This window comes from Streptomyces finlayi (assembly GCF_014216315.1).
In the GTDB taxonomy this organism is placed as follows: Bacteria; Actinomycetota; Actinomycetes; order Streptomycetales; family Streptomycetaceae; genus Streptomyces; species Streptomyces finlayi_A.
The window spans coordinates 3,083,462-3,539,262 of record NZ_CP045702.1; the positions used below are offsets into that span (position 1 = coordinate 3,083,462).

Here is a 455,801-nt window from a genome sequence, read left to right on the forward strand (position 1 = left end):
ACACCACGAACGGGCAGGTCACCTGCCCGGCCGGACACACCGTTCCCCTTGGCCAGGTCCGCCGGGGCGGCGAACGCCAGGCCCAGTTCAAGAAACTGTGCACCGGCTGTCCGCTGCGGGAACACTGCACGAAGTCCAAGACCGGCCGGGTCTTCACCGTCCACGCCAAGTACGACCTGCTCAAGGCCGCCCGTGACGAGGCTGCCACCAGCCCCGGCTGGCAAGCCGAGTACCGGCGTTGGCGGCCACCGGTCGAACGGGCCATCGCCTGGCTCGTCGCACGGGGCAACCGCAGAGTGCCCTACCGCGGCGTCCTGAAGAACGACACCTGGCTCCACCACCGCGCAGCAGCCCTCAACCTCCGCCGACTGATCCACCTCGGACTCACCCGAACCGGCGACACCTGGGCCCTCACCCCGCCCACCGCATAGCGAAAGGGCCGCCCGGCCCACGGCCGGACAGCCCCCACACAAGATCTTCAGCAGCTTTCTAGGTCCTGTCTGGAGTTCCAGCGCGGGAGAAGGAGCGGCGTCCGGTGCCGTCGAATCCAAGGCGGAGGAGGGAGCGATGGCGGAGCCCTCGCGACTGACGACAACGCCGGAGGCGGCGGTGCCGGACGCCGCGACGCCGCGGGGGAACTCCAGACAGGACCTAGGCCCACGGCGGGCGGCGGTTCAGCGCCGTTCGCGGGAGTTGCCGAAGAGCAGCCGGTAGGCGATGAGCAGGACGAGCGAGCCCCCGACGGCCGCGACCCAGGTCGCCGTGTCGTAGAAGTCGTTGCTGATGGGACGGTCCAGGTAACGCGAGGACAGCCAGCCCCCGAGGAAGGCGCCTACGATCCCGATGAGCGTGGTTCCGACGAGGCCGCCGGGGTCGCGGCCGGGCAGCAGAACCTTCGCTATCGCTCCGGCCAGCAGTCCGAGAATGATCCAGCTGATGATGCCCATGCCTGGCCCCTGCCCCTTGTCCGGTCCTGGAATCCAAGACGTCCGTGCGGTACGGGGGGTTCCGGGGCCATGTGTGATTCTCGCCGCTTCGGGGGCTTGTGCCGGAGGCTTGTGCTGGAGGCCTCTACCGGGAACCGAACGGCTGGTCCGAGCGGACGATTTCCTTGCCGAACGGCATCAGCGAGACAGGAATCAGTTTGAAGTTGGCGATGCCCAGCGGGATACCGATGATCGTGATGCAGAGGGCGATGCCCGTCACGATGTGACCGAGGGCGAGCCACCAGCCGGCGAGGACCAGCCAGAGGACGTTCCCCACGCAGGAAGGCCCTCCCGCGTCCCGGCGGTCCACGACCGTGTAGCCGAACGGCCAGAGGGCGTAGACGCCGATGCGAAACGCCGCCAGGCCGAACGGGATGCCGATGATCGTGATGCAAAGCAGGAGCCCTGCGGCCAGGTAGCCGAGGAACATCCAGAAACCGCAGAGAACCAGCCAAATGACGTTCAGAATTGTCTTCACGGGCGATGACCTGCCATCTGCTCGAGCCGGGCGATGCGTTCCGCCATCGGCGGGTGGGTGGAGAACATCTTGGACATGCCCCGGCCGGGGCCGAAGGGATTCGCGATCATCATGTGGCTCGCTGTCTCGATCTTCGGCTCGGACGGCAGGGGAAGCTGCTTCGTACCGGCGTCGAGCTTGCGCAGCGCACTGGCAAGGGCCAGCGGGTCACCGGTGAGCTGGGCCCCCGAGGCGTCCGCCTCGAACTCCCGGGAGCGACTGACGGCGAGCTGGATCACCGAGGCCGCGAGCGGGCCCAGGATCATGATCAGCAGCATCCCGAAGAGGCCGGGGCCCTCGTCGTCGTTGGACCGCCCGACCGGAATCAGCCAGGCGAAGTTGACCAGGAACATGATGACGGAGGCGAGCGCTCCCGCGACGGACGAGATCAGGATGTCCCGGTTGTAGACGTGGCTCAGCTCGTGCCCCAGCACCCCGCGCAGCTCGCGTTCGTCGAGGATCTGGAGGATGCCCTCGGTGCAACACACGGCCGCGTTGCGTGGGTTGCGGCCTGTGGCGAACGCGTTGGGTGCCTGGGTCGGGGAGATGTAGAGCCTGGGCATGGGCTGGCGGGCGGCGGTCGAGAGCTCTCGGACGATGCGATAGAGCTGTGGCGCCTCGAACTCGCTGACGGGCCTGGCCCGCATGGCGCGGAGCGAGAGCTTGTCGCTGTTCCAGTACGCGTAGGCGTTCGTGCCGATCGCGACGACGAGGGCCACGATCAGCCCCGTGCGCCCGAAGAAGCTGCCGATGACGATGATGAGTGCTGACAGGCCCCCGAGGAGTACGGCGGTTCTCAGCCCGTTGTGCCGGCGGTGCACGGTACGCCCTCCAAATCATGCAGCAGGGGAACCCTTTGCTTGGCGGTGCTCCACTCCTCAGTGGAGCCTCCCGTACTGGTCAACGCCAGGCGAGGAGAGCTAGTTCCCTTGTGCGCGGGGGCAGCGGGCGTAGGCCGTCCGGGTGGCGGGCCGCCGCCTGTGCCGTGTTCGGAGGGCGTCTTCGCGACTGTCTCAGCGCTGGGCGGGAAGACCCGCGAGCACCAGAGCCTCATGGTCGGGCTCGACCTCGCTGGTGCAGTGACCGCAGCGGGAGGCGACGGCCGGGATCTCCGAGAAGCAGTGGGGGCAGTCGCGCAGAGCGGCCTTGATGTCGGCCTTCGTCTCTTCCTCCTTGGCCGTGAATCGGTTCTGCACCTTGGCCATGGGCACGACGACGAAGAAGTAGAGGACGGCGGCGGTGATGATGAAGGCGATGGCGGCGGCGAGGAACTTTCCGTACGGGAAGATCGCGCCGTCGATGGTGAACCGCGCCGCGCTGAAGTCACCCACGGAACCGGTGGCGAGGCCGATCAGCGGCGTGATGAAGGCCGTACTGAAGCCTGTGACGACGGCCGTGAACGCCGCTCCGACGGCCAGGCCGATGGCCAGCGAGATGACGTTCCCGCGCAGGATGAAGTCCTTGAACCCGTTCAGCACCGCTGTTACTCCTCATTGCTCAATACGTGACGTTAGGCAGGCAAGACCATGCCGTGGGCCGGCTGCTGCGGGCAAACCGATCTTTGGCAGGTGCGGAGCGGGAGGATCAGAAGAGGTTGACCGCGGCGAACCTGAGGACGAGCTGCGGGGCGCCCGAGAGGACGATGCCGACGACGGTCGTGAGGATGATCGCCGTGGTGAGGGGGGCCGGGACGCGGACCCTGGGGGTGGCGGGGGCCTCTGTGGCGTCCCCGGGCCTCTCCGGGGGCCCGAAGAGGATCGCGGTCCACCGGAGGTAGTAGTACAGCGCGATCACGACGTTGACGGCCATCACGACCGCGAGCCAGCCCAGCCCCGCGTCCACGGCCGCCGAGAACACGGTGACCTTGGCGAAGAGGCCGATGATGCCGGGCGGCAGACCGGCCAGACAGAGCAGGAAGAAGCCCATCGCCAGCGCGGTGAGGGGGCGGGTTGCGTACAGGCCGCGATAGTCGGAGATCCGGTTGCCCGGGCGCGTACGGGCCACCAGGGCGGCCACCGCGAAGGCGCCGAGGTTCACGACGGCGTACATCAGGGCGTACGCGACGGTCGAGCCGATCTGTTCGTCGCTGGAGTACGCGGCGGCGGCGATCGGGACCAGGAGGTATCCGGCCTGGGCCACGGACGACCAGGCGAGCAGGCGGACGGCGCCGCGGGCGCGGGTGGCGCTCTGGCGGAGGGCGGCGACGTTGCCGATGGTCATGGTGAGCGCGGCGAGGACGGCGACGGCCGGGCCCCAGACGTCGGCGTACGACGGGAACGCGATCACGGTGACGAGGATGAGGCCGGAGAACCCGACCGCCTTGCCGACGACGGAGAGGTACGCGGCGATGGGCAGCGGCGCGCCTACGTAGGTGTCGGGGACCCAGAAGTGGAACGGGGCGGCGGCCGTCTTGAACGCGAATCCGACGAGTGTGAGGACGACGCCCGTCTTGGCGAGGGTGTCGAACCGGCCCGGCACGTCGTCGAGGCGGGCCGCGATCTCCGTGAGGTGCAGGGTGCCGGTCGTCGCGTACACGAAGCCGACGCCCAGGAGCATGACGGCGGTGGCGACGACGGAGGACAGGAAGAACTTCAGCGCCGCTTCGGACGAGCGCCGGTCGCCGCGCTTGATGCCGACGAGCGCGAACGCGGGGAGCGAGGCGACTTCGAGGGCGACGACGAGCGTGGCGAGGTCGCGGGCGGCGGGCAGGAGCGCGGCGCCGGCGGTGGAGGAGAGCAGGAGGAACCAGTACTCGCCCGCGGGGAGCTTGCGGGTGTCGTCGAGGGAGAGCAGCGCGGTGAGCAGGGCGCCGCCGAGTACGAGGGCCTGGATGACCAGGGCGAAGTGATCGGCGGTGTAGCTGCACGCTTCGGTGGTTCCGGAGACGCAGAAGGTGGAACGGTCGCCGGCGCGCAGCGGGACGAGGAAGGCGAGTGCGGCGACGAGGCCTGCGATGGACGCGTAGCCGAGGAGCGGCTTGCGGCGTTCGCTGATGAAGAGGTCGGCGACGAGTACGCCGAGGGCGACGACGGCGACGATGACGGGGGGCGCGATCGCGAGCCAGTCGACGGACTGGACGAGGCTCGTGGTGCTCTCGGCCGCGGTGGTGACGACGGCTGCGGTCACGACTTGCCTCCTGCGAGGAGCTTCTGCACGGCCGGGTCGGTGAGGCCGAGGAGGACGGCGGGCCAGAGTCCGGCGAGGACGGTGAGGGCGACGAGTGGGGTCCAGGCGGCGAACTCGTAGGTCTGGATGTCCGCCACGGGCGGCTGCTCCTGGTGCTGGGCGGGCTCGCCCATGCACACACGGCGAACGACGAGCAGCATGTACGCGGCGGTGAGCAGTGTGCCGAGGGCGCCGATCGCCATGAAGGTGCGGAAGGCGGGCCGGCTGAGCCCGTCGGCGGGGTCGAACGCGCCGAACAGGGTGAGCATCTCGCCCCAGAAGCCGGCCAGGCCGGGAAGGCCGAGCGAGGCGACGGCGGCGAAGGCGAGGAGGGCGCCGAGGCGGGGGGCGCGGCCGTAGAGCGCGGCTCCGGTCGCACCGGCGAGGGTGTCGAGGTCGGCGGTGCCGTACCGGTCCTTGACCGCGCCGACCAGGAAGAACAGCAGGCCGGTGATGAGGCCGTGCGCGATGTTGGCGAACAGCGCGCCGTTGACGCCGGTGGGGGTCATGGTCGCGATGCCGAGCAGGACGAAGCCCATGTGGCCGACGGAGGAGTAGGCGATCAGGCGCTTGAGGTCGCCCTTGGCGCCCGGGCGGACGAGGGCGAGGCAGGCGAGCGATCCGTAGATGATGCCGACCACCGCGAACGCGGCCAGGTAGGGCGCGAAGGTGTGCATCCCGTCGGGGGTGACGGGCAGCAGGATGCGGACGAAGCCGTACGTGCCCATCTTCAGCAGGACGCCCGCGAGCAGGACCGATCCGACGGTCGGGGCGGCGGTGTGGGCGTCGGGGAGCCAGCTGTGCAGCGGCCACATCGGGGTCTTCACGGCGAGGCCGATCCCGATGGCCAGGACGGCGATGACCTGCACGGACGAGGTGAGCCCACGGCCGTTGTCAGTGGCGAGTGCCACCATGTCGAAGGTGCCGCTCTTCAGACCGATGAGGAGCAGGCCCAGCAGCATGATCACTGAGCCGAGCAGTGTGTAGAGGATGAACTTCCAGGCGGCGGCCTGCTTCCTCTCGCCGCCCCAGCGGGCGATGAGGAAGTACATCGGGATGAGCACCATCTCGAACGCCAGGAAGAACAGCAGCAGGTCGAGGACGGCGAAGGTCGCGAGGGTGCCGGACTCCAGGACGAGGACCAGTGCGACGAATGCCTTCGGGGAGGGGCCCGCCGGCATCTTGAAGTAGCTGTACAGCGCGCAGAGGAAGGTCAGCAGCGCGGTCAGGACGAGGAGGGGGAGCGAGATGCCGTCCACACCGAGGTGGATCCGGACGTCCAGCGCCGGGATCCAGCTGATGTCCGTACCGGCCTGCATCTTCGACGGGTGGTCGTGGTCGAAGCCGATGGCCAGGACGATCGCCGCGAGGAGGACCACGCCGGTGACGGTCACTCCGTGGCGGAGCACGGCCTGGCCGGGGTTCTTCCCCCTGAGGCCGGGCGGGGCGGGGAGCAGGGCCGCCGCGGCGCCGAGCAGCGGGGCGACGACGATGAACGCGAGAAGGAACTGCATCACTGATTCGCTGATATCGATCACGGCTCACGACCCGGCGTTGACGTTGGCAAAAACGACGGCGGCGATCGCCAGGACAAGGGAACCGGCCAGCAGTGCGCTGAGGTAGGTCTGCACGTTTCCGGTCTGGGCGCGGCGGACGGCGGTGCCGAGCCAGCGCGCGCCGGTGCCGGAGCCGCGTACGTAGGTGTCGACGACTTCGCGGTCCAGGAAGCGGACCAGGCGGGCAGCGGCCTCGACGGGCCGGACGAAGAGCGTCGTGTACAGCGCGTCGAGGTGGAAGCCGGTGGCCGCGTGGTGGTGGAGCGGTCCGAGCAGCAGCCGTCCGGGGTCCGCGGGGTCGGGGACGTCACCGGTGGTGCCGTAGGCGGCCCGGTGCGCGGTGAGCGCCTCGATCTCGACGAGCGCCGGTTCGGCGTCGGGGTGGGCGACGACCATGCCGACCGGGGTGCGGGCGGCGAGGGCCGTGGTGTGGCGCCAGGCGCCGTAGGTGACGAGGCCGCCGACGAGACCGACACCCGTGGAGAGGACGGCGGTGGTGACGGACGGGGTGAGGCGGTGGCCGTCGAACCAGTCGGTGATCACGCCGACGGTGAGACCGAAGCCGATGGTGGGGAGGGCCAGGAGCCAGAGGACGGAGGTCATCGCGACGGGCTGCTTGCCGTGGTCGGGGGCTTCGGGGCCTCGTCCCTTGAAGGCGAGCAGCCAGAGGCGGGTGGCGTACGCGGCGGTGAGGACCGCGGCGAGCAGTCCCCCGATGAGGATCGTCCAGCCCGCGGCGGCCGGGGCGACGTCACGGTCACCGAGGGCGGCGTGCTCGGCGGCGACGAGCACGGCTTCCTTGGAGAAGAAGCCTGCGAACGGCGGGATTGCGGCCAGGGCGAGAAGGGCGACGGTCATCGTCCAGTAGGCGTCCGGGATGCGCTTCTTCAGGCCGCCCATGCGGGACATGGCGGCCAGGGAGTTGGTCCCGGCGGCGTGGATGACGACGCCTGCGGCGAGGAAGAGGACGGCCTTGAAGGCACCGTGCGAGATGAGGTGGAAGACGGCGGCACCGCGGTCGGCGACGGCCAGGGCGCCCGCCATGTAACCGAGCTGACCGATGGTCGAGTAGGCGAGGACGCGCTTGATGTCGTCCTGTGCGAGGGCGGCGAGTCCGGAGCCGATCATCGTGACGGCGGCCATCACGGCGAGCACGACCAGCGCCGCGCCGGATGCGGCGAACACGGGGAGGAGCCGGGCCACGAAGTAGATGCCGGCGGCGACCATCGTCGCCGCATGGATGAGCGCGGAGACGGGGGTGGGGCCGGCCATCGCGTCGGGCAGCCAGGTGTGCAGGGGGAACTGCGCGGACTTGCCCGCGACGCCCGCGAGGAGCAGGAGGGCGATGAGGGTGGGGTGGTCGAGTCCACCGTTCGCGACGGCGCCGAGGACGCCGGTGATGCGGAAGGTGCCGGTGTCCGCGGCGAGCGCGAACAGACCGATGAGGAAGGGTACGTCGCCGAGCTTGGTGACGAGGAAGGCCTTGAGGGAGGCGGCGCGGGCTTCCGGCGTCTCCCAGTAGTGGCCGACGAGGAAGTACGAGCAGATGCCCATGATCTCCCAGCCGACCAGGAGCACCATCAGGTCGCCCGAGTAGACGACGAGCAGCATCGCGGAGGTGAAGAGGGAGACGAGGGCCGCGTACGAGGGGTAGCGGGTGTCGTCGCGCAGATAGGCGGTCGAGTAGATCTGCACGCAGGTGGCGACGAGGCCGACGAGCGCGGCCACGAGGACCGCGAAGCCGTCGAGGTGCAGGGCGAGATCGATCGGTACGGAGCCGGTGGGCGTCAGCTCGGTGGCTGCGTCGATGGCCCGGCCACCGCCCTGGCGTACGGCGACGACGACGGCGATGAGGGCTGCGGCGAGCGTGGGCAGCACGGCGAGGGGGCGTACGAAGCCGGGTGCCGTGCGGCCGAGCAGCAGGCCCGCCGCCGCGCCGAGGAACGGCAGGAGGGGGACGAGAACGGCGAGGGTCGTGGTGGTCACGCGGCGGCCTCAGCCTTCTTTGCCTTCCCTGCCGGAGCAGTGGCCTGGTCTTCGGTGCCGTGGGGGTCCTCGTCACCGGGGAGCGTCTCGGCCGCGTCGGTCTCGGCGGTGTCGCGGAGACGGTCGACGTCGGAGCTGCCGCGGTTGCGGTAGACGGCGAGGACGATCGCCATGCCGATGCCGATCTCGGCCGCGGCGATGGCGATGGTGAAGAGCGTGAGGGCCTGGCCGGTGTGGAGCGCGTCGCGCAGCCACACGTCGAAGGCGACCAGGTTGAGGTTGACGGCGTTGAGCATCAGCTCGACGGACATCAGGACCAGGATCGCGTTGCGTCGGGCGAGGACTCCGTACAGCCCGGTGCAGAAGAGGAGGGCGGCGAGCACGGCGGGATAGGCGAGGTGCATCAGCTCTTGTCCTCTCGGTGGCTCTTGCCCTCTCGGCCCTTGCGGGACAGGACGATCGCGCCGATGAGGGCGGCGAGCAGCAGGACGGAGAGCGCTTCGAAGGGCAGCACCCAGTGCCGGAAGAGGAATTCTCCGGTGGCGTCGGTGGAGCCCTGAGCCGGGCCGTCGAGGTCGATCCAGGTGGCGCGGAAGGCGTCGACGACCACCCAGACGAGGGCTGCGGCCGCTGATCCGGCCACGGCCAGCGCGACCCACCGGTTGCCCGAGTCGGCGTCCGGGGAGCGTCCGATGGGGGCCTTGGTGAGCATCAGCCCGAAGAGGAGGAGGACGACGACGGAACCGACGTAGATCAGTACCTGCACCCAGGCGATGAACTCGGCGGTGAGCAGGAGGTACTCGACGGCGATGCCGCCGAGTGCCACGACGAGCCAGAGTGCGGCGTGCACGAGTTGCTTGGTCGTGACGGTGAGGACGGCGGCGCCGAAGGTGGCGAGGCCGACCAGGAGGAAGGCGATCTCCACGCCGGTCGGCGAGAGGAATCCGGGGTGGGCCGCGGCGGCTGCGAGAGTCACTCCTGGCCCCCCTGTCCGGGTTCCCCGGTCCGGGTCCGGTGGGCCTGCTCGGCCTGCTCGGCCTGCTCGGACTGCTCGGACTGCTCGGACTGCTCGGCTTCCTGGGCGGCCCTGAGCTTGTCAGCTGTTTTGCGGGCGGCGGCGAGTTCCTTCGGCTCCTCGGCTCCCGGGTCGAGCGCCGGGGGTTCCGGCACGGTCCACATCCAGTCGCGGAGCTTGTCGCGCTCGTGGGTGAGTTCGAGGATGTCCGTCTCCGCGTACTCGAACTCCGGCGACCAGAACAGCGCGTCGAAGGGACAGACCTCGATGCAGATGCCGCAGTACATGCAGAGGGCGAAGTCGATGGCGAAGCGGTCGAGGACGTTACGGCTGCGCTCGCGACCGCCCTCCACGGCGGCGGGCACCGTCTCCTTGTGGGAGTCGATGTAGATGCACCAGTCGGGGCACTCGCGTGCGCAGAGCATGCAGACCGTGCAGTTCTCCTCGAACAGTCCGATGACGCCCCGGCTACGGGGCGGCAGTTCGGGCTGGACGTCTGGGTACTGCGCGGTGACCGTGCGCTTCGTCATGGTCCGCAGGGTGACGGCGAGGCCCTTGGCCAGGCCGGCGCCGGGGATCGGGGCCATTAGTTGATCGCCACCTTCACGATGCCGGTGAGCGCGATCTGCGCGAGTGCGAGCGGGATGAGCGTGGTCCAGGCGAGCTTTTGCAACTGGTCCTCGCGGAGCCGGGGGTAGCTGACGCGGAGCCAGATGACGACGAAGGCGAGGACGGCGGTCTTGAGGAGGGTCCACACCCAGCCGAGTCCGTCGGCGCCGAGCGGGCCGTGCCAGCCGCCGAGGAAGAGGACGGTGGTCAGCCCGCAGAGGACGACGATGCCCGCGTACTCGGCGAGCAGGAACAGCGCGAAGCGCAGGCCGGTGTACTCGGTGTAGGCACCGAAGATGATCTCCGAGTCGGCGACCGGCATGTCGAACGGGGGGCGTTGGAGTTCGGCGAGGCCGGCCACGAAGAAGACCAGGGCTCCGACGATCTGCCAGGGCAGCCACCACCACTCGAAGGCGTTGAGGATGCCGGGGAGAGAGACCGTGCCCGCCGCCATGGCCACGGAGGCGGCGGCGAGCAGCATCGGCAGCTCGTACGCGAGCAGTTGTGCGGCGGTGCGGAGTCCGCCGAGGAGGGAGAACTTGTTGGCCGAGGCCCAGCCCGCCATGAGCGAGCCGAGCACACCGACGCCCATCACGGCGAGCACGAAGAAGATGCCCGCGTCGACGACCTGGCCCACCGCGCCCTCGCTCGGGCCGATGGGGATGGCGACGAGTACGAGGAGGTACGGGAGGAGGGCGACGGCGGGGGCGAGCTGGAAGACGCGCCGGTCGGCTTCCGCCGGGACGATGTCTTCCTTCTGCACGAACTTCACGCCGTCCGCGGCGAGCTGGGCCCAGCCGTGGAAGCCGCCCGCGTACATGGGGCCCAGGCGGCCCTGCATGTGGGCCATGACCTTGTGTTCGGTCTGGCCGACGACGAGGGGGGCGATCATGAAGACCGCGAAGACGATGAGGAGCCGGAGGGCGACGTCGAGTACGTCGTTCACGCGGTATCGCCTCCGGCGGGGGGTTGGGTGTCGGTCTCGGTGTCCGGGTGCGCGGGGGTGGCCGTGGGCCGGGGGTCGGCGTCGGCTTCGGCGTCGGCTTCGGCGTCTGTGGGCTCGGGGGTGGGGGCGCTGCGCTGGGCTTCTCCCCTGCCCGCCTCTTCCCGAACCGGGGGCTCCGCCCCCGGGCCGTCGCTCGTCGATCGCCCGCGAGGCTTGGAGGTGTCCGGGGAGGAGGGCTCGGGAGCCTGCGCAGGCCCGGAGGTCTCGGCCGGTCCGGGCTCTGCGAGCGGCTCCGCGTGCTTCGACGGCGCGGGCGATCCAGGCTCCGGCGTCGGCTCGGCCGTCGGTTCGGCCTGCGGTGACGTCTTCGGCGGTTCGGCCGGTCCGGGCTCGGCCGCCGGCTCTGCCTGCTGTGACGGCGAGGGCGGGCTCGTCGTGTTCGTTGGGGTGGCGTCGTGCCAGGGGGCGTCGGGGGTTCGTGGTGTCGGCGGCGGGGGTGTCGTCGGCTCCTGGCTCGCCGAGCCCTGGGAGACACTCCGGGTGCGGCGGGCAGCGGGAGCCGGGGGCGTGGGCGCGCCTTCTGCCGCGGGGGCGGTCCGGCGCGCCGGGCGGTCGCCCGCTGCGCGGGCCGCTCTGGCCGGACGGGCCGCGGCAGGGGGGAGCTGGCCCTTCAGCGGGCCCCATTCGTTGGGGTCCGGGACTCCGGGCGGGAGCATCGTGCGCCGCTTGGGGCCGCCGTGTTCCGACTCGCCAGGCTCCTTCGCGCCCGGCCACGCCTTGGCCACGCGCGCGGCCAGGACGAAGTCCTTGCGCAGGGGGTGTCCCTCGAAGTTCTCGGGCAGCAGCAGCGGCACCAGATGCGGGTGGCCCTCGAAGGCGATGCCGAACATCTCGTGCGTCTCGCGCTCGTGCCAGTCGGCACCCGCGTAGACACCGAGGGCGGTGGGAAGGGAAGGGGCGTCGTGCGGGACGGTCGTACGGACCATCAGGCGCCGCACCCTGCCGGTGCCGGAGGCCGGACCTGAAGCAGGACCAGTGGCTGTGCCCGGGGCCGCGACATGGGCGCAGACCCGGAAACCCTTGTCCGCCTCGTCCACGGCGCTGAGCCAGTCGAAGTAGCTGAGGCCCAGCTCGTCGCGGGCCGTTTCGAGGGCGGCGGTCCAGGAGGCCGCCGGCACGTCGACGGTGAGCAGGTCGTAGGCGTACTCGGCCGTGGCCTCCGCACCGAAGATCTCGGTGACGGCGTCCGGGAGGCTGTCGTGGAGACGGGACGCGTCCGCGTTCACTTCGTGCCCTCCGCCGGCGTCGTCGGGGGCGCGACCAGGCCGCTGCGGAGTGCGGCGGCGGAGGGGCGGCCCGCGTCGGACACGCCGTAACGCTCGGCCAGCGACTCGCGGGCGATCTTCTCCTGGAGCTTGATGATGCCCTGGAGCAGGGCCTCCGGCCGGGGCGGGCAGCCCGGTACGTACACATCGACCGGGATGATCTGGTCGACGCCCTTCGTCACGGAGTACGAGTCCCAGTACGGGCCGCCGCAGTTGGAGCAGGCCCCGAAGGAGATGACGTACTTCGGTTCGGGCATCTGCTCGTAGAGGCGCTTCACGGCCGGGGCCATCTTGTCCGTCACCGTGCCGGACACGACCATGAGGTCCGCCTGGCGCGGGCCCGGGGCGAAGGGGATCACGCCGAGCCGCATGAAGTCGTGCCGCGCCATGGACGCGGCGATGAACTCGATGGCGCAGCAGGCGAGCCCGAAGTTGAACACCCAGAGGCTGTAGCGGCGGCCCCAGTTCAGGACCACCTTCATGGGCTCGGGCGCGAGCCGGGACAGCACACCTAGCTTCTTCGGCTCCAGCAGCGTCGGGTCCGGCAGCGCGACGGGGCCGGGCTGCGGTTCGCTCGTCACGCCCATTCGAGGACGCCCTTCTTCCATGCGTAGAGCAGTCCTACGGCCAGGAAGCCGAGGAAGATGAACATTTCCACCAGCGTCGTCGCACCGTATCCGGGTGCGGCGAATACCGTCGCCCACGGGAAAAGGAAGATCGAATCGACGGCGAAGATCACGTACAGGAAGGCGTAGACGTAATAACGGACCTGGGTGTGGGCCCAGCCGTCTCCTACGGGGTCGACACCGCACTCGTACGTGAGGAGTTTCTCCGGCGTCGGCACCACGGGCCTCAGCAGGCGGCCGGCCCCGAAGGCGACGGCCACGAACAGCACGCCGATGACGGCGAGCAGTCCGACCACTGAATAGCTCTCGAAGTACTCCGACGCGAGAACGGTCGATTCCGGCACGCTCCGCATGTCCGCCACGTCCGCCCCTCGCTCCCTCGAACCTGTTCGACGATCTGTACGCACGGGAGTCTAGGCCCTGCTAAAGGGACGGTAAGCAGCCGCGTGGGACAACGGTGGGGTTATCCCTACTTCATGCCACCCACGTACCCCATGGCGTGCGCGGGCCCCGCCCGGCAGGCTGAGCGTATGACCATGAGCCCTTCTGTACCGGACAACGACCGGCCGCCGCAGGCCCGCTTCGCCCTGGGCCCATGGGCCTGGAGGGAGATCGCCTACCTGCTGGCCAATCTCCCGGTGGCGATCGCCGGTTTTGTTTACACAGTGTTCATGATCGGTGTCGGCGTGGGGCTTTCGGTCACCGTCATCGGTCTGCCGCTCCTCGTAGCGGGCCTCCAGGGCGCCCGCTGGATCGGCCGGATGGAGCGCGGCCGGGCACGGGTGATGCTCGGGGTACGGATCGAGGAGCCGAGTTCGTTCACGCGCGGCCACCGCGAGAAGGGGTTCTTCACCTGGCTGTGGGCGGGGCTGAAGGACCCGGTGGGGTGGCGCTGTCTGCTGTACGCGTTCATCCGGCTGCCGTGGGGCGTACTGACGTTCGCGGTGGCGCTGGTCAGCCTGTTCGTCCTGTGGCCGGTGCTCCCCTTCATCGCGCGCGGTCTGACCAATGCCGACCGGGCCATGGTGCGCGGGCTGCTCTCCCCCTCCGACGAACTGGAGCGCAGAATCGCGGAGCTGGAGTCGGACCGGGGTGTCGTCGTGGACACGGCCGCCGCCGACCTGCGCCGTATCGAACGCGACCTGCACGACGGCGCGCAGGCCCGCCTCGTCGCCCTCGCCATGGGACTCGGACTGGCCAAGGAGAAACTGACCGACGACCCCGAGGCCGCGGCACGCATGGTCGACGAAGCCCACGGCGAAGTGAAAGTCGCCCTCCAGGAACTCCGCGACCTCGCCCGCGGCATCCACCCCGCCGTCCTCACCGACCGCGGCCTGGACGCCGCACTCTCCGCCATCGCCTCCCGCTGCACCGTCCCGGTGACGGTGGGGGTCGAACTGCCGGGGCGGCCGGCGGAGGCCATCGAGGGGATCGCGTACTTCACGGTGTCCGAGCTGCTGCAGAACGTCAGCAAGCACGCCGGTGCCCGCTCGGCCGCCGTGGACGTGTGGCGGACCGGGGACCGGCTGATGATCCAGGTGCGGGACGACGGGGCCGGGGGTGCACGGATGGACGGCGGTACGGGCATGGCCGGGCTCGCGGAGCGGCTCGGGGCGGTGGACGGAATGTTCCTCCTCGACTCGCCGGAGGGCGGTCCGACGACGGTCACGGCGGAGCTTCCGTGGCGGGACCGGGTGGGCGTCTCGGCGCCGAAGCCATAGCCCGCGCCGGGTTCCGGGTGGCCAGGGGTGGGGAAAACCCCCGCCCCGATACGGCGACCGCCCTCATGGTGCGGAGACTTCCCGCACAGCAGTCTTGGGATGAGAGCCGGCCCGATGAGAAGACCGCTGAAGCACCGCTGTGAACACCGCTGGAACACCGCTGAGAAGAAGCTGACGGACCGCTGAGAAGAAACGGACGGCGCCCATGGCCACCGCATACGGACCGGACACCCGGGACCACCAGAGGTACGGATCCGGCTCAGGGGACCAGCCGCCGGTGAACCCGGCGAAGCACTTCTTCCCGGCGGCGCTGCGCGCGCCGTTCGAGGCGCGGACCTGGCGCGAGTTCGGCTATCTGATGCTGAGCCTGCCGATCAGCACCGCGCTGTTCTGCTTCGCGATCACGATGACCTCGCTGGGCATCGGCACGCTGATCACCTTCCTGGGAATCCCGGTCCTCGCCGCAGGCCTCGCCATGTGCCGCGGCTTCGGCGCGCTGGAGCGCACCCGGGCCCGCGCACTGCTGAAGCTGGACGTGGCGGACCCCGCGCCGGTGCGCGGCCGGACGGGCGGCCTGATGTCGTGGGTCGGTGCTGTCCTGAAGAGCGGTGTGTCCTGGCGCCATCTGCTCTATGCGCTGCTGCACTTCCCGTGGGCGGTGTTCGCCTTCTCCGTCTCGCTGACGCTCTGGGCGTACGGGTGGAGCGCGCTCACGTATCCGCTGTGGCACTGGGTCTTCCCGGTGTACGCGGGGATCGACGGCATCCAGCTGTACGGGGACCGGAGCCACACCGTCTACCTCGACTCCCCCTTCGAGCTGGCCGTGACCAGCGCCGTGGGTCTGTTCCTCGTGGTGGTCACGCCCTGGATCATCCGTGGTCTGACGTCCGTGGACCGCCTGATGGTCCTCGGACTGCTGGGCCCGTCGCGGCTGGCGACCCGGGTCACCGAGCTGGAGTCGGACCGGGGTGTCGTCGTGGACACGGCCGCCGCCGACCTGCGCCGTATCGAACGCGACCTGCACGACGGCGCGCAGGCCCGCCTCGTCGCCCTCGCCATGGGACTCGGACTGGCCAAGGAGAAACTGACCGACGACCCCGAGGCCGCGGCCCGCATGGTCGACGAAGCCCACGGCGAAGTGAAAGTCGCCCTCCAGGAACTCCGCGACCTCGCCCGCGGCATCCACCCCGCCGTCCTCACCGACCGTGGCCTGGACGCCGCACTCTCCGCCATCGCCTCCCGCTGCACCGTCCCCGTCGACGTGGACGTGGACCTGGACTCGCGGCCCGCGCAGGCGATCGAGGGGATCGCGTACTTCACCGTGTCGGAGCTGCTGCAGAACGTCAGCAAGCACGCCGGTGCCACCCGCGCCTCGGTGGACGTCTGGCGGGCGTCGAACCGGCTGATGCTCCAGGTCACCGACGACGGCCGGGGCGGCGCCGACGCCACGGCAGGCAGCGGGCTGGCCGGTCTGACCGAGCGGTTGGACGCGGTGGACGGCATCCTGGTCGTCGACTCCCCGGCCGGCGGCCCGACGAAGGTCACGGCCGAGCTGCCCTGGCGGGGCTGAACCGGACGTCTTCCCGCGTAACACCTCTCGCCGGCCCTTCCCGGCTCTTCCCGGCTCTCACCCGCTCTCCGCCAACACTGTCCTCCGCTGCCTCGTGCCGGCCCCGGCTGTCCCCCGCTGCCCCCTTCCGTCCCACCGCCTGCCGTGCCCCGGCCCGAAAGTGCCCCGGCCCGGCCCATGGAGGCGCCGATGCTGGGATGCTGGAACCCGCGAGGGGCGAGGCGTCAGCGGACGTCCGCCGGCGCGGACGTACGCGGGTACACATCAACAGTGGGGGGCACAGCGTCGTGGAGGACAGGGTGCGGGTGGTCATCGCCGAGGATTCGGTGCTGCTCAGGGAAGGACTCACCCGGCTGCTGACCGATCTCGGGCACGACGTCGTCGCGGGGGTGGGAGACGCCGAGGCACTGCTCAAGACCGTGGCGGACCTGGCCGCGCTGGACACGCTGCCCGACGTCGTGGTCGCCGATGTACGGATGCCGCCGACCCACACGGACGAGGGAGTGCGGGCCGCCGTGCGCCTGCGGAGGGATTACCCGCAGATCGGGGTACTCGTCCTGTCTCAGTACGTGGAGGAGCAGTACGCCACCGAGCTGCTGGCCGGCAGCACCCGGGGCGTCGGCTACCTGCTGAAGGACCGGGTTGCCGAGGTCCGGGAATTCGTGGACGCCGTGGTCCGGGTGGCGCAGGGCGGCACGGCGCTGGACCCCGAGGTCGTGGCGCAGCTGCTGGGAAGGAGCCGTAAGCAGGACGTGCTTGCGGGGCTGACACCGCGCGAGCGGGAGGTCCTCGGCCTGATGGCGGAGGGCCGGACGAACTCGGCGGTCGCCAAGCAGCTGGTGGTCAGCGACGGAGCGGTCGAGAAGCACGTCAGCAACATCTTCCAGAAGCTGGGCCTCTCGCCCAGTGACGGGGATCACCGTCGCGTTCTTGCCGTACTGACCTACCTGCGGTCGTAATGGCCTGATAGTGCGTCAGGCTGGGTCCCTGGGCGAATGGTCCTGGACCCAAAGAACGAGCGCACGGCGTCTTCGACGAACGGCTGGGGGCCTGTTAACTATGACGAACCAGGACAAATGCGCGTCTCAAAAAGACGTCCACCATATGAGCGGTCCAGGGAAGGCGACCCTTACCGACGTAGGGTGGGCTGCGGGACCGCCGGTGGGCCGGCCGATCCCGAGCCGCCGCCCCGAGGGAGGTCCAGTTCAGTGACCCAGGTCAGTAGCCCGGCCGAGAGAGCCGACGAGGCCAGTGAGGCTGTCGTCGGGGAACAACGAATTCCCGTGACCGGCACCGGCAGCACGGGCGGCGCGGGTGAGAAGGAAGTCCGCCGCCTCGACCGGGTGATCATCCGGTTCGCGGGCGACTCCGGTGACGGTATGCAGCTCACCGGTGACCGCTTCACCTCCGAGACGGCGTCCTTCGGGAACGACCTCTCGACGCTGCCCAACTTCCCCGCCGAGATCCGGGCCCCCGCAGGCACTCTGCCGGGCGTCTCCTCCTTCCAGCTGCACTTCGCCGACCACGACATCCTCACGCCCGGTGACGCGCCGAACGTGCTGGTCGCGATGAATCCGGCCGCACTCAAGGCCAACATCGGCGACGTGCCGCGCGGCGCCGAGATCATCGTCAACACCGATGAGTTCACCAAGCGGCCCATGGCCAAGGTCGGGTACGAGACGAGTCCGCTGGAGGACGGGTCACTGGAGGCGTACAACGTCCATCCGGTGCCGCTCACCACGCTGACCGTGGAGGCGCTCAAGGAGTACGGGCTCTCCCGCAAGGAGGCCGAGCGCTCGAAGAACATGTTCGCGCTCGGGCTGCTGTCGTGGATGTACCACCGGCCGACCGAGGGAACCGAGAAGTTCCTGCGGCAGAAGTTCGCGAAGAAGCCGCAGATCGCCGAGGCGAACGTGGCTGCCTTCCGGGCCGGGTGGAACTTCGGCGAGACCACCGAGGACTTCGCGGTGAGCTACGAGGTGGCGCCCGCGTCGAAGGCGTTCCCCACGGGCACGTACCGCAACATCTCCGGCAACCTGGCCCTCTCCTACGGGCTCGTCGCCGCGGGCCGGCAGGCCGATCTGCCGCTGTATCTGGGGTCGTACCCGATCACCCCGGCCTCGGACATCCTGCACGAACTGAGCAAGCACAAGAACTTCGGCGTGCGGACCTTCCAGGCGGAGGACGAGATCGCGGGCATCGGCGCCGCGATCGGCGCCGCGTTCGGCGGTTCGCTGGCGGTGACGACCACGTCCGGTCCGGGTGTGGCGCTCAAGTCGGAGGCCATCGGGCTCGCGGTCTCGCTCGAACTGCCGCTGCTCATCGTCGACATCCAGCGCGGCGGCCCCTCCACGGGGCTGCCCACCAAGACGGAGCAGGCCGACCTGCTCCAGGCCATGTTCGGGCGCAACGGCGAGGCCCCGGTGCCGATCGTGGCGCCGATGACCCCGGCCGACTGCTTCGACGCGGCGATCGACGCGGCGCGCATCGCGCTGCGCTACCGCACCCCGGTTTTCCTGCTCTCCGACGGCTATCTCGCCAACGGCTCCGAGCCGTGGCGCATCCCCGAGGTCGACCAGCTCCCCGACCTGCGGGTGCAGTTCGCCACCGGGCCCAACCACGAACTGGCCGACGGCACCGAGGTGTTCTGGCCCTACAAGCGCGACCCGGAGACCCTGGCCCGCCCGTGGGCCGTACCCGGCACGCCCGGTCTCGAACACCGCATCGGCGGCATCGAGAAGCAGGACGGCACGGGCAACATCTCCTACGACCCGGCCAACCACGACCTCATGGTCCGCACCCGCCAGGCCAAGATCGACGGCATCGAGGTCCCCGACCTGGAGGTCGACGACCCCGCGGGCGCCAGGACCCTGGTGCTCGGCTGGGGTTCGACGTACGGCCCGATCACCGCCGCCGTACGCCGGCTGAGGGCGGCCGGGGAACCGATCGCCCAGGCCCATCTGCGCCACCTCAACCCCTTCCCGAAAAACCTCGGTGAGGTGCTGAAGCGGTACGACAAGGTCGTCGTTCCGGAGATGAACCTCGGTCAGCTGGCGATGCTGCTCCGGGCGAAGTACCTGGTGGACGCCCACAGCTTCAACCAGGTCAACGGAATGCCGTTCAAGGCCGAGCAGCTCGCCACAGCTCTCAAGGAGGCCATCGATGCCTGACACCAACGAGCTTCTCCAGCTGGTGCCCAAGGCCGAGGCGAAGCAGTCCATGAAGGACTTCAAGTCCGACCAGGAAGTGCGCTGGTGCCCGGGCTGCGGTGACTACGCGGTCCTCGCCGCCGTCCAGGGCTTCATGCCCGAGCTGGGCCTGGCGAAGGAGAACATCACCTTCGTCTCCGGCATCGGCTGCTCCTCCCGCTTCCCGTACTACATGAACACGTACGGGATGCACTCCATCCACGGCCGCGCCCCGTCCATCGCGACCGGGCTCGCCACCTCGCGGCGCGACCTGTCGGTCTGGGTCGTCACCGGTGACGGCGATGCGCTGTCCATCGGCGGCAACCACCTGATCCACGCGCTGCGGCGCAACGTCAACCTGAAGATCCTGCTGTTCAACAACCGGATCTACGGGCTGACGAAGGGCCAGTACAGCCCCACGTCCGAGATCGGCAAGATCACCAAGTCGACGCCGATGGGCTCGCTGGACGCGCCCTTCAACCCGGTGTCGCTGGCGATCGGCGCGGAGGCGACCTTCGTCGCGCGCACCGTCGACTCCGACCGCAAGCACCTCACGAGCGTGCTGCGGGCCGCGGCCGACCACCCGGGCACGGCGCTGGTGGAGATCTACCAGAACTGCAACATCTTCAACGACGGTGCGTTCGAGGTCCTGAAGGACAAGGACCAGGCGCAGGAGGCCGTGATCCGGCTGGAGCACGGCGAGCAGATCCTCTTCGGCGCCGACAACACCAAGGGCGTCGTACGGGACCCGGTCACCGGCGAGCTCGACGTCGTCGCGGTCACCGAGGAGAACAAGTCGCAGGTCCTGGTCCACGACGCGCATGCGGCGTCACCGGCCACGGCCTTCGCCCTCTCCAGGCTCGCCGACGCCGACACCCTGCACCACACCCCCATCGGGGTGCTGCGCAGCGTCGTCAGGCCGGTCTACGACACCCTGATGTCCGAGCAGCTGGACACCGCCATCGAGCAGAACGGCAAGGGCGACCTCCGCTCGCTGCTCACGGGCAACGACACCTGGACCGTGATCGGCTGACCGCCGCCACCCTCCGTACGACGCGGAACCCGAGGCCCGGAGCCGGCCCGAACGGTCAGCTCCGGGCCTCGTCGTACGTCTCACGTGCCGCCAGGACGTCCGGGACGTGCCGCTCCGTCCCACGGAGTCGGTGAAGGCAGTGGTCGCGGGCGCCTGAGCAACCGGGCCAGGAGCCGGGGCGGCACTCAGCGGGCGGTCCGGGCGACGCGGAATCCCACGTCGTCGATCCGGAAGGTCGGGTGGCTGCGGCGCCGCACCGAGGCCCGGCAGCTCCAGGGCTCGTCGAACCAGCCGCCGCCCCGCAGCACCCGGTAGGTGCCGTAGACCTCGGCGTCGTAGACGTCCCAGCACCACTCCCAGACGTTGCCGAGCATGTCGTGAAGCCCCCAGGCATTGGGGTCCTTGCCGCCCACGTCGTGGATGCCGTCCTGCGCGTTGGCGCGGTGCCAGGCGATGTCGTCGAGCTGTCCGTACCTCGCCCCCTCCGTGCCCGCACGGCACGCGTGCTCCCACTCGGCCTCGGTCGGCAGCCGGTATCCGTCCGCCGAGGTGTCCCAGACGACGGCCTCGGCCCGGCCCGGTTCACCGGCGTCGAGGCGGTATGCGGGGGCGTACCCCTCCTGCCGCGACAGGGCGTTGCAGCAGGCGACGGCGTCCAGCCACGAGACGCACTCGACCGGCAGGCGGTCCCCCGACGCGGCGGCGGGCCGCAGTCCGGTGGCCTCCGCGTACCGGCCCTGGGTCACGGGGCACGCGGCGAGGCGGTAGGGCGCGAGCTCCACCTGCCAGGACTTCCGCGTACGCCGGTCGGACAGCGTCACGCGGCCCGGGGGGACGTCGACCATCGCGTTCTCAGTACTCGGCTCCATGGGCCGCAGAGCCTACCCAATCGCCCCGCAGCCGTGCGTCACGACCGTTTCCCTGAGACGGCCATGACACGACACCCCTCCCGGCGCTACCGTCGTCAGGTCGGCCGTCTCGCCGACGAGGACACGCCGGGAGGGCCCGTGCAGGGAAAGAACGAACAGCGGGCAGGTCTGCTGTACGGAATCGGGGCCTACGGGATGTGGGGCATCGTCCCCCTCTTCTGGCCGCTGCTGAAGCCCTCCGGGGCGGTCGAGATCCTCGCCCACCGGATGGTCTGGTCACTGGGCGTCGTCGGCATCGCCCTGCTTCTCGTACGCCGCTGGGCCTGGCTCGGCGAACTGCTGAAGCAGCCGCGCAAGCTGGGCCTGATCGCGATAGCCGCGGCCGTCATCACGGTCAACTGGGGCCTCTACATCTGGGCCGTCAACAACGGCCAGGTCGTGGAGGCCTCGCTCGGATACTTCATCAACCCGCTGGTCACCATCGCCATGGGCGTCCTGCTCCTCGGTGAGCGGCTGCGGCCCGTGCAGTGGGTGGCGGTCGGGACCGGGGTCGCGGCGGTACTGGTGCTGGCGATCGGATACGGGCGCCCGCCCTGGATCTCGCTGGTGCTGGCGTTCTCCTTCGCCACGTACGGCCTGGTGAAGAAGAAGGTCAACATGGGCGGCCTGGAGTCGCTGGCCGCCGAGACCGCGGTGCTCTTCCTGCCCGCGCTCGGGTTCCTGCTGTGGCTGGGGGCGAGCGGCGAGGCGACGTTCACCGCCGGGGGCGCCTGGCACGGGGTGCTCCTCGCCGCGACGGGCATCGTCACCGCCGCCCCGCTGGTCTGCTTCGGCGCGGCGGCGATCCGCGTACCGCTGTCGACGCTGGGACTGCTGCAGTACCTGGCGCCCGTCTTCCAGTTCACGCTCGGCATCTTCTACTTCCACGAGGCCATGCCGCCCGAGCGCTGGGCCGGCTTCTCGCTGGTGTGGCTGGCGCTGACGCTGCTCACCTGGGACGCCTTGCGGACGGCGCGACGGACGAGGGCACAGGCGGCGCGGCTGGCAGCGGCTGTGGCCGGTCAGGGTTCGCTCACGCCCTCCGGGGAAGCCGTTCCGTCGGAGCGCACGATGTCGACCTGACAGCCGGCCAGTACCTCGGGAGCGGGCCCCGGATCATCCGGGGCCCGCTCCCGCGTCAGGCGTCCCCTTCGGCGGTTTCCGTGTGGCGGGCGCGGTGGGCCCGCACCTTGTGGCGGTTTCCGCAGCGCTCCATCGCGCACCAGCGCCGCCTGCCGGGGCGCGAGGTGTCGACGAAGAGCAGCGCGCAGTCATGGGCCCCGCAGACCCGGATGCGCCCCGCGAACGGACCGGTGAAGAGGTCCACGGCGTCCCGGGCGACCGTCGACAGCAGGGCGGTTCCGGTCGCTCCCGGCGCCCACGCGCGATGTCCGTCGGCGTCGATGCGCGCCACCAGGGGCGGGGCGGCTGCCACGGCGTTGACCACGTCCAGGTCCTCCGGGCCGGACTCCTGCCCCTCCGCCCGGTTCCGGGCCAGCCTCCAGAGCGCGCCGCGCAGTTCGCGCGCGCGGACCAGCTCAGCCGCACTCACCGAGAGCGCGAGTCCCGCGGGCAGCCGGCTCTCCTGCGCCCACCGGACCAGATCGGCGGGCTCGTGCAGGACCTCGAAGACCGCGTACCGCCCGAGTCCGCCGGTGGGCAGCAGCTCCAGGCACAGCGTGCCCGGATCGAAGCGGAACGGGCGCCCCTCCCGCGGCCGGAGCACCAGCCCCGGTGTGTCCCTTGCCGCCTCGTTCATGTAACCACTATAAACGGTTGCATGACTCTGGACTGGAAAGTCGTCGTCGACGCCGCCGATCCGCACTCCCAGGCGGGCTTCTGGGCGGCAGCACTGGGATATGTGGTCGAGGACAACAGCCCCCTCATCGAGGAGCTGCTCGGCATCGGGGCGGTACCCGAGGCGGCGACCGTCGAGGCCCACGGGCGTCGCGCCTGGCGGGACCTCGCGGCGGCGCGGCACCCCGACGACCCGCACGAGGAGAAGTCCGGCACGGGACTCGGACGCCGGCTGCTGTTCCAGCGCGTACCCGAGCCCAAGACGGTGAAGAACCGCCTCCACCTGGACCTGCACGCCGGCCCCGAACGCCGGGAGGCGGAGGCGGCACGGATGGTGGAGCTGGGAGCGAGCATCGTGCGCAGCGTCAAGGAGCAGGGCGGGGCCTGGGTCGTGCTCACCGACCCCAACACTCCTGACTACCAGTTCTGAGGATACGCGCACGTCAGCGCCAACGACAGAGCCCCGCACGGCACTTGGCCGAACGGGGCGTTTTGCTGTCTGTGCGCTTGCCTACCGGGCGGGTAGCTCGTCCTCGGGGGTCGGTCCCGCGCCGAGCGTCACGGCGTGCGTCGGGCAGGCGTACAGGGTGGTTCCGGGGCCGCTGGTGCTCTGTATCCATCGGACCGGGATCGGTGCGCGCGTGATGGTCTTGCACTCGACACAGAGCGCGACGAATCCCGCGAGGACGACCGGGAACAGTTCTTCGGCGGTCATGCGGACACCCCCGCAGCAGCGAACGCGGACCGGGGGAACGGGGCACCCTCGTATGTGTATGGGTAGTCCACGCCTTCCGTAGCAAGTACAGCAGCGCGCCGACGTTCCCGGATCACGTGCAGCTCTAGCGTCCGCTCCGCTTCCCGCACCAGTAGCCACGGCCCTATGCGGTGGTGCCATGGGGACGGAATGGAGCGAGCGAGGACGTGCGCGGGAATCGGGGTCGTGGGGGCGCAGATCACGAGGGGCAGGGGTGCGGGGGCAGGGGCGGGGACTGCCGCGTGTCGTCCACGGGCGGGCAGCAGTATCCGCAGCACCCAAAGCAGTGCATGGGCGATAGAATCGCGCATGTCGTTTCAGCTCCCTAAAGCTGTTTCGGCGGAGCCCCGGCGGACCGATACCAGCGGTCTTCCGGGGCGCTTTCGTATGCGGAGAATCACGCTAAGCCAACTCGTCTAACTCGTCTACCTGTCTAACTCGCCTATCTTTGGCCCGTTGTCTACGCTCTCCCCATGCCTGAGCACTCGCCCGACCCGTACGCGCCGCACGCTCCGTATATGCGGGTGCTGGACGCGCTCACGGCAGATATCAAGGCGGGCAGGCTCGGGCCGGGCGACCGCATCCCTTCCGAAGCTGATCTGTGCGAGCGGCACAAGGTAGCTCGGGAGACTGCCCGCCGAGCCGTGAGGATTCTCCGGGAACGCGGAGTCATCCGGACCGAATGGGGGCGGGGGTCGTTCGTCGCCGAGCGTGCCACCGAGGACGAGCGCCAGGGCGACGCGTAGGGCCCTTCCGGGGGCTCGCTGTCTCTCATGACGCTTGCACCAGGTCGGGGGGAAGGTCTGCGGGGTCCACTACGGTCACGCCCCGGAGCTTGCGATACAGCCGTTGCGCGAGCATCCCGGGGCAGCGTGGCTTGGTGAAGCTGGAATACGCGTCGCTGTCGGACGGAATCCAGGTCCGCAGATCATCGGCGACGCGGTAGAGAGTTCCGGATACTCCACTCAGCACCGACTTACGGGCGAGCAGCACCACAGCGGTTCTGTCGTCCCGTAGGAACGGGCACGCCAGGAACGCCAACGGGAGGCACGTCAGGCATACAGGGGGCGCGTCGGTCGTGATCCGGTTGAGCGGTGTCGGTTCCTCCCCCGGCCGCTCCCACTCCACGAACAGCGCGCCCGTGTCGGTCTCGGCCGGTTTCGCGCATACCTGGCACAGCAGCCCTTCCATGCACTCGCGCTGTCGCAGCGGGTCCATGGAAGCCCACATGACGCGCCCGCGCTCGCTCTCGGGCGGACGGGTCATGCGGGCCCACAGATTGCCGTGCGCGTCCCGGTCGTCCGGGCGAGGGTGTGTATACGCGATGTGGGGAACGCCGTTGCGCGGTACCTCCAAGCACATGTCGGACTCACGGGGGCCAAGCTCGTTGCTGTAGGCGGCGACGTAGGGAACGAGAGCGGGCACGGCTGAACTCTCTGCGTGAGGGCGGAAAGGGACGCCCCGCCCATGTGCCACCAGGGCAGTACACGAGCGGGGCGGCGGAACCTTGCACAGTGCGCACCGTGGGTTGGTCCCTCATCCGTTGCTGAACACGCCCAGCGGCCCCGCAACGGGTCTTGCAACCCGCTTGCGCCGCTCGTCCCCCGTGAGGGGGCGGTGCGGTCGGAACGGGCGTCTGTGGGGCTGGTGAGGGCTAGGCTCCGGTCATGCCCGAGCCTTTCGTGAACGGCGACGTACACCACCGCGCGTGCGGCATCTGTCCGTCCCGCGTCCACGCTGTTGGAGAGTTCGACGTGTTCGAGCGCCCGACTGCGGAATGCCCGTTCAACAAGGCTGACGGGCACCGGTACTTGAGCGACGGGACACCGGTCTGTGTCCACCCCGAAAAGGTCGGGCTGCCCGCGAGGCGCTACAAGAGCGAGAACGCCCCGCTGACTGTCGAGCTGCAACTACCGCCCGACCCTTCCGCGGTGGTGCCGTACTTGCATGACGTGCTGTACGGCGCGGCCCCGGTCCTGCTGGACGACCTGATCTCTCAGGCACAGCAGCAGATCCGGCAGCACTTCCCGGAGTTGGACCCGCTCGCGGTCATGCGGCAGGCACTCAGCTAGCCGCTACGCGGGGACGGGCTCGAACGTGATGCTGTGCGCGAGGCCCATCCGGCGGAAGCCCGCCGCCTCGTACTTCGCCCGCAGGATGCCGAGCCGGCGAGCAACCTCGGCGTGCGTGATCCAGTACCGGGCGGGCGGCTCGCCCCACGCGGCGCGGTACGCCTGGTGGGTGTAGTCGTCCCGCGTCCAGTCGGTGTGTTCCTGGTCGGTCTGGTGGATGATCTGCGCGCCGACCCTGGCCGTGATCCGGGCGAGGATCTGCGGCTGAGCGATCATCGCGTGTGTCATCTCGTCCACGGGCACGGCGACGGGGATTTCCGCCGCGCGCTCGTCGCCGGTCGCCTCGAACACTGCGGCCTTGAGGCAGAGCGCCCGCAGACCCTCGGTGAACAGCGGGGCCGCGTCGTCGGCCTGGTCGTACTCACTGATGACCGGACCGCCGGAAAAGCACGTCCAGTCTTCGTCATAGCGCAGGCTCGCGGCCCTGAACGCGGCGAACTCCGGATCGGCCGCAACGGCCGTCAGGATTTCGCGTGCGCGCTCTGCGGTGCGCTCGGCATGGGGAAGGGTGTTCACGACTGTTCTCCTTCGGTCATGGTGCGCGGTTGGACTCGGTGTCGAGCGGCCCGCCCTGATCACAGAAAGGGAATGAGCCAACCCGACGTGCGACGGGCCTTCCTGTGGCTCGTGTGACCAGGGCGGGGGTTTGTGGACTGTCCGTCATCGGCGGGCAGTGTCGGGCTGGACTCAGGCGGGGGCACAGCCACGGGCCACACGGTCAAGGTGAAGCGGCACCCCCTGTCAGGAATGACCACAGACAGGGGTGCGCCGTCCTTGAGCTGGTCCCGCGCGGCCTGGTGCTCCTCGGGGTCCTCGGCCCAGAAGCGCAGTTCCGTGGGGCAGTCGGGCACGGGCACGGTGTCCACCCGCATCCACGGCATGACCCACGCGGAGCGCCCGGGGTCGGGGTCGAGCCGGTCCGCGATGCGCTCGGCCTCGCCCTGTAACCACCGCAGCGCGAATTTCGGCGAGATCGTTCGGAAGGTGCCGAGCACGTACGCGACCGTTTCGCGCGTCCCGTACACCTCGCCTTCCGCGAGCACTTCGCACCAGTAGGCCCGAACCGGTATCCCCGTGGCGGACCGCTCGGGGTTCCCCGTTGCCGTTCGTGCGTGCGTCTCCATGTTCGGGCCCTCCTCGCGGTGTCATCCCTTGCGGTGGTGCTTGCTCGCACTAGGCAACCGTCTGACCACACACAGCGGTACCGTTGGGAAGAGGGCAGGAGTTAAGAGCGTTAAGCGGTGAGAGCACGGGAGTTGGGGCCAGTGACGACACGACAGCCGAACACCGGACTTGAGCGGCTGTACCGCGAGAGCGGGTGGACCCTGCGGCAGTTCGCCCAAGAGGTCAACCGCATCGGAACCGAACGCGGAACCCCGCTGAAGTACCAACAGCCCTCAGTTCACCAGTGGTTGAGCGGACACCTGCCGAAGGAGTCTGTCCGGCCGCTGATTCTGGAAGCGCTAGCCCGGAGACTGCTCCGCCCCATCACTCACGCCGAAGTGGGATTCCCCGCGCCCCCGAAAACGTCGAACAGCCACCCGACTACCGTGGAAGGGCTGATCGACCTCGGGAGGCAAGACATGGACCCATCACGCCGAAGCGTTCTGAGTGCAGGGCTGTTCTCTGTCGCGCTGACCGTTCCCGGATGGCCGGATGTAGTGGGCCGCATGGAAGCGGTTCAGGCTGGAAAGGTCCAGCGGATAGGAATGGCCGAAGTGAATATGGTCATCTCCATGACAGAGCGCGTATCTGACTTGGATGACCAATTCGGGGGGAGGCACGCTCGGCCGATGGCAGCCGCATTCCTCGTGAATACGGTGGCCCCGTACCTTCGAGCTGACGCTAAAGACGATGCACGCAAGGCCATGATGTCGGCTGCTTCCGATCTGTGTTACCTCACCGGATATATGGCGGTTGATGAGGGAATTCATGGCCTGGCGCAGCAGTACTACTTGAAAGCGCTGGAACTGGCAGGGTCCTCGGAAGATCACCTCACCTACTGCACGACGTTGCGGGGCATGAGCGTCCAAGCCGTTGACCTACGGCACGGAAAGGCAGCCATGCGTCTTGCGGACGCCGCTGCCTCCGCCTCTCCGCAGGCAGGGCCCCGCATGCGGGCATTCTTGGCCGGTCAGCAAGCGCACGCAGCTGCGCAACTTGGCGAGCGAACGAAAGCGCTCATGTACCTTCGTGAGGCAGAGGTAGCGATGGAGAAAGCCGAGTCTCAGTCATCGACTTTTGGTTCATACAATCCCTCATCGCTTACTTATCATGCAGGTCAGGTTCGCTACGAACTGGGAGACGTTCGCGGATCAGTCAAAGAACTTGAGGAGTCCGATAAGCTGCGACACGGCTCCTTCAAAAGGAACCGAATTCGCTATCTCTCAATGCTTGCTGAACGTCAACTTGAGATCGGTCACCTTGAAAGTGCGTGCGCCACATGGAGCAAAGTCGTGGAAATCTATCCGCACGTACAATCGGGGCAATGCGATCAGAGCATTTCCGCAATGCAGGCTCGGATTCGCCCATATCTGAACAATCAAGACGCACGGTCCCTCTATGAGCGTGCACGTCTTGTTGCCCCTGTGTCGGTAACTGTTTGAGCCGGAATAGGAAAAGCCCCCGCACGCGTCGCCCTGGTGTGGGTGACGAGCACGGGGGCTCTCTATCACTTCGGGTCAGTCCCAAACGTCAGCGTCGGGCTCGGGGCAAGGCAGTAATACGCATTCTCACGCCCACCGAAACGGCCTAATGAGCCACGCGAGTCTTTTGCCTCCCTGCCGCTCTGGAACGTGAGGGATCGGGAGTACCCCCCTGGCTCAGAACGGCGGACGCTCGGACGCCTCACGCCGTGAACGTGCTTCGGCAGCGAATCCGCCCGGCTGATTGCGTGCTGTCTCGCGGTTATGGCAAGCCGAACACAAAGGCCGAAGGTGCTTCGCAGCATCCGGATTCTTCTCGCCTCGCGCGATCAACTCACGCCGACTTAAAGGGAAATGGTCCGCCACATTCGCGGACTGGCCACACAGTACGCACCATGGGTTCGCGTACAGGTAAGCCTTGCGGATGCGCTGCCACTGCGTGGTGTATACAGCGCCACCGCGTGAGGCACGGTCCTTATTCGCCTGCCGCTGGTGTGCCTTGCAGCGGCCCCCTGCCGTCAGCTCGGGACACCCGGGTATCGGGCAGGGGGTGCGGGGCTTACGCGGCATGGGGGGTATCCGGCGGGATAACCGGGGGGTCGATTACGGACCCGTCCTGAAGGCGGGGTGTGATATCCAGGAACGTGAGCCGGCGAGGGTCGCCCGGGTCGCGCATGTACTGAATCCCGCGTGGCATGGCGGTCCCGCCTTCGGGGTTTCCGCTCGGCGAATCGGACCACACGGGGCGGCCCTCGGCATCGCGCGGAAAGTACGGGTAATCCCCATTCGGTCCGGGGTCGAGTGCGTCAGTCGCCATGGTCAGTTCGTTCCCGAAATGTAGGTGTCGCGCTTGTCTGTCAGTTCCTGGTCGAACTCGGCACCGAGTTCGGCAGCCTTTCGGTCTGCGTGCGACACCATGTCTTCCAGCAACATCGCGTCATACCAGCGCTGTTCGGGAACGGTCTGCACCTCACCCAATGCTGTCTGCGCACGCTGCGCCTCAGTCAGTACGTGCCCGCGCTTGTGGCGGGCTGCCCGGTATTCGACGTATGCCGCGAACCAGGGCTCTGCGGAAAGGGCAGCGAGGAAGGTTTCCCGCGCGGTGTCACCGGAGTTGGTTGCATCGTCGGCGCGCTCGCGCCACGTCTCAACAACCTCACGGTTGTACTCTGCGGCGCGTTCCGCACGCCGTGCCGATTCCGCTTCCTGCGCTGCCCGCAACTGTGCTTCAGCGTCCGCAAGTGGGGCGGAAGCCTTCTCTGCCTGTGCCCGCAGCTTCGCGACTCGCTCGGCTGCCTTCTGAATGTCGGTCGTCATAATCAGTTGTTCCCCTTCGTCACGTCGCGGCCGTGCTCGGTTGCAATCTTCTTGTCGTTCTCGTAGTAGCCAAGGCTCATCCGTACGGAAGTTCCCATCGTCTCGAATACCTCGGGGTTAGAGTCGCGCAGTTCGGCGAGCGCTTCCATGCGCTCATCGCGCTTGAATGCATCGGTGCGAATCTTGCTCTTATCCCGCTTTCCGTCCAGGAATTCGACCTGTCCGAGAAATTCACTCATGGTTGCTTCCTTACTGTATGTTCGGGCATGAAAAAGCCCCTGCGTATGGAACGGCAGGGGTTCGTGGTTGGAACTCTGAATTACGCTGGAACTCTTTCCGGCGCGCCGATTAGCGCCCGCGCAGCCATCTGCGTGGCCTGGTACACGTCCGTGCGGCAATCCGCCGAGCAGTAGAGCGGGCGACGCCCCCGCCCGACGTAGTGCAGTTTGTTCGAGCAGTTCGGGTGCGCGCAGCCGGAACCCGTGTCCTCGGCGCGCTGCCGTGCGTCGGCCACGAGAGCAAGAGTTGTGCGCGCGGCGGCCTGGTCGCCGTTCAGTGCGTCCCGTGCGGCGCTTTCAGCGCGTCGCAGCAGCGCGCAGACCTCTATGTGTCGTGTGGTGTCCATCGTTCCTCACTGAGGCAGGGAGAGCGCCGTACAGGCACTCTCAGGGGTTGGGGGAGCGGAGACCGCCCCCCGTGTCGGCGGTCCGCGAACATGGGCCGCTTCCTGGTTCCCCGGTAGTAGGGACCGAGGAGTTCCCGCAAATTTATTCAAGGCGGGCGAATCGGACACCAAGTGTGATGCACGCAACATTTCAATGCCTTCGAATCGTTGAAACAGCACAAACAGCAGTGGCTAGCGGCGGAGGGGTGTTGCGATGACGAGATGACCCCGCTTCTCTCTTCTCTCTAGGTTTTTCTTGGCTATCCCAAAAACTGTCGAAGTTCGACACCCTCAACACCTTTTCGCCTCTCGCTGTCCAGCGGCCCCGCCAAAGGCGAGCCAGCAAGAGAAACCACGTGCGCCCGTTGGCGGGCACGTCAGAGCCCCGGCAGACCCGAGGACCGTCCGGGGCTCTGGAGGGGCGTAGGAGGCGTTCTGGGGCTATGCGGCCACCAGTTCGCGAGCGGGCTCGGCCCCGGTGGCGGGCTCGACCAGACGCACGCTCGCGCCCGGGGTCGGGGAGTCTCCGCGCACTTCGGACGCAAGCTCGGTGACCTCTCCCGCGAGTGCTTCCGCTGCGGGGTCCAGCTCACCGGACATGGTGAAGTCCACGCGCCGTACGTCGAGCTTGCGCCAACCGCCACGGACACCGCGCCGCACGTCGAGCCGAATACCTGCTTCGTTCAGCATCGCGCGCCGTCCCGCCGTGTCCTTCTCCGCCCACTCGTCCGCGAACGTCCGTCCCGTATTCGTGACGATGCGCTGCGGCTCGACCTTTTCGGCTGCCTCCAGCGTGGCTATGCGGTTGTCGAGCGCGTCCGCACGCTTCTGCCACTCGGCCGCAGCGTGCTTGGACTTCTGGCGTCCCTCTTGCTCCTGGTGCTCCGCGAACTCCGCGATCGTGGCGAGTAGTTCGGGTTCGGGGTCGTACCCGGGAATCTCGACTACGTGTGTCGTCTGGACCGGACCGACCACCCGCAGGAACTCGGCTTCAACGTACTCATCCACCCACGATGCCCGGATGTTCGCGGGCAGCGCGCACAGGTCGCCCCGCGCGTGGCTGTTGCACTTGTAGAACGGGTTCACGCTCGCGCCGTTCTTCGTGGGCTTGGACATGTACATACGGCCCCCGCACGAGTCGCAGTGGATCACGCGCAACAGCAGCGCGTCCGTGTCCTTGCGCTCCCCGTTCTCGATGCTGCGGGAGTCGAGCAACGCGCCGATGCGGTCGAACTCGGTACGCGTCATGATCGGCGTTTCCGTGCTCATGATCGGGTCGCCCTCGGCATCGCGCACGGGCTTGCCCTTGTGCATCTTCCAGCCGAGCAACGTCGGGTTGCGGAGCATCCGAGAGATAACGGCGGGGGTCCACTTAAACACGTCACGCACAACGTGCGACCCCTTGGCCCCGCCGGTCTTCCCGCCCTTGTCGCGCTCCATCTTCACGGCCCAGTGATCACGCGGACTCGCCTTACCGTCCACGTTGAGACCGGCAGCCACCGCCGATACGGTCGCCCCCTCCAACAGCTCTCGGGCGATTCGTTCAATGACCTTCACTGCGTCCGGGTCGGGGACGAGCGTCCAGCCGATACCGCCGTGTTCCTTGGGCATGGGGGCGGGCATGTAGCCGTACGGCGGGCGACCACCACCACGCCACCGAAGCACCATCTTTCGGATGGCAGCCATAGCGCCGGTAACGCGGTCACTGATGCTCTGCGATTCGACCTGTGCCGCAAAGGCAAAAAAGGTCATCATCAGTTCAGAGACAGGGTCCATGGGGTTGCGGAAGTCAAAGACCAACTTGCCCCCGCCGATGCCCTCGGCAAAGACCAACATCTTTCGGTGCTGCTTCGCCCACTTCGCAAGGTCGTGCATGTCGCTCATGGACCGGATAGCACGGTCAAAGCGCCACCAGACAAGCGCGTCGTACTCGTCCGGGCGGGCAAGCCACGAGCCGAGCGCCGGACGGTCGAACGGGGCAACCTTGGACGCGCTCACGTCCAGGTCTACGGCCTCGCGGAGCGCGTCACCGGACCCAAAGTCGATGTTGAGTTCTGCGGCTATCGCGTCGTCGGCCTCGCGCTGCCGCTCGGGGCTGGTGGTCTCGTCGGTGAGCACGGAGAGGCGTACGCACCGCACACCCCGGAGGGTCCGCGTTTCGGAGACCGTGCCCGCGAGAGAGCTCCGGGGGTCGTGCCTTGGTTCCATATTCTTTGTGGGGAGCGGAGGTTGCTTCATCCCCCCTTTAGGGGCCGAGACATTCCCGCTACCAGGCTTGACCAGGGGCGATGCCACCATGCCGACACTCCAGAACCTCTAGTTCTGAGTGTTGGGAGATCCGGAGGGCAACGAGTTCTGCGTGCAGTGACGCCGGCCCTCCGCGACCCCGTTCGGCGCCCCGCCGGCTCGCCGCCTCCGGCACACCGCACGAGCCCCGGTACGCATCGCGACAGCGGTCGTACCGGGGCTCCGCGCACTCCATAGGGTGGCCCTCATGCCCACCCCACCCGCACCCGCATTCACTCTGGTCGCCACGGATCTGGACGGCACGCTCCTGCGCCCCGGCGACGCGGTCAGCCCCCGTTCCCTGGCCGCACTCGCCCTGGCCACAGCGGCCGGCGCCCGGCATCTGGTCGTCACGGGCCGCCCGGTGCCCGGCATACGGACGCTGCTCGCCGCGCTGGGCTCCGACGGCCCGGTCGTCTGCGGGCAGGGAACCCAGCTGTACGACGCCGGGACCGGCCGCCTGCTGTGGTCCGTGACGCTCGACCGTGAGCTCGCCGAGACCGCGCTCGGCAAGATAGAGGCGGAGGTCGGCGCGGTCTTCGCGGCCGTGGACCAGGACGGCGCCGAGGGCCGGACGCTGATCGAGCCGGGCTTTCTGATGCCCCATCCGACGCTGCCCGCCGTTCGGACGCGGGACCGGGCCGCCCTGTGGGCGAGCCCGGTCATCAAGGTGCTGGTGCGCCACCCGGAGCTCTCGGACGATGCGCTGGCGTCCGCCGCGCGTGCGGTCGTGGGCGATCTGGCCACCGTCACCATGGCGGGCCCCGGCACGGTGGAGCTGGCACCGTACGGCGTCGACAAGGGCACCGGTCTCGCGCTGGCGGCCGAGCTGCTCGGCCTCGACCCGGCGGGCACGATCGCCTTCGGGGACATGCCCAACGACCTGCCGATGTTCCGCCGTTCCGGGCACGGGGTGGCGATGGCCAACGCGCACCCCGAACTGAAGGCGGCGGCGGACGAGGTGACGTCGTCGAACGAGGAGGACGGGGTCGCCGAGGTACTGGAGCGGGTGTTCGGGGGTGTCCGAGGACCGCTCAGGAACTGTCCGTAGCCGGCTCTTCCTCGGCCCGTTTCACGTTCTGCTCCGTCCACAGCGCCTTGCCCTCGCGGCTGAACCGCGTACCCCAGTGGCTGGCCAGCTGCGACACGATGAACAGCCCGCGCCCGCCCTCGTCGACGGTGCGGGCATGACGCAGGTGCGGCGCCACCGAGCTGCTGTCGTGTACCTCGCAGGTGAGGGTGCGGTCCAGCAGGAGCCGGAGCTGGAGCGGCGGAGTGCCGTACCGGACGGCGTTGGTGATCAGTTCGCTGACGATCAGCTCGGTGGCGTAGACCGTCTCCTCGTCGAGATGCCAGGCTTCGAGCCGTTCACGCACCAGTTCCCGCGCCACACTCGGCGTCGTACGGTCGTACGCCAGCTGCCATGTCGCGACGTGATCGGCCGGGACGGTTCCGGTGCGGGCCAGCAGGAGGGCGGCGCCGTCCGGGTGGGAGCCGGCGGGCAGGGCGTAGACGACGCGGTCGCACAGGTCCTGCAGCGGCGCGTCCGGGTGGGCGAGCGCGTCCTTCATGGAGGCGGACGGCTGCCCGGAGCCGGACGCGAACGAACCGGTGAAGAAGGCGAGGACACTGCCCTCCTCCAGCGTGATGGCGACGGGTGCGAACGGCGCGGCGTAGGCCGAGAAGAGGCCGGGGCCCTCGGGGACGTCGGCGTCCACCGGGGTGCCGTCGGGCCCGATGACGACAGGTCCGGGGTGGCCGGCGCGGGCGATGGCGCAGGTACGGGTGAACGGGTCGTAGACGCCGTACATGCAGGTCGCCGTCAGCTCCTCCTTCTGCAGGGAGTCGCCGAGCGGCAGCGCGGCCCGTTCCTGGGCGAGATGGTCGGCGGTGTCCTTGAGCCGGGCCAGCACCTCGTCGGGCTCCAGGTCCAGGCCGGCGAGCGCCTGGATGACGGTGCGCAACTGGCCCATGACGATGGCCGTCTGGAGGCCGCGTCCGGCGACCGTGCCGATGACGAGGGCGGTGCGGCCCCCGGACAGCGCGATGGTGTCGAACCAGGAGCCACTGTTGCGCCCGGCGAGCAGGACGTGCGCCGTCTCCACGGCGGTCCGGGCGCCCTGGTCCGGCGGGAGCAGCCTGCGCTGGACCAGGGAGGCGATCACGTGGTCGCGCTCGTAGCGGCGGGCGTTGTCGATGCTCAGCGCGACACGGTCGCCGGCGGCCCGGGCGAGGCTCACGTCCGCGTCGTCGAAGTATTCCGTTCCCTCGCAGCGGTAGAGACTCAGCAGCCCGAGGACCGTGCCGCGCAGCGTCAGCGGCACGACCATCAGCGAATGGGCGCGGGTCGCCTCGATCAGCCGGGCCGCTTCGGGATCGGCCTCCAGCCACGGGGTGTCGGCGTCGAGCCGGACGACCCGGACTCCGAGGTCCGCGGCGGCCAGGGCGTACGGGGTGCGGGGGGCCAGCCGCCGCATCTCGGGGACGCTCACGGCCTCGCGCCAACGGTCGTCACCAGCGGGGTGGCCGGCCCCCGCGACCTCGTCGCGCGGCGCGTCCTCCTCCCCCCGCTGGTTCTCCTCGGCACCGAGGCCCCGGAACCCCGTACCGGCGGCCCGCCGCAGCGGCACGCCGAGGTCCAGCGGCCCGAGCGGCGGATCGGCGCCGCGCAGGACGTCGTCCACCACCTCGATGACCGCGAAGTCGACGAATCGGGGCACCACGGCGTCGACGAACGCCCGGCAGGTGGCCGCCACGTCCAGGGAATTGCCCACACCCTCGCGGATGGCGGTCAGGATCTTCTCCCGGGCCTGCGCGTTCTCCCGGTCGGTGACGTCCACGACCGCCGCCAGCAGTCCGATGGGCCGGCCGTCCGTGTCGTCGAGCCGGTACACCGACACCGTCAGGCTGCGCAGCGGGCCGTCCGCGTCCATGAAGCGTCCGCGGATCAGAAATCCGGTCACGGGGACTCCGGTGCGCAGCACCTCCCGCAGCAGCTCCGCCGTCTCCTGCGGTGCGTCGAAACGGTAGGCCTCGTCGAACCGGCGTCCCAGCAGCCTGCCCACCGGGACCATGTCGGTCAGGAGGTTGACCCGCACCAGCCGGAGTTCCGTGTCGAGCACGTGCAGGCCGACCGAGGACTGGTGGAACAGGGTGTCGAGAAGCGCCGCCCCGAGGCCGTCTACAGCCCTCTTCCGGACCCGGGACCCCTGACCTCCCGCACCTGCGTCCGCCACGGATTCACCCCACGTAAATGGCTCCGCGCACCTCGCGCGCCGGCCTGCTTGTGACCAGCATCGAGCCACTCCGCCCACCCCGCCACCGGGTCGCGGGGGCGGATCAGGTCTCCCGCGCGCCCAGAGAACGCAGGACGTGCTCGACGAGCGCGGCGACCGTCGCCTCGTCCTGCGGCGGTTTGCGCAGCACGTGGCGGTAGTAGACCGGGCCGTACAGCATCTCGACCGCGAGCGGCAGGTCGGCGTCGGCCGGGATCTGGCCCTGTTCCCCGGCCCGGCGCAGACGCTCGACCGCACAGGCGAAGCGCGGTTCGACCAGGTCTTCCCTGACTGCCTTCGCGAGGGCGTCGTCGTGGTGGACCTCGGAGAGGATCCCGGCGTAGGCGGGGCCGAACGGCGAGGTCGACAGCAGGCGCACGGCCGCGCAGATGTGAGTGCGCAGATCGGCGGCGATGTCCCCGGTGTCGGTGAACGGGGTCGCGTCCAGGAGGCCCTCGGTGAACGCCTCCAGCATCACCGCGCCCTTCGATGGCCACCAGCGGTAGATCGTCTTCTTGCTCACACCCGCGCGGGCGGCGATGGCCTCGACGGTGACGCGGGCGTACCCCTTCTCCGCACAGAGGCCGAGGGCGGCCTCCAGCGTGGCCTTTCGTGATCGCTCGCTCCGGCGCCGGGAACTCGGCGATGTGATCATTCGGTGAGCATGGGTGGATTCGAGCCAATCCTTGTTGACAGCTTGTCGTCAGAAGTCGAACAATAACCAGGCGGAAACGGAACGTGCCGTGTCGTCACGTTCCTGCTGTTCGCACCGTTCGTGCCGTCGTGCCGCGGCGAGCCGATCGGGGGACGGCTCGACCGGCCGACGGCGCGGGCGGACCTTCCCCGTGCGCTCATGTGGTGATGTCCTTCGCCGTGAACCGCGCCCAGGTGGCCGATCCGAACACCGCCACGTACAGCCCCTGCAGCGTGAAGTTCTTCACCAGCCCGTCCCAGTGGACCGGCTCGCGCAGGAAGTCCGCGAAGGACAGCCAGTAGTGCGGGAAGAGATACGGATGGACCGCGTGCAGCTGCGGGATCGTGTCGAGGATCTGCACACTGATCAGCACCCCGACGGTGGCGGCCATCGCCGCGATACCGCTGTTGGTCAGCGTCGAGACGAAGAGTCCGAGCGCCGCGAATCCGATCAGTGACGCCGCGACCGCGAGAGCGATCAGCCCGGCGCGCACCAGCCCTTCCCCGAAGTCGATCCGGGTCCCCGAGATCGTCGTGACGTCACCGACCGGGAACAGCAGCGCGCCCACGGCCAGGGCCGACGCCGCCACCACCACCGTGGCCACCAGGCAGAACGCCAGCACGGACGCGTACTTCGCGAGGAGCAGCCTGGTCCGGCCCGCCGGGGCGACCAGGAGGTAGCGCAGGGTGCCGCCGCCGGCCTCCCCCGCGACCGAGTCACCCGCGACGACGGCGACGGCCATCGGCAGGAACACCGGGAGCGTGGCGGCGAGCGAGGCGAAGACCAGGAACAGGCCGTTGTTGGTGACCTGGGCGAGGAAGGCCGGTCCCCCGGCGCCGTCCTGACCGCCCGAAGGGCCGCCGCCCGTCTCCACGCGCACCGCGACGCCGATCAGCACGGGCACGGCGGCGAGCACCGCGAGCAGGGCGAAGGTACGCCGGCGGCGCAGCGTCGTGACCAGCTCGGAGCGGAGGATCCCGAACGTCCACAGAGGGTTGCGGGGCCGGTCCTGGGGCCGGGTGACGGCCATGGGTTCAGCCTGCGACATCGAATCCCTCTCCGGTGAGTGCGACGAAGGCGTCCTCGAGCGAGGCCCGTTCGACCCCGAAGGACCGTACGCGGACGCCGCCCCCTACCAGGGCGGCGTTCAGCTCGGCCGGGTCCGTGCCCGGCGGCGGGGCTTCGGCGGTCAGCCGCTGCCCGTCGGCCACCAGGCCGGTGACCCCGTGCTTCTCGAGGATGCGGGCGGCGTCGGCCGGGTCGGGGGTGGTGACGGCCAGCCGGGCCCGGGAGCCCGCGGCGAGTGCGGCGACCGGGCCCTGGGTGAGGAGCCGCCCGCGCGCCATGACGCCGGCGTGCGTGCAGACCTGCTCGATCTCGTCGAGGAGGTGCGAGGAGAGGAAGACGGTGGTTCCCTCCGCCGCCAGCTCCCGGATCAGCGAGCGGATCTCGCGCATGCCCTGCGGGTCCAGACCGTTGGTCGGCTCGTCGAGGACGAGGAGGCGGCGCGGCCGGATCAGGGCGGCGGCGAGTCCGAGCCGCTGCTTCATGCCGAGCGAGTACGCCTTGGCCTTCCGGCCGGCGGCCGCCGAGAGCCCGACCCGGTCCAGGGCGCCGTCGACCCTCGCGCGACGGGTACGCGGATCGGCGGCCGGGTCGGCGGAGTCGAACCGGACCAGATTGTCCCGGCCCGTCAGGAAGCCGTACAGCGCGGGCCCCTCGATCAGCGCGCCGACCTGCGGGAGGACGGTACGCGCCCCGGCGGGCATCGGTCTGCCGAGGACCCGAGCGGTGCCGGACGTCGGGGCGATGAGACCCATGAGCATCCGGATCGTGGTGGTCTTCCCGGAGCCGTTGGGCCCCAGGAAGCCGAAGACGCTCCCCGCTGGGACGCGCAGGTCGAGCCCGTCGACGGCGAGTCGGCCGCCCCCGTACCGCTTGGTGAGACCCCGGGTCTCGATGACGGCCGCTTCCCCGGCCCCTGCGTCGCTCATTCGCGCTCCCAGTCACAGTCCCGGCGGCCCGGCCGCCGGCCGCACGGATGGTCCACCGTACGCAGCCGCCCCGCCGTACGAGCGTACGGCGGGGCGGGCGCGCACAGCGGTGGCCACGAGGCGGTGTCGGGCTACTTGGCGGTGTCGGCCGCGCGCACCAGCGCGTCCTTCGTGACCGCGCCGACGTAGACCTTGCCGTCGTCCGTCATCAGCGCGTTCACCAGGCGGGTCTTGAAGACCGTGCCCGAGCCGAACGAGCCGGTGACCCGGTCGCCGAGGGCGTCCAGGAACTGCTGGGCCTCGGCCGGGACGCCGTCGGCGCCCTGCGCGGGCAGTCCGGCGCCGCCCGGCACCTCGATCTCCGCGACGGAGGTCCAGCCCTCGCCGATCACGTTGAGCCCCTGGAAGCCCTCCAGCGCGCCGAGCTCCTCGGGAGCCTTGTCCGCCTTGCCGTTCTTCAGGTCCTCGGCCTTCAGGTCCTCGGCCTCGGTCACCTTCGCTCCCTTGGGCGGGGTGAAGGCGAAGGAGGACGCGTCCGGCTTCCCGAAGTCGACCTTGGTGAAACCGGCGTCGATCACGGCCTTGCCGCCGCCGCTCGGGGCCAGGGTGAACTTCAGCGGTACGCCGTTCTCCGCGTCGACCGCGACCGTGACCGAGCCGATCGTCGAACCGGACTGCTTCGGCTTGATCAGCAGCTTGTACGCATCGCGGCCCGCGACCTGCGCCGTGCCGTCGACCGTGACCGACGTCGTGTCACCGGCGGCGGTGAGCGCCTCCTCGGCCAGCTCCTTGGGCGTGGTCGGGACGCCCTTCGGCGCCTCGTGCTCCTTGGTGTCGCCCCGGGCCCCGGCCTCACCGGCCTCGGCGTGGTAGACCTCGTCGGACGCGCTGTCGTACGCCCAGACCTCGCCCGCGTTGTGGATCAGGCTGTACTCGGCGGCGTCCCCGAGGATCGAGAGACGCTGCTTGTCGGGGCCGTCGGCCGCCAGCCGCAGCGTGTGCGTGCCGGAGGTGAGTTCCATCAGCTTGGCCTGCGGGTCGGCGGCGGAGCCTTCGCCCCCCTTGTCCGCGCCGCCGCCCGGGGCGAAGGAGCCCGCGAGCCCGCCCATCGACGGGATGCCGAGGTCGGCGGTGACCTTCAGCGTGCCGGACATCTGCTGCTGGTCCGAGGCGGCGATCTTCTCGATGAGTTCCTGAGCGGTGATCTTCGGCAGTTCCGGGTCTCCGGAGTCCGCCAGCGCCGGGACGAGGCCGATCGTCGCGGCCGCCACCCCCGCGACCGCGACCGGGACGATGTAACGGGCCGCCCTGCGGCGGCGCACGACCGTGCCCGTGGTCCCGCCGGTGGTCTCCGCGCTGTCGTTCGATGTCATTGTGTGCCCTACCTCCGTGGTCGGCGGCTGCCATCCGCACTGGGCCACTCCCTGCCGCCCTGCTCACCCGATGTGGTCAGGAGTGGTTGTTCTCCATCTGACCAAATCGGGCGCCGACAAGCGTCAGCCCGCGGGATCAACTCCGCGTACTGCTCCGGGATGACACCGGGCCGCCCGGAGTCACCCTTCCACTAAGGGTTGCCGTGCGCGGCGCGAGCCGAAACCAGGGCGGGCGGGCACCGGCGGGCTTTCAGCCCGCGCGGTGCACCACGGCGTCGCAGAGCTCTTCGAGCGCTGCCTTCGCGTAGCACTCGGGCAGCGGTGCCAGCGAGGCCCGCGCCTCCTGCGCGTAGCGGATGGTGTCCTGCCGGGCCTGGTCCAGCGCCGGATGGACGCGCAGCCTGCGCAGCGCCTCCGCCAGACGGGCGTCGTCGTTCAGGTCGCCGTCCAGGAGCTCCACGAGCTCCAGGTCGTCCGGCTTGCCTTCGGCCGCCGCCTGCGCCCGCAGCAGGAGGACGGGCAGGGTCGGGATGCCCTCGCGCAGGTCCGTACCGGGCGTCTTGCCGGACTCGTGGGAGTCGGAGGCGATGTCGAGCACGTCGTCGGCGAGCTGGAAGGCGACGCCGAGCCGCTCCCCGTACTGGGTGAGGATGTCGACGACCGACTCGTCGGCGCCGGACATCATCGCGCCGAACCGCCCGGACACGGCGATCAGCGAGCCGGTCTTGCCCGCGATGACGTCGAGGTAGTGGCCGACCGGGTCGCGGCCGTCGCGCGGGCCCGCGGTCTCCAGGATCTGACCGGTGACCAGACGCTCGAACGCCTCGGCCTGGATGCGGACAGCCTCGGGCCCGAGGTCGGCCAGGATGTGCGAGGCGCGGGCGAAGAGGAAGTCACCCGTCAGGACGGCGACCGAGTTGCCCCAGCGGATGTTGGCGCTGTCCACCCCGCGGCGTACGTCGGCCTCGTCCATCACGTCGTCGTGGTACAGCGTCGCCAGGTGGGTCAGCTCGACGACTACGGCCGAGGGCACGATTCCCGGTGCGTCGGGGTCACCGAACTGGGAAGCGAGCATCGCCAGCAGTGGACGGAACCGCTTGCCCCCGGCGCGGACCAGGTGCTGCGCGGCCTCCGTGATGAAGGGCACCTCACTCTTGGTGGCCTCCAGCAGCCCCGCCTCGACAGCGGACAAACCGGCCTGGACATCGGCCTCAAGAGCCTGGTCCCGCACGCACAGTCCGAACGGCCCGACGACGGTCACGAGGGGATCTCCTGTCTGATGACGATCACACGGAATGTCGATGTGTCGCTGTCTTCACTCAAGTCAGCGTATCCGGTCCGCTTTGGATCACCGTGGGCGCCTTCCCGCGACCGCCGGTATGTTCGGGATCAGCTCATCCGATCAGGAGTTGCTCCTTTGTCCCACACCGCCGGCGCTACCCAGCCGACCCAGCCGCCGCCGGAGGACGACCGCGCCTTCCTGGGCCGGCCGAGGGGTCTGATGACCCTGTCGGGTCGCCCGCGCGGCGGCCGGGCCGCTCGGCGTCGTCCACCCGGTGACGCTGGACGAGCAGCGCCCGGAGCGTCTGGATGGTCCGGGACGTCGCCAGAGGCGAGTGGCGCATGGAGGACGATCCGCGCTACGGCGGCACCCGCGTCTACCCGGACGGGCTCGCATTCACCGAGGACGCGGTGGAGACGTACACCGTCCAGGAGCAGGGCCCGCTCTCGCCCGGACCCGCTCGGACTGTTCGATCCGGCCGCACCGGCCCGAGAGCACCTGGGACGTCCGCATCGAGACCCGTTCAGAAATCAGCGCGGACGCCCAGGACTTCATCACGTACGGCGAAGTGATCTGCGAGGACGGCGACGAGGTCGTCTTCCACCGGACCTGGGAGAAGCGCATTCCGTGCACGGCGGGCCGATCCGGACATGTCGGGCCGCGGGGTCTCGGCTTTCCGGGGATCCCGCGGAACTTTCCGGTCAATGGGAACAGTTGGGACACTCCCGCTGGGTAGCAACACCGACGTAACGTGTCCTCCAATTGACCTGGAAAGCGAGGCAGCAACACATGCCCGAGCAGAGCAGCCCGCTCGATCTGGCCGAGGGCGACCCCTTCGGTCCGCACAACCTTCCGTACGGTGTGTTCTCCACCCCCGACCACGCCGGCCGACGCAGGGTCGGTGTCCGCATCGGCGACCACGTGCTGGACGCCGGAGCCGCGGCCCACGCGCTCGGCTCCCCCTACGCGCAACTGCTCGCCCAGCCCAGCCTGACGCCGCTGCTCGCCGCCGGCCGCACCGCCTGGCGCGATGTGCGGCGCGCGCTGACGGCCTGGGTGACGGTCCCGGCGCACCGCGCGGACATCGAGCCCCTGCTGTACCCGGTCGATTCCGTGACGCTCCATCTGCCGTACGAGGTCGCGGACTACGTCGACTTCTACGCCAGCGAGCACCACGCCACCAACGTCGGCAGGATCTTCCGGCCCGACGGTGACGCGCTGACCCCCAACTGGAAGCACCTGCCCATCGGTTACCACGGGCGGGCCGGCACGGTCGTCGTCTCGGGCACGGACGTGGTGCGCCCCTCGGGCCAGCGCAAGGCGCCTTCGGACCCGGCGCCCGTCTTCGGCCCGTCCGTGAAGCTGGACATCGAGGCCGAGGTCGGCTTCGTCGTGGGTGTCCCCTCGGAGCAGGGCACCCCCGTGCCGCTCGGCGACTTCCGCGAGCACGTCTTCGGGCTCTGCCTGCTCAACGACTGGTCGGCGCGCGACATCCAGGCCTGGGAGTACGTGCCGCTCGGCCCGTTCCTCGGCAAGTCCTTCGCCACGTCCGTCTCGGCGTGGGTGACCCCGCTGGAGGCGCTGGACGCGGCCCGTACGCAGCCCCCCGCACGCGACTTCCCGCTGCTCCCCTACCTGGACGACGCGGACGAGGAGGAGCACGGCGGCATCGACCTGCGGATCTCGGTCACGATCAACGGCCACCTGGTCTCCGAGCCGCCGTTCTCGTCCATGTACTGGACGGCGGCCCAGCAGCTCGCCCAGATGACCGTGAACGGCGCCTCGCTGCGTACCGGCGACCTGTACGGCTCCGGCACGGTCAGCGGCGCCGAACCGGCCCAGCGCGGCTCCCTCCTGGAGCTCACCTGGAACGGCCGCGACCCGCTGGACCTCCCCGACGGCAAGCGCACCTTCCTGGAGGACGGCGACGTCGTCACGCTGACGGCCTGGGCCCCGGGACCGCACGGCACGCGCGTGGGCCTGGGCGAGGTCACCGGGCGGATCGTTCCGTCAGCCTGATGTCCCCTCGTCGACGGCCGCGCGCCCCTGCCGACGCGCGGCCGTCAACGGCACCGATGGGTTCACCTGTTCGCGCGGTTCCGAACGGGTTATCGGCGGATACGCTGGACGGACCCGCGAGACTCCTTCGTATGGGAGCACTGATGAGCATCGAACCCGAGGCCACCGAGCCGCGGTGGGCGGTTCCGCCCGTGGGCGGCTGGACCGCCGATGACCTGGACACACTCCCCAATCTGCCTCCGCACACGGAGCTGATCGACGGGAGTCTTGTTTTCGTGAGTCCGCAGACCTTTTTCCATTCATGGGCAGTGGACTTCTTCACCTGGCAGCTGCGGTCGCTGGCGCCCCCGGATCTGCAGGTCGTGCGCGAGTTCACCATCGACATCGACCGCTACAACCGGCCCGAGCCCGATGTGATCGTCTTCGACAGTGAGGTCGTCCCGGACCCGGACCAGACCCGCTTCCCCGCCGAGTCCGTGCGGCTGGCCATCGAGGTCGTCTCCCCGGAATCCCGGTCGCGGGACCGGGAGACCAAGCCCGTGAAGTACGCCCGGGTCAAGATCCCGCACTTCTGGCGCGTGGAGAACCACGACGGGCGCGCCGTGGTCTACGTCTTCGAGCTGGAGCCGGCCACCGGGGCCTACACCTCCACCGGGATCTTCCACGACCGGATGAAGGTGTCCGTCCCCTTCCCGGTCGATCTCGACCTCACCGCCATCACCCCGCGCCGCCGGGCGGCGGACCCGCAGTAGGCCCTTCCGCCCGGGGCACGGCTCACTCGTACTCGGGCGGTTCCTCGTCCCAGCCGAACTCCGGCTCCGCTGCCGGGACCGACGCGGGGACCGCGACGCGGGCCGGTTGCGCGGGGGCCGGTTGCGCGAGGGCCGGTTCCTGAGCCGCAGGCTCGGCCGTCGCCTGCTGAGTCGTCGGCTCGGGTGCTCCGAACGTCGCGAGCACCTCCAGCACTCCTTCGCCGTACGTCGCGAGCTTCTTCTCGCCCAGGCCGCTGATCCCGCCCAGCTCCGCCGCCGAACCGGGGCGCAGCGCGGCGATCTCCCGCAGCGTGGCGTCGTGGAAGATCACGTACGCCGGGAGGCCGAGCTCCTTCGCCTGGGCGCCGCGCCAGGTGCGCAGGGCCTCGAAGACCGGGACGGCCTGCTCAGGGAGGTCGACGGCGGCGGCCTTCCCCTTGCGCTCGCCCTTCGCGGAGGACGAGGAGCGGGACGTGGGCTTCTTCGGCTCCTTGCGGAGCAGTACCTCCCGCTCGCGCCCCAGGACGGACGCGCTGTCCTCGGTCAGCACCAGCGTGCCGTACTCGCCCTCGACGGCGAGGAGCCCCTGTGCCAGCAGCTGGCGCACCACGCCCCGCCATTCGGCCTCGGCCAGCTCCTCGCCGATACCGAAGACCGAGAGCTGGTCGTGGTCGAACTGGATGATCTTCGCGGTCTTCCGGCCGAGCAGGATGTCGATGATCTGGCCGGCGCCGAACTTCTGGCCGCGCTCCCGCTTCAGCCGCACCACGGTGGACAGCAGCTTCTGCGAGACGACCGTGCCGTCCCAGGTCTCGGGCGGGGTGAGGCACGTGTCGCAGTTGCCGCAGGTCTCCGCTCCCGGCTCCTGGCCGAAGTACGTCAGGAGCTGGGCGCGGCGGCACTGGACCGTCTCGCACAGCGCCAGCATCGAGTCCAGGTGGGAGGCGGCGCGGCGCCGGAACGCCTCGTCACCCTCGCCGCCCTGGATCATCTTGCGCTGCTGGACGACGTCCTGGAGCCCGTACGCCATCCAGGCCGTGGACGGTGCCCCGTCCCGCCCGGCGCGGCCGGTCTCCTGGTAGTACCCCTCGACCGACTTGGGCAGGTCGAGGTGGGCGACGAAGCGGACGTCGGGCTTGTCGATGCCCATGCCGAAGGCGATGGTCGCGACGACGACCAGGCCCTCCTCACGCAGGAAGCGGGACTGGTGCACCGCGCGCACCTTGGAGTCCAGGCCCGCGTGGTACGGCACGGCCTCGATGCCGTTGCGGCAGAGGTACTCGGCGGTCTTCTCGGTCGAGTTGCGCGAGAGGCAGTAGACGATGCCCGCGTCCCCGGCGTGCTCCTCCTCGAGGAAGGCGAGCAGCTGCTTCTTCGGGTCGGACTTCCCCACGATGCGGTACTGGATGTTGGGCCGGTCGAAGCTCGCCACGAAGTGCCTGGCGTCCGGCATGCCCAGGCGCTGGGTGATCTCCTGGTGCGTGGCGTCCGTCGCCGTCGCGGTCAGCGCGATGCGGGGGACGTCGGGCCAGCGCTCGCCCAGCACGGACAGGGCCAGATAGTCGGGGCGGAAGTCGTGGCCCCACTGGGCGACGCAGTGGGCCTCGTCGATGGCGAACACGGAGATCTCGCCGCGGGCGAGCAGCGCGAGGGTGGAGTCGAGCCGCAGCCGCTCGGGGGCGAGGTAGAGCAGGTCGAGCTCGCCCGCGAGGAACTGTGACTCCATCGAGCGGCGCTCGTCGAAATCCTGCGTGGAGTTGACGAAGCCGGCCCGCACGCCCAGGGCCCGCAGGGCGTCCACCTGGTCCTGCATGAGCGCGATGAGGGGCGAGATCACGATGCCGGTGCCGGGCCTGACCAGGGCCGGGATCTGGTAGCAGAGGGACTTGCCGCCACCCGTCGGCATGAGGACGACGGCGTCGCCGCCCGCCACCACGTGGTCGATGACGGCGCCCTGCTCGCCGCGGAACGCCTCGTACCCGAACACCCGGTGAAGGGTCTGCCGCGCTTCGCTCTCGGCCACACTCATGGTCACGCCCGTCCCGCTCATCCGCACTGTCCCCCGTGGTCCGCCCTGTCCGACCTGTCCCGTCCCCCACCACGATAGGCGGCGTCTACGACAACGCCGGACGGACTCGGAGACCGAGCCCGTCCGGCGTGCGGGACGGTGAGTGCCTGTACGGCTACCGCACGAACACCCCGGCCTGGCTCGCCAGGTCCAGGAAGTACTGCGGGGCCAGGCCCAGCACCAGCGTCACGGCCACGCCGACCGCGATCGTCGTCATCGTCAGCGGGGACGGGACGGCGACCGTGGGGCCGTCCGCCTTCGGCTCGCTGAAGAACATCAGGACGATGACCCGGATGTAGAAGAACGCGGCGATGGCCGAGGAGATCACACCGACCACGACCAGGCCGCTCGCGCCGCCCTCCGCCGCCGCCTTGAACACGGCGAACTTGCCGGAGAAGCCGGAGGTGAGCGGGATGCCGGCGAAGGCCAGCAGGAACACCGCGAAGACCGCGGCGACCAGCGGCGAGCGCCGGCCGAGCCCGGCCCACTTCGACAGGTGCGTCGCCTCGCCGCCCGCGTCGCGCACCAGGGTGACGACGGCGAAGGCGCCGACCGTCACGAAGGAGTACGCCACCAGGTAGAAGAGGACGGAGGAGATGCCCTCCGGGGTGGTGGCGATGACACCCGCGAGGATGAAGCCCGCGTGGGCGATGGAGGAGTAGGCGAGCAGCCGCTTGATGTCGGTCTGGGTGATCGCGACGATCGCGCCGCCCAGCATCGTGACGATGGCCACCGCCCACATGACCGGACGCCAGTCCCAGGCGAGGCCCGGCAGCACCACGTAGAGCAGGCGCAGCAGCGCACCGAACGCGGCGACCTTCGTGGCCGCGGCCATGAATCCGGTGACCGGCGTCGGGGCGCCCTGGTAGACGTCCGGGGTCCACATGTGGAACGGGACGGCGCCGACCTTGAAGAGCAGACCGGTCACGATCATCGCGCCGCCGATGAGCAGCAGTGCGTCGTTGCCCATGGTGTCGGCGAGCGCCGGGTCGATTCCCTGGACCGAGCCGTCCACCACGTTGGCGATGGTGGCGTACGAGACGGAGCCCGCGTACCCGTAGAGCAGGGCGATCCCGAAGAGCAGGAAGGCCGAGGAGAAGGCGCCGAGGAGGAAGTACTTCACCGCCGCCTCCTGCGACATCAGCCGCTTGCGGCGGGCGACGGCGCACAGGAGATAGAGCGGGAGGGAGAAGACTTCCAGCGCGATGAAGAGCGTCAGCAGGTCGTTGGCCGCCGGGAAGACCAGCATGCCCGCGACGGCGAAGAGCGCCAGCGGAAAGACCTCGGTCGTGGTGAATCCGGCCCGGACCGCGGCCTTCTCGCCGTCGCTGCCCGGCACGGAGCCGGCCTGCGCGGCGAAGGAGTCGACGCGGTTGCCGTGCGTCTCCGGGTCCAGGCGCCGTTCCGCGAAGGTGAACACGGAGACCATGGAGACCAGGAGAATGGTGCCCTGCAGGAACAGCGCGGGGCCGTCCACCGCGATGGCACCCATCGCCGCGATGTGGGCCTTCGTCGTGCCGTACCCGCCGGCCGCCAGGCCGATGACGGCGGCGAAGGCGGCGGCGAGCGCCACGACGGTCAGGAACACCTGCGTGTGGTAGCGGGCCCTGCGCGGGACGAACGCCTCCACCAGCACGCCGAGGACGGCGACGCCGACGACGATCAGGACGGGCGCCAGTTGGGCGTACTCGATGGTCGGCGCCGTGAACTTCTCGTCCGGAGCGGCCGATGTCACCCCGCCCACCGTTGTCCACAGGCTGTGGACAGCTGTTGCGCTCACTTGGCGGCCTCCACCTCGGGCTGGGGGTCCTGCTTCTGTACGTCCTGCATGGTGTGCTTGACCGCGGGGTTGACGACGTCGGTCAGCGGCTTCGGGAAGACCCCGAGGAAGATCAGCACGGCGATCAGCGGAAGGGCGACCGCCAGCTCCCGGACCCTGAGGTCGGGCATGCCCCGTACCTCGGCCTTGACCGGGCCCGTCATCGTCCGCTGGTAGAGGACGAGGACGTAGAGCGCGGCCAGCACGATGCCGGAGGTGGCGATGATGCCCGCCGCCGGGTACACGCTGAAGGTGCCGACGAGGACCAGGAACTCACTGACGAACGGAGCGAGCCCCGGCAGCGAGAGCGTGGCCAGACCACCGATCAGGAAGGTTCCGGCCAGGACCGGTGCCACCTTCTGCACCCCGCCGTAGTCGGCGATGAGCCGGGAACCGCGCCGCGTGATCAGGAATCCGGCGACCAGCATCAGCGCCGCCGTCGAGATCCCGTGGTTGACCATGTAGAGCGTGGCGCCCGACTGGCCCTGGCTCGTCATCGCGAAGATGCCGAGGACGATGAAGCCGAAGTGCGAGATCGAGGCGTACGCGATCAGCCTCTTGATGTCCCGCTGGCCGACCGCGAGCAGCGCCCCGTACACGATGGAGATCAGCGCGAGCACGATGATCACCGGGGTCGCCCACTTGCTGGCCTCCGGGAACAGCTGGAGGCAGAAGCGGAGCATCGCGAACGTGCCGACCTTGTCGACGATCGCGGTGATCAGCACCGCTACCGGCGCCGTGGCCTCGCCCATGGCGTTGGGCAGCCACGTGTGCAGCGGCCAGAGCGGCGCTTTCACCGCGAAGGCGAAGAAGAACCCGAGGAACAGCCACCGCTCCGTGCCCGTCGCCATCTCCAGCGAACCGTTGGCCCGGGCCTCGGCGATCTCGGCGAGCGAGAAGCTCCCCGCGACCACGTACAGACCGATGACGGCGGCCAGCATGATGAGCCCGCCGGCCAGGTTGTAGAGGAGGAACTTCACCGCGGCGTACGAACGCTGCGCCGCGGCCTTCTCGTCGCTGCCGGAGTGCGCCCGGTCTCCGAAGCCGCCGATGAGGAAGTACATCGGGATGAGCATGGCTTCGAACAGGATGTAGAAGAGGAAGACGTCGGTGGCCTCGAAGGAGAGGATCACCATCGCTTCGACCATCAGGATCAGCGCGAAGAAGCCCTGGGTGGGCCGCCAGCGGGAGGACTTCGTCTCCAGGGGGTCGGCGTCGTGCCAGCCGGCCAGGATGACGAAGGGGATCAGCAGCGCGGTGAGCGCGAGGAGCGCCACCCCGATGCCGTCCACTCCCAGTTCGTACCGCACGCCGAAGTCCGCGATCCAGGCATGGGATTCGGTCAGCTGGTAGCGGTCGCCGCCGGGCTCGAAGCGGGCGAACACGAGGCCCGCCAGGACGAGGGTGCCGAGCGAGAACAGCAGGGCCAGCCATTTGGCCGCGGTGCGCCGCGCGGCCGGGACCGCGGCGGTGGCGATCGCTCCGATCGCCGGAAGCGCCGCCGTCGCTGTCAGGAGGGGAAAGGACATGTGATCAGACCGCCCTCATCAGCAGGGTCGCGGCGATGACGACCGCCGTACCGCCGAACATCGAGACCGCGTAGGTGCGGGCGTAGCCGTTCTGCAGCTTGCGCAGCCGGCCGGAGAGCCCGCCGACCGAAGCGGCCGTACCGTTGACGACGCCGTCGACCAGACTGTGGTCGACATAGACGAGCGAGCGGGTGAGGTGCTCACCGCCCCGGACCAGGACCACGTGGTTGAAGTCGTCCTGGAGGAGGTCGCGGCGGGCCGCCCGGGTGAGCAGCGAACCGCGCGGGGCGAGCACCGGGACCGGCTTGCGTCCGTACATCGCCCAGGCGATGCCGGCCCCGATGAGGAGCACCACCATGGTGGCGCCGGTGACGGTGGCCGCGCTGACCGGCGGGTGCCCGTGCTCGTATGCGGTGACGGGCTCCAGCCAGAGGATGAAGCGGTCTCCGATCGAGAAGAAGCCGCCCGCGAACACCGAGCCGAAGGCCAGCACGATCATGGGGATCGTCATCGACCTCGGGGACTCGTGCGGATGCGGCTCGTGGCCCTCCGCGTCCGGCTGCCAGCGCTTCTCGCCGAAGAAGGTCATCAGCATCACGCGCGTCATGTAGAACGCGGTGATCCCCGCACCCAGCAGGGTGACCGAGCCGAGGATCCAGCCCTGGGTACCGCCCTTCGCGAAGGCGGCCTCGATGATCATGTCCTTGGAGAAGAAGCCGGACAGACCGGGGAAGCCGATGATCGCGAGGTAGCCGAGGCCGAAGGTGACGAAGGTGACCGGCATGTACTTCCGCAGGCCTCCGTACTTCCGCATGTCGACCTCGTCGTTCATGCCGTGCATGACCGAACCGGCGCCGAGGAAGAGCCCGGCCTTGAAGAAGCCGTGCGTCACCAGGTGCATGATCGCGAAGACGTAGCCGATGGGGCCGAGGCCGGCGGCGAGGATCATGTAGCCGATCTGCGACATCGTCGACCCGGCGAGGGCCTTCTTGATGTCGTCCTTGGCGCAACCGACGATCGCACCGAACAGGAGCGTCACCGCGCCGACGACGACCACGGCCGTCTGGGCGTCGGGAGCGGCGTCGAAGATCGCGCCGGACCTGACGATCAGATAGACGCCCGCGGTGACCATGGTGGCGGCGTGGATGAGGGCCGAGACCGGGGTCGGGCCCTCCATCGCGTCACCGAGCCAGGACTGCAGCGGCACCTGGGCCGACTTGCCGCAGGCCGCGAGGAGAAGCATCAGGCCGATCGCCGTCAGCGTGCCCTCGCTCGTCTCCCCGGTCGCCTCGAGCACCGGACCGAAGGCGAAGGTGCCGAAGGTGGTGAACATCAGCATGATCGCGATCGACAGCCCCATGTCGCCGACGCGGTTGACCAGGAACGCCTTCTTGGCGGCGGTCGCCGCGCTGGGCTTGTGCTGCCAGAAGCCGATGAGCAGGTACGACGCCAGGCCGACGCCCTCCCACCCGACGTACAGCAGCAGGTAGTTGTCGGCGACGACCAGCAGGAGCATCGCCGCGAGGAAGAGGTTGAGATAGCCGAAGAAGCGGCGACGGCGTTCGTCGTGCTCCATGTAGCCGATCGAGTAGATGTGGATCAGTGTGCCCACACCGGTGATCAGCAGAACGAACGTCATCGACAGCTGGTCGAGCTGGAAGGCGATGTCCGCCTGGAAGCCCTCGACCGGGATCCAGCTGAACAGATGCTGACGCATCGTCCGTGCCTCGGTCTCGTACCCCAGCATGGCGCCGAACAGCACCACACCGACGGCGAACGAGGAGGCGGCGAGCAGGGTGCCGATCCAGTGGCCGGCCCGGTCGAGCCGGCGGCCGCCGCAGAGCAGCACCGCCGCTCCGAGCAGAGGCGCCGCGACCAGCAGCGCAATCAGGTTCTCCACGATTGAGACCCCTTACAGCTTCATCAGGCTGGCGTCGTCGACCGAGGCCGAGTGGCGGGAGCGGAACAGCGACACGATGATCGCGAGCCCGACCACGACCTCCGCGGCGGCGACGACCATCGTGAAGAAGGCGATGATCTGGCCGTCGAGGTTGCCGTGCATCCGGGAGAACGTGACGAGCGCGAGGTTGCAGGCGTTGAGCATCAGCTCCACGCACATGAACACCACGATCGCGTTCCGCCTGATCAGCACCCCTGAGGCACCGATCGTGAACAAAAGGGCCGCGAGGTAGAGGTAGTTGACCGGGTTCACTTGGCGACCTCCTCTTCGTCGTTGTCACGGCCCAGCCGGGCCCCCGAGCGCTGTTCCAGCGCCTTGAGGTCGGCGAGTGCCTCGTTCGACACGTCACGCATCTGGCCGCGCTTGCGCAGGGTCTGCATGACGGTGAGTTCGGACGGGGTGCCGTCCGGGAGCAGACCCGCGATGTCCACCGCGTTGTGCCGGGCGTAGACACCCGGCGCGGGCAGCGGCGGGAGGTGGCTGCCGCGCACCCGCTCCTCGGACATCTCCCGCTGCGTCTTCGCCCGTTCGGTGCGCTCGCGGTGCGTGAGCACCATCGCGCCGACGGTCGCCGTGATCAGCAGGGCGCCGGTGATCTCGAAGGCGAAGACGTACTTGGTGAAGATGAGGTTGGCGAGCCCCTCGACGTTGCCCCCGTGTGCCGCGTTGGCCGCACCGAGCCCGTTGAAGTTGTTCAGCGAGGCGTTGCCGATGCCCGCGCTGAGCAGGACGCCGAAGCCGAGCCCGCAGCCGACGGCCAGCCAGCGCTGGCCCTTCAGCGTCTCCTTCAGCGAGTCGGCCGCCGTGACGCCGACGAGCATGACCACGAAGAGGAACAGCATCATGATCGCGCCGGTGTAGACGACGACCTGGACGATCCCGAGGAAGTACGCCCCGTTGGCGAGGTAGAAGACCGCGAGGATGATCATCGTCCCGGCGAGCGACAGCGCACTGTGCACGGCCTTCTTCAGCAGGACGGTGGCGAGTGCGCCGATCACGGCGACCGTGCCGAGGATCCAGAACTGGACGGCCTCGCCGGTCGAGGTGGCGGAGGCCGCAGCGGCCAGGCCGTTCATGCGTCCACCTCCTGGTCCTCGGTGGCCTTCTCGCCCTCGGCGGGCTTCTCGCTCTCACCCTTGGAGACCGCGGTCTGGCGCTCCGTACCCGGAGCGGCCCCGGTCACCAGGCCCCGGTAGTAGTCCTGTTCGTCCATGCCGGGGAAGATCGCGTGCGGACTGTCGACCATGCCTTCCTCCAGCCCGGCGAGCAGCTCGTCCTTGGTGTAGATGAGGCTCTCGCGGGTGGTGTTGGCGAGCTCGAACTCGTTCGTCATCGTCAGTGCCCGGGTGGGGCACGCCTCGATGCACAGTCCGCAGAGGATGCAGCGCGCGTAGTTGATCTGGTAGACGCGGCCGTAGCGCTCACCCGGGGAGTAGCGCTCCTCCTCGGTGTTCTCCGCGCCCTCGACGTAGATCGCGTCGGCCGGACAGGCCCAGGCGCACAGCTCGCAGCCGATGCACTTCTCCAGGCCGTCCGGATGACGGTTGAGCTGGTGCCGGCCGTGGAAGCGCGGCGCCGTCACCTTCTGCGTCTCCGGATACTGCTCCGTCAGCCGCTTCTTGAACATGGCCTTGAAGGTCACGCCGAAGCCGGCCACAGGATTCTGGAACTTCTCCCCTGAGGGCTCTGATGACTCAGACACCGTCAGCCTCCTTTCCGTCACTCGGATTCTCGTCACTGTGAGTATCCGGCCCGCCACTGACAACGAGCTCGCGCTCACGACGCGACCTGCGCCGCGGCACCGGCGGCAGGGTCTGTCCGGGCAGTGGCGGCACCGGGAACCCTCCCGCCATCGGGTCGAACGCCGGCTCAGGTCCGGCCGCCGCGTCCGCCTCCTTGGCCTTGCGGTCGCGGAAGATGTCGGCGACGAAGGAGATCAGCAGGATCGCGATCACGGCTCCGGCGACGTACAGGACGATGCTCGAGAAGTCGTAGCCCTCGTTGCGCAGCGCGCGGACGGTGGCGACCAGCATCAGCCAGGCCACCGAGACGGGGATCAGGACCTTCCAGCCGAGCTTCATCAGCTGGTCGTACCGGACACGCGGCAGCGTGCCGCGCAGCCAGATGAAGAAGAACAGCAGCAGCTGGACCTTGAGGACGAACCAGAGCATCGGCCACCAGCCGTGGTTCGCGCCCTCCCAGAAGGTGCTGATCGGGTACGGAGCCCGCCAGCCGCCCAGGAACAGGGTCACGGAGACCGCGGAGACGGTGACCATGTTGACGTACTCGGCGAGCATGAACATCGCGAACTTGATCGACGAGTACTCGGTGTTGAAGCCGCCGACGAGGTCGCCCTCGGACTCCGGCATGTCGAACGGGGCCCGGTTGGTCTCACCGACCATCGTGACGATGTAGATGATGAAGGAGACCGGCAGCAGGATGATGAACCAGCGGTCCTCCTGCGCCTCCACGATCTTCGAGGTCGACATCGACCCGGAGTAGAGGAAGACCGAGGCGAACGCGGCGCCCATCGCGATCTCGTAACTGATCATCTGGGCGCAGGAACGCAGACCGCCGAGCAGCGGGTACGTCGAGCCGGAGGACCAGCCCGCCAGCACGATGCCGTAGATGCCGACCGAGGCGACCGCGAGGATGTACAGCATCGCGATCGGAAGGTCGGTGAGCTGCATCGCCGTACGGTGCCCGAAGATCGACACCTCGTTGCCCGCGGGGCCGAACGGGATCACCGCGATCGCCATGAACGCGGGGATGGCGGCGATGATCGGCGCCAGGACGTAGACGACCTTGTCCGCCCGCTTGACGATGACGTCTTCCTTGAGCATGAGCTTCATGCCGTCGGCGAGGGACTGGAGCATGCCCCAGGGGCCGTGCCGGTTGGGTCCGATACGCAGCTGCATCCAGGCGACGACCTTGCGCTCCCACACGATGGAGAAGAGCACGGTCAGCATCAGGAACGCGAAGCAGAAGACCGCCTTGACGACGACGAGCCACCACGGGTCGGTGCCGAACATCGAGAGGTCCTCGGCGGCGAGCACCGCACCCTGCGGCGCCGCGGCGAGTCGGTCGAGGCCAGTCACGCTCGCACCTCCGGTGAGTCTGCGGTGGCTCCGGCGGCGGGGCCGATCCGGACCAGTCCGCCGGGCTGCGCACCCGTGTCTGCGGGAACGCCCTTCCCCGCGGAGTTCAGCGGCACCCAGACCACCCGGTCCGGCATGACGGTGACCGCCAGCGGGAAGGTGACGGTGCCGTCGGGGCCGGTGACGGCCAGCAGGTCGCCGTCCTTCACGCCGGTCTCCGCCGCGGTGGTCTCCGACAGCCGGGCGACGGCCGCGTGCCGGGTCCCGGCCAGCGCTTCGTCGCCTTCCTGGAGACGGCCCAGGTCGAGCAGCATCCGGTGGCCCGCGAGGACCGCCTCGCCGTCGCCGGGCCTGGGCAGCGGCCGGCTGACGTCACGCGGGTCGTCGGCGTGGGACCCCGCCCAGCCACCGAGCCGGTCCAGCTCGCGCCGGGCCGTCCTCAGGTCCGGCAGCGCGAGGTTCGCGTCGAGTGCGTCGGCCAGCATGTGCAGCACCCGGGTGTCACTCGGGGCGAGCGTCCGGGGCATCTGATCCGGCTTCAGCGCCGCCTCGAACATCCGGGCCCTGCCCTCCCAGTTGAGGAAGGTGCCGGGCTTCTCGGCGACCGCCGCGACGGGGAACACCACATCGGCCCGCCGGGTGACCTCGCTGGGCCTCAGCTCCAGGGAGACCAGGAAACCGACCTGGTCCAGGGCCTCCAGCGCACGCGCCGGGTCCGGCAGGTCGACGGTCTCCACACCGGCGACGAGCAGCGCGCCCAGCTCACCGGTGGCCGCCGCCTCGACGATCTGGCCGGTGTCGCGGCCGTAACGGGAGGGGAGTTCGGCGACGCCCCAGACGGACGCCACCTCGTCCCTGGCCCGCGGGTCGGTCGCCGGGCGTCCGCCGGGGAGCAGCGAAGGCAGCGCGCCCGCCTCCACCGCGCCCCGCTCGCCGGCCCGCCGCGGAATCCACACGAGCGTGGCGCCGGTGGCGGCGGCCGTCCTGACCACGGCGCTCAGCGCGCCCGGCACTCCGGCCAGCCGCTCACCGACGACGATCACCGATCCGGCGCCGCGCAGCGCCTCGGCGGCGACCGCTCCGTCACCGTCGAGGCCGACGCCGCCCGCGAGCGCGTCGAGCCACTCGGTTTCGGTGCCGGGGGCGGCGGGAAGCAGCGTGCCGCCCGCCTTCGTCAGCCCGCGCGTGGCGTGCGTGGCGAGCGCGAAGGTCCGCAGGCCGTGCTTCCGGTTGGCCTTGCGGAGCCGCAGGAAGACGCCGGGCGCCTCCTCCTCCGACTCGAAACCGACGAGGAGAACGGCCGGGGCCTTCTCCAGCGACGTGTACGTGACCCCGTTGCCGTCCAGGTCACGGCCGCGTCCGGCCACCCGGGAGGCCAGGAAGTCGGCCTCCTCGCCGCTGTGGACGCGGGCCCGGAAGTCGATGTCGTTCGTGTCGAGGGCGATCCGCGCGAACTTGCTGTAGGCGTACGCGTCCTCGACGGTCAGCCGGCCGCCGGTGAGGACGCCGGTACGGCCCCGGGCGGCGGCGAGCCCGCGGGCCGCAGTCTCCAGTGCCTCGGGCCAGCTCGACGGTTCGAGTACGCCGTCCGCGTTGCGCACGAGCGGCGTGGTGAGCCGGTCGCGCTGCTGGGCGTACCGGAACCCGAAGCGGCCCTTGTCGCAGAGCCACTCCTCGTTGACCTCGGGGTCGTTGGACGCCAGGCGCCGCATGACCTTGCCGCGCCGGTGGTCGGTGCGGGTGGCGCAGCCGCCCGCGCAGTGCTCGCACACCGAGGGCGAGGACACCAGGTCGAAGGGCCGGGAGCGGAACCGGTACGCCGCCGAGGTCAGCGCCCCGACCGGGCAGATCTGGATGGTGTTGCCGGAGAAGTAGGACTCGAAGGGGTCGCCCTGTCCCGTACCGACCTGCTGGAGCGCGCCGCGCTCGAGCAGTTCGATCATCGGGTCGCCCGCCACCTGGTTGGAGAACCGGGTGCAGCGCGCACAGAGCACGCACCGCTCACGGTCCAGCAGCACCTGGGTGGAGATCGGGACGGGCTTCTCGAACGTCCGCTTCTTCCCGTCGAACCGGGAGTCGGCGGCGCCGTGCGACATCGCCTGGTTCTGCAGGGGGCACTCGCCGCCCTTGTCGCAGACGGGGCAGTCCAGCGGGTGGTTGATGAGCAGGAGCTCCATCACACCCTTCTGCGCCTTGTCCGCGACGGGCGAGGTGAGCTGCGACTTCACGACCATGCCGTCGGTGCACGTGATGGTGCAGGACGCCATCGGCTTGCGCTGGCCCTCCACCTCGACGATGCACTGGCGGCAGGCACCCACGGGGTCGAGGAGCGGGTGGTCGCAGAAGCGCGGGATCTCGATGCCGAGGAGTTCGGCGGCCCGGATGACGAGGGTGCCCTTGGGCACGCTGATGTCGATGCCGTCGATGGTCAGCGTGACGAGGTCCTCGGGCGGGACCGCCGCCTCGCCGCCCCCGGAGGGCGCACTCGTGGTGACTGTCATGCGTTCACCCCCCGGTGAGCGTTCTTGTCGTCGGCCCAGACGGTCGACTTGGCGGGATCGAAGGGGCAGCCCTTGCCCGTGATGTGCTGCTCGTACTCCTCGCGGAAGTACTTCAGCGAGGAGAAGATCGGCTGGGCAGCGCCGTCGCCGAGGGCGCAGAAGGACTTGCCGTTGACGTTGTCGGCGATGTCGTTGAGCTTGTCCAGGTCCGACATCACGCCCTTGCCCGCTTCGATGTCGCGGAGCAACTGGACGAGCCAGTAGGTGCCCTCACGGCAGGGCGTGCACTTGCCGCAGGACTCGTGGGCGTAGAACTCGGTCCAGCGGGTGACGGCCCTGACCACACAGGTGGTCTCGTCGAAGCACTGGAGCGCCTTGGTGCCGAGCATGGAGCCGGCGGCGCCGACGCCCTCGTAGTCGAGGGGGACGTCGAGGTGTTCCTCGGTGAGCATCGGGGTGGACGAGCCGCCGGGGGTCCAGAACTTCAGACGGTGACCGGCGCGGATGCCGCCGCTCATGTCGAGGAGCTGGCGCAGTGTGATGCCGAGCGGGGCCTCGTACTGGCCGGGGCTGGTGACGTGCCCGCTGAGCGAGTACAGCGTGAAGCCCGGGGACTTCTCGCTGCCCATCGACTTGAACCAGTCCTTGCCCCGGTTCAGGATCGCGGGAACGGAGGCGATCGACTCGACGTTGTTCACCACGGTGGGGCAGGCGTACAGACCGGCGACCGCCGGGAAGGGCGGTCGCAGCCGGGGCTGGCCACGCCGTCCTTCGAGCGAGTCGAGCAGTGCGGTTTCCTCACCGCAGATGTACGCGCCGGCGCCCGCGTGCACGGTGAGTTCGAGATCGAGTCCGGAGCCCAGGACGTTCTTCCCGAGGTATCCGGCCTCGTACGCCTCGCGGACCGCCTCGTGCAGGCGCCGCAGTACGGGGACGACCTCGCCGCGCAGATAGATGAAGGCGTGCGAGGAGCGGATCGCGTAGCAGGCGATCACCATGCCCTCGATGAGGCTGTGCGGATTGGCGAAGAGCAGCGGGATGTCCTTGCAGGTCCCGGGCTCCGACTCGTCGGCGTTGACGACCAGGTAGTGCGGCTTGCCGTCGCCCTGCGGAATGAACTGCCACTTCATCCCGGTGGGGAAGCCGGCGCCGCCGCGTCCGCGCAGACCGGAGTCCTTGACGTACGCGATGAGGTCGTCGGGCGACATGGCGAGGGCCTTGCGCAGGCCCTCGTATCCGTCGTGACGCCGGTAGGTCTCCAGGGTCCAGGATTCGGGCTCGTCCCAGAACGCGGACAGGACCGGTGCCAGCAGCTTCTCGGGGCTGGTCCCGTTCTTGTCGATTTCGGCGGCCAACGTCATCACTCCCCCTCCTCGGCGACGGGACCGGACGGGTGGTCCGGGTCGGAGGCCGAGGTCTTCTGTGGTGCGTCGTGGGAGCTGAGGTGCTCGGCGCCCTTGTGCGGTTCGTCCCGGGGGGACTCGCCCCGCGGGCCGACGACGCGCGCGTGCGGGACCTCGCCCTTGGCGAGCCTGAGCCCGATCAGCGAGGCGGGGCCCGCACCGCCGGTGGCCTCGACGGCGCCGGGGCGCTCGTCGGGGAAGCCGGCCAGGATGCGGGCCGTGTCCTTGTAGGTGCACAGCGGGGCGCCGCGGGTGGGCTCGACGGTCCGGCCCGCGATGAGGTCGTCCACGAGTCGCGTCGCGCTCTCGGGCGTCTGGTTGTCGAAGAACTCCCAGTTCACCATCACGACGGGGGCGAAGTCGCAGGCCGCGTTGCACTCGATGTGTTCGAGCGTGACCTTGCCGTCCTCGGTCGTCTCGTCGTTGCCGACGCCCAGGTGGTCCTTGAGCCGGTCGAAGATGGCGTCGCCGCCCATGACCGCGCACAGGGTGTTGGTGCAGACACCGACCTGGTAGTCGCCGCTCGGCCGGCGCCGGTACATCGTGTAGAAGGTCGCGACCGCGTTGACCTCGGCGGTGGTGAGGTCGAGCAGTTCGGCGCAGAAGGCCATGCCCGTACGGGAGACGTACCCCTCCTCGGACTGCACGAGGTGGAGCAGCGGCAGCAGCGCGGAGCGGCTGCCGGGGTAGCGGGCGATCACCTCCTTCGCGTCCGCTTCGAGCCGGGCGCGCACCTCGGCCGGGTAGCCGGGGGCGGGGAGCTGCGGCATCCCCAGACTGACCTCTTGATTGATTCCGGTCACCGGTCGACGCCTCCCATCACGGGGTCGAGGGACGCAACGGCGACGATGACGTCGGCGACCTGGCCGCCCTCGCACATCGCCGCCATGGCCTGGAGGTTGGTGAAGGACGGGTCGCGGAAGTGGACCCGGTAGGGGCGGGTGCCGCCGTCCGATACGACGTGCACGCCGAGTTCGCCCTTGGGCGACTCGACCGCGGTGTACGTCTGTCCGGCCGGGACCCGGAAGCCCTCGGTCACCAGCTTGAAGTGGTGGATCAGGGCCTCCATGGAGGTGCCCATGATCTTCTTGATGTGGTCGAGCGAGTTGCCGAGACCGTCCGGGCCGAGCGCGAGCTGCGCGGGCCAGGCGATCTTCTTGTCGGCGACCATGACCGGTCCCGGCTCCAGCCGGTCCAGGCACTGTTCGATGATCCGCAGCGACTGGCGCATCTCTTCCAGCCGGATGAGGAAGCGGCCGTAGGAGTCGCAGGTGTCCGCGGTGGGCACGTCGAACTCGTAGGTCTCGTAGCCGCAGTACGGGTCGCTCTTGCGCAGGTCGTGCGGGAGTCCGGCGGAGCGCAGGACGGGGCCGGTGGCACCGAGCGCCATGCAGCCGGTCAGGTCGAGATAGCCGACGTCCTGCATACGGGCCTTGAAGATGGGGTTGCCGGTGGCGAGCTTGTCGTACTCCGGCAGGTTCTTCTTCATGGTCTTGATGAACTCGCGCAGCTGGTCGACCGCGCCCGGGGGGAGGTCCTGGGCGAGTCCGCCGGGCCTGATGAACGCGTGGTTCATCCGAAGGCCGGTGATCAGCTCGAAGAGATCGAGAACGAGTTCACGATCGCGGAAGCCGTAGATCATGATCGTGGTGGCGCCGAGCTCCATACCGCCGGTGGCGATGCACACCAGGTGGGAGGAGATCCGGTTGAGCTCCATCAGCAGGACGCGCAGGACGGTGGCCCGGTCGGGGATCTGGTCCTCGATGCCGAGCAGCTTCTCGACGCCGAGGCAGTACGCCGCCTCGTTGAAGAACGGCGTCAGGTAGTCCATGCGCGTGACGAAGGTGGTGCCCTGCGTCCAGTTCCGGAATTCGAGGTTCTTCTCGATGCCGGTGTGGAGGTAGCCGATGCCGCAGCGGGCCTCGGTGACGGTCTCACCGTCGATCTCCAGGATCAGCCGCAGCACGCCGTGCGTGGACGGGTGCTGGGGGCCCATGTTGACGATGATGCGCTCGTCGTCGGCCTTGAGGGCCGACTCGACGACCTCGTCCCAGTCGCCGCCGGTGACCGTATATACGGTCCCCTCGGTCGTGGCGCGGGGAGTTGCATGGGGAGTGGTCATCAGGAGTACGACCTCCGCTGGTCCGGAGCCGGGATCTGGGCGCCCTTGTACTCGACGGCGATGCCGCCGAGGGGGTAGTCCTTGCGCTGCGGGAAGCCCTGCCAGTCGTCCGGCATCATGATCCGGGTCAGGGCCGGGTGCCCGTCGAAGACGAGCCCGAAGAAGTCGTACGTCTCGCGCTCGTGCCAGTCGTTGGTCGGGTAGACCTCGACGAGGGACGGGACGTGCGGATCGCTGTCCGGGGCCGACACCTCCAGGCGGATCAGCCGGCCGTGGGTGAGCGAGCGCAGGTGGTAGACGGCGTGCAGCTCGCGGCCCACGTCCCCGAGGAAGTGGACACCGCTGACTCCCGTGCAGAGCTCGAAGCGCAGGGCCGGGTCGTCGCGCAGGGTGCGGGCGACCTGGAGCAGGTGCTCACGGGCGATGTGGAAGGTCAGCTCGCCCCGGTCGACGACGGTCTTCTCGATGGCGTGGGCGGGAAGCAGGTCCTGTTCCTCCAGGGCCCCTTCGAGCTCGTCGGCCACTTCGTCGAACCAGCCGCCGTACGGGCGGGGCGTCGGCCCCGGCAGGGTCACGGTACGGACGAGGCCGCCGTAGCCGGAGGTGTCGCCGTCGTTGTTGGCGCCGAACATCCCCTTGCGTACGCCGATGACCTCGCCGGACTCGTCGCGCGGGGCGGGCACCTGACCACTGTTGGTGTTCAGTTCGTCGCTCATCGCAGCAGCCCCTTCATCTCGATGAGGGGGAGCGCCTTCAGGGCCGCCTCCTCCGCCTCGCGGGCGGCCTCCTCCGCGTTGACCCCGAGCTTGGTGCCCTGGATCTTCTGGTGGAGCTTGAGGATGGCGTCGATCAGCATCTCGGGACGCGGCGGGCATCCCGGCAAATAGATATCAACCGGCACAATATGATCAACACCCTGCACAATGGCGTAGTTGTTGAACATTCCGCCCGATGATGCGCAAACTCCCATGGAGATGACCCACTTGGGGTTCGGCATCTGGTCGTAGACCTGCCGCAGGACGGGCGCCATCTTCTGGCTGACCCGTCCCGCGACGATCATCAGATCCGCCTGCCGCGGCGAGCCGCGGAAGACCTCCATGCCGAAGCGGGCCAGGTCGTAGCGCCCGGCTCCGGTCGTCATCATCTCGATGGCGCAGCAGGCGAGTCCGAAGGTGGCGGGGAAGACGGAGGACTTCCGTACCCAGCCGGCGGCCTCTTCCACCGTTGTCAGCACGAAGCCGCTTGGCAGTTTCTCTTCGAGTCCCATGGTGCCCCTCAGCCCCTCAGTCCCATTCCAGGCCGCCGCGGCGCCACACATACGCGTAGGCGACGAAGACGGTGAGCACGAAGAGCAGCATCTCGACGAGCCCGAAGATCCCGAGGGCGTCGAAGGTGACCGCCCAGGGATAGAGGAAGACGATCTCGATGTCGAAGACGATGAAAAGCATCGCCGTCAGGTAGTACTTGATCGGAAAGCGGCCGCCTCCGGCCGGAGTGGGGGTGGGTTCGATACCGCACTCGTACGCTTCGAGCTTTGCCCGGTTGTAGCGCTTGGGGCCGATAAGCGTGGCCATGACCACGGAAAAGATCGCAAACCCTGCCCCGAGGGCGCCGAGCACGAGGATGGGCGCGTAGGCATTCACGCTCCTCGCTCCTTCCAGTCGTCCTTGACCGTTGGACCGCATCGGGCGACCGGCTCGCCACCTCACCAAGATCGTGCACATGTGAGGCAGTTCACAAGCCCGACTGCCCCGCATCCTATGCCTGCCGTCCTGTGATCTGCGACACGGGGTGCCCCACCTTCTTTGTGATCTCCACCACCTGGCGAACGATCATGAAGACGGATGAGCGGTGATCTTCGTACGCGAAGCGGTCGAGTGATCACGAGACGTGACATCTGATGCTGTTGCCGCTGGTCAAAGACGTGTCGCAGTACCAACCGAGCGGGCGCTCAGGCAAATTGGATATGGACGGCGCCGGGTGGTAGAGAGCTCGACGGCGTCCCGCGCTCACCCGGAAGGGGGGTCCGGGGGTGCGATGTGGACATGTGCATCCATTCACGAACTTCCGGACGCACGAGCGACGCACATCCGGATGCCTCGCGCGGCGACGCGCGAGCCGTCCGGCCGGCCCTCGACCCACCCCCCGATCCGGACCCGGCCCGCGTGCGCCTGACCGCACGTCAGGCCGGCGGACCCTCTCCAGCCGCCCCGCCCCTCGCCGCCCCTCACGGCTGCCCCTCACGGCTGCCCCTCACGGCCGACTCACGCTGTGACCTGCATCACCTCACGTGAGCTCCAACTAAAGCGGGCTTGGCCATCGGTGTGAACGGATGCTAGGCGACGGGCAATTCGGGCGTATTGCTGAAAGTCGGTGATCACGGCATGGATGAGCCATGCCCGTTTTGCCCGTTACGGCGTCAATAAAGGTCCCCACGAAGCGGATTCACAGGTTCCGGACGTAACTGTGTCGCAACACACCTTTCTTGAAGGGACCCCGGATGCCCTGATAGCGCTAGTTCTCATGCCCCACACCGCTCACATACCCAGCCACCGGAAACCCCGCCAGAGTGCTTCGAAGACGGCACTGCGAGCCGGAGTTGCCGGTGGCGTCCTCAGCACCATCGCGGTCGCAGGTGCCGCCGGACCGGCTCAGGCCGAGCCGGTGACCCAGACCATCGAGATGCCCACGATCACCTCCGGGCTCTCCCCCGCCGTCGCGGCTTCCGCCGAGGCCACGCAGCAGGTCGCCTTCGACCTGGAGACGCAGGCCAACGAGGACGCGGCAGCGAAGACCGCCGCCAAGAAGGCCAAGACGGCCAAGGCGGAGGCCGTGCGCGAGGCCGAGGCCAAGAAGAAGGCCGAGGCCGCCGCCAAGGCGAGGGCCCAGGCCGCCGAAGAGGCCGCCGAACGCGCCTCCCGGACCGCCGAGCGCACGACGCTCAGCGCCTCCACGGGCTCGTCCGCCGAGTCCTCCGCATCCTCCTCCACTCCCTCGTACTCCTCGTCGAGCGCCACGGGCTCCGCCGCGTCCATCGTGGCCTTCGCCAAGGCACAGGTCGGCGACGCGTACGTGATGGGTGGCACCGGCCCCAATTCGTGGGACTGCTCCGGACTCATGCAGGCGGCGTTCCGCACGGCCGGCATCGACCTGCCGCGCGTCTCGGGGGCCCAGTCGACGGCCGGCACCTCGGTCTCGCTGAGCAACCTCCAGCCGGGCGACATCCTGTACTGGGGCAGCCAGGGCAGCGCCTACCACGTCGCGGTCTACGTGGGCGGCGGCCAGTACGTCGGGGCGCAGAACCCCAGCACCGGTGTCGTGCAGCGCTCCATGGACTACGACATGCCGACCGGCGCGGTCCGCGTTCTCTGATTCACAAGCGCTCCGGTGAGCGTCTGAACCCTGACGAAGGGCTGCCACTCCCCCGCTCGGGAGCGGCAGCCCTTCGCTGTGCGCCGGGTCCGGTCAGCGCAGGAGCGCCTCGGCAGGTCGCCTGTCCGCCTCGGGTGCGAGCATCAGCACCGCCGAAAGGGCGAGCGCACCCGCCGTCAGGAGCGCGCTGACCCAGAGTGGTGCGCGGAGACCGAAGCCGGCGCCGAGGGCCAGGCCGCCGAGCCACGGGCCCAGCGCGGCGCCCACGTTGAACGCGGCGGTGGCGAAGGAGCCGGCCAGGGTGGGGGCGTCGGGCGCCAGGTGGAGGACCCGGGTGATGAGCGCCGTTCCCGTCGCGAAGGCCAGCGCGCCCTGGCAGAGGACCAGGACGAGCGTCGCCGCCGGGTTGCCCGCCGTGAGGGCGAGCGCCGCCCAGCCGAGGAGCAGCACGGTCGTGCCGGACCCGATGAGCGCGGCGGGCCGCGTCCCCGCGATGCGACCCGCCACGGTGACGCCGATGAACGAGCCGACGCCGAACAGCGCGAGGACGGCGGGCACCCATGCGGAGCCGAATCCGGTGACGCGGGTGACCAGTGGTTCCAGGTACGAGAAGGCGCAGAACGTCGCGCCCTGGACGAGCGCCATGACGAGCAGGGTGAGCAGGAGCCGGGGGCGTCCCAGGGACCGCAGTTCGCCGCGCGCCCCCGCCCCGCCGGTGTCCGGCCGGCCCGCCGGGACGACCCTGGCGAGTGCCACGAGCGCCGGTACGGAGACGAGCGCCACCGCCCAGAACGCCGACCGCCAGCCCCACAGTGAGCCGAGCGCCGCTCCGGCGGGCACCCCCACGACGCAGGCGACGGTGACCCCACCGACCACGACGGCGGTGGCCCGCGCCCTGACGTGCGGTTCGACCATCGCGAGCGCGGTCATCAGGGCGACGGCCCAGAAACCGGCGTTGGCGAGTGCGCCGACGACCCGGGTCGCGAGCAGCACCCCGTATCCCGGGGTGAGCGCCCCGACCACATGGACGGCGACGAAGACGGAGAGGAAGAAGAGCAGTGCGCGACGCCGTGGCCAGGAGCGGCTGAGCAGGGCGGTGAGCGGCGCGCCGATCACCATCCCCAGGGCGAACGCCGAGGTGAGCAGACCCGCCGCGGGCAGAGACACCTCCAGGTCGGTGGCGATACCGGAGACGAGACCGGACAGCATGAACTCGGACGTGCCCTGGGCGAATACCGCCAGCCCGAGCACGTAGACAGCGAATGGCATGAGAAGGACCCCTTGGACGGAACCGTCGGTGGAACGACCGGTGTACGAGGGGGTGGGCCGCGCCCGCGCGGCCGCCGGTGGTCGGCGGCGGGCGGCGACGCGGGGGAAAGTCCGTACCGCCCGGGTCGGCACGGACGTGACTCGGCCATGCGTACGCGTGCGTCACGCCGGGGCGAGGGGAAAAGGAGATGCGCGGCCCACACCGCGAGGGTCCGGCCGTGGGGCGGGGCACCGTCGCCGAAACCGACGACCACGCGGTCGCGCGGCTCGTTCCGGTTCGGTTCGACAGAGGCCCGGCCACCGGCGGACCGGTGGCTACCGTCTGTCCGACTCGGGGGTGGCCATGCGCGGACGCTACCAGCGCGGAGTCCCGGTCTCCACCGCTTTCAGCCAGGGGGGAGGGCGCCTGCCCGCAGCGCCAGAGCTTCTGCTGACCGATGCGATTCGCCCTCTTCCCCATAAGGGTCGCCAGGCGGGACGCCCCGGAAGAATTTTCCTACCAGCGGTGCTACGTTTTAGGTATGAGCAGCCACGCCGCCCACCAGGCCACCGAGCGGGCCGGCAAGAGATCCGTGTCGCTGGCGCAATCGTTGATCAAGGAAGTCGAGGAGCGCACCGGCAAGAACGGCTTCTCCTCCGTTGTGGCCGAAGCCCTGGAGGAGTGGCTCGCCGCACAAAAGCTCCGCGAGGTCGTGGCCGCCGACCGCAAGGCATTCGGCCCCGTCTCCGCCGAGGCGCGGCGGCAGGCGGAACAGGAGTGGTAAGCAAACGGCTCAAGATCAGGGCCAAGAGTGAGGGCACGCTCGTCCTGGACGCCCAAGGGCTTTCGCTGCACGTCGACGGTGACGAGGGGATGCGTGCGCGCATCGAGGTCGCCCAGCAGAACGGCCGACGAGTGGCGCTGTCCGCCCTGACGCCCTTGGAGGTGCGCCGAAGCGGGGAGGCCGCCAAGCGGCTCCAATTCCTGCTGTCCCGGTTCGACGTGAAGCCGGTCAGCGACGCGGTGACAGACGCCGCGGAGAGGCTGTTGGACGTCTCGGGTCTTGACGGGCATGAATGCCTCGTGGACGCGCTCGTGGTCGCCACAGCCGCGCTCTGCGCGCCCCCGGTGCTGCTCGTAACCTCCGACAAGTCGCACATCCCGGCCCTGTGCAAGGCTGCCGAGGAGCTTCCAGGCTCGCCGAAAGTGAAGATCGTCAACGTCTGAGAGTTCAACCGGCGTACGCCGGGCTGCCCAGCCATCTGCCGGGCAGCCGGCCTTGCACGATCAGGAGTTCGGGGCCACCTTCGCCAGGCCGTTGATGATGCGGTCCATCGCGTCGCCGCCCGTGGGGTCGGTCAGGTTGGCGAGCATCTTCAGGGTGAACTTCATCAGGACCGGGTGGGTCAGCCCGCGTTGGGTCGCGATCTTCATGACCTTCGGGTTGCCGATGAGCTTCACGAAGGCGCGGCCCATCGTGTAGTACCCGCCGTAGGTCTCCTTGAGGACCTTCGGGTAGTTGTTCAGGGCCAGTTCGCGCTGCGCCGGGGTCGAGCGGGCGTGCGCCTGGACGATGACGTCCGCGGCGATCTGGCCCGACTCCATGGCGTACGCGATGCCTTCGCCGTTGAACGGGTTGACCATGCCGCCCGCGTCACCGACGAGCAGCAGGCCCTTGGTGTAGTGCGGCTGGCGGTTGAACGCCATCGGGAGCGCGGCGCCCCGGATCGGCGTCGTCATGTTCTCCGGGGTGTAGCCCCAGTCCTCCGGCATGGACGCGCACCAGGCCTTCAGCACCTCGCGCCAGTCCAGCTCCTTGAACGCGGAGGAGGAGTTGAGGATGCCGAGGCCGACATTGGACGTGCCGTCACCCATGCCGAAGATCCAGCCGTAGCCCGGCAGCAGCCGGTCCTCGGCGCCGCGGCGGTCCCACAGCTCCAGCCAGGACTCCAGGTAGTCGTCGTCGTGGCGGGGCGAGGTGAAGTACGTACGGACCGCGACGCCCATCGGGCGGTCCTCGCGCCGGTGCAGGCCCATCGCGAGGGACAGCCGGGTGGAGTTGCCGTCGGCTGCGACGACGAGCGGGGCGTGGAAGGTGACCTCGGTCTTCTCCTCGCCGAGCTTCGCGTTCACGCCCGTGATGCGGCCGGTGCGCTCGTCGAGGATCGGGGCGCCGACGTTGCAGCGCTCGTACAGCCGCGCGCCCGCCTTCTGCGCCTGCCGGGCCAGCTGCTCGTCGAAGTCGTCCCGCTTGCGGACCAGTCCGTAGTCCGGGTACGAGGCGAGTTCCGGCCAGTCCAGCTGGAGGCGGACGCCACCGCCGATGATGCGCAGGCCCTTGTTGCGGAGCCAGCCGGCCTCTTCGGAGATGTCGATGCCCATGGAGACGAGCTGCTTGGTGGCACGGGGGGTGAGGCCGTCGCCGCAGACCTTCTCGCGCGGGAAGGCCGTCTTCTCCAGGAGGAGGACGTCCAGTCCGGCCTTGGCCAGGTAGTACGCGGTCGTGGAGCCGGCTGGGCCCGCCCCGACGACGATCACATCCGCGCTGTGTTCGGAGGGGGGCTCGGTCACGGTCGGATCTCCCGAAGACTCGAAATCGCGTGCCGCTCGGCACAGGTCCCGTGCAGTCTATGGGGGCATGCCGGTCAACTTTCCGAAGGGCTACCCGATGCCGATCGCTCCTGGTCCGACCCCTGCCGTACGTCTGCGCGTCCCGACCGACGAGGACGCGCTCGCCTGGCACCGGGTGTTCGCCGACCCCCAAGTGATGGAGTTCCTCGGCGGCCGGCCGGCGGAACTCTCCGTGTACGAGGAGCTGACCGCACGCCAGCGCCGCCACGACGCGGAGCTCGGCCACTGTCTGTGGACCGTGCTGGACGACACGGACGAGGTACTCGGCTTCACCGGGGCGCAGCCGTGGCCGCACACCGCGTACGGGCCGGTGGGCGAGACCGAGATCGGCTGGCGGCTGGGGCGGGCCGCGTGGGGGCGCGGTTACGCGACCGCCGCCGCCCGCACCACGCTGGAGCGGGTACGGGCGGCGGGAGTGTCGGACGTCGTCGCGATGGTCGACTCGCGCAACACGCGCTCGCTCGCGGTCGCCCGGCGTCTCGGCATGCGGCAGGCCGAGACCTTCACGACGCCGGTTCCGGGGCAGGAGGCGTACTGCTTCCGGCTGGAGCTGTGAGGGGCCTGGCGGTGTCTGCCGGACCGACCGGGGTCAGCGGCGTACGCCCCGGTGCAGGGCCACCACTCCGCCGGTGAGGTTGCGCCAGGCGACGTCGGACCAGCCGGCCTTCCGGAGCAGGCCGGCGAGGCCCGCCTGGTCGGGCCAGGCGCGGATCGACTCGGCGAGGTAGACGTACGCGTCCGGGTTGGAGGACACCGCGCGGGCGACCGGCGGCAGGGCGCGCATCAGGTACTCGGTGTAGACCGTGCGGAACGGCGCCCACGTCGGCTGGGAGAACTCGCAGATCACCACGCGTCCGCCGGGCTTCGTCACCCGGTACAGCTCGCGGAGCGCCTGCTCGGTCGCCTGGACGTTGCGCAGGCCGAAGGAGATCGTCACCGCGTCGAAGGTCTCGTCGCGGAACGGCAGCTTCGTCGCGTCGCCCGCGGTGAAGGGCAGCCAGGAGTGCCGCTTCTTGCCCTCGCGGAGCATGCCGATCGAGAAGTCGCACGGCACGACGTACGCACCGGTCGCGGCGAACGGCAGCGAGGACGTCGCCGTGCCCGCGGCGAGGTCGAGGATCTTCTCGGCCGGTCGCGCGTGCACCGCCTTCGCGACCTCCTTGCGCCACAGCCGGGCCTGGCCGAGCGAGAGCACATCGTTGGTGATGTCGTACTTGGCCGCCACGTCGTCGAACATCGAGGCGACTTCGTGCGGCTGCTTTTCCAGGGAGGCTCGGGTCACCCGTCCATTCAAGCAGCCCGGCACCTCCCGTATCCCAGCGGAGTGGACCGGCTTCAGCCTTTTGGGTCCGTCCGCACTCGGTACAGGGGTGAGACCACCGGTCCCCGGGCCGTACGGCGCCTCAGCGCCGCCGGTGCACCAACCGCCCCGCCAGTACGGTCGCCACGCACGCGCCGTCGTCGTCGATCACGGCCAGGTCGGCACGGCCGCCCACCACCAGCGCCGGCCGGTGACCGGCGGCCACCCGCACGAGGCCGCTCCGGTCGACCGCGGCGCGTACGGCCGGATCCGTCAGGTCGTCCACGACCGCGGTGACGCCCTCCCCCAGCAGCGCGTGGATGCCCCGCCGTACGGACTCGCCCCGGTGGTCCGGCCGTTCGGGCAGATACGCGTCCGGGTGAAAGGTGTCCTCCAGCAGCGCCCGCGCCCCGTCCCGCACCCGCCCGGGAACGATCTCACCGGGCCAGCGCCGTACCCGCGCGCCCGGATGGGCGGCGGACAGGTCCTCGTAGCCGCCGAAGGCCGCGACCAGCCGCCCCTCGACGAGAACGGCGGGCCCGGTCGCGGCCGTGTGAAGCGTCAGCACGCAGGACCTAGTTGGCGCTGAGGAGCTTCAGCTCCGGATGGGCCGTGCCGCCCTCGATGGCGGTGGACGAGATGTGCGAGACGACGCGCTCGTCGACCGGGTCGTTCGCCGGGTCGTCGTGCACGACGAGGTGCTCGTACGTCGTGGCGCGCTGGGCGGGGACCCGGTCCGCCTTGCGGATCAGGTCGATGATCTCCATGCGGTTGGAGCGGTGCTTGGCACCTGCGGAGGAGACGACGTTCTCCTCCAGCATGATCGAGCCGAGGTCGTCGGCGCCGTAGTGCAGGGAGAGCTGGCCGACCTCCTTGCCGGTGGTCAGCCAGGAGCCCTGGATGTGGGCGACGTTGTCGAGGAAGAGCCGGGCGATGGAGATCATCCGCAGGTACTCGAAGAGCGTGGCCTGCGTCTGTCCCTTCAGCTTGTTGTTCTCCGGCTGGTAGGTGTACGGGATGAACGCGCGGAAGCCGCCGGTGCGGTCCTGCACGTCCCGGATCATGCTCAGGTGCTCGATGCGCTCCGCGTTGGTCTCGCCGGTGCCCATCAGCATGGTGGAGGTCGACTCGACCCCGAGGCCGTGCGCGATCTCCATGATCTCCAGCCAGCGCTCGCCGGACTCCTTGAGCGGGGCGATCGCCTTGCGCGGCCGGGCGGGCAGCAGTTCGGCGCCCGCGCCCGCGAAGGAGTCGAGGCCGGCGGCGTGGATCCGCTGGATGGCCTCCTCCGCCGAGACCTCGGAGATCCGGGCCATGTGCTCGATCTCGGAGGCACCGAGGGAGTGGATGACCAGCTGCGGGAACGCCTTCTTGATCGCGGAGAAGTGCGTCTCGTAGTACTCGACACCGAAGTCCGGGTGGTGACCGCCCTGGAACATGATCTGGGTACCGCCCAGTTCGACGGTCTCCGCGCAGCGGCGCAGGATGTCGTCGAGGTCGCGGGTCCAGCCCTTGTCCGTGTCCTTCGGCGCCGCGTAGAACGCGCAGAACTTGCACGCGGTCACGCACACGTTGGTGTAGTTGATGTTGCGCTCGATGATGTACGTGGCGATGTGCTCCGTACCCGCGTAACGGCGGCGGCGTACGGCGTCGGCCGCAGCTCCCAGCGCGTGCAGCGGTGCCGACCGGTAGAGGTCGAGCGCCTCCTCCGGGGAGATCCGCCCACCCTCGGCGGCACGGTCGAGGACGGTCTGAAGGTCGGCCTTCTCGGTCACCGGGCTGTCACCTTTCGGTGGTTTTACAACGAATCCACGGACCGATCCAGCCTACGCCAGCCCTTGTCGGCCTCAGCCGCCGGACCGGGTGAGCGTGCCACGCGGCTTGCCGGCACCCTCCTCGTACGACTGGTAGGTGAGCGTTCCCTCCGGATTCAGGGTGAACGTGAGGTCGGCGGCGTCGCCCGTGCACAGGCCCGTACTGCTCGCCCTGTCCGGGTCGAGGCGCTCACGGATCTTCACCACCCGCTCGGTGGCGGAGGAGAGTTCGCCGATGCTGTGGCAGGTGACGGTGGTACCGAGGACGGTCAGCGAGACCGTCATCCGGGCCACGTCCGACCCCTCGCGGCCCTGGGTGAACACCGCGGTCAGCGTGCCGTGCGGGGCGCCGCTCCGTTCGGTCACGGGGCCCTTCCAGGTGCCGGCGAACGCCTTCGGGAGCGAGCCGGTCCGACCGGCCGTCGCCCCGGGCGAGGGACTCCCCGACGCGGTGGCGGCGGGCGGGGTCGCAGCGTTCTCGTTCCCCTTCGTGTCGTCGCCGTCCGGAAACAGACCGGACAGCATCCCGTTGCCCACGGTCACGGCGGCGAGCGCGCCCGCCACGGCCAGCGCGACGGTGCAGCTCACCCGCCGGCCACGGCGCGCACCCGGCTGCGAGTCGGCGTTCACCGTGACGGAGAACCGGGGGTCGGGGGTACGCGGACCGGGCAGAAGGCCGTCACCCTGGGCCCCTTCGGCACCCTGACCGCCCTGAGCGCCTACGCCCACCAGCCCGCCGCAACCACCCGGGCCGCCCGCCGACGGGGGCATGGCCGGCCGGGGTGGGGGCGGGGCGATCGGCGGACCGAACACGCCCCGCACCGGACTGCCCAGCGAGGCGTTGCTGAACGGCACGGGACCGGACAGGCCCGGTTCGTCCGGCGGCGGCTCCAGGTCCAGCAGCGCCACGGCCGCCTGGCTGACCTCGCGCACCAGGGCGTTCGGCAGCCACCCCGAGGCCACCATCGCGGCGGCGCCGGCGGGTGCGAGCAGCCTGGCCAGGTCAGCCGGATGGGGCCGGGCGACGGGGTCCTTCGCCAGACACCCGGCGACCACCGCACGCAGTTCGCCCTCCAGATCGCCCAGCTCCGGTTCCTCGTGCACCACCTTGTAGAGGAGTACGGCGGAGGAGTCACCGAGGAAGGGGGCACTGCCCGTCGCCGCGTACGCGAGGACCGCGCCGAGCGAGAAGACGTCGGCCGCACCCGAGATGTCGAGGCCGCGGATCTGTTCCGGCGCCATGTAGCCGGGCGAGCCGACCGAGACCCCGGTGGAGGTGAGCGAGACGGTGGCGCCGAGGGCGCGGGCGATCCCGAAGTCGATCAGCCGGGGGCCGTCGAGGGCGAGCAGCACGTTGGACGGCTTCACGTCCCGGTGGATGAGGTCCTCGGCATGGACGGCGGCCAGCGCCTCGGCGAGACCGGCGCCCAGGGTCCGTACCGCGTACTCGGGCAGGGGTCCGTGCGTGGGGACGGCCTGCGAGAGCGGGGGTCCCGCCACGTAGCCGGTCGCGACCCACGGCACGGGTGCGTCCGGGTCGGCGTCCAGGACCGGGGCCGTCCACTGCGCGCCGACCCGCCTGGCCGACTCGACCTCGCGGCGGAACCGGGCGCGGAACTGCTCGTCGAGCGCGAAGTGCGGATGGACGACCTTGACGGCGACGGTGCGCCCGCCCGCGCTGCGCCCCAGGTAGACCCGGCCCATCCCGCCCGCACCGAGCCTGCCGAGGAGCCGGTAGGCGCCGATGGTGTGCGGTTCGCCGGCTTCCAGCGGCTGCATATGGACTCCCCCTGTGGACCGTCCCGACCTGCGACCCGAAGCCTAGGCGCACGGGTCACCCGGTCACAGGGAAACGTTCTGCCGATTTCACCCCTATGGGGAACGAACGGCGGTTTTCGCCACCGCGAAAGGCGTGAATGTGTCGGTGGTGCGGTCAGCGGTCCGGTCGGTGATCCAGTCGCTGTCCGGTCGATACCGGGACGCGAGCGGGACCACCGCCCGACGCCTTCCCCTATTCGTCACACCCGTACACCTGGCGGACCCGCATCTCTTTCGTTCCATTCACCGGAACGGAATGCTCCGGCCCACCCCCCGCGGTAACGCGATAAACATCCCGGGGAGGGCCGGCATTCCCCCATTCCCGCCTCAGCCGCCGAGCAGCTCGACCTTCACGTCGGCGGGGAAGCCCGTCGTCGCCCCGGTGCGCCGGGCGAACTCCCGCACACCCTTCAACTGGTCCGGGCCGAAGCGGAAGTCGAGCGTCGTGAAGTACCGCTCCAGGAGCTCCGCGTCGAAGGACTCCCAGCGCGCCGCCTGCTCCGCCACCTTGGTGACCTCCTCCAGGGAGACGTCGCGCGAGGCAAGGAACGCCTCGTGGACCTTGGTCACGTACTCGGGATGCGCGGCCAGGTAGTCCTTGCGGGCGGCCCATACGGCGAAGACGAACGGCAGCCCGGTCCACTCCTTCCACATCTGCCCCAGGTCGTGGACCTGGAGGCCGAGGCGGGGGGCGTCGTGCAGGTTGGCGCGGAGCGCGGCGTCCCCGATGAGGACGGCGGCGTCCGCCTCCTGCATCATCACGCCGAGGTCGGGCGGGCAGGTGTAGTAGTCGGGCTCGACCCCGTACCGCTCGGAGAGCAGCAGCTGCGCCAGGCGTACGGAGGTGCGCGAGGTCGAACCGAGCGCCACCCGGGCCCGGTCGAGCTGCTCCAGCGGCACCTGGGACACGATCACGCACGACATGACGGGGCCGTCGCAGCCGACCGCGATGTCGGGGAAGGCCACCAGGTCGTCGGCGTTGCGCAGGAACTCGACCAGCGTGACGGGGCCGATGTCGAGGTCGCCCCTGATCAGCTGCTCGCTGAGTCTCTCCGGGGTGTCCTTCGAGAGCTCCAGGTCGAGCAGGGTCCCGGTCCGTGCCAGCCCCCAGTAGAGCGGAAGACAGTTGAGGAACTGGATGTGGCCGACGCGCGGCCGGCTGCGACGGTCGTCGTCTTCGACGGGAGAGACGGTTGAATTGTCCACATCGTGAGGCTAGACCTGTGTGTGCCGACCGGCGTCAGCGGGTCGTCCCGGGCCCTTCCCCGACCCGGCCGCAAGGCGCTCCCGGAGCCCCTCTCCGCTTGCCTCTCCGTCGACCTGTCCGTTCCTCTAATCAAACTTCCGGATGAAGTGATCATTGCCCCTACCGCTCCCCGCGGAGTGCGTGCTACGCTCGCCGCAAGTTGCAGTTTGGTTTCCCTTGCAGTACAGAGCCTGCGGAGCATGTAACCCGCAGGCTTTTGTAGTTTTCAGACTTGTTTGCAGGTTCTGGAGCAGGGCAACCCTTTGGCCCAAGGAGGGCTTATGGCTACCGGAACCGTCAAGTGGTTCAACGCTGAAAAGGGCTTCGGCTTCATCGCCCAGGACGGCGGCGGCCCGGATGTCTTCGTTCATTACTCCGCGATCAACGCGTCCGGGTTCCGCTCCCTCGAGGAGAACCAGGTCGTGAACTTCGACGTCACTCAGGGACCCAAGGGTCCGCAGGCTGAGAACGTCACCCCGGCCTAGTTGCCCGGGTCGGTCGATCGCGGCCGGCATAGCAGTACCCAAGGAGCCCCGCTCCCCGCCTCGGCGGGGAACGGGGCTCCTGTCTTGTCCGGCCCAGGCCGTGCGACCTCCTACGCCCCCGCCCACAGCCCGTCGTCGGTCAGCCCCAGCAGGTCGATCGCGTTGCCGCGTACGATCCGGTCCACGACGTCCGCGTCCAGGTGCGCCATCTGCGACTCCCCCACCTCGCGCGAGCGGGGCCAGGTGGAGTCGGAGTGCGGGTAGTCCGTCTCGTACAGGACGTTCCCGACGCCGATCGCGTCGAGGTTCCGCAGCCCGAAGGGGTCGTCGAAGAAGCAGCCGAAGACATGCTCGGCGAACAGCTCGGACGGCGGCCTGTGCACCTTGTCGGCGACGCCGCCCCAGGCCCGGTTCTCCTCCCAGACCACGTCGGCGCGTTCCAGGATGTACGGAATCCAGCCGATCTGGCCCTCCGCGTACATGATCCGGAGGTTGGGGAAGCGCTCGAACTTGCCGCTCATCAGCCAGTCGACCATCGAGAAGCAGCAGTTGGCGAAGGTGATGGTGGACCCGACGGCGGGCGGGGCGTCGGCCGAGGTGGACGGCATCCGCGACGAGGAGCCGATGTGCATGGCGATCACCGTCCCCGTCTCGTCGCAGGCCCGCAGGAACGGGTCCCATTCGTCCGTGTGGACGGACGGCAGCCCGAGATGCGGGGGTATCTCGGAGAACGCCACCGCGCGCACGCCCCGCGCGGCGTTGCGCCGCACCTCCTCGGCCGCGAGGCGGGCGTCCCAGAGCGGCACGAGGGTGAGCGGGATCAGCCGGCCCCGCGCGTCCGGGCCGCACCACTCCTCGACCATCCAGTCGTTGTACGCGCGCACGCCCAGCAGCCCCAGTTCACGGTCCTTCGCTTCGGTGAAGGTCTGGCCGCAGAAGCGTGGAAACGTGGGGAAGCAGAGCGCCGACTGGACGTGGTTGACGTCCATGTCGGCCAGCCGCTCGGGCACCGAGAACGAGCCCGGACGCATCTGTTCGTACGTGATGACTTCGAGCTTGATCTCGTCGCGGTCGTAGCCGACGGCGGTGTCCAGCCGGGTGAGCGGGCGGCGCAGATCCTCGTACACCCACCAGTCACCGACCGGCCCGTCGTCGCCCTTCTCCCCCATGACGGGCGCGAACTTGCCGCCGAGGAAGCTCATTTCCTTGAGCGGGGCCCGGACGATGCGCGGACCGGAGTCCGCGTACCTGGACGGGAGCCGGTCCCGCCAGACATGAGGGGGCTCCACCGTGTGGTCGTCCACCGAGATGATCTTCGGGAAGGTCTCCATGTCCTCCACGGTAGCGCCGATCTGACGAACCGTCAGCTACCTGTGCGGTCCGCCGGTTCCGAATCGTTGTCGAGGGCTTGTGCAGAGCGTCACCCACTGCTGACGGACCGGCCCGGAACAAGGCAGACTGTTGACCGCGATACCAGTGGTAAGGAGCGATCCCGATGCACGCCGCACATCAGCGGACGGGCGGGCAAACCGAACAGACGCGATCGGGCAGGACCGGCGGGCAAGCAGGACAGGGGGCATCAATGGACCGTGACAGCGGGCCACGCGTGCGTGTTCCGGAGCAGCGTGCGCCGCAGAGCGGGGATTCCGGCTCCGCGCTGCGCTTCGCCGTACTCGGACCCGTACGCGCCTGGCGCGGCGGGGAGACTCTGCCCTCCGGTTCGCCCCAGCAGCGCGCCCTCCTGACGGCACTGCTCCTGCGCGACGGCCGGACGGCCACCGCGGCGGAGCTCATCGACGCGTTCTGGGGCGAGGACCCGCCCTCCCAGGCGCTGGCCACCATCCGGACGTACGCCTCCAGGCTCCGCAAGATCCTCGGCCAGGACACCCTGGTCAGCGAGTCCGGCGGCTACGCGATCCGGATCGGCCGCGACGCCCTCGACCTCACGCTCGCCCAGGATCTGGCCGCCGAGGCGGAGAAGGCGCGGGCCGCCGGGGACCGGCAGCAGGCCCGCGCGCTGCTCAACAAGCTCCTGGACCTGTGGGACGGCGAGGCACTCGCCTCCGTACCCGGCCCCTACGCGCAGAACCAGCGCACCCGCCTGGAGGAATGGCGCCTCCAGCTCACCGAGACACGGCTCGACCTGGACCTGGAGGTCGGCAGCCACGCGGAGGCCGTCTCCGAACTCACCGCGCTCACCGCGGCGCACCCGCTGCGGGAACTTCTGCGCGAGCTGCTGATGGTGGCCCTCTACCGCAGCGGCCGGCAGGCCGAGGCGCTCGCGGTGTACGCGGACACGCGCCGCCTCCTCGCGGAGGAACTGGGCGTCGACCCGCGCCCCGAGCTGGCCCAGCTCCAGCAGCGCATCCTCCGGGCCGACGAGGAACTGGCCCGCCCCGCCGACGAAGCGGCCCCGGCGCCGGCCCCCGTCCGGCCCGCGCAGCTCCCGGCCACCGTCCCGGACTTCACCGGCCGCGCCTCCTTCGTACGAGAACTGGGCGACCGGCTCGCCACCGCCGAGGCATCCGTCATGGCCGTGTCCGCACTGGCCGGCATCGGGGGCGTCGGCAAGACGACCCTCGCCGTGCACGTCGCCCACGAGGCCCGCCCGCACTTCCCGGACGGGCAGCTGTACGTGGACCTCCAGGGCGCCGGAGCACGGGCCGCCGAACCGGAGACGGTCCTCGGCGCGTTCCTGCGCGCCCTGGGCACCCCGGACTCCTCGATCCCGGACTCCCTCGACGAACGGGCCGCGCTCTACCGGTCCACCCTGGACGGCCGCCGCATCCTCGTCCTCCTGGACAACGCCCACGACGCGGCCCAGATCCGCCCCCTGCTCCCCGGCACGGCGGGCTGCGCGGCCCTGGTCACCAGCCGCGTGCGCATGGTGGACCTGGCGGGCGCGCACCTGGTGGACCTGGACGTGATGTCCCCGGAAGAGGCCCTGCAGCTCTTCACCCGCATAGTCGGCGACGAACGCGTCAACTCGGAGCGCGAGGCGGCCCTCGACGTGGTCGCCGCCTGCGGCTTCCTCCCCCTGGCCATCCGCATCGCCGCCTCCCGCCTGGCCGCCCGCCGCACCTGGACGGTCTCCGTCCTGGCCGCGAAGCTGGCCGACGAGCGCCGCCGCCTGGACGAACTGCAGGCGGGCGACCTCGCGGTGAAGGCCACCTTCGAACTCGGCTACGGCCAGCTGGAACCGGCCCAGGCCCGCGCCTTCCGCCTCCTGGGCCTGGCGGACGGCCCGGACATCTCCCTGGCAGCGGCGGCGGCCCTGCTGAACCTGGAGGTGCACACGGCTGAGGACCTCCTGGAGTCCCTGGTCGACACGTCGCTCCTGGAGTCCGCGGCCCCGGGCCGCTACCGCTACCACGACCTGGTCCGGCTCTACGCGCGTGCGTGCGTGGAGCGGGACGAACAGCCGCCGGTGGAGAAGGAGCTGGCGCTGTCACGGCTGTTGGACTTCTACCTGGCGACGGCGGCGGGGGTGTACGCGCTGGAAAGGCCGGGAGACCGGCTGGTGGATCACCTGGAATCGACGGAGCACGAAGGCCTGTCGTTCGCCGACCGCCACTCGGCGCTGGACTGGCTGTACGCGGAGGCGACCAATCTGCTCGCGTGCGTCTGCCAGGCTTCACACCCCGCCACCCTGCGCCGCGCCGTCGACCTTCTCTACGCCGCTCTCGATCTGGGTGAGTCGGGCGCCAACTCCAAGCAGTACGAAGCGGCGGCGCTCACGGTCCGGGAAGCGTCGAGGACATGCGGCGACCCCCGGGCGGAAGGCCGGGCCGTCATGTCCCTGGCCAACGTGCACCAACTGGCCGGGCGGTTCGACCACGCCGACCGCGAGGCTCAGGAAGCACTGCGGCTGGCAGGCACGGTCGACGACCCCCTGCCCGCCTGCTGGGCCTCCAACACCCGGGGAATCATCGCCCTTTACCAGAACCGCCACACCGACGGAGAGGGCTTTCTGACACAGGCCATCGAGGCGTTCCGCAACGACGGAAACCGGCCGGGCGAGGCAAGCGCACTGTGCAACCTGTCGCGCATCCACCTCGCGACGGGACGAACGAAGAGCGCGGTCACTCTCGCTCGGTCGGGTATCGAGATCTACGACTCGCTGGGACACGCACTACGCGGCGCCAACGGCCGGTACGCCCTGGGCCTCGCCCTCACCCGGACCATGGAACTCTCCGCCGCGACGGACCAGCTGAACGAGGCTCTGGAAGTGTTCCGTGGCAGCCGTCAGCGGCTGTGGGAGGGCATGACCCTGTTCCGTCTGGCCGAGGTCGAGATCGCCGCCGGCCGCTTCGCGCAGGCGGCCCAGTACTCGGAATCGGCGCTCACCGTCCTTCGTGGAATCGGTGGTGACTGGCGGCGGGGCAACGTCCTGACGGTGCTCGGCCGGGCACTTGACGGAATAGGACAGACGGGACGCGCCCAGGTGTGCTGGCAGGAGGCGCTCGGCATCTACGAGGAGCACGGGTCCCCGGAGGCGCACGATGTCCGGGCGCTGCTGACGCCGGCCCCGGCAGCCTGACAAACGGCGCGTTCATCGTTCGTTTATCCTGGTCCGCCATTCTCATGCCTGTCGATCCGTCGCGTCGGGGGGCAGACGGGAGACAGGCGGCCACACCACTGAGGTGAACGGCCCCCAGAGGCCCGTCCGGCAGTCCACGGGGGAACAGCCGGACGGGCCCACCAAGCCAACGCTTACGCACCAGAGACGGAGTTGACCACCATGGCCGACGCAGCGAAGCAGGACCCGATTCTCAAGCCGGCGGACCAGCACGCCACGGGTGAGCCGGAGACTCCGATCACGACGCAGGACCAGCACGCGACGGGCGGGGAACTGACCACTCTCGACCAGCACGCGACGTCGGAGCCGTTCAAGCCGACGCGGTAAGGACTGAACCCGCACGGGGGAGCGGCCGCGGTGGCTCGGAGGGGGAGCCATCGCGGCCGCTGCATGTCCGCACACGGTTCACTCGTGCGCGCTGCGGCGAACGGCGCCCTGCTCCCTCCCCCGCAGCTCCCCCTTCAGCACCTTGCCGCTCGCGTTCCTCGGGAGTCCGGCCACGAACTCCACCGTCCTCGGGACCTTGTAGTTCGCCATCTCCCGTCTCGACCAGGCGATCAGGTCGTCCGCCGTGAGCGTGGCGTCCGGGCGGCGGACCGCGTACGCCTTGCCCACCTCGCCCAGGCGCGGATCCGGGACTCCGATGACCGCCACATCCGCGATGTCCGGATGCAGGCCCAGGAGCTGTTCGATCTCCGCCGGGTACGCGTTGAAGCCACCGACGATGAACATGTCCTTGATCCGGTCCGTGATGCGCAGGTTGCCGGCGCCGTCGAGGACGCCGATGTCGCCCGTGCGGAGCCAGCCGTCCGGGGTGATCGTGGCGGCCGTCGTCACGGGGTCCTCGAAGTACCCCGTCATGACGTTGAAGCCCCGGACCAGGACCTCACCCGGAGTTCCCGGCGCCGCCAGGACCCGGACCTCCGTGCCGGGGATCGCGCGGCCGGAGGTGGAGGCGATGACGTCCGCCGGGTCGCCGGTGCGGCACATCGTGACGATGCCGCTCGCCTCGGAGAGGCCGTACGCGGTGAGGACCGTCGCTATGCCCAGCTCGGTGCGCAGGCGTTCCACCAGGTGGAGGGGGACCACCGCCGCGCCCGTGACGACCAGGCGGAGGGCCGAGAGGTCGTGGGCGCTGCGGGACGGGTGGTCCAGGAGGCACTGGTGGAGGGTGGGCGGGCCCGGGAGCACGGAGATGCGTTCGGCGGCGATGTTCGCCAGGACCGTGTCCACGTCGAAGACCGGCTGCGGAACCATCGTCGCCCCGCGCATCAGGCAGGCGATGATCCCCGCCTTGTAGCCGAAGGTGTGGAAGAACGGGTTCACGATGAGGTAGCGGTCGCCCTCGCGGAGACCGGCCAGCTCGCTCCAGATGGCGTAGCACCGCAGCGTCTGAGCGTGGGTGATGACCGCGCCCTTCGGGCGGCCCGTCGTGCCCGAGGTGTAGATGATGTCGGAGGGGGCGGTGGGTGTGATCGCGGCCGCACGCTCCCGTACCGCCGCGGGCGATGTCCCCTCCCCCGCGGCCAGGAAGTCCTTCCAGGTCAGATAGTCGTCAGGGGCGCTGTCCGCCAGCACCACCACCCGCTCCAGGGCGGGGAGTTCGACCTCCGCGCGGCGCAGGGACGCGACGTACGACGTACCGAGGAACGTGCCCGTGACGAACAGCAGCTTCGCCCGGCTCCTTCGCAGGACGTACGCCGCCTCCGTGCCCTTGAAGCGGGTGTTGAGCGGGACGAGGACCGCGCCCGCCGTGACCGCCCCGAGCGCGGAGACGATCCAGTCCAGGGTGTTCGGCGCCCAGATCGCGACCCGGTCACCCGGCTCGACGCCGGAGGCCATGCACGCGGCGGCGGCCCGTTCGACGCGCTCGCCGAGCTCCGCGTACGAGACGCGGGTGCGGCCCTCGACGACCGCCTCGCGGGCCCCGTACCGCTCGGACGCCGCCCGCACCAGCCCCGGGACGGTGGACCATTCCTCGTCGCCGCGCATCGTCTGTCCTCCCCGCCGCACCGCACAGTAGCTGACTATCCGTCAGATTAGCTGTAGCCTCTGGCGCTGTCAGCAGTCATGACGGTCCCGGAGGTGGCGGTGGCGACGCTCAAAGACGTGACGGCGATAGCCGGTATAGGACAGACGGCCTTCGCGAGACAACTCCCCGAGAGCGAGAAGGTGCTGGCCTGCCGGGCCATCATCGCCGCCCTCGACGACGCGGGTATCGCGGCCTCGGAGGTCGACGCCTTCGCCTCGTACACCATGGAGGAGACCGACGAGGTCGAGGTCGCCAAGGCCATCGGCGCCGGTGATGTCACCTTCTTCAGCAAGGTGGGCTACGGGGGCGGGGGATCCTGCGCGACGATCGCGCACCTCGCGGCCGCTGTCGCCACCGGTCAGGCGGGCGTGGGGGTCGCCTGGCGGTCGCGGAAGCGCGGCTCGGGGCCCCGGCCCTGGAAGAACACCGCCGTCCAGCTGCCGGCCCCCGCCCAGTGGACCCGGCCGTACGGGCTGCTGCGGCCATCGGACGAGATCGGGATGCTGGCACGGCGCTACATGCACGAGTACGGCGCCACCCGCGACCACCTCTTCAACGTCGCCCTCGCCTGCCGCAACCGCGCCAACCAGAACCCGGACGCGATGATGTACGAACGGCCGCTGACCCGCGACATGTATATGACCTCCCGCTGGATCAGTGATCCGCTCTGCCTGTTCGACAACTGCCTGGAGACGGACGGGGCGCTCGCCTGCGTCATCGTCTCCGCCGAGCGGGCCCGCGACTGCCGGCAGAAGCCCGTCTACATCCACTCCGTCGCGCAGGGGCTCCCCGCCCAGCACCACGGGATGGTCAACTACTGGAACGACGACCCGCTCACGGGCCCGGCCTGGACAGCGGCCCGGCAGCTGTGGAAGCAGGCCGACTTCGGGCCGGACGACGTCCATGTCGCCCAGATCTACGACGCGTTCACGCCGCTCATCCCGCTCTCCCTGGAGGGTTACGGCTTCTGCGGGCGCGGCGAGGGCGCGGCCTTCACGGAGGGCGGTGCGCTGGAGAGCGGCGGGCGGCTGCCCATCAACACCGGGGGCGGCGGGCTCAGCGAGGCGTACGTACACGGCTTCAACCTCATCAACGAGGGTGTGAAGCAACTGCGCGGCGTGTCCACCGCCCAGGTCCCCGACGCCGCCACCTGCCTGGTCACCGCCGGGGAAGGCGTCCCCACCTCCGCCGTCCTGCTGAGGAGCTGACATGTCGGACAGTCTGCTGTCGCCCGTCGTCGACGAGGACGGGGCGCCCTTCTGGGAGTACGCGGCCCGCGGCGAACTACGGGTCCAGGCGTGCGCCGCCCCCGGCTGCGGCGAACTCCGCTTCCCGCCCCGGCCCTGCTGCCCGCGCTGCCAGTCCTTCGACAGCGAGTGGCGGCTGATGAGCGGGCGCGGCCGGATCTGGTCGTACGTGCTGCCGCATCCGCCCCTGCTGCCCGCGTACGCCGAACAGGCCCCGTACAACGCCGTGGTCGTCGAACTGACCGAGGCCCCGAGGATCCGGCTGGTCGGGAACGTGGTGAGCGGGCCGGAGGCGGCACTGAACTCGGTCGATCCGGGGAGACTGCGGATCGGGACGGCGGTGCAGGCCGTCTTCTGTCCCACCGACGCCGGGACGACGCTCGTCCGCTGGCTGCTGGAGCGGTGAGCGGTGGCCCTGCGCGCGGAGACGGATCACGGCACCGGGGTCGCGCTCGTCACCCTCGACCGGCCGGAGAAGCTCAACGCGATCGACCTGGCGACGGCGGCCGAACTGGGCGCTTGCTGGCGGGCCTTCCGCTATGACGAGGGCGTACGGGCCGTCGTCCTGACCGGGGCGGGCGGGCGCGCCTTCTGTACGGGGATCGACCGGGGGGTGGAGGTGGCGCAGCCCCCTTCCCCGTACGCCGTCGACGACCCCCTGATCGCGATCGGGCCCAAGGCGAACGACCTCTGGAAGCCCGTGATCGTGGCGGTGGAGGGGATGGCCTGCGGCGGGGCGTTCTATCTGCTGGGCGAGGCGGAATTCGTGATCGCGTCCGAGGAGGCGACGTTCTTCGACCCGCACACGACGTACGGCATGGTCAGCGCCTACGAGGCGATCTCGATGGCGCAGCGGATGCCGTTCGGCGAGGTCGCCCGGATGTCGCTGATGGGCACCGCCGAACGGGTCACGGCCCGGCGTGCGTACGAGACCGGGCTGGTCAGCGAGGTCACACCGGCCGGCGGCGCGGTGGAAGCGGCGCTGCGGGCTGCGGCCGTCATCGCCTCGTACCCGACGGCCGCGGTCCAGGGCACGGTACGGGCGGTGTGGTCGGCGAAGGAGGCCGCGCGGACGCAGGCGCTGGCCCACGCCCCGCAGCTGATCGCGCTCGGCAACCTGGCGCCGGAGCGGCAGACGGAGCTGTTCGAGAAGCGGGACGGGGGCGGGCGCGGGGCATACCGGTCGCGGTGAGGGAGCGCGCGCACAGAGGGGTGCCGCCCGTCAGTAGCGGGGCTCCGCCGTGACGCGGCACCGCTTCACCTTGGACACCTTGCGCGGGCTGTCCATACGGAGGGTGAGGCTCTTGACGTCGCCGTACGCCAGGTCCGCGGTGGTCTCGGCGGTGTCGACGGTGTTGCCGAGCGAGTCCAGGAAGGTCACCTCGACGTCGTACGTCTTCGCCGTACCGGTCGCCGTCGCCCGGATCTGGACGACGGACGAGGTGACGGCCCTGCGCTTGCCCTTGCGGGGCTGGGCGCAGCGGATGACCCGTACCTCGGGGGCGTCGGTGGCCGTGGAGCCGGGGGTCGGCGTGCCGTAGTCGCCGCCGCCGGAGGAGCTGCTCGACGAGTCGTCGTAGGAGCTGTCGTCGTAGTCGTGGTCGTTGTTGCTCTTCTTGGAGCTGGAGCAGCCACCGCCGCCCGAGCCGCTGCTCTTGCCGCTGCGGCTCTTGCCACCGCCGCCGCCCTTGCCTCCGCTGCTGGCGGTCGAGAATCCGGTGAGCGCGAGCACCACCACGACCAGTACCGCCGCGAACCTCAAACGTCGCCGCATCATCGATGCAGCCCCCCTTGTGTTGTGGACATGTTTGCTGACACGTCGTCCGGCCGCCGAACGGACCGCGCGACACCGTAACGCACAGCATCCCGCCGACAACCGGGCAGGTCGGTCATGGCCCTGTCACGGTTGTGTCATCGTCTGCCCGGTCGCGGGCGGGTTCGGCCCGGCGTAGCGTCGGTACTCCGGGGGTGCGTACGCCGACCGGCGCACGCACCGGGCATGCCGTCGGCTCCGGGAGGCCGCTGATGATCCGCAACGTCCTCGGCTCCGTCGTCGCCCTCGTCGGCGCGGCGGCTGCTGTCGTGAGCCCGTTCCTGGACTGGTACGAAGGCCGGCGCGGGCGCGACTACCGCGTCCAGGACCTTTTCGGGGGCATCACCGATACGAGTTCCGGCGTACTGGTCTCGATCCTGCTGCCGTTCCTCCTCGCCGCGCTGGTGGCCCTGGTCGGGGTGCTGCTGCGGTCGCGGCTCATGGTGGCGCTCGCGGGTCTGGTGGTGCTGGGCTTCACCGTGCTGTGGATGGTCCGCCAGGGACAGGAGGCGGGCAGCCTCTCGGTGGGCGGAGACGGCTCAGGGCTTCAGGTCGGCGTGGCGCTCGCAGGAGCCGGCGGGCTGTTGCTGCTGCTGGGCGCGGCGCTGATGTCGGGGCGGGCCAGGCGGCGGACCGGCCGCCATGCGGAGCCGTACGCGGCGCCCGGGTCGGACCACCCGGACACCTGGCCGCCCACGCAGGAGCCGGGGCCGTCGGTGCAGACGTCGCCGGGGCCGGAGCGGGAGGCGGACCCGTACGTGGGCCCGGACCCCCGCGACACGGAGGAGACCCGGACATATCCCACGCAGGAGGGCCACCGTCGCCGCCCCCCGAACGCCTGACGCCTGACGCCTCGCCCGGAGGCGGCCCTGTCTCGGCCCTGTCCTCGATCGCCGGACGGGCCGAGTGCCCTGCGTAGGCGGATTTCGCGTCGGCGGATCTCGCTACGCCCGGGCCCGGTTGCCCGTGCCCGTCCCCTTGAGCGCGTCCAGCGCATACACGCAGCGGTCCTTGCTGCACGCGTACACCACACCCGCCTGGGCCACGGGCGACCCCGTGATCTCGCCGCCCGTCGCGAGCTTCCAGCGGAGCTGTCCGCCCGCCGCGTCCAGGGTGTACAGCACATGGTCCGCCGAGCCGAAGTGCACGCGTCCGTCCGCGACCACCGGCGCGCCCACCACGTCGCCGCCCGCGGCGAACCGCCACTTGGGCGTGCCCGTCACCGCGTCCAGCGTGTACAGCGCGCTGCCGCTGCCGACGTGGACGTTCCCCGCCGCCACCAGCACCGGTTCGATCGACTGGCGGGCCTCGGTCGCGATCCGCCACCGGTCCTTGCCGGTCATGGCGTCGAGGGCGTAGACCGTGCCGAGGTAGTCCGCGAGGTACACCCCGCCCCCGGTCACCGCGGGCCCCGGCGCGAACGCGGGCGGGGACAGGAAGACGGCAGGCGACTCGAAGTGCCAGCGCACATGGCCGGAGACCGAGTCCACCGCCAGCACCCGGGTGCCGGCGGACACGTACACACAGCCGTCCGCCGCCGGCGCCACCCGTACCGGCACTCCGCCGCAGGACGCCGCGTCACCGATCGGGTACGACCACCGCTCGCCGCCGGTACGGGCGTCGACGGCCCGCAGCCGGGCGTCCTGCCACAGATACACCGTGCCGTCGTGTATCGCGGGCCCGGCCTCCGGTGTCTCGAAGTCCGTCTGGACGCCCGAGGTCTCCCACAGCTTCTCGCCGCTGGACGCCTCCCACGCCTGGACGCCGCCCCCGCGCGTGCCGGTCACCACCGTGCCGCGGCCGGCCTTCAGGGAGTAGACCCAGGCGTCCGTCTGGAGGCGCCACCGTTCGGCGCCGGTCGTCGCGTCGAGCGCGTACAGGGACGGGCCGTCCGAGCCGTGTATCCGGCCGCCGTCGACGGCCATCACCCAAGCCACGTCCCGGGTCTTGAACTGGCGTCTCCCGTTGCCCACATCGAGCGCGTGGACCTCGAACGACGTCACGTACAACAGGTCCCCTGCCACGACCGGCGTACCCCACACATCGTTCGACATGCGGAAGCGCCAGGGCCGCCAGCGGTCCGGCGCCGCGTCCGGCGGGGGCGCGGGGGCTGGCACCGGGGCGATGGGCGCGGTGGCGCCGTTCAGCCCGGCGGGCGGACGCACCCAGCCGGTGGCCGGGTCGGCGTGCGCGGCCGCGGCGCCGCGGATCTCGCCGGGCCGCGGCCCGGGGCCGATCGACACCTTCGCACCGGCCAGCCGTACGGGCCCGCCGTCCGGCGAGGGGGAGAGCGAGGTCGAGCGGGGATCGGAGCCTCTGCGCCACGCCGTGTCCCAGTCCGCACCCGGCGGCCGCTGCGGCGGATCCGGCGGCTGCGGGGGGTGCTGGGGCGCGGCGTGCGCCGGGGCACGCGCGGGCACCGGAGCCGGAGCGATCGTGCGGCCACCGCCGCGCCGCTGCTCGATCATCGCCGTGGCCGGGTGCGGCAGCCATGCCGAGGCCGTACCGCTGTCGTCGCTGCCGGAGGCGAAGAGGTGCGGGGCGAGCTGGGCCTGCAGATCGGCCGGGCTGGGGCGCCGGGTGGAGTCCATCTGCATACAGGACTCGATCAGCGGCCGCAGGTCGTCGGGCATGCCCTCCGTGTCGGGGCCCTCCCTGAGCAGCATGAACACCGTCTCGACGGGGTTGGCACCGTGGAACGGCGCATGCCCGGTCGCCGCGAACACCAGCGTGGAGCCGAGCGAGAACACATCACTGGCGCCGGTCACGCTCCGCGAGTCCCGCGCCTGCTCGGGAGACATGTAGGCAGGGGTGCCGACCGCCACGTTCGTCATGGTCAGCCGGGTGTTGGAGACCCCGGACGCGATCCCGAAGTCGATCACGCGCGGGCCGTCCTCGACGACCAGCACGTTGGAGGGCTTCAGGTCACGGTGGACGAGGCCCGCCCCGTGGATGGACTGGAGCGCCTCGGCGATCCCGGCCGCCAGCCACCGCACGGCCTGGGTCGGCATCGGCCCGCACTCATTGATTATCTCCTCGAGCGAGGGGGCGGGTACGTAGGCGGTGGCCAGCCACGGCACCGCCGCCCGGGGGTCGGCGTCGACCACGGCGGCCGTGTAGAAACCGCTGACCGCACGAGCGGCCTCCACCTCACGCGTGAACCGGACCCGGAACAACTGGTCCTCGGCGAGCTCCGTACGCACCGTCTTGATCGCCACCCGCCGGCCCGACGCCGAGCGCGCGAGATAGACCAGCCCCATGCCGCCGGCCCCGAGTCGCCCCAGCACCTCGAACGGGCCGATCCGTCTCGGGTCATGCTGCGTAAGCTGCTCCACTTGCCTGCCACCTCCCCGTACAGGCCCCAAGAACAGAAGCCCGCGAAATCCCGCCGTGTGCAGCGTCTCACCACTGGGCACCACCTGGCGGTGCGCACCCCTGATTCTTCCTGTCGGAGGCCCTCGTTGCGAACCCGGGGGCGTGTCGGGGGCTGTCGGAGCGTGTCGGGGCCGCTCAGGGCAGGAGTTCGGTCGGCTGGAGCACGGCGAAGACGGCGCCCTGGTCGTCCTGGACGACCGCCATCCGCCCGTACGGGATGCCGAACGGCGGTGCGGTGACCCGGCCGCCCAGCCGGACGACGGTCTCGGCGGCCCGGTCGCAGTCGGCGACCGCGAAGAAGGTGAGGAAGTAGCTGGGCATCTCGGCGGGGAACGCGTCCGTGATGACGCTGCGCCCGCCGATCGCCGTATCAGGCCCCGGCTCGGTGCCCGCGGGCGACCACATCCGGTAGTCGACGCCCGACTCGGCCGTTCCGGTGGCGCCGTCGGCGGACTCGTCCAGATCCGTCCCCGCGAAGCCGAAGACGCGCTCGTAGAAGGCGTCCACGGCTTCCGGCCGCCGGGTGAAGACCTCGGTCCAGCAGAAGGCACCCGGCTCGTTCTGCTTCTCGAAGCCCGCCCGGTCGCCCGCCTGCCACAGTCCGAAGACCGCACCGCCCGGATCGGCGGCCTGGGCCAGCACCCCGGCCCGTCCGGCCCGCACGGGATCGGTGATCACCAGCCCGCCGGCTTCCCTGATGAGGGCCACCGTGGCGGTGATGTCGTCGGTGGAGAAGTAGACGCCCCAGGCGGTCGGCATCCGGCCGTCCCGCTTGGCGGCGAGACCGGCGACGAGCCTGCCGTCGTGGAACGCGTCGGCGAAAAGCAGGCCGTCGCCCGCGCGGAAGGTCCAGCCGAAGAGCCCGCCGTAGAAGCGCTTGCCCGCTTCGAGGTCGGAGAGCTGCACATCCACCCAGCACGGCACGGAGTGCGCGAATGCGGCCATGGGCCCGGATCCTTCCGTAGCGGTGACAGCCGGACAGTGACGCCGGACGATGACAGCCGGACGGTGACAGCCGGACGGTGACAGCCGGACGGTGACACCCGTCACAGCCAACGTAACGGCGGGTGCGTCGCCGCGCGCCTCGACGCACCCATATAGAACGTTCGCCCTAATCGTGAAGGCCTCGTGCCCGGCGGGGGCAAAGTTGTCCACCGAAGTTGTCCACAGGCTGTTGATAACACTTATGCACGGCGACACACCGTCCACACGCGAGCGGCGACCCCCCTCGCCGTACGTGGCCGAAAACCCACCACACACCGACCACGCACCCCGCCGGTCCTGCGGCGTTCCCCATTTGCAGTCGGCCGAATCGCGCTCCGATCACCCCTCGGTAAGCTGACGGCATGACAGGACAAGTACGCACCGTCGACGGCCGCGTGGCCGGTCGACGCGGCCAGGCGACGCGGCAGAAGCTGCTCGACTGCCTCAGCGAGATGCTCAGCTCCTCGCCGTACCGGGACGTCAAAGTCATCGACGTCGCCCGGAAGGCGGGGACTTCACCCGCGACCTTCTACCAGTACTTCCCCGACGTCGAGGGCGCCGTCCTCGAAATCGCCGAGGAAATGGCCAAGGAGGGTGCCGGGCTGACCCAACTGGTCGCCGGCCGCTCCTGGGTCGGCAAGGCCGGCTGGCAGACCTCCGAGGAACTGGTCGAGGGATTCCTCGACTTCTGGCGCCGTCACGACGCCATCCTCCGGGTGGTCGACCTCGGCGCGGCCGAAGGCGACAAGCGGTTCTACAAGATCCGTATGAAGATCCTGAACTCGGTCACCAACTCGCTCACGGAGTCGGTGAAGGAGCTCCAGGCGAAGGGCAAGGTCGACAAGGACGTCAGTCCTGCGGCGATGGCGGGGTCCCTGGTCGCGATGCTGGCCGCAGTGGCCTCGCACCAGAAGGGGTTCACCACCTGGGGCGTCAAGCAGGCCGAACTCCGTCCCAATCTGGCGCTGTTGGTACACCTGGGCATCACCGGCAAGAAGCCGGCGAAGTAGGCGCGGCGCCGGATTCCCCTCACACGCTGGGCGCTCAGCCGCAACGCGGGCCCCACGTCGTCCTGTCTCACCGACGGCGGACCACGGCAGCAGCGACTGTGGTCCGCCGTCGGCGCCCGAGGACCCGGCAGCGGGCCGGCCCCCGGCCGCAGGACCCGCTTCGCGCCCCGGCGGCTCAGTCCCCGCGCTCCAGCCGGAACAGCCGGATCTCCCGCTCGATCCTCGCCTGGTACGTCGCGTACGGCGGCCAGAACCTCAGCGCCGCCTCCCACACCTCGGCCCGCTCCGCGCCCTGGAGCAACCGCGCGCGCACCGGCACGTCCCGGCCCTTCCAGCTGACGACGGCGTCCGGGCAGCCGAGCAGATTGGCGGTCCAGGCCGGGTGCCCCGTACGGCCGAAGTTGCTGCCGACCAGGATCCAGCCCTCCGGGGCCCCCTTCCGCGTCCCCTCCTGCGGCATGCAGGCCAGGGGGACGGTTCTGAGCTGCCCGCTCTTCGCGCCCCGCACGGTGAGGACGAGGCCCGGGAGCATCTGGGCGCTGAGCATCACCCTGCCGCGTGTGAGCCGGTGCACCGTGCGGTCCATGACGGGGATGACGTGCGGGGCGATCCTGGCGAAGGCGCGGGTCGAGGAGATCTTCTGGACGGCCTTCCGGGCCGACCGCGCACCGGGCGCCATCAGACGGCCACCGCCTGGCCGGCACCGCCGGTCAGGAACAGCCCGGCCTGGTGCGCCGCGCGGTCGCGCAGCCGGTGGACGGGCCCGAAGAGCAGTTCGTCGGCGGTGGCCCGCTTGAAGTAGAGGTGCGCCTCGTGCTCCCACGTGAATCCGATGCCGCCGTGCAGCTGAACCGCCTCGGCGGAGGTGACCCGCAGCGCCTCCAGGGCCTGCGCGAGCGCCAGACCGGCGGCCGTCGGGTCCCAGGCCGCGTAGTAGGCGGCCGAGCGGGCCGCCTGCACCCGTACGTACGCGTCCGCCAGCCGGTGCTTCACCGCCTGGAAGGAGCCGATCGCCCGGCCGAACTGCTCCCGGGCCTTCACGTGACCGACGGTGCGTTCCAGCACGCTCGCCGCCGCTCCGGCCGCTTCCGCGGCGAGCACCGCCGCCGCCGTGCGCCCGGCCGCCGCCAGTGCGGCCGCCGTCTCGACGGCACTGTCCACGCCCAGGAGTTCGGCCTCGGTGTCGCGCAGTTCGATGCGCCCGAACGGCCGTGTCTCGTCCATCGACGTCTGCCTGGCGCGGACGAGTCCGGCCGCCGTCTTGGTATGCACGAGGAACAGGAGGGTACGGCTGCGCGGGAAGCCGCCCGTGTGCGCGGCGACCACGAGCAGTCCGGCGCTGTGGCCGTCGAGGACCTGCGCGGCCTCGCCGTACAGCCGCCAGCCGCCCTCGCCACCGGCCGGCCTCGCCTGCACCCCGCCGGCCCGGCCGCCGCCCGCCCAGCCGCAGCCCGCCCAGCCGCCGGCCCAGCCGCCGGCCTCGCCGCCCGCCACGTCACCCGCCACGTCACCCGCCACGTCACCCGCCAGGTCAACCGCTTCGTCACCCGCTTCGTCACCCGTAAGGCCCAGGGCCGTGGAGAGGCCCGTGCCGGGAACGGCGAGCGTGGCGGTCAGCGTCCCCGCCGCGAGGGCCGGCAGCAAGGCGGCGCGCTGGGCCTCGGTACCGAGTGCGGTGATCAGGGGGGCGGCCAGGGCCGCGGTGGCGAGCAGCGGTGAGGGCAGCAGGGCCCGGCCGGTCTCCTCACAGGCGAGGGCGAGCTCGGCGGTCCCGCAGCCGACCCCGCCGTACGCCTCGGGGATCGCGAGCCCCGGCAGGCCCAGGTCACGGGCGAGCCGGCGCCACAGGACCGCGTCGTAACCCTCGGCGGTCCGTACGGCGGCCCGGACCTCCTCGGGGCCGCTGTGCTTGGCCAGCAGTTCGCGCAGCGTGCGGCGGATCTCGTCCTGTTCCGCGGTGAAGGCGGCGTCCATCTTCGGGCTCCTTCCCCTGGGCCAGAGACCCGCGCCCTGACCTGACGGTCCGTCATGCTAAGCGTCGAGGTCCGAGAATCCCAGAGGTGCGCACGCCCGCCCGACACTCAACCCCCTTACACCGTGCCTTATCTGATGTACCGTCAGATTTATGCCTTCCTCCCTCCTCACCACCCCGCGCCGGGTCGCCGCCGTCGGTATAGCGCTGGCGGACTGCGGACGCGTCGACGAGGCCACCCCGTACGCCCTGCACGCCCAGGCAGCCCGCCGGGCACTCGCCGACTCCGGCCTCGACCGGTCCGTCATCGACGGATTCGCCTCGGCGGGGCTCGGGATGCTCGCACCCGTCGAGGTCGCCGAGTACCTCGGCCTCACTCCCACCTGGGTGGACTCCACGGCGGTCGGCGGCGCGACCTGGGAGGTCATGGCGGCCCACGCGGCGGACGCCATCGCCGCCGGTCATGCCAACGCCGTCCTGCTGGTGTACGGATCGACGGCGCGCGCCGACATCGGAGCGGGGCGCCGGACCTCCAATCTGTCGTTCGGCGCCCGCGGGCCGCTCCAGTTCGAGGTGCCGTACGGGCACTCCCTGATCGCGAAGTACGCGATGGCCGCGCGCCGCCACATGCACGCGTACGGGACGACGCCGGAGCAGCTGGCGGAGGTGGCGGTCCAGGCGCGGGCGAACGCGGCGGCCAACCCGGACGCGATGTTCCGGGACCCGATCACGGTGGACGAGGTCCTGTCCGGGCCGATGATCGCGGACCCGTTCACCAAGCTGCACTGCTGCATCCGCAGCGACGGCGGATGCGCGGTACTGCTGGCCGCCGAGGAGTACGTACCGGACACGGCGAAGGACCCGGTGTGGATTCTCGGGACCGGTGAGTACACCTCCCACTCCGCGATGTCCGAGTGGCAGGACTTCACGGTCTCCCCCGCGGCCGTCTCCGGCCGGCTGGCCTTCGAACGGGCCGGGGTGCGCCCCGCCGACATCGACCTCGCCGAGATCTACGACGCGTTCACCTATATGACGCTGGTGACGCTGGAGGACCTGGGTTTCTGCGCGAAGGGCGAGGGCGGGGCGTTCGTGGAGAAGGGCCGGACCGGTTTGACGGGAGAGCTTCCGGTGAACACGGACGGCGGCGGCCTCTCGGCCTGCCATCCCGGGATGCGAGGCCTGTTCCTGCTGGTGGAGGCGGTGCGGCAGCTGCGCGGTGAGGCGGGCGAACGTCAGGTGCACCGCCGGGGCGGCGGACTGCCGCAACTGGTGGTGGCCTCGGGAACGGGCGGCTGGTTCTGCTCCTCGGGGACGGTGGTGCTGGGGCGCGGGTAACGGCTGAGGGAAGAGGGGCGGGAGCCCCGCCCGCCGTCCACGGTGTGGAATGGCCCCATGCCCGACTCGCACAGCACCTTCCTGAATCTGCTGCACGCCCAGCGCGTGTGGGACGCCGACCTGCCCTCCTTCGACCCGGCCATCGCCCCCGGTGATCCGGTCACCCTCTTCCACGCCTGGTTCGCCGAGGCCGTCGCCGCCGGGCAGCCGGAGCCGCACACCATGTCCCTCGCCACCGTCGACGAGGAGGGCCGCCCCGACGTACGGACGCTGATGCTGCACGACGCGGACGAGCGCGGCTGGCACTTCGCCTCGCACGCCACCAGCGCCAAGGGCCACCAGCTCGCCGCCCGCCCCTACGCCGCGCTCGGCTTCTACTGGCCGGCGCAGGGGCGGCAGGTCCGCGTTCGGGGACCCGTCATCGCGGCGGGTCCGGCGGAGAGCCTGGCCGATCTGCACGCCCGCTCGACGGGGGCGCTGGCCTCGGCGCTGGTGGGCCGGCAGAGCGAGGTCCTGCGGTCGCGGGACGAGCTGGTCCGGGCCTCGGAGACCGCCTGGGAGCGGGCCGCGTCCACACCGGACGCCCAGGTGCGGAGCTGGACGAGATACGTCGTCGAGCCGCGGGAGGCCGAGTTCTTCCAGGGCGACGCGCGGCGGCGGCGGCACGTACGGCTGCGCTACCGGTCGGAGGGGCATCCGGGCGGCGCCCCCTGGGTGCGGGAGCTGCTCTGGCCCTGAGCCGAGCACGCGGCCCGGTATCGACCGGAAAGGGGCACTATGGGAGACAGATGACCCGTAGGGAGGCACCCATGGCACGCGCCCGTACCCGCTACGCCCCGGACCGTGGCCTGACGACCCGCATGGTGACGACCATGTTCTTCATCGGTCTGCTGTACGTGGTCTTCGTCGGCGTGCTCCTGGCCGCCCTGCGCGGCTCCTGGCCGGTCATCCTCGTCCTCACGGGCGGCCTCTTCGTCGCCCAGTTCTGGTTCAGCGACCGCATCGCGGCCTACGGGATGGGCGCCCGGGAAGTCACCCCCGAAGAGGCGCCCGAGCTGCACGGTGCCATCGACCGGATCTGCGCCCTGGCCGATATGCCGAAGCCGCGGGTGGCGATCGCGCACAGTGACGTACCGAACGCGTTCGCCACCGGGCGCAGCGACAAGACGGCCCTGGTCTGCGCCACGACCGGGCTCCTGCGCAGACTCGGACCGGAGGAGCTGGAGGGCGTCCTCGCCCACGAGATGTCGCACGTCGCGCACCGGGACGTCGCGGTGATGACGATCGCCTCGTTCCTCGGCGTCCTCGCGGGCGTGATCACCCGGATCGCGCTCTGGGGCGGCTTCGCCCGCAACAGCCGCGGCAACGACCCGGCCGGCGTCATCCTGATGCTGATCCCGCTGATCAGCGCCCTCGTCTACGCCCTGAGCTTCCTGCTGACCCGGTTGCTCTCCCGCTACCGCGAACTGTCCGCCGACCGCACCGCCGCCCTGCTCACCGGCCGCCCCTCGGCACTCGCCTCGGCCCTGACGAAGATCAGCGGCCAGATGGCGCGGATACCGACGGAGGACCTGCGGAAGGCGGAGCCGTACAACGCCTTCTACTTCGTGCCCGCGTTCGCCTCGAAGGAGAGCTTCGGCCGACTGGTCTCCTCCCACCCGACGCTCGAACAGCGCCTCGACCAGCTGGCCCGCATCTCCGCCGACCTGTCCGGGCCGTAAGGAGCGTCCATGGGTTTCCTCGACAGCCTCCTGGGCCGCAGCAAGCCGGTCCGCCCCGACCTCGACCAGCTCTTCGCCGTCCCCTCCGCCGCGCTGACCCTCCAGGCGGGCACGGGCTTCGCCCCCACGGGCCTGGGCTCGGTCTGCTTCGCCGGCGTGGAGGGCGGCGGCTTCGCCCGCCTCCAGCAGGACGTACGGGAACTGCTCGACGCGGACACCGGGCGGGGCGGAATCCCCGTGGAGTTCAGCCGTGACGCGTACGGCTACACCTGGCTGCTCGCCCGTCAGCCACCCGGGGACACCGCTGCCCTGGTCAACGACCTGCACGCGGTCAACACCCTGCTCCAGGACGGCGGCTTCGGCCCGCACCTGCTGTGCTCACTGATCGGCTTCCACCACCCGGACGGACGCGGACTGGCCCTGGTCTACCTCTACAAGCGGGGCACCTTCTACCCCTTCGTCCCTCTGCCCGGCAGCACGGAGAAGCGCGACAACCAACTGGAACTCCAGGTCAGAGCGGTCCTGGGCGACGACCTGAAAGTGGAGAAGGACCTGGCCCGCTGGTTCCCGGTATGGGGCGCACCGGGACTGTGACCGGGCCTGCGGACCAGGGCCGGCACCCGCGCGTCGGCTCCGCGCGTCGGCTCCGGGCGTCAGCGCTCCGGGCGTCAGCGCTCCGGGCCGAAGACCGCGATCGATTCCCTGCCCTCCTCATGGCGGAAGGCGACCATGAGCGGCATTCCGACCGTCAGGCCCGACGGCTCGCAGTCCACGATCTCCGTCATCATCCGCGGTCCCTCGGCGAGGTCGACCACGGCCGCCGTGTACGGGACCCGGGAGCCGAACGGCGGGAGGTCGTTGCGGTGGACGACGGACCAGGTGTAGAGCGTCGCGCGGCCGCTCGCGCGTTCCCAGCCGACGTCCTCGCTCCAGCAGCGGGGGCAGAACTCCCGCGGGTAGTGGTGGGCCCGGGCGCAGGCTCCGCAGCGGCGCAGCAGCAGGTGGCCCCGCGCCGCCGCGTCCCAGTAGGGGCGGGTGAACGCGTCCGGTTCCGGAAGGTCGTAGCGCGACGTCACAGGAACAGTCCGATCGCCTCGTCGAGTGACCAGGTCTGCCAGGACATCGCGAAGAGCGCGACGAGCGAGATCAGCGCCATCATCGCGTTCTGCCCCTGCTCGGCCCAGTCGTGGATCATCAGCACCAGGTAGAGGAGGTTCAGGAGCAGCCCCGCGACCAGCGCGACCGGGGTGAGGAATCCGGCGACCAGCCCCAGTCCCAGGGCGAGTTCGGCGTAGACGACCACGTAGGCCATCAGCCGGGGGCGGGGCTCGACCACGCGCCGGAAGCCGGTACGGACCACCGGCCAGCGGTGCTTTCCGGCGACGTCCGCCGCCCACGCGATGCCCGTTCCGCGCTCGAACCACGCCTTCCTGTCCTTGTGGCGCCAGCTCTCCAGCCACCACAGGCCGAGCCCTATGCGCAGGACGGCGAGCCACTCCGTCCCACCGAGCACGATCGTCCGCATCGGCGCTCCTTCCGGTCACGGGACAGCTGATCTGACGGGACGTCAGTTCACCTGATCCGGGCCACCCCGCGCAAGAGGTCGCCACGTGATCAATTCGCAACCGATTCCGGCCTCGACCGAGACCCACCGGGTGAGCACGCGATTACGCTCCATAGTCATGCCCGACAGCGCCTCCACCCCCCACATGGCCGCATCCGCCTCCGTACGGACAGGTTCCACCGACCGCACCGACGACCGGCCCGTCTACGTCGTCGGCGGCGGACCGGGCGGTCTCGCCGTCGCCGCGTCCTTGCGCGAACGGGGCGTGCGGGCCGTCGTCCTGGAGAAGTCCGGGAGCGCCGGGTCCTCATGGCACCGCCACTACGACCGGCTGCACCTGCACACCACCCGGCGGCGGTCCGCGCTGCCCGGCCTGGCGATGCCCCGCAGGTTCGGGCGATGGGTGTCGCGCGCGGACATGGTGCGCTACCTGGAGAAGTACGCCGAGCACCACGAACTCGAAGTGGTCACCGGTGTAGAGGTCTCCCGCGTCGACCGGGCCGCCGACGGGACCGGCTGGCAGCTGACCGCGAGCGGCGGCCGGGTACTGACCGGGCGCGCCGTCGTCGTCGCCACCGGCTACAACCACACGCCGCACGTCCCGGACTGGCCCGGCCGCGACACGTTCACCGGCGAGCTGCTGCACGCCTCGGAGTACCGCAACCCGACCCCGTACGCCGGCCGGGACGTCCTCGTCGTCGGGATCGGCAACACGGGAGCGGAGATCGCCGTGGACCTGGTGGAGGGCGGTGCTTCCCGCGTACGGATCGCGGTACGCACCGTTCCGCACATCGTGCGCCGTTCCACGGCCGGCTGGCCCGCCCAGGCGACCGGCATCCTCGTGCGGCGGCTGCCGGCACGGCTCGTGGACCGGGCGGGCAGGGTCCTGGCGAAGCTCGCCGTCCCGGACCTTTCCGCCCAGGGGCTGCCACGGCCCACCACGGGCCTGTACTCCCGCGTCAGGGAGGGGGCGATCCCGGTCCAGGACGTGGGCCTGATCGATGCGGTGAAGGCGGGCCGGGTGGAACCGGTGGCGGCCGTGGAGTCCCTCGACGGTGACGCGGTGGTCCTCGCCGACGGCACCCGGCTCACCCCGGACACGGTGATCGCCGCGACCGGCTACCGACGGTCCCTGGAGGGCCTGGTCGGCCACCTGAGTGTCCTGGACGAGCGGGGCAGACCGGTGGTGCACGGGGCGCGTACGCCGAAGGAGGCGCCGGGCCTGTACTTCACCGGGTTCACCAACCCGATCAGCGGAATGCTCCGCGAACTCGCCCTGGACGCCCGCAAGATAGCCAGGAAGGTGGCCAGCACCGGCTGAGCGACCCGGCCTGGTCCACCACCTGAAGGTGCCCAACCGCCCGAGTCGCCAATGCCGTGTTCCCGATCCGGGACGATGGCCCCTGGCGGTTCTCCTTGGCCACGATCAGTGTTGGGCCGCTTCGTCGTGGGGCAGGCGGCGGCGCCGGGCGCAGCAGTAGGGATCAAGGACTGTGGTCAGCTGGTCGAAGGCCCGGTAGACACGACGGGAAACGCAATCCGGCCGAGCATCGTGCTGTGCGATGGCGGGCACGCCCAGCCATTTCCGCGCGGGACCTCGCAGCTCGTCGAGCAAAACCCGACAGGCATCCGCGAGGCGGGCTCTCCAGTGGTATTGCAACGACAACAGCAGCCCCATCAGCACCGTTCGGGGCTTCGAGCAGCTCAGACTTCTCCGCTCGGTCATCCATACGTTCCGCTGAGCACCCAGCAGGCCCAGGCAACGACGGCGACCGGCACGACGATGGCCACCGAGCCGAGAATAATTCCGGCCCGCGCGCGATGGCGGTCGGCCCGGTCCTTCCCCCGCATATCGCGCAGTGCGTCGACGCCAGAGACGACCGCGCAGATCCCGACAGGCACAATCAAGTAAACAGGGAAAGACCGGATCCACGGTGAGACCGCGGACGGCAACCAAGGGCATCCGAACATGGCCACGCCGGCGATGCCCAGGAGCAGCGAGCAGATGCCGGCCCGCCCCTGCGAGGCCGTCACTTGGGGCTCCAATCGGACTCCGGCAATTCGTACTCGTCGAAGCCGTCCGGGAGCTTCCCGCACGGAGCGTAGACGCTGACGGCGAGCGTTCCGGTGGGCTGGTACCAGTCCACATCGACCATGAAGTCGGTGTCCGGGCGCTCGAACCTGAAGCCCATGTCGGAGATGTTCTCGCTGGTGAGCTTCCAGCCCTCCTGCTCCAGCCGTCGGCGTACGCGCTCCTGGCCGACGCGGGCGGTGTCCTTCGTGATGTCCGTCACCCACCATTCGAGTCTGAAGTCGCGCACGTCCCTGCGGCCTTGATCGATATGGGCGACGGACCGCAGCCCGCGGTAGTAGCAAGTGCCCGTTTCCACGCCGCTGGAACTCACGTCGGGCGGCCCGGGCAGGGCCACCTCGTCGTACACGTGCTGGGCTTCCTGCTTGAGCCGAGCGGCGACTTGGTCGGGGTCGGTCGCCGGATACGGCTCCCCGTCCCACACGCGGTAGCAGGCCACGCACACCGCCACGACGAGCAGGATGCCGGTGAGCCACAGAATCGAGCGGGCGGAGTGCATCCTCAGCATCCGTCGTCTTCCACGCCGACCGTAGTGCCGGCCACACGAGAGACGCGCGACATCAAAAAGTGACAAAAGGTGCAGGTAACAGACTGAACGGAACTCATGGTGCGGAGCCTAGGAGGCCGGGGCGCGTGCCGGGTGGGGGCGGCTACTCAGATCCAGGTGAGTAGCTAAGCCGTCCGGCAGTCGAACGGGGAGCCAGCAGGCCAGCACGATGGCTTGCAGCACCGACCGATCGCCACACCCGCAGACGCTGGTGAGATCGAGGTGGTGCAGGCCGAGGTTGGCCCAGGCCGCCTGATCCGCGATGTGGAGCGAGGCTCCGGGAAACGGATCACCACCCGAGTGGAAGCGAACGTCACCCCCGGCGAAACCAAAGGCAGAAGCTACTCGTGAACAGCCCGAGGTGTCGCCCGTGTCCAGCCTTTCCCACCCAGGCTCCGATGCGAGACCTCACCGCCCAGCCAGCAGAGACGAGACGCGATTGACGACCCTGGTCGATGTCCTGCCAGCCATGGTCAGCCTGCGCTTGGAGCCGACGACGGAACCGGAGTGTCTGCCGACCAGAAGGCGGAGCGCACGTTGGGACGCGGGATCTCAACGCCCTCGTAGGCGGGGCCATTGGGCTTGACAGTCGGGGCCGCGACTTCGGAGTTCTTCACGCATGGGGTGTTGACCTCGAAGTACGCCTGCCCCTCTCCACGAATTACCAAGACAATCCCGAATCCGTCAGGCGAGGTGGCGAAGATACCAGGATGGGTCTTACCCTGTTTGACAGAAGTGATCTCGTAACCACTCTTCTTCCAGAATCGCTCTACCACGCCGAGGAAGTTGCCGCGCCGCTGCTCGGAAATCACTGTCATCACCACTCGCCGCCGAGTAACGTCACAGCTTCCGGCCGTTGTGTCTTCGTGGGCCCACTCGATCTTCGGCCTGATGGCACCGATCGTCGCATCCAACATGGCATCTGAATGCTCCGCAGCTTCTTGCATATTCATGGTCGCCGCGACTCCCTTCTTACCCATAATTTCACACCCAACAAGCAGTGCACTCGCCAGAACGAAAAGTGAGACCTGCATCATCGCTCGTTTCACCGATACTCCTCCCACTTCATGTCTCTGCGATCTCCTGCCACGATCTGGGCGATATTCTCTGCGGATACCGCATCTTTTTCCGGGGTGAAGTACTGCGAGTGAGCAGCGAACTTTCCCAGGTCGCGGATGGGCCGCGGCCCGTCATCGACTTCAAACCGCCTGGCACCGAATGCCTCGCTCGCCGGGTCCTTGCCGAAGTAGAGGTCGTCGTCTCCCTGGTCGGCGATGTCCCCAGCCACGTACGAGATCAGCGGTCCCCCAGCCATTGCCACGCTGCCCACCACGCTCTGTTGCTTCGAGGGAAGCTTTGTGACCGGGTCGTTGTCGGCCGCTCCGACGAACACGTGGTCCTTGCCGACGCCGAGGTCCTCGGCCTTGTCGACGCCGGTACCGGGACTGCCGAGCAGGATGATGTCATCCGCGCCGGGGATGCCACCGTCCTGCTGTGCCGCGGTGCCGACCGTGAGCGAGCCGTAGGAGTGGCCAATCGCGGTCAGGTGCGGGTCCTTGTTCTCGTTGGTGGCCTCAAGCCCGCCCATGAAACTGTTGTAGGCGAGGGCTCCCTTCTCCGCGTCACCCCTACCCATGACGTCCACGTCCTGCGGTGCGTCGTAGCCGAGCCAGACAATGGCCGCGCTGGACGAGTCGTATCCTCGCGCACCCTTCGCGGTGTCCAAGCCCCGCTCCAGGGTCTCATCGACGAAATCCTTGTCCAGCTTGGTCCCCAGCCCCGGCACATATGCCGAGACGTTCCGCGAGGTGTCCGGATTCCCGTACGCCACGATGGCGCGGCCGTTGCCCTCGTCCCCGATGCCCAGCAGATACATCGGCACCTTGGAGGGCTCACCCAGCTTGGTCTGGAGCCCCCGGAGCGCATCGATCTTGGTCTGGGCTTCGTCGCCGCCCTGCTTCTCCAACTCGCCGATGAGTACGGGCAAATGGTTCCGGTTCGCCTCGTCCCGCGCTACTGCCGGAACCCCATCCAGGTTGCCGACCAGGTCCGGGGCGACCTCCAGGTACTCCTGGCGCTGCTCCTCGCTCAGGCCGTCCCACCACTCCTTGCGATCTGCGGGTGACTTGTCCCACGGAATGCCGTGACCGAGGTATGTGCCGGCAGTGGCGCGCACTTCCGCCGTGTCCCGGAACACGTCGTCCATCGTTGCCTTGGTGACGTCAAGTCCCTTGGCTGCCTTGAGTTTACTCAGCGCCTTCGCATACCGGCCGTCGATCTCGGCGGCGGAGCGCACCGCCCGCGCAATCCTGTCCGCGATACCCTGCGCCTTCGCAGTGTTCGGATTGGGGGCGAGGCGTCCCCCGGGGAAGCCGGGCTGCTCGTTCAGTCCGGGCGCCTCCAGTGGGAGCCGCGCGCTGCCCTGGGCGGACCCGCCCGGCGCTTCCTTCTCTCCGAGCAGGGTCTTGCCGACGGCCGCCGGATAGCTCACAGAACCGTCCTCATGGACGGTGAACCTGAGGCTCTCGGCATCCTCCAGGGCCTCCAGGAGCTGCTTCCGCGGTGCGGCGAGTTCGGAGGCGAGACCGTTCAATGTCGTACGGATGAGGCCGGCCTCGGTGTGAACGTATTGAAAATTTCGGCTCAGCCGCTCCAGCCGCGTGACGGCCGCCTTCGCCGAGTCGCTCTCCTGAGTTTCGCGCAGTTGCGCCGTCATTGCTCTGTCGGTCTTCACCCGATCGGAATCGGCGCGGCCCGAGACCTCGCTCCAGCCGTCTCCCGCGTCCTCGAACTCCGATGGCTTCAGGTCCCGCAAAAGTTGCCAGGTCAGCGTGGTACCGGTCACCGGCGCTCACCCTTTTCCACCACGTTGAAGGAGCTCTTCACCGCAGCCTCGGTCTCGCCCATCTCCTTGGCGACCTTGAGCAGCGCCCCCTTCAGGTAGCCGCATTCTCCCCGTACTGCGACCAGTCGCTCCTCCCAGGATTCCTGGACCGCCTTCAGCGCTGTCACGGACGAAAGCCCTTTCGCCCCGGAAGCAACGCCCTCGTGCGCGGGACCGAGTCGGCCGCGGCTCTGCTCGGTGCTGGTACGCAGCGTGTCGGCAGCACCCGACGCGCTGGTCCACGGCCCGCCACTGTGCTGCAGACCTCCCTTGCCGCCCTCAGCCGCACGCCCCGACGAGTCTCCCGAACGATCAGGTGCAACCGAGGCCAGCGACATGCGCGTCGCCGATTCTCCGGATTCCACGGTGCTGGGCTTCCCCGCCTGATCGAACAATTCCTGCCACCGGTCCGAATACTGCACAGCCGTGCTCCCCCGCCGCTTCCCCAACGCATATCGTTTGCCGCCCGAGTGACGCTATCGCGCCGCCCCACGTGACATGCAAGCGCGAAGAGGAGGTATCTCCAGGCAAAGCTTCCAGGATGTAGCACCCGGAGCGTCCGCCACACAAGGGCGATCACCCTCAGGCTCAGCCTTTCTCCAACCTGATTATGTGTCATGTTTCATGTGCAAAGGCTGCTGCCGCGCGCCACGTGTGCTCAAGCAATGACGCCGTCCCGCACGTCACGCGCCCCGGATTCGCTTACGCCCAGGTCCCCGCCGCCGCGATACGTCGCGCCCACGGAGCCAGGTCTGCGGCTTCCCGGCCGAGTACCTGCTGGACTCCGTCGCCGAGGGCCGCCGAATGACCCGCCCGGTGCACGGCGAACATCCCGCCCAGGAGGTCCACCATGGCCTCCGGCCGTCCCTGGCCCAGGAGTTCGGCGCGGTACGCCTCCGGGGTCAGCTCCTCGTAGCGGATCGGGCGTCCCGCCGCCCGCGCGATCGTCTCCGTGGCCTCCGCGAACGTCAGCGCGCGGGGGCCCGTGAGCTCGTAGGTCCGGCCCTCGTGACCGTCGCCGGTGAGGACGGCCGCCGCGACCTCGGCCACGTCGTCGGCGTCGACGAACGGCTCGGGCATCGCACCGATGGGCAGGGCCAGGCGGCCCGCCCTCAGCGGCGCGTGCCACAGGTCCTCGTCGAAGTTCTGGAAGAAGTTGCTCGGCCGGATGATCGTCCACTCGGCGCCGGACGCCCGTACCGCCCCTTCGCCCGCCAGCATGCCCTGCCCGAAATCGTCCCCGGCCGCCTCGACGCCGTGTCCGGACAGCGCCACGAAGCGGCGTACGCCGGCGCGCACGGCCTGTGCGACGAACTCCCCGACGGGGGCCGGATCCTCGGGTGCCACCAGGTAGACGGCCAGGGCGCCGCTCAGCGCGGGCTCCCAGGTCGCCGGGAACGTCCAGTCGAACGTCACCTCGCCGGAGCGCGAAGCCGCCCGCACCCGGGCCGTACCGGTGTCGCGCAGGTGCCGGACGACCCGGCGGCCGGTCTTGCCCGTGGCTCCCAGGACGAGGATGTCGGAGGAGGTGGTTCGCGTGCTCTGCGGTGCCCTTGTCGCCTTCGTTGTCATGGGGCAAGTCCATCGCGCGGCGGGGCCCGGAACCATGGCCGTCCGTCCGCGGTGCATAGGAGATCGTCCGTAACGCCCGGGCGTCCGCCTATCGTTGCGTCATGGATGTGTTCGATGAGCTGTTGGGCGGCGTCCGGGGCAGAGGCGCGGTGTTCGGCCGTTCGGTGCTGTGGCCGCCGTGGGCGCTGCGGTTCACGGACGGGGCGTATCTGACCCTGTGCGTTCCGCTGCGGGGTGCCGGGTGGATCGTCCCGGAGGGTGGCGCGCCGCTGCGGGTGGAGCTCGGTGAGGCCGCGATCGTACGAGGGCCTGCGCCGTTCGTCTTCACCGACGACCCGGAGCCGGCGGCAGGTGCCGCGGTACGGGACGTGCGCTGGTCCGGGGGGACGGGCGGCGAGCGGGAGCCCCTGGGGGAGATCGACGGGCCCACCGTCCTGATGGCGGCCGCCTACGACGTACAGGCCGCGGTGCCGCAGCGGCTGCTGCGCGTCCTGCCACCGGCACTGGTCGTCGCGGACGAGCACGACTGCACGCCCATGCGGGACTACCTGGAGGCGCAGATCGCCGGGCCCGGTCCTGGTCGGCAGATCGTGCTCGACCGGCTGCTGGACTGGATGCTGGTGTGCACGCTGCGGGACTGGTTCGACCGTCCGGAGGCCGAACCGCCCAAGTGGTACCGGGCGCTCGGTGACGAGGTGGCGGGGCCCGCCCTGCGCGCGATGCACGAGGACCCGGCCCACCCGTGGACGACGGCGGAACTGGCCGACCGGGCGGGGGTGTCGCGCACGACCCTGGCCAAGCGGTTCACGGAACTCGTCGGGGAGGGGCCGGTGGCGTATCTGACGGAGTGGCGGATGACACTCGCCGCGGATCTGCTGGCCCGCCCCGAGTTGACCGTGGCGTCCGTGGCACGGCGCGTGGGCTACGCGGACGCCTTCGGCTTCAGCGCGGCCTTCAAGCGGCTCCGGGGTGAGAGCCCGAGCGCGTACCGGCGGCAGACGGCCACGACCACCGCGGCCGCCGCGACCCGGCTGCCCCGGGGCCGGGAGGCTCCGGCGGGCTGAGCCGTGGGAGGCGGGGGCTGTCTACGCTCCCGCCCCTGCCTCCCGCCCTGCCTCCGGCCCCGTCAGCGCTGCCAGGCCCCGCCCGCCGCCGCGTCCCGTACGAAGTCGGTGAAGTCGCGGGGCTCACGGCCCAGCGCACGCCGCACCCCGTCCGCGACCGCGGCCTCCCGGTGCGTCCGGATCGGCTTCAGCGCATCGGCCCAGAGCGCCGCCTCGGCCTCCGGTATCCCCTGCGCGACCAGGCCCGCCAGGAACTCCTGCTCGCCGACCGGCACATACGCGGACCGGATGCCGGTCGCCTTCTCGATCTCGGCGAGGGCTTCGCCGATGCCGAGCGCCCGGGGGCCGGACAGCTCGTACGTCCGGCCCGCGTGGCCGTCCTCGGTGAGGGCGGCGACCGCCACCGCCGCGATGTCGTCGGCGTCGACGAAGGCGGCGGCACCGTCCCCGGTGGCCAGGGCGAGTTCACCGGAGGTGACGCCGTCCAGGAAGACGCCCTCGTCGAAGTTCTGGGCGAACCAGCCGGGCCGCAGGATCGTCCAGTCCACGCCGGAGGCGCGTACGGCGGTCTCGCCCTCCATGTGCGGCCCGTTGCCGTCGTAGGAGGCCCCGAAGTATCCGGGCACGTCCACGCCTCGGGCGGAGAGCAGCACCAGCCGCCGCACCCCGCTCGCCACGGCCTCCTCCACCAGGGCGGGCGTCGGGGAGGGCGAGGCGTCCAGCGGGACGATGTAGGCGGCGCTCGCCCCGGCGAGGGCGGGCCGCCACGTGGACCGGTCCGCCCAGTCGAACGGGGTCTCCCCGGACCGCGAGGCCGCCCGCGTCTCCACCCCCTGCTCGCGGAGCCGGGCCACGACCCGGCGCCCCGTCTTGCCGGTGCCGCCGATCACTACTACGGATTCGTCTGCGCTTGCCATCTGTGTCATACCGAAACCCTGTCCCGGCGGGCCACCCGGCGGCCATGTCCCAGCATCCGGGATGGATGTCCGGACGTCCGGCGGTACGGGAACCGGCGCCTGCACGCCCTTGACAGAAGAGGCCCGGATCCACTGGATCCGGGCCTCTTCGTGCAGTAGCGGGGACAGGATTTGAACCTGCGACCTCTGGGTTATGAGCCCAGCGAGCTACCGAGCTGCTCCACCCCGCGTCGGTTGACATCACCCTACGTCAGCCGCGACGGCTCCAGGACCACGACCCTCGCACGGTGCGGGCCGCCGCACGGCCGGTGGCAACGCCTCACCGACCCGCTGTTCAGCGACAACTTCCGGCCGAAGCAGCCTGTTCGGTGAGCGAACCAGTCTGCAGTACACGCAGGTCAAACGGTAGTTCGCGGTTGTACCACCGCAAATTGCCCACATGGCGGACGCCCCCCGGAAGACGCCCGCACCCACCTCGAGCTGCCCAAACGACCATTCGGTTGATCCGGGACGAGAAGGCAGGGCCGGAAAGAACTGATCGACATGCACTCACTGTCCGCATGGGCAAGACTCCCGACCGTAATCGCCCCCCAAGCGAAGGAGTTCCACAGATGCGTTACACGCTCGGCAGAATTGCCACAGCCGCCATGGGAACCGTGCTTGCCGTGACCGGCGCGACGGCCACGGGCATCGCGCAGGCCCAGCCTGCTCGGCCTGCTCAGCCGACCAGCCTGTACGCCCCGTCGGTGCTCGTACTGACGATCAGCAGGGGCGATACGGCCGCCACGGCCACCGTCGAGCGAGCCGTGACCTTGAGCTGCACGCCCCGCCCCAGCGGCACTCACCCCTCACCCACGGCCGCGTGTACGGAACTGCGCTCCGTCGAGGGCGAGTTCAACCAGCTGACGACGTCGTCGCCGCAGCGGAACTGTACGCGCCAGTGGGACCCCGTCGTGATCACCGCCAGCGGCGCCTGGCAGGGGCGGAACGTCTCCTGGTCCACCAGCTTCGGCAACCCGTGCGAGATGCAGGGAAGCCTGGCCGAGGGTGCGGTCTTCACCTTCTGATCGAGCCCTGAGCGGATCCGCCTGACCGTCGCGCAGCTGTCGGTGCACCGACAGCTGCGCGACGGTCAGCTGTCCCGGACTGCGGCGACAGCCTTGGCGCGCGAGGCCGCCTGGGCGCGAGCGGCCGGCGCGCGACGCACCACCACCTCAGCCTTTGCCTGCACAGGCATTCCTGACGGGCCGTCAGTTCAGTAACCTGACAAGGCGTCAGCTACGGAACGTGGGGCTCGGACACCTCCGTGGCTCCCGTCGGACACATCGAGCAGGAGTGGGCGGAACGATGCTTGGATCGACTCACGGCACTCTCACCACACACTTCCGCGCCAGGGTGGATGCCTGCGGCGAGGAGCCGCATGCCGCCGTCCACAGCATGGCGACAGCCACGGCGGAGGGCGGTCTCGACGTCAGCGGACGCCCGCTGCACGCGCCCGTCCCCGATCTGGACCGGTTCTTCCGGCCCGAGTCCGTCGCCGTCGTCGGCGCGTCCGACACCGAGGGGCGGCCCAACACCGGCATCACCCGGCAGCTCATCGCCTGGGCGGAACGGGTCGGGGCACGGCTGCATCCGGTCCATCCCGCACGGGAGTCCGTCTTCGGCCTCACCTGCTCCCCGACCGTCGCCGATGTGCCCGAGCAGGTCGATCTGGCCGTACTGCTCGTCGCCGACCCGCTGCCCCTGATCGAGGAACTGGCCACCTCCAAGGTGAAGTTCGCCGTCGCCTTCGCCTCCGGCTTCGCCGAGACCGGCGCGGAGGGCACGGCCGCCCAGGAACGGCTGTCGGCCGCGGTCGAGCGGTCGGGGCTGCGGCTGCTGGGGCCGAACACCAACCTCAACGCCTTCGAGTCCTTCCGGGAGGACCTGGAAGGCCCCGCCATCGCGCTGATCACCCAGTCCGGGCACCAGGGCCGCCCCGTGCACACCCTTCAGGAGCTGGGCATCCGCCTCTCCCACTGGGCCCCCACCGGCAACGAGGCCGATCTGGAGACAGCCGACTTCATCTCGTACTTCGCCGGACTCCCGGAGGTCGGGGCCATCGCCTGCTACGTCGAAGGGCTCAAGGACGGCCGCTCCTTCCTGCTCGCCGCCGACCGGGCGGCGCGGGCCGGTGTGCCGGTCGTGGCGGTCAAGGTGGGGCGTACGGAGACGGGGGCCAGGACGGCCGCCTCACACACCGGCAAACTCACCGGCACCGACGAGGTCGTGGACGCGGCGATGCGGCAGTTCGGGGTGATCCGGGTGGACGGGCTCGACGAACTCCAGGACACCGCCGCCCTGCTCGCCCGGGCCCGCCCGCCGCGCGCCGACGGTGTCGTCGTGTACTCGATCTCCGGCGGCACGGGGGCGCACTTCTCCGACCTGGCGACCGGCGCCGGGCTCACCCTGCCCACCCTGTCCGTGGCGAAGCAGCGCGAACTGCACGAGTGGATACCGGACTACCTGAACGTGGCGAACCCGGTCGACAACGGCGGGCACCCCGTCGGCGACTGGCGCGGCCGGAAGATCATCGACGCGCTCCTCGCCGACCCGGCCGTCGGCGTCCTGATCTGCCCGATCACCGGCCCGTTCCCCCCGATGAGCGACCGGCTAGCCCAGGACCTGGCGGACGCGGCGGAGGCCACGGACAAGCTGATCTGCGTGGTGTGGGGTTCGCCCGTCGGTACGGAGGAGGCGTACCGCACGACCCTCCTCGGCTCGTCCCGGGTCGCCACCTTCCGCACCTTCCGCAACTGCATCGGGGCCGTGAAGGCGTACCTGGACCACCACCGCTTCACCGCGTCCTACCGTTCGCCCTTCGACGACGCTCCGCGCACGCCTTCGCCCTCGTTCCGCAAGGCGCAGGCCCTGTTGCGCCCCGGCCACCAGCTGAGCGAGCACGCGGCGAAGCAGCTTCTCCGGGCGTACGGCATCCGCGTGCCGCGCGAACAGCTGGTGACCAGCGCGGCGGCGTCGGTCCGGGCGGCGGCGCTCGTCGGATACCCGGTCGTCATGAAGGCGTCCGGCACCCGGCTCGCGCACAAGAGCGAACTCGGTCTCGTCAAGGTCGGGCTCACCTCCGCGAGCCAGGTCCGCGACGCCTATCGCGAACTCACCGACATCGCCCGCTTCGAATCCGTCGACCTGGACGGAATCCTGGTGTGCCAGATGGTCGAGAGGGGCGTCGAGATGATGGTCGGCGTCACCCAGGACGCCCTGTTCGGTCCGACCGTCACGGTCGGGCTCGGCGGGGTGCTCGTGGAGGTCCTGCGCGACACGGCGGTCCGGGTTCCGCCCTTCGGTGAGGACCAGGCGCGCACGATGCTCGACGAACTCCGCGGCCGGGCCATCCTGGACGGCGTACGCGGCGGCCCGCCGCTCGACGTCGACGCGCTCGTCGAAGTGGTCCTGCGGGTCCAGCGGATGGCCCTGGAACTGGGCGACGACCTCGTGGAACTGGACATCAACCCCCTGGTCGTCCTCGGGCGCGGCCAGGGCGCGGTGGCCCTGGACGCACTCGCCCTCTGCCGCTGAACCCACACCCGCCCCCTGAAGGAGCTCCCCCATGCCGTCCTCCCCCGACGATTCCCACCCGTCCGATCCCCTGGACGTATTGGTACTCCACCGCACTGACAACGGGGTCTCGTGGATCACCCTGAACCGTCCCGAGGCGATGAACGCCGTCACCTGGGAACAGCGCGAACGCGTGATCTCACTGCTCGCCGACGCCTCCGCCGACCCGTCGGTGCGGGCCGTCGTCCTCACCGCGACCGGCCGGGGCTTCTGCGCGGGTGCGGACCTGCGCTCCGGACCGGCGACCGGCGGGGAACGGGTCGCCGGTGACGTCGCCCGTACGATCCGGCTCGGCGCGCAACGACTGGTCGCGGCGGTCCTGGACTGCGAGAAGCCCGTGATCGCCGCCGTGAACGGGACGGCGGCCGGCCTGGGCGCGCACCTGGCGTTCGCCTGCGATCTGGTGCTGGCCGCCGAATCGGCGACGTTCATCGAGGTCTTCGTACGCCGCGGCCTCGTCCCGGACGGCGGCGGCGCCTATCTGCTCCCCCGCCTGATCGGCCCGCACCGCGCGAAGGAACTCCTCTTCCTCGGCGACACGCTCCCGGCACGGGACGCGGAACGCCTGGGCCTGGTCAACCGGGTCCTCCCGGACGCCGAACTGACCTCGGTGGCCCACGACTGGGCCCGACGCCTGGCCGGAGGCCCCACCCGCGCGCTGGCCCTCACCAAGCACCTGGTGAACGCCGCCCAGGACACCGACCGGGCGACGGCGTTCGCCGCGGAGGCGATGGCCCAGGAACTCAACATGACGACGCACGACGCGCAGGAGGGCGTACGCAGCTTCGTGGAACGCCGCCCACCGAAGTACCTCGGCCGCTGAGGACCGGATCAGGCCCGCTTGACCAGGGCCCTGACGTCTCCCGTGTCCGGGTCGCCGAACAGCGCGTACAGCTCCGGCCGTTCCGTCGTGCCGCCGAGCGTCCAGGCACCCAGCTCACAGCCCGAGTCGAACGTGACCGAGCCCCGCACGTCCCCGGAGACCGGTGTGTACGTCCAGGTGCCCTCGCCGTCACAGCGCAGCTCGGTACCGCCCGCGGGCTCGTACGGTACGGCGGCAAGCAAAGCGCGCCCGTCCGCACCGAGCCGCATCTCGGCCTGGCCCTCCACGCTTTCCCAGACCCCCGCCACCTGGCGCGCGGAGAGGTCCGGGACCTCGCGCGTGCCGTCTGTCCACCCGTTCTGGAGGGCGACGACGCAGCCGGTGACCGTGACCACCAGGAGTACGAGCCCCGCGGCCAGGGCGCATAGCCACACCCCGCCGAGACCGATCGGCCGGCCCTGCCCCTCGCGCCGCACGCGGTAGGCCACACCGAGCAGCGGCAGCACCCCGCTCACCGCGATCGCCGCCCAGGCGGTCACGTACGAGGCGCCCATCAGGCTCGCCGGGACCGCGTACAGCGCCCCGAGCACCACCAGGAAGGCCCCCAGCAGCAGCCACTCCGGGGCCGCGGGCAGCCGTCGGGCCGCAGCGGTCGCTCCCAGGGCGGCCGGCATGGAGACGGCGACGGTGTGCAGGGCGCCGAGGACCGCTGCCACGGGCGGGCCCAGCACCAGGACGAACAGCATGCCGAGCGACGATCCGGTCGGCCTGTCGTACGCGTCGGCCCCGGTCATCCCGACCGTGACGGCACCGGCCAGCACGACGCCCAGCTGAAGGGCGGCGACGAGTGTGGTGATGGTGCCGTCCGCGACCCCGGTACGCGATCCGGGGGGCGCGTGCGCTGTTCGCACCTGTGTCATGCGCGTCTCCTTCGCCGGTTTGTCGCGCTCATGGTCGTGTGACGACCCTAGGTCCTGTCTGGAGTTCCCCCGCGGCGTCGCGGCGTCCGGCACCGCCGCCTCCGGCGCTGGAACTCCAGACAGGACCTAGACGCCCGCGATTCCGCACGACCGGCACCTTCCCAACTGACGGTCCGTCAGTTTCAATGGGGGCGTGATGGGACACGCAGGCATGGCCGCAACCGCCGTCCGCTACCTCCGCTCCGTCGGCGCCGCCACGGTCGCGGGACCGGCGCTGCCCGTCGAACCGCTGCCCCGGCCCGAACTCAGATCCGTCCGCGCCGACGAGCGCCCGCCCGTCGAAGCAGCCGAATTCCGGCGCGTACTCGGGCACTTCGCGAGCGGTGTCACCGTCGTCACCGCACTCGGCCCCGACGACCCGGACGGCCCGGCGGGCTTCGCCTGCCAGTCGTTCGCCTCGCTCTCCCTCGACCCGCCGCTGGTCACGTTCATGGTGGCCCGTACGTCGACGACCTGGCCGCGTATCGCCCGTGCCGGGGCCTTCTGCGTCAACATCCTCGGCGCGGACCAGGGCGCCCTGTGCCGGGGGTTCGCGGTGAGCGGGGCCGACAAGTTCGCCGGGGTCGGGTACCGGGCGGCGCCCGCGACCGGATCGCCGCTCCTGGACTCCGTGCCCGCCTGGGTCGACTGCCGCATCCAGGCCGTCCACACCGGCGGCGACCACCTCATCGTCGTGGGGCGGGTCGAGGCGCTCGGCACAGCGGACGCGACCGCCGGTCCGCTGCTGTTCCACCAGGGGAGGTTCGGCGGATTCAGGAGCTGACCGGCACCTCGGGCGTCTCGCGCCGCCGGATCACGAGGTTTCAACCCCGTACGTGTCGCGCCCCTCGCTCAACCGGGCCGGACGACGGGCAGCCGCCCCCGCGTGCACGCACCCCGCGGCGACCGCCCCCACCCCGTACCAGAACAGGTCCGGGGCGTTGAAGGTCGAGCCGAGCACCAGCCGGGCGACCACGCTCCGGGCCGACAACTCCGCCGGTACATCCGTCAGCTGCGCGAACTCCACGGCCCAGCTGAAGCCCAGCGCCGCACCGACCGCCACCAGCGGCCCGACCCGGGGCGCGATCAGCACCACGAGCGCGTGGATCAGGACCGTGTAGAGCGCGTCCCCGGCGTACTTCGCCACGTCTCCGCCCGCCACTGCCCGTACACCGAGCCCTGCGGTGACGGTCAGCACCGCCGCACCGGCCGCCGACAGCCTCGTACGCCCCACCCCGGCCATGTCTCTCCCGCCTTCGACCCGATCCGATCCAGCCGTCCGATCGGCCGCGAACATCAGGAGCGCTGGATTCTCCGTCACAGCGGTGACAGATATCAGCTCTTGATCTATACCATTTGGTGAACAAGGGAGTCAGCCGTGCCGCACCGGATCGGCGTCCTCGCCCTCGACGGGCTTCTCCCGTTCGAACTGGGCATCCTCCGAGGGATATTCGGCCGCACCCTGTCCGGGGGATCTGAACCGGCGGATACGTCCTCGCCGCCGCCGGATTGCCCCGGCCCAGAACCCGGTCCCCGCCCGGAGCCCCGGCCGCCCTAGGTCCTGTCTGGAGTTCCAGCGCGGGAGAAGGAGCGGCGTCCGGTGCCGTCGAATCCAAGGCGGAGGAGGGAGCGATGGCGGAGCCCTCGCGACTGACGACAACGCCGGAGGCGGCGGTGCCGGACGCCGCGACGCCGCGGGGGAACTCCAGACAGGACCTAGAACACCAGCACTCCTCGCGCCACCCGCCCGTGGTGCGCGTCGTCCGCCGCCTTGGCGAAGTCCTCCACCGGATACGTCTCGGTCACCAGCTCGTCCAGCAGCAGCCGGCCCTCGCGGTACAGGTCCGCGTACAGCGCGATGTCACGCTGCGGGCGCGAGGAGCCGTAACGGCAGCCCAGGATCGACTTGTCGAGATACATGGACGAGACGAGGAAGGACGCCTCCGCCGTCGCCGCCGGGACCCCCAGCAGGATCGCCTGCCCGTGCCGGTCGAGGAGGTCGACCGCCTGCCGGATCAGTTCGGTACGGCCCACGCACTCGAAGGCGTGGTCGACGCCGGCCGGCAGGATGTCGCGTACGCCGTCCGCAGAGGTCAGGAAGTGTGTCGCGCCGAACTGCCGGGCGACCGTCTCCTTCGCCGGGTTGGCGTCGACGGCGACGATCGTGAGCGCTCCCGCGATCCGGGCACCCTGGATGACGTTGAGACCGATCCCGCCGGTACCGATCACGAGGACCGTCTCGCCGTGGCCGACCTTCGCCCGGTTGAGCACGGCTCCGACACCCGTCAGCACCCCGCAGCCGATCAGCGCCGCGGAGGTCAGCGGCAGGCTGTCCGGGATCTTGACGGCCTGGACGGCGCGGACGAGCGTACGTTCCGCGAAGGCGGAGTTGGAGGCGAACTGGAAGAGCTGCCTGCCGCCCCTGGAGAACGGCCGGCCCGGCATCCCGATCGCCTTCCGGCACATCGTGGGCCTTCCCCGGTCGCACTGCGCGCACGCCCCGCAGCTGGCGAGGGTCGACAGGGCCACATGGTCACCGGGCTTCACATGGGTGACGCCCGCACCGACCGCCTCGACGATCCCCGCGCCCTCGTGCCCCAGGACCACCGGCACCGGGAACGGAATCGTTCCGTCGATCACCGACAGGTCGCTGTGGCACAGCCCGGCGGCGGCGACGGCCACCAGCACCTCTCCGGGCGCGGGATCGCGTATCTCCAGATCGTCGACGACCTCGGTCCGTGTGCCGTCGAAGACGACGCCTCTCATCCGGTCTCCCTCGGTAGGCCGAGCACCCGCTCGGCGATGATGTTCCGCTGGATCTCGTCCGAGCCGCCGTAGATGGTGTCGGACCTGCTGAACAGGAACAGGCGCTGTACGTCGTCGAGTTCGTACGGGGACTCCGGCGTCCAGGCCCGCGGCCCGACGGCACCGGCCGCCCCCCGGACCTCGACCGCCAGCTCACCGAGCCGCTGGTGCCAGCCGCCCCAGAGCAGCTTGGCCACGCTGGGGGCGCCGGGGCCGCCCGTACCGCCGAGGGTGCGCAGGGCGTTCCACCGCATGGTCTTCAGCTCGGCCCACTGGGTGACGAGACGGGCGCGCAGGACGGGATCGGTGACGGCGCCGCCGTCGACGGCGGCCCGGACGACCCGGTCGAGTTCGGCGGCGAAGCCGATCTGCTGGACGAGGGTGGAGACGCCGCGCTCCAGGGCGAGGAGGCCCAGGGCGACGGTCCAGCCGTTGCCCTCGCCGCCCACGGCCTCCACGGCGGCCGCCCCGTCGAAGAAGACCTCGTTGAACTCACTGGTCCCCGACATCTGGCGGATCGGCCGCACGTCGACGCGGCCCGGCTGGTCCATGTCCACGAGGAGGAACGACAGCCCGTGGTGGCGGGCGGAACGGGGGTCCGTACGCGCGAGGACGAAGCACCAGTCGGCGTCGGCTGCGAGCGAGGTCCAGATCTTCTGACCGGTGACGGTGTACCCGCCACGCCGGGTGTCCCGTACGGCGGCCGTACGGACCGCGGCCAGGTCGGAGCCGGCGCCCGGTTCGCTGTACCCCTGGCACCAGAGCGCCTCGCCGCGGGCGACGGGGGGCAGGTAGCGGTTCCGCTGCTCCTCGGTGCCGTACGCGATCAGTGTGGGGGCGAGCAGGTTCTCGCCGATGTGACCGACGCGGGCGGGGGCCGCGGCGCGGGCGTACTCCTCGGCCCAGACGACCTGCTGGGCGGGGCTCGCGTGCCGGTTGCCGTAGCCGGGCCCTCCGGTGTCCTCCCACCCGAGCCCGATCCAGCCGTCCTGTCCGAGCTCGCGCTCCCAGTCCCGGCCGGTGCGCTCCCCCGTACGAGCGCCCAGCCAGGCGCGGGCCTGCGCCCGGAACGCGTCGTCCTCGGGCCCGAAGCGGAAGTCCACGGTGCGGCTCCTGTTCGTCGTCGTGCGGGTCCTTTCGAAGGCTCCGCCCCGGAACCCCCGCTCCTCAACCGCCGGAGAGGCCTGAGGTGACTCCCCGAGCCAAGCCCGGCCCCCGGCCCGGCCGGCGGCCGTCCTTTGAGCCCGGCCGGCGCTTGAGGGCAGGGGCCGGGACCACGGGCCAGGGCCGCGCCCCGGGGTCACCCGTTCGGCCGCGCTCCCGCCGCCGCGGCCGCCGCCATCTCCCCCAACCGCTCCAGCATCGGCATCGGATCCACCCCCACCGTCCCCGGCAGGAAGTCCGCGATGCGCTCCGGCGTCCACGCCCCCTCCGCGTACGCCGCCCGCAACTCCCTCGGCTGGGCCCACACCGCGATCTTGGGGCCGGCCACCGTGTACACCTGCCCGGTGATCCCCTCCGCGCGCGCCCGTTCGCTCAGCAGGTAGACGACCAGGGCCGCCACGTCCTCCGGCTCCCCGATCTCCTTGAGCTCCATGGGGACGTTCGCGGACATCCGGGTCCGCGCGACCGGCGCGACGGCGTTCGCCGTGACCCCGTACCTGTGCAGGCCGAGCGCCGCGCTCCGTACCAGCGAGATGACCCCGCCCTTCGCCGCGCTGTAGTTGGCCTGGGCCACGCTCCCCTGGTGGTTGCCGCTGGTGAAGCCGATCAGAGTGCCGCCGCCCTCCTGCTTCCGCATCACCGCCGACGCCGCGCGGAACACCGTGAACGTGCCCTTGAGGTGCGTGGCGACCACCGGGTCCCACTCCTCCTCCGACATGTTGAACAGCATCCGTTCCCGCAGGATCCCGGCCACGCACACGACCCCGTCGATGCGCCCGTACCGCGCGAGGGCGGTGTCCACGATCCGCCGGCCGCCCGCCATGGTGGAGATGTCGTCGGCGACCGCCACCGCTTCCCCGCCGGCGGCCTCGATCTCCTCGACGACGGACCCGGCGATCTCGCTCGTCGGTTCGCCGCCCTCGACGGAGACCCCGTAGTCGTTGACGACGACCCTCGCCCCATCGGCGGCGGCCGCGAGGGCTACCGCCCTCCCGATGCCCCGGCCCGCCCCCGTGACGGCGACCACTTTCCCTGCCAAGAAGTTCCCCATGCCCGGCCCCTTCCCGCGGTTTCTGACGGACCGTTAGATTTTACGGGTAGTCGGATGCTCCGGCACAAGCCCCAGGAGGCCGTCATGTCCTTGCCCCCCGAGTTCCACGCCCTCGCGAAGCGGGTGAACAACTGGGGCCGCTGGGGCGCCGACGACGAGATCGGCACCCTCAACCTGATCACCGCCGCAGTCGTACGGGAGGCCGCGGCCACCGTCCGGACGGGCCGCCGGATACCGCTCGCGCTCCCGCTCCAGCAGGACGGCGTGCAGAGCGGACTCATCCCGGGGCGGGTCAACCCGCTCCACACGATGGTTCAGATCAACCAGGAGATCTTCGGCCCGGGAACCGTCGCCATCAGCGACGACGCCGTGACCATGGGCCTCCAGGCGGCCACCCACTGGGACGCCCTCACCCACGCCTCGCACGGCGGAAGGATCTACAACGGGCGCCCCGCCGGCACCGTCACCGCGCACGGCGGCGCACAGTTCAGCTCGATCGCCACCGCACCGCCGCTCGTCTCACGCGGGGTCCTGCTGGACGTTGCCCGCACCCACGGCGTCGAGCGGCTGCCGGGCGACCACGCCGTGACGCCCGAGGATTTGGACGCGGCGGAGGAGTTCGCGGGCGTCCGGGTCGGACCCGGAGACATCGTGCTCGTACGGACGGGGCAGATCCAGGTGTATCTGGCGGGTGACAAGAACGCGTACGCCTATCCGTCACCTGGCCTCTCGGTACGCACACCCGAGTGGTTCCACGCGCGGGACGTCGCCGCGGTGGCCGACGACACCCTGACCTTCGAGATCTTCCCGCCGGAGATCGAGGACCTGTGGATGCCGGTGCACGCCCTCGACCTCGTCGAGATGGGCATGCTCCAGGGTCAGAACTGGAATCTCGAAACCCTGTCCACAGCGTGTGCGCAGGACAAGCGTTACGCGTTCCTGCTCTGTGCGATGCCCGAGCCTTTCGCCGGCGCCACCGGTGCTCCCGTCGCCCCGGTCGCCGTCCTGTGAACGCCGAACGGCGCTGCCTGGACCACCACGGGTCCCGCCGAGACCACCGTGGCCGGGGTCGGCAGCGGGATGCCGCCGTCGACCTCGCACCAGATCTGCTTCCCGGCGCCTTCGGGCTGCCAGCCCCAGCGGTCCGCGAGGCCGTCCACCAGCTCCAGGCCGCGCCCGTTGGTGTCCTCGCCCTCAGCGTGCCGGGGCCGCGGCGGACAGCCGCTGGCGTCGGCAACCTCGACGCGGACCGTCCCGACCGCCCCGGCCGAGCCGAACAGCATCCGCAGCACGGCCGGACAGCCGGTGTGGACGACCGCGTTGGTGACCAGCTCCGAGATCAGCAGAATGAGCGTCTCCGCGAGCGGCTCGTCATCTCCTATTCCGGACCCGACCAGCCTCGACCGCGCCCATCTGCGAGCCCGTCCCACTTCCGCGGGATCCGGCCCGACCTCCAGCTGAACCTGAAGCACCTGCACCGCTCACACCATCCGAACCGGCGGACACATCGCCTCGCGTCTCCTCAGGGTCACGGAACGTGATTCCCCTGGGAGACAGCATGGTTGACGTACAGTCACCGCAACAAGCGCTTCGGGCATATTCCAGCGCGAAGGAGTACGCGTGCTGCATACTGTGCGACGCACATTGCGGAGAGTCGAACAAGAGCGCACCGGCACCGGGGGAATCGCTTCCCGGCCAGGTCCGGCGCAGCTCCTCGTACCGCGAGCAGGGCACCGCACCCGAACCGGAGTCGCCGCACAGGCAACCCCCGGATCCTCCGGTTCCAGAACCACTCGCATCCAACGGAGCGTACCTGAGCTCGGCGCCGACTCCGGCCGGTGACGAATCACGCAAAGGACACAACCCGGTATCGACGCCGACCGACTGCACTGCGTGACAGCCCACCCCAAAGCCCGGCCGTGATCCACCTCTGGGCGCTTCAGCCCCGCTCCGCCCCCTCCCCGGCCCCCAGATCGCTCGCCAGAGCCTCTTCCGCTTCGGCCGCCGTCAGCCACCTTCCGGAACGAAGCCACGCCCGCTTCAGATGCAGATGGACGTCTGCCTCCCAGGTGAAGCCCATACCGCCGTGCACCTGGAGACAGTCCCGGGCGTTGGCCACGGCGGCCTCGTCGGCCAGCAGTTTGGCGCCCGCCGTCTCGGCCGGGTCCCCGGTCACGGCCGCCGCGTACACGGCCGCGCGGGCCAGTTCCGTACGGACCAGCATCTGGGCGCAAAGATGTTTGACCGCCTGGAAGGAGCCGATCGCCACTCCGAACTGTTCGCGCCCACGGGCGTGTTGTACCGCCGCCTCCAGGGTCCGGGCCGCACTGCCGAGCTGTTCGGCGGCGGTGAGCAGTGCGCCTTCGTACCGCAGAGTCCCCCCGCTCATCGCGGGCAGCGGCTCCGCACCCACCACGGGCCGGACGGGGCGCAGCAGCGCCGTGAGCGGGTCGACGGACCGCACGGCAACCGCCCCCCGCGCGGAGTCCGGCGCGGCCAGGGACACCACCTCACCCAGCACCAGCAGGGCATCCGCGTCCCCGAGGTCCTGGACCGGACCGCCCCGGTCCAGCACGGTGACCACGGCCCGCCCCTCCGCGGCCCCCTTCACCACCCCCGCGGCCAGGTGCGTGGCGACCAGCGGCCCCGGCAGCAGCACCCGCCCCGCCTCCTCGAACAGCAGCACGGATTCCGGCAGCCCGAGCCCTACTCCGCCCTCGGCCTCCGGCAGCCGCAGCGCGAAGAATCCGGCCGCCCCCAGCTCCGCCCACAGCCCCCGGTCGACACCTCCCCCGCTCTCCACCGCGGCCCGCATCCGCTCCCTGCCGAACCGCCCCGCCAGCAGCTCCCGCATCCCCGCGCGCAGGGCCCGCTGGTCCTCCGAAAGCGAGAAGTCCACAGTCGCTCAGCGCCCCTTAGGCAGGCCGAGCAGCCGCTCGGCGACGATGTTCCGCTGAATCTGCGAGGTCCCCGCGGCGATGGTGTACGACAGCGAGGACAGCCGGTCCAGCACCCATTCGCGGTCGAGATCGCAGGCGTCCGCACCCAGCACCTCGGCCGCCGCCTCGTACAGCTCCTGACGTGCCTGCGAGTAGCGCAGCTTGAACACGGAGCCGCCGGCGCCCGGCACACCGCCACTGCGCTCCGCCTCGCTGACGTTCCACTGGGTGAGCCGCCACAGCGCCCGGAACTCGGCGTTCAGCCGGCCGAGCCTCCGGCGCAGTACGGCGTCGTCCCACCGCCCCGTCGCCCGGGCCTCACCGGCCAGGGCCGCCAGCGTGCGCCGACAGGCGACGACCTCTCCGACGAAGGCCGTCCCCCGCTCGAAGGACAGCGTCACCATCGTCACGCGCCAGCCGTCGTTCTCCTGCCCCACCCGGTTGGCGACCGGCACCCGGACCTCGTCGAGGAACATCTCCGCGAACTCCGTCGATCCGGCGAGCGTCCGCAGAGGCCGCACGGTCACGCCCGGCGCGTCCATGGGCATCGCGAGCCAGCTGATCCCCCGGTGCTTCGGCGCCCGCGGGTCCGTGCGCACCAGCAGCTCGCACCAGTCTGCGACCTCCGCGTGCGAGGTCCAGATCTTCTGGCCGCTGACCACGTAGTGACTGCCGTCGCGCACCGCGCGGGTCCGCAGTGCCGCCAGGTCCGAACCCGCCTCCGGTTCGGAGAAGCCCTGGCACCAGATCTCCTCGCCCCGCAGCACCGGTGGCAGCCAGCGGGCCCGCTGCTCCGCTGTCCCCTCCGCCGCCACGGTCGGCCCGGCGTGCAGCAGACCGACGAAGTTGGCCCCGACATAGGGGGCCCCGGCCTTCTCCGTCTCCTCCAGGAAGATCAGCTGCCGGGTCGGCGTCGCCCCCTGTCCCCCCGCGTCGACGGGCCAGTGCAGTCCCGCGTACCCGGCGTCGTACAGCATCCGCTGCCAGGCCGCGTCGTACGCCCGCCGCCCCGGCCAGTCGTCCGGCGACGGCTTGGGGGGCAGCCCGGGGAGCACCCCGGCGAGCCACTCCCGCAACCGCGCCCGGAACTCGTCCTCCTCCTCGCTGTACGACAGATCGGTCACCGGTCGAGGTCCAGACCCAGCATCCGGATGGCGTTTCCGCGCATCAGTTTGTAGACGGTCTCGTCGTCCAGTCCCTTGACGTGGTCGAGCGCGACCTCCTTGGTGTGGGGGAAGGTCGAGTCGACGTGCGGGTAGTCCGTCTCGAAGGTGGCGTTGTCGCGCCCCACCACATCCAGGGACGCCACCCCGTGCTTGTCGCGGAAGAAGCAGCAGAACATCTGCCGGTAGTAGTAGGAGGACGGCGGCTCGGGAATCAGATCGCGTACCCCGCCCCACGCCCGGTGCTCCTCCCACACGTCGTCGGCGCGTTCGAGCGCGTACGGGATCCACCCCATCTGGCCCTCGCTGTACGCCAGTTTCAGCGTCGGGAACTTCACCAGCACCCCGCTGAACAGGAAGTCCATCATCGAGGCCATCGCGTTGTTGAAGGAGAGCGCCGCCTGCACCGCCGGAGGGGCGTCGGGGGAGGCGGCGGGCATCTGGGAGCTGGACCCGATGTGCATGTTCACGACCGTGCCGGTCTCCTGGCAGACCGCGAAGAACGGGTCCCAGTAGCCGGTGTGGATCGACGGCAGTCCCAGATGTGTGGGGATCTCCGAGAAGGTCACCGCCCGCACCCCGCGGGCTGCGTTGCGCCGGATCTCCGCCACAGCGAGCCCGATGTCCCAGAGCGGGATGATGCAGAGCGGAATCAGCCGCCCGCCGCTGTCACCGCACCACTCCTCCACCATCCAGTCGTTGTAGGCGCGGACGCAGGCGAGCGCCACCTCCTTGTCGTGCGCCTCGGCGAACGTCTGGCCGCAGAAGCGCGGGAAGGTCGGGAAGCAGAGGCTGGCCTCGACATGGTTGAGGTCCATGTCCTTGAGCCGCTCCGCCGGGTCCCAGCACCCCCGCCGCATCTCCGCCCGCGTGATGCCTTCCAGCGTCATGTCGTCACGGTCGAAACCGACCGCAGCGATGTTGCGCTTGTACGGGAACTTCAGGTCCTCGTAGATCCACCAGTCGGTGGGCGGTCCTTCCGGGTCCATCGTGATGACGTACCTGCCACCCGTGTACGCCAGCTCACCGATGCCCGCGGTGAGCGGCTGCGGACCGCGTTCGCGGTATCTGGCGGGCAGCCAGGTCGAGAAGAGGTGCGGCGGCTCGATCACATGGTCGTCGACGCTGACGATCCGAGGCAGTTCCGTCATGGTGTCCCCTTCTTCGGCGCACTCCGCGCGTATCTGATGACCCGTCAGATTCAGTGACGGCCCTCAGGCTAGCCCCGCACCCCTGGACCGACAAGCCGCGGAGTCCTACGCTCTCCGCACTATCTGACTAATCGTCAGCTACGAGGGGACCGACGTGACCGACACCGCACACGCCCTGGGCGCCTCCCGCACCTTCTGGGAACTGATCGAGCGCAGGGCCGCCCTCACCCCGGACCGCCCGGTGCTCCTCCAGGGCGACCGCACCCTGACCTTCGGCGAGCTCCGGGACCGCTGCGAACGCGTCGCGGCAGGCCTGTACGGACTCGGCGTACGCCCCGGCAGTGTCGTCGCCTGGCAGCTGCCCACCCGTATCGAGACCGTGCTGCTCTCCTTCGCGCTCACCCGCGTCGGAGCCGTGCAGAGCCCGGTGATCCCCTTCTACCGGGACCGCGAGGTGGGCTTCGCGCTCCGCGAGTCGAAGGCCGGGTTCTTCGCCGTCCCAGGCACCTGGCGCGCCTTCGACCACACGGAAATGGCGCACCGCCTCTCAGCGCGACTCCCCCACCCACCACCCCACGTCTTCGAGGCATACGCAGCACTCCCCGACGGCGACCCGGCCGTACTGCCCCCACCCCCCACCGACGGCACGGCGCCCCGCTGGATCTACTGGACCTCGGGCACGACCTCCGACCCCAAGGGCGTCCTGCACACCGACCGCAGCCTCATCGCGGGCGGCTCCTGCCTGGCCCACGCACTGCGCCCCACACCGGACGACATCGGCTCGATCGCGTTCCCGTTCGCCCACATCGGGGGCCCCGACTACGCGGTGATGCTGCTGCTCCACGGTTTCCCCGCCGTGCTCTTCGAGCAGTTCGCCCTGCCCGGCGCACTCGCCGACTACCGGCGCCACGGGGTGACGGTGGCCGGTGGCTCCACGGCGTTCTACTCGATGTTCCTGACCGAACAGCGCAAGGACCCCGCCCATCCCCTGGTCCCCACCCTGCGCCTGCTCGCGGGCGGCGGGGCACCGAAACCGCCCGAGCTCTACCACGAGGTCGTACGGGAGATGGGCGTCCAGCTGACTCACGGCTACGGCATGACCGAGGTCCCCATGATCACCATGGGCTCGCCGGACGACACGGCGGAGAACCTCGCCACGACGGAGGGCCGCCCGCCCGCCGGTATGGAGGTACGGATCACCGACGAGGAGGGCAAACCTCTCCCCCACGGCACGGACGGCGAGATACGGCTGCGCGGCGAGGCCGTCTGCCAGGGCTATCTGAACGCGGCGACACCGGCCTTCGACCCCGACGGCTTCCTGATCACGGGCGACATCGGCCACGTACAGGACACCGGACACCTCACCCTCACCGGCAGGATCAAGGACATCATCATCCGCAAGGGCGAGAACATCTCCGCCAAGGAGATAGAGGACCTCCTGCACACCCACCCCGACGTGGCCGACGCCGCGGTGATCGGCCTGCCGGACCCGGACCGCGGCGAACGGGTCTGCGCGGTGATCGAACAGCCCCCCGGAGCCGCACCGCTGACCCTGGCGGAGATCGCCGGCTTCCTCCGCGCCGAGGGCCTGTCCACGCACAAGCTGCCGGAACAACTGGAAGTACTGGAGGCGCTGCCCCGTAACGAGGCGCTGCGCAAGGTGCTGAAGTACAAGCTGCGGGAGCGGTTCGCCTGAGCAGCCCGCCCCGGGCCGCCCTCAGCGTTCGCGCCGTGCCGCGGCCAGCCGGTCCGCCCGGGTCCGCTGGAGCCAGATCAGGTTCTCCAGGACCGGGCTCCGCTGAGGCTCGGGGGCGCCGTCCTGGTCGGGCGGGGGCGTGGTCACGTTTCCTCCCGGTGACAGAGGCAGGCACAGCACAGCCGCTCGATCACGCGCCCGCCGACGGTGACGGTGTGCGGTCCGGGGCAGTACCGGTGCCCGTCTGCCCACGCGGCGGCCGCGGCCGTCCGGCACTCCGGAGACCGGTACGCGGCCCGCGGCCGTTCCGCCGGCCGCTCGCCCATTGCGATCACCGGGCCACCCGCCGAGCGCAGTCCCGTACGTCCGGGCACTCCCGGGGGAACCACGAGTACGCGGCCCCGGTCGCAGGCTTCACACGCTGCTCACCGAGGTCCGTAGCCGGGCCGATCCCAAGGGGCGTCCTGCACCAGACGCAACACCAACCGCGTTGCTGCTGCTCCGACAGCTCACTGACTGGCGGTAAATCCCTCACGGTCATTCAGGTCCCCGGCTCCTCGCTGATTAGGTGAAACCAGCGTGTCAGCCAGGAAAGAGCGCAGCGCTCACAGTTTCGTGAGCATCAGCAGGCCAGGGTGTGAGTGCCCCTACAGACCGACCCACGCAGCCAGGTGCCCGAGGCACTCCGGAGTCCGGCGAGAGATGTGCACAAGGCCGGCCCTCCAGGTCGTACAGCACGAACCCGAGCCGGTAGTCCATCCGCCCGGCGAGGTCCCGGGCCACGGTCAACGTCGTCTCGCCCGCATGCCTGTGCAGACCGGCATCGACCAGCCACACCACCGCACGCAGCCACGCCGAGGGCCGCGCATGCCGGGCGGTGGTCGAGTCAACCTCCTGCGAGGCGCGAGGAACGGGGGCCCGCGCCGGATCCGGGCATGACGAAGAAGCGCGGCGCGAAGCCGCGCCGATGGTGCGACGCATCAAGAGTCCGTTACGGGAAGGGCGGCCGAACCGGGCCGCGGCGAACTAGCCGGAGAACGATCAGGGGAGAGCCGCTACGGACGGCAGGGCGGCAGGGCGGGACAGAGCTCGCCCAAGGGCGCGGGAGTGGTCACCGCGCAGTTCACGGTCGTACGATTCACGACGAATCCTTCTCTTCACATGGGTGGGTTCAGTTCGGCGGGGTATCGGCCCGCTGGTATTCGCGGCCGGGGCGGCTCCTACACCGCTCCGGCCGTACCGATCATTCAGCCGACGAGTCGTCGGCCTTCCCCGTCGCGCGCTTCTTCGGCGGCGGATTCTTCTGCGTCCTGGGGTTCGTCACACCAGTCATGATCTGGCCGACCCGTGCCACGCTGAGCTGGAACTCGGCAGCGATCTGCCGGTACGTCATCCCTTGCTCGTTCAGTTCCTCGAACGCCGTCCTGCGCATGGCCCGTACTCGCGCGTGCTGCTCTGGCCACTTGTCCAGCAACTCGGACAGGTCGCCGGCCCGTTGTTTCGGGTCGGCGACTTCGCCCAGAGCGTCGATCGCATCGGTCACGCGTTGGACCTCCTCACTCGACACGGCGGCTCCCCTTCTCGGAGTGCCTCACCATCACCGCCTGTCTAGAGTACTCTGAACATGGCGATCGGGGGAAAGCATCTCCGCTTTATCGGAACAACAGAACGGCCCCTGCCGGAGCTCGCACCTCCACATGGCCGGGGCCGGCCAGCACCAGCTATCGCCCGGAGGCCGACCGCCCACCATCTTTCCACCCACCGGTCGCACCGTGCGGGCGACCGTCAAGTTCACCGAGGACTCGTGTTACGTACGTATCGGACGTATCGCCAATCGGGCAGGGGTGCTCCGCCTTGCCGCCCAGACAGGGTGTTCCGCTGTTTGCAGCATGACACTGGCGCCTCGGTGTGGCTGAAGCTCACGCCGGAGCACTTGATCGCCCGCGAAGAGGCCGAAGCCCTGCGAGCCCGGGCATGAACGGCCCGCTCGCCCCGACGGCACTCGGCCGGGCCCGGACAGCGGCCCTGGAACTCGCCGCCAGTGGACCCGTGGGACTCGTGCACGGGATCTACATCCGGCCAACGCGCAGCCGGGTCCGGGCTCCCGCCTGGTGGCATCGATCCAAGGCCGACCTGGGGCGACCCGGACTTCGACACCGTGGACCGGGCGCTTGAGGGAGTTGAGGATCCGGCCGTGCTGGAGCAGAGGATCGACGAACTGGCGGCGCTGGTTCCTGGCCTGTCTCCTCATCGCGCCCCGGGGCCCCCTCGGTCTTCACCCAGCTCGGCATCCCCCGCCGCGTCACCCAGCCCGGATTGCGCCTACCGCAGGTCGGAGGGCACCACAGACTCGCAGCACCCACAGCACCCACAGCGTTGCGATTTTCGCATCACGGCTTTAGGCTGCCCTCATGACCGAAACTGTGACCGATCGCGTACGGAAAGTCATGGACGCCGCCTCGGTCAGCCAGGCCGCGTTCGCGGAGACGATAGGACTGGCCCCCGACAAGCTGTCCAAATCCCTCAACGGCATTCGCCGGTTCACCTCCCTCGACCTCGCCCGGATCGCGGAGTTCGGCAGCACCACCGTCGACTGGTTGCTGACGGGGCGTGAGCCTCTTCGCCCTTCCTTCGCGGCCCGCGCCAGCTCGTCGACAGTCGAGGACGAGGCCCGCACCGGACTGAAAGACCTCGTGGAACGATTTACATCGGCTCATGAGGTGCTGGCACTCCTCGGCCGATCACCCGAGTTGCCTGAGCTTTTGACGGTCCGGACCGAACTGGACCGCTATGTCGATCAGGGCGCGGCCCTCGCCGAGGACTCCCTCGACCGACTGACAGCCCTGGGCTCACCATCCATCAGTGATCTTGAGACCTCCGAGCTCGTCCAAGCCCTGGAGAGCGCCTTCGGTGTCGACGTGGCAAAGATCGGCCTGCCTGACGGCATCGACGGCGCGGCCTGGCAGGCGGACGGGTTCCGGCTCATCATGATCGACCGGACGCCGGTTCCTACGCGCCAGCGCTTCACCCTCGCGCACGAGCTCGGCCACATCCTGGCCCGGGACGCGCAGGATTTCCTCACGGAGACTCACCTGTCGCCAGGGCACCAGAAGGATCTGTCGGAGATTCGTGCCAATGTGTTCGCGGCGAATTTCCTCATGCCCCGGAGCGAGATCACCGCCGCGGTGGCGGGACACGAGCTCACGGACGAGGAACTCAGGCCACTGGTCGTGCGCTTCAAGGTGTCACCGAGTGCTCTCGGCGCCCGCCTCGCACAACTGGGCTTCATCGACCCGAGGACGAGGAGCAGACTGCGCGGGATCACCACGGAGACCTGCCACCTGCTCACGGGGCGGAGTGACGCCTACGCGGCAGCCGCCGCGTGGTCGCAAGCCGTGCGGCTGCCTTTCCGGCCCAGTCAGTTGTTGTACGAGGGTTACCTCGCCGGCGAGACCACACTGCGCCCGCTGGCCGCCTACACCGGCTGGGATGTCGGCGAGCTTCGCGCGGCGCTTGAGCCCGACCCGCAGGACGTGGCGGCTTCCACCGCCGCAGACGTGGAAGAAGGGGACCTGGTCTTCCAGCCATGACGCGACACCACTGGTTCCCCGACAACACCGTCCTGTGCAACTTCGCGGCTGTCGATCGTCTGAGCCTGCTGGAGAAGGTCCTCGACGGCCGCGGCCGCTGGACCGAGGCGGTCGCGGCAGAGGCAGAACAGTCGGTCCGGCACCTGCCCAAGCTTCGCCAGGTGACGGACGACGGCTGGCTCGGCGCCCCCATCGAGATCGACGACCCGGCCGAAACGGCACTGGTGGACCGTGTACGCCGAGTGGTCTTCGCCGGATCTCCGTCCCGGCCCCTGCAGCACCTGGGTGAAGCCGAGACCCTGGTCGTCATCGAGCAGCGCGCCGAGTTCACGAACTCCGTGTGGATCACGGATGACGGAGAGGCGGGCCGCTACGCGCGGCGCAAGGGCATCTGTGTCAAGGACACCGTCGACCTCATGCGCGAAGCCGTCGTGGAGAGCCTGCTTCCGCCGAGCGAGGGCCTTGGGCTCCTCGTGGCGATGGTGGCCGCCGATCGCCACCTGCGGGGCGTGCCGCAGAGAGCCGGGGACCTCTTGCTGTGAGCGGCGCCCTTCGAGGGGAGCCCACAGGAACGCCCAGATCTCCCGGGCGTGTGCTCTCATCCGGTCGCAGGGTGGGGCGGAAGAATCTCGGATCTCCCGCCCAGCCGCTCCCGTGGAGGGTGCGAAGCGCCTGCCCGCGAACGCCCCCTACGCGTCCGGCAGGATCACCGTGAAGTACGCCGCGAACGCGCCGACCGCTTCCGCCTCCGCGACCCGCCCGTCCCGGTCGGTGTCCAGCTGCGCCGCGGCGGCACTCGCGGTCCCGGCATCCGCGCCCAGCACCCGCAGTGCCCGCTCGACGGCCGCCACCGAGGCGGCCCCGTCGTTCTCGTTGTCGGCGACGGCGATCGCCGCGCGCAGGAAGGGCCGGGCGATCTCCGCGAAGCGCTCGGGGTTGTCGCGCAGCCGCTTCACCGCCCCGCCGATGAACTCCTCACGGGTGACCCGCTGGTCCCCGTCCACATCCGCGATACCCGCCATGCCCTGCCAGAAGGCCTCGGCGCCGGTGTAGAGCGCCTGTCCCTTGTCGCATCGGGCGGTCGTACCGAACTCCTTGAGCAGCCGGGCCGCTGCGGCGTTGAAATCGGCGCGATCGATATAGCCGTTGCCGTCCTGGTCGAAGGCGGCGAACCGGTGCGCGATCTCGCGCTCGTACTCTGCGCTGTCCATGCGGGGAGCGTACGACGCCCACGGGCACGACATGTCACTATCGCCGGCTACCGGTGTTACAACATGGTCCTGATTCGACGGGTCACGCCGAGAGCGGGTGTGCTTCGTCCAGGACCGCCGAGGCTGCGTCGGGGTAGACCTCGAAGAGCCGGCGCACTCCCAGCGCTCCGAGCACCTTGTTGACGTGGGAGCCGTCCTCCGCGCCACGGGCCGGGAGGACCAGCCGCAGCCGGCCTCCGCAGGACTTCATCAGGCGGCGGGAGGCGATCAGCACGCCGACGCCGCTGGAGTCGCAGAAGAACACCCCCGTGAGATCGAGCACCACATCGTGCTGTCCCTCGGCCACCGCCTCGTGGACGGACTGGCGTACGACGGGTGAGCTCACGAGATCGAGCTCGCCGCGTATGCGCAGCACGGTCCACGCACCCTGCTCGATTTCGTCCACCTTCAGCGTCACGCGACTGGACCTCTCGTTCAGCGGAGCCCGGCGATCCGGAAGTTTGCGTTCCTTACCGCGGCTGCCCATCTCTACCACCACGAAACGCGGAGCGGGGGCAGTTTCCCTATCATCCGGCGCCGTTCCGGGGGCGTACTTGGTCTTACTTGGTGCAAAGCCACGTCCCGGACGGTGCACGCGACTACATTCGACGTGACGAGGGGTACAGGGCTGGGGGATTCATGGCAAAGGACGCACCACCCCGCTGGGACCGCAGGATGCAGCAGCGGCTGGCACGTGGCGAGGCGGCGGCGCTCGGCGAGCTCTACGACCGCTTCGCCTCGCTCGTCCACAGCCAGGCCCACCGGATGCTGGACGACGAGGACGCCGCCGACCTGGTGACCCGCGAGGTGTTCGGTTACGTCTGGGAGAACCCGGACGCGTACGACCCGAAGCAGGGTTCGATGAGGTCCTGGGTGGCCAGGCTCACCCACCGCCAGTCCGTGCGGCGTCTGCGCGACGCGGAGACCTCTCCGTACAGGGCCGCAGAGGGCGACGATGACGCACCGGGTCCCGAGGACCTGGAGGAGCGGGTCCGCAGGGCCACCGCGTCGGCCCGCGCCGACTACATCGTGGCCTCGATGCCCGCGCCGCTGCGCGCCGCCCTGGAGCTCGCGTACGTCCAGCGCCGGGACTACCGCCAGACCGCCGCCGACCTCGGAGTCACCGAGGACGAGGCCAGGCGGCGGCTGCGGCTCGGCCTCCAGCTGCTCTCCACCGCGAACACCCGTCCGCTGGAGGGGTCCTCCCCGCCCGGATACGGACGGTCCCTGTGAGCGGCGACGGCAACGGTCACGACGGCGAGGGACGCGAGGGCGAGGGGCGCGACGAGGAGGGGCGCGACGAGGAGGTGCGCAACGAGGAGGTGCGGGGCGCCCGGCGCATACCGGGCCCCCGCGCCGCCGCCGACGACTTCGGCCTCCCGACCTCCGTACCCCCGCTCCCCCAGCCGCCCGTCGCCCCCGCCACCCCCACCGCGGACGTCGAGGACACCTCCGCCGCCACCGGCACAACCGACGCCGAAGACACCACCGCCACCGACGAGCACGCACCAGCGCCGACACCCGAACCGGAACCGGAATCCCCCGTGGCACCACCGCCCGCGCCCGCCCTCACCCACCGGGTCCTCAAGGCTCTGCTGGGCGCCTGGGCCCTGGCCGCCTGCTCCGCCGAGGAGGCGGCGGCCGTCGAGGAGCACCTCACCGGGTGCGCACCCTGCGCGGGCGAGGCCCTGCGGCTGCGCGACGCGGTGGGCCTCCTGCACACGGACCGCAGTCTGGACCTCGACCCGCTGCTCCGCTCCCGGGTCATCGAAGGCTGCCTGGGCCGCCGTCCCGCCAAGATCCCGGTGCCCTCCTGGGCCGCTCCGTACGACGCGGAGACGGCCCGGCTCGACGCCCTGCTCAGCGACATCGGCGATGCGGAATGGCACGCCCCTGTCCGGCTGAGGTGGTTCGAGGGCGAGCGCGCGGTCAACCGGAAGACGACGGTGGCCGGAGTGATAGGGCATCTGATGACCGTCGACGGCCTGATCTCCACGGCTCTCGGCCTCGAAGACCCGCTCGGCAGCGGTGAGCTGCCCCAGTTGCCCGTCGAGCGAACCGAAACATACTGGGCAGCCGCTTATCGGCCGTTGACCCGGACCGTGCGCGAGCCCTGGCGCGATCAGAGTCACACCCTCATCCGCACGGTGTCCTTCGCCGGCCGCGGCGTGGCGGAACGCTCCGTCTCGTACGGTGACTTCGCCCTCCCACTCCAGGACTCCATGCTCGAACGGGCCTTCGAGTGCTGGGTGCACGGGGGCGATATCGCGGCCGCGGTGGACTATCCGTACGAGGCCCCGTCCCCGGCGCATCTGCACCGGATGATCGACCTCTCCGCGCGGATGCTGCCGGCCGTGCTCGCCGAGCGCCGCCGCTCGGGCCTCGCGGGACCGGCCCGGCACTACGTCACGGCCGGTTCGCCGGGCCGCTCGCTCCATCTGGAGGTCGAGGGCCTCGGGGGCGGTGACTGGTACATCGCGCTTGACTCACCCGCAGCGGTCGGTTCCCCCGACCACACGGTGGCGCAGGTGGCGCTCGACGGCGTGGAGTTCTGCCAGCTCGTCGCGGGCCACATCTCACCGGTGGAAGCGGCGGCGGGCCAGGAAGGGGACCGCGGGGCGATCCGCGACGTGCTCTTCGCGGCCGCGGCCCTGAGCCGCCTGTAGCGGCCGGGGCCGGCGGGACCTGCCGGACCTTACGGGAAGACCACCGTGCGGCGGCCGTTCAGCAGGATGCGCCGCTCCGCGTGCCACTTCACCGCACGCGCCAGCGCCTGGCACTCCACATCGCGGCCCACGGCGACCAGCTGGTCCGGCGTGACACCGTGGCCGACGCGCTCGACCTCCTGCTCGATGATCGGCCCCTCGTCGAGGTCGGCCGTCACATAGTGCGCGGTCGCGCCGATCAGCTTCACACCGCGCGCATGCGCCTGGTGATAAGGCTTCGCGCCCTTGAAGCTCGGCAGGAACGAGTGGTGGATGTTGATGATCCGGCCGCTCAGCTGCTTGCAGAGGTCGTCCGAGAGCACCTGCATGTAACGGGCGAGGACGACCAGCTCGACGTCCTCCTCGCGCACCAGCTCCAGCAGCTGCGCCTCTGCGTCCGCCTTGGTGTCCCTGGTCACCGGGATGTGACGGAAGGGCACACCGTACGAGCCGACGAGTTCCTCGAAGTCCGTGTGGTTGGAGACGACGGCCGCGATCTCGACGGGCAGCGCACCGCTGCCGGAGCGGAACAGCAGGTCGTTGAGGCAGTGCCCGAACTTGCTGACCATGAGGACGATCCGCATCCGGTCCGAGGAACGGTGGATCTGCCAGTCCATCCGGAACGCGTCCCCGATGGCGGCGAAACTGGCCCGCAGCCTGTCGGCCGTCACTCCGGCGTCCGCCGTGAAGTGGACGCGCATGAAGAACAGACCGGTGTCGTGGTCCCCGAACTGCTGACTGTCCTCGATATTGCAGCCGGTCATGAAGAGGTAGCTCGACACGGCGTGCACGATGCCCTTCTTGTCAGGGCAGGAGAGCGTGAGGACGTACTGCTCGGACTCGGCGTCCGAGGCAGCGGCGGGGGCGGAATCGGCAGGCTGCGGCGCGGTCATGCCCGTAGGGTGCCATACCCGCCCCGCATCAGGCCGATCTGGTCATGATGCGGAGCACGTCGAGCGAGTGCGGCGGAGTGTCCGGGTCCTCGCCGTCGTTCGTGGCGAGCATCACATGGGCGTCGCGTGCGGCCCGTACGGCCTCCGGCCAGCCGTGGTGCTCCAGATAGGCGGACACCGGGGCGTCGGCTCCGACCTGGTGCATGATGCGGAGCACCCGGAGCGCGGCCACGTCCACGAGGGCGGCCTCGCCGGAGTCGCGGAAGATCGTGCCGACGTACTTCTCGGCGGACCAGTTGTCCAGCCAGGTGTCCTCGACCAGGCGGTACACGGCGTCGGTGACGTCGCCGTACCCTTCCCGGCCGGTCAGCCAGCACTCGTGATGGAAGACGGGGTCGGAGAGCATGTGCAGCGCCGAGCGCACATTGCTGCGCCAGCGCCACCAGGGCATGTCATTGAGCGGCATGCCGCCCATGGTGGAGGAGCGGCGGCCGCGACGGGAAGTGTTCTCCGAACCTTGCTGCACGGTGGTCGATCGTACGTTCCCTTTGCCCGTGTGCGTACGGCCCCCCGTAATTCACCTGGACATCACCGGGTGTTGCGCACAGCACACAGCGGCGTTACCCCGGAGCCGGAAATGTTCATGCCCATGACCGGACGGCGACGCCTCACCCCACTCCGCCCCTTCCGACACCTCACCGCCACGGCTGTCGCCGGGGCGCTGCTCACCTCCGGCTGCGGCGTGCTCCCGGGCTCCTCCGGCGGCTCCAAGGAGCCTGTGACCGTGATGACCTGGTCCCCCGAGCGCTCGCCCAGCGGCTCCCCCCACGCGATGGCGGGGGTCTCGGCCATGGCGAAGGCGTACGCCCGCTGGGTCAACGCGGAGGGCGGCATCAACGGGCACGAACTGCGCGTGATCACCTGCGACGAGGGCGACACCCTGCTCGGCGCGGGAAGGTGTGCCCGCGAGGCGGTCAAACAGGACGCGGTGGCGGTGGTCGGCTCGTACAGCCGGCACGGGCAGGCGTTCATGGCCCCGCTGGAGGCCGCCGGAATCCCCTACGTCGGCGGCTACGGGGCCTCCACCGAGGAGTTCACGAGCTACAACTCCTACCCGGTCAACGGCGGTCAGTCGGCGCTCCTGGCGGGCAACGGCAAGCAGCTGGCGGCCGGTTGCGAGCGGGTCTCCCTCGTACGGCCCGACTCGATCAGCGGCGACGGCATGCCTCCGCTCCTCGACACCAGTCTCTTGGAGTCCAGCCGGCCCAAGTCCCTCGACATCCTGGCGCCGGAGGAGGCCACTTCGTACGACGCCCAGGCCGCCCAGGCGCTGGAGAGGACCGGCGACGGCTGTGTGACCGCGGTGCTCGGCGACCGTACCGAAACGTTCTTCGACTCCTTCCGCCGGCTCGAACCGGAAGGCAGCGGGGTACGCGTCTCCTCCGTCCTCGGCAGCGTCGGCCAGCCGCTCATCGACCGGACGGGCGGGCGGAACAGCCCCTTCGAGGGCGCGTACGTCACCGGCTGGTACCCGGACTCGAACGACTCCCGCTGGGCCGCGATGCGGCGGGTGATCCGGCAGTTCGCGTTCGCCGACAACCGGGTCGACCCGGAGGACACCGGCGTGCAGACCACCTGGATCGCCTACACGGTGCTGCGGGCGGTCATCGAGAAGATCGACGCGCCGCAGATCACGGCCGGGAAGGTCTCCGCCAGCCTCAACCGGGGCACCGAGGTGGACACCGGCGGGCTCACCCCGGTGCTGCGCTGGCGCTTCAAGGACATGCTCGGCAGCTCCTCGTACCCGCGCATCATCAACGGACGGGTGACGTTCCAGGTGGTACGCGAGGGCCGCCTCGTCGCCGACCGGAAGGGCTTCGTGGACGTCTCGGAGACCCTGTCGGACGCCCAGAGCATCAGCTGACGTCTCATTCGACGCGGACGGCCCTGCCCGGATGTCTCCGGGCAGGGCCGTCCGACGTGCCGGGGTCAGAGGTCCTGCGGGCCGCGCTCGGTCAGCGCGTACTTCGCCGCGATGGAGTTCCACAGGGTGGACGCCTGCCGCTTGGCCGTGGTGGCCTCGCCGCTGCGCACGTTGGCCTGCTCCTTCTCGTTGGTCGACCTGGCGCGGCCGCCCTTGCAGACCTTCTTGCTGTTCTTGGCCTGCACGGCCCAGGCGGCGTAGTGGTCGTCGGCCGACGCGGAAGCCTGCCATGCCTTCGTCAGCGAGGACGACAGCGCGGCGTGCTGCGGCAGCTTGTCGATGTTCACTTCCTTGAGGCGGGTCACCAGGTCGCGGCGCTGCTGGGCCGCTCCCCTCAGATCCTTCGCTGCCTGGTCGAGCGCCTGGCACGACTCGATCTTCGCGACCGCGCTGATCACGGCCGAGCGGCTGTTGTTGCTGTCGGCGAGCAGCTTGTCGAGCGCCTTCGCCTGCGGCTCGGCGGGGTCCGCCGCCGGCTCCGTACCGGGCTGCGAGGCGGCCGAACTCTGCGATGCCACCGGCTGCTTGTCGTCCGGCTCCTCGTCGCCGCCGCTCATCAGCGCGCCGGCCCCCAGGCCGATGACGGCGCAGCCGATGACGACCGCGGCGATCAGCGGAACGTGCGCGGACCGCTGGCGCGGCGGCTGCCGGTCGTACTCGGGCTCCTGCCCGCCCTGGAGGCCACCGAGACCGGACTGGTAGCCCTGAGGGCCGCGTGGCGGCTGCGGCTGCTGGTGCTGACCCGGCTGCTGCGCGGCTTCGAAGTGCGGCATCTGCTGCGTGGCTCCCGAGGGCGCCTCGCTGCGGAAGAGGTTGTCGAACTCGGCGGGCGGCGGACGCTCACCGGGCGTACCGGGTCTGATCCCGTACGGGGCTCCGCCGGGCACCGGGGGAATGAGCTGCGTCGCGTCGGACTCACCCGGCGCCGCCTGCCCCAGGAACCGGGTGGACTCGGCAGGGTTCTCGGGCGGTAGCCCCCCGGGACCGGCACCGCCGGGCACGGGCGCGATGAACTGCGTGGCGTCCGCGTCCCCACCGGCCCCGGGCGCGAACCCCGGCACGGCTTCCGGTGGCAGCGGCTGCGCGTACGGCAGGGACTGCGACTGGTTCCGCCCGTGCTGCTGGGACTGCTGGTGGGCCTGGGGCTGGTCAGGGGCCTGGGTGTACGGCTGGGTCCGCGGCCGGTCCTGATAACCGCCACCCGGCTGCGACTGGTCCTGGTACGGGCCCTGCCCGTATCCCAGGCCCGGGTCCTGGCCCAGGTCCTGGCCCAGGTCCTGGCCCTGCTGCGGCGCGTACGGACCCTGCTGGTACTGGCCCGGCTGCTGGTACTGGCCCGGCTGCTGGTACGGCCCCGGCTGGGGCTGCGACGGGGCGTTCCCGTACGGACCGGGCTGCGGCTGCCCGCCCGTGTACGGCTGCGCGGGCGGCAACTGCCCGCCCTGCTGGGCCGACGGCGGCTGCCCGGGCGCCGGGGCCTGCGGAAGCTGCGGCTGACCGCCCTGGGGCCCCCAGGGCGATCCCCACGGCTGTCCTCCCGCCGGGACGGCCTGATCGGCCGGCCCTGCCGCGGGCGGGCCCGCGTTCCAGGGAGCACCACCCTCCGCGGGCAGCACGACACCTTCGTGCGCGGGCCGTACAGCAGGGTTCTGCTGTTCGTCACCCTGTCCGCTCTGCGTCACCGGGACTCCTACGTGTCAACCTACGGAATCGTCGGCTCACGCTATCGGGTGGCTGCCGTACTCCGCCAAGCGCGTGATCCCACTCACCACCCCTTCACATGGGACCCTGCGCCCCGCCGCGGCGGATCCCACCGGCGGACGGCCTGTCGCATCCGCCGCTCAGGCCGCCTGGAGCTCCAGCCGGGCACCGAACTCACGGACCGAGGGCTCCTCCCCGTACGGCACGAGCCGCTGCTGGAAGTCGTCCAGATACTCGGCACCCCGGCTGGAACGCACCGTCGCCAGCAACTCCACCGCCCGGGCCCCCGTGCGGCACGCCTGCTCCACCTCCCGCATCTGCACCTGCGCGGTCGCCAGAAGCACGAGGCCGATGCCCCTGCGCCGGGCCTTGGTCTCCGGCAGCGCGGCCAGCGCCTCCGTGGCCCGGCGGGCGGCCGCCTCGCCCTGCCCCAGATCGCGGTGGCAGTGCGCCAGTTCGTCCGCGAGATAGCCCGCGTCGAAGTGGGCGATCCAGGGCGGGTCGTCGCCGCTGTCGCCGTCCGCGTGCTCCAGCGCCGTCAGCGCCCGGCCCGCGACCACCTGGCAGGTGCGGGCGTCACCCAGCAGCGCGTGCCCGCGCGCCTCCGCGGCGTGGAACATCGCCTCCGCCCGCGGGGTCACCCGGCCCCGGGCACCCTCCTGCGCGGCCCGTGCCAGCTGTGCGATCTCCCGCGGATTGCCGAGCTGCGCGGCGAGATGGCTCATCGAGGAGGCCAGCACATAGCCGCCGTAGGCCCGGTCGCCGGCCGCCTGGGCCAGCCGCAGCGCCTGGATGTAGTACCGCTGGGCGAGCCCCGGCTGCCCGGTGTCCACCGCCATGTATCCGGCGAGTTCGGTGAGCCGCGCCACGGCGCCGAACAGCTCCCGGCCGACCGATTCGCGGTACGCCCCCGAAAGCAGCCCGGACACCACGCTGTTGAGGTAGTGCACGAGGACCGGCCGCACATGTCCGCTGCCGAACCGGTGGTCCAGGTCGACGAGCGCGGCCGTCATCGCCCGCACCGCCTCCACGTCGGCCGTACCGACGCGGGCACCCGCGGCCCGGGCGACCTGCGGGTCGGCGCCTGAGATCAGCCAGTCGCGGCTGGGCTCGACGAGGGCGGACGCGGCCACCGCCGTACCGGCGAGCAGATCACGCCGCCCCACGTCGCTGCGCCACAGCTCGCAGACCTGTTCGATCGCGCCGAGCACGGTCGGGGCGAACTGGAGGCCCACGCCCGAGGCGAGGTTCTTGCCGTTGGCCATGCCGATCTCGTCGATCGTGACCGTACGGCCGAGCTTGCGGCCGAGTGCCTCGGCGATGATTCCCGGTGCCCTGCCCCGTGGTTGCTGGCCGCGCAGCCACCGGGCGACGGACGTCTTGTCGTAGCGGAGGTCGAGCCCGCGCTCGGCTCCGACCATGTTGACGCGGCGGGCGAGGCCCGCGTTGGAGCAGGCGGCTTCCTGGATGAGCGTCTGGAGCCGTTCGTTCGGCTGGCGGGCGACGAGAGGTCTGGCTGCCATGTTTCCCCCTGGGGCCGCAGTGATCGGTGAAGGGATCACTGCCCGGCACATATACAAGAAATGCGCATATTCGTCGGCATTCGGAAGGAGCCGTCACCGTTTTACGGCGCGGGTCATCGCACAGTCCTTCAGGTGGCTACCCGCACATCGCTGCGCCACCGCACGCGCGCCCCCGTCCATGCCTCGATGCGCCCCTCATGCAGGATCGATGTGCCGTGACCGGCTTCGTCGCGCCCGTAACCCCAGGTGGCGGCGGGAGTTGTGCTGTTCGTGGAAGAGCTCATCGGAGTCACGGAAACCGCACAGATCCCCCAACAGCGAGGTGAACAGCTGCTCGACGCCGCAGCGCGCTATGCGGAGGAGCGGCACTGGGACGTGTTCCCGGGCACCTGGCTCGAAGCCGTCGAGGGGGTGGAGCGCTGCTCGTGCGGGGACACCGACTGCGTCGCGGCGGGAGCCCATCCCACCCGGCCGGACTGGGCGGGCCAGGCGACAGGCAGCGCGGCGGCGGCCCGCCGGATGTGGTCCAAGCAGCCGAAGTCCTCGATCCTCATGCCGACCGGGCGCACCTTCGACGCGATCGACGTGCCGGAGTCCGCCGGTTTCCTGGCGCTGGCCCGGATGGAGCGGATGGCGCTGACCCTCGGACCCGTCACCTGCACCCCCGACCGCCGGATGCTGTTCTTCGTGCTGCCCGGGGCCGCCGCGAAGGCCCCCGACCTCGTACGGAACCTCGGGTGGAACGCCGATGCCATCGATCTCGTGGGCCGCGGCGACGGTCACTACGTGGCCGGTCCGCCGACCCGTCTCGGCGGGCGGGGAGCGGTCCAGTGGGCCCGGCGCCCCACCCCCGCCAACCGGTGGCTGCCGGACGCGGAAGAGCTGATCAGCCCGCTCGCATACGCCTGTGCGCGGGAGGCGGCCGACGCCAAGGCGCGCCTTTCGTAGGGTGGTCCCCACAATCGGGGACATCGAAAGGCAGTGCCATGCCTGACCAGGCAGAAGCAGTGGACACATCCGGAACAGTCGAGACAGACGGAACCGTCAGGACGGACGGGGCGGTTGAGACGGGCGGTGCGCGGACAGCACCGCCCGCGGTCCGTGTCCAGGGCCTGTGGAAGCGGTTCGGGGAACAGACCGCGGTCGCGGGCATCGACCTGGAGCTGCCCGCGGGCAAGTTCATCGGGCTCGTGGGACCTAACGGAGCGGGGAAGACCACCACGCTCTCGATGGTGACGGGACTCCTCAGACCGGACATGGGAAAGATCGAGGTCGGCGGCCACGACGTATGGCTGGACCCGGTCGCGGTGAAGTCCCGGATCGGGGTGCTCCCGGAAGGGCTGCGCCTCTTCGAGCGGCTCTCCGGGCGTGAGCTCCTGGCGTACATGGGCCGCTTGCGCGGGCTGCCGGGGGCCGAGGTGGACAAGCGGGCCACCCAACTGCTCGACGTCCTGGATCTGGCGGGAGCGCAGCACAAGCTGGTCGTCGACTACTCGACCGGTATGCGGAAGAAGATCGGGCTCGCCGCCGCGCTGCTGCACAACCCGGAAGTGCTCTTCCTCGACGAGCCGTTCGAGGGTGTCGACCCGGTGTCCGCACAGACGATTCGCGGCGTACTGGAGCGGTACACCCGGTCCGGTGCGACGGTCGTCTTCTCCAGCCATGTGATGGAGCTCGTCGAGTCGCTGTGCGACTGGGTGGCGGTCATGGTCGGGGGCCGGATCCGCGCCCAGGGCACGCTCGCGGAGGTACGGGGCGACGCCCCCTCCCTCCAGCACGCCTTTCTGGAACTGGTCGGCGCGGGCGGCCGTGACACCGGGGACTCCCTGGACTGGCTGGGCGGCACCCGATGACCGTGCTCGACGCCCCCGTGGGGACCGCCGCCCCGTCCGGCCGGGCCGAGGGGCTCGTCCCCGTCTTCGTACGGCTCAAGTTGACGCTGCTGCGCAACGGGCTGCGCCAGTCCTCCGGCCGGAAGGCCGCGTACGTCACGTCCATCGTCTTCGCCCTGCTGCTGGCCGTCGGCCAGGTGATCGGGCTGATCGCCCTGCGCGGCAACGCCCAGGCGACGACCCTCGTCGTGCTGCTGACCGGGCTGCTGGCACTCGGCTGGGCCGTGATGCCGCTGTTCTCCCCGAGCGGTGACGAGACCCTCGACCCGAGCCGTCTGGTGATGCTGCCGCTGCGGCCCCGCCCGCTGATCGGCGCGTTGCTCGTGGCCTCGCTGATCGGCATCGGGCCGCTGTTCACGTTCGCCCTCGCGCTCGGCTCGGTGATCTCCGTGGCGCACGGGGCGGCGGCCGCGGTGACCGGGGTGGTGGCGATCCCGCTGACGCTGCTGGTCTGCGTCGCGCTGGCACGATCCGTCGCCACGGCCAATGTCCGGCTGCTGACCTCCCGCAAGGGCCGCGATCTGGCGGTCCTCAGCGGGCTGGTGATCGCGGTGGGCTTCCAGTTCGTGAACTTCGGTATGCAACGGCTCGGCCGGGCCGGCGGGCTCTCCTCCCTGGAACCGGCCGCGGACGTCGTGGGCTGGCTGCCGCCCGCCTCGGCGATCGGCGCGGTGAGTTCCGTATCGGAGGGGGCGTACGCACGGGCCGCCCTGCAACTCCTGCTCTCCGTCCTGGCGCTGGCCGCCCTGGTGTGGATGTGGCAGCGGAGTCTGACGAAGCTGATGACGGCACCGGACGGCTCGACGCTCGCGGCGGCCGCGCCGACCCGCACCAAGTCCGGAACGGGCCGCTCCGGTCTCTTCGCGCTACTGCCGGACGGGCGCACGGGAACGGTGATGGAGCGCAGCCTGCGGTACGTCGTGCGGGACCCCAAGACGAAGGCGACCTGGGTGACCGCGCTGGCCGTCGGCCTGATCGTCCCCCTGCTCAACGCGCTGCAGGGCACCGGCTCGGTCTACCTCGCGTGCTTCGCGGCCGGGATGCTCGGCATCCAGATGTACAACCAGTTCGGCCAGGACACCTCCGCCTTCTGGATGGTGTCCCTGACGATCTCCTCGACCCGGGACGCCTACGCCGAACTGCGGGCGAGGGCACTGGCGTTGCTGTTGATCACGCTGCCCTACACGGTCCTGGTCACCGCGCTGACCGCTGCCGTGCTCCGGGACTGGGAAGCGCTGCCCGAGGTGATGGGGCTCTCCTTCGCCATCCTGGGCGCGATGCTGGCGACGGGCGCGCTGGCCTCGGCGCTGTACCCGTACTCGATCCCGCAGGACGGCGCGTTCAAGAACGTGGCGCCGGGGCAGGCGGGGCTCGCCTGGATCTCGATCCTCGGCGGCATGGTGTCGGCGACGCTCCTGTGCGCACCGGTGATCGCCCTGACGATCGTCCTGCACATGAGCGATCAGCAGGGGTGGCTGTGGACGCTGCTGCCGACGGGAGCGGCGTACGGGGCGCTCATCGCCTGGACAGGGGTACGCCTGGCCGCGCCCCGCACGGCGCGCCGGCTCCCGGAGATCCTGGCCGCGGTCAGCAAGGGCTGACCGCGGCGGCGTGAGGCCTCATGGGGAGACCGGCTCCCGGCTGTCTTCGGCGAGCTGTTCCAGGAAGGGCTCCACGGCGGCCCGCCAGCCCTCCGGCCGGTCGTAGTGGACGAGATGACCGGCGTCCGCGACCTCCGCGTACTGCCCGCGCGGCAGGACGCGGACCATCTCCTGGGCCTCCGCCCTCCCCAGCTCGCCGTCGAGGCCGCGCAGGACCAGGGTGGGGCAGCGGACCTGGGCCAGCTCGTCCCAGTGGGCGTCGAAGACCCAGGTCGCGCGGGATTCCAGCATCTGCCGGCGGGAGAAGACCGGGCGCCAGCCGTCGGCCCGCTCCGCCATCACCTCGGCGAAGAACTCGCCGCGGGCGAGGTTGGGCCGCTCCACCCAGGGATCGTCCTCACCGAACCACTTGCGTACGTCGGAGAGGGTCGCGAAGGGGACGGGCCAGGCGTTGAACCAGTCCGCCCACTCCCGCTGGGAGGCGGCCCCGAGGGCGGAGGCCCGCATGTCGCAGACGACCAGGGCCCGGACGAGGTCGGGGCGCTTCGCGGCGAGCTGCCAGGCGGTGAGGGCGCCCATCGCGTGTCCGATGAGGGTGACGGGGGCCAGACCGAGCTGTTCGATCGTGGCCTCGGCGTCCGCGACGTAGGCGTCGCGCGTGTACGGGCCGTCGGCCGGCTTGTCGCTGCGGCCGTGCCCGCGCTGATCGAGTCCGAACGCCCGGTGGCGTTCCGCGAGCCAGCGGGCCGTGGAGGCCCAGTGTGCGGCCCGGCCCATCAGCCCGTGCAGCAGTAAGATCCCCGGCGCCCGCGCCGCCTCCGCGTGTTCCTTGGGCGGATCGGCGAACTCCCACGCCGCGAGACGTACACCGTCGTAACCCGTCACATCGATGCGCCGCACCATAGCCCTGGCACCCCCTCTTCTCGTTCCCGATCACCGCGTGGTCGCGTCACGCCAGGCTATCGAACTCTTATTCGAAAACTGGGTTCCGGCACACAACACCCCTCGTTCGAGTGACCACCTCCAAGGATTGGCGTCGTCAGCCCTGGGGAGATCTTCAGCGGGGGGCGGGCCGCTCGGGGATGACGGTCCGTCGAGGCCGACCTCGAGAGCTCGGGGCTCCAGGTCGGCAAAGGGGAGGACGGGCTCCGGCGCCGCTGAGCGCCGGGGCCCGCCCCTGTTCCGGAGCGAATCGTTCCGACGCCTCGCAGGGCGGCTCGCGTCGCCGTACGGGCGGCAGGGCGCGCACGGCCGCGTGCCACTCGCGCCCGTACGAGAACGCGGGCGTCCACGAGCGCGGCGGGCACCTTGCGGTGCACATGCCGGTACGACGGGCGCATTCCCTGCTCCCTCCCCGACCGTGCGGCCCGGATCGATCCGATCCGCCCGCACCCTCAGGTCATATGCCTGGCCACAGCCTGGCACGCGATCCGTCCGGGCGCTGCAATTCCGGACGGAAAACAGAAAGCGGGCGTTACGGTCCGGTCACCGAACCTCCGGCGAACCGTCGCCGTACCGCCACGCCACCGCTTCGGGGCGCGCTCGGCGCCCCATTCCTCACCTGGTCAGCGCCCGGTGCACATCTGGCCGGCGCCTGACCGGCGACTGCTCAACCCCTGGTCAGCGCTCTGTCAGCGCTTGCTTCAGCGCTTGCTTCAGCGCTTGGCGACGAAAACATGCGAGGCGACTTCGGCGTTCAGCTCGGCCGCCTCACCGCTGGAACCGACCAGCACGCCGCCCGGCGAAGCCGTCACGCTGACCACCGAACCGGGCTGCACACCCGCACGCCGCAGCGTGTACATCAGCTGGGCGTCGGTCTGGATCGGCTCACCGATCCGCCGCACGACCACGGTCTTGCCGTCCGCGCCCGGGTCCAGCTCGGACAGGCTCACCATGTTCTCGTCCAGGAACGGGTCGGCCTCGGCCTTCTCGCCCAGCTCCTCCAGGCCCGGGATCGGATTCCCGTACGGAGACTCCGTGGGGTGCCTCAGCAGCTCGAGCACCCGGCGCTCCACCGCCTCGCTCATGACGTGCTCCCAGCGGCACGCCTCCGCGTGGACCTGCTCCCACTCCAGCCCGATCACGTCGACGAGCAGACACTCGGCGAGCCGGTGCTTGCGCATGACGCGGGTGGCGAGACGGCGGCCCTCCTCGGTCAGCTCCAGATGGCGGTCGCCCGCGACCTGGACCAGCCCGTCACGCTCCATGCGCGCCACCGTCTGGCTGACCGTCGGACCGCTCTGGTCCAGCCGTTCCGCGATCCGGGCGCGCATGGGGACCACGCCTTCCTCTTCGAGCTCGAGGATGGTGCGGAGATACATCTCCGTGGTGTCGATCAGTCCGGACATACGTGCCCCTCGATGCTGTGACATGAAGTCGTCGTGCGATGGCCCTGCGCCAATTCTGACGCATACCGCCGACAACCGTGCCGCGTCGGCCCAAGGGCGTGCGCCACGGGGCCCTTCGCGGTATTGACAGGCCACTGGTCCAGACCGCAACGTGATCGGCGGCATGGACATTCCCTCCCGCTGAAAGGCCCTCCTCGATGAGCGACAGCACGTTGGCCGGTCAGTTCTTCGACGCAGCGATCGGCCTGCTGGAACGCGTACGCGACGAGGAGTCCGGGAGCATCGCCGCCGCGGGCGCCGCGATCGCCGACACGGTCGCCTCCGGCGGCCGGCTCTTCGCGTTCGGCGCCGGGCACTCCTCGCTCGCCGCGCAGGACGTCGTGTACCGGGCAGGCGGCCTGGCCCTGATGAACCTCCTCGCCGTGCCCGGCACGCTGGGCGTCGACGTCATGCCGGCGACGCTGGGCTCCGCACTGGAGCGGGTGGACGGGCTGGCCGGAGCGGTGCTCGACTCCAGCCCCGCGCGCTCGGGCGACCTCCTCGTGATCATCTCGCTCTCCGGGCGCAACGCGCTGCCGGTGGAGATGGCCCAGAACGCGCGCGCCCTCGGGCTCACGGTGGTCGGGGTCACGTCGGTGGCGTACGCGGAGGCCACGAAGTCCCGGCACGCCTCGGGCGGATTCCTGCGGGACCACTGCGACATCGTCCTCGACAGCAAGATCCCGATCGGCGACGCGGAACTGACGGCGCCGGGCGTGGAGGCACCGTTCGCGCCCGCGTCCACGGTGGTCACCAGTGCGGTCATGCAGGCGATGATGGCGGCGGCCGCCGAGGCGCTGGTGGCCCGGGGCATCGAACCGCCGCTGCTCCGGTCGGGGAACGTCGACGGCGGGCACGAGTGGAACGGGCGCGTGATGACGCAGTACGCCGACCGGATCTTCTACCGCCACTGAGCTGAGAGGGCTCGGTTTCCCGAGCCTCAGGCGTCCGAGGGACCCGGGGCGGGGAGCGAGCGGGCCAGGTCCACTGCCGCGGCGACCCTCGCGGCCACCGTTTCCGCGTACGCCGCGTCCGGGCGCTCGAAAGCGGTGCGGTGGGCCGTGCGCAGGAACGTGACCACTCCCAGCGTCCGGGCCCGGCTGCGCAGCACCACGCACAGGGCGTGGACGGAGTCGCCGGGCCACTGGCGTTCCAGCGCCCAGGACTCGGCGGCGCGTCCGGCGCTCGCCCGGACCGAGCCCTCGCGGTCCAGCGACTGGAGGGCCGGGTGCCCCGTCGCGTACCGCACCGGGGCCGAGCCGCCGGAGACCGGCAGACACGGGCCCGAGCCGTCGGCGGGCGTCGAGAGCGTACGTACCGGGAGGGCGTCGCCGTCGGCCGGCAGCAGGTCCACCACCACGTGGTCGGCGAAACCCGCGAGGGCGTAGTCCAGCGTGGAGGTCGCCGCCTCCATCGGGTCCTCGCACTCGGCCGCCGAACCCGCGGCCCTGTGCAGCTGGTTCGACCGGAACCGCAGCCGGTCCGCCTCCTGCGCGGCCCGCTTCGTCGCCGTCACATCCTGGAACAACCAGCCGGCCCCGAGCGGAACGGGCTCCTCCGCGAGCGGTGACGCCAGCCGCAGGAACCCGTTGCGCCAGCAGCGCCGCCGGTCGCCCTCCGGGGTCCGCACCGTCACCCACAGTTCGGCGGGCGCGGGCGGCGGCCCCTCGGCCAGGACGTGGTGCAGCGAACCCTCCAGGTCCTCCGCGCCCTGCACGATCAGCTCACCCAGCGGACGGCCCAGCAGCGACGTGCGGTCCCCGCCGAGCGCCCGGGCCGCGTGGGCGTTGACGACGGTCGGGCGCAGATCGACGTCAACGAGGACGACACCCCACGACGCGTCCTCGAACAGCGCCTCGCTGAGCGCGATCGCCCGCTCCAGATCGATCTGCGCGTGCACCTCGCTGAACGCGCAGTACACCCCGGCGGCGTTCCCTTCGGCGCCGCGCACCCCGGCCGACTGGGTCCGTACGAGCACCCGCCCTCCGTCCTTGCGCAGCAGGGCGAACTCGTGGACCTGACGACCGGGAGCGTCCATGGCGGACATGAGGCGGGTCTGCACATCGGCCGCGTCCGCGCTGCGCACCGCCCAGCCGGCGAATCCGCTGCGGCCCACGGCCTCCTGGGCGCTCCAGCCGAGGATGCGTTCGGCCTCACGGTTCCAGTGGGTGATGGTGCCGTCCGCGTCGAAGGCGCAGAGCGCGGCGTCCATCCCGTCGAGCAGAGCCGCGAGCAGCTCGGCCCCGGGCGTCGCCTCGGCCTCCGACGGCTCCGGGGGCTCGCTCGCCGGGTCCTCGTCGGGCCCGAGGGCGTCGGTGGTCCCGCTGCTCCTGGAAGCACTCACTCCGTACCCCCCGCAGACGTGTTCGCGTTGGCTGCACGTCTCACCATTCAACTCGAACGTGACTCAGGACACATCCCCTTCCCGGATATTCACCCCGCCCGCCGGGACCGCCCGGGTACGGCGGGAAACGGCGTACCGAAATAAATGGGTTGAGGCCTTCGCCGGGTGTTCCTAGGCTGCAAGCACACAGAAGGGAGGTGCGCCGGAAGTGATTTCTTTTCGGACTCGTGAGGTGACTGCGGGCTGACGCCCGTTCGTCGCGCTCTTTGCAGTGCGGGCCGGTCACCGGCCCAATCCCAAGCAGTCACCGACCCGCAGGCTCGCCGGTAAGTCCGGCCGGCCCCTCCGCGAGGAGGGACCGGAGCCTGCGGGTTTCTGCGTGTCCGGGGCGGGCGGGCTACGGGCAGAGGCGTTCCACGGACCAGGCCGCCTGGTTCTCCGCGGAGCGTACGTAGCGCAGGCGGTCGTGGAGTCGGTTCGCGTGGCCCTGCCAGAACTCGATCGAGTCCGGTACGACACGGAAGCCGCCCCAGTGCGGGGGCGCCGGGACCTTCTCGCCCTCCGGGTAGCGCGCCGCGAGTTCCTCGTAGCGGTGGACGAGCTCCGTGCGTGAGCCGACCACCGTGGACTGCTCGCTCGCCCAGGCGCCCAGCTGGGAGCCGTGCGGGCGGGTGCGGAAGTAGGCGACCGTCTCCTCGCGGCTCACGCGGGCCGCGCTGCCGGTGACGATGACCTGGCGGGCCATCGGGTGCCAGGGGAAGAGCAGCGAGACGTACGGGTTGGCGGCCAGTTCGCGGCCCTTGCGGGAGCCGTAGTTCGTGAAGAAGACGAAGCCCTGGTCGTCGTACTGCTTGAGCAGCACGGTGCGCGAGGACGGCCGGCCCTCGGGTGTCGCCGTGGAGACCACCATCGCGTTCGGTTCGTGGAGCACACCGCCCGCCGCGACCTGGCTGAACCAGTGGGCGAACTGGTCCATCGGGTCGGCGGCGAGGTCCTTCTCGGTGAAGTCCTCGGAGCGGTAGTGCTCGCGCATCACGGCCGGATCGGTGGTGCAATCGAGACGAGGGGTGCGAGCGGAGGAGGGTGAGGAGTCTGGGGTGGGCACGGGGCCATCCTGCCGCAGAGACCGAGTGTGCCCGGCAGGGAGGGGCCGTAACCGTCCACCGGCGAAATGGGGCCCTGTGCCGGATGTCACGCTTCCCCGCGTCGTGGTAACCCGCCAATATCGTGGGACAGGCCCGAGATCTGTGGCCTTCGCAGAGCCGGCACACAGCCGGCCTGCGCCCGACGTGCAGCCGACGTCACGAACCAGCCGCCGAACTGAGGGAGCCGCCCCATGTCCGCTTTCGTACCCGGACTCGAAGGAGTCGTCGCGTTCGAAACGGAGATCGCCGAACCCGACAAGGAGGGCGGCTCGCTCCGCTACCGGGGTGTCGACATCGAGGACCTCGTCGGCAAGGTCTCCTTCGGCAACGTCTGGGGCCTGCTGGTGGACGGGGCGTTCAACCCCGGTCTGCCGCCCGCCGAGCCGTTCCCCATCCCGGTGCACTCCGGTGACATCCGGGTCGACGTGCAGTCCGCCCTGGCGATGCTCGCCCCCGTGTGGGGCCTCAAACCGCTGCTGGACATCGACGAGCGGACCGCGCGCGACGATCTGGCGCGGGCCGCCGTGATGGCCCTGTCGTACGTCGCGCAGTCGGCCCGTGGCCAGGGGCTCGCCATGGTGCCGCAGAGCGAGATCGACAAGGCGGAGTCCGTCGTCGAACGCTTCATGATCCGCTGGCGCGGTGAGCCGGACCCCAAGCACGTCAGGGCCGTCGACGCCTACTGGACCTCGGCAGCCGAGCACGGCATGAACGCCTCCACCTTCACCGCCCGCGTCATCGCCTCCACCGGCGCGGACGTGGCGGCGGCACTGTCCGGTGCGGTGGGCGCGATGTCGGGTCCGCTGCACGGCGGCGCCCCGTCCAGGGTCCTCGGCATGATCGAGGAGATCGAGCGGACCGGTGACGCGTCGGCGTACGTGAAGCAGGCCCTGGACAAGGGCGAGCGACTGATGGGCTTCGGGCACCGGGTGTACCGGGCGGAGGACCCGAGGGCCCGCGTCCTGCGGCGCACGGCGAGGGAGCTGGCCGCGCCGCGCTTCGAGGTCGCCGAGGCGCTGGAGAAGGCCGCGCTGGAGGAGCTGCACGCGCGGCGCCCCGACCGGGTGCTGGCGACGAACGTCGAGTTCTGGGCGGCGATCGTGCTGGACTTCGCCGAGGTTCCGGCGCACATGTTCACGTCGATGTTCACCTGCGCCCGTACGGCGGGCTGGTCGGCCCACATCCTGGAGCAGAAGCGCACGGGCCGGCTGGTGCGGCCGTCCGCCACGTACATCGGTCCCGGGACGCGTGACCCGCGCGAGATCGGCGGGTACGACCAGATCGCGGACCTGGGGAACTGAATCAGTCGAGTACGCCGTCCAGCAGGGCCGCCCACTGGGTGACGACCCTGCGGCGACGTGCCGCGTCGTCGGTCAGCAGGTTGGCGAGGCCCAGGCCGCGAGCCATGTCCAGGAGGCCCTGGACCGTCTCGCGTACGCCCGGCTTCTCCTCGTCGGCACCGAGGAGCCCCACCGCGATGCGGTGCGTCTCCCGGCCGACGCGGGCCTCCAGCTCGGTGACGCGGGGACGGAGCTGTTCCTCGTTGGACGCGGCCACCCAGAGCTGGAGCGCGGCGCGGAAGAGCGGGCCCGTGTAGAGGTCGACGAGCGCGGCGACGACCTCCGCGCGGCCCTGCACCGGCAGGGTGCGCAGGGCTGCGGAGCGCTCCTCGGCGACGTACTCGACCGCCGCGGTGAACAGGTCCTCGCGGGTCGGGAAGTGGTGCTGCGCGGCGCCCCGTGACACGCCGGCGCGTTCGGCGACGACGGAGACCGTGGAGCCCGCCCAGCCGTGTTCGGCGAGGCAGGCGACCGCCGCTTCCAGGAGACGCAGCCGGGTGGCGCGGCTGCGGTCCTGCTTCGGAGTCTTCGGGGGTGTCACAACACCCATGGGGGGTCCCGTCGTTCGAGGAAGGCCGTCATCCCCTCCCGTGCCTCGGCGGAGGTGAAGAGGGCTGCCGAGCGGGCGATGAGGTCTTCGGCGTGCTGGTCGAAATTCCTCAGCACAGTAGCCGTGACCAGCTCCTTGGATGCCCGCAGCCCTTGCGGTGAGGCCCTGCGCAGTCCTTCCAGTACCGGTTCGAGGGCCTTGTCCACGTCTTCCGCGGCCAGGGTGACCAGGCCGGTACGGACGGCTTCGGTGGCGTCGAAGCGTTCGCCGGTGAGGAAGTAGCGGGCCGCGGACGCCGGGTCCATGCGGGCCAGCAGGGGCACCGAGATCACGGCGGGGGCGAGGCCGAGCCGGGACTCCGTGAGGGCGAACGAGGCGCCCGGCCCGGCCACCGAGATGTCGCAGACGCCCAGCAGCCCCAGTCCGCCGGCCCTGACGTGCCCGGTGACCCGGGCCACGACGGGTTTGGGCAGGGCGGCGATCCGCCGCATCAGCGCGACGAACGCCGCCGGGTCGGGCGGTCCCGTCAGGTCCGCTCCGGCGCAGAAGGTGGTGCCGGTGTGGGTGAGGACGACCGCCCGTACGGTGTCGTCGGCCGCACACGCGTCCAGGGCTTCGACGAGTTCACCGACGAGCCGCGCGGAGAGCGCGTTGCGGTTCGCGGGTGAGTCGAGGGTGAGGGTGGTGATGCCCTGGTCGTGCGCCGGAGCGGCGAGCGTCATGCGGAGCTCTCCTCGTCAGGGGTGGCGGTCTTCTCGCGGTCACGCAGTTCGCGCCGCAGGATCTTCCCGGAGGCCGCGCGCGGTACGGCTTCGATGAACTCGGCCTGCCGGATCTTCTTGTACGGGGAGACGCGCTCGGCGACGTACGCCATGACGTCCTGGGCCGTCAGCTCCGCACCGCCGGGACCGCGTACCAGGAACGCCTTGGGGACCTCGTTGCCGTCGGCGTCGTACACCCCGATGACCGCGGCGTCGGCGATCCGTTCGTGGCCCAGGAGAAGCGCCTCCAGTTCGGCGGGGGCGACCTGGTAGCCCTTGTACTTGATCAGTTCCTTCACCCGGTCGACGACGAACAGCCAGCCGTCCTCGTCGACGCGGCCGATGTCCCCGGTGTGCACCCAGCCGTCGGCGTCGATCATCTCGGCGGTGGCTTCGGGGCGGCCGAGGTAGCCCTTCATCACCTGCGGGCCCCGGATGAGCACTTCGCCGTCGGTGCCGGTGCCGGCGTCCTTGCCCGGGTCGTCGAGGGCGACGATCCGCATCTCGGTGTTCGGGAGCAGCTTGCCGACGGCTCCGGGCGGCGGGTTGTCCTCGGACAGCGGGACGACGTGGGTGCCGGGCGAGAGCTCGGTCATGCCGTACGCCTGGCGGACGGGCGGGAGCCCCAGGCGGGTGGAGCAGGCGGTGGCGAGGCCGGCGTCGAGCGGGGCGGCGGCGCTGACGATGTACTGCAGCGAGGACAGGTCGTACTCCCCGACCGAGGGGTGCTTGGCGAGGGCCAGGACGATCGGCGGAGCCACGTACAGCCCGCTGATGCGGTGCTTCTCGATCGCGTCGAGGAACTGGGCGAGGTCGAAGCGGGGCAGCACCACGACGGTGGCGCCGCAGCGCAGCGGGGCGTTCATCAGAGCCGTAAGGCCGTAGATATGGAAAAAGGGCAGTACGGCCAGAATGGTGTCCCCCGGGCCCATGGGTATGAACGGGCGCAGCTGTTCCAGGTTGGTGGCGATGGAGCGGTGGGTGAGCATGACGCCCTTGGGGGCGCCGGTGGTGCCCGAGGAGTACGGAAGTGCGGCGACGTCCTCGGCGGGGTCGATGTCCACCTGGGGTTCCGGGGCGGTGGAGCCGAGCATGTCCAGGACGGAGGTGTGCCCTTCGGCCTGGTCGCAGACGAAGATCTCCCGGACGCAGCCGGCGAGGGCCGCCGCCTCGCGTGCGACGTCCAGGAGCGGGGACACCGTCACGATCCAGTGCGCCCCGGAGTCCGCGAGCTGTTTGGCGAACTCCTCTGCGGTGGCGAGCGGGTGGACGGTGGTGACGGCGGCCCCGGCCCGGGTCGCCCCGTAGAAGACGGCCGGGTAGGCGATGGTGTTGGGGCTGTGCAGGGCGAGGACGTCCCCCTTGCGCAGCCCCGCCTCGGTGAGGGCCGCCGCGATGCGCCGGTGGAACGTGTCGAGCTGGGCGTACGTGACCGTGAGCCCGTTCGTCCCGTCGACCAGGGCGACGGTGTCGCCGAACGCGGCGGCCTGTCCGAGTACGGCTTCGTGGATGGGTACGTCGAGCGCCGTCACGTCCTCGTACTGGCTGCTGAACACCATGGCAGTCCCCTTCGACCGATGTTTCGACGGGCGTTTCTACGGGTGCTTCTACGAACGTCTCTCCGTGCTCCGATGGTGCCGAGTGCCAGAATCGCGTGTGCCGTGGCTCTTGGGGAGCCCCTGGACGCGACTGTCACCGTCAGTACGACTTGGGCAGTCCCAGCGACTGGTGCGAGACGAAGTTGAGGATCATCTCCCGGCTGACGGGTGCGATCCGGGCGACACGGGCCGCCGTGACGAGCGAGGCGAGGCCGTACTCGCGGGTGAGGCCGTTGCCGCCGAGGGTGTGGACGGCCTGGTCGACGGCCTTCACACAGGCTTCGGCGGCGGCGTACTTCGCCATGTTCGCGGCCTCGCCCGCGCCCATGTCGTCGCCCTCGTCGTAGAGCCGTGCGGCCTTCTGCATCATCAGCCGGGCCAGCTCCAGCTCGATGTGCGACTGGGCGAGCGGGTGGGCGATGGCCTGGTGGGCACCGATGGGGTCCTTCCACACCTGGCGGGTGCGGGCGTAGTCGACGGCGCGGGCGATCGCGTACGAGCCCATGCCCAGCGCGAAGGCGGCGGTCATGATGCGCTCCGGGTTGAGCCCGGCGAAGAGCTGGAGCAGTCCCGCGTCCTCGTCGCCGACGAGCGCGTCGGCGGGCAGCCGTACGTCGTCGAGTACGAGCTCGAACTGCTTCTCCGGCGCCTGGAGTTCCATGTCGATCTGCGAGCGCTGGAAGCCGGGGGCGTCGCGCGGCACGATGAAGAGGCAGGGCTTGAGTTTGCCGGAGCGGGCGTCCTCGGTGCGGCCGACGATGAGGGTCGCCTCGGCTATGTCGACCCCGGAGACGAAGACCTTGCGTCCGGTGAGCACCCACTCGTCTCCGTCCTTGCGGGCGGTGGTGGTGATGCGGTGGGAGTTGGACCCGGCGTCCGGTTCGGTGATGCCGAAGGCCATGGTGATGCTGCCGTCGGCGAGTCCGGGGAGCCACCGCTGCTTCTGGGCGTCGGTGCCGAAGCGGGCGATGACGGTGCCGCAGATGGCCGGGGAGACGATCAGCATCAGCAGCGGTGAGCCCGCCGCGCCCAGCTCTTCGAGCACGATGGAGAGTTCGGCCATGCCGCCGCCCCCGCCTCCGTACGCCTCGGGGAGATTCACCCCGAGGTAGCCGAGCTTGGCGGCCTCGGCCCACAGTTCGCGGGGGTGTTCCCCGGCGCGGATGAGGGTGGTCATGTAGTCGCGGCCGTAACGCTTGCCGAGGGCGGCCACTGCGGCGCGCAGGGCCTGGTGCTCTTCGGTTTCGAGGGCGGTGCTCATGCGTTCTCCTCCGGTGCTTCGGGTGCGGTGACGACGGCGAGCAGGGTGCCGACCTCGACCTGGTGGCCGGGGGCGGCGTGGAGTGCGGTGAGGACGCCGGAGGCGGGAGCGAGGATGCGGTGCTCCATCTTCATGGCCTCCAGCCAGATCAGCGGCTGCCCTGCCTCGACGGCGGAGCCGGGCGCGAGTCCGTCGGCGACGCGGACGACCGTGCCGGGCATGGGAGCGAGCAGCGAGCCGGGTTCGGTGCGCTCGGTGGGGTCGGTGAAGCGGGGCAGGGCGGTGAGCGTGTGGGAGCCGGTGGCGGTGTCGACGTACACCCGGTCCTGGTGGGTGGTGATGGTGAAGTGCCGGGTGACACCGCCGGTTTCGAGGGTGACGTGGGTGGGATGCGTGGCCAGGACGCGTACGCCGGCCCCCGCGTGGGCGCCCTCGCCGACCGGGACGGGGCCGGTGCGGGTGGTGCGGTAGGCGGCTTCCGTCTCAGTGCCGTCGGGTTCGCTGCGGTAGCGCTTGGTCTGCGGCTGCGAGGGGAGGTTGCGCCAGGCGCCGAAGCGGGCGGAGCCGCCGGCGGCCACGGAGCTGCGGGCCGCCGCGTCCGCGAGGGCTGCGGCGAGGGCGGCGAGCGCCAGGTCCCCGGAGCCCCGGCCCTCGGAGCGCGCGGTGAGGGCGTCGAGATGGCGGTCGTAGAAGCCGGTGTCCAGGCGGGCGGCGGTGAAGTCCGGGTGACGCAGGGAGCGTACGAGCAGCTCGCGGTTGGTGGCGGGCCCGTGGACGCGGGCGCGCTCCAGGGCGCGGGCCAGGTGGCGTACGGCTTCGGTGCGGGTGGGGGCGTGGGCGATGACCTTGGCCAGCATCGGGTCGTAGTGCACGCCGATCGTGTCGCCGCCGGTGTATCCGGTGTCGAGGCGCAGCCCGGGCTCTTCGGGCACGTCGAGTGTGAGCAGTGCTCCGGTCTGTGGCTGCCAGTCACGGGCCGGGTCCTCGGCGTAGAGCCGGGCCTCGACCGCGTGCCCGTACGGCTGCGGCGGCCCTCCGGCCGGCAGCGGTTCGCCCTCGGCGATCCTCAGCTGCAACGCGACCAGGTCGAGCCCGAAGACGGCCTCCGTCACCGGGTGCTCGACCTGGAGCCGGGTGTTCATCTCCAGGAAGTAGGGGCGGCCCTCCGCCGATACGAGGAACTCGACCGTCCCCGCCCCGAGGTATCCGACAGCCCGCGCGGCGGCGACGGCGGCCTCGTGCAGCCTGGCCCTGAGCGCGTCGTCGAGTCCGGGCGCGGGGGCCTCCTCGATGACCTTCTGGTGGCGGCGCTGGAGCGAGCAGTCCCGGGTGCCGAGCGCCCACACGGCACCGTGCCCGTCGGCCATGACCTGGACCTCGACGTGCCGGCCGCGCTCGACGTACGGCTCGGCGAAGACCTCGCCGTCCCCGAACGCGGCGGTCGCCTCCGCCGAAGCGGCCGTCAACTCAGCTGCCAGCGCCGCCAGTTCCCGTACGATCCGCATCCCGCGTCCGCCGCCGCCCGAGGCGGCCTTGAGCAGCAGCGGCAGGTCGGCGGCGGTGGCGGCCGCCGTGTCCACCGGAGCCAGGAGCGGCACACCGGCCGCCGCCATCAGCTCCTTGGCGCGCGTCTTGGATGCCATCAGCTCGATGGCCTTGACCGGCGGCCCCACCCAGAGGAGTCCGGCGTCCTGCACCGCGGCGGCGAATCCGGCGTTCTCGGAGAGGAAGCCGTACCCGGGGTGCACGGCGTCCGCGCCCGCCGCCAGCGCGGCGGCCACGACGAGATCGCCGCGCAGGTACGTATCGGACGGGGCGGCCCCCGGCAGGCGTACGGCGGTGTCCGCCTCCCGTACGTGCAGGGCCTCGGCGTCCGCGTCCGAGTACACGGCGACGGTGGAGATGCCCAGCTCACGGCAGGTGCGGAAGATCCGGCAGGCGATCTCGCCCCGGTTGGCGACAAGGAGGGTGGTGATCACGTTCGTCCTCACATCCGGAAGATGCCGAAGCCGCCGCGGGCGCCCTCGACCGGTGCGGTGTGGATCGCGGACAGGCACATCCCGAGGACGGTCCTGGTGTCGCGCGGGTCGATGACCCCGTCGTCGTACAGCCGCCCGGACAGGAACACCGGCAGGGACTCCGACTCGATCTGCTGCTCCACCATGGCGCGCAGCCCGGCGTCGGCCTCGTCGTCGTACGGCAGCCCCTTGGCGGCGGACGAGGCGCGGGCGACGATGGAGAGCACGCCCGCGAGCTGCTGGGGTCCCATGACGGCGGACTTGCTGCTCGGCCAGGCGAACAGGAAGCGCGGGTCGTAGGCCCGCCCGCACATCCCGTAGTGCCCGGCGCCGTACGACGAGCCCATGAGCACCGACAGGTGCGGGACCCTGGAGTTCGACACCGCGTTGATCATCATCGCGCCGTGCTTGATGATGCCGCCCTGCTCGTACTCCTTGCCGACCATGTAGCCGGTGGTGTTGTGCAGGAAGAGGAGCGGGATGTCGCGCTGGTTGGCGAGCTGGATGAACTGGGCGGCCTTCTGCGACTCCTCGCTGAACAGCACGCCCTGCGCGTTGGCGAGGATGCCGACGGGGTAGCCGTGCAGGCGCGCCCAGCCGGTCACCAGACTGCTTCCGTACAGCGGCTTGAACGCGTCGAAGTCGGAGCCGTCGACCAGCCGGGCGATGACCTCACGCGGATCGAAGGGGACCTTCAGGTCCCCGGGCACGATCCCGATCAGCTCGTCCTCGTCGTACTTCGGCGGCTCGGCGGGACCCGGGTCGGTGTGCGCCTTGCGCCAGTTGAGCCGGGCGACGATACGGCGGGCCTGGCGGATCGCGTCCTGCTCGTCGACGGCGTAGTGGTCGGCGAGACCCGACGTACGGGCGTGCATCTCCGCGCCGCCGAGCGACTCGTCGTCGCTCTCCTCGCCGGTCGCCATCTTCACCAGCGGTGGACCGCCGAGGAAGACCTTCGACCGTTCCTTGATCATCACGGCGTGGTCGGACATACCGGGGACGTACGCCCCACCGGCGGTCGAGTTCCCGAAGACGACGGCGACCGTCGGGATACCGGCGGCGGACAGCCGGGTGATGTCCCGGAAGAGCGCCCCGCCGGGGATGAAGATCTCCTTCTGCGAGGGGAGGTCCGCGCCGCCGGACTCGACGAGGCTGACGCAGGGCAGCCGGTTGGCGAACGCGATCTCGTTGGCGCGCAGGGCCTTCCTCAGCGTCCACGGGTTGGATGCTCCGCCGCGCACGGTCGGATCGTTGGCGGTGATCAGGCACTCGACGCCCTCCACCACCCCGATCCCCGTGACGAGCGAGGCACCCACCGCGTACTCGCTGCCCCAGGCGGCGAGCGGCGACAGCTCCAGGAACGGGGTGTCCGGGTCCACCAGCAGCTCGATCCGCTCCCGGGCGAGGAGCTTGCCGCGCTTCCTGTGCCGGGCCACGTACTTCTCGCCGCCGCCCGCGAGGGCCTTGGCGTGCTCGGTGTCGAGCTCGGCGAGCTTCGCGAGCATGGCCTCGCGGTTCGCGGCGTACTCGGGGCCCGCGGTGTCGAGCGCGGTGGGCAGGACGGTCATGCGTTCACCTCCGTGGTGTCCGGCAGGGCTGACGTGTCCAGCAGGGACACGGGGACGGGCAGGCACCGGGACCGCAGCCACTCCCCCACGGCCTTGGCCTGCGGGTCGAAGCGGGCCTGCGCGGCGACGCCTTCGCCGAGCAGCCCGTGGACGACGAAGTTCAGGGCACGCAGCCGCGGCAGGACATGGCGTACGACGGTGAGCGGCCCGGTCTCGGGCAGCAGCTCCTTGAAGCGTTCGACGGTCAGCTCGTGGGCCAGCCAGCGCCAGGCCTCGTCGTCGCGCACCCACACCCCCACGTTGGCGTCGCCGCCCTTGTCGCCGCTGCGCGCACCGGCGATCCGGCCGAGCGGGACCCGCCGGGTCGCCTGCACGGGGAGCGCGGGCGGCAACGCGGGCTCCGCGAGTGCGGCGAGCACCCGCGTCTCGGCGGGCTCGGCCACCCGCACCCGTCCCCCGTCGGGCAGGACGGCCACCTGTTCCACCTCGGCGGCGGGCACGAAGTCCGCCTCGAACACCCCGTACGGCGCCCCCTTTCCGGGCGGGGCGGTGACATGGAAACCGGGATAGGAACCCAGCGCCAGCTCGACGGCCGCGCCCGATACGGCCCGGCCGACCGCCTCGGCGTCCTGGTCGCGGACGACGAGCCGCAGGAGGGCGCCGGCCGTCTCCTCGCTGTCCGCGTCGGCGTGGTCGGTACGCGCCAGTTCCCAACGCACCTCGGCGGGCCGGCTGCCGTGCCGGGCGAACGCGTCGTCGAACTGGTCCCGTACGAGCTGCGCCTTGGCCTCGATGTCGAGGCCGGTGAGGACGAAGACGACCTCGTTGCGCCAGCCGCCGAGCCGGACGAGCCCGGCCTTGAGGGTGGGCGGCGGGGCTTCGCCCCGCACCCCGGAGATCCTGACCCGGTCCGGTCCGTCCTGCGACAGCCGTACGGTGTCGAGCCGGGCGGTGACGTCCGGACCCGCGTACCGGGCTCCGCCGGTCTCGTACAACAGCTGGGCGGTGACCGTGCCGACGTCGACGACGCCCCCCGTTCCGTCGTGCTTGGTGATGACGGACGACCCGTCGGCGTGGATCTCGGCGAGCGGGAAGCCGGGCCTGCGGATGTCGTGGTCGCCGAAGAACGCGTAGTTGCCGCCGGTGGCCTGGGTCCCGCACTCCAGTACGTGACCGGCGACGACGGCCCCGGCGAGCGCGTCGTGGTCGTCGGGGCCCCAGCCGAAGTGGGCGGCGGCGGGTCCGGAGACGAGGGCGGCGTCGGTGACCCGCCCGGTGACGACGATGTCGGCCCCGGCCCGCAGACAGGCCGCGATCCCGGCGCCGCCCAGGTAGGCGTTCGCGGCGAGGAACCCTTCCGGTACGGGGAGGCTGTCGCCCTCGACATGGGCGACGCGCACCGGCACACCCACCTTCTCCGCCAGCTCCCGCACGGCGTCCGCCAGTCCGGCCGGGTTGAGCCCCCCGGCATTGGCGACGATCTTCACTCCCCGCTCGTGCGCGAGCCCGAGCCCGTCCTCCAGCTGCCGCAGGAAGGTGGTGGCGTACCCGCGCCCAGGGTCCTTGAAGCGGCTGCGGGCCAGGATCAGCATGGTGAGTTCGGCGAGATAGTCGCCGGTCAGGACGTCGAGGGGGCCGCCGGTGAGCATGTCGCGCACGGCGTCGAAGCGGTCGCCGTAGAAGCCGGAGGCGTTCCCGATCCGCAGTGGTGGCACCGGCGGCACCGCCCCCTTCCCCGGCCCCGGCCCCATCAGCGGTCCCCCCGCGCCGGACGACCCGGGCCCGCCGGACCCGCGAAGGCCTGCGCGATGTCCAGCCACTGGTCGGCGTCCGCCCCCACGGCGCGGACGGCGAGGTCGTCGCGGTGCGCGCGCTGGGTGACGAGGAGACAGAAGTCGTACAGCGGCCCGGTGACCCGCTGCGGGGCGCTCTCGGGCCCGTACGCGATCACTTCGCCTCCGGGCGCCGTGAGTTCCACACGGAACTCCTCCTCGGGCGGCTTCGTCCCGCGTACGTAGTAGGCGTAGTCACGGGCCCGTACGCCGATCCGCGCCACATGCCGCAGCCGTCCGGTCGGTGTCCTGGTGGCCCCGAGCGCGTCCGCGACGTCCTGGCCGTGCGCCCAGGTCTCCATGAGCCGGGCGCTCGCCATGGAGGCCACCCCCATCGGCGGCCCGTACCAGGGGAACCTGCTCCCGGGGGCCGCCGCCCGCAACGCCTCCTGGAGCCGTCCCCGCCCGTCGCGCCACCGCGCGAGCAGCGCTCCGGGCTCCAGCGTGCCCACCAGCTCCTCGGCGGCCCGGTCGACGAAGGAGCCGGGGTCGGCCATCGCCGTCGCGACCTCGTCCGCGAAGGCCTCCGCGTCGGTGACGGAGAGCAGCGCGACCTCGTCGGTCCAGGCGAGGTGCGCGATCTGATGAGCAACGGTCCACCGCTCGGCAGGCGTGGGCCGGACCCACTCCTCGCTGCTCGACACCGCGACCAGCGCGTCGAGTTCCTCACTCTCCTCGCGCAGGTCGTCGAGCACGGAAACGGCTGCGGCATCGGACACGGTGCACTCCCTCGGGGCGTGGCGGTGTGCCGAGGAGCATGGCAGCGCCCCGATAAACAAGCAAGCGTGCTTGCATTGTTTTTGCCCGTACTTCGCCCACGGGGCACGCCCGGTGCGGAACAATCCCGGGATGACAGACCAACAGCAGACACTGGACGTGCTCTTCGACGGCGACAGGCTGGTCCTCGAGGAACACCGGGACGGGACGGGCCCCTTCTACCGGTTCCCCCGTACGGGAGCCACGCACTCCCCGGCGTCACGCACCGCCTTCACCTGGGCCGACGCCCTGCACGCCCGCATCCATCCGATCGGTACGGCGGAGCAGGTGCTGCGCGCCTGGTCCAGAGGCCGGCCGCCCCGGGGCACGGCACCCCATCACGACCCGACGACCGTCCCGCCCCGGCGGGTCAGGGCGGGCTGCGTCGTCATCCGGGACGACCACATGCTGCTGATCCGGTACGAGACCGGAGGCACACATTTCGAGATCCCGGGCGGCGGGGTCGAGGAGGGCGAGACCGTCGAGGCGGCGGCGGTGCGCGAACTGATGGAGGAGACCGCCCTGCACGGCACACCGGTACGCGAAGTGGCCCGGACCTGGCGGGAGCGCGGCCTGGGCCACTACTTCCTGATGGCCGCCGAAGGCGAGGTCGGCCCCGCCGAGACCCTGGACAACCACGGCGGCCACCCCGAGTGGGTCCCCGTGAAGGACCTCCCCAGAACCCCGCTGTGGCCCCGCCGGCTCTCCTGGCGGATCACCCACTGGCACAACGAGGGCTGGCCCGCCCATCCGGCTGAACTGGCCGACTCGATCCACGAGCTGGACCGCCCGTGCCGGTGGTGACGGGCGGTCCGTCGGCTTCGAGCGCCTCAGGACTCGATGATGCCGTTGAGGAACATGGCGGTTCCGACGAAGGAGGCCCCTGCGGAAGGGGCAGCATCGCCGATGCCCTACGTAGGGCAGGTGGTATTTTGGAGGGGTGATAAAGACGACGGTGTACCTCCCGGAAGACCTGGAAGTACGACTCGACGCCCAGTCGTCGGCCACCGGGATAAGCAAGGCGGAGCTCATCAGGCGGGGCATCGCGCTGCTGCTCGATGACGCGGAGCGGCCCAAGCGGAGCCGGAAGCTTCCGGCCTTCGACAGCGGGCGCCCGCTGAGCCCCGAGGCCATGGACGACGCGTTCTACGAACACATCAAGGACCGAGCCGCACGCCGTTGATCATCGTCGCTGACACCTCCGCGCTCTACGCCGCCTTCGACGCGGCACAGCAGGAGCACTCCGAGGCCGCCGAGATCATGGAGAACGAGACTCTCGCGCTCTCGCCCCTGGTCATCACCGAGCTCGACCACCTGGTGCACCGAAATCTCGGCTTCCCCGCGGCCATGCAGGTCATGGAGGCGCTGAACTCCCGCATGACGGACGGCCAGTACCGGCTCGCCGAGCTGCGACCCGCCGATCTCGGCGCGGCTCACGACGTGCGCCGGAAGTATGAGGGGCTGCGGCTGGATCTCGCGGACGCGGTGGGTGTGGTGCTCGCGGACCGGTACAGGACCGACCGCATCTTCACGCTCGACCAGCGGGACTTCCGCGCGATCACCCCCCTGACACCGGGCCTCACCGCGTTCCGCATCCTGCCCGTCGACGCCTGAATCCTGCCCGTCGACGCCTGAACCGGGGCTGCGGCTAGGTCCTGTCTGGAGTTCCAGCGCGGGAGAAGGAGCGGCGTCCGGTGCCGTCGAATCCAAGGCGGAGGAGGGAGCGATGGCGGAGCCCTCGCGACTGACGACAACGCCGGAGGCGGCGGTGCCGGACGCCGCGACGCCGCGGGGGAACTCCAGACAGGACCTAGTCCCAATGCCGTTCGGTTAGGTGTTCGGTCAGCGGTGCAAACTCTCGGCGTTTCGGCTGGTGATACGGGTGCAGCCCCTGTAGTGGTTCTCGGGTCCGCCAAGACTCGTGTTCCTCCACAAGGGCTGCAGTGTCTGATTCTGTCATTACGCATGCCCCCGGTGTCTTTGCCGTGGGGCACTTGGGCGAGTTGACCCAGGTTGTCCCGTTCGATCTCGTCGACGAGGCACTCGCATCCGCAGGTGGTCTGCAGCAGCGGGTTCGACGGCTGCCGTCGCGGGTGGTGGTCTACCTCCTGCTCGCAGGCGCACTGTTCACCGGGCTCGGCTGGACCGGGATCTGGTCCCGGCTGACCGCCTCACTGCCCGCGCCGCTGCCCGTGCCAGCGGGTTCATCGATCACGGCCGCGATGCGACGGGTCGGCCCCAAACCATTGAAAGCACTGTTCGACCTGGTCAAAGGCCCCGCAGCGGTGACCGCGACACAGACGACACGGTTCGCGGGCAGGCTGGTCGTCGCGATCGACGGAACCCAGCTCGCCCTGCCGGACACACCCGCGAACCTCGCGGTGTTCCCCAAGGCGAAGGCAGGACAGAACGGGCCGGCCGGATACCCGATGCTGCGCCTGGTCACGCTGGTGGCCTGCGGGACCCGAACCCTCATGGACGCCGTCTTCGGCACCGACGCGACCGGCGAGCTGACCTACGCCCGAGACCTGATCACCACCGCGGGCACGACCGGAGCACTACGGCCCGGGACGCTGCTTCTGGGTGACCGGAACTTCTCAGCCACCGCCTTCGTGCGCACGGTCGCGTCCACGGGCGCGGACTTCCTCATCCGCGCCAAGACCCACAGCACCGCGCTCAAGCTGCCGATCCTGCGTCGTCTGCCCGACGGAACGTTCCTGTCCCGCATAGGCGAAGTCACCGTCCGCGTCATCGACGCCACCATCACCCTCGCCCCCACCGACGGCGCCGACAAGCGTCCCGCCACCCACAGCACCTACCGGCTCGTCACCAGTCTGCTCGACCCCGACGAGGCACCCGCCACCGCTCTGGTCAGGCTCTACCGCGAACGCTGGGAGATCGAGACCAGCTACTGCGAGCTGAAATCGACCATCCTCGGCGGCAGAGTCCTGCGCGGCCGCTACCCGGCAGCCGTCACCCAGGAAACCTGGGCGCTTCTGGTCGCCTACCAGGCACTACGCACCGCGATGAGCGACGCCGTCCTGCACCGGCCCAACATCGACCCCGACCGCACCGCATTCACCATCGCGCTGAACACGGCACGTGACCAGATCATCCGTGCCGCCGGCATCATCCCCCACACCAGGATCGACCTCGTCGGCCGGATCGGCACCGCCATACTCAACGGCCTCCTACCCGCCCGCCGAGACCGGTCCCGGCCCCGCGTGAAGAAACGAGCGATCAGCTCCAAGTACCGCGCCGTCGGCCGCAACATCGACCACCGCACCCACAGGACCACCGTCCACATCGAGATCAACGCATTGCCAAGCCCACCGGACGGCTAACCGAACGGCATTGCCCCTAGTCCGCCTCGCGTTCACCCTCCGCCTGAGAGGGTTCCGTCCGTGGAACGTCCTTGTGCGTCTCGGGGCGGTTGCGTTCGGTGGGGTCGTCGCGTTCGCCCTCGGCCTGCGACGGGGTGTGGGCATAAGGCCCGTCGGGGTCGGTTGATCCCATAGCCGGCCTCCTTCGTCTCCTCCCCATCGTGCCTCCCGCAGGCCGTCACGTCGCGGCGACGGCGCGAGGACCGCTCAGCCGTCCGCCTTGCCGCGCCCGGTGCCCACCTGGCTGCGTATCGCGCCCATGCTCGCGCCGATGACCAGGGCGATGGCCAGGGCGTCCGTGGTCGACAGGGCCTGGTCGAGGATGAGGAAGCCGGCGGCGGCCGCGATGGCCGGTTCCAGGCTCATCAGGACCGCGAAGGTGGAGGCGGGGAGGCGGCGCAGGGCGATGAGTTCGAGGGTGTACGGCAGGACCGAGCTGAGCAGGGCCACCGCGACGCCCATCGCGATCGTGGACGGGACGAGGAGTGCGGAGCCGGCGTCCACGATGCCCAGGGGCAGGGAGAGGAGCGCGGCCACGGCCATCGCCAGGGCCAGGCCGTCGGCCTGCGGGAAACGGCGTCCGGTGCGGGCACTGAAGACGATGTAGAGCGCCCACAGGGCGCCCGCCCCGAGGGCGTACGCCGCTCCGGCCGGGTCCAGGCCGCCGAAGCCCCCGCCGCCGAGCAGGAAGACACCGGCGACCGCGAGGGCCGCCCAGACGAGGTTGACCAGGCGGCGCGAGACGATCACCGAGAGGGCGAGCGGGCCCAGGACCTCCAGGGTGACCGCGACGCCCAGCGGAATCCGTTCGATCGACTGGTAGAAGAGGATGTTCATGCCGCCCATGGCGCTACCGAACGCGAGGACCGTGCCCCAGTCGGCCCGCGAGTGGCCGCGCAGCTTGGGGCGGCACACGAGCAGCAGGACGACCGCCGCGGCGACGAGCCGGAGGGTGACGACGCCCAGGGCGCCCGCCCTCGGCATCAGCAGGGCCGCGACCGCCGCGCCGAACTGGACCGAGAGGCCGCCGGCGACCACCAGTGCGACCGGGCCGAGCGCCAGGCCCCGGCCGCCGGAGCCGCGCTCCCCGGGCCCGGGGAGCGCGGACACCGCCTCGGGCACGGCGACTGCTGCGGCCGGTTCTGCGGCACTGCGCGGGACGTCCACGGGGGTCCGGCCTTCCGGGAGAGGGGCAGTGCATTTCAATGCACTGATCGATACAAGATACTGCACTTATCGCATACGGCTCATCCCTTTACCGTAGAGATGCGGGCGGTTCGCGTGAAATGCCGCCTGCGCTCCGGTTGCGCTCCGCACGCATGAACCCGGGACCCACCGTCGGCCGCACGATCGAACTCCGGCACCTGCGCGCCTTCCTCGCCGTCGCCGACGAGAGCAACGTCACCCCACCCGCGCCGCCGCCCGCCTCCACCTCACCCAGCCCGCCGTCTCCGCCGTAGCGGATGACGGACAGGTCGTGCACGTTGTCGGCGGTGGTGCCCCAGGCGACGGAGTGCGCGCCCGGACGACGGCGGTGCGGGCGTGGGGGTCCAGGTCCAGGACCTCCCGCAGGTGGCGGGTGAAATCGAGCACGACGCCGGTGCCGGTGGCCTGGCCCGCGATGGAGGTCCCGCCACCGCGCGGCACGACCGGGACGCCGTGTTCACGGCAGACGGCGAGTGCGGCGGCGACGTCGTCGGCGTCCCGTGGGGCGACGGTGCCGAGGGGGACGCGGCGGTAGTCGGAGGCGTCCATGGTGGTGAGCGCGCGGGCGGACGCGCCGAAGTCCACCTCTCCTCGGAGGGCGGCGCGCCGGACGGGCTGTGTCGGGGTGCGGCGGACTTGTGGTTGCCCCGTTGGGGTGGCCCAGCCGGTGGGCCCGCGGGCGGCCGTGCCACCGGGGGTGGCCAATCGGCCCCGGGGACCTGTTGGTGCCCGCGCCACCGGCGTGCAGCTGACCGCGCCACGTGGGTGGGGCCGTGCAGGAGGGTCCCCGCAGGGGCGGGCGTAGGAGCCCGGTTCGCAAGCGGACCCGGGTGCCGCGCCCGCCCCGAGGTGACACTCCGGAGGGGCCCCACCCGGCCACCCACGGGTTCAGCCGGAGGCCCCGGATGCGCACTCCCGGCCCCGGACCGGCCGGTGGGTGCCTGCGGGCCGCGACCCGGGTCCGTCAGCCGGGTCCGTCAGCCGGGTCCGTCAGCCGGGCCGGGCCGCCCGGCAGGGCTACTTCGCGCAGACCGGCTTGTCGGCTTCCACTCGCTGGATGTCCTCCGGCGCCTTGGACGGCGCCGTCAGCGGCGTGCCCGCCTCCGTGAAGTCCGGGCCCAGGGTCAGCGTCATCGGGTCCGCGTCGCCCGCGTCCGTCGTCGATGGCTTCAGCGCCGCGGCCGAGAGCCCCATACTGTCCGCGAGTTGGCGCGCCTGGTCCGCCTGGTTGGGGGCGTAGACGAGCTGGGTCTTCGCGACCTTCCCGGGCGCGTTCGCCTTGTTGCTGGACTTCAGGACGCCTTCCGAGTTCTGCAGCCAGTCGATGACCTCCTGCGCGGACCCGGCCGGTGCGCCGCCGTTGTAGACGTCGACCCGTACGTCCGCCGATGCCGCGCGGGGACCCTTGAGCTTCGCCGCCGCCTGGGCCTTCTTCTGCTTCTTGACCTCGGTGAGGGAGATGTCCTCACGGATCATCGAGAAGAGCTGCGGAGCCTTCGCCTTGTCCAGGACGACGGTGGCCTTGACCTGCTCCGCGGGATTGTCGACGACCGGCACCGTCGTGAAGGTGATGTTCTTCATCTCGACGGAGCTCAACTCCATGCCGAGCTCGCGCAGTTGGTTGATGTCGTCGATCCGCTCGTCGACCGTGAGCGCCTTGGTCGCGGCCTCGGCGAGCTTCCACATCTTCGTGGGGCTGGTGAGCGTGTCGTTGGACTTGAGCTTCCGCATCAGCGAACCGAGGAACTGCTGCTGGATCTCGATGCGGCTCAGGTCGCCGCCGAAGCCGACGGAGTGACGCGTGCGCAGGAAGGCCAGCGCCTCCTCGCCCTGGAGCGTGTGGTCGCCCTTGGGGAGTTTGAGGTGCGAGTCGGGGTCGTCGATGTCCTTGGCCAGACAGACGTCGACGCCGTCGACCGCGGCGGTCAGCGTCTTCACCGCGTTGAAGTCCGCGACCATGAAGTGGTCGGCCTTGATGCCCGTCAGCGCGGTGATGGTGCGCATGGTGCAGCTGGGCGTGCGGTCGTACTGCCCGAGGCTCTCGTTGAACCGCTTGCCCGGCGTTCCGGGGATGACCTTCTTCGAGCCGTCGCTCTGGGTGGTCGGGCAGTCCGGGATGTCGGCGATCAGGTCGCGGGGGATGCTGAGCGCGGTCGCGTTCGTGCGGTCCTTGGAGACGTGCAGCAGGATCGTGGTGTCCGCGTGACCGGCACTGCCCGCGTCGCCGTAACCCTCGTTGCCCGCGCCGGTGCGCTTGTCCGTGCCGATCACCAGGACGTTGATCGCCCGGTCCTTGCTGAAGCCGCCGGTGCCCGCGCCGTCGTCGGAGACGGCGGTGATGTTGCCGTTGAAGTGCTGGTAGACGAGGTAGCCGCCGGTACCGACCGCCACCAGCAGGAACGCCATGACCCCGCCGGTCCAGACCAGCGCCTTCTTCTTCTTGGCCTTCTGCTTTGGCCTGCGGCGCCCGGTCTGCTGTTCGGGCTGCCGGGAGGGCCGGCCACGGGACTGCCGGGACGACTTCGGGTCAGGGCGTCCGCGCTGGCCGGGCACCGTGACCCGTTCGCCGCCGCCGGACCGCCGGCGTGCGGAGCGGCCGGGCGCGGAAGGAGCGGGCGGTCGCTCTGCGGACGGGGCCAGTCGCAGTTCGTAATCGCCGGTGTCCGGGTTGAGCACCCACTGGTCAGCGGGGTCGACTGCCTCGCCCCGACCACGGCCTTGCGCGTCCACGGTTCCCTGCTTCCTCGATCGGGTCGCTCAGCCTATCCGCCCGGCCTCCCCACCTGTCCGGGGCCGGGATGAAGATCCTCACATCTCACCGCCCACGGACCCGGCGCGCAGAGCCTGCGCGACCCGGCTCCGGGGCGGCCCATGAAAGGGCCAATCAGAAATGACCACACGGAATCCCCAAACAAGTCGTCAATTCTCCTATAGTTGCCGAGACTTGATCAGGAATTATCAGCTCCAGTTATGATGTTTCATTCATTTTTGCAGTGAAGCATCCCGATTGTCCCGCTCCGTCCCGTCCGTCCTCAAGGACTCCGATTGCGCCCCATATTCCGGCCGACCGCACTCGCCCTGCTGGTCTCCGCAGCCGTAACCGGTTCCCTGTGTCTGTGGGCGGTCGTCGCCGCACCCGCTTCGGTGCGGACCCCACTGGCCTGGGGAGCGGGCTCGGCAGCCGTGCTGCTCTGCACCGCGGTGACCGTCGCCGTCCACTCCCTGCTCACCGCACGCGGTCTGCGCGCGATGCGGGCCGCCGATGCCCAGCGGTTCACCGCCGAGACCTCACGGCTCGTCTCCTCCTCCGCAGCGGAGGCTCAGCGCTTCACCGCCGAGACCGCCCGGATCAGGGCCGCCGCCGCCACCGAGACCGCCCGGGTCAACGCCCAGGCGGCCGCCGAGACGGCCTGGGTCACCTCCGAGGCCGCCGAGGAGTGCGACCGCCTCCGCGCCGAGGTGAAGCAGCTGACCGCCCGCGCGACCCGCAGCGAGACCGAGCGCTCGGCTGCCGTGGCCGCCTGCGCCAACGCCGCGGGCCGGATGCAGGCCCTGGCCACGAGCATGCTGGCCGACCTCCGCGAGATGGAGCACCGGCACACCGCCGAGGACGTGCTCGGTGATCTCCTGTACCTGGACCACCGCACCGCCCAGGCGGGCCGGCTGGCCGACTCCATCGCCGTACTGACCGGGGCGCGCTCCGGACGCCGCTGGGCGAAGCCGATCGTCATGGAGTCGATCCTGCGCGGCGCGATGGGCCGTATCGGCAGCTACCAGCGGGTACGTCTGCACTCGACCAGTGACGTGGCGATCGCCGGTCACGCCGCCGAGGGCATCATGCACGCGCTCGCCGAACTCCTCGACAACGCGGCGAACTTCTCGCCGCCCACCGCCGAGGTGCACGTGTACGTCGAGGAGGTACCGGCGGGCATCGTCATCACCGTCGAGGACAGCGGCCTCGTGATGAGCGATGTGCAACTGCGCCGGGCCGAGCGCGCCGTGTCGTCCGAGAACCGCGACCTCACCAACCTCTCCGGCACCCGCCTCGGTCTCGCCGTCGTCGGCCGGCTGGCCCGTAAGCACGGGCTCACCGTCTCCTTCCGGCCGTCCGCGCGCGGCGGCACGGGCGCACTGCTGATGCTGCCCCAGGAACTCATCTCCCGTACCGCCGTCCCCGTGGCGGCCCCCGAGTTCCCCGCACCCGTACCCCCGGCCCCACAGCCGGCGCCCGAACCCGTCCGGACCGCGGACGGGGACGGGGACGCGAACAAGGGTTCCGCTCAGGAAGAACCGGACGGCTCCGCGTCGGAGACGACCGGCTCGCTCCCCCAGTTCGGTGAGAGCGGCCTCCCCAAGCGCCGCCGCGGCCGCACCCTCGCCGCCGCCGAAGCCCGTAACGGCAACGTCACGTCCGACGACGCCGACACCTCACGGCCCCGTACCACCGACCCGAAGGTCCAGGCAGCCCGCTTCAGCACCTTCAGCAAGGCGGTACGAGCCAACTCCCCGCACCTGGAAGGCAACACCCGATGACCGCGACCACCGACGAGAAGCTCAACTGGCTGCTGGAGGGGCTGCTCGACCGCACGCCCGGCGCCCGGCACGCCCTCGTCCTGTCCCGGGACGGCCTGAAGCTGTGCCGCACCCCGGAGCTCTCCGTCGATCAGGCCGACCAGCTGGCCGCGATCTCCGCCGGCATCCAGAGCCTGTCGCACGGCGCGTCCATCGAGTTCGGTGACGGCACCGGCGGCGTACGGTCCGCGATGGCCGAGTTCTACGGCGGGGTGCTCTTCATCGTCGAGGCGGGCGCCGGCGCGCACCTCGCGGTCGTCGCCTCGGAGGACTCCGACGTCGGTCTCGTCGGCCACAACATGAGCGAGCTCGTCGAGCAGCTCGGCGAGCACCTCGTCGCCCCGCCGCGTACTCCCGCGGAAGCGGCGGCGCACGCGGCGGCCGCCGAAACCGCGGACGTATGACGACGGCGCCCCGTCGACGCCCGGGCCGCGACGACGACCCGGACCGGCTGTACACCCTCACCGGTGGCCGCAGCCGGTCCGATTCGGCCGCCTTCGACCTGGTGACGCTCATCGTCTCCGAATGCGAGTCGTCCCCCGGCATGCAGTCGGAGCACGTCGCGATCCTGCGGATGTGCGAGCGGCCCCACGCGCTCGTCGAGATCGCCGCGACCCTGAACCTGCCCGTCAGCATCGTGCGCATCATGCTGTGCGACCTGCTCGACACCGGCCGGATCAGCGCCCGCCACCCCCGTACTGCCCGTGTCGCGGACCGGCTCCCCGACCCCGACATCCTGGAACAGGTGCTCGTTGGACTCCGCAACCTCTGACCGTGACGCCCTGCAGGCGACGGCCGACAACGGACTGAAGATCGTCGTTGTCGGCGGCTTCGGTGTCGGCAAGACCACCATGGTCCGTTCCGTGAGCGAGATCCGTCCGCTCAACACGGAAGAGACCATGACCCGTGCGGGCGAGGCGGTCGACCACCTGGACGGCGTGCAGTCCAAGACGTCCACCACGGTCGCCTTCGACTTCGGCCGGATCACGCTCGACGCACGCTCGGTCCTCTATCTCTTCGGCGCGCCCGGACAGGAGCGCTTCTGGTTCCTGTGGGACCGGCTGTTCTCCGGCACCCTCGGCGCCGTGGTCCTCGCCGACACCCGGCGCCTCTCCGACTCCTGGTACGCGATCGACCGGCTGGAGCACCACGGGACGCCGTTCATCGTCGCGTGCAACGACTTCGGCGGCCCGCTCCACAGCGAGCAGCAGATACGGGAGGCCCTCGACCTCTCACCCGACGTACCGCTCGTCGAGTGCGACGCCCGCGACCGGTCGTCCAGCAAATACGTGCTGATCACCCTGGTCGAGCACCTCCAGCAGCTGGCTGCCGCCCGCGTCCCGGAAGCGGCCCTGACGGCGGCCCCGGCCGCCATGACTCCGGAGCCCACCCCGTGACCCAGTGCCCCGTGTCCCACGGCTCCGCGCCCCTGCCCGTACCGCTGTCGGGCCCGCGGTTCCAGACCGACCCCGTCCAGCTGTACCGGGACATGCGCCGTGACCACGGCGCCGTCGCCCCGGTCGTCCTCGACGGGAACGTACCGGCCTGGCTGATCCTCGGCTACCGCGAGCTGCACCAGGTCACCAGCGACCCGGTGCTGTTCAGCCGGGACTCCGAGCTGTGGAACCAGTGGGACCGCATCCCGGTCGACTGGCCGCTGCTCCCGATGATCGGCCGCAGGCAGCCGTCGATCCTCTACACCGTCGGCGAACGTCACAGCCGGCGCGCGGCGATGATCAGCGAGGCCCTGGAGGGCGTGGACCCCTTCGCGCTCAAGCGGTACGCGGAGGAGTTCGCCGACGCCCTCATCGACCGGTTCTGCTCGACCGGCCGTACGGAGATCATCGCCGAGTACGCGATGCTGCTCCCGGCCCTCGTCCTGGCGAAGATCTACGGCTTCTCCGACGAGACCGGAGAGGCGCTCGTCGGCTCGATCAACGACATGATCGACGGCCGCGAGCGGGCACTCGCCGGGCAGACGCATCTCGCCTCGTCCATGGTGCAGTTGCTGGCCGACAAACACGCCGAGCCCGGTGACGACGTGGTGACGCGGATGCTCGCCAACACGGACGGCTTCTCGGACGAGGAGATCGCCCAGGACCTGATGGTCATGATGGCGGCGGGCCACCAGCCGACCGCCGACTGGATGGGCAACTCGCTGCGGCTGATGCTGACCGACGACCGGTTCGCCGCCTCGCTCTCGGGCGGCCGGCACAGCATCGGCGAGGCGATGAACGAAGTGCTGTGGGAGGACACCCCCTCCCAGAACGTCGCGGGCCGCTGGGCCGCCCGCGAGACCCGCCTCGGCGGGCGCCACATCAAGGCCGGTGACCTGTTGCTCCTCGGTATCGCCGCGGCCAACGGCGACCCGCAGGTGCGCACGGACGGCGCGGCGCTCACCGGTGGCAACAACGCGTTCCTCTCGTTCGGTCACGGCGAGCACCGCTGCCCGTTCCCTGCGCAGGAGACCGCCGAGGTCATCGCGCGCACCGGCATCGAGGTCCTGCTCGACCGCCTGCCGGACGTCGACCTCGCGGTGGCGCAGGAGCAGCTGACGCGGCGCCCGTCCCCGTGGCTGCGCGGTCTCACGGACCTGCCGGTCCGCTTCACTCCCACGCCCGCCCTCGGAGGCCAGCAATGACCCGGATCGCCCTCGACCCCTTCGTCACCGACCTCGACGCGGAGAGCGCCGCGCTGCGAGCGGCCGGACCGCTGGCCGAGGTCGAGCTGCCGGGCGGGGTGCACTGCTACGCCGTCACCCACCACGCGGCGGCGCGCGCGCTGCTCACCGACAGCCGCGTCGTGAAGGACATCAACGTGTGGGGCGCCTGGCAGCGCGGCGAGATACCCATGGACTGGCCGCTGATCGGTCTGGTCAACCCGGGCCGCTCCATGCTGACGGTCGACGGCGCCGACCACCGCAGGCTGCGGACGCTGGTCGCGCAGGCGCTGACGGTGAAGCGGGTCGAGCGGCTGCGGGCGGGCATCGAGGCGCTGACGAACGCGAGCCTGGACCGCCTCGCGGCGCTCCCCAAGGGCGAGACCGTCGATCTGAAGGCGGAGTTCGCCTACCCGCTGCCGATGAACGTGATCAGCGAGCTGATGGGCGTGGACGCGGCCGACCACCCCCGTCTCAAGGAACTGTTCGAGATGTTCTTCTCGACGCAGACCCCGCCGGAGAAGGTCCCGCAGATGATGGCGGACCTCGGCGCCCTCTTCACGAAGATCGTGGACGGGAAGCGGGCGAACCCGGGCGACGACCTGACCAGCGCCCTGATCGCGGCGTCGGAGGACGGCGACCAGCTCTCCGACGAGGAGATCGTCAACACGCTCCAGCTGATCGTCGCGGCCGGTCACGAGACGACGATCAGTCTGATCGTCAACGTCGTGGAAGCGCTCCAGACCCATCCGGAGCAGCGCGAGCGGGTGCTGAACGGCGAGGTCGCGTGGGAGAACGTGATCGAGGAGACGCTGCGCTGGAACACGCCCACCTCGCACGTCCTGATCCGCTTCGCGACCGAGGACGTCAAGGTCGGCGAGAAGGTCCTCCCGAAGGGTGAGGCGCTGATCATCTCGTTCGGCGCGCTCGGCCGCGACGAGGAGCAGTACGGGCCGACGGCGGGCGAGTTCGACATCACCCGCTCCCCCAACCGTCACATCGCCTTCGGCCACGGCCCGCACGTCTGCCCGGGTGCGGCCCTGTCGCGCCTGGAAGCGGGAGTGGCGCTGCCGGCTCTCTACGAGCGCTTCCCCGAGCTGGACCTCGCGGTGCCGGCCTCCGAACTCCGTAACAAGCCGATCGTCACCCAGAACGACCTGTTCGAACTCCCGGTCGACCTGGGCTGACCCGATTGCCGTCCACGAGCTGGAGTGTGCGTCTCATCCGACGGACAGGGGCCTCCGCCCTCCCCGGGACCGACTACGCTCCGGCTCGTGGCCGACATCCAGATCCCCGCTGACATCAAGCCCGCCGACGGACGCTTCGGCGCCGGTCCTTCCAAGGTGCGGACGGAGGCGCTCGACGCGCTGGCCGCCACCGGCACCTCCCTCCTCGGTACGTCTCACCGCCAGGCTCCCGTGAAGAACCTGGTCGGCGAGGTACGTGACGGTGTGCGCAGCCTCTTCTCCCTCCCCGAGGGATACGAGGTCGTCCTCGGCAACGGCGGTTCCACCGCCTTCTGGGACATCGCGACGCACGGTCTGATCGAGTCGAAGTCCCAGCACCTGAACTTCGGCGAGTTCTCGTCCAAGTTCGCGAAGGCCGCCAAGCTCGCCCCGTGGCTGTCCGACCCGACCGTCATCGCCTCCGACCCGGGCACGCACCCGGACCCCGAGGCCGAGACGGGCGTGGACGTCTACGCCTTCACCCACAACGAGACCTCGACGGGTGTCGCGGCCCCGATCAAGCGGGTCGCGGGCGCCGACGAAGGCTCCCTGGTCCTGGTGGACGCCACCTCGGGCGCGGGCGGCCTGCCGGTCGACATCTCCGAGACGGACGTCTACTACTTCGCCCCGCAGAAGTCCTTCGCCTCCGACGGCGGCCTGTGGATCGCGGCGTTCTCCCCGGCCGCCCTGGACCGCGCGGCGCGCATCCACGCGTCGGGCCGCCACATCCCGGAGTTCTTCTCACTCCCGACGGCGATCGACAACTCGCTGAAGAACCAGACGTACAACACCCCGGCCCTGGCGACGCTGTTCCTCCTGAACGAGCAGCTGAAGTGGATGAACACCCAGGGTGGCCTGGACTTCACCACCGGCCGCACCGCCCAGTCGGCGCGGAACCTGTACGGCTGGGCGGAGGAGTCGAAGCACGCGACCCCGTTCGTCACGGACCCGGCGAAGCGCTCGCAGGTCATCGGCACGATCGACTTCTCGGACGAGATCGACGCCTCGGCGGTCGCGAAGGTGCTGCGCGCCAACGGAATCGTCGACACGGAGCCGTACCGCAAGCTGGGCCGCAACCAGCTGCGCGTGGCGATGTTCCCGGCGATCGACCCGTCTGACGTCCAGGCACTGACGGCCTGCATCGACTACGTGATCGAAAAGCTGTAGCGATCACGAGAGACGGAGAGACGGCCCTGTGCGCTTCGGCGAGCAGGGCCGTTTCTGCTTCACTCGACCGGGTGGCCCATCGCGTGCAGGACATCCGTCTGCGCCTCGTCCTACGATGATGCTCTCGACACCAGCCATCCAGGAGGCCCGCAATGTCTGCAGCAGCAGTCGAGCACCCCTGTGACGGTGAGCCGGAATCCCTGCTCGAAAGTGCCCATCGGCTCTCGGAGCAGCTTCCCCCGGGTTACCGCGTCGAGATCATCGGAGGCGTCATCACCGTGGCCCCACCCCCGGACGGCCCCCACGCCCGCGCACTCACCAAGTTGATGCGCCCCTTCATCGCGGCTGGGCTCGACGACGGCGAATCAGCTGTTCTCCAGGGAATCGGCTTGTGGCTGCCTGGCGGGCCCGAGGACTACGCCATCCCCGACCTCGCCGTCGTCGACGCGGATTTCGACGAGCACCGGGCCGAGAACTCCGCCTACGATCCCGCGGTCTTCCGCCTGGTCCTGGAGGTCACCTCCAGCAACTACCAGAACGACCTGCGCCACAAGGTCGCCGCCTACGCCTACGCCAAGATCCCGGTATACGTGATCCTCGACCGCCGCCACGGCCGCGTCCATGTACTGACGGACCCCGTCGGCGGCGCCTACGACCGGCACGAGGTGTACGCGCCGGGGCAGGCGGCCGTCCTTCCCGCCGCCATCGGTGCCGAAGTCACTTTGGACGTAGCCGAATTGGTCAAGGCCGGCCGACCACGCCCGTAATCCTTCGTTGTCAGTGGCCGCTGCTAGCTTCCCCCGCATGACGAAACCCGTGCCGTACACCGCAGGCGGCGAGAAGGAATCGCTGCACGCCAGCCTGAACAACCACCGCGAAGTGATGCTGTGGAAGCTGGAAGGGCTGGACGACGAGCAGGTGCGCCGCCCGATGACTCCCACCGGCACCAGCCTCCTGGGCCTGGTCAAGCACCTCGCCGCCGTCGAGTACGGCTGGTTCTGCTCGACGTTCGGCCGGGACACGGAGAAGCTGTGGTTCGACCCGTACAAGGACGACATGGTGGTCGCACCGGACGAGACGACCGAGCAGATCCTCGCCTTCTACGGCCGGGCCCGCGCCGCCGCGGATCTGGCGATCGAGGAGACCGGTCTCGACGAGACGGGCACCTCGTGGGACGGGAAGACCGTGTCGATGCGCTGGGTCCTCATCCACATGCTGGAGGACGTCGTACGCCACGTCGGGCACATGGACATCGTCCGTGAACTGATCGACGGCGCGACCGGCACCCACCGCACCGGCTGAGCGTCACCCCGCCGCCCTCGCCAGCACCTCCCGGAGCCGGGCGATCCCTGCCGCCCACAGCTCGCTCGCCCCGGCCTCGGCCCACAGCTCAGGCAGCTCGGACCGCGCCCCCGCCACCCGGTCCAGGGCGCTCACCGCCAGGGCACGCAGCTCCGGCGCGAGCGGAGGCAGCGGTTCGTCCGGCCCGTACGCCGTCGTCACCGGCTCCCCGCCCGGACACTGGGCGGCGATCAGCGCCGCGGCTGCCACCGCCACCGCGCCCTCGTCGGAGTCGAGGTACTCGGCGGGCCCCGTGCCCGTCACGGCCGTCAGCGCGTCCCTGAGCAGGGCCTCCCGCTTGTCGGACGGGGCGTCGTCCAGGTGGCCGCCGAAGTCGGCCGCGGTGTCGTTGTCGAAATGGCCGATGTCCCAGGTGCCCATGACGGTCTTCCCCTCAGTTGGTGCACCCATCCTCGCGCGCACCACTGACAATCGGCTTCCGAGCCAGCAGGAACGCCTGCGGGGTCTTCTCCGGGAAGGCGCTCCCGGTGTCCGCCTCACGCACCGTCCGGGCCGTCATCGTCAGCCCGGCCTCGGTCAACAGCCCTGCCATCCGGTCCGGTCGGCGCCGACGGAAGTCGAGCTCGATGGCGCTCCCCCACGCGTCCGTCAGGTGCAGCACCTCGTCACCCGCCTGGAACCCCAGCAGAAGGTGGCCTCCCGGAGCCAGTACGCGGTAGAACTCCTCAAAGACGCGCGGCAGTTGCTCGTCCGGCACATGGATCGTGGAGTACCAGGCCAGCAGCCCGCCCAGGCCGCCGTCCGGCAGGTCGAGGTTGAGCATCGACCCCTCGTCGAAGCGCACCCCGGGAAGATTCCGCCGGGCCACCGCCAGCATCCCGGGCGACAGGTCGATCCCGAACGCGTCCATTCCGAGCCCTCGCAGACGGCCCGTCACCCGTCCTGTACCGCAGCCGACATCGGCCACGGGCCCACCGCCGCCCTCCCGCACGAGTTCGGCGAACGCGGCGAGGATCGCCCGGTCCAGCGGCTTGGCGGCCAGCTCTTCCCGGAAGCGCTCGTCGTATCCGACGGCCATGGTGTCGTACGAGGTCCGGGTGGCGTTCAGGAAGTCGGCTTCGGTCATGGTGCCGCACCCTAGAGGCCGGGCACCTCCACACGCCACCGCACCTCGCCGTCCTCCCGCTCCTCGGTCGGCGAGAGCCCGGCGGCCGAGGCCACGGCACCGGACGCCGCGTGGCCGGGGTGGATGTGCGCGACGACCGTACGGACGTGCCCGCCTCCCACCAGGTGGGTGACCAGGCCCTTCGCCGCCTCTTTGGCGTACCCCCGGCCCTGCCACCCGGTTCCCACGACCCAGGCCACTTCCGCCCGGGGACCGCGCACGGTCGCCTGCACGTAACCCACCAGGTGGCCTTCCCCGCGCACCCGGAGCACCCAGTTCCACCAGAGTTCGGCGGGATCGGGCGACCCCGCGCTCTGACGTTCGTACCGTGCGCGCAGGGCGTCCTCGTCCTCCGGGGTGCCCCCGGTGTACGCGTGCAGGGCCGGGTCGAGGAGGACCGCTGCCATTTCCCGGGCGTATCCGGCCTCCAGGGGCAGCGCGTCGAGGCGCGCGGTGGAGAAGGGCTGGGGCCCGTTGATCACCATGGGGCCGAAGCATAGTGACCGGCCGGGCCGCGCTCGTACCGCTCGGGGCGACCGCGCTCGCGTTGTTCGTGGCGGTCTCGGTCGCCGACATCGCGGCGTACTTCGCCGGTCGAGGGCTGGGGGGCCCGCGGCTCTCGCCCCTGTCACCGGCCAAGCGGTGGAGCGGATCGACTCGCTGCTCATCGCGCTGGCCGTCCTGCTGGTCCTGCGCTGAACCCCGTCGCCGAACGGCGGGCCAGCGAGTGACGCGGCGGCCGGTCCGTGCGGCAATGGACGTATGGATACGGTTCCGGAGCTCCGCCCCTTCGTCAAGCAGTACACCGTCCTGCTCAGCAGCCGCCGGCCGGACGGATCGGCCGCGCACACCCCCGTGAGCATCGCCGTCGAAGGCGATCACGCCTACGTCCGTACGTTCTCCTCGGCGTGGAAGGTCGACCGGATGCGCAACCATCCGGTGGTCGACATCGCGCCCTGCACCGTGCGGGGCGCGCCGACAGGGCCGCCGATCAGGGCCTGGGCGCGTCTTCTGCCGCCCGGCTCGAAGGAGAACACCCACGCCGCCAGGACGCTGTCCCGCAAGTATCCGGCCCTGCACGGCGTACTCGTCCCGCTGACGCACCGGATCAAGCGTGACCGGACGCTGCACTACGAGCTGCGCCCCGTCACCGACGAGGACTGAACCGGCCCGGTCAGTCGGCCGCCCGTCGCCGCCGTTTCAGCACCAGTGCGCCGACGGCCGCCGCCGCGACGATCACCGCGCCGAGCGCGGCGCTGCCCCCCTGGCCTTCGCCCTCGTCGCCGCTCGCGCCCGTGTCCGCCCCGGCCCCGTCCCGCGCCTTCCCGGACGGCGACGTACCGCCCTCAGCGCCGTCACCGCTTTCCACGTCCACCCGCTCCACACCGCTGCCCGCCCCCTCCGAGCCGAACATGACCGCCGATCCGTCGGCCGTGTACGTCACCGACTCGGACTGGCCCTGGAACGGTGCGTCCACGCGGTAGTCGTCGCCGAGCCTGCCGTCCTCGAAGGCGTACCCGCGCGCGCTGAAGTAGGAGCGCAGCACCAGCCGCGTACCGTCCGGCGAGAACGCCCCGTCCGTCACCCACGGCACCTCGCCGACCCGCCGGAACACGTTGTTCCCGCCCGTGGAGAGCCGTGCGGGACCCTCGTACAGTCCGCCGCCGTCCTCGTTCTTCGAGGCGATGTAGACCCGCCCCGTCTTCGGGTGCACCATCATCGCCTCGGCGTTGCGCGCCCCGTCCGCGTAGGTCACGTCGAACTGGGTCGCCCGCACCGTGGCGTCCCGCAGCTGTTTCGGTTCGGGGAAGCGGTAGATCCAGACGTGATCCCAGGACCCGTCGAGGTTGTCGCCGATGTCCCCGACGTACAGGTTCCCGTCCGGCCCGATCGACACCGCTTCCACGTCGCGGGGCTCCCCCACCCCCCGCATGGTGACGGTCGCGACGGTCTTGCCGGTCCGGGAGTCGACGGCGTACAGGTAGGGACCGTCCTCGCTGTCGTTGTGCGTCCAGTAGACGCCGGGATGGAGCCGGCTCGCGGCGAGGCCACTGGACTCGGTGATCCTCGGGTCCTCGATCGTGAAGCTCTGGTCGGCTCCGTCGGCCACGGCCGGAGCCGCCCCCGTCAGCACGAGCAGGAGGGCGGCCCCGGAAGCAGTCAGATACGCACGCATGGCACAAGTGTCCATCGTCACGTCGCAGGCCGGAGCGTTGATCGGCAATGATTGCGCCATGCGTTTTCTCTTCGTCGGCGACTCCATGACCATCGGGAGCTCCGGCGACTTCACCTGGCGCTACCGGATGTGGCAGCACCTGGAAGCGACCATGCCCGGCGCGTACGAGATAGTCGGCCCGCGCACGGAGCTGTACGACACCGGGGCGCACGCCCCCGTCTCGTACGCGTACGGCGACCTCGCCTTCCCCGTCGCCGCACGTCGGCACCTGGCCGGCTGGGGTGAGGGCTGGCTCCACATGGCCCCGGCGATCGCGCACACGGTGACCGCGACCCGCGCCGACGTCCTGCTCGTCTCACTGGGCCTGATAGACCTCGGCTTCTACACCGACAGTGAACAGACCGCCGCGAACGCAAGGGCCTTCGTCGCGGCGGCCCGCACCGCCAACCCGCACATCAAGGCCGTGCTCCTGCCCGTCATACCGAACGTCCGCGCGGAGTCCGACGCCCCCTTCGCCGCCGAGTGCGACCACTTCAACGTGCTCCTCGCCAAGGCGGTCGCCGACCTCGACGAACCGGCGTCCCCCGTGCTGCTGGCCTCGCGCCCGACGGCGTACGACATCCACGAGGACACGTACGACGGCACCCATCCCGGCCCCACCGGCGAACACAAACTGGCCGCCGCCTTCGCGGACGCGATGCACCAGGCGTGGGGCGTCGGCGGGCCGTACGCGGCCGGGTAACAGGCCCCCCGGAGCCGCACAATTCGCCTCCGGCCCTCCCCGCGGCCGACGGCGCGAGGTTCGAGGGCCCGGTGCAGGGCAGCGGCACGCCACACAACACGTGCAACCGGCAGGTCGGCGGGGGCAGATGGGCGCCCCCGCCGAATCCCGTGCGAACGCGGCGTCCCCGCCGGACGAGCCGCACGAGCCGAACGAGCCCGACGGGGACGCCCGCTGGGCCCCCGCCCTACTCCGCCGTCAGCAGCGTCAGCGCCAGGTACGTCAGTTCCCCCGACACGTCCTCCGGCCTCGCCCGGCGGGGGCGGCGGCTGTGGTGGGCCATGAGTTCCAGGATCGTGTTGACCATCACGATCACGTCGGCTCTGTGGTCCGTGTTCACCGCCTCGCCCCGGCCCACCGCCCGCTCCGTGGCGGCCGCGTAGAACTCGACCCAGGTCTCCCGCCAGCGTCGGCAGTGCTCGTCCACGGCCCGACTGACCCCCAGCACCTCGACGAACGCCACGCGCGCCTCGCGCGGATCCCGCGTCACGGCGGCCACGTAAGCGTCGAAGAGCCGCCGCACCCGGGCCTGTGGCGTGCACTCGTCGATGTCCTCGGCGAGCTGGACGTTCTCCGCCGCGCGCATCCCGTTCGTCGACACCCGGTTGTGCAGCGCGATCAGCAGCCCTTCGAGGGAGTCGTACTCCTGCCGGAACACCTCCTCCGGAACCCCCGCCTGCTCGCACAAGGCGTCCACCGACGTATCGGCGAACCCGTACACCCCGAACAACTCCAATCCCGCTTCGAGCAATTGTTCACGAACGGCCGCACGAAGCCGGTCCCCCGACGCTCCGGTTCGCCATGCCACCTCGGTATCCATCACCGGTCCTCCTCAGGATCACGCGCGCAGCGAACGGCTGCACCACCCCGTCATGGGAGCCCCACATTGTCCTCGCCCCACGGCCGGGGCGGCGGCTACGCCACACCCATGAACCGCCCGCACCTGTGACCGTCAGAGCTTGGGCTCGCGGGCGCGCATCGCTGCCAGTTCAGCGAAGCGCTCGCGCCAAGGGAGCGGTTCGGGCAGGGTCGCCGCCTCCGCCTTCCAGGCCGCCCAGACCTCCCGCAACTCCTCGCGCCCGCACGGCCCGCAGTGAGTCGCACCGCCCACGGACCGGAACACGTGCTCCTCACCCGGCCCGGCACACACCACGAACTGCGGCGCGGGCTCCGGGCGACGAGGCTCCGGGGAGCGGGGCTCGGGCAGGACGACTTCCCCTGGCAGCTTGTGTACGAGCCGGTGACGCAGGAACCCGACCGCCGACCGCACCCCGCCCTCGGGCAGCCCACTGGTCAGCGCCCTGCGCAGGTCATCCGCGCCGACACCCCGCCGCAGCCACTCGGCGGCAGACTCCGCAAGCCCTCTGGCCTCACGCACCCCGAGGTGCAGCTCGCGCCGCTCATGCCGCAGCGACAGCAACACACGCTCGGCCTCGACGACTTCGGGAGCCGCCTCCGCTTCGGGAACCTCCTCCGCTTCGGGAGGTGGGTGGGGTGTGTTCTTCTCAAGTTCTTCGTCTACCGGTAGTGAGCCACCGACCGTCCGATCCCTCGGACGGCCGACCGTCGGAGACTGCACACTCGGCGGGACCTGGCCGTCGACCGTGGCCCCCACCCGCAGCCGGGCGGCCTGGTCGTCGGTCAGTGGCACATTGGAGAAGAGCTGCACGGTGACCCAGCGCCCGCCCCCGACGGTCTCCCGCCGCTCATGCACGAACCCGTGCATGACCAGCTCGGCCTTGGCCCGCTGATACGCCCGCCCGGTGATCCCGAGCTTGCGCGCGTGCTCGCTGAGCGGCCGGTCGTTCTTCTCGTCGGGGAGCCCCTGCACGTACAGGAGGAGGATCTTCGCGTCACTGCGCAGACGCGGATGCCGCACGACATCGTGCGAAGCCTTCGTGAAGCGCCGAGAGGGCGCGATAGCATGCCAAAGCATCCTGGTGGAGTCGCTTCCACTGGTGGGTGAAGGTCCCCGGAGAGGTGTTGGTAGCACCGCCGGGGACCGCCCTATGCGCGGATGCGCACAGAGCGTAGTGATGCGATCACGGTACCGCACACTGCGGGCACCCCGGCGCCGATTCTGCGACTCCCGAAGTAGCAGATGTACATCTGCTACGTTTCTTACATGAGTGAACCCGTGGTCGAGTCCATGGCAGAGGTCCGCCGTCACCTCGCAGACGTGATCGACCGCGCGAGGCGCGACGACACTCCCACGATCATCACTCGCCGAGGCAAGAGCGAGGTGGTCGTGGTCGACATCGACGAGTACCGACGCCTCTGCGAGGCTGCCGAGCGGCTCGAAGACGAGTGGCTCAACCGCATGGCCGACGAGGCCGAGTCCGAGGGAACCGAGGAGTCCGTCTCCCTGGAAGAAATGGCCGCACTCCTGCGGTCTGCTCACTGATCCCGTGGGGTACGTCACGCAGTTCACCGCACACGCCCAGCGGGACCTTCTGAAAATCCCGCTTCAGGACGCCCGGCGCCTTCTCGTCCGCTTCGCCGAACTCCAGAAGGCCATGGACTCCGGGGATCTCGCCGCCTTCGACATCAAGCCCCTCCAGGGACACCACGCGCGCTGGCGGCTCAGGGTCGGCGACTACCACGCCGTGTACACCGTCGAAGACGGCCGGCTGATCATCTGGGTGATGGGCGGGCACCGGAGCGCGTGAGTTGCGGAATCTCCGTAGCGTGCACCGCTCCATCCGCTCCTCACTTGCTCTGGGCCAGGACCCCCAGCGTCAGTTCGTGCAGCAGCGCCGGGTCTACGAACGGCACCTCCGCCGTAGGCCGGGAACGCCAGTCCAGCGGCCAGGTCGCCCCGTACAACGCGGGCACCCCGACGAACGCCGCGCCCCGCCGGTCCCTGGCCAGCGCCTCCGTGCCCGGAGGCCAGCGGTAGGCCGCCACGGTCTGCGGCGGCAGCAGGAAGAATATGCTGCGCGCGCCGATCCCGGAGCGGACGATCGGTCCGGCCTGGAAGTCGGTGAACTGCATGATCTCGTACGCGATTTGCTCGCCGAGCAGCCCGATCGCCCGTACCGCGTCGAAGTGGATTCCCGCGTGGCGCAGGGCGTGCCCGGAGGCGGGCACCCAGGCCGGTACCGGATCAAGTGAACTTCGCTGTTCCATGCGCACAGCGTTGCGGCAAACACTTACCGTGACCAGGGCCACGAAGAGTCTGTGCACTGCCGTGCACGTGAGGAGGGAGCTGTGCACTCCACCGGCCAGGGAAGCAACAGCGCCGAGATGTTCGGCGCCTTGCTCCGGTTCTTCCGCGAACAGACAGGACTTTCCCAGGAGGCGCTGGGCCTGAAGCTCGGCTTCTCCAAGTCGCAGGTGGCGATGGTAGAGCGGGGGCAGCGGCCCCCCAGGGGGAACTTCATCGCGCTGGCGGATGAGGTGCTCGGTGCACAAGGTGCACTGATCGCAGCGGGCGGGAAACTCACCTACAGTCACTTGGCGTCCTGGTTCGGCCCGTTCGCGGAGGAGGAGGTCACCGCATCCGCCCGGCACGAGTACGAGACCCATGTGGTGCCTGGTCTGCTTCAGACGGAGACCTACGCCCGTACCGTCCTCAGTGGCGGCTATCCGCCCGTCGACGATGAGGTGATCGAGGGCAGGGTCCAGGCTCGGCTGGCTCGCCAGAGTTTGCTGACCCGCAAGAACCCGGCAGCCATCAGCTTCGTACTGGAACTGAGCGCCCTTGCCCGGCCGATCGGGGGGCGCCGGACACACAAGGAACAGCTACGCCGCATCCTGGACGTCGCCCAGTTGAGGCACGTGCAGGTGCAGGTGATGCCGCAGGGCAGGGAAAACCACTCAGGGCTCAGCGGTTCGTTCGTCCTGCTGGAATCCAAGGAGCGACGGCAACTCGCTTACCTCGAAGTGCAGGACCACAGTTTTTTGGTCAGCGAGCAGCCCGCTCTAGGCAATCTTTTCGGCAAGTATGGCACTCTGCGGGCACAGGCCTTGAGCCCCGAAGAGTCCACCGAGCAAATCGAAAAGATGGCAGCTGAATGACCACAGATCTCTACTGGTTCAAGAGCAGCTACAGCGGCGAGAACAGCGGCAACTGCATCGAGGTGGCCCTCGCCTGGTCCAAGTCGAGCTACAGCGGCAACCAGGGCGGCGACTGCGTCGAGGTTGCCGCCTGCCCCCACACCGTCCACGTCCGCGACTCCAAGGACCTCGCCGTCCCCTCCCTCGCACTCTCCCCCGACGCCTGGGCGTCCTTCGTCGGATTCGCGGCCGTCGCGACGGAGTGACGTGTTCACGGCCAAGTCGTTAGCCGACCATGAACAAGACCACCGCCGCTGTCGCGGCCGTTCTCCTCGGCATCGGCCTGGCCGGTACGTCCCACGCCGCCGCCCCCTTCCCCGCCTCCACGTCCGCACCCTCCTCCGGCACACAGTTCGCCGTCGAGGAGTTCGACATGACTCTCTCCGTCACCGGGTCCGGGAGGACCTGGGCACGCGCCGTCGTGCTCACCTGCCCCGCCGCCGATACCGACCGTCACTCCGACTCCGCGGCGGCCTGCGCCGAGCTGGTCGAGGCGGGCGGGGAACTCGACGCGCTGCCCGGCGATTCCCACGGGTGCACGAGGGAGTTCGACCCGGTCACCGCATGGGCTGACGGCACCTACCGGGGCCGCCCCGTGCACTGGAGCAAGACCTACCCCAACGCCTGCGCGCTGGACTCCGCGACCGGGACCGTCTTCCGCTTCTGACGGCAGACAGAAGACACCGGACGGCGGACGGCGGACGGCGGACGGCGGACGGCGGACGGCGGACAGCGGACAGCGGACAGCGGACAGCGCAACGGGGCCCGCTCCTCAGCGCCCCGCCAACCGCTCCCCGCACTCGGCGCAGAACTTCGGCGCCGTTCCCTCCGCCACCCGGCCGCACCCCGGGCAGACCCGGTCCAGCAGACAGGGAGCCTCCCCGCCCTCGGTCGTGACCGGAGCCGGAGCCGCGATCGACATACCCGGCCGGCGCCGGTGCACCGTCAGGTACGACAACCCCTCCGGCCCCGCCGCCAGGGCACGGCGGGACGTACGCGGCAGCCAGGTCACCGCACTCGGGGTGAGGTCGAGGGCGGCGTCCGGTCCCGTCGTCAGACGGCCTGAGCCCGCGAGGACGACCAGGAGGACGTCCAGGGTGTTCTCCTGGTGCTCGCCCACCTCCGCACCGGCCGGAAGGTGCACCAAATTGGCGTCCAACTCGCGCCCCTGCTCGGACAGTCGCCACAGGGAGCCTCGGTCGCCCGGGGTGAGGGAGGCGAGTACGTCGTCGAGTACGGCCAGTACGTGCGGGGTCGCGTTCACGGCGTCCAGGCTACGCCGGGTCACCGGAAAGAGGTTGCCGTGCCCCGGACCCTCCCGGATGATCGCTTGCCGTGGACACCACCGAACATCCTCGCCCTGTCGCTCTGATCACCGGCGTGGGCCGCACCGTCGGCATCGGGGCCGGGATCGCCCGGCGGCTGGCCGCCTCGGGCTGGGACGTCGCCTTCACCTACTGGACGCCGTACGACAAGCGCATGACGTGGGGCGCCGAGGAGGGCGCCCCGGAAGCCGTATCCGCCGCACTCGGCGCCTCCGGGGCACGGTCCACCTCCATCGAGGCGGACCTCTCGGACCCCGACGCCCCGTCCAGGATCTTCGACGAGGCGGAACGCCGCCTCGGCCCCGTCACGGCTCTCGTGCTCTGTCACGCCGAATCCGTCGACTCCGGGCTGCTGGACACCACCGTCGAGAGCTTCGACCGGCACTTCGCGGTCAACGCCCGCGCCACCTGGCTGCTGATCCGCGAGTACGGGCTCCGCTTCCGTGCCGCCGCCGGGACCGGCCGTATCGTCGCCCTCACCAGTGACCACACCGTCGGCAATCTTCCCTACGGGGCGAGCAAGGGCGCACTGGACCGGATCACTCAGGCCGCCGCACACGAGCTCGCCCATCTGGGGGTCACCGCGAACGTCATCAACCCCGGCCCGGTGGACACCGGATGGATGTCGGAGGAGATCGGGGATGCCTGCCGCGCCGCGACACCGCTCGGCCGCCTGGGCACCCCTCAGGACACCGCCCACCTGGTGGCGTTCCTGTGCTCCCCACAAGGGCAGTGGATCAACGGTCAGTTGCTGAAGAGCAACGGCGGCTCCGCCTCCTGACGCGGAGATCCTGGCGGCCAGGCGGAATCCACCGCGGAGCCACGCGGAGCCACGCGGAACCACGAGGAACCCAGCCGGACTCCGCTGAACTCCGTGGAACGACACGGCCGTTCGGGTCGTTGCCGAATCGCAAGTCGTCGTGACGTCCCTCGGTTTGGGTGAGCGTCTACCTTTGCCCTTGGCCAGTGCTCCGCCCCGGGGGTGAAGGCCATCCTCGCCCCGGAGCCGCGCGGCGGCGGACTTCCCTGCGGCTCCAGGGCGAGGATCAGGCGGGTCGCTGCTGCTGTTCGATGTACTGCTTGACGACGGTCAACGGTGCGCCGCCGCAGGACCCGGCGAAGTATGAGCCGGACCAGAAGTGGCGAGGTGTGCGCCTCGCTGAGGGACATCCTGGGCAGCGAGGTCTGGGAGAACCTCTACAGGAAGAACCTCTCCCCGCTCACCGGCCGCGAGAACCCGCCCGGCCTGCCGGACCTGACCGAATGCAAGGGCCACTGATCATGAAGCACCGGAAGCACGAGAAGTACCCGCCCGTCGAGCCGTACGACCACGGAATGCTCGACGTCGGCGACGGCAACCTCGTGTACTGGGAGGTCTGCGGCAACCCCGCGGGGAAGCCCGCTCTCGTCGTCCACGGCGGCCCGGGTTCGGGGTGCGGCACCCGGGCCCGGCAGCTCTTCGACCCGGAGCGCTACCGGGTCGTCCTCTTCGACCAGCGCAACTGCGGGCGTTCCACCCCGCACGCGAGCGACCCGGGCGCCGACATGCGGCACAACACCACCGGCCGGCTGATCGCCGACATGGAGCGCCTGCGCACCCGCCTCGGGATCGACAGGTGGCTGCTGTACGGGGGTTCCTGGGGCTCCACGCTGATCCTGGCGTACGCCGAGCAGTACCCGGAGCGCGTCTCGGAGATCGTGATCCCGGCGGTGACCACGACCCGGCGCAGCGAGATCGACTGGCTGTACCGGGGTGTGGGTGCGATCTTCCCGGAGGGCTGGGACCTGTTCCGGGCGGGCGTACCGGAGGCGGAGGGCCCCGGCGACCTCGTCGCCGCGTACGCCCGCCGGATGGAGAGCCCCGACCCTGCCGTACGGGCACGGGCGACGGCGGACTGGTGCGCCTGGGAGGACGCGGTGCTCTCCCAGGAGACGTACGTGGGCCCCTCCCCGTACAGCGGGCGCCCGGACCGGGCGCAGGAGGCGTTCGTGCGGATCTGTGCCCACTACTTCGCCCACGCCGCCTGGCTGGAGGAGGGACAGCTGATCCGCGACGCGGGCCGGCTGGCCGGCATCCCCGGTGTCCTGATCCACGGCCGCTTCGATCTGGGCGGCCCGCTGGTCACGGCCTGGGAGCTGTCCAGGGCCTGGCCGGACGCCGAGCTGACGGTCATCGACGACGCGGGCCACCTGGGCGGTCCCGCGACCACCCGGGCGGTGCTGTCGGCGCTGGACCGCTTCGCGGCGCGCGGCTGAGCGCTGAGCTCGGCGCGGCCCTTCACGGTGTCCGTCATGGCGCGGTGTCCCGTCCACCGTTCCTGGTGCCGATGCCGGCAAGGACCGGGGCGGAGGACCGCCCCCTTGCTTCGAGCGCGCTCGAAGGCGTTGGCTTGGGCGTCATGAAGTACACGCAGCTCGGACGCACGGGACTCAAGGTCAGCCGACTCGTCCTCGGGACGATGAACTTCGGACCGCAGACCAACGAGTCCGACAGCCACGCGATCATGGACTCCGCCCTGGAGGCGGGAGTCAATTTCTTCGACACCGCGAACGTCTACGGGTGGGGCGAGAACAAGGGGCGCACCGAGGAGATCCTCGGCACCTGGTTCGCCGAGGGCGGTGACCGTCGCGACAAGGTCGTCCTCGCCACCAAGGTGTACGGCAACATGGCCGCCGACGGTGATGCCTGGCCGAACCACGACAAGCTCTCCGCGCTCAACATCCGCCGGTCCGTCGAGGCGAGCCTCAAGCGGCTCCAGACGGACCACATCGACCTGTACCAGTTCCACCACATCGACCGGCAGACCCCGGTCGAGGAGATCTGGCAGGCCATCGACGTACTGATCCAGCAGGGCAAGATCCTCTACGCGGGCTCGTCCAACTTCCCCGGGTGGGGCATCGCCCAGGCGAACGAGACGGCCAGGAGGCTCGGTTCGTACGGTCTGGTCAGCGAGCAGTGCATCTACAACCTGATGCAGCGCGACGCCGAGATGGAGGTCATTCCGGCCTCGCAGGCGTACGGCCTCGGTGTCATCCCGTGGTCGCCGCTGCACGGCGGACTGCTCGGCGGGGCGCTCCGCAAGGAGCGCGAGGGCGGCGGTGCCCGGTCCACCTCGGGCCGTTCCGGCGAGGCGCTGGCCGACCCGAAGGTGCGGGCACAGATCCAGGCGTACGAGGACCTGCTCGACAAGCACGGTCTGGAGCCCGGCGAGGTGGGTCTGGCCTGGCTGCTGACCCGGCCGGGGGTCACCGGGCCGATCACCGGTCCGCGCACGCAGGAGCAGCTCGACTCGGCTCTGCGCGCGATCGAGCTGGAGCTTCCGGACGAGGTGCTGACGTCGCTGGAAGAGATCTTCCCGGGCCCGGGGCCGTCCCCGGAGAACTTCGCCTGGTAGTCGGTTCAGCCGGCGCGGCCGGCAGCCGGTGCGGCCGTCGTCGTCATGCTCCGACGGCGGCCGCCACGGCGACGACGACGAACATGAGCACGAGCACGGCGGCCATGATGCGGTTTCTGGTCTTGGGGTCCACCCATCGAGCGTAACCGCACCGCTCAGCGGCCCAGTGGCCAGGCCCGTACGACCTCGTAGCGCGGCTGCTCCCCCGGCACCCCGTCCACGGGGAGCCGGCTCCGTACGAGGCTCAGCTCGCCGGCCTCCCAGTGCAGGCCCTCGAAGCCGCCGAGCGCGGCGGTGTACGGGGTCAGGTCGACCGGGACCCGGCTGCGGGCGAGCGTCAGGTGCGCGGTGTAGCGGCGGTGCTCCTCCATGGGCACCCCGGACCTGCGGGCGGCGGCGTCGGCGCGTTCGGCGAGCAGCCGCAGGGTGTCGAGCCCGCCCGCGGCCCCGGCCCAGAGCGCCCGCCCGTCGAACCGTCCGGCCCCGTGGACGCGCAGCGGGAAGGGGTCGGTGCGGTGGGCGGCGCGCTCCATCCGCCGCTCCAGCTCGGGCAGCAGTTCCTCGTCCACCTCGCCGAGGAAGGCGAGCGTGTAGTGCCAGCTCTCCCGGGCGGTCCAGCGGAGGTCGACGGCGCCGGGGAGGGCCCGGACGGGGGCGACGGCCCGGTACAGCTCCTCGACGGCCTCGGCGGGCGGCAGGACGGCGGCGAACAGTCTCATGCGCGGAGTCTGGCAGGAAGCCGCGGCGGGTCACGTCTCCGCTCACGCGAAAACCGCCCCCTCCCACGGTGGTGCGTGCGGGAGGGGGCGGTTTCACGTGGCCGGGACGCCGTGGCCGGGACGCCGCGATCAGGCCGCCGTAGCGAGCTGCCTGCGCGGGACGAACCGCACGTGCGGGTGGCCAGGGCGCAGGTCCACCTTCAGGCGCAGGCCGCCGACGCGGGCCAGGGCGAAGCCCACACCCAGGGCGGCGAGCAGCGAGAACGCGCCGCCGGCCGCCATGCCGGTACGCACGCCGTAGGCGTCGCTGATCCAGCCGACGATCGGGGCGCCCACCGGCGTACCCCCGGCGAACACCATCATGTAGAGGCTCATCACCCGGCCGCGCATCTCCGGGTCGGCGGCCATCTGGACGCTCGTGTTCGCGGTGATGTTCGTCGTCAGGCCGAGCATTCCGATCGGGACGAGCAGCAGCGAGAACATCCAGACGGACGGCGACATCGACGCGGTGATCAGCAGGAGGCCGAACGCGCTGCCCGCGACGACCAGCATCCGCAGCCGTGTGGAGCGGCGGCGCGCGGCGAGGAGGGCTCCGGCGAGGGAGCCGAGCGCCATCAGGATGTTGAAGAACGAGTACATCCCGGCGCCGCCGTGGAAGATCTCGTCCGCGAAGGCCGTCAGCCAGATCGGGAAGTTGAAGCCGAACGTGCCGACGAAGCCGACCAGGACGATCGGCCAGATCAGCTCCGGGCGGCCCGAGACGTAGCGCAGGCCCTCCCGCAGCTGGCCCTTGGCGCGGGGCACCGTCACGGAGGCGTGCATCTCGCTCGCCCGCATCATCAGCAGGCAGACGAGCGGGGCGATGAAGGAGAGTCCGTTGAACATGAAGGCCCAGCCGCTGCCGACCGTCGTGATCAGGACACCCGCGACAGCGGGGCCGATCAGCCGGGCGGACTGGAAGTTCGCGGAGTTCAGGCTGACCGCGTTGCGCAGCTGCGAGGGGCCGACCATCTCGGAGACGAACGACTGGCGGGCCGGGTTGTCGACCACGGTGACCATGCCGAGCAGGAAGGCGATCAGGTAGACGTGCCAGACCTCGACGGCCCCGGAGAGGGTGAGGACGGCCAGGGCGATACCGCACAGGCCGAGCATGGCCTGGCTGACGAGCAGGATCTGCTTCTTCGGGAGGCGGTCGGCGAGGACGCCGCCGTACAGCCCGAAGAGGAGCATCGGGAGGAACTGCAGCGCCGTCGTGATACCGACGGCGGTGGCGGACCCGGTGAGGCTCAGGACGAGCCAGTCCTGCGTGATGCGGGACATCCAGGTACCGGTGTTGGAGATCGCGGCGCCCGTGGCGAACAGGCGGTAGTTACGGATCTTCAGCGACGAGAAGGTCCCGCCGGTCTTGCTCTCGTGGGTGGAAGTCGGTGCGGGGGCGGAGTCTGCTCCGGATCCCGTACTCAAAAGGGTTCGCCTCCTCGGGCTTGTACGGCGTTCGTTCTGACGCGGACGTGACAGCGGGCGCTCCGGCGGTGATCCGGTGGCGCCCGTGGGTCACAGGTGTGCGAGCTTCTCCAGCACGGGCGCGGCGGCCCGCAGCTTCGCCCACTCGTCCTCGTCCAGGCCCTCGACGAGGTGGGTGAGCCAGACGTTCCGCTTGGCGCGGCTCTCTTCGAGCATGGCTTCCGCCTGCTCGGTCTGGCTGACCCTCTTCTGCCGACGGTCGTCGGGGTGCGGTTCCAGCCGGACCAGTCCCTTGGCCTCCAGCAGCGCGACGATCCGGGTCATCGACGGAGGCTGTACGTGCTCCTTGCGGGCCAGCTCACCGGGGGTGGCGGAACCGCAGCGGGCGAGGGTGCCGAGCACCGACATTTCGGTGGGGCTCAGCGACTCGTCGACGCGTTGGTGCTTCAGACGTCGGCTCAGCAGCATCACGGCGGAGCGGAGGGAACTCACGGCGGCGGCACTGTCGCCGTCGTGGATCAGGTCAGGCATGTTCGTTAGCTTAACTCATTACCTACGCTAAAGACCACCGGGTTGCGCACGGGCGCCCCCGGCCCGTTCGCCGGCCGGCCTCGGGCCGGCCTCGGGCCCGCCCCGAGCCGCCCCCGCGCCCGCCCTTTGGCCGTACGCAAACAAGAAACGACCACCCGAACGAGTGAGTCGAATTCGGAAAGCGACATGCGCGGCACCTCGGGAACGCAACCCTGCTTCCCATGGGATCGACAGTGCTCAGCCTGCGGATGGACGGTGAGCTGCTCGACCGGCTCCGACAGCACGCCGCCAGACGGGGAATGAGCGTCCAGGACTACGTGGTCCAGACGCTCGTCCGCGACGATTTCGACGAACGCTTCGAGGCGGCCGTCGACGAGACGGAGAAGTTCTACGGGGCGGACCCCTGCCACGCGGACCCGGCAGACCGGGTCACGTAGCGGAGATCCGCCCCGTAGGGGTGGAGCAGGAGCGTGCCGGTCACGTGAGTCCGAGCGCCGGCATCGCGTAGTAGAAGACGAAGACGGCCGACACCGCGTACATCGCCACCGGGACCTCGCGGCCACGGCCGGCGGCCAGCCGCAGCACGCAGAAGGCGATGAAGCCGACACCGATGCCGTTGGTGATCGAGTACGTGAACGGCATCATCATCATCGCGAGGAACGCCGGGACGGCGAGCGTGTAGTCGCTCCAGTCGATGTCCCGTACGGAGCCCGCGAGGATCATGAATCCGACCGCGAGCAGCGCGGGCGTCGCCGCCTGCGACGGGACCATGGTCGCCAGCGGCGTCAGGAACAGCGCCACCGAGAACAGCAGACCGGTCACGACGCTCGACAGCCCGGTGCGGGCTCCCTCACCGACGCCCGCCGTGGACTCCACGAAGCAGGTGGACGCCGAGGAGGAGCTCGCGCCGCCCGCCGCGACGGCGATGCCGTCGACGAAGAGCACCTTGTTGATGCCGGGGAAGTGACCGTCCTTGTCCATCAGCTTCGCCTCGTCGCCGACACCGAGGATGGTGCCCATCGCGTCGAAGAAACAGGACAGCAGCACGGTGAAGACGAACAGGGCACCGGTGAGGTAGCCGACCTTCCCGAAGCCGCCGAACAGGCTGACCTGGCCGAGCAGCCCGAAGTCGGGCGAGGCGACCGGGTTGCCCGGCCACTCGGGGACGGTGAGCCCCCACGCCTGGCCCGGCAGGTCCGCGATCGCGTCGATGACCAGCGCGACGACCGTCATGGCGACGATGGAGATCAGGATCGCGCCCGGCACCTTGCGCACGATGAGCGCGAGGGTCAGCAGCGAACCGAGCACGAAGACCAGGACCGGCCAGCCGTTGAGGTGGCCGTCGCTGCCGAGCTGGAGCGGGACCGTGGTGTGGGCGAGGTCCGGGATACGGGAGACGAAGCCCGAGTCGACCAGACCGATCAGCATGATGAAGAGGCCGATACCGATCGCGATGCCCTTGCGGAGCGACTTCGGCACCGCGTTCATCACGCGTTCCCGCAGTCCGGTCGCGACCAGCAGCATCACGACGATGCCCGCGAGGACGACCATGCCCATGGCGTCCGGCCAGCTCATCCGGGGGGCGAGCTGGAGGGCGACGACGGTGTTCACGCCGAGACCGGCGGCGAGCGCGATCGGCACGTTGCCGATGACGCCCATCAGGAGCGTGGAGAACGCGGCGGTCAGCACGGTGGCGGTGACCAGCTGACCGTTGTCGAGCTGGTTCCCGTACATGTCCTTCGCGCTGCCGAGGATGATCGGGTTCAGCACGATGATGTACGCCATCGCGAAGAAGGTGGCGAACCCGCCACGGACCTCGCGGGCGACCGACGACCCCCGCTCGGAGATCTTGAAGAACCGGTCCAGGCCGCCGTGCGGCTGCGGCTGCGGCTGCGGAACAGGCGGCTGCTCGGAATCGACCTGAGCGATGGCCGAGGGGGACATGTATGACCTCAGTCGCACGTAGAGGAGGGAAGTGGAGAGAAGAGGAAGGATGGTCGCTTTTGGACATTTAGACGAACAATTCGAGACAGCCCTAAGCCGATTCAGTATGAATATATAAGTCGAAGATCGCTATCTCCGCGCGTAGACCCTTGTGCCGACAGGCCCGGCAGCGCATGTGCGTGGGCCCCATACACTGAGGCCATGGAGAAGTGGACACCGAAGCACGAGGCGCCCGAGCCCCTGGAGGGCCCCGTCGTCGCCACCATCACGGGCGGCACGATCCTCTGGTTCGTCCTCTTCCTCGCGCAGCTGCCCTTCTACGGCTGGTTCGACGACCACGGACACACCTGGTGGGCGTGGACCCCCTTGGCCGGTGCGGGCCTCGGGCTGATCGGCATCTGGTACGTACGGGGCCGCGAGGCAGCCCTCAAGCGTTCCGCTGTGACCGAGGACACCTCCGGCGGGTGAATGCGGCGTTCCGCCCTTACGGTCGGAACCATGACGCAGCGGATCGATGCCGGCTCCGAACTCGACCCCGTACACCCGGTGCGGCCACCTGCCCCGGCCCGGCGGGCGGAGGGCCTGACGACGGCCGAGGTCGCCGAACGCATCGCGCGGGGCGAGGTCAACGACGTACCGGTGCGCTCCTCACGCTCGGTCGGCGAGATCGTCCGCGCGAACGTCTTCACCCGCTTCAACCTGATCATCGGTGTGCTCTGGGTGATCATGCTGTTCGTCGCGCCGATCCAGGACAGCCTCTTCGGCTTCGTGATCATCGCCAACACCGGCATCGGGATCGTCCAGGAGTGGCGCGCCAAGAAGACCCTCGACGGTCTCGCGGTCATCGGTGAGGCGAAACCCACCGTGCGGCGCGACGGGACCGCCGCCGAGCTCCCCACCTCCTCGATCGTCCTGGGTGACGTCATCGAGCTGGGTCCGGGCGACAAGGTCGTCGTGGACGGCACCGTCGCCGAGGCCGACAGCCTGGAGGTCGACGAGTCGCTGCTCACCGGCGAGGCCGACCCCGTTCTCAAGCAGCCCGGCGACCTGGTCATGTCCGGGAGCTTCGTCGTCGCGGGCGGCGGCGCGTTCACCGCGACGAAGGTCGGCCGCGAGGCGTACGCCGCCCAGCTCGCCGAGGAGGCGTCCCGCTTCACCCTCGTCCGCTCCGAGCTGCGCAGCGGCATCTCCACGATCCTCAAGTACGTCACCTGGATGATGGTGCCGACCTCGATCGGCCTGATCATCAGCCAGCTCGTCGTCAAGGAGAACGACTTCAAGGACTCGGTGGCCCGCACCGTCGGCGGCATCGTGCCGATGATCCCCGAGGGCCTGGTCCTGCTCACCTCCGTCGCCTTCGCGATCGGGGTCGTACGCCTGGGCCGCAAGCAGTGCCTCGTCCAGGAACTCCCCGCCATCGAGGGCCTGGCCCGCGTCGACGTGGTGTGCCTGGACAAGACCGGCACGCTCACCGAGGGCGGCATGGACGTCACGGAGACCCGGCCGCTCAACGGATCCGACGAGACGTACGTACACCGGGTGCTGGGTGCGCTCGGCGCCTGTGACCCCCGGCCCAACGCCAGCCTCCAGGCGATCATCGACGCCTACCCGGAGGACGGCGGGTGGCAGTGCACCGGAACGCTGCCGTTCTCCTCGGCCCGCAAGTACAGCGGCGCCACGTTCGACGAGGGCGGCGGGCGGAGCGTGACCTGGCTGCTGGGCGCCCCCGACGTGCTGCTGGACGGCGAGGACCCGACGCTCACCGAGATCGGGCACCTCAACGAACAGGGGCTGCGGGTGCTGCTCCTCGCCCGCGCGGACGGCGACCCCGACGCCCCGGACATCGCCGAGGGGGCTGAACCGTTCGCACTCGTCGTACTGGAGCAGCGGCTGCGGCCGGAGGCCCGGGACACCCTCGCGTACTTCGCCGAGCAGAACGTCGCCGTCAAGGTCATCTCCGGCGACAACGCCGTCTCGGTCGGCGCGGTCGCCCACAAGCTCGGTCTGCCGGGCGCCGAACACACCCTGGACGCCCGGCGGCTGCCCACCGACCCCGACGCCATGGCGACGGCCATGGAGCAGAACACCGTCTTCGGACGGGTCACCCCGCAGCAGAAGCGGGAGATGGTCGCCGCCCTCCAGTCGCGCGGTCACACGGTCGCGATGACGGGGGACGGCGTCAACGACGTGCTCGCGCTCAAGGACGCGGACATCGGCGTCTCGATGGGATCGGGCTCGGAGGCGACCCGCGCCGTGGCACAGATCGTGCTGCTGAACAACAGCTTCGCGACCCTGCCGTCCGTCGTGGCCGAGGGCCGGCGGGTGATCGGCAACATCACCCGGGTCGCCACGCTGTTCCTGACGAAGACGGTCTACTCGGTGCTGCTGGCGGTCCTGGTCGTCTGCTCCCAGGTGGAGTACCCGTTCCTGCCGAGACACCTGACGCTGCTGTCGACGCTCACCATCGGCGTGCCCGCGTTCTTCCTGGCCCTGGCCCCGAACAAGGAGCGGGCCCAGCCGAACTTCGTACGCCGGGTCATGCGGTACGCGATCCCGTCCGGCGCCATCGCGGCGGCGGCCACCTTCACCACGTACCTGGTGGCGCGGCACTACTACGCGGGGACGGGCGCCCTGAGCGCCGAGACGAGTGCGGCGACACTCACGCTGTTCCTCGTCTCGCTGTGGGTCCTGGCGATCATCGCCCGCCCGTACACCGTGTGGCGGCTCTGTCTCGTCGCCGCGATGGGGCTGTCGTTCCTGGTGGTGCTGGTCGTGCCGTGGCTCCAGGACTTCTTCGCCCTGAAACTGGTGGGCGCGCCCATGCCCTGGATGGCGGTGGGGATCGCGGCGGTGGCGGCGGCTGCCCTGGAATTCGCCTGGCGAATGGTCAGCCGCCGCTTTCCCGCTTAGTGCTGCTTGGTGCTGGTCAGCGCACGTCGACGCCGTCACCGGTGGCCGAGACGGCCGGGGTGGTGGACGTGCCCGCGAACGAGTAGCGCCAGTAGCCGTCCGCCGCCGCCGTGACCGTGGTCTTCAGCGAGCCGGTGGAGCTGGACGTGACGGTCTTGACCGTCGTGTAGGTGGAGGTGCCCGCCTTGCGGAACTGCAGCTTCACGGGCTGGTTGGTGTAGCCCATGTACGTGCCGGTGTTCCAGTTGGCGCGCGTCAGCTTGCCGGTGACCGTGAGGGCCTTGCCCTTGAGCACGGGCTCCGGGCCGGCGTTGACGGTGAGCTTCGAGAAGCGCTGGAGGTAGGTCTTGCCGATCTGCTCCTGCTCGCCGACCTGCCCGTCATTGGAAAGCACGGCGCCGCCCACCTTCCAGGTGCCCGCGTCCGAGTTGTACAGCTCGGCCGGGTCGAAGGTGACGGTCATCGTGCACGTCGAGGTGGTGGCGCTGACCTTCGTGCAGGAGGAGGTCTCCTCGTTCTGGTTGATGCCGAAGCCGTTCGGGTCATCAATGGTGTCACCGGTCCAGACGTAACCCCAGATGCCGGACACACCGGAGGGGTGGGACGCCGTGATGGCCACGCTGTACGTCTGCGCCGACTTCGTACCCGCGACGAACGGCTTGCCGCCGTTCGCGACAGCCTTGGTGAAGACCGGGAGCTCCTCAGCGGCGGCCGCGGTCGAACCGGCGAAACGCTCGGCGCCGCTCGGCTTCGAGGAAGAGAAGTTGTGGTCGTTGGACCACGAACGGCCGTCGTCGGCCTGCGCGGCCGGAACGACGAGGGCCGACAGAGCCAAGGCGCCGGAGACAGCGGCAACGGTGGCACGAATACGCATGTGTTCCCCAGTGGAGAAAGGGCCCCCGCGGTATATGGCTCACCCTGCGGGGTCCGTGTGGTCTAAGAGTCTGCTGACTCGATAGACCAGACGGATCACCGCACCGAAAGGTTGTACAACTGATGTACTTGGCGTGAAGATCACACGCCTCAGTCGAACCAGCGGTCCCGCGCCAGCTCCTCCGTACGCGAAGGGTCCTCCAGCAGCGCCGCCACCTCGAAGCGGCGCGGCCACTGCCCCGCCGCCCAGGCCAGCCCGGCCGCGACACCCTCCAGCGTGGCGGCGTGCACCACCCCGTCGGGGGCGCGGCGCCAGTCCAGCTCGACGCCGCCCGCGCGCAGTTCCTCGTGCTCGATGTACGTGTCCGGGGTACCGGGCCCGAGCAGGATGCGCACCGCGTCCGGTACGTCGTGCTCCTCACCCTCACTCGTCACCTCGGCCTCGACCGTCTCACCGAGCCGCCGCACCTGGAGCAGCTCCGCGAGTTCGGCGGCGCGCGCCGGGGCCACGGGAAGCAGGGGCAGCCCCGTGGTGAGCGGCAGCACGTCGGGGGCATCCGCGATCACCGCGTCCGCCGCGTCGACGACCCGTACCTCGTCGTCGACGACGGCCCTCAGCTCCTCCGGCAACGTGACCTGGTCGGGGTCGAGTTCGGCGAGGGCCGTGTACAGGGCGTGCAGTTGTACGGGGCCGACCGGCCGGTCCTCGTCCGCCATCCGGTCCAGCAGCTCGGCCGCGCCGCCGGGCTCGTCGAGGAGGGCGGCCACGGAGGTCCGTACCCCGAGCGCGCGCAGGACCTGGGCGTCGTCGAAACCGGTCGCGTCGACGGAGTCGTACAGCCCGGCCAGCCGCGGATCGCCGCCGGCCGCCCGCAGGCCTGCGGGGCGCCGGCCGTCGAGCACCGGGTGGTCGCGCAGCCACCAGGCGGTGTACGGGCGCACCGACTGGGTGGTGCCGTCCGGAAGCAGCACCCGCACCGGCTGGGTCAGCGCGTCGCGCAGGGGGGGCTCGGCGAGCATCGCGAGGGCCTGCGGCCAGGCGTCGTCGTCGACGAGGTCCAGGTCGCGCACGGCGACGAGTTCCGTGGCGACCGGCGGCACGGGGGTGTCCGGCAGCTGGTCGAGCACGTCCTCGCACCACACGTCGACGGCGTCGAGGAGTCCGGCGTCGTCCGGTTCGGCGAAGTCGCCGTCCCGGGGCTCCAGTTCGTCCGGGTCGAGGACCACGTCGGTGGTCCGTACGAGAGCGAAGGTGGCCAGCACCCCGCAGGCGGTGAGTGGTTGCTCGCCCCACCGGTCGGCCAGTTCCTGATCGCACCGAGCGAGTTCGCCCTCGCGCATGATCTGGGCGAACGGGCTTGCGGGCAGGACGAGTTCACCGGCGGGAGCGGGTTCACCGTCCTCGTCGGGAAGGGCGAGCGCTCCCAGCCAGGGTTCGTCGCCTGGTGCGAGTTCCGCGTCGCGTACGAGCGTGAGGACGGTCTCGGCGAGTTCGTCGCCGTCCAGCGCGTCCTCGTCCCACACCTCGCCCGCGTCCAGCGAACCGGCGACGGCGGCCCGCACCTGCGGGGTCGTCAGGACGGCGCGCGGAGTCGCGGGCAGGGCGCCGAGCTTCTCCAGGAGCGGGTGGGCGGCGTCCGGGTGGGCGACCTTCAGGCCCAGGCGTGCCAGCCGGGCCAGGACAGGTCCGGTGAGGGCGTCCGGAAGCGGCAGCAGCACCTGGCGGGGGCCGATCGTCGTGCGGGGCTTCTCCCCGTCCGGCGCCTCGGGGTCCCCGGCGAGCGGGACGGGCAGCCCGGAGAGCCGGTCGGGGTCGGTGCCGGCCAGGCTGTCGTAGAGGCGCCGCCACCACTCCGGCTCCCTTTCGAGTCCGGCGAGGCGGTCGATGGCCTCGGTGAGCGGGACCCGGGCGACGCCGAGGCTGCGCAGTTCGGTGCGGCGCTCAAGCCCTGCGGGCAGCAGGCAGGGCAGCACCTCGGCGAGGACCTGCACGGTCCCCGCGCCGACCCCCTCCACGACCTCGGCCTCCACGGGCCGCAGCGCGGTGGTGTTCCGGCCGGGGCCGCCGTCGCCGGGCGTCTCCCAGCTGTCCCACTGGTCGGGTTCGACGGACGGGTCGTGGGGTGCGGCGGGCGCCAGGAAAGCGATACGGGGCAGCCGTTCCAGGATCGCGCCGCGCAGCGCGCCGTCCAGCTCCCCCTTGCCGAGCGGCCCGGGGACGAGGGCGATCGTGGCGACCGAAACCGGCTGCCACTCGGCGAGCAGTTCCGCGTACGCGTCGGCCGCGCGCTGCACCAGGAAGTCGGTGAGGGGGCCGGGGGCGGGGTGGCGACGGGCCGTGTCGAGCGGCAGCGAGGCGATGAGCAGGGCGGGCACGCCGAGCGGTTCGTCGGTGGGCGTCGGGGCGTGGACGACGGCGGCGGTACGCGGGGGCTGCGGCGCGCCTTCCGCGTCCACGGGGACGGCCCAGGTGACCGACCAGTGCGGGCGCAGCCGTTCCTCGACGGGCCGGTCGGCGAGCAGGCCGGGCTCGACGGGACCGTGGGCGGTGACGGTGCGCCAGCGGTTGAGGCCGCGCGCGGAATCGTCGACGTGGGTGTACGCGCCGTGCCGGGAGCGGCGCAACGTCCGTACGCCTTCCGGCGTTTCGATGACGATCTCTTCGAGCCCGGGCAACGTGAGGAGCAGGGCGTCGTCGACGGCGGCGATGAGCCGGCCGACGAGGTCCTCGGCGCCGCCGTCGCGCAGCGGGAGGACGACGACGGTGTCGTACCCGTCCGGTGCGGTGCCCTCGGCGGGCAGCGGGAGCCGGAGCAGCGGTACGTGGCCGTCGCGGCGGCGGAGCTCGTCCCCGAGGCCGGGGCTGCCGACGGTGGCCTGCCGGGCGAGTTCGCGCGCCTCGGGGAGGGACCAGCGGACGCCGCCGTGGCGGCCGATGACGGCGGGCTCGTCGCTGACGGCGAGGACGGCGGCGAACCCGACGCCGAACCGGCCGACGGCGGACTCGTGCCCTTCCCGCTTCGCGGAGGCGCGCAGGGTGCTCAGCGACTCGACTCCGGTCGCGTCGAGCGGGGCGCCGGTGTTGGCGGCGGCGAGGACGGCGGGCGTGTCGTCGGCGTCGTGGGTTGCCGGGTGGAAGGTGAGGCGGAGCCTGCCGGGTACGCCCGCGCGGGCGGCGGCGTCCGCGGCGTTCTGGGCCAGTTCGACGACGAGGCGGTCGCGGTAGCCGCCGAGCGCGAGGTCCTCCTCGGCGTTGGCGTCCTCACGGAACCGGGCGGGACCGGCGCCCCAGGCATCGAGCACCCCGCGCCGCAGCCGGGCCGTTCCGAACGGATCGGCGCCCTCGGTCGCATTCATGCCCACGCTCTGACTCCGCTCTTGTCCCTGCGGGTACCCGGTGTACCCATGACGCCAGTGTGCGCCCGAAGGTACCGCGACCCCGCCACGGACGACGCGGAGCGCGTACCGGGGTGACCGGATGTCCTACCCACCTGACCGGATGTCCTCGATCGCCGGACGGGCTGGGTCCGCCCACCGGCCGGCCCCGCGGGGCGCCGCCCCCGCCTGTGTCCTCGATCGCCGGACGGGCTGGATCTGTCCGCCCGGCCGGGATGGCACGGCTTGCACGGCGTCCGAAGTCATACAGCGGAAAAAGAGGAACACCGGCCGAAACCAAGCCCGTCCGCCCACCAGTCCGGCCCGCACCACAGAGCCCGTCCGGCGATTGAGGACAGAACGGCACCCACATCGCACGGCACCCGAACACGACCAGCCCCGCACCACAGAGCCCGTCCGGCGATTGAGGACGGACCGGTGACCACACCGAGCACCCCCGCATCAAACCCGGCCGCCCACAGAGCCCGTCCGGCGATTGAGGACAGAACGGCACCCACATCGCACGGCACCCGAACACGACCAGCCCCGCACCACAGAGCCCGTCCGGCGATTGAGGACGGACCGGTGACCACACCGAGCACCCCCGCATCAAACCCGGCCGCCCACAGAGCCCGTCCGGCGATTGAGGACAGGGCGGCGACCACACCGGACCGGCACCTGACAAGACCGGGTAATCCCCAGCCCGTCCGGCGCGTCAGGACACCACGCGGCCCAGGGGCCGGGCCCCGTGTCCGACCCGCCGGTCCGCCGGGGCTACGAGTGGCCCAGGTCCTCCGGCGCCGCGTCCCCGTCCATCGGCACCGAACCGCTGTCCCGCGCCGGCCGCAACGCGTACTCGTCCACCTGCAACGTGTCCATCGCGTGCGGCGCCGGCTTCGGCGGCTTCGGCATGACCGCCGCCTCCGAGTGCCCACCGCACCCGTACGACAGCGACACCACACGCCCGTCCGCCGGAGCGAACTCGTTGGCGCACACCCCGAACGCCTGCTTCAGCGAGCCCGCCAGCGGGACCAGGAACGCACACGTGTCACACGCCGCGGGCGCCGCCTGAGCCATCGGGGTCTTCGGGCCGAACGCCTCTTCCCACCGGTCGGCCGCCACATGCAGCCCGTACCGGGACAGCACCCGCGCACGCCGCATACCCAGCTCATCCGCGACCGCACCGATCGAGCCGCGGCTCGTGGCACGCGGCAGCGTCGTCAGCTCCGCGTCCTCCGTGTCGACGAGGTCCGCCAGATCCTCGGAGAGCTCTGCCTCCTCGGACTCCACGGAGTTCGGCGGCGGCTCGTCCTCGCCCGTGTAACCGGGCTCCAGGCGGAGATCCTCCGCCTCCGTGGGCAGCAGGTCCCCCGGCCCCATGTCCCCGGGCCGGAGCCGCTCGCTCCACGGCACCCACTCGGGGGCGAGGAGCGCGTCGGGACCGGGCAGGAGCACCGTCTCGTCGAGGGTGATGTTCTTGGCGCGGGAGGCCCTGGCAACCGTCACCGCCCAGCGCCAGCCCCGGTACCCGGGTTCCTTGCACTCGAAATAATGCGTGACGACCCGGTCTCCCTCGGAGACCAGGGACACATGTTCACCGACCACCCCGGGCGCGGCAGCCTCTTCAGCCGCCGCACGGGCGAGGTCTACCGCCTCGGCGCACAGGCGGTCGGGCGCGGGGGTACGGGCAGTACGGCTTCGCGTCGTCGCAGCACTCACAGGTCTCGCTTCTCTCCATACGCCGTCTCGAGCGCGCCAGCTGCTAGACGATTGCCGATTTCGGCCATGACAGCTGTGGGCGGAGCGGACCTGGGGGCCGCGTCGACGTCCACACCTGTTGTGCCTGCCTCGGGCGCGCCTTCTGTCACCCATTCTGCGGGATCGCCGAGAGGCGCGCGGCCAAGAACAACCGCCGGTGGCGCGTTACGCACGCTACCCTCTCCGCCGCTCTCCGCCCACCTGCGTGTCCCAAACAAGGCCGTATCCGGTGCGGTGTCCGGTGTATCGGCCCCCGGCGTGTCCCGGGCCAGACCGGTTCCGGGGCCGTTTTCCGCCCGCGGAATTGCCTCACGATCCATCTCGCCGCCCACGCCCATACGCGCGTCCAGCAGCGCGGCCGCGTCCGGGGCCACTGACCCGACGGGACGGAGTCGGCGCCCCGCCGGGCCGATCATGGTTCATCGCACCGACGGTTGGGGCAGTATGACGGAGTGGCTGCCGCCAGGTCGCACGACGGTCCCGGCCCGCTTCGCACGGCGGGCCGGTCGATGGGTCGCGCCCTGCACCGCCCGTTCACGGGCGCCGCGAAGGGCATCCGCAAGGCGACGCACGCCCATGGCGCCGGTGAATCGGGCCTCGGCAAGCTGATCGAGCTGCACGCGGTGAACGGCGCGGGCGACGTCATGATCACGGTCGCGCTCGCCTCGACGGTGTTCTTCTCCGTACCGACGGACGAGGCCCGCGGCCGCGTCGCTCTCTATCTCGCCATCACGATGCTGCCGTTCACGCTCCTCGCCCCGGTCGTCGGCCCGCTGCTCGACCGGCTGCCGCACGGCCGCCGGGCCGCGATGGCCGGCGCGATGCTCGCCCGGGCGGTCCTCGCGATCACGATGTCGGGGGCGGTCGCCACGGGCGGCCTGGAGCTGTATCCGGCGGCGCTGGGCGTCCTGGTCTGCTCCAAGGCGTACGGAGTCATCCGCAGCGCCGTCGTGCCACGGCTCCTGCCACCCCGCTTCTCCCTGGTGAAGGCGAATTCCCGGGTCACCCTGGCCGGGCTGCTGGCGACCGGCGTGGCGGCGCCCATCGGGATCGGGCTCCAGAACGTCGGCACCGCGTGGCCGCTCTACGGGGCCTGCGCGATCTTCCTCGCCGGGACGTTCCTGGCCTTCACACTGCCCCACAAGGTCGACTCCGCGAAGGGCGAGCGCAGGGCCCGCCTGATCGTCCCGCACGAGGAGGAAGCCCCCCTCCCCCGGCCCGCCAGGAAGGGCGGCAGGTCCGGCAGCAGCAGGGTCGACGGCGCTAAGCGGGGCAAGGACAGGCCACCGGGGCTGCGGTCCGTCGGCCCGTCCGTGCTGCACGGTCTCCAGGCCAACGCCGCCCACCGGGCCCTGTCCGGCTTCCTCATCTTCTTCCTGGCGTTCCTGCTGCGCGAGCACCCGCTGTCCGGCCAGAGCGCCGCCGTGTCGCTCGGCATCGTGGGCGTGGCGGCCGGTGTCGGCAACGCCTGCGGTACGGCGGTGGGGTCCTGGCTCAGGGCTCGCGGCCCCGAGCTGATCATCGCGACCGTGCTGGGTCTCGCGCTCGGCGTCGCCGTGCTCACCGCGGTCTTCTTCTCGACCGTCATGGTCGCCGCGCTCGGCGCGGTCGCGGGCTTCACCCAGGCCCTGTCGAAACTGTCCCTGGACGCCATGATCCAGCGGGACGTACCCGAAGAGGTCCGTACGTCGGCGTTCGCCCGCTCCGAGACCCTGCTCCAGATGTCGTGGGTGGTCGGCGGCGGTATCGGCATCGCCCTCCCCCTCAACGGAGTACTCGGCATGTCGGTCGCCGCGGGCATTCTCTCCCTGGGCGCCGCGACCGCCGTACGGGGGCTGCTGGGCGCCGCGCGGCGCGGCACGCCGCACCCCCGCGTGGCGTGAGCCCGGGCGACCGATAGCCTTCGGCCCATGACCGTTGCGTTCTTCTCAGGTAAGAGCCGTCGAATCGGCGTCGCTCTCGGTGCCGTGTCCGCGGGCCTCCTTGTTCTGTCCGCCTGCGACAAGCCGACGCCGCTCGCGACCGTGACGGTCAACAGCGACTCGGTGGCCGCCGAGGCGGCCTGCTACAACGACGGCGATCCCATCAAGGAGTCCCTCATCCAGGGCTGCCTGAACGACAAGAAGGCGGAGCACTCCGTCGAGGTCGCGATGGACGACAAGGTCCGCTTCGGCGTCGACCCGGAGATCGCCGAGAACGGCTGGACGCTCTTCATCAACGGCCAGCAGGCCGAGCAGGAGCCGTACAAGAAGACCTACCGGTCCATCCCGGGCAGCGCCTTCTTCTCCAGCCAGACCGGCGAGCCCACGAGCAAGACGCAGATCAGCATCGTGGAGACCAAGGGCAAGAAGCTCACGGGCATCTGGCACTTCCAGCTCAAGAAGACCGACTGACCTTGCAGGACTCCCCCGTGCGCGTACTCGTCGTGACCGCTGTCCCCGTCGAAAGGGACGCGGTCACGCGTGCGTTCGGGGACGGGCCGCCGCGGCCGCACTTCGTAAGGGGTGCGGAGATCCACCGGGCCGGTGGCTTCGACGTCCTGGCAGGCGGTGCGGGTCCGGCCGCCGCCGCGGCCTCGGCCGCGTTCGCGCTGGCCGCCGCCCCCGTCCCGTACCGGCTGGTCGTCTCCGCCGGTATCGGCGGCGGCTTCGCGCCCGCCGCCCCGGTGGGTTCGCTCGTCGTGGCGAGCGGCATCGTCGCCGCGGACCTGGGAGCGGAGACCGCCGAGGGGTTCGTCCCGGTCACCGGTCTCGGTTTCGGCCGCGACCGGTATCTGCCGCCTCGTTCGCTGGTACGTGAGGTGGTCTCGGCCACCGGCGCGGTGTCCGGCAAGGTGCTCACCGTCTCCACCGTGACCGGCAGCGCGGCACGCGCCGCCGCGCTGCTCACCGCGCATCCGAGTGCCGTCGCCGAGGCGATGGAGGGGTTCGGTGTCGCCGAGGCCGCCGAGCGGTTCGGCGTGCCGGTGCTGGAGCTGCGCGCCGTCTCGAACGCCGTCGGGCCGCGCGACCGGGCAGCCTGGCGCATCGGCGAGGCCCTGTCCGTGCTCACCGAGGCGTTCGGGAAGATCGCCCCCGTACTGGAAGGCTGGACCCGGCATGACCGACATCTCGACTGACCCCGCCGCCCCCGCTGAGCCCACGGCCGCCGGCGCGAAGCTGCGGATCGCCTTCTCACCGTGCCCGAACGACACGTTCGTCTTCGACGCCTGGGCGCACGGCAGGGTGCCGGGAGCGCCTGCCCTCGATGTCACGTTCGCCGACATCGACGTCACCAACGGCATGGCAGAGCGCGGCGAGTTGGACGTGCTCAAGGTCTCGTACGCCGTCCTCCCGTGGGTCCTGGACGAGTACGCGCTGCTGCCGTGCGGCGGTGCGCTCGGGCGTGGCTGCGGGCCGCTGGTCCTGACGAAGGAACCGGGCACCGATCTGACGGGCCGGACGGTCGCCGTGCCGAGCGAGCGCTCCACGGCGTATCTGCTGTTCCGGCTCTGGGCCGCGGAGGTCGTGCCGGGCGGGGTCGGCGAGATCGTCGTCATGCCGTTCGACGAGATCATGCCCGCGGTGCGCGACGGCCGGGTCGACGCCGGGCTCGTGATCCACGAGGCCCGCTTCACGTACCGGAACTACGGCCTCCACAGCCTCGCCGACATGGGCGAGCACTGGGAGGCCACCACAGGGCTGCCGATCCCGCTCGGCGCGATCATCGCCAAGCGGTCACTGGGCCAGGACATGCTCGGGAAGTTGGCCGATTCGGTCCGTTCATCGGTCCGGATGGCCTGGGACGACCCGGAGCGGTCCCGGCCCTATGTGCTGGAGCACGCCCAGGAGATGGACCCGGCCGTGGCCGACCAGCACATCGGGCTGTACGTCAACGAGTTCACGGCGGACCTCGGCGAGGACGGCTACGCGGCGATCCGTGGACTGCTGACGCGCGCCGCGGCCGAGGGCTTGGTGCCGCCGCTCGGCCGGGACGCGCTGATCTCTCTCTGAGACCTCTCTGAGACGTACCGGCCGACTACACGTCGAGCTGGTCGGCGACCGCGCGGAGGAGACCCGCGATCTGGGCCCCCGCGGCCTTGTCGGGGTAGCGGCCCCGCTCCAGCGACGGCGTGATGTTCTCCAGCAGCGTCGTCAGGTCCTGGACGATCGACGCCAGCTCGTCCGGCTTGCGGCGCTGGGCGGCCGCCACGGACGGGGTGGGGTCGAGGATCGCTACGGAGAGGGCCTGATCACCGCGCTGACCTGCGACGACACCGAACTCGACCCGTTGGCCGGGCTTGAGTACGTCGACGCCGGCAGGGAGTACCGACGAGTGGACGAAGACGTCACCGCCGTCGTCGCGCGAAAGAAAGCCGAAGCCCTTTTCCGAATTGAACCATTTGACCTTACCCGTGGGCACGTCTGTCCTCGTCCTCGTACTCGTCGGTGCGCGGGGGAGCCGTGTAACGGCTCCGGATAGCAGTACAGCGGGTCCCCATGACCCGCCATGCCCAAGGCTAATGGCCCAGGGCCCGGTGACAAGACGTCGCCAGATGGTTCCTCCGGGCTGGGAACTACCCTGGTCGGGTGAGTACTACTCCTTCCGGCGCCGGTGACCGGCTCGTACAGGTCGGCGCGATCGTCTTCTTCATCGGCGCAGTGGCCACTCTGGTCACTGTCGCCCCACTGTTCCTGGGGACCGACCCGTTCCCGACCCTCGCCTACGCGGTGTCCATGCTGATGGGCGCGGGCTTCCTGATCGCCGGGGCGGGGGTCGTCCGGAGCGTGTGGCTGAGCAGGTCAGACCTGTCGGGCAGCTGAGGAGGCCACCCACGCGGACAGCCAGGCCGGGAAGCCGGTGAGGTCGGGCAGCACGACGTCCGCGCCCGCCTCCCGCAGCTCGTCCGCGTCGCACGGGCCCGTCGTGACGGCGACGGACAGACAGTCCGCCGCCCGCGCGCCCCGTACGTCTCCGGTGTGGTCGCCGACGTAGATCCGCGCACCGTGCTCGAGCAGCGCCTGCGCCTTGCCCTCCGCCCAGAGCCGGCCGATGACCGTGTCCGGCTCGATGCCGAGGTGGGCGAGGTGCAGCTTCGCGCTCGGCTCGTGCTTGGCCGTGACGACGATCGCCCGGCCGCCCAGCGCCCGTACCGCGGCGACGGCCTCCCGCGCGCCGGCCAGAGCCGGGGACGGGGTGATCGCGTACTCCGGGTAGATCTCGCGGTAGCGGTCGGCCGTCGCGGCGACCTCGGCGGCCGGGAACCAGTTGGCCAGTTCCTCCTCGACCGGCGGTCCGAGCCGGCTGACGACGAGGTCGCAGTCGATGGGGACACCCGTCTCGGCGGACAGCGCCCGGTAGGCGGCCTTGATGCCGGGCCGGGAGTCGATGAGCGTCATGTCGAGGTCGAAACCGACCGTCGGCGGGGCGATCGTCGGTACGTGAGGTGTCGAAGCCATGAGGGCCATTGTGCCGACCCGCCCCGCGACCCCCTCACCCGTTCGGCCCAGGCCGCCCGGCGGGTCAGCCCGCAAGCCGCCGGGAGCGCCAGATCAGGTACAGGGCCGAGACGACCGCTGCCGTGCGGACCGCCACCGGCCAGGTGGCTGCGAGGGCTTCGCCCATGCCGCTTTCCGGGATCGGGGTGCCCCACTGGCCGTCCAGGCGGCCCCAGAGCCAGACGAGGGCTCCCGCGACCACCACTCCGGGCAGGCCCATGGCCACCCACTTCGCCTCGGTCCTCGACAGCTTGCGGGAGCTGTAGGCGAGCAGCCAGCCGCCTGCCAGGGCCAGCCAGGAGCCCATGAAGGCGCCCGCGATCAGCAGGGCGGCGGCCAGGAGCAGGAGGGGGTGCGAGGGGCGGGCCCGCGGGGTCGGTTCTGCGGCTTCCTCCGGGGCTTTTGCCGCGGTCTTCCTGCGGCGGCGCAGGCGGAACTTGCCGCGGGGGCGGGGTTCCGGGTCATCGGGCTCCCCTTCTTCCTCCTCCTCGGCCTCCTCGGGGCGTACGGGAGGGGCCGGCGGCCTCAGCATCTCCGGGATCTCCACGCCGCCGACGAAGCCCGGCACGCTCACCCCCTCGCTGAGCGGCCCCGGTTCGACGCGCCACCACTCCGGGGCTCCGGCGCCGGGCCCGGGCGGTGCCTGGTCCAGGCCCGCCATGTGGGGGGCCTGCGCGGACGGCCAGCCCGGTACCGGGTCCGTGACCGGGGCCGTCTGCGGGTCCGTGTCCGGGGCCGTGTCCTCGTCGGCCGGGGGCTGCGCCGACGCGCCCTTGCGCAAAGTCTCTTTGCGGAGCATTCCGCGTCGCGGCCGGGGCACGGCGCGTGCGTCTTCCCCCGCGGGTCGCGCCGCCGGACGCGGGGACGGCAGCGACACCGTCCCGTCGGCCGACTTCGCCGCCGCGGCGACCAGTTCGTCCGGTGTGCCCAGCCTGCCGATGATGCGCCGCACCACCGCCGGAGAGTCCGCACCGGACTTCCCGCGCTGCCGCTCGATCTCGCCCCGCAGGTCCGAGACGAGTCTCATCCGGGCGCCCGAGGACAGGTGTTGCTGCTGCGCCAGGTCCCCGACCCGGCTCAGATAGTCGTAGACGAGCTGGTCGCTCTCGATCCCCACTCGGTCGTTCCCCTCTGGCCGCCTGCCCCGACCGTAGCGTTTCAGGGGCTACCGTGGGACGGATGGGGACGACCACACCACCGCGCACGCTCGCCGAAGCCCTGCGCGCCAGGGGCGACGAATCGCTGGCACGGCTTCTGCGTGCCCGCCCCGACCTGCTCAGCCCCGTGCCGAACGACATCACCCAACTCGCGACCCGGGCAGGCACCCGGGCCTCCGTCGTCCGCGCGCTGGAGCATCTGGACCGCTTCGCGCTGCAGACCGCGGAGGCGCTCGCCGTCGCGCCGGACCCGGCGCCGTACGACACGCTGCTCTCGCTCCTCACCGGTGACGGCCAGGACGACGGCGACCACCGCGACGACGCGGGTGCGGCGATCGCCGCCGCGCTGCCCGCCGCGCTCGCGAACCTCCGCGAACAGGCCCTCGTCTGGGGCGAGGACGAGCGGCTGCGCCTGGTGCGTACGGCACGCGAGCTGCTCGCCCCGTCCCCCCAGCACCCCTCGCCGACCGGGCTCGGCCCGACCGTCGCCGAGGCCACGGCGGGCATGTCCCCGGGCCGGCTCCAGGAGATCCTGACCACCGCCGGGCTGCCCGCCACGCACGACCCCGTCTCCGCGGTGAACGCGCTCGCCGGACTGTTCACCGACCGGACGCGGATGGCGGCCCTGCTGGACACCGCGCCGGTCGAGGCCCTGTCCGTACTGGACCGGCTGGTGTGGGGCCCGCCGTACGGGGAAGTCACCCCGAATCCGACCCCGCCCGTGAAGTGGCTGCGGGACCGCGGGCTGCTCCTGCCCGTGTCCACCCGCACCGTCGTGCTGCCGCGCGAGGCGGCGCTGCATCTGCGGGCCGGCCGCGCCCACCGCGTACCGGAACCGGTGGCGCCGTCCGTCGAGACCGCCGCCACGCGCGATCCACAGGCTGTGGACAAGGCCGCCGCAGGGCAGGCGTTCATGGCGCTGTCCACGATCGAGGAGCTGCTGAAGCTCTGGAACGGCGGCGGCCCCGCCATCCTCCGGGCGGGCGGCATCAGCGTGCGCGAGCTCAAGCGGGCCGCGAGCGCGATGGACGTCCCCGAGCAGACCGCCGCCTTCTGGGTCGAACTCGCTTACGCGGCAGGGCTTTTGGCCTCCGACGGCGAGACCGACGAGCGGTACGCGGCGACGCCCGCGTACGACGACTGGCTCGAACTTTCCGCCCAGGACCGCTGGGTGCGTCTCGCCACCTCCTGGCTCGCCGCCACCCGCACCCCGGGCCTGGTCGGCGGGCAGGACGCCAAGGGGCGGGCGCTCTCCGCGCTCGGCCCCGAACTGGACCGCTCCGCCGCGCCCGAGGTACGCCACCGGGTGCTGGCCCTGCTCGCCGCGCTGCCGGCCGGCACCGCGCCCGACCCGGCGAGCCTGCTCGCCCGGCTGCGCTGGGAACGCCCGTTGCGCGCCGGAGCCCGTGGCGGGGCGACGCCCCCGCCCGGCTCCTCCGCCGGCACCCCCTCCAGAGCCGCCGGTACGGGATACGGGGCACCACCCGCCACGGCCTCCACCACCGCCCCGGGCGACACCGCCGACCTGCGCTCCCGGCTGGCGCTCTGGACGCTCAACGAGGCGGAACTCCTCGGCATCACCGGCCGGGGCGCGCTCTCCTCCCAGGCCGGAGCCCTGCTGACGGTCGGCCCGGGCGAGGCCGCCGCACGTCTCGCCCCGCTCGTCCCCGAACCGCTCAGCCACGTGCTGCTCCAGGCCGACCTGACGGCCGTCGCCCCGGGCCCGCTGGACCGCCCGCTCGCGGAGATGCTGTCGGTGCTCGCGGACATCGAGTCGAAGGGCGGCGCGACCGTCTACCGGTTCACCCCGGGCTCCGTACGCCGCGCCCTGGACGCCGGGCAGGCGGCCACCGATCTGCACGCGTTCCTCGCCGCCCACAGCCGTACGCCGGTGCCGCAGCCGCTCACGTACCTCATCGACGACGTGGCCCGCCGCCATGGTCACCTGCGGATCGGCATCGCCTCCGCTTACGTGCGCTGCGACGACGAGGCCGTGCTCAACGAGATCCTCGCCGACAAGCGCTCGGCGACCCTGCGGCTGCGCCGGCTCGCGCCGACCGTGCTGGCCGCGCAGACCGATCCGGCGTCCCTCCTGGAGGGGCTGCGCGAGATGGGCTTCGCACCGGCCGCCGAGTCCGCCGAGGGGGACGTGCTGATCACCCGGGCGGGCGCCCGCCGCACTCCGCCCCGCTCGGCCCCCGCCCCCGTCCCCGAGGGCCCGCCCGTCCCCGACGACACCCTGCTGGGCGCGGCGGTGCGGGCGATCCGGGCCGGGGACACGGCGGCCACGGTCGTCCGCAAGGACGGCGCGGAGGCGGCGTCGGCCGGCTCACTCCCCCGTACGACCTCTGCCGAGACCCTGGCGACCGTGCAGGCCGCAGCCATGACCGGCTCCGCGGTCTGGATCGGCTACGTCAACGCGGAAGGCTCGGCCAGCCAGCGCGTGATCGCCCCGGTCCGGGTCGAGGGCGGCTTCGTCACCGCCTTCGACCACACGGCCGACGAGGTCCGCACGTATCCGCTGCACCGCATCACGGGCGTGGCGGAACTGGCGGACGACTCGGGGGCGTAGGCCGGGCCGACGGTGACGTTCCCGGCCTCCCGAGCGCTGAAAGAGACATGTTCCGTCCCGCCCCGCGTTCCTGGCTGCTCCTCGCCGTACCCGTCCTCGCGCTCGTCGTCCTGGTGGCGTGGCAGGCGTATCGCCCGGCAGCGTCCGAGCCGCGCGCGTACTCCCGGCTCGATCTACCCTCCGAGCCGCTGAAGGACATCCCGGTCCCCGGCCCCGGCAGCCCCACGGCGCAGCTCTCCAGGTGCGGCGTGGACGACTGGCCCCGGCCCGCGGCGCGCGGCGAGGGCGAGCAGGCCCGTGACCCGCAGCTGGTGTTCGGCGGCTGGGATTCGAACGCCCCGGGTGCGGACCAGCCGGGCAGGCCGCGTTTCACCGTCCACCTGGCGCTGCGCCCGGAGCGCCTGCCCCTGCTGCTGACCGCGCCCCTCGCCGTCGGCAACGTCACCCTCGACATCTTCGGCCCGCACGGCGAGGGCCGCCGCGCCTCGGCACGGGGTCTGTCGGCCACCGTCGTGGACGAGAGCCTCGCGGGGAAGCCGGTGAAGGCCCCGAAGTCCGGCACATTCCGCGTCGAGCCGGGCGCGAACCTGCTCCTGGACGTGGACCTGCCGCCCGCCGCCGTATGCCCCGGCTACAGCGTGATCGACGCGGGCCGCTGCCTGCCCGAAACCACCAACGACGCCGCGGACTGCCCGGTGCTCACCCTCACCCTCACCGACCCGGCGGTCCGCGCCTACCGTGCGGTGAGGACGGGGAAGCCGCCGGCGGGGCTGAGCGACCGGCTCGTCGCGGTGTCGGACGAACCGGATGTCACCAAGGTCTGACGGCGCAGCCGGAGGAGGGCCACGCGGTGGGCGCGGCGGAGTCGGCCACACGTCACACCCGTGAGCCACGCACCGATCGCCCCGCATGCTGCACACTGGACGTTTGGCCCTTCCCGGCCGTCCCAGCAGCAGAGCAGAAAGGGCCGAAGCGCGTGACCGGACCCCTCATCGTCCAGAGTGACAAGACGCTGCTCCTCGAGGTCGACCACGAGCTGGCGGATGCCTGCCGTCGTGTGATCGCCCCCTTCGCGGAGCTGGAGCGTGCGCCCGAGCACATCCACACCTACCGGGTGACGCCCCTCGGCCTGTGGAACGCCCGCGCCGCCGGCCACGACGCCGAGCAGGTCGTCGACGCGCTGGTGGAGTTCTCCCGCTACCCCGTGCCGCACGCGCTCCTGGTCGACATCGCCGAGACGATGGCGCGGTACGGCCGCCTCACCCTCTCCAAGCACCCGGTGCACGGCCTCGTCCTGACCACCACCGACCGTCCGGTGCTGGAGGAGATCCTCCGGTCGAAGAAGGTCGCCCCCCTCGTCGGCGAGCGCATCGACCCGGACACCGTCGCCGTTCACCCCTCCGAGCGCGGCCAGATCAAGCAGACGCTGCTCAGGCTCGGCTGGCCCGCCGAGGACCTCGCGGGGTACGTCGACGGGGAGGCCCACCCCATCGAGCTGGCCGAGAACGGCTGGGCGCTGCGCCCGTACCAGAAGCAGGCCGTCGAAGGCTTCTGGCACGGCGGCTCCGGAGTCGTCGTCCTGCCCTGTGGTGCGGGAAAGACGCTGGTCGGGGCCGGTGCGATGGCCGAGGCGAAGGCGACGACGCTGATCCTGGTCACCAACACCGTCTCCGCCCGCCAGTGGAAGAGCGAGCTGATCAAGCGCACCTCGCTGACCGAAGAGGAGATCGGCGAGTACAGCGGTACGCGCAAGGAGATCCGCCCGGTCACCATCGCCACCTACCAGGTGCTGACGACCCGCCGTAAGGGCGTCTACCCGCACCTGGAGCTGTTCGACTCCCGCGACTGGGGTCTGGTGATCTACGACGAGGTGCACCTGCTGCCCGCCCCCGTCTTCAAGTTCACCGCCGACCTCCAGGCGCGACGGCGGCTCGGCCTCACGGCGACCCTCGTCCGGGAGGACGGGCGCGAGTCGGACGTCTTCTCGCTCATCGGGCCGAAGAGGTTCGACGCGCCGTGGAAGGAGATCGAGGCGCAGGGCTACATCGCGCCCGCCGACTGTGTCGAGGTCCGGGTCAATCTGACGGACGCGGAGCGCCTGGCGTACGCGACGGCGGAGGCCGAGGAGAAGTACCGGTTCTGCGCGACGACGGTGACGAAGCGGAAGGTCACGGAGGCCCTCGTCGCCAAGCACAAGGGCGAGCAGACCCTGGTGATCGGCCAGTACATCGACCAGCTCGACGAGCTGGGTGAGCATCTGAACGCCCCGGTGATCAAGGGCGAGACGAGCAACGCCCAGCGCGAGATCCTCTTCGACGCCTTCCGGCAGGGCGAGATCAGTGTCCTGGTCGTGTCGAAGGTCGCCAACTTCTCGATCGACCTGCCGGAGGCCACCGTCGCCATCCAGGTGTCGGGAACGTTCGGTTCGCGCCAGGAGGAGGCGCAGCGGCTCGGCCGTGTGCTGCGGCCGAAGGCCGACGGGCACGAGGCCCGGTTCTACTCGGTGGTGGCACGCGACACGATCGACCAGGACTTCGCGGCACACCGCCAGCGGTTCCTGGCCGAGCAGGGGTACGCGTACCGGATCATGGACGCGGACGAGCTGCTGACCGACAGCTGAGGGCGCCGCGGGTCAGCGGAAGCGGCGGACGCCCGCTTCTTCCGCGTACTCGCCGAGGACGGCCACGCGGAACGCGGTGCGGACGAAGACGGTGACGGCGCGGACCGCGTCGCCGATGCGCCGGCTCGGGGGCCGGCCGGTGACCGCACTCGCGCCGTGCGCGGGGCCGGTTCTGCGCGGGTTCGGATGGACGGTGCTCATGTATTCCATGGTGCGTCGGTCCGGCCCGGAAGAGCGTCGGTCCGCGGGCGGAAGCGGAAAGGGGCGGGCGTCCCTCTCGGGTCGCACGGCTCCCCTACGGGGTGGACCGCCACCACTACGGGGTGGGCCAATTTCGTTGGCCCCGGACGGCCGCCGTGGATACAATCGCCGGTCTGCCCGCCTCCCGCACCGTGGTACCGGCCTCTGCCGGCAGCCGGGGGAGCGCCGCCGGCCGGACGGAAACCGGCCGACACCTGCGCCGAACATCCCTGAGCGGATCATGTCGCCTCCCGTCGTACAGGAGCGCGCGGTCCGCTGTCCTGCGTTGAAAGTCGGAGGCAACACCGTGCCCGCGCACGAAGCAGAAAGCGACACCACCACCACAGAGCCTCCGGACCTCCCGGGTTCCCCGGACCCGCTGACGCGTGAGCGGGCCCATCTCGCCGCGTCCCGCTCCGCTCTCCGCGCGATGCGCGAGGACGTGCAGGCCCTCGACATCCGCGATGTCACCGCGAACTGGGTCAACTCCGTCGTCCTCCAGGCCCAGATGGACGACCGCATCAAGGCGCTGGCCGACCTCTCCCACACCCCGCTGTTCTTCGGACGCCTCGACTATCTGCACCGGGTCGGTGCGGACGAGGCGGAGGGCGCCGAGGGCGAGCAGTTCTACATCGGGCGCCGTCACGTCCATGACGCCCACGGCGACCCGATGGTCATCGACTGGCGCGCGCCCGTCTCCCAGCCGTTCTACCGGGCGTCCAGGAAGGACCCGCAGGACGTCGGCCGGCGGCGCCGCTTCGGTTACACGAGCGGCGAGCTGACGGCGTACGAGGACGAACACCTCACCGACCCGGCCGAGGCCGCGCAGACCAGCAAGCTCCTCCAGGCGGAGATCGAGCGGCCACGCGTCGGCCCGATGCGCGACATCGTGGCAACGATCCAGCCCGAGCAGGACGAGATCGTACGGAGCGGGCTCGGCGGGACGGTGTGCGTGCAGGGAGGCCCCGGCACCGGCAAGACCGCCGTGGGCCTGCACCGTGTCGCGTATCTGCTGTACGCCCACCGCGACCGGCTGGCCCGCACCGGGACCCTGGTGATCGGGCCGAACCGGTCCTTCCTCCACTACATCGAGCAGGTGCTGCCCGCGCTGGGTGAGCTGGAGGTGAAGCAGGCGACCGTCGACGACCTGGTGACCGCGCACGTCGAGGTCCGTGGCACGGACGAGGCGGCCGCCGCCGTGGTCAAGGGTGACGCCCGGATGGCGGAGGTCCTGCGCCGCGCGATCCGCTCCCACGTGACGCCGCCGACGGAGCCGGTCATGGTGGTGCGCGGTTCGCGCCGCTGGCGGGTGCCCGTGTACGAACTGGAGGAGATCGTCGACGAGTTGCTGGCCCGCGACATCCGCTACGGCGCCGCCCACGAGGCCCTCCCCCAGCGCATCGCGCACTGCGTCCTGACCCGGATGGAGGAGGCGGGCGAGGCCCCCGACGACCGGGTGCAGAACGCGGTGGCCCGCACCCCCGCCGTGAAGGCGGCCGTGAAGGCGTCCTGGCCGGCCGTCGACCCGGCGAGACTGGTGCTGCGGCTCCTCTCCGACCCGGAGTTCCTGGCCGCGCACGCGGACGGTCTCCTCACGGAGGACGAGCGGAAGACGATTCTCTGGTCCAGGCCGCCGCGCAGCGCGAAATCGGCGAAGTGGTCGCTCGCGGACGCGGTGCTGATCGACGAGGCGCGCGACCTGGTCGCCCGTACGCACTCGCTCGGCCATGTCGTGATCGACGAGGCGCAGGACCTGTCGCCGATGCAGTACCGCGCGGTGGGCCGCCGCTGCTCGACCGGTTCGGCGACGGTGCTCGGCGACCTGGCCCAGGGGACGACACCGTGGTCGACGGAGAGCTGGGAGCAGGCGCTGTTCCACCTGGGCAAGGCGGACGCGCTGGTCGAGGAGCTGACGGCGGGCTTCCGTGTGCCGCGCGAGGTCATCGCGTACGCCTCACGGTTGCTGCCCTCGATCGCACCGGGCCTGGCTCCGGTGGAGTCGGTGCGTGAGTCGCCGGGTTCGATGGCCGTACGGGAGGTGGCGGACCCGGCCGGGCTGGACGCGGCGGTGCTCGCGGCCTGCGCGGAGTCGCTGGCCCACGAGGGCTCGATCGGCCTGATCGCCGCCGACGCCCGGATCCCGGCCCTCGCCGCGGCCCTGGAGGCCGCGGGCCACGTCTGCCTCTCCCCGGGTGAGGAGACGACCGCGGAATCCCGCCTGACCCTGGTCCCGGCCTCGCTGGCGAAGGGCCTGGAGTACGACTACGTGGTCCTGGACGACCCGGCGGCGGTGGTCGACGGCGAACCGGACGAACGCACGGGCCTGCGCCGCCTGTACGTGGCACTGACCCGCGCGGTCTCCGGTCTGATCGTGCTCCACTCGGCGCCGCTGCCGGAGGCGTTGGCGTAGGAGTCCAGGAGTCCAGGAGTCCAGGAGTCCGGGTCTCCGGGCCTCCGGGCCTCCGGATCTCCGGATCTCCGGGTCCGGACCAGGTCTCCGGACCAGGTCCGGCTGCCCGTCACGCGCGCGCTCCCCAGACGCTCACCCGTCCGGAGCCGCTCAGCCGTCCAGGGCCGCTCGCCACTCCCGTACCGCCGCCTCGTCCACCGGTGACGCCCAGCCTCCGGGGCGGGCCGCGCCGCCGATGTGGACGGCGTCGATGCCGCCGGCGAGGAGCTGCGGGAGGTGGTCCAGGCGGAGGCCGCCGCCGACCAGGATGCGGGCTTCGTAGCCGGGCATGCCCGTGCGGGACGCCTCGGCCAGCAGGGTCGGGACGCCGTCGTCGACACCGGTCGCCGCACCTGCCGTGAGGTAGGTGTCCAGGCCGGGGAGATCGGCGAGGGCCTTGCGCAGGGCATCGCGGTCGGCGGCGCGGTCGATCGCCCGGTGGAACGTCCACCGGCAGCCGTTCAGCTCGGCGACGAGGCGCTCGACGGCCACCAGGTCGGGGTGGCCCTCCGCGTCGAGGAAGCCGAGGACGAACTCCTCCGCGCCTTCGGCCCGCATCTCACGGGCCTTCTCCACGAGGACGTCGACGTCGCCCGCGGCGAATCCGTCCGCGACCCTGAGCATGACGCGCAGGGGAATGTCCACGGCGGACCGGATCTCCGCGAAGGTCTCACGGGACGGCGTCAGGCCGTCCGCCGCCATGTCGGCGACCAGTTCGAGGCGGTCCGCACCACCCGCCCGGGCAGCGACCGCGTCCTGCGCGTCGAGAGCGATCACCTCCAGGACTGCACGGTTGCTCATCGGTCCCCATTCCTCCAGATAACGGCCACAGGTCTAGTCCACTGGCCAGCCTACGGGTCACACACCGGAAGGTGCGGCTCCCCATGTAAACGTGCGGCGGACGAGGCGCGCGAGGCACACGGGCCGCGGCATGGATCATCCCTTGCGTTTCATAGGGGCGGGGGGTATACATGAGGAGCAGATACCCCAGGGGGGTATCTTGACGGGTAGCCGAGACAGGTATCCAGAGCCAGGGAGGAACCCCGTGTCCGCGCACACCGCCACACCCGACGCCACCGCAGTCAACACCGCCGCCGAGGTCGAGCTCGCCATCGGCGGCATGACCTGCGCCTCGTGCGCAGCCCGGATCGAGAAGAAGCTGAACCGGATGGACGGGGTCGAGGCCACCGTCAACTACGCCACCGAGAAGGCCAAGGTCAGCTACCGGGGCGCGGACGTCTCCGTACAGGACCTGATCGCCACCGTCGAAGCCACCGGCTACACCGCGCAGGAACCCGCTCCCCCCGTACGCGCCGGGGACGACGGCGCCCCGCAGGAGGCGGAGACCGACGCGCTCCAGCCGCTGCGGCAGCGGCTGCTCACCGCCGTCCTGCTCGCCGTGCCCGTCATCGCGATGGCGATGATCCCCGCGCTCCAGTTCGACTACTGGCAGTGGCTCTCCCTCACGCTCACCGCCCCCGTGGTCACCTACGCGGCCTGGCCCTTCCACCGCGCCGCCTGGACCAACGCCAAGCACGGCGCGGCGACGATGGACACCCTGATCTCGGTCGGCACCTCGGCCGCGTTCCTCTGGTCGGTGTGGGCGCTCTTCTTCGGCACCGCCGGCATGGTCGGCATGACCCACCCCTTCGAGCTGACCATCGGCCGCAGCGACGGCGCCGGGAACATCTACCTCGAAGCCGCCGCCGGAGTCACCGCGTTCATCCTGGCCGGGCGCTACTTCGAGGCCCGCTCCAAGCGCAAGGCGGGCGCCGCGCTGAAGGCGCTCCTGGAGCTCGGCGCCAAGGAGGTCACCGTCCTGCGGGACGGCGGCGAGGTGACCGTGGCGACCTCCGACCTCCAGGTCGGCGACCGCTTCCTGGTCCGGCCCGGCGAGAAGATCGCCACCGACGGCACGGTCGTCGAGGGCTCGTCGGCGGTCGACGCCTCGATGCTCACCGGCGAGTCCGTCCCCGTCGAGGCCGGCGTGGGCGACTCCGTCACCGGGGCCACCCTCAACGCGGGCGGCCGGCTCGTCGTCGAAGCCACCCGGGTCGGCGCCGACACCCAGCTCGCCAGGATGGCCAAGCTCGTCGAGGACGCCCAGAACGGCAAGGCCGCCGCCCAGCGCCTCGCCGACCGCATCTCCGCGGTCTTCGTGCCCGTCGTGATCGCCCTCGCGCTCGGCACGCTCGGCTTCTGGCTCGGCAACGGGGCCGGTCTGACGGCCGCGTTCACCGCCGCCGTCGCCGTACTGATCATCGCCTGCCCCTGCGCCCTCGGACTCGCCACACCCACCGCCCTCATGGTCGGCACAGGACGCGGCGCCCAGCTCGGCATCCTCATCAAGGGCCCCGAAGTCCTGGAGACCACCCGCCGCGTCGACACGATCGTCCTCGACAAGACCGGCACCGTCACCACCGGCCGCATGACCCTCCTCACCGTCCACACCGCCCAAGGCACCACCGAAACCGACGTCCTGCGCCTCGCGGGCGCCCTCGAACACGCCTCCGAACACCCCATCGCCCAAGCCGTCGCCACAGGCGCACTCCAGCGCACCGGCGCCCCCCTCCCCACTACCGAAGACTTCGCCAGCATCGCGGGCCTCGGTGTGCAGGGCGTCGTCGAGGGCCACGCCGTCCTCGTCGGCCGCGAGCAGCTGCTCACCGAGTGGGAGATCCACCTGCCGGTGGAGCTGGCCCGCGGCAAGGCCGCGGCGGAGGCCGCGGGCCGTACGGCGATCGCGGTGGCCTGGGACGGCGAGGCCCGCGCGGTCCTCGTAGTCGCCGACGCGGTGAAGGACACCAGCGCCGAGGCGATCCGCCGACTGCGGGACCTGGGGCTGACCCCGATCCTGCTCACCGGCGACAACAAGGCCGTCGCGGAAGCCGTCGCGGCGGAGGTCGGGATCGAAGAGGTGTACGCGGAGGTCATGCCGGAGGACAAGGTCGACGTGGTCAAGCGCCTCCAGGCGGAGGGCCGTTCGGTCGCCATGGTCGGCGACGGCGTCAACGACGCCGCCGCGCTGGCCCAGGCCGACCTGGGCCTGGCGATGGGCACGGGCACGGACGCCGCCATCGAGGCCGGCGACCTGACCCTCGTACGCGGGGACCTGCGGGCCGCCCCGGACGCCATCCGGCTCTCGCGCCGGACGCTCGGCACGATCCGTACGAACCTGTTCTGGGCCTTCGCCTACAACGTGGGCGCCCTGCCACTCGCCGCGGCGGGCCTCCTGAACCCGATGATCGCGGGAGCCGCGATGGCCTTCTCCTCGGTCTTCGTGGTCGGCAACTCGCTGCGGCTGCGGGGGTTCAAGGCGGCGTAGAAGACGGTCTGCCACAGCCGCAAGTCAGTGACGGTCAACGACTCCACAAGGTCGGGCGCTGGCTAGAGTCACCCCATGACCGACAGCGCCCACAGCCGCCTCCGTACCCGCTGGCACACGGCCCTCGTCGCCGCCCGGGGCGGCGCCGAGGAGCCCGATCCGCTGCCGTACGCCGACAACCTCCTGGCGCGCTGGGCCGAGCCCCAGCGGCGCTACCACACCACCGCGCACCTGGCCGCGGTCCTGGACCGCGTCGACACGCTCGCCGGTCACGCGGCGGACCCGGACGCGGTGCGGCTCGCCGCCTGGTTCCACGACGCCGTCTACCGCCCCGACCGTTCGGAGAACGAGGAGCGCAGCGCCGTGCTCGCCGAGCGCGCCCTGCCGGAGGCCGGTGTCCCTTCCGCCGTGACGACCGAGGTCGCCCGGCTGGTCAGGCTCACCGTCACCCATGATCCGGCGGAGGGTGACGCCAACGGCGAGGTGCTGTGCGACGCGGATCTGGCCGTCCTGGCGTCCGGCCCGAAGGAGTACGCGGAGTACGCGGCGCAGGTGCGCGAGGAGTACGCCTTCGTGCCCGACGAGGCGTTCCGGGAGGGTCGGGCCGCGGTGCTGCGGCAGCTCCTGGGCCTGCCCGCACTGTTCCGTACGCCGCACGGGGTCGCGGAGTGGGAGCCGAGGGCGCGGCAGAACCTGATGACGGAGCTGGAGCTGCTGTCGGGAATGTGAGCGCCCGGACGGGTGTTGCCGAGTGTCATGCCCGACTCCGTCTCCAGCCCTGCCCGCAGTACCCGTATGCCCCTCGCCGTGTACATCCTGGGCCTCTCGGTCTTCGCCCTCGGTACCAGCGAGTTCATGCTGTCCGGGCTGTTGCCACCGATCGCCGAAGACATGGACGTGTCCATTCCGCAGGCCGGGCTCCTCATATCGGCCTTCGCGACAGGCATGGTGATCGGCGCCCCGCTGCTGGCCGTGGCCACACTGAGACTGCCGCGCCGGACCACGCTCATCGCGCTGATCTCGGTCTTCGGGCTCGGGCAGATCGCGGGTGCGCTGGCCCCGACGTACGAGATCCTCTTCGTTTCCCGTGTGGTCAGCGCCTTCGCCTGTGCGGGTTTCTGGGCCGTCGGTGCGGCCGTCGCCATAGCGATGGTCCCGGTGAACGCGCGGGCGCGGGCCATGGCCGTGATGATCGGCGGGCTGTCGATCGCCAATGTGCTGGGTGTGCCGCTGGGCGCGTTCCTGGGTGAGAATCTGGGCTGGCGTTCGGCGTTCTGGGCGGTGGGCGCGGCGTCCGCCGTGGCCCTGGTCGGGGTGGCGACGCTCATCCCCCGTATCCCGCTCCCGGACGAGAAGCCGCGGATCAAGCGGGAGATGGCGATCTACCGGGACCGGCAGGTCTGGCTCTCCGTGGTGATCACGGCGCTCGCCGCCGGTGGTGTCTTCTGCGCGTTCAGCTATCTCGCGCCGCTGCTGACCGATGTGGCGGGACTGGAGTCGGGCTGGGTGCCCTGGGTGCTCGGACTGTTCGGGATCGGTGCGGTGATCGGTACGGCGATCGGCGGCCGGGTCGCGGACGGGCACCTCTTCGGGGTGCTGCTCAGCGGGATCACGGCCTCCACGGTCTTCCTGGTGGCGCTCGCCCTGTTCGCCTCCAGCCAGGTCGCGGTGGTGGCGCTGGCGTTCCTGCTGGGCCTGTCGGCGTTCTTCACGGCGCCCGCGCTCAACGCCCGGATGTTCAACCTGGCGGGCGCGGCCCCGACCCTGGCCGGTGCGACGACGACGGCCGCGTTCAACCTGGGCAACACGAGTGGCCCGTGGCTCGGCGGCACGGTGATCGACGCGGACTTCGGCTTCGCGGCGACGGCGTGGGCGGGGGCCGCGATGACGGTGCTGGCGCTGGTGGCGGTGTTCGTCTCGCTCCGGCTGCACCAGGGGCAGGGCACCCCGTCCCGCCTGATCGCCTCGGCGAAGTCGACGGCGGGCCTCGGCCCCACTACGCCGGTGCTGGACGCCCCTTCGGTCTCCGTAGACCGGCAGCCGTAAGGCGCCGCACCAGCTCTTTCGACCCGATCTGCCGCGCCCCGGCGCGCACCGCGTCGTCGTACCGCGCCGCCGGTACGTCGTAGTGGTCGCGCTCGAAGGCGCGCGGCGGGCAGCCGATCGAGGCCGCGAAGGCGTGCAGCTCGTCGAACGACACGTCGCTGACCAGGTGCGACCACAACAGCCCATGCCCCGGCCAGTCCGGCGGGTCGATGTAGAGCGTCAACGTCCCAGCACCCCGTTCAGCCCGCCCACCGGAGCCACCTGAACGGTCGCCTTCGTGCAGACCCAGTGCGGGTCGGGACCCAGTTCGGGCTCGACGTCGAGTGCGTGGGGTCCGCCCTCGGCACAGACCGGGCACAGGGGCCAGCGGCCGTACTTCTCCAGCAGGGCGTCCTGGACGTCCTGAGCGATCAGACCGACGACGAAGCCCGCGCCCTCGGGCCACTGCTCGACCCACCAGCGCCGGTGCGTCACAGCATCCTCGACCAGCGAGACGATCTCGGCCTCGGCGACATCGCCCGCGGCGAGATCGGCCATGACGAGCGCCCGGGCCGTGTGCAGCGCCTGTTCCAAGGGGTTCATCTCCATGCGGCCATTGTCCTCCACCGGCGGCGGACACCTGGCGGACAGGGGTGACCTTCTCCGCCCGAGGCAGGGCGCCGGAGGGGGTTGACGGCGCGCATCCTTGAAAATATCTTTCAAAGGTGACCAATGAAGTGAAGGAAAGTTTCAGCGCTGCTTCTCCGCCCGCCCCCGCCGCGCTCGCGGCCAAGGTCCGGACACTCGCCCCGTCCATGACCCGCTCCATGCAGCGGGTCGCCGAAGCCGTCGCGGGGGACCCTGCGGGGTGCGCCGCCCTCACCGTCACCGGTCTCGCCGAGCTCACCGGCACCAGCGAGGCCACCGTGGTCCGCACCGCCCGTCTTCTCGGATACCCCGGCTACCGCGATCTGCGCCTCGCGCTCGCCGGGCTCGCCGCCCACCAGCTGTCCGGCCGGGCGCCCGCCGTCACCGCCGACATCACGGTCGACGACCCGATCGCCGACGTGGTCGCCAAGCTCGCGTACGACGAGCAGCAGACGCTCGCCGACACCGCGTCCGGGCTCGACACCGTGCAGCTCGGCGCCGCCGTCGCCGCGGCGTCGACCGCTCGCCGCATCGACATCTACGGCGCCGGGGCCTCCTCGCTCGTCGGCCAGGACCTGGCGCAGAAGCTGCTCCGTATCGGCCTGATCGCGCACGCCCACGCCGACCCGCACCTCGCCGTCACCAACGCCGTGCAGCTCCGCTCCGGCGACGTGGCCATCGCGATCACGCACTCCGGCTCCACCAGCGACGTCATCGAGCCGCTGCGGGTCGCCTTCGACCACGGCGCCACGACCGTCGCGATCACCGGCCGGCCCGACGGCCCGGTCTCGCAGTACGCCGACCACGTCCTGACCACGTCCACCGCCCGCGAGAGCGAGCTGCGGCCCGCCGCCATGTCGAGCCGTACGAGCCAGCTCCTCGTCGTGGACTGCCTGTTCATAGGTATCGCGCAGCGCACGTACGAGACGGCCGCGCCCGCCCTCGCCGCGTCGTACGAAGCGCTCGCCCACCGCCACAACCCGCGCACCCGCTGACCACGCAAGCGCGCACGCCGAAACCCGCCGAACGTACGAGACCGAGAAAGCAGAGCCGCTCTCCATGACCTCCTCCACTGACACCGACACCAACTCCGGCGCGGGCTCCACCACCCCCGCCGGATACGGGGAACTGCGCGCCGAACTCGACACACTCACCACCGAGGCCTTCCGCCCGGAGCTCGCCGACATCGACCGGCTGCCGACACGGGAGATCGCGAAGATCATGAACGGCGAGGACAGCACAGTCCCCGCCGCCGTCGCCGACAAGCTGCCGCAGATCTCAGCGGCGATCGACGCCACCGCCGAGCGCATGGCGCGCGGCGGCCGGCTGATATACGCGGGTGCCGGCACCGCGGGCCGCCTCGGCGTCCTCGACGCCAGCGAGTGCCCGCCCACGTTCAACACCGACCCGTCCGAGGTCGTCGGCCTCATCGCGGGCGGCCCGAGCGCCATGGTCAAGGCGGTGGAGGGCGCCGAGGACAGCAAGGAGCTGGCCGCCGCCGACCTCGACGCCCTCACCCTCACGGAGAACGACACCGTGGTCGGCATCTCCGCGTCCGGCCGCACTCCGTACGCGATCGGTGCCGTCGAGCACGCCCGCGCCCTGGGCGCGCTGACCATCGGCCTGTCCTGCAACGCGGACTCGGCACTGGCCGCCGCCGCCGAGCACGGCCTCGAAGTCGTCGTCGGCCCGGAGCTGCTCACCGGCTCCACCCGCCTCAAGGCCGGTACGGCGCAGAAGCTCGTCCTGAACATGCTCTCGACGATCACGATGATCCGGCTCGGCAAGACGTACGGGAACCTGATGGTCGACGTCCGCGCCTCCAACGAGAAGCTGCGGGCCCGCTCCCGCCGCATCGTCTCGCTGGCCACCGGCGCCTCCGACCAGGAGATCGAGGCGGCCCTCGCCGCCACCGACGGCGAGGTGAAGGACGCGATCCTGACCATCCTCGGTCACATCGACGGCCCCACCGCCGCCACGCTCCTCACCAAGTCGGACGGCCACCTCCGCGCCGCCCTCGCGGCCGTACACCCCACCACCGGCTGACCCACGCACACCACGCCCGTACCCCCCGCACAGCAAGGCAGCACGCCCATGGCTACTGAAGACAAGAACCGCGCCACCGCCGCCGCGATCCTTCCGCTCGTCGGTGGCGCGGCGAACGTCGGCTCCATCGCCCACTGCATGACCCGGCTCCGCCTCGGCCTGCACGACCGTTCGCTGGTCGACGACGAAGCGCTCAAGGCGATCCCCGCCGTCATGGGCGTGGTCGAGGACGACACGTACCAGATCGTCCTCGGCCCCGGCACGGTCGCCCGGGTCACCCCGGAGTTCGAGCGCCTGGTCGAGGAGGAGCGGGCCGCCGCCCCCGTCGTCCACACCGCCGAGGAACTGGCCGCCCAGGGCGCGGAGATCAAGGCGCAGCGGAAGGCGAGGAACGCGACGCCGTTCAAGCTGTTCCTGCGCAGGATCGCCGACATCTTCGTCCCGCTGATCCCGGCCCTCATCGGCTGCGGCATCATCGCCGGACTCAACGGCCTGCTGATCAACCTGGAGTGGCTGCCCGCCGTCACCCCGGCACTCGCCGCGATGGCCTCGGGCTTCATGGCGCTGATCGCGGTCTTCGTCGGCTACAACACGGCGAAGGAGTTCGGCGGTACGCCGATCCTGGGCGGTGCGGTCGCCGCGATCATCGTCTTCCCCGGTGTCGCCGACATCGAGGCGTTCGGCCAGCAGCTCTCCCCGGGCCAGGGCGGTGTGCTCGGCGCGCTGGGCGCGGCGGTCCTCGCGGTGTACGTGGAGAAGTGGTGCCGCCGCTGGGTCCCCGAGGCCCTCGACGTCCTGGTCACCCCGACGCTCACGGTGCTGGTCTCCGGCCTGGTGACGATCTTCGGCCTGATGTACGTGGCCGGGGAGGTCTCCTCCGCGATCGGCACGTTCGCCGACTGGCTGCTCTCCACCGGCGGCGCGGGCGCGGGCTTCGTCCTGGGCGGCCTCTTCCTGCCGCTGGTGATGCTGGGCCTGCACCAGGCACTCATCCCGATCCACACCACGCTCATCGAGCAGCAGGGCTACACCGTCCTGCTGCCCATCCTCGCGATGGCCGGTGCGGGCCAGGTCGGCGCGGCCATGGCCGTCTACCTCCGTCTCCCCCGCAACGAGTCGATCCGACGCACCATCAAGTCGGCTCTTCCCGCGGGCCTGCTGGGCGTCGGTGAGCCGCTGATCTACGGCGTCTCGCTGCCGCTGGGCCGCCCGTTCGTCACGGCGTGCGTCGGTGGCGCGTTCGGCGGCGGCTTCGTCGGACTCTTCAACCAGCTCGGCGACACGGTCGGCTCCACGGCCATCGGCCCGTCCGGCTGGGCCCTGTTCCCCCTTCTGGACGGCAACCACGGGCTGGGTTCGACGATCGCGGTCTACGCGGGCGGTCTGGTGGCCGGTTATGTCGCCGGGTTCGTCGCCACGTACTTCTTCGGCTTCGGCAAGGACCTCCTGACGGAATTCAACGTCTCCCAGGAACCGGCCCCGTCGAAGATCACCGCAGGCGGCCCGAACAGCCCGACCGATGCGATCGGCCCGACCGGCCCGACACCGAAGCCGGGACCGACAGCGACGCCGGAACCCGCGCCGGAAGGAATCGCGGCCAAGTAGCGAATGGCGATCCGATTGCGCACAGGTGGTGTAGGGACTTTGTTCGGGGGCACCAGAAGCCCTGGAGGTTGATAACAATGGTTCCCCTGCTTCTCGTACTTCTGCTCGCCCTGCTCCTTTTCGGTGCAGGTTTCGCACTCAAGGCACTCTGGTGGATTGCGGTCATCGTGCTGGTGGTGTGGCTGGTCGGTTTCTTCGTCCGCCCGGCTGCCAGTGGCGGCAAGCGTGGCCGCTGGTACCGCTGGTAGACACCGTCCACCGGAATAGACGCGGGTGGGCCCGGACATCACTGTCCGGGCCCACCCGCATTTCCGTGCCGGTCTGCAGGCACGCACCACTCGGCCAGGTGTAAGGACCCGGCATCCGGGCAGGTGGTTGTGCGAGCGGCTCTCGCCACTCTTTCGGTGGGAGTCCACGTGCCGGATCACGTCTTCTGGAAAGGAGCCAAAATGAACGACAACCTGTGGGGTTACCAGCCTTCCAGCGGTTACACCGAGGGCGCCGATCTGACCGGATATTCGGTCGAGGCAACTGACGGAAGCATCGGCAAGGTCGACAAGCACTCCGACGAGGTCGGCTCGGCCTTTCTGGTCGTCGATATCGGGGTGTGGATTTTCGGAAAGGACGTCCTGCTGCCTGCGGGCACGGTCCGGGGCATCGACACGGAGGCCCGCAAGGTGTTCGTCGACCTGACGAAGGACCAGATCAAGGACTCCCCGGAATTCGACAAGCACAAGCACACGGGCGACCCGGTCTATCACGAGCAGATCGCCGGCTACTACGGCAACTTCCGCCTCATGTGACCCGGCGCTCGTCCCCGGAGACGGCGGGCCCGACCCTGAAGAAGGGTCGGCCCCGCCGTCCGGCTGTGCGCGTGCGCGTGTCGGCAGCGGCGAGCCCAGGAGGTGTGCCGGAAGGCCACCACCGCAGGCCACCAGGCATCCGTCGGGCGGGAAACTCGGCGGCGTGGCGCGCCCGCACCTGGGAGCATGACCGCTCCCGCACGCACCGGAGGGAACTACCGTGCCCCGTGCCATCACCCTGATCCGTTCCGGCTCGCTGTCCAGCGTCGCCGAGTACGCGTACGCGGCCACCGCGCCGGCCGACGCACGTCTGATCTTCCTCGCCGGTGCGTGCCCGCTGAACGAGGACGGGTCCACGGCAGCGGTCGGGGACTACGCGGGACAGGCGGCCAAGGCCGTGGAGAACATGCGGACCGCCCTGGCCGATGCCGGTGCCTCGATCGAGGACGTCATCAGCACCCGCGTGCTGGTCGCGTCGGCCGGCCGGGCGGACCTGGTGACCGCCTGGAAGGTGGTCAGGGCCGCGTTGGGTGACCACGACGTCCCCAGCACCCTGATGGGAGTCACCGTGCTCGGCTACGAGGACCAGCTCGTGGAGATCGAGGCCGTCGCCGCCGTTCTCGACCGCTCCGCCACCGAGTGAGCGGGAACCTCGGCTTCGCAGCCGCCGCGGCAGGCGTCACCGATGACATCCGGGCCTGGGACCAGGGCGACCTGGGTGACGCCGGACGTGACGCGGCGCGTCTCAGACCGGGAAGTCCGCGGTCCGCAGCGTCGTCCCGAACGGCTCGGGAAGCGTGAGCGGCTTACCGAACGGCACCGGGTCGGAGTGCTTGTACGTCCCGTCCTCGTTCGGCTCCGTGAACAGCGTGGCCATCGCTCCACGCGTGTCGAACCTGTCGATCAGCAGGTAGATCGGCACACCCGCGCGCGCGTATGCGCGGTACTTCTTCGTCCGGTCCTCCCGGGCGTTCCCCTTCGAGGTGATCTCGACGATGAGCAGCGCTTCCGAGGCGTCCATCGGGTCGCTGAATTCCGGGTCGGCAGCAGCGATCAGCTCGGACGGCATGACCACGAGGTCGGGGACGTAGAGCTTGTCGAGCGGCGCGACGTGCACGCCGAGCGTCTGGTAGATCTCCAGCTCCTCGGGCAGATTCCCGTAGAGGCTGCGCTGCACCTTGGCGGCGATGCCGTTGTGATGCGCGTGAGGCGGCGGTACCAAGACAATCTGCCCTTCGTCGATCTCGGCGCGCCACCCCTCGGGCACGTCCAGTTCACGCCATGTCTGCAGCAGGTAGCCCCACGGCTGGCCCTCAGAGGGCTGGTCGTTCTCGACCATCGCGGCGGTCATCGCGGGTCCCTTCTCCTGTGGCCTGGCAGAGGAGCGTAGATCGACGGTTCTGCGGCGGTACGCCGCTTCCATCAGCGTCCCACGACCGTGTGAAGAGCGCACCGACCTGCGCTCCTCCGCACGGTGCGGAGTCCCGTTCACTCACGGCAGTCGCCCCTCCCGGTTGATCTCCGTCACCCGGGCCCGCAGCACCACGCCTGGCGGCGCCGGACTTACGAGATCCGGCGGACAGTCCCACTCGGCGCCCCCACCTGGGGGCCGCAGTTGTACGTACGGCCCGACGCGGCCCATCACGCGGCCCACCCGCCCGTCCCGGGCGTCCACGGCGAACGAACCCGGCTCCGGCGTACACGGCTCAAGAGACACCTCACCGGTCATGACCGGCCGCCTTCTCCTCCAGGGCCTCACTCAGCCGCCGCGCCGTATCGAGGTTGCAGCAGCCGAGGTCGACGAGCGGTGACGGCTCGTTGCCCGCACACGACACGGGGTCGATCCGCAGCGACGGCAGCTTCACTCCCACCCCCGCGAGCCCTTCCCGCAACCGCTCCACAGCGTCCTCCGCCAACCGCACCCTGCCCGCCGCCGCCCGGCGCCGATCCGTCGCTGTCATGCCGTTCCACCTTCCACGCTGAGTAATGGGAATGCGTACTCAGAGTGTCCAACGCGCGGCTAGCCTGGAAGAGGCGCTGTTCCAACAACCGCACGTGTGTCACAGGGAGTTGCCATGCCAGGTCCCCGGAAGCTCGACCCGTCCTCATCGCCCCGTGCCCTGCTGGGCGCGGAGCTCCGCCACCGACGCGAGCAGGCGGGCCTCTCGCAGGACGAGCTCGGTGCCCCGCTGTTCGTCAGCGGCTCGTTCATCGGGCAGTTGGAGATAGGAGTACGGAGGATGCAGCTCGACCAGGCGGCGAAGCTGGACGAAGTCCTGGGCGCGGAAGGCTTCTTCGTACGGAACTGCGCGGCGCTGAAGGAGTCCAAGTACCCGGACCATTTCGCCGAGGCGGCGGAAGCGGAGGCGCGCGCGGCGACCATCAAGGAGTACGCACCGCTACTGATCCCGGGGTTGTTGCAGACGGAGACGTACGCACGTGCGGTGTTCCGGGCGTACCAGCCGACGGCCGTCGAGAGCGTGATCGACGAACTGGTGACGGCACGACTGGAACGGGCCCAGCTTCTCGCCGATCCAACAAAGCCCCTGTTGTGGGTGGTTCTCGACGAAGCCGTATTACGCAGGGCGGTGGGCGGTCACGCAGTCATGGCAGAGGCTCTGCACCACATCTCGGCACTAACCCACCGCCGCCGGATCATCGCGCAAGTGATGCCCTTCCGTGCTGGCGCGCACGCGGCGCTGAACGGCGCCCTGAAGCTCATGGCCTTCTCCGACGCGCCCCCGCTCGCATACCTTGAAGTGCTGGGTACAGGCCACTTGGAAGACGACCCGGCCTCAGTTGCCCGCTACGAACTTTCGTACGATCTCGTCGCGGCCAGCGCTCTGTCACCCGAAGATTCCCTGGCCCTGATCGAGTCCGTGGCGGAGGATTACGCCCATGAAGATCAGCAGCGTTGAGTACGACATGTCCACCGCGATCTGGCACAAGTCCAGCTACAGCGGGGGCGAGGGCGGCAACTGCCTCGAAGTCGCCACCTGGCGGAAGTCCACCCACAGCGGCGGCGACGGAGGCGACTGCCTCGAAGTCCTCGACGGCGTCCCCGTCCGGGACTCCAAAGTGACCGACGGCCCGGCGCTCATGTTCCGGACCGCCGCCTGGACGACGTTCGTGAGCGACCTCAAGCGCGGCTGACCAGCCGTCGCAGAGACCGAGGGGTACAGGGCGGCGCCCCCGCCCTGTACCCGTCAACCGCGCGCCGAGGATCCTGCCCGGTACCGGCCCGGTCGGCGCGTCGTTAGTGACGGCATGATGAGCGATGAGACTTTGGCCGGTTCGTCCGAGTTGCGTGAGTCCTACGAACTGTGTGAGGCACTGACCAAGCAGTTCCATACGCCGATGTGGCGGGCAACCGAACTGCTGCCCGCCCCGGTGCGCCCCTATATGCACGCTGTCCACGGCTTCTTCCTGTGGACCGACACCATCGCCGACAGGGACGGAACGTCGGCGGAGCGTGTGCAGCGGCTTGCCCGTTGGTCTGCCGCCACCCGCGAGGGCTTGCGTTCAGGGGGCAGCGAGGATCCCGTGCTGCGGGCCTTCGTGGACACGGTGTGGCGGTGGGATCTCGACCGCGCCTTGGTCGAGGAGACCCTGCGCACCCTGGAGGCCGACTGTGTCAGTCCTCCTCTCTTCGAGACGTTTCGGGACCTGCGGCGACATCTGAGAGGAGTGACGGGCGCGACCTTCGAGCTGTGGTGCCCGCTGCTGGGCGTGAGGGATCCAGAGGTGCTGGCGCTGGCCTCTTTGCTGGGCGAGGCGGGCCAGGCGGTGGACCAGTTCGAGGACATGCCGGAGGACCTCGCTGCCGGGCGGTGCTACCTGCCTCGGGCCGATCTGCGGGCACTGGGGCTGGAGGTGAGTGATCTGCAACGCGGTGAACGTCCCGGGGCACTGGCGGAACTGGTACGCATGCAACTCGCCCGCTGGAGCGCCTTGTTGGAGCGGGCGGCGCCGGTGACGGGCATGGTGGAGCGCGAGTACCAGCCGTTCCTGCACCTGCTGGTACTCGGGGCCCATCTGCAGTTCGACGAGACCACGCTCCGCGAGGAGCGGGTCTTCGCTCAAGGTCTTGATCCGCTGGTGTCCGCCGACGGGGCCCTGCGCCGCCCGGTATGGCCGCACCCGGAGGTGGATGCGGTGCCGGAGCACGTCGCGGTCATCATGGACGGCAACCGACGGTGGGCCTCGGAACAGGGCCGGCCGGCTTCCCGGGGGCATCAGGCGGGTCAGTTGCCGGCGATGCGTCTGGTCAACGCCGCGATGCGGCTGGGCGTGCGGCACCTGACTCTCTACGCGTTCTCCACCGAGAACTGGAACCGTTCCCAGGACGAACTGGACGCGCTGTTCGAGGCCATGGGCGATGCGATGGGCCGGGGTGCGGAGTGGCTGCACGACCTGGGGGTGCGGGTGCGCTGGTGCGGGCGGCGTGATCGCATCGACCCGTCGCTGGCCTCCGCGCTGACCCTGGCGGAAAGCATGACGTCGAACAACGAGACGCTGTCGCTGACCGTCTGCCTCGACTACGGCGGGCGCGAAGAGCTGGTCGAGGCCGCACGCGCACTGGCCGCCGAAGCGGCCACCGGAGCGATCCGCCCTGAGGACATCGGCCTCGCCGACCTGGACCGGAACATGTACGTGCCCGGCCTTCCGGACGTCGACCTGCTGATCCGCACCTCCGGTGAGCAGCGGATCAGCAACTTCCTGCCCTGGCATCTGTCCTACGCCGAGATGGTCTTCGACCCGACTCCCTGGCCCAGCTTCGGCCTGGCACAGCTACGGGAAGCGGTTTCCGTCTACGCCGGCCGCCAGCGCCGCTTCGGCGGCACTGTCCCCGGCCCCGCCCGGCCGACGGAGCCGACCCGGTCTCAGCTCTGAACCGGCAGTGCGGCTGAGACGGATGCGGGCACTCCACGTCCGCCGTAGCGTGGGACCCGTGACGGTGGGACGGGTGCGCGAGCTCGGTGGCTCCGTCGACGACGCCGACGTGGGTGGTGCCGAGGAGACGGTTGCCCGCATCGGACGTTTCCAGCCCAGCCAGGATGACCAGGGCTCCCCATTCGGGCTCCACCAGCCGTCGGCCTGACCGTTCTGCTCCGCCGATCCGTCGGTGACACCCGGGCCCGGGCCGGCCGTACTGAGCTCTGGCCCGGGCCTTGGCTCACGGCTTCGGCGGGTTGTACGTGCCCGCTACGGTCACATACCCCAGCACCGTGTCTTCGCTGAACGGGGACGTGCCGACCGTCGCGGCGTACGCCTTGAGCATCTCGGGGGTGGCGTACAACGGCACCTCACTGAGCTGAACCTTCAGCGGCTTGCCCACCGGAACTTTGTCGGTGGACAGTTTCCCCTTGTCGACACCGCAGCGGAGGGCCGAGGCGTGTTCGACAATGAGGCCGTTGACCTGGCACTTCCCCGATGCCAGTCCGTCCTTGAGAGCGCCCTCCAGGTCGCTGACCCGGACGTTGCCCAGGGACGTACGCACTGATACTCCCCCGTCGAGAGCACCGTCGCCCTTGGCCTTCGGTAGCTGCTTGAGCGAGGGGTCTCCCTTGCCGGACCGCACGGGGAGCCGCACTGCCGGACCATCGGCAGTCTTGACCATCACGGCCTGCCCTTCGGCCTCGACCACCGCTCCGAGCCGGTCCAGTTCGGCCTGGACCGAGTCCGACCACCGGACCTCGACCCAGCCGTCGGAGACCGTGCCGTACTTCTCGTCCGCCGCGGACGCCGTCCCGGCGAACTGAGCCAGCAGGGGCGCGGCCAGAGCGGCACCCAGAACGTTTCGTCGTGTCGCACTCATCGATGCGTACCATCCTTCCCCGGGCCGTGGGGCACGACCCGGAGAGAATGCTTCAAGGTCTTCTGCCTGCCTGGTCCGCAGATAGCGTGTAAACCACCCGAAAGTGCACAAGAGTACTCCCATCGCCCGACGGTGAGGGCGAGCGCGCCGCTGATTAGGATCATGGCCGGTTCGACCTGATGCCCCTGCACCTGTTCCCCCGGCCGATGTGGAGGACGTCGAAGGCGCGGTGCTCGACCTGGACGTCGTCTGGGTCATGGGCGGTTCCGTGGCCAATCTGCCGGCCGTGTGGAGAGTCCATGACCTGGACCGCATCATGCGCCGGGCCTGGGAGGCCGGTGTCGTGCTCAGTGGGGTCAGCTCGGCAATCCGTCTGGGCGAGGGTCGGCGTCCGCTGATCCATCAGCTTGTCGCGGACGGGACCCTGCCTACGTCTCACCGCACCGATGACGGAGTCGGTCTCGTCTCCCGGGGAACGAAGCTCGTCGAAGCGGTGACGGGGCTTCCTGGGAAGGGCGCCTACGTGGTCACGCGCGAGGGGGACGCAGCGGTGGAGGAACGCATCGAGCCCCGCAAGCTGCCCACCATGCGGCACTGCCCGTACGGCTCCACGACGCTGAACATCCGGCGGGCCCGCGAACGCATCCCCCGCAGGGAGCCGTAGGACCCGCCGATCACGCAGCTCACCAACGCGACGGTCCATTCATACGCGTGGCCTCGCGGAGAACGCAGAAGACCACCCCGGCAGCGACCAGGACCAGCGGTGTCAGCAGTGACCGGGCCAGGGCACGTCGGTGTCCGACGGGCCCTGGCCCGCAGCGCCTCCTCGAAGTCCGCAGCCGTCGTCCGGTAGACGAACTCCACGGCCGTGCCCCGGTCCGCGTCCTGTGCCGAAAGATCCCCGCCCATGGTGTCCATGGGCGGGGATCTTAGTCAGGGACTCGTCAGAACGACGAGTTGCTGCGTCGCCCGGGTCATCGCCACGTAGCGGTCGACCGCTCCCTCGATGCCCGTGCCGAACGACTCCGGGTCGACGAGGACGACGAGGTCGAACTCCAGGCCCTTCGACAGCGACGGTGTCAGCGAGCGGACGCGGGAAGTCGGCCGGAAGTCGGGGGCGCCGATGACGCAGGCGATCCCGTCGTCGTGGGCGTCGAGCCACGTGTCGAGGATCTCGTGGAGGTCCTCGGTGGAGCCGTGGACGACGGGGAGGTCGCCGCTGCGGATGGAGGTCGGCACGTTGGCGTCCGGGAGCACGGCGCGGATGACCGGCTCCGCTTCCGCCATGATCTCGGCCGGGGTCCGGTAGTTGATGCTCAGGGAGGCCAGCTTGATCCGGTCGAGCCCGATCCGCTCCAGCCGTTCCTGCCACGACTCCGTGAACCCATGCCTGGCCTGGGCGCGGTCCCCGACGATGGTGAAGCTGCGGGACGGGCAGCGGAGCAGCAGCATCTGCCATTCCGCGTCGGTGAGTTCCTGCGCCTCGTCCACCACGATGTGGGCGAACGGACCGGCGAGCAGGTCACGTTCGACGTCGAGCGAAGCCGCCCCGTCGAACACGGTGTCCTTCAGGTCCTGGCCGCGCAGCATCGTCAGCGCGCCTTCGCCGTCCTGATCGGTCTCGATCAGGCCGTCGATGACCTTGGTCATCTGCTCGCGTTCGGCGGCGACCGACGCCTTGTGCCTGCGCAGACGCCGCGAGGCGTCCGGGTCGCCGAGCCGCTGCCGTGCCGCGTCCAGGATCGGCAGGTCGGACACCGTCCAGGCGTTGGCGTCCTCCCGCTGGAGCCGCATCACCTCGTCGCGGGTGAGCCCGGGGGCGCACTTGCGCAGATAGGCGGGTACGGACCACAGGTCCGCGACGAGGTCGGTCGCTTCGATCAGCGGCCACGCGTTGTCGAAGACCGCGAGCAGCTGCCTGTTCTGGTGCAGCGACTTGCGGAGCGGCTCGGCCGTGTCCTCGTCGTCGTGCTTGTCCACCAGGATCGTGAGCAGCTCCTCCCAGACCTGGTCGCGCGCCTCGTTGTGCGGGGTGCCGGATGCCGCGTCGAACGCCACGGCCCAGTCGTCAGCGGTCAGCCGGATGTCGGACCAGTGGGTCGTGACCGTCATGCCCGTGGCGGGCGGCTCCTCGTAGAACCTGGCGGCCGCCTCGACCGCCTTCACGAGGTCCGCGGACGACTTCAGCCGGGCCACTTCCGGGTCCCGCTCGGCCGCGGCCTTCGCGCCCTCGGGGAGGAGGTCGCGCAGGGTGCAGGTCTGCACGCCCTCCTCTCCGAGGCTCGGGAGGACGTCGGCGACGTATCCCAGGTAGGGCTGGTGAGGGCCGACGAACAGCACACCGCCCCGGCGGTGGCCGAGACGCGGGTCGGAGTAGAGGAGGTACGCCGAGCGGTGCAGGGCGACGACGGTCTTCCCCGTGCCCGGACCGCCGTCGACGACGAGGGCGCCGCGCGATCCCGCGCGGATGATGGCGTCCTGGTCGGCCTGGATGGTGCCGAGCACGTCGCGCATCCGGGCGGACCGGTTGGTGCCCAGGCTGGCGATGAAGGCGGACTGGTCGTCGAGCGCCGCCCGGTCGGACATGCCGTCCGGGGTGAAGACCTCGTCCCAGTAGTCGTTGATCCGGCCACCCTTCCACCGGTACCTGCGGCGGGTCGCGAGCCCCATCGGGTTGGCGTGGGTGGCACCGAAGAACGGCTCGGCGGCGGGTGAGCGCCAGTCGAGCAGCAGCCGGCGGCCCGCACTGTCCGTGAGGCCGAGCCGTCCGACGTACACGGGCTCGGAACCGTCCGTGGCGACCATGTGCCCGAGGCAGAGGTCGAGCCCGAAACGCCGCAGCGCGCGCAGGCGGGCGGTCAGCCGGTGGACCTCCAGGTCCCGGTCCATCGCCTGCTGGCCCAGGCCGCCGGGCGCCTTGCGAGTGGCGTCGAGGAGGTCGGACAGTTCCGCGATCGACTGCTCCAGGCACTCCGCGACGGCCGCGAAGTGCTGCTCGTCACCGGCGATCAGTGCCGGGTCGGCCTTCGGCCCAAGACGCTCGGGCAGGTCGAACGCGCTGCTGGTCTCCGACAAGAAAGAACGCACTAGGTGAATCTCCCATTTTCCGCAGGTTCCGGCCTCAGCGAGCGATTGTGCGCCATCACCGGGGCCTTGCCGCAAGTCCCCCTGTGCGTTATGAGTTGAAAGTGGCGGGAGGTGGGTCGTCCCTTCTGCCGGTCGCCCCTTACGCCCCCGCCCTATTCCGCGTCCAGGGCCTCCCGTACCGCCTTAGCGGTGTGCCGAGCGTCATATCCCTCCGGGACCCCCTCGACCATGATGATGTCGCCCTTGATGTGCCGCGCGCGCAGCGGGGCGATCTCCTGGTACGCGGGCGAGTCCCACCAGGCCCGCGCCTCGGCGATGCCGGGGAAACCGATCATCACGACGCTTCCGGCCCAGTTGCCCTCCTTCACCTCGTGCTGCGTGACGTGCACGAGGAAGCGTCCGCCGTACGGCTCGAAGGTGCCGGGGATCCGCTCCATGTACTCCGCGATCTCCGCGTGCGGGGCGGCGTCCTGAAGGTGAGCGATGACATAGGCGGGCATGGTGTCCTCCGGTCGGTCGGGCGGTCGTTCTCCGTACGCCGAGCTTGGCACCGCGGCGCACCGGGGTCGATTACCCCGCAGGTAAGGACCGGCCCGCCCCGCTGCGGCATCCCGTCCCCGGCCCGGACACTCGGCCCGCCCGCTGCGGCGTCCCGTCCCGGACCTGGACGCTCGCCCCGCCCACCCGTGAGTCCGGCCGGCGCTCAGCCCAGGTGCGTGTCTCCCAGTGACCTCAGCAACCGCCGCAGTGCCCCGTCGAGCGCCCGGCGCTCCTCGGCCGTCAGGCCCGCCAGCATCCGCTCCTCGTTCGCCACGTGGTCGACCACGGCCCGGTCGACCAGGGCCAGACCCTCTTCGGTCAGGCGGACGCGGATGGCCCGGCGGTCGGCGGGGTCCGGGTGGCGCTCGATCAGTCCCTTGCGCTCCAGCTTGTCGAGACGGTTGGTGATCGCGCCCGAGGTCACCATCGCGGACTTCAGGAGACCGCCCGCGGTGAGCTCGTGCGGGGCGCCGACCCGGCGCAGCGTGGCGAGTACGTCGAACTCGGCGAACTCCAGACCGTGCTCGGCGAAGACCGGTTTCATGCCCTTGCTCAACAGGTGATCGGCCCGCTTGATACGGCCCACCAGGGCCATCGCGTCCAGTCCCGCCAGGCCCATGTCCGGGCGCTCACGGCGCCACTGGGCGCGCAGTTCGTCGATGGCGTCGGCATCCGCTTCCGCTTCCGGCTGCCGCCCCGCCTCGCGCTCGCTCATTCCCGCGCTCCTCCCTCGCCCGAGCCAGGTCTCTCAACGTTCAGATACTTGACGTTCGCAGACCGCGTGGCTCATATTTATCTCAACGTTGAGAATAACAGCGTTGAGGAGAAGCCGAGGGGGAGCACCATGTCCGTCACCACCACCGAGCCGGCCACCACCAACAAGTCCGCCCGCACTACACCGACACCGACCACGCCCACAGCGCCGGCCCCCCGCGCCTCCACCAAGGCCGCCATCGGCATCGCCGCACTCGCCGCCATCGGGCCCGCGACCTGGGGCACCACCTACGTCACGACCACCGAGCTCCTCCCGGCCGACCGCCCCTTGCTCGCCGCCGCCCTGCGCGCGCTGCCCGCCGGGCTCATCCTGCTCGCCCTCACCCGGCGCCTGCCGCGCGGCGACTGGTGGTGGAAGGCCACTGTGCTCGGGATGCTCAACTTCGGCGCGTTCTTCCCGCTGCTGTTCTTCGGCGCGTACCACCTGCCCGGCGGCGTGGCCTCCACGGTCAGCGCGGTCACCCCGCTACTGGTGGCCGGCCTCGGGGCCGGAGTGCTCAAGATCCGGCCCACGCGCCGCACGCTGACCGCCGGGCTCGTCGGAGTCGCGGGCGTCGGACTGCTCGTCCTGCGCGGGAACGCCGAGGTCGATCCCGCAGGTCTCGTGGCCATGCTGGCGGCCACCGTACTGATGGCCCTCGCCGTCGTCCTGAGCAAGCGATGGGGCCGCCCCGAAGGCGTCTCGCTGCTCGGCTTCACCGGCTGGCAGCTGACCGTCGGTGGTCTGGTGCTGGCGCCCGTCGCCCTCACCGCAGAAGGCCTGCCCGACCACTTCACCGGGGCGAACGTCGCCGGGTACGTCTACCTCGGCGCGATCGGCACAGCGGTGGCGTACGCCCTCTGGTTCCACGGCATCGAGCGCCTCCCTGCCTCCTCCGTCTCCTTCCTCGGCCTGACGAACCCGGTCGTCGCCACGCTCGCCGGCCTCCTCTTCCTGGGGCAGACCCTCACCGCCTGGCAGATCGTCGGCCTGGCCCTGGTGATCGGCAGCGTCGCACTCGGCCAGAACCTCCGTCCGGCAGCCAGGCGACGCACCACATCAGCGGCCTGAACACGCCCCCGAACCCCACGCACCCAAGGAGCCCTCCCATGCGCATCACCGTCTTCGGAGCAGCCGGAAACGTAGGCAGCCGTGTCGTCACCGAGGCCCTCGCCCGGGGCCACGAGGTCACCGCAGTGGTCCGCGACGCCGCCCGCTTCCCCGCACTGCACCCCGCCGCCACCCACCGCACCGGAAACGCCGGAAACCCCGCGCACGTCGCCGAGTTGAGCACCGGCCAGGACCTCGTGGTCGGCGCCACCCGCCCCGCCCCCGGCCACGAGGACGAGCACGCCGCCGTCGGCAGGGCGTTGCTGTCCGGCCTGGCCGGCACCGATACCCGTCTGATCGTGGTCGGCGGCGCGGGCAGTCTCACGGTGCCGGGCACCCGAGGCGTCCTCGCGAGCGACGACCCGGCCTACGTCCCCGACGCCTGGCGACACATCGCCCTGGCCTCCAACGCCCAGTACGACGCCGTCCGCACGGCCACGACCGAGGTCGACTGGGCCTACCTGAGCCCGTCCGCCGTCCTCGAACCGGGCAACCGCACCGGCACCTTCCGGCTCGGCACCGACGAACTCCTGGTCGACGCCGAGGGCAACTCGGCCCTCTCCATGGAGGACCTCGCGGTGGCGCTCCTGGACGAGGCCGAGCACCCCAAGCACCACCGCACCCGCTTCACGGCCGGATACTGACGGGCGGCGTGAAGTCCGGCATCATACGTGGTCATTCACCCGCCGGCAGTCCATCGCCTTCGAGAAGCTGCGCGCCGCGGGCATTCCCGACGACAAGGCGGACGACCTCGCCGCCACGGTGATCAGCCCACTGGAGGGCGCCGAACTCGCGGCCCAGGCCTCGCGGAACGCCCGGCCACTGGAGGTCGCGGGGCCATCACCTGGCCCAGCTGATCGCGCTCCACCGGAATCCGCCCGGAGCTCAAGGGCCGAGTTCCGAGCGCTCTTAGCAAGGATGGGGTGGAGGGTCAGTTGTCCCACCCACCCACCCTGCCTGGAGAGTTGACTTTTCGTGACCGACTTGCCACGCATGGTCATCGCGCTCTAGCGTGCGTCAGAGACAACAAAACGACCCCCGCCGGTGCTGGAACACCGAACAGGGGTCTGACCACGAGAAACGGAAACGGAAACGTCCTCATGGCTGACGCCCAGCTTAGTGCTGCCCCTTGCACCCCGCACGTATCCCCGCCCGCGGCTCCGCCCGCAGCCCCGCACCCGATGGCCAACCCGGGTTACGGCAAGCGCTCCGCACCGTACGAACGACCGCGCTCCGAGCGCGACTTCGCGCACCTCGTCCCCCGTGACGCCGCCATCGCCGCCTTCATCGACCGGCTCCCCGACGGCTCCGACATCTCCGTGAAGGCCCTGGCCAAGGCGCTCCCGTACGGACAGTGCGCCGTACGGACCACGCTCAACCGGCTCCAGGAAGCCGGGCATCTGCGCCGGGGCAGCGAGTGCGTCGCCACCGAGCAGGTCCTGCTCTGGGTGACGCGGACGTTCTTCTCCCGGACCGCACGTGACGACGCCTGGTGGGCGGCGTTCGCCCAGGGCGACGTACCGAGGGAACAGCAACGGCCCACCCGGTCGAGGGCGTTCATCCTGCTGGCCTCGCTCGGCCGGGCCGCCCCCACGCTCACCCTCTCCTCGGCCGACTGCGTGAGCCTGGAACCGCAGGTCAGCGAGTGGTTCGAGCGGGGAGCCACCGAAGCGGAGCTCCTCCACGCCCTGACCGCGGGACTTCCCACCCCGGTCCACCACGCCGCATCCCTCGTCCGCAGGCGGCTGCGGGACAAGTTGCCCCCCGAACGGGTCGTTCCGGTCCACCGCACCGTCCTGCGCACCCTGGAGTGCAGCGAGTGCCGCGCCCCGGGCACCCCGGAGGCCCTCCTCGGCGGTCGCTGCGCCCCCTGCCGGGGCACCGAACCGGACACCCGCTTCGGCCCACCCGGCGCCGTACAGGCGGGGCACGTGCGCGACCGCATGAGTCAGGTACGAGCGGCCCTGGTCCCCCGCCCCGAACGGCCGTCCGTCAGGCGGTGAGGCCGCTCGTACCTCAGGGACCTCACGAACCGTCAGGCACGGCGCCGGCGTCGGACGACCGCGTAGCCGATGGCGCCGGCTGATGCGCCGACCGCCAGGGTCAGGCCGATGGCGGACTCGCGGCCGGTCGGTCCCGACGCGCCACCGAGCCCGCCCCCGGCGCCACCCGTCGGCATCGTGGTGGGGCTCACCGTCCGGGCACTGGCCGTGGCGGTGGCCGTGGCGGTGGCGGTGGCGGTGGCGGTGGGGGTGGGGGTGGGGGTGGCGGTGGGACTCACCGGCTGAGGCGTGGTGATGAGGCTCTCCGGCCGGGACGTGGCATCGGGGCTGATCGTCCCGGAGACCGTCGCGCCGCCCCGCCGGGGCAGCCACTCGCAGGCGATGCCGTCATCCGCGCCGCGATCCTCGTCGAGGCGGTTCGGATCGCTCGGGTCTCTGTTGAACTCGGCCTGCGCGTCTTCCTGGAAGACGAAGTCCCGGCAGTCGACATCCTGCGCGTACGCGACACCGGAGAGAGGGACGACGGAAGATACAGCGAGTGCTATCCCCGCCACAGCGGTACGACCGTTCATGTTGAGCCTCCTTGGCCGGATGGCCTTCGGTCCGACCCTAGGATCGGCGGCGCCGCACAGCGCGGCACGCTAGCCCGAATGGGCGGCCTCAACACCTCTGAGCAGGCGGAACAACATCCATGCACGCCGACAGCGCATCGTCAGGCGGCGGGCGCGTACGCCCGGCCAAAACCTGACTTGGGTTCCGTCGTTGGCCGTGTCGACGAATGCTCCCTTCCAGAGGACGCCCATGCGCCGACGCATCACCAGGTCCCGTGCCGGAATCCTCTGCGCGGTGCTCGTCATGGCCACGTTCGTCGGGTTCCAGCTGACGTCACTGACCGGGCGGGATTCCCCCGATTCCAAGAACTACCTCTCCTACGCCCTCCGGCTGAGCGGCGAGAGCCGCGCATCGGCCACCGCTCAGGCGATCGACTACACGTGCGCCGACGAGGCCGACAGCCCTCGCGTACGGGCCTGCGTGCGCGAGCTGACGGCCTCGACCGCCTACTGGACGCGGCACGGGAACACCTCTGGCATGACCGGCCCGTTCTTCAACTCCCGGTTCATGTCGATCTATGAGGCGCGCCCCGGATATCCCCTGCTGCTCGTGCCGTTCATCTCCGTGTTCGGCCTGGTGCTGGGCGTCTGGCTGGCCGGGGTGGCCGTCGCCCTCGCCGGGAGCCTCTTCGTCCTGGCCACGCTGCGGGCCGCCGGTGCCAACCGGGTGGCCGCGCTGTGCGGGCAGATCCTCTACCTGACGCTGCCCACGGGCGCGGTCGCGATGCTCCCCATGGCAGACGGGCTCACGCTGGCCTGTACTGCGGCGGTGGCACTGGGCTGCACGCTGGTCCTGAACGGGGATCAGGGGAAGTACCGGGACCGCCGCACGGCCGGGACCGTGCTCGTCGTCGCCGGCCTGCTCGTCGCCTTCCTGGCGCGCTACTCCCAGGCACTCCTGCTGGCCGTCGCCCTCGCGGTGGGCTTCGCCGGACTCGCCGCGTACCGCAAGAGCCGCGACCGCTCGCCCCAGCCGGCGTTCGGCCTCTTCCTCCTCTGCGGCGGCCTGGCGGTCGCCATGCAGCTGACCACGTACGCACTGGGCTGGCCGTCCGGACACGACAGCGCCCAGGACCTGCTGACCCACCATTACCAGCGTCCGGACGTACCCGATCCCTGGCCCGGTTTCCTCTCGGCCGAGGGCACCTTCTGGGCGGCCTGGGCGGACCATCAGCTGAAGGATCCCTTACTCCTGATCACCCTGGCCCTGGCCGCCTGTGCCACGCTCCGGCACCCCACGTACCTCGGCCTGATCGCCGCCGTCACGGCCATGGGCGGCGTACTCAACCAGGCGGGGCACCCCAACCTCGACATGCTGGCCGGTCAGCGCCTCATCGTCCTGGTCTGGTTCCTCCCGGTCCTGACGGTCCCCCTGCTCCTCACCGCACGCCCGAGAGCGAACTGAAACGACCCCGGCCCCTGGGACGAATCCCAGGGGCCGGGGCCTGCAACGTTCAACTACACCTACGACTGCGACCGCACTACTGATCCGGGAGGGATCAGAAGTCCATGTCGCCGCCCGGCATGCCGCCCGGGGCAGCCGCGCCGGCCTTCTCGGGCTTGTCGGCGATGACGGCCTCGGTGGTGAGGAAGAGCGCGGCGATGGACGCGGCGTTCTGCAGAGCGGAGCGCGTGACCTTCGCCGGGTCGATGATGCCCTCGGCGATCATGTCGACGTACTCACCGGTCGCGGCGTTGAGGCCGTGACCGATCGGCAGGTTGCGCACCTTCTCGACGACGACTCCACCCTCAAGACCACCGTTGACGGCGATCTGCTTGAGCGGGGCCTCCAGCGCGAGCTTCACGGCGTTGGCGCCCGTGGCCTCGTCACCGGTCAGGTCGAGCTTCTCGAAGACGGCCGTGGCCTGGAGCAGAGCCACGCCACCACCGGCGACGATGCCCTCCTCGACAGCGGCCTTGGCGTTGCGCACCGCGTCCTCGATGCGGTGCTTGCGCTCCTTGAGCTCGACCTCGGTCGCGGCACCGGCCTTGATGACGGCCACGCCGCCGGCCAGCTTCGCGAGGCGCTCCTGGAGCTTCTCGCGGTCGTAGTCCGAGTCGGAGTTCTCGATCTCGGCACGGATCTGCTTGACGCGACCCTGAACCTGGTCGCTCTCGCCCGAACCGTCGACGATCGTGGTCTCGTCCTTGGTGATGACGACCTTGCGGGCACGGCCGAGCAGGTCCAGGCCGGCGTTCTCCAGCTTGAGACCGACCTCCTCGGAGATGACGGTGCCACCGGTGAGGATGGCGATGTCGCCGAGCATGGCCTTGCGGCGGTCACCGAAGCCCGGAGCCTTGACGGCGACGGACTTGAAGGTGCCACGGATCTTGTTGACGACCAGGGTCGACAGGGCCTCGCCCTCGACGTCCTCCGCGATGATCAGCAGCGGCTTACCCGACTGCATGACCTTCTCGAGCAGCGGAAGGAGGTCCTTCACGTTGCTGATCTTGGAGTTGACGATGAGGACGTACGGGTCGTCGAACGACGTCTCCATACGCTCCATGTCGGTCGCGAAGTACGCCGAGATGTAGCCCTTGTCGAAGCGCATACCCTCGGTGAGTTCCAGCTCCAGACCGAAGGTCTGGGACTCCTCGACGGTGATGACGCCTTCCTTGCCGACCTTGTCCATAGCCTCGGCGATCTTGGCGCCGATCTCGGTGTCAGCAGCGGAGATGGAGGCGGTCGAAGCGATCTGCTCCTTGGTCTCCACGTCCTTCGCCTGCTCCAGAAGAGCGGCGGAGACGGCCTCGACGGCCTTCTCGATGCCACGCTTCAGAGCCATCGGGTTGGCACCCGCGGCGACGTTGCGCAGACCCTCGCGGACGAGAGCCTGAGCGAGAACGGTGGCGGTGGTCGTACCGTCGCCGGCGACGTCGTCCGTCTTCTTGGCGACCTCCTTGACCAGCTCCGCACCGATCTTCTCGTACGGGTCCTCGAGCTCGATCTCCTTGGCGATGGAAACACCATCGTTGGTGATCGTGGGCGCGCCCCACTTCTTCTCGAGGACGACGTTACGGCCCTTGGGGCCGAGGGTGACCTTGACGGCGTCGGCGAGCTGGTTCATCCCGCGCTCGAGACCGCGCCGTGCCTCCTCATCGAACGCGATGATCTTGGCCATGTGAAGTGGTCCTCCCGGACAGGGGTGGATTTCTCCGGACCGAGAGGCGCCCGCGACGGACGGCCGGCGGCTGTGCGGTTCCTTGCCCCGCACAGCCTCCGAGCCTCACCGGCCCGGTCCAAGTTTCTGTCACTCTCACCTGGAGAGTGCTAACGCCAATGATTAGCACTCGACCCCTGCGAGTGCAAGCGTCCCCCTCGGGATGTGGACAAACAAACGGGCCGCAGGGGGGCGCGCGGAGGGGCTCGCCCTGCGTCCCCGGACGCCCCGAGGGGCCAGACACCCCGGCACGCACGGAGGGCCCGCACCCCTGGGGGTACGGGCCCTACGCGCGTGAGTGGTGTCGTTGGCCGACTGCGCCGAACTCAGCCGACGGCGAGCTTGACCATGTCTGCCTGCGGCCCCTTCTGGCCCTGCGAGATTTCGAATTCAACTCGCTGACCCTCTTCGAGGGTGCGGTACCCGTCCATCTGGATCGCGCTGTAGTGGACGAAAACATCCGCACCACCGTCGACCGCGATGAAGCCGTACCCCTTCTCCGCGTTGAACCACTTGACGGTGCCCTGAGCCATGTCCAACTCCCCTATTTCTGGCCCTTGCACAGGACCGCACTTCGCGGGCCCGGGTCAGAACTCACCCTCCGACAGGAGAGGGTGTGTGCGCCGGAACGCGTCGACCGCGGCCGAATGTATCTGCCCAACTGCCCTCTGCAACAGGTCAGTCGGACGAGAATTCTGGGCGCGACCGATCGCCCCTTTGTGGGGAACTTATGAGATTCCTGGGCAAGTCGGGCCTGACAAAGGTGACTTATGGCTCAAAGGGGTCGCACACTTTGGCTGCTTCTTATCGCGACCAGGCGCATTCTCATATGTCGCGTGGCACGGGCAGCGGAGGGGACTTCCCAACTCTACCGCGTCTAACCATCCAGAATTGCCCCCTCCGTTTCTCTCACGGAGGGGGCAACTGGGGGTGACGCTGTGAATGCCGGCGTACGGCGCCGGCCCGGCGGTCAGCCTCCGGCGACGGCCGGGATGATCGAGACGCCTGCACCGTCCGGGGTGGCCGCGTCCAGGCCACCCTCGAAGCGCACGTCGTCGTCGTTGACGTACACGTTCACGAAGCGGCGCAGCTTGCCCTGGTCGTCCAGGACGCGGGCGGCGATGCCCGGGTGGTTCTTCTCCAGGGAGTCGATCACCTCGGAGAGGACCTTCCCCTCGGCCGGAACCTCGGCCTGGCCGCCCGTGTAGGTGCGGAGGATGGTGGGGATGCGGACCTTGACGCTCATGGTGGGTGCCTTCCTTCGGTCTCGGGTGATCAGCTGGTGGCGAGGCCGGCCGCGCGGAACGCGTCCAGGCTCGGCCGGATCGTCGCGGTCGCCTGCGAGGTCGCGGCCACCGCGTCGAGCGTCTTGAGACCGTCTCCCGTGTTCAGGACGACCGTGGTCAGCGCCGGGTCGAGCAGACCCGCCTCGATCAGCTTCTTCGTCACGCCGACCGTCACGCCGCCCGCGGTCTCCGCGAAGATGCCCTCGGTCTGCGCGAGCAGCTTGATCGCCTCGACGATCTGCTCGTCGTTCACGTCCTCCACCGCGCCACCGGTACGGCGGGCGATGTCCAGGACGTACGGGCCGTCGGCCGGGTTCCCGATGGCGAGGGACTTGGCGATCGTGTTCGGCTTCTGGGGGCGCACGACGTCGTGACCGGCCTTGAAGGCCACCGACACCGGGGAGCAGCCCTCGGCCTGGGCGCCGAAGATCTTGTACGGCCTGTCCTCGACCAGGCCGAGCTTGATGAGCTCCTGGAGCCCCTTGTCGATCTTCGTGAGCTGCGAGCCCGAGGCGATCGGGATCACGAGCTGGTCGGGCAGCCGCCAGCCGAGCTGCTCGCAGATCTCGTACGCGAGGGTCTTGGAGCCCTCGCCGTAGTACGGACGCAGATTGACGTTGACGAAGCCCCAGCCCTCGCCGAGCGGGTCGCCGATGAGCTCGGAGCAGAAGCGGTTGACGTCGTCGTAGTTGCCCTCGATGCCGACCAGGTCACCGCCGTACACCGCGGCCATGACGACCTTGCCCTGCTCCAGGTCGTGCGGGATGAACACGCACGAGCGGAGACCGGCACGGGCGGCGGCGGCACCCACGGCGCCGGCGAGGTTGCCGGTGGAGGAGCAGGAGAGCGTGGTGAAACCGAAGGCACGGGCGGCCTCGACGGCGATCGCGACGACCCGGTCCTTGAAGGAGTGCGTCGGGTTCCCGGAGTCGTCCTTGACGAACAGGCCGCCGGTGACGCCCAGTTCACGGGCGAGGTTGTCGGCCTTGACCAGCTTGGTGAAGCCGGGGTTGAGGTTGGGCTTGTCCGCGACATCGGCGGGGACCGGCAGCAGCGGCGCGTAGCGCCAGATGTTGTCGGGTCCGGCCTCGATGCGCTTCTTCAGCTCGTCGGGAGAGCCGCTCGGCAGGTCGTACGCCACCTCGAGCGGCCCGAAACAGGACGCGCAGGCGAACAGGGGGCCGAGCTCGAAACGCTCGCCGCACTCACGACAGGAAAGCGCCGCGGCGGGACCGAGATCCACAGTGGAGGGGGTGTTCGTCGTTTCAGTCTGCACAGCCATGCTGGCGGAGGCCCTTTCTCCTCATCTTCCTCATGGCGAATTTCGCCACAAGACGGATTTGGCACCTTCCCCACCGTGACCTCGCGGTCGATGGGGGGGTTGCCGGGACTTCAACGGGCCGTTCCCTCAGTCCCTCTGGATGAGCGCTATGGCACTGGATCAGTGATCCAGGCGTTTGTTCGCGGGCGGACCCCGAGATGCGAGGGTCGTCCGCGTTGTTCAAGACTGTAACCGAAGCCTCGGACGGTTGAACCAGTCGTCCGAACCGCGAGATGGATCACACGCAGGGAGATTCGACGTGATCGAAGAGGTGGAGCGTTGGCTGACCAGGCGTTCCTGGTCGGCCGCCGATCGTCCGCTGGATCGCCTCGCGGCCGCCAGGTCCCGGGACCCCCACCGCGGCAGCATCAGCGTCGTCCTGCCCGCCCTCAACGAGGAGGCGACGGTCGGCGCCATCGTGACGACGATCCGGCGCGAGCTCATGGAGCGCGTGCCGCTGATCGACGAGCTGGTCGTCATCGACTCCGGATCGACGGACGCGACCGGGCGGGTCGCCACGGAGGCGGGAGCCCGGGTGGTCCACCGGGACGCGATCCTGCCCCGAATACCCACCCTCCCCGGCAAGGGCGAGGTCCTGTGGCGGTCACTGCTGGTCACGAGCGGCGAGATCGTCTGCTTCATCGACGCCGACCTGAAGGACTTCTCGGCGGACTTCGTCTCCGGGACCGTCGGCCCGCTCCTCACCGACCCCTCGGTCCAGTTCGTGAAGGCGATGTACGACCGACCGCTGGGAAACACCGCCGGTCAGGGCGGTCGTGTCACTGAACTGGTCGCACGGCCCCTGCTCAATCTGCACTGGCCGCAGCTGGCCGGCTTCGTCCAGCCGCTCGGCGGCGAGTACGCCGTACGGCGCTCCCTGCTGGAGCAGCTGCCCTTCCCCGTCGGCTACGGAGTGGAGCTGGGCCTGCTCATCGACTCGCTGCACCTGGTGGGACTGGACGCCCTGGCGCAGGTCGACGTCGGCATACGCAAACACCGCAACCAGGACAGTCAGGCGCTGGGCAGGATGGCGGCGACGATCTACCGCACCGCGCAGCTGCGGCTCTCCCGGGGCCACCTGGTGCGGCCGGTGCTCACGCAGTTCGAGCGGGGCGAGAACGGCTTCGTGCCGTGCACCTCTGCGGTCGATACGGAGGAGCGGCCTCCGATGCGGGACGTCGAGGAGTACCTGGTGCGTCGCGCGGCGTAATCGGTTCAGTCATAAAAGTCCCCTATATTTCACTTTTATGGCTTTTCCTCGACTGAGGGTCGCCGTGCGCCGGCTGCCCGGGTACGCCGCTGTCCTGCCCGTCCTCGCCGATACCGGCGGCACCAGCGAGCGGCTGTGGCTCCTCGGCGGCCTCGGGTTCGCCCTGACCGGGGCCGGGGCGGTCGCCCGCGCGGCGACGCGCGGGCGGGGGCGTGGACGCGACCACGGCTGAGGGCCCGGAGCACGGGCCCGTCCGGCCGGAGGCCGTACTCACGTTTGGGGGCTTCCGGAACGGGCTAGGTTCCGGTACATGGTCTCCGAGCACGCTGCCCAGGTTCTCGTCGCGTCCAACCGCGGCCCCGTGTCGTACACACAGGGCGAGGACGGCTCACTCACATCGAAACGGGGCGGAGGCGGACTGGTCTCCGGCCTCAGCGCGGTCGACGACAAACTGTGGGTGTGCGCGGCCCTGAGCGACGGCGACCGCGAGGCGGTCAGGCAGGGCGTCGCCGAAGAGGGCGTACGGATGCTCGACATCGACGCGGATCTCCACGCCGACGCGTACAACGGCATCGCGAACTCGGTGCTCTGGTTCGTGCACCACATGCTGTACCAGACACCGCTGGAGCCCGCGTTCGACGCGGAGTTCCGCCGGCAGTGGGCCGCGTACGAGGCGTACAACCGCGCCTTCGCCGAGGCGCTCGCCGAGGAGGCGGGCGAGGGGGCGGCGGTCCTGGTGCAGGACTACCACCTGGCACTGGTGCCGGGGATGCTCCGCGAGCTCCGCGCCGATCTGCGGATCGGACACTTCTCGCACACCCCGTGGGCGCCCGTCGACTACTTCCGCCTGCTGCCCGACGACATCGGCGAGCAGCTGCTGCGGGGCATTCTCGGCGCCGACCGCGCGGCGTTCCTCACCCGGCGCTGGGCCGACGCGTTCATCGGCTGCTGTACGGAGATCCTCGGCGGCACCGGCCGCACCCGGATCGGGGTGCACGGGCTGGGGGCGGACGCGGACTTCCTGCGCCGCCGCTCGCACGAGGCGGACGTGGACGAGCGGATGGCGGCCCTGCGGGAAGAGGTGGGCCCGGACCGCCGGACGATCGTACGCGTGGACCGCATGGAGCTCTCGAAGAACATCGTGCGCGGACTCCTCGCGTACCGGGCCCTGCTTGAGGAGCATCCGGAGTGGCGCGAGCGGGTCGCCCACATCGCGTTCGCCTACCCCTCGCGGCAGGACCTCGCGGTGTACCAGGAGTACACGGCGGCGGTCCGGACGCTGGCCCAGGAGATCAACGCGCAGTACGGGACGCCTGACTGGACCCCGGTGATCCTGCACGTGAAGGACGACTTCGCCCGCTCCCTGGCGGCGTACCGACTCGCCGACGTGGCCCTGGTCAACCCGATCCGTGACGGCATGAACCTGGTCGCCAAGGAGGTCCCCGTGGTCTCCGACGACGGCTGCGTCCTGGTGCTGTCGCGGGAGGCGGGGGCGTACGAGGAACTGGGCGACGCCTCGATCGTGGTGAACCCGTACGACGTGTCGGCCACGGCGGAGGCCCTGCACCAGGCGCTGTCGATGCCGCACGACGAGCGGGCCGACCGCACGAAGGCCCTGGCCGCCGCGGCGACGGCGCTGCCGCCGCAGCAGTGGTTCCTCGACCAGCTAGAGGCGCTGCGCGAGGGCTGACAGGAACGCGACGACGTCGGCGGGCCCCGGCAGCAACAGGTCGGCCCGCTCGGCCAGTTCGGGCACCTCCGCGCTGCCGCTGCAGACCAGCAGGCCCGGGACGCCGTCAGGGCCCTCGGTGCGGAGCGTCTCCACGGCGGCGTAGGCGGCGAGGTCACCGAGGTCGTCACCGGCGTACAGCACGGACTCGGCGTCCGTCTCGCGTACGTACTCGGCGAGTGCGACGCCCTTGTCCATGCCGGGCGGGCGCAGTTCCAGTACCAGGCGGCCGGGTTCGACGATCAGCCCGTGTTCGGCCGCGAGCCGTCCGAGGGGCTCGCGCAGCGCGTCGAAGAGGGCCTGCGGGTCGTCGGCCCGGCGGGTGTGCACGGCGACGGCCTGCCCTTTCTCCTCCACCCAACTGCCGTGCCTGGTGTCCAGCTCGTGGAGCAGGCCGGGCAGTTCGGCGCGCACGGCGGCGATGCCGGGGTGCGGGGCGGGGGCGTGCACGGTGCCGGAGACGGCGTCCCAGCGTTCGGCGCCGTAATGGCCGAGGACGACGAGGTGATCGAGTCCGGGCACGCCCGCGAAGCCGCCGTACCGCACGGCGACGTCGGCCGGGCGGCCGGTGATCACGGCGACGGACGCGACGCGTGGCGCGAGCGCGGCGAGCGCGGGGACGGCGCCGGGGTGGGCGCGGGCCTGTTCCGGGTCGGGGACGATATCGGCTAGCGTGCCGTCGAAATCGAGCGCGACCACGGCTCGGTCGGGCCGGGCGAGAATGGCCGCGAGGCCTTCTCGGCCGACCAGGGTGGTCGGGGTCGGCAGGTGATCGGGGTGACTGCCCATGGTCCGACCCTATAGCGACGCGCCTGTTCCCGGGGCCCGGCCCGCAACCCCTGGTCCTCGAATGCCGGGCAGGCTTGACATGACCGCTGCCGCGACACCCCCGGCCCGCCCGGCGTTTGAGAGTCGGGGGTCGAGGACCGGGTCGAAGCCCCGCGACAGCCGACCCGTCAGCGACGGTTCCGGCGGGCCGCGCGCACCGCTCGCAGGCGGTTCACCGTGACCGGGTCCTCCGCCAGCGCCCGTACGTCGTCGATCAGCGCGTTCAGCAGCTGGTAGTAGCGGACCGGCGACATCCCGAGCTCTTCGCGGATCGCCCGTTCCTTCGCCCCCGGCCCCGGCCAGGAGCGCCGCTCCAGGGAGAGCAGAGCTCGGTCCCGGTCGGAGAGCGGGGAGGCGTCGGTCATGTGACTTCCTCCCCCTCGTGAACGAGGGGGATTCCCCACTTCGCAGTGAGGGTTTCCTGCTTCTCAGCAGGTTGCCCCGTCCGGAAGGACTCCCGTTGAGGTCTTACACCCGCTCCACAGGCTGTAACCGCCAGTCCGGCGGACAGAATGTTGCGTGCCGCGTTCACATCGCGGTCATGCGTGGTGCCGCAGTCGCACGTCCACGCGCGGACGTTCAACGGCAGTTTCTCTCGGACGGTGCCGCATGCGGAGCACACACGGTAACTGAACGCCGACCTGGTGTACTCGGCGGAACGGCGAGTCTTCTTCTTCGACTTGAACCGGGGATACTTCGCTCGGCCCTCGAAGAAGTTCGAGAACGCCCCTTGCAGATGCCACAGCGTCTGCTGACGCTGGAACCACGCCACTGTCCGGGCTTCCGACGCCAGGTTGTAGACCTTGCGCACACACCCGAACGTGCGCGACAGCTCCGCTGCCTGCTCGTTCGTGGGGGCGAAGCGGTTCTTGAACGCCCGCTTCACCAGCTCGGTCTTCACCTCTCACAAGTTATCAGGTCTGTTCGTAACGATCGAACGGTCAGAATGGGTACGCACCGGGACTCCGCCGCTTCGCGGCTCCGGACCTCCATGAACTGTGACGTTCTGGCACTGCATGCAAAAGGTGCCCCGCGGCCTGCGACGATCCGGCTTACTGAGGACTGGATCATGAGCGGGTGGGGGCACCTTTCACGTGCAGGGTGGCAAGTGGGCACGCGGTCTGGCGATGTCGGGGGGCCGGGAAGGGACAGGTCGGGCATGTGGGCGGGGCGCATCTGCGGCTGCCGGCGGAGCGCACGGGCCTGACCTGGGAACTGTCGGCGGCGCTGACCCGGCCGGGGTTCGTGCCGCTGTGCAAGCAGGAGGCGCGTCACCAGACCTTCGCGACCGACCACCAACGCGGGCGGATCGCCCATCTCGATGGCCGGCACCGCAGACGCGCCCGGGTCGAGCCCAAGGTCCGCGATCAGAAGGCATCCGGGATCGGCCTGCTGCCCTCGCGCGAGCTGAAACTCCCCGGCACCTGGCCCTGGGCCACGGCGGCCATCCTCGCCTTCGAACGGATCCTCGTACGACAGCCGACGCGCTCCCCTGACCGAAACCGTCCCCGGACAGGGATCAACACGACACCACGGACGCAAGACCAACCGGACGTCGCCGTGAAACGACGAGGCGGGGCATGCACGGCAGGTAAATTACTGCCGCCCAGCAGGTAAAGTCCGACCGTCTTCTTGAAGAGAGAACATCTGTAAGTGTCGGCTTCCGGCCTGCGGTCATCTGATCGCGCCAGTCAGCTGGGCCGTGCGCGAGGATGTTGAGTTGCCTGGAGCCGTGAAGTGTCAGTACCACCCTTGCCCGCCTGGATTCGCACCGCAGCGGCACGCTTCTTCCTACCGACGGTGCTCGCCCTGTCATTCGCCGTGCAGGCAGTAGGTGCCCTCCTCGCCAGCGTTCCCCTGCTCATGGCCTCGACCGTTGTCGGGCTGGCGACGGACATCGCCCTGCACCGGTGGCAGCGCAACACGGCCACTGCCCTCGGGAAGCTGCACGCGACCGTACTCGTGCGCCAAGCCGTCCGGGACCTTCTGCTGGTGGCCGGCCTGATCCACATCGTGGGACAGGACCACGAGACGAAATACCTGGGTCTCGTCTGCGGTCTGCTGCTCTTCTACGCCCTGCATTCCGCATGCCGGGCGCTTGCGATCCTCGTACACCGCACCCGCACCCTGCCCGTGGTGTCCCGGAACATCGACGCCTCGCCACTGCTGCTGAGCCCCGCTCCCCCGGCGCTGCTGATGCGTAGCTCCGGGCAGCGGCTCCTCATGTTCGGTCTGCCCTCGACGGCCGGGCTGCTGACCACCGCGGCGACCGGTTCGGCCCGGTGGGCCGCCGCGGGAATCGCCCTGTCCGCTGCCGTCGCGGTGGTAGCCATCGGCATGCTGCTGCTGCGGTTGCTGCCGGGGCGCCGGCCGGTGACGAGCGAGCAGGCGCTGGAGTGGTTCGAGGCCTGGCTCGCGGAGTACCAGCCGACGGTGGGCATGTACTTCTCCGGCGCCGCGAGCTCGGCCTATCAGGCGAACATGTGGCTGGGGCCGCTGGCCCAGCTGGAGGGTCGTCCGCTGATCGTGCTGCGTGAGCGCTTCATGGTGAGGAAGATCGCGTCGACCGACATCCCGATCGTGTGTCTGCCGAAGGTCGCCGACCTGATGAGGCTGGAGCACTCGACACTGAAGATGCTGATCCACCCGTCGAACTCGGGGAAGACCTCGCAGGTGCTACGGATCCCCACCATCAAGCACGCGTTCGTCAACCACGGCGAGAGCGACAAGCTGTCCAGCTGCAATCCGTACGCGAAGGCGTACGACAACGTGTGGGTGGCCGGTCCCGCGGGGCGCCAGCGGTACGCCCTGGCGGACGTGGGTATCGACGACAGGGACGTCACCGAGATCGGACGCCCGCAACTGGACGCGATCGAGCCGTACACCGGTGCGCCCGCGGGCCCGTACACCACGGTGCTCTACGCCCCCACCTGGGAAGGGTGGGACGGCAACCCGGGCAACACCTCGATCATCGAGGCCGGTGAGAACATCGTCCGCTCCCTCCTGGCTGATCCCGGGGTCCGGCTCCTGTACAAGCCGCACCCGCTGACCGGCTCGGTCGATCCCCGGGCGGGAGCCGCGAACGCCCGGATCCAGGAGATGATCCCCGCCGCGAACGCCCTGCGTGCCGCTGCACACCCCGATGAGAGGCCCGCGCCCTCCGCAGCGGCGGAACTGGCCTACCGGACCGCCGAACTCGTCCGACTGACCACGTCCTCGTTCCGGGCGAGCGCGGACGTCGCGGAGCGGATGCTGCTCCAGACGGTCCCCGAACCCGGTCGGGCGGCGGCCGTGGCCACCGCGACCACCGCCTGGGAGGCCGCGTACTGGGCTTCGTTCCCCGCATGGGAGCACCGAGTCGTCGTCGGGGCGCAGCCGACCGTCTACGCCTGCTTCAACGTGGCCGACCTGCTGGTCAGTGATGTATCCAGCGTCATCTCCGACTATCTGGCGAGCGAGAAGCCCTACGCCGTCGCCAACACCAGCGGCCTTCCTGAGCAGGACTTCCGCGACACCTTTCCGACTGTCCGGGCAGGCGCCGTCCTCGCGCCGGACGCCTCCGGCATACCGGCCCTCCTGGAGTCCGTGCGCCACCCCGAGAAGGACGTCTACGCCGAGGCACGCAGCGAGCTCAAGCTGCACCTGCTGGGCCCCTCCGACCCGCCGTCCGTCGTCCGCCTCAACGAGGCTGCCCGTGCGCTGTGCGCGGCGGCCGACGAACACTGGGCGGGTATGGCGGTGCGATCGCTCTCAGCAATCCCGAGACAGCTGGACGCCGGATCGACGCTGGACAGCAAGCACGTCAGGAACTGAAAGGTCCGTACGCCTAGCCTGGCCGCTTACTTCGCTCATGACCGGCGACGCCCGCCCCTGTCGGCTCACCCTCCCGGTGAGGCGCCGGCCTGAGCTGGTGCGGGAAGGAACGGACGTGTCGGTCCTGATCGGCCGCACGGACAACCGCGCCACCCCACGTATCAACGGCTACTCCGCCTGCTCGGCCTGCGTCGCCTTCTTCGCTATCTCGGCGAGCACGGCCGACGGGTTGCCGCCCGGCTCCACCGCCGTGCCGATGCTCGCCTTGATCGCCTCGCTCGCCTGCGCCCAGGACGTCTTGGCGAAGGGGTAGAACTGCGAGTTCGGCAGCGCGGCCAGGAACTCCCGCAGCGGCTTGTGCCGGGCGTCCGTCTCCATCTCCGCCGAGGCGCTGTCCGTGACGGGCAGCATGTCGTACTCGTCCGCGAACGCGAGCACGTTCTCGTCGTTGTACGCGAAGTCGAAGAACTTCCCGATCTCCGCACGGTGCTTGTTCTGCTTGAAGCCCATCATCCAGTCGGCGACGCCCATGGAACCCCTGGTCGGCCCGTCGACGCCGGGCAGCGGCACCATGCCGACGTCTATCCCCTCCTTCTCGGCGTCCGCCATCAGCGTCGGGTGCCCGTTGAGCATCCCGACCTGCCCCCGGGTGAACGCGTCGAACGCCTTGGCACGGTCGAGCTTGCCCGGCGCGACGGGCCCGGTGAGCCCCTTGCCGACGAGGTTGTCCCTCAGCCAGGTGAGCGTGGCGATGTTCTGCGGGGAGTCGATGTCGTACGAGCCGACGTCGTCCGTGTAGCCGCCCCCGCCGCTGAGCAGCCACATCATGGTCTCGGCCTGGGACTCCTCCGGCCCGAGGGGCAGGGCGAAGGGGTAGCGGACGCCACGCTCCTTGAGCCGGGCGGCGCCGCTCTGGATGTCGTCCCAGGTCCTGGGCGCGTCGAGGCCCGCGTCGCCGAAGAGCTTCTTGTTGTAGAAGAGCAGGCGGGTGCTCGCGATGAACGGCAGTCCGAACTGCTCGCCGTTGACCTTGCCGGCGTCGCTCAGCGAGGGCAGGAAGTTGGCCTGCGTGCGGATGGCGAGCATCTCGTCGACCGTGTAGAGCTTGTCCTTCTTCGCGTAGTCGGCGTACGCGCCGATCTGGGCGATGTCCGGGGCCTTGTTCTGCTCCACCATCTCGGAGACCTCGCGGTCGACGTCCTTCCACGCGTAGACGTGGACGTCGACCTTGATGCCGGGATGGGCGGCCTCGAAGCTCCGGGCGAGGTTGTTCCAGTAGGTCTCGGACGTGTTCGCCGCGCCGGTGCCGTAATCGGCCGCCACGAACTTCAGGGTGACGTCACCGGAATCACCGCCGCCGCCGCACCCCGACAACGTCGCCGTCAGACCAAGCGCGGCCACCGCCGCCGTCACACCCAAAAAGCGCCGCTGCACGGCCTCGCCCATCCTCATCGAATACTTCGCTCACGTGACCCCTGCCGAAAGGGTGATTTTCCCCCACGTTCACGTAGGAGGTCTACACCACAGCAGTCTCGCTTCGGCAACGTATGACAGGGGTCCGGTTTTGTATGGAGCCTCAACAAACCGCGATAGTGGACTAGACCTTTTCGTGCCGACGGGCGAAACTGTCTCCCGTGAGACATGTCATCGCGCTCGATGTGGGCGGCACAGGTATGAAGGCTGCACTGGTCGGGGCCGACGGCACCCTCCTGTACGCGGCACGGCGCGCCACCGGCCGGGAGCGCGGTCCCGAGGCCGTCGTGGAGACGATCCTCGCCTTCGCCGCCGAACTGCGCGCGTACGGCGAGGAGCACTTCGATACCAGCGCGGTCGCCGCCGGAGTCGCCGTGCCCGGCATCGTCGACACCGAGAACGGCATCGCCGTGTACGCCTCCAACCTCGGCTGGCGTGACGTCCCCCTGCGCGCCCTGCTCGGCGAGCGCCTGGGCGGCGTACCCGTCGCGCTCGGCCACGACGTCAGGACCGGCGGCCTCGCCGAGGGCCGGATCGGCGCGGGCAAGGGCGCCGACCGCTTCCTCTTCGTGCCGCTGGGCACCGGGATCGCAGGCGCCATCGGCATAGCGGGCTCCATCGAGGAGGGCGCCCACGGCTACGCGGGCGAGATCGGGCACATCGTCGTACGGCCCGACGGCCCCGACTGCGGCTGCGGCCAGCGCGGCTGCCTGGAGACCCTGGCCTCCGCCTCCGCGGTGACCCGCGCCTGGGCCGCGGCCTGCGGAGACCCCGCCGCTGACGCCGCGGACTGCGCGAAGGCCGTCGAATCCGGCGACCCGGCCGCCGTGCGCGTGTGGCAGGACGCCGTCGACGCGCTCGCCGCCGGACTGGTCACCGCGCTCACCCTGCTCGACCCCCGCGTCCTCATCATCGGTGGCGGTCTGGCCGAGGCGGGGGAAACCTTGTTCACACCACTGCGTGCGGCTGTCGAGGAACGCGTCACGTTCCAGAAGCTGCCCGACATCGTTCCGGCGGCCCTCGGGGACACCGCCGGATGCCTGGGCGCAGGGCTGCTCGCCTGGGATCTACTCTCCACGGAGGTATCCGCCTGATGGCCGGACGCGCAGACAGCACAGTTCTCGCAGGTGCCCGGGTGGTGCTGCCGACCGGGACGGTCGAGAACGGCCGGGTGATCGTCGAGGGCGACAGGATCGCGGGCAGTGCGACGGAGGACGCCCGGACCCTCGATCTGACCGGCTACTGGGTCGTGCCCGGCTTCGTCGACATGCACAACCACGGCGGGGGCGGCGCGTCCTTCACCTCCGGCACCGTGGACGAGGTACTGACCGGCATCCGTACGCACCGCGCGCACGGCACCACGACTCTGGTGGCCTCCACCGTCACCGGCGAAATGGACTTCCTCGCCCATCGGGCCGGCATCCTCTCCGAACTGGTACAGCAGGGCGACCTGGCGGGCATCCACTTCGAGGGCCCGTTCATCTCCCCGTGCCGCAAGGGCGCCCACAGCGAGGGCCTGCTGCGCGACCCGGACCCGGCCGAGGTCCGCAAGCTGATGGACGCGGCGCGCGGCACGGCGAAGATGTTCACCCTCGCCACCGAACTGCCGGGCGGCATCGAGTCCGTACGGCTGCTCGCCGAGCACGGGGTGATCGCGGCGATCGGGCACACCGACGCCACCTACGAGCAGACCGTCGAGGCGATCGACGCGGGCGCCACCGTCGCCACGCACCTCTTCAACGCGATGCCGGGCCTCGGCCACCGCGCGCCGGGACCGATCGCGGCCCTGTTGGAGGACGAGCGGGTCACCGTCGAGCTGATCAACGACGGCACGCACCTGCACCCGGCCGCCCTGGAGCTGGCCTACCGCCACGCGGGCGCCGCCCGCGTCGCGCTGATCACGGACGCGATGGACGCGGCCGGGTTCGGCGACGGCCGGTACCAGCTCGGTCCCCTCGCGGTCGATGTCAAGGACGGTGTCGCCCGCCTGGTGGAGGGCGACTCGATCGCCGGCTCCACCCTCACCCTGGACACCGCGTTCCGCCGGTCCGTGACCGTCGACCGGATTCCCGTCGGTGATGTCGTCCAGTCCATCTCCGCCAACCCGGCGCAACTGCTGGGCGTGTACGACAAGGTCGGCTCCCTGGAACCCGGCAAGGACGCGGACCTCGTGGTCCTGGACGAGGACTTCGTCCTCAAGGGCGTCATGCGCAAGGGCGAGTGGATCATCGAGCCAGGCGCGTGACGTACGCGCGTGACGAAGAGACGGCGGTCGACCCGGCCACCTGGGCCGACCGCCGTCTCTTTGGCATGATCGTCGCGGCGGGAACCGCCACGGAGAAAGCGCGTACCATCCAGCGCGCCAGGGGATCGGAGATCCGGCGCAGGTGATCCTGACCGTCACGCTCAACACCGCGCTCGATGTGACGTACGCCGTCCCGGCCCTCGTCCCGCACTCCAGCCACCGCGTCACCGAAGTAACCGAACGCCCCGGCGGCAAGGGCCTCAACGTCGCCCGGGTGCTCGCCGCGCTGGGCCACGACACCGTGGTCACGGGCTTCGCGGGCGGCCCCACCGGAGCCGTCCTGCGCGACCTGCTCGCCGCGCTCCCGCCGCGCGACGCACTCGTCACCGTGGCCGGCAACACCCGCCGCACGATCGCCGTCGCCGACGCCGCCACCGGCGACACCACCCAGCTGAACGAGCCGGGCCCGCACGTCTCCGCCGAGGAGTGGGCCGGCTTCCTGCGTACGTACGAGGACCTGCTCACCGGAGCCGACGCGGTCGCCCTCTGCGGCAGCCTCCCGCCCGGCATCCACGTCGGCGCCTACGCCGAACTGGTCCGCACCGCCCGCACCGCCGGGGTCCCCGTCCTCCTGGACACCAGCGGCGAACCCCTGCGCCGGGGGATCGCCGCCCGCCCCGACCTCGTCAAGCCCAACGCCGACGAGCTCGCCCAGCTCACCGGGGCCCGCGAACCCCTGCGCGCCGCCCACGACGCCCGCCGCCGCGGCGCGCACAGCGTGGTCGCGTCCCTGGGCCCGGACGGAATGCTGGCCGTCACCCCGGACGGTGCCTGGCGCGCCGTACCGCCCGCCGCGGTGCGGGGCAATCCCACGGGCGCGGGCGACTCCGCGGTGGCCGGCCTGATCTCCGGCATCGCCGAGGGCCTGAGCTGGCCGGACCGGCTGATACGGGCGGTCGCCCTGTCGACGGCTACGGTGCTGGCCCCGGCCGCCGGCGAGTTCGACAGCGCGGCGTACGAGGACCTGCTGACGCGCGTCGGCGTGCAGCAGCACACGGCCTGACCCTGGGGAGCACCCCGGAAACGACACGTCCCGGCCCTCACGAGGCGAGGACCGGGAGACGGTGCACGAAGACGGTGGCCCCGCAGGGCCGGGCAGGACTACCTGGTCTGGCCCGCCGTCAGCGAGAGCTGGTCGAGATTGGCGTCGCACTGGTCGCCCGTCTCGCACGAGAGCTTCAGCGTGTTCGAGCCCTTGGTGAGGTTGACGTAGGCGTACGTGTTCGTCCACCCCTTCTCCAGGTCGCCCTCCGCGGCCTTCGCGAAGTTCTTCATGTTGATGGAGCGCGGCGCCTCGGCGTTGACCGTGAGGGTCGTCTTGGCGTCCTTGCCGGGCACGCCGTACGTCACGTGCAGCGTGTACTCGCCGGCCTCGGGCACCTCGACCGTCCAGGTCGCCGAACGGCCGACCTCGTTGAGGCTGATGTATTGGCCGTTCGCGCTCTCGGCGCCCTTGACCGTGTTCTCCAGAGCCGCCGTGCCACCGAGCGACAGCGCCGCCGCGTCCTGCTTCGGGAGCTCGGCCGGCTTCTTCTCCGGTTCCTCGGACTCCTTGGTCTTCGGGGACTCCTCGACCTCGTTGCCGGGACCGGCCGACGTACCGGCCTCGTCCTTCTTCTTGTCCGGCTCGTCGTCGTTCGACAGGAGCGCGGCGCCGATGCCGATGAGGACGACCGCGACCACGGCGACCGCCGCGATCAGCAGTGCCTTGGTGTTGGGGCCGCCCCTGCCGGAGCCGTTGCCCCGGCGGCTCTGCTGCGGGTCCTGGGGCCCACCGGAGTGGCTCTCGGGGGCCGCGTACTGCGGGTGCGGCTGTCCGTACGGTGCCTGGGGCTGCTGGCGGTAGGGCTGCTGCGGAACGTGCTGCCCGTACTGGCGCTCGCCGACGGTCCGCACCTGGTGGTACGAGGTTCTGGGCACGCCGGGCTGCGCGGCCGGGCCGGGGTAGCCGTAGCCTCCCTGGCCGGGCGCCTGGGCACCCGCCGCCTGTCCGTCCTCGTACAGGTAGCCGAACGGATCGTCGTCCTCGGGCTTGCTCGAACCGTTGCTTCCGGCCGTCATCCCTGGGTCACTCCTCACCATGTCGCCAGCCGTCGCCGACCGGCCGAGCCTACCCCGAACGGAGCACGCCACTTATTGCCGCTTCCACTCATGGACGGCATCGGAAACCGGGGCGGGGTAAGGGGATGGCCGTGCCGTAAACCTCAGCCGGCTCTGCGGTGAACCTTCGACCGGGAGCGCTTTTCGACGTACATCCGCTGGTCGGCGGAGCGCAGGACCTCTTCGGCCGTCATGCCGCACTCGGCCCAGCCGATGCCGAAGCTGGCACCTACCCTGACCGCCCTGCCATCCACCCTGATGGGCGGAATGATGGCATTCCGCAAGCGTACGGCCAGGTCTGCCGCATCCGCGGCCCCGAGACCGTCCGCGAGGACGACGAATTCGTCACCTCCGAGGCGCGCGACCGTGTCGCCGTCCCGCACACAGGTGCTGAGCCGCCTGGCCACCTCGATGAGGACGGCGTCACCGGTGTGATGTCCGAAACGGTCGTTGATGGACTTGAAGCCGTCGAGGTCGCAGAAGAGGACCGCGAGGCCCTTCGCCCCGTCGTCGTGCCCGGTGTCCGGCGCCGCCGTGTGCACATGGTGGTCGTACGGGCCGCCGCCCGGCACCGGGTCCGCGTCGTAGCCGTCGGCCTGGTAGCCGTGTGCCCGGGAGGCGTCGGCATCGCCGTACGCCGCGTCCAGCGCTTCGATCGCGGTGGAGGCCACGGAGTGAGGCCTCTCACAGAGGCGGGCGCCGAGCCTGGCCTTCAGTTCGGCGCTGTTGGGCAGTCCGGTGAGCGCGTCGTGCGAGGCGCGGTGTGCGAGGTTCAGCTCGTGGCGCTTGCGCTCCTCGATGTCCTCGACATGGGTGAGGAGGAAGCGGGGGCCGTCGGCGGTGTCGGCGACGACGGAGTTGCGCAGCGAGACCCAGAGGTACGTGCCGTCCCGGCGGCCGAGCCGCAGCTCGGCCCGGCCGCCCTCGGCCGACGTACGGAGCAGGGTGCCGATGTCCTCGGGGTGGACCAGGTCGGCGAAGGAGTAGCGGCGCAGGACGGAGGCGGGGCGGCCCAGGAGACGGCACAGGGCGTCGTTGGTGCGCAGCAGTCTGCCGTGCTGGTCGCCGCCCATCTCCGCGATGGCCATACCGCTGGGCGCGTACTCGAACGCCTGGCGGAAGGACTCCTCGCTGGCCCGCAGCGCCTGCTGTTCGCGTTCGAGTCTGACGAGGGCCCGCTGCATGTTTGCTCGGAGGCGAGCGTTACTGATCGCGATCGCCGCCTGGGAGGCGTACATCTGGAGAGCTTCGCGCCCCCATGCGCCGGGCCTGCGCATGTTGCGCGGCCGGTCGACGGATATCACGCCGAGGAGATCCTGCCCGCCACCTGACGCGTACATCGGGGCGTAGAGCCGGTCCAGGGGGTGCCACTCGTCCTCGAAGCGCGGTTCGGGACCGTCGGTGTGCCACTGGGGTACGTCGTCTTCGAGGAGGACCCAGCCCTGGGTGTGGGGTATGAAGCGAAGCTGGTCCCACATCTCGCCCATGGACAGCCGGCGCTCCCAGGACTCACGGGAACCGACCCGTCCGGTGATCAGCGCCTCGGCCGCGGAGTTGCCCGCGAACGCGGCGACGACGAGGTCGCCGTCGGGCCGCACGAGGTTGACGCAGCCCAGTTCGTAACCGAGGCCGGAGACGATTCCGTCGGCCACGGTCTGCAGGGTGTCCGCCAGACTCCGCGCCGTGTTGAGATCAGCGACGGCCTGGTGCAGCTGCCGCATGGTCGCAAGGCGGACGTAGGGTTCCGACTCGGCCTCCATTGCTCGCACTCCCCGAGACCTCGACAGCAACTCCAGGTTTCATATCGACGTACTTGTTGCAGTGTCACGGCCACTGAATCACAGCGAGCTGTGCACTCGGTACTCAGGGTCAACAAATATCGCGCTCTGTGAGCCAAGTCACAACAGGTCGTGAAGGGGGGTCGAAGCGCTTCCTCCGGTCTCCTTCGTTTTCTTGAACGCACATCTGTACGTTGCAGCCGGTTGCGGTCCCTGCGTCGCCGACCTCCCCGGGCCCGGCCTCCCCGGCTCCCCCGCCCTCCCCGGCCCCTCGTCTGCTCCCCGGGTCCTAGGACCCGGCTGGTCCCCTGGCCCGATGCGGCCGGGAGCGGCTCGGGACTAGCGTGCCGGTGTGCTGACGAAACCCCCCACCCCGCGCCCCGAAGCCATCCCCCATGCTGAGGGGGTGAGCAACGACGAGTTCCGCGCCGCCCTCGCCCGCCTGGCCGCGGGCGTGGTGCTGGTCACCGCCCAGGAGCCGCCGCTCGACGAGCACGGCAGGGGGGAGGACGTCGGGATGACGGCGACCGCTTTCATGTCGGTCTCCCTGGACCCGCCCCTGGTCATGGTCAGCCTGCGAAACGACTCCCGGATGGACGACCTGCTGGCCGAGCAGCCCCTGTGGGCGGTCTCGGTCCTCGCGGAGAGCCAGCGCCAGGTCGCGAGCCGGTTCGCCATGAAGGGCCGGATCAGCGACCGGCTGCTGTTCGCGGACGTCCCCTACATACGGGGTGAGGTGACGCATGCCCCGCTGATCGGCGGAGCGCTCGCGACCCTGGAGTGCCGGACGGAGCAGCGGGTCCTGGCGGGTGACCACACCCTGGTGATCGGCCGGGTGCTGACGGCGGACCTGCCGAGCGCGGACGGCGAGCCGCTGACGTACTTCAAGGGGCGCTACCGGCAGTTGGGCTGAGCCACCGGCCCGGGCTGTTACCAGTCGCGGCCGGAGCGGCCGCGCTTCGTGTCGCCCCGCTGCTTCTTCTCCCGCAGCCGGCGCTCGTTGATCCCGCGCGGAATCCGGCGCTTCACCCGCGCCTTGGGGGGCGGGGCCGTGGCCTCCGCGAGCAGTGCGGTGAGCCGGACGGCGGCCGTTTCACGGTTGCGCCACTGGGAACGGTGCTCGGACGCCCGTACCACCACCACACCGTTGACCAGCTTGTTCGCCAGCCGTTCCAGCGCGCGGGCCTTCCAGACCTCGGGGAGCGACTCGGTCGCCGCGAGGTCGAAGCGGAGTTCCGCCTGCGAGTCGCTGGTGTTGACGTGCTGCCCGCCGGGCCCTGAGGACCGCGAGAAACGCCACATGAGCTCGGCCTCCGGCAGGGAGACCGCACCGCGGATGACATAGGGCCCGGACATGACACCCATGTTCCCTGGCCCACAGGGTGTTCGTCACCATCTTTTGCCGTAAGAGCTGTCCGGTGGCTGTCTGGAATGGGACAGAAGTTCGGCAAAGAAAGTAAAGGGAACAGGAACCTCGTGGTCTGTTGCCTGCGTTATGACGGGTGACGGTAGCTTTCGTGATGGCACGAAGCCCGTACACGACGAGGAAAGGGACTTCCCATGGCAGTAAGCCTGTCCAAGGGCGGCAACGTCTCGCTCACCAAGGAGGCACCGGGCCTTACCGCCGTCACGGTCGGCCTCGGCTGGGACGTCCGCACCACCACCGGTACCGACTTCGACCTCGACGCCTCGGCGATCGCGGTCAACACCGCCGGCAAGGTCTTCTCCGACGGCCACTTCGTCTTCTTCAACAACAAGGCGACGCCGGACCAGACCATCGTCCACACCGGTGACAACGTCACCGGCCAGGGCGAGGGCGACGACGAGCAGATCAACGTCAACCTGGCGGGTCTGCCGGCCGACATCGACAAGATCGTCTTCCCGGTCTCGATCTACGACGCCGAGAACCGCAGCCAGAACTTCGGCCAGGTCCGTAACGCGTTCATCCGCATCATCAACCAGGCCGGCGGCGTGGAGCTCGCGCGCTACGACCTGAGCGAGGACGCCGCCACCGAGACCGCCATGGTCTTCGGCGAGCTCTACCGCAACGGTGCCGAGTGGAAGTTCCGCGCGGTCGGCCAGGGTTACGCATCGGGCCTGCGCGGCATCGCGCAGGACTTCGGCGTCAACCTCTGACATCACCCGCTCGGGCGTCCCCGCCCCAGTGCTCCGGGAGCCCCCGGCCGCGTCCTGTCGGCCGGGGGCTCCCGTGCGTCGCGGGCCCGGCCGGTGACCGGAGGTCAGGGCGTGACGGGTGCATCAGGGTCTTCCGGGCGCCCGTCCCCGTACAGCCACGTCTTCCACAGCCCGCTCAGGTCCCGTCCCGTCCGCTTCTCCGCATAGGCGGTGAAGTCGTCCGTCGACGCGTTTCCGTGCCGGTGCGCCCGCGCCCAGCCCCTGAGCAGGCCGAAGAACGCCTTGTCGTCGTCCATCGTCTGCCGGAGCCTTTCGAGCACCATGGCCCCGCGCCCGTACACCGGGGCACTGGAGAGTTCCGCGGCGCTCGGCGGATCCGCGGGCGGAAAGGCCCAGTTGTCGTCGTCGAGGAAGGCGGCGTCGAAGCTCTCCCGGGTCGGGGTGTCCTCCTTGTCCTCGGCCCAGAGCCACTCCGCGTACGTCGCGAAGCCCTCGTTGAGCCACATGTCCTGCCAGCTCGCGGGCGTGACCGAGTTGCCGAACCACTGGTGGGCCAGCTCGTGGACGAGAAGCCCGGTGCTGGGCGGGCCGGGGAAGACCGGCCGGTTCTGGGTCTCCAGCGCGTATCCGGCGTCGCCCCGGCGCTCGATGACCGCGCCGGTGGAGGAGAAGGGGTACGGGCCGAACCTGCCGGCCGCCCACCCCGTCACCTCGGGGATACGGGCCAGGGCCGAGGCGCTCCCCCGAGCCACTTCCGGGTCGACAGCGGTGAACACCGTGATCCCCTGGGGGGTCTTCGTGCTCTTCGTCGTGTAGCGGCCGATGGCGACCGTCGCCAGATAGCTCGCCATCGGCTCGGCGGTGCGCCAGCGGAAGGCGGTGCGGTCGCCTGTCGTGCGACGGGAGACCGGTTCACCGTTGGAGACGGCCGTCAGGCCCTTCGGAACGGTGACACCGATGTCGTACGTGGCCTTGTCGCTCGGGTGGTGGTTCCCGGGGAACCAGGCCATGGACCCGGTCGGCTGGCCGAGCGCGAGGGACCCGTCCGCGGTCTTCAGCCAGCCCTCCTTCGACTGGTCCCGGTCGGTGATGGTCTCCGGGGCGCCGGAGTAGCGGATGACCGTGCGGAACGTCCGGCCCTTGCGCAACTGGTCCTCCACGGCGGCGTCCGGACGCACGGTCAGCTCGCTGCCCGCGCGGTTGACCGCGGCGGGACGGCCCTCCACGCTCGCGCTCAGGACGTCGAGCCCGGCGAGGTCGAGGTTGAACGAGCTGAGGTCCTGGGTGGCACGAGCGGTGATCGTAGCGGTGCCGCGCAGCTCGTCCCGGCGGGGCCGGGCATGCGCGTCCACGTCCACGTCCAGGTCGAGGCCGTAGTGCGTCACGTCGTAGCCGCCGTTGCCGAGCCTCGGGAAGTACGGGTCGCGCAGTCCGGCCGCACCGGGCTTGCCCTCCACCCCGGCGGTGACGGCGGTGCAGGCGGTGGTGAGGGTGGAGGTGAGGGTGGTCAGCACGAGCAGCAGGGCCGCGGCGGGCGCCGTGCGCCGTATCTGGGTTCGCTGTTCCACACCGGTGATCCTATGTGCGGAATTTCGGGTTGGGCGTGCCTGCGCGGTCAGCGCCGTGCGGTGCAGAACGGGTGGTCGGCGCGCGGCGGTGCCGAACGGGTGTCGCCGTCGGCGTCCCGGTGCAGCGCCGCGATCTCCGTCATGTGCCTTCTCCCCGCGTTCGGTCTGCTGAGCCTCAGTTGGCGAGCGAGGCGACGCCCGCCCGGGCGAACTTCTCGTCGAGGTCGCCGCTCGGGGCGCCGGCCACACCGATGCCCGCGACCGGGGCGCCCTTGACCTGGACCGGAGCACCGCCACCGAGGAACAGGGTGCCGGGGATGTCCTTCAGGTTCGGGGCCTGCTCCAGACGCTTGACCAGCTCCGAGGTGGGAGCGTTCCAGGAGACGGCGGTGTACGCCTTCCTCACGGCCGACTCGGGGGACTGCGGGCCCGCACCGTCACCGCGCAACGTCACGATGGTGTTGCCGTTGCGGTCGACCACCGCGACCGACACTCGCTGGTTCTCCTTCTTCGCGGCGTCCAGCGTCGCCTGCGCGGCCTCCGTGGCCGCGGCCGCGGTGAGGTGCGTGGACTGCTGGAGGTTCTCGTCAGTCGCGTCGGCCGCGATGGCCGCGGCGGGGGCGGCGGCCGGGGCCGAGGCGTTCGCGGACATCGTGCCGAAGGTGCCGGCACCCAGGGCTGCGACGGCGACGCCGCCGGTCAGGACACGGGTGCGCATCGACATCTTCTTCATGGTGGTCTCCTCGGAGTATGTGGTTCGGCCGGAGCACGTCGTCCGGCTCGTTCGCTCTGCTATCGATCCTCCGGCCGCGACCGGCCCCGTACCGTCGGCGTACCGGCTCGACGAACCGCCCGGGACGGCTGACGGCCCCATCGGCCGATCGGTTGATGCGGGCGTCGCCCCGAGGGGTCACCATGGAGGTGTCTGCGCAGGTCAGCGCGGCAGGACACCACACGGCAGGACGGGGTACGCAGTGCAGCGCCGAAGCGGACCCGACCTGAGCGCCGACCCCGACGCACGGTGGCTCACGCTTCTCATGCACGCCGCGTTCTTCCTGCTGCTGAGCGCCTCGCTGGCCCGGTTCCTGCTCCGCCACCCCGGCGAGGCCCGCACCCCGTGGATCATCGCGCTGTCGGTCGGCCTCGCCGTGCTCTATCTCCTGGGCCCTGTGCTCGGCTCCCGCCCGACCCCGCGCAGCCTGGTCTGGCTGGGTGTCCTGGTCGTCGTCTGGATGATCCTGGTCATCCTCGCGCCGAGCTTCGCGTGGTGCGCGGTACCGCTCTTCTACACCGGGCTGCGGATTCTGCCGCCCCGCGCCGCGTACGCCCTCGTCGTCCTGCTGACCGTGTTCGTCGTCATCGCACAGCTGAGCCTGGCCAAGGGCTTCGATCCGAACCTGGTCCTGGCACCACCCGCCGTCGCCGCCGTGGCCACGGCCGTGTTCGTACAGATGCGGCGCCAGGCGGCACGTCAGCGGGAACTGGCCGACCGGCAGCGCGAGCTGATCGACGCCCTGTTGCGTACGCGGCGCGAACTGGCCGCCACCGAGCGCCGCGAAGGGACCCTCGCCGAGCGCCAGCGGCTGTCCATGGAGATCCACGACACCCTGGCGCAGGGCCTGTCGAGCCAGCAGATGCTGCTCCAGGCCGCCGACCGCACCTGGGACGCCGACCCTTCTGCAGCCCGTCGCCACGTGCTGACGGCGACGGGCATCGCGGAGCGCAATCTCGCCGAGGCGCGCCGCTTCGTCCACGACCTGGCCCCTGCCGATCTGGCGGAGGGCGGCGGCCTGGAGGAGGCTCTGCGCGCACTCGCCGCCCGCGAGTCGGTGCCGGGCCGGATCACCGTCCGCTGCCATGTGGAGGGCACCCCGCGCACGGCCCTGCCGGACCGGGTCCAGTCCGCGCTGCTGCGGATCGCGCAGGGGGCGCTGTCGAACGTCCGCGAGCATGCGGAGGCGACGGCCGCGGCCGTGACGCTGACCCACCTCGACGACCGGGTCGTCCTCGACATCGCCGACAACGGCCGTGGCTTCACCCCCTCCGCTCCGGTGGTCCGCCCGTCCGGCGGTCTGCGCGGGCACGGGCTGCCGGCGGTACGAGCCCGCCTCCAGCAGCTCGGGGGGACCCTGACGATCGAGTCCGCTCCGGGTGAGGGCACGGTCCTGACGGCGGCGATCCCGCTGTACCCGGCACCCTCGCCGCCCGCCCCGCCCCCGTCACCACCCACGCCCCCGCCGCCCCCACCCCTGTCACCGGAGGAGCCCGCATGACCTCGAACGCCACGGGAACGGTACGCATCCTGCTCTGCGACGACCACGCCGTCGTACGGGCGGGGCTGCTCGCCCTGCTCGGCAGCGAACCGGACATCGAGGTCGTCGGCGAGGCGGGCAGCGGCGAGGAGGCCGTGGCGCTGGCCGCCAAGCTCACCCCTGACGTCGTGCTGATGGATCTGCAACTGGGCGAGGGGATCGACGGCGTCGAGGCCACCCGCCGCATCGCGGCCACCGGCGGTGTCCACGTCCTCGTCCTCACCACGTACGACACGGACGCCGACATCACGCGCGCGATCGAGGCGGGCGCCACCGGCTATCTGCTCAAGGCCGAACGCCCGGAGGAGCTGTTCGCGGCGATCCGCTCGGCGGCGCAGGGCCGCACGACGCTCTCCCCGCCGGTCGCCAGCCGTGTCATGGCGCGGATGCGGAAGCCGCTGCCGACCCTCACCGAGCGCGAGCTCGACATCCTGGCGCAGCTCTCGCAGGGGCTCGGCAACCGCGACATCGCCCGTGCGCTGTTCATCAGCGAGGCGACGGTCAAGACCCACCTGGGCCGCATCTACGACAAGCTCGGTGTCGACACCCGTGCGGGCGCCGTCTCCGTCGCCAAGGAACAGCGGCTGCTGCCCTAGGCAGTGGAGATCCGGCCCGTCCGGCGGTTCGCGGGCCACCGGCGATCATGGCGGAGGCCACCGCACCGGGCATGACACCATCGACATGTGCTCGACATCGGCTACTCCCTCTCCCGACGCTTCCCCGATCCTCCGCAGACCGACTACCGCCGCGCGGACGTCCGCGCCCTGCGGCACGACCTGTTCTCCGGGGACGTCTATCTCGCGGACACCAAGGCGGACCGCGAGGTGTCCACAGCCTGGGGATGGGTTCCGGTGCTCGACTTCGCGTGGGCGCTGTGCGACATCGTCGAGCAGATCGACCAGGACCCCCGGGGCAACCGCTCCCACCGGCAGCAGTACGCCGAGCTGGACTTCACCGAGTCCTCGGACCGGATGATGTTCGAGCGCCGCTTCGGCTGGGTGGACGTCGAGGCCGACTGGATGCCCAGCGACGAGCCCCCGCTGACCTTCGGCCACTCGCTCCTGCGCCGTGAGGCCCGCGACTTCCTGCACGACCTGGTCGCCGACCTGGCCGACATGCACGAGGGCCTCGCCGACAACCCGATCGTCTGGGACCTCCAGTCCCGCTTCCCCCGCCTGGGATGAGCCCTCGCCCGGGCCCCGTCATGTGCCCGGCCCCCGTCACGTGCCCGGCCCCCCGTCACGCCTCCACCCGCACCCCGATCCGGGCCGCGAAGGCAGGGGCCAGTTCCATCAGCTGCGACGGGCTGATCACCGCCCCCGCCAGCTGCTCCACACCCCGGGCGATGTCCAGCTCGGCGACCGTCCGCAGGTCCACCGACTCCATGCGTACGGCGCTGAAGTCGGCCCGCTTCAGCACACAGTCCCGGAACTCCACCCGCACCAGGTGGGCACCCCCGAAGTCCGGCTCGGACAGCACGCAGCCCTCGAAGACCACGTCCTTGAGCCGCGCCTTCCGCAGATTCAGGTAGTCGACCTTCCCGCCGCGCACCAGCACCCGCTCCAGCACAGCGCCGTGCAACTGCACCCCGCCCAGCCGGGCGTCCACGATCTCCACGTCGCGCAGCGAGGCCCCCGAGAGATCGGTGCCCACGCCCCGTACCCCCGTCAGCACGGAGTCGATGAACCGGGATCTGGTCAGCTCCGTACGGTCCAGGGCGCAGCCGTCCAGCGCGCAGTCCATGAAGCGGGCGCCAGGACCGGACTGGTCGCTCAGATCCACCGCCTCGAAGCGCACGCCGTCGTAGTCCCCGTCCGGCTCCAGCTCCTCCCCCTCGTACGCCACGAGCGGCGGCAGCCGGACCTCCGCCCGCCGCGCCGCCGCGATGCCGTCCTTCCCGCCCCTGCCGCCCGTGCCGCTGCCCTTGCTGCCCCTGCTGCCCCTGCTGGTGGTTCCCGCCATGCCCCCATCGTGACGTATCCCGGTCATCGGCCCAGGACTGGTGTCCCGGGCCCCGACCGTCGCCACCGCACCGGGAAGCCCTCCGCAGCCCCCCACCGCGCTGGAGACCCGAGGCACGACGGGCAAGGTCGTGCTCGTCCCGTAGAACCGCGGACAGCACCTCCAGCCCCGTGACCGCTACTTCCCGCCGAGCTCCGCCAGCGCGCCGTCCGTCAGCCGGTACACCGTCCACTCGTCCTGCGGCCGGGCGCCCAGGGACTCGTAGAAGGCGATGGACGGGGCGTTCCAGTTCAGGACCGACCACTCCAGGCGCTCGTACCCCCGCTCCGCACAGATCCGCGCCAGCTCCGTGAGCAGCGCCTTCCCGTGGCCGCCGCCGCGACGCTCCGGGCGTACGTACAGGTCCTCCAGATAGATGCCGTGCACCCCACGCCAGGTCGAGAAGTTGAGGAACCACAGCGCGAAGCCGACGACCTCGCCGTCCGCGTCGGACACGGCGATGTGCGCGTACGCGGCGGGCCGCTCGCCGAACAGCGCTTCGTGCAGCTGCTCCTCGGTGGCGTTGGCCTCGTGGAGGGCCTTCTCGTAATCGGCCAGCTCACGCACCATGGCGTGGATGGCGGGGACATCTGCGGGGGTAGCGGTACGAATCATGAGAGCAGCGTAGACACCCGCTCCCCGAACACGCGCACGAGTTACCGCCGCCCCATCAGCCGCCGGGCGATCACGACCTGCTCCGGTGCAATGCGGGCCCCGCCCTCACGCACCTCCCACAGCGCGTTCTGCAGCACCCGCCCCAAGGTCCAGGCCCGCGCCCGCTCGCGGTCCCGGTCCATCCCGAGCGCCTCCGTCAGCACGTCGAACCGCCACCGCACCTCCCCGGCGTCGAAACGGTTGACCAGCGCGGGAAACAGATCGAAGCCCGGGTCCCCGGCCAGCGGCTTGGGGTCCAGGGCGATCCACTCCCCCGCCCGGCCCTCCTCCGCGCGCCCCGCCAGGACGTTGCCGAAGTGCAGGTCCCAGTGCAGCAGCCGGTCCCCCGGCTCGCCCGCCACGTCCCGTACCGCCGCCGCACAGTCCTCCAGCAGCCGCCGCTCCCCCTCGTCCACCAGCGCGGCCACCGCGCCCGGTGCCTCACCGAGCATCCGGGCCGCCGCTTCGCCCAGCCCGCGCAGCCCCTCCGGAGCCGGTACGGCCGTCAGCCCGCCCAGCAGCCCCGCAAGCACCCGCACGGCCTCCCGCCCGTCGTCCAGCGCCGACAACGGCCTCCGCTCGTCCAGCCGTTCGAGCAGCATGGTCCCGGTCTCCGCGTCGTGGTCCAGCAGCCGCACGGCCCCCGCCCCCGCCGCACCCCACGCCCGCAGCGCCACCGGTTCCCCGGCCGTCTCCTCGTCCACCGCCTGGAGTTTCAGCGCGGCCGGCCGCCCGTCCGCCTCCCGCACCACCGGAAGCACCAGTGCGCACACGCCGTACATCGCGTCGCCGTCCCGCCGCAGCCCCCACGCGTCGAGGAACCGTCCGGCCAGCCCCGCCAGCGCGGCGCCGAACGCCCGGCCGGACGCACCGCCGTATGCGGACAGAGTGGCGATCAGCCCATCGGGAATGTCGATCACGCCCTCGATCGTAGGGCCGTGCGTCAATCGCGTATGCCCCGAAAACGTCCGGCCGCGCGCGCCCTCACCGCGATCCGCCGCTGGATCACCGGCGCTCCCGGTACGTACACCTGGCTGATCCTTCTCCTCCTCACCACGGTCTTCGCACAGGAGCTCCCGGCCCAGCCCTCAGCCTCCCTCCACGTGCTCATGGACGACCCCCTGCGCGTCCTCCTCCCCGGCGCCCTCCGGATCGACGGCGGTCACTGGCTCCTCTACGCGGCCCTGTTCACCGTCTTCCACGCCACCGCCGAACACTGGCTCGGCACCCTTCGCTGGCTGACCGTCGCCGCCGCGGCCCAGTTCCTCGCCCCGTTCGTCACCGCGGCCGTCCTGACCTGGGCCGTACGCCACGGCCACGCCCCGCCGTACGCGGTCCACACCCCCGGCACGGGACCCGGATACGCGCTCGCGGGAGTCGCCGCCGTCCTCACGTACCGCATCCCCCGGCCCTGGCGTGCCCTGTACGCCTTCGCCGTGCTCGTCGCCCATGCCGTCCCGCTGGTCAGCGGCAGTACGTTCGCCGAACTGGGCCACTCCACCGCCGTACTGACCGGCCTCGCCTGCTACCCCCTCGTACGCGCTCTCCCCCGGTGCGAGACGCGAGGGGCCACAGCGCAGTAACGTCCCGGCACAGAAGCTCGGCCGAACACCGGACCACCGGACCACCGGACCACCGGACAAGCAGGGGAAACATGAGCACCGTCAGTACCGTCAACGGCGGCATATCGTTCTGGTACGCGAAGGAGGGCACCCCCGCCCCCCGCGAGCCGCTGCCCGGCGACGTGAGCGCCGACATCTGCATCGTCGGCGGCGGATACACCGGACTCTGGACGGCGTACTACCTCAAGAAGGCCGTCCCCTTCCTCAACATCACTGTCCTGGAAGCCAAGTTCTGCGGTTACGGCGCCTCGGGGCGCAACGGCGGCTGGCTCTACAACGGCATCGCCGGACGCGACCGCTACGCGAAACTCCACGGCCACGACGCCGCCGTGCGCCTCCAGCAGGCCATGAACGACACCGTCGACGAGGTCGTCCGGGTCGCCGCCGATGAGAACATCGACGCGGACATCCACCGGGGCGGCGTCCTCGAAGTCGCGTACACACCGGCCCAGCTCGCCCGCCTCAAGGCCTTCCACGCCGTCGAGATCGCCTTCGGCGAGAAGGACCGCGTCCTGCGCGGCGCGCGCGAGACCGCCGAGCGCATCAGGATCACCGGAGCGGTCGGCTCCACCTGGTCCCCGCACGGCGCACGCCTGCACCCGGCCAAGCTGGTCAAGGGCCTCGCCGACGCCGTCGAGGCGCTCGGCGTCACGATCCACGAGTCGACCCCGGTCACGGAGATCAAGCCCAAGCACGCCATCACCCCGTACGGCACGGTCCGCGCCCCCTACATCCTGCGCTGCACCGAGGGATTCACCGCCGGTCTCAAGGGCCAGAGGCGCACCTGGCTCCCGATGAACTCCTCCATGATCGCCACCGAACCGCTGCCCGCGTCGGTGTGGGACACCATCGGATGGGAAGGCCGCGAGGCCCTCGGCGACATGGCCCACGCCTACATGTACGCCCAGCGCACCGCCGACGACCGCATCGCACTGGGCGGCCGGGGCGTCCCGTACCGCTTCGGCTCCGCCACGGACAACGACGGACGCACCCAGCCCGCCACGATCGAGGCCCTGCGCGACCTGCTCGTCCGCTTCTTCCCCACCACGGCCGGCGCCCGCATCGACCACGCCTGGTCCGGCGTCCTCGCCGTCCCGCGAGACTGGTGCGCCACCGTCACCCTGGACCGCTCCACCGGCCTCGGCTGGGCAGGTGGCTACGTCGGCTCCGGCGTGGCCACCACCAACCTCGCGGCCCGCACCCTGCGCGACCTGATCCAGCAGGACTCCGGCCAGGCGGGCCCCACCGACCTGACGGCCCTCCCGTGGGTCAACCACAAGGTCCGCCGCTGGGAACCGGAACCCTTCCGCTGGCTCGGCGTACACGCCATGTACGCGGCCTACCGCACGGCGGACCGCCGCGAGACGACCTCACCCCGCCCCGACACGGACCCCCTGGCCAGGGCGGCGGACCGGATAGCGGGCAGGCACTGAGGTCAGCCCCGCAACGCGCGCCGGTAGCGCCCCCGGTACACCCGCTGTGCCACCAGCAGCAGCGGGAACAGATACCGCCACACGCCCCCGGGCGCCCGGCTCGTCAACGACCGCAGGGTCGGCGTGACCCGGCCGTCCGGACTCCGGCTCACCACGAACGCCTCCTCGCCGGAGACCGGATGGCCCGGCAGCGTGCCGTACGCGAACCCGCACCGGTCGGGCGTGTCGACGACGGCGACGACCAGCACCGGCTCGTGCACGGCCACCGGTCCCCGGGCCGCCGTGACGAGGTACTCCCCCTCAGAGTGTCATCTGCCCAGCATTCATGGCAGGCTTCCTGCTTCGCCCCTCGGCAGGCGCGAGTTCTGGCAGGTACTTGGAGAGGCGCGTCGTTACGTGCTGTCTCCGTATTCGACCAAGACTGCACGCCTCAGCTGGTACTTGACGGAAGGCCCGTAGGACGCTTCGAGGCGGCGGGTGCCGGTCTCCCGGTCGGGGGGTTCGAGACGTGCTGCGAGTGCGAGTACGGCGGCGGCCTGGGCTGCGGTCTGGGGTCTGGCGCCGATGTGGCCTGCTCCCCCGTTGCATCGGCGTTCGTCGCGGTGTCTGCGGTCCTCGGCGAGCATGTCAGCGATGTAGGGGGGAAGGTCTGCGAGTGGTCGGCGTGCTCGCCCAGCCGTGCGGCGACGGTCAGGCAGCGCACGGCGGCGAACCAGTCGGAGCCCGGCACGGGCTCGCCCGCTGTCAGCGCGGTTGCGTCTTCCACGGCACTGTCACGGTCAGCTCGATCCGACTCTGGCTCCGCCCGTGACTAGTCGCCGGTCGTGCCGTCGAGCATCTCGCGCAGAATGTCCAGGTGGCCGTTGTGGCGGGCCGTCTCCTCGGTGAGATGGAGGAGGATCCAGCGCAGGTCGACATGGAGGCCGTCGCGAATGGTTCCCTTGGCCTGCTTGTCCAGATCGTTCCCGGCGACCAGTTCGCGGTAGTGGGCGCTCTGTTCGGCGTATTCGTCGAGCAACTGCGTAAGCGGAAAGCCGACGGCGATACGCATCTCGCGGTCGGGGTCCTCTTCCGTCATGGGGGCCCGGTCTTCCTCGCCGAGGAAGATCACCTGGAACCAGTAGTACTCGACCCAGCGGAGGTGGTTGATGACTCCGCTCATGGTCATCAGGGGTGAGCCCGGCAGCAGCGCCTTGCGTGCGTTCTCCGCAGAGACACCGTCGCACTTGGCGCGGGCGGTGTCACGTACGTAGTCGAGGAACGTGGTGAGCTGGGTGCGGTCGTCCCATGCGGGCGGCGTGTCGTCGATTTTGGTCATCGCGCGAACCTTCCCAGATCACCACGCCCGATGTCGAGGCATTAAGCGGCGGACCCTACCTGCTCACCCAGCATGGTGAGGGCGAGCGTGACGCCCCAGAAGACGGCGGATAGAAACCATTCGTCACCCTGACTCATGGTCCGGCCGACCGTCGCGCCGCTGACCGTGATGGCGGCGAGCGTGCACAGAGCGATCCGCAGCACGCCGGACTTCAGGTTCAGCAGCCGTCGGGCGAGCGGCGCGGGTACGAAGGTGAAAAGGAATCCGAAGAGTAAGGCGGGTAGCAGGTACTGGCCTGGAGGCGAGTCCGCCAGCGATGTGAAGGTCCGCAGCGATGCTGCATGATCCAGGACCGTCGACCGCTTGTGCCGCCATACACGCCCCGAACGGCTGTGAGTCGGCACATACGCGTCGCCCCGCGGGTCTCGACCAGGAGAAACCGGATCACCTGGTGACGCCGGAACCCCCGGTTCGCGTCCAGAGACACCCGGTATGACGCCAGGCTCGTGGCCGAGTCCGTACGTACATCCTGGTACCGGCTGTCGCCGCTCCTCACGTTGCCGTCTTGGCTGAAGCCTCCTCCACGGCACTCAGGTCGGAGCAGTCCAGAAGGTCGGTCTGTGCGATGAGGTAGGCGAGCTGTGCGCGGCTGCGGCTGCCGAGGACTTCCGAGGTCTTCTGGACGTGGGTGCCCACCGTTCGCCTGCTGATGCCGAGCCGTCCAGCGATCGCCTCGTCGGTGTAGCCCTCCACCATGAGCCGCAGCACGGCCCTTCGGGTCTCGTCGGTGAGGGGCGGCGGGCGCAGCCGGGAGGGGACCTCGCCCACGGCTGCCGCACGGCTCCACGCCTGCTCGAAGCCCTTGACCAGGTACTCGATGACACTTGGGTGCCGAATGAGCAATGCGGACTGGCGGCGGTCGCGCGGACCGGGGATGAAGGCCGTCCTGCTGTCGCACACGATGAGTCGATCGAACACCTCGTCGAGCGTCCTGACCTCCGCACCCGCGGACACCACTCGCTCGATGTAGGAGAGCGTGGGGCCGTGTGCCCGCACCGTGTGCTGGTACAACGTGCGCTGTTTGACGCCGCGAGCGGCCAGCGCGAGATCGCGCGGCAGGGCCTCGGCGAGGAGCTCGGGCGAACGGCCACCGTTGGGCTGGGCGGTCAGCAGCTCCTCACGGCAGGACTGAACCGCCTCTTCCAGAGCGGCTGCGATCACGCTCTCGCTGGAGAGCACCTCGATCGAGGTGCCGCCGTCCTGCTGGGCCTCCGCGTAGACAACCTCCGCCCGGGCCATCGTGGCGCGTATCGCCGTCAGGGTGTCCTGGTACTCGGTGATTGCTTGCTTGATCGGCCGGGAAAGTGAGGCAGCAGCAAGGTCTGGAGGTATCGGAGTGAGAGAGCCCGGGTTGTCCGGCAGGAACCGGAGCAACCCCAGGTCGAGCAGGCAGTCAGGGACCCGGTCACCCGTAACGCCCCCCGCTGCCAGCACATCGCGATAGCGCTCCAAGCCGTCCTCGCATAGCTCAGGGAGCCGCGCCACCCCCACCTGATCATGCTTTGTGCACATTTGTCCCCCCTTCGCGTTCCTGCACTGCCCACTCATGATGCCAGCTAAATCTTCACTCGCGGCGAACAACGGTGGATGATTCTGGAACACCGCAACGGTGAGCTCAGTCCTTGAATCGGGGGGAACCATGATTTACCGCATTCGCATCATCTCTGTCACACTCGGAACGGCCGCTCTACTGACCTTTGACGCCGTCAATTTCCTCGCGGGCAGCGCGACGCCGGTAAATACTGAATACGCGGCTTCTGCTTCGCAGGGTTCCGGAACCGCTGCGCCGGCCGACTCTGCATGGGGGTAATTCCCGCCATTGCTCCCGCAGCCGTCAGGACGGGATGCGGTCCGAGTGGATGAGGATCCGAACATCAGCGCGGCCACGGTGACGTCGCCCAGGCGACCTGGCATGAGAAACGCTGATTCTCACACCTCGCGAGAACCAGCGTGACTCGTATCTGATATCCGGCGGATTTGGGCAGAATCTGACAAATCCCAGTACACCCTTGACGGCGATCCAGAGTGTTACCCGTCAGTGAAAGTGTGTACCCCCGTGTGTGTCGGTTCGCGCGGGAATGCCGGCGTCACGGTACCGGGCACCCCGAGGCGAGCGTCTTCGCGCCGGCGTGCTCGACGGACCGCCGCCCCGATGGGCGCCACCGTGAGCCGACGGCATGGCGCAACGCGGCGAGCCAGCCGAAGGGCATGCGCGTTCGCCATCAACTGAGCTGCGGGAACCGGCATTTGCGGAAGTCCGACGCGTCTCGGCCGATCGTCGTCCGGGAGTGTCCGACGAGGCGACCGGTATGCCCCGCGTGGCTCCACGTCTCGGAATTCGCCTTCGCGACTCACATTCGGTGCAGTCCCGTGACCGGAGCTGCGAGTGGCGCACGCTACTGGGGGTCGGGCCCTTCTGTGAGTCACCCACAGATGTGGCAGTGCCTGAATGAAATGCCTGGTGTAAAGGAGGAGGAGTCAAGATGACCGATCGGCCCGTGGTGGCCCTGGTCGATGCTTACTCCAGCGCGCGACTGCTCGTTTCCCCGATCCGGGATCGAGGTTATGAAATTGTCCATGTGCAGAGCACTGCAGCCATACCTGAATGGTTTACGTCGTCCTTTCGCTGCGATGACTTCCGTGACCTCGTGGTGCATCGAGATCAATTCACGGACACGCTGGACCGCGTGTCCTCCTACCGGCCGGTAGCCGTACTGCCCGGACTCGGCACGGGGGTCGGACTCGCTGCGGATCTGAGCGCGGGTCTGGGTCTGCGAAACTGTGGTGTGCGACGGAGCGTGACTCAGGGGAATTCTGCGAAAATAGCCGGACCGAAGGGATTCAAGGTGCATTCCGTGAGTCTGGACGGGGTCCACTACATCTGCGATATCTGGGAGACGCGGCAGACCGGTTCGCTGCAAGCGGACGGACGGCCGCGCGGTGCGAGGCTACTCGCCCGCCGGTGCCTGCGGCAGGACCGCTTGGTGGACCTGACTCTGACAGGACTCGACGCGGCAGAGCTGCGTAACGGTCCGGCCTGCACGGAGTTCGAGGACACCGCGCACGGTCCGGTCCAGGTCGCCCCGAGCGGGGGCATCTGCGCGACCGACGAGCCGCTGCTCACGCGCGCGGCGATCGGCGAAGGACAGGCCGACTGGACCGTCTTTGCCTATCTCGCCCCGGAATGGTTCCGGCTGCGTGCCGCCAGGCCCTACCGGCAGCTACGGCACGCGGCCTGGGTAGCCCTGCCCACTCCGACGTCCGGTTCCGCGAGATTCCGCAGCCTCATGCGGGAACTGAAGGCACTGAAGAGTTACCACGGCGCAGTGGTGGGCGGAGCTCCGCCCGTGACCCGGGTTCAGTTCCTCCACGCCGACGAACAAACCGTGGAGCGTGACTACGTCGCGGCCTTGTCCTCGATGGAGAGGTACGGGGAAGAGCCATGGACATCAGCCGGCTGAACGCCTTTCTGACCGTGGCTTCTTCTGGACGGCGCCGGGAGTAGGGCATCACGGATGCCAGTACCCCGGCCGACATCGCGTTCAAGGGGGATGCGGCGACGGTGTGCGACCAGAATCAGTTTGCTGTCCGCAGCACGAGACACAGTGGCGAGGATGCTTTGAATTCGACTCAGAACCGCGACGCGCGCACAGTAATGCTGAACCATCAGGTGTCTCCGAGCCTCGGGGCTGTACTCAAGGCGGCGCGCAGACGCATCGGCGTCACCCAGACTCAGCTCGCCGACCTGTCGTCTGTCAGCGTCCGGACGATTCGCGATCTCGAACTCGATCTCACCCAGAACCCCCGGCGGGAAACTCTCCGACTACTGCTGGACGGTCTGCGACTGACCGGAGTCCAGCGGGCGAGAGTCGAGGAAGCAGCCGCTGGGCCGTCTACCCACGGCATACCGGCCGACTCCCTCGCCCCGCCGCCCGCCGTCCTCGAACCGACCATCGGCCGCGAGCGCGACATCGAAGCTCTCATCGGTCTGATCAAGTTCGGCGGACACCGCCTGATCCGACTGGTCGGCATGGCCGGAGTCGGTAAGTCCCGGCTGATCCAGGAGGTCGCCGGGGCGATGGACGCCTCTGTCCAGATGCCGGTCGTCTGGGCGGAGCCGGAGAGCGAGCCCACCGGCAAGCCCGCGGACCGCTTGCAGGCTCATGTCGCCGCCCTGCTCCGCGACGATGCCGAGCTCGGCTATCTGGCCACCGCCTTTGGCACCAACGACATCCTGCTGGTGGTGCCTGACGTCACCATGAGCCCCGGCTCGGAGTTGGCGCTCCGCCGCCTGCTGGTGCAGTGCCGGGGACTGCACGTCCTGTACGAGGCCCGTGAGGGCTCGAAGTGGGGCGCGGGCACTGACTACCCTGTCTTTCCGCTGTCCGTGGCAGACCGTTCGGGCGGTCCCACAGCCCCTGAATCGGCCGTAAGCCCTGCTCTGCAGCTGATGCTGTCGCGCTGCGGCTCCCTCGAACGCGAGGCGCTGGGCGACTGCCGGATCATGGCGGCGCTCGCCGGTATCTGCCAGAGCCTTGACGGCATCCCCCGAGCGATCGAAGCTGCCGCCGCTTGGCTCCTCCTCTACAATCCGGACCAACTTCTGAGCCTGGCCAGGCACAATCCGTTCAAGCTCGCCACCCCACCCGGCAACGACACCGCCGATCTGCGGACGGTGCTCGAGGCGTCCATCAAGTCGCTGCATCCGCGCGACGCCGACGTCCTGCGCCGGCTCGCCGCCCATTCGCGCCCTTGGACCATGGCCCAGGCCTTCGCCTCGCCGGAGCAAGTCGGCGACTCGGCGCTGAGCTCCATCCACTTGCTGTGCACCCGGGGCCTGGTGCGCCCAGCCAACTGGGACGCCGGCGGCACCCCCAGGTTCACCGTGCTGAACCTGGTCCGCCATCTGCTGGCGGAGAGCGCCGCACCGGCGGCCCCCGCGATCGAATCCAGGGGGCCTCTGCGTTGGCAATCCCCTGCGAGCGTGGAGTCCCCGTCCTATGCGGCTTGAGTGCGTGAACGGGCCTGATCGTTGAGTGGGCTCACAGAACAGAGGAGAATCGAGAGCACGTGCTCGAGCACATACTTCCCCCCACGGTCCAGACCGCTCACTCTCTGAGTGATCGCGCCGACGCCGAGGCCGTGTTGTTCCCCGAGGAGTGGCCCACCGTCGCCACGGCCGTCGCCTCCCGTCAGGCGGAGTACGCGACAGTACGTGCCTGCGCGCGTGACGCGCTCACGAAACTCGGGCAGCCTCCCGTGGCCCTGGTTCCCGGTGAAGACAGGGAACCTCGCTGGCCGGCCGGAATCGTGGGGAGCATGACCCACTGCACGGGTTTCCGGGGTGCGGCGGTCGCGCACGATCGCGATATCGCCGCACTGGGCATCGACGCGGAACCGAATGCTCCATTGCCCGACGGCGACAGCCTGCTGAATGTACTGGCGCGCCGCGAAGAAGCCGACCTCCTGGCGATCCTGCCTGCCTGCGGAACCGCATGGGACCGGTTGCTGTTCAGCGCGAAGGAATGCGTCTACAAAGCCTGGTTCCCACTGACCAGGCGCTGGCTCGGATTCGAAGAAGCAATCGTGAGGATCAGCCCCGCAGGAACCTTCGAAGCACAACTACTCGTCGAGGGGCCCACGCTGGACGGAGAAGTCCTGGAAAGCTTCAGCGGCACCTGGCTGCACATGGACGGCCTGCTCCTGACCGCTATCGCCGTGCCGCTTCGGCGTACAAGTGAACGTGGCGCTGGCTACGAGTCACGGGCTGAACCCGGGAGTTGATGGCATTTGCCATCGCTCTGGAGAGGGGAAGCAAGGGCCGAAGGGGTCGACCGTCAGTACCAGTCGTCGTCAGACTTCGTGACGTCGTGACGACCGTAGGGATCAACATCCTCGGGCAACGGCGGGAGCACCAGGGCTCTTGGCAGCGGCCCTTGGTCCTGCTGGCGTGCGTAGCGATGCATACGGACCCGCAGATGCATCTTGCGTTCCCGCACCCTCAGCCGACGCCGCTCCCGCCGTCCGGCTTCATCGTCGTCCAGTTCCTGGGTGAGTCGCCGATTCTCCCAGTAATCACGCTCCTGGTCGGCCACCTCCTCCCCGGGAGAGGGGGCACCTTCACGGTCACCGTCATCGTCCGAGCGAGCTGTCATGCAGCTCAGATTACTTGCAGCCCGGAGTCCTCGAGTGTGGTGTGCACCACCCTTCAAGAGGCGACTCGACGTCCTGGTCCTCGCTGCGGGAGCCGGGGCGGATCCGACCGGCGGTACTGGGCCGAAGTCGCCGCCTGTTCGCCTCTGTTGCTGCCGATCCCGGAGCTCTGGCACTCCTAAGGTCTTGATCCATCGCGCACGGCGATCAGATCGCCGTACAAGCAGGTTGGGGGACCAGCGAGCGTTCTTTCCCGAAGGCGCACCAGGCCTGTGACTGCTGCTTTCGGCCATGCGCACAACGTCGCGCGACTCTTCGGCGCGGCAGGCACCCGTACAAGCCGACTCCTGGGGGGAGCGCGCCCCTCAGTACACGGACATTCCTTTCCGATCTGGACAGAGGACCAATAATGTCAAGCACACTCGTGGAACGGCCCACCTCCGTGGCCGCCACCTCCCTGACCGGTACCTCCCTGACCGGTAGCGTCCAGCAGCCGAGCGGTATGCCGGTGCACCGCTACAAGCCCTTCGACAGCCCGGATCTGCCGGACCGCCGGTGGCCGGCGCGCAAGCTCCGCAAGGCTCCTCTGTGGTGCTCGGTGGACCTCCGCGACGGCAACCAGGCGCTGCCCGAGCCCATGGATCTGGCGCGCAAGCACCGGCTGTTCCGACAACTCGTCGCCATGGGGTTCAAGGAGATCGAGGTCGGTTTCCCGTCGGCGAGCCAGGTCGACTTCGACTTCGTGCGCGAGCTGATTGAGCAGGACCTGATCCCGCACGACGTGACGATCCAAGTCATCATGCAGGCACGTACCGAACTGATCGAGCGCACCTTCGAGGCGCTGCGAGGCGCCCCGCGCGCCGTGGTCCACCTGTACAACTCCGTCTCGCCACTCCAGCGCCGGGTCGTGTTCGGCGCGGACCGTGAGGACATCCTCCACATGACGGTGCAGGCGGTCCGGCTGATCACCAAGCTCGCGGCGCAACATGTCGACGGAGAGATCCTGTTCGAGTACTCGCCGGAGTCCTTCACCGCGACCGAGCCTGACTACGCGCTGGAAATCTGCGAGGCCGTCATGGACGTCTGGCAGCCCGCTCCGGGGCGTCCGATCATCATCAACCTGCCTGCGACCGTCGAGTGCACCCTGCCCAACGAGTTCGCCGATCAGGTCGAGTGGATGGACCGCAACCTGAGCCGTCGCGAGCACATCAGCCTGTCCGTGCACCCGCACAACGACCGGGGCACGGGGGTGGCTGCGGCTGAACTGGCGGTCCTGGCCGGGGCCGACCGGGTGGAGGGCTGCCTGTTCGGCAACGGCGAGCGCACCGGCAACGTGGACCTGCTGACGCTCGGCATGAACCTCTTTTCCCAGGGTGTCGACCCGATGATCGACTTCTCGGACATCGCCACGATCCGGCAGGTCGCCGAGGAGTGCACTCAGTTGCCGACCCATCCGCGTCACCCGTACGCGGGCGACCTGGTGTACACAGCGTTCTCCGGTTCCCATCAGGATGCGATCAAGAAGGGGTTCGACTCGATGGAGCGAGCGGTGCAGAGCACCGGGACTCTCGTCGGTGAGACCCCCTGGGGCGTTCCCTACCTGCCGATCGACCCGAAGGACGTCGGCCGTTCGTACGAGGCGATCATTCGCGTCAACAGCCAGTCGGGCAAGGGCGGGGTCGCCTACCTGCTCAAGACAGGGCACGGCTTCGACCTTCCACGCCGCCTCCAGGTCGAGTTCTCCCGACTGGTCCAGCGGCACAGCGAGGAATGCGCCACCGAGGTCGGGTCCGCGCAGATGTGGGAGCTCTTCACCCGGGAGTTCCTGGCCGAGGGCCTGCGGCTGCGGGTGACCGGCACGGCGGACGGCGTGGTCGAGGCGGAACTCGACGGATCCACCCGCTACCTCCGAGCCGACGACGGTGAGGCGTTCGCCGAGGCGCTGCGGGGCGTCGGGACGGACGTGGTCGTGCAGTCCCTCACCGTCCAGCCGCCCGGCGCCGAGAACTCCTCGGTGGTCGCCTACGCAGAGTGCACGGTCGGTGGGGAGAACGTCTGGGGTGTCGGCCTCCACTCCGACGAGGCCGGCGCGGCCGTGCGCGCCATAGCCTCCGCGGTCAACCGGGCCGCCCGGTAACACCGCAGCACGCCGCTACGGACCGGGGCGGCCCGCCACGGCACCGGCAGCTCGCGCCCGGGCCCATGAGATAGGCAAAACAATGATGTTCAGAGATCTCCGGAAGCGTCCCGGGACGTCCTCCAACGGACCGGCCGAGGAGCTGACCTGCTATTTCCTTCACCATGCGGGCGGCTCCGCCGCCGGCTACATGCCGCTGGCCCAGGCTTTCCCGCCTGGCTGGCGACTGCGCGCCATCGACCTCCCGGGCCGCGGCGCGGCCTCCCATCAGCCGCACTGCCGTGACGCGGCGGAGGCCGTGGAGCTTCTCAAACCCGCCATCCTGGCCGAAGCGAGCGGCCCGTACGCCGTGTTCGGGCACAGCATGGGCGCCCTGATCGGATACGAGCTCGTCCGGGAGCTGGAGCGGGCCGGCCTCCCGCCGGTCTGGCTCGGGGTGTCCGCGATGCCCGCGCCCAAGCTGGCGTGCGCCCGCTTCTCGGAGCGCCGCGACCTGTGGCCCCCGGAGCACTTGATCAGCTTCATGCGGAGGCTGGGCGGCACTCCGGAAGAGATGCTGACCGACCCCGAGACAGCGGACTGGATGGTCGGCGTCCTGCGGGGCGACCTGCACCTGGTGGACACCTACGAGTACGCGGAGGGACCGCCCGTCACGGTGCCGATGTCGGTCTTCATGGGCGTCGAGGACGAGCTGTCCACGCCCGAGCTGATCGACGACTGGCAGTCGTACTGCACCCGGCCCGTGCGGTTCCACCACCTGTCCGGGGGCCACTTCTACCTGTTCGAGCAGGCAGAGAGCCTGGCTCGGTACATGGCCGAGGACATGGCGGAGGTCAACGAGACGGCACCACTGTGATCACAGTCCACCCTACGTACGAGATGGATCCCGACCGAGAAGGAAAGACAGCAATGGAAACGTCACCGAAGGCCGTCCGGCAGCAGGGCGAACAGGGTGGGATATCGGAACAGCCGAACACATTCCCTGACCCGTCCGCTCCACTGGTGCGGGAAATCGCGGACCTGTGGGCATCACTTCTCGACGACCGCGAGGTCGGGGCGGAGGACAACTTCTTCGAGATCGGCGGAAATTCGCTGATCGGCATTCGAATCCTTGAACAGCTGTCGCAGACATACCGAGTCCAGCTGTCCGTACGTGACTTCTACCTGGCGCAGACCCCGGCTCGGGTTGCCGAGCTGATCGAATCGGGCAGGGTCCGGGCGTGAGGCTGACACCGGGCGCCGGCCGCGACATCGACCTCGATGATGTCGATCTGCTCGACCTGGACCTCTACACATCGGGCGATCCGCACCGTGTCTGGGACATGATGCGGGCGAGAGTGCCCCTGCACCACCAGACGCTCGCGGACGGCCGGGAGTTCTGGTCGGTTACCCGCTACGACGACGTCTGCCGCGTACTCGGCGACCGGGAGTTCACCTCGGAACGTGGCACGGTGATCACTCATCTCGGGGAGGACGACGTCGCGGCCGGCGTGCTGCTGACGTCCACCGACCCGCCCCGGCACACCGAGGTCCGCAGGCCGATCGCTCCCAAGCTCACCGCACGGGCGGTGAAGTCCTGGGAGGACAGCATCCGGCGGGCCATCGTACGGTTCCTCGAACCGGCCCTCGACGGCTCCACCTTCGACCTGGGCGAGCAGGTGCAACGCCTGCCCGCGATCGTCACGGGTCCGCTCCTGGGAATCCCGGAGAAGGACTGGGACGAACTCGTACAGCTGACCTCGATGGTGATGGCCCCCTCGGACCCGCACTTCAAGCTCGGCAGCGAAGCGGCGACACTCGCCATCGCCCACCACGAGCTCGTCGATTACGTGACCCAGTGGGTCAAACGGCGGCGGTCGGACGGTGGCGAGGACGGGAGCCTGCTCGACCACCTGATGAGCGTCCGGGCTGGGGACGCGCCGCTGACCGACGAGGAGATCGCCCTCGACGGCTACAGCATCCTTCTGGGCGCCAACATCACGACTCCGTACACCATCTCGGGCACGGTGCAGGCGCTCATCGAACACCCCGAGCAGTACGCGCGGGCCGCCGCCGACCTGTCCCTGGTGCCCAACCTCGTCGAGGAAGGGCTGCGCTGGACGTCGTCCGCGTGCAACTTCATGCGGTACGCGGTGCACGACGTCGAGATCGGCGGGGGCACGATTCCCGCCGGTGGAGCGGTCGTCGCATGGATCGGGTCGGCCAACCGGGACGAGTCCCGGTTCCCCGACCCGCACGGATTCGACATCACGCGCGGCAATGCGAAGCGCCAGGTCGCCTTCGGCTTCGGACCGCACTTCTGCATCGGGGCGCCGCTGGCCCGGATGACCCTGCGCATCTTCTTCGAGGAACTTCTTCAGCGGTGCGGGTCGATCGAACTCGATGGAGAGCCGCAGCATCTGCGGTCGATCTTCATCGCGGGGATGACCCATCTGCCCATCACCGTCCGGAAGAGGCGAAACGGCGGTCGCCACTCCGAGGGGCAGCGGGGCGCCGGTTCGGCGACAGACGGAGCCGGCGCCGCCGCAGGGCCTGCCGAAACACCGGAACTCGACTGCCCGGCAGTTGCCGCTGTTCTGCCTCAGCAGCTGCCGGTGACGGTCGACACCGGGTTCTAGCCTGATTTTCTGAGCCTCTTCCGGCAAGGCCGCCATCTTTGAGCTCACCCACCCACATCCCGACCGGAGTAATGATGAGCAATACCTCATGGGAAGCATCGGAGAATTCCGCATGGCTGGCCGTGCGCAACAAGGAAGGCCGGCACAGCATATGGCCTGTCGGCCTTTCCATACCCCCCGGATGGTCTGAGGCCGGGTACCGAGGCAACAAGTCCGGTTGTCTGGAGTGGATTTCGGAGAACTGGGTGGACTCGCGCCCGGCCGGTGTGGGGCGGGTGCGGACGTGAGCATTCGAGAAGGCGGTCGGCAATGGCTCGTCCGCGACATTGATCCCGATGCGCGAGCCCGGGTGTTCTGCTTCCCGGTAGCCGGAGTAGGTGCTTCTGCCTATCGTGGCTGGCCCACGCGGATAGGTGACATCGAGATCTGTCCCGTCCAGCTCCCGGGCCGTGAGAACCGGTTCAGGACCCCCGCCCACACGTCCATGGATATGTTCGCCAAGGACGCGGCCGACGCACTCCACCCCTACCTGGACAAGCCCTTCGGCTTCTTCGGCCACTGCTTCGGGGCGCGCCTGAGCTACGGCCTCTCGGTCGAGCTCGCCGCACGCGGCGGTCCGATGCCCCAGCAGATCTTCGTCTCCTCCTGCCTGGCTCCTCACCGCGGCGGCTACTTCGGCGGCGGTCGCTCCGGCCCCTTCACGCCGGAGACCACGGACGAGGAGTACATGGAGGAGCTGCGCTACGGCTGCGAGCAGCGCGGCGAGCCCACACCCCCGGACGAGCTGCTCGCCCTGTCCATCCAGGTGCTGCGCGCCGACATCGCGCTGACCTGCGGCTACCAGCCCTCGGGCGCGGGCAGCACCCCCTTGAACGTAACCACCATCTCCTGGACCGGCGACACGCACATGCGTCCCGAGGAGATGGACGAGTGGTCGGACTACGGAAATGTGCGCCAAATCCTGCTGACCGGAAACGACTTCACCCACCGATCGGCACCGGCGGACCTGCTTCAGGCCATCGCAGACGGTCTCCCCGAACGAATAGGAGTGCTCACACCGTGAACACGGACGACCGCACTGTCCTGGGCGCGCCCCTCACCCTCACCGAGCTCTTCACCCGGTCGGCCGCCGCGCACGGCGACTCTCCGGCGGTGTCGGACGACTCCGGCCGCCGGCTCACCTACGCCGAGCTCGACCGCGCGTCGGCGGAGCTGGCCCAGCGCCTCATCGACGAGGGCGTACGCCGCGAGGACCGGGTGGGCATCCACCGCGAGCGCGATGTCGACCTCGTCATCAGCATCCTCGGCGTACTGAGAGCCGGCGCCGCCTACGTGGCCGTGGACCTGCGTTACCCGAAGGCCCGGCGCGAACTCATGCTCCGCGCGGCCGACGGCCGCCTGACCCTGGTCGGCCCGGGCGAGCGCGAACAGCTCGGTGACCAGGTGCGCACCATGGTCTGGCAGTACGACGCCGCACGCGCCCTGGCCGACGCGCCGAAGGCCGGCCTGCCCGAGCCCGTCCTGCATGACGCCGCGTGCGTGTTGTTCACCTCCGGCTCCACCGGGACCCCCAAGGGCGTCGTGGTCGAGCACCACAACCTCGTGCACTTCGCGGTGAATCCACTGCTGCCGCAGCTCAGCCCCGCCGACCGCGTGGCCCAGATCGCGAACATCTCCTTCGACACCTTCCACTGGGAGCTGTGGAGTTCGCTCTGGGCCGGCGCCGAGATCGTCATGATGCCCTCGGTGCCCGACCTGGTGAAGGGCGACCCCGGCCGCGAGCTGCGCCGCCGCCGGATCACCGCGCTGCTCTCCCCGACGATGGCCTTCAACCACATCGCGGCCGAGGACGCCGACGTGTTCTCCTCGCTCCGCGTGCTGCAGACCGGTGGCGACGTGGTCCGTCCCGCCGCCTGCCGCGATGTGCTCGCGAGCAAGTTCTCGGGTCGACTGGTCAATCTGTACGGGCCCACCGAGGGAACCACCGCGGCCACCGCGTTCACCATCACCGACGTCGCGCCGGACGCGACGAGCGTGCCCATCGGCGCCGGTCTGGCGGGCGTGCGACTGCACGTCCTCGATGCGGGGTTGCGCCCGGTCCCGAAGGGCACACCGGGCGAGCTCCACATCGGCGGAGACGGCGTGACCCGCGGCTATCTGCGTGATCCCGCGCGAACGGCGGAGCGGTTCCTGCCCGACCCGTTCGGCACCCCTGGATCCGTGATGTACGCGACCGGCGACCTCGTCAGCGAGCGCCCCGACGGCGTACTGGACTACCTCGGCCGGAACGACGACCAGGTGAAGATCCGCGGCTACCGGGTCGAGCCGCGCGAGGTGGAGCGCTCGCTGCTGGCCTGCTCCGGCGTCCTCGACGTCGCCGTGCTGCCGCAGGGCGAGGGCCAGGACAAGCGGCTCGTCGCGTTCGTCGTGCCCCAGGGCCGGACCACCATGCCCGAGGTGCGTGCGTACGCCGAGGCGACCATCCCGGACTATCAGGTGCCCTCCGAGTTCGTTCAGGTGCCGGAGATCCAGTCCACCCCGCACGGCAAGCGCGACACGGCGGCGCTGCTGCAGCTCCTGGGCGACCGCGACCGGCGCCGCAGCGACTACGTGGCCCCGCGCACGGACAGCGAGCGCTACCTCACCACGGTCTGGGAGGAGCTGCTCGGCACCGAGCGGATCAGCGTCAACGACGACTTCTTCGAGCTCGGCGGCAACTCGATGCTGGCCTTCCGGATGAGCCGCCGGATCAACCGGGACCAGGCGGCCGGCCTCGGTCTGGAAGACGTGCTCGGCAACACCGTGCTGTCCGACATGGCGCTCGCCCTCGACGCGTCGCGGAGCAAAGGAGAGGACGCATGACGCAGCTTCTGATGTCGGCCGCCGACATCGACCTCAATGACACCGAGGCCTTCGTCACCGGCGACCCCCACGCGTTGTGGGCGCGGCTGCGCGCGGAGGACCCGGTCCACTGGAACCCCACGACCGAGGGAGGGTTCTGGGCCCTGACCAAGTTCGACGACGTGGTGATGGCCTTCCGGGACACCGAGACGTTCAGCTCGGAGCACGGAACCGTCATCGGCGGCTCGTTCCGCAACGAGGCCGACACCGCCTCCGGGCGCATGCTCGTCACCTCCGACGCACAGCGCCACCGGCAGTTGCGCCGCCGGATGCACCGAGTGTTCTCCGCCAAGATGATCGAGCGGGTGACGGAGACCGTCCGCGAGCGGGTCGCCGTCGCGATGGACCGGATGTGGACCGACGGCGGCGGCGACTTCGCCACCGACGTGGCCCGCGAGCTGCCGGCCGGTGGCCTGATGGCCCAGTTGGACATCGGACACGCCGACGCGCTGCACCTGCTGCGCCTCACCCGAACCATGATCGGGTACCGGGACGAGGACCACACCCTCGGCATCGCGCACGAAGGGCTGCGGCTCGCGACCGCCCAGGCGGACGTCTTCGACTTCTTCCTGGACCTGATCGCCGAGCGCCGGGCCAGGCCGGGCGACGACGCGGTGAGCATCCTGCTCCGCCCCGAGCCGGGTGAGCGTGAACTCGACGAGGACACGCTTCTGTTCAATCTCATGAACCTGGCCATCGGCGGCAACGAGACGACCCAGCACAGCGCCAGCGGTGGTCTGCTCGCGCTGATGAACGACCCGGCGCAGTGGGAGAGGCTGCGGGCGGACCAGAAGCTGGTCGGCACCGGGCTCGAGGAGTTCGTCCGCTGGACGTCCACCGCCTCCTACGTGCAGCGCCAGGTCACCAAGCCCGTCGTGGTACGCGGGGTGCTGCTGGCCGAGGGCGACTCGGTCACGCTGTGGACGGCGTCCGCCAACCGCGACGAGGACCAGTTCCCCGACCCGAACCGGTTTGACCTCGGCCGCACCCCCAACCGCCACGTCGGCTTCGCCAGCGGACCGCATCACTGCATCGGCGCCGCGATGGGCCGCACCGCGCTCGCCGCCCTGCTCCAGGGGCTGCGCGAGCGGCCCGGCCGACTGGTCCCGGCCGGACCGACGGTCCGGCTCCGGTCGAACTTCATGCTCGAGTACAAGAGCGTTCCCGTCGAGGTGACCGCGGTATGACCGTCTGGACCCTGCAGCCCATTCCGGCCGACGGCGACTACCTGGTCTTCGGCGTACCGTACGCGGGCACCGGCGCCGCGTCGTTCAAGGCGTGGCCGCGAGAGCTCGGCGCGGGCCGGTTCTGCGCAGTGCAGCCGCCGGGCCGCGAGAACCGGTTCGGCGAAGCCCACGTCAGCAGCCACCAGGAGTTCGCGGAAGGCCTGGTGGCGGAGATCGCCGACCGGCTGGACCGGCCGTACGCGCTGATCGGGCACTGCGGTGCGGTGCCGTTCCTGCTGCAGATCGCGGCACACCTGGAGAAGCAGGGCCTGCCGGCTCCCCGGCGGCTGTTCGCCTCCGGGTGGGGCGCTCCGCACAAGGGGCTCTACGGCAAGCTGAACTTCGTCGACCTCGACGAGATCGACATGGTCGCCGAGATCGAGGAGCGCTGCACGGCTCTGGGCTACCGGCTCCCCCCGGAATACCTCGAGATGTCCGCGGAGATCCTGCTCGCCGATGTGCGGCTGCAGCGCGGCTACCGGGCCGAGGCACTGCCCAGCCGGAACATCCCGGTCTCGGTGATCGGCTGGACCGAGGACGCTGTCGTCCCTCAGGCAGAGGTGTGGCCCGGATGGGACGAGTGCGCCTCGACCACGTACTGCGTTCTTGAGGGCGATCACTGGGAGTTCCTTCGCTTCCCCCAAGAGCTGCGCGACCTCATCGAGCGCGAAATGACCGCCGCGATCGGCAAGTAGACGGCCGATGTGGCTCGTGACTGTCGGGCACCACGCAAACGAACGCGGCGTGACATTCAGCATCAAGGCTGCATAGACGCTCAAAGGACCAGACATGCCCATTTCTTTGTTGAGCCATCGCATCCCCGAGGACATCGACCTCCCGAGCGTGACGCTGACCGACCGGGAGCGCACCGAGGTGCGCGCCCTGGCGGAGGAACTGCACCGTTGTCCGGCCGCCGGACAGGTCGACGATCCCCGCTGGCTGACGCAGGCGCGGCGGCAGAGCTGCCGGCTGCCGGTCCGGCTGCTCGAAGCCCTGCGCGACTTCCGCTCCGCGCCCGGGCCCGGCGGATACCTTCTGGTCGGGAACCTCCCCGTCGACGCGGAGACGTTGCCCGACACTCCGTCGGTGGCGGACTCGGTGGAGCGCAGAGCCACGGTGGCCGCTTCGACGGCGATGCTTCTCGGCCAGCAGCTCGGCGATGTGTTCGCCTTCCGCAACGAGAAGCACGGCGCGCTGGTGCACAACGTCGTGCCGGTCCCGGCACTGGCCGCCTCGCAGAGCAACGGCGGGTCCGTCGAGCTCGAGCTGCACAACGAGAACGCCTTCCACCCGCACCGGCCGGACCTCATCGGGCTGCTGTGCCTGCGCAGCGATCACGAGGGCACGGCGGGCACCCTGTTCTCCTCCATAAGGCGGGCGCGGGTGCTGCTCGCCGACAGTGACGTGGCGATCCTGCGCCGGCCCCGCTTCGTCACCGAGGCGCCCCCGTCGTTCCGCGCGGGCGACGCGACCACCGCGCACTGCGTCCTGAACGGCTCGTTCGACGACCCTGACATCCAGGTCGACTTCAGCGCTACCAGGGCACTCGACGACGCGGCCGGCGCAGCGCTGCGCCGGCTCGGCGCCGCCCTGGCCGAGGTGGCGTCGGAACTGGTGCTGCGACCAGGCGGCATGGCGTTCCTGGACAACCGCCTCGTGGTGCACGGCCGTACCGAGTTCACACCCCGTTACGACGGCAGCGACCGCTGGCTGCACCGGGTCTACGTCCATCTGGACGGGCGACCCAGTCGGTCGCACCGGATCGGACCAGGGCCTGTTCTGGCCTAGGAGCTGTCCTCCGCCCCGGCCGGATCAAGCCGACGGCCTGATCCGCCGGACAGCTCCCCGCCGATCGCCCGTGAGATTTCCGAAAGGACAGAGCATATGAACGCAGCTCAGACGGCTGTCATCCCGTCGGCCGGACCGGTGGCGCCGAGCCTGGTGCGACAGATCCTCCTGGACATCTGGAGCACCACGCTCAAGCACGACGTGACCGTGCACGACAACTTCTTCCAAGTCGGCGGCGACTCGCTGACGGCCCTCGTCACCATCGAGCAGATCAACCAGCGGCTCGGCTGGCGGCTCAACATGGGCGACCTGATGCGGTTCCAGACCATCGCCGAGCTGAGCACGGAGAAGGCGCAGCCGCAGGCCGCCAACACCGAGAGCGCGCTGATCCGGATGAGCAACCGGGGTTCGCGCACTCCGATCGTCTTCGTCCACGCCGGGCACGGCATGGTCGATGGCTACGGCCGGCTCGTCCGGGAGCTGGGCGCGGACCGGGCCTGCTACGGGCTTCAATCCCCCTTGCTGGTCGAGGGCACCGAGAGCGTGCCGGACGACATCCAGGGGCTTGCCGGGCTCTACGCGGACGCGCTGCAGGACGAGTTCGGTGAGGACGAGTTCCATCTCTTCGGCTCCTGTGCGGGCGGCGCGCTCTGCGTGGAACTCAACCGCATCGCCGCCGATCGCGGGCTTGTCATCGGCCGGACGATCGTGGTCGACGGCTACATCGAACGCGGCCCCGTCAGTGCGATGTCCGAGGACGAGCTGATCGTGGACTTCTACGAGGGCGTCCTGCGCATGTCGGGCAGCACGGAACATTTTCCGGCGGTGAGCCCGCAGGACGTCGACCTGGAGCAGGCGTTGCGCAACTCGGCCGCCGCCATTTTCGGCACGGGCCTGGGCTTCGACGAGCGGGCCGAGGCCTTCTGCCGCCGCCTCTACCTCTCCTTCGTCAGCACCGCGCGGGCGTGGGAGTCGTACCGCCCCGAGCCCGCCGACGTCGATCTGCTCCTGCTTCTCGCGCAGGACAACTACACGCTCGACGAATGGAGTTCGGCCGTCAAGGGCGAGCTGACCGCGGAAGTGCTGGACAGCGAGTTCTACGGCCAGCGGCTCTGCATCGAAGAGGCCTCGTATCTCGTGGCCCGCACCGTCACCTACCTGGGCGAGAGCTGATCAGCATGGACAGCACAGCCACCAACCCGTTCGAGGACGCCACCGGCGTGTACCTCGTGCTGCGCAACACCGCCGGTCAGTACTCCCTGTGGCCGGGGTTCGTCGATGTGCCCGTCGGATGGCACACCGACTTCGGCCCCGGACCGCGGACGGCCTGCGCCGAGCACATCGAGAAGAACTGGACAGATCTGGGCCCCGTGCGTCCGGGTGCCGCGGCGGGAGAACTGGTCTCATGACCGAACAACTCGAACGCTTCGTCGACCTCGTCCGGGGGGGAGAACCGGCGACCGGTCTCCTCGGCCGGTTCGCGGAACAGGTCGCCCGTGCCCCCCAGGCGCCGGCACTGATCGCCGGCGACACCGTCGTGACGTACGGCGAACTCGACGACCGGGCCACTGGGGTGGCGCGGCGGCTGACCGACCGGGGTGTCACGGCGGAGGACGTCGTCGGGATCCTCCTGCCCACCTCTCCCGATCTGGTCGCCGCGCTCCTCGGCACCCTCAAGGCCGGGGCGATGTACCTGCCGCTGGACCCCCACTATCCGCCGGACCGGCTCGCCTACATGGTGGCCGACGCCACACCCCGGGCGCTGATCACCACCCGGGAGGCGGAGGACGGGTTCGACGGCCTGGCCGAAGTCGACACGGGCGCGGTGTTGTACCTGGACGAGCACGAGGGCCGGCACGAGGATCGGCGGGACTCAGCTCCGGCCGGCGCAGTCGGTCCGGACTTCGATCCGGACCGCGGCGCCTACACCATCTACACCTCGGGCTCGACGGGCCGCCCCAAAGGGGTCGTCGTCACGCACCGTTCGCTGGCGAACTTCCTGGACTGCCTGACCGACCGGTTCCAGGTGCACTCGGGTGACGTCGTCCTCTCCACCACCTCGGTCTCCTTCGACATCGCCGGGCTCGAGCTGTACCTGCCGCTGGTGAACGGCGCCGCGGTGCATCTGGTGCCGCGGGGCACCACCGTGGATGGCGTGGCGCTGCGCCGCTACCTGGCCACGGCCGCGCCCACATTGGTGCAGGGAACCCCGGCACTGTGGCAGCTGCTGCGGGAGGCCGGCTGGGGCCCGGACGAACTGCCCAGCACAGCACGACTATTGTGCGGCGGCGAGGCGCTGCCGCAGGATCTCGCCGACTTCCTCGCCGCCGGCCCGGCCGCGGTGTGGAACCTCTACGGCCCGACCGAGACCACCATCTGGTCGCTCCTGGCGCCGGTGGTCGCCGGGGAGCCCGTCGCCATCGGACTCCCGCTGTGGAACACCGGAGTCCACGTACTGGACGATGGCCTGGCACCGGTGGCGCAGGGCGGGACGGGCGAGCTCTACCTCTCCGGGGACGGCCTGGCCCGCGGTTACCGCGGGCGCGGCGCGCTCACCGCCGAGCGTTTCGTGGCCTGCCCGTTCGGCGCCCCCGGAAGCCGTATGTACCGCACCGGAGACCTGGTGCGGCAACGCGTGGACGGCGCGCTGGACTTCGTCGGCCGGGTCGACGAGCAAGTGAAGATCCGCGGCTACCGCGTCGAGCTCGGCGAGATCGAAGCAGCACTGCGCCGGCTTCCCCAAGTGGCCCAGGCGCGTGTCATCATGCGCGAGGACGTCTCGGGCGTGGCCCAGCTGACCGGGTACGTCGTACCGACAGGCGGCGACAGCCCCACGGCCGACGAGCTGCGGCAGGCCCTCGGCGCCTGGCTCCCGGCGCACATGGTGCCGTCCGGCATCGGAATACTCGACCGCTTCCCCCTGACTCCGGCGGGCAAGGTCGACCGCAAGGCGCTTCCGTCGGCGGTCCGCTCCGGCGCCGGAGCGGGCCGGGCTCCGGCCACCCCGCAGGAGCGGGTGCTGGCCGACCTCTTCGGTGAGGTACTGGGGCTCAGTGACGTCGGTGCCGACGACAACTTCTTCGACCGCGGCGGCAACTCGCTCGCCGCCAACCGCCTCGTCGCCCGCGTTCGCGGCGAACTCGGCGTCGAGATAGCCATCCGGGCCGTCTTCGACGAGCCCACCCCGGCCTCCCTCGCACTCCTGCTCGCCGACGCCGATCAGGCCCGCCCCGCGCTGCGCCCGATGGACCGCGGCGCCTCGCTGCCGCTGTCGTACGCCCAGCAACGTCTCTACTTCCTCCACCGGATGGAGGGTCCCAGCTCCACCTACAACATGCCCGTCGCGGTACGGCTGACCGGGGAGCTCGACATGGCAGCGTTGCGCGCGGCCGTCGTCCACCTCCTGCAGCGGCACGAAAGCCTGCGCACCCGATTCATGGACGGGCCCTTCGGAGCCGAGCAGGTGGTGGTGGCCGGCTCGGACGCCGCCGTGGCCGCCGCCGCCGACATCTCCGTGCACGAGGTGACGGACCAGGAACTGCTCGCCGCCGTCGATACCGCGGTGGGACACCTCTTCGACCTCACCACCGACATTCCGGTACGCGTCGACCTGTTCCGCACCGGCGAACACGAGCACGTGCTGCTGCTGTGCATCCACCACATCGCCAGCGACGGCTGGTCGCTGGTCCCGCTGGTGCGCGACCTGTGTGACGCGTACACCGCCCACCGTGCGGCCACGGCTCCCACGACGCCCTCGCTGGAGGTCCAGTACGCCGACTACACGCTGTGGCAGCGCGAGCTCCTCGGTTCGGCCGACGACGCGGACAGCCTCATGGCGCGGCAGCTCGCCCACTGGCGCAAACAGCTCAAGGGTGCCCCGGAGCTGTTGGAGCTGCCCGTCGACCGTCCGCGCCCCGTCACGGCGACCTACCAGGGCGATGTGGTGGCCTTCGAGGTGCCTGCCTCGCTCGCGGACAGGCTCACGAAGCTGGCCAAGCGAGAGGGCGTCAGCCTGTTCATGGTGCTCCAGGCGGCCACGGCGACGTTGCTGACCAAGCTGGGCGCCGGCACCGACATACCCCTGGGCAGCGTCCTTGCCGGGCGCGCCGACCGTGCCGTCGACGACAACGTCGGCTTCTTCGTCAACACCCTGGTGCTGCGCACCGATACTTCGGGCGATCCGGCCTTCACCGACCTGCTGGCCCGGGTCAGGACCGCCAACCTGGCCGCGTACGAGAACCAGGACCTGCCGTTCGAGTACCTCGTCGAGGTGCTGAACCCGGCCCGTGGCAACAGCCACCACCCGCTGTTCCAGGTCATGCTGGTGCTGCAGAACAACGCCGCCCCGCAGTGGCGCCTCGGCGAGCTGGCGGCGGCACACGAGGTGGTGCCGACCCGTACCTCGAAGTTCGACCTGACCTTTGAGCTGACCGAGCGGTTCACCGCGGGCGGCCGGCCGGACGGGCTCAGCGGTCAGATCGAGTACGCGACCGATCTGTTCGACCGGTCCACGGCCGAGACCCTGATCGAACGGCTGCTCCGGGTGCTGCGGTCGGTGGCCGACGACCCCGGGCGTCCGCTGGCGTCCATCGACGTCCTCGGCGCGACGGAGCGGCGCACGATCGTGCGGGAGTGGAACGACACCGGCCTGGAACTGTCCGGTGCGACCTACCCGCAGCTACTGGCCGATCAGGTGGCCCGTACCCCTGACGCCGTCGCGCTCATCCACGAGGACACGGAGCTGACCTTCGCCGAACTGGACCGTCGGTCGAACCGGATCGCTCACTGGCTGATCTCCCGCGGCGTCGGCCGTGACGACGTGGTCGGACTCGCGATGCGGCGCAGTCCCGAGCTGCTGTGCGCGCTGCTCGGAATCCTCAAGGCCGGCGGTGTGTATCTGCCGCTCGACCCGGACTATCCACCGGACCGCCTTGCTTTCATGATCGCGGACAGTGCTCCCGTCATGCTACTGACCACGAGCGACGTCGTCGCGAAGCTGACCGACGAGACGCGGCAGCTGCCACGCCTGGAGTTCGACGACCCGGACACGGCACACACGTTGGCGCGGTACCGCGCCGACGCGCCGACGGATGCGGACCGCCGCGCGCCGCTGCTCCTGGACGACCTGGCGTACGTCATCTACACCTCCGGCTCCACCGGGCGCCCCAAGGGCGTCGCCGTCACGCACCGGGGCATCCCCAACCTCGCCCACAGCTACCTCGAGCGGTTCCGGCTCGAGCAGGGCTCGCGGTTCCTGCAGTTCTCCTCGATCAACTTCGACCCGACGTTCTGCGAGCTGTGCTGCACCCTGCTCGCCGGCGCGACCGTCGTGCTCACCTCGCCCGACGAGCTGCTCTCCGCCGACCGGCAGCGTGAAGTGACGGCCCGGTACCGGCCGACGCACATCACCTTCTCACCCACCATTCTCAGCGGGATGACCCAGGAGGCGCTCGCCGACTGCGGCCATGTGATGGTCGCCGGTGAGGCCTGCCTGCCCGCACTGGCCGCCGCCTGGGCGCCGGGCCGCCGGATGATCAACGCGTACGGGCCGACCGAGGCCACCGTCGACACCCTGTACTGGGAGTGCGGCAGCGGCCCGGACGGCTTCGAGGACGCGTCGGTGCCGGTGGGCCGTCCGCTGAGCAACACCAGGGTGTACATCCTCGACGCCGCGCTGTGCCCGGTGCCGCCCGGCGTCACCGGCGAGCTGTACATCAGCGGTGACGGGCTGGCTCGCGGCTATCTCGGCAGGCCGGCCCTGACCGCCGAGCGGTTCGTGGCCTGCCCGTTCGGCGCCCCCGGCAGCCGTATGTACCGCACCGGAGACCTGGCGCGCTGGCGCGCGAACGGTGCGGCCGGTGTGGTGGACTTCGTCGGCCGCGCCGACGACCAGGTCAAGATCCGCGGGATGCGCATCGAGCTCGGCGAGATCGACGCGGTGTTGAAGGACCACCAGGAGGTGGCGCAGGCCGCCGTCGTCGTCCGCGAGGACACTCCCGGCCATCAGCAGCTCGTCGGCTATGTGGTTCCCCGGGCGCACGGCGGGGCCCACGACATCGAGCACGTCGACAAGTGGCACCAGATCCACGAGCAGGGATACAGCGAGCAGCGTGACCTCGGCGCCGAGCAGGATTTCACCGGCTGGAACTCCAGCTATGACAACGAGCCGCTGCCACTGGAGCACATGACCGAGTGGCAGGAGGCCACAGTCCGTCGCATTCTCGACCTGCGGCCGGCCAGGGTGCTGGAGGTCGGGGTCGGTTCCGGTCTGATTCTGCGGCCGGTCGCACCGCACTGCACCGCGTACACCGGTGTGGACTTCTCCAACGCTCTGATCAAGACCCTCGGCATGTCGATCGAGGGCAGCAACCTGCACGACCGGGTCGAGCTGCACACCATGGCCGCCCACGAGGTCGGTGCGCTGGCGCCCGCCTGCTTCGACACCGTGGTGATCAACTCGGTGGCGCAGTACTTCCCCGGCGTCGACTACCTGATCGACGTCGTGCGCCGGACCATGGAGATGCTCGCCCCCGGCGGGCGGATCGTGCTGGGCGACATCCGCAATCTGCGGCTGCTGAGGGCCTTCGTCACCGCCATCGTCCTGCACGACGGCGCGCACGCCGACGCGTCATCGGTCACGGTGCGGGACATCATCGCCCACCAGCAGGAGCTGGAGAGCGAGCTGCTGATCGATCCGGCCTTCTTCGCCCGGATCGGCGATCTGGTTCCGGACGTCGTCGGTGTGGACGTACAGCTCAAGCGAGGTTTGTTCCGGAACGAGTTGACGGACTTCCGCTACGACGTGGTCCTGCACAAGCGGGGAGCGGACCTGGTGTCCCTGGCCGACGTGCCCGCCCGCGAGTGGAGCAGCGCCGAGGACGTCGGCGCCCACCTGGCTACGGCCCGGCCGCAGGCGCTGCGTGTCACCGGTGTTCCCAACGGCCGGGTGACGGCACAGGTGGCGACCGCGCAGCGGGTGGCTTCCGGGGCCGGCGCTCCCGTACGCAGCCTGCCCGAGACCGCCGACGTACGGTCCGGGGTCGACCCCGAGACCTTGTGCGAGATCGGCACCGGGCTCGGCTACACCGTGCACCCGACGTGGACCGACACCGAGGAGGGCGACCGGTTCGACGTGGTGTTCCTCGCTGCCGGGCGGGCCACGGGGCAGGGGCTGACCGATGTGTTCCTGGCCTCGGACGAGGACGAGCGTCCGCTGTGGCGGCTCGCCAACGACCCTCAGGCCGCCGATCGCGGCCGCAACCTCGCCACCGAACTGCGCCGCCACGCGGCACGCCGGCTGCCGGACCACATGGTGCCCGCCGCCGTCGTCGTACTCGACGCGTTGCCGCTGACGCCGAACGGCAAGCTGGACACCCGGCAGTTGCCCGCACCCGAGTTCGAGTCCCGGGCGGGACGGCCGCCGGCCACGCCGCAGGAAGCAACGATGGCGGCACTCTTCGCCGACGTGCTCGGCCTGGCGGCGGTCGGCGCCGACGACCGCTTCTTCGACCTCGGCGGCGACAGCATCCGGTCCATCCAACTCGTCAGCAGGGCACGCGCGGAGGGCTTTCGGATCACCCCGCGCGATGTGTTCCACGAGCAGACGGTCGAGGCTCTGGTGGCCCGGGCAGCTCAGCACGCCGAGGCGCACCCGGCGGACGACGGCGCGGCCGTGGACGTCGATGCCTGGGAGAAGATCCTGCGGACTCCCGATCCGGCCTACCCGGTGTCCGACGCCTCACCCGCCGTGGGCCGGGGGCGCATCACCCGGCGCGTTGTCGGCAAGGACGCCGAGCGGCTGCTGACCGGCCTGCCGAGCCTGTACCGCTGCGGCCCCGAGCACATCGCGGTGGCCGCGCTGGCTCCGGTGCTCATCGAGTGGCGCCGTACGCGGCTGCCTGGGGCCGGAGCCTGGCTGCGACTCGACCTGGCAACGGCGGGCTCGCCGACCGCGCACCCGGTGCGTCTCAATCCGGGCGCCCCGGACCTGGACAAGGCTCTGGCCGAACCGCAGGAGCTGGCGCGTGTGCTCAAGCGGGTCAAGGAGCAGGTACGCGCCGTACCGGAGGCCGGCCGGAACTACTCCGCGCTGCTCACCGACCCCGCTGCCGCGCAGCGGCTGTCCTCGTACGGGGCTTCACACGTGCGCTTCCGAGTGATGCCCGCCGGTACGGCCCGTGCCAACAGCAACGTGCTTTTCGGGAACGACGGTACGGAACCCGCTCTCAGCATCGATGTCCGGCCGGCCGATGACGGCATGGCTCTGGACACCATCTGGTCCTGGGACGCCACACGGTTCACCGAAGCCGCCGTGGGGGCGCTCGCTGACCGGTGGGTGACCTTCCTGGTCGCGCTGGCAGACCTCGTGAAGCATCCGGAGCTCGGTGGGCTGACTCCTTCGGACATCGCTTTGGTCGATGTCAAGCAGTCGACCATCAACCAGTTGGAGACCGACTATCCCGGCCTCTGCGACATCCTGCCGCTCACCCCACTCCAGCAGGGCTTCCTGCTGTATACCGCCGCCGACCACCACGGCCCTGACCCTTATCAGAGACAGAGCCTGTTCGACCTGGACGGACCGCTGGACACCGAGCGACTGCGACAGGCAGTGCACGCACTCCTGATGAGACACCCCAACCTGCGCGCCGGCTTCACCCACAGAGGCGTTCAGGCCCCGGTGCAGGTGGTGCAGGAACAGGTGGAGGTGCCGTGGATCACGCACGATCTGTCCCCGCTCGCACCAGCGGAGCAGGAGTGCCGGGAGGCGGAGATCCTCGCTGCGGAGCGGGGCCGACAGTTCGACCTGTCGACGCCCGTGCTGATGCGCTTCACCCTGCTGCGCCTTGGCACGGAACGGCATCGGCTGCTCGTCGAAGACCACCACATCCTGCTCGACGGCTGGTCGAACTCGCTGGTGTGGCAGGAACTGTTCGCCCTGTACCGCGGCGAGCGGCTGCCGGCGGCGCCGCCCTTCCGTGACTACCTGGCGTGGCTCGCTTCGTGCGACCGTGATGCCGCGGTGTCGGCGTGGCGAAGCTATCTGACGGACGTCGATGGCCCGACCAGGGTCCATGCCGCCAGGCCGGCGCCGGACGTCTCGCTGCGCACCATGGGTGTCACGCTGACACCGGAGCTGACCGGTTCACTGCAGCACCGGTGCGCACAGGCCGGGATCACTCTCAACACGGCCCTCCAAACGGCGTGGGGCATCGCGCTCGGCCGTCTCACTGGGCGCGATGACGTGCTGTTCGGCAACACCGTCTCCGAACGGCCGGCTGAACTCGACGGCGTCGAGGCCATGGTCGGGCTGCTGCTCAACACCGTGCCGCTGCGCGTGCGCATCCAGTCAGGCGAATCCATCGGCACAACCATGGCTCGAGTCCAGGAATCGCAGCTGGACATACTCCCGCACCGCTCCCTCGAACTAAGCGAAATTCAGCGACTGTTCGGGGCAGGTGAACTGTTCGACGCCTGCTACGTGTTCCAGAGCTACCCCGCAGATTCCCTCAAGGAGAGCGAGACCGACGGACTGCAGGTGCGTGAACTGGTAGACGGTGCGGAGGGGCTTCCGCATTACCCGCTCGGCATCACGGTAACTCCGGGCCGACAAATCCAATTCACCGTCGGATACCACCCTCATGTGTTCGACGACGACCAAATCAACGACATCAAGGCATCCATCATCGGTACGCTCGAAACGATCGCGGCAGGGGAACACGGATGAAGAATTTTCTGACGATGGTTCGTGGACTCCCGTTCGCGATGAAGGTCCTGCTGGCCTCCGCTGCCGCGCGAAGCCTGAGCTCCTTCGCGGTCCTGGCCTACATGCCCATCTATCTGTACGGCACGGTGGGAATGGACGGTGCCACCATCGGCTATGTGATCGGTGGAAGCGTACTGGTCGGCACGCTGTCGGCCGTTTACGGTGGCTATCTCGCGGACCGGTTCAGGAAAGTCGACCTGGTCATCGTGCTGGACTTCGCGCTCATACTGCTCTATCTCAGCCTGACGGTGTTCCACCATCCGGTCACCGTTACGGCCATCCTGCTGATGGCCAACGTCGCCTCCTGGTCGATGGGCGTTGCCGGCAGTGCCCTGCTCTCCGAACTGGTGCCATCCGAGAACCGCGTCAAGGTGTTTTCTCTGCGCTATTCGTTGCAGAACATAGGTGCAGCAGTAGGTCCCTTCCTTGGCATTGCCGCGCTCGCGGCCGGACCTGGTGGTCCGTTCATTCTCAGTGTCACCGTCATTGGCGCCTCCTTGCTGCCTCTGATAATTTTCCGCCAGCGGTTCCTGCCCGCCGGCAGTGGTAGGACGGCACCGGCCGGGGCAGCAGAGCAGAGCACAGAAGAGCAGAGCGCAGAGAAGCAGGACGAAGAGACCCCCACGTTCCGTCAAGTGCTGAAGGTGATGGGGGCGGACCGGCGGCTGACTTACTTCACCATCGGTGGAATTCTCAGCATCGTGGTGTACGGGCCGCTCCTGACCTTCATGTCGCAGTACCTCATCCTGGTGGAGGACCGCGACACCGCCTACAAGCTGGTCGCCTACATTTCCGCCGCCAACGCCATTACGGTCATCGGCGCCCAGTACGCCCTCGGCAGCCGCCTGAAGCAGGACAATCTCCTGAAGTGGCTGACCGTCGGGATCGGCGCCTTCGTTATCGGGTTGGTCGCGATGTCGCTGTCCACGAATGCGGCCATCATCGTTATCGCCGTGGTGATATTCAGCCTTGGCGAGGTCGTTTTGGTGCCCGCGGAGTTCACATTCATCGACTCCATCGCTCCCGACAACCTGCGCGGCAGCTATTTCGGCGCACAGAATCTCATCCATATCGGCATAGCTCTGGGGCCGATACTCTGCGGTTTTCTGCTCCAGCATTTCGTGCCAGCCGCAATGTTCTACGTCCTGATCGCCGTCGTGGTGGCCAGCTGGTGGTTCTACGTTATCGGCTGCCGGGTCACGGCAACCGATGACGAACCGGTGCAGGCAGTCGCGGAATCAGTGAAGGCAGGGAATGAAAAATGAGCTTCGATGACATCACGCAGAAGACGTACTGCCCCTTCGCCAAGCAATCGAAGATGGGGCCTGGGATCACCATTCGTACCGATGACGTCGAGAATGAGCTGGCGCGGCACCGTGACGTCATCGCGGACTTCTTCCGCACGGCCGCCGAGCGCTCACGCGACGGCATGATCATAACCTTCGAAGAGCCGACGCTCGGTATCACGCTGGACGCGCTGACGGATCTCACTCGACGCTTCTACACCACGCTCACCCAGATGTTCTCAAGCGTATACATTCCCGATAATCCGCAGCCTGATGAACGCTGGTACGCGATGATCGAAGGCGAACTGTTCTTTCTGGTCTCCTTCGCCCCCTGCTACCCGGAGACATCACCGCGGTATACCTACGGCGATCAACGGACCTACTTTCTGCTGCAACCCGTCAGCACTTTCGAGCGGCATGCCAAATTTATCGATCGGCAACGTACAGGAATCCAGTGCGCTTTCGCCGCGGTCGGCAAACCGTACGATGCGCGACTGGCCAATTTGGAGAACGACATGTTCAAGGCCGTCATGCCGATCGACTCTCTCGGTGATCACATTTCATGGTGGGTCCCCGAGGACAGCACGCAGTAAGAACAGCAGGATCGCCTCCTGCGCGTCGGCCTTTAAAAGACTGACAGTAAACATTTGACACCAGAAGCGAGGCGCCCATGAGTCAGTACCGCGGCATTCTGAGCTACGACCTCTCCGCCGACGAAATATCGTCCCTCGAGCAGTTGCTCGCCGACCTTGATGTGGCACAGAACGATCCCGGCGAGCAGAAGTTCTATGACAACGTCTGGGAGCTGGTGTCGAAGGTACCGATCGGACTTCGTCGGTTCTTGGAGGAATTTCGCCGTAATGACGCAGCTGCCGGCTTCCTGCTGCGCGGCTTCGGTGTCGACGACGACGCCGTCGGTCCGACACCCGGTAACTGGGCCGAGGCCGCGGCCGCCGGACGTACCCGCCGAGAAGAGCTCTTTCTGGCGTTGATGGGCCAGTGCCTCGGCGAAGTGTTCAGCTGGCCCACACTGCAGGCCGGGCGAATGATCCAGAACGTGCTGCCCATCGCCGGCGACGAAGGCGAGCAGAACGGACACGGCAGTGACGTGCTCCTCGAATGGCACACCGAGGACGCTTTTCATCCCTACCGCTGTGACTACCTGGCCCTCTTCGGCATCCGCAACCACGACCGGGTTCCGACGACGCTGGCTTCGGTCCAGGACGTGGAACTGTCGGCGGACACACGACAGGTGTTGTCCGAACCGCGGTTCTACATTCTGCCCGACGACGAGCACCTGCGTCAGCTCGCTGTTCAGCGGCCCAATGACCCTGGACTGCTGCGGATGCGCGAGATGCGGGACAACCCCGAGCCCGTCGCCGTGCTCTTCGGTGCCGGGGACGCTCCGTACCTGCGCATCGACCCGTTCTTCATGCGCTGCGTCGACGGCGACGTCGAAGCGGAAGTGGCACTCAAGGAGCTGGTGACAGAGCTGGAGCGTGTGCAGCAGGACGTGGTGGTGGAAGCGGGCACCCTGCTGGTCGTCGACAACTACCTCGCCGTGCACGGTCGTCGCGCATTCAGGGCACGCTACGACGGAGCCGACCGCTGGCTGCAGAAGGCGGTGGTCGCACGTGATCTCCGTAAGTCGCGGTCCGCTCGGGAGTCCGCCGCAGGACGCCTCCTGGGCTGATCCGGATGCTCGGGATCAGAGGCACCATCCGTTCCCGGATGGAGCCTCTGTCGTGCCGCTTGCCCATCGTCCTGCTCATCCGGGGGCTCTTCGAGCTCCGGCATTCAACGACCGGACATCAGCGCCCAGACGCTCAGGCCCAGCCCGCCGACTGGGATTCCCGCGATGGCGTCCCCACCAGCTACTACGCCGCACAGCCGCCCTACGGCCGGATGCTGCCCGGCATCGGCGGCCTGCGCCTGGACGTCACCAAGGTCCTCGCGAAGTTCGAGTACGACGACCACAAGCCCGTCGATCAGCGCACCCACACCACCCGCCGGTCACCGAACGCGGCACCGCGGACCGCTCACAGAACGGAATTGCTCCCACGATGACCGCCTTCCGCATCAGCCCCGACGTCGCTGCCGCCTTCCCCGACACCCTCATCGCCGTCGTCACCGCCACCGGCCTGAACGGCCGCGAGCCCTGGCCCCACACCACTGCCGCCGTGGAGGGCCTGGAGCAGGACCTCGCCGCCGGCACCTGGTCCCCCGCCGACGAGAGCGACCCGCGCATCGAGGCGTGGCACACCGCCTACCGCTCCTTCGGCACCAACCCCCGCCGCATCCGCCCCAGCGTCGATGCCCTCGGCCGCCGCCTGGCGAAGAGGGGCACCCTGCCCCGGATCAGCCCGGCCGTCGACTCCTACAACGCCGTCTCCGTCCGCCACGGCCTGCCCGCCGGAGCCTTCGACCTCGACCACGTCACCGGCGACATCGAAATCCGCTACGCCGACGGCACCGAGACCTTCACCCCGCTCGGCGAACCCGACACCGTCGAAAACCCCAAGCCCGGCGAGATCGTCTACACCGACACCACCGACGTCCTCACCCGTCACTGGAACCACCGCGACGCCCACCGCACCCGCGTCACCGAGGACTCCACCCACGTCGCCTTCGTCCTGGAAACCCTCCACGCCACCCGCAACGGCCACCTCCTGACCATTGCCGCCGACGCATTGCAGGACCTGCTCACCGAACACTCCGCCCAGAGCACCGTCCACTACCTCAGCCCCGCACACCCGCAGGCCACCCTCTGACACCACGCCCCAGGTATCCCAGTGGCAGCTCAGGCTGCACAGCACCTCGTTCGGGCCACCCGCAGCATGCGCTCGGTCTTGGCGATCCGCCCGTACTCCGCGAACGTCGCCCCGAGCGGGGTCGGAGGGACTGTAAAACGATCACGATCGGTGTAACTCCTGATCAAGGAAGAGGCATCGATGACCGTCAGCTCGGGCCATTGCTCACCTCGGCAGCCACGTCTCAAGGCCGCCGATCCCCGGCAGGTTCTCCAGCCGAGAGTTCTCAGCCCCGCTGCGAATTTTCTGGATCAACGCGCGGCGGTCACGCTGAGTCTCTTCACGAAGACGTGCTGTTGAGTCGATGCCAGCGGCAAGCAGTGGGTGCAACGGACGGGAGCCCCAAGCACTCAGCCAACTGGGATCGCTGTTGCTCGGTCTCGGTGCGTAGGAATCAGATCGGTTGGCCCACGCGGACCCGCCGCAATGAAAGACCGGGATCGGACCAAGAGCAAGAAGAAGGGCGGAGCCCGGAAGCCCACCGGGTAGACCGTGGGGCCGCTCCGCTCACGCAGCGCTCACACACTGCTCACGCAGGCCCTCCCCCCGGCGTCCCCGCCCTCTGGCACACCAGGCCCCGAGCGACAGAAAACCCCAGGTCACGAGCTATGTGACCTGGGGTTCCGTTGAGCCCCCTATCGGATTCGAACCGATGACCTACGCATTACAAGTGCGTTGCTCTGGCCAGCTGAGCTAAGGAGGCATTCCGGAGCAGTGTAACCAACGACCCGGCCCGGAGCGGACGGGGTATTCGAGTGTTCTGGACTACTGACAGATTCGACATGGCCAGGTAGCGTCGCGGAAGGTTCACTCCGGTGGACCAGACCACTCCCATACTCGGATCGTCCGGCACGTTCCTGCCGGTTGAGGAGATGTACCGCCATGGCTTCTGTCACGTTCGACAAGGCGTCCCGCGTCTACCCCGGCTCCACCAAGCCTGCCGTGGACCAGCTCGAGATCGACATCGAGGACGGCGAGTTCCTCGTCCTCGTCGGTCCCTCCGGTTGTGGCAAGTCGACCTCCCTGCGCATGCTCGCGGGTCTTGAGGACGTCAACGGCGGTGCCATCCGCATCGGTGACCGCGACGTCACGCACCTGCCGCCCAAGGACCGGGACATCGCCATGGTGTTCCAGAACTACGCGCTCTACCCGCACATGTCCGTCGCGGACAACATGGGCTTCGCGCTCAAGATCGCCGGTGTGAACAAGACCGAGATCCGGGCGAAGGTCGAAGAGGCCGCCAAGATGCTCGACCTCACCGAGTACCTGGACCGCAAGCCGAAGGCGCTCTCCGGTGGTCAGCGCCAGCGTGTGGCGATGGGCCGCGCCATCGTCCGTGAGCCGCAGGTCTTCCTCATGGACGAGCCGCTCTCGAACCTCGACGCCAAGCTCCGCGTCTCGACGCGTACGCAGATCGCCTCCCTCCAGCGCCGCCTGGGCATCACCACGGTGTACGTCACCCACGACCAGGTCGAGGCCCTCACCATGGGCGACCGCGTCGCGGTCCTCAAGGACGGGCTGCTCCAGCAGGTCGACTCGCCGCGCAACATGTACGACCGCCCCGCGAACCTCTTCGTCGCCGGCTTCATCGGCTCCCCCGCGATGAACCTCATCGAGGTCCCGATCACCGACGGTGGCGTGAAGTTCGGCAACAGCGTCGTCCCGGTCTCCCGTGCCGCGCTCAGCGCCGCCGCAGACCGCGGCGACACGACCGTCACGGTCGGCATCCGCCCGGAGCACTTCGACATCGTCGAGCACGGTGGCGCGGCGGCGAAGACCCTCACCAAGGACTCGTCCGACGCCCCGGCCGGCCTGGCCGTCTCGGTCAACGTCGTCGAGGAGCTCGGCGCCGACGGCTTCGTCTACGGCTCCTCCCGCGTCGACGGCGAGGACAAGGACCTGGTCGTCCGCGTCGGCGGACGCGCCGTTCCGGAGAAGGGCACCGAGCTGCACGTCGTGCCGCGCCCGGACGAGCTGCACGTCTTCGCGACCTCGACCGGTGAGCGCCTCACCGACTGACGCCACACCGACTGACGCCGCACCGCCCTCACGGCCCCCGCACCCGGCATCACCCGGGTGCGGGGGCCGTTTGCGTGGCGCGTGATGTTTGGGGTTTCGATCCCGGCCGCCGACAAATACCCCGGCACACCAGGCATTTCACCCATGCTCGTCAACCGGGGATTCGAAAGGACTCCTCGAACCATCCCTCTCAAGGGTGACGAAATGTCGCCATAACATCACTGACCGCTACGCTCGCCTGCGTGACCCACACCGCGCGCCGCATCGGCCGAACTCTCGCTCTCGTCCTGCCTGTCGTCATGGTCCTCTCCGGGACCCTCGCGGTGACCCGCGTGCCGTGGGCGGCGGCCACCCCCGAGTCCCAGCTGCTGACCGCGGCATCGGAGACCGTTTCCAAGCAGCCCGCCAAGGCGCGTACCCCGCAGGACGTCCTGCGCGAGAAGCTGCTCGTCGAGCTCCAGGAAAAGGACCCGGCCGTCGCGCTGACGGGCCTCCAGCGCGCCGTCGAGGCCCGGCCCTCCCTCGCCCGGCACTGCATGTCCATCGCGAGGTCGCTGGGCAAGGCCGCGGTCGAGCAGTACGGCCCGACGCGCGCCCACCGTTTCTCCCGCCCGGTCTGCGACACCTCGTTCGCCTCGGGCATCGCCCAGTTCAGCTGACCGCCGACACGCGGGCACGGCATATCGTGCCTCGCATGCATACGTATCCGACACAGGCCGTGATCCTGGCAGGTGGCCAGGGCACGCGGCTGCGCCCGTACACCGATGACCGCCCCAAGCCGATGGTCGAGATCCCCGGGACCGGGACCCCGATCATCGGCCATCAGCTGTCCTGGCTGGCCGCCGAGGGCGTCACGGACGCCGTGGTCTCGTGCGGCCATCTCGCCGAGGTGCTCCAGGAATGGCTGGCCTCGGCCGATCTGCCGCTGAACGTGACGACGGTCGTGGAGACCGAGCCCCTGGGGCGCGGCGGCGGCCTCAAGTACGCCGCCGCCCGGCTACCCGAACCGGACCAGCCCTGGTACGCGTCCAACGGCGACATCTGGACGCGCTTCTCGCTGCGCGAGATGGCCGCCTTCCACGCCGAACGCGACGCCATCGCCACGCTCGCCCTCGCCCGCCCCCGGATTCCGTGGGGCGCCGTGGAGACGGACGCGTTCGGGCACATCACCGACTTCATCGAGTCGCCGCCCTCGCCCTACCTGATCAACGCCGGTGTGTACGTGTTCTCGCCGACGTTCACCACACTGCTGCCCGAGCGGGGCGACCACGAGCGGACGACGTTCCCCGGACTGGCCCGCGAGCGCCGCCTCGCCGGCTACCCGCTGCCGCACGGGGCCTACTGGCGAGCGATCGACACCGCGAAGGACCTCACCGAGGCCGCCAAGGAACTCGGGGCGCACACAGGCCCGTAGGGGCCCTGCGGGTGCGTACGCGGACAGACGAGGAGGGGCGGTCACCGGTTGTCCGGTGACCGCCCCTCCTGATTCCGTTCCGGGTCCTGTTGATTCCGTTCCGGGTCCGCCCGCTTCCGTTCCCGGTCCGCCCGTCTCAGCCGAGCAGGCCGCCGATCGGGTTGCGCCCACCGCTGCCACCCGTGGTGCCGCCGGTGGTGCCGCCGTCCGTACCGCCCGGGGCTTCGCCGGTGCCGCCGGTGCCGCCGGTGGCGGCCGAGCCGGAGGACGTCGGCCCCGCGCTGGCCGTCGGGGGCGGCTCCTGCGGGGTGGTCTGCTGCGGGGGCGCCTCCTGCTGGGTGACCCCCCGCGTCTGGCTGGGCTGCCCCGCTCCGGAGGTCTGCCCGGACTCGGGGACGGTGCCCGCGCCGGGTGTGGTCTGCTCCGCCGAAGGCGTCGTGGCCGCGCCGGAACGGGACGGCGAGGGCTGCCGCTCGTCCGGGGTGCGCGACGCCTGGCCCTTGCCGGTGGACTCCCGGGGAAGCGGGGAGCCGGGAAGCTGGTTCGTCGGGTAGTCGTGCGGACCCGGTACGGTCACGACCTCGCTGGAGCGGACCGCGCCGCCCAGCAGGGAGCCGACCAGCAGGGTCAGACCGACGACCACGGTGGCGATGACCGTGCCGCGACGCAGCACACGGCCGCGCAGTTCCCAGATCGTGGAGCGCGGGCCGAGCTTGCGCCACGCCTCTCCTGCGAGACGTCCGTCGACGGAGTAGACCGGGGCGCCCGCGATGATCAGCGGGCTCCAGGCGGCCAGATAGATGATGTCGGGCGCGTCGTAGGCGGCGACGGTGCGCCAGCTGACCGTGACCAGGAGAGCTGCGGAGAGCAACGCCCCGACCGAGGCGGCGACACGCTGCCAGAGGCCGAAAACAGTCAGGACGCCGACGACGACCTGAAGGAAGGCGACGGTGAGTCCGGCGCCGACGGGGTGGGAGAGTGCGAAGTCGCGGAGCGGTTCCGCGAGGGCCCAGGGGTGCAGCGAGGTCAGCCACTTGACCATCGAGCCCCGGTCGCCGCCGTCGAAGTAGACGGGGTCGCAGAGCTTGCCCATGCCCGCGTAGATGGTGATGAAGCCGAGGAAGACGCGCATCGGGAGAAGAACGACCCCGAGGTTCATCCGGCGGCCCGGGTAATAGGCGTGCCGGACGGCGTCGTTGCCATGGCGCCGCTCCTGCGCGGTGCCGTTCGCCTCCTCCTCCTCGTCGTACCGGTCATCCGGACCGGTGTCGACCTGGTCGTAGGCGCCGACCGCCTGCCGCATCGGGGGCAACAGCGGCCCGCCGCGGCCCCGTTCGCGCTGCGGGGCGATGAGTACGGGGTTGGCCTGGGTCTCTTCGATCCGCGGGATGACCTGCGTGGCGCCCGCCGCGTGCCCGTCGGAGAGCGCTGTGCCCAGCCCTCCCTCGAGCCGGCCCGCGGTGGAGTTCCGTACGGCCTGGAGGAGTCCGCCGGCACCGGGATCACCCGGCTCGGACCTGCCGCTCCAGACGACGGGCGCCTTCCTGCGACGGCCCGCGGCACCGCTCATGGCGGGAATCCGGGCCGTGTCGGCGGTGCCACCGAGCAGCCGTGCACGCTGCCCCGGGGCGAGCTGCACCCGGAAGCTGGCGTGATTGACGATGACCTGCGCGGGGTCGCAGTCCACCTTGGTCATGCTCAGGGCGGGTTGTTCGTCGAACCGAGGCGTTCTGGTGTCCACACTCATCTAACCGAGTGATGTGTGTTTAGGACACTGCCTTGACGCACCCGAAGTGTCCGAGACCCGTCAAGATCCGGCCAAACTCGGTTCCACCAGAACCTTTGTTCACCTCTCGTACGTGAACTGGCTCAACTGGCCCCGCGAGTCCGCACAGTTGGGCCCTGTGCCGGCAGCGAGCCCACGCGCCACCCGGCCGCACAGGTGAACGGCGGCGCACCGGTGGCCGACGGGGCACCGAGGGCGCCCCGCCCGGCCGGGCGGGAGGGTCACGCCCGGCGGCGCGCCACCTCGTACAGCACGATGCCCGCCGCGACACCGGCGTTCAGGGACTCGGCGCCGCCCGGCATCGAGATCCGCACGCGGTAGTCACAGGTCTCGCCGACGAGCCGGCCCAGACCCTTGCCCTCGCTGCCGATCACGATGACGACCGGGCCCGCCAGGGCCTCCAGGTCCTCGACCGTGTGCTCGCCGTCGGCCGCCAGGCCCACGACCGTGATACCGGCCTTCTGGTAGCCCTCCAGGGCCCGCGTCAGGTTGGTGACACGGGAGACCGGGGTACGGGCCGCCGTACCGGCGGAGGACTTCCAGGCACCGGCCGTCATACCGGCCGCGCGGCGCTCCGGCACGACCACGCCGTGGCCGCCGAACGCGGACACCGAGCGGACGATCGCACCGAGGTTGCGCGGGTCCGTGACGCCGTCGAGGGCGACGATCAGCGGGTCCTCGCCGTTGTCGTACGCGGCGGTGGTGAGGTCCTCCGGGTGCGCGTACTCGTACGGCGGGACCTGGAGGACGAGGCCCTGGTGGTTCAGGCCGTTCGTCATCCGGTCCAGCTCGGGGCGCGGGGCCTCCATCAGGTTGATGTTGCCGCGTGCGCCCGCGAGCTGGAGCGCCTCGCGCACCCGCTCGTCGTTGTCGATGTACTGCTGGACGTAGAGCGTGGTCGCGGGGACCCCGTCACGCAGCGCCTCGAACACCGGGTTACGGCCGACGACCATCTCGGACGTGCCCTTGGCGCCACCGCGGCGGGGAGCCGGGCGGCGGACGGCCGCCTGCTTGGCCTTGGCGGTCGCGATGCGGTTCTTCTTGTGCTTCTTACGGGCCTCGGCGGGCGGCGTCGGTCCCTTGCCTTCGAGACCACGGCGTCGCTGACCACCGCTGCCGACCTGCATGCCCTTCTTGTTGGACGTGCGGCGGTTCCTGCGCTGGCTGTTCCCGGCCATGACCTACCTGTTTCGTTGCTTCAGAAATATGTCTTCAAGTGAAAGTGTGCCGCCCGGAACCCCGGACGGCACATTTGCGCCGGTCAGACCGGTGCGGAGGAGCCTGCTAGCGCGGCCCGAGGGTCCATCGGGGACCGCTGGGGCTGTCCTCGATGACGAGACCGGACTGGTTGAGCTGGTCGCGGATCGCGTCGGCCGCTGCCCAGTCCTTGCGGTCCCGCGCCGACTGGCGCTGATCGAGAACGAGGCGTACGAGCGTGTCGACGACACCGTGGAGGTCCTCGCCGCGGTCGCTCTCGCCCGCCCAGTGCGGGTCGAGCGGGTCGAGGCCGAGGACTCCGAGCATGGCACGCACCTCCGCGAGGCGGGCGACAGCGGCTTCCTTGTCGTCGGCCGCGAGGGCGGAGTTGCCCTGGCGGACCGTGGTGTGGACGATCGCGAGCGCCTGCGGGACTCCCAGGTCGTCGTCCATCGCCTCGGCGAACGCGGGCGGCACCTCGGCGGAGGGCTCGACCGTCTCCCCCGCCTTCTCGGAGACGCGCCGCACGAAGCCCTCGATCCGCGCGAACGCGGACTCCGCGTCGCGCAGTGCCTCCTCGCTGTACTCGATCATCGACCGGTAGTGCGGGGTGCCGAGGTAGTACCGCAGCACGATGGGGCGCCAGGCGCCGAGCATCTCGCTGACCAGCACGGAGTTGCCGAGCGACTTCGACATCTTCTCGCCGGCCATGGTGACCCAGCCGTTGTGCACCCAGTAGTTCGCGAACGTGTCGCCGAACGCCTTGGCCTGGGCGATCTCGTTCTCGTGGTGCGGGAAGACCAGGTCGAGGCCGCCGCCGTGGATGTCGAAGGCGGCGCCGAGGTACTTGTGCGCCATGGCGGAGCACTCCAGGTGCCAGCCGGGACGGCCGCGGCCCCAGGGGGTCTCCCAGCTGGGCTCGCCGGGCTTGGCGGCCTTCCACATGGCGAAGTCGCGCTGGTCGCGCTTACCGGTCTCGCCCTCGCCTGACGGCTGGCGCAGATCGTCCAGCTCCTGGTTGGAGAGCTCCAGGTAGCCGGGGTGGGACCGTACGTCGAAGTAGACGTTGCCGTCGGACTCGTAGGCGTGACCGCGCTCGATGAGGCCGCGCATCATCTCGACCATCTCGGTGACGTGACCGGTGGCGCGCGGTTCGTACGTGGGCGGGAGGCAGCCGAGCGCGTCGTAACCGCTGTTGAACGCGCGCTCGTTCTCGTACCCGATCGACCACCAGGGGCGGCCCTGTTCGGCCGACTTCTTGATGATCTTGTCGTCGATGTCGGTGACGTTGCGGATGAACGTGACGTCGTAGCCGCGGTACTCGAACCAGCGGCGCATGATGTCGAAGTTGAGGCCCGACCGGATGTGTCCGATGTGCGGGGCGGCCTGGACAGTCGCGCCACAGAGGTAGATCGAGACACAGCCCGCTGTGAGCGGAACGAAATCACGGATCTTCCGGGCGCTGGTGTCATGCAGGCGAATAGTCACGCCTCAAGGGTAGTGGGCCCGCACCCGTGCGTGTGCCTCGCCCGGGGGGGTTCGTGACACCCGGCCCCTGGGCGCGGGTTCTGTCCTCAAGCGACGGCGGGGCCGGGTTGGGGCGCGACGGCCTTGCGATGGCCCCGTGGGGGGTGCTCCGGGGCCCGTCCGGAGTGTCTCCGCAGGCGACGAACGTTCGGCGGGAACGTATGCGTAACCGGGTTTCCGTCCGTCACCCTGCGGGGACCCTCCTGCACCGCCCGGGACCGGCCGGAGGGTGCGAGCGGTCCGTGTCACCGGGGGTGACCAGGGTGGCTGCCGGGTCCGTGTCTGTAGCGCTCAGTGCCCGCGCCGCCGCCGGGGAGTGCAGGTTTCCGCCCAAGAGGGTGGGGCAGGGCCCCCACCCGACCCGCCACCGGTCAGGCGGAGGACCCCGGCCCGGCGGTCCGGTACACCAGCGCCGTCGCGATGCCCGCGAGGCCCTCGCCGCGGCCGGTGAAGCCGAGGCCGTCGGAGGTGGCGGCGGAGAGGGAGACCGGAGCGCCGACCGCTGCGGCCAGGACCTTCTGGGCCTCCTCACGGCGCTTGCCGATCTTCGGTCGTACGCCGACGACCTGCACGGCCACGTTGCCGATCTCGTACCCCGAGGACCGTACGATCCGCGCCGCCTCGGTGAGCAGCGTGACACCTGAGGCGCCGGACCATTCGGGGCGCCCCGTACCGAAGTGCTGCCCCAGGTCGCCGAGGCCGGCCGCGGAGAACAGTGCGTTGCAGGCCGCGTGCGCGACCACGTCCGCGTCGGAGTGGCCGGCCAGGCCCGGGCCCTCGCCCTCCCACAGCAGCCCCGCGCACCACAGCTCGCGGCCCTCTTCAAAGGCGTGGATATCGGTCCCGATCCCGACCTGGGGGATCACGGGAGCCGGGATCACGGAAGAGGGGGAATCAGAACGCATCGTTCGCCCTCCGGCGTGCGAGGACCGCTTCGGCCAGCAGCAGGTCGAGGGGCCGGGTCACCTTGAACGCCTCTTCGTGGCCGGGCACGACGACGACCGGTGCCCCGAGCTGTTCCACCATGCCCGCGTCGTCGGTGGCTCCCTCGCCGTCGACGGCGACCGTCGCATGGGCGCGGACCAGCGTCTCTCGGTCGAAGCCCTGCGGCGTCTGCACGGCGCGCAGCCGGGCTCGTACGGGAGTGGCGAGGACCGGCTCCGGTGCTCCCCGGGGCCCGGGCTCGACCTCCTTGACGGTGTCGGTGAGCTGCAGGGCGGGTACGACGGCGGGCGCACCGTCGCGTACGGCCTCGACCACCGCGTCCACGGTGTCGACCGGCACGAGCGGGCGGGCCGCGTCGTGGACGAGGACGACGGCGATGTCGGCGGGGAGGGCGTCGAGGCCGAGCCTGACCGATTCCTGGCGGGTTTCGCCGCCGGGCACCACGAGATAGTCGGTGCGCTCGGGCAGGGAGTGTTCGTCGAGGAGGTTCTTCACCTCCGGCGCGCCGTCCGGCGGGGCGACCACGACGACCAGGCTGACGGCGCGGGACGCCGCCATGGCCCGGACCGCGTGGATCAGCATCGGCGTCCCGCCGAGGGCGCGGAGCGCCTTGGGGGCGCCCGGCCCGAGACGTACTCCCCGGCCGGCTGCGGGGATCACCGCGGCGGTGCGGGGAGGGCGCGATTCGTCAGGCGTCGGTGACATCGGTGACATCGGTTGCACTCCGAAGCTTCGGCAGGTTTGTTTCCACGGCCGACATGGGTATGGCCCCAGCGAGCCGGGCGGGACGCTTGACTTGACCGGGCCCCTTCCGTGACACCCGGTCGGACAAGCCTCACTGGCCGCTCCATGCGCGCGCATGGCTGAATAGAGCTGGTGAAAAACGGCTGATCAAAGACTCCACATGGGGAGCGTGTGGAGACATGGGGAACGCGTGGAGCCGAACATGCCGCAGCGCCCGGCGACACAGCCTGAATACGGCTGGTCAGCGGGCACCGCGGCACATTCATACGACCGGTGCGATCCCGTTTCAGGACGCGAGGACCTCGTCGAGCAGAGCCTCGGCCTTGTCCTCGTTGGTGTTCTCCGCGAGAGCGAGCTCACTCACCAGAATCTGGCGGGCCTTGGCGAGCATGCGCTTTTCACCTGCGGAAAGACCGCGCTCGCGCTCACGACGCCACAGGTCACGAACAACTTCCGCGACCTTGATGACATCGCCGGAGGCGAGCTTCTCGAGATTTGCCTTGTAACGCCGGGACCAGTTCGTCGGCTCTTCGGCGTACGGTGCGCGCAGCACCTCGAAGACCCGGTCCAGGCCCTCTTGCCCGACCACGTCGCGCACTCCGACGAACTCCGCGTTGTCCGCCGGGACACGAACCGTCAAGTCACCCTGGGCGACCTTGAGCACCAAGTAGGTCTTGTCCACGCCTTTGATCTGGCGAGTCTCAATTGCCTCGATCAGCGCGGCCCCGTGATGGGGATAGACCACGGTGTCGCCAACCTTGAACGTCATGTGACAGGTACCCCTTCCGTGGCTATCCAGAGTAACACGAGAACAGCTTCTCCTGAATGGCGTTTTCGCAGGTCAGGGCACATCTCGGGGCTTGACAACAGCAACAGGAACGTGCTGCGGGAGGCTTCCGTAACGCGGTATTCGCAGGTCGGAGCGGCTGTGCGGCCGAGGTGAAACGCAGGCGCCACATCCCCTGGAACCAGCTCCGAAGGTGGCGAACGTCCCGTTTTGCCGGGTTCTGGATGATGAACTTTCCGTAGGCCGTTCGGAGATCGATCACCCGTACGGAGGTATGCGGTCGATGGCCAATGAAATTGATCAACGACCGCAAGCGTTCGCCTCGCGTGAGGATTATGTGCGCGGAATGCGCCATGCCCCGGAAATTGATCACCGGGGTTATGCGAACGGGCGGTGAATCGCCGCGAGCACGGCACACGGGCCGTGCTCATGTGCCGCAGGAGGCGGGTCGGGTGCGGGGCAGCGAGCGCGGCTCGGTAACCTGAGCGCGCTGACACACACTTAGGGCGGCTTTACGTCGCTCGCCCTCCGACTGTTCAAGGAGTTGCCGCCGCCGTGAGCCGCAGCCTTCGACACGGCGCCCTCGCCGCCACTGCCATCGTGTTCTCGATCGCCTCGATGTCCGCGTGCAGCGCGGGCAACGACGCGCAGACGCTCCAGGTCAGGCCGGACAACGCAGCCGCTGCCGTCGACAACATCAAGATCCAGAACGCGAATGTCATCACTCAGCCCGAGCACGGGGCCGAGGGGCCGGCAGTCGTCTCCGCCCTGGTGTTCAACAACGGCACCAAGCGTGAGGTCCTGGAGGCCGTCACGCTGCCGGGCAGCGACGCCCCGGTGAAGCTCCACGCCGCCAAGGGCAAGGGTCCGGTCGTCGTGCCGGCCGGCGGCTCGGTCATGCTCGGCGGAAAGGGCAACGCCGCCGCCGTGATCGAGAAGGGCCACGAGGCCGCTCGCAACGGTGACGTCCAGACGGTCGTCTTCAAGTTCAGCGAGACCGGCGACGTCGAACTCGGTGCCACCGTCGTCACGGCGACGAGCTTCTTCAAGGGCTTCGGCCCGAGCTCGCTGCCCGCGCAGGCGAAGCCCACGCCCTCCCGGACGCCTTCGGGTGCGGCCTCGGCGACGCCGGGCGCTCCGTCCGGGACGCCGACGGAGCCGGTGACCGGTTCGGCGAGCCCGGACGCCGGGGCGCCCGCCTCGGAAACCGCGGCGACGGGTCACTGACCCCACGTACGCACATGTGAAAGGGGCGCCTCCCCGCCGGGAGGCGCCCCTTTACGTACCGCTGCGTACTCGGTTCAGCCGACTCGCTCAGCTGCCGGTTTACGGCTCGAACTTGTAGCCCAGGCCGCGCACCGTCACCAGGTAGCGCGGCGCCCCCGGGTCCGGCTCGATCTTGGCGCGCAGGCGCTTGACGTGGACGTCGAGGGTCTTGGTGTCGCCGACGTAGTCAGCGCCCCAGACCCGGTCGATCAGCTGCATACGGGTGAGCACGCGGCCCGCGTTGCGCAGCAGCATCTCCAGCAGGTCGAACTCCTTCAGCGGCAGGTCGACCTTGCCGCCTGAGACGGTGACCACGTGACGGTCCACGTCCATCCGCACGGGGCCCGCCTCCAGGGCGGCCGGGGCGACCTCCTCCGGCTCCCCGCGGCGGCGCAGGACCGCACGGATGCGGGCGACCAGTTCGCGCGAGGAGAAGGGCTTGGTCACATAGTCGTCGGCTCCTATTTCCAGCCCGACGACCTTGTCGATCTCACTGTCCTTGGCGGTGACCATGATCACGGGAACGTTGGACTTGACGCGCAGCTGACGGCAGACCTCGGTACCGGGCAGGCCCGGCAGCATCAGGTCGAGCAGGACGAGGTCGGCGCCGTTGCGCTCGAACTCGTCGAGCCCATCGGGGCCGGTCGCCGCGATGGCGACCTCGAAGCCTTCCTTGCGCAGCATGTAGGACAGGGCGTCGCTGAAGGATTCCTCATCCTCGACGACAAGCACTCGGGTCACGGAAGAGCCTCCGGGGCAGGGAATGGTTCAAAGGAGTCGGTCTCGAACGGTCCCTCGTCGTCACCGTTGACGATAAGCGGTCCGCCGGTGGTGCGCTCCCGTACGACGCCCGATTCGGGCAGTCGCAGGGTGAAGGTGGAGCCCTGGCCCTCAGAGCTCCAGACCGTGACCTCCCCGCCGTGCGAGGCGGCCACGTGCTTGACGATGGCGAGGCCGAGACCGGTGCCACCGGTGGCCCGCGACCGGGCGGGATCGACGCGGTAGAACCGCTCGAAGACCCGTTCGCGGTCCTTTTCGGAGATGCCGATGCCCTGGTCGGTCACGGCTATCTCGATCAGATCCCCGCCGGGTGCCACGATGCGGCGGGCGGCGATCCCGACGCGTGTACGGGCGGGGCTGTAGTTGACGGCGTTCTCGACGAGATTGCCGAGCGCCGCGGCGAGCTGGCCGCGGTTTCCCCAGATGAAGAGGTCCTCGGTGCCGCCCGATGCCATGGTGATCTGCTTCGAGCCGGCCTGCTGGCGGCAACGGTCGATGGCCTCGTCGACCAGTTCTTCCACCCGGACGGGCTCGGCGTCCTCCAGCGGGTCGTCGTTCTGTACCCGGGAGAGGTCGATGAGTTCCTGTACGAGGTTGGTGAGCCGGGTCGCCTCGATCTGCATCCGTCCGGCGAACCGCTCCACCGCCTCCGGGTCGTCCGAAGCGTCCATGACGGCCTCGGAGAGCAGGGAGAGCGCGCCGGTGGGGGTCTTGAGTTCATGGCTGACGTTGGCGACGAAGTCACGTCGTACCGCCTCTATGCGGCGGGCCTCTGTGAGGTCCTCGACCAGCAGCAGCACCAGGCGCGAGCCCAGCGGGGCGACCCGGGCGGACACGGCGAGCGCCTCGCCACGCCCCGTACCGCGCCGTGGGAGGTCCAGCTCGACCTGGCGTATCTCTCCGTCCCTGCGGGTGTCCCTGGCCATGTGGAGCATGGCGTCGACGGAGAGCCGGCCGCCGCGGACCAGACCCAGCGCGTACGCGGCGGAGCTGGCCTTGACGACGCTGTCGCTCTCGTCGAGGACGACGGCGGACGAGCTGAGTACGGAGAGGACGGTGTCCACTCCGGGGGGCAGTGCCGCGTTGTTGTCGGGCCGCAGTGACGTGCGCGTGGGTCTGTTCTGTTCGCGCTCGCTCCAGCGGAACGCCAGCATGGCGATCACACCGGTCAACAACCCGGCGATCGCGGCAGCTGCGGCGACCGCCGCGTTCACGTCCATGCTTCAAGGTTATGCGGGGTCGGCAACTCTCTCCCAGCCATCCGGGTGCCATCTCGAACACTCGTCGCCCAGAGTTCACCGAGGAGCAAGTACCGGTTCACTTCCGCGGTCGGATACCGACGCGTTCCCCCCGCACCGTGGGAGCGTGGGGGTCGGTCCAAGAGACCCCGGCCTCAGTAAGGAACTGGAGAGGGACTTCCATGCGCGACGCTTACCACGAGGAACTCGATTCGATCGGCGAGGGCCTGGTCGAGATGGCCCGGCTCGTCGGCTCCGCGATCGGGCGGGCCACCACGTCCATGCTCGACGCCGACCTGAAGCTCGCGGAGAGTGTCATCGCCGCGGACCAGAAGGTCGACGACCTGCAGCACGACCTGGAGGCACGCGCCATCGCGCTCCTCGCCCGCCAGCAGCCGGTGGCGACCGATCTGCGGATCGTCGTCACCTCGCTGCGGATGAGCGCCGACCTGGAGCGCTCGGGCGACCTGGCCCAGCACGTCGCCAAGCTGGCCCGGCTGCGCTTCCCGCAGACGGCGGTGCCTCACGACCTGCACGCCACCATCCTGGAGATGGGGCAGCTGGCACAGCGCCTGATGGCGAAGGCCGCCGAGGTCATCATCACGAAGGACGTCGACCTGGCGCTTCAGCTGGAGCAGGACGACGACGAGATGGACCTGCTGCACCGCACGCTGTTCCAGCACCTGATGGACGACCGCTGGAAGCACGGCATCGAGACGGCCGTCGACGTGACGCTGCTCGGGCGTTACTACGAGCGTTTCGCCGACCACGCGGTGTCGGTGGCCAAGCGGGTCGTCTACCTCGTCACCGGCGAGCACGCCGACGACCTCCAGGCGGCGACTCCGGGTCCGGTGGAGAGCGCGTAGCTCCCCAGACGGCGGCTCCGGGCCCGGCGCGGAGCGGGTGCCCCGCGCCCCGTGCGCTCTGCCGGGTGCGCGGGTCGCACACTTGTTCTCTATGTGTGCGCCGTTGATGCGCCCGCAGGAGTGGGCATGCAATGGGCTGGGGGCGGCACACCATGTCCGTACGCCCTCGTGAGCGCGTACGCCCTGAGGAGGAAGCATGGCCGATTCCCCCGTCAACGAACCCCAGCCGGAGGCACCGACCGAAGTGGTGCACCTGTCTGTGCTCGCCGCTTGCGGCTGCGGGTCGGGCTGCGGGTGCGGCTGCCAGTCGGGCGGCCCGTGCCAGTGCGGCGGCTGCTCCGGCTGACGGACAGGCGCGTGCGCCCCGCGACGGAGGCTTCCGTCGCGGGGCGGTGCGGGCCCAGGAGTGCGGCGGGGTGCGGTGCGGGTGATGCCGCCGCTCAGCCGGTGGGCAGCTCGGCCTTGGCGGTGGCCGCCGTGGGAGACCCGCTCTCCACGACCGTCACCTCCCCCGCCGCGTACTCCTGCGGCAGGTTCCGCGTCAGCAGCCAGTAGCCCGCAGCCGCGACCGTGCCCAGTACGGCGCAGGCTCCCCAGAGCCACTCGGCGCCGTACCGGTCGATCACGAAACCGGACATGAGCGGCGCGACCAGGGCCGCCGCCGACCAGGACATCGTGTACATCCCCTGGTAGCGGCCTCGCCCCTGGGCGGGCGACAGCTGCACGACCAGGCCCGTCTGTGTCGGTGCGTTGACGATCTCGGCGAGGGTCCACACGCAGACCGTCAGCGCGTACGCGGCGATCGATCCGGCGAACGCGGTCAGCCCGAATCCGTACCCCGCGAGCAGCGACGAGATGATGAGCAGCTTGCGCGGATCGCGGTACTGGATGAAGCGCGTGACCGGGATCTGGAGCGCCACGATCAGCACACCGTTGACGGCGATCGCGGTACCGAAGTCCGAGGCGGAGAACCCGTCCGTCCCCATGGCGACCGGCAGGCCGACGTACCCCTGCTGGAAGATGAGGGCGATCACGAACGACAGCCCGACGACGCTCATGAACCGGCCGTCCCGCAGCACGGTGGAGAGCCTGACCTCGTCCTGCGCGCCGCCCTTCGCACCGGGTGCGACGCGCACCTTCTCCGGCCGCGACTCGGGCACCTTCATGAAGACCAGGACGGCGCAGACCAGCGTCATCAGGGCCTCACCGATGAACCCGGCGAGGTAGCTGTACTCGGCGATGAACCCGGCACCGGCGGACGAGATCGCGAACCCGAGGTTGATGGCCCAGTAGTTGAGGGAAAACGCCCGTACCCGGTCCTTCTCCGGGACGATGTCGGCCATCATCGCCTGCACGGCGGGGCGTGAGGCGTTGCTCGCCATGCCGACGAGGAACGCGACCCCGGCGATGGCGACCGGGTGGACCATGAAGCCGAGCAGCGCCACGGACAGCGCGGTCGACACCTGCGCGATCAGCATCGTGGGCCGGCGCCCCAGTCGGTCCGTCATCACCCCGGCGCCGAGCGAGGAGACGACCCCGCCGAGCCCGTGGAGCGCGGCGACGAGACCGGCGTACGACGCGGAGTAGCCCCGGTCCAGGGTCAGATAGAGCGCCATGAAGGTGGCGACGAACGCCCCGAGGCGGTTGATGAGGGTGCTCGTCCACAGCCACCAGAACTCCTTGGGGAGACCGGAGACCGTCTCGCGGGCGGCCCTTCTGAGACCGTCGACAGACATGCGGATTTCCCCCCTGGGACGTACGGAACCTGCATGGACCGTAAGTGGTCCGTCAGCACTCCGGATATTACGAAGCCAGGTTTCACGTCCGCCAGTGGATTGACGTCTCCCGTCAATCGGCGCGCCCCGCACCTCTCCTGCGACCCCTGTCCGCCCCGTGGGCGGGCGCGCGCGGGCCACACGGGTTCGATTACGCTCGGCCCCATGGCCGACGCACCGTACAAGCTGATCCTCCTCCGCCACGGCGAGAGCGAATGGAACGCGAAGAACCTGTTCACCGGTTGGGTGGACGTAGACCTCACCGACAAGGGCGAGAAGGAGGCGGTCCGCGGCGGTGAGCTGCTCAAGGACGCCGGCCTGCTCCCCGACGTCGTACACACCTCGCTCCAGAAGCGCGCGATCCGCACCGCCCAGCTCGGGCTGGAAGCCGCGGACCGCCACTGGATCCCGGTGCACCGCTCCTGGCGCCTGAACGAGCGCCACTACGGCGCCCTCCAGGGCAAGGACAAGGCGCAGACCCTCGCCGAGTTCGGCGAGGAGCAGTTCATGCTCTGGCGCCGCTCGTACGACACCCCGCCGCCGCCCCTCGAGGACGGCGCGGAGTTCTCGCAGTCCGACGACGCGCGCTACGCGACGATCCCGAGCGAGCTCCGCCCGCGCACGGAGTGCCTCAAGGACGTCGTCGAGCGCATGCTGCCGTACTGGTACGACGGCATCGTCCCCGACCTCCTCGACGGCAAGACGGTCCTGGTCGCCGCCCACGGCAACAGCCTCCGCGGCCTGGTCAAGCACCTGGACGGCATCTCCGACGAGAAGATCTCGGGCCTCAACATCCCGACGGGCATCCCGCTCGCCTACGAGCTGGACGCCGACTTCCGCCCCCTGAAGCCGGGCGGCACGTACCTGGACCCGGACGCGGCCCAGGCGGCGATCGAGGCAGTGAAGAACCAGGGCAAGAAGAAGTAAGCAGAGCCGAAGAAGCCCCCTGCCTGCGGTTTCGCCGCGAGCAGGGGGCTTTTTCGTTGTACGGGGGCGGGGAGGGTACGGATATGGGCGCGGGCGCGGGAGGCTGCGCACCCCGCTACGCGGTGGCTGCTGTCCTGGGGCCCGGGATTCCCTTTGCCGAGGCGATCACGGCGGTGACGACGGCGGTCACGACGAAACTGCCGATCGCCACCAACCCCACGCCGATCATGAACAGGCCGCTGGAGTCGTCCGACCAGTCGTAGAAGGCGGCAACGGTCAGACCGGCCGTGGTGCCGAGCACCGCGCCCGCGAAGTAGCGCTTGGACGTCGCCCAGTACACGGCGGCCAGCAGGGTCAGTACCAGGCCGATCACCTGCCACGCCTCGTACGGGCCGGTCGTCGAACCGTCGGGCTGGACATCGCGGTGCTGGTCCCAGCCGAGCCAGGCGGCCCAGACCGCCGCCGTCGCCACGGCCATGAGGAGAACGGCCCCGAGCTGGGCAAGCAGATTCATTCGTCGCTGTCGCATGGGACCAGCGTCCCGCCTGACCCCGGGTACGGAACAGAGTGCGCGTACTCAGTACTGCCTGGTACCTGGTGTACCTGGTGACTATCCCGCAGTCGATCCTGCGGGCGCGGGGGCCGGAATTCGCCTTGTGGGGAAGGTGCGGCTGCTCCTTAATGGGGCTTCACCGCGCAGCGGTTCCGTCTCAGGGGGAAGCATGGAAACCAACGAGCCACCGACACCGCCGCCCACGCCACCACCGAGACCGGCCTCCGCGCCGCCACGCACTCCGCCGACGCCGCGGCCCTGGACGACTCCGAGGGCTCCGGTTCTGCCTCCGGGTGCCACCTCGGTCGGGATGCCGGTGCCGCTCGATCTGGTGGTCACCAAGAGGCTCTTGTGGGTGGCGGGCGCCGCGTACCCGCTCCAGAACGTGGCCCGTGTCTACACCTTCGTGCTTCACCCCCGGCGCGGCGAGGCCGTGGCCCGCTTCTTCAAGCGGTCGACCCTCGCGGTGCTGGTGGCGATGGCCTTCACGGTGTTCGGCGGTATGGCCGGCTACCTCGCGCGGGGTGAGGAGGGGTTCGAAGGGATCATCACCTTCGTCTGGGTCGCGACGGTGGCCGCACTGGTCTTCTTCCTCGCCGACATGCTCGTCGTCGCGACCGCGTCCTCCCACTTCGTCATGGCGGTCGAGTCGAACGGCCGGTCGACCGCCCTCGTCACGGGCGATCCGGCCCATCTCAACCAGCTCGTCCAGCAGATCGCCCACGCCATCGAGAATCCGGAGACGGAGCTCAGCGTGCGTGTGGAGAAGCTGACGATCAGCAATCCGAGCAACTACTACTTCGGCGATGCCGTGAACATGTATGGCGGCCAGGGCAACGTGGGGATGTCAGGGCTATGAGCGGAGACGTCTACCACGGCAAGGTCGTCAACATGCATGGCGGCCAGGGCAACACCGGAATGATCAACTACGGCTCGGACCCGGTGGGATCGACGCCGCCCGACCCCGCCCTCGAACAGGCGGTGCGCGAACTGGTCGCCCTGCTCACGGACTTGCGGGCATGTGTCGCCCCGGCGACCGCGCAGCACATCGACGCCTCACTTCCGGCGATCACGGCCGACCCCGCGGTCCCCCCGGAGGAGCGGCACAGCGCGCTGCTGACCGTCGCCGGGATCGCCGCCACCGCGGGTGCGCTCGGGCAGCCCGTTCTCGATGCGGCCCGGGCGCTGATCGAACTCATCGCCGCCTGAGGAGAGTGGTCGAACACCTCGCCTTCCGAGGGGCGTAGGGGCGTCACGGGCGGCGCCGAGGACCGCGTCCGCCGCGGCCTCCGGGAGGTGGGACACCACCGCCGTGGCGCCGCCCCAGGGTCTCGCGTACCGCTTCCGCGTCGTCCGGCAGGCCGGACGGGGGCATGCCGGCTGAACACCGCCGCGCCGAGAGAGCCGAGGACGGCCATGCCGGGTGAGCCGCCCAGTTCCTGGCCCGAGTGGATGGCGTCCAACGAGCCGCGCATGGACGAGATTCGGACATCCGGGGCCTATCCGGTCCTCTCGACCCGCTTCGGAACCGATCCGCTCGACCTGGAACCGGGAATCCTCTTCGAGTTCGGTCTCGAACACGTCCTGGGCGGCGTTCTGGTGCTCACCGAACGGTCCGCGACCCTATGATCGTGCGGATCGTGGACTGTCCCTCGCACACGAGACCGTCCCTGACACACGCGTCGACACACGCGAACGGGCGTGGAGAGCAAGGAGATCGGGGAGAACGATCATGGGTGAGCCTCTGAAGACCTTCGTCGGCGGCGCCGAAGTCGACGTGCCCAACAGCATCCCGGCCATCCGCATCGCCCTGCCCGAGGCCAGACGCACGGAGTTCGACCATGCGATCAACCAGGCCGGGGTGGATGAGATCCACGCGGTCATGCGGCACTGGATGCTGGAGGCGGTGCCCGACCCCGAGGCCGAGGGCATCCTGGTCCGGCTGGCGCAGGACGAGGCCGAGAGGCGGCAGATCTCTTGAGCCGGCACCGCAAGGACCGCGGCCGGCCGGGTGCCGGAGCGTTCCGCATCTCCTACGCGCCGCCCGCGGACGACACCCTCGCGAAGATGCGGGACGGCGATCCGTTCCGGGAGGCGATGGCCCGCACGCTGGGCCGCGATCCGTACGGACACGGGTCGTGCGCCGTGAAGAGCGAGCGCGACCGCCGCGAGGCGACGGTACTCGGGGCCATCGTCCTCTACTACGTCTCCGGATCGGTCCTGACCGTCACCGTGGTGCGGCTCGTGCCGCTGCCCTGAGCGGTGGGCCGCGGCGCCGGAACGCGCTGCGCGCCCCACCGTTCGGCAGGGCGCGCAGCGTGTGAGCGGGGGCGGGATCAGGCGAGCTTCGCCACCTGGGCCGCCACCACGGCCGCGGGCAGCTCGATGGTGCCCTTGCCGCTCATCGCCGCGAGGTTGAACGACGTGAGCGTGCCGACTGTGCCGCCCTGGCGCAGCGCCACGAGGGTCAGCTGCATGGTCTCGCCGTCCTGCTCGGCCGCCAGCGTCCAGGCGAGGGCCTCGTCGCCGCCCGATACCTTCTCCTCCGTGATCTTGGTGACCTTCTGCGTCTCGCCGGCCATGGTGATGCTGAAACCGCCGGCGCAGTCGGTCGCGGCCTTGCGGAGGGCGGCGATGTTGCCCTCGGCGGTTGCGCCGTCGTAGGAGGCCAGCGACAGCAGCGTGGACGTCACGTCGAAAGCCGACGCGAGCGCGTCCTCGGCGTCTCCCTCGGTGACGTCACCGGCGTCGGCCTCGGGCTCGCTGACCACGCTGCGCTTGGTGGTGGCGACCGGCTTGCCCTCTTCCGCGCCGTAGAACGCGCGGGCCAGGGGTGCGCACTCCTCCTTGTCGGAGGAGACGTCGGCGGCGGCGACGTTGTCCTTGGCGCCGGCCTTCGCGATCTTGTGGGCCTTGACGTCGCCCTGGACCAGCGACACCTTCTCCAGTTCGGCGGCGGTCAGTGCCTTGACTGCCGGCTTCCCCGCGGCGCCCTCCTTGGCGCCCTCCTTGACCTCGTCACCCTTGCTGGAATCGGAGCCTCCGCATGCCGTGGCCAGCAGGGCCAGGGTCGCCACGGAAGCGGCGAGGGCGGTACGGCGTACGGCGGTGGCGCGCATGGTTCTTCTCTCCGTCTCAGGGAACAACGCCCCTTGCCCGGTGCGGAAGTTGCGCGCGCTCGGGATGGGTCGTCGCAGTGCGTCACACTCTAGATTCGCAAGCGCGTCCGAGTGTGGCGTTGACCAGTCAGGGGGCGCATTGTGATTTCCCTGTGATCACTCTGTGCACACGACCGGGACCTGTCGCGGCACAACCATCGGGCGGGCCGAAAGTCCCCGGGCCGATGGCCGGCCGACCGGGGACAGGGCCGGCCGACCGACAGGGGTCAGGGAGCCGGAGCTGGAGCCAGGGGGCTTGGGCGAGGGAGTTCGAGGCAGCGGGCTTGGGCCAGGGGCTTGAGCCACAGACCCGGTGCGTCGCTGCGCAGCCGGCGCCGTCAGGTGGCCGGGCGCTGCGTCAGGTGCGTGAACGCGTCCAGGTTCCGGGTGGACTCGCCGCGCGACACCCGCCACGCGTACTCCTTGCGGATCGCGCTCGCGAAGCCCAGTTCGAGGAGGGTGTTGAACGATCCGTCGGCCGCTTCGAGGACGGTGCCGAGCAGCCGGTCCAGCTCCTCCGGGGTGACGACGGCCAGCGGGAGCTTCCCGGCCAGGTAGATGTCACCGAGGTGGTCCACCGCGTAACTCACACCGAAGAGGCGGAGGTTGCGCTCCAGCAGCCAGCGGTGCACACCGGCGTCGTTCTCGTCCGGGTGGCGGATGACGAAGGCGTTGAGGGAGAGGGAGTGCTTGCCGACGCGCAGGGAGCACGTGGTGAAGAGCTTGCGTGTGCCGGGCAGCTTCACCACGTACGTGCCGGGCTCCGGGCTCTCCCATTCGAGCTCCGCGTCGTTCAGCGTCGCCTCGATGACCTGCGCCACTGCTGCTTCGTCGGGTACGTCAGCCATGGTGCGAGCGTACGTGACGGCGGTGTTCGTACATCGCTGCCGTGTACACATCGGAGGTCGCCGATGCCGCCGTGTCCCAGCCGAACGACTGGGCGTGCGCGGCGGCCGCGGCCCCCATCCGGCCGACCAGCTCCGGCGCGTCCACGAACCGGCCCAGCGCCGAGGCGTACGCCTCCGGGTCGTGCCCGGGGATCAGGAAACCGCTGACCTCGTCCCGTACGGCCACCGGGAGGCCGCCCACGGCCGCCGCGACGACCGGGGTGCCGGCCGCCTGGGCCTCTATGGCGACGAGGCCGAAGGACTCGCTGTACGAGGGCATGACCAGCACGGACGCGGCCCGGAACCAGTCGGCGAGCTGGTCCTGCCCTACGGGCGGGTGGAACCGTACGACATCGGCGATACCCAGCCGCGCGGCCAGCTTCTGCAGGCCCTCCGGCTTGGCGAGCCCGCTGCCGCTCGGCCCGCCGACGACGGGTACGACCATGCGGTGACGGAGCGAGGGCTCGCGGTCCAGGAGCACCGCGGCGGCCCGCAGCAGGATGTCCGGGGCCTTCAGCGGCTGGATACGGCCGGCGAAGAGCGGAACGAAGGCGTCCTGAGGCAGTCCGAGACGGGCACGGGCCGCGGCGCGGCCGTCCGCGGGGCGGAATCGTTCCAGGTTGACGCCGGGGTGGACGACGGCGACGCTGCCGGGGTCGGCCTCGTAGAAGCGGACGAGCTCGTCCGCCTCCTCGGCCGTGTTCGCGATGAGCCGGTCCGATGCGCGCACGATCTGGGTCTCGCCGATGACGCGGGCGGCGGGCTCGGGGGTGTCGCCCTCGGCGAGCGCGGCGTTCTTGACCTTCGCCATGGTGTGCATGGCGTGGACGAGGGGAACGCCCCACCGCTGCGCCGCCAGCCAGCCGACCTGGCCGGAGAGCCAGTAGTGGGAGTGGACCAGGTCGTAGTAGCCGGGACGCTGACCGGCCCATGCCTGCATCACACCGTGCGTGAACGCGCAGAGCTGTGCGGGCAGCTCCTCCTTGGCCAGACCCTCGTACGGGCCCGCGTCGACGTGCCGCACCAGGACGCCGGGCGACAGCTCCACCTCCGGCGGCAGGGCACCGGTCGTGGCCCGGGTGAAGATCTCGACCTCGATGTTGATCGCGGCGAGGCGCTTGGCCAGCTCCACTATGTAGACGTTCATACCGCCCGCGTCGCCCGTACCGGGCTGGTGCAGCGGCGAGGTGTGCACGGACAGCATCGCGATACGCCGCGGTCTGCGGTGCCCGCCGGGAAAGCCTCCGGGGAACCGGATACGCGGCGTCACGCGGCTGCCGCCGAGCCGAGAGACGTACTGGCTCACGTCGTCCGGTCCTCCTCGCTCAAGGCATGGCTCCTCAGGGGCGCACTGGTCCCTACGCAGAGCCAGAACAGCGCCGTGCGGCCGTTCATTCCGCTTTACCGAACCATGACCATGCCGCGCTCCTGCGATCCGGGCCTCCGAGGGCCCGGCCCCGCCCAGGCAGCGCCCCGTCGGCGCCCCGTCGGCGCCCCCCGCGCTCCGGACGGCCGTCTTCCGCGTTTCCCGCGTCGCATACGCTCCCTGTCATGCGCCAGCGCCCCATCGGCACCGCGACCCGCGGGACCACGAACCCGAACCGGCTGCGCCGTATGGACCGCTGGATCGCCGCCATCCACGGCCCCGCCCTGCGCCGCTCGGACTTCCCGGTCGCCGTCGACCTCGGCTACGGGGCGGCGCCGTGGACCGCCGTCGAGCTGCTGGAACGCCTGCGCACCGCCGAACCGCGCACGGCGGTGATCGGCGTCGAGATCGATCCGGAGCGGGTGGCGGCGGCGAAGCCGTACGAACGGGCGGGGCTCGTGTTCGTCCACGGCGGCTTCGAGATTCCGGTCCCGCCGGAAGTCCTGGCGGAGGGTGACGCCACCCGGAGTGGCGGGGCCGCGCGGATTGGCGGGGCCCCGCGGATTGGCGGGGCCGCGCGCCCGTCGCTGATCCGGGCGGCGAACGTGCTGCGGCAGTACGACGAGGGCGAGGTCGCCGGGGTGTGGCGGCGGCTCTGCGCCCGGCTGGCGCCGGACGGGCTGCTCGTCGAGGGCACCTGTGACGAGATCGGGCGCCGGCACGTGTGGGTGGCGCTGGGTCCCGAGGGCCCGCGCACGGTCACGTTCGCGACCCGGCTGGGTTCGCTGGAGCGCCCCTCCGACCTCGCGGAACGCCTCCCCAAGGCGCTGATCCACCGCAACGTGCCGGGCGAACCCGTCCACGCCTTCCTGCGTGATGCCGACCGGGCCTGGGCGGCGGCCTCCCCGTACGCCTCGCTGGGGGCCCGGCAGCGCTGGATCGCGACGGCGCGGGCGCTCTCCGCGGACTGGCCGCTGACGGACGGGGAACGACGGTGGCGGCAGGGGGAGATCACGGTCCGGTGGGATGCCCTGCGGCCCAACTGTTCATGAAAGGCGGCAGGCGGCAGGCCCATGGGACACCGCGCGGGAACACTGACGGCTCACCGTTCGTCGACACGACGGGGTGTCAGCCGCTTGCTCCTCGGGGCGGGCTCGTGTGATGCGTCAGGTGGTGTCAGCCTCTGTTGCTTTACGGGACGACATGGCACGATCGCGACGTTGCTCAAAAATTACTGACGGTAAGTCAGATGTCCCTGATCGTAGGCTCTGGCTTGTGTCGCTTCATGCCTGGAGGGGGAGTCCGTGAACCGACGCCACTGTGCCGCTGCCGCGATCACACTGGTCTGCGCGCTGGCTGTACTGGCCGCGCCGGTCCAGGCGATGGCCGCACCCGTGCCCGAGCCCGCTCCCACCGCCCCGGCAGCGGGGAAGCGGAGCCTCGAAGAGGTGCGGGAGCAGATCGACACCCTCTACCGCAAGGCGGGCGCGGCCACCGACGCGTACAACCTGGCCGAGGAGCAGACGGCCAAGCAGTCAGGCGAGATCGTCAAGCTCGCCAAGGCCATCGTGGACGGCCAGGCGAAGATCGCCGAGCTCAAGAACAGGGCGGGCGCCCAGGCCCGCGAGCAGTACCGCAACGGCGGACTGCCCCCCGGCGCGCAGCTCGTCCTCAGCAACGACCCGCAGCTCTTCCTCGACGGGGTGAACCAGGTCAGGCAGGGACAGCAGGCGTCCAAGAGCGTCCTGTCCGAACTGACGCGCACCCAGGAGGACTTGGAGACGTACACCAAGGACGCGAGCATCAACTGGGAGAAGCTCGAAGCCAACCGTCTCCAGCAGGCCAAGGCCAAGAAGAAGATCAACGCCCAGATAGCGGCGGCGAAGAAGCTCGAGTCGCAGCTGGCGAAGGAGGAGCGGGTCCGGCTCCTCGAGCTGGAGGAGCAGGCGGAGTACAGGGCGCAGAGCGCCTGGCTCGGCTCCGGTGCGATCAGCGAGATCAACCGCGCGGCGAGCGCGGGCGGCAAGCAGGCCGTGGCGTTCGCGACGGCGCAGATCGGCAAGCCGTACGTGTGGGGAGCCGAGGGCCCCGATTCGTACGACTGCTCGGGGCTGACGTCCGAGGCGTGGGCGGCGGCGAAGCGTCCGATCCCGCGTACGTCGCAGGAGCAGTGGCGTCTGCTCCCCCGCATCGCCATCCAGGACATGCGCCCCGGTGACCTGATCATCTACCACGCGGACGCCAGCCACGTCGGGATGTACGTCGGAGACGGCGCGATCGTCCACGCACCGCGCCCCGGGCGGAACGTCACGCTGACGGGCGCGGGATCGATGTCGATCCTGGGAGTGGTCCGCCCGGACAAGTAGGAGGGCGGTTACGCGGGGCGAGTCACCCGGTGTGTGGGTGGTCCGCACCGTGAGCCACCCCCCGCCCCGCCCGTGCGGTCACCCCGACGTGAGCCGGGCCACGCGGCGGCATGGGAGACGGGTGATGTTTGTCATGGCCCGTTTCCCGGTCCCGGGGCGCGCATCTGGCCGGTTCCGTGACAGGAAGCGGCTTATGACTGTGCGTACGACCGAGGCCGAGTACGGTCCGCCATTCCGTTCCGCAGCCACGGACCGCTATCGTCCCCGTCTGGCGGGTCGTCGATCGTCGTCCCGCCGCGCCCTCGGGGGGAGGGAAGGAAACCCGAACCGATGCCCGTAACCGAACCGCAGCGCCGTGCCACACCGGCTGCGGACGCCACCTATGGGGCCGACCTCACCCTCCTGGTGATCGAGGCCGACCCCACGGGCACCTTCGGCGTCCCCGAGCTGCCGTCCGCCGCCGGGACCCGGGTCCGCGTCCGCACGGCCCGCAACCTCACCGAGGCGGGCCGGCTCCTCACCGACGACGTCGACTGCATCCTGCTCGACCTGGCCCTTCCCACCGGCTCCGACGAGGCGGACGGCCTCGCCACGCTCAAGCACGTCCTGCGGATCGCCCCTCACCACGCCGTCCTCGCCCTCACCGCTGAGGACGACGCCGAGCTGGCCGCCGAGGCGGTACGGGTCGGCGCCCAGGACTACCTCTTCCGCGGCGAGCTCGACGGCAGGCTCCTGAGCCGCGCCATCCGGTACGCCGTGGAGCGCAAGCGCGCGGACATCGCCCAGCACCAGCTGACCGAGTCCCGGCTGCGCGCCCAGGAGAACGCCCGGCTGGAACGCGGCCTGCTGCCCACCCCCCTCCTCCAGGGTTCGGACCTGAGCTTCGCCTCCCGCTACCGGCCCGGCCGCAGCCGCGCCCTGCTCGGCGGCGACTTCTACGACACGGTCCGTACGCCGGACGGCACGGTCCACGCGATGATCGGCGACGTCTGCGGCCACGGCCCGGACGAGGCCGCGCTCGGCGTCGAACTGCGCATCGCCTGGCGGGCGTTGACACTCGCGGGCCTGTGCGGGGACCAGCTCCTCTCCACGCTCCAGCAGGTCCTTGAGCACGAACGGGAGAGCGAGGAGATCTTCGCGACGCTCTGCACCGTGGACATCTCGCCCGACGGCCGCCGCGCCGGACTCTGCCTGGCGGGCCACCCCGCACCCCTGATCGCCCGGCAGGGACGTGCGGCGCATCTGCTTCCGTACGAGGACGGGGGGCCGGCCCTCGGGCTGCTGCCGCGCGCCCGCTGGCCGCGCCGGCAGGTCGAACTCGGCGGCTCGTGGAGCCTGATGATGTACACCGACGGACTCATCGAGGGACGCGTCGGCCCGACCGGCACCCAGCGGCTCGGCCAGGACGGCATGGTCGCGATGATCAACCGCCAGCTGGACCAGGGACTCCGCGGCGAGGAGCTGCTGGAGGCCGCGGTCACGCAGGTGCGGGAGCTGAACGGCGGCGAACTCACCGACGACGTGGCGGTCCTGCTGCTGGACCGCGACGAGGAGCTGATACGCCGACGGGGGCGGAGTCTCCCCCGCCCCCGCTCCGGTTCCTCCACGCCCGCGACCACTCGGCGCCCGCCGTCGTAGGGTTCGGCGCCATACCCTCGTGAGGGCTCAAGCACCGCACCCTCGTGCGGGCTTCGGCACCACCCTCGTGAGGCTCGGCGCCACACCCTCGTGAGGCTCGGCGCCACACCCTCGTGAGGCTCGACACCGCCCTCGTAAGGCTCGACACCGCCCTCGTGAGGGCTCAGCGCCCGCCGTTGTAGGGGCCGTACGGCCCGTCGCTGCTGGATCCACCGCCGCGGCGTCCGCCGCCACCGCCCGAGATCTGCCGCACGGCGGGCCGCACGTCGACGATGTAGACGATCGTCGCGATGAGTCCGATGATCGGCAGGAACGACATGATCGGGAAGAGCCAGATCACGACGAACGCGATCGCGAGGATGACCAGCCAGAAGGGCTTGGTCTGCTTGTCGGCCGCGCGGTAGGCGTCTTCACGCCGGATCATCGCGTCCACCAGAGCGAAACCGCTCAAAAGAACCAGAGCCAAGCTCAAGAGGGACATCAGTCCCGCGAAACCCTGCATCAACACAGTGCCCACCGCCTGTCGGACCGGCCATTACGTGGCCACGCTACCGGGAGAACGGCCCGGACATCCCGAGGGTGCCCGGGCCGTGATCCCGCTCTTCGGTTGTCTGCCGTGCGCCGGCGGACGTTCACCGGCGCGGCGCGTCCCGCCCGGTCACTTACCGGCGGGCGGCGTGGCCTTCTTCGCCACCGGCTTGCGCCCGGGTGCCTTGTCGGCGGGCGCGGGCTTGGCGTCCGACTGCTTCGGCACGGGCTTCGCGGCAGGAGCCGCCTTCGGCTTCGCCTTGGGCTCGGCCTCGACGACGGCGGCGATCTCGACGATCTCGTCGGCGGTCTCGCCGCGCCAGGTCCTGACGGTCTGCTCGCCGTGCTCGGCGACCTTCTCGTACGTCTCACGGGCCCTGACCGCGTACTCGGCGGCCACACCCACGCTGCGCAGCGCCAGGTCCTGAGCGGTCTCGCCGAACTTCTTCAGATCGGTGTCGAACGAGCCGATCACCTCGGTGACCTTCGCCTGCACGGTGGCCTGCGCCTCCTTGGCCTGCGCGGTCACCTTCTCCTGCACGACCTTGGGGTCACTGTTGCGTACGGCCTCGATGCGCTCGGGCGCCTCGGCCCGCAGCTGCTCGATCAGCGCCGGAACCTTGCGCGCCTGCTGGACGGCGAGGTCGGCCGTACCGGCGGCGAAGTAGAGGGGGGTGGGGTCGGTGAGGGTCTTGCGCAGGTCATCGGTGATGGCCATGACTGTGGTCCTCCCGGATCATCAGAAGTCAGCTTGAGGGTGTGGTTGCATCACTGCCACCGGCCGTGCGGGGGCCGCGGGCATCCGTGTCGGTGCCGAAGTCCACTGTGTCGTTCCCGGCACCCCGATCCGCGTCACCGACGTGCCCGGCGACCTTTGTGTCGCGGAAGCCGGGGCCGGAATCGGTCTCGCCTTCGAACCCGTTCTCCTTGCGGAAGGAGTCGTAGATCTGGAGCAGCACGTTCTTCTGCCGCTCGTTGATCGACGGATCGGCCAGAATGACCGCCCGCGTCTCCAGCTCGTCCCGCTCCCGCTCGTCGAGAATCCCGGCCCGCACGTACAGCGTCTCGGCGGAGATCCGCAGCGCCTTGGCAACCTGCTGCAGCACCTCCGCGCTCGGCTTGCGCAGGCCACGCTCGATCTGGCTGAGATACGGATTGGACACCCCGGCGGCATCGGCGAGCTGCCGCAGCGAGAGCTGCGCCGTGCGCCGCTGCTCGCGGAGGTACTCACCGAGACTGCCGACGTTGAGTGATGCCATGACTCGATACTGCAACACCCTTGCTAACTTTTGCAAGCGGGTGCTTGCAAAAGTGTTCCTACGCCATCGGCAGTGGTGTTGAGCCTGTGACGTGTCTCACTGAAGATGAGCCAGTCTCGGTCGATCTGAACCATCTGGTCACTCGTCTCAGTCAACCGTGACCATCTGTCGATCTGTCTCGCTCTTCTTGACCCACTGCCCGTCTGTCCGGCGTCGACGAGATGGTCATCTCACTCGCGGCGAAGGGCCTGACCACCGGCGAGGTCCAGGCCCACCTCGCCGAGGTCTACGGCGCCGACGTATCCCGCCAGACGATCTCCACGATCACCGACAAGGTCCTCGAAGGCATGGCCGAATGGCAGAACCGGCCCCTCGACGCCGTCTACCCGGTGGTCTTCATCGACGCCATCCACGTGAAGATCCGCGACGGCGCGGTCGCCAACCGGCCCATCTACGTCGCCCTGGCGGTCACGGCCGAGGGCCGGCGGGACATCCTGGGGCTGTGGGCCGGCGACGGCGGCGAGGGCGCCAAGCACTGGATGCACATCCTCACCGAGATCAAGAACCGCGGCGTGAACGACGTCCTCATGCTCGTCTGCGACGGGCTCAAGGGCCTGCCCGACGCGGTCGAGGCCGTCTGGCCCAAGACGATCGTGCAGACCTGCGTGGTCCACCTGCTGCGGAACTCCTTCCGCTATGCCGCCCGCCAGGACTGGGACGAGATCGCCAAGCTCCTCAAGCCCGTCTACACCGCGGCGACCGAGGACGCGGCCCTCGAGCGGTTCGCGGAGTTCGCCGACGCGTGGGGCAGGAAGTATCCGGCGATCGTCCGGCTCTGGGAGAACGCCTGGGAGGAGTTCACTCCGTTCCTGCGCTTCGACACCGAGATCCGCCGCATCGTCTGCACGACGAACGCGATCGAGTCCGTGAACGCGCGGATCCGACGGGCGGTGAAAGCTCGCGGGCACTTCCCGAACGAGCAGGCCGCCTTGAAGTGCGTCTACATGGCGATCATGTCGCTGGACCCGACCGGCAAGGGCCAGGCCCGCTGGACCATGCGCTGGAAGGCCGCCCTGAACGCCTTCGACATCACCTTCGACGGTCGACTCTCCGCAGCACGCCATTAACTCCAACAACCCCAGTTGCACCGTTCGTTTGTTTGACAGACCCGCTCTCCCGAGGTGGTCGTCACCACTGCCGGTGCACGGTCGCCTTGCCGCCGGTCACCAGGCTCGCGGGCGGGACGTCATCGGCCACGACCGCACCGGCGGCGACCACCGCATCACGGCCGATGCTGACGCCGGGAAGGATCGTGGCCCCCGCACCGATCCACACGTTCTCCGCCACATCGATGGGCGCGCCGCTCAGCCACCCCCGCCGCTCACCCGGATCGACCGGGTGACCGACGGTGATGAACGTGACCTTCGGCCCGACCATCACGCGCTCGCCGAGCCGGATGCCGGCGTAGTCCAGGAACGTGCAGTTCTGGTTGATGAAGACGCGTTCCGCGAGGTCCAGGTGGAGCCCGTGGTCCGTGTAGAAGGGCGGGTAGATCGTGACCCTCGGCGGCAAGGGCCTCCCGAGGATCTGCTCGAACAGCTCCGCCTTGCCCTCTTCGTCCTCGAAGGGCAGGACGTTCAGACGGGAGGTGAGTTCGGTGGCCCGCAGGACCCTCTGGGCCATGGCCTGGAACTCAGGGCCATGGATGCGCATGAGGCGGTCGCTGGACATGCCCCGAAGCCTAGGCGGGATCGCTGCTAACATACATACATGCATGTACGTAACCGAGGCCCCCGTTCCAGCCAGGCCGAGCGCAGCACGCAGAGCCGCAGCGCACTGCTGGAATCCGCCGCCCGGGGCCTGTCGCGGCACGGCTACGGCAGTCTCGTACTGGCGCAGGTTGCCGGTGACGCCGGGTACACCCGGGGCGCGCTCTACCACCAGTTCAAGGACAAACAGGACCTGACCCTGGCCGCTCTGGAATGGGTCCTCGACACCTGGCAGCAGGAGGTGGGCCGTCTCGTCGACCAGGAACCGGAGCCCGTGGCGGCGCTGCTGGTCATGGCCCGCGGCCACGCCGTCTTCTGCCGACGCGACTTCGCCCGCATGGCGATCGCGCTGCGGCTGGAGTTCACCGGGCAGGACCATCCCGTCGGACGCGAGGTGGAGCGGAGCTACGAGGAGCTCGTCACCCAGTGCGTTCAGCTCATCGACGCGGGCCGCACGGCGGGAGCGATCCCGTCCGGCCCCCCGGCCCGCACACTCGCGCTGGCCTTCGTCGGCGCCCTCGAAGGAACCGTCGTCGCGCTGGCCGGCCACGCCCCGTACGACGAACTGCTCGCCGAACGCGCCGTCGCCGGAGTGCTCGGACTCGGCCTCGCCGCCCCCGAACGGACGGAGAACCACTGATGAGAGTCCCCAAGTCCGCGCATACGGACCGGCCCTGGCGCATCCACGGGATCGCCCCGGACTTCCGCGTCGAGGACGTCTGGGCCCTGCCGACACCCGGCGGCCCCGACGATCTTCCGCTGTTGGTGGAGTGGTTCGCCAAGGACGACGGCCCGAACCCGTTCTCCGGTGCCGCCCGCGCCCTCTTCGCGGTCCGCCGGTCCCTCGGGAAGCTGTTCGGCTGGGACAAGGCCGGTTCCGGCGTGGGATCCCGGGTGCCGTCGCTGCGTACCCGGCTGCCGGAGGATCTGCGCGAGGGTCCGCGCGGGCCGGATCTCCGGTCGATGCCATTCACCTCGGTCTACCTGACGGGCACCGAGTGGACGGCCGAGAGCGCCAACAGGACCGTGCACACCCTGATGCACATCGGCTGGGTCCCGGACGGTTCCGGCGGCCACAGCGGAAGGATGACCGTGCTCGTGAAACCGAACGGGCTGATCGGAAAGGTCTACATGGCCGCGGTCATGCCGTTCCGCCATCTGATCGTGTACCCGACGCTGATGCGCATGATCGGGCGCGAGTGGCGGGCCGGCACGCCGGTCCGACGTGTGAACGTGGCGGCATACGAGGAGCCGAGGAGTTCCAGGTGACCCGAACCACCAGACGACCCGTCCACCGGGACGGACCGACGAGGGATGACCGCATGCCGACTGTCCGCCAACAGCACACCGTCCCCCCTGCCGTCCGCGCCGGGTGGAGGTAGGACGATCTTCCCCGACGACGGGTCGCTGAGCACCCTGGAGCTGGTTTCCACACCCTGGAGCTGGTTTCCGCAGTCACCAGCGGCACGGGTGTGAGCGTCTGCACCTACCGCCCGGTCACCCACCGCCCGGTCTCCGCCGCACGCTGGATGCCGCGACTGCGGAAAACTTCCGGGCCCGTGTCGATCCGGCCGCAGCCCGTTCGACGCAAGGGTGAGGGGCCGGAAGAGCCCCACCGCGGGACCACCGCCCCGCCCCGAGAACCGAGGAGTCACCATGCCGCGTTTCCTGACGATGATCCACAGCTCCGAGCAGAACGTCCCCGTCGAGGACCCGGGACCCGAGTTCGGTGAGCGCATGGGCGCCCTGTTGGAGGAGATCACCAAGGCCGGGGTCATGCTGGAGACCGCCGCGCTCGCCCCGACCTCCGACGGCACCCGGATCACCTGGTCCGGCGGCACCACGACGTACACCGACGGGCCTTTCACCGAGAGCAAGGAGGTCGTCGGCGGGTACTCCATCATCCGCGCCAAGGACAAGGCGGAGGCACTGGAGTGGGCCGACCGGTTCCTCCGGATCCACCCCGCGAGCTGGTCGCTCTCCGCCGAGGTCCGCTTGATCGACGAGGGCTGACCCGCCCCGGTTGCCGCATCGGGCCGGCCCGGACCCCTGCGGCCCCTGGCAGGGCCTCGTACAAGCAGCCGTACGACCGACGCGGCGATACGCGCGCCGCCCTCCATGTTCACAACCAGACGCCGGGGGCGAGGCCGGACACCGTCCACGGACCCCGGGGACGCGACCGGGTGTGCGCTGCTGTCCCTGACCCCGGTTTCGAGGACACGGCGGACGAGGCGGCGTTCCTGGACCAGCCGGTGGGCTGTACGGAACGGCTCTGGACATCCCGACGCCCGAGTGAACCGACCGGACCGGGGCCGTGCATACTCGACGGCTCCGGTTCGAAGCAGGAGGTCATCCGGCATGCCCCCGAAACACGTGCTCTTCGACGTCGACGGCACCCTGGTCGACGCACTCGCCAACCAGCGGCGCGTCTGGGGCACTTGGGCGCAGCGCCACGGGCTCGATCCGGACGAGGTCTACCGGACGGCCCTGCGCACCCGGCCCTTGGAGACCTTCGCCGAGGTCGCGCCGGACCTGGAGGCAACCGCCTGCCTGGCGCTGCTGCACGAGCTGGAGGACGAGGACGTCCTGACCGGCCACCACACCGCCTTCGAGGGTGCCGCGGACCTGCTGGCCGCGCTGCCCGCCGGGTCGTGGGCCCTGGTGACGTCCAACTACGCGCACCGGGTGCGCGGCCGCTTCTCCCGGGGCTGCCGATGCCTGACGTCGTCGTGGACGCGGCCTCGGTCGAGGAGGGCAAGCCGTCCCCGGAGCCGTATCTGCTGGCGGCCGAGCGGCTGGGCGCCAGGCCCGAGGACTGCCTGGTCGTCGAGGACGCCCCGTCCGGCGTCCTGGCCGGACTGCGGGCCGGGATGACGGTCTGGTCGGTGAACGCGCCGCTCGCCACGGCAGGCGCGCACCGGCACTTCACCGGCCTGCGCGAGGCGGCCCGCGACATCGTGGGCTTCGCGACCAGGGAGGACTCCGCGGCCGGCTCGGGCTCCCCGGCCGACCGCTCCTTCGACGCGGTGCTCTGCGACCTCGACAACGTGATCCGCTTCTACGACACGACGCACCTGGCCGATCTGGAACGGGCCGTCGGCCTCCCGGAGGGCACGACCATGGACGTCGGCTACTCCCCCGAGACCGATCTCCCCCTGCTCCTCGGCAGGATCACCCCGGACGAGTGGGCCACCACCATCGCGGCCCGCCTCACCGGCCGGGTGACCGAGCCGCAGGCCCGCGAGCTCGGGCGCGCGCTCGCCGCGGCGCCGTTCCGGGCGGACGAGGCGGTGGTGGCGCTGTTGCGGCGGGCCCGGGAGCGGATGCCGCTGGTCCTCGTCACCAACGCGTCCGTCCAGCTGGAGGAGGACCTCGCCCTGCTGGGCATCGACGACCTGGCCGACCATGTGGTCAGCAGCGCGCGGGAGGGTGTCGCCAAGCCGGACCGGGCCATCTACGAGACGGCGGCCGCCCGCGCGGGGGTGCCGGTGGAGCGGTGCCTGTTCGTGGACGACCGCCAGGAGAACGTCGACGCGGCCGTCGCCCTGGGCATGACGGGCGTCCTCTACCGCGGACTCGCCGACCTGAGCGGCCCGTTGAGCGCACTGCCCACCGGGTGACACCGTCCGGGCGCGAGGGCCACGAGCGCCCCCGCCCCTAGGCCAGACCCGACCTCAGCTGCGCAAAGGCCAGCTCCGCGGCCTCCACCGCGCCCGGGTACACCTGGTCCGCGCTCTCCCCGGCGTCGATCCGCCGCCAGTTCTCCTCGGCCAGGATGCGCAGGACGGCCACGATCTGCCCCGCGGCGAGCCGTGCCGCGACCCCGCCGCCCAGGGCGCGGGCGAGTGCCGCCTCCGAGCGGCCCTGGTAGGCGTACATCCGGGCGACCAGCGCGGGGGTGCCGTACAGCAGGCGGTGGAAGGCGAGGACGTCCGGGTTGTCGCAGAGGCCGGTCACCGGATCGCGGCCCGCCAGCCCGGTGAGGAAGTGACGGTGCAGCGCGTCCAGCGGCGCTTCGTCGTCCGCGCGGCCCGCGACGGTCCGGGCGGCCTCGTCCTCGTGGTCGGCGAACCGGTGCAGCACGAGGTCTTCCTTGGCCGGGAAGTACCGGAACAGTGTGGGCTTGGAGATGTCGGCGGCGGCCGCCACCTCCGCCACCGAGACCTTGTCGAAGCCCCGTTCCAGGAACATCGCGATCGCGGCGTCGGAGACCGCCTGATAGGTGAGTTGTTTCTTGCGCTCACGCAGACCGACCGGCGCGTGCGCCGCCGCCCCGGACCTGGACTTCTCTCCACTCATGACTGCTTAGCCTACGCCTTTGACCTCAAGTGGACTTGATGTCCCGGAGTGGCCCCCAGGGCGCCGGAACGACCGGCCGCCGGCACGGGAGAGGCGTGATCCGTATGCGAGTGGCACTGGCTCAGGAGTTCGGCGGCCCGGACGTCCTGGTCACGGCGGAGCGGCCGGACCCGGTCGCGGCAGCGGGAGAGGTAGTGATCGATGTGGCGTACGTCGACACGATCTTCGTGGAGACCCAGATCCGCTCCGGCGACTTCAGTGAGGTGTTCCCGGTCCGGGCGCCGTACGTCCCGGGTGGCGGCATCGCCGGCACGGTGCGTACCACCGGCGAAGGGGTGGACGCCTCCTGGGCCGGACGGCGGGTGATCGCCTCGGTGGGCTTCTCCGGTGGCTACGCCGAGCAGGCCGTGGTCGCCGCCGAACTGCTCGTACCCGTACCGGACGCGCTCGGGCTGCGCGAGGCCGCCGCTCTCGTCCATGACGGGGTGACAGCGCGTTCGTCCCGATCGACTCGATGCCCGCCTGGCTCCACCCCTTCGCCGACCACCAGCCGATCACTCCGGGCATCGAATCGCTCCGCACCCTTCTCCTGGGCGGGGCCGCGGGAAGCACCCCGTGGATCGCACTGACCTGGACAGCCGGCATCCTGCTGGTGGCCGTGTGCCTGTCGGGCGCGCTGTTCAAGGTCCGGACGCGGTAACCGCTCCGTCCGGCACGCTCAGAACGTGTCCGGGCACCACGCACGGCGGCCCGTACGGAACGCCGCGTCCGCGGTGGCCGCCGCGCCCGCCCGGTTCTCCTCGATCCGGCCGAGGTCCCGCAGCCGGAGAACGGATTCGTCGCCCAGGTACGTCGTCCCCAACTCCCTTACGTCCAGCGTCAGATCGGCGCTCTCCGTCGTCGGCACACAGGAGGCGCCGGCCGGGGAGGCGTCCAGGCGGAAGCGGCCCGCGGTGAGGCCCGCCGTGTCCTGGACGTCCAGGACGAGGGTGGCTTCGGTCGCGTAGGTGCGGGCCTCCAGCGCGCGGGGGACGTCCAGGATCCGCAGCCACAGCCAGTCCGCCTGCGTCACGATGCGCGCGGCGCGGGGGTCGGGAAGGAGCAGGGGCAGCAGGTCGTCGGGGGCGCGGTAGCCCGAGCGGACCGTGGTGATCCAGTCGATCGAGCAGACGAACTCCCACAGCGCCCGCTCCGCCGCCGGGCTCGCCGCGATCAGGTGCTTCACCGTCGCCTTGTTCAGCGGCTGCTTCGCGTCGCCCCAGTTGTCGTCCGCCCGGTACACGGCCAGCCCGTCGACCTCGCCGTCCGCCGAGCGGTAGAGCGCGTAGAACGGGTCCGTCCACCCGTCGGACGCCGGCACGCCGACGCCCGTGTTGAGCTCCCACCAGCGTCGGTCGCGGCTGATCACCCCGGGGACGCGGGCCGCCAGTCGGTCGTGGAGCGCGGGGCCCAGCTTGCGCACCTCCGCGCCGTCCACCAGGTCGATCCGGCCGCCGTCCGCCGCCGGGGGCACCGGCCGGCGCGGGTCCAGAGCGGCGCGGGTCACGTCGATCTCCCACTCCGTCGTCCATGTCGCCGGGCCGAAGCCGTACCGCCCGTAGATCGGATACTCCGCCGAGATCAGCGAGGCGACCACGTCGCCCCGCTCCTTCGCCGCGGCCAGATCCGCCGCCATCATCCTGCCGAGCAGTCCCCGGCGGCGATGCGTGGGTGTCACCGTCACCGCGCTGATCGCGTCGGCCCGCACGGTGGCGCCGCCGACGACGGTCAGCTCCTGGGCGAACGACCGGAAGGTCGCCACACAGCGCGCACCGTCGAAGACGCCCCGCACACGGCTCAGATCGGTATGGGCCAGACGGCCCGCGATCTCGTCCTCCGCCGGCGCCGCCGAGCGCAGGAAGCCGGTTCCCACGGCCCGCAGCCACTCGGGGTAGCCGGACGCGGAAACGGTGCGGAGATCAAGGTTCATACGGCCACGCTAACCACAGGTCCGGCGAGATGTCGCGTGCGTTTCCGGCAGGACGCCGCGTCCGATCCCGGAGGACGCCGCGTCCCTCGGGGCCCGGCCGACAAGGCTTCGGCCGGTCCGCCGCGCCCCTCAGAACGCCGCGCGGATCCCGCCCACCTCGGCACTGCCGCCCAGCAGCGGCGCCCGGCCGATCCGGGAGACCACCGGGGCGTCGATGCCCAGCAGCTCCAGCGCGCGGGCCAGCACCGGACCCAGCGCGCGCGTGGCACCGTCGTCGATCTTGAAGGCGAGCGCCCTGCCGTCCGCGAGAGCCACCGCCTGCACCGCCTCCGCGCCCATCTTCGACAACGTGCCCGGCACCTCCCGCATCAGCCAGGTGTCGGGGCGCCGCGTCCCCGCCACGTACTCGGGGTGGGCGCGCATCGCGTCCGCGACCCGTCGCTCCGCGGTGCCCGGCTCCGCGAGGACGAACGACCGGAACGCACGCGCCAGGCCCACCAGGCCGATCGCCATCAGCGGGGCCCCGCAGCCGTCCGTACCGACCGAGGCGACCGGCTCGCCCGCCGCCTCCTCGATCACCTGGTGCACCAGCCGCTGGAGCGGGTGCGCCGGGTCGAGATAGCTCGCCGTGTCCCAGCCGTTCCGCACGCAGACCGCGAGCATCGCCGTGTGCTTGCCGGAACAGTTCATCGTGAGCCGCTCCCTGACCCGCCCGGAGGCGAGGTACGACTCGGCCTCGACCGCGTCCAGCGGCAGGTCCGGCGGGGTCTGGAGATCGTCGGGCGTCAGCCCGTACTCGGCGAGCATCTTGCGTACGAGATCGAGGTGGAAACCCTCCCCCGAGTGGCTGGCCGCGGTCAGCGCCAGCCGCTCCCCGCCGAGGTCCAGCCCGGCCCGCAGGATCGCGGCGGCCTGCATCGGCTTGTTCGAGGAGCGCGGGAAGACAGGCGCGGCCGGGTCCCCCAGCGTGTACTCCACACTGCCGTCGGCGGCCAGTACGACCAGCGAGCCCCGGTGGAGGCCCTCGACGAAACCCGACCGTACGACCTCGGCCAGGACCGGCCGGGCGGGGGCTGTGTCGGGCGAGGGGGCGGCGCTGGAGGTCATGGTGGCCTTCCGGGGACGGACGGGAGGACCTGCCCCGGAAGGATCGCCTCAGGCGAGCAGGTCGGCTACTTGTGCTTCCCCGTCACGGTACCTGCGCGCGATCTCCGCGCCGCAATCGTCGGCCGTGCGCTGGAGGCGGTGACGCCGCCGGGACACCTGCTGCTCGTAGCGGACGAGCCGCCCCATCGCGGTGTGCAGCTCGTCGTCCGTCCGGGCCTCCAGGTCGGACAGCTCCACGTCGGCGAGCGTCTCCGCGGCCAGCTGCCGGTACTCGTCGCTGCGCGGCGTGGTGAGGGTGACGTGGCGGGCGGAGGACCGGTGCAGCGAAGGGGTGTCGGTGAGGATCTCCGAGAGCCGGTCCACCACCGGGGTCTCCGGATCCAGGCGGCGGGCCAGCTCGGCCCTGAGGATGTCGATGCGGCCCTGGACGAGCCGGCGCACGTAACTGAGGTCGGCCTCGTCGCGCTGCGCCTCCTTGCGGAGCGTGCGCAGCTCCGGCAGGCGCAGGCCGCGGAACTCCGGCTGGGCGCGCACCCCGGACAGCGCCTTCCCCACGCCGGGAACCACGGAGTGTTCGGGTACGACGGACTGCTCGGGCACGGACACCGGCAGGGCCGCGGTCGCCTGGCCCGCCCCATGGCCCGCACCCTGCTGCCCGGGCTGTCCCGCTTGCCCCGGTTGCCCCGGAGCCTGTGCGACTCCGGTCCGCTGTACGGGTGGCCGCATGATGCCGGTACGGGTCGTCGGTACGGCACCGGGTGACTGCCCGGCTCCATATGTACTCATCCTGTTCCGTCCCCTCGGCCGGTGCGTCGGCAACACCGGCATATGCATGGTGCCACCCCACACGCTTCCCACGCAGGTGCTCTGTACCCGTTCAGCCCAAGATAGGTTGGTCTGTATGCGTGCAGTGGTGCAGAGAGTGGACGGCGCGTCCGTCACCGTGGCCGGGGCCACGGACGGCCCTTCGGGGACCGCGGTGGTCGGCGAGATCGTCGGCGAGGGCCTGTGTGTACTGGTGGGGGTGACTCATGGGGATACTTCGGAGAAGGCGGCACAACTCGCCCGGAAGCTGTGGAGTGTACGCATTCTGGACGGCGAGAAGTCCTGCTCCGATGTGAATGCACCGCTTTTGGTCATCTCGCAGTTCACCCTCTACGGGGACGCGAGGAAGGGCCGCAGGCCCACCTGGAACGCCGCCGCACCGGGGGAGATCGCCGAGCCACTGGTAGACGAGGTGGTGGCGCGGCTGCGGGCGCTCGGCGCGCAGGTGGAGACGGGCCGGTTCGGAGCGGACATGCGCGTCTCGCTCACGAACCACGGCCCGTTCACCGTACTGATCGAGGTGTAGCAGCGGCGGTGGACACCGCCGCGTAGGGGGACCTACGGCTCGACGACCGTCTCCTGCGCCGCCGCCGTGTCCCCGGCCATCAGTTCCGCGTCCACGGCCACGTTCCGCTTCACCAGGGCCAGGGCGATGGGACCCAGCTCGTGGTGACGGCCGGACGAGGTGACGAAGCCGAGCTGACGTCCCTCGGGACCGTCCGCCGCCAGCCGCACGGGCGTGCCGTGACCGGGCAGCAGGACCTCGCTGCCGTCCAGGTGCAGGAAGACCAGCCGACGCGGCGGCTTCCCCAGGTTGTGGACGCGCGCGACCGTCTCCTGGCCGCGGTAGCAGCCCTTCTGCAGGTGCACGGCGGTGCCGATCCAGCCCAGCTCGTGCGGGATGGTGCGGTGGTCGGTCTCGAAGCCGACGCGTGGCCGGTGGGTCTCGATGCGCAGCGCCTCGTACGCGAGGATGCCGGCCGCCGGGCCGTGCGCCGCGGCGTACGCCTCCAGGTCGTCGCGGGGCAGGAACAGGTCCCGGCCGTGCGGCGTCTCCCGTACGGCCACGCCCTCGGGGACCTCGGCGATGGAGCCGGCCGGCAGGTGCACGACGGCGAAGCTGCCGGTGCGGTCACTGACCTCGACCCGGTAGAAGAACTTCATCGACTCCAGATAGGCGATGAGCTCGCCCTGCGTATCCGGTTCGACGTGCATCCACACGGTGTCGCCGTCGTCGACGAGGTAGACGGCGTGCTCGATGTGCCCGTTCGCGGAGAGGATCAGGGCCTCGGTGGCCTGACCGGGCGCGAGATCGCTGACGTGCTGCGTGAGCAGGAGGTGCAGCCAGGCCAGCCGGTCGTCCCCGGTGACCGTGACGATTCCGCGGTGGGACAGGTCCACGAAGCCGGTGCCGTCGGCGAGGGCGCGTTGCTCGCGGAACAGGTCACCGTAATGCCCGGCGACACCTTCGTCGCGGCCGTCTGCGGGGACGGCGCCGGGCAGGGACAGCAAGGGGCTCTTCATGTGCCCAGCCTACGACCCGGGGGCAAACGGCCGATCGGGCCCCCGACCGGCCCTCGGGAGTCCGTCGATGGCCCCCGGCAGGCCCCCGACAGGCCCCCTGCGTGCTCAGTTCCCGGACGGTTCCGGCTGCTCCGCGGCCTTCGCCGCACAGTCCGCGCAGCGGCCGAAGATCGCGAAGTGCTTCATGTCCGTCTCGAAGCCGAAGTCGCGCCGGAGCTTGGCGGTGAACTCGTCGACCACACCGACGTCGGCCTCGATGACATGCGTACAGTCCCGGCAGACCAGGTGGATGTGGTGGTGGCGGTCCGCCAGGTGGTACGTCGGTGCGCCGTGGCCCAGATGGGCGTGGCTGACCAGGCCGAGCTCCTCCAGGAGCTCCAGGGTTCGGTAGACGGTGGAGATGTTCACTCCGGACGCCGTCCTGCGCACCTCGGACAGAATGTCGTCGGGCGTCGCGTGCTCCAGTGCGTCGACCGCCTCCAGGACAAGCTGACGCTGCGGCGTCAGCCGGTAGCCACGCTGCCGAAGATCGGTCTTCCAGTCGGTGCTCACCACGGACCCAGTGTAGGTGGCGGCGAGCACCGGCCCCAGGTTCCGCGCCTGCCGGAAGACCGGGAACGCCTACTTGAAGAAGGCGATGCCGTCGTCCGGCAGGTCACCGAGGCTCTTCGCCATGGCGGCGACCTCCTCCGGCGTGACGACCTTCTTCAGGTGCGCCGACATGTAGGGGCGCAGCTCGACGTCGGGAGTGGCCTTCTCGCCGACCCACATCAGGTCACTTTTCACATAGCCGTAGAGCCGCTTGCCACCGCTGTACGGGCCGGAGGCCGCGGTACGGGCCACCGCGTCGGTGACCAGGTCGATCTGCGGCTTCTTGGCGGCGAGCTCGCCGTACCAGATCTCGACGATGCCCTGGTCACGGACCATGACGACCTCGACCTTGCGGTCCTTGTCGACACGCCAGTAGCCGGTCTCGGTCTCCAGCGGACGGACCTTGTTGCCCTCGTCGTCGAGCACCCAGGAGTGCGAGACGTACGCCAGGAAGTCCCGGCCGTCGTGGGTGAAGGAGACTTCCTGGCCGAAGTTGCACTTCTCGGCGCCGGGGAAGTCGGACACGCCGGCGCCCGTCCAGTTGCCGAGGAGGAAGACCAGCGGGACCAGGTCCGGATGGAGGTCGGACGGAATCTCGATCATGTGCGGCTCAGACCATCTGTGAGGGAGAGGCGGAGTTCGGCGAGGTTCAGCGCTGGCCCTGGTAGAGCTTCTTCACGGTCAGACCGGCGAAGGCGAGCACGCCTACGCACACCAGGATCAGCAGGGCGGAGAAGAATGCCTCAAGCACGGGAGCTCCTCGGAACGAACGATATGGCCGCAGTACGGGGCCGGGCCCCAGCCTAATGGGTTGGGGCCCGGTCCTCTCGTCCAGGTCCTCGGCCGGGCGCTAGGTCCTGTCTGGAGTTCCAGCGCGGGAGAAGGAGCGGCGTCCGGTGCCGTCGAATCCAAGGCGGAGGAGGGAGCGATGGCGGAGCCCTCGCGACTGACGACAACGCCGGAGGCGGCGGTGCCGGACGCCGCGACGCCGCGGGGGAACTCCAGACAGGACCTAGCCGAGCAGCTGGTTCTGCAGGATCACCGACTGATGGAACGGAATCCGTTCCGAGGCCGCTTCGCCGTCCCTGGAGTGCACGATCAGGGCGACGGTGTCTCCGGCGACGGTGTACGCCTGACGCACGTGCTCCTTGCCGAACGGCTTCTTCTCCTCGAACACGTACGACACGGTGTCGTGCACCCGGCCCGAGCTCTTCCAGCTCTCGTCGAAGTCCGTGTCCGGCGCCTTGGCGAGCGGCAGTCCCGCGGTCGCGCCGACGTAGAGGTCGTCGCGGAAGGCTTCGGCGTACGCGGTCGAGTTGAACCGGAGCAGATAGATCCGGGACTCGGTGCCGTCCGGCATCGTCCAGCCGCGCGCCGCGATGTGCCGCAGCGTGGAGTCGCGGAGCATGCCGGTGAGTTCGGCGCGCTTCTCCGCCCGGTACTCGGACGCGTACTGCGCGGGTGTCACCCAGCCGCCGGTCAGCTTCTTGTCCGGCGTGGCTCCGTCCGGGACGGGTAGCAGCAGTTCCCGCAGGTCGGCGTGGTGCACTCCGGCGACGTTTCCGTACGAGAGGGGCCTCGGCGCCCCGGACGGCAGCGCGGGCAGGGCCAGCTCGGGGTACGCCCAGCGGCCGTCGCCCTCGGTCGCGAGACCGGGGACGTCGGTGCGCTCCATGGACGCGATCCCGTACGACGTCCCGGTGCCGAGGCCGCCGCAGACCAGCACGGCGGCGGTCCAGCGGGCGACGGCGCGCAGCACCCGGCGGGGCGGGCGGAGGGTAGCGGGCGCTTCGGGCACGGGCGACGCGGCCGGGGCCGGCTCGGCGGTCACGGCCGGCTGATCGACCACGGCCGGCTGTTCGGTCGGCTCGGTCATATGTACTCCCCGGGGGACGCGATGTGGTCCAGCTGGTCCTTGAGCAGCTCGGCGACGGCACTCGCGTCGAACGGCTTGCTGCCCGACGCCGAGAGGGTCACGAACACCCCGCCGTCATAGGCCGCGCAGTGCATACCGTCGATTTCGGTCTTGCTGTCCTTGGGCAACCGGAAGCACGTGGCGTGCTTGTGACCCTTGATCTTCGGACCGTCGCGGAAGACGCCGACGGTGTCCATCAGCCCGTTCCTGAAGGTGTACATGTCGCGGACGGCCTTGCGGTCCTTCATCTTCACGATCTGCGTCTCCACGACGAGGTCGTCGGTGTCGGCGACGTACGAACGCCGGGCGAGGCCGTGCAGGTCGTAGCGGTCGATCCGCTTCTCCAGCTCGCGGCGCTGTCTGCCCGCGAGTCCGCGGCCGGACTCCTTCATCGCCGCCGCGGCCTTCCGGCCGCTCGTCTCGCTGTCGTTGCCGTCGGCGCCCAGGTCGGGGCCGAGCCGGTAGCCGGAGGGGACGGGCAGCAGCAGCTTGCTCAGCTCGGTGACGGCGCGGCCCCGGGGCGGGGCGCCCGCCGGGTCCTTGGCCGGCTCACGGTCCGGCTTCTGCCAGACAGCGGTGGTGACGGTCCTGTCGGCCCCGTCCACGGTGGACTTCGTGTACGCGGCGGCGCCGCCGACCGCACCGAGCACCAGGACGAAGGGCAGGCCCCCGAGGATCACCCGTCGGGCCCTTCCGGGCCGGTCGGGAGCGGCGGCCGGGGTGGGCGGGACCACCGGATCGGGTGTCACGGCCGTGGCAGGTGTGGCGTCGTCGTTCACAGGCGCCCCAGCTGTCGCTCGGCCAGCGTGCGGATGTCCGTCTTGGCGATCGACTTGGTGTCGAAGATGTTGATCTCCATCATCACGTCGCCCCGCTGGGCGACGGCGCGAGCTTGGTACTGAGGCAGATAGCCCGGCTCGTTCTTGACCGGGTAGAGGTAGTAGCGGCCGATGCCGGCCCCCTTGATCGCGTGTCCCGCGTTGCCCGCACCGGCCTCGCTGTCGTCCATGTAGGACAGCTGGCTCTCGGCGTGATCGACGGCTCCGAGCTCCGTACCGCTGCGGAACTGGACGAGCCGGATGTGGACCTCTCGCTGACCGCGCTCCCAGCTCGCACCCGCGACCCGGCGCAGGTCCATCGAGATGAGCTCCTCGTACATGTACCCCTCGTCCTTGAACTGCACGGCGTAGCCGCCCAGGCCCACCCAGCCATCCAGGAGCGACGGGTCGTCGGACGTGTCCCAGCCCTTGGGCTCGGCGAGCAGCAGCTTGCGCAGATCGCCGCCGGTCGCGGCCTGACGGTCCTGCGAGGCGGGCAGCGGGTCCGGGACCCGGTCAGCGGGGAGCGGCTTCGCCGGGTACGCGAGGCCGGGCTGCGAGAGCGCGGCCAGCGGCGTCGGCGCGCGCTCGGCCTGGATGCCGTAGCCGGCGGCCGTACCGCCCGCGACACCGAGCAGCGCGGCGGCGGCGATCAGCAGGGACGTACGGCCTCGCGGGCACCGACGCGGCGGCGCGGCCGGATCGGGACCGGCGGTGGACACCGCCGGCGGCTCGGGTGACGCTGCAGGCGGCGCTTCAGACCGTGCTTCGGGCGGCGCTTCGGGCGTGGCCGCCTGCGTGGCCTGCCCGGCCCGCGCGTCGGAAATGGTGTCGTTCAGTTCCAAAAGGGGTCCCCCCACGAGACCTGAGGCGCAGGTTCCGTTACCTGCGCACACAACTGACCCTCGGGTACCCGGGGAGGTTGCACGGCCGCCTATTACAGTTCGGCATATGTCGAAGAAGCTCGTGATCAAGGTGACGGCCGGGGCCGATTCCCCCGAGCGCTGCTCACAGGCGTTCACCGTGGCGGCCGTCGCCGTCGCCAGTGGCGTGGAGGTCTCGCTCTGGCTGACCGGCGAGTCCGCGTGGTTCGCCCTGCCGGGCCGTGCCGCCGAGTTCGAGCTGCCGCACTCCGCCCCACTGGCCGACCTGGTCGAGGCCGTCCGCGCGGGCGGTCTGATCACCCTGTGCACGCAGTGTGCGGCGCGGCGCGGCATCACCGAGAAGGACGTCCTGGACGGCGTACGGATCGCGGGCGCGCAGGTCTTCGTGCAGGAGATCATGGCGGACGGCGTCCAGGCCCTCGTGTACTGAGGCCCCCACACCCCTACGGGCGGCGCTTCCTGCCGTCCAGCTCGTCCCACCACTCGTCGGACCCGGGGTCACCGGACGGGTCGTCCCACCAGCGGTCCTCCGGACCCCGCCGGTTGGCGATCACCGCCGCGACCGGCGGGATGACCATCGCCACGACGCACATCCCGACGGCCACCGGGACCGACCAGAGGCGTACGACGGCCCAGGCGGAGACGAAGAGGACCAGGCATCCGCCCATCAGCAGGAAATAGGCACGGCGGCGTCGTGCGTACATACCTCCAGCGTAGGACCGGACGGCGCGAAGGGCCGCACCCCTGCTCAGGTGGCGTCCAACCCCCTGGGGTGCGGCCCTCCGGCCGGTCATGCGCTACGGATCACACAGCGATGGCGACCTCGACGAGGCCTCCGGTCTGCGCGACGACCGTGCGGTCCGCGCTGCCGCCCGGCACGAGGGCGCGGAGCGTCCAGGTGCCCTCGGCGGCGTAGAAGCGGAACTGTCCGGTCGCCGAGGTCGGGACCTCGGCGGTGAACTCGCCGGTCGAGTCCAGCAGACGGACGTAGCCGGTGACGGGCTCGCCGTCACGGGTCACGCTGCCCTGGATGGTGGTCTCACCGGGCTTGATCGTCGAGGCGTCGGGGCCGCCGGCCTGTGCTCCACACATGATGTTCTGTCCTTCTGGGTCGGGTGTCGTGCTGGTCGGTGGTCCGCAGACCTACTTGTTGGCGCCGAGCTCGATCGGCACGCCCACGAGGGAGCCGTACTCGGTCCACGAGCCGTCGTAGTTCTTGACGTTCTCCTGGCCGAGGAGCTCGTGCAGCACGAACCAGGTGAGCGCGGAACGCTCACCGATGCGGCAGTAGGCGATGGTGTCCTTCGACAGGTCGACCTGCTCGTCCTCGTAGAGGGCCTTGAGCTGCTCGTCCGACTTGAAGGTGCCGTCGTCGTTGGCGTTCTTCGACCACGGGATGTTGCGGGCGCTCGGCACGTGGCCGGGGCGCTGCGACTGCTCCTGCGGGAGGTGCGCCGGGGCGAGCAGCTTGCCGCTGAACTCGTCGGGCGACCGCACGTCGACCAGGTTCAGGCTGCCGATCGCCTTCACGACGTCGTCGCGGTGGGCGCGGATCGACTCGTCCTGGGGCTGGGCCTTGTACGCGGTGGCCGGGCGGGACGGGATCTGCCCGCCGTCGACGAGGTCGCGGGAGTCGAGCTCCCACTTCTTGCGGCCGCCGTCGAGGAGCTTGACGTCCTGGTGGCCGTAGAGCTTGAAGTACCAGAAGGCGTAGGACGCGAACCAGTTGTTGTTGCCGCCGTAGAGGACGACCGTGGTGTCGTTGCCGATGCCTTTGTCGGACAGGAGCTTCTCGAAGCCGGCCTGGTCGACGAAGTCACGGCGTACCGGGTCCTGGAGGTCCTTGGTCCAGTCGATCCGGATCGCGTTCCTGATGTGGTTCTTCTCGTACGCCGAGGTGTCCTCGTCGACCTCGACGATGGCGACCTTCGGGTCGTCGATGTGGGCCTCGACCCAGTCGGCGTCTACCAGTACGTCAGCGCGGCTCATGTGTTTCTCCTCCGGGGCAGTCTGCGGCGGGGTGGTGCGAAGTGCGGGCTGTACACGTGGATGCACGGCGGTGCGTGTACGAAGGCACGGGGCGGGCCCTGACAAGGTCGAAGGGCCCGGGGGAAACGGGAGGCGATCCCGCTCAGAAGGTGCGACAGAGCATGGCGGCGACGCGGCACAGGTCTACTGCCCGCCGCTTCGTGAGATCCGCCTGTCGCTTCATGTGTCCGATCGTAGGGAGGTACGGGTGGAGATGTCACCGTCGTGTCGGATGATGAGACGCGATCGTCCGCGATGCGAGATGCGAGCCGCAACCCGCCCACCGCGGCGTCGTCACCAGAAGGGCCGCACACCTGAGCGGGCCGAAGGGCGGACAAGCCTGTCTCAATATGCGGACGAGAGGGGTGCGAGAGGTTCTGCGGCGGTATGGGGGCGCGGGCCCGGTCCCTCTGACCCGGGTCACTCCGGGGTCGGCCAGGCCTGCGTCGGGCATCGCCTGGCCCAGATCCGCCGGAAAGGCTGCCGACAGGACAGCAGGGCAGGGCCGCAGGACAGGGCCGCAGGACAGGACCTAACCGGCGAGTGCGACGTCCGCGCCCTTCACCGAGATCTCCAGACCGCCCTCGGTGACCTCGATCCTGTCCAGCTCCATGCCGTCCGGCAGGCCGCCGATCTTGCGCTCGAAGTCCGTCTTCTGCCGGACCAGACCCTCAAGGCCCGGGATGCCCTCGCCCGGGACCTCGTCCGCGTGGACCCGGATGGTGTCGCCGTCGACCAGCGTGACGGTCGAGAGAACGCTGCGCGAAAGGGTTCGGCCGAGGACGCTTGTCGCGCCGGTGACCTTCACCTTGCCGTTGCCGCCGTAGGCCACGGTGACGTCCTTGTCGGCGGCCTCGGTGAGGTCGTCGTACGAGACGACGGCCGTACCCGTGGCACGGGCGGCCGTCGCGCTGGTGTAGCCCTCGCCGAGGGTCACCTGGTGGAGCTGGGCCCTGATCTCACTGATGCGGAGCGTGCGGCCGGCCGCGCTCGCCTGGATGCCGGTCAGCTTGACGTCGACCTGGCCGAGCTCCGATCCGGCCACCTGGGTCAGGAACGGGAAGCCCTTGATCGAGACCTCCGTCGAGCCCGCCTCGGCGCCGCTGAGCCGCACCCGTCCCTCGGCCTCGGACTCGGCGAAATACACCGCGGCGCGGTCGACCGCTACGAAGACGCCGCCCAGAACCACCGCCACGATCAGCAGTATCCGCAGTGCACGCATGCCTGTTCCTCCCCCACGTGAGCGCTCGGACCCCCGGTGCGTGTGAGCCTACTGCGACTGCGCGGCAGGCCCGTGGTGATCGACGAACAGGGCAGCCACCCGGTTCCCCCCGGCCGCGGCGAACGGCCGGAAAGCGACGAAGACACGTCAGGCAGGGGGACTCGGGAGGAGGCGGGACGAACGTCAGGCGAGCGCGCGGCCGATCAGGAAGACGGCGGGGGCCGCGGCCGTCAGCGGCAGCGCCACCCCTGCCGTCATGTGTACGAACCGCGACGGGTAGTCGTAGCTCGCCACCCGCAGCCCGACCAGCGCACAGCCGCCGGCCGCGAGCCCGAGGAACGCCGCCCGGGAGCCGAAGTCCGTGAACCCGCCCATCGCGACACCCGCACCGGCGGACGCGAGCAGCGCCACGACGACCGAGGCGGCACCCGGCAGCGGAAGCGCCCTGGCGAGCACGGCGGTGGCCACGGCGACACCGCCCACGGTCACCGCGTCCGGGACGGACGCCAGATGTCCGGCCGCGAGGACGGCGAGGGCCGCCGACACGACCGTGGCCATCAGCCCGTACATCCGCTCGTCGGCGCCCGCGTGGCTGCGCAACTGGAGGACCAGGGTGAGCAGCACCCAGACACCGAGCGTGCCCAGGAGCGCCGCAGCGGCGTTCTCACGGCCCGCGGCGAGCAGGGCGACATCGGCGGCGACGCCGCCCATGAAGGCGAGCGCGATGCCCTGCCGGGCGGGCCACATGCCGTTGAGCCTGAACCATCCGGCGGCCGTCACCGCCTGGAGCAGGACGAGCGGTACGAGCAGGGCGTACGGCCCGATCGACGCACCCAGCGCGACCAGCAGCCCGAGGGCCGCGGTGAGGCCGGCCGGCTGCATCCCCGGCGCGATGACCGGCGAGCGGCCCTCGGCGCGGGCCCGCTGGGCATCGGTGATCCGGGCGTTGCCCGCGATGGAGGGCGCGCTGTAGGTGGCTGCCTCACGCTCCGGCCCCGGAGCGGCGGGGGCAGCGGGGGCGACGGGCGTCTCGGGAGGCAGCGGATACGAACCCGACGGCGACTGCTGCGGCGGATGCTGCCGCACGGCCGGCTGGTACCGGGTGTCCCAGGTCTGCCCCTGCCACGTCTGCGCCGCCCCCTGGCCGGCGTGGCCGTGGTCCTCCGGCGGCACGGGCAGGGGCTGCTGCGCCTGGTGCGTCGGCCAGGCGGACCGGGGGTCGTACGGAGCGGCGCCGGGGTCACCGTACGGCTGCTCGGGCCCGAACGCGGGGGCCGGGTCGGCGTACTGCCCGGCGTACGGGTCCGCGTGCGGCTGATCCTGGTACGGCTGTCCTTCGTACGGCTGTCCTTCGTACGGCTGACCCGCGTACGGATCGGCCGGTGGCTGCGGCGGGGCGCCGGGGTCTCCGTACGCGTCGTACGGCCGCCCGTACGGATACTGCTGATCGCTGCTGTTCATGGTCTGCGGTTCACCCTCCTGCGAACGGCGGGAGCACCTCGACCGTGCCGCCCTCGGCAAGCCGTACGGTCTCATGGCCACGGGTCCCGACGGGGTCCCCGTCGATGAGGAACGAACACCTTTGCAGTACGCGGGTCAGTTCGCCCGGGTGCCGTTCGCGCACCGCGTCGAGCGCCTCGGCGAGCGTCGTCGCCGCGTACGGTTCCTCCGCGGTCCCCGCGGCGGCCTTGGCCGCGGCCCAGTAGCGGATCGTTCCCGCTGCCATGGCTCCACCTCTCCCTCGTGCGTCGGCTTCCTCGTCCGTCAGCTGTCCATCATCGGTCACCGCGCGGCCGTCCAGGCGGCGATGCGGGTGAGCACGTCGTCGTCGGCCGCGTTCTCCGCATGGCCCATGCCGCGCTCGATCCACAGTTCGGCGCCGCTCCCGGCGGCCTCGGCCAGCATCCGGGGGTGGTCCAGCGGGAAGTAGGCGTCCTGGTCACCATGGACGATCAGCAGCGGGGCCGGTGCGATCAGCGGGACAGCGGCGACCGGCGAGAGCGGCACCGGGTCCCAGTCCCCGCGGTCGATCCGGGTGACGAATCCGTATCGGCCGACGAGCCGGCCCGCCGGGCGGGTGACGACCCAGTGCAGGCGGCGCATCGGAGCCGTACCCCGGTAGTACCACCGCGCGGGGGCGCTCACGGAGACCACCGCGTCCGTGTGCGCCGCAGTTCGCGCCTCCGTGCGCCCCTTGCGCGCTGCAATGCCTCCGAGTGCGGGGTCCGGCCCCACCGGGAGGGGTGCCGTACGCGCGGGCGCCGACTGCGCCGTATACAGCGCGGCATGCCGCAGGACCACGGAACCGCCCATGGAAAACCCGACCGTCACGACCCGCTCATGCCCCAGTGACCGCGCCCAGGCAACCGCGGCGGCCAGGTCCTGGACCTCGCGGTCCCCCACGGTCGACACCCCGCCGGACCTCCCGTGCCCCCGGAAGGAGAACGTGATCACGGCCGCACGCTGCGCGAACACCCGCGCGGCACGGCGTACCGCGGGCCGGTCGGCCGCGCCGGTGAAACCGTGCGCGACGACGATCGCCGTACCGGCGCCCGCCCCGTCGGACAGGGGATAGGCACCCGCCGTACACGGTTCGAACACCGCCTCGATCCGGGTCCCGTCATCCGTGCGCAACGTCGTGCGCAGGGGAGCCCGCGTGATCAAGCGAACAGAAGAACTCGGAATCCGACCCTCGGAGACAGAACACATGTGGGTTATTCTCCTTCGAAGAGGACTCGGGCAATGCAGCCCCCGGGTCCTTTTGTGCTTTTCACGCGTTGTTACGGCGACGTTTCAACAAGCTCAGCGACCTCAGGGCGCGGGGCCGCACCAGTGATTCGTACGAAGCAGTGCCGCACTACTCCCCCGGGTCCGACCCGGGAGTGCCCCTCTCGCAGGGAACGAGGAGGACTGACGTAATGGGCGAGCGAACCGTGCACGATCGACCGACGACCCAGGCAGGTGGGCGGCGATGAGTTCACTGCTGCTTCTGACCAATGCGCTCCAGCCGTCGACGGAGGTGCTTCCCGCCCTCGGCCTACTGCTGCACAGCGTGCGGGTCGCCCCCGCCGAAGGACCCGCTCTCGTCGACACCCCTGGTGCCGACGTCATCCTGATCGACGGCCGCCGCGACCTTCCGCAGGTGCGCTCGCTCTGTCAGCTGCTGCGGTCCACCGGACCCGGCTGTCCGCTGATTCTCGTCGTGACGGAGGGCGGCCTCGCGGCGGTCACCGCGGACTGGGGCATCGACGACGTCCTGCTGGACACCGCGGGCCCTGCCGAGGTCGAGGCCCGGCTGCGGCTGGCGACCGGACGTCAGCAGATCGTCTCCGACGATTCCCCGATGGAGATCCGTAACGGCGATCTTTCGGTGGACGAGGCGACCTACAGCGCGAAACTGAAGGGCCGGGTCCTCGACCTCACCTTCAAGGAATTCGAACTGCTCAAGTACCTGGCCCAGCACCCGGGCCGGGTCTTCACCCGTGCCCAGCTGCTCCAGGAGGTCTGGGGATACGACTACTTCGGCGGTACGCGGACGGTCGACGTCCATGTCCGCCGGCTGCGTGCCAAGCTCGGCCCCGAGCACGAGTCGCTGATCGGCACGGTCCGCAACGTCGGCTACCGCTTCGTCGCACCGGAGAAGGTGGAGCGGGCCGCGGCCGAGGAGCCGAGGGCGCAGACCTCGGTACGGAGCACCCCGGAACCCGTAACCCGTTCGGAGCAGCCGGAGGAGTCCGAGGTCACGGAAGAAGCCCCGGTCCGGCCTGCCGCGAGGTAGGTCCATCCGCGTAGACTGCCGCGTGTGGCCAAGGTGACGCGGGACGATGTGGCGAGACTGGCGGGAACGTCGACCGCGGTCGTCAGTTACGTCATCAACAACGGACCGAGGCCGGTTGCCCCGGCCACGCGCGAGCGGGTACTCGCCGCGATCAAGGAGCTGGGCTACCGGCCCGACCGGGTCGCCCAGGCGATGGCCTCGCGGCGGACCGACCTCATAGGCATGATCGTGCCGGACGCCCGTCAGCCGTTCTTCGCGGAGATGGCGCACGCGGTCGAACAAGCCGCGTCCGAACGAGGGAAGATGGTCCTCGTCGGCAACTCCGACTACCGGGACGAGCGCGAGGTCCACTACCTGCGCGCGTTCCTCGGTATGCGGGTCTCCGGCCTGATCCTCGTCAGCCAGGGCCCCAGCGAGCGGGCCGCGGCCGAGATCGAGGCCTGGGACGCCCGTGTGGTGCTGCTCCACGAGCGGCCCGAGGCGATCGACGACGTCGCGGTCGTCACGGATGACGTCGGCGGCGCCCAGCTCGCCACCCGTCACCTGCTGGAACACGGCAACGCGTACGTGGCGTGCCTCGGCGGCACGGAGCAGACCCCCTCGGTCGGTGACCCGGTGGCCGACCACGTCGAGGGCTGGCGCAGGGCGATGCACGAGTCCGGCCGGTCCACGGAGGGCCGGCTCTTCCAGGCCCCGTACAACCGTTACGACGCCTACCAGGCGGCCCTGCGGCTGCTGGCCGGCCCCGACAGGCCCCCGGCGATCTTCTGCTCCACGGACGACCAGGCCATCGGTGTGCTCCGGGCGGCGCGCGAGCTGCGTATCGACGTGCCGGGTGAACTGGCGGTGGCGGGCTTCGACGACGTGAAGGAGGCGGCGCTCACCGATCCTCCGCTGACGACGGTCTCCTCCGACCGTCCGGCGATGGCGCGGGCGGCCGTGGACCTGGTGCTCGACGACTCGCTGCGGGTGGCCGGCTCGCGCCGGGAGCGGCTGAAGCAGTTCCCCTCGGCGCTGGTGGTCCGGCGCTCGTGCGGGTGCGGGGAGCCGACGGTCAAGGCTCCGTAGGTCTTCGGGCAGCCCGTCGCGCCTGTCCTTACATGGGGCATACAGGGTTCTGCCGGGCTTCTCAGGACACCCTCAGCCTGCTCTCATGTTCGGGCGACAGGCTCGTGTACATGACTGAGAGCCACCGCCCGAGCGGCGAGTACCCGACGTATCCCTCGTACGGCAACGGCGAAGCGGCCTACCCGCCGCCGCCCCCGTACGAGCCCGCGCGGCCGGTCGCCGCGGGCCCGGGCACCACGGTGTGGCCCGGCGGCGGCGATGCCGGTGGCCCCGGTGGCTACCCGCCGCCGCATCCCGCCCCCGAACCGTCGAGGCCCGCACGCCGCGCCAAGCGCCCGGTCGCGCTGCTGGCGGCCGTGGCGATCGCGGCGTCGGTGGTCGGCGGAGGCAGCGCGGCCCTCGTCGGTGAGCTCACGGGCAACGGCACGGACAGTTCCGGCTCCGGTGGCGTCGTGCAGGGCACGACCGTCTCGCAGAGCAGCGCCGGCACGGTCTCCGGTGTCGCGGCGGCCGTGTCGCCCGCGATCGTCGAGATCGGCGCGGCATCGACGTCCGGCGAGTCCACCGGCTCCGGTGTCGTGATCACGTCCGACGGCGAGATCATCACCAACAACCACGTCATCTCCGGCGCCTCGGAGATCGAGGTCACGCTCAGCACCGGCAAGAAGTACACCGCCGATGTCGTCGGCACCGACCCCGACAAGGATCTCGCGCTGATCAAGCTCCAGGGCGCGAGCGGGCTGAAGACGGCCTCGCTCGGCGATTCCTCCGGGGTGAAGGTCGGCGACCAGGTCGTGGCGATCGGCTCCCCCGAGGGCCTGACCGGCACCGTCACCAGCGGCATCGTGTCGGCCCTCGACCGCGACGTCACCGTCGCCAAGTCCACCGAGGACCCGGGCCAGGAGCGGCAGCAGGGCGGCGGGGACTGGCCGTTCGAGTTCGGCGGGCAGCAGTTCAACGGCGACACGGGCACGTCGAAGACCACGTACAAGGCGCTCCAGACCGACGCCTCCCTCAACCCGGGCAACTCCGGCGGTGCGCTGATCAACATGAAGGGCGAGATCATCGGCATCAACTCCGCGATGTACTCACCGAGTTCGGCCGGCTCCTCGGGCAGTTCCGCCGCGGGCAGCGTGGGCCTCGGCTTCGCCATCCCCATCGACACGGTCAAGGCCGACCTCGACACCCTGCGGGCGGGCAACGGCTCCTGACCACGGCACCACACGTCCACAGGCCGAGGAGGCCGACATGTCCGACAGCTCCGACAGCCCCGGCGACTCCGACGACTCCGCCACCGGTCCGGCCGGTCTCGCCCTGCCGCTCGCGCTCGCCACCGCCATGGCCGCTCGTACGGCACCCGCGCGCCGCCCCCACGAGATCAGCGCCACCTCGGACCCCACCGGCCACAAGCGCCGCGCCGCACGCCGCCGCGCCACCGCCGTGCGAGGCTGACAGCACCCCGATGAGACCGGACCGAGAAGAGGACGACCAGCGATGAGCCCCGCCGAAGACGATCCGCAGCGCATCCTGATCGTCGACGACGAGCCCGCCGTGCGCGAGGCCCTGCAACGCAGTCTCGCGTTCGAGGGATACGGCACCGAGGTCGCCGTCGACGGGTACGACGCCCTCGCCAAGGCGGAGGCGTACGCCCCCGACCTGATCGTCCTGGACATCCAGATGCCGCGCATGGACGGCCTCACCGCCGCCCGCCGCATCCGGTCCACCGGCGCCACCACGCCCATCCTGATGCTGACGGCCCGCGACACGGTCGGGGACAGGGTCACCGGCCTCGACGCGGGCGCGGACGACTACCTGGTCAAGCCCTTCGAGCTGGACGAGCTGTTCGCCCGCATCCGCGCCCTGCTGCGCCGCAGTTCGTACGCGGCGGCCGCGGGCGGCGACGTCCCCGAAAACGACGTGCTCTCCTTCGCCGATCTGCGGATGGACCTGACCACCCGCGAGGTCACGCGCGGCACCCGCCGCGTCGAGCTGACCCGCACCGAGTTCACGCTCCTGGAGATGTTCCTGGCCCACCCGCGGCAGGTACTGACCCGCGAGCAGATCCTCAAGGCGGTCTGGGGCTTCGACTTCGAACCGAGCTCCAACTCCCTGGACGTGTACGTGATGTACCTGCGCCGCAAGACGGAAGCGGGCGGCGAACCCCGCCTGGTCCACACGGTCCGGGGCGTGGGGTACGCGCTGCGGTCGGGGGGTGGGGAGGGGTGAGAGGTCCCTTGCGCCGCATCCGTGCGCTGGCGCTGCGCTCACGGCTCGCGCTGCTGGTCGCCACGGCCGTGGCGGTGGCGGTGGCAGCGGTCGCCCTCGCCTGCTGGGTGACCACCCGCGACCGGCTCACCGAACAGCTCGACACGAGCCTGAGCCAGGTGAGGCCCAACGCCGAAACGGTCCGGCTGCTCCAGCTGAACTGCACCAACCGGCTGCCGGACGACTTCCGCCTGCTGACTCCGTACACCATCCAACTGGTGTCCGCGACGGGCACCGACCCCTGCACCCAGCCGGACAAGTCCTTGATTCCCGTCCAGACCGCCGACCGTGCCGTCGCCGCCGGAGTACGCGGTGACGCCGTCCACACCACGGAGGCCGAGGACGGCACGGAGATGCGCGTCTACACCTCGCCTCCCCCGCGAGAGACCCAGCCCGGCCTGGCCGTGTCCGTCGCGATGCCCATGGATCAGGTCACCGACCCCCTCAACGAACTGGCGCTCGTGCTCCTCATCGTCTCCGGCATCGGCGTCCTCGGTGCCGGCGCCGCGGGCCTCTGGATCGCCCGCTCCGGCCTGCGACCCGTCGACGAGCTCACCGAGGCCGTGGAGCACGTCGCCCGCACCGAGGACCTCACCGTCCGCATCCCCGTCGAGGGCGAGGACGAGATCGCGCGCCTGTCCCGGTCCTTCAACTCCATGACCGCCTCGCTGGCCAGCTCCCGCGACCGGCAGTCGCAGCTCATCGCGGACGCCGGCCACGAGCTGCGCACCCCGCTCACCTCGCTCCGTACGAACGTCGAGCTGCTCGCCCGCAGCGACGAGACCGGCCGGGCCATCCCGCCCGACGACCGCAAGGCGCTGATGACCTCGGTCAAGGCGCAGATGACCGAGCTGGCCGCCCTCATCGGCGACCTCCAGGAGCTGGCCCGCCCCGACGCCGCGCAGCCCGGCCCCCTCCAGGTCGTCGCGCTGCACGAGGTCACCCGCACCGCCCTGCGGCGGGCCCGGCTGCGCGGTCCCGAGCTGAGGATCACGGAAGAGCTGGCGCCCTGGTACGTACGGGCGGAACCTGCCGCGCTGGAGCGCGCGGTCGTCAACGTCCTGGACAACGCGGTGAAGTTCAGCCCACCGGGCGGCACCGTCGACGTCACCCTGCACCGGGGCGAACTGACCGTCAGGGACCACGGCCCCGGAATTCCCGCCGAAGAACTCCCGCACGTCTTCGAGCGCTTCTGGCGCTCCCCGTCGGCCCGCCAGCTCCCCGGTTCGGGCCTCGGTCTGTCCATCGTGGCGCGTACGGTCCAGCAGGCGGGCGGCGAGATCTCGCTGCGCCCGGCGCCCGGCGGCGAGGGCACGGAGGCGTCGATCCGGCTCCCGGGCGCCCCGCAGCCGCCGCCCGGGCTCTAGTACTGCAACCGCATCTGCCGTGACTGGTGCTGGATTGGCTCGTTGTTCCGACTGTGCGATGAATCGTTGACGGTTGAGCAGGTCGAGTCGTGGTCCGAGGGGATAGCCGGGTTCCATGCTCGGTTCGCCCACCGTTTTGGCAGGTCGGAGCCCCGCGAGCGGGCGTCGGACTACCTGAACGGGTTGCTCGCGCCGCTTGAGAAGAAGAACGGGTGGACGCTGTCGGAGCAGGTCGGGCAGTTGCGCCCCGACGGCGTCCAGCGCCTGCTCAACCACTCCGACTGGGACGAGAACGCGGTCCGCGACGATGTGCGGGACTTCGTCGTGGAGACCATCGGTGCCAAGGATGCGGTGCTGATCGGCGACGACACCGGCTTCCTGAAGAAGGGCACCAAGTCCGCCGGTGTCCAGCGTCAGTACACCGGCACAGCCGGCCGCACGGAGAACAGCCAGATCGGAACCTTCCTGGCCTACGCCTCCGCCAGGGGGCGGGCGTTGATCGACCGCGAGCTCTACATCCCCGTCTCCTGGACGGATGACCGTGACCGCTGCCGCGCGGCCGGGATCGACGACGAGGTCCCCTTTGCGACCAAGAACGAGCACTTCAAGTGGATGCTGCAACGCGCCATCGACGCGGGTGTCCCATTCGCGTGGGTCACCGCTGACGAGGCATACGGGCAGGTCAAGCACCTGCGAGTGTGGCTGGAGGAACGTCGGGTCGCGCATGTGCTGGCCACGAAGGTCAACGACACCGTGATCACCGCGCAGGGGGCGGACGCGCGGGTGGACCAGCTGGTGGCCGCGCTGCCCCGCCAGCGGTGGAAACGGATCTCCGGCGGGGCCGGCGCGCACGGTGAGCGGATCTACGACTGGGCGCGTGTCGCGATCCGCCCGTCCTGGGAAAACGGCTTCGGGCACTGGGTGCTGGCCCGACGCAGCGTCAGCGACCCGAGCGAGATCGCCTACTACGTCTGTTACGGCCCGGTCGCCTCCCGACTGAAAGACCTGGTCAAAGTGGCTGCCGCGAGGTGGGCGGTGGAGGAGTGCTTCCAGACCGCGAAGGGAGAGTGCGGCCTGGACCACTACCAGGTACGGCTCTACCGGGCCTGGTACCGCCACATCACCCTGGCGATGGCCGCCCTTGCCTACCTGACCGCCATCCGCGCCACAGAAGCCACAAAAGGGGCACTCTCGACGACGAGCAAGACCTCATACCCCTCAGCGTCCCGGAGATCCGCCGACTGATGGGCCACGTCGTCGTCACGCGCCACTGCCACAACAACGAGCACCATCTGCACTGGTCACGCTTCCGACGACGCAGCCAGGCCCGTGCCCGCCGCTCCCACTACAAACGCCGAGGCCACATTCTCCAGATGCGGTTGCAGTACTAGGTCGTGACAGCGGTGTGGGGCGGTGGGCCTCGATCGGCCCACCGCCCCACACGTACGCGTACCGCGGACTACTTGATGACCGTGATCCGGTCCGTGGCCGGCGGGGCCAGCGGCGCGGCGGCCGTGGAGTGCGCCGCCAGGTAGGCGTTGAACAGGTCCAGGTCGGAGGCGCCGACCAGCTTGTCCGTGCCCTGGCCGAGGGCCGCGAAGCCGTCGCCGCCGCCCGCGAGGAACTCGTTCATCGCGACACGATAGGAGGCGGCCGGGTCGATGGCCGCACCGTTCAGCTTCACACTGTCGGCGACCACACGGTCCGCACCGGCCTTGGTCATGTCCAGCGTGTACGTGAGGCCCCTGGAGATCTGAAGGATCTTCGGGGACGCCGCGTTGGAGCCGCTGACCTGCTGCTGAAGCGCGGTGATGAGCTGCGCACCGGTCAGGTCGACGACATTCATCATGTTGGTGAACGGCTGGACGGTGAACGCCTCGCCGTACGTCACCACACCGTCGCCCTCACTGCCGGACGCCGCGTGGACGAGGTCCGAGCGGATACCGCCCGGGTTCATGAAGGCGATCTGCGCCCCGCCCTTGTCCGCCGGGGCCAGGCCCTCCAGCTGCGCGTCGGCGATCAGATTGCCGAGCGGCTTCTCGGGGGCGGTGGAGCCGCGCCCGTTGATGTCGGCGGAGATGAAGCCCTGCGGCCGGTTGGAGATCGGCGCCGCGAGGGTGTTCCAGCGGGCGATCAGGGCCGTCATGTCGGTGGCCTTGGCCTGGTCCCGGTGGACGACGTGATTCGTCGACGTCACCGACTTCACCGACGTACGGACGATGTCCTTGGTACGGCGGTCGTACGTGAGGGTCGTGTCCGTGTAGATCTTGCCGAACGACGAGGCCGAGGTGACCATGCGCGGCTTGCCCGCGGGGTCCGGGACGGTGCAGACGTACGCCTGGTGGGTGTGGCCCGTGACCAGGGCGTCCACCTTCGGCGTGATGCCCTTGGCGATGTCGACGATCGGACCGGAGATGCCGTCACCGGCGCCGGGGCTGTCGCAGTCGTAGTTGTACGCGGTGGAGGCGGGCGCGCCCCCCTCGTGGATCAGCGCGACGATGGACCTGACGCCCTGGCGGTCCAGTTCCTTGGCGTACTTGTTGACCGTCTCTATCTCGTCGTGGAACTTCAGGCCCTTGACGCCGTTGGCCGTGACGATGTTCGGGGTGCCCTCCAGGGTCACTCCGATGAAGCCGATCTTGACGCCGTTCTTCTTCCAGACCGTGTACGGCTTGAGGATCGGCTTGCCGGTCTTCTCGTTCGTCACGTTGGCCGCGAGGTACGGGAAGTCGGCGCCCTCGAAGGTCTTGCCGGGCTCGTAGCAGCCCTCGGCCGGGTGGCAGCCGCCGTTCTGGAGGCGGCCGAGCTCGGTGGCGCCCTCGTCGAACTCGTGGTTGCCGACCGCCGACACATCGAGGTCGAGCCCGTTGAGCGCCTCGATGGTGGGCTCGTCGTGGAAGAGACCGGAGAGCAGCGGGCTCGCGCCGACCATGTCGCCGCCGGCCGCGGTGACGGAGTACGGGTGGCCCTCGCGCGCAGTGCGCAGCGAGGTCGCCAGGTACTCGACGCCACCGGCCGGGACGGCCTTCGTCGTGCCGTCGGCCTGCTTCTCGGTGACCGAGCCGGCCGATCCGGCGGGCGGCTCAAGGTTGCCGTGCAGGTCGTTGAAGGAGAGCAGTTGCACGTCGACGGTGCGCCCGGACGCGTGGCGGTCCGCGCCGCGGTCATCGGCCCCGGCGGGCATCGCGGCGACGAGTGCGCCGACCGTGGCAAGGCCGGCCGCGGCGGCGAGTACCCGCCGGGACGCCCGGTTCTTCTGCGAAGTCGCTGACATCGGTCCCCTTTGAGTTCAGCGGGAGGGTTTGGGAGAGGTGGAACAGGTGAAGACTTTTCGACGCAGCCTAGAGTCAACGCGCGTAGCGCGACAGGGCTTTCGGGTTACGACCGGGTTGCTTCCCGGTCGGTTCACGGACCAACTGCCGCACATCCCCCCTTCGGCGCACAGACCCGGGCAGAAACGTCACAGCGCGCGGAACGGGACACGGACCCATGACCTGCCGGTACACCCCGGGCGGCGCCCGGCTCCACGCCGACCCGCGTCGCACCACCGCCTCCGCCACCCCGCCCGCCGTACGCTCGTAGACATGACGACAGACGTACCCCTCCCCTCCCCCGGACGCGAGATTCAGACCCTCGACGCGCTCACCCCCGACCAGGCCGACGCCGTCCTCGACCTGCTCGCCGAGGCCACCCGGACCGACGGCAGGCAGGCGGTCTCCGAGCAGGGGCGTCTACAGCTCAGGGGCGGGCACCGCGAAGGCGTACGGCACTTCCTGCTCACCACGGACGGCGTCCTCGCCGGGTACGCGCAGCTGGAGGACACCGACCCCGTCGAGGCACCGGCCGCCGAGCTCGTCGTGCACCCCTCCCACCGCGGCCACGGACACGGGCGCGCGCTCGGCGCCGCGCTCCTCGCCTCCACGGGCAAGCGGCTGCGGGTCTGGGCACACGGCGGCACGTCCGCGGCCCGGCATCTGGCCCAGGTACTCGGCCTCTCCCTCTTCCGCGAACTGCGCCAGCTCCGGCGCCCCTTGGCCGGCTCCGTCATCACTGAACCCGTACTCCCGCCGGGCGTCACCATCCGCACGTTCGTCCCCGGCGAGGACGACGCGGCCTGGCTGGACGTCAACCGCGCCGCCTTCGCCCACCACCCCGAGCAGGGTTCCCTGACCCAGCAGGACCTGGACGACCGCGAGGGCCGGCCCTGGTTCGACCCGAAGGGCTTCTTCCTCGCCGAGCGCGACGGCGAACTGATCGGCTTCCACTGGACGAAGGTGCACGCCGAGGAGCAGCTCGGTGAGGTGTACGTGGTCGGCATCCGCCCCGAGGCGCAGGGCGGCGGCCTCGGCAAGGCACTGACCGCGATCGGCCTGCGCCACCTGGCGGCCGAGGCGCTGCCGACCGCGATGCTGTACGTCGACGCGGACAACACGGCGGCGCTGAAGGTGTACGAGCGCATGGGCTTCGTGACCCACGAGGTGGACCTGATGTACCGCACGGAGTCCTGAGCCCGCTCCTGAGCTGCGACAACTTCCCCGGGGGCGGCGCCTCTTGACGCCGCCCCTTCCTTACGTCACCCTTTCACTACTCAATTAGTGAAAGGGTGGTGGACATGGCAGAGTCCGCAGCGGTCGAGTTCCGCATCGACCGGCGCAGCGGTGTCGCCACGTACCTCCAGATCGTCCAGCAGACCAAACAGGCCCTGCGCCTGGGCGTGCTGGAACCGGGCGACCGGCTGCCCACCGCCCGCGAGGTCGTCGAGGCCACGGCCATCAATCCCAACACCGTGCTCAAGGCCTACCGCGAACTGGAGCGCGAGGGCCTCGTCGAGGCACGCCGCGGGCTCGGCACCTTCGTCCGGCGCACGCTCGGCAGCGCGGCGACCGCCACCGACGCACCACTGCGCTCCGAGCTCGCCGACTGGGTCCTCAGGGCCCGCACCGCAGGACTGGAGAAGGACGACGTGAGCGCGCTCTTCACCGCCGTACTGGACAGCACATTCAAGGGGGACGAGGACCGATGACAGGCTCCGCGATCGAGGCGAACGGCCTCGGTATGAAGTACGGCCGCGGGGCGGGCAGGTGGGCGCTGCGCGACTGCTCGTTCCGGCTGCCCGCCGGACGGGTCTGCGCCCTCGTCGGACCCAACGGCGCCGGGAAGTCCACCCTGCTCGCGCTGGCGGCCGGCCTCCTCGGGCCGACCGAGGGATCGGTCCGGGTGCTCGGCTCCGACGCACCGGGCGCCCTACGTGAGCGCATCGCGTACGTCTCCCAGGACAAGCCCCTGTACCCGCAGCTCACCGTGGCCGACACCCTCTGGGCCGGCCAGGAGCTCAACCCCGCGAGCTGGGACCGGGCCACGGCCGACCGGGTCGCCTCTCCTCTCCCCCAGCACGCCAAGGTCCGTACGCTCTCCGGCGGCCAGCGCACCCGGCTCGCCCTGGCACTCGCCCTCGGCAAGCGGCCCTCGCTGATGCTGCTCGACGAACCGATGGCCGACCTCGACCCGCTCGCCCGCCACCAGCTGATGGGCACCCTGATGGCCGAGGCCGCCGAGCACTCCACCACCATCGTGATGTCCTCGCACATCCTCACCGAGCTGGAGGGCGCCTGCGACTACGTCCTGCTGGTCGACGGCGGACGCGTCCGGCTCGGCGGCGAGACGGACGACATCGTCGCCGCCCACGCCGTACTGACCGGACAGGCCGGGGACCTCGCCCCGCACACCGTCGTCGAGTCCCGCACGACGGGCCGTCAGCTCACCGCGCTCGTACGGAAGGAGGGCCCGGTGGACGACACCGCCTGGGACGTGACGGAACCGTCCCTGGAGGAACTGCTCCTGGCCCACCTCCGCTCCCCCGACGCCCCGCCCCTGCTCACCCCGAGCGCCCACCACGAGACCCGCGAGGCGGTGGCGTCCGCATGAGCACGCTCACCGCACCGCAGCGCCCGGCACCGGACACGGGCAACAAGCGCGGCCCGGTCCGCGTCCTGCTGCGCCAGCACCGCAAGGCTCTTTGGGGCGCGGGCGCCCTGGTGGTTGCCGGCATCGGCGTCATGGTCGCGCTCCAGGTCTGGGTAGCGTCCGGGAAGGAGCGCTGCCCCGACGGCGACACCACCCGGTGCGGGGACGGCAGCTACCTCCCCACCTACGCACGCACGTCCACCGAGCAGTACCTGTCCGACGGCGGCATGGTGCTGCTCGTACTCGCGGGCCTCATCGGTGCCTTCGTGGCGGGCCCGCTGATCGCGCGGGAACTGGAGAGCGGCACCTTCCGGATGGCTTGGACCCAGTCGGTCTCGCCCGCCCAGTGGCTGGCGGCCCGTCTCGCCGTCCCCGCCGCCGTCGCGATCGTCGGGCTCACGATCCTGTCGCTCGTCTACCGCTGGGGATGGACAATCATCCACAGCAAGCCGCTCACGTCCCTCCCTTGGCACGGAACCGGCGTCTACCCCGGCCTGGGCCCCGTAGCCGTCGCATTCGCGCTGCTCGCGGTGGCCGTCGGCGCGCTGTGTGCCGTACTCGTCCGCCGCACCCTGTTGTCCATGTCCGCCACCGTCCTCGTGCTCGGCGTGGTCATGCTCGGCCTGTCCAAACGCCGCTACGAACTCTGGCCGACCGTGCAGCTCCTCGGCGACGACATCCGGTTGTACGCCAGCGGCTGGCACATCGAATCAGGAATGCTCACGGCATCAGGCGAGAAGCTGTACTGGAGCAGCTGTTTCGGGGGCCCGGACTTCCGCGACCCCGAGGTCTGCATGCGCGAGCGCGGCGGCGTCACCAAGTTCGCCGAGTTCCACCCCGACTCGCACTTCTGGCCCCTGCAGCTCATGGAGACCGGCATCCTGCTCGCCCTCGCGGCGATCGCCGTGGCCCTCGCCTTCCGGGCACTGCGCCGCCTGCACGGCTGACCCGGCCGCGAAACCCCCGCCCTGTCCGGACTCCGAGGGGGGAGCCCGGGCGGGGCGGGCCGTACGGGCCCCGACGCGCGCCCGGGGCCCCGCCGGGACCGCACACCGCAGCCTGCATGTCATGTCGCCGTTACCGGCCATTCAGAAGCGCTTGCGACCCTCACAGGATGCAGCCAGCCGTGCCCGCCCCCCGCAACGGCAGACCTCGTGGGTCCGCCGGGCCTTCCGCGATCTTTCCTGGCTCCGACGTGCCCCCGGAGCCGTCGACGCGGAACAATAGGTCCATGAGCCAGCAGCCCAGCTCCGAGGTCCCGGTCCAGCCCACTCAGCCGTCGGTCGGCTCACTCGCCGCGCACCGGCCACGCGCAGTCGCCGACTCGACGTCCAACGGCGTCGGTTTCTCCACGGCAGCCGATCTGGACCCCGATCTCGACGCCGACGCGGACGCGTACGAACCCGACCGCGACGGCGACGAACTGCCCCAGGGCCGCTTCCTGGATCGCGAACGCAGCTGGCTCGCGTTCAACGAACGCGTCCTCGAACTGGCCGAGGACCCCGCGACCCCCCTCCTCGAACGGGCTAATTTCCTCGCGATCTTCGCCTCGAACCTGGACGAGTTCTTCATGGTCCGCGTCGCCGGCCTGAAGCGCCGCATCGCCACCGGCGTCGCCACCCGCTCCGCGTCCGGACTCCAGCCCCGCGAGGTCCTCGACCTCATCTGGACCCGCTCCCGCGAACTCATGGCCCGGCACGCCGCCTGCTACCAGCAGGACATCGCGCCCGCCCTGTCCGACGAGGGCATCCAGCTGATCCGCTGGCCCGAGCTGACCGAGAAGGAGCAGGCCCGCCTGTTCACCTTCTTCCGCCAGCGCGTCTTCCCCGTACTGACCCCGCTGGCCGTCGACCCGGCGCACCCCTTCCCGTACATCTCGGGACTCTCGCTCAACCTCGCCGTCGTCGTACGCAACCCCGTCAGCGGCCACCGGCACTTCGCCCGCGTGAAGGTGCCCCCGCTGCTGACCCGCTTCCTGGAGGCGTCGCCGCAGCGGTACGTCCCCATCGAGGACGTCATCGCGGCCCACCTGGAAGAGCTCTTCCCCGGCATGGAGGTCCTCGCCCACCACATGTTCCGGGTCACCAGGAACGAGGACCTGGAGGTCGAGGAGGACGACACCGAGAATCTGCTCAAGGCCCTGGAGAAGGAGCTCGTGCGGCGCCGCTTCGGCCCGCCCGTCCGGCTGGAGGTCGAGGAGTCCATCGACCCGTACGTCCTGGACCTGCTGGTACGCGAGCTGAAGATCAGCGAGACCGAGCTCTACCCGCTGCCGGGACCGCTCGACCTCACCGGCCTGTTCGGCATCGCGTCGCTGGACCGGCCCGAGCTGAAGTACCCCAAGTTCATCGCGGGCACCCACCGGGACCTGGCCGAGGTCGAGTCCGCGTCCGCGCCCGACATCTTCGCCGCGCTGCGCGAACGCGACGTCCTGCTGCACCACCCGTACGACTCGTTCTCCACCTCCGTCCAGGCGTTCCTGGAGCAGGCGGCGGGTGACCCGGACGTCCTGGCGATCAAGCAGACGCTGTACCGCACCTCCGGCGACTCCCCGATAGTGGACGCGCTGATCGACGCCGCCGAGTCCGGCAAGCAGGTCCTCGTCCTCGTCGAGATCAAGGCCCGCTTCGACGAGCAGGCCAACATCAAGTGGGCCCGCAAACTGGAGGAGGCCGGCTGCCATGTCGTCTACGGCCTCGTCGGGCTGAAGACCCACTGCAAGCTGTCGCTCGTCGTCCGCCAGGAGGGCGACACGCTGCGCCGCTACTCCCACGTCGGCACAGGCAACTACCACCCCAAGACCGCCCGGCTGTACGAGGACCTCGGCCTGCTCACCGCCGACCCGCAGGTCGGCGCGGACCTCTCCGACCTCTTCAACCGGCTCTCCGGCTACTCACGCCGCGAGACCTACCGCCGGCTGCTGGTCGCCCCGAAGTCCCTGCGCGACGGGCTGATCGCCCGTATCAACAAGGAGATCTCCCACCACCGCGCGGGCCGCCCCTCGTACGTCCGCTTCAAGGTCAACTCCATGGTCGACGAAGCGACCATCGACGCCTGCTACCGGGCCGCGCAGGCAGGCGTCCCCGTGGACATCTGGGTCCGCGGCATCTGCGCGATACGCCCCGGCGTCGCCGGCCTCTCCGAGAACATCCGGGTCCGCTCGATACTGGGCCGCTTCCTGGAACACTCCCGGGTCTTCTCCTTCGGCAACGGAGGCGAACCCGAGGTCTGGTTCGGCAGCGCCGACATGATGCACCGCAACCTCGACCGCCGGATCGAAGCACTGGTCCGGGTCACCGACCCCGCCCACCGCGCGGCCCTCAGCCGGCTCCTGGAAACAGGCATGGCCGACACCACCTCCTCCTGGCACCTCGGTCCCGACGGGAACTGGACCCGGCACGCCACGGACGGGGACGGTCAGCCGCTGCGGCACGTGCAAGAGATGCTCATTGACGCCCGGAGGCGCCGGCGTGCGACGCCCTGACCAGCAGACGACGATGCGGGAGACCGCGCAACTCCCCGCAGGAGGGGTCCTCGGGCCGTACCTCCAGGAGCAGGCCGGAGACTTCCTGCGCGGCCTGCGGCTGCACCGCGAGCACAGCGCGCCGACCGACGGCGGCAGCCGCGGCACGGACGAGGCGGCCGGTGCGCTGCGCCGCTCGGCCCGCCGGATCGGCGGCTCCCTGCACACGTTCCGGGGGCTGCTCGACGCGAACTGGGCCGACCAGCTCCGTACGGAACTGGCCTGGCTCTCCGGCACGCTGGCCCGCGAACACGCGTACGCCACCCGGTTGGCCCGCCTCCTCGAAGCGCTCCACGCGCTCTCGGGAACGTCACTGCCGGGGGCCCGCACCCCTGTCGGCGGCCCAGGCACCGACAAGGAGCGCGCCGCGCTCGGGGTCGGTGCGGCGCGGGCCGGGGCGCTCCTGGAGCGGCAGCTGACCCTCGCCCGGACACGCGCCCACTCCGCGGCGCTCCAGGCACTCGGCTCCTCCCGCTTCCACGCGGTCGCCGACGCCGTCGCCCTGCTCGCCTCCGACGTCCCGCTGGCCGCCTCTGCGGCGGCTCCGGCCGCCGAGGTGCTGTACGGCCCGGTGGAACGTGCCGAGAAGCGGCTGCTCGGCGCGGTGGCAGCGCTGCCACCGGACGAACTGGTGGAGCCGTACAACGAGGCCCAGGACGCGCCCTGGCACCAGGCCCGTCTGCTGCTGCGGCTGCACCGGTACGCCGACGAGGTGGTGCGGGGCACACCCGATCCGGTCCTGGCGGGGGCGGGCAAGGCACTCGATCTGCACCGGGACGCGTCGGAGGCGGCCTCCGCCGCCGCGGCGGCGGCCCGGACCCCGCGGATCGCCCCGGCGACGGCGTACGCCCTCGGCGTGCTCCACGCCGACCAGCGGCACGAGGTGGAAGCGGCCCGCAGCGTGTTCCGGGAGACCTGGCCGTACGCGGCGGCCGTGACGGGGCCATGAGCTCGTCGGCAGGTCCCGTACTGGCGGCCGGCTGCGTGCTGTGGCGCCGCTCGTCGCACGACGGGAGCCCCGAGGTCTGCCTGGTGCACCGGCCCCGCTACGACGACTGGTCGTTCCCCAAGGGCAAGCTGAAGCGCGGCGAGTCCGCGCTGGGGGGCGCGCTGCGGGAGGTCCTGGAGGAGACCGGACACCACTGCGCGCCGGGGGCCCGGCTGCCCACGGCCCGGTACGAGGTGAACGGGCGGCCGAAGGAGGTCGCGTACTGGGCGGCGGAGGCGACGGGCGGCTCCTTCACCCCGAACGACGAGGTCGACCGTCTGCTCTGGCTCCCCCCGTCAGTGGCCCGGGAACGCCTGACCCGCCCTGGCGACCGGGACCAGCTCGACGCCTTCCTCACGGCGCCGCGGTCCGCCTGACCGGCGGGCCTTGGTCGGGGCGGGACAGGGCGGGCCGGGACGGGCCCGGCGTGGCACCCGGGTCACGGGTACATACAGGGACCCCTTGACCACCCCCGGTGGCACGGCCCGCACGCCCCCACCGGCCGGTCCGGGGCCGTGCAGGAGGGTCCCCGCAGGGTGACGAACGGAAACCCGGGTACGCATGGCGTTCCCGCCGAACGTTCGTCGCTTGAGGAGACACTCCGGAGGGGCCCCGGACCGGCCCAAACGGGGCAACCACAAGGCCGCCGCACCGAAACCCAGCCCGTCCGGCGCTTGGGGACAAGAACCCGCCCGCGAAGGACACGCCCACCAAAGCCAGCCCGTCCGACACGGTTCACCTTCCGTTCACCCTGACCCGCAGGCGGCTTCACCTGTTCTGCCTAATTTCGGACGTACACGGTGCGCGGCGACAAGCCACAGCACCACTCCTCATCGCACGCCGTCGTAGAACGAGACAACCACGGCGGCTCCTGGAAGGAACACCCGAAAGTGAAGCTTCAGCGCAAGAACCGGCTTCGTGCCACCGCGCTCGGTGCCCTCGCCGTCTCCGGCGCCCTGGTCCTCACGGCGTGCGGTTCGGACGACAACACCAGCGGCACCACCGCCGGCAGCGGCGAGACGACGAGCGCCGCGTCGGACATCAAGTGCGACGACGCCAAGGGCGAACTGCTCGCGGCCGGCTCGACCGCGCAGAAGAACGCCATGGACCTCTGGGTCAAGAACTTCCAGGCGGCCTGTGCGGGTATCGAGGTCAACTACCAGGCCATCGGCTCCGGCGGCGGCATCACCAAGTTCAACCAGGGGCAGGTCGCGTTCGCCGGCTCCGACTCGGCGCTCAAGCCCGAAGAGGTCGCCGAGTCGAAGAAGATCTGCAAGACCGGCCAGGGCATCAACCTGCCGATGGTCGGCGGCCCCGTCGCCGTCGGCTACAACCTGGACGGCGTGGACGACCTCGTTCTCGACGCCAAGACACTCGCGTTGATCTTCGACTCGAAGATCACCAAGTGGAACGACGCCGCGATCGCCAAGCTCAACCCGGACGCCAAGCTCCCGGACACCGCGATCCAGGCCTTCCACCGCTCGGACGAGTCCGGCACGACCCAGAACCTCGGCAAGTACCTGAACACGGCCGCGCCGAGCGAGTGGAAGTACGACCCGAAGTCGAAGTCGTGGCCGGCCAAGGGCGGTCAGGCTGCCAACGGCTCCTCCGGCGTGGTCTCCAACGTCAAGGCCGCCAACGGTGCGATCGGCTACTTCGAGCTGTCCTACGCGACTGCCAACAAGCTGAACACCGTCAAGGTCGCCACCGGCGCCGCTGCCCCGGTCGAGGCCACCACGGAGAACGCCTCCAAGGCCATCGCCGCCGCCAAGATCAAGGGCACCGGCAACGACCTGGCGCTTGAGCTCGACTACGCGACCAAGGTCGACGGTGCGTACCCGATCGTCCTGGTGACGTACGAGATCGCCTGCGACAAGGGCAACAAGGCCGAGACCCTGCCCGCCCTCAAGGCATTCCTGACCTACGCGGTCAGCGAGGACGGCCAGAAGGTCCTGGCCGACGCCGACTACGCGCCGCTCCCGGCCGAGATCGCGGCCAAGGTCCGCGAGATCGTCCCCACCCTGTCCTGACCCCGGCCGCGGACGGCCCCGGCATCCGGGGCCGTCCGCGCCTTCCGGTGCACCGCCGCCAGGAGCCCTCACCGGCTCCGCAGACCGGAGAAAATCGATGACCATAGCAACCGAACCCAACGCATCCGCTCCACCCCCGCCCGAAGCGCAGGCCAAGCCTTCTGCCAAGAAGAGCAGTCACGCCGGTGACCGGGTCTTCCTCGGACTGTCCCGTGGCTCGGGGATCGTCCTCCTGGTGATCATGGCTGCCATCGCGGCCTTCCTCACCTACCGCACCGTTCTCGCCGTATCGAAGGACGACGCAAACTTCCTCACCACCTCGGAGTGGAACCCGGCGGGCGACCCGCCGGTCTTCGGTATCGCCGTCCTCCTCTTCGGCACGATCGTCAGTTCGATCATCGCCATGGCGATCGCCGTGCCGGTCGCGATCGGTATCGCGCTGTTCATCTCGCACTACGCGCCCCGCAAGCTGGCCACGCCGCTCGCGTACGTCGTCGACCTGCTGGCCGCGGTACCGAGCATCATCTACGGCCTCTGGGGCGCCGTCTTCCTGGTCCCGTACCTGGACGGCCTCAACAAATGGCTCGACCAGTACCTCGGCTGGACGTACATCTTCGACAAGACGAGCGACGGCGTCGCGCGCAGCCTCTTCACCGTCGGCATCCTGCTGGCCATCATGATTCTGCCGATCGTCACCAGCGTCACCCGCGAGGTCTTCCTCCAAGCGCCGAAGATGCACGAGGAAGCCGCCCTGGCCCTCGGTGCCACGCGCTGGGAAGTCATGCGGATGTCGGTACTGCCCTTCGGCCGCTCGGGCATCATCAGCGCTTCCATGCTGGGCCTGGGCCGCGCACTCGGTGAAACAATGGCCGTAGCGGTCGTGCTTTCCCCAAGCTTCATCATTTCCGGCCGCCTGCTCGATCCGGGCGGCGGCACCTTCGCGCAGAACATCGCCGCGAAGTTCAACGAAGCGGACGAATTCGGCCGCGACGCCCTGATCGCATCCGGCCTGGTGCTTTTCGTCATCACGCTGCTGGTCAACGGAGCGGCCCGCTGGATCATCGGCCGCCGCAAGGAGTACTCGGGGGCCAACGCATGAACCAGGCAATCATGGACAAGCCTCCGGTCGTTCCCGTGCAGCACGCGACGTTCTCGCACGCGCGCCTCCCTCGCTGGGCGCCCGCCGCCATCGCCGCCGGGTCCGTTGCCGCCGGTATCGGCATCGGCCTCGTCGCCGGCTGGCACAGCCGCGTGCAGTGGGGCCTCCTGGCCGCCCTGATCTTCGTCCTGGCCACCTATGCGATCACCGCAAAGGTGGAGGGCCGCCGTCAGGGCAAGGACCGGGTGGCGACCAGCCTGGTCTGGGTCAGCTTCATCCTCGCCCTCGTCCCGCTGATCTCGCTGGCCTGGGTCACGATCACCAAGGGCATGAAGGTCCTCGACCCGTACTTCCTCAGCCACTCCATGAGCGGTCTGCTCGACGCCGAAGCGGGCGGCGGCATCTACCATGCGCTGCTCGGCACCCTGGAGCAGGTCGGCATCGCCACGCTGATCGCCGCACCCGTCGGACTGCTCACCGCGGTCTACCTGGTCGAGTACGGGCGGGGGAAGCTGGCGAAGACCGTCACCTTCTTCGTCGACGTCATGACGGGCATCCCGTCGATCGTCGCTGGTCTGTTCATCCTCGCCACCTGGAATCTGATGCTGGGCTTCGGGCCCTCCGGATTCGCCGGCGCGCTGGCCCTCGCGATCCTGATGATGCCGGTGGTCGTCCGCTCCACCGAGGAGATGCTCAAGCTCGTCCCCAACGAGCTGCGCGAAGCCTCGCTCGCCCTCGGTGTACCCAAGTGGCGCACTATCCTCAAGGTGGTGCTGCCGACCGCGATCGGCGGAATCACCACCGGCATCATGCTCGCGGTCGCCCGTATCACGGGTGAGACCGCCCCGGTTCTGTTGCTCGTCTTCGGTACGAAGCTGATCAACCCGAACCCCTTCGAAGGCGCCCAGTCCTCGCTTCCGCTGTACGTGTACGAGCAGTACGTCGTCGGCACCGAGGCATCGGTAGACCGCGCCTGGGGCGCGGCTCTCGTCCTGATCGCCTTCGTCATGATCCTCAATCTGGTGGCCCGCGGCATCGCCCGCTGGAAGGCCCCCAAGACCGGTCGCTGACGCGGCCAGCAGCGACCTCCCGAAAGAAGCAGTGATCCCCATGGCCAAGCGAATCGACATCGGCGGTCTGACCGCCTACTACGGCAGCCACAAGGCCATCGAGGACATCTCGATGACCGTGGAGCCCCGCTCCGTGACGGCCTTCATCGGCCCCTCCGGCTGCGGCAAGTCCACGTTCCTGCGCACCCTGAACCGGATGCACGAGGTCACCCCCGGTGGCCGCGTCGAGGGCAAGGTGCTGCTGGACGACGAGGACCTTTACGCCCCCGGCGTCGACCCCGTCACCGTGCGCCGCACGGTCGGCATGGTCTTCCAGCGCCCGAACCCGTTCCCGACCATGTCGATCTTCGACAACGTCGCCGCGGGTCTCCGGCTGAACGGCTCGTACAAGAAGAGCGAGCTGGCGGACGTCGTCGAGAAGTCACTCAAGGGCGCCAACCTCTGGAACGAGGTCAAGGACCGGCTGAACAAGCCCGGCTCCGGACTCTCCGGCGGTCAGCAGCAGCGTCTGTGCATCGCCCGCGCCATCGCGGTCGAGCCGCAGGTACTCCTGATGGACGAGCCCTGCTCGGCCCTCGACCCGATCTCGACCCTCGCCATCGAGGACCTGATCGGTGAGCTGAAGGAACGCTTCACGATCGTCATCGTGACGCACAACATGCAGCAGGCGGCGCGCGTCTCGGACCGTACGGCCTTCTTCAACCTCTCGGCGGTCGGCAAGCCGGGCCGTCTCATCGAGATAGACGAGACGGAGCGGATCTTCTCCAACCCGTCCGTCCAGGCCACCGAGGACTACATCTCCGGCCGCTTCGGATAACCCACAGACAGCCTTGGGGTGCTGCATGGCGGTGCCACCACAAGGCAAAAGGGTCCGCCCCGCTCTCCGTGAGGAGAGCGGGGCGGACCCATTTCTACGCGTTGCCGGCCCTCACCCGAAGAGCAGCCGCACAACCCCATAGCTCAGCGCAGCGACCAGCGCCGCAGCCGGCATGGTGACGAACCACCCGAGGATGATGTTCTTGGCGACACCCCACCGCACGGCGTTCACCCGCTTCGTGGCGCCCACACCCATGATCGCGGACGTGATCACGTGCGTGGTGGAGATCGGCGCGTGGAACAGGAACGCCGAGCCGAACATGATCGACGCGCCCGTCGTCTCGGCCGCGAATCCCTGCGGCGGGTCCAGCTCGATGATCTTCCGGCCGAGCGTACGCATGATGCGCCAGCCACCCGCGTACGTTCCGAGCGACAGCATCAGCGCACAGGCGACCTTCACCCAGACGGGGATCTCGTCGTTCGGTCCCTCGACATCGGCGATGACCAGGGCCATCACCACGATGCCCATCGTCTTCTGCGCGTCCTGGAGACCGTGACCGAGCGCCATGCCCGCCGCCGAGACCGTCTGCGCGATACGGAAGCCGCGCTTGGCCTTGTGGGGGTTGGAGTTCCGGAACATCCACATGATCCCGACCATCACCAGATAGCCGACGATCAGACCGACGAACGGCGAGACGAACATCGGGATGACGACCTTCTCCAGCACCCCGTCCCAGTGCACCATCGTCCCGCCGGCCAGCGCCGCGCCGACCATGCCGCCGAAAAGGGCGTGCGAGGACGAGGACGGCAGGCCGTAGTACCAGGTGATGAGGTTCCAGATGATCGCGCCGACCAGCGCCGCGAAGAGGATTCCCATCCCCTTCTGCCCCTCGGGCGTGGCGATGATCCCTTCGCTGACGGTCTTGGCGACCCCCTGGCCCAGGAAGGCGCCTGCGAGGTTCATCACGGCGGCCATCGCCAGGGCCGCACGCGGGGTCAGCGCCCGGGTGGAGACCGAGGTGGCGATGGCGTTCGCCGAGTCGTGGAAGCCGTTCGTATACGTGAAGCCGAGCGCGACACCGATGGTCACGACCAGCGCAAAGGTGTCCACGAGGTTCAGGACTCCTTGACCGCGATGGTCTCCACGGTGTTCGCGACGTGCTCGAACGCGTCAGCGGCCTCTTCCAGCACGTCCACGATCTGCTTGAGCTTCAGCACCTCCATGGCGTCATACTTGCCGTTGAAGAGCTGGGCGAGCAGCTTGCGGTGGATCTGGTCGGCCTGGTTCTCCAGACGGTTGACCTCGATCCAGTACTCGGTGAGGTTCTCCATGGTCCGCAGGCCCGGCATGGCCTCGGCGGTCAGTTCCGCCGCCCGGGCCAGTACCTCGATCTGCTGCTCGACACCCTTGGGGAGCTCTTCGACCTGATACAGAACGACCAGGTCGACGGCCTCCTCCATGAAGTCCATGATGTCGTCGAGCGACGAGGCGAGTTTGTAGATGTCCTCGCGGTCGAAGGGCGTGATGAACGAGGAGTTGAGCTGGTGGAAGATCGCGTGGGTCGCGTCGTCCCCCGCGTGCTCCGCTGCCCGCATACGCTCCGCGATCTCGACTCGGGAGGCAGCATCCGCCCCGAGCAGTTCCATGAGGAGCTTCGAGCCCGTGACGATGTTGTCCGCGGATGCGGCGAACATGTCGTAGAAACTCGTCTCCCTGGGGGTCAGACGAAAGCGCACGTGGGGTCCTCGGGTGCTTTGGATTCGGTCAGGCTGATGCTAGGCGCATCATCCGGCCACGGCTAACCGGCGTTCTTCAGTGTCGCCCATCGGGCACAGTGATCAACACGGGCCCCCGGTCACGGTTCGGCCGGATTCGGTACCATATACCCGGCAGGGGTATATGGACGCAAGGCAACAGACAACGGGAGGAAGCAATGACCACCACCGAGGCCACTGAGGCAGCCGGTTCCGCGGGTGCGGAGCCCGGTACGGAAGCCGGCGCGGAAGCCGGTGCGGCCACCGTCGTCACCGACCACGACCGCGGTATCCACGGCTACCACCACCAGAAGGACGAGCACCTCAAGCGCCTGCGCCGGATCGAGGGCCAGGTCCGCGGCCTCCAGCGGATGGTCGACGAGGACGTCTACTGCATCGACATACTGACCCAGGTCTCGGCGTCCACCAAGGCCCTCCAGTCCTTCGCGCTCCAGCTCCTCGAGGAGCACCTGCGCCACTGTGTCGCCGATGCCGCCGTCAAGGGCGGCGAGGAGATCGACGCGAAGGTCGAGGAAGCCACGAAGGCGATCGCCCGCCTGCTCCGCACCTGATCCCAGCGCCGGCGCCAGCCGCACGACGCGTCCGATGTCACCCCCGGCAGCCGGTCTGCCGGGGTTCGGGGCCGGGGGCCGGGGGCCGGGCAGTTCCCAGCAGCCGCGATCTGGCAGTCGCGTTCTAGCAGTCGCCGGTCCCGACGTTGAGCACCTCGTCGATACGGTCGGAACTGAGCCGGTCCTCGCGGGCGGCCGAGGCCGCGATCATGAGCTCGCCGCAGAGCTCGATCTCAGCCAGAGCCAAACGGTCCTGCGCGTTCGGGGCGCTGAGCGTCACCACGTGCGTCACCTCTCTCTGCCGTCGCCGACTCCTGGCGCACCGGCTTCCTAGCGTAGGGACCGGGACACCCACCGCGCATGGCACGGACGGACCATTTCGACCCCCTCCCTACCGGCTCCCTCCGCCGCCCCGGCCCTGCTGGATCAAGCCCGTGTAGATGTCGCCCCGGTCCGGCAGCCGCACGGTGACCGGCACCCCGAACCCGTACAGCAGCAGAGTGGACACCACCGCCACCGCCGGCCCCTCGGAAGCGAAGCTGAAACGGTGGCGCACCTTGCGCAGCCGCCCCTCCTCGTCGAGATACGCGTCGAACGGCACCGCGTCCGTGCCGAACCCCTTCGCCGCCGCGGTCAGCGCCCCCCGCGACTCCGGCGACGCCGCACGGGCCGCCCCCCCGAGGTCGGCGGTCCCCTGGTAGTGATGGACCGTCACCCCGGCGAGCTCCTTCTTCCCCACGTACGTCACCTCGCCTGCCCCGCGCAGCAGTTCGGCGGCGGCCATCGGATCGGTCACCCCGCCCGTGACGAGGTTCCCGTCCTCCAGCGCCGTCGTGTCGACCCGTACCCACTTCTCCTCGGGCACCCCGGCACCGCGGTTCTTCATGTACAGCGCACCCGGCGCCAGCAGTTCGGTGATGGGCCGGTGCCCGGTCTCCCCGGCGGCGTCCTTAGGCAGGACGACCCTGACCCGTCCCAGCTGTCGGCGGAAGTCGTACGCCCCCTGGCCCCTGATCGTCACCCGCGTCCCGCCGGCCGCGGTCTCCATCGACGTACGCATCTCGGCGCTGCCGGCAGCGACCAGCACGTCAGCCGCCCGCCGCAGCGTTTCACCGCTGCCTCCGGGCCCGGGAGCCCCGGCCCGGAGCCGCTCCCCGTGCACGTGGCCGCCGCTCCCGTCGGAGCACCCGGCGGTCACCGCCATCACGCCCGCCACGGCAAGAGCGCAGACAGCCAGGGCCCCGCCTCCGCCCCTGTGCTGCTGCACCACCATCGCCTGCCAACCCCCAACGACCAACCCGGCACGAGCCCCCCACTCGCCCCGCCTAACGACGACCGGGGTCCCTCGTCACGCCGTACACGCCCGCCGTTGTCCCCGGAGGCACCCGTTCCGGGCACCGATCGGTGCCCGGAACCGCCGTTCGGGTGCCGCCACCAGTACCGTGGACGCGTGCATGAGGAAGCCCCCACCCAGGCCCCGGACCACGCCCGTATCCCGGCTCTCCACACGGCCGGACGGACGACCCCACCCCAGCCCGGCACCACCTCGACCGACACGCGTACCACCGCTTCACCGCACAGCGTCACGACGATCGAGCGGGGCTCGTTCTGTCTGGCCCACTGCACCTGCGGGTGGCGGGGACCCGCACGACGGTCCCGCGACCGGGCCCGTACCGACGCCGAACAGCACCTGTCCACGTCAGAGGACTCCGCGGGACCCCAGCACACCTGACGACGCACCGCCCGACCGCCTCACTGCCTGACCGCCTCGCACCCTCATCTCCTCACCCCCTCATCGCCTCACGCTCGGCGGCGGCCACGGTGTCGTCTCCCGCGCGTACGGCCTGACCTGCGACAACCTGACATCCGCCACCCTGGTCACCGCGGACGGCAGGACACTCACCGCCGACACCGAGCGCCACCCGGACCTCTTCTGTGCCCTGCGCGGCGCGGGCAACGGCACCTTCGGCGTCGTCACCGAACTCCGTTTCCGCACCCGGCCGGCCCCGCCGACCGTCAGCGGCTTCCTCTCCTACCCCTGGTCCCGCGCCCAGGCCGTCCTCGCCGCCTGGCAGGAGTGGGGCCCCGACCAGCCGGACGAGATCTGGTCCTCCGCCCACCTCGACGCCGGTCCGGGAGGAGAGGTGCCGACGCTGTCCATCGCCGTGTTCTCCCTCGGTACGCGTGTTCTCCCTCGGTACGTACGGGGATCTCCAGAACGCCGTGGACCGCCTCGCCGGGAAGGCCGGCGCCTCGGCCTCCTCCGTATCGCTGCGTCGGCGGAGCTTCCTGGAGGCGATGCTCGTCCACGCGGGCTGCTCGGGCCTCACGGCCGCCCAGTGCCACCTGCCGGGCACGACGCCGGGCCGCGACCAGGGCGGGGCGGGCCTGCGGGACGCGTACGCCGCGGCCTCCGACTTCTTCGACCGGCCGCTCTCCGGGGCGGGCCTGCGGACGCTGATCGACCGGGCCGAGGCGTTCACCCGGATTCCGGCGGACCAGGGCGGGGGCGAAGGTTCCGTCGCGCTCACCGCCCTCGGCGGGGCGGTCAACCGGATCGACCCGGAGGCGACGGCGTTCGTCCACCGCCGCTCACGGGTGCTCGCCCAGTACATCGGCGCCTGGCAGCCCGGCACCTCGGGAACGGCCCAGCAAGGCTGGCTCAAAACGACCCATGCGGCCATGCGCCGCTATGCGTCCGGAGCCGCGTACCAGAACTACGTCGACCCGCATCTGGCCGACTGGCGGGAGGCGTACTACGGCGCGGGAGCCGACCGGCTCGCCCGCCTGAAGGAGCGGTACGACCCGACCCGCCTCTTCACCTTCCCCCAGTCCCTCTGACCTCAGGAACCTCCGGAACCTCAGTCCCGTGGCCCGTCCTCTGCCGCCCGTCAGGCGGCGAGGTCCTTCTCTCCCGCACCACCGCCGCCCGACCCGGGCCGCGGCTCGGGAATGCCGAGCGCCCTGCCCCGGTCGTCGGCCGAAGCCTCGAGCGGCTTGCCGGAGCGTACGAGGAAGCCGACCCGGCCGGACCGGGACACGGCGGTCACGAGCGGCGTCAGCAGGGCCATGGCGAGCGGTGCGAGAAGCAGGGCCACCGCCGTGCCGAGCGCGAAACCGCCGATGACGTCCGTCGGGTAGTGCACACCCATGTAGACCCGGCACAACCCCTCGACGAGCGCGAGGGCGAGGGCGGCGAGCCCGAACTTCCGGTTGGCAACGAAGAGCCCGACGGCGATCGCCATCGCCATGGTGGCGTGGTCGCTGACGAACGAGAAGTCCGTCTTGCCGGCCACGAGGACCTCCAGCCCGTCGTGGTCGTTGAACGGACGTGGCCGCTCCACGAAACCCCGGATCGGAATGTTGACGAGGAGGGCGATCCCGGCTGCCAGCGGCGCCCAGACGAGCCCCGCGACCGCCGTCACGGAATCCTCGACGGTCCCGCGCCGGCGAACACTCCACCAGCACCACAGGCCGACCAGGACCATGCCGAGCATGATCCCGTACTCACCGACGAACTCCATGACCCGGTCGAACCAGGGGGGAGATGCCTTCGCCAGCCCGTTGATGTCGTAGAGCAGGCTGACGTCGGGGTTCGACCCATCGAGTGCGAGTCCAGCCATCTGCCGCGGCCCCTTGCCTTGTCTGCTGCGACGCACACAGGCGTGCGCCGCTTCGGTCGACCCCCGTGTTTCGGTGCGATACCGCAGTCCTGGACAACGCCGCATGGTCAGTACGCATGCTGCCCCAGTTCAGGGAACGGTCTGTCAGCTGCCTACGTTCCGACCTCCACCGAATAATCACCATGACGTTATCGAAGAGTGACTCATCGTCCCAGCTCAGGGCCCAGGCTTCACGGAGAGTTCCAGCCACGACCCCTGCCCGTCGAACGCCTCTCAGCCCTGCGGAAGGTCGGTCGGCAGAGCCGCCGCCCCGTCCTTCGTGACTCGCGTCGCCCCGAAGTAGTCCGGAGTATCGATCTTGTCGAACCGGATCACGGACCCGGTGTACGGAGCGTTGATCATGTACCCGCCTCCGACATAGAGCCCCACGTGCCGGATGGCCCGCGAGTTCGTCAGATCGTCGGAGAAGAACACGAGGTCGCCCGGGAGCAGCTCGTCCCGCGAGGGGTGCGGCCCGGCGTTGTACTGATCGTTGGCAACCCGGGGCAGCTCGATGTCGACGGTCCGGTACGCGGCCTGGGTCAGCCCGGAACAGTCGAACCGCCCGTCCTGCTCGGCCGTGCCGTTGCCACCCCAGAGGTAGGGCGTACCGAGCTTCTGCTGCGCGAAGTAGATGGCGCCGGCCGCCTGCCGTGAGGGTGCGACCCGGCCGACGGGCCGGGCGAAGCTCTTCTCCAGCGAGCGAATGATCTTCACGTAGTTCTGCGTCTCGGAGATCGCGGGCACCCCGCCCGACCGGATCACCCGGTAGGCACCGGCGTTGTAGGCCGCGAGCATGTTGTTGGTCGGGTCGCCCGGAACCTTCTTCACGTACCCGGCCAGCTCGCAGTCGTACGAGGCGGCGGACGGGATGGCATCGGCCGGATCCCACACGTCCCGGTCACCGTCGTTGTCCCCGTCGATCCCATGCGAGGCCCAGGTCCCGGGGATGAACTGCGCGATGCCCTGAGCGGCGGCATGACTCTGAGCCCTCGGGTTCCACCCGCTCTCCTGGTACAACTGCGCCGCCAGTAGCGCGGGGTTGATGGCAGGACAGAGGTTGCCCCACTTCTCCACCAGGGGCTGATACCGCGCGGGAACAGCCCCCTTGGCCAGCCCGACAACCCCCCCGCCACCACCCCCGGCAAGCCCGGCGGCGGCGGAGTACGTACCGACGACGAGCAGCGCCACGAAGCACAGACACAGCCCGACCCCACCGCCGACAACCACCCAGTATTTCCGCACCCTTCAACCATCCCCCATCCAGGCATGGTTCATGGGCCGATTCGCTGGTGTGTACGGGTGGGAGGGGGCGCGGTGGGAGCGCGGGGGGAGTGACGCGGGGTCAGGAGACCTCGGCGGACCAGAAGTCGGAGTGGACGTTGGGGCGGGGGATGAACTCGCCCTCGAAGGCGGGGCCGGTGGGCTTGGAGGTGGAGTCGGCCACTTCGGACTTCTCTACGCAGGGGCTGTCGACTTCGAAGAAGGCTTGGCCCTCACCTCCAATACTCAGACTCACACCAAACCCTCGCCTTGTTTGCGCATAGATCGCCGGGAACTCCCGGTCACTATTGATCGCCTTGATCGCGTATCCACCCTTGCGCCAAAGTCGATCAACAACCCCAAGGAAGCTCCCCCGCCGACCGTCCGAGATAACGGTCATCACAGTCCGCCTGCGCGTTACATCACAGCCACCCGTAGTTGTAGGGCCGTGCGACCACTGCACCTCGGGCTCGATCCCGACAAAAGTTTCGTCGAGGACTTTGTCTGCATATTCCGCCGCTTCCTGCATATTCATTTGATCTCGCCCGTTTCCACTTAACGGAGTAATAATATTCCCGCATCCTGATAGAACCGCGCATAGCAGAAATACCTCCCCTGCGCGCAAGGGGCGGCGGCTCATCGCGGCTCCTCAACCTTCAGCTTATGAGAGTTCCCCGAAACCACGAAGGCAATACTGTCTGCCGATGTGGAATCCTTGACTGGGTCGAAATACTGAGAGTGCGCACCAAACGATCTATCGAGAATGAGAGAGGGCCCGTCCCCCACGGGAAACCGCCTGGCCCCGAAGTCCTCACTTGCTGGGTCCCGCCCGAACCACGAACCGTCCTCGCTGTGATCACCCAATCCGTCCATCAAGTATCCAAGGGGGCCCATCACAGCACCCACCTTGACCTGTGATGCGGGAGGCGTCCTAGTCACCAAATCGTTCTCCGCGGCACCGACAAATACATGACTACCGTCAACCCCAAGTTCCTCGGCTCGATCCACTCCGACGCCTGGGCTGCCCACGAAAATGAAGTCGTCAACTCCCGGCATTCCACCGTCTCGCTGTGTTGCGGCACCCACTGTGCGAGAACCGTACGAGTGACCGATAGCAGTCATGTGAGGGTTTTCATTTTCATTAGTCACCGACAAGCCACTCATGAATCCGTTGAAGGCATGCCCACCCTTCACCGCCCTCTCATCTCCCATAACATCTAAACTGTCCAAACCATCAATCAATTGCGGAGCATCGTATCCCAGCCATGCAATTGCAGCACTCGACGAATCATATTTACGCGCACCCAGCACCGTGTCACGCGCCCGCTTCAGATCACCCTCTGCGAATCCTACGTCTAGCGACGTTCCCAGTCCCGGAACATACGCCGCCACGTTCCTAGACATATCCGGATTCCCATAGGACACAATCGCCCGGCCGTTCCCCTGATCCCCAATACCAAGCAGGTACATCGGCGGATCGCCTGGCTTGCGAGCCGCCTGCAACTGCCGGTCAATCTCCCGCAGCCCCGCCAGCTTGGTCTCCGACTCCCCGTCGTCCCGCCCCTCCAGCTTGCCGATCAACAGCTGGAGGTTGTCGCGGTTGGCGGCATCGCGTACCAGGGCCGGGATTCCGTCCAGGTTGCCGATCTGGTCCGGGTACACCGCGAGGTACTCCTCGCGCTGTTCCTCCGTCAGGCCGCCCCACCACGCATGGCGTTCGGCCGGAGTCGCGTCAAGCGGAATGCCGCTCTTGAGGTACCCCCTCGCCGCCTCCCGTACCGCAGCCGCGTCCCCCGCCGCATCCGTCCACGTCGAGTCCGGGACCCTCAGGCCCTCTTCCGCCTTGAGCCTCCGCAGAATCCTCGCGTACCGCCAGTCGATCTCGGCCGCCGTCCGCACCGCCTTCACCACCCGGTCCGCGATGTCCTGCGCCTTCGCCGCATTCGGGTTCGGCGCAACCAGCCCGGACGGCGCGACCAGCCCCGGCACCCCGCCCCCGGCCTTCGTCCCACCCGCCAAGGGCTTCCCGTCGATCAACCCCTCACCCGCCGCCGGATACGTCACCGACCCGTCCGCATGCACCGTGAATCTCAGCGCAGCCGCGTCATCCAGCGCCTCACCCAATGCCCGCTGCTGGGCCCTCAGCTCGTGGGCCAGGCTGTTCAGCGTCGTACGGACAAGACCGCACTCCGTATAGACGTACTGGAAGTTCCGGCTCAGCTGCCGCAGCCGCCCCACCGCCGCATCCGCCGCCTCCCCCTGCTCCGTCTCGCGCAGGCCGTTGAGCAGGTGCTGTTCGATCCGGTCCCGCGCCGCGTCGGCCCGGTTACTCGCCCTGCCCCAGCCGTCGGCCGCCCCCTCCAGCTCGCCGCACTTCAGGTCACGTAACTTCGCCCATGTCAGCGCCGACCCGCTCACCGCGCGCCGCCGCCGTTCGCCACCGGCGCGAAGGAGGACCGCACGGCCTCGTTCGTCTCACCCTGCGCGCGAGCCACGGCCCGCAGGTTCCCCGCGAGGCTGGCGCACTCCCCCTGCGCGGTCGCGAACCGCCGCTCCCACGACTCGCGTACGGTGCCCAGCTCCGCCAGTGCGGTCAGGGCGCCCGCCCCCGCCGACAGGCCTTCGTGTGCCGCCCCCAGCTCCGGCTTCACCGGCGCCAAGTGCCCCCGCATCGCGTCCGCGCCACCGGCGGCCCGCGTCCACGGCCCGTCGCTGTGCTTCAGCGCCCGGCTGCCGGCACCACCGGCACCACCGCCCAGATCACTCAACCTCTGCCGCCCCGGCCCCGGCCCCGACAGCTGCCCCACCACGGCCACACCGCTCACCCCGCTCCTTGATCGTGGAGCGGCACTGTCCCAGTTCAGCGGTGCACGACATGCCGCACCAGCACGACACCGCGAGCGCCCAGAACGTGCCCGCACCGCTGAATCCCGGGCGTCGCCGGCAGCGCGGCCGACCACCCCGAATCACTCGTTCGGTGGAGGCACACAGGGCACCGCGACGATCAGAGAGAGCCGCGTTCCGCCGCCCCGTCACGACGGCCGGTGGCAGAATCCACCGATGGCCTCATACGGAACCATCAACGCGGCGGCAGCAGGCACCTGGAAGCTGGGGGACCTGTCGGTCAACCGGCTCGGGTTCGGGGCCATGCGCCTGACCCAGTACGGCGAGGCGCTCACCCCCGACGCCACCCCCAGCGACCGCGGACGCGCGATCACCGTGCTGCGGCGAGCGATAGAACTCGGCGTGAACCACATCGACACGGCCGCCTTCTACTTCTCGCGCCTGCGTTCCGCCAACGAGCTGATCAACCACGCGCTCAGCCCCTACCCGGACGACCTCGTCATCGTCACCAAGGTCGGACCGGGCCGGGACCCCGGGGGCGAGTGGACGGACCACGCCACCCCTGAGCAACTGCGCGGCCAGGTCGAGGAGAACCTGCGCCAGCTCGGCCGGGACCACCTCGACGTCGTGAACCTGCGGATCGTCGGCACCGGTTCGATCGCCGAGCGCTTCGGCGCACTGGCCCGGCTGCGCGAAGCCGGCCTCATCCGCCACCTCGGCCTCTCCAATGTCACCCCGGAGCACCTCACCGAGGCCCAGGCCATCGCGCCGGTGGTCTGCGTCCAGAACCAGTACGGCCTCGGCGCGCGGCCCGAACAGGACGCGTTCCTGAACAGGTGCGGCGAGGAGGGAATCGCCTTCGTCCCCTTCTATGCGATCGCGGGCTCCGGACGCGAGGCGGGCGCCGACGCGGGTACGACGGAGAGCGACCGGGTACAGGCCGTCGCCCGCGCCCACGGAGCCTCGCCCGCACAGATCCGGCTGGCGTGGACCCTGCACCGCGGACCGCAGGTCCTGGCCATCCCGGGCACCGGAAACCCGGACCACCTCGCTGACAACGTGGCAGCCGGCGCGATCGCGCTCTCCACGGACGAGCTGGCCCTGCTCGCTTCATGACCGGCCCACGCGGCGGCACTCCCATCCCCTCGCCCGGCGAACCGGGCAGCATCCTCCGCTGGAACCTCTTCATAGGCGGCCATCTGAGCTCATCCGTCCCCGTACGCCTCGTCGAGCGCACGGTGGAAGGCCAGCTGGTCTGGCTGGAATCCGGCACCCCGATGTGGCGTACGAAGCTGCCGGGTGGCGCCCACCTCAGGGACATCCCGCCACAAAAGCGCCCGGCGCACGGGTACCCCCTCACGGCGGACCGCTGGCCGATGGGCAGCGCCCTCATCCATCAGCCGACGGGCGCCGCCCACGCCGTGTTCTGGCTCTTCGGACGGAAGCAGAAGTTCCGCGGTTGGTACGTCAATCTGGAACACCGGGCCCACCACGGCGAGGACATCGACGTCACCGACCACGAACTCGACATCAACGTGGCCCCGGACCGCAGCTGGCGCTGGAAGGACGAGCAGTCGTTCGCCGACAAAACCGGGCACCCCGCCTACTGGTCGGCGGATGAAGCGGTCGCCATCCGGGCCGAGGGCGTACGCGTGACGCGGCTCGCCGAGACCGGAGCGTTCCCGTTCGATGGCTCCTGTTGCGATTTCCAGCCACCTCGGCACTGGTCGACACCGCGTCGCGCCACCAACCCGCGTCGCGCCTTGCTCTGACGGCTTGTCGGACGTATTCAACCGGCGCACCAAGGGCTCTCGAACGGCGCGTACGAATCCCGCACCCGGCCCGAACGCTGCGACCGCATCAGGAACCCGGCGCCTTCTTCATTGCTCGCGGTCACACCCCGTGATACACAGAGTAACCATGCATATGCGCGCCGATGCCGGAGCGAGTCGCAGGTCAGGGCGGTCGTCCCGGTCAAACGTGCGAGATCCGGGTAAAGAGACCGGGAAGGCGTCGTACGGGCGCGGTTTCATCAGCGAAGATAGAAGGCGACCCGTGCCGGACGGCATGGGCAGCGAACTACCCAACAGGGGCGGTGACTTACATGATCCTGGCAGCTGAAAAGGGCGACATCACCACCATCATCGGCGGAATCGCCCCGAACTGGGGGCCGTTCGGGACCCTCGGCAACGAGGCGCGCATCATGATCGAGGTGGTGATGGCCGTAGCCATCCTGCTCTGTCTCGGCATCGCGATCTGGGGCGCGGCGAAGCAGCGCATCGGCGCGACAGCCCTGCGCGACACGTTCAGCGCCGAACAAGGCAAAGGCCTGATCGTGGCGGGACTCACGGGCGTCTTCATCATCGGATCGCTCGGCACCCTGTTCACCATCGTGTACGGCATGGCGGTCTGACCCGACGCCTTCCGCACAGCCCCGGGCCGTCCCCGCCCACCTCACACCATCCGTCCGTCGTGCCCACCGGCTGAGGTTGCGTCTCCCTGATGTCCAGTCACCACACCGCGCATGCGCGGCAACCAGCACAGCTACCGTCGTACCACGCGGCACCGCAGACGGCTGAGGGGGCATACCCGGCATGAGCCAGGGCGACGATCAGGGCTACGGCGGCGATTCGGGCGGCCGCGGCGACGACCCGTACAGCACGCTGGGCGGCACCCGCCAGACGCGCACCCGACTCCCCGACGGCGACGGCGGCGACCACGGGCGCCGCCCCGCCCGCACCTCCCGCTCCCTCGTCATGATGGTGGGCGTGGTCGTCCTGCTCATCGCCGCCATCGCGTTCGCGAACCGCGGCGGAGGCGGCAACGAGGAGGCGCAGGGCGGCAACGCGAAGAAGCCGGGCACCACAGGGACGGGCCCCACGGCCCCCACGGGCACGAAGCCGGTCCAGGGCCAGGACGGCACCATCCCCTCAGGCTTCGCCCACGACGAGCAGGGCGCGCAGAGCGCGGCTGCGAACTATGCGGTGGCGCTGGGGTCTGCGGGGATGTTCGATCAGGAACGCCGCCGTGAGATCGCTGAAGCCGTGTACGCCCCCGACGTAGCCGCTGCGCGGCAGGGTGACCTGGACAAGGTCTACTCGGATGAGGGCTTCCTGGCCAGCATTGGCCTGAATCCCGACGGTAGGGCACCGACAGGCCTGACCTTCATCTCACGGTCGAACCCTGTTGGAGCCAAGGTAGAAAAGTTCACGGGCGATGCCGCCAACGTCTCAATTTGGTATTCGGCCCTGTTCGGTCTGGCTGGTGAAGGTTCCAAGAACCCAGTATCCGAGAGTTGGTATACGAACACCTTCGAACTGAGTTGGATCAACGGTGATTGGAAGATCACCGATTTCACGCAGAAGGACGGCCCCGTCCCCGTCGGCCGTGACCAAGCCGCCTCAACAGCCGAGGAGATGGCTGACGCCGTGAAACAGTTCGGAGGGTTCACCTATGCCCGATAGCCAGTCCCGGCGAGCTCTGTCACTTACGGCGGCACTCACCAGTATCCAAGTCTCGCTTGTACTGTTCGCGAGCCGGGCCGGAGCAGAACCGACACCAACTCCGTCGCCCAGCAGCAGCAACAATGCGTGCGACTTGATTCGCGGCCCCGCCAAGGACTACTGCGAAGGCGACGAAGCCGCCGGCTCCGCCCGCCGCGCCCCCACCACCACCGACGACGCCCTCGACCCACTCTCCTCACTCGCCCGAGGCTGCGCCGACGCCGCCTCATGGATCGTCGGCAAGCTCAGCGAGGCCGTGAAGAGCACGGCGAACGTCGACTTCACCAACCCCACGTTCCTCCAGCAGTACGCGGTCGTCTTCGCGGCCTCCACCGTCCTGACCCTCGTCCTGTGGCTGCTCGCCGCAGCCAAGCGCGCCATCCGCGGCGTGCCGCTGGCCACCGCGATCTCCGAGGCGGTCGGCTTCCTCTGGCTGACGGTCCTCGCCTCCGCCTTCACCCCGCTCATCCTCTACACCATCGTCTCCGCCACCGACGGAATCACCGAAGTCATCTCCTCCGCGAGCGGCGGCCAGACGGACGTCTTCTTCGGCTCGTTCGCCAAGGCCCTCGAAAAGGGCGACGACATCGGCGGCGGACCGATCATGCTGATCATCGTCTCGCTCGTGTCGATCCTCGCCGCCGGAGTCCTGTGGCTGGAGCTCGTCATCCGGGCCGCCCTGCTCTACGTCGGCGCGCTCCTGGGAGTCGTCGTCTACGCCGGGCTCGTGGACAAGAACATGTGGGGCCACGTCCGCCGCTGGGCAGGCATCATGATCGCGGTGATCATGGTCAAGCCCGTCATCGTCATCGTGCTCGGCCTCGCAGGCGCCCTCTCCCAGGACGAAGGCCCGGACGCCATCTCCGCCGTCGTCTCCGGCCTCTCCATCATCCTGCTGGCGATCTTCGCCTCCGCCATGATCTACCGCTTCGTCCCAGGCTTCGGCGACGAGATCCAGGGCGCCCGCACCAACCGCAAGCAGGCCACCGACGGCTCCCAGGCCGCCGCCCTGATCAGTTCGCCCGCCGCCCTCGTCTCCCAGGGCATCAAGACCCACAGCGGCCGCAACGACCAGAACAGCGGTGGAGGCGGCGGAGGCGCCCGCTCCTCCAACCCGGCCAGTGGCGGCGTCGCCGCCCACAGCTCCCGCAGCACCGGCGGCAGCGGAGGCGGTAGTCCCGCCGCCACGCCCCCGCCCCGCAGCGGTTCCGGTCCCACCTCCGGGACCCCCCACAGCAGCCGCTCCGCACGGGGCGGCGGTTCAGGCAGCACAGGTACCAACAGCACAGGAGGTGGAGGGCGTTGACGACTCAGTCCCACAGCATCACGCCCCGCCGTACGTATCTCATCGGCCGCGCACGTCCCAACGCCATCGTCGGCAAGAACCGCGAGACCGGCGAGATCTCCCTGATCATCGGCGGCGCGTTCCTCGGCATGATGAGCGGACTGATCGTCCCCGTCCTGTCGCTGCGCATCGTGCTCCTCATGGGCTTCCCGCTGCTGGCCCTCGCCATCGTGTACGTCCCGTACAAGCACCGGACCTTCTACAAGTGGTTCGAGATCAACCGCAGCTTCAAGCGGTCCCTGCGCCGGGGCACCGCCTACCGTTCCTCCGCCATGGAAGCCGGCGTCAGCTCCGACGGCCGTGAGGTCGAGATCGGCCCGCCCCCCGGCATCGGCCGGATCAGCTGGCTCGGAGCCCCCTTCGGCCCCGACGAGATCGCCGTACTCCTGCACGCCGACCGCCGTACGGTCACCGCCGCCATCGAGATCGAAGGCCCCGGCGTCGGTCTGCGCGACAGCGAGGACCAGGAAGCCCTCGTCGACCGCTTCGGCACCCTCCTCAAGCACGTGGCGAACGGCGACGGCTTCGTCACCCGGCTCCAGATGCTGGCCCGCACGCTGCCGGCCGACCCCGACGCCCACGCCAAGGACGTCGCCCAGCGCGGCGACAAGTCGTCCCCCGGCTGGCTCCAGGAGTCCTACGACCAGCTCCAGTCGATGGTCTCCACCTCCAGCGAGCAGCACCGTGCCTACCTCGTCGCCTGCATGCACTACAGCCGCGAGCTGGCCGCCGAGGCCAACGCGATGGCCCGTGCCGCCCGCCCCCACGGCGGCCGCAAGCTCGACCGCGACTCCGGACTCGCCGTCGTCATGGCGCGCGAGCTCACCGACATCTGCGCCCGCCTCGCCGAAGCGGACATCCGGGTACGCCAGCCGCTCGGCCAGAGCCGTCTCGCCTCCCTCGTGCACTCCATGTACGACCCCGACCACCCCATCGACCACATCCAGGCGATGACCAAGCGCAACGCCTGGCCGGCCGAACTGGACGCCGTCGAGCCGACGTTCCTCCAGGCCAAGACCCGTGAGTCCACCACCCGCGCCCCGTGGTGTCACGCCACGGCCTGGGTGAAGGAGTGGCCGATGACCCCCGTCGGCGTCAACTTCCTGGCCCCGCTCCTCGTCCACACACCGGACGTCATCCGTACGGTCGCCGTCTGCATGGACCTCGAACCCACCGAGGTCGCCATCGAGCGCATGCTGACGGAGAAGACGAACGACGAGGCCGAGGCGAGCCGCCAGGCCAAGATGAACCGGACCGTCGACCCGCGCGACATCGCGGCCCACGGGCGACTCGACCAGCGGGGTGAAGACCTGGCCAGCGGCGCGGCCGGAGTGAACCTGGTGGGGTACATCACCGTGTCGTCCCGTTCACCCGAGGCCCTCGCCCGCGACAAGCGGACGATCCGGGCCTCGGCCGGCAAGTCCTATCTGAAGCTGGAGTGGTGCGACCGCGAGCACCACCGCGCCTTCGTGAACACCCTGCCGTTCGCCACCGGCATCCGCCGCTGACGGCCCCGGCCCCGGCCCCGGCACCCACTACCGACCGAGTTCCGCGACACCGAGAGGGAGGTCATTCACGCCATGCGAGATCCGCTGTCCGCGTTGTCGGACGCCTTTACCGCCTTCCTCTTCGGGAAGGTCGAGACGACCAGGCTGCCCGTCCGTACGTCGACGGGCCAGGCCCAGGCCGTCTACCTGCCGACCGCCGCACCCGGACTCGGCGACTCAGGGGTGATCATCGGTCGTGAGGTGTACTCCGGCAAGGGCTACATCTACGACCCCTTCCAGCTGTACGGCCAGCAGTTGCCCGCCCCGCACTGGCTCGTCCTCGGCGAGTCCGGCAACGGGAAGTCCGCGCTGGAGAAGACGTACGTGCTCCGCCAGCTCCGCTTCCGCGACCGCCAGGTCGTCGTCCTGGACGCCCAGGGCGAGGACGGTGTCGGCGAATGGAACCTCATCGCCCAGGAGCTGGGCATCACCCCCATCCGTCTCGACCCGACCACCGCCCTCAACGGCGGCATCCGGCTCAACCCGCTCGACCCGGCGATCACCACGACCGGCCAGCTCGCCCTGCTCCGCACGATCATCGAAGTCGCGATGGGCCACGGCCTCGACGAGCGCTCCGGCTTCGCGCTGAAGGTCGCCCACGCGTTCGTGAACGACACCATCACCGACCGCCAGCCGGTCCTGATGGACATCGTGGAGCAACTGCGCCACCCGAAGCCCGAGTCGGCCGAGGCGATGAACGTCGACATAGACGACGTACGGGCCTGGGGCCTGGACGTCGCCCTCGTCCTGGACCGCCTCGTCGACGGTGACCTCCGGGGCATGTTCGACGGCCCCACGACGGTCGGCATCGATCTCGACGCACCCCTGATCGTCTTCGACCTCTCCCACATCGACCGCAACTCGATCGCGATGCCGATCCTCATGGCGATCGTGGGCGTGTGGCTGGAGCACACCTGGATCAGGCCCGACCGGAAGAAACGCATCTTCCTGGTCGAGGAGGCCTGGCACATCATCAACTCCCCTTTCGTGGCGCAGCTCTTCCAGCGCCTGCTGAAGTTCGGCCGTCGCCTCGGCCTCTCCTTCGTCGCCGTCGTCCACCACCTCAGTGACGTGGTGGACGGAGCCGCGGCACGGGAGGCGGCCGCGATCCTCAAGATGGCGTCGACACGCACGATCTACGCCCAGAAGGCCGACGAGGCGAGAGCCACGGGGAAGGTGATCGGCCTGCCCAGGTGGGCGGTCGAGATCATCCCGACCCTCACTCCGGGCATCGCCGTGTGGGACGTCAACGGCAATGTGCAGGTGGTCAAACACCTCATCACCGAGGCGGAGCGGCCTCTCGTCTTCACGGACCGTGCGATGACCGAGGGATCCGACAACGACCTGCTCCCCGAGGACGTACGAGCCGCGGAGCTGGAGGCGGAGCAACGGGCGGCCCGGATCGAGAACCAGCAACGGATCAACGACGCGTCCGAGTCAACGGTGGCCTGACATGCAGGGAAGCGGAATCCCGAACAGGCAGGAACGCGGCACCGGCGGGCTCCCGGACGGGCTGCTGGTCGGCCTGCTGAGCCTCCTCTTCGCGCTGACGGTCCTCGGCTGGACGGCCACCGGGCTCGCAGGCCTGCTCGCCCACGGAGCCTGGCCGCAGGGAGTCACGTTCACCGGGACCCCCTTGGCCCTGCGCGCACTCGCCACCGCCCCGCAGAACCTCCCCGGTGCCTGGCCCGAGACCCCGCCGGACGAGCTCTCCGGATACGGGCTGTTCTGGGGCCTGTTCATCGGCGAACTGATGGTGCTCCTGGTGCTGGCCGTGTTCGTCCTGGGAGTCGTGACCCGCTGGAGGGCCGTACGGGACAACCGCCGCGACGAGCGGCACATCCAGCCGCACGAGACCCCCGTCCCCATCCCCGAACCGGCACCCCTCGTCGAGGCGGCTCCCGTCCAGGCGGCCCCTGCCAAGGCCGCCCCCATCCAGGCGGCCCCTGCTCCGTCGGTCCCACCCTCGTCCGTCCCCCTGATCCCCCTGGTCCCCTCGCCCCGTGTCCCGCACCTCGTCTACGGCCCCGCGGCCACCCGCCGCCCGGCAGCCGTCCAGGCCATCATGGACGCCGAAGGCCCCGTACTCGTGGTGACCTCCGACGCGACGGTCTGGGCCGAGACCAAGGACGCCCGCGGCAAGCTCGGCCCGGTCCTCGTCTACGACCCCGGTCACCTCTGCGACACCCCGGCCCGGCTCCACTGGTCCCCCACGGCCGGCTGCGAAGACCCCGAAGTGGCCGCGTCCCGCTCCACCGCGCTCCTCGCCCCGGTCCGCCCTCAGGCCCGCATGGACACGGCGACGGCGGACACCGCCGAGACCCTCCTGCAGTGCTGGCTGCACGCCGCGGCCGTAGACGGCCGCCCCTTCCGCCAGGTCCACCGCTGGGCCCTCGGCGGCAACGCCCACGAGGCCGTACGACTCCTCCGTACGCACCCCAGAGCCGCGTCCGGAATCGCCGGCCTCCTCGAGTCCGCGCTCACCGCGTACCCCGAACGCCGGGAGCTGGCACAGGAACTGACGGTACGGGCCTTCGCCGCCCTGTCCTCGGTCCACATCCGCGAAGCCTGCACATCGAACCGAGCGGATTCGCTCGCACTGGAATCATTTACCGGTGAAGGGGGAACGCTGTATGTGGTTGGCGAAGCGATCGAGGATCCACGAACTCGCCCCGGTGCGATGCCCCTGCTCACTGCACTGTCCTCATACGTGGTCGAGCACGGCCGCCGCTTGGCCGCACGGTCAACCGACGGTCGGCTCGACCCACCAATGACGCTCGTCCTCGACGACGTCGCGGCCGTCGCTCCGCTCCCCCGGCTACCGGAACTGCTGACGACCGGCCAGGCACAGGGCCTGCTCCCCCTGGCCCTGCTCCGCTCACAGGAACAGGGCCGCGCACGCTGGCGCCAGCCCCTCGAGACGCCATGAGCTCTCGGCGATTCCTTGCCGTCCCCGACGAGCCGCGGGTCCTCTGCCGGCGGCCGTACGGCTGCGGCGGCGCCACCTGCCGATGCCGGGCATCCGACGGCTACGGCTCCGCCCGGGCCCTCTCGATCACGTACTCCAACTCCCGGGCATCCGGGTCATGCGGTACGGCCACGGTCTGCCCGGACGGTACGAAGCCGATCCTGCGGTAAGCGGCCGCAGCCCGGGGATTGCGCTCGTGGACGTAGAGCCGCACGCGCTCGACGCGCGGCTCGGCCAGCGACCAGGACCACTCGATCGCGCTACGGAACAGCTCGTCCGTCAGACCGTTCCCCCGGTCCTGCTCGTGCACGAAGACTCCGACCACGTGCGTCTGGTCGACCTGGGCGGCCGCCCCGAACCGGGTATCTCCGTCAGGGCGTTCCACCAGGGCCGTCACCGTGCCGGCAAGACCGCCGTCGGGCCGCTCGGCGACGAACTGACGCACCGCAATGCCTTCGGCCGCATCGGCCGTCCGCTGCTGCCAGAACGCATCGGGCCGGGACACCGCGTCCTCGTACGTCTCCAGAAAGGCCACGGGTGCCATCGGGTCCTGGAGGGCAGCGAGCCGGAGTTCCTTGGCCAAGGGCCAGTCCTCGGCGCGTACTGAGCGAATCACATAATCCATGGGCAGATCCTGCCTGGGGTCCACGACCGGCGCAAACAGTATCTGAACGCAGAAAAGCCCCGTGCCACAAGGGCACGGGGCTTTCCCGGAATAATTGTTCGGCGGCGTCCTACTCTCCCACAGGGTCCCCCCTGCAGTACCATCGGCGCTGAAAGGCTTAGCTTCCGGGTTCGGAATGTAACCGGGCGTTTCCCTGACGCAATGACCACCGAAACACTATGAAATTTGAACGCTGGCATGAACACAGCTGTTCGTTATTTCAGAACTAACACAGTGGACGCGAGCAACTGAGGACAAGCCCTCGGCCTATTAGTACCAGTCAGCTCCACCCGTTACCGGGCTTCCACATCTGGCCTATCAACCCAGTCGTCTACTGGGAGCCTTAACCCCTCAAAGGGGGTGGGAATACTCATCTCGAAGCAGGCTTCCCGCTTAGATGCTTTCAGCGGTTATCCTTTCCGAACGTAGCCAACCAGCCATGCCCTTGGCAGGACAACTGGCACACCAGAGGTTCGTCCGTCCCGGTCCTCTCGTACTAGGGACAGCCCTTCTCAATATTCCTACGCGCACAGCGGATAGGGACCGAACTGTCTCACGACGTTCTAAACCCAGCTCGCGTACCGCTTTAATGGGCGAACAGCCCAACCCTTGGGACCGACTCCAGCCCCAGGATGCGACGAGCCGACATCGAGGTGCCAAACCATCCCGTCGATATGGACTCTTGGGGAAGATCAGCCTGTTATCCCCGGGGTACCTTTTATCCGTTGAGCGACAGCGCTTCCACAAGCCACTGCCGGATCACTAGTCCCGACTTTCGTCCCTGCTCGACCCGTCGGTCTCACAGTCAAGCTCCCTTGTGCACTTACACTCAACACCTGATTGCCAACCAGGCTGAGGGAACCTTTGGGCGCCTCCGTTACTCTTTAGGAGGCAACCGCCCCAGTTAAACTACCCATCAGACACTGTCCCTGATCCGGATCACGGACCCAGGTTAGACATCCAGCACGACCAGAGTGGTATTTCAACGACGACTCCACAACCACTGGCGTGGCCGCTTCAAAGTCTCCCACCTATCCTACACAAGCCGAACCGAACACCAATATCAAACTATAGTAAAGGTCCCGGGGTCTTTCCGTCCTGCTGCGCGAAACGAGCATCTTTACTCGTAGTGCAATTTCACCGGGCCTATGGTTGAGACAGTCGAGAAGTCGTTACGCCATTCGTGCAGGTCGGAACTTACCCGACAAGGAATTTCGCTACCTTAGGATGGTTATAGTTACCACCGCCGTTTACTGGCGCTTAAGTTCTCAGCTTCGCACACCCGAAAGTGCACTAACCGGTCCCCTTAACGTTCCAGCACCGGGCAGGCGTCAGTCCGTATACATCGCCTTACGGCTTCGCACGGACCTGTGTTTTTAGTAAACAGTCGCTTCTCGCTGGTCTCTGCGGCCACCCCCAGCTCACCGAGTAAATCGGATCACCAGTGATGGCCCCCCTTCTCCCGAAGTTACGGGGGCATTTTGCCGAGTTCCTTAACCATAGTTCACCCGAACGCCTCGGTATTCTCTACCTGACCACCTGAGTCGGTTTAGGGTACGGGCCGCCATGAAACTCGCTAGAGGCTTTTCTCGGCAGCATAGGATCATCCACTTCACCACAATCGGCTCGGCATCAGGTCTCAGCCTTGATGTGTGACGGATTTACCTATCACACGGCCTACACCCTTACCCCGGGAACAACCATCGCCCGGGTTGGACTACCTTCCTGCGTCACCCCATCGCTTACCTACTACAAGTCTGGTTCATCGGCTCCACCACTTCCCTCAACTCCGAAGAGATCGGGCCGGCTTCACGGACTTAGCATCGCCTGATTCAGTACTGGGCGTTTCAAAGCGGGTACCGGAATATCAACCGGTTGTCCATCGACTACGCCTGTCGGCCTCGCCTTAGGTCCCGACTTACCCTGGGCAGATCAGCTTGACCCAGGAACCCTTAGTCAATCGGCGCACACGTTTCTCACGTGTGTATCGCTACTCATGCCTGCATTCTCACTCGTGAACCGTCCACAACTCGCTTCCGCGGCTGCTTCACCCGGCACACGACGCTCCCCTACCCATCCACACGGGCGTTGGCCCTATATGTGTGAATGACACGACTTCGGCGGTACGCTTGAGCCCCGCTACATTGTCGGCGCGGAATCACTTGACCAGTGAGCTATTACGCACTCTTTCAAGGGTGGCTGCTTCTAAGCCAACCTCCTGGTTGTCTCTGCGACTCCACATCCTTTCCCACTTAGCGTACGCTTAGGGGCCTTAGTCGATGCTCTGGGCTGTTTCCCTCTCGACCATGGAGCTTATCCCCCACAGTCTCACTGCCGTGCTCTCACTTACCGGCATTCGGAGTTTGGCTAAGGTCAGTAACCCGGTAGGGCCCATCGCCTATCCAGTGCTCTACCTCCGGCAAGAAACACACGACGCTGCACCTAAATGCATTTCGGGGAGAACCAGCTATCACGGAGTTTGATTGGCCTTTCACCCCTAACCACAGGTCATCCCCCAGGTTTTCAACCCTGGTGGGTTCGGTCCTCCACGAAGTCTTACCTCCGCTTCAACCTGCCCATGGCTAGATCACTCCGCTTCGGGTCTAGAGCGTGCAACTCAATCGCCCTATTCGGACTCGCTTTCGCTACGGCTTCCCCACACGGGTTAACCTCGCTACACACCGCTAACTCGCAGGCTCATTCTTCAAAAGGCACGCAGTCACGACTGCATGTGCAAGCACATACAGCGACGCTCCCACGGCTTGTAGGCACACGGTTTCAGGTACTATTTCACTCCGCTCCCGCGGTACTTTTCACCATTCCCTCACGGTACTATCCGCTATCGGTCACCAGGGAATATTTAGGCTTAGCGGGTGGTCCCGCCAGATTCACACGGGATTTCTCGGGCCCCGTGCTACTTGGGTGTCTCTTAAACGAGCCGTTGATGTTTCAGCTACGGGGGTCTTACCCTCTACGCCGGACCTTTCGCATGTCCTTCGCCTACATCAACGGTTTCTGACTCGTCTCACAGTCGGCAGACTATGAAAAAGAGATCCCACAACCCCGTATGCGCAACCCCTGCCGGGTATCACACGCATACGGTTTGGCCTCATCCAGTTTCGCTCGCCACTACTCCCGGAATCACGGTTGTTTTCTCTTCCTGCGGGTACTGAGATGTTTCACTTCCCCGCGTTCCCTCCACACTGCCTATGTGTTCAGCAGTGGGTGACAGCCCATGACGGCTGCCGGGTTTCCCCATTCGGAAACCCCCGGATCAAAGCTTGGTTGACAGCTCCCCGGGGACTATCGTGGCCTCCCACGTCCTTCATCGGTTCCTGGTGCCAAGGCATCCACCGTGCGCCCTTAAAAACTTGGCCACAGATGCTCGCGTCCACTGTGCAGTTCTCAAACAACGACCAGCCACCCATCACCCCACCCTTACAGGCGAGTTCACTGGGGCCGGCACCGAAGATCCAGACAAAAAATGCCCGTACCTTCAGATACCCAACAGCGTGCCCGACCCGACCGATCACCTTCAATTTTCCACGCCGAAGCAGTACTCATCAAAAACAACCTGTCGTGCCGAATAGTCAACGTTCCACCCTTGAGCAACCACCGTCGAACATTTGCCGACGAAATGGTCTCTGGATTCCCCGAAGGAAACCTAGATGCTCCTTAGAAAGGAGGTGATCCAGCCGCACCTTCCGGTACGGCTACCTTGTTACGACTTCGTCCCAATCGCCAGTCCCACCTTCGACAGCTCCCTCCCACAAGGGGTTGGGCCACCGGCTTCGGGTGTTACCGACTTTCGTGACGTGACGGGCGGTGTGTACAAGGCCCGGGAACGTATTCACCGCAGCAATGCTGATCTGCGATTACTAGCAACTCCGACTTCATGGGGTCGAGTTGCAGACCCCAATCCGAACTGAGACCGGCTTTTTGAGATTCGCTCCGCCTCGCGGCATCGCAGCTCATTGTACCGGCCATTGTAGCACGTGTGCAGCCCAAGACATAAGGGGCATGATGACTTGACGTCGTCCCCACCTTCCTCCGAGTTGACCCCGGCAGTCTCCTGTGAGTCCCCATCACCCCGAAGGGCATGCTGGCAACACAGAACAAGGGTTGCGCTCGTTGCGGGACTTAACCCAACATCTCACGACACGAGCTGACGACAGCCATGCACCACCTGTATACCGACCACAAGGGGGGCACCATCTCTGATGCTTTCCGGTATATGTCAAGCCTTGGTAAGGTTCTTCGCGTTGCGTCGAATTAAGCCACATGCTCCGCTGCTTGTGCGGGCCCCCGTCAATTCCTTTGAGTTTTAGCCTTGCGGCCGTACTCCCCAGGCGGGGAACTTAATGCGTTAGCTGCGGCACCGACGACGTGGAATGTCGCCAACACCTAGTTCCCAACGTTTACGGCGTGGACTACCAGGGTATCTAATCCTGTTCGCTCCCCACGCTTTCGCTCCTCAGCGTCAGTAATGGCCCAGAGATCCGCCTTCGCCACCGGTGTTCCTCCTGATATCTGCGCATTTCACCGCTACACCAGGAATTCCGATCTCCCCTACCACACTCTAGCTAGCCCGTATCGAATGCAGACTCGGGGTTAAGCCCCGAGCTTTCACATCCGACGTGACAAGCCGCCTACGAGCTCTTTACGCCCAATAATTCCGGACAACGCTCGCACCCTACGTATTACCGCGGCTGCTGGCACGTAGTTAGCCGGTGCTTCTTCTGCAGGTACCGTCACTTGCGCTTCTTCCCTGCTGAAAGAGGTTTACAACCCGAAGGCCGTCATCCCTCACGCGGCGTCGCTGCATCAGGCTTTCGCCCATTGTGCAATATTCCCCACTGCTGCCTCCCGTAGGAGTCTGGGCCGTGTCTCAGTCCCAGTGTGGCCGGTCGCCCTCTCAGGCCGGCTACCCGTCGTCGCCTTGGTAGGCCATTACCCCACCAACAAGCTGATAGGCCGCGGGCTCATCCTTCACCGCCGGAGCTTTTAACCCCGTCCCATGCAGGACAGAGTGTTATCCGGTATTAGACCCCGTTTCCAGGGCTTGTCCCAGAGTGAAGGGCAGATTGCCCACGTGTTACTCACCCGTTCGCCACTAATCCACCCCGAAGGGCTTCATCGTTCGACTTGCATGTGTTAAGCACGCCGCCAGCGTTCGTCCTGAGCCAGGATCAAACTCTCCGTGAATGTATTCCCGTAATCGGGACGACACCACGAGAGCGGAACGACCGAGTCGGAATATGACCGGTCGTTCACAGCGTCCTCGCTAGTGTTGCCTACCCGGACCACGAGGGCCCGTAATAGGACTTTTCAAAGGAACCACCAACCTGCCGAAGCAGGCCGGGGTATCAACATATCTGGCGTTGACTTTTGGCACGCTGTTGAGTTCTCAAGGAACGGACGCTTCCTTCGGTCCCGTTTCACCGGGGCCCTCCGGGCGCTTCCCTTCGTTCTTGCGTTTCCGACTCTATCAGACTCTTTCGTGTCCGATTCCCGGTCGAAGCGGGATTCGCTTTCCAGTTCCTCGCTTTCGCGTTTCCCTTTCCGGCGAGTCCGACTCTACCAGATCCTTTCGGGCCTGATTCCCAGTCAGTGGGGCTGTCCTCCCGGCTGTTGGGCCGTTCCGACGTCCCAAACTCTAGCGGATTCCCCCGGCGACTCATAATCGAGTCTTTCGAAATGAATTCCGGCATGCCGAAATTCTCTCCGGTGGGAGGTCGTGCTGAGTTTGGGTTGCCGCGTGCGCGGCGGGATCGGTTGTCGCAGAACCGTTCCGGCCCCCTGACAACTCGAAGAACCTTACGGATCGGGGAGGGTCGTGTCAACCCCGCCCCGGGACTAATCAGTCCAGGTCGGTCAGGCGGCCGCCGGCGTCCGGCTGGGCGTGCTCCACGCGGCGCAGCAGGCGGATCAGCATGTCGCCCAGGCCGCCGCGTTCGTCATCGGAAAGGTCCTGGAGCAGGTCTTCCTCGAAGGCGGTCGCCATACGCATCGCCTCCAGCCACTTCGTACGGCCTACATCCGTCAGTTCGACGATGACGCGTACCCGGTTGTTCTCGTCCCGGTCGCGGGTGACCAGCCCCTCTCCCGCCATGCGGTCGATGCGGTGGGTCACCGCGGCAGGGGTGAGCCCGAGGCGCTTGGCGAGTTCGCCCGGTCCCAGTCGGTAGGGAGAGCCGGCCAGAACGAGGGTCTTGAGGACCTCCCATTCGGCGTTGCTGATGCCGAGGGCGGCGAGCTGCCTCCCGTACGCGACGTTCATACGGCGGTTCAGCCGGCCGAGAGCCGAGACGACCTGCTCGACCTGGGGGTCGAGATCGTGGAATTCGCGCTGGTAGGCGGCGATCTGTTCGTCGAGGCTCGGCTCCTGCGGGCCGGGCCCGGGGGTGTCGGACATGGCGGGCAGTATGGCACGCCTTCTCCGGCCATCGAAGTCCTTCAAGGTCAATTGTTAACTGTCTAACTTTAGTGCTAAAGTCTTCGAGTCTTGGTAGTTCGATGTTGACTGATGTCTTCGAGATCTTGAGGTAGGTGAGCGTGACCAGGGAGATGGGCGCAGCGCTGCGGCGGATCCAGGTCGGGAGCGCGCTGAGCGCGTTCGGGCTGGGCTTCACCGTTCCGTATCTGTACGTCTACGTGGCGCAGGTACGGGATCTTGGTGCCGGTACGGCGGGTGTCGTACTGGCTGTCTTCGCCATGGCAGCACTAGCAGTCCTGCCGTTCACCGGGCGGGCCATCGACCGGCGCGGTCCGATGCCCGTGCTGATCCTCGCCGCCGCAGTGGCCGCCGTGGGTGCTGCCGCACTGGGGGTGTCCGGCGACGTGACGACCACCGTGCTGTCGGCCGCCGTGCTCGGAGCGGGCACCGCGGTCATGCAGCCGGCGCTCGCCACGATGCTGGTGTGGTGCTCCAGCGCCTCCACCCGCACCCGTGCCTTCGCCATGCAGTTCTTCCTGCAGAACCTGGGCCTCGGCATCGGCGGGCTCTTCGGCGGGCTGATCGTCGACACCGACGATCCGTCCAGCTTCACCCTGCTGTTCCTGATCGAGGCGGTGATGTTCGTCGTACTCGGTGTCGTCGCGGGGACCGTCCGCATGCCGCGTACCCACTCCATCGCCGACGCCAGGCCCACCGACGGCACGGCTCCCAAGGCCGGGCTCCGGGTGCTGCTCTCGCACCGGGCGATGGTGCAGCTGTGTGTGCTGGGCTTCGTGCTGTTCTTCGCCTGCTACGGACAGTTCGAGTCCGGGCTCGCGGCGTACGGCACCGAGGCCGCCGGGATCGAGCCCTCGACCCTGGGTATCGCACTGGCCGCCAACACCGCCGTCATCGTCGCCGCACAGTTCGTCGTGCTGCGGCTGGTGGAGCGGCGCCGACGGAGCCGGGTCATCGCGTGGGTCGGCGTGATCTGGGCGTTCGCCTGGATCGTGGCCGGGTACGCGGGCCTGGGCCACGGCAGCCAGACCATGGCCACCGCCGCGATGATCTCGACGTACGCACTGTTCGGACTCGGTGAGTCGATGCTGTCGCCGACCGTGGCTCCGCTGGTCGCCGATCTGGCGCCGGAGTCGATGGTCGGGCAGTACAACTCGGCCTTCGCGCTCTGCAAGCAGCTGGCGCTGGCCGTCGGCCCGGCCGTGGGAGGGCCCATGGGGGCGACGCTGCACGGGCCGTACATCGTGACGTTCGTACTGTTCTCACTGGGCATCACCGTGCTGGCCCTTCGGCTGGGCCGCCGGCTCACCCCCGTACAGGACCGGCCTTCGCTCGCACCCGTGCAGTCGCGGGTGGTGGCCGTGTCACTGCCGACGACCGAACCGGCCGCGGCGCCGGCGACGCCCGCCGCCGCTCACTGAGGCAGCGCGAACTCGCACCACACCGCCTTGCCGCCGCCCGGGGTGCGACGGCTGCCCCAGGACGAGGCGATCGTCGCGACGATGGAGATGCCGCGTCCCGCCTCGTCCGCAGGCTCGGCCCGGCGACGGCGCGGCAGGTGGTCGTCGCCGTCGGTCACCTCGATGATCAGACGCCTGTCCGTACGGCGCAGGCCGAGACGCATCGGCGGTGTGCCGTGCTGGAGGGAGTTCGCGACGAGTTCGCTCGCCGCGAGGACGCCCAGGTCGCACAGTTCGACGGGGAAGCGCCAGGACGTGAGCACTCCGGTGGCGAACGCGCGGGCGCGCGGGGCGGCCTCGACACCGCCGAGGAGATCGAGCGAGGCGTTGTGGAACAGCTCCGCGTTCGAGCCCGTACGCGCGGGGTGCTGGACCACCAGGACGGCCACGTCGTCATCGTGTTCCGCGGTCACGCCGAGGGAGCGGATGAGGCGGTCGCACACCACCTGAGGTGATCCCTTGGCGCCCTGGAGCGCGCGCTCCAGGGCCGCCACGCCTTCGTCGATGTCCTCGCTGCGTCGCTCGACGAGGCCGTCCGTGTAGAGGACGGCCGTGGAGCCGGGGGGCAGGGCGATCGTGCCGGAGGTGTGGATCCAGCCGCCGGTGCCGAGCGGGGGCCCGGTCGGGTCCTCGGCGCGGTGGATGACGCCGTCCTCGTCGCACACGAGGATCGGGAGGTGGCCGGCGGAGGAGTAGACCAGGTGCCCCTCGTTCGGATCGTGGACCGCGTAGACGCACGTGGCGATCTGGCTGGCGTCGATCTCGGCGGCGAGACCGTCGAGGAGCTGAAGGACCTCGTGGGGCGGCAGGTCGAGACGTGCGTAGGCGCGGACCGCGGTGCGCAGCTGGCCCATGACAGCCGCGGCACGCACGCCGCGGCCCATCACGTCCCCGATGACGAGGGCCGTGCGGCCCGCGCCGAGGGTGATGACGTCGTACCAGTCGCCGCCGACCGCCGCGTCCGTGCCGCCCGGCTGGTACGTCGCGGCGATGCGCAGGTCGTCGGGCTGCTCCAGCTCCTGCGGGAGCAGGGAGCGCTGGAGGGTGACGGCCGTTTCGCGGTGGCGGCGCTCGCTCGTGCGCAGGCGCTCGGCGGCGTCGGCGTGGTCGGTGACGTCGGTGGCGTACACCAGGACGCCTGCCTCGCTCTCCTCGCCGGTGGCTGTCACGGGGGTGCAGGTGACGGTGTAGGAGCCACCGCCGAGAGCCTTGCGGGACTTGACCGTGCGGGGTGTGCCGCTGCGCAGCACCTGGTCCAGGAGCGGCAGCAGCCCCAGCTCGACGAGCTCGGGCATGGCGCCGGCCGCCGGGGTGCCGGCGGGGCGGGGGCCGAACGCGGCCTCGTACGCCTCGTTCACATAGGTGACGCGGTGGTCGGGGCCGTGGAGCAGGGCGACCGGGGCGGGTAGCCGGCCGAGGATCTCGCGGGCGGAGAGGGCTTCCAGACCGGGACGCTGTCCGGCCTCGGCCTCGGCCGTTTCCGCGCGGCCGCCGCCGCCGTCGCCGTCGCCGTCCGGCAGGACGGTCACGGTCTCCGGCTTGGCGCACTCGGCGCGGGCCGCGGGAACGGAACTGCGGTCGTCCCGCGCGGCGGCTCGTCGCTGCGTGCCGGGAAGGCGGGCGCTCCAACGCGTGAAGTTCACGGAATTTCTGGCCTCGTGTGTCGGTCTGGTCCGCTCGGGCGGGCTGCTTCTTCTGCCGGTCTGCCGGGTTCTCTGCCCGGCTCTCTGCCGGTTCTTCTACCGTTCCAACGCCCGGGTCCACGCCCTGGTCATGCTCGGTTCCGTTGTCGGGACGGGACGCCGGGGCGGGACCCGGGAACGCGCGGCCGGGCCTCGTCGTGCTGGTGGGGCGCCGCTGGTGGTCACTGCTGGCCACTGCCGACAGGGTCACTCTGTGCACGTGTGGGCCCACCTATGGTCACACGTCCAGTGTGCCGGTCCGCACTGACAGTGGTCGTTCAGCCGCCGGTCGGCCACGGGTCGGCCACGGGTCCGGAGGCTGAACGAAAGCCGTCGCAATGGCGCCGGGGTCCCGGCCGGGACCCCGGCGCCATCGGCTCAGTCGGCCGTCTTCGGCGGGTCGCTGTCCTTCGGGGGCGCCGCGGCTCTTCCGGGGCTTCCCGGATTCCCTTTCCGGCCGGGACGGCTTCCGTTGCTTCCGTGGCCGCCGGCCGCGAGGGCGAATTCCGCGCGGGGGTGTTCCAGCGAGCCGAGCGAGACGATTTCCCGCTTGAAGAGTCCGGCCAGGGTCCATTCGGCAAGGACGCGCGCCTTCCGGTTGAACGTGGGGACCCGGCTGAGGTGGTACATACGGTGCATCAGCCAGGCCGGGTAGCCCTTGAGCTTGCGACCGTAGACGTGCGCGACGCCTTTGTGGAGCCCGAGAGACGCAACGGCGCCGACATAGGCGTGCCGGTACTCCTTGAGCGGGCGGCCGTCGAGCGTCGCGAGGATGTTCTCGGCGAGGAGCGCGGCCTGGCGCACCGCGTGCTGGGCGTTGGGGGCGGTCTCCCTGCCCGGTTCGGCGACGGTCAGGTCGGGAACGGCCGCGGCGTCGCCCGCCGCCCACGCGTGCGGGGCGCCGTCGACCGCGAGCGTGGCCGTGCAGCGGAGCCGTCCGCGTTCGGTGAGCGGCAGGTCGGTCCTGGCGAGGAGCGGTGCGGGTTTGACGCCCGCCGTCCATACGAGCGTGCGGGTCGGGAAGCGGGAGCCGTCGCTGAGTACGGCGACCCGGTTCTCGCACGAGTCCAGACGGGTGTCGAGGCGTACGTCGATGTTCCGGCCGCGCAGCTCCCGGATGGCGTACTTCCCCATCGCGTCACCGACCTCGGGCAGGATGCGGCCGGACGCCTCGACGAGGATCCATTTCAGGTCCGTGGCCTTGATGTTGTGGTAGTACCGCGAGGTGTACCGCGCCATGTCCTCGAGTTCGGCGAGTGCCTCGACGCCCGCGTAGCCGCCGCCCACGAAGACGAAGGTGAGGGCGGCGTCGCGGATGGCGGGATCACGCGTGGCGGAGGCGATGTCCATCTGCTCGATGACGTGGTTGCGCAGGCCGATGGCCTCCTCGACGGTTTTGAAGCCGATGCCGAAGTCGGCCAGGCCGGGGATCGGGAGGGTGCGTGACACGGAGCCCGGTGCCATGACGATTTCGTCGTACGCGATTTCCCGTGCGCCGGTGCCGTCCTCGCCCGAGGCGAGTGTGGTCACGGTGGCGGTGCGCTTGGCGTGGTCGACGTGTTCGGCCTCGCCGATGACGATCGTGCAGTGGTTCAGGACCCGGCGGAGCGGAACGACGACATGACGGGGCGAGATGGAGCCCGCGGCCGCTTCCGGGAGGAACGGCTGGTACGTCATGTAGGGCTCGGGGGTGATCACCACAATCTCGGCATCGCCGCTCTTCAGTCTCTGCTTCAGCTTCCGCTGGAGACGCAGCGCTGTGTACATCCCGACGTAGCCGCCACCGACTACGAGAATGCGCACACCCGGCCGGGTGCGGGGGGTCGTCCCCCGGAAATCTGAAGCCATCACCATCCCATGACGCAACGGAGTCCGGTGTTTGTCCACAGGCCCGGCACATTGTGTGACTGGAGGCCAGGGACGGGCCGGTGACGCCCGCGAGTCGCGGGAGGCGGCACCTGTGCAGGTCAGACGTTGTGGGAGGGGTGATGGACGGGGGTGGAATCAGTGGCGAACCGGCCCTTGCTCCGATCGGGGGGCGCTCCGTGCGGAACAACCCCCTTCTGAATTGACTCGGGCTCAACTATGTTCGTACCCCGTCGGGGTGTCGGGGCGGACAGTGATCCGCTCCTCGACGGACACGACGGGGAAGTCTCCGGGGGGAGACGTCATGACCGGGGGAAGCATGCACATTCAGGATTCGCATTGGCAGGCCGCTGTCTCGTCCTCTTCCGAGGGCCATGGACGGCTGAGCGCGGTGGGAGCGGTCGGTACCGCGGGGGTGGCCGCGGCCGCCGCTCGTCAGGCACCGCTCCGCGTGGACGCACAGCGCAATCTGGAACACGTTCTGCGGGCAGCGCGTGAGGTGTTCGGCGAGCTGGGTTACGGGGCCCCGATGGAAGACGTGGCGCGTCGCGCCAGGGTCGGAGTCGGCACTGTCTACCGGCGGTTCCCGAGCAAGGACGTGCTGGTCCGGCGGATAGCCGAGGAGGAGACCTCCCGGCTGACCGAGCAGGCTCGGGCCGCGCTCGGGCAGGAGGAGGAGCCGTGGTCGGCGCTCTCCCGCTTCCTGCGGACGTCCGTGGCATCGGGTGCGGGCCGGCTGCTGCCGCCGCAGGTGCTGCGCGTGGGCGTCGAGGCCGACGCGTCGCCCGCGCCGGTACGGGAGCCGGGTGCGGATCCCCATGCCGAGGCGGCGCCGGGCGAGAACCATGAGGCGACGCGGGTCCCGCATCAGCGGCAGGGCCTGGGCCAGCCCGACCTCTGCGTGGTCTCTCAGCGCTCGGCCGTCGAGGAGCTCGACGACGAGGACACGGGATCGGTCGAACTGCTGGAGGTCGTGGGCAGGCTCGTCGACCGGGCACGGGAGTCGGGCGAACTCCGCGGTGATGTGACGGTGGCCGATGTGCTGCTGGTCATCGCCACGGCCGCACCGGCTCTGCCCGACTCGGCTCAGCAGGCCGCGGCGTCGGCACGCCTGCTCGACATCCTGCTGGAGGGGCTCAGGTCCCGGACCGTGTGAGTGGCCCGGCGCCCGTGCGGCCGGGGTCTCGTCCCCGGCCGACGGGCACCGGCTCGGCATCCGCCGTCAACTCCGCTCCTGCCGGGGAGGGTTGAATCGTCCCCGGACGAGTGATCTCTCCTGCCCAAAGGCGGGAAATCCACCTCGGATGAGTGGTTGCCGGGGCCAACAGTCCGTGGCGATCGCGCTCTGTGGCACTCTTGCCCGGTTCGGGTCCGAAGGCGCGTACGGGGGCTTCCGCGATGAGCGGTGACGGGCAACAGGGAGTACCGCTCGACGGCATCGCTGCCGCGGGCGGGGGTGCGGAGACCGGCGGACAGGTGCCGAGTCAGGCCGGACCGGGGCGCTCGGCCGGTGACGCCGAGGGCGGCGCCGTCCTGCCCGGCCCCTGGCCCGCGCCCGTCGAGGACGCTCCGGCGGTTCCGCCTCAGCGCGAGGGCGGCAGCGCCACCTCGGACGACGTGGTGTCCGACGCCCAGTTGATCCAGGCCATGCGGACCGGTGACGACCAGGCGTACGACGAACTGTTCCGGCGGCACTCGGGTGCGGTGCGCCGCTACGCGCGCAACTGCTGCCGCGACGCGCACACCGCCGACGATCTGACGGCCGAGGTGTTCGCGCGCACGCTCCAGGCGGTGCGCGGCGGCAAGGGGCCCGAGGAAGCCGTCCGGGCCTACCTCATGACCGCCGTACGGCATGTCGGCGCCGCCTGGACGAAGAGCGCCAAGCGCGAGCACCTGGTCGACGACTTCGCGGTCTTCGCCGCGCAGTCGACGCGTACGTCCGAGCTCTCGGACGACGACACCCTGGAACTGGGCGCCGATGTGCTGGCGATGCACGAGGCCGAGCAGTCGATTGCCATGCAGGCGTTCCGCAGCCTCCCCGAGCGCTGGCAGGCGGTGCTCTGGCACACCACCGTGGAGGAGGAGTCGCCGAGCGAGATCGCCCCGCTGTTCGGACTGACCGCCAACGCCACGGCCGTACTGGCCAGCCGGGCCCGCGAAGGACTCAAGCAGGCCTATCTCCAGGCCCATGTGAGCCGGGCTCTGACGACGGGCGGCGACTGCGCCCAGTACGCGGACCGGCTCGGCGCGTACGCCCGGGGCGGTCTGCGTATGCGGGCCGAGCGCGGGCTGCGCAAGCATCTGGACGAGTGCGCGAAGTGCCGGATCGCCGCGGGCGAGCTGACGCACGTCAATGCCGGGATTCCGGCCCTGCTGCCCATCGCGGTCATCGGCTGGTTCGCCGCCGGTTACTCGCTCAAGGCCGCGGGAATCGCCGCGGGAGGCGTGGCGGGCGCGACGGGCGCGGGTGCCGCGGCGGCGGCCACCGGCGGTGGCTCCTCCGGGGCGGCCGCCGGTGGCGCGGCGGCCGAGGGCCTCGGTGCGCCGGCGAAGGCCGGGATCGCCGCTGCGGTGGCCGTGGCGGCCGCCGCCGGGCTGGTGTGGGCCCTGGTCGGCGACGACCAGCCGAAGCCCGAGCCGAAGCCGGTGGCCAAGCCGCCGGTGGTGGCTCCCGTCGTCCCCTCTCCCGAACCGCCGCCGAAGCCACGGCCGCCGGCCCCGCCCGCCCCCGCTCCGGCCCCCGCTCCGGCCCCCGCTCCGGCTCCGGCTCCTGAGCCGAAGCCCACGCCGAAGCCGACTCCCAGCCCGACTCCGCCGCCGAGCCCGAGTCCGAGCCCCGAGCCGCCGAAGCCCACTCCCCCACCGCCCACTCCGTCGCCCGAGCCTCCTCCGAAGCCGCCCGCGCCCGCCCCGCCTCCCGCCCCGCCTCCCGCGCCGGCTCCGAAGGTGTACCAGGTCAGCGAGATGCAGTACACGGCGTTCGGCGACCACACCGAGCCGGAGGTGGTGATCGGCAGGAGCAGCTGGGTCTGGCAGCGTTCGGGCCTCTCGATCGGCACCACGCGGTACGCGCACGGGGTGACCGTCCACGCGAACTCCTCCGTGCTCATCCAGCTGAACCGGCGGTGCACCCGCTACGAGGCGATGGTCGGCGTCGACGACATGACGATGGGTCTCGGCGCGGTGCGCTTCTCCGTATTCGACGGGGACGGGGACGGGGCGCGGCTGTGGCGGTCACCGGTGATGAGTGGCGGTGACGCGGCCGTTCCCGTGAGTGTCGGCATCGCGGGGCTGGAGCAGATCCGTCTCGTCGTGGAGGCGGACGAGGCCAGGAAGAACGCGAAGCCGTTCAACTCGGTGGCTCTGGCCGACTGGGCGGAGTCGCGGGTCAGCTGCGCGTAGGACCGGCCGGGCGGCGCGGGGCTGTGTGCCGGCAGGCCTACGACTGAAGCGTGCGCCTGGCCGGGACCACACCGCCCGCCACCGCGCGCTGGCGCGGCGCCGCCGTGCCCGTCCAGCAGGTGCCCCGGCGGGCGAGGAGCCGCCGCAGCCAGAGTTCTGTGGACGCCAGCTCGGCCAGCCCGTCCAGCGGGAGCGGCTCGCCTTCGGACGCGGCTCGCAGTGCCTTGCGTACGACGCGTGCCTCGACCAGGCCCGCGTCGGCCAGGAGCGGGGCGTCGAACAGGTCGAGCAGTTCGGGGAGCGCGGCGCGCAGTCCGACGCGGGTGGCCGCCGTCGAGGTGCCCTGGGAGGTGGCGCCCCAGCCCGGTGGCAGGTCCTGGATGCCCGCGCCCGCCAGGACTCTGCGCAGGATCGCGGCACGCGCCCCCGGCTGGACCCGGAGCGATTCGGGAAGGGCCCGGGCGGCTCGTACGACCTGGTTGTCCAGGAAGGGGGCGTGGAGGCGCTGGCTGCGGATCTCGGCGGCCTGTTCCAGGATTCGGTGATCGTTGGCGTGCCGGGCGAGCACGGCGCGGGCGCGGGCCTCGCCGGGGCGCTGTACGGAGGTGGGCCGGATCGCCGCCTGCTGGAGGCGAACCGATACTTCGGCGAGTGCCTCACCCGTCAGCCAGCGGGCAGCGGGTCCGGGCCGTGACCAGGTGAGGGCGGAGAGAGACGCGTCGGCGGGCGTGTCGAGGCCGGGGGCGTATCGGTTGGCGTCCGGCAGCCGCTCGGCCGCCGCTTCGAGCCCGGTGCGGTACGACGTACGGGCGAGTCTGCGTGCCGCCCGGTAGACGGACAGCGGTACGAACAGGGAGTGCGCCGAGGGGCCTTCGGCCTTGGCGAGCGCGGCGACCGGGCGCAGCAGGTGGCGTCGGCGCCGGTCCAGCAGGAGGTCGGCCAGGCGGGCCGGGTGGGCGTCGAGTACCTGGCGGGCGCCGTGCCCCACGAAGTGGTCGGCGCTGCCCGCGGCGAGGCGGCGGCGGTGGCGTGCGGAGACGACGAGGGAGGGGCCGGGCTCGTCGGTGAGGGGCCCCTCCAGTTCGGCGTAGGGCAGGGCCTCCTCGCCCGCGGCGACGACCACGTGGTGGAGCCGGGGATCGGCGGCGATGACGCGGGCCCGTTCCAGCTCGTCCTCGTGGTCGCGGGCGGTGAGGTCGTTGAAGGTGACGGCGAGCAGCCGCTCCCCCGCTCCCGTGCCGTGGCCGAGGAGCGTGCCGGGCAGTCCTGGCAGCCCGGCGGCGAGCAGGGCGAGCGTGCCGGACGCACTGCCTCCGGACAGGTCGGCGCCGATGCCCGGTACGGGAGCCCCGCGGGCCGCGCGGCGCTCCGCGGGACCCATGCCGGGTACGGGCCCGGGGTCGACCGGCAGTGCTTCCGGGGCGTGGCGCGGCGCCAGGAGCCGGGCGCGTACGGCTTCGACCAGCGCGTCCCGCACGCCCTCCACGGCCCGGACCGGGTCGGTCTGGGGGGCCGCCACGGCGAGGGAGGCGACCGCCTCGTACCCGGTGATCTCCCGGGAGCCCTCGCGCAGGATGAGTGCGTGGCCTGGTGGGATGCGCTTCACGCCGGCGTACGGTGTGCCGTCGCCCAGCGCCTCCGGGGTGTCGGGGCAGGCCAGCAGGGCGGCCAGATGACCGATGTCGAGCTGGGCCTCGATGAGGTCGGCGAGCGGCAGGGCGGCGGTGGCGTACGCCGTGCCGTTGGCCCAGGGGGTGTGGAACACGGGGCGGGCTCCGGCCAGGTCCCCGGCGACGGTGATCCTGCGTCCGATCTGGACCACGGCCGTGTAGCTGCCGGGCCAGGCGGTGAGGTGACGCAGCGCTCCCCCGCGCGCGGCCAGCAGGCCGACGCGCAGTTGTTCGTCGGTGGCCCCGCAGCAGCCGAGGACGGCGATCCGGGCGGTGGGTGCGCCGGGGGGCGTCGCGACGCTGACGATGCGGATCTCGTCGGGCCGCCAGTCCCCGACGGCCCACAGCGGGTCCGGGTCCCCCCACAGGAGCTGGGACCCCACCGGATGAACCGTGCGCCCCTCGTCGCCCGCGTCGACGGCACCGACTGTGCCGAAGCTCGCGGCGATACTGCTCCACCCCACCAACCAACGCATCGCCGCCTCCACAGGCTGTGGGCAAACCGGCGCACCTGAACGAAGGAACGCCTGCTGCGGGACATGCTGCCACGACAACGGCCCAGCGGAGGGGGTACGAGCAGCGCACGCCGTAACTGCATGCGCCCCTGGCAAAGGCCCGACGGCGCCTTCCCGGGGGCTCCACCAACGGAACGTCACCTTCCGGGCGTTGGGGCATACGGGCGCCCTTATGAGCGGTGAAGGACCGTGCGGGAGGAAGTCGGAATCCGGCCACCACCGACCCGTCCGCATCGACCTCACTCGATAGGCGTCATTCAGCCATTCTCAGACGGTCACACCACGGCATGTGCCCCTTTCGCGACACGCCGCGACAGCCGGCCGGGCGCGCAGGACCGGCGGCGGGCGCCCCCGCTCGCCACCCGACCCGCCCCGGTCCCGCCCCCGTCGCGCCCCCGTGAGAACGCACGGTCCGGGAGGTGTGCTCCACCTCCCGGACCGGTCCACCGCTCGCGGGGAATGGAGCGGCGGTATCCCCCAGCCCACTGAGTCCAGTGCAGCGGGCCGACCCACGCAGCACCCATCGAAGCGCTCGCACCACGGCCGTACGAGAGCGCACGGCCGGGCGCACGGCCACACACCAGGAGCACGTCACCCGTGCCCCGTCCCACCGCCGCGGCCTCTCCCCGGGACACCCGCCACGGCGGCTCCGCGCGCCTCCGCCCCGCGCCCCGGCCGTGCTCCGGGGGCGCGGAGCCGGCTGAGGCCGGCGGACAACATTCCCGCCATACGGACGTCTGCCCCTTAACGGTAGGGATGCGGCGAACTACGCTGTGTTTACTGACGTTCTCGGCAGGGAGGCATATTCCTCGGGGCTCGGCCAAATGCGTGTGCGGCCGGAGTGCCGGGGTTCGTCCCTGGGGAGGACACGGTACGAATGCCGCGCGCCTCCCCGGTGACGCGGCGGCCGTCTGTGTGTCGAGGGGTGGCGCATGTCCAGGGAGCAACGCGGGCCGAACGAGAAGCTCGGCACGGTTCTCGCCCTCGCGGGAATCAGTAACGCCGGGCTCGCCCGGCGGGTCAACGACCTCGGAGCACAGCGCGGGCTGACACTTCGGTACGACAAGACCTCGGTGGCCCGGTGGGTCGCCAAGGGCATGGTGCCCCAGGGCGCCGCGCCCCATCTCATCGCCGCGGCGATCGGCGCCAAGCTCGGCCGCCCGGTCCCGCTCCACGAGATCGGGCTCGCGGACGCCGACCCGGCGCCCGAGGTGGGCCTCGCGTTCCCCAGGGACGTGGCCGAGGCCGTACGGTCGGCGACCGATCTCTACCGGCTGGATCTCGCCGGACGGCGGGGTGGCGGCGGGATCTGGCAGTCACTGGCCGGTTCGTTCTCCGTCAGCGCGTACGCGACACCCGCGTCGCGCTGGCTGATAACGCCCGCCGACTCGTCGGTGGCGCGGGACTCGACGGCCGCGGAGGCCGCGATCCTCGGGGCGCCCGGAACACGGGGCGCGCCCGGAGCGCACGGAGCGTACGCCGGTGTGCCCCTGCAGCCCGGGCCGGACTCGGTGGCCGACGCCTCACCCCTGCGGGTCGGCCACAGCGATGTCTCCAAGCTCCGTGAGGCGGCCCAGGACGCGCGCCGCTGGGACTCCAAGTACGGTGGCGGGGACTGGCGTTCCTCGATGGTCCCGGAGTGCTTACGCGTCGACGCGGCACCCCTGCTCCTCGGCACGTACAGCGACGAGGTGGGCCGTGCCCTGTTCGGCGCGTCGGCCGAACTGACCAGACTCGCGGGCTGGATGGCGTTCGACACCGGCCAGCAGGAGGCCGCGCAGCGCTACTACATCCAGGCGCTGCGCCTGGCCCGCGCCGCCGCCGACGTTCCGCTCGGCGGATACGTACTGGCGTCGATGTCCCTCCAGGCCACCTACCGCGGCTTCGCCGACGAGGGCGTGGACCTCGCGCAGGCGGCCGTCGAGCGCAACCGCGGTCTCGCCACCGCCCGCACCATGAGCTTCTTCCGGCTGGTGGAGGCGCGCGCCCACGCGAAGGCGGGCGACGCACCGGCCGCGGGGGCCGCGCTCAAGGCCGCCGAGAGCTGGCTCGAGCGCTCACGGGCCGGTGACGCCGACCCGTCGTGGCTGGGCTTCTACTCGTACGACAGATTCGCCGCCGACGCCGCCGAGTGCTACCGCGATCTGAAGGCGCCCCTACAGGTACGGCGCTTCACCGAGCAGGCGCTGTCCAAACCCACCGAGGAGTTCGTGCGCTCGCACGGTCTGCGCCTCGTCGTGTCGGCGGTCGCCGAACTGGAGTCGGGCAACCTCGACGCGGCCTGCGCGGCGGGGACGCGCGCGGTGGAGGTGGCGGGGCGGATCTCCTCTGCGCGCACCACTGAGTACGTACGGGACCTGCTGCACCGGCTCGAACCGTACGGGGACGAGCCGCGGGTCGCCGAGCTGCGGGAGCGGGCCCGGCCACTGCTGGTGGCCCCGGCTTAGGTCCTGTCTGGAGTTCCAGCGCGGGAGAAGGAGCGGCGTCCGGTGCCGTCGAATCCAAGGCGGAGGAGGGAGCGATGGCGGAGCCCTCGCGACTGACGACAACGCCGGAGGCGGCGGTGCCGGACGCCGCGACGCCGCGGGGGAACTCCAGACAGGACCTAGGCGGTCCGGCCGCTGCTGACGGCCACTGTCGGCAGCCCCGGCGTAGGCGGTCCGGCCGCGCCCGGCGACCCTGTCCGCGGGTCCCGGGAGGGCCCCCGGGCCGTCGGCCCTGTCCGCAAGTCCCCGGTACGCCCCGGTACGCCCCGATGAGCTTGACGCGCCCGCCTCCGCCGGTGCGCCGGAAATCCGGCGGATGTGCGCCACGCCCTGTCCGCCCCGGGTTTGAGCCCGTTGTCAGTGGGTCAGTGCACTATCGGGGTGGGAGGTGGCGTGATGATGACGCACGCGGCGTACGACTGCGACGTGCTGGTGATCGGCGGCGGGATCGTCGGTCTGTCGACGGCGTACGCCATCACGCGTACCTCACCGCGCACCCGGGTCACGGTCCTGGAGAAGGAGTGGGGGCCGGCCCGCCATCAGACGGGGCGCAACAGCGGAGTGATCCACAGCGGGATCTACTACCGCCCGGGTTCCCTCAAGGCCCGCTTCGCGGTGCGGGGCGCCGCCGAGCTGGTCGACTTCTGTACGGAGCACGGCATCGCCCACGCGGTGACCGGAAAGCTGATCGTCGCCACCGATCGGTCCGAGCTCCCCCGGCTGCACGGGCTGGTGCAGCGCGGCCGTGAGCACGGCCTGCCGGTCCGGGAGCTGGGACCGGCGCAGATCGCCGAGTACGAGCCGCATGTGCGGGGCCTCGCGGCGATCCGGGTCGGCACGACGGGCGTCTGCGACTTCGGTGCCGTCGCGGCCCGCTTCGCCACGGAGGTGAGCGCGGCCGGCGGGACCATCCGGTACGGGGCCGAGGTCACCGCCATCGACCGCCGCCCCTGGGGCACGGCGGTGCGGACGGCGGACGGCCGGGTCGTCCGGGCCAGGGTCCTCGTCAACTGCGCGGGTCTCCACAGCGACCGGATCGCCCGGCTCGCGGGCGACGACCCGGGCGTACGGATCGTCCCCTTCCGCGGGGAGTACTACGAGCTCGCCAGGGAACAGCTGGTGCGCGGCCTGGTCTACCCGGTGCCGGACCCTGCCTTCCCCTTCCTCGGTGTGCATCTGACCCGGGGCGTGGACGGCTCCGTACACGTCGGGCCGAACGCCGTGCCCGCGCTGGCCCGCGAGGGCTACCGCTGGCCCGTCGTGCGCCCCCGCGAGCTCGCGGACACACTGACCTGGCCGGGGTCCTGGCACATCGCCCGGCGGCACTGGCGGTACGGCGCGGGCGAGCTGCACCGGTCGCTCTCGAAGCGAGCGTTCACCCAGGCCGTCCGGCGGCTTCTGCCCGAGGTGACGGAGGACGATCTCCGGCCCTCCACCGCCGGGGTGAGGGCCCAGGCGGTGCTGCGGGACGGCACCCTGGTCGACGACTTCCTGATCCGTGAGGCGCCGCACACCGTGCACGTGCTGAACGCCCCGTCCCCCGCCGCCACCGCCTCCCTGCCCATCGGAAGGGAGGTGGCGCGGCGGGCCCTGCGGCGGGCTCGTGCCACGGGGTGGAAGCCGCCCGCCGTAGAATCGGGGCATTGTGTCTGAGTCCCTGAACCCCACCCCCGAGACGCCCGGCGCCACGGACGACGCGGCTGCCCTGCGTGCCGCCTCCTTCGAGCGGATGCGCCGGCTGCGCCAGGAGCCCCGCTTCCCCGGCGGGCCCGCCGCAGACCCCGCCGGCTCCCACCACGAGCGCCGCATCCGCAGCTTCCAGCCGCGCCGCAGCCGGGTCACCGCCGGCCAGGAGGACGCCCTCCAACGGCTGTGGCCGACGTGGGGCCTGGACATCGACGGACTGCGTGTCCTCGATCTGCCCGCGCTGTTCGACGGGCTGCCGGTGGTCCTGGAGATCGGCTTCGGGATGGGCGAGGCCACCGCGCAGATGGCCGCCGACGACCCGGGCACGGGAATTCTCGCCGTCGACGTGCACACCCCCGGCCAGGGAAATCTGCTCGGTCTCGCCGAGCGCTCGGGTCTCACCAACGTCCGCGTCGCCAACGGTGACGCGATCATCCTGCTGCGCGAGATGCTCGCACCCGAGGCGCTCGACGGCCTGCGGGTGTACTTCCCCGATCCCTGGCCCAAGAGCCGGCACCACAAGCGGCGGCTGATCCAGCCGGAGTTCCTCGATCTGGTGGCGCGGCGGATGAAGCCGGGGGCTGTGATCCACTGCGCGACCGACTGGGAGCCGTACGCGGAGCAGATGCTCGAGGTGCTCACCGCGCACCCCCGCTTCGAGAACACCCAGGCGGACGGCGGATACGCGCCACGCCCGGCGTTCCGGCCACTGACCCGGTTCGAGGGCCAGGGCCTGGACAAGGGACACGTCGTGCACGACCTGCTCTTCGCCCGCGTCTGACCGTCGGCGAGGTACTCCCGCCTCTCGGCCACGGGCATCGGCCATGGGCACCGGGCCACGGGCGTCGGCCGCGCTTCTCGGCCACGCGCCCGCCGCGCCGTGGCCAGGTGTCAGTCCTCCTCGTTAGGGTCGTCGGGTGTCCGAATGGTCCGCGCAGCACCAGCAGCCGGCCGTCCCGGTTCTCGAGGAGCAACGGCTCGGCGAGTTCCTGGGCGCCGTGCCCGAGCGCGGCCAGTGGCGCTACCGGCCGCGCCGCGTCGGCATGGTGTGGCGCAGCAAGGCGTTCCGTGCCGGTGCGGTGATCTCCGTACTCGCTCTCTGCGGGCTGCTCATCCTGTCCCTGGTCCGCGAACAGACCGGTACGCAGGGCTTCCTCGTCGGGCTCGGGCTCGCCGTACTGCCCGTGCCGCTGCTGCTGGCCGCCTTCCGCTGGCTGGACCGGGTCGAGCCGGGCCCCTGGCGGAGTTTGCTGTTCTCCTTCGCCTGGGGCGCGTGCGCCGCCGCGCTGGTCGCGATCACCGCGAACACGTTCGCCGCCCGCTGGATAGCCACGGCGACCGCGGATCCGTCGCACGCCGACACCCTCGGTGCCACGGTGATTGCGCCGGTCGTCGAGGAGAGCGCGAAGGCCGCCGCGGTCCTGCTGATCTTCCTGTTCCGGAGACGGGAGTTCAGCGGTGTGGTCGACGGGATCGTGGTCGCCGGTTTCACCGCGACCGGTTTCGCGTTCACCGAGAACATCCTCTACCTCGGCAACGCCTTCGGTGAGGACCAGCAGTTGGGCAGTTCGGGCCTCGGTTCGGTGACGGCCGGGACGTTCTTCGTCCGGGTGGTGATGTCGCCGTTCGCGCACCCCCTGTTCACCGTGCTCACCGGCATCGGCTTCGGAATCGCCGCGCTCAGCGCCCGCCGCCACCGCGCCCGCCGGATCATGGTCCCGGTGCTGGGTCTCGTCCTCGCCATGGGCATGCACGCCTTATGGAACGGCTCGTCGACGTTCGGCACGTACGGGTTCTTCGCGGTCTACGGGGCGTTCATGGTCCCCGCGTTCGGTCTGGTGACCTGGCTGGCGATCTGGTCCCGTCAGCGCGAACTGCGCACCCTGGCCGCCGAGCTGCCCGCGTACGCGGCGGCCGGCTGGCTGTCTCCCGCCGAACCGTCGGCCCTCTCCTCGATGCGGGCCCGGGGCATGGCCCGCGACCTGGCCCGCCACTGGCACGGCCGGGCGGCGGCGCGGGCGGTCGCCGAGTACGAGTCGTTCGCGACGTCCCTGGCCGTTCTGCGGCGGAGGGCCCGCCGCGGTGCGGTGGGCGCGGACTTCGCCGTGCGCGAGCGGGAGCTGCTGCACCACCTCTGGGAGCGCAGGGCCGTCGCCGGACCGGCGCTGGCGTACGCGGCCGGCCGGCTCGTCTCACGCCCGCCGGCCCCGCGCCCGGCCCCGTACCAGTGGTACGGGAGCTACAACCCGTACCTGCGGCGGACAGCCCCGCCCGGCCGAATACCGCACCAGCAACCGCTGTACGACCAACACCCGTACCAACACCCGTACCAGCAGCCGACGTCCCGACAGCCCCCTTTCCAGCCGCCGCCGTTCCAGCCGCCGGTACGTTGAGCGCGTCAGGCGGACGCCTCCGTCAGCGTCGCCTGCTCCTGCTCGGTCAGCTGGAGGCCCACGACCGCGACCAGCGCGGGCACCTGCTCGACCGTACGGGCCGACGCGATCGGCGCCACCACGGTGGGACGGGCGGCCAGCCAGGCGAGGGCGACGGTGGCGATCTCGGCGTCCCGCTCGTTCGCGATCGCGGCGAGCGCGGCGAGAACCCGCTGCCCGCGCTCCGACCGCAGGTACTGGCCCGCCCTGTCGGCCCGGGGGCTGTCGACCGTGGCGCCCGCGCGGTACTTGCCGGTGAGGAAGCCCGAGGCGAGTGCGAAGTACGGGACGGCGGCGAGACCGGCGGCTGCGGCCGTGTCCTGGAGCGCGCCCTCGTAGGTGTCGCGGGAGACGAGGTTGTAGTGCGGCTGGAGTGCGACGTACCGGGCCAGGCCCTCGCGCTCGGAGAAGTCGAGGGATGCCCGCAGGCGCTCGGGGCTGATGTTGGACGCGGCGATCTCGCGGACCTTGCCGTCCCGCACCAGTTGGTCGAGGGCGGTGATGATCTCCTCGACGGGGACGGTCTCGTCGTCGAAGTGCGTGTAGTAGAGGTCGATGTGGTCGGTGCCGAGCCGGCGCAGCGATTCCTCCGCCGCACCCTTGACGGTGGCGGCGGAGAGCCCCTTGTACGAGGGGTGGGCGCCGACCTTCGTGGCGACGGCGATCTCGGAGCGGTTGCCGCGCGAGGCGAGCCACTTGCCGACGACGGTCTCCGACTCACCGCCTTCGTTGCCCGGGGCCCAGGCCGAATACGAGTCGGCGGTGTCGATGAAGTTGCCGCCCGCCGCGGCGTACGCGTCCAGAACGGCGAAGGACTGTGCCTCGTCGGCCGTCCAGCCGAAGACGTTGCCGCCGAGGGCGAGGGGGAAGACCTGGAGGCCGGAGGAACCGAGCGTACGGAGTGAAGTCATGGGTGGTTCAACCCCGTCACCGGAGCGCGCTATTCCGGCTCCCGGCACGACGGCACCCCGGGAAACGGCAGGCCGGCAGCCCTGACGTCGGGGGGGGTGTGCGTCAGGGCTGCCGGGGTTCAGGTGCGTCCGGCGAACCGGGCGCGGCGTCTCAACTGCCAGGTCTCAGAGCGTGAGGCCCTTGCTGCGGAGCCAGCTCATCGGGTCGATGCCCGAGCCGCCCGCGGTGTGGACCTCCAGGTGGAGATGCACCCCGCTCGAATTACCTGTCGAGCCGGCGCGGCCGATGATGTCGCCGGTGTTGACCTTCTGGCCCGCGGAGACGTTCAACGAGGACTGGTGGCTGTACGTGACTTCCATGCCGTTGTCGAGCTCGATGACGGTGTGGTAGCCGTACGACGTGTGCCAGCCGGCCGAGGTGACGGTCCCGCCGTGCACGGCCTTGACCGGTGCGCCCGCCTGCGTCGCGAAGTCGAGGCCGGTGTGCTGGCCGGAGGACCACATGCTGCCGGCCTGGCCGAACGTGGCGGTGATCGTGTACGAGGAGACCGGCAGGGTGTAGCTGGCGGCCAGCTTGGCGAGCCGCTCGGCCTCCGCCTTGCGCGCGGCCTCCTCCTCGGCCGCCTTCTTCTCCGCGGCGGCCGCGGCCTCGGCCTCGTTCTGCTGGGCCTTGGCCTCGGCGGCGGCCCTCTCGGCGGCCTCCTTCTCCTCGGCGGCCCTGGCCTCGGCATCGGCGCCGGCCTGCTGCTGATCGGCCTGCTGGAGGATGCGGGAGCGCAGCGCCTCGCCGGCGTCCGTCGCGCCCTGCTCGGCCTCGGCGGTGGTGATGCCGGCGGTGGTGAGCGGGGAGGACGCGGCCACCATGGTGTCCGTCGCGTCGGAGTCGTCGGACATCAGGGAGCCGACACCGGGAAGGGACTTGGCGTCGGGCAGATTGTCCGCGATGGAATCGGGCATAGAGATGGAGACCGGCGGCTTGCCCTGAGCGGTGGCCATGCCACCCGCACCGACTGCCGCTATGACGCCGACCCCGAGGACGGTGGAGCTACGAGCGAGACCGCGCTGCTTGGCTACGCGATGCCTGCCGCGAACCGGCCGGATGGACTCCTCTGTGGGATTCCATTCCTCCCAGGTCCTGTCCTGAGTACCGAGCGTGTCGGTACCGAAGAGTGACGGGGCCTCGGGGGCAGGCTTGTTGGACGCCACGTGGGCGCACTCCTTTCCTTCCTTCTCGCCTACCGGGTTAGCTGACGGGTTCGGAGCAGGAAGGTCTCCTACGGGCCGCTCTGCGCTCTTGCGAGACACAGGTGGTCCGATTCACCCCATGTAGGTGGTTCCCCGGTTTCCTTGCGGAATTCGGCGCTCGCGCACGGTGCCGTCTCTTGCGACGACTGGGACGACCGCACTGCGTTATCGAACGTTAATAGACAGACGGGTCCGATTCCAAGCTGTTCCAAGTGATCGTTCTCGCCTTGGACCCGGACGTAACGGGATACAACCGGGTGCAATCGGGCGAGTTGAACACCGCCCACCCGTCGCCTTGTTTCTGACGGTGTATCAAATGTTATGCGGAGGGGCATCCTTCGATTACGGACCGTTGCACCCGTCCGCAGCGCCGGTGAAGCGACCCCTGCCGACAGCCCGTCACCCGGTGGCCGGTCCCGCTCCCCCGGGGTTTCCCCGGCCCACGATCTTCACGGTCCTGCGCCGCTCCGGCTGCCCCTCCGCGGGCCGGCCGACCGCGAGCAGCGCCATGTCGTCCGTGGACAGGCCGCCCGTATGCAGACGTACGTCGTCGGTGAGCGCGGACAGCAACTCCTCGGGCCCGGGAAAGATCCGGCCCCGCAGACGGGCCGCCGGATCGTAGAAGGCCCCGGTCGCGTCCCGCGCCTCGGAGAGACCGTCCGTGAACAACAGCAGCGTCGTCCCCGCGGGCAGCGCCCACTCCTCCGCGCGGTCCGGCCATACGCCCAGGTCCATCCCGAGCGGGAGCGCGGGCGAGGCCGACACGAGGACGTCCACCTTGCCGTCGGCGTGGAGAAGGATCGGCTCGGGGTGGCCCCGGTTGACGAGCCTCACCAGACCGGCCCCGGGCGGAATTTCGGCCAGTACGGCGGTGATGAAACCTTCCATGGCATCGAGCCCGCCGCGCCCCGTCCCCTCGCGGGCCAGCGCCCGCTCCAGACGCTGCGCCACGCCCTCCAGCGAGCGCTCCTGCTCGGCCGCCTCCCGGAACGCCCCGATGACCACCGCCACCGCCCCGACCGCGTCGAGCCCCTTGCCCCGTACGTCCCCGACGACCAGCCGCACCCCGTACGGAGTGTCCGCGACGGCGAACAGGTCACCGCCGACGAACTCGTCCGCCTCAGCCGCCTCGTAACGCGCCGCCACCTGGAGCCCGCCGATCCGGTCGGCCGGGGTCGGCAGCACCGCCCGCATGGCGGTCTCCGCGATGACCCGGGCCGATGCGAGCTGCTTGTTGCTCCGCCGGACGACACCGTTGATGAAGAGGGCGAGCAGCCCGGCGGTGGCCACCGTGATCAGCTCGATGAAGGGCTCGACCTGGGTCAGCGTGCGGCTGAGGAGGTCCAGCACGGCCATGACGAAGAGAGCGGCGACGCCCGTACGGATCACGCTGCCCCGCGAGAAGAACGGCGCGGCGATCAGGGGAGCCGCCACGAAGAGGGGGACGGGTGTGAACGTGGGCGGCGTCGTGAGATCGAAGAGCGCGCCGCCCGCGATCATCAGTGCGGGCAGTACGCGGACGAACCGGCGGGCCCGAACTCCTCCGCGAGCGCTGCCCCGCCCTGTATCGCGCTTCCCCACCTGTGTTCTCCTGCCCGGGTCCGCCTACGGTTGCGGACGGTACCGCGCCCCACCCAGGCTGACCGGCGCCGCGCCGCGCGGCGACTGCGCACCGGCCGAAGGAGGGAGCACGCGGAGGTGCTTTCCGCTTCCCGGTCACGCACTGTCCGCGAGTGCGAGCGGGATCATCACACGGTGTCATCGGCGGGTGCCATCTGCCGAACGGGCCGTCGACCCACCAGCCCGGGAAACGACTCGGGCCCGGCACGCTGTGTGCGTACCGGGCCCGGTTCTTCAGTAGCGGGGACAGGATTTGAACCTGCGACCTCTGGGTTATGAGCCCAGCGAGCTACCGAGCTGCTCCACCCCGCGTCGTAAACACAACTCTACGGCATCCGGGACGGACTCATGACCACTCCCCGCGGCGGCGGCCGGTCAGCCGGATTCCGGGGTGCAGAGGACGGCGATCCGCTGGACGTGGTTGCTGCCGAAACCGCCGCGGTTCCAGCGCTGGAGCACGGGCTGGCCGGCGCCGGTGGCGTCGGTGGCGCGTACGCCGAGCACATGACTCCCGGGTGCGGCCGTCCAGCGCGCCTGCCAGCCCCGCCACGCCCAGGGGTGCGGAGTGCCGTGCCCCTCCGGCCCGGTGAGCACGGCTTCGCTCCACGTCCCGCCGCCGTCCGTGCTCACCTCGACCCGCGTGACGGGCGCGTGCCCGGACCACGCGCGGCCTTCCAGCAGCACCTCCCCGGGGCGTACGACACGGGTCCGCGACATGAAGTCCGGGAAGCCCGGCGGGATCATCAGCGCCCGGGGCGCGATCCGGGTGACGGGTTCACCCGGATCGTCGGCCTCCCGGCGGTACCGGTACCCCTCCGCCTGCTGGAATCCGGTGAACGGGGCCGCGGTGAGCCTGATCCCGGTCAGCCACTTCACGGACGCCATGCCGTACCAGCCGGGCACCACCAGCCGTAGCGGAAATCCGTGCTGCGGCGGCAGCGGCCCGCCGTTCATGCCGTACGCCACCAGCACCTCCGGATCGCGCCCCGCGGCCACGCCCAGGGGCAGGCTCCGCCGGTAGTCCTGTTCGACGCCGCGCTCCACCCCGTGGTCGGCGCCGCCGAAAACCGCCTCGACGGCGTCCGCCCCGACGCCTGCCTCGGCGAGCAGGAGCCGCAGTGGCACACCGGTCCACTCCGCGGTCCCGACCGCCTCGACCAGCCACGGCTGGCTCACGGGCCTCGGATCGAGACGGGCGCGGCCGTTGCCCGCGCACTCCATCGTCACCCGGTGCGTGACGGCGGGGAACGACCGCAGGGACGCGAGGTCCAGCGCCAGCGGAGTCCGGACCCGGCCGTCGACGGTGAGCCGCCAGTCCTCGGCCCGCGCGGCGGGGATGTCGTAGTGGACGAGTACGTAATGGAGACCCGGCGGCGTGACCTCGTACCTCAGGGCTTCCAGCGGGAGGCCGTGGTTACGCGCCGCGAGCGCGAGCTCCTCCAGGGTGATTCCCTCGGCAGGCCCGGCGAGGCGTCCGGGTGGGCTGATGCCGTCGAGGCGTCCGTACCCGTCCATGACTTCATGGTGCTCCCGCGGCGGCTGAATTGCGCGGCACCCCGACCGGCGGGAGGCTTGAGGTATCTGCCTGGTGTATCTGCCGGAGCCGGACCGCTGCGACGGGGGCCCGTGCGCCGGCGAGGAGACGGCCATGGACGACACCACCTTCCAATCGATGAGGGCGGCGCTGCGCGGCCCGGTCATCGGACCGCAGGACCCGGAGTACACAGAAGCGCGGACGCTCTACAACGCGATGATCGACAAACGGCCGGCGGCGGTCGTGCGGTGCAGGGACGCGGCGGACGTCATGGCCGCGGTCGACTTCGTCCGCGACAAGGGGCTCGAACTCGCCGTCCGGGGCGGCGGGCACAGCGGCCCGGGCCTGTGCCTCGTCGAGGACGGGGTCACGATCGACCTCTCGCCGATGCGCGGCGTACGGGTCGACCCGTACGCGAGAACGGCCCGGGTCGCCGGCGGCGCGCAGCTCGGCGACCTCGATCACGCCGCCCATGGCTTCGGCCTGGCGACCCCTGCGGGCATCATGTCGACGACGGGCGTCGGGGGCCTCACGCTCGGCGGCGGCCACGGCTATCTGACCCGCAAGTACGGCCTGACGGTGGACAATCTGCTGTCCGCCGACGTGGTCCTTCCGGACGGCCGCTTCGTCACGGCGAGCGAGGACGAGCACGAGGACCTGTTCTGGGCGCTGCGCGGAGGCGGCGGGAACTTCGGCGTCGTCACCTCGTTCGACTTCAATCTGCATCCGGTGGACACCGTGGGCATGGGGATCACCGTGTGGCCCCTGGACATGATCGGTGAAGTGCTGCGGTGGTACCGCGAGTTCCTGCCGCAGGCCCCTGACGACGTGTACGGCTTCTTCGCTTCGCTGACCGTTCCGCCGGGCCCGCCGTTCCCCGAGGAGATCCACGGCCAGAAGATGTGCGGGGTCGTGTGGTGCTTCACGGGGGATCCGACCGGCGTGCAGGAGGCCCTGTCCGTGGTCGAGGACGCCGGGCGGCCCGCCTTCCACTTCACCTCGCCGATGCCCTATCCGGGGCTCCAGACCCTGTTCGACGAGCTCATCCCCAAGGGCCTCCAGTGGTACTGGCGCGGGGACTTCTTCGACCGCATCACGGACGAGGCCATCGAGGTGCATGCCAGATACGCCGAGAGCCTGCCCACCGACCTGTCGACGATGCACCTCTACCCGGTGGACGCGGCCGCGTCCAGGGTCGGCCCGGACGACACGGCGTGGGCCTACCGGGACGCGGTCTGGTCGGGCGTCATCGCGGGCATCGACCCGGACCCGGCGAACGCGCCGGCGGTCACCCGGTGGAGCACCGACTACTGGGACGAGCTGCACCCGCACTCCATGGGCGGCGCGTACGTGAACTTCATCGGCGCGGGCGAGAGCCGGGAGCGCGTCAGGTCCACCTACCGCGGCCACTACGACAGGCTCGCCGCCGTCAAGAAGGCGTACGACCCCGGCAACCTGTTCCACGCCAACCAGAACGTCGAGCCGCCCGCCTGACCGTCAGCCCGACCCCTCGCGGGTGACCCGTCCGGGTGCACAGTGCCCCAACCACCGCACCGGGCCACCCCTGTTGTCCGACAATGTCTCCCTTGTCACGTAGTCACGCAGTCACGCACCGCCGGGGAGACCATGAGAACCCGTACCTGTACCCGTACTCGTACGACAGTCACCGCAGCACTCGCAGCGACGCTCCTGCTCGCGGCGCTCTCCGCCTGCACGCGGTCCGAAGCGGAGGTGCGGGCCACGTGCGAGCGAGCACTGGACAACCACTCGACGCTCAGCAACCGCCCGAAGGCGTGCCAGGACGTGCCCGACGAGTCGTACCGGACGCTCCTGCTGGTCTACGACCTCAAGGCGGAGGGCCTCGACTAGGGTCGACTGGGGTTCGTCACCCGCGGCCGGACCAACGCCTGGGGCCGCACTGGGGGCTGCGCCTGCATTCTGAAGCAGCCGCTCCGGCTCACCGCCGTCCCGGGTGGTTCTGTAGCCCCGTCAGACGTCGAGGGAGGCCTCACCGAGGTGCCACGGAGAGCGAATCTGTGCACCCTGAGCATCCTGTCCGTCGACTCCGTGACTCAGGGCGGCCCGGCCGCGACCGACTGCGTAGCCGTGTGCGTGGTCCGCTGCATCGACGGCACGGCCCGGACCGGCATGGTGTTCCACCGCGTCGCACCGGGGATGCGGACGCGGACTGACGTCACGCCGCTCACCCTCGCCGCCATCGAGTGGTACGGAAAACAGGTCGACCAGCTCGACACCGTGCACTCCGCGAAGGTCACCCTCGCGGGAGCGGGGGCGGGGGCGAACGCCCTGGCCGCATGGGATGTCCTTGCCTCGGCCCCGGACACCGCATCGCTCACGCACGAGTCCGGGAACGACGAAGCGCCTCGACCGGCCGAAGCCGAGGCACTAAGTAGCAGGTAAGAGCGGGTTAACCCTCCCTGCATCGCGTAGGCCGTGTGGGACTCGAACCCACGACCAACGGATTAAAAGTCCTGGCAGGGGCGTGGTGGGTGGTCCCGGACAGTGCTTCGGTGTCCGGGACCACCTGGTCAGGGCAGGTACGGGGTGATGCGCGGTCTGCTCCATGACGGCCAGTGCCATTCCGTCCGCTCACGCATCGCTCACGCAGGAGGGGCCAGATCAGAGCCTCGCGCGTCTCCTATGTCGCCTGTGGGTGAGTGGCGGTGCCAGCAACATGGAATCCAGCTGGTGAAGGCAGTCGGGGCAACCACACCCTGTTGATGATCTCGCTGTGCGGTTGACAGGGCGCCGACGCTCGGACGCGTGCTCAGCTGTCTCCGGGGACGCTTCTGTCCTTGGGGTGCGTCCAGAAGTCGGGGCAGCTGGTCTTCATGCCGGTGGGCAGCCACCGGGCGAGGGACTCGCGGGTCGGCTTGAGTTGGCCAGCGCGGTAGGACTGGTTAGAGATTCCAGGATGGTTCCAGACCTTGATCAGCAGGCGCTCGCCCGTCGCGATCGGGGACTTTCCTTCCCACGGCGCAGCGATGTCGACATCCAACCGCTTGGGCCCCTTCAAAGGCTTGATCCAGTCCTTGACGGCCAAGGTCACCGTGATGTGCGGGAGCCAGTCGTCGGGTTTGGGCTCGGGAGGGCGCGTGTCGCGGATCGCGAGAACGTCTCCTTCGACAATGGTCTCGGCGCAGGCGATCGACTCGGCGACGCTCAGAGACTGTGACCCTTCTCCAGAACCGTTGGGACGGTCGGTGGAGAGGGTCGCCACCAAAACGGTTGCCACCACGGCAACGGTGACCAGCCCGCCGACCAGGGCGCGCCTGCGCCGCTTACGAGTTCCCCCGCGATTGATCGGGGCGAGGCCGTGACATGACGAGGGCCGCGCGGGTTCTTCGAGTGTGATCAAGAAGTGGGCCCGCGCGGCCTTGTCTCATCCTGCCTTCTGCGGCGTGAGCCGCCAACACTTCGGCGAGTTGCTCGACGAGCTCGAACCCAGGTGGGAGTCACGGTGCGAGGGCGAACGCCATGACCGGCGCGGGCGGGACCGCCGTCGGCAGGCCGGGGCGGGACCGAAGTACGAACTCGCCTTCCGCGACCGGCTGGTGATCACTCTGGCCTACCTGCGCACCGGCCTGCCCCAAGATGCCCTCGCCGTGGTCTACGACGTCGGCTCCTCGACCATCGGCAGGGCGATCCAGGAGATCAGGCCCCTGCTCGCGGCCCGCGGCTTCGCCGTCCCCGACCGGCCCGGCCTGCGCTTGCGCACACTGGAGGATGTGTTCGCCTACGCGCAGGCCGAGAACATCGAGCTGCGGCTCGATGGTGCGGAGACCCAGGTCCGCCGCCCGCAGGCCGGCCGCCCCGGGCGCCGGGCGTTCATCTCGGGCAAGCGCAGGCAGAACACCATCAAGACCACCACGTTCAGCGACGGCCAGGGCCGCCTGCTCTACTCCGGGGCGGAACGGCCCGGCCGGATGCACGACCAGACCGCCGTGCGCACCGAGGGCATCGCCGAGCAGTTCAGGACCCGTCCCGGCGTGAAGGCGAAGGTCGACTCCGGCTACCAGGGCCTGGCCAAGGAGTTCCCCGACCAGGTCACCGCGCCGCCGAAGAAACCGAAGGAGGACGCCTGCGACGGCGACAAATACGCCTGGCGCGAGGCGAGGCGACGACAGTCCTCAGCCCGGATCTGCGTCGAGCACACCAACGCCGAACTGCGCCAATGGGCCCCACTACGACGGTTCACCGGACGACGCGAAACCTTCCCCGAGACCCAGCAGGCCATCGCAGCCCTGATCTCCGACCGCGCCGCCAAGCGGCCCACCCACCGCGAACACAGCACCGCGCTCGTCCTCTCCCGCGACACCGCCTGCTGATCACCCACCAGCCGAACCGCCAGGCCAGCACGCCACGAACTCAATCGCGGGTGAGGTCGTTAGCAACGTGCGGTTGTTGGGGGGTGTCAGGCTGCCCCGCTTCCTCGCCGATCATCTGGAAGGCGCGTCGTAGTCGTGCTTCGTCGGTGTCGGTCGGCTGCGTCATCTCAGATCACATCCTGGGCGCTCAGGTAGGCACGCATGGCGCCCACGGCGGTGTGCAGCCGGCTCTTGACCGTGCCCTCAGGGATATCGAGCAGGCCGGCGATGTCGCGGACGGTCAGGTCGGCGTAGAAGCGCAGGGTCAGTACCTGACGTTGGCCGGCCGGCAGCGTCTCCAAGGCATCGGCCACCGCCAGAGCCAGCATTCGGTCTTCCTGCGGATGTTTCGGCGGCCAGCGCGACCAGCGGTTTGCCAGCCGCTGGCGGAGCGCCGTGTCCCGCTTTTGGGTGCGATGCCAGTCGGCCGCCACCCGTGCGGCGACCACCATCAGCCATGCTTCCTCGTTGCGGACCTGCCCAAGGGGTGTCGCCTCAAGGAGTTTGACCCGCACCTGCTGAACGCCGTCGTCGAGTTGGTCCCAGGGCACACCGCCCAGGGCGAGGACCGCCCGGATTCGGGAAATGATCGCCGGATCCGTCAACGAGGTGCGCGTATTGCGAGCCTGTGGTCTCACGGTGCGCCGTGCAGCCATCTCCAGCCTCTCGTCGTTTCCTATACGACGCAGCAGTGGTGCGAAACGTTCGGCCAAAGCGTCGAATCTGTCGGTAGCGCCGCCTCCACTTGCTCTTCACGGCGGTGAGGTCAGCCTCCCGGGTGACAACCGGGCTTACGCGATGGGCCTCATCGACCGGCTCAAGGTCGAATCGCTCTACGACAGCGTGCAGGTCGTGGAGGAGGACTTCCTCCAATCGGAGCCGTTGGACATGCCGTGCGACGCCATCTGGACGAGCTGCTCGTGGCATTACAGTGCCAACCACCACCGTCCGCTCGCCGATTTCATCACCCGCATGCAGGCTTCCGTACGCCAGGACGGCCTGTTCGGCGCGGAGTTCATGATGCCTGTCACCCAGCGCCAGCATCTGATCGAGCACTACACATCCCCCGAGAAGCTCCGGCGTCACTTCATCGGCGACTGGGACGTTCTGCTGACTCTGCGCACGAACGAGTTCGCCGAGCGGGCCCACATCGGCCAGCTCCAGGACCACACCCACCGGATGGGCCTGCTCCTCGCGGCCCGAACCCCCTCCTTTCGCTAAAGGAAGAGCCCCATGAAGCACGAGTACGAGGCCAAGTTCCTCGCCATCGACGTCGCCGGCCTCCAGGCCAAACTCACCGCTCTCGGTGCCGCCCAGGCGTTCCCTCGCACCCTTCTCACCCGCAAGATCTTCGAGAACGACGCCCTCGAAGGAGGCGCCTGGGTGCGGCTGCGTGACGAGGGCACCCGATCGACGCTGACCCTCAAGCAGGTCACCGACGCCACCACGATCGACGGCACCACCGAGATCGAGACCGAGGTCACGGACCTGCACGCCATGGCCGAGATCCTCCGCAGCCTCGGCATGCGTGAAGTCCGGTACCAGGAGAACTACCGCGAGGAGTGGCGCCTCGGCGAGGTCGCCTTCGACTTCGACACCTGGCCGGACCTCCCCACCTTCGTCGAGATCGAAGGGCCGGACGAGGCATCCGTCCGTCAAGCGGCTGCCCTGCTCGGACTGGACTACTCCGAGGCTCGGTTCGGAAGCGTGGATGAGATCTACAAGAGCGAATCCGGCCGCGACATCCTGGCCGAGCCCACCCTCCTCTTCGCGGACGCCGACAAGGGCGGGGCAGCTGCCGTGGCCGCCCAAGGCCGCTGACTGTGAGGGCCGAGCTGTGCTTATGGAACTGGCCGTGCCCCACCGGGTGATTCCTGGGATCGCCGAGTTCGCCCGTGGCGGCCTGCCCGCGCCGGCAGGCACCGACGACGCCAACCACTGGGTCGATGGACTGTGCTGGCTCTACTGCGGCCAGAAGTGGACGCGTGTCCTGTGGATCGGTCCCGTGAGCGTGGCCGGTGCCCAAGCAGCGATGTACGCCTGCGGCCCATGCATCCGGGAACTTCAGGAACAGGTCTGGCAATCCATCCTCCTCAACGATGAGCCGGTGCGTTCGACGCGTTCCGGGGCTCCCGCTGAGGCTGAGCCTGATAGCCGACGCCGGGTGGGGAAGCATCGAGCACGAGGCGGATTCCTCCGCCGCGGATAAGCCCGCTTGGTGCGGGCTGTCACAGCGACTCTCCACGGCCATAGCGCCGCGCGCTGACCATCCAGCCGCAGGGGGCGGGCACCTTAGGTTGCCCGCCACCGGCGGCTGAGGACTTCTATCGGCGGCGATGCCGACGGTGCTGATCGGCGGGCAAGGGCGTTGACGTGTCCAATTGGGGCCCGGTTCTGCTGGGTGGGGGCTCCTGCGGTCGAGGTGGTGCGCAGGCGGGCGGCTTCAGCTCGCCTGCGTAGCCCCTGCTGTCGGACCGTCCGCTCACGCATCACTCACGCAAGAGCCCGACAACGACGAAGCGCCCCGACCGGTCGAAGCCGGTCGAGGCGCTAAGTTGCAGGTCAGAGGGGGTTAGCCCTCCCCGCATCGCGTAGGCCGTGTGGGACTCGAACCCACAACCAACGGATTAAAAGTCCGCTGCTCTGACCAATTGAGCTAACGGCCCTCGCGGATCACCCCCGAGCATAGCCCGCCCGGGCCCGGCAGCCGATCCGGTATCCCGTGCCGGGCCAGTCGTGCCCGGTCGGCGGGTGTCCGCCGGCCGGGCCGACACGGGTGCGGGACCGGTTCGTGCGTTTGTGAAGCGGCTGTTGGGGTCAGCTGATGCGGGCGTACTTCAGCCAGCGCGTCGACGCCAGCTTCCGGGGGGCCTTGAACCCGCCATTGTGGTCCGCGTTGTAGAGGTACACGGCCCCCGCCGGCGTGCGGGCCAGGATGTCCTGGCGTCCGTCGTGGTCCATGTCGCCGCTCGCCACAATGGCGTTGAACTGGTTCCAGCCGCTCAGAGCGACCAGGTCCGAACGGCCGTCGCCGGTGAGGTCGCCGCGACCGGTCAGGGCGGTGTACTGGTTCCAGCCGCCGCTGATCCGGGTACGTGAGGCGAGTTTGCCGTCACTCGTACCGCGGAAGAGCCACAGCACACCCGCCGAGTCCCGGCCCACGACGTCGTTGCGCCCGTCGTTCGACGCGTCCCTGACGGCGACCAGGGGGTTGTAGGCGTTCCAGCCCGTGCCCAGGCTCACCCGGCGCCCGAAGTCCGCGGGCTCCATCTCGGTGCTCGGTACGCGGTAGAGGGTGCCGCCCGACGTACGGGCCAGCAGGTCACCGAAACCGTCGCCGTTCATGTCGCCGGCCTGGAGGAAGGACGAGTAGCCGTAACCGTCGAACGAACCGGTGCTGTCCACATGGCACCCGGAGAGCTTGCGGTCGCTGTCCGTCCCGCAGATGTCGACGAGGCCGTTCTTCTCCGCGGCCAGCACGCTGCCGGTGGAGCCGTAGTAGCTGTCGGTGTCCCTGGTCCACTCGTCGACGAGCTGCCGGTAGGAGGCGATACGCGTGTGGAGCCGCACCCCGCCCGCCGCGCACCCGGTCGCCCGTGTCGCCGATACGCCGATGAGCTTGCCGCCCGCCACCAGCGCACCGCCCGCGTCACCGAAGCAGCGGTCCTCGTCGGCCACCGGCGGCGCCCCGGGTGCGGGCACCGTGCACAGCGTCTCCCGCGGCAGGGCCCGGCCGGTGAGCGCGGAGCAGTGTGCCCACGACTTCACGACGACCTTTTCGCTGTGGCGTACGCGCGGCGCGGAGTCGGCGTCGAGGCCGGACCAGGAGTGGAAGAGCGCGCTCGTCCCGGACGCCCACAGCGCCCGGTCGGAAGCCGACGCCAGAGCGGGCTTGCCGCTGCTGTCGGGGGCCCGGCGCGTGGTGACGGTGAGGGCGGCGCGGCGGCTCGTCGCGTCGTACCGGGGATGGCTGCGGTACGCCGTGGAGTTGCTGCCCCAGCTCAGTCCGCCCGTGCTCAGGTCGTACTCCCAGGAGAAGTCCGACTCGTCCATCCCCGTGACGCAGTCCGGGGTGGCGAGTGTCCTCGTCCTGGACAGCACGATGCCGGTGCAGGCCCGGTGGGCGCCGCTCGCCGTGTCCTCGAAGTACAGCGGGACCACTCAGGACGGCACGGTGGGCGTCGCCGCCTCGGCCTTCGCCGCCTCGGCCTTCGGCGCACCGGAGGAGAGCAGCCCGCAGGACAGCACCGCGCCCGAGACCGCGAGCACCAGGAGCCGCTTCGTCAGACGTGCCCGCCTCGTCAGAAGATTCCCTTGTAGACGTGCCAGCCGGTGGCGATCTGCGTACGGCTGCCGAACGCGCCCTTGCCGTTGCCGTTGTTGCGGAAGAGGCGGCCGCTCGTGTCCCGCTCGACCAGGTCGGGCCTGCCGTCGCCGGTGATGTCACCGACACCGACGACCACGTTGTACGAACGCCCCCAGTCCGAGGCGACCAGCGCCCGGCCGGCGAACCGGCCGGTGCCCAGGCCGTTGTAGCGCCACAGTCCGCCGTTGCGGTCGTGGGCGAGCAGGTCGGCCTTGCCGTCACCCGTGATGTCGCCGACGCCCGTCATCCGCGCGTACTTTCCGAGGGCACTGCCGATCTTCAGCCGCGCGGCGAACTTCCCGCCCGCTGCCCCCGCGTGGAAGTAGACGTCTCCGGTGGACTTCTTACGGGTGACCAGGTCGGGCCTGCCGTCACCGTTGAGGTCTCCGGTCGACGTCATCACGTCGTACTGCTGCCAGCCCGTACCCAGCGAGGCGTGGCTGCTGGACGGGGTGTACGCCCGCCCGCAGCGCCCCGAGTAGCGGCGGAGTTCCCCGCTCGGCATGCGGACCAGCAGTTCGGCGCAGCGGTCGCTGCCCGTGTCGGCGAACGGGATGGCGACACTTCCGGCCAGCCAGCCCGCGCCGGAGGACTTCCCGGAGAAGACGCCGCCCTGCTGCCCGAAGTGCTGGGTCAGCGTGCCGTTGGAGTTGAGGGTGACCAGGTCTCCGTAGCTGGCGTACCCCTGGTCGTGGAAGCCCTGGCGGCCACCCGAGACACCGATCGTGCCCTTGGTGACGTACGTGCCGGAGCCCTCGCTCGCGGTGGCGGTGAGGCTCCAGGTGTGCGTGCCGCTGTACACGTGGGCGCCCGTGTCGGTCCGCCCGTCCCAGACGACCGCGGCCTCGGTGCTGCCGCCGCCCTTCATCGTCCGAACGGTCCGCCCGGCACCGTCCTTGACGGTGAACGTCCAGTTCGCGGGCTTGCTGAGCTGCCAGGCGCTCGACCAGACCTGCCCGCCGGTGGTGTCCTTGACGTCCAGATACATATCGTCCTGGTCCGCCGAGATCTTCTCCAGCGGCCGGGTGGGCACCCCGCTCGGCACGACGTGGGCCGCGTGGGCGGCGTCCAGATACGCGAGGTCGCCGCCGAACTTGTCGACGGCCCAGGTGAGCCTCCGCTGGTCGGCGGTGTTCCCGGCGGGCAGGTCCGCGACCGCGCGCGGTGCCGCCGCCGCTCCTGTGTGGAAGTCGGTGAGCATCAGCTTCCCGGCAGTCCGGTCGTGCCGGACCAGATAGCCGTCACCGACCAGGGCGTGACCGGACGGGACGGCGATCGACTTCTTCGCCGTACGGTCCCAGACCCCGGCGGCTCCGGACGGGCCGCAGTTCCAGTAGACCCAGCGGCCGACCGCCCGCACCTCCCTGATGACGCAGGGAGCACCCGTGGCGACTGTCTCGACGACCTTCTTCTGCACGATGTCGAGCACGGTCAGCGCACCGGGCGTGGAGCTCGCCGACCACAGCCGGGTGCCCCAGATGGCGGCCGCACGCACGGAACGGGCGATGCGGACGTCGCTGCTGCGGTAGTTGAGCCGGCCGTCGACGTACTGCGTGGCGGGCGAGCCACCGTTCAGGACGTGGTACGAGCCGGTCAGGTCGACCAGCTCCAGGTTGCTCGACCTGAACTCGTCGGTCTGCAGCGAGTCCTTGCTCAGCCAGATCTGGAGGGATTCCGTGCCGTCCCCGCTGACGGCCAGAACGCCGTAGCGGCCGTTGCCGGCGCCGGCCATCCGGACGCACGAACCGGCGTCGCACGGCACGGACTTGAGGTGGGCGCCCTCGGCGTAGTGACCGGCGTAGCTCATGTACGAGGGCCCGGCCACCGCCGACGCGTCCGCGGCGACCTGCCTCTGGGTGATGTAGTGCTCGCCGTTCGGCGCCTGCTCCACCGTGTGGAGCAGGCCGCCGGCGAAGTCGATGCCCCGCCCTGTCGTCGGTACGGGATCGGCGACGGCCGCCCCGGCCGCCACCGGAGCCACCGGAGCCGCCGGAACAGCCGGAGCCGCCTGGGCCGCATGGGCCGCATGGGCACCGGGCAGCACGCCCACGGTGGCGGCGAGAACGGCCAAAGACGTCAGAGCGGTACGGCCACGCGCATAGCGAGCCAAAGTGAGTCCCTCCCCGGGAGTGAGACGCCGCAGGACGAGACCGGCGCGGTGCGCCGCGGACTCGGGAACGAGTGAACCGGCCCCCCCGGGCCGCACCCCCTGCGCGTACGCCGGATAGTACCGCCGGGCCGGCTCGGCGCGGAAGTGCTTTCGAACCCGTTCAAGCGGGAGGCCGGGGCGGACCCAGGTCCGGGCAGTTCCGGGGGCAGTTCCGGGGTTCCGAGACGGGAGTGCGGAAAAAACGAAAGCGGGCCCGTTCGTGAAGAACGGGCCCGCTTCAGCAGGTCACAGCACTACGCCGGGAAGGCGATCAGCCGTTGCGCTTCCAGCGCGGCTTGTCGTCGCGGCGGCCGAACGAGCCGGTGCTCGTGCCGGTGCCGGTGCCACCGCGGTGGGTGGCCGGACGCTCGCTGGAGCCACCGGCGCGGAAGCCACCGCCCGCGGGACGCTCGTCACGACGGTCACGGTTGAACGGTCGGTCGCTGCCACCGGAGCGGAAGCCGCCGGACGGACGCTCGTCACGACGGTCACGGTTGAACGCCGGGCGGTCGTTGTCCCGACGCTCGAAAGGACGGCCGCCACGGTCGTCGCGGCGGTCGCCGCCACCGGTACCGCCCGTGCCACCGGCACCGCCGGAGCGGAAGCCGCCCGAGGGACGCTCGTCACGACGGTCACGGTTGAACGCCGGGCGGTCGTTGTCCCGGTTGAAGGACGGACGGCCACCACGGTCGCCACCACCGGTACCACCGGCACCACCGGAGCGGAAGCCGCCCGAGGGACGCTCGTCACGACGGTCACGGTTGAACGCCGGGCGGTCGTTGTCCCGGTTGAAGGACGGACGGCCACCACGGTCGCCACCACGGTCGTCACGACGCTCGAAGGAACGGCCGCCACGGTCGCCGCCACGGTCGCCACCGCGGTCGTTGCCACCGCGGTACCCACCACGGTCGCCGCCACGGTTGTCACGGCGCTCGAAGTTGCCGCGGTCGTCGCGACGCTCCTCGCGCACGGCCGGCTGCTGCTCCGGGACCGCTGCTGCTGCGGCCGCGATCGCGGCCTCCGCCTCGGCGGCGGCCGCGGCCACTGCCTCCTCGGGGTCGTCTCCCCGCTCGCGTGCGGCGCGGGCGACCAGACGGTCGGCCTCCTCGCGCAGCTCGCCGGCGCGGCGCTGGATGCGCTCCAGCTGCTTCGTCAGGTCGGCGACCTCGCGCTCGGCCTGCTTGGCGGCGTTGTTCGCGGAGTCGGCCTGGACCTCGGTCAGCGAACGGGCACCGGTGATCTCGGCGACCTCGGGCTCGAAGACGCCCGCGCCCTGCACGAGGTGACGCGAGGCGTCGACGCCCGCGTCCTCCATGAGGCGGAAGATCTGGCGGCGCTGGTGCGGAAGCGCCAGCGACACGACGACACCGGACTTGCCGGCGCGGGCGGTACGGCCCGAGCGGTGCAGGTAGTCCTTGTGGTCACCGGCCGGGTCCACGTTCAGGACCAGGTCGATGCCGTCGACGTGGATACCGCGGGCGGCGACGTCGGTCGCGACGAGCGCGTTGACGTAACCCTTCTTGAAGTCCTCGAGCACGCGGGTACGGGCACCCTGCGTCATGCCGCCGTGCAGCGCGTCGGCCTTCAAGCCGGACTCGATGAGCTGCTCGGCGATGCGGTCGGCGCCGAGCTGGGTGCGGACGAAGATGATCGTGCGGCCCTTACGGGCGGCGATCGCGGCCGTGACCGGCGCCTTGTCCTTCGGCTTCACGACGAGGACGTGGTGCGTCATGGTCGAGACGTTGCCCTGGGCGCTGTCCACCTCGTGGGTGACCGGGTTGCTCAGGTAGCGCTTGACGAGCGTGCCGATCTCGTTCTCCATGGTGGCGGAGAAGAGCATGCGCTGGCCGCCGCCGGGGATCTGGTCGAGCAGCTCGGTGACCTCGGGCAGGAAGCCCAGGTCCGACATCTGGTCGGCCTCGTCGAGCACCGCCACCTGGACGTTCGCCAGGGAGCAGGCACCGCGGTTGATGATGTCGCGCAGACGGCCCGGGGTGGCGACGAGGACGTCGACACCGCGCTCCAGCGCGTAGATCTGGTTGCTCATCGACGTACCGCCGCAGACGACCTTCATCTTCAGGCCGAGTACGTCGCCGTACGGCTGAAGCGCGTCCGCGACCTGCATCGCGAGCTCACGCGTCGGCGTGAGGATGATCGCGCGGGGCTTCTTCTTCTCGGTGTGACCGCCGGCCAGCGTGGCCAGGGTCGGAAGACCGAAGGAGAGGGTCTTGCCGGAGCCGGTACGGCCACGGCCGAGGATGTCCTTGCCGGCCAGGGCGTCCGGGATGGTCGCGGCCTGGATCGGGAAGGGCGCGGTGACACCGTTCTGGGCGAGCTTGCGGACGATGCCCTCGGGCAGGCCCAGCGACGTGAAGGTGACGGTCGGCTCGGCGCTCTCGGCGTCTTCGGCCTCGGCGCTGTCGTCGGCGGCGACCTCAGCGGTCTCCACGACGGCGGCGGTCTCCGAGACCTCAGCGGTCTCCAGGACATCGGCGACGGTGGTCTTGGCGACCCGCTTCTTGACAGGCGCGGCCTCGACGGGAGCGTCGACGACCGGCTTCTCGGCGACCGGAGCCTCGACGGCGGCGGTCTCGACGACCTCCACGACCTCGACCTCGACGACCTTCACGACCTCGGGGTCGGCAGCGACGGCGGTTGCGGTGTCGGCCTGGGCCACGACGGCCTCGGCGAGCTCCGCGAGCTCTGTGTCCTCGATGGACTCGATGGACTCGACGCTCTCGATGGTGTCGAGGGTGATCAGCTCGTCGGTGTTGTCGACGTTCTCGGGCATGACGGTGTGGTCAGAACTGGAAATTGACATGCGAAATGCGAAACCTTCCGGAGTCTCGGCACGCGCCCGTAACTCCGTGATTCGCAATTTCGACCGCCTCAATGCGGTCCAGCCACGGCAAGGGAGAGTACGCGCCACACGGCGCTCTTCTGTGTCGGCGCCGGGCAATGGGATCAAACGATCTATAACCATACGCACCCTTACCCACATAGCGCAAACGGCCTGGTCAAAGCCTCCTTCCGCCGCCTTTCCGGACCTTCGTTCACGCCGGCCCGACCTGGGGCGACGCCTCCGGCGTTCGGCGCGTCGCAGGGCCGTCCGGAGCCCTCATCGAGTGATTCCTGAGCTGCGCGGCCGGCGAGGCGGAGGGCGGCTGCGAGGGCGCCGGCGGAGGGGTCGGCTCCGGGTCGGGGGTGGGGTCCAAAGGGGGCGGACTGGAAGGTCCGGGATCGGGGACCGGAGGGGGCGGCGGCTCACCCGGTCCGGGCGCCGAGGGCTGGGGGGACGGCGGCTTGCCCGCACCGGTCGGCAGCGGAGCGCCGGGCTTCGGAGTGGGATGCGTCGCGTCCGGCGCGGCCGACGGTGTCGGGCCCGAGCCGGACGGATCCGGCTTCGCGCCGGTCCCGCGGTCGGACTGCGCCTCGGCACGGCTGCCGCCGTGGCCCGACCGGCCCGATCCGGGGACCGTGCCGCCATTGGGTTCGGCCGACGCGCCCTTCGGGCCGGCCGACCGGGAGGGACCCGGTTTCGCACCGTCGTCGCCGACGCTCATACAGCCGGTGGACGCGGCGATCGTCAACGCGGTGACGGCTGCCCATCGGACAGGGGCGGACAACTGGCGCACGGGTGGCACCTCCGGGGCGTGAAGGGAGCGGGAAGGCGGGGCTCCGTGCCCAACTCCCCCGACCCCGCCGGGGACACGCCCCCGAAGCTAGCTACCGCCCCGACCCGCCCGCGAGCTCCGCCCCCAGGAACACCGCTCCGAGCGCCACCAGCACCGACGCCACGACATTGGCCGCCGCGAGGAAGACCCGGCCGCCCTCGGCCAGCCGCAGCGACTCGTACGAGAACGTGGAGTACGTCGTCAGGGCGCCGCACAGCCCCGTACCGACCAGGGCGTACACGGGTTCGGACAGCGTCGCCCCGGTCAGTACGCCGAGCAGCAGGCTGCCCGCCGCGTTGACGGTGAAGGTGCCCCACGGGAACACGTACGGAAGTCCACTGCCGTGACGCGCCTGCACGGCGCGGTCCGTGAGATAGCGCAGCGGCGCCCCGACAGCCCCGCCCAGCGCCACCAGAAGCCAGTTCACGCTCCCCGCTCACCTCCGCGTACACCCAGCAGCGCCCGGGTCGCCACGACCGCCGCCCACACCGCACCGAGCGACCCCACGAGCGTCGCCGCCGCGTACGTCATTGCGGTCAGCGCCTCCTGGCGGTCCAGCAGCTTCGCCACATCGGCCGCGTACGTCGAGAACGTCGTGAACCCGCCGAGCACCCCGACCCCGAGGAACGGCCGCACCAGCGGATGGGCCTTCCCGTCCCGCTCGGCCACCAGCACCATCAGCACGCCGATCAGCGCGCAGCCCGTCACGTTGACGCCGAGGACCGCCCAGGGGAACGCCCCGTCGGCGGCCGGCCGGATCACCATGACCGCGTACCGCGCGAGCGCGCCCAGCGCCCCGCCCGCCGCGATGGCCCCGAGCACCTTCCACTTCGCGTGGCCCGCCGTCTCCGCCCGTTGCGCGGGATCGGAGAGGTCGACGTCCGGGTCGACGACCGGGACATCACCGCCGCCGGCACCCGGCTCGGGACGGAGCTCGCTCACCCGTAGCCCAGGGCGTGCAGCCGCTCGTCGTCGATGCCGAAGTGGTGGGCGATCTCGTGCACCACGGTGATCTCGGTCTCCGCGACGACGCTTTCGTGGGTCTCGCACATCCGCAGCGTCGGCCCCCGGTAGATGGTGATCCGGTCCGGCAGCACCCCCGCGTACCACTCACCGCGATCGGTGAGCGGCGTGCCCTCGTAGAGGCCGAGCAGGTCGGAGTCACCGGCCTCCGGTTCGTCCTCGACGAACACCGCGACGTTGTCCATCAGCCGCATCAACTCCGGCGGAATCCGGTCGAGCGCCTGGCTCACCAGCTCTTCGAACTCCTCGCGCGTCATCTCCAGCACCCCGCCATTGTCACGTACGACGGGCCCGTTCCGCCTGCCCCGTCCGTACCGGCTGCCTCTTGGCCCGCATGTCCGGAACCGAACCAGGGCATACGGGCCCAATGGCCCGCGCCCCGTTCCGCGCCGCAGTCGACCGTCTCCGGCACCGCACCCGCTCCTCCGCCACCCCCGGCACGCTCACCGGCACCCCGCACCCCGTCACCCGCGCGCTCGGCCTCGTCGCCGTCGTCGTCCTGGGGGCCTGGCTCGGGCTGCTGATCGTCGGCAGTGTCCGTACGCCGGTGGGGCCCATGGACACGGACATGACCCTGCGCCCGTCCCTCAGCGGCGGCACCAAGATCAACGTGTCCCCGCTCGGCGCCCTGGAGCTGGACTCCCACATCGCGCCGATCCGCCTCGACGTCGATGTCGACCGGCTCGACCCGGTGCGCTCCCAGGCCCTGGTCAAACACCCCGAACGGCTCTCCGGCCTCCAGGACGAGGTCGCGTCCGACGTCGCCTCCGGAACCCGCGACCTGGCCGTCCGCTCCTGCGTGGCCGTCGTCTCCGGCGCCACCGCGCTCGGCCTCGCCGTCTACCGCCGCCCACGCCGCGCCCTCATGGCCGGCGGTCTCGCCCTGGCCCTCCTGGCCGCCTCGGGCGTCTGCGCCTACGCCACCTGGAACCCCAAGTCGGTGCTGGAGCCGAAATTCTCCGGGCTGCTCTCCAGCGCCCCCTCACTGGTCGGCGACGCCCGCTCGATCGTCACCGAGTTCGACGTCTACCAGCGGGAACTGGCCCGCCTCGTCACCAACGTCACCAAGCTGTACGACGCCACGTCCACGCTCCCCGTCTACCGCCCGGACCCCGCCACCATCCGCGTTCTGCACGTCTCCGACATCCATCTCAACCCGGCGGCCTGGCACATCATCGGCTCACTCGTCGAGCAGTACGAGATCGACGTGATCATCGACTCCGGCGACACCATGGACCACGGCACCGCCGCCGAGAACGGCTTCCTGGACCCGATCCGCGATCTCGGCGCGCCCTACGTCTGGGTCCGCGGCAACCACGACTCGAAGGTCACCCAGGCGTATCTGAAGAAGCTGCGCAACGCGCACGTCCTGGACGAGGGCAGTGCACTGGACATCGGCGGGCTGCGGATCGCCGGCACCGGCGACCCCCAGTTCACCCCGGACCGCTCGATCCCCGCCCAGGGGAAGGCCGCCGAACGGATGACGGGCCTCCGGCTGGCCTCCGCCCTGCGCGACCAGGAGCGGGCCGGTACTCCGGTGGACATCGCGGTCACCCATGACCCGAATGCCGCACGCGAGACCGACGGCACCGTCCCGCTCGTCCTGGCGGGCCATGTCCACCATCGGGTGAACCAGGTGCTGAAGTTCGGTACGCGGCTGAAGGTCGAGGGCTCCACGGGCGGCGGAGGTCTGCGCGCCGTGCAGAACAAGCACCCCGAGAAGGTGCACGCCTCGGTGCTCTACCTGGACCGCTCGACCCGCCGCCTCCAGGCCTGGGACGAGATCACGCTGGGCGGACTCGGCCTGACGACGGCCGAGGTCAGCCGCCATCTGCCGGAGGGGGACCCGCCCGAAGCTACGCCCTCGCCCAATGGGTTTGGCTGACACCGAAACGCCGTAGTACAGTCTCCGACGTGCCCCAGGGCGCCGGTCAGGGCTTGACCGTTCCGATGCCGATCGGTTGAGGAAGAAGCGGAACCTCTTGAGGGGAAGCGGAGTCACATGCTTCTCACGTCCCCTGGGACGACAGACGCAGAAGCAGCAACATCAGCTGTTTTGCCCTCATCGTCTAGTGGCCCAGGACGCCGCCCTTTCAAGGCGGTAGCACGGGTTCGAATCCCGTTGGGGGCACGCAACACCCTGTGCGACACTTGTGTCGCACAACAGCTTGGTCCTGTGGAGCAGTTTGGAGTGCTCGCCACCCTGTCAAGGTGGAGGCCGCGGGTTCAAATCCCGTCAGGACCGCTGCAGCCCGTATGAGCTGCGTGGCTGGGTAGCTCAGTTGGTACGAGCGATCGCCTGAAAAGCGATAGGTCGCCGGTTCGATCCCGGCCCCAGCCACCACCCGAAGGCCCCGTCCACTGGACGGGGCCTTCGTCGTGTCAGGCCCCCTCCTGGGGCTCCTGCTCCTGCCGGCCCGCGCGGCGCCACGCCCGTACCGCGAGCACCAGCGCCACCGCTGCCACCACGGCTCCCAGCAGCACCGCGTCCGGCACGCTGTCGCCGAGGCGCTGGGCCCACTGCTCCACGGCGAACGAATCGTCCACGTCCAGCAGTCCGGGCAGCGCGGTCGTCCCGTCGAACACGAGGAAGAGCGTGCCGAGGCCGATGAAGAAGAGCCCGGAGAGCAGCGTGGTGCTGTGCAGCTCGAAGCGGCCCACGCGCAGGGTGCGGCCCCGGAGCCACGCCCGGCGCCCCAGCTCGTAGCGCTCCCAGAGCAGTGCCAGCACGAACAGCGGTACGGCCATGCCCAGCGCGTACACGGCGAGCAGCAGTCCGCCGTAGACCGGGCTGCCGCTGATGGCCGCCACGGTCAGGACGCTGCCCAGGATCGGGCCGGCGCAGAAGCCGGCCAGCCCGTAGACCGCGCCGAGGGCGTAGACCGAGAACGCCGTCGTGGGGCGGATACGTCCACTGAGCGCGGCGATCCGCCGGGAGGCGAAGCCCAGGCCGACGATCTGGGCGACACCGAGCGCGATGATCAGCCAGCCGGCGCCGAGGACCAGTGCGTCCCGGTGGCCGTAGAAGAGCCGTCCGGCGTACGAGCCCGCGGCGCCCAGAGGGACGAGCGTGGTGGCGAGTCCGGCGTAGAAGATCCCGGTGCGGGCCAGGAGCCGGGAGGCGGAGTCGATGGAGTAGGCGAAGAAGGCGGGCAGGAGCAGGGCGCTGCACGGGCTGACGAGCGCCAGCAGCCCGCCGAGGAAGGCCGCGAAGTAACCGATGTCAGCCGTCACTTCGCGGTGTCCTCGGCGTGCTCGGTGTCCTTCGCTTCCTCGGCTTCCTTCGCGTCCTTGGTGCCCTTGGTCTTCTCCGCCCGTGCCGCCGCCTCGATGGCCCGCGTGAAGGTCTCCATCGGCTGGGCACCGGCGATGGGGCGGCCGTTGACGAGGAAGGACGGGGTGGATGTGGCGCCGATGCCGTATCCCTGTTCCTGGTCGGCGCGGACCGCGTCCGCCGCGGCGGTGCCGTCGGTGTCCCGGACGAACCGGTCGAGGTCCTTCACTCCGGCCTGCCGGGCCAGCTCCTTCAGCCGGTCCTTGCCGAAGCCCTTCTCCTTGGCGTCCTCGGCGTAGGCGACGCGGTGGAACTCCCAGAAGCGGTTCTGCCGGCCTGCGGCCCAGGCGGCGCGGGCGGCGGCCTCGGACTCCTCGCCGAAGATCGGGAAGTTGCGCCATTCGATGCGCAGGGTGCCGTCCCGGACGTACTTCTTGATCAGGGCGGGCTCGGTGTCGCGGGCGAACTTCCCGCAGTAGCCGCACTTGAAGTCGGCGTACTCGATGAGGACGACGGGTGCGTCGGTACGGCCCTGGGCCAGCTTGTCGCCCGCGTCCCTCCTGGCCAGCCCGGCCAGTCCGGCGTAGACGTCGGCGGACGGGTCGTCGCTGACCTCGGCGACGGACGACGAGGCGGCGGAGCCGGAGCCCTCCGGTCCGGTGGCGACGTAGGAGGCGTAGCCGAGAAGCCCTGCGGCGAGGGCGACGACCGCGCCGTAGATCAGCGGCTTCTTCGAGGCGTGCTTGGACGAGGAGGTCCTGGACGAGGAGGTCCTGGACGAGGGCGTGGGCATGCGTCACTCCGTGCGGTGGTGTGCGAGAAGGGCGAGTGGGGAACGGTGGCCGGACGGCTCCGGCTACACCCTCAGCACGGAGAGCTCCACGGGGCCGGGCGTGGCGGGTTCGGGCCCGCGCGCGGCGATCCGCAGGGGAGGTTCCGCGGGCCCCGCGCCCGTGGTGGTCGCCGGGAGGCCCCAGGTGGCGAGGCCGGGTGCCTGGTCATGCGCGGCGCGGCCCCGGACGGGTCCGGCGGGCTCTGTGCCGTCATGGCCGGTGTCCCGGCCGCAGCCCGGCACGCCTTCGCCGCCTCCGGCCGCCACGATCGGGTGACTGCCCGCCGCGGGGGTGACGGACGCGGTGGCCGGGCCGCAGAACAGGCCCAGTACGACCGTGAGCACCGCCAGCAGGCAGCACCACTGCGTACGGGACACGGCGACCGGCCTCTCGGGAAGGGCTTCGGGTGATCAGCTGCCCGAAATGGTACGTGGTGTGATGCCTCCGCACCCCGCGGTCACCGTGGGAGTGACGGAGACCGCGCGAAATGTGTTCGCCACTCCTTGCGCCCGGGTGCGATCCTGGGACCCGTATGTCTACTTCCTTCGCCGATCTCCAGTCACAGCTCGGACAGCTCTCACTCCGCGACGCGAACCGGCTCGGCCGGCGCCTCGAGGGTGCGCGCCGTATCCGTAAGCCCGAGGCCCGACAGTCCGTGCTGGACGAGATCGCCGCAGAGGCGGGGAAAGCGGCCGAGCGGCTCGCGGGGCGCGCCTCGCGGATGCCTGCTCTGTCGTACCCGGAGCAGCTTCCCGTCAGCCAGAGGAAGGACGAGATCCTGGAGGCGATACGCGACCACCAGGTCGTGATCGTCGCCGGTGAGACCGGTTCCGGGAAGACCACGCAGATCCCCAAGATCTGTATGGAGCTGGGGCGTGGCGTCCGGGGCATGATCGGGCACACCCAGCCCCGTCGGATCGCGGCGCGCACGGTCGCGGAGCGCATCGCCGAGGAGCTGGACACCCCGCTCGGCGAGGCCGTCGGCTGGAAGGTCCGGTTCACCGACCAGGTGAACCCCGACGCGACGTTCGTGAAGCTGATGACGGACGGCATCCTGCTGGCCGAGATCCAGACGGACCGCGAGCTGCTGGCGTACGACACGATCATCATCGACGAGGCGCACGAGCGGTCACTGAACATCGACTTCCTGCTCGGCTACCTCGCCAGGCTGCTGCCCAAGCGCCCGGATCTCAAGGTCGTCATCACCTCGGCGACCATCGACCCGGAACGCTTCGCCCGGCATTTCGGCGAGGCGCCGATCGTGGAGGTCTCGGGGCGTACGTATCCCGTCGAGGTCCGCTACCGGCCGCTCCTGGAGGAGGAGGGCGAGGACTCCGACCGTGACCAGATCACCGCGATCTGCGACGCGGTGGACGAGCTCGGCTCCGAGGCCCACGGGGACGTCCTGGTCTTCCTCTCCGGCGAACGGGAGATCCGTGACACCGCGGACGCGCTGAACAAGCGCAGCCTCCGGCACACCGAGGTGCTCCCTCTCTACGCCCGGCTGTCGCACGCCGAACAGCACCGTGTGTTCCAGCGGCACACGGGGCGCAGGATCGTTCTGGCAACGAACGTCGCGGAGACCTCGCTGACGGTCCCCGGCATCAAGTACGTGATCGACCCGGGCAATGCCCGTATCTCCCGCTACAGCCACCGCACGAAGGTCCAGCGGCTGCCCATCGAGCGGATCTCGCAGGCCAGCGCCAACCAGCGCAAGGGCCGTTGCGGCCGTACGTCGGACGGCATCTGCATCCGGCTGTACTCCGAGGACGACTTCCTGACCCGTCCGGAGTTCACGGACCCCGAGATCCTTCGTACGAACCTGGCGTCCGTCATCCTCCAGATGACCGCGGCCGGGCTCGGTGACATCGAGAAGTTCCCGTTCATCGACCCGCCGGACCACCGCAACATCCGTGACGGTGTGCAGCTGCTCCAGGAGCTCGGTGCGCTGGAGCTGGGCGAGAAGTCCACCCAGGAAGGGAAGAGGGGGCAGCGGCTCACGCCCCTGGGGCGCAAGCTCTCGCAGCTGCCCGTGGACCCTCGGCTGGCCCGGATGGTCATCGAGGCCGAGCGCAACGGCTGTGCCCGCGAGGTCATGGTGATCGCCGCCGCGCTCTCCATCCAGGACCCGCGCGAGCGACCCGCGGAGAAGCAGACGCAGGCCGATCAGCAGCACGCCAGGTTCAAGGACGAGACCTCGGACTTCCTCGCGTACCTGAACCTGTGGCGCTACGTCCGCGAGCAGCAGAAGGAGCGCGGCTCCTCCAGTTTCCGCCGGATGTGCAAGCAGGAGTACCTGAACTTCCTGCGGATCCGTGAGTGGCAGGACATCTACGCCCAGCTGCGCACGGTGGCCAAGCAGATGGGCATCGAGATGAACGAGGAGGACGCACCGGAGCAGTCGGTGCACACCTCGCTCCTCGCGGGCCTGCTGTCGCACATCGGACTGAAGGACACCGAGAAGAACGAGTACGTGGGCGCGCGCAACGCCAAGTTCGCGGTCTTCCCGGGTTCGGCGCTGTTCAAGAAGCAGCCGCGGTTCGTGATGTCGGCCGAGCTGGTCGAGACGTCCCGGCTGTGGGCGCGGGTGAACGCGAAGGTCGAGCCGGAGTGGATCGAACCGCTCGCCGGGCATCTGCTGAAGCGCACCTACAGCGAACCGCACTGGGAGAAGGACCAGGCGGCGGTCATGGCCTACGAGCGGGTCACCCTTTACGGGGTACCCATCGTCGCCCAGCGCAAGATCAATTTCGGCCGAATCGACCAGGAGGCCTCGCGCGAGCTGTTCATCCGCAGCGCCCTGGTCGAGGGCGACTGGCGCACGCACCACCAGTTCTTCCACGACAACCGCAAACTCCTCGGCGAGGTAGAGGAGTTGGAGCACCGAGCCCGGCGCCGGGACATCCTCGTCGACGACGAGACGCTCTTCGATTTCTACGATCAGCGCATCCCCGAGCACATCGTCTCCGGTGCCCACTTCGACTCCTGGTGGAAGGACAAGCGGAAGGACGAGCCGGACGCGCTCGACTTCGAGCGCTCGATGCTCATCAACGAGAAGGCCGGGGCCGTCACCAAGGACGACTACCCGGACTCCTGGCGTCAGGGGAAGCTGAAGTTCCGGGTGACGTACCAGTTCGAGCCCGGCACGGACGCCGACGGTGTGACCGTCCACGTACCGCTCCACGTGCTCAACCAGGTCACATCCGAGGGCTTCGACTGGCAGATCCCCGGACTGCGCCAGGACGTGGTCACCGAGCTGATCCGCTCGCTGCCCAAGCCGATCCGCCGGCACTACGTGCCCGCTCCGGACTACGCGGGCAAGTTCCTGGACCGGGCGGTGCCGCTCCAGGAGCCGCTGCCGTTCACCCTGGCCCGTGAGCTCCAGCGGATGGTCGGCGTCCCGGTGAAGGCCGACGACTTCGACCTGACCCGGATTCCGGACCATCTGAAGATCACTTTCCGGATCACCGACGAGCGGCGCCGCACGGTGGCCGAGGACAAGGACCTGGACGCGCTGAAGGTCCAGCTGCGGCCCAAGGCCCGCCAGGCGCTCTCCCAGGCCGCCGCTGCCACCGCGGGGCCCACGGGCGAGTCCATCGAGCGTTCGGGCCTCACGGACTGGACGATCGGCACTCTGAACCGGGTCTTCGAGACCCGGCGCGCCGGCCAGCCGGTGAAGGCGTATCCGGCGCTCTCCGACCAGGGCGACACCGTGGCCGTACGGCTCTTCGACACCGAGGCCGAGCAGCAGCAGGCGATGTGGCGGGGCACGCGAAAGCTGATCCTGCTCAACATCCCCGTGAACCCCGCCAAGTTCGCCTCGGACAAGCTCACCAACCAGCAGAAGCTGGCCCTGTCCCGCAATCCGCACGGCTCCATCCAGGCACTGTTCGACGACTGCGCCATGGCGGCGGCCGACCGGCTGATCGCCGCCCACGGCGGTCCCGCCTGGGACGAGGAGTCGTACCGGAAGCTGTACGACAAGGTGCGCGCCGATCTCGTCGACCTGACGGTCCGCACGATCGGGCAGGTGCAGCAGATCCTGGCGGCCTGGCAGGCGTGCGAGCGGCGGCTGAAGGCCACCAACAGCCTGGTGCTGGTCAACAACGTCGCGGACGTACGGGAGCACCTGGCCCGTCTCGTACCGCCGGGGTTCGTCACGGCGACGGGGCTGCGCAGGCTCCCCGATCTGATGCGCTACCTGGTCGCCGAGGACCGCCGGCTCCAGCAGATGCCGACGAACGTCCAGCGCGACACCACGCGCATGGCGAAGGTCCACGAGATGCAGGACGAGTACGCCTGGCTGCTGGAACAGCTGCCGCAGGGGCGGCCGGTGCCCCAGGAGGTGCTGGACATCCGCTGGATGATCGAGGAGCTGCGGGTCAGCTACTTCGCCCATGCGCTGGGCACGGCGCAGCCCGTCTCGGACAAGCGGATCGTGAAGGCGATCGACGCGGCCGCCCCGTAACGGGAGCGCCACCCTGGGTGAGTTCGACCGCACCCTCCGACCTCCTGTAGAGTCTCGTTTCGCAGCCAGCCGCAAGGCAGCCGCGAAAACCTGGTCCTGTGGAGCAGTTTGGAGTGCTCGCCACCCTGTCAAGGTGGAGGCCGCGGGTTCAAATCCCGTCAGGACCGCAAGAAACGAAAGCCCGGATCTTCTGATCCGGGCTTTCGTGCGTCTTGACTGCGGCATCAGCCCCGGGTAACCCGTAGAGCAGAGGCTGCCCCTGTTCCCCTCGGCGTGGGGCCGCGCGGGCTCACCGGGAGGTGGCACGTATGTCTGCGTCCACGGCACGGCACGAAACCCGCGCGCTGCTGCGCGCCCACCTGGCCGCGGCCTCCGGGTACCGGCATCTCACCCGGCACTGCCCGATCTGCCACCGGCTGCTGCTCCTCGCCTTGGAGCCCGCCGCGACGCCGGGGGAGTCCGGCGCTTTCCTGAGCCCTCCCCGGGGCCCTTCCCGCCCTTCCGGGGGCCCCGAAGCGCCCGGCGGCGGCCCAGTCGCCCCCGACAGCCCTCCAGGCACCGCCGACGGTCGCCCAATCGCCCCCGGCGGGCGTCCAGTCGCCCTCGACAGCGGCCCGGCGGCCCCCGACGGCAGTCCGGGGCCGGGAGCGGCCGACGGGCGGGCTGAGGAGTGGACCGACGGGTCGACCGGGGAGCGGGCCGAGAAGCGAGCCGGGGAGCGGACCGGGGAGCGGACCGGGGCCGAAAGTCCCCCGAGGACATGACCATTGGCCGTGTCCGCCGCTTCCAGGGAGTGGCAGTCTGGGAGTTGGCAAGTCTCAGCCGGTGTGACGGGAGTCACCGAACGAGTTTCTGGAAGGGGTGGCTTTACCCCCTTCTTACAACTGGCGAATTTAATATATGCAATTGCACCACTCGGGATATACCCCCGGGGCCACCCGGACGGGGCCGGCCAGGAGCCGCAGGAGGCCCGCACAGGGCCCCGGGCAGGGCCGCGCACGATTCGCCGGACGGACCTGGCGCAGCAGCCCGTACACGCCCCCGCCCCCGCCCGTTCGGGCATAAAAAATCGCGCTGGACCCGGCGGAGTCCAGCGCGATCAGGTGACGTACCCGCATTGCATAGGTATGACGCCCGTTGGGGCAGGCGTCCGTCATGTGGAGCTATGGGTGGACAACAGCGGGCTGGGGGGCCCGACAGTGCCCAGTTATGGCGCGGCGACAGGGGTGTGTCAGGCCTCGCTGCGCTGCTGCGGAATACCCGCAAGCAGTGCGCGGACCTCTGCCTCGCGGTACCGGCGATGCCCACCGAGCGTGCGGATGGACGTGAGCTTGCCAGCCTTCGCCCAACGGGTGACCGTCTTCGGGTCCACGCGGAACATCGTGGCAACCTCAGCCGGGGTCAGCAGCGGCTCGGCATCAGGGGTGCGAGCGGTCATGAGCGGCCTCCTCGGGAGAACCGAACCTTCTCGGTTCTTTCCTCTAAATTCTGCACCTTGACCCGCGTTGCCCGAAATGGCGGACGCGGGCCGAGTCGGTTATAGGACGAACGGCTTGTCCTCGGCACTACAACTACACCATCCGTCCAGCCGCGTCGGCCAAACCGATGGAATTGCCCTCCCAGGTGTTCATCAGCGACGGAAGCCGATGGACCATGCCATAGCGGACAGTCACACCACAGTGACGATCAGTCACAGGGGCGATCAGGAGTCGTCAGACCCCCCATAGAGTGCAATACCGAGCTTTCCGCCCATAGGCAGACGGAAGGAGTCCTCCTCGGACTCCTTGTCCTATTTTGGCACGAGGGGTGGGGATGGGCGCAAGGGCGCCGTTAGTGCTATCCGTCACGCTTGAGGCAAAGGCCCGGTTCGGGACGTAGGTCCCGGCCTCGACGGCGTACTCTTCCGCCTCACTCGCCACATGCGTCACACAGGCCGCATTTTCACGCGACGTCAGCTCGCCGGAACACTCCTCGGCGCACCACCAGAAGCATGGATGCGCTCCGGCTCACACACCTCTGCGCCGGTTCGTGCGCCTCTGCGCCGATTGCCTGGACCTGTTGGGTTTCGGGTCAGTTGGCGAACTGGCGGTGCTGCACCGCCCGCCAGCGCTCGGCGAGACGCGCGTACGCCGTGCTCGCCCCGTCGCTGTCCCCGGACCGCAACGCCGCGATGCCCTCGGCCACATCCGCCGCGGAGTGGTCCCCCGCCAGATCCCTGGCCGGCAGCGCGTGGACCAGGCCCCCGTAGTCCAGCTCGACCAGCGCACGCGGATGGAACTCCTCCAGCCAGCGGCCGACGTCCACCAGGCCCTCGGTCAGCGGCCCTTCGTCCACCGTCTCCCGCAGGGTCCTGAGCGCCCGCGCCAGCCTGCGCCGGGCCTGCACCATCGGGGTCCGGTAGCGCAGCACCGGCGGCCCGCCGTCCTCGCCCGCCTCCCGGTACTCCCGCTCCTCGTCGGCGAAGAGCACGAACCAGCGCACCGGGACCTGCCACACCGCCGTCCTGATCCACGGCCGGGCATCCGGATTCCGCTCCCGCCACCGCTCGTGATCCGTGAGCGCCTGACCCCGCACGACCGGGGGCAGCACCGCGTCGAACACCATGGCCGGAAACATCCCCTCGAGTTCCTCCAGAGCCAGCCATCCGCGCAGCCGCGTACGCCAGGGGCAGACACACACCACCCCGTCGGCCTCGGCGACGAACGCGTCCGCGCTCTCGTGCGCCGGCACCCCGACCGGGGGAGTCGCCGCCAAGTCCGCGAGGGAGCGGCGCAGTTCGTCCTGGGCGGTGGGGAAGGAGGAACGCTCCGCGTATCTGGCCCAGTGGGCCCGCTCGGGCCCCGGAAAGGCGGCGAGCGGCTCGTACACGCGCAGATAGGACGAGTAAGGGACGAGCACTGAAGACACCACCGACATGTGCCGAATCGTGTCACGCCGCCACTCCCCCAGGGGGTGATCCTCCGCACCGGCACGAACTCTCCGTACGCGGAGGACTTACGCTCTTGCCCAGTCGGGCCGACCGTGCCGGTCGGCCCGGTGGCCCTCCCCACCTTCAGGAGGGCCTTCCCGCCGCTTCGTACTTGGGAGTCACCACAGTGACCGATGTGACCGACGGCGTCCTGCACACCCTGTTCCACTCGGAGCAGGGGGGCCACGAACAAGTCGTGCTCTGCCAGGACCGTGCCAGCGGCCTCAAGGCCGTCATCGCCATCCACTCCACCGCCCTGGGCCCGGCCCTCGGCGGCACCCGCTTCTATCCGTACGCCTCCGAGGAGGAGGCGGTCGCGGACGCCCTGAACCTCGCGCGGGGCATGTCGTACAAGAACGCCATGGCCGGCCTCGACCACGGCGGCGGCAAGGCCGTCATCATCGGGGACCCGGACACGATCAAGTCCGAGGAGCTGCTGCTGGCCTACGGCCGGTTCGTCGCCTCGCTCGGCGGGCGCTACGTGACCGCCTGCGATGTCGGCACCTATGTCGCCGACATGGACATCGTGGCCCGCGAGTGCCGCTGGACCACCGGCCGCTCCCCCGAGAACGGCGGCGCGGGCGACTCCTCCGTACTCACCGCCTTCGGTGTCTTCCAGGGCATGCGGGCCTCCGCCCAGCACCTGTGGGGCGACCCGAGCCTGCGCGGCCGGAAGGTCGGTGTCGCCGGTGTCGGCAAGGTCGGCCACCATCTGGTCAGGCACCTGCTCGCGGACGGCGCCGTGGTCGTCGTCACGGACGTGCGGGAGGAGTCGGTACGCCGGATCACCGAGCAGTACCCCGAGGTCTCGGTGGCCGCGGACACCGACGCGCTGATCCGTACCGAGGGCCTGGACATCTACGCCCCGTGCGCGCTCGGCGGAGCCCTCGACGACGACACCGTGCCGGTGCTCACCGCGAAGGTGGTGTGCGGCGCCGCCAACAACCAGCTCGCGCACCCGGGCGTCGAGAAGGATCTGGCCGACCGCTCGATCCTGTACGCACCCGACTACGTCGTGAACGCCGGTGGCGTGATCCAGGTCGCCGACGAGCTCCACGGCTTCGACTTCGACCGGTGCAAGGCGAAGGCCACGAAGATCTTCGACACCACGCTGGCCATATTCGCACGTGCGAAGGCCGACGGAATTCCGCCGGCCGCAGCGGCCGACCGGATCGCCGAACAGCGGATGGCCGACGCCCGCCGTCACTGACCGGTGGCGGGGTCTTCGCTACCCGTCACCGCATACGGCCCGCCGGCCGGCGAGACAAGACTCACGCCGGTCGGCGGGTCGCCCGCTCAGAAGAGGTTAAAATCGCAGCTGACCAGGGCGGACAGGGCTCCGCGCCGGGTCGCTTACGGGGCACTTCATGCGAGCGGCGTACCGTATGGCCACGGAAGCAGGTACCGTTAAAGCCCTACAGGCGCGGTCTCTCAGCCGGGAGTCCGTCCTGAAACATGAACGCGTGTCAAGACTCTGGGGCCGTCGAGCCCCGTCACCGAGGGGGTCGAGCCATGGGGCGCGGCCGGGCAAAGGCCAAGCAGACCAAGGTCGCCCGTCAGCTGAAGTACAGCAGCGGCGGGACTGACCTGTCGCGTCTGGCCAATGAGCTGGGCGCATCACCTTCGAGTCAGCCACCGAACGCTGAGCCGTTCGAGGACGACGACGAGGAAGATGACCCGTACGCACAGTACGCGGATCAGTACAACGACGACGATGACGAGGACGAGGACGAGGACGATCAGTCCGGTCCGTCGTCACAGCGCCGCGGCGCTTGACCTCGCGCTGACACAAAACCCGGTCCGGGCCTGCTCGGACCGGGTTTTGTGCTGTCCTGGTGACGGCGGGCCGGTTCGGTGGAGTCGCGTCGCCGGGCCGGTGGAGTCGCGTCGGGCCGGCCGGTGGCGGGTCACCGGACGATTCCGGTGACCCGCCCCGTACTGCCTACTTCGCGTAGTCGCCCACGAGCTCGGCGCCCGAGGTGTGTGCGCCCCGGTCGGTGATCTCTCCGGCGACCCACGAGTCGATACCGCGGTCGGCCAGGGTGGTCAGTGCCGCGTCGACCGAGTCCGCGGGGACGATCGCGATCATGCCGACGCCCATGTTGAGCGTCTTCTCCAGCTCCAGCCGCTCGACCTGTCCGGCCTTGCCGACCAGGTCGAAGACCGCGCCGGGCGCCCACGTGGAGCGGTCCACGGTGGCGTGCAGCGCGTCCGGGACGACGCGGGCCAGGTTGTTGGCCAGACCGCCGCCTGTGACGTGGCTGAAGGCATGCACCTCGGTCGTACGGGTGAGCGCCAGGCAGTCCAGCGAGTAGATCTTGGTGGGCTCCAGGAGCTCCTCGCCGAGCGTCCGGCCGAACTCCTCGACCTGGCGGTCGAGCGCCCAGCCCGCGCGGTCGAAGAGCACGTGCCGGACCAGCGAGTACCCGTTGGAGTGAAGACCGGAGGACGCCATCGCGATGACCGCGTCACCCTTACGGATTCGGTCGGGACCGAGCAGGTGCTCGGCCTCGACCACGCCCGTGCCGGCGCCCGCCACATCGAAGTCGTCGGGACCCAGGAGGCCCGGGTGCTCGGCCGTCTCGCCGCCGACGAGGGCGCAGCCCGCGAGGACACAGCCTTCGGCGATGCCCTTCACGATGGCCGCGACACGCTCGGGATGCACCTTGCCGACACAGATGTAGTCGGTCATGAAGAGCGGCTCGGCGCCACAGACGACCAGGTCGTCGACGACCATGCCGACGAGGTCGTGGCCGATGGTGTCGTACACACCCATCCGGCGCGCGATATCCACCTTCGTACCGACGCCGTCGGTTGCGGAGGCGAGCAGCGGACGCTCGTAACGCTTGAGCGCCGAGGCGTCGAAGAGGCCGGCGAATCCGCCGAGGCCGCCGAGGCCCGCGACCTCTGCGCGCTGCGTCTTCTTCACCCACTCCTTCATCAGCTCGACAGCACGGTCGCCGGCCTCGATGTCGACGCCCGCTGCCGCGTAGGAAGCACCTGTTGTCTCAGACATTGCCTGGGATCTTTCGTGTGGAAGTACGGGGCTGGTGGGGGAAGCGCCGGTCGTTCCGGATCACGGACGACGCAGCGCGTCGGCCGCCGCGGTGGCGGCGGGGCCGGCCGCCAGCTCGGTCTCCAGCAGCTGCTTGCCGAGCAGCTCCGGGTCCGGGAGCTCCATCGGGTACACCCCGTCGAAGCAGGCGCGGCAGAGATTCGGCTTGGCGATCGTCGTCGCCTCGACCATCGCGTCGAGCGAGATGTACGAGAGCGAGTCGGCACCCATGGACGTGGCGATCTCGTCGACCGTCATGCCGTTGGCGATCAGCTCGGCGCGGGTCGCGAAGTCGATACCGAAGAAGCAGGGCCACTTGACCGGCGGGGAGGAGATCCGGATGTGGATCTCGGCCGCGCCCGCCTCGCGGAGCATCCGGACGAGCGCGCGCTGGGTGTTGCCGCGGACGATCGAGTCGTCGACGACCACCAGGCGCTTGCCCTTGATGACTTCCTTGAGCGGGTTCAGCTTGAGCCGGATCCCCAGCTGGCGGATGGTCTGGGACGGCTGGATGAAGGTCCGGCCCACGTACGCGTTCTTGACCAGCCCGGCGCCGAACGGGATCCCGCTGGCCTCGGCGTATCCGATCGCGGCGGGCGTGCCGGATTCCGGAGTCGCTATGACCAGATCCGCTTCGGCCGGGGCTTCGGCGGCCAGCCTGCGGCCCATCTCCACACGGGAGAGGTAGACGTTCCGCCCGGCGATGTCGGTGTCGGGGCGGGCCAGGTAGACGTACTCGAAGACACAGCCCTTGGGCTTCGCTTCCGCGAAGCGGGAGGTGCGCAGACCGTTCTCGTCGATGGCGATCAGCTCACCGGGCTCGACCTCGCGGACGAAGCTGGCGCCGCAGATGTCCAGGGCGGCGGACTCGGAGGCCACCACCCAGCCGCGCTCCAGACGGCCGAGGACCAGCGGGCGGATGCCCTGCGGGTCACGGGCGGCGTAGAGCGTTTGCTCGTCCATGAAGACGAGCGAGAAGGCACCCCGCACCTCGGGAAGCACCTTGGTGGCCGCTTCTTCGATGGTGAGCGGCTTGTCGTCGTCATCGGTCTGGCCGGCGAGCAGCGCGGTCACGAGATCGGTGTCGTTGGTCGCGGCGACCTGGGTGGCGCGGCCGTCCCTGCGAGGGAGGTCTGCGACCATCTCGGCGAGCTGGGCCGTATTGACCAGGTTGCCGTTGTGACCCAGGGCGATCGAGCCGTGCGCGGTGGCACGGAACGTCGGCTGCGCGTTCTCCCACACCGAGGCACCGGTGGTGGAGTAGCGGGCATGACCGACCGCGATATGGCCCTGGAGCGATCCCAGAGACGTTTCGTCGAAGACCTGCGAGACCAGTCCCATGTCCTTGAAGACCAGGATCTGGGACCCGTTGCTCACTGCGATGCCCGCGGACTCCTGTCCACGGTGCTGCAGGGCATACAGTCCGAAATAGGTGAGCTTGGCGACCTCTTCGCCCGGAGCCCAGACACCGAAGACGCCACAAGCGTCCTGGGGGCCTTTCTCTCCGGGGAGCAGGTCGTGGTTGAGTCGTCCATCACCACGAGGCACGCCTCCGAGTGTAGGCGAGATCGACCACCGG

426 protein-coding genes, 8 tRNA genes, 3 rRNA genes, 13 pseudogenes and 2 riboswitches (1 of these 452 cut by a window edge) are annotated in these 455,801 nt (G+C 70.2%); of the genes and pseudogenes, 219 read left to right on the forward strand and 231 right to left on the reverse strand.

The features are described from left to right. A protein-coding gene (locus F0344_RS14110) for an IS1182 family transposase (RefSeq protein ID WP_185298508.1) crosses the window boundary here: on the forward strand, positions 1-431 show its final stretch. It extends 1,150 nt beyond the left edge of the window; the window shows 431 of its 1,581 coding nt (coding positions 1,151-1,581); its start codon lies beyond the left edge, outside the window; the stop codon is at positions 429-431. A 243-nt stretch (positions 432-674) separates the two neighbouring features. On the opposite strand, the gene F0344_RS14115 is transcribed toward F0344_RS14110, so the two are convergent. The 14 genes from F0344_RS14115 to F0344_RS14180 all read right to left on the reverse strand — a co-directional run bounded on the left by F0344_RS14115 (position 675) and on the right by F0344_RS14180 (position 13,084). Continuing rightward, positions 675-947, reverse strand: a complete 273-nt coding sequence (locus F0344_RS14115) for a GlsB/YeaQ/YmgE family stress response membrane protein (protein WP_185299118.1) — start codon at positions 945-947, stop codon at positions 675-677. A gap of 124 nt (positions 948-1,071) precedes the next feature. Beyond that, positions 1,072-1,464: a YccF domain-containing protein gene (locus F0344_RS14120; protein ID WP_185299119.1), complete on the reverse strand. Its 393-nt coding sequence runs from the start codon at positions 1,462-1,464 to the stop codon at positions 1,072-1,074. Next, positions 1,461-2,324: a zinc metalloprotease HtpX gene (gene htpX, locus F0344_RS14125; RefSeq protein ID WP_185299120.1), complete on the reverse strand. Its 864-nt coding sequence runs from the start codon at positions 2,322-2,324 to the stop codon at positions 1,461-1,463. The genes F0344_RS14120 and htpX (F0344_RS14125) overlap by 4 nt, the downstream gene beginning before the upstream one ends. Positions 2,325-2,516: 192 nt before the next feature. Next, entirely contained in the window at positions 2,517-2,981 is a 465-nt protein-coding gene (gene mscL / locus F0344_RS14130) for a large conductance mechanosensitive channel protein MscL (RefSeq protein WP_185299121.1), read from the reverse strand. Positions 2,982-3,087: 106 nt separating this feature from the next. After that, positions 3,088-4,629 carry an NADH-quinone oxidoreductase subunit N gene (locus F0344_RS14135; RefSeq protein WP_258049940.1) on the reverse strand — a complete coding sequence of 514 codons (1,542 nt, stop codon included), beginning with the start codon at positions 4,627-4,629 and terminating at the stop codon, positions 3,088-3,090. Then, the gene (locus F0344_RS14140) at positions 4,626-6,182 is read right to left on the reverse strand and encodes a complex I subunit 4 family protein (RefSeq protein WP_185302677.1); all 1,557 of its coding nucleotides are present in this window, start codon (positions 6,180-6,182) and stop codon (positions 4,626-4,628) included. The genes F0344_RS14135 and F0344_RS14140 overlap by 4 nt, the downstream gene beginning before the upstream one ends. Before the next feature lie 27 nt (positions 6,183-6,209). Further along, entirely contained in the window at positions 6,210-8,210 is a 2,001-nt protein-coding gene (locus F0344_RS14145; protein ID WP_185299122.1) for an NADH-quinone oxidoreductase subunit 5 family protein, read from the reverse strand. Next, positions 8,207-8,614, reverse strand: a complete 408-nt coding sequence (gene nuoK / locus F0344_RS14150) for an NADH-quinone oxidoreductase subunit NuoK (protein WP_185299123.1) — start codon at positions 8,612-8,614, stop codon at positions 8,207-8,209. The genes F0344_RS14145 and nuoK (F0344_RS14150) overlap by 4 nt, the downstream gene beginning before the upstream one ends. Continuing rightward, positions 8,614-9,186 (reverse strand): NADH-quinone oxidoreductase subunit J family protein, encoded by a 573-nt coding sequence (locus F0344_RS14155; protein ID WP_185299124.1) that lies wholly within the window; start codon positions 9,184-9,186, stop codon positions 8,614-8,616. The genes nuoK (F0344_RS14150) and F0344_RS14155 overlap by 1 nt, the downstream gene beginning before the upstream one ends. Next, entirely contained in the window at positions 9,183-9,812 is a 630-nt protein-coding gene (locus tag F0344_RS14160; RefSeq protein WP_185299125.1) for a NuoI/complex I 23 kDa subunit family protein, read from the reverse strand. Before F0344_RS14160 ends, F0344_RS14155 begins: the two co-directional genes overlap by 4 nt. Then, on the reverse strand, positions 9,812-10,780 hold the full coding sequence (locus F0344_RS14165) for a complex I subunit 1/NuoH family protein (protein ID WP_185299126.1): 969 nt from the start codon (positions 10,778-10,780) through the stop codon (positions 9,812-9,814). Before F0344_RS14165 ends, F0344_RS14160 begins: the two co-directional genes overlap by 1 nt. Beyond that, entirely contained in the window at positions 10,777-12,066 is a 1,290-nt protein-coding gene (locus F0344_RS14170; RefSeq protein ID WP_185299127.1) for an NADH-quinone oxidoreductase subunit C, read from the reverse strand. Before F0344_RS14170 ends, F0344_RS14165 begins: the two co-directional genes overlap by 4 nt. Then, positions 12,063-12,692 (reverse strand): NADH-quinone oxidoreductase subunit B, encoded by a 630-nt coding sequence (locus F0344_RS14175; RefSeq protein ID WP_185299128.1) that lies wholly within the window; start codon positions 12,690-12,692, stop codon positions 12,063-12,065. The genes F0344_RS14170 and F0344_RS14175 overlap by 4 nt, the downstream gene beginning before the upstream one ends. After that, positions 12,683-13,084, reverse strand: coding sequence for an NADH-quinone oxidoreductase subunit A (locus tag F0344_RS14180; RefSeq protein WP_185302679.1), 402 nt, complete (start codon positions 13,082-13,084; stop codon positions 12,683-12,685). The genes F0344_RS14175 and F0344_RS14180 overlap by 10 nt, the downstream gene beginning before the upstream one ends. Positions 13,085-13,261: 177 nt before the next feature. Between F0344_RS14180 and F0344_RS14185 the strand changes: the two genes are divergently transcribed. From F0344_RS14185 to F0344_RS14205, 5 genes are all read left to right on the forward strand, one after another. Continuing rightward, positions 13,262-14,452 (forward strand): sensor histidine kinase, encoded by a 1,191-nt coding sequence (locus tag F0344_RS14185; protein WP_185299129.1) that lies wholly within the window; start codon positions 13,262-13,264, stop codon positions 14,450-14,452. Positions 14,453-14,657: 205 nt separating this feature from the next. Further along, entirely contained in the window at positions 14,658-16,022 is a 1,365-nt protein-coding gene (locus tag F0344_RS14190; RefSeq protein ID WP_185299130.1) for a sensor histidine kinase, read from the forward strand. Positions 16,023-16,321: 299 nt separating this feature from the next. Further along, positions 16,322-16,981, forward strand: coding sequence for a response regulator transcription factor (locus tag F0344_RS14195; protein WP_185302680.1), 660 nt, complete (start codon positions 16,322-16,324; stop codon positions 16,979-16,981). A 249-nt stretch (positions 16,982-17,230) separates the two neighbouring features. After that, a complete protein-coding gene (locus F0344_RS14200) occupies positions 17,231-19,192 on the forward strand; it encodes a 2-oxoacid:acceptor oxidoreductase subunit alpha (RefSeq protein ID WP_185299131.1) in 1,962 nt (653 codons plus the stop codon). After that, a complete protein-coding gene (locus tag F0344_RS14205; RefSeq protein ID WP_185299132.1) occupies positions 19,185-20,243 on the forward strand; it encodes a 2-oxoacid:ferredoxin oxidoreductase subunit beta in 1,059 nt (352 codons plus the stop codon). The genes F0344_RS14200 and F0344_RS14205 overlap by 8 nt, the downstream gene beginning before the upstream one ends. A 185-nt stretch (positions 20,244-20,428) precedes the next feature. Here F0344_RS14205 and F0344_RS14210 read toward each other — a convergent pair whose 3' ends face one another. Further along, positions 20,429-21,112, reverse strand: coding sequence for a formylglycine-generating enzyme family protein (locus F0344_RS14210; protein WP_185299133.1), 684 nt, complete (start codon positions 21,110-21,112; stop codon positions 20,429-20,431). Between the two features lie 138 nt (positions 21,113-21,250). On the opposite strand from F0344_RS14210, the gene rarD reads away from it, so the two are divergent. Beyond that, positions 21,251-22,234: an EamA family transporter RarD gene (rarD, locus tag F0344_RS14215; protein ID WP_185302681.1), complete on the forward strand. Its 984-nt coding sequence runs from the start codon at positions 21,251-21,253 to the stop codon at positions 22,232-22,234. Positions 22,235-22,289: 55 nt separating this feature from the next. On the opposite strand, the gene F0344_RS14220 is transcribed toward rarD, so the two are convergent. Beyond that, the gene (locus tag F0344_RS14220) at positions 22,290-22,910 is read right to left on the reverse strand and encodes a CGNR zinc finger domain-containing protein (protein WP_185299134.1); all 621 of its coding nucleotides are present in this window, start codon (positions 22,908-22,910) and stop codon (positions 22,290-22,292) included. Positions 22,911-22,931: 21 nt separating this feature from the next. On the opposite strand from F0344_RS14220, the gene F0344_RS14225 reads away from it, so the two are divergent. Next, complete coding sequence (locus F0344_RS14225) at positions 22,932-23,378, forward strand: VOC family protein (protein ID WP_185299135.1); 447 nt, start codon at positions 22,932-22,934, stop codon at positions 23,376-23,378. A gap of 81 nt (positions 23,379-23,459) precedes the next feature. Here F0344_RS14225 and F0344_RS14230 read toward each other — a convergent pair whose 3' ends face one another. Further along, positions 23,460-23,663, reverse strand: coding sequence for a hypothetical protein (locus tag F0344_RS14230; protein ID WP_185299136.1), 204 nt, complete (start codon positions 23,661-23,663; stop codon positions 23,460-23,462). A gap of 512 nt (positions 23,664-24,175) precedes the next feature. Between F0344_RS14230 and F0344_RS14235 the strand changes: the two genes are divergently transcribed. Further along, complete coding sequence (locus tag F0344_RS14235) at positions 24,176-24,448, forward strand: GntR family transcriptional regulator (RefSeq protein WP_258049941.1); 273 nt, start codon at positions 24,176-24,178, stop codon at positions 24,446-24,448. Positions 24,449-24,473: 25 nt separating this feature from the next. Here F0344_RS14235 and F0344_RS14240 read toward each other — a convergent pair whose 3' ends face one another. After that, the gene (locus F0344_RS14240; protein ID WP_185299137.1) at positions 24,474-25,127 is read right to left on the reverse strand and encodes a hypothetical protein; all 654 of its coding nucleotides are present in this window, start codon (positions 25,125-25,127) and stop codon (positions 24,474-24,476) included. Positions 25,128-25,369: 242 nt separating this feature from the next. On the opposite strand from F0344_RS14240, the gene F0344_RS14245 reads away from it, so the two are divergent. Further along, entirely contained in the window at positions 25,370-25,774 is a 405-nt protein-coding gene (locus tag F0344_RS14245; RefSeq protein ID WP_185299138.1) for a hypothetical protein, read from the forward strand. Positions 25,775-25,777: 3 nt separating this feature from the next. Here F0344_RS14245 and F0344_RS14250 read toward each other — a convergent pair whose 3' ends face one another. Both F0344_RS14250 and F0344_RS14255 read right to left on the reverse strand, forming a co-directional pair. Next, entirely contained in the window at positions 25,778-26,350 is a 573-nt protein-coding gene (locus F0344_RS14250; protein ID WP_185299139.1) for a hypothetical protein, read from the reverse strand. A gap of 59 nt (positions 26,351-26,409) precedes the next feature. Next, positions 26,410-26,958, reverse strand: a complete 549-nt coding sequence (locus tag F0344_RS14255) for a hypothetical protein (RefSeq protein WP_258049942.1) — start codon at positions 26,956-26,958, stop codon at positions 26,410-26,412. 141 nt (positions 26,959-27,099) lie between these two features. On the opposite strand from F0344_RS14255, the gene F0344_RS14260 reads away from it, so the two are divergent. Beyond that, a complete protein-coding gene (locus F0344_RS14260; RefSeq protein WP_185299140.1) occupies positions 27,100-28,440 on the forward strand; it encodes a tetratricopeptide repeat protein in 1,341 nt (446 codons plus the stop codon). A gap of 858 nt (positions 28,441-29,298) precedes the next feature. Here F0344_RS14260 and F0344_RS14265 read toward each other — a convergent pair. The 3 genes from F0344_RS14265 to F0344_RS14275 form a co-directional block, all read right to left on the reverse strand. After that, positions 29,299-29,796 carry a hypothetical protein gene (locus F0344_RS14265; protein WP_185299141.1) on the reverse strand — a complete coding sequence of 166 codons (498 nt, stop codon included), beginning with the start codon at positions 29,794-29,796 and terminating at the stop codon, positions 29,299-29,301. 2 nt (positions 29,797-29,798) lie between these two features. After that, positions 29,799-30,035: a hypothetical protein gene (locus tag F0344_RS14270; RefSeq protein WP_185299142.1), complete on the reverse strand. Its 237-nt coding sequence runs from the start codon at positions 30,033-30,035 to the stop codon at positions 29,799-29,801. Positions 30,036-30,901: 866 nt separating this feature from the next. Beyond that, a complete protein-coding gene (locus F0344_RS14275; protein WP_258050262.1) occupies positions 30,902-32,668 on the reverse strand; it encodes a recombinase family protein in 1,767 nt (588 codons plus the stop codon). A gap of 286 nt (positions 32,669-32,954) precedes the next feature. On the opposite strand from F0344_RS14275, the gene F0344_RS14280 reads away from it, so the two are divergent. Further along, positions 32,955-33,797 (forward strand): HAD family hydrolase, encoded by an 843-nt coding sequence (locus F0344_RS14280; RefSeq protein WP_185299144.1) that lies wholly within the window; start codon positions 32,955-32,957, stop codon positions 33,795-33,797. Here F0344_RS14280 and F0344_RS14285 read toward each other — a convergent pair. The 6 genes from F0344_RS14285 to F0344_RS14310 all read right to left on the reverse strand — a co-directional run bounded on the left by F0344_RS14285 (position 33,781) and on the right by F0344_RS14310 (position 41,343). Then, positions 33,781-35,982 (reverse strand): SpoIIE family protein phosphatase, encoded by a 2,202-nt coding sequence (locus tag F0344_RS14285; RefSeq protein ID WP_185299145.1) that lies wholly within the window; start codon positions 35,980-35,982, stop codon positions 33,781-33,783. The two genes, F0344_RS14280 and F0344_RS14285, sit on opposite strands and share 17 nt — an antisense overlap. Positions 35,983-36,085: 103 nt before the next feature. Further along, on the reverse strand, positions 36,086-36,676 hold the full coding sequence (locus F0344_RS14290; RefSeq protein WP_185299146.1) for a TetR/AcrR family transcriptional regulator: 591 nt from the start codon (positions 36,674-36,676) through the stop codon (positions 36,086-36,088). Positions 36,677-36,872: 196 nt separating this feature from the next. Then, entirely contained in the window at positions 36,873-37,763 is an 891-nt protein-coding gene (locus tag F0344_RS14295) for an ABC transporter permease (RefSeq protein WP_185299147.1), read from the reverse strand. Next, positions 37,750-38,709: an ABC transporter ATP-binding protein gene (locus F0344_RS14300; RefSeq protein ID WP_185299148.1), complete on the reverse strand. Its 960-nt coding sequence runs from the start codon at positions 38,707-38,709 to the stop codon at positions 37,750-37,752. The genes F0344_RS14295 and F0344_RS14300 overlap by 14 nt, the downstream gene beginning before the upstream one ends. 131 nt (positions 38,710-38,840) lie before the next feature. Continuing rightward, entirely contained in the window at positions 38,841-40,082 is a 1,242-nt protein-coding gene (locus tag F0344_RS14305) for a LolA family protein (RefSeq protein ID WP_185299149.1), read from the reverse strand. Positions 40,083-40,332: 250 nt separating this feature from the next. Next, complete coding sequence (locus F0344_RS14310) at positions 40,333-41,343, reverse strand: polyprenyl synthetase family protein (protein WP_185299150.1); 1,011 nt, start codon at positions 41,341-41,343, stop codon at positions 40,333-40,335. Positions 41,344-41,617: 274 nt separating this feature from the next. On the opposite strand from F0344_RS14310, the pseudogene F0344_RS35745 reads away from it, so the two are divergent. The 3 genes and pseudogenes from F0344_RS35745 to F0344_RS14320 all read left to right on the forward strand — a co-directional run. Next, a pseudogene (locus tag F0344_RS35745) lies at positions 41,618-42,004 on the forward strand (CocE/NonD family hydrolase); the annotation flags it as partial. A 149-nt stretch (positions 42,005-42,153) separates the two neighbouring features. Then, entirely contained in the window at positions 42,154-43,383 is a 1,230-nt protein-coding gene (gene fahA, locus F0344_RS14315) for a fumarylacetoacetase (protein WP_185299151.1), read from the forward strand. 143 nt (positions 43,384-43,526) lie between these two features. Beyond that, a complete protein-coding gene (locus F0344_RS14320; RefSeq protein WP_185299152.1) occupies positions 43,527-44,135 on the forward strand; it encodes a Uma2 family endonuclease in 609 nt (202 codons plus the stop codon). A 22-nt stretch (positions 44,136-44,157) separates the two neighbouring features. Here F0344_RS14320 and recQ read toward each other — a convergent pair whose 3' ends face one another. From recQ to F0344_RS14395, 15 genes are all read right to left on the reverse strand, one after another. After that, entirely contained in the window at positions 44,158-46,164 is a 2,007-nt protein-coding gene (recQ, locus tag F0344_RS14325; RefSeq protein WP_185302684.1) for a DNA helicase RecQ, read from the reverse strand. 154 nt (positions 46,165-46,318) lie between these two features. Further along, a complete protein-coding gene (nuoN, locus tag F0344_RS14330) occupies positions 46,319-47,983 on the reverse strand; it encodes an NADH-quinone oxidoreductase subunit NuoN (RefSeq protein ID WP_185299153.1) in 1,665 nt (554 codons plus the stop codon). Beyond that, on the reverse strand, positions 47,980-49,551 hold the full coding sequence (locus F0344_RS14335; RefSeq protein WP_185299154.1) for an NADH-quinone oxidoreductase subunit M: 1,572 nt from the start codon (positions 49,549-49,551) through the stop codon (positions 47,980-47,982). Before F0344_RS14335 ends, nuoN begins: the two co-directional genes overlap by 4 nt. A 4-nt stretch (positions 49,552-49,555) precedes the next feature. Continuing rightward, positions 49,556-51,451, reverse strand: a complete 1,896-nt coding sequence (gene nuoL / locus F0344_RS14340) for an NADH-quinone oxidoreductase subunit L (protein ID WP_185299155.1) — start codon at positions 51,449-51,451, stop codon at positions 49,556-49,558. Positions 51,452-51,463: 12 nt separating this feature from the next. Beyond that, a complete protein-coding gene (gene nuoK / locus F0344_RS14345) occupies positions 51,464-51,763 on the reverse strand; it encodes an NADH-quinone oxidoreductase subunit NuoK (protein ID WP_185299156.1) in 300 nt (99 codons plus the stop codon). Further along, on the reverse strand, positions 51,760-52,587 hold the full coding sequence (locus F0344_RS14350; protein ID WP_185299157.1) for an NADH-quinone oxidoreductase subunit J: 828 nt from the start codon (positions 52,585-52,587) through the stop codon (positions 51,760-51,762). Before F0344_RS14350 ends, nuoK (F0344_RS14345) begins: the two co-directional genes overlap by 4 nt. Further along, the gene (nuoI, locus tag F0344_RS14355; RefSeq protein ID WP_185299158.1) at positions 52,584-53,213 is read right to left on the reverse strand and encodes an NADH-quinone oxidoreductase subunit NuoI; all 630 of its coding nucleotides are present in this window, start codon (positions 53,211-53,213) and stop codon (positions 52,584-52,586) included. The genes F0344_RS14350 and nuoI overlap by 4 nt, the downstream gene beginning before the upstream one ends. Then, complete coding sequence (nuoH, locus tag F0344_RS14360; protein ID WP_185299159.1) at positions 53,206-54,609, reverse strand: NADH-quinone oxidoreductase subunit NuoH; 1,404 nt, start codon at positions 54,607-54,609, stop codon at positions 53,206-53,208. Before nuoH ends, nuoI begins: the two co-directional genes overlap by 8 nt. After that, entirely contained in the window at positions 54,606-57,110 is a 2,505-nt protein-coding gene (locus F0344_RS14365) for an NADH-quinone oxidoreductase subunit G (RefSeq protein WP_185299160.1), read from the reverse strand. The genes nuoH and F0344_RS14365 overlap by 4 nt, the downstream gene beginning before the upstream one ends. Continuing rightward, the gene (gene nuoF, locus F0344_RS14370; protein ID WP_185299161.1) at positions 57,107-58,471 is read right to left on the reverse strand and encodes an NADH-quinone oxidoreductase subunit NuoF; all 1,365 of its coding nucleotides are present in this window, start codon (positions 58,469-58,471) and stop codon (positions 57,107-57,109) included. Before nuoF ends, F0344_RS14365 begins: the two co-directional genes overlap by 4 nt. Continuing rightward, complete coding sequence (nuoE, locus tag F0344_RS14375) at positions 58,471-59,283, reverse strand: NADH-quinone oxidoreductase subunit NuoE (protein WP_185302685.1); 813 nt, start codon at positions 59,281-59,283, stop codon at positions 58,471-58,473. Before nuoE ends, nuoF begins: the two co-directional genes overlap by 1 nt. A gap of 29 nt (positions 59,284-59,312) precedes the next feature. Further along, positions 59,313-60,635, reverse strand: a complete 1,323-nt coding sequence (locus tag F0344_RS14380; protein ID WP_185299162.1) for an NADH-quinone oxidoreductase subunit D — start codon at positions 60,633-60,635, stop codon at positions 59,313-59,315. Further along, positions 60,635-61,351, reverse strand: coding sequence for an NADH-quinone oxidoreductase subunit C (locus F0344_RS14385; RefSeq protein WP_185299163.1), 717 nt, complete (start codon positions 61,349-61,351; stop codon positions 60,635-60,637). The genes F0344_RS14380 and F0344_RS14385 overlap by 1 nt, the downstream gene beginning before the upstream one ends. Continuing rightward, positions 61,348-61,902: a NuoB/complex I 20 kDa subunit family protein gene (locus F0344_RS14390; protein ID WP_185299164.1), complete on the reverse strand. Its 555-nt coding sequence runs from the start codon at positions 61,900-61,902 to the stop codon at positions 61,348-61,350. Before F0344_RS14390 ends, F0344_RS14385 begins: the two co-directional genes overlap by 4 nt. Before the next feature lie 16 nt (positions 61,903-61,918). Beyond that, positions 61,919-62,278: an NADH-quinone oxidoreductase subunit A gene (locus F0344_RS14395; protein ID WP_003992243.1), complete on the reverse strand. Its 360-nt coding sequence runs from the start codon at positions 62,276-62,278 to the stop codon at positions 61,919-61,921. 880 nt (positions 62,279-63,158) lie between these two features. On the opposite strand from F0344_RS14395, the gene F0344_RS14400 reads away from it, so the two are divergent. Beyond that, positions 63,159-64,007 carry a C40 family peptidase gene (locus F0344_RS14400; RefSeq protein ID WP_185299165.1) on the forward strand — a complete coding sequence of 283 codons (849 nt, stop codon included), beginning with the start codon at positions 63,159-63,161 and terminating at the stop codon, positions 64,005-64,007. Positions 64,008-64,100: 93 nt separating this feature from the next. On the opposite strand, the gene F0344_RS14405 is transcribed toward F0344_RS14400, so the two are convergent. Then, positions 64,101-65,276, reverse strand: a complete 1,176-nt coding sequence (locus F0344_RS14405; protein WP_185299166.1) for a Cmx/CmrA family chloramphenicol efflux MFS transporter — start codon at positions 65,274-65,276, stop codon at positions 64,101-64,103. A gap of 521 nt (positions 65,277-65,797) precedes the next feature. Here F0344_RS14405 and F0344_RS14410 point away from each other — a divergent pair. Together F0344_RS14410 and F0344_RS14415 are read left to right on the forward strand one after the other, a co-directional pair. Beyond that, positions 65,798-66,040: a hypothetical protein gene (locus F0344_RS14410; RefSeq protein WP_185299167.1), complete on the forward strand. Its 243-nt coding sequence runs from the start codon at positions 65,798-65,800 to the stop codon at positions 66,038-66,040. After that, a complete protein-coding gene (locus F0344_RS14415) occupies positions 66,034-66,483 on the forward strand; it encodes a DNA-binding protein (RefSeq protein ID WP_219732135.1) in 450 nt (149 codons plus the stop codon). Before F0344_RS14410 ends, F0344_RS14415 begins: the two co-directional genes overlap by 7 nt. 60 nt (positions 66,484-66,543) lie before the next feature. Here F0344_RS14415 and F0344_RS14420 read toward each other — a convergent pair whose 3' ends face one another. Next, positions 66,544-67,827, reverse strand: a complete 1,284-nt coding sequence (locus tag F0344_RS14420) for a geranylgeranyl reductase family protein (protein ID WP_185299168.1) — start codon at positions 67,825-67,827, stop codon at positions 66,544-66,546. Between the two features lie 67 nt (positions 67,828-67,894). Here F0344_RS14420 and F0344_RS14425 point away from each other — a divergent pair, with 67 nt between their 5' ends. Then, entirely contained in the window at positions 67,895-68,443 is a 549-nt protein-coding gene (locus F0344_RS14425) for a GNAT family N-acetyltransferase (protein ID WP_374940089.1), read from the forward strand. Positions 68,444-68,476: 33 nt separating this feature from the next. Here F0344_RS14425 and F0344_RS14430 read toward each other — a convergent pair whose 3' ends face one another. The 5 genes from F0344_RS14430 to F0344_RS14450 all read right to left on the reverse strand — a co-directional run bounded on the left by F0344_RS14430 (position 68,477) and on the right by F0344_RS14450 (position 74,025). Next, complete coding sequence (locus F0344_RS14430; RefSeq protein ID WP_185299169.1) at positions 68,477-69,169, reverse strand: demethylmenaquinone methyltransferase; 693 nt, start codon at positions 69,167-69,169, stop codon at positions 68,477-68,479. Between the two features lie 121 nt (positions 69,170-69,290). Then, positions 69,291-69,755 (reverse strand): imidazolonepropionase-like domain-containing protein, encoded by a 465-nt coding sequence (locus F0344_RS14435; RefSeq protein WP_185299170.1) that lies wholly within the window; start codon positions 69,753-69,755, stop codon positions 69,291-69,293. 7 nt (positions 69,756-69,762) lie between these two features. Then, a complete protein-coding gene (gene mqnC / locus F0344_RS14440) occupies positions 69,763-70,962 on the reverse strand; it encodes a cyclic dehypoxanthinyl futalosine synthase (protein ID WP_185299171.1) in 1,200 nt (399 codons plus the stop codon). Between the two features lie 72 nt (positions 70,963-71,034). Then, complete coding sequence (locus F0344_RS14445) at positions 71,035-72,780, reverse strand: serine/threonine-protein kinase (protein WP_185299172.1); 1,746 nt, start codon at positions 72,778-72,780, stop codon at positions 71,035-71,037. A 366-nt stretch (positions 72,781-73,146) separates the two neighbouring features. Then, positions 73,147-74,025, reverse strand: a complete 879-nt coding sequence (locus F0344_RS14450; protein ID WP_185299173.1) for a menaquinone biosynthetic enzyme MqnA/MqnD family protein — start codon at positions 74,023-74,025, stop codon at positions 73,147-73,149. 321 nt (positions 74,026-74,346) lie between these two features. Between F0344_RS14450 and F0344_RS14455 the strand changes: the two genes are divergently transcribed. After that, a complete protein-coding gene (locus tag F0344_RS14455) occupies positions 74,347-74,550 on the forward strand; it encodes a cold-shock protein (protein ID WP_003967102.1) in 204 nt (67 codons plus the stop codon). 110 nt (positions 74,551-74,660) lie between these two features. Here the strand turns inward: F0344_RS14455 and F0344_RS14460 are convergent, their stop codons facing one another. Next, positions 74,661-75,881 carry an amidohydrolase family protein gene (locus F0344_RS14460; RefSeq protein WP_185299174.1) on the reverse strand — a complete coding sequence of 407 codons (1,221 nt, stop codon included), beginning with the start codon at positions 75,879-75,881 and terminating at the stop codon, positions 74,661-74,663. A gap of 251 nt (positions 75,882-76,132) precedes the next feature. Between F0344_RS14460 and F0344_RS14465 the strand changes: the two genes are divergently transcribed. After that, a complete protein-coding gene (locus tag F0344_RS14465) occupies positions 76,133-79,090 on the forward strand; it encodes an AfsR/SARP family transcriptional regulator (protein WP_185299175.1) in 2,958 nt (985 codons plus the stop codon). 201 nt (positions 79,091-79,291) lie between these two features. Beyond that, positions 79,292-79,456: a hypothetical protein gene (locus F0344_RS14470; protein WP_185299176.1), complete on the forward strand. Its 165-nt coding sequence runs from the start codon at positions 79,292-79,294 to the stop codon at positions 79,454-79,456. 78 nt (positions 79,457-79,534) lie between these two features. Here F0344_RS14470 and F0344_RS14475 read toward each other — a convergent pair whose 3' ends face one another. Continuing rightward, the gene (locus tag F0344_RS14475) at positions 79,535-81,121 is read right to left on the reverse strand and encodes a FadD3 family acyl-CoA ligase (protein WP_185299177.1); all 1,587 of its coding nucleotides are present in this window, start codon (positions 81,119-81,121) and stop codon (positions 79,535-79,537) included. A 99-nt stretch (positions 81,122-81,220) separates the two neighbouring features. Between F0344_RS14475 and F0344_RS14480 the strand changes: the two genes are divergently transcribed. The 3 genes from F0344_RS14480 to F0344_RS14490 are packed head-to-tail and all read left to right on the forward strand — an operon-like array spanning position 81,221 to position 83,600. Then, on the forward strand, positions 81,221-82,369 hold the full coding sequence (locus F0344_RS14480; protein ID WP_185299178.1) for a lipid-transfer protein: 1,149 nt from the start codon (positions 81,221-81,223) through the stop codon (positions 82,367-82,369). A gap of 1 nt (position 82,370) precedes the next feature. Beyond that, on the forward strand, positions 82,371-82,814 hold the full coding sequence (locus F0344_RS14485) for a Zn-ribbon domain-containing OB-fold protein (RefSeq protein WP_185299179.1): 444 nt from the start codon (positions 82,371-82,373) through the stop codon (positions 82,812-82,814). A gap of 3 nt (positions 82,815-82,817) precedes the next feature. Continuing rightward, positions 82,818-83,600: an enoyl-CoA hydratase/isomerase family protein gene (locus F0344_RS14490; protein ID WP_185299180.1), complete on the forward strand. Its 783-nt coding sequence runs from the start codon at positions 82,818-82,820 to the stop codon at positions 83,598-83,600. Between the two features lie 30 nt (positions 83,601-83,630). Here the strand turns inward: F0344_RS14490 and F0344_RS14495 are convergent, their stop codons facing one another. Then, complete coding sequence (locus F0344_RS14495) at positions 83,631-84,185, reverse strand: hypothetical protein (protein WP_185299181.1); 555 nt, start codon at positions 84,183-84,185, stop codon at positions 83,631-83,633. A 248-nt stretch (positions 84,186-84,433) separates the two neighbouring features. Here F0344_RS14495 and F0344_RS14500 point away from each other — a divergent pair, with 248 nt between their 5' ends. Beyond that, complete coding sequence (locus F0344_RS14500; protein ID WP_185299182.1) at positions 84,434-85,063, forward strand: hypothetical protein; 630 nt, start codon at positions 84,434-84,436, stop codon at positions 85,061-85,063. A gap of 102 nt (positions 85,064-85,165) precedes the next feature. Here F0344_RS14500 and F0344_RS14505 read toward each other — a convergent pair whose 3' ends face one another. Continuing rightward, positions 85,166-87,556, reverse strand: coding sequence for an outer membrane protein assembly factor BamB family protein (locus tag F0344_RS14505; RefSeq protein WP_185299183.1), 2,391 nt, complete (start codon positions 87,554-87,556; stop codon positions 85,166-85,168). Positions 87,557-87,731: 175 nt separating this feature from the next. After that, positions 87,732-88,541 carry a VOC family protein gene (locus F0344_RS14510; protein ID WP_185299184.1) on the reverse strand — a complete coding sequence of 270 codons (810 nt, stop codon included), beginning with the start codon at positions 88,539-88,541 and terminating at the stop codon, positions 87,732-87,734. A gap of 401 nt (positions 88,542-88,942) precedes the next feature. Here F0344_RS14510 and F0344_RS14515 point away from each other — a divergent pair, with 401 nt between their 5' ends. Then, the gene (locus F0344_RS14515) at positions 88,943-89,590 is read left to right on the forward strand and encodes a TetR family transcriptional regulator (protein WP_185299185.1); all 648 of its coding nucleotides are present in this window, start codon (positions 88,943-88,945) and stop codon (positions 89,588-89,590) included. 175 nt (positions 89,591-89,765) lie between these two features. Here the strand turns inward: F0344_RS14515 and F0344_RS14520 are convergent, their stop codons facing one another. After that, a complete protein-coding gene (locus tag F0344_RS14520; protein WP_185299186.1) occupies positions 89,766-90,269 on the reverse strand; it encodes a nitroreductase family deazaflavin-dependent oxidoreductase in 504 nt (167 codons plus the stop codon). Further along, entirely contained in the window at positions 90,269-91,564 is a 1,296-nt protein-coding gene (locus tag F0344_RS14525; protein ID WP_185299187.1) for an acyl-CoA dehydrogenase family protein, read from the reverse strand. Before F0344_RS14525 ends, F0344_RS14520 begins: the two co-directional genes overlap by 1 nt. A 151-nt stretch (positions 91,565-91,715) precedes the next feature. On the opposite strand from F0344_RS14525, the gene F0344_RS14530 reads away from it, so the two are divergent. From F0344_RS14530 to pspAB, 4 genes are all read left to right on the forward strand, one after another. Continuing rightward, positions 91,716-92,897, forward strand: a complete 1,182-nt coding sequence (locus F0344_RS14530; RefSeq protein WP_185299188.1) for a thiolase C-terminal domain-containing protein — start codon at positions 91,716-91,718, stop codon at positions 92,895-92,897. A gap of 57 nt (positions 92,898-92,954) precedes the next feature. Next, on the forward strand, positions 92,955-93,635 hold the full coding sequence (locus F0344_RS14535) for a pyridoxine/pyridoxamine 5'-phosphate oxidase (RefSeq protein WP_185299189.1): 681 nt from the start codon (positions 92,955-92,957) through the stop codon (positions 93,633-93,635). A 71-nt stretch (positions 93,636-93,706) separates the two neighbouring features. Beyond that, the gene (gene htpX, locus F0344_RS14540) at positions 93,707-94,618 is read left to right on the forward strand and encodes a zinc metalloprotease HtpX (RefSeq protein WP_185299190.1); all 912 of its coding nucleotides are present in this window, start codon (positions 93,707-93,709) and stop codon (positions 94,616-94,618) included. Positions 94,619-94,627: 9 nt separating this feature from the next. Next, the gene (gene pspAB / locus F0344_RS14545) at positions 94,628-95,212 is read left to right on the forward strand and encodes a PspA-associated protein PspAB (RefSeq protein ID WP_185299191.1); all 585 of its coding nucleotides are present in this window, start codon (positions 94,628-94,630) and stop codon (positions 95,210-95,212) included. 74 nt (positions 95,213-95,286) lie between these two features. Here the strand turns inward: pspAB and F0344_RS14550 are convergent, their stop codons facing one another. Together F0344_RS14550 and F0344_RS14555 are read right to left on the reverse strand one after the other, a co-directional pair. After that, a complete protein-coding gene (locus tag F0344_RS14550) occupies positions 95,287-95,694 on the reverse strand; it encodes a Zn-ribbon domain-containing OB-fold protein (protein ID WP_185299192.1) in 408 nt (135 codons plus the stop codon). Continuing rightward, on the reverse strand, positions 95,691-96,143 hold the full coding sequence (locus F0344_RS14555; RefSeq protein WP_185299193.1) for a DoxX family protein: 453 nt from the start codon (positions 96,141-96,143) through the stop codon (positions 95,691-95,693). The genes F0344_RS14550 and F0344_RS14555 overlap by 4 nt, the downstream gene beginning before the upstream one ends. 157 nt (positions 96,144-96,300) lie before the next feature. Here F0344_RS14555 and F0344_RS14560 point away from each other — a divergent pair, with 157 nt between their 5' ends. Next, positions 96,301-97,503: a flavin-containing monooxygenase gene (locus F0344_RS14560; RefSeq protein WP_185299194.1), complete on the forward strand. Its 1,203-nt coding sequence runs from the start codon at positions 96,301-96,303 to the stop codon at positions 97,501-97,503. A gap of 401 nt (positions 97,504-97,904) precedes the next feature. On the opposite strand, the gene F0344_RS14565 is transcribed toward F0344_RS14560, so the two are convergent. From F0344_RS14565 to F0344_RS14590, 6 genes are all read right to left on the reverse strand, one after another. Continuing rightward, positions 97,905-98,216 (reverse strand): hypothetical protein, encoded by a 312-nt coding sequence (locus tag F0344_RS14565; RefSeq protein ID WP_258049943.1) that lies wholly within the window; start codon positions 98,214-98,216, stop codon positions 97,905-97,907. Further along, positions 98,213-98,782 carry a hypothetical protein gene (locus F0344_RS14570; protein WP_185299195.1) on the reverse strand — a complete coding sequence of 190 codons (570 nt, stop codon included), beginning with the start codon at positions 98,780-98,782 and terminating at the stop codon, positions 98,213-98,215. Before F0344_RS14570 ends, F0344_RS14565 begins: the two co-directional genes overlap by 4 nt. A gap of 512 nt (positions 98,783-99,294) precedes the next feature. After that, on the reverse strand, positions 99,295-99,870 hold the full coding sequence (locus tag F0344_RS14575) for a hypothetical protein (protein WP_374940090.1): 576 nt from the start codon (positions 99,868-99,870) through the stop codon (positions 99,295-99,297). Continuing rightward, positions 99,867-101,666, reverse strand: a complete 1,800-nt coding sequence (locus F0344_RS14580; protein ID WP_185299196.1) for an alpha/beta hydrolase — start codon at positions 101,664-101,666, stop codon at positions 99,867-99,869. The genes F0344_RS14575 and F0344_RS14580 overlap by 4 nt, the downstream gene beginning before the upstream one ends. Next, complete coding sequence (locus tag F0344_RS14585) at positions 101,663-102,127, reverse strand: hypothetical protein (RefSeq protein WP_258049944.1); 465 nt, start codon at positions 102,125-102,127, stop codon at positions 101,663-101,665. Before F0344_RS14585 ends, F0344_RS14580 begins: the two co-directional genes overlap by 4 nt. Before the next feature lie 280 nt (positions 102,128-102,407). Continuing rightward, on the reverse strand, positions 102,408-103,277 hold the full coding sequence (locus F0344_RS14590; RefSeq protein WP_185299197.1) for an NmrA family NAD(P)-binding protein: 870 nt from the start codon (positions 103,275-103,277) through the stop codon (positions 102,408-102,410). A gap of 101 nt (positions 103,278-103,378) precedes the next feature. Here F0344_RS14590 and F0344_RS14595 point away from each other — a divergent pair, with 101 nt between their 5' ends. Continuing rightward, positions 103,379-104,341 (forward strand): AraC family transcriptional regulator, encoded by a 963-nt coding sequence (locus F0344_RS14595; protein WP_185299198.1) that lies wholly within the window; start codon positions 103,379-103,381, stop codon positions 104,339-104,341. Positions 104,342-104,403: 62 nt separating this feature from the next. Here F0344_RS14595 and F0344_RS14600 read toward each other — a convergent pair whose 3' ends face one another. Together F0344_RS14600 and F0344_RS14605 are read right to left on the reverse strand one after the other, a co-directional pair. Further along, positions 104,404-105,267: an NAD(P)H-binding protein gene (locus F0344_RS14600; RefSeq protein ID WP_185299199.1), complete on the reverse strand. Its 864-nt coding sequence runs from the start codon at positions 105,265-105,267 to the stop codon at positions 104,404-104,406. Between the two features lie 147 nt (positions 105,268-105,414). Then, positions 105,415-105,488, reverse strand: a tRNA-Met gene (locus F0344_RS14605). A 381-nt stretch (positions 105,489-105,869) separates the two neighbouring features. Here F0344_RS14605 and F0344_RS14610 point away from each other — a divergent pair. The 3 genes from F0344_RS14610 (at position 105,870) to F0344_RS14620 (ending at position 109,696) form a co-directional block, all read left to right on the forward strand. Then, a complete protein-coding gene (locus tag F0344_RS14610) occupies positions 105,870-106,325 on the forward strand; it encodes a subtilase-type protease inhibitor (RefSeq protein ID WP_185299200.1) in 456 nt (151 codons plus the stop codon). Positions 106,326-106,605: 280 nt separating this feature from the next. After that, positions 106,606-108,834: an acetate--CoA ligase family protein gene (locus F0344_RS14615; RefSeq protein ID WP_185299201.1), complete on the forward strand. Its 2,229-nt coding sequence runs from the start codon at positions 106,606-106,608 to the stop codon at positions 108,832-108,834. 31 nt (positions 108,835-108,865) lie between these two features. Further along, positions 108,866-109,696, forward strand: a complete 831-nt coding sequence (locus F0344_RS14620) for an enoyl-CoA hydratase/isomerase family protein (protein WP_185299202.1) — start codon at positions 108,866-108,868, stop codon at positions 109,694-109,696. A gap of 8 nt (positions 109,697-109,704) precedes the next feature. Here F0344_RS14620 and F0344_RS14625 read toward each other — a convergent pair whose 3' ends face one another. After that, complete coding sequence (locus F0344_RS14625; protein WP_185299203.1) at positions 109,705-110,616, reverse strand: hypothetical protein; 912 nt, start codon at positions 110,614-110,616, stop codon at positions 109,705-109,707. Positions 110,617-110,827: 211 nt separating this feature from the next. Between F0344_RS14625 and F0344_RS14630 the strand changes: the two genes are divergently transcribed. Further along, positions 110,828-111,439, forward strand: coding sequence for a flavin reductase family protein (locus F0344_RS14630; RefSeq protein WP_185302691.1), 612 nt, complete (start codon positions 110,828-110,830; stop codon positions 111,437-111,439). A gap of 30 nt (positions 111,440-111,469) precedes the next feature. On the opposite strand, the gene F0344_RS14635 is transcribed toward F0344_RS14630, so the two are convergent. From F0344_RS14635 to F0344_RS14650, 4 genes are all read right to left on the reverse strand, one after another. Then, positions 111,470-111,898, reverse strand: a complete 429-nt coding sequence (locus F0344_RS14635) for a ribosomal maturation YjgA family protein (protein ID WP_185299204.1) — start codon at positions 111,896-111,898, stop codon at positions 111,470-111,472. 473 nt (positions 111,899-112,371) lie between these two features. After that, a complete protein-coding gene (locus F0344_RS14640; protein WP_185299205.1) occupies positions 112,372-113,421 on the reverse strand; it encodes a Zn-dependent alcohol dehydrogenase in 1,050 nt (349 codons plus the stop codon). After that, positions 113,418-114,563 (reverse strand): acyl-CoA dehydrogenase family protein, encoded by a 1,146-nt coding sequence (locus tag F0344_RS14645; protein ID WP_185299206.1) that lies wholly within the window; start codon positions 114,561-114,563, stop codon positions 113,418-113,420. The genes F0344_RS14640 and F0344_RS14645 overlap by 4 nt, the downstream gene beginning before the upstream one ends. Before the next feature lie 197 nt (positions 114,564-114,760). Continuing rightward, the gene (locus tag F0344_RS14650; RefSeq protein ID WP_185299207.1) at positions 114,761-115,675 is read right to left on the reverse strand and encodes an SDR family oxidoreductase; all 915 of its coding nucleotides are present in this window, start codon (positions 115,673-115,675) and stop codon (positions 114,761-114,763) included. Positions 115,676-115,759: 84 nt separating this feature from the next. Here F0344_RS14650 and F0344_RS14655 point away from each other — a divergent pair, with 84 nt between their 5' ends. After that, positions 115,760-116,686 (forward strand): cyclase family protein, encoded by a 927-nt coding sequence (locus F0344_RS14655; RefSeq protein ID WP_185299208.1) that lies wholly within the window; start codon positions 115,760-115,762, stop codon positions 116,684-116,686. Here F0344_RS14655 and F0344_RS14660 read toward each other — a convergent pair. From F0344_RS14660 to F0344_RS14675, 4 genes are all read right to left on the reverse strand, one after another. After that, positions 116,605-117,153, reverse strand: a complete 549-nt coding sequence (locus F0344_RS14660; RefSeq protein ID WP_258049945.1) for an ATP-binding protein — start codon at positions 117,151-117,153, stop codon at positions 116,605-116,607. The two genes, F0344_RS14655 and F0344_RS14660, sit on opposite strands and share 82 nt — an antisense overlap. A 461-nt stretch (positions 117,154-117,614) precedes the next feature. Next, a complete protein-coding gene (locus F0344_RS14665) occupies positions 117,615-118,574 on the reverse strand; it encodes an acyl-CoA dehydrogenase family protein (protein ID WP_185299209.1) in 960 nt (319 codons plus the stop codon). A 6-nt stretch (positions 118,575-118,580) separates the two neighbouring features. Continuing rightward, positions 118,581-119,738 (reverse strand): acyl-CoA dehydrogenase, encoded by a 1,158-nt coding sequence (locus tag F0344_RS14670; protein WP_185299210.1) that lies wholly within the window; start codon positions 119,736-119,738, stop codon positions 118,581-118,583. Beyond that, entirely contained in the window at positions 119,735-120,928 is a 1,194-nt protein-coding gene (locus F0344_RS14675; protein WP_185299211.1) for an amidohydrolase family protein, read from the reverse strand. The genes F0344_RS14670 and F0344_RS14675 overlap by 4 nt, the downstream gene beginning before the upstream one ends. 154 nt (positions 120,929-121,082) lie before the next feature. On the opposite strand from F0344_RS14675, the gene F0344_RS14680 reads away from it, so the two are divergent. After that, entirely contained in the window at positions 121,083-122,624 is a 1,542-nt protein-coding gene (locus tag F0344_RS14680) for a class I adenylate-forming enzyme family protein (RefSeq protein WP_185299212.1), read from the forward strand. A gap of 21 nt (positions 122,625-122,645) precedes the next feature. Here the strand turns inward: F0344_RS14680 and F0344_RS35750 are convergent, their stop codons facing one another. After that, on the reverse strand, positions 122,646-122,771 hold the full coding sequence (locus F0344_RS35750) for a hypothetical protein (RefSeq protein WP_258049946.1): 126 nt from the start codon (positions 122,769-122,771) through the stop codon (positions 122,646-122,648). Between the two features lie 1,096 nt (positions 122,772-123,867). Further along, positions 123,868-124,167, reverse strand: a complete 300-nt coding sequence (locus F0344_RS14685; RefSeq protein ID WP_185299213.1) for a hypothetical protein — start codon at positions 124,165-124,167, stop codon at positions 123,868-123,870. Between the two features lie 868 nt (positions 124,168-125,035). Here F0344_RS14685 and F0344_RS14690 point away from each other — a divergent pair. Then, positions 125,036-126,214, forward strand: a complete 1,179-nt coding sequence (locus tag F0344_RS14690; protein ID WP_185299214.1) for a helix-turn-helix domain-containing protein — start codon at positions 125,036-125,038, stop codon at positions 126,212-126,214. Then, positions 126,211-126,756 (forward strand): hypothetical protein, encoded by a 546-nt coding sequence (locus F0344_RS14695; protein WP_185299215.1) that lies wholly within the window; start codon positions 126,211-126,213, stop codon positions 126,754-126,756. The genes F0344_RS14690 and F0344_RS14695 overlap by 4 nt, the downstream gene beginning before the upstream one ends. A gap of 147 nt (positions 126,757-126,903) precedes the next feature. On the opposite strand, the gene F0344_RS14700 is transcribed toward F0344_RS14695, so the two are convergent. Both F0344_RS14700 and F0344_RS14705 read right to left on the reverse strand, forming a co-directional pair. Beyond that, positions 126,904-127,425, reverse strand: a complete 522-nt coding sequence (locus tag F0344_RS14700; protein ID WP_185299216.1) for an EF-hand domain-containing protein — start codon at positions 127,423-127,425, stop codon at positions 126,904-126,906. An 82-nt stretch (positions 127,426-127,507) separates the two neighbouring features. Next, positions 127,508-127,882, reverse strand: coding sequence for an STAS domain-containing protein (locus tag F0344_RS14705; protein ID WP_185299217.1), 375 nt, complete (start codon positions 127,880-127,882; stop codon positions 127,508-127,510). A gap of 221 nt (positions 127,883-128,103) precedes the next feature. Here F0344_RS14705 and F0344_RS14710 point away from each other — a divergent pair, with 221 nt between their 5' ends. Together F0344_RS14710 and F0344_RS14715 are read left to right on the forward strand one after the other, a co-directional pair. Then, on the forward strand, positions 128,104-128,697 hold the full coding sequence (locus F0344_RS14710; protein ID WP_185299218.1) for an RNA polymerase sigma factor: 594 nt from the start codon (positions 128,104-128,106) through the stop codon (positions 128,695-128,697). Then, positions 128,694-130,130, forward strand: a complete 1,437-nt coding sequence (locus tag F0344_RS14715; protein WP_374940091.1) for a zf-HC2 domain-containing protein — start codon at positions 128,694-128,696, stop codon at positions 130,128-130,130. The genes F0344_RS14710 and F0344_RS14715 overlap by 4 nt, the downstream gene beginning before the upstream one ends. Before the next feature lie 29 nt (positions 130,131-130,159). Here F0344_RS14715 and purU read toward each other — a convergent pair whose 3' ends face one another. After that, positions 130,160-131,062 carry a formyltetrahydrofolate deformylase gene (purU, locus tag F0344_RS14720; RefSeq protein ID WP_185299219.1) on the reverse strand — a complete coding sequence of 301 codons (903 nt, stop codon included), beginning with the start codon at positions 131,060-131,062 and terminating at the stop codon, positions 130,160-130,162. A gap of 28 nt (positions 131,063-131,090) precedes the next feature. Next, on the reverse strand, positions 131,091-131,537 hold the full coding sequence (locus F0344_RS14725) for an SCO4402 family protein (protein WP_185302694.1): 447 nt from the start codon (positions 131,535-131,537) through the stop codon (positions 131,091-131,093). A gap of 174 nt (positions 131,538-131,711) precedes the next feature. On the opposite strand from F0344_RS14725, the gene F0344_RS14730 reads away from it, so the two are divergent. After that, positions 131,712-132,986: an ABC transporter substrate-binding protein gene (locus F0344_RS14730; protein ID WP_185299220.1), complete on the forward strand. Its 1,275-nt coding sequence runs from the start codon at positions 131,712-131,714 to the stop codon at positions 132,984-132,986. 65 nt (positions 132,987-133,051) lie between these two features. Here the strand turns inward: F0344_RS14730 and F0344_RS14735 are convergent, their stop codons facing one another. The 3 genes from F0344_RS14735 to F0344_RS14745 form a co-directional block, all read right to left on the reverse strand. Beyond that, entirely contained in the window at positions 133,052-134,659 is a 1,608-nt protein-coding gene (locus F0344_RS14735; RefSeq protein ID WP_445585683.1) for a hypothetical protein, read from the reverse strand. A gap of 228 nt (positions 134,660-134,887) precedes the next feature. Continuing rightward, complete coding sequence (locus F0344_RS14740) at positions 134,888-136,270, reverse strand: transcriptional regulator (protein ID WP_185299222.1); 1,383 nt, start codon at positions 136,268-136,270, stop codon at positions 134,888-134,890. Positions 136,271-136,398: 128 nt separating this feature from the next. Further along, positions 136,399-136,554, reverse strand: coding sequence for a hypothetical protein (locus F0344_RS14745; protein ID WP_185299223.1), 156 nt, complete (start codon positions 136,552-136,554; stop codon positions 136,399-136,401). Between F0344_RS14745 and F0344_RS14750 the strand changes: the two genes are divergently transcribed. The 3 genes from F0344_RS14750 to F0344_RS14760 are packed head-to-tail and all read left to right on the forward strand — an operon-like array spanning position 136,532 to position 139,763. Beyond that, positions 136,532-137,218 (forward strand): bifunctional DNA primase/polymerase, encoded by a 687-nt coding sequence (locus F0344_RS14750; RefSeq protein ID WP_185299224.1) that lies wholly within the window; start codon positions 136,532-136,534, stop codon positions 137,216-137,218. The genes F0344_RS14745 and F0344_RS14750 overlap by 23 nt on opposite strands. 38 nt (positions 137,219-137,256) lie before the next feature. Further along, positions 137,257-138,123 carry an ABC transporter ATP-binding protein gene (locus F0344_RS14755; protein ID WP_185299225.1) on the forward strand — a complete coding sequence of 289 codons (867 nt, stop codon included), beginning with the start codon at positions 137,257-137,259 and terminating at the stop codon, positions 138,121-138,123. After that, on the forward strand, positions 138,120-139,763 hold the full coding sequence (locus F0344_RS14760) for a transporter (RefSeq protein ID WP_185299226.1): 1,644 nt from the start codon (positions 138,120-138,122) through the stop codon (positions 139,761-139,763). The genes F0344_RS14755 and F0344_RS14760 overlap by 4 nt, the downstream gene beginning before the upstream one ends. Before the next feature lie 18 nt (positions 139,764-139,781). Here F0344_RS14760 and F0344_RS14765 read toward each other — a convergent pair whose 3' ends face one another. After that, positions 139,782-140,666 carry an alpha/beta fold hydrolase gene (locus tag F0344_RS14765; RefSeq protein WP_185299227.1) on the reverse strand — a complete coding sequence of 295 codons (885 nt, stop codon included), beginning with the start codon at positions 140,664-140,666 and terminating at the stop codon, positions 139,782-139,784. A gap of 752 nt (positions 140,667-141,418) precedes the next feature. Continuing rightward, positions 141,419-142,111, reverse strand: coding sequence for a metal-dependent transcriptional regulator (locus F0344_RS14770; RefSeq protein ID WP_185299228.1), 693 nt, complete (start codon positions 142,109-142,111; stop codon positions 141,419-141,421). 197 nt (positions 142,112-142,308) lie between these two features. Between F0344_RS14770 and F0344_RS14775 the strand changes: the two genes are divergently transcribed. Further along, the gene (locus tag F0344_RS14775; protein ID WP_185299229.1) at positions 142,309-143,064 is read left to right on the forward strand and encodes an SIS domain-containing protein; all 756 of its coding nucleotides are present in this window, start codon (positions 142,309-142,311) and stop codon (positions 143,062-143,064) included. A gap of 26 nt (positions 143,065-143,090) precedes the next feature. Here the strand turns inward: F0344_RS14775 and F0344_RS14780 are convergent, their stop codons facing one another. Beyond that, positions 143,091-144,494 (reverse strand): PAS domain-containing protein, encoded by a 1,404-nt coding sequence (locus tag F0344_RS14780; RefSeq protein ID WP_185299230.1) that lies wholly within the window; start codon positions 144,492-144,494, stop codon positions 143,091-143,093. Between the two features lie 397 nt (positions 144,495-144,891). Beyond that, the gene (gene pdxH, locus F0344_RS14785; RefSeq protein WP_185302695.1) at positions 144,892-145,527 is read right to left on the reverse strand and encodes a pyridoxamine 5'-phosphate oxidase; all 636 of its coding nucleotides are present in this window, start codon (positions 145,525-145,527) and stop codon (positions 144,892-144,894) included. 303 nt (positions 145,528-145,830) lie between these two features. Between pdxH and F0344_RS14790 the strand changes: the two genes are divergently transcribed. After that, positions 145,831-146,940: a citrate synthase 2 gene (locus F0344_RS14790; RefSeq protein ID WP_185299231.1), complete on the forward strand. Its 1,110-nt coding sequence runs from the start codon at positions 145,831-145,833 to the stop codon at positions 146,938-146,940. Between the two features lies 1 nt (position 146,941). On the opposite strand, the gene F0344_RS14795 is transcribed toward F0344_RS14790, so the two are convergent. The 8 genes from F0344_RS14795 to F0344_RS14830 form a co-directional block, all read right to left on the reverse strand. Beyond that, positions 146,942-147,529: a TetR/AcrR family transcriptional regulator gene (locus F0344_RS14795; RefSeq protein WP_185299232.1), complete on the reverse strand. Its 588-nt coding sequence runs from the start codon at positions 147,527-147,529 to the stop codon at positions 146,942-146,944. Beyond that, positions 147,517-148,251 carry an enoyl-CoA hydratase family protein gene (locus F0344_RS14800; protein WP_185299233.1) on the reverse strand — a complete coding sequence of 245 codons (735 nt, stop codon included), beginning with the start codon at positions 148,249-148,251 and terminating at the stop codon, positions 147,517-147,519. Before F0344_RS14800 ends, F0344_RS14795 begins: the two co-directional genes overlap by 13 nt. Further along, entirely contained in the window at positions 148,248-149,849 is a 1,602-nt protein-coding gene (locus F0344_RS14805; protein ID WP_185299234.1) for a 4-coumarate--CoA ligase family protein, read from the reverse strand. The genes F0344_RS14800 and F0344_RS14805 overlap by 4 nt, the downstream gene beginning before the upstream one ends. Positions 149,850-149,988: 139 nt before the next feature. After that, positions 149,989-151,149: an acyl-CoA dehydrogenase family protein gene (locus F0344_RS14810; protein WP_185299235.1), complete on the reverse strand. Its 1,161-nt coding sequence runs from the start codon at positions 151,147-151,149 to the stop codon at positions 149,989-149,991. Beyond that, complete coding sequence (locus tag F0344_RS14815; RefSeq protein ID WP_185302696.1) at positions 151,146-153,128, reverse strand: ATP-binding protein; 1,983 nt, start codon at positions 153,126-153,128, stop codon at positions 151,146-151,148. The genes F0344_RS14810 and F0344_RS14815 overlap by 4 nt, the downstream gene beginning before the upstream one ends. 8 nt (positions 153,129-153,136) lie before the next feature. Continuing rightward, positions 153,137-154,735: an acyl-CoA carboxylase subunit beta gene (locus F0344_RS14820; protein WP_185299236.1), complete on the reverse strand. Its 1,599-nt coding sequence runs from the start codon at positions 154,733-154,735 to the stop codon at positions 153,137-153,139. Then, positions 154,732-156,486 (reverse strand): acyclic terpene utilization AtuA family protein, encoded by a 1,755-nt coding sequence (locus F0344_RS14825; RefSeq protein ID WP_185299237.1) that lies wholly within the window; start codon positions 156,484-156,486, stop codon positions 154,732-154,734. The genes F0344_RS14820 and F0344_RS14825 overlap by 4 nt, the downstream gene beginning before the upstream one ends. Beyond that, the gene (locus tag F0344_RS14830; protein ID WP_185299238.1) at positions 156,486-157,286 is read right to left on the reverse strand and encodes a TIGR03084 family metal-binding protein; all 801 of its coding nucleotides are present in this window, start codon (positions 157,284-157,286) and stop codon (positions 156,486-156,488) included. Before F0344_RS14830 ends, F0344_RS14825 begins: the two co-directional genes overlap by 1 nt. A 130-nt stretch (positions 157,287-157,416) precedes the next feature. Here F0344_RS14830 and F0344_RS14835 point away from each other — a divergent pair, with 130 nt between their 5' ends. The 4 genes from F0344_RS14835 (at position 157,417) to F0344_RS14850 (ending at position 160,667) form a co-directional block, all read left to right on the forward strand. Beyond that, entirely contained in the window at positions 157,417-158,127 is a 711-nt protein-coding gene (locus F0344_RS14835) for an NUDIX hydrolase (protein ID WP_185299239.1), read from the forward strand. A gap of 136 nt (positions 158,128-158,263) precedes the next feature. Beyond that, positions 158,264-158,506, forward strand: a complete 243-nt coding sequence (locus tag F0344_RS14840) for a ribbon-helix-helix domain-containing protein (protein ID WP_185299240.1) — start codon at positions 158,264-158,266, stop codon at positions 158,504-158,506. Beyond that, positions 158,503-158,937: a type II toxin-antitoxin system VapC family toxin gene (locus F0344_RS14845; RefSeq protein WP_185299241.1), complete on the forward strand. Its 435-nt coding sequence runs from the start codon at positions 158,503-158,505 to the stop codon at positions 158,935-158,937. The genes F0344_RS14840 and F0344_RS14845 overlap by 4 nt, the downstream gene beginning before the upstream one ends. Positions 158,938-159,308: 371 nt before the next feature. Then, positions 159,309-160,667: an IS4 family transposase gene (locus F0344_RS14850; protein ID WP_258050263.1), complete on the forward strand. Its 1,359-nt coding sequence runs from the start codon at positions 159,309-159,311 to the stop codon at positions 160,665-160,667. A gap of 16 nt (positions 160,668-160,683) precedes the next feature. Here F0344_RS14850 and F0344_RS14855 read toward each other — a convergent pair whose 3' ends face one another. Further along, positions 160,684-160,839, reverse strand: a complete 156-nt coding sequence (locus F0344_RS14855; RefSeq protein WP_185299243.1) for a hypothetical protein — start codon at positions 160,837-160,839, stop codon at positions 160,684-160,686. A gap of 74 nt (positions 160,840-160,913) precedes the next feature. Further along, complete coding sequence (locus F0344_RS14860) at positions 160,914-161,873, reverse strand: EamA family transporter (protein ID WP_185299244.1); 960 nt, start codon at positions 161,871-161,873, stop codon at positions 160,914-160,916. A gap of 152 nt (positions 161,874-162,025) precedes the next feature. Between F0344_RS14860 and F0344_RS35755 the strand changes: the two are divergent. Beyond that, positions 162,026-162,159, forward strand: a pseudogene (locus tag F0344_RS35755) (LysR family transcriptional regulator); the annotation flags it as partial. Positions 162,160-162,171: 12 nt separating this feature from the next. Here F0344_RS35755 and F0344_RS14865 read toward each other — a convergent pair. Together F0344_RS14865 and F0344_RS14870 are read right to left on the reverse strand one after the other, a co-directional pair. Next, positions 162,172-162,461 (reverse strand): annotated as a pseudogene (locus F0344_RS14865) (FAD-binding oxidoreductase); the annotation flags it as partial. Between the two features lie 468 nt (positions 162,462-162,929). After that, the gene (locus F0344_RS14870) at positions 162,930-164,642 is read right to left on the reverse strand and encodes an LCP family protein (protein WP_185299245.1); all 1,713 of its coding nucleotides are present in this window, start codon (positions 164,640-164,642) and stop codon (positions 162,930-162,932) included. Positions 164,643-164,957: 315 nt separating this feature from the next. On the opposite strand from F0344_RS14870, the gene F0344_RS14875 reads away from it, so the two are divergent. From F0344_RS14875 to F0344_RS14915, 9 genes are all read left to right on the forward strand, one after another. Then, positions 164,958-166,445, forward strand: a complete 1,488-nt coding sequence (locus F0344_RS14875) for an ATP-binding protein (RefSeq protein ID WP_185299246.1) — start codon at positions 164,958-164,960, stop codon at positions 166,443-166,445. Further along, positions 166,442-166,888, forward strand: coding sequence for a roadblock/LC7 domain-containing protein (locus tag F0344_RS14880; RefSeq protein WP_185299247.1), 447 nt, complete (start codon positions 166,442-166,444; stop codon positions 166,886-166,888). The genes F0344_RS14875 and F0344_RS14880 overlap by 4 nt, the downstream gene beginning before the upstream one ends. Further along, positions 166,885-167,256, forward strand: coding sequence for a DUF742 domain-containing protein (locus F0344_RS14885; protein WP_185299248.1), 372 nt, complete (start codon positions 166,885-166,887; stop codon positions 167,254-167,256). Before F0344_RS14880 ends, F0344_RS14885 begins: the two co-directional genes overlap by 4 nt. Further along, entirely contained in the window at positions 167,237-167,881 is a 645-nt protein-coding gene (locus F0344_RS14890) for a GTP-binding protein (RefSeq protein ID WP_185299249.1), read from the forward strand. Before F0344_RS14885 ends, F0344_RS14890 begins: the two co-directional genes overlap by 20 nt. Next, entirely contained in the window at positions 167,878-169,125 is a 1,248-nt protein-coding gene (locus tag F0344_RS14895; protein ID WP_185299250.1) for a cytochrome P450, read from the forward strand. Before F0344_RS14890 ends, F0344_RS14895 begins: the two co-directional genes overlap by 4 nt. Then, complete coding sequence (locus F0344_RS14900) at positions 169,122-170,330, forward strand: cytochrome P450 family protein (protein WP_185299251.1); 1,209 nt, start codon at positions 169,122-169,124, stop codon at positions 170,328-170,330. The genes F0344_RS14895 and F0344_RS14900 overlap by 4 nt, the downstream gene beginning before the upstream one ends. 87 nt (positions 170,331-170,417) lie before the next feature. Next, entirely contained in the window at positions 170,418-171,536 is a 1,119-nt protein-coding gene (serC, locus tag F0344_RS14905) for a phosphoserine transaminase (protein ID WP_185299252.1), read from the forward strand. 152 nt (positions 171,537-171,688) lie between these two features. Continuing rightward, positions 171,689-172,303 (forward strand): Uma2 family endonuclease, encoded by a 615-nt coding sequence (locus tag F0344_RS14910; RefSeq protein ID WP_185299253.1) that lies wholly within the window; start codon positions 171,689-171,691, stop codon positions 172,301-172,303. 37 nt (positions 172,304-172,340) lie between these two features. Beyond that, positions 172,341-172,838, forward strand: coding sequence for a DinB family protein (locus F0344_RS14915; RefSeq protein ID WP_185299254.1), 498 nt, complete (start codon positions 172,341-172,343; stop codon positions 172,836-172,838). A gap of 3 nt (positions 172,839-172,841) precedes the next feature. Here F0344_RS14915 and F0344_RS14920 read toward each other — a convergent pair whose 3' ends face one another. The 3 genes from F0344_RS14920 to F0344_RS14930 are packed head-to-tail and all read right to left on the reverse strand — an operon-like array spanning position 172,842 to position 174,488. Continuing rightward, the gene (locus tag F0344_RS14920; RefSeq protein ID WP_185302697.1) at positions 172,842-173,258 is read right to left on the reverse strand and encodes a DUF4259 domain-containing protein; all 417 of its coding nucleotides are present in this window, start codon (positions 173,256-173,258) and stop codon (positions 172,842-172,844) included. 13 nt (positions 173,259-173,271) lie between these two features. Beyond that, positions 173,272-173,964, reverse strand: coding sequence for a class I SAM-dependent DNA methyltransferase (locus F0344_RS14925; RefSeq protein WP_185299255.1), 693 nt, complete (start codon positions 173,962-173,964; stop codon positions 173,272-173,274). A gap of 11 nt (positions 173,965-173,975) precedes the next feature. After that, positions 173,976-174,488: a GNAT family N-acetyltransferase gene (locus F0344_RS14930; RefSeq protein WP_185299256.1), complete on the reverse strand. Its 513-nt coding sequence runs from the start codon at positions 174,486-174,488 to the stop codon at positions 173,976-173,978. Between the two features lie 26 nt (positions 174,489-174,514). On the opposite strand from F0344_RS14930, the pseudogene F0344_RS14935 reads away from it, so the two are divergent. After that, positions 174,515-174,658: pseudogene (locus F0344_RS14935) on the forward strand (phosphatidate cytidylyltransferase); the annotation flags it as partial. A 107-nt stretch (positions 174,659-174,765) separates the two neighbouring features. Further along, on the forward strand, positions 174,766-175,167 hold the full coding sequence (locus F0344_RS14940) for a PPOX class F420-dependent oxidoreductase (protein WP_185299257.1): 402 nt from the start codon (positions 174,766-174,768) through the stop codon (positions 175,165-175,167). 10 nt (positions 175,168-175,177) lie between these two features. Here F0344_RS14940 and F0344_RS14945 read toward each other — a convergent pair whose 3' ends face one another. After that, positions 175,178-176,179: a WD40 repeat domain-containing protein gene (locus F0344_RS14945; RefSeq protein WP_185299258.1), complete on the reverse strand. Its 1,002-nt coding sequence runs from the start codon at positions 176,177-176,179 to the stop codon at positions 175,178-175,180. Positions 176,180-176,237: 58 nt separating this feature from the next. On the opposite strand from F0344_RS14945, the gene F0344_RS14950 reads away from it, so the two are divergent. Continuing rightward, positions 176,238-176,921: a GDSL-type esterase/lipase family protein gene (locus tag F0344_RS14950; RefSeq protein WP_185299259.1), complete on the forward strand. Its 684-nt coding sequence runs from the start codon at positions 176,238-176,240 to the stop codon at positions 176,919-176,921. Between the two features lie 226 nt (positions 176,922-177,147). On the opposite strand, the gene F0344_RS14955 is transcribed toward F0344_RS14950, so the two are convergent. After that, on the reverse strand, positions 177,148-177,780 hold the full coding sequence (locus tag F0344_RS14955) for a TetR/AcrR family transcriptional regulator (RefSeq protein ID WP_185299260.1): 633 nt from the start codon (positions 177,778-177,780) through the stop codon (positions 177,148-177,150). Between the two features lie 132 nt (positions 177,781-177,912). Further along, positions 177,913-178,896, reverse strand: a complete 984-nt coding sequence (locus F0344_RS14960; RefSeq protein ID WP_185299261.1) for a hypothetical protein — start codon at positions 178,894-178,896, stop codon at positions 177,913-177,915. Positions 178,897-179,085: 189 nt separating this feature from the next. On the opposite strand from F0344_RS14960, the gene F0344_RS14965 reads away from it, so the two are divergent. Both F0344_RS14965 and F0344_RS14970 read left to right on the forward strand, forming a co-directional pair. Beyond that, entirely contained in the window at positions 179,086-179,364 is a 279-nt protein-coding gene (locus F0344_RS14965; RefSeq protein ID WP_219732136.1) for a type II toxin-antitoxin system Phd/YefM family antitoxin, read from the forward strand. A 4-nt stretch (positions 179,365-179,368) separates the two neighbouring features. Next, positions 179,369-179,629, forward strand: coding sequence for a type II toxin-antitoxin system RelE family toxin (locus F0344_RS14970; RefSeq protein ID WP_185299263.1), 261 nt, complete (start codon positions 179,369-179,371; stop codon positions 179,627-179,629). A gap of 40 nt (positions 179,630-179,669) precedes the next feature. Here the strand turns inward: F0344_RS14970 and F0344_RS14975 are convergent, their stop codons facing one another. Then, positions 179,670-180,089: a hypothetical protein gene (locus F0344_RS14975; RefSeq protein ID WP_185299264.1), complete on the reverse strand. Its 420-nt coding sequence runs from the start codon at positions 180,087-180,089 to the stop codon at positions 179,670-179,672. 117 nt (positions 180,090-180,206) lie between these two features. Between F0344_RS14975 and F0344_RS14980 the strand changes: the two genes are divergently transcribed. From F0344_RS14980 to F0344_RS14990, 3 genes are read left to right on the forward strand one after another with little or no spacing between them, the layout of a single operon-like run. Continuing rightward, positions 180,207-180,980 carry a helix-turn-helix domain-containing protein gene (locus F0344_RS14980; RefSeq protein WP_185302698.1) on the forward strand — a complete coding sequence of 258 codons (774 nt, stop codon included), beginning with the start codon at positions 180,207-180,209 and terminating at the stop codon, positions 180,978-180,980. Further along, a complete protein-coding gene (locus tag F0344_RS14985; protein WP_185299265.1) occupies positions 180,977-181,225 on the forward strand; it encodes a DUF397 domain-containing protein in 249 nt (82 codons plus the stop codon). The genes F0344_RS14980 and F0344_RS14985 overlap by 4 nt, the downstream gene beginning before the upstream one ends. Positions 181,226-181,254: 29 nt before the next feature. Then, on the forward strand, positions 181,255-181,686 hold the full coding sequence (locus F0344_RS14990) for an SSI family serine proteinase inhibitor (RefSeq protein WP_185299266.1): 432 nt from the start codon (positions 181,255-181,257) through the stop codon (positions 181,684-181,686). A gap of 105 nt (positions 181,687-181,791) precedes the next feature. On the opposite strand, the gene F0344_RS14995 is transcribed toward F0344_RS14990, so the two are convergent. Then, the gene (locus F0344_RS14995; protein ID WP_185302699.1) at positions 181,792-182,283 is read right to left on the reverse strand and encodes a cupin domain-containing protein; all 492 of its coding nucleotides are present in this window, start codon (positions 182,281-182,283) and stop codon (positions 181,792-181,794) included. 71 nt (positions 182,284-182,354) lie between these two features. On the opposite strand from F0344_RS14995, the gene F0344_RS15000 reads away from it, so the two are divergent. Then, positions 182,355-183,125, forward strand: coding sequence for an SDR family oxidoreductase (locus tag F0344_RS15000; RefSeq protein WP_185299267.1), 771 nt, complete (start codon positions 182,355-182,357; stop codon positions 183,123-183,125). Between the two features lie 265 nt (positions 183,126-183,390). Here the strand turns inward: F0344_RS15000 and F0344_RS15005 are convergent. Then, positions 183,391-183,480, reverse strand: a pseudogene (locus F0344_RS15005) (transposase); the annotation flags it as partial. On the opposite strand from F0344_RS15005, the gene F0344_RS15010 reads away from it, so the two are divergent. The 3 genes from F0344_RS15010 to F0344_RS15020 all read left to right on the forward strand — a co-directional run bounded on the left by F0344_RS15010 (position 183,468) and on the right by F0344_RS15020 (position 185,739). Further along, positions 183,468-183,623, forward strand: a complete 156-nt coding sequence (locus F0344_RS15010; protein ID WP_185299268.1) for a hypothetical protein — start codon at positions 183,468-183,470, stop codon at positions 183,621-183,623. The pseudogene F0344_RS15005 and the gene F0344_RS15010 sit on opposite strands and share 13 nt — an antisense overlap. Positions 183,624-183,625: 2 nt before the next feature. Beyond that, on the forward strand, positions 183,626-184,600 hold the full coding sequence (gene pip, locus F0344_RS15015; RefSeq protein WP_185299269.1) for a prolyl aminopeptidase: 975 nt from the start codon (positions 183,626-183,628) through the stop codon (positions 184,598-184,600). A 143-nt stretch (positions 184,601-184,743) separates the two neighbouring features. Then, positions 184,744-185,739, forward strand: coding sequence for an aldo/keto reductase (locus F0344_RS15020; RefSeq protein ID WP_185299270.1), 996 nt, complete (start codon positions 184,744-184,746; stop codon positions 185,737-185,739). A gap of 155 nt (positions 185,740-185,894) precedes the next feature. Here F0344_RS15020 and thpR read toward each other — a convergent pair whose 3' ends face one another. The 3 genes from thpR to F0344_RS15035 form a co-directional block, all read right to left on the reverse strand. Then, complete coding sequence (thpR, locus tag F0344_RS15025) at positions 185,895-186,458, reverse strand: RNA 2',3'-cyclic phosphodiesterase (RefSeq protein WP_185299271.1); 564 nt, start codon at positions 186,456-186,458, stop codon at positions 185,895-185,897. A gap of 129 nt (positions 186,459-186,587) precedes the next feature. Continuing rightward, complete coding sequence (locus F0344_RS15030) at positions 186,588-187,922, reverse strand: MFS transporter (protein ID WP_185299272.1); 1,335 nt, start codon at positions 187,920-187,922, stop codon at positions 186,588-186,590. Between the two features lie 90 nt (positions 187,923-188,012). Further along, positions 188,013-188,453: a MarR family winged helix-turn-helix transcriptional regulator gene (locus tag F0344_RS15035; RefSeq protein ID WP_185299273.1), complete on the reverse strand. Its 441-nt coding sequence runs from the start codon at positions 188,451-188,453 to the stop codon at positions 188,013-188,015. Positions 188,454-188,674: 221 nt separating this feature from the next. On the opposite strand from F0344_RS15035, the gene F0344_RS15040 reads away from it, so the two are divergent. Continuing rightward, complete coding sequence (locus F0344_RS15040) at positions 188,675-188,890, forward strand: hypothetical protein (protein ID WP_185299274.1); 216 nt, start codon at positions 188,675-188,677, stop codon at positions 188,888-188,890. A gap of 40 nt (positions 188,891-188,930) precedes the next feature. On the opposite strand, the gene F0344_RS15045 is transcribed toward F0344_RS15040, so the two are convergent. Continuing rightward, complete coding sequence (locus F0344_RS15045; RefSeq protein ID WP_185299275.1) at positions 188,931-190,397, reverse strand: NCS2 family permease; 1,467 nt, start codon at positions 190,395-190,397, stop codon at positions 188,931-188,933. A 201-nt stretch (positions 190,398-190,598) separates the two neighbouring features. On the opposite strand from F0344_RS15045, the gene F0344_RS15050 reads away from it, so the two are divergent. Then, entirely contained in the window at positions 190,599-190,865 is a 267-nt protein-coding gene (locus F0344_RS15050) for a DUF2530 domain-containing protein (protein WP_185299276.1), read from the forward strand. Between the two features lie 30 nt (positions 190,866-190,895). Beyond that, on the forward strand, positions 190,896-193,307 hold the full coding sequence (locus F0344_RS15055; RefSeq protein ID WP_185299277.1) for a cation-translocating P-type ATPase: 2,412 nt from the start codon (positions 190,896-190,898) through the stop codon (positions 193,305-193,307). A gap of 16 nt (positions 193,308-193,323) precedes the next feature. On the opposite strand, the gene F0344_RS15060 is transcribed toward F0344_RS15055, so the two are convergent. The 3 genes from F0344_RS15060 to F0344_RS15070 form a co-directional block, all read right to left on the reverse strand. Next, a complete protein-coding gene (locus F0344_RS15060; RefSeq protein ID WP_185299278.1) occupies positions 193,324-194,181 on the reverse strand; it encodes a DUF5707 domain-containing protein in 858 nt (285 codons plus the stop codon). Between the two features lie 149 nt (positions 194,182-194,330). Next, positions 194,331-197,537: a sacsin N-terminal ATP-binding-like domain-containing protein gene (locus tag F0344_RS15065; protein WP_185299279.1), complete on the reverse strand. Its 3,207-nt coding sequence runs from the start codon at positions 197,535-197,537 to the stop codon at positions 194,331-194,333. A gap of 792 nt (positions 197,538-198,329) precedes the next feature. Further along, positions 198,330-199,274 (reverse strand): DUF3027 domain-containing protein, encoded by a 945-nt coding sequence (locus F0344_RS15070; protein WP_185299280.1) that lies wholly within the window; start codon positions 199,272-199,274, stop codon positions 198,330-198,332. 491 nt (positions 199,275-199,765) lie between these two features. Between F0344_RS15070 and F0344_RS15075 the strand changes: the two genes are divergently transcribed. From F0344_RS15075 to F0344_RS15090, 4 genes are read left to right on the forward strand one after another with little or no spacing between them, the layout of a single operon-like run. Next, positions 199,766-201,196, forward strand: a complete 1,431-nt coding sequence (locus F0344_RS15075; RefSeq protein ID WP_185299281.1) for an MFS transporter — start codon at positions 199,766-199,768, stop codon at positions 201,194-201,196. Between the two features lie 27 nt (positions 201,197-201,223). Beyond that, complete coding sequence (locus F0344_RS15080) at positions 201,224-201,706, forward strand: DUF2771 domain-containing protein (RefSeq protein WP_185299282.1); 483 nt, start codon at positions 201,224-201,226, stop codon at positions 201,704-201,706. Positions 201,707-201,723: 17 nt separating this feature from the next. Next, positions 201,724-202,431, forward strand: coding sequence for a futalosine hydrolase (locus F0344_RS15085; RefSeq protein WP_185299283.1), 708 nt, complete (start codon positions 201,724-201,726; stop codon positions 202,429-202,431). After that, positions 202,412-203,305, forward strand: coding sequence for a 1,4-dihydroxy-6-naphthoate synthase (locus F0344_RS15090; protein WP_185299284.1), 894 nt, complete (start codon positions 202,412-202,414; stop codon positions 203,303-203,305). Before F0344_RS15085 ends, F0344_RS15090 begins: the two co-directional genes overlap by 20 nt. A gap of 25 nt (positions 203,306-203,330) precedes the next feature. Here the strand turns inward: F0344_RS15090 and F0344_RS36520 are convergent, their stop codons facing one another. Beyond that, on the reverse strand, positions 203,331-203,714 hold the full coding sequence (locus F0344_RS36520; protein WP_185299285.1) for a cold-shock protein: 384 nt from the start codon (positions 203,712-203,714) through the stop codon (positions 203,331-203,333). 167 nt (positions 203,715-203,881) lie between these two features. Between F0344_RS36520 and F0344_RS15100 the strand changes: the two genes are divergently transcribed. Further along, entirely contained in the window at positions 203,882-204,115 is a 234-nt protein-coding gene (locus tag F0344_RS15100; RefSeq protein WP_185299286.1) for a hypothetical protein, read from the forward strand. On the opposite strand, the gene F0344_RS15105 is transcribed toward F0344_RS15100, so the two are convergent. Together F0344_RS15105 and F0344_RS15110 are read right to left on the reverse strand one after the other, a co-directional pair. Next, complete coding sequence (locus tag F0344_RS15105) at positions 204,095-204,760, reverse strand: HAD family hydrolase (RefSeq protein WP_374940092.1); 666 nt, start codon at positions 204,758-204,760, stop codon at positions 204,095-204,097. The genes F0344_RS15100 and F0344_RS15105 overlap by 21 nt on opposite strands. A gap of 55 nt (positions 204,761-204,815) precedes the next feature. Then, positions 204,816-205,907 (reverse strand): hypothetical protein, encoded by a 1,092-nt coding sequence (locus F0344_RS15110; protein WP_185299288.1) that lies wholly within the window; start codon positions 205,905-205,907, stop codon positions 204,816-204,818. 62 nt (positions 205,908-205,969) lie between these two features. Between F0344_RS15110 and F0344_RS15115 the strand changes: the two genes are divergently transcribed. The 3 genes from F0344_RS15115 (at position 205,970) to F0344_RS15125 (ending at position 211,139) form a co-directional block, all read left to right on the forward strand. Then, positions 205,970-208,519, forward strand: coding sequence for a helicase C-terminal domain-containing protein (locus F0344_RS15115; protein WP_185299289.1), 2,550 nt, complete (start codon positions 205,970-205,972; stop codon positions 208,517-208,519). 47 nt (positions 208,520-208,566) lie between these two features. Then, positions 208,567-209,343 (forward strand): hypothetical protein, encoded by a 777-nt coding sequence (locus F0344_RS15120; RefSeq protein ID WP_185299290.1) that lies wholly within the window; start codon positions 208,567-208,569, stop codon positions 209,341-209,343. 152 nt (positions 209,344-209,495) lie between these two features. Then, a complete protein-coding gene (locus tag F0344_RS15125; RefSeq protein ID WP_185299291.1) occupies positions 209,496-211,139 on the forward strand; it encodes a DNA repair helicase XPB in 1,644 nt (547 codons plus the stop codon). Positions 211,140-211,151: 12 nt separating this feature from the next. On the opposite strand, the gene F0344_RS15130 is transcribed toward F0344_RS15125, so the two are convergent. Further along, the gene (locus tag F0344_RS15130; protein WP_185299292.1) at positions 211,152-211,340 is read right to left on the reverse strand and encodes a hypothetical protein; all 189 of its coding nucleotides are present in this window, start codon (positions 211,338-211,340) and stop codon (positions 211,152-211,154) included. A 346-nt stretch (positions 211,341-211,686) separates the two neighbouring features. Here F0344_RS15130 and F0344_RS15135 point away from each other — a divergent pair, with 346 nt between their 5' ends. Then, positions 211,687-213,789, forward strand: a complete 2,103-nt coding sequence (locus tag F0344_RS15135; RefSeq protein WP_185299293.1) for a HelD family protein — start codon at positions 211,687-211,689, stop codon at positions 213,787-213,789. A gap of 150 nt (positions 213,790-213,939) precedes the next feature. On the opposite strand, the gene F0344_RS15140 is transcribed toward F0344_RS15135, so the two are convergent. Continuing rightward, positions 213,940-214,629 (reverse strand): copper homeostasis protein CutC, encoded by a 690-nt coding sequence (locus F0344_RS15140; RefSeq protein WP_185299294.1) that lies wholly within the window; start codon positions 214,627-214,629, stop codon positions 213,940-213,942. Positions 214,630-214,873: 244 nt separating this feature from the next. Here F0344_RS15140 and F0344_RS15145 point away from each other — a divergent pair, with 244 nt between their 5' ends. From F0344_RS15145 to F0344_RS15155, 3 genes are all read left to right on the forward strand, one after another. Next, a complete protein-coding gene (locus F0344_RS15145; RefSeq protein WP_185299295.1) occupies positions 214,874-217,153 on the forward strand; it encodes a heavy metal translocating P-type ATPase in 2,280 nt (759 codons plus the stop codon). A 75-nt stretch (positions 217,154-217,228) separates the two neighbouring features. After that, a complete protein-coding gene (locus F0344_RS15150) occupies positions 217,229-217,882 on the forward strand; it encodes an HD domain-containing protein (protein WP_185299296.1) in 654 nt (217 codons plus the stop codon). 66 nt (positions 217,883-217,948) lie between these two features. Then, complete coding sequence (locus F0344_RS15155; RefSeq protein ID WP_185302700.1) at positions 217,949-219,199, forward strand: Cmx/CmrA family chloramphenicol efflux MFS transporter; 1,251 nt, start codon at positions 217,949-217,951, stop codon at positions 219,197-219,199. Here the strand turns inward: F0344_RS15155 and F0344_RS15160 are convergent. Both F0344_RS15160 and F0344_RS15165 read right to left on the reverse strand, forming a co-directional pair. Beyond that, positions 219,150-219,422 carry a DUF4031 domain-containing protein gene (locus F0344_RS15160; protein ID WP_185299297.1) on the reverse strand — a complete coding sequence of 91 codons (273 nt, stop codon included), beginning with the start codon at positions 219,420-219,422 and terminating at the stop codon, positions 219,150-219,152. The two genes, F0344_RS15155 and F0344_RS15160, sit on opposite strands and share 50 nt — an antisense overlap. After that, positions 219,419-219,787: a hypothetical protein gene (locus tag F0344_RS15165; protein ID WP_185299298.1), complete on the reverse strand. Its 369-nt coding sequence runs from the start codon at positions 219,785-219,787 to the stop codon at positions 219,419-219,421. The genes F0344_RS15160 and F0344_RS15165 overlap by 4 nt, the downstream gene beginning before the upstream one ends. A gap of 116 nt (positions 219,788-219,903) precedes the next feature. On the opposite strand from F0344_RS15165, the gene F0344_RS15170 reads away from it, so the two are divergent. The 6 genes from F0344_RS15170 to F0344_RS15195 all read left to right on the forward strand — a co-directional run bounded on the left by F0344_RS15170 (position 219,904) and on the right by F0344_RS15195 (position 224,923). Next, on the forward strand, positions 219,904-220,821 hold the full coding sequence (locus F0344_RS15170) for a MurR/RpiR family transcriptional regulator (protein WP_185299299.1): 918 nt from the start codon (positions 219,904-219,906) through the stop codon (positions 220,819-220,821). A 64-nt stretch (positions 220,822-220,885) separates the two neighbouring features. Continuing rightward, positions 220,886-221,872 (forward strand): N-acetylmuramic acid 6-phosphate etherase, encoded by a 987-nt coding sequence (gene murQ, locus F0344_RS15175; RefSeq protein ID WP_185299300.1) that lies wholly within the window; start codon positions 220,886-220,888, stop codon positions 221,870-221,872. Between the two features lie 48 nt (positions 221,873-221,920). Next, positions 221,921-223,477 carry a PTS transporter subunit EIIC gene (locus F0344_RS15180; RefSeq protein WP_258049947.1) on the forward strand — a complete coding sequence of 519 codons (1,557 nt, stop codon included), beginning with the start codon at positions 221,921-221,923 and terminating at the stop codon, positions 223,475-223,477. A 77-nt stretch (positions 223,478-223,554) separates the two neighbouring features. Beyond that, entirely contained in the window at positions 223,555-223,725 is a 171-nt protein-coding gene (locus F0344_RS15185) for a hydrophobic protein (RefSeq protein ID WP_185299301.1), read from the forward strand. Positions 223,726-223,926: 201 nt separating this feature from the next. Continuing rightward, positions 223,927-224,280 carry a PRC-barrel domain containing protein gene (locus F0344_RS15190; protein ID WP_185299302.1) on the forward strand — a complete coding sequence of 118 codons (354 nt, stop codon included), beginning with the start codon at positions 223,927-223,929 and terminating at the stop codon, positions 224,278-224,280. 220 nt (positions 224,281-224,500) lie between these two features. Continuing rightward, a complete protein-coding gene (locus tag F0344_RS15195; RefSeq protein ID WP_185299303.1) occupies positions 224,501-224,923 on the forward strand; it encodes a RidA family protein in 423 nt (140 codons plus the stop codon). Between the two features lie 102 nt (positions 224,924-225,025). Here F0344_RS15195 and F0344_RS15200 read toward each other — a convergent pair whose 3' ends face one another. The 3 genes from F0344_RS15200 to F0344_RS15210 all read right to left on the reverse strand — a co-directional run bounded on the left by F0344_RS15200 (position 225,026) and on the right by F0344_RS15210 (position 226,241). After that, positions 225,026-225,631, reverse strand: a complete 606-nt coding sequence (locus F0344_RS15200; protein ID WP_185299304.1) for a Uma2 family endonuclease — start codon at positions 225,629-225,631, stop codon at positions 225,026-225,028. 141 nt (positions 225,632-225,772) lie between these two features. Continuing rightward, positions 225,773-226,009: a hypothetical protein gene (locus F0344_RS15205; protein WP_185299305.1), complete on the reverse strand. Its 237-nt coding sequence runs from the start codon at positions 226,007-226,009 to the stop codon at positions 225,773-225,775. Beyond that, positions 225,999-226,241, reverse strand: a complete 243-nt coding sequence (locus F0344_RS15210; protein ID WP_185299306.1) for a hypothetical protein — start codon at positions 226,239-226,241, stop codon at positions 225,999-226,001. Before F0344_RS15210 ends, F0344_RS15205 begins: the two co-directional genes overlap by 11 nt. A 114-nt stretch (positions 226,242-226,355) precedes the next feature. On the opposite strand from F0344_RS15210, the gene F0344_RS15215 reads away from it, so the two are divergent. The 4 genes from F0344_RS15215 (at position 226,356) to F0344_RS15230 (ending at position 229,381) form a co-directional block, all read left to right on the forward strand. After that, positions 226,356-227,198 carry a helix-turn-helix domain-containing protein gene (locus tag F0344_RS15215; RefSeq protein ID WP_185299307.1) on the forward strand — a complete coding sequence of 281 codons (843 nt, stop codon included), beginning with the start codon at positions 226,356-226,358 and terminating at the stop codon, positions 227,196-227,198. Beyond that, positions 227,179-227,433: a DUF397 domain-containing protein gene (locus F0344_RS15220; protein ID WP_185299308.1), complete on the forward strand. Its 255-nt coding sequence runs from the start codon at positions 227,179-227,181 to the stop codon at positions 227,431-227,433. The genes F0344_RS15215 and F0344_RS15220 overlap by 20 nt, the downstream gene beginning before the upstream one ends. 117 nt (positions 227,434-227,550) lie before the next feature. Next, on the forward strand, positions 227,551-229,173 hold the full coding sequence (gene uppS, locus F0344_RS15225) for a polyprenyl diphosphate synthase (protein ID WP_185299309.1): 1,623 nt from the start codon (positions 227,551-227,553) through the stop codon (positions 229,171-229,173). A gap of 58 nt (positions 229,174-229,231) precedes the next feature. Next, complete coding sequence (locus tag F0344_RS15230; protein WP_185299310.1) at positions 229,232-229,381, forward strand: hypothetical protein; 150 nt, start codon at positions 229,232-229,234, stop codon at positions 229,379-229,381. Positions 229,382-229,456: 75 nt separating this feature from the next. On the opposite strand, the gene F0344_RS15235 is transcribed toward F0344_RS15230, so the two are convergent. Further along, positions 229,457-230,098, reverse strand: coding sequence for a hypothetical protein (locus tag F0344_RS15235; protein ID WP_185299311.1), 642 nt, complete (start codon positions 230,096-230,098; stop codon positions 229,457-229,459). 170 nt (positions 230,099-230,268) lie between these two features. On the opposite strand from F0344_RS15235, the pseudogene F0344_RS15240 reads away from it, so the two are divergent. Further along, positions 230,269-230,762, forward strand: a pseudogene (locus F0344_RS15240) (Type 1 glutamine amidotransferase-like domain-containing protein); the annotation flags it as partial. A gap of 269 nt (positions 230,763-231,031) precedes the next feature. Here F0344_RS15240 and helR read toward each other — a convergent pair. The 3 genes from helR to F0344_RS15255 form a co-directional block, all read right to left on the reverse strand. Next, the gene (gene helR / locus F0344_RS15245) at positions 231,032-233,173 is read right to left on the reverse strand and encodes an RNA polymerase recycling motor ATPase HelR (RefSeq protein WP_185299313.1); all 2,142 of its coding nucleotides are present in this window, start codon (positions 233,171-233,173) and stop codon (positions 231,032-231,034) included. A gap of 164 nt (positions 233,174-233,337) precedes the next feature. Beyond that, entirely contained in the window at positions 233,338-233,685 is a 348-nt protein-coding gene (locus F0344_RS15250; RefSeq protein WP_185299314.1) for a DUF1330 domain-containing protein, read from the reverse strand. 203 nt (positions 233,686-233,888) lie between these two features. Beyond that, positions 233,889-234,440 carry a MarR family winged helix-turn-helix transcriptional regulator gene (locus F0344_RS15255; protein WP_185299315.1) on the reverse strand — a complete coding sequence of 184 codons (552 nt, stop codon included), beginning with the start codon at positions 234,438-234,440 and terminating at the stop codon, positions 233,889-233,891. Positions 234,441-234,569: 129 nt separating this feature from the next. On the opposite strand from F0344_RS15255, the gene F0344_RS15260 reads away from it, so the two are divergent. From F0344_RS15260 to F0344_RS15270, 4 genes are all read left to right on the forward strand, one after another. After that, positions 234,570-235,550 carry an EamA family transporter gene (locus tag F0344_RS15260; RefSeq protein ID WP_185299316.1) on the forward strand — a complete coding sequence of 327 codons (981 nt, stop codon included), beginning with the start codon at positions 234,570-234,572 and terminating at the stop codon, positions 235,548-235,550. 38 nt (positions 235,551-235,588) lie between these two features. Beyond that, positions 235,589-236,233, forward strand: coding sequence for an NAD(P)-dependent oxidoreductase (locus tag F0344_RS15265; RefSeq protein WP_185299317.1), 645 nt, complete (start codon positions 235,589-235,591; stop codon positions 236,231-236,233). A gap of 82 nt (positions 236,234-236,315) precedes the next feature. After that, positions 236,316-236,558: an LmrA/YxaF family transcription factor gene (locus F0344_RS36810; protein ID WP_374940152.1), complete on the forward strand. Its 243-nt coding sequence runs from the start codon at positions 236,316-236,318 to the stop codon at positions 236,556-236,558. Positions 236,559-236,770: 212 nt separating this feature from the next. After that, positions 236,771-237,592, forward strand: coding sequence for a hypothetical protein (locus F0344_RS15270; protein WP_185299318.1), 822 nt, complete (start codon positions 236,771-236,773; stop codon positions 237,590-237,592). A 32-nt stretch (positions 237,593-237,624) separates the two neighbouring features. On the opposite strand, the gene F0344_RS15275 is transcribed toward F0344_RS15270, so the two are convergent. After that, on the reverse strand, positions 237,625-238,164 hold the full coding sequence (locus F0344_RS15275) for an excalibur calcium-binding protein (RefSeq protein ID WP_185299319.1): 540 nt from the start codon (positions 238,162-238,164) through the stop codon (positions 237,625-237,627). A 229-nt stretch (positions 238,165-238,393) separates the two neighbouring features. On the opposite strand from F0344_RS15275, the gene F0344_RS15280 reads away from it, so the two are divergent. Then, on the forward strand, positions 238,394-239,608 hold the full coding sequence (locus F0344_RS15280) for a hypothetical protein (protein WP_185299320.1): 1,215 nt from the start codon (positions 238,394-238,396) through the stop codon (positions 239,606-239,608). A gap of 94 nt (positions 239,609-239,702) precedes the next feature. Here the strand turns inward: F0344_RS15280 and groL are convergent, their stop codons facing one another. The 4 genes from groL to thrC all read right to left on the reverse strand — a co-directional run bounded on the left by groL (position 239,703) and on the right by thrC (position 243,932). Continuing rightward, on the reverse strand, positions 239,703-241,325 hold the full coding sequence (gene groL / locus F0344_RS15285) for a chaperonin GroEL (protein ID WP_185299321.1): 1,623 nt from the start codon (positions 241,323-241,325) through the stop codon (positions 239,703-239,705). A gap of 365 nt (positions 241,326-241,690) precedes the next feature. Continuing rightward, the gene (locus F0344_RS15290) at positions 241,691-241,897 is read right to left on the reverse strand and encodes a cold-shock protein (protein ID WP_003967346.1); all 207 of its coding nucleotides are present in this window, start codon (positions 241,895-241,897) and stop codon (positions 241,691-241,693) included. Between the two features lie 437 nt (positions 241,898-242,334). Continuing rightward, positions 242,335-242,610 (reverse strand): MoaD/ThiS family protein, encoded by a 276-nt coding sequence (locus F0344_RS15295; protein WP_185299322.1) that lies wholly within the window; start codon positions 242,608-242,610, stop codon positions 242,335-242,337. 29 nt (positions 242,611-242,639) lie between these two features. Further along, positions 242,640-243,932 (reverse strand): threonine synthase, encoded by a 1,293-nt coding sequence (gene thrC / locus F0344_RS15300; protein WP_185299323.1) that lies wholly within the window; start codon positions 243,930-243,932, stop codon positions 242,640-242,642. 18 nt (positions 243,933-243,950) lie between these two features. Next, a riboswitch (SAM riboswitch) is annotated at positions 243,951-244,078 on the reverse strand. 152 nt (positions 244,079-244,230) lie between these two features. Here thrC and F0344_RS15305 point away from each other — a divergent pair. The 3 genes from F0344_RS15305 to F0344_RS15315 all read left to right on the forward strand — a co-directional run bounded on the left by F0344_RS15305 (position 244,231) and on the right by F0344_RS15315 (position 246,871). Continuing rightward, the gene (locus tag F0344_RS15305) at positions 244,231-245,181 is read left to right on the forward strand and encodes a glucosyl-3-phosphoglycerate synthase (RefSeq protein WP_185299324.1); all 951 of its coding nucleotides are present in this window, start codon (positions 244,231-244,233) and stop codon (positions 245,179-245,181) included. 37 nt (positions 245,182-245,218) lie between these two features. Beyond that, positions 245,219-245,413, forward strand: a complete 195-nt coding sequence (locus tag F0344_RS15310) for a hypothetical protein (protein ID WP_185299325.1) — start codon at positions 245,219-245,221, stop codon at positions 245,411-245,413. A gap of 78 nt (positions 245,414-245,491) precedes the next feature. Further along, positions 245,492-246,871, forward strand: coding sequence for an alpha,alpha-trehalose-phosphate synthase (UDP-forming) (locus F0344_RS15315; RefSeq protein WP_185299326.1), 1,380 nt, complete (start codon positions 245,492-245,494; stop codon positions 246,869-246,871). Here the strand turns inward: F0344_RS15315 and otsB are convergent. The 3 genes from otsB to F0344_RS15330 form a co-directional block, all read right to left on the reverse strand. Beyond that, positions 246,848-247,699 (reverse strand): trehalose-phosphatase, encoded by an 852-nt coding sequence (gene otsB, locus F0344_RS15320; RefSeq protein ID WP_185299327.1) that lies wholly within the window; start codon positions 247,697-247,699, stop codon positions 246,848-246,850. The two genes, F0344_RS15315 and otsB, sit on opposite strands and share 24 nt — an antisense overlap. A gap of 167 nt (positions 247,700-247,866) precedes the next feature. Next, a complete protein-coding gene (locus F0344_RS15325; RefSeq protein WP_185299328.1) occupies positions 247,867-248,103 on the reverse strand; it encodes a DUF3263 domain-containing protein in 237 nt (78 codons plus the stop codon). Further along, positions 248,100-248,639, reverse strand: a complete 540-nt coding sequence (locus F0344_RS15330) for a helix-turn-helix domain-containing protein (RefSeq protein ID WP_185299329.1) — start codon at positions 248,637-248,639, stop codon at positions 248,100-248,102. The genes F0344_RS15325 and F0344_RS15330 overlap by 4 nt, the downstream gene beginning before the upstream one ends. A 260-nt stretch (positions 248,640-248,899) precedes the next feature. Here F0344_RS15330 and F0344_RS15335 point away from each other — a divergent pair, with 260 nt between their 5' ends. After that, entirely contained in the window at positions 248,900-249,355 is a 456-nt protein-coding gene (locus F0344_RS15335) for a hypothetical protein (protein WP_185299330.1), read from the forward strand. Positions 249,356-249,490: 135 nt separating this feature from the next. Beyond that, positions 249,491-251,551: a hypothetical protein gene (locus tag F0344_RS15340; protein WP_185299331.1), complete on the forward strand. Its 2,061-nt coding sequence runs from the start codon at positions 249,491-249,493 to the stop codon at positions 251,549-251,551. Between the two features lie 168 nt (positions 251,552-251,719). Here F0344_RS15340 and F0344_RS15345 read toward each other — a convergent pair whose 3' ends face one another. Beyond that, complete coding sequence (locus F0344_RS15345) at positions 251,720-252,997, reverse strand: ABC transporter substrate-binding protein (RefSeq protein ID WP_185299332.1); 1,278 nt, start codon at positions 252,995-252,997, stop codon at positions 251,720-251,722. A gap of 227 nt (positions 252,998-253,224) precedes the next feature. Between F0344_RS15345 and F0344_RS15350 the strand changes: the two genes are divergently transcribed. Genes F0344_RS15350 through F0344_RS15365 form a run of 4 tightly spaced genes read left to right on the forward strand, consistent with a single transcriptional unit; the run spans position 253,225 to position 256,332 of the window. Then, positions 253,225-254,118 (forward strand): ROK family protein, encoded by an 894-nt coding sequence (locus F0344_RS15350; RefSeq protein ID WP_258050264.1) that lies wholly within the window; start codon positions 253,225-253,227, stop codon positions 254,116-254,118. After that, a complete protein-coding gene (gene nagA / locus F0344_RS15355; protein WP_185299334.1) occupies positions 254,118-255,269 on the forward strand; it encodes an N-acetylglucosamine-6-phosphate deacetylase in 1,152 nt (383 codons plus the stop codon). The genes F0344_RS15350 and nagA overlap by 1 nt, the downstream gene beginning before the upstream one ends. Continuing rightward, positions 255,266-255,415, forward strand: a complete 150-nt coding sequence (locus tag F0344_RS15360; RefSeq protein ID WP_185299335.1) for a hypothetical protein — start codon at positions 255,266-255,268, stop codon at positions 255,413-255,415. Before nagA ends, F0344_RS15360 begins: the two co-directional genes overlap by 4 nt. Further along, a complete protein-coding gene (locus F0344_RS15365; protein WP_185299336.1) occupies positions 255,412-256,332 on the forward strand; it encodes a 1-phosphofructokinase family hexose kinase in 921 nt (306 codons plus the stop codon). The genes F0344_RS15360 and F0344_RS15365 overlap by 4 nt, the downstream gene beginning before the upstream one ends. Positions 256,333-256,430: 98 nt before the next feature. Here the strand turns inward: F0344_RS15365 and F0344_RS15370 are convergent, their stop codons facing one another. Beyond that, positions 256,431-257,390: a carbohydrate-binding protein gene (locus tag F0344_RS15370; RefSeq protein ID WP_185299337.1), complete on the reverse strand. Its 960-nt coding sequence runs from the start codon at positions 257,388-257,390 to the stop codon at positions 256,431-256,433. A gap of 143 nt (positions 257,391-257,533) precedes the next feature. Further along, positions 257,534-259,189 carry a diguanylate cyclase CdgB gene (gene cdgB, locus F0344_RS15375; RefSeq protein WP_185299338.1) on the reverse strand — a complete coding sequence of 552 codons (1,656 nt, stop codon included), beginning with the start codon at positions 259,187-259,189 and terminating at the stop codon, positions 257,534-257,536. 424 nt (positions 259,190-259,613) lie between these two features. Here cdgB and F0344_RS15380 point away from each other — a divergent pair, with 424 nt between their 5' ends. Next, positions 259,614-260,120: a flavin reductase family protein gene (locus F0344_RS15380; RefSeq protein ID WP_185299339.1), complete on the forward strand. Its 507-nt coding sequence runs from the start codon at positions 259,614-259,616 to the stop codon at positions 260,118-260,120. A 17-nt stretch (positions 260,121-260,137) separates the two neighbouring features. On the opposite strand, the gene arfB is transcribed toward F0344_RS15380, so the two are convergent. Next, complete coding sequence (gene arfB / locus F0344_RS15385; RefSeq protein WP_185299340.1) at positions 260,138-260,572, reverse strand: alternative ribosome rescue aminoacyl-tRNA hydrolase ArfB; 435 nt, start codon at positions 260,570-260,572, stop codon at positions 260,138-260,140. Positions 260,573-260,767: 195 nt separating this feature from the next. Here arfB and F0344_RS15390 point away from each other — a divergent pair, with 195 nt between their 5' ends. Beyond that, the gene (locus F0344_RS15390; protein ID WP_185299341.1) at positions 260,768-261,343 is read left to right on the forward strand and encodes a TerD family protein; all 576 of its coding nucleotides are present in this window, start codon (positions 260,768-260,770) and stop codon (positions 261,341-261,343) included. 104 nt (positions 261,344-261,447) lie between these two features. On the opposite strand, the gene F0344_RS15395 is transcribed toward F0344_RS15390, so the two are convergent. Together F0344_RS15395 and F0344_RS15400 are read right to left on the reverse strand one after the other, a co-directional pair. Beyond that, positions 261,448-262,911: a M1 family metallopeptidase gene (locus F0344_RS15395; RefSeq protein WP_185299342.1), complete on the reverse strand. Its 1,464-nt coding sequence runs from the start codon at positions 262,909-262,911 to the stop codon at positions 261,448-261,450. A 175-nt stretch (positions 262,912-263,086) separates the two neighbouring features. Beyond that, positions 263,087-263,644, reverse strand: coding sequence for a GlcG/HbpS family heme-binding protein (locus F0344_RS15400; protein ID WP_185299343.1), 558 nt, complete (start codon positions 263,642-263,644; stop codon positions 263,087-263,089). 241 nt (positions 263,645-263,885) lie between these two features. Between F0344_RS15400 and F0344_RS15405 the strand changes: the two genes are divergently transcribed. From F0344_RS15405 to F0344_RS15415, 3 genes are all read left to right on the forward strand, one after another. Then, complete coding sequence (locus F0344_RS15405; protein ID WP_258049948.1) at positions 263,886-265,184, forward strand: sensor histidine kinase; 1,299 nt, start codon at positions 263,886-263,888, stop codon at positions 265,182-265,184. Then, a complete protein-coding gene (locus F0344_RS15410) occupies positions 265,181-265,819 on the forward strand; it encodes a response regulator (protein ID WP_185299344.1) in 639 nt (212 codons plus the stop codon). The genes F0344_RS15405 and F0344_RS15410 overlap by 4 nt, the downstream gene beginning before the upstream one ends. A gap of 87 nt (positions 265,820-265,906) precedes the next feature. Further along, positions 265,907-266,407 carry a hypothetical protein gene (locus F0344_RS15415; RefSeq protein ID WP_185299345.1) on the forward strand — a complete coding sequence of 167 codons (501 nt, stop codon included), beginning with the start codon at positions 265,907-265,909 and terminating at the stop codon, positions 266,405-266,407. A gap of 55 nt (positions 266,408-266,462) precedes the next feature. Here F0344_RS15415 and F0344_RS15420 read toward each other — a convergent pair whose 3' ends face one another. The 3 genes and pseudogenes from F0344_RS15420 to F0344_RS15430 all read right to left on the reverse strand — a co-directional run bounded on the left by F0344_RS15420 (position 266,463) and on the right by F0344_RS15430 (position 268,798). Further along, complete coding sequence (locus tag F0344_RS15420) at positions 266,463-267,185, reverse strand: pentapeptide repeat-containing protein (RefSeq protein ID WP_258049949.1); 723 nt, start codon at positions 267,183-267,185, stop codon at positions 266,463-266,465. A gap of 177 nt (positions 267,186-267,362) precedes the next feature. Then, positions 267,363-267,866 (reverse strand): annotated as a pseudogene (locus F0344_RS15425) (GNAT family N-acetyltransferase); the annotation flags it as partial. Between the two features lie 14 nt (positions 267,867-267,880). Then, complete coding sequence (locus F0344_RS15430) at positions 267,881-268,798, reverse strand: aminoglycoside phosphotransferase family protein (protein ID WP_185299347.1); 918 nt, start codon at positions 268,796-268,798, stop codon at positions 267,881-267,883. 18 nt (positions 268,799-268,816) lie between these two features. On the opposite strand from F0344_RS15430, the gene F0344_RS15435 reads away from it, so the two are divergent. Both F0344_RS15435 and F0344_RS15440 read left to right on the forward strand, forming a co-directional pair. Next, a complete protein-coding gene (locus tag F0344_RS15435) occupies positions 268,817-269,461 on the forward strand; it encodes a rhomboid-like protein (RefSeq protein ID WP_258049950.1) in 645 nt (214 codons plus the stop codon). Between the two features lie 71 nt (positions 269,462-269,532). Next, on the forward strand, positions 269,533-270,933 hold the full coding sequence (locus F0344_RS15440; RefSeq protein WP_185299348.1) for an NAD(P)/FAD-dependent oxidoreductase: 1,401 nt from the start codon (positions 269,533-269,535) through the stop codon (positions 270,931-270,933). A gap of 2 nt (positions 270,934-270,935) precedes the next feature. Here the strand turns inward: F0344_RS15440 and F0344_RS15445 are convergent. From F0344_RS15445 to F0344_RS15465, 5 genes and pseudogenes are all read right to left on the reverse strand, one after another. Beyond that, positions 270,936-271,205, reverse strand: a pseudogene (locus tag F0344_RS15445) (DUF1990 family protein); the annotation flags it as partial. A 120-nt stretch (positions 271,206-271,325) separates the two neighbouring features. Further along, positions 271,326-271,559 carry a hypothetical protein gene (locus tag F0344_RS15450; protein ID WP_185299350.1) on the reverse strand — a complete coding sequence of 78 codons (234 nt, stop codon included), beginning with the start codon at positions 271,557-271,559 and terminating at the stop codon, positions 271,326-271,328. 185 nt (positions 271,560-271,744) lie between these two features. Beyond that, the gene (locus F0344_RS15455; RefSeq protein WP_185299351.1) at positions 271,745-272,251 is read right to left on the reverse strand and encodes a DinB family protein; all 507 of its coding nucleotides are present in this window, start codon (positions 272,249-272,251) and stop codon (positions 271,745-271,747) included. 41 nt (positions 272,252-272,292) lie between these two features. Then, positions 272,293-272,454: a hypothetical protein gene (locus tag F0344_RS15460; RefSeq protein WP_185299352.1), complete on the reverse strand. Its 162-nt coding sequence runs from the start codon at positions 272,452-272,454 to the stop codon at positions 272,293-272,295. A gap of 349 nt (positions 272,455-272,803) precedes the next feature. Further along, entirely contained in the window at positions 272,804-273,823 is a 1,020-nt protein-coding gene (locus F0344_RS15465) for a helix-turn-helix transcriptional regulator (protein WP_185299353.1), read from the reverse strand. A gap of 1,343 nt (positions 273,824-275,166) precedes the next feature. Here F0344_RS15465 and F0344_RS15470 point away from each other — a divergent pair. The 3 genes from F0344_RS15470 (at position 275,167) to F0344_RS15480 (ending at position 278,095) form a co-directional block, all read left to right on the forward strand. After that, positions 275,167-275,772: a hypothetical protein gene (locus tag F0344_RS15470; protein ID WP_185299354.1), complete on the forward strand. Its 606-nt coding sequence runs from the start codon at positions 275,167-275,169 to the stop codon at positions 275,770-275,772. Positions 275,773-275,873: 101 nt separating this feature from the next. After that, positions 275,874-277,322, forward strand: a complete 1,449-nt coding sequence (locus tag F0344_RS15475; protein ID WP_185299355.1) for a helix-turn-helix domain-containing protein — start codon at positions 275,874-275,876, stop codon at positions 277,320-277,322. A gap of 59 nt (positions 277,323-277,381) precedes the next feature. Next, entirely contained in the window at positions 277,382-278,095 is a 714-nt protein-coding gene (locus tag F0344_RS15480; protein ID WP_185299356.1) for a 4'-phosphopantetheinyl transferase family protein, read from the forward strand. Between the two features lie 53 nt (positions 278,096-278,148). Here the strand turns inward: F0344_RS15480 and F0344_RS15485 are convergent, their stop codons facing one another. Next, positions 278,149-278,406 carry a hypothetical protein gene (locus F0344_RS15485; RefSeq protein WP_185299357.1) on the reverse strand — a complete coding sequence of 86 codons (258 nt, stop codon included), beginning with the start codon at positions 278,404-278,406 and terminating at the stop codon, positions 278,149-278,151. A gap of 467 nt (positions 278,407-278,873) precedes the next feature. On the opposite strand from F0344_RS15485, the gene leuA reads away from it, so the two are divergent. The 18 genes from leuA to F0344_RS15575 all read left to right on the forward strand — a co-directional run bounded on the left by leuA (position 278,874) and on the right by F0344_RS15575 (position 302,954). After that, positions 278,874-280,601 carry a 2-isopropylmalate synthase gene (gene leuA, locus F0344_RS15490; protein ID WP_185299358.1) on the forward strand — a complete coding sequence of 576 codons (1,728 nt, stop codon included), beginning with the start codon at positions 278,874-278,876 and terminating at the stop codon, positions 280,599-280,601. A gap of 85 nt (positions 280,602-280,686) precedes the next feature. Beyond that, positions 280,687-281,457 (forward strand): thioesterase II family protein, encoded by a 771-nt coding sequence (locus F0344_RS15495; protein WP_185299359.1) that lies wholly within the window; start codon positions 280,687-280,689, stop codon positions 281,455-281,457. A 23-nt stretch (positions 281,458-281,480) separates the two neighbouring features. Beyond that, positions 281,481-281,825, forward strand: a complete 345-nt coding sequence (locus tag F0344_RS15500) for a phosphopantetheine-binding protein (RefSeq protein ID WP_258049951.1) — start codon at positions 281,481-281,483, stop codon at positions 281,823-281,825. Continuing rightward, complete coding sequence (locus F0344_RS15505; protein WP_185299360.1) at positions 281,822-283,219, forward strand: cytochrome P450; 1,398 nt, start codon at positions 281,822-281,824, stop codon at positions 283,217-283,219. The genes F0344_RS15500 and F0344_RS15505 overlap by 4 nt, the downstream gene beginning before the upstream one ends. 74 nt (positions 283,220-283,293) lie before the next feature. Further along, positions 283,294-283,506, forward strand: a complete 213-nt coding sequence (locus F0344_RS15510; RefSeq protein ID WP_185302705.1) for an MbtH family NRPS accessory protein — start codon at positions 283,294-283,296, stop codon at positions 283,504-283,506. 62 nt (positions 283,507-283,568) lie between these two features. Further along, complete coding sequence (locus F0344_RS15515; RefSeq protein WP_258050266.1) at positions 283,569-284,282, forward strand: thioesterase II family protein; 714 nt, start codon at positions 283,569-283,571, stop codon at positions 284,280-284,282. Beyond that, on the forward strand, positions 284,279-286,081 hold the full coding sequence (locus F0344_RS15520) for a non-ribosomal peptide synthetase (RefSeq protein WP_185299362.1): 1,803 nt from the start codon (positions 284,279-284,281) through the stop codon (positions 286,079-286,081). Before F0344_RS15515 ends, F0344_RS15520 begins: the two co-directional genes overlap by 4 nt. Next, positions 286,078-287,307, forward strand: coding sequence for a cytochrome P450 (locus F0344_RS15525; protein WP_258049952.1), 1,230 nt, complete (start codon positions 286,078-286,080; stop codon positions 287,305-287,307). Before F0344_RS15520 ends, F0344_RS15525 begins: the two co-directional genes overlap by 4 nt. Continuing rightward, entirely contained in the window at positions 287,304-288,041 is a 738-nt protein-coding gene (locus tag F0344_RS15530; protein WP_185299363.1) for a thioesterase II family protein, read from the forward strand. The genes F0344_RS15525 and F0344_RS15530 overlap by 4 nt, the downstream gene beginning before the upstream one ends. Before the next feature lie 94 nt (positions 288,042-288,135). Beyond that, positions 288,136-289,134: a TauD/TfdA family dioxygenase gene (locus F0344_RS15535; RefSeq protein WP_185299364.1), complete on the forward strand. Its 999-nt coding sequence runs from the start codon at positions 288,136-288,138 to the stop codon at positions 289,132-289,134. 96 nt (positions 289,135-289,230) lie between these two features. Then, entirely contained in the window at positions 289,231-290,307 is a 1,077-nt protein-coding gene (locus F0344_RS15540; RefSeq protein ID WP_185299365.1) for a thioesterase domain-containing protein, read from the forward strand. 5 nt (positions 290,308-290,312) lie between these two features. Next, positions 290,313-290,543, forward strand: a complete 231-nt coding sequence (locus tag F0344_RS15545; protein ID WP_185299366.1) for an MbtH family protein — start codon at positions 290,313-290,315, stop codon at positions 290,541-290,543. Beyond that, entirely contained in the window at positions 290,540-298,858 is an 8,319-nt protein-coding gene (locus F0344_RS15550; protein WP_185299367.1) for a non-ribosomal peptide synthetase, read from the forward strand. Before F0344_RS15545 ends, F0344_RS15550 begins: the two co-directional genes overlap by 4 nt. Next, positions 298,855-300,162 carry an MFS transporter gene (locus F0344_RS15555; protein ID WP_185299368.1) on the forward strand — a complete coding sequence of 436 codons (1,308 nt, stop codon included), beginning with the start codon at positions 298,855-298,857 and terminating at the stop codon, positions 300,160-300,162. The genes F0344_RS15550 and F0344_RS15555 overlap by 4 nt, the downstream gene beginning before the upstream one ends. Further along, a complete protein-coding gene (locus tag F0344_RS15560; protein ID WP_185299369.1) occupies positions 300,159-300,776 on the forward strand; it encodes a hypothetical protein in 618 nt (205 codons plus the stop codon). The genes F0344_RS15555 and F0344_RS15560 overlap by 4 nt, the downstream gene beginning before the upstream one ends. Positions 300,777-300,853: 77 nt before the next feature. Further along, entirely contained in the window at positions 300,854-301,876 is a 1,023-nt protein-coding gene (gntD, locus tag F0344_RS15565) for a guanitoxin biosynthesis L-enduracididine beta-hydroxylase GntD (RefSeq protein ID WP_185299370.1), read from the forward strand. A gap of 38 nt (positions 301,877-301,914) precedes the next feature. Then, positions 301,915-302,250, forward strand: coding sequence for a hypothetical protein (locus F0344_RS36815; RefSeq protein WP_374940093.1), 336 nt, complete (start codon positions 301,915-301,917; stop codon positions 302,248-302,250). Next, positions 302,247-302,954, forward strand: a complete 708-nt coding sequence (locus tag F0344_RS15575) for a B3/B4 domain-containing protein (RefSeq protein WP_185299371.1) — start codon at positions 302,247-302,249, stop codon at positions 302,952-302,954. Before F0344_RS36815 ends, F0344_RS15575 begins: the two co-directional genes overlap by 4 nt. 668 nt (positions 302,955-303,622) lie before the next feature. Here F0344_RS15575 and F0344_RS15580 read toward each other — a convergent pair. Further along, positions 303,623-303,696 (reverse strand) — tRNA-Thr (locus F0344_RS15580). A 179-nt stretch (positions 303,697-303,875) separates the two neighbouring features. Here F0344_RS15580 and F0344_RS15585 point away from each other — a divergent pair. From F0344_RS15585 to F0344_RS15595, 3 genes are all read left to right on the forward strand, one after another. Then, positions 303,876-305,012 carry an ABC transporter ATP-binding protein gene (locus tag F0344_RS15585; protein ID WP_185299372.1) on the forward strand — a complete coding sequence of 379 codons (1,137 nt, stop codon included), beginning with the start codon at positions 303,876-303,878 and terminating at the stop codon, positions 305,010-305,012. A 242-nt stretch (positions 305,013-305,254) separates the two neighbouring features. Beyond that, positions 305,255-305,671: a hypothetical protein gene (locus tag F0344_RS15590; RefSeq protein WP_185299373.1), complete on the forward strand. Its 417-nt coding sequence runs from the start codon at positions 305,255-305,257 to the stop codon at positions 305,669-305,671. Positions 305,672-305,706: 35 nt separating this feature from the next. Next, a complete protein-coding gene (locus tag F0344_RS15595) occupies positions 305,707-306,426 on the forward strand; it encodes a nucleotidyltransferase family protein (RefSeq protein ID WP_185299374.1) in 720 nt (239 codons plus the stop codon). Between the two features lie 136 nt (positions 306,427-306,562). On the opposite strand, the gene F0344_RS15600 is transcribed toward F0344_RS15595, so the two are convergent. The 6 genes from F0344_RS15600 to F0344_RS15625 all read right to left on the reverse strand — a co-directional run bounded on the left by F0344_RS15600 (position 306,563) and on the right by F0344_RS15625 (position 313,394). After that, the gene (locus tag F0344_RS15600) at positions 306,563-308,173 is read right to left on the reverse strand and encodes a DoxX family protein (protein ID WP_258049953.1); all 1,611 of its coding nucleotides are present in this window, start codon (positions 308,171-308,173) and stop codon (positions 306,563-306,565) included. A 260-nt stretch (positions 308,174-308,433) separates the two neighbouring features. Beyond that, positions 308,434-309,390 (reverse strand): 23S rRNA (guanosine(2251)-2'-O)-methyltransferase RlmB, encoded by a 957-nt coding sequence (rlmB, locus tag F0344_RS15605; protein WP_185299375.1) that lies wholly within the window; start codon positions 309,388-309,390, stop codon positions 308,434-308,436. A 106-nt stretch (positions 309,391-309,496) separates the two neighbouring features. Continuing rightward, positions 309,497-310,897 (reverse strand): cysteine--tRNA ligase, encoded by a 1,401-nt coding sequence (cysS, locus tag F0344_RS15610; RefSeq protein WP_185299376.1) that lies wholly within the window; start codon positions 310,895-310,897, stop codon positions 309,497-309,499. Between the two features lie 410 nt (positions 310,898-311,307). Then, positions 311,308-311,841: a 2-C-methyl-D-erythritol 2,4-cyclodiphosphate synthase gene (ispF, locus tag F0344_RS15615; protein WP_185299377.1), complete on the reverse strand. Its 534-nt coding sequence runs from the start codon at positions 311,839-311,841 to the stop codon at positions 311,308-311,310. Then, complete coding sequence (ispD, locus tag F0344_RS15620) at positions 311,831-312,595, reverse strand: 2-C-methyl-D-erythritol 4-phosphate cytidylyltransferase (RefSeq protein ID WP_185299378.1); 765 nt, start codon at positions 312,593-312,595, stop codon at positions 311,831-311,833. The genes ispF and ispD overlap by 11 nt, the downstream gene beginning before the upstream one ends. A 316-nt stretch (positions 312,596-312,911) precedes the next feature. After that, positions 312,912-313,394: a CarD family transcriptional regulator gene (locus tag F0344_RS15625; RefSeq protein ID WP_006380568.1), complete on the reverse strand. Its 483-nt coding sequence runs from the start codon at positions 313,392-313,394 to the stop codon at positions 312,912-312,914. 573 nt (positions 313,395-313,967) lie between these two features. Here F0344_RS15625 and F0344_RS15630 point away from each other — a divergent pair. After that, positions 313,968-314,639, forward strand: coding sequence for a DUF461 domain-containing protein (locus tag F0344_RS15630; RefSeq protein ID WP_185299379.1), 672 nt, complete (start codon positions 313,968-313,970; stop codon positions 314,637-314,639). A gap of 99 nt (positions 314,640-314,738) precedes the next feature. Here F0344_RS15630 and F0344_RS15635 read toward each other — a convergent pair whose 3' ends face one another. Continuing rightward, positions 314,739-315,419: a response regulator transcription factor gene (locus tag F0344_RS15635; protein ID WP_185299380.1), complete on the reverse strand. Its 681-nt coding sequence runs from the start codon at positions 315,417-315,419 to the stop codon at positions 314,739-314,741. Then, positions 315,416-316,678 (reverse strand): sensor histidine kinase, encoded by a 1,263-nt coding sequence (locus F0344_RS15640; RefSeq protein ID WP_185299381.1) that lies wholly within the window; start codon positions 316,676-316,678, stop codon positions 315,416-315,418. Before F0344_RS15640 ends, F0344_RS15635 begins: the two co-directional genes overlap by 4 nt. A gap of 200 nt (positions 316,679-316,878) precedes the next feature. Between F0344_RS15640 and phoU the strand changes: the two genes are divergently transcribed. Next, positions 316,879-317,562 carry a phosphate signaling complex protein PhoU gene (gene phoU / locus F0344_RS15645; protein WP_185299382.1) on the forward strand — a complete coding sequence of 228 codons (684 nt, stop codon included), beginning with the start codon at positions 316,879-316,881 and terminating at the stop codon, positions 317,560-317,562. Between the two features lie 440 nt (positions 317,563-318,002). Here phoU and F0344_RS15650 read toward each other — a convergent pair whose 3' ends face one another. After that, positions 318,003-319,298 carry an MDR family MFS transporter gene (locus tag F0344_RS15650; protein WP_185299383.1) on the reverse strand — a complete coding sequence of 432 codons (1,296 nt, stop codon included), beginning with the start codon at positions 319,296-319,298 and terminating at the stop codon, positions 318,003-318,005. A 204-nt stretch (positions 319,299-319,502) separates the two neighbouring features. On the opposite strand from F0344_RS15650, the gene F0344_RS15655 reads away from it, so the two are divergent. Then, positions 319,503-320,264 carry a phosphoglyceromutase gene (locus F0344_RS15655; protein ID WP_185299384.1) on the forward strand — a complete coding sequence of 254 codons (762 nt, stop codon included), beginning with the start codon at positions 319,503-319,505 and terminating at the stop codon, positions 320,262-320,264. A 115-nt stretch (positions 320,265-320,379) separates the two neighbouring features. On the opposite strand, the gene F0344_RS15660 is transcribed toward F0344_RS15655, so the two are convergent. Beyond that, positions 320,380-320,793 (reverse strand): hypothetical protein, encoded by a 414-nt coding sequence (locus tag F0344_RS15660; protein ID WP_185299385.1) that lies wholly within the window; start codon positions 320,791-320,793, stop codon positions 320,380-320,382. A 334-nt stretch (positions 320,794-321,127) separates the two neighbouring features. Between F0344_RS15660 and F0344_RS15665 the strand changes: the two genes are divergently transcribed. The 5 genes from F0344_RS15665 to F0344_RS15685 all read left to right on the forward strand — a co-directional run bounded on the left by F0344_RS15665 (position 321,128) and on the right by F0344_RS15685 (position 323,076). Further along, positions 321,128-321,676 (forward strand): DUF6232 family protein, encoded by a 549-nt coding sequence (locus F0344_RS15665; RefSeq protein WP_185299386.1) that lies wholly within the window; start codon positions 321,128-321,130, stop codon positions 321,674-321,676. Next, positions 321,673-322,026 carry a hypothetical protein gene (locus tag F0344_RS15670; RefSeq protein ID WP_185299387.1) on the forward strand — a complete coding sequence of 118 codons (354 nt, stop codon included), beginning with the start codon at positions 321,673-321,675 and terminating at the stop codon, positions 322,024-322,026. Before F0344_RS15665 ends, F0344_RS15670 begins: the two co-directional genes overlap by 4 nt. Positions 322,027-322,290: 264 nt before the next feature. Continuing rightward, a complete protein-coding gene (locus F0344_RS15675) occupies positions 322,291-322,446 on the forward strand; it encodes a hypothetical protein (RefSeq protein ID WP_185299388.1) in 156 nt (51 codons plus the stop codon). Positions 322,447-322,549: 103 nt separating this feature from the next. Then, complete coding sequence (locus F0344_RS15680; RefSeq protein WP_185299389.1) at positions 322,550-322,798, forward strand: hypothetical protein; 249 nt, start codon at positions 322,550-322,552, stop codon at positions 322,796-322,798. An 86-nt stretch (positions 322,799-322,884) separates the two neighbouring features. Next, positions 322,885-323,076, forward strand: coding sequence for a hypothetical protein (locus F0344_RS15685; RefSeq protein ID WP_185302708.1), 192 nt, complete (start codon positions 322,885-322,887; stop codon positions 323,074-323,076). A gap of 77 nt (positions 323,077-323,153) precedes the next feature. On the opposite strand, the gene F0344_RS15690 is transcribed toward F0344_RS15685, so the two are convergent. The 3 genes from F0344_RS15690 to mshA all read right to left on the reverse strand — a co-directional run bounded on the left by F0344_RS15690 (position 323,154) and on the right by mshA (position 326,168). Continuing rightward, positions 323,154-323,936 (reverse strand): hypothetical protein, encoded by a 783-nt coding sequence (locus F0344_RS15690; protein ID WP_185299390.1) that lies wholly within the window; start codon positions 323,934-323,936, stop codon positions 323,154-323,156. Positions 323,937-324,313: 377 nt separating this feature from the next. Then, positions 324,314-324,823 carry a type III secretion system chaperone family protein gene (locus tag F0344_RS15695; RefSeq protein WP_185299391.1) on the reverse strand — a complete coding sequence of 170 codons (510 nt, stop codon included), beginning with the start codon at positions 324,821-324,823 and terminating at the stop codon, positions 324,314-324,316. Next, positions 324,816-326,168, reverse strand: a complete 1,353-nt coding sequence (mshA, locus tag F0344_RS15700) for a D-inositol-3-phosphate glycosyltransferase (RefSeq protein ID WP_185299392.1) — start codon at positions 326,166-326,168, stop codon at positions 324,816-324,818. The genes F0344_RS15695 and mshA overlap by 8 nt, the downstream gene beginning before the upstream one ends. 245 nt (positions 326,169-326,413) lie before the next feature. On the opposite strand from mshA, the gene F0344_RS15705 reads away from it, so the two are divergent. The 3 genes from F0344_RS15705 to F0344_RS15715 all read left to right on the forward strand — a co-directional run bounded on the left by F0344_RS15705 (position 326,414) and on the right by F0344_RS15715 (position 330,232). Continuing rightward, positions 326,414-327,280 carry a class I SAM-dependent methyltransferase gene (locus F0344_RS15705; RefSeq protein WP_185299393.1) on the forward strand — a complete coding sequence of 289 codons (867 nt, stop codon included), beginning with the start codon at positions 326,414-326,416 and terminating at the stop codon, positions 327,278-327,280. 252 nt (positions 327,281-327,532) lie between these two features. Beyond that, a complete protein-coding gene (locus tag F0344_RS15710) occupies positions 327,533-328,594 on the forward strand; it encodes a C40 family peptidase (protein ID WP_185299394.1) in 1,062 nt (353 codons plus the stop codon). Between the two features lie 330 nt (positions 328,595-328,924). Next, positions 328,925-330,232, forward strand: coding sequence for a PP2C family protein-serine/threonine phosphatase (locus F0344_RS15715; RefSeq protein WP_185299395.1), 1,308 nt, complete (start codon positions 328,925-328,927; stop codon positions 330,230-330,232). Positions 330,233-330,395: 163 nt separating this feature from the next. Here the strand turns inward: F0344_RS15715 and F0344_RS15720 are convergent, their stop codons facing one another. From F0344_RS15720 to F0344_RS15730, 3 genes are all read right to left on the reverse strand, one after another. Beyond that, complete coding sequence (locus F0344_RS15720) at positions 330,396-330,713, reverse strand: DUF2516 family protein (RefSeq protein ID WP_258049954.1); 318 nt, start codon at positions 330,711-330,713, stop codon at positions 330,396-330,398. Positions 330,714-330,890: 177 nt separating this feature from the next. After that, positions 330,891-331,478, reverse strand: coding sequence for a hypothetical protein (locus F0344_RS15725; protein WP_185299397.1), 588 nt, complete (start codon positions 331,476-331,478; stop codon positions 330,891-330,893). A gap of 28 nt (positions 331,479-331,506) precedes the next feature. Then, positions 331,507-332,019, reverse strand: a complete 513-nt coding sequence (locus tag F0344_RS15730; protein WP_185299398.1) for a helix-turn-helix domain-containing protein — start codon at positions 332,017-332,019, stop codon at positions 331,507-331,509. Positions 332,020-332,219: 200 nt separating this feature from the next. On the opposite strand from F0344_RS15730, the pseudogene F0344_RS15735 reads away from it, so the two are divergent. Beyond that, a pseudogene (locus F0344_RS15735) lies at positions 332,220-333,146 on the forward strand (IS256 family transposase); the annotation flags it as partial. Between the two features lie 61 nt (positions 333,147-333,207). Here F0344_RS15735 and F0344_RS15740 read toward each other — a convergent pair. After that, positions 333,208-333,750 carry a DapH/DapD/GlmU-related protein gene (locus F0344_RS15740; RefSeq protein ID WP_185299399.1) on the reverse strand — a complete coding sequence of 181 codons (543 nt, stop codon included), beginning with the start codon at positions 333,748-333,750 and terminating at the stop codon, positions 333,208-333,210. Between the two features lie 39 nt (positions 333,751-333,789). On the opposite strand from F0344_RS15740, the gene F0344_RS15745 reads away from it, so the two are divergent. The 5 genes and pseudogenes from F0344_RS15745 to F0344_RS15760 all read left to right on the forward strand — a co-directional run bounded on the left by F0344_RS15745 (position 333,790) and on the right by F0344_RS15760 (position 337,408). Next, positions 333,790-334,428, forward strand: coding sequence for a TetR/AcrR family transcriptional regulator (locus tag F0344_RS15745; protein ID WP_185299400.1), 639 nt, complete (start codon positions 333,790-333,792; stop codon positions 334,426-334,428). Further along, entirely contained in the window at positions 334,428-335,057 is a 630-nt protein-coding gene (locus tag F0344_RS15750; protein WP_185299401.1) for a DUF2867 domain-containing protein, read from the forward strand. The genes F0344_RS15745 and F0344_RS15750 overlap by 1 nt, the downstream gene beginning before the upstream one ends. 387 nt (positions 335,058-335,444) lie before the next feature. Beyond that, the gene (locus tag F0344_RS15755) at positions 335,445-335,801 is read left to right on the forward strand and encodes a YciI family protein (protein ID WP_185299402.1); all 357 of its coding nucleotides are present in this window, start codon (positions 335,445-335,447) and stop codon (positions 335,799-335,801) included. Positions 335,802-336,146: 345 nt separating this feature from the next. Beyond that, positions 336,147-336,766: pseudogene (locus F0344_RS36820) on the forward strand (HAD family hydrolase); the annotation flags it as partial. Positions 336,767-336,814: 48 nt separating this feature from the next. Continuing rightward, positions 336,815-337,408: an HAD-IA family hydrolase gene (locus F0344_RS15760; protein ID WP_374940153.1), complete on the forward strand. Its 594-nt coding sequence runs from the start codon at positions 336,815-336,817 to the stop codon at positions 337,406-337,408. A 37-nt stretch (positions 337,409-337,445) separates the two neighbouring features. On the opposite strand, the gene F0344_RS15765 is transcribed toward F0344_RS15760, so the two are convergent. After that, entirely contained in the window at positions 337,446-338,087 is a 642-nt protein-coding gene (locus F0344_RS15765) for a TetR family transcriptional regulator (protein WP_185299404.1), read from the reverse strand. A gap of 104 nt (positions 338,088-338,191) precedes the next feature. Between F0344_RS15765 and F0344_RS36825 the strand changes: the two are divergent. After that, positions 338,192-338,518 (forward strand): annotated as a pseudogene (locus tag F0344_RS36825) (alcohol dehydrogenase catalytic domain-containing protein); the annotation flags it as partial. Positions 338,519-338,577: 59 nt separating this feature from the next. After that, positions 338,578-338,787 (forward strand): annotated as a pseudogene (locus F0344_RS35775) (ABC transporter permease); the annotation flags it as partial. Positions 338,788-338,805: 18 nt separating this feature from the next. Here F0344_RS35775 and F0344_RS15775 read toward each other — a convergent pair. The 3 genes from F0344_RS15775 to F0344_RS15785 all read right to left on the reverse strand — a co-directional run bounded on the left by F0344_RS15775 (position 338,806) and on the right by F0344_RS15785 (position 341,949). Beyond that, a complete protein-coding gene (locus tag F0344_RS15775; protein WP_185299406.1) occupies positions 338,806-340,056 on the reverse strand; it encodes a GNAT family N-acetyltransferase in 1,251 nt (416 codons plus the stop codon). A 129-nt stretch (positions 340,057-340,185) separates the two neighbouring features. Then, on the reverse strand, positions 340,186-341,163 hold the full coding sequence (locus tag F0344_RS15780) for an asparaginase (RefSeq protein WP_185299407.1): 978 nt from the start codon (positions 341,161-341,163) through the stop codon (positions 340,186-340,188). A gap of 48 nt (positions 341,164-341,211) precedes the next feature. Next, positions 341,212-341,949: an RsiG family protein gene (locus tag F0344_RS15785; protein ID WP_185299408.1), complete on the reverse strand. Its 738-nt coding sequence runs from the start codon at positions 341,947-341,949 to the stop codon at positions 341,212-341,214. Between the two features lie 115 nt (positions 341,950-342,064). Between F0344_RS15785 and dtd the strand changes: the two genes are divergently transcribed. Beyond that, complete coding sequence (dtd, locus tag F0344_RS15790) at positions 342,065-342,514, forward strand: D-aminoacyl-tRNA deacylase (RefSeq protein WP_185299409.1); 450 nt, start codon at positions 342,065-342,067, stop codon at positions 342,512-342,514. A gap of 32 nt (positions 342,515-342,546) precedes the next feature. Here dtd and ygfZ read toward each other — a convergent pair whose 3' ends face one another. The 6 genes from ygfZ to F0344_RS15820 all read right to left on the reverse strand — a co-directional run bounded on the left by ygfZ (position 342,547) and on the right by F0344_RS15820 (position 347,558). Further along, on the reverse strand, positions 342,547-343,512 hold the full coding sequence (gene ygfZ / locus F0344_RS15795; RefSeq protein ID WP_185299410.1) for a CAF17-like 4Fe-4S cluster assembly/insertion protein YgfZ: 966 nt from the start codon (positions 343,510-343,512) through the stop codon (positions 342,547-342,549). Positions 343,513-343,617: 105 nt separating this feature from the next. Further along, positions 343,618-344,067 (reverse strand): Fur family transcriptional regulator, encoded by a 450-nt coding sequence (locus tag F0344_RS15800; RefSeq protein WP_185299411.1) that lies wholly within the window; start codon positions 344,065-344,067, stop codon positions 343,618-343,620. 66 nt (positions 344,068-344,133) lie between these two features. After that, the gene (locus F0344_RS15805; RefSeq protein ID WP_185299412.1) at positions 344,134-344,706 is read right to left on the reverse strand and encodes an FABP family protein; all 573 of its coding nucleotides are present in this window, start codon (positions 344,704-344,706) and stop codon (positions 344,134-344,136) included. 409 nt (positions 344,707-345,115) lie between these two features. Continuing rightward, on the reverse strand, positions 345,116-345,979 hold the full coding sequence (locus F0344_RS15810; protein WP_185299413.1) for a hypothetical protein: 864 nt from the start codon (positions 345,977-345,979) through the stop codon (positions 345,116-345,118). Beyond that, a complete protein-coding gene (locus F0344_RS15815) occupies positions 345,976-346,797 on the reverse strand; it encodes a hypothetical protein (RefSeq protein WP_185299414.1) in 822 nt (273 codons plus the stop codon). The genes F0344_RS15810 and F0344_RS15815 overlap by 4 nt, the downstream gene beginning before the upstream one ends. Further along, positions 346,794-347,558, reverse strand: coding sequence for a hypothetical protein (locus F0344_RS15820; protein ID WP_185299415.1), 765 nt, complete (start codon positions 347,556-347,558; stop codon positions 346,794-346,796). Before F0344_RS15820 ends, F0344_RS15815 begins: the two co-directional genes overlap by 4 nt. A 229-nt stretch (positions 347,559-347,787) precedes the next feature. Here F0344_RS15820 and F0344_RS15825 point away from each other — a divergent pair, with 229 nt between their 5' ends. Further along, positions 347,788-348,150, forward strand: coding sequence for a DsrE family protein (locus tag F0344_RS15825; RefSeq protein ID WP_185299416.1), 363 nt, complete (start codon positions 347,788-347,790; stop codon positions 348,148-348,150). A 13-nt stretch (positions 348,151-348,163) separates the two neighbouring features. On the opposite strand, the gene F0344_RS15830 is transcribed toward F0344_RS15825, so the two are convergent. The 8 genes from F0344_RS15830 to F0344_RS15860 form a co-directional block, all read right to left on the reverse strand. Beyond that, positions 348,164-348,424, reverse strand: coding sequence for a DUF3099 domain-containing protein (locus tag F0344_RS15830; protein ID WP_185299417.1), 261 nt, complete (start codon positions 348,422-348,424; stop codon positions 348,164-348,166). A gap of 100 nt (positions 348,425-348,524) precedes the next feature. After that, positions 348,525-348,812: a DUF1416 domain-containing protein gene (locus F0344_RS15835; RefSeq protein WP_185299418.1), complete on the reverse strand. Its 288-nt coding sequence runs from the start codon at positions 348,810-348,812 to the stop codon at positions 348,525-348,527. Between the two features lie 51 nt (positions 348,813-348,863). Further along, positions 348,864-349,709, reverse strand: coding sequence for a sulfurtransferase (locus F0344_RS15840; protein ID WP_185299419.1), 846 nt, complete (start codon positions 349,707-349,709; stop codon positions 348,864-348,866). 142 nt (positions 349,710-349,851) lie between these two features. Beyond that, complete coding sequence (locus F0344_RS36830) at positions 349,852-349,932, reverse strand: putative leader peptide (protein WP_350310325.1); 81 nt, start codon at positions 349,930-349,932, stop codon at positions 349,852-349,854. A gap of 348 nt (positions 349,933-350,280) precedes the next feature. Continuing rightward, positions 350,281-350,970 (reverse strand): LmeA family phospholipid-binding protein, encoded by a 690-nt coding sequence (locus F0344_RS15845; RefSeq protein ID WP_185299420.1) that lies wholly within the window; start codon positions 350,968-350,970, stop codon positions 350,281-350,283. A gap of 183 nt (positions 350,971-351,153) precedes the next feature. Next, positions 351,154-352,431 (reverse strand): hypothetical protein, encoded by a 1,278-nt coding sequence (locus F0344_RS15850; RefSeq protein ID WP_185299421.1) that lies wholly within the window; start codon positions 352,429-352,431, stop codon positions 351,154-351,156. Between the two features lie 10 nt (positions 352,432-352,441). Then, the gene (locus tag F0344_RS15855) at positions 352,442-352,696 is read right to left on the reverse strand and encodes a MoaD/ThiS family protein (protein ID WP_185299422.1); all 255 of its coding nucleotides are present in this window, start codon (positions 352,694-352,696) and stop codon (positions 352,442-352,444) included. Positions 352,697-352,752: 56 nt separating this feature from the next. Next, positions 352,753-353,679: an alpha/beta hydrolase gene (locus F0344_RS15860; RefSeq protein WP_185299423.1), complete on the reverse strand. Its 927-nt coding sequence runs from the start codon at positions 353,677-353,679 to the stop codon at positions 352,753-352,755. Between the two features lie 262 nt (positions 353,680-353,941). Here F0344_RS15860 and F0344_RS15865 point away from each other — a divergent pair, with 262 nt between their 5' ends. The 7 genes from F0344_RS15865 to F0344_RS15895 all read left to right on the forward strand — a co-directional run bounded on the left by F0344_RS15865 (position 353,942) and on the right by F0344_RS15895 (position 360,693). Beyond that, positions 353,942-354,748 carry a response regulator transcription factor gene (locus tag F0344_RS15865; protein WP_185299424.1) on the forward strand — a complete coding sequence of 269 codons (807 nt, stop codon included), beginning with the start codon at positions 353,942-353,944 and terminating at the stop codon, positions 354,746-354,748. A gap of 24 nt (positions 354,749-354,772) precedes the next feature. Next, positions 354,773-355,816 (forward strand): LacI family DNA-binding transcriptional regulator, encoded by a 1,044-nt coding sequence (locus F0344_RS15870; RefSeq protein WP_185299425.1) that lies wholly within the window; start codon positions 354,773-354,775, stop codon positions 355,814-355,816. Positions 355,817-355,926: 110 nt separating this feature from the next. Continuing rightward, positions 355,927-357,027, forward strand: coding sequence for a S1C family serine protease (locus F0344_RS15875; protein ID WP_185299426.1), 1,101 nt, complete (start codon positions 355,927-355,929; stop codon positions 357,025-357,027). A gap of 37 nt (positions 357,028-357,064) precedes the next feature. Further along, positions 357,065-357,268 (forward strand): hypothetical protein, encoded by a 204-nt coding sequence (locus F0344_RS15880; RefSeq protein WP_185299427.1) that lies wholly within the window; start codon positions 357,065-357,067, stop codon positions 357,266-357,268. Between the two features lie 42 nt (positions 357,269-357,310). After that, positions 357,311-358,042 (forward strand): response regulator transcription factor, encoded by a 732-nt coding sequence (locus tag F0344_RS15885; protein ID WP_185299428.1) that lies wholly within the window; start codon positions 357,311-357,313, stop codon positions 358,040-358,042. Beyond that, positions 358,039-359,448 carry a sensor histidine kinase gene (locus F0344_RS15890; protein ID WP_185299429.1) on the forward strand — a complete coding sequence of 470 codons (1,410 nt, stop codon included), beginning with the start codon at positions 358,039-358,041 and terminating at the stop codon, positions 359,446-359,448. The genes F0344_RS15885 and F0344_RS15890 overlap by 4 nt, the downstream gene beginning before the upstream one ends. A 66-nt stretch (positions 359,449-359,514) precedes the next feature. Continuing rightward, positions 359,515-360,693: an IS701 family transposase gene (locus F0344_RS15895; RefSeq protein ID WP_374940082.1), complete on the forward strand. Its 1,179-nt coding sequence runs from the start codon at positions 359,515-359,517 to the stop codon at positions 360,691-360,693. A gap of 214 nt (positions 360,694-360,907) precedes the next feature. Here the strand turns inward: F0344_RS15895 and F0344_RS15900 are convergent, their stop codons facing one another. After that, a complete protein-coding gene (locus F0344_RS15900) occupies positions 360,908-362,722 on the reverse strand; it encodes a bifunctional metallophosphatase/5'-nucleotidase (protein ID WP_185299430.1) in 1,815 nt (604 codons plus the stop codon). A 310-nt stretch (positions 362,723-363,032) separates the two neighbouring features. Between F0344_RS15900 and mshD the strand changes: the two genes are divergently transcribed. The 11 genes from mshD (at position 363,033) to pstB (ending at position 374,939) form a co-directional block, all read left to right on the forward strand. Beyond that, entirely contained in the window at positions 363,033-363,956 is a 924-nt protein-coding gene (gene mshD / locus F0344_RS15905; protein WP_185299431.1) for a mycothiol synthase, read from the forward strand. Positions 363,957-364,060: 104 nt separating this feature from the next. Then, a complete protein-coding gene (locus tag F0344_RS15910; protein WP_185299432.1) occupies positions 364,061-364,471 on the forward strand; it encodes a GntR family transcriptional regulator in 411 nt (136 codons plus the stop codon). Further along, positions 364,468-365,373, forward strand: a complete 906-nt coding sequence (locus F0344_RS15915; RefSeq protein WP_185299433.1) for an ABC transporter ATP-binding protein — start codon at positions 364,468-364,470, stop codon at positions 365,371-365,373. Before F0344_RS15910 ends, F0344_RS15915 begins: the two co-directional genes overlap by 4 nt. Further along, positions 365,370-366,359, forward strand: coding sequence for an ABC transporter permease (locus F0344_RS15920; RefSeq protein ID WP_185299434.1), 990 nt, complete (start codon positions 365,370-365,372; stop codon positions 366,357-366,359). Before F0344_RS15915 ends, F0344_RS15920 begins: the two co-directional genes overlap by 4 nt. A gap of 284 nt (positions 366,360-366,643) precedes the next feature. Next, a complete protein-coding gene (locus F0344_RS15925; protein WP_185299435.1) occupies positions 366,644-368,896 on the forward strand; it encodes an RNA degradosome polyphosphate kinase in 2,253 nt (750 codons plus the stop codon). After that, the gene (locus F0344_RS15930) at positions 368,883-369,884 is read left to right on the forward strand and encodes a CHAD domain-containing protein (protein ID WP_374940094.1); all 1,002 of its coding nucleotides are present in this window, start codon (positions 368,883-368,885) and stop codon (positions 369,882-369,884) included. Before F0344_RS15925 ends, F0344_RS15930 begins: the two co-directional genes overlap by 14 nt. Further along, complete coding sequence (locus F0344_RS15935) at positions 369,881-370,300, forward strand: NUDIX hydrolase (RefSeq protein ID WP_185299436.1); 420 nt, start codon at positions 369,881-369,883, stop codon at positions 370,298-370,300. The genes F0344_RS15930 and F0344_RS15935 overlap by 4 nt, the downstream gene beginning before the upstream one ends. Before the next feature lie 513 nt (positions 370,301-370,813). After that, positions 370,814-371,953 carry a phosphate ABC transporter substrate-binding protein PstS gene (gene pstS, locus F0344_RS15940; protein WP_185299437.1) on the forward strand — a complete coding sequence of 380 codons (1,140 nt, stop codon included), beginning with the start codon at positions 370,814-370,816 and terminating at the stop codon, positions 371,951-371,953. A gap of 97 nt (positions 371,954-372,050) precedes the next feature. Next, positions 372,051-373,052, forward strand: coding sequence for a phosphate ABC transporter permease subunit PstC (pstC, locus tag F0344_RS15945; RefSeq protein WP_185299438.1), 1,002 nt, complete (start codon positions 372,051-372,053; stop codon positions 373,050-373,052). Continuing rightward, on the forward strand, positions 373,049-374,122 hold the full coding sequence (gene pstA / locus F0344_RS15950) for a phosphate ABC transporter permease PstA (RefSeq protein ID WP_185299439.1): 1,074 nt from the start codon (positions 373,049-373,051) through the stop codon (positions 374,120-374,122). Before pstC ends, pstA begins: the two co-directional genes overlap by 4 nt. A gap of 40 nt (positions 374,123-374,162) precedes the next feature. After that, a complete protein-coding gene (gene pstB / locus F0344_RS15955; RefSeq protein WP_185299440.1) occupies positions 374,163-374,939 on the forward strand; it encodes a phosphate ABC transporter ATP-binding protein PstB in 777 nt (258 codons plus the stop codon). Positions 374,940-375,050: 111 nt separating this feature from the next. On the opposite strand, the gene F0344_RS15960 is transcribed toward pstB, so the two are convergent. Continuing rightward, the gene (locus tag F0344_RS15960) at positions 375,051-376,049 is read right to left on the reverse strand and encodes an inorganic phosphate transporter (RefSeq protein ID WP_185299441.1); all 999 of its coding nucleotides are present in this window, start codon (positions 376,047-376,049) and stop codon (positions 375,051-375,053) included. A 5-nt stretch (positions 376,050-376,054) separates the two neighbouring features. Next, entirely contained in the window at positions 376,055-376,675 is a 621-nt protein-coding gene (locus F0344_RS15965) for a DUF47 domain-containing protein (protein WP_185299442.1), read from the reverse strand. 197 nt (positions 376,676-376,872) lie between these two features. Here F0344_RS15965 and F0344_RS15970 point away from each other — a divergent pair, with 197 nt between their 5' ends. Further along, positions 376,873-377,265 carry a metal-sensitive transcriptional regulator gene (locus F0344_RS15970; protein WP_308460974.1) on the forward strand — a complete coding sequence of 131 codons (393 nt, stop codon included), beginning with the start codon at positions 376,873-376,875 and terminating at the stop codon, positions 377,263-377,265. A 124-nt stretch (positions 377,266-377,389) separates the two neighbouring features. On the opposite strand, the gene F0344_RS15975 is transcribed toward F0344_RS15970, so the two are convergent. Together F0344_RS15975 and F0344_RS15980 are read right to left on the reverse strand one after the other, a co-directional pair. Next, positions 377,390-377,548 carry a hypothetical protein gene (locus F0344_RS15975; protein WP_185303034.1) on the reverse strand — a complete coding sequence of 53 codons (159 nt, stop codon included), beginning with the start codon at positions 377,546-377,548 and terminating at the stop codon, positions 377,390-377,392. 108 nt (positions 377,549-377,656) lie between these two features. Beyond that, positions 377,657-378,538 carry a hypothetical protein gene (locus F0344_RS15980; protein WP_185299443.1) on the reverse strand — a complete coding sequence of 294 codons (882 nt, stop codon included), beginning with the start codon at positions 378,536-378,538 and terminating at the stop codon, positions 377,657-377,659. A gap of 177 nt (positions 378,539-378,715) precedes the next feature. Here F0344_RS15980 and F0344_RS15985 point away from each other — a divergent pair, with 177 nt between their 5' ends. Beyond that, a complete protein-coding gene (locus F0344_RS15985; protein WP_185303035.1) occupies positions 378,716-378,997 on the forward strand; it encodes a hypothetical protein in 282 nt (93 codons plus the stop codon). Positions 378,998-379,064: 67 nt separating this feature from the next. After that, a pseudogene (locus tag F0344_RS15990) lies at positions 379,065-380,106 on the forward strand (FAD-binding oxidoreductase); the annotation flags it as partial. A 50-nt stretch (positions 380,107-380,156) separates the two neighbouring features. Here F0344_RS15990 and F0344_RS15995 read toward each other — a convergent pair. The 5 genes from F0344_RS15995 to F0344_RS16015 form a co-directional block, all read right to left on the reverse strand. Beyond that, positions 380,157-380,888: a phosphatase PAP2 family protein gene (locus tag F0344_RS15995; protein ID WP_185299444.1), complete on the reverse strand. Its 732-nt coding sequence runs from the start codon at positions 380,886-380,888 to the stop codon at positions 380,157-380,159. 273 nt (positions 380,889-381,161) lie between these two features. Then, a complete protein-coding gene (locus tag F0344_RS16000; RefSeq protein ID WP_185299445.1) occupies positions 381,162-382,172 on the reverse strand; it encodes a C40 family peptidase in 1,011 nt (336 codons plus the stop codon). 100 nt (positions 382,173-382,272) lie between these two features. Then, positions 382,273-382,725: a hypothetical protein gene (locus tag F0344_RS16005; protein ID WP_185299446.1), complete on the reverse strand. Its 453-nt coding sequence runs from the start codon at positions 382,723-382,725 to the stop codon at positions 382,273-382,275. A 101-nt stretch (positions 382,726-382,826) separates the two neighbouring features. Further along, a complete protein-coding gene (locus F0344_RS16010; protein WP_185299447.1) occupies positions 382,827-384,608 on the reverse strand; it encodes an alpha/beta hydrolase in 1,782 nt (593 codons plus the stop codon). Continuing rightward, positions 384,605-385,015 (reverse strand): hypothetical protein, encoded by a 411-nt coding sequence (locus tag F0344_RS16015; protein WP_308460975.1) that lies wholly within the window; start codon positions 385,013-385,015, stop codon positions 384,605-384,607. The genes F0344_RS16010 and F0344_RS16015 overlap by 4 nt, the downstream gene beginning before the upstream one ends. 235 nt (positions 385,016-385,250) lie before the next feature. Between F0344_RS16015 and F0344_RS16020 the strand changes: the two genes are divergently transcribed. The 8 genes from F0344_RS16020 to F0344_RS16055 all read left to right on the forward strand — a co-directional run bounded on the left by F0344_RS16020 (position 385,251) and on the right by F0344_RS16055 (position 394,358). Then, positions 385,251-386,150, forward strand: a complete 900-nt coding sequence (locus tag F0344_RS16020; protein ID WP_185299448.1) for an oxidoreductase — start codon at positions 385,251-385,253, stop codon at positions 386,148-386,150. Further along, positions 386,147-386,806: a DUF402 domain-containing protein gene (locus F0344_RS16025; protein ID WP_185299449.1), complete on the forward strand. Its 660-nt coding sequence runs from the start codon at positions 386,147-386,149 to the stop codon at positions 386,804-386,806. Before F0344_RS16020 ends, F0344_RS16025 begins: the two co-directional genes overlap by 4 nt. Positions 386,807-387,138: 332 nt before the next feature. After that, positions 387,139-387,447 carry a hypothetical protein gene (locus F0344_RS16030; RefSeq protein ID WP_014047394.1) on the forward strand — a complete coding sequence of 103 codons (309 nt, stop codon included), beginning with the start codon at positions 387,139-387,141 and terminating at the stop codon, positions 387,445-387,447. Between the two features lie 181 nt (positions 387,448-387,628). Next, positions 387,629-388,498: a hypothetical protein gene (locus F0344_RS16035; protein ID WP_185299450.1), complete on the forward strand. Its 870-nt coding sequence runs from the start codon at positions 387,629-387,631 to the stop codon at positions 388,496-388,498. Further along, complete coding sequence (locus F0344_RS16040) at positions 388,488-389,843, forward strand: hypothetical protein (protein ID WP_185299451.1); 1,356 nt, start codon at positions 388,488-388,490, stop codon at positions 389,841-389,843. The genes F0344_RS16035 and F0344_RS16040 overlap by 11 nt, the downstream gene beginning before the upstream one ends. Next, positions 389,840-391,390, forward strand: coding sequence for an SCO6880 family protein (locus tag F0344_RS16045; protein WP_185299452.1), 1,551 nt, complete (start codon positions 389,840-389,842; stop codon positions 391,388-391,390). Before F0344_RS16040 ends, F0344_RS16045 begins: the two co-directional genes overlap by 4 nt. Before the next feature lie 72 nt (positions 391,391-391,462). After that, positions 391,463-392,881, forward strand: a complete 1,419-nt coding sequence (locus F0344_RS16050; protein ID WP_185299453.1) for an ATP-binding protein — start codon at positions 391,463-391,465, stop codon at positions 392,879-392,881. 1 nt (position 392,882) lies between these two features. Next, positions 392,883-394,358, forward strand: a complete 1,476-nt coding sequence (locus tag F0344_RS16055) for a type IV secretory system conjugative DNA transfer family protein (protein ID WP_185299454.1) — start codon at positions 392,883-392,885, stop codon at positions 394,356-394,358. A gap of 100 nt (positions 394,359-394,458) precedes the next feature. Here F0344_RS16055 and F0344_RS16060 read toward each other — a convergent pair whose 3' ends face one another. The 5 genes from F0344_RS16060 to F0344_RS16080 all read right to left on the reverse strand — a co-directional run bounded on the left by F0344_RS16060 (position 394,459) and on the right by F0344_RS16080 (position 401,476). Continuing rightward, positions 394,459-395,022 (reverse strand): GNAT family N-acetyltransferase, encoded by a 564-nt coding sequence (locus F0344_RS16060; protein ID WP_185299455.1) that lies wholly within the window; start codon positions 395,020-395,022, stop codon positions 394,459-394,461. 96 nt (positions 395,023-395,118) lie between these two features. Then, a 5S ribosomal RNA gene (gene rrf / locus F0344_RS16065) occupies positions 395,119-395,235 on the reverse strand. Between the two features lie 76 nt (positions 395,236-395,311). Beyond that, a 23S ribosomal RNA gene (locus F0344_RS16070) occupies positions 395,312-398,438 on the reverse strand. Positions 398,439-398,740: 302 nt separating this feature from the next. After that, positions 398,741-400,266, reverse strand: a 16S ribosomal RNA gene (locus tag F0344_RS16075). The 16S, 23S and 5S rRNA genes sit together here, the layout of an rRNA operon. 655 nt (positions 400,267-400,921) lie before the next feature. Continuing rightward, a complete protein-coding gene (locus tag F0344_RS16080; protein ID WP_185299456.1) occupies positions 400,922-401,476 on the reverse strand; it encodes a MarR family winged helix-turn-helix transcriptional regulator in 555 nt (184 codons plus the stop codon). A 152-nt stretch (positions 401,477-401,628) separates the two neighbouring features. Here F0344_RS16080 and F0344_RS16085 point away from each other — a divergent pair, with 152 nt between their 5' ends. Continuing rightward, the gene (locus F0344_RS16085; RefSeq protein WP_185302712.1) at positions 401,629-402,936 is read left to right on the forward strand and encodes an MFS transporter; all 1,308 of its coding nucleotides are present in this window, start codon (positions 401,629-401,631) and stop codon (positions 402,934-402,936) included. Here the strand turns inward: F0344_RS16085 and F0344_RS16090 are convergent. Together F0344_RS16090 and F0344_RS16095 are read right to left on the reverse strand one after the other, a co-directional pair. Continuing rightward, a complete protein-coding gene (locus F0344_RS16090) occupies positions 402,930-404,618 on the reverse strand; it encodes an ATP-binding SpoIIE family protein phosphatase (protein ID WP_185299457.1) in 1,689 nt (562 codons plus the stop codon). The two genes, F0344_RS16085 and F0344_RS16090, sit on opposite strands and share 7 nt — an antisense overlap. Before the next feature lie 417 nt (positions 404,619-405,035). Continuing rightward, positions 405,036-406,460, reverse strand: a complete 1,425-nt coding sequence (locus F0344_RS16095; RefSeq protein ID WP_258049955.1) for an NAD(P)/FAD-dependent oxidoreductase — start codon at positions 406,458-406,460, stop codon at positions 405,036-405,038. A 382-nt stretch (positions 406,461-406,842) separates the two neighbouring features. Here F0344_RS16095 and F0344_RS16100 point away from each other — a divergent pair, with 382 nt between their 5' ends. Next, entirely contained in the window at positions 406,843-407,679 is an 837-nt protein-coding gene (locus F0344_RS16100; protein ID WP_185302713.1) for a TetR/AcrR family transcriptional regulator, read from the forward strand. A 242-nt stretch (positions 407,680-407,921) separates the two neighbouring features. Further along, positions 407,922-409,925 carry a sigma-70 family RNA polymerase sigma factor gene (locus F0344_RS16105; RefSeq protein WP_185299458.1) on the forward strand — a complete coding sequence of 668 codons (2,004 nt, stop codon included), beginning with the start codon at positions 407,922-407,924 and terminating at the stop codon, positions 409,923-409,925. A 37-nt stretch (positions 409,926-409,962) separates the two neighbouring features. Here F0344_RS16105 and F0344_RS16110 read toward each other — a convergent pair whose 3' ends face one another. After that, complete coding sequence (locus tag F0344_RS16110; protein ID WP_185299459.1) at positions 409,963-412,071, reverse strand: asparagine synthase-related protein; 2,109 nt, start codon at positions 412,069-412,071, stop codon at positions 409,963-409,965. 971 nt (positions 412,072-413,042) lie between these two features. On the opposite strand from F0344_RS16110, the gene F0344_RS16115 reads away from it, so the two are divergent. The 4 genes from F0344_RS16115 to F0344_RS16130 all read left to right on the forward strand — a co-directional run bounded on the left by F0344_RS16115 (position 413,043) and on the right by F0344_RS16130 (position 418,675). After that, on the forward strand, positions 413,043-414,557 hold the full coding sequence (locus F0344_RS16115) for a sporulation protein (RefSeq protein WP_185299460.1): 1,515 nt from the start codon (positions 413,043-413,045) through the stop codon (positions 414,555-414,557). A gap of 435 nt (positions 414,558-414,992) precedes the next feature. Continuing rightward, entirely contained in the window at positions 414,993-416,249 is a 1,257-nt protein-coding gene (gene lhgO / locus F0344_RS16120; RefSeq protein WP_185299461.1) for an L-2-hydroxyglutarate oxidase, read from the forward strand. Beyond that, positions 416,242-417,063, forward strand: coding sequence for a tRNA (guanosine(46)-N7)-methyltransferase TrmB (gene trmB / locus F0344_RS16125; protein WP_258049956.1), 822 nt, complete (start codon positions 416,242-416,244; stop codon positions 417,061-417,063). Before lhgO ends, trmB begins: the two co-directional genes overlap by 8 nt. Before the next feature lie 136 nt (positions 417,064-417,199). After that, positions 417,200-418,675: a PrsW family intramembrane metalloprotease gene (locus F0344_RS16130; RefSeq protein ID WP_185299462.1), complete on the forward strand. Its 1,476-nt coding sequence runs from the start codon at positions 417,200-417,202 to the stop codon at positions 418,673-418,675. 5 nt (positions 418,676-418,680) lie between these two features. Here F0344_RS16130 and F0344_RS16135 read toward each other — a convergent pair whose 3' ends face one another. The 5 genes from F0344_RS16135 to F0344_RS16155 all read right to left on the reverse strand — a co-directional run bounded on the left by F0344_RS16135 (position 418,681) and on the right by F0344_RS16155 (position 424,005). Next, entirely contained in the window at positions 418,681-419,625 is a 945-nt protein-coding gene (locus F0344_RS16135; protein ID WP_185299463.1) for an aldo/keto reductase, read from the reverse strand. 165 nt (positions 419,626-419,790) lie between these two features. Then, entirely contained in the window at positions 419,791-420,831 is a 1,041-nt protein-coding gene (locus tag F0344_RS16140) for a M23 family metallopeptidase (protein WP_185299464.1), read from the reverse strand. Between the two features lie 11 nt (positions 420,832-420,842). Beyond that, a riboswitch (cyclic di-AMP (ydaO/yuaA leader) is annotated at positions 420,843-420,997 on the reverse strand. 272 nt (positions 420,998-421,269) lie between these two features. Beyond that, positions 421,270-422,451: a PP2C family protein-serine/threonine phosphatase gene (locus tag F0344_RS16145; protein ID WP_258049957.1), complete on the reverse strand. Its 1,182-nt coding sequence runs from the start codon at positions 422,449-422,451 to the stop codon at positions 421,270-421,272. A gap of 277 nt (positions 422,452-422,728) precedes the next feature. Then, positions 422,729-422,802 (reverse strand) — tRNA-Met (locus tag F0344_RS16150). Positions 422,803-422,865: 63 nt separating this feature from the next. Continuing rightward, complete coding sequence (locus F0344_RS16155; protein ID WP_185299465.1) at positions 422,866-424,005, reverse strand: sulfite oxidase; 1,140 nt, start codon at positions 424,003-424,005, stop codon at positions 422,866-422,868. Positions 424,006-424,138: 133 nt separating this feature from the next. Between F0344_RS16155 and F0344_RS16160 the strand changes: the two genes are divergently transcribed. The 3 genes from F0344_RS16160 to F0344_RS16170 all read left to right on the forward strand — a co-directional run bounded on the left by F0344_RS16160 (position 424,139) and on the right by F0344_RS16170 (position 426,445). Beyond that, the gene (locus tag F0344_RS16160; RefSeq protein WP_185299466.1) at positions 424,139-425,518 is read left to right on the forward strand and encodes an FAD-binding oxidoreductase; all 1,380 of its coding nucleotides are present in this window, start codon (positions 424,139-424,141) and stop codon (positions 425,516-425,518) included. Positions 425,519-425,650: 132 nt separating this feature from the next. Continuing rightward, on the forward strand, positions 425,651-425,893 hold the full coding sequence (locus F0344_RS16165; protein ID WP_185299467.1) for a hypothetical protein: 243 nt from the start codon (positions 425,651-425,653) through the stop codon (positions 425,891-425,893). A gap of 147 nt (positions 425,894-426,040) precedes the next feature. Beyond that, entirely contained in the window at positions 426,041-426,445 is a 405-nt protein-coding gene (locus tag F0344_RS16170) for a hypothetical protein (RefSeq protein WP_185299468.1), read from the forward strand. Between the two features lie 367 nt (positions 426,446-426,812). Here F0344_RS16170 and F0344_RS16175 read toward each other — a convergent pair whose 3' ends face one another. Then, on the reverse strand, positions 426,813-427,403 hold the full coding sequence (locus F0344_RS16175; RefSeq protein WP_185299469.1) for a hypothetical protein: 591 nt from the start codon (positions 427,401-427,403) through the stop codon (positions 426,813-426,815). Between the two features lie 43 nt (positions 427,404-427,446). Here F0344_RS16175 and F0344_RS16180 point away from each other — a divergent pair, with 43 nt between their 5' ends. Then, complete coding sequence (locus F0344_RS16180; protein WP_258049958.1) at positions 427,447-428,373, forward strand: transposase; 927 nt, start codon at positions 427,447-427,449, stop codon at positions 428,371-428,373. Positions 428,374-428,413: 40 nt separating this feature from the next. Here the strand turns inward: F0344_RS16180 and F0344_RS35780 are convergent, their stop codons facing one another. Both F0344_RS35780 and F0344_RS16185 read right to left on the reverse strand, forming a co-directional pair. After that, positions 428,414-428,539 (reverse strand): hypothetical protein, encoded by a 126-nt coding sequence (locus F0344_RS35780; protein ID WP_258049959.1) that lies wholly within the window; start codon positions 428,537-428,539, stop codon positions 428,414-428,416. Position 428,540: 1 nt separating this feature from the next. Further along, entirely contained in the window at positions 428,541-429,068 is a 528-nt protein-coding gene (locus F0344_RS16185; RefSeq protein WP_185299470.1) for an RNA polymerase sigma factor, read from the reverse strand. A 142-nt stretch (positions 429,069-429,210) separates the two neighbouring features. Here F0344_RS16185 and F0344_RS16190 point away from each other — a divergent pair, with 142 nt between their 5' ends. Both F0344_RS16190 and F0344_RS16195 read left to right on the forward strand, forming a co-directional pair. Further along, positions 429,211-429,633, forward strand: coding sequence for an SAM-dependent methyltransferase (locus F0344_RS16190; protein WP_258049960.1), 423 nt, complete (start codon positions 429,211-429,213; stop codon positions 429,631-429,633). A gap of 12 nt (positions 429,634-429,645) precedes the next feature. Next, the gene (locus F0344_RS16195; RefSeq protein ID WP_185299471.1) at positions 429,646-430,233 is read left to right on the forward strand and encodes a class IV adenylate cyclase; all 588 of its coding nucleotides are present in this window, start codon (positions 429,646-429,648) and stop codon (positions 430,231-430,233) included. A 771-nt stretch (positions 430,234-431,004) separates the two neighbouring features. Here the strand turns inward: F0344_RS16195 and F0344_RS16200 are convergent. From F0344_RS16200 to F0344_RS16215, 4 genes are all read right to left on the reverse strand, one after another. Then, positions 431,005-431,078: transfer RNA gene (locus tag F0344_RS16200), tRNA-Lys, on the reverse strand. Between the two features lie 151 nt (positions 431,079-431,229). Further along, positions 431,230-432,573 carry an FG-GAP-like repeat-containing protein gene (locus F0344_RS16205; protein ID WP_185299472.1) on the reverse strand — a complete coding sequence of 448 codons (1,344 nt, stop codon included), beginning with the start codon at positions 432,571-432,573 and terminating at the stop codon, positions 431,230-431,232. Between the two features lie 140 nt (positions 432,574-432,713). Next, positions 432,714-434,888, reverse strand: a complete 2,175-nt coding sequence (locus tag F0344_RS16210; protein ID WP_185299473.1) for an FG-GAP-like repeat-containing protein — start codon at positions 434,886-434,888, stop codon at positions 432,714-432,716. Positions 434,889-435,198: 310 nt separating this feature from the next. Further along, positions 435,199-437,748: a DEAD/DEAH box helicase gene (locus F0344_RS16215; RefSeq protein WP_258049961.1), complete on the reverse strand. Its 2,550-nt coding sequence runs from the start codon at positions 437,746-437,748 to the stop codon at positions 435,199-435,201. Between the two features lie 482 nt (positions 437,749-438,230). On the opposite strand from F0344_RS16215, the gene F0344_RS36525 reads away from it, so the two are divergent. Continuing rightward, positions 438,231-438,584: a hypothetical protein gene (locus F0344_RS36525; RefSeq protein WP_185299474.1), complete on the forward strand. Its 354-nt coding sequence runs from the start codon at positions 438,231-438,233 to the stop codon at positions 438,582-438,584. 69 nt (positions 438,585-438,653) lie between these two features. On the opposite strand, the gene F0344_RS16225 is transcribed toward F0344_RS36525, so the two are convergent. Genes F0344_RS16225 through F0344_RS16235 form a run of 3 tightly spaced genes read right to left on the reverse strand, consistent with a single transcriptional unit; the run spans position 438,654 to position 439,890 of the window. Then, complete coding sequence (locus F0344_RS16225; RefSeq protein ID WP_185299475.1) at positions 438,654-439,028, reverse strand: fluoride efflux transporter FluC; 375 nt, start codon at positions 439,026-439,028, stop codon at positions 438,654-438,656. After that, complete coding sequence (crcB, locus tag F0344_RS16230) at positions 439,025-439,543, reverse strand: fluoride efflux transporter CrcB (protein ID WP_185299476.1); 519 nt, start codon at positions 439,541-439,543, stop codon at positions 439,025-439,027. Before crcB ends, F0344_RS16225 begins: the two co-directional genes overlap by 4 nt. Beyond that, entirely contained in the window at positions 439,540-439,890 is a 351-nt protein-coding gene (locus F0344_RS16235) for a metallopeptidase family protein (protein ID WP_185299477.1), read from the reverse strand. The genes crcB and F0344_RS16235 overlap by 4 nt, the downstream gene beginning before the upstream one ends. Positions 439,891-439,991: 101 nt before the next feature. Between F0344_RS16235 and F0344_RS16240 the strand changes: the two genes are divergently transcribed. The 4 genes from F0344_RS16240 (at position 439,992) to F0344_RS16255 (ending at position 441,968) form a co-directional block, all read left to right on the forward strand. After that, on the forward strand, positions 439,992-441,509 hold the full coding sequence (locus F0344_RS16240) for a metallophosphoesterase family protein (protein WP_185299478.1): 1,518 nt from the start codon (positions 439,992-439,994) through the stop codon (positions 441,507-441,509). Between the two features lie 173 nt (positions 441,510-441,682). Further along, positions 441,683-441,755, forward strand: a tRNA-Glu gene (locus F0344_RS16245). 39 nt (positions 441,756-441,794) lie between these two features. After that, positions 441,795-441,869, forward strand: a tRNA-Asp gene (locus F0344_RS16250). Between the two features lie 22 nt (positions 441,870-441,891). Continuing rightward, positions 441,892-441,968 (forward strand) — tRNA-Phe (locus F0344_RS16255). Positions 441,969-442,006: 38 nt separating this feature from the next. Here the strand turns inward: F0344_RS16255 and F0344_RS16260 are convergent. The 3 genes from F0344_RS16260 to F0344_RS16270 form a co-directional block, all read right to left on the reverse strand. After that, on the reverse strand, positions 442,007-442,858 hold the full coding sequence (locus F0344_RS16260) for a cytochrome c biogenesis CcdA family protein (protein ID WP_185299479.1): 852 nt from the start codon (positions 442,856-442,858) through the stop codon (positions 442,007-442,009). Beyond that, entirely contained in the window at positions 442,855-443,691 is an 837-nt protein-coding gene (locus tag F0344_RS16265) for a DsbA family protein (protein ID WP_185299480.1), read from the reverse strand. Before F0344_RS16265 ends, F0344_RS16260 begins: the two co-directional genes overlap by 4 nt. Positions 443,692-443,754: 63 nt before the next feature. Next, a complete protein-coding gene (locus tag F0344_RS16270) occupies positions 443,755-444,108 on the reverse strand; it encodes a hypothetical protein (protein ID WP_185299481.1) in 354 nt (117 codons plus the stop codon). 155 nt (positions 444,109-444,263) lie between these two features. Here F0344_RS16270 and hrpA point away from each other — a divergent pair, with 155 nt between their 5' ends. The 3 genes from hrpA (at position 444,264) to F0344_RS35145 (ending at position 448,963) form a co-directional block, all read left to right on the forward strand. Then, positions 444,264-448,199 carry an ATP-dependent RNA helicase HrpA gene (gene hrpA / locus F0344_RS16275; RefSeq protein ID WP_185299482.1) on the forward strand — a complete coding sequence of 1,312 codons (3,936 nt, stop codon included), beginning with the start codon at positions 444,264-444,266 and terminating at the stop codon, positions 448,197-448,199. A 92-nt stretch (positions 448,200-448,291) separates the two neighbouring features. Continuing rightward, positions 448,292-448,366, forward strand: a tRNA-Asp gene (locus F0344_RS16280). Positions 448,367-448,507: 141 nt separating this feature from the next. Next, the gene (locus F0344_RS35145; protein ID WP_219732138.1) at positions 448,508-448,963 is read left to right on the forward strand and encodes a DUF6274 family protein; all 456 of its coding nucleotides are present in this window, start codon (positions 448,508-448,510) and stop codon (positions 448,961-448,963) included. Positions 448,964-449,430: 467 nt separating this feature from the next. Here the strand turns inward: F0344_RS35145 and bldC are convergent, their stop codons facing one another. Together bldC and F0344_RS16290 are read right to left on the reverse strand one after the other, a co-directional pair. Continuing rightward, a complete protein-coding gene (bldC, locus tag F0344_RS16285; RefSeq protein WP_003949541.1) occupies positions 449,431-449,637 on the reverse strand; it encodes a developmental transcriptional regulator BldC in 207 nt (68 codons plus the stop codon). A gap of 632 nt (positions 449,638-450,269) precedes the next feature. After that, on the reverse strand, positions 450,270-451,115 hold the full coding sequence (locus F0344_RS16290) for a hypothetical protein (protein WP_185299483.1): 846 nt from the start codon (positions 451,113-451,115) through the stop codon (positions 450,270-450,272). A gap of 179 nt (positions 451,116-451,294) precedes the next feature. Here F0344_RS16290 and F0344_RS16295 point away from each other — a divergent pair, with 179 nt between their 5' ends. After that, positions 451,295-452,377 carry a Leu/Phe/Val dehydrogenase gene (locus tag F0344_RS16295; protein ID WP_185299484.1) on the forward strand — a complete coding sequence of 361 codons (1,083 nt, stop codon included), beginning with the start codon at positions 451,295-451,297 and terminating at the stop codon, positions 452,375-452,377. A gap of 302 nt (positions 452,378-452,679) precedes the next feature. Beyond that, the gene (locus F0344_RS16300; RefSeq protein ID WP_185299485.1) at positions 452,680-452,943 is read left to right on the forward strand and encodes a DUF3073 domain-containing protein; all 264 of its coding nucleotides are present in this window, start codon (positions 452,680-452,682) and stop codon (positions 452,941-452,943) included. Between the two features lie 166 nt (positions 452,944-453,109). On the opposite strand, the gene purM is transcribed toward F0344_RS16300, so the two are convergent. Together purM and purF are read right to left on the reverse strand one after the other, a co-directional pair. Then, the gene (gene purM / locus F0344_RS16305) at positions 453,110-454,183 is read right to left on the reverse strand and encodes a phosphoribosylformylglycinamidine cyclo-ligase (RefSeq protein ID WP_185299486.1); all 1,074 of its coding nucleotides are present in this window, start codon (positions 454,181-454,183) and stop codon (positions 453,110-453,112) included. Positions 454,184-454,243: 60 nt separating this feature from the next. Then, positions 454,244-455,770, reverse strand: coding sequence for an amidophosphoribosyltransferase (gene purF, locus F0344_RS16310; protein ID WP_185299487.1), 1,527 nt, complete (start codon positions 455,768-455,770; stop codon positions 454,244-454,246). Positions 455,771-455,801 lie beyond the last annotated feature (31 nt).

Excerpts from the sequence above, each read along its gene's own strand:
- F0344_RS14115 (WP_185299118.1), bottom strand. The coding sequence starts at position 947 with ATGGGCATCATCAGCTGGATCATTCTCGGACTGCTGGCCGGAGCGATA.
- F0344_RS14140 (WP_185302677.1), bottom strand. The coding sequence starts at position 6,182 with ATGCAGTTCCTTCTCGCGTTCATCGTCGTCGCCCCGCTGCTCGGCGCC.
- nuoK (WP_185299123.1), bottom strand. The coding sequence starts at position 8,614 with ATGCACCTCGCCTATCCCGCCGTGCTCGCCGCCCTCCTCTTCTGCACC.
- F0344_RS14160 (WP_185299125.1), bottom strand. The coding sequence starts at position 9,812 with ATGGCCCCGATCCCCGGCGCCGGCCTGGCCAAGGGCCTCGCCGTCACC.
- F0344_RS14175 (WP_185299128.1), bottom strand. The coding sequence starts at position 12,692 with ATGGGCGTGACGAGCGAACCGCAGCCCGGCCCCGTCGCGCTGCCGGAC.
- F0344_RS14180 (WP_185302679.1), bottom strand. The coding sequence starts at position 13,084 with ATGCGGAGCGTGCCGGAATCGACCGTTCTCGCGTCGGAGTACTTCGAG.
- F0344_RS14185 (WP_185299129.1), top strand. The coding sequence starts at position 13,262 with ATGACCATGAGCCCTTCTGTACCGGACAACGACCGGCCGCCGCAGGCC.
- F0344_RS14190 (WP_185299130.1), top strand. The coding sequence starts at position 14,658 with ATGGCCACCGCATACGGACCGGACACCCGGGACCACCAGAGGTACGGA.
- F0344_RS14205 (WP_185299132.1), top strand. The coding sequence starts at position 19,185 with ATGCCTGACACCAACGAGCTTCTCCAGCTGGTGCCCAAGGCCGAGGCG.
- F0344_RS14210 (WP_185299133.1), bottom strand. The coding sequence starts at position 21,112 with ATGGAGCCGAGTACTGAGAACGCGATGGTCGACGTCCCCCCGGGCCGC.
- F0344_RS14220 (WP_185299134.1), bottom strand. The coding sequence starts at position 22,910 with ATGAACGAGGCGGCAAGGGACACACCGGGGCTGGTGCTCCGGCCGCGG.
- F0344_RS14225 (WP_185299135.1), top strand. The coding sequence starts at position 22,932 with ATGACTCTGGACTGGAAAGTCGTCGTCGACGCCGCCGATCCGCACTCC.
- F0344_RS14230 (WP_185299136.1), bottom strand. The coding sequence starts at position 23,663 with ATGACCGCCGAAGAACTGTTCCCGGTCGTCCTCGCGGGATTCGTCGCG.
- F0344_RS14235 (WP_258049941.1), top strand. The coding sequence starts at position 24,176 with ATGCCTGAGCACTCGCCCGACCCGTACGCGCCGCACGCTCCGTATATG.
- F0344_RS14245 (WP_185299138.1), top strand. The coding sequence starts at position 25,370 with ATGCCCGAGCCTTTCGTGAACGGCGACGTACACCACCGCGCGTGCGGC.
- F0344_RS14255 (WP_258049942.1), bottom strand. The coding sequence starts at position 26,958 with ATGGAGACGCACGCACGAACGGCAACGGGGAACCCCGAGCGGTCCGCC.
- F0344_RS14265 (WP_185299141.1), bottom strand. The coding sequence starts at position 29,796 with ATGACGACCGACATTCAGAAGGCAGCCGAGCGAGTCGCGAAGCTGCGG.
- F0344_RS14270 (WP_185299142.1), bottom strand. The coding sequence starts at position 30,035 with ATGAGTGAATTTCTCGGACAGGTCGAATTCCTGGACGGAAAGCGGGAT.
- F0344_RS14275 (WP_258050262.1), bottom strand. The coding sequence starts at position 32,668 with ATGGAACCAAGGCACGACCCCCGGAGCTCTCTCGCGGGCACGGTCTCC.
- F0344_RS14280 (WP_185299144.1), top strand. The coding sequence starts at position 32,955 with ATGCCCACCCCACCCGCACCCGCATTCACTCTGGTCGCCACGGATCTG.
- F0344_RS14290 (WP_185299146.1), bottom strand. The coding sequence starts at position 36,676 with ATGATCACATCGCCGAGTTCCCGGCGCCGGAGCGAGCGATCACGAAAG.
- F0344_RS14295 (WP_185299147.1), bottom strand. The coding sequence starts at position 37,763 with ATGTCGCAGGCTGAACCCATGGCCGTCACCCGGCCCCAGGACCGGCCC.
- F0344_RS14300 (WP_185299148.1), bottom strand. The coding sequence starts at position 38,709 with ATGAGCGACGCAGGGGCCGGGGAAGCGGCCGTCATCGAGACCCGGGGT.
- F0344_RS14305 (WP_185299149.1), bottom strand. The coding sequence starts at position 40,082 with ATGACATCGAACGACAGCGCGGAGACCACCGGCGGGACCACGGGCACG.
- fahA (WP_185299151.1), top strand. The coding sequence starts at position 42,154 with ATGCCCGAGCAGAGCAGCCCGCTCGATCTGGCCGAGGGCGACCCCTTC.
- F0344_RS14320 (WP_185299152.1), top strand. The coding sequence starts at position 43,527 with ATGAGCATCGAACCCGAGGCCACCGAGCCGCGGTGGGCGGTTCCGCCC.
- recQ (WP_185302684.1), bottom strand. The coding sequence starts at position 46,164 with ATGAGTGTGGCCGAGAGCGAAGCGCGGCAGACCCTTCACCGGGTGTTC.
- F0344_RS14335 (WP_185299154.1), bottom strand. The coding sequence starts at position 49,551 with ATGTCCTTTCCCCTCCTGACAGCGACGGCGGCGCTTCCGGCGATCGGA.
- F0344_RS14350 (WP_185299157.1), bottom strand. The coding sequence starts at position 52,587 with ATGAACGGCCTGGCCGCTGCGGCCTCCGCCACCTCGACCGGCGAGGCC.
- F0344_RS14365 (WP_185299160.1), bottom strand. The coding sequence starts at position 57,110 with ATGACAGTCACCACGAGTGCGCCCTCCGGGGGCGGCGAGGCGGCGGTC.
- nuoF (WP_185299161.1), bottom strand. The coding sequence starts at position 58,471 with ATGACGTTGGCCGCCGAAATCGACAAGAACGGGACCAGCCCCGAGAAG.
- nuoE (WP_185302685.1), bottom strand. The coding sequence starts at position 59,283 with ATGCCGCAGCTCCCCGCCCCCGGCTACCCGGCCGAGGTGCGCGCCCGG.
- F0344_RS14380 (WP_185299162.1), bottom strand. The coding sequence starts at position 60,635 with ATGACCACTCCCCATGCAACTCCCCGCGCCACGACCGAGGGGACCGTA.
- F0344_RS14385 (WP_185299163.1), bottom strand. The coding sequence starts at position 61,351 with ATGAGCGACGAACTGAACACCAACAGTGGTCAGGTGCCCGCCCCGCGC.
- F0344_RS14390 (WP_185299164.1), bottom strand. The coding sequence starts at position 61,902 with ATGGGACTCGAAGAGAAACTGCCAAGCGGCTTCGTGCTGACAACGGTG.
- F0344_RS14400 (WP_185299165.1), top strand. The coding sequence starts at position 63,159 with ATGCCCCACACCGCTCACATACCCAGCCACCGGAAACCCCGCCAGAGT.
- F0344_RS14405 (WP_185299166.1), bottom strand. The coding sequence starts at position 65,276 with ATGCCATTCGCTGTCTACGTGCTCGGGCTGGCGGTATTCGCCCAGGGC.
- F0344_RS14410 (WP_185299167.1), top strand. The coding sequence starts at position 65,798 with ATGAGCAGCCACGCCGCCCACCAGGCCACCGAGCGGGCCGGCAAGAGA.
- F0344_RS14425 (WP_374940089.1), top strand. The coding sequence starts at position 67,895 with ATGCCGGTCAACTTTCCGAAGGGCTACCCGATGCCGATCGCTCCTGGT.
- F0344_RS14445 (WP_185299172.1), bottom strand. The coding sequence starts at position 72,780 with ATGCAGCCGCTGGAAGCCGGCGAACCGCACACCATCGGCGCCTACCGG.
- F0344_RS14455 (WP_003967102.1), top strand. The coding sequence starts at position 74,347 with ATGGCTACCGGAACCGTCAAGTGGTTCAACGCTGAAAAGGGCTTCGGC.
- F0344_RS14460 (WP_185299174.1), bottom strand. The coding sequence starts at position 75,881 with ATGGAGACCTTCCCGAAGATCATCTCGGTGGACGACCACACGGTGGAG.
- F0344_RS14465 (WP_185299175.1), top strand. The coding sequence starts at position 76,133 with ATGGACCGTGACAGCGGGCCACGCGTGCGTGTTCCGGAGCAGCGTGCG.
- F0344_RS14470 (WP_185299176.1), top strand. The coding sequence starts at position 79,292 with ATGGCCGACGCAGCGAAGCAGGACCCGATTCTCAAGCCGGCGGACCAG.
- F0344_RS14475 (WP_185299177.1), bottom strand. The coding sequence starts at position 81,121 with ATGCGCGGCGACGAGGAATGGTCCACCGTCCCGGGGCTGGTGCGGGCG.
- F0344_RS14485 (WP_185299179.1), top strand. The coding sequence starts at position 82,371 with ATGTCGGACAGTCTGCTGTCGCCCGTCGTCGACGAGGACGGGGCGCCC.
- F0344_RS14495 (WP_185299181.1), bottom strand. The coding sequence starts at position 84,185 with ATGATGCGGCGACGTTTGAGGTTCGCGGCGGTACTGGTCGTGGTGGTG.
- F0344_RS14500 (WP_185299182.1), top strand. The coding sequence starts at position 84,434 with ATGATCCGCAACGTCCTCGGCTCCGTCGTCGCCCTCGTCGGCGCGGCG.
- F0344_RS14510 (WP_185299184.1), bottom strand. The coding sequence starts at position 88,541 with ATGGCCGCATTCGCGCACTCCGTGCCGTGCTGGGTGGATGTGCAGCTC.
- F0344_RS14515 (WP_185299185.1), top strand. The coding sequence starts at position 88,943 with ATGACAGGACAAGTACGCACCGTCGACGGCCGCGTGGCCGGTCGACGC.
- F0344_RS14520 (WP_185299186.1), bottom strand. The coding sequence starts at position 90,269 with ATGGCGCCCGGTGCGCGGTCGGCCCGGAAGGCCGTCCAGAAGATCTCC.
- F0344_RS14525 (WP_185299187.1), bottom strand. The coding sequence starts at position 91,564 with ATGGACGCCGCCTTCACCGCGGAACAGGACGAGATCCGCCGCACGCTG.
- F0344_RS14530 (WP_185299188.1), top strand. The coding sequence starts at position 91,716 with ATGCCTTCCTCCCTCCTCACCACCCCGCGCCGGGTCGCCGCCGTCGGT.
- F0344_RS14535 (WP_185299189.1), top strand. The coding sequence starts at position 92,955 with ATGCCCGACTCGCACAGCACCTTCCTGAATCTGCTGCACGCCCAGCGC.
- htpX (WP_185299190.1), top strand. The coding sequence starts at position 93,707 with ATGGCACGCGCCCGTACCCGCTACGCCCCGGACCGTGGCCTGACGACC.
- pspAB (WP_185299191.1), top strand. The coding sequence starts at position 94,628 with ATGGGTTTCCTCGACAGCCTCCTGGGCCGCAGCAAGCCGGTCCGCCCC.
- F0344_RS14555 (WP_185299193.1), bottom strand. The coding sequence starts at position 96,143 with ATGCGGACGATCGTGCTCGGTGGGACGGAGTGGCTCGCCGTCCTGCGC.
- F0344_RS14560 (WP_185299194.1), top strand. The coding sequence starts at position 96,301 with ATGCCCGACAGCGCCTCCACCCCCCACATGGCCGCATCCGCCTCCGTA.
- F0344_RS14570 (WP_185299195.1), bottom strand. The coding sequence starts at position 98,782 with ATGCTGAGGATGCACTCCGCCCGCTCGATTCTGTGGCTCACCGGCATC.
- F0344_RS14590 (WP_185299197.1), bottom strand. The coding sequence starts at position 103,277 with ATGACAACGAAGGCGACAAGGGCACCGCAGAGCACGCGAACCACCTCC.
- F0344_RS14595 (WP_185299198.1), top strand. The coding sequence starts at position 103,379 with ATGGATGTGTTCGATGAGCTGTTGGGCGGCGTCCGGGGCAGAGGCGCG.
- F0344_RS14600 (WP_185299199.1), bottom strand. The coding sequence starts at position 105,267 with ATGACACAGATGGCAAGCGCAGACGAATCCGTAGTAGTGATCGGCGGC.
- F0344_RS14610 (WP_185299200.1), top strand. The coding sequence starts at position 105,870 with ATGCGTTACACGCTCGGCAGAATTGCCACAGCCGCCATGGGAACCGTG.
- F0344_RS14615 (WP_185299201.1), top strand. The coding sequence starts at position 106,606 with ATGCTTGGATCGACTCACGGCACTCTCACCACACACTTCCGCGCCAGG.
- F0344_RS14620 (WP_185299202.1), top strand. The coding sequence starts at position 108,866 with ATGCCGTCCTCCCCCGACGATTCCCACCCGTCCGATCCCCTGGACGTA.
- F0344_RS14625 (WP_185299203.1), bottom strand. The coding sequence starts at position 110,616 with ATGACACAGGTGCGAACAGCGCACGCGCCCCCCGGATCGCGTACCGGG.
- F0344_RS14630 (WP_185302691.1), top strand. The coding sequence starts at position 110,828 with ATGGCCGCAACCGCCGTCCGCTACCTCCGCTCCGTCGGCGCCGCCACG.
- F0344_RS14635 (WP_185299204.1), bottom strand. The coding sequence starts at position 111,898 with ATGGCCGGGGTGGGGCGTACGAGGCTGTCGGCGGCCGGTGCGGCGGTG.
- F0344_RS14640 (WP_185299205.1), bottom strand. The coding sequence starts at position 113,421 with ATGAGAGGCGTCGTCTTCGACGGCACACGGACCGAGGTCGTCGACGAT.
- F0344_RS14650 (WP_185299207.1), bottom strand. The coding sequence starts at position 115,675 with ATGGGGAACTTCTTGGCAGGGAAAGTGGTCGCCGTCACGGGGGCGGGC.
- F0344_RS14655 (WP_185299208.1), top strand. The coding sequence starts at position 115,760 with ATGTCCTTGCCCCCCGAGTTCCACGCCCTCGCGAAGCGGGTGAACAAC.
- F0344_RS14675 (WP_185299211.1), bottom strand. The coding sequence starts at position 120,928 with ATGACGGAACTGCCTCGGATCGTCAGCGTCGACGACCATGTGATCGAG.
- F0344_RS14690 (WP_185299214.1), top strand. The coding sequence starts at position 125,036 with ATGACCGAAACTGTGACCGATCGCGTACGGAAAGTCATGGACGCCGCC.
- F0344_RS14695 (WP_185299215.1), top strand. The coding sequence starts at position 126,211 with ATGACGCGACACCACTGGTTCCCCGACAACACCGTCCTGTGCAACTTC.
- F0344_RS14700 (WP_185299216.1), bottom strand. The coding sequence starts at position 127,425 with ATGGACAGCGCAGAGTACGAGCGCGAGATCGCGCACCGGTTCGCCGCC.
- F0344_RS14710 (WP_185299218.1), top strand. The coding sequence starts at position 128,104 with ATGGCAAAGGACGCACCACCCCGCTGGGACCGCAGGATGCAGCAGCGG.
- purU (WP_185299219.1), bottom strand. The coding sequence starts at position 131,062 with ATGACCGCGCCGCAGCCTGCCGATTCCGCCCCCGCCGCTGCCTCGGAC.
- F0344_RS14725 (WP_185302694.1), bottom strand. The coding sequence starts at position 131,537 with ATGGGCGGCATGCCGCTCAATGACATGCCCTGGTGGCGCTGGCGCAGC.
- F0344_RS14730 (WP_185299220.1), top strand. The coding sequence starts at position 131,712 with ATGACCGGACGGCGACGCCTCACCCCACTCCGCCCCTTCCGACACCTC.
- F0344_RS14740 (WP_185299222.1), bottom strand. The coding sequence starts at position 136,270 with ATGGCAGCCAGACCTCTCGTCGCCCGCCAGCCGAACGAACGGCTCCAG.
- F0344_RS14745 (WP_185299223.1), bottom strand. The coding sequence starts at position 136,554 with ATGAGCTCTTCCACGAACAGCACAACTCCCGCCGCCACCTGGGGTTAC.
- F0344_RS14755 (WP_185299225.1), top strand. The coding sequence starts at position 137,257 with ATGCCTGACCAGGCAGAAGCAGTGGACACATCCGGAACAGTCGAGACA.
- F0344_RS14760 (WP_185299226.1), top strand. The coding sequence starts at position 138,120 with ATGACCGTGCTCGACGCCCCCGTGGGGACCGCCGCCCCGTCCGGCCGG.
- F0344_RS14765 (WP_185299227.1), bottom strand. The coding sequence starts at position 140,666 with ATGGTGCGGCGCATCGATGTGACGGGTTACGACGGTGTACGTCTCGCG.
- F0344_RS14770 (WP_185299228.1), bottom strand. The coding sequence starts at position 142,111 with ATGTCCGGACTGATCGACACCACGGAGATGTATCTCCGCACCATCCTC.
- F0344_RS14775 (WP_185299229.1), top strand. The coding sequence starts at position 142,309 with ATGAGCGACAGCACGTTGGCCGGTCAGTTCTTCGACGCAGCGATCGGC.
- pdxH (WP_185302695.1), bottom strand. The coding sequence starts at position 145,527 with ATGCGCGAGCACTACCGCTCCGAGGACTTCACCGAGAAGGACCTCGCC.
- F0344_RS14790 (WP_185299231.1), top strand. The coding sequence starts at position 145,831 with ATGTCCGCTTTCGTACCCGGACTCGAAGGAGTCGTCGCGTTCGAAACG.
- F0344_RS14795 (WP_185299232.1), bottom strand. The coding sequence starts at position 147,529 with ATGGGTGTTGTGACACCCCCGAAGACTCCGAAGCAGGACCGCAGCCGC.
- F0344_RS14800 (WP_185299233.1), bottom strand. The coding sequence starts at position 148,251 with ATGACGCTCGCCGCTCCGGCGCACGACCAGGGCATCACCACCCTCACC.
- F0344_RS14805 (WP_185299234.1), bottom strand. The coding sequence starts at position 149,849 with ATGGTGTTCAGCAGCCAGTACGAGGACGTGACGGCGCTCGACGTACCC.
- F0344_RS14810 (WP_185299235.1), bottom strand. The coding sequence starts at position 151,149 with ATGAGCACCGCCCTCGAAACCGAAGAGCACCAGGCCCTGCGCGCCGCA.
- F0344_RS14820 (WP_185299236.1), bottom strand. The coding sequence starts at position 154,735 with ATGACCGTCCTGCCCACCGCGCTCGACACCGCGGGCCCCGAGTACGCC.
- F0344_RS14825 (WP_185299237.1), bottom strand. The coding sequence starts at position 156,486 with ATGGGGCCGGGGCCGGGGAAGGGGGCGGTGCCGCCGGTGCCACCACTG.
- F0344_RS14835 (WP_185299239.1), top strand. The coding sequence starts at position 157,417 with ATGACAGACCAACAGCAGACACTGGACGTGCTCTTCGACGGCGACAGG.
- F0344_RS14855 (WP_185299243.1), bottom strand. The coding sequence starts at position 160,839 with ATGGGATCAACCGACCCCGACGGGCCTTATGCCCACACCCCGTCGCAG.
- F0344_RS14880 (WP_185299247.1), top strand. The coding sequence starts at position 166,442 with ATGACCGCGACCACCGACGAGAAGCTCAACTGGCTGCTGGAGGGGCTG.
- F0344_RS14885 (WP_185299248.1), top strand. The coding sequence starts at position 166,885 with ATGACGACGGCGCCCCGTCGACGCCCGGGCCGCGACGACGACCCGGAC.
- F0344_RS14900 (WP_185299251.1), top strand. The coding sequence starts at position 169,122 with ATGACCCGGATCGCCCTCGACCCCTTCGTCACCGACCTCGACGCGGAG.
- F0344_RS14910 (WP_185299253.1), top strand. The coding sequence starts at position 171,689 with ATGTCTGCAGCAGCAGTCGAGCACCCCTGTGACGGTGAGCCGGAATCC.
- F0344_RS14915 (WP_185299254.1), top strand. The coding sequence starts at position 172,341 with ATGACGAAACCCGTGCCGTACACCGCAGGCGGCGAGAAGGAATCGCTG.
- F0344_RS14920 (WP_185302697.1), bottom strand. The coding sequence starts at position 173,258 with ATGGGCACCTGGGACATCGGCCATTTCGACAACGACACCGCGGCCGAC.
- F0344_RS14925 (WP_185299255.1), bottom strand. The coding sequence starts at position 173,964 with ATGACCGAAGCCGACTTCCTGAACGCCACCCGGACCTCGTACGACACC.
- F0344_RS14930 (WP_185299256.1), bottom strand. The coding sequence starts at position 174,488 with ATGGTGATCAACGGGCCCCAGCCCTTCTCCACCGCGCGCCTCGACGCG.
- F0344_RS14940 (WP_185299257.1), top strand. The coding sequence starts at position 174,766 with ATGGATACGGTTCCGGAGCTCCGCCCCTTCGTCAAGCAGTACACCGTC.
- F0344_RS14945 (WP_185299258.1), bottom strand. The coding sequence starts at position 176,179 with ATGCGTGCGTATCTGACTGCTTCCGGGGCCGCCCTCCTGCTCGTGCTG.
- F0344_RS14950 (WP_185299259.1), top strand. The coding sequence starts at position 176,238 with ATGCGTTTTCTCTTCGTCGGCGACTCCATGACCATCGGGAGCTCCGGC.
- F0344_RS14955 (WP_185299260.1), bottom strand. The coding sequence starts at position 177,780 with ATGGATACCGAGGTGGCATGGCGAACCGGAGCGTCGGGGGACCGGCTT.
- F0344_RS14960 (WP_185299261.1), bottom strand. The coding sequence starts at position 178,896 with ATGCTTTGGCATGCTATCGCGCCCTCTCGGCGCTTCACGAAGGCTTCG.
- F0344_RS14965 (WP_219732136.1), top strand. The coding sequence starts at position 179,086 with ATGAGTGAACCCGTGGTCGAGTCCATGGCAGAGGTCCGCCGTCACCTC.
- F0344_RS14975 (WP_185299264.1), bottom strand. The coding sequence starts at position 180,089 with ATGGAACAGCGAAGTTCACTTGATCCGGTACCGGCCTGGGTGCCCGCC.
- F0344_RS14980 (WP_185302698.1), top strand. The coding sequence starts at position 180,207 with ATGTTCGGCGCCTTGCTCCGGTTCTTCCGCGAACAGACAGGACTTTCC.
- F0344_RS14985 (WP_185299265.1), top strand. The coding sequence starts at position 180,977 with ATGACCACAGATCTCTACTGGTTCAAGAGCAGCTACAGCGGCGAGAAC.
- F0344_RS14990 (WP_185299266.1), top strand. The coding sequence starts at position 181,255 with ATGAACAAGACCACCGCCGCTGTCGCGGCCGTTCTCCTCGGCATCGGC.
- F0344_RS15010 (WP_185299268.1), top strand. The coding sequence starts at position 183,468 with ATGAGCCGGACCAGAAGTGGCGAGGTGTGCGCCTCGCTGAGGGACATC.
- pip (WP_185299269.1), top strand. The coding sequence starts at position 183,626 with ATGAAGCACCGGAAGCACGAGAAGTACCCGCCCGTCGAGCCGTACGAC.
- F0344_RS15020 (WP_185299270.1), top strand. The coding sequence starts at position 184,744 with ATGAAGTACACGCAGCTCGGACGCACGGGACTCAAGGTCAGCCGACTC.
- thpR (WP_185299271.1), bottom strand. The coding sequence starts at position 186,458 with ATGAGACTGTTCGCCGCCGTCCTGCCGCCCGCCGAGGCCGTCGAGGAG.
- F0344_RS15035 (WP_185299273.1), bottom strand. The coding sequence starts at position 188,453 with ATGCCTGACCTGATCCACGACGGCGACAGTGCCGCCGCCGTGAGTTCC.
- F0344_RS15040 (WP_185299274.1), top strand. The coding sequence starts at position 188,675 with ATGGGATCGACAGTGCTCAGCCTGCGGATGGACGGTGAGCTGCTCGAC.
- F0344_RS15045 (WP_185299275.1), bottom strand. The coding sequence starts at position 190,397 with ATGTCCCCCTCGGCCATCGCTCAGGTCGATTCCGAGCAGCCGCCTGTT.
- F0344_RS15050 (WP_185299276.1), top strand. The coding sequence starts at position 190,599 with ATGGAGAAGTGGACACCGAAGCACGAGGCGCCCGAGCCCCTGGAGGGC.
- F0344_RS15055 (WP_185299277.1), top strand. The coding sequence starts at position 190,896 with ATGACGCAGCGGATCGATGCCGGCTCCGAACTCGACCCCGTACACCCG.
- F0344_RS15060 (WP_185299278.1), bottom strand. The coding sequence starts at position 194,181 with ATGCGTATTCGTGCCACCGTTGCCGCTGTCTCCGGCGCCTTGGCTCTG.
- F0344_RS15065 (WP_185299279.1), bottom strand. The coding sequence starts at position 197,537 with ATGAATGCGACCGAGGGCGCCGATCCGTTCGGAACGGCCCGGCTGCGG.
- F0344_RS15080 (WP_185299282.1), top strand. The coding sequence starts at position 201,224 with ATGACCGTTGCGTTCTTCTCAGGTAAGAGCCGTCGAATCGGCGTCGCT.
- F0344_RS15090 (WP_185299284.1), top strand. The coding sequence starts at position 202,412 with ATGACCGACATCTCGACTGACCCCGCCGCCCCCGCTGAGCCCACGGCC.
- F0344_RS15105 (WP_374940092.1), bottom strand. The coding sequence starts at position 204,760 with ATGGCCCTCATGGCTTCGACACCTCACGTACCGACGATCGCCCCGCCG.
- F0344_RS15115 (WP_185299289.1), top strand. The coding sequence starts at position 205,970 with ATGGGGACGACCACACCACCGCGCACGCTCGCCGAAGCCCTGCGCGCC.
- F0344_RS15120 (WP_185299290.1), top strand. The coding sequence starts at position 208,567 with ATGTTCCGTCCCGCCCCGCGTTCCTGGCTGCTCCTCGCCGTACCCGTC.
- F0344_RS15130 (WP_185299292.1), bottom strand. The coding sequence starts at position 211,340 with ATGAGCACCGTCCATCCGAACCCGCGCAGAACCGGCCCCGCGCACGGC.
- F0344_RS15140 (WP_185299294.1), bottom strand. The coding sequence starts at position 214,629 with ATGAGCAACCGTGCAGTCCTGGAGGTGATCGCTCTCGACGCGCAGGAC.
- F0344_RS15150 (WP_185299296.1), top strand. The coding sequence starts at position 217,229 with ATGACCGACAGCGCCCACAGCCGCCTCCGTACCCGCTGGCACACGGCC.
- F0344_RS15155 (WP_185302700.1), top strand. The coding sequence starts at position 217,949 with ATGCCCCTCGCCGTGTACATCCTGGGCCTCTCGGTCTTCGCCCTCGGT.
- F0344_RS15165 (WP_185299298.1), bottom strand. The coding sequence starts at position 219,787 with ATGGAGATGAACCCCTTGGAACAGGCGCTGCACACGGCCCGGGCGCTC.
- murQ (WP_185299300.1), top strand. The coding sequence starts at position 220,886 with ATGACCTCCTCCACTGACACCGACACCAACTCCGGCGCGGGCTCCACC.
- F0344_RS15180 (WP_258049947.1), top strand. The coding sequence starts at position 221,921 with ATGGCTACTGAAGACAAGAACCGCGCCACCGCCGCCGCGATCCTTCCG.
- F0344_RS15185 (WP_185299301.1), top strand. The coding sequence starts at position 223,555 with ATGGTTCCCCTGCTTCTCGTACTTCTGCTCGCCCTGCTCCTTTTCGGT.
- F0344_RS15190 (WP_185299302.1), top strand. The coding sequence starts at position 223,927 with ATGAACGACAACCTGTGGGGTTACCAGCCTTCCAGCGGTTACACCGAG.
- F0344_RS15200 (WP_185299304.1), bottom strand. The coding sequence starts at position 225,631 with ATGACCGCCGCGATGGTCGAGAACGACCAGCCCTCTGAGGGCCAGCCG.
- F0344_RS15205 (WP_185299305.1), bottom strand. The coding sequence starts at position 226,009 with ATGACCGGTGAGGTGTCTCTTGAGCCGTGTACGCCGGAGCCGGGTTCG.
- F0344_RS15210 (WP_185299306.1), bottom strand. The coding sequence starts at position 226,241 with ATGACAGCGACGGATCGGCGCCGGGCGGCGGCGGGCAGGGTGCGGTTG.
- F0344_RS15215 (WP_185299307.1), top strand. The coding sequence starts at position 226,356 with ATGCCAGGTCCCCGGAAGCTCGACCCGTCCTCATCGCCCCGTGCCCTG.
- F0344_RS15220 (WP_185299308.1), top strand. The coding sequence starts at position 227,179 with ATGAAGATCAGCAGCGTTGAGTACGACATGTCCACCGCGATCTGGCAC.
- uppS (WP_185299309.1), top strand. The coding sequence starts at position 227,551 with ATGAGCGATGAGACTTTGGCCGGTTCGTCCGAGTTGCGTGAGTCCTAC.
- F0344_RS15235 (WP_185299311.1), bottom strand. The coding sequence starts at position 230,098 with ATGAGTGCGACACGACGAAACGTTCTGGGTGCCGCTCTGGCCGCGCCC.
- F0344_RS15250 (WP_185299314.1), bottom strand. The coding sequence starts at position 233,685 with ATGCCCGCCTATGTCATCGCTCACCTTCAGGACGCCGCCCCGCACGCG.
- F0344_RS15255 (WP_185299315.1), bottom strand. The coding sequence starts at position 234,440 with ATGAGCGAGCGCGAGGCGGGGCGGCAGCCGGAAGCGGAAGCGGATGCC.
- F0344_RS15260 (WP_185299316.1), top strand. The coding sequence starts at position 234,570 with ATGTCCGTCACCACCACCGAGCCGGCCACCACCAACAAGTCCGCCCGC.
- F0344_RS15265 (WP_185299317.1), top strand. The coding sequence starts at position 235,589 with ATGCGCATCACCGTCTTCGGAGCAGCCGGAAACGTAGGCAGCCGTGTC.
- F0344_RS15270 (WP_185299318.1), top strand. The coding sequence starts at position 236,771 with ATGGCCAACCCGGGTTACGGCAAGCGCTCCGCACCGTACGAACGACCG.
- F0344_RS15275 (WP_185299319.1), bottom strand. The coding sequence starts at position 238,164 with ATGAACGGTCGTACCGCTGTGGCGGGGATAGCACTCGCTGTATCTTCC.
- F0344_RS15280 (WP_185299320.1), top strand. The coding sequence starts at position 238,394 with ATGCGCCGACGCATCACCAGGTCCCGTGCCGGAATCCTCTGCGCGGTG.
- groL (WP_185299321.1), bottom strand. The coding sequence starts at position 241,325 with ATGGCCAAGATCATCGCGTTCGATGAGGAGGCACGGCGCGGTCTCGAG.
- F0344_RS15290 (WP_003967346.1), bottom strand. The coding sequence starts at position 241,897 with ATGGCTCAGGGCACCGTCAAGTGGTTCAACGCGGAGAAGGGGTACGGC.
- F0344_RS15295 (WP_185299322.1), bottom strand. The coding sequence starts at position 242,610 with ATGAGCGTCAAGGTCCGCATCCCCACCATCCTCCGCACCTACACGGGC.
- thrC (WP_185299323.1), bottom strand. The coding sequence starts at position 243,932 with ATGGCTGTGCAGACTGAAACGACGAACACCCCCTCCACTGTGGATCTC.
- F0344_RS15310 (WP_185299325.1), top strand. The coding sequence starts at position 245,219 with ATGGCTTTTCCTCGACTGAGGGTCGCCGTGCGCCGGCTGCCCGGGTAC.
- F0344_RS15315 (WP_185299326.1), top strand. The coding sequence starts at position 245,492 with ATGGTCTCCGAGCACGCTGCCCAGGTTCTCGTCGCGTCCAACCGCGGC.
- otsB (WP_185299327.1), bottom strand. The coding sequence starts at position 247,699 with ATGGGCAGTCACCCCGATCACCTGCCGACCCCGACCACCCTGGTCGGC.
- F0344_RS15325 (WP_185299328.1), bottom strand. The coding sequence starts at position 248,103 with ATGACCGACGCCTCCCCGCTCTCCGACCGGGACCGAGCTCTGCTCTCC.
- F0344_RS15345 (WP_185299332.1), bottom strand. The coding sequence starts at position 252,997 with ATGGGCGAGGCCGTGCAGCGGCGCTTTTTGGGTGTGACGGCGGCGGTG.
- F0344_RS15350 (WP_258050264.1), top strand. The coding sequence starts at position 253,225 with ATGAAGGCTGCACTGGTCGGGGCCGACGGCACCCTCCTGTACGCGGCA.
- nagA (WP_185299334.1), top strand. The coding sequence starts at position 254,118 with ATGGCCGGACGCGCAGACAGCACAGTTCTCGCAGGTGCCCGGGTGGTG.
- F0344_RS15370 (WP_185299337.1), bottom strand. The coding sequence starts at position 257,390 with ATGACGGCCGGAAGCAACGGTTCGAGCAAGCCCGAGGACGACGATCCG.
- cdgB (WP_185299338.1), bottom strand. The coding sequence starts at position 259,189 with ATGGAGGCCGAGTCGGAACCCTACGTCCGCCTTGCGACCATGCGGCAG.
- arfB (WP_185299340.1), bottom strand. The coding sequence starts at position 260,572 with ATGGGTGTCATGTCCGGGCCCTATGTCATCCGCGGTGCGGTCTCCCTG.
- F0344_RS15390 (WP_185299341.1), top strand. The coding sequence starts at position 260,768 with ATGGCAGTAAGCCTGTCCAAGGGCGGCAACGTCTCGCTCACCAAGGAG.
- F0344_RS15400 (WP_185299343.1), bottom strand. The coding sequence starts at position 263,644 with ATGAAGAAGATGTCGATGCGCACCCGTGTCCTGACCGGCGGCGTCGCC.
- F0344_RS15410 (WP_185299344.1), top strand. The coding sequence starts at position 265,181 with ATGACCTCGAACGCCACGGGAACGGTACGCATCCTGCTCTGCGACGAC.
- F0344_RS15420 (WP_258049949.1), bottom strand. The coding sequence starts at position 267,185 with ATGGCGGGAACCACCAGCAGGGGCAGCAGGGGCAGCAAGGGCAGCGGC.
- F0344_RS15440 (WP_185299348.1), top strand. The coding sequence starts at position 269,533 with ATGAGCACCGTCAGTACCGTCAACGGCGGCATATCGTTCTGGTACGCG.
- F0344_RS15450 (WP_185299350.1), bottom strand. The coding sequence starts at position 271,559 with ATGCTCGCCGAGGACCGCAGACACCGCGACGAACGCCGATGCAACGGG.
- F0344_RS15455 (WP_185299351.1), bottom strand. The coding sequence starts at position 272,251 with ATGACCAAAATCGACGACACGCCGCCCGCATGGGACGACCGCACCCAG.
- F0344_RS15465 (WP_185299353.1), bottom strand. The coding sequence starts at position 273,823 with ATGTGCACAAAGCATGATCAGGTGGGGGTGGCGCGGCTCCCTGAGCTA.
- leuA (WP_185299358.1), top strand. The coding sequence starts at position 278,874 with ATGTCAAGCACACTCGTGGAACGGCCCACCTCCGTGGCCGCCACCTCC.
- F0344_RS15495 (WP_185299359.1), top strand. The coding sequence starts at position 280,687 with ATGTTCAGAGATCTCCGGAAGCGTCCCGGGACGTCCTCCAACGGACCG.
- F0344_RS15500 (WP_258049951.1), top strand. The coding sequence starts at position 281,481 with ATGGATCCCGACCGAGAAGGAAAGACAGCAATGGAAACGTCACCGAAG.
- F0344_RS15510 (WP_185302705.1), top strand. The coding sequence starts at position 283,294 with ATGAGCAATACCTCATGGGAAGCATCGGAGAATTCCGCATGGCTGGCC.
- F0344_RS15525 (WP_258049952.1), top strand. The coding sequence starts at position 286,078 with ATGACGCAGCTTCTGATGTCGGCCGCCGACATCGACCTCAATGACACC.
- F0344_RS15530 (WP_185299363.1), top strand. The coding sequence starts at position 287,304 with ATGACCGTCTGGACCCTGCAGCCCATTCCGGCCGACGGCGACTACCTG.
- F0344_RS15535 (WP_185299364.1), top strand. The coding sequence starts at position 288,136 with ATGCCCATTTCTTTGTTGAGCCATCGCATCCCCGAGGACATCGACCTC.
- F0344_RS15540 (WP_185299365.1), top strand. The coding sequence starts at position 289,231 with ATGAACGCAGCTCAGACGGCTGTCATCCCGTCGGCCGGACCGGTGGCG.
- F0344_RS15545 (WP_185299366.1), top strand. The coding sequence starts at position 290,313 with ATGGACAGCACAGCCACCAACCCGTTCGAGGACGCCACCGGCGTGTAC.
- F0344_RS15550 (WP_185299367.1), top strand. The coding sequence starts at position 290,540 with ATGACCGAACAACTCGAACGCTTCGTCGACCTCGTCCGGGGGGGAGAA.
- F0344_RS15555 (WP_185299368.1), top strand. The coding sequence starts at position 298,855 with ATGAAGAATTTTCTGACGATGGTTCGTGGACTCCCGTTCGCGATGAAG.
- F0344_RS15560 (WP_185299369.1), top strand. The coding sequence starts at position 300,159 with ATGAGCTTCGATGACATCACGCAGAAGACGTACTGCCCCTTCGCCAAG.
- gntD (WP_185299370.1), top strand. The coding sequence starts at position 300,854 with ATGAGTCAGTACCGCGGCATTCTGAGCTACGACCTCTCCGCCGACGAA.
- F0344_RS36815 (WP_374940093.1), top strand. The coding sequence starts at position 301,915 with ATGGAGCCTCTGTCGTGCCGCTTGCCCATCGTCCTGCTCATCCGGGGG.
- F0344_RS15575 (WP_185299371.1), top strand. The coding sequence starts at position 302,247 with ATGACCGCCTTCCGCATCAGCCCCGACGTCGCTGCCGCCTTCCCCGAC.
- F0344_RS15585 (WP_185299372.1), top strand. The coding sequence starts at position 303,876 with ATGGCTTCTGTCACGTTCGACAAGGCGTCCCGCGTCTACCCCGGCTCC.
- F0344_RS15595 (WP_185299374.1), top strand. The coding sequence starts at position 305,707 with ATGCATACGTATCCGACACAGGCCGTGATCCTGGCAGGTGGCCAGGGC.
- F0344_RS15600 (WP_258049953.1), bottom strand. The coding sequence starts at position 308,173 with ATGAGTGTGGACACCAGAACGCCTCGGTTCGACGAACAACCCGCCCTG.
- rlmB (WP_185299375.1), bottom strand. The coding sequence starts at position 309,390 with ATGGCCGGGAACAGCCAGCGCAGGAACCGCCGCACGTCCAACAAGAAG.
- ispF (WP_185299377.1), bottom strand. The coding sequence starts at position 311,841 with ATGCGTTCTGATTCCCCCTCTTCCGTGATCCCGGCTCCCGTGATCCCC.
- ispD (WP_185299378.1), bottom strand. The coding sequence starts at position 312,595 with ATGTCACCGATGTCACCGACGCCTGACGAATCGCGCCCTCCCCGCACC.
- F0344_RS15625 (WP_006380568.1), bottom strand. The coding sequence starts at position 313,394 with ATGACGTTCAAGGTTGGCGACACCGTGGTCTATCCCCATCACGGGGCC.
- F0344_RS15640 (WP_185299381.1), bottom strand. The coding sequence starts at position 316,678 with ATGGACGTGAACGCGGCGGTCGCCGCAGCTGCCGCGATCGCCGGGTTG.
- phoU (WP_185299382.1), top strand. The coding sequence starts at position 316,879 with ATGCGCGACGCTTACCACGAGGAACTCGATTCGATCGGCGAGGGCCTG.
- F0344_RS15650 (WP_185299383.1), bottom strand. The coding sequence starts at position 319,298 with ATGTCTGTCGACGGTCTCAGAAGGGCCGCCCGCGAGACGGTCTCCGGT.
- F0344_RS15655 (WP_185299384.1), top strand. The coding sequence starts at position 319,503 with ATGGCCGACGCACCGTACAAGCTGATCCTCCTCCGCCACGGCGAGAGC.
- F0344_RS15660 (WP_185299385.1), bottom strand. The coding sequence starts at position 320,793 with ATGCGACAGCGACGAATGAATCTGCTTGCCCAGCTCGGGGCCGTTCTC.
- F0344_RS15665 (WP_185299386.1), top strand. The coding sequence starts at position 321,128 with ATGCCGGTGCCGCTCGATCTGGTGGTCACCAAGAGGCTCTTGTGGGTG.
- F0344_RS15670 (WP_185299387.1), top strand. The coding sequence starts at position 321,673 with ATGAGCGGAGACGTCTACCACGGCAAGGTCGTCAACATGCATGGCGGC.
- F0344_RS15675 (WP_185299388.1), top strand. The coding sequence starts at position 322,291 with ATGGACGAGATTCGGACATCCGGGGCCTATCCGGTCCTCTCGACCCGC.
- F0344_RS15680 (WP_185299389.1), top strand. The coding sequence starts at position 322,550 with ATGGGTGAGCCTCTGAAGACCTTCGTCGGCGGCGCCGAAGTCGACGTG.
- F0344_RS15685 (WP_185302708.1), top strand. The coding sequence starts at position 322,885 with ATGCGGGACGGCGATCCGTTCCGGGAGGCGATGGCCCGCACGCTGGGC.
- F0344_RS15690 (WP_185299390.1), bottom strand. The coding sequence starts at position 323,936 with ATGCGCGCCACCGCCGTACGCCGTACCGCCCTCGCCGCTTCCGTGGCG.
- F0344_RS15695 (WP_185299391.1), bottom strand. The coding sequence starts at position 324,823 with ATGGCTGACGTACCCGACGAAGCAGCAGTGGCGCAGGTCATCGAGGCG.
- F0344_RS15705 (WP_185299393.1), top strand. The coding sequence starts at position 326,414 with ATGCGCCAGCGCCCCATCGGCACCGCGACCCGCGGGACCACGAACCCG.
- F0344_RS15715 (WP_185299395.1), top strand. The coding sequence starts at position 328,925 with ATGCCCGTAACCGAACCGCAGCGCCGTGCCACACCGGCTGCGGACGCC.
- F0344_RS15720 (WP_258049954.1), bottom strand. The coding sequence starts at position 330,713 with ATGTCCCTCTTGAGCTTGGCTCTGGTTCTTTTGAGCGGTTTCGCTCTG.
- F0344_RS15725 (WP_185299397.1), bottom strand. The coding sequence starts at position 331,478 with ATGGCCATCACCGATGACCTGCGCAAGACCCTCACCGACCCCACCCCC.
- F0344_RS15730 (WP_185299398.1), bottom strand. The coding sequence starts at position 332,019 with ATGGCATCACTCAACGTCGGCAGTCTCGGTGAGTACCTCCGCGAGCAG.
- F0344_RS15740 (WP_185299399.1), bottom strand. The coding sequence starts at position 333,750 with ATGTCCAGCGACCGCCTCATGCGCATCCATGGCCCTGAGTTCCAGGCC.
- F0344_RS15745 (WP_185299400.1), top strand. The coding sequence starts at position 333,790 with ATGCATGTACGTAACCGAGGCCCCCGTTCCAGCCAGGCCGAGCGCAGC.
- F0344_RS15750 (WP_185299401.1), top strand. The coding sequence starts at position 334,428 with ATGAGAGTCCCCAAGTCCGCGCATACGGACCGGCCCTGGCGCATCCAC.
- F0344_RS15755 (WP_185299402.1), top strand. The coding sequence starts at position 335,445 with ATGCCGCGTTTCCTGACGATGATCCACAGCTCCGAGCAGAACGTCCCC.
- F0344_RS15765 (WP_185299404.1), bottom strand. The coding sequence starts at position 338,087 with ATGAGTGGAGAGAAGTCCAGGTCCGGGGCGGCGGCGCACGCGCCGGTC.
- F0344_RS15775 (WP_185299406.1), bottom strand. The coding sequence starts at position 340,056 with ATGAACCTTGATCTCCGCACCGTTTCCGCGTCCGGCTACCCCGAGTGG.
- F0344_RS15780 (WP_185299407.1), bottom strand. The coding sequence starts at position 341,163 with ATGACCTCCAGCGCCGCCCCCTCGCCCGACACAGCCCCCGCCCGGCCG.
- F0344_RS15785 (WP_185299408.1), bottom strand. The coding sequence starts at position 341,949 with ATGAGTACATATGGAGCCGGGCAGTCACCCGGTGCCGTACCGACGACC.
- dtd (WP_185299409.1), top strand. The coding sequence starts at position 342,065 with ATGCGTGCAGTGGTGCAGAGAGTGGACGGCGCGTCCGTCACCGTGGCC.
- ygfZ (WP_185299410.1), bottom strand. The coding sequence starts at position 343,512 with ATGAAGAGCCCCTTGCTGTCCCTGCCCGGCGCCGTCCCCGCAGACGGC.
- F0344_RS15805 (WP_185299412.1), bottom strand. The coding sequence starts at position 344,706 with ATGATCGAGATTCCGTCCGACCTCCATCCGGACCTGGTCCCGCTGGTC.
- F0344_RS15810 (WP_185299413.1), bottom strand. The coding sequence starts at position 345,979 with ATGACCGAGCCGACCGAACAGCCGGCCGTGGTCGATCAGCCGGCCGTG.
- F0344_RS15825 (WP_185299416.1), top strand. The coding sequence starts at position 347,788 with ATGTCGAAGAAGCTCGTGATCAAGGTGACGGCCGGGGCCGATTCCCCC.
- F0344_RS15830 (WP_185299417.1), bottom strand. The coding sequence starts at position 348,424 with ATGTACGCACGACGCCGCCGTGCCTATTTCCTGCTGATGGGCGGATGC.
- F0344_RS15835 (WP_185299418.1), bottom strand. The coding sequence starts at position 348,812 with ATGTGTGGAGCACAGGCCGGCGGCCCCGACGCCTCGACGATCAAGCCC.
- F0344_RS15840 (WP_185299419.1), bottom strand. The coding sequence starts at position 349,709 with ATGAGCCGCGCTGACGTACTGGTAGACGCCGACTGGGTCGAGGCCCAC.
- F0344_RS36830 (WP_350310325.1), bottom strand. The coding sequence starts at position 349,932 with ATGAAGCGACAGGCGGATCTCACGAAGCGGCGGGCAGTAGACCTGTGC.
- F0344_RS15845 (WP_185299420.1), bottom strand. The coding sequence starts at position 350,970 with ATGCGTGCACTGCGGATACTGCTGATCGTGGCGGTGGTTCTGGGCGGC.
- F0344_RS15850 (WP_185299421.1), bottom strand. The coding sequence starts at position 352,431 with ATGAACAGCAGCGATCAGCAGTATCCGTACGGGCGGCCGTACGACGCG.
- F0344_RS15855 (WP_185299422.1), bottom strand. The coding sequence starts at position 352,696 with ATGGCAGCGGGAACGATCCGCTACTGGGCCGCGGCCAAGGCCGCCGCG.
- F0344_RS15860 (WP_185299423.1), bottom strand. The coding sequence starts at position 353,679 with ATGTGTTCTGTCTCCGAGGGTCGGATTCCGAGTTCTTCTGTTCGCTTG.
- F0344_RS15865 (WP_185299424.1), top strand. The coding sequence starts at position 353,942 with ATGAGTTCACTGCTGCTTCTGACCAATGCGCTCCAGCCGTCGACGGAG.
- F0344_RS15875 (WP_185299426.1), top strand. The coding sequence starts at position 355,927 with ATGACTGAGAGCCACCGCCCGAGCGGCGAGTACCCGACGTATCCCTCG.
- F0344_RS15880 (WP_185299427.1), top strand. The coding sequence starts at position 357,065 with ATGTCCGACAGCTCCGACAGCCCCGGCGACTCCGACGACTCCGCCACC.
- F0344_RS15885 (WP_185299428.1), top strand. The coding sequence starts at position 357,311 with ATGAGCCCCGCCGAAGACGATCCGCAGCGCATCCTGATCGTCGACGAC.
- F0344_RS15900 (WP_185299430.1), bottom strand. The coding sequence starts at position 362,722 with ATGTCAGCGACTTCGCAGAAGAACCGGGCGTCCCGGCGGGTACTCGCC.
- mshD (WP_185299431.1), top strand. The coding sequence starts at position 363,033 with ATGACGACAGACGTACCCCTCCCCTCCCCCGGACGCGAGATTCAGACC.
- F0344_RS15910 (WP_185299432.1), top strand. The coding sequence starts at position 364,061 with ATGGCAGAGTCCGCAGCGGTCGAGTTCCGCATCGACCGGCGCAGCGGT.
- F0344_RS15915 (WP_185299433.1), top strand. The coding sequence starts at position 364,468 with ATGACAGGCTCCGCGATCGAGGCGAACGGCCTCGGTATGAAGTACGGC.
- F0344_RS15920 (WP_185299434.1), top strand. The coding sequence starts at position 365,370 with ATGAGCACGCTCACCGCACCGCAGCGCCCGGCACCGGACACGGGCAAC.
- F0344_RS15925 (WP_185299435.1), top strand. The coding sequence starts at position 366,644 with ATGAGCCAGCAGCCCAGCTCCGAGGTCCCGGTCCAGCCCACTCAGCCG.
- F0344_RS15935 (WP_185299436.1), top strand. The coding sequence starts at position 369,881 with ATGAGCTCGTCGGCAGGTCCCGTACTGGCGGCCGGCTGCGTGCTGTGG.
- pstC (WP_185299438.1), top strand. The coding sequence starts at position 372,051 with ATGACCATAGCAACCGAACCCAACGCATCCGCTCCACCCCCGCCCGAA.
- pstA (WP_185299439.1), top strand. The coding sequence starts at position 373,049 with ATGAACCAGGCAATCATGGACAAGCCTCCGGTCGTTCCCGTGCAGCAC.
- pstB (WP_185299440.1), top strand. The coding sequence starts at position 374,163 with ATGGCCAAGCGAATCGACATCGGCGGTCTGACCGCCTACTACGGCAGC.
- F0344_RS15970 (WP_308460974.1), top strand. The coding sequence starts at position 376,873 with ATGACCACCACCGAGGCCACTGAGGCAGCCGGTTCCGCGGGTGCGGAG.
- F0344_RS15980 (WP_185299443.1), bottom strand. The coding sequence starts at position 378,538 with ATGGTGGTGCAGCAGCACAGGGGCGGAGGCGGGGCCCTGGCTGTCTGC.
- F0344_RS15995 (WP_185299444.1), bottom strand. The coding sequence starts at position 380,888 with ATGGCTGGACTCGCACTCGATGGGTCGAACCCCGACGTCAGCCTGCTC.
- F0344_RS16005 (WP_185299446.1), bottom strand. The coding sequence starts at position 382,725 with ATGAATATGCAGGAAGCGGCGGAATATGCAGACAAAGTCCTCGACGAA.
- F0344_RS16020 (WP_185299448.1), top strand. The coding sequence starts at position 385,251 with ATGGCCTCATACGGAACCATCAACGCGGCGGCAGCAGGCACCTGGAAG.
- F0344_RS16025 (WP_185299449.1), top strand. The coding sequence starts at position 386,147 with ATGACCGGCCCACGCGGCGGCACTCCCATCCCCTCGCCCGGCGAACCG.
- F0344_RS16030 (WP_014047394.1), top strand. The coding sequence starts at position 387,139 with ATGATCCTGGCAGCTGAAAAGGGCGACATCACCACCATCATCGGCGGA.
- F0344_RS16035 (WP_185299450.1), top strand. The coding sequence starts at position 387,629 with ATGAGCCAGGGCGACGATCAGGGCTACGGCGGCGATTCGGGCGGCCGC.
- F0344_RS16040 (WP_185299451.1), top strand. The coding sequence starts at position 388,488 with ATGCCCGATAGCCAGTCCCGGCGAGCTCTGTCACTTACGGCGGCACTC.
- F0344_RS16050 (WP_185299453.1), top strand. The coding sequence starts at position 391,463 with ATGCGAGATCCGCTGTCCGCGTTGTCGGACGCCTTTACCGCCTTCCTC.
- F0344_RS16055 (WP_185299454.1), top strand. The coding sequence starts at position 392,883 with ATGCAGGGAAGCGGAATCCCGAACAGGCAGGAACGCGGCACCGGCGGG.
- F0344_RS16060 (WP_185299455.1), bottom strand. The coding sequence starts at position 395,022 with ATGGATTATGTGATTCGCTCAGTACGCGCCGAGGACTGGCCCTTGGCC.
- F0344_RS16080 (WP_185299456.1), bottom strand. The coding sequence starts at position 401,476 with ATGTCCGACACCCCCGGGCCCGGCCCGCAGGAGCCGAGCCTCGACGAA.
- F0344_RS16085 (WP_185302712.1), top strand. The coding sequence starts at position 401,629 with ATGGGCGCAGCGCTGCGGCGGATCCAGGTCGGGAGCGCGCTGAGCGCG.
- F0344_RS16100 (WP_185302713.1), top strand. The coding sequence starts at position 406,843 with ATGCACATTCAGGATTCGCATTGGCAGGCCGCTGTCTCGTCCTCTTCC.
- F0344_RS16105 (WP_185299458.1), top strand. The coding sequence starts at position 407,922 with ATGAGCGGTGACGGGCAACAGGGAGTACCGCTCGACGGCATCGCTGCC.
- F0344_RS16110 (WP_185299459.1), bottom strand. The coding sequence starts at position 412,071 with ATGCGTTGGTTGGTGGGGTGGAGCAGTATCGCCGCGAGCTTCGGCACA.
- F0344_RS16115 (WP_185299460.1), top strand. The coding sequence starts at position 413,043 with ATGTCCAGGGAGCAACGCGGGCCGAACGAGAAGCTCGGCACGGTTCTC.
- lhgO (WP_185299461.1), top strand. The coding sequence starts at position 414,993 with ATGATGACGCACGCGGCGTACGACTGCGACGTGCTGGTGATCGGCGGC.
- F0344_RS16135 (WP_185299463.1), bottom strand. The coding sequence starts at position 419,625 with ATGACTTCACTCCGTACGCTCGGTTCCTCCGGCCTCCAGGTCTTCCCC.
- F0344_RS16155 (WP_185299465.1), bottom strand. The coding sequence starts at position 424,005 with ATGGACGGGTACGGACGCCTCGACGGCATCAGCCCACCCGGACGCCTC.
- F0344_RS16160 (WP_185299466.1), top strand. The coding sequence starts at position 424,139 with ATGGACGACACCACCTTCCAATCGATGAGGGCGGCGCTGCGCGGCCCG.
- F0344_RS16165 (WP_185299467.1), top strand. The coding sequence starts at position 425,651 with ATGAGAACCCGTACCTGTACCCGTACTCGTACGACAGTCACCGCAGCA.
- F0344_RS35780 (WP_258049959.1), bottom strand. The coding sequence starts at position 428,539 with ATGACGCAGCCGACCGACACCGACGAAGCACGACTACGACGCGCCTTC.
- F0344_RS16185 (WP_185299470.1), bottom strand. The coding sequence starts at position 429,068 with ATGGCTGCACGGCGCACCGTGAGACCACAGGCTCGCAATACGCGCACC.
- F0344_RS16190 (WP_258049960.1), top strand. The coding sequence starts at position 429,211 with ATGGGCCTCATCGACCGGCTCAAGGTCGAATCGCTCTACGACAGCGTG.
- F0344_RS16195 (WP_185299471.1), top strand. The coding sequence starts at position 429,646 with ATGAAGCACGAGTACGAGGCCAAGTTCCTCGCCATCGACGTCGCCGGC.
- F0344_RS16215 (WP_258049961.1), bottom strand. The coding sequence starts at position 437,748 with ATGTCAATTTCCAGTTCTGACCACACCGTCATGCCCGAGAACGTCGAC.
- F0344_RS16240 (WP_185299478.1), top strand. The coding sequence starts at position 439,992 with ATGGCCCGCGCCCCGTTCCGCGCCGCAGTCGACCGTCTCCGGCACCGC.
- F0344_RS16265 (WP_185299480.1), bottom strand. The coding sequence starts at position 443,691 with ATGCCCACGCCCTCGTCCAGGACCTCCTCGTCCAGGACCTCCTCGTCC.
- hrpA (WP_185299482.1), top strand. The coding sequence starts at position 444,264 with ATGTCTACTTCCTTCGCCGATCTCCAGTCACAGCTCGGACAGCTCTCA.
- F0344_RS35145 (WP_219732138.1), top strand. The coding sequence starts at position 448,508 with ATGTCTGCGTCCACGGCACGGCACGAAACCCGCGCGCTGCTGCGCGCC.
- bldC (WP_003949541.1), bottom strand. The coding sequence starts at position 449,637 with ATGACCGCTCGCACCCCTGATGCCGAGCCGCTGCTGACCCCGGCTGAG.
- F0344_RS16290 (WP_185299483.1), bottom strand. The coding sequence starts at position 451,115 with ATGTCGGTGGTGTCTTCAGTGCTCGTCCCTTACTCGTCCTATCTGCGC.
- F0344_RS16300 (WP_185299485.1), top strand. The coding sequence starts at position 452,680 with ATGGGGCGCGGCCGGGCAAAGGCCAAGCAGACCAAGGTCGCCCGTCAG.
- purM (WP_185299486.1), bottom strand. The coding sequence starts at position 454,183 with ATGTCTGAGACAACAGGTGCTTCCTACGCGGCAGCGGGCGTCGACATC.